This is a genomic window from Ferrimonas sp. SCSIO 43195 (assembly GCF_023716685.1).
In the GTDB taxonomy this organism is placed as follows: domain Bacteria; phylum Pseudomonadota; class Gammaproteobacteria; order Enterobacterales; family Shewanellaceae; genus Ferrimonas; species Ferrimonas kyonanensis.
Window position 1 is genome coordinate 1,768,683 of record NZ_CP072679.1, and the last position, 456,753, is coordinate 2,225,435.

The following is a 456,753-nucleotide window of genomic DNA, read 5'->3' on the forward strand; positions in this document are numbered from 1 at the left end:
AACGATCCCGACGGCACCGGCCTGCAACTGACCGACGAACAGCGGCAGCAGTTGGCCGACTCGCTGGCGGCCACCGATGGTCTGGAACCCTTTAACCTGGGGGATGCCGATCTGATCTCGCCCATGGCCAAGGACAACGAAGGGGAAGAGATTCGCTTCAAACTGACCCATAACATCGATTTCACGCCGAATCTGTTTTTGAACCAGCAGTTGCAATACCGCAACTACGACTCCGGTTTTGCCCGCCAGACCGGTGCCTACAACTACGTCTATTGGGACCGTCGCGGCACCATCAACGCCGACCCTCGGGCGCCGTTGGTGGAAGACGGGGTGTTGTATCCCTACGCTGCCCGTCGCCAGGAATACCGCAAAGTGGAAGCGGATGAGTCATCCTGGCAGTATTTCGCCGACCTTCGCTATGACTTTGAGTTGGGTGGCATCGACAACGAATTGTTGGTCAACGCCAACTACGAAGATCGTGACATCCGCTTTAAGCAGTACTCCATCTACGATGCCGACAAGAAGAATTACGATAAAGAGGGCAACCTCATCTATCAGGGCAGCCTGCCGTACATCTACGACATTCGTAACCCCAACTGGGGCAGCGGCAGTTTCGAAGATTACGATCCGCTGCTGACCGCCAACTACAACAAGACCGTCAGCGCCTGGGGCGTGGGTCTGCAGCATGTGGCGTACCTGGAGTATGGTTTTACCACCCGCATCGGCGTGGCGTTCAACGAGATTAAGCAAAGCTACGAGCATTTTGGGGTGGACCCGAGATACAGCGCCAGCCGCGCCGCCGCTACGGCCGAGAAGGACACCACCGACAACGGCGTCACCTATAACCTCGGCATTACCTACATGCCGACGGACAACCTGTCGTTGTTCCTGAACCACTCCAAGGGCCGCACCGCCTACAGCATTTTGGGCAGTATTGCCGGTGATGAATCTGACCGACAAGATTCCGAGTCCATCAGCAATGACTTTGGTATTCGCCTGAAGGCGTTTGATGACCAGATGCTGGCCTCTTTGGTGGTGTTTGAGAGTGCCAGGACCAATCTGGAGTACACCAACCCGCTGTACGATGAGGACAACCCTCAGCCCGGCGTGCCGGATACTCTGTATGACGGTGAAGAGGAAACCAAGGGGGTGGAGCTGGACCTGAATGCCCACCTCAACGAGCAGTGGATGATCAACCTCAACGGTGTCTATCAGGACGCCCGCGACAAAAAAGATCCTAACCGCGACAGCTTCGATACGCCTCAGAAAGGGATTCCAAAGATCACCGGCAGCGCTTGGGTTACCTATGCGGCGCAGTGGTTGGATCTTGCCAGCCCGCTGAAGCTGAGCCTGGGTGCCACTTACGTGGATGAGCGCAGCACCCACTCCAGCTCATTTGGTATTCCCGATGGCCACGTACCGGCCTACACCGTGGTAGACACTGCTCTGAGCTACGATGCCCAGGACTGGAAACTGCAGGTGAACGTCAACAATCTGTTCAACGAAGCCTACTACAGCAAGGCGATGTTCCTCGGCGGCATGCCCGGCGAAGAGCGTAACGTTACCGTTAGCCTCAGCTACCGGCTGTAATTGAACGCAATTAGGTTTAAGGGGAGCGCGAGCTCCCCTTTTTGGTGTGAGAGAGCCATAAAAGAAAGCCCCGTCTAAGGACGGGGCTGGCGGATGGAATTAAGGTTTAGGCGTTCACCTTTTCGATGCGCACCGGAATGCCGTGACGGCAGTTGGTGCCAGCATAATAGTCGTTGAGCATGCTGACTTCTCCGGGGCGGGTTGGATCGTGCGGCACCATCTGGTTAACCGCGGTACCGCCGCCACGATGGGGTAGCCCCTCGAGAACCTGGCCGTCGATGCTGCGGCTGTCGGCGCCATAGGCCTGCTTGTGACCAAAGGTATGGGATACGCACACGGCACCTTTGGCGACGCCACTGTCCGCCTGTACCACCCCTTCAGCCGGGGTGCCATTACCACTGATCACTCGAACCGTATCACCGTTTTTCAGCCCCTGAGCCGCAGCGGTTTCACTGTGCAGGTAGACGAAGTTGGTTGGCGTTAGCTCGGCACAGCGATCAAAAGCGGCGGAGTAGTTGGAACGCAGGGTTGGCTTGTAACTTGAGAACAGCAACGGGTAGTCGCTGACTGGCCAGTGCTGCTCCCAGCTGTCACCGTTCCAGAACCGGTTTGGTTGGTATACCGGGGTGCCAGGATAGTACTCGCCAGAGTGACAATGACGCAGCTGAGCCATATCGGCGTTGTAGATCTGCAGCAGTTTGCCGCCACCGCCATTAATGAAGTCACCGTCGTAGCGTTCGCCACTTTCGTAGTACCCGCCCCGGGATAGCAAGGCTTCTACCTGGGAGGCTTCTACATCGTTCAGGCGTGAACGCAGCGGCGTCATGGAGTAGTCCAGCGCAGCCCACTGACGATCTTCATCGCTGACCGCCGGCAGGGTGCTGCACTGGGCGGCAACGTTGGCCAGATAGCGGGCATGCCAGTCTTCAAATGCAAGCAGGTCGACCTTACGGCCGTCGGCGGCCGCAATGGCGCCTTTACCGAAGCCGGGCAGTGACATGGCCATGGCCAGGTCGATCACAAATTGCTCCATGCACACATGGTGGCCAGCGGCATTTTTCACGGTTCTTGGGGTGACCAGCGGCGCTCCGGCGACCACGCCCAGATTGAAGGCGCCCCACATGCGATCGGCGGCGTACTCTTCAAACATCACTCGATCAGGAATGAAATAGTCGGCGTAGCGGTTGGTTTCATTCATGTAGCAGTCGATGGCAACGAACAGCGGCAGTCGAGCCGGATCCGCCAGCGTCTGTTCCACCTTGTGATTGATGGAGGAGGCGCTGTACAGCGCATTGCTGCGCCAGTTCACCAAAGCCTTGGCACTGTAAGGATTGCCGTTGGTATGGGCGGTCAGGGCTTCGGCGGCATTGCCGGCGGCGTAGCCGGGGACCAGGTTGTGCCACATGTCGCTGGCGGGGTAGGGATTGTCGCCGCGAGCCAGCTTCTGTTGGTACTCGGTTGAGCCCTCGTAGGCGCCGGCACGACAGACGTTGATCACCTCGCTGGTGTCCACTTCACCATCAAAGCCACCGAGGTTGTAGTTGCCTTCAAAGCCCCAGTAGGCGCCGTTGCCGTAGATGGCGCCGCCCTTGGCGTCGTGGGCACCAATCAGGGTATTGAGGGTGGCAATCAGCCAGCCCATGATGATGGCATCGCCACTGTTGGCGCCGGTGTTGGTGGCCACACAGGCGCGGCGGCCATGATGGCTCAGATCTTTGGCCACCTGGCGGATTTCGGTTTCACTGATGCCACAGGCGTTAGCGTATTCGCTCAGAGAGGTGCGATCCGCTTCCTGTTTCAGCAGCGCCAGGGACGCGGCCAGTCGTACCGGTTGGCCATTGGCGTCGGTAAAGCTGGCGTCGGTGAACAGCTCCCCTTTCTGGGCTTTGTCTGCGGACACCAGCTGACCGTCGCTAACGACCACGGGCTCTTCGCCGCCGAGACCAAAGTCACTGGCCTTGGCCAGTTTTCGGTAGCCAGGGTGGGACTCGTCCATCACCACCAGGTGACAGGCGTTGGCGCGGTTAACTTCGCCCTTGGCTTTGGCCACCTCGGCGTTGGGGATCGACAGGAACTCGGCATCAAACCAGCCTTCGCTGAGCATGATCTGAATCAGGGCGAAGGCAAAGGCGCTGTCACGACCTGGTTTGATCGGCAGCCACTGGCCGCGCGTATCGTTGGCAACGGTGGTGCGCAGCAGCGGGTCGACACAGGTGTATTTGAGTTTGCGGTCGGTGCGGGCATCCGCCAGGCCGCGGCCAAGACGGTTGAGGCTGGCGCCGGAGGCCCCTGGGGCGGTTCCCAGGAACAGGGCGTACTCGACACTGTCCCAGTCAATGTCACTGAGTCCGGGTTCCAGCCCAGGGTTAAGGCCAATGCCGAAGCCGATGCCGGTGGGGGCGCCGCAATAGGCGTGCTTGGTGACCAGGTTGGCGGTGCCGTAGGCCTGGCGCATGAAGCGGGCGTACAGACTGCCGCGCAGGGTATCTTCTTCATTGAAGGTGGCAAACAGGCGGTTGGCTGCCGAGCCAAACTCCGGCTGACCGGGTACCGCTGGCTTGTCCAACTGGCGAATGGCCCTGAGACCGTCCACCTGACCTTCGCCAAACAGGTCGCCGCCGTCGAGGATCTCCTTCAGTGCCTGTTCGTAGCTGATGCTGATCCATTTGCCTTCACCGCGTTTACCGGCGCGCTTCAGCACCTGGGTCACCCGGCGCGGGTCGTCGACGCAGTTGACGCCACTGGCGCCTTTACCGCAGGTGGTGGCGCGGTTTTCCAGCCCCTGGTTGCCCGCCAGGGCTGCGTAGCTGTCGCGTACCGGCATGCTCAGGGGGAATGGCGAGCCCGAGTTGACCTCACAATAGGGGTTGCCACCGACCTTGAGAACGGTATCGCTGGCTTCATCAATGCGTACCCGCAGGCCACACATGTTGTTGCAGGTAAAGCAGCGGGTGTACATGGTGCGGATGCCGGCGGTTTTGCTGAGGCTGCCGTCGGCGGCCAACTGGGCTTCGGTTGGCAGAGGGTTGCCAAAACGTTTGTTGGTCTTACTGACCTTGAGGGCCGCAGGAGCGGTGTGGCTGCTGCAGGCGGTGCCGGTTGCGGCGGCGGCGGACACCAGTCCGGCGCGGGTGATAAAGGTTCTTCTGTCCATCTTCAGGTCCTATCGTTGCCAGTCCAGGTGATTGAGAGTGAGGATGCCCTTGTCATCGCTGGGCTGAGGCAGACCGATGTAGAGGATATTGGGCAGATTGCCGGAGTCGGGCAGCATGCCATACACCGAATTGTCACGAACCAGCTTGGCAATGTCGCTGTTTGGATCATTCAGATCACCAAACACACGAGCCTCACCGATGCAGGTTTCCACACAGGCTGGCAGCAGCCCCTGTTGCAGGCGGTGGATACAGAAATTGCATTTTTCCGGCGGCGTTTTGAATTTGGTGTCTTTGCGGCGAGCGCCGTAGGGACAGGCTTTAACACAGCGCTGACAGTGAATGCACTTGTCGTAGTCAATCACCACAATGCCGTCTTCCTCGCGCTTGTAGGTGGCTTGTTTGGGGCAGACTTCGACACAGGAGGGGTGCTCGCAATGGTTGCACTGATTGGGCACCGACAGGGTGGTGGTGCCATTGGCCCCGGTGATGGCGGCCTGGGTAACCCGGGTGCGGGCACGGCCGGGAGCGACCTGGTTTTCGATGGAGCAGGAGACACTGCAGGAGAGGCAGCCGGTGCAGCGGCGTACATCGAACACCATTGCCAGGCGCTTGCCTGCGGTTTTAGCCAGCAAGGTGGCGCTGGGAATGAGGGTCAGGGCAGCACTTCCCGCCGCCATTTTTAATAATGAACGTCTGTCTAACATGAGAGGTCCTTGAATATGCATTGCAGAATACGCAATGCGGAATTAAGGGTTTTGCTGGCAGAGAAAAATAGATGAAAAATGTTCGATTTGGGAGACAAAAAAGAGTTGGCGTTGTTGATTTGTCGTTAGCCTCCCAACTTTTCGGAATCGAAAAAAGGCAGTTGCGAGATCTGCAAATTGCATCGCTGTGTTAGACCGGCACAGCTTGCCTATCGGCTTTGTCGGTGTCAACGAGGTGGCGCTGGCGGCGTGATGTGGCGCAGAGTGTCGATGATGGAGGTCGCGGAGAAGCGGCTTGGCTAAGGGAGTTTTGACCGATCTATCGGTGAGCATTTAAATACCAACTCTGGCTTTTTGGTATCGGGTCGGAAGTGTAAATGTCATAGGATAAATAGGGATTGGAATTTCAATAAATGGAAAATGCTATCGCCATTTAAAATAGAGCGAACGGCATGGGTGAATAAGGTGTGGAAGTGTATTTGTATTGCGATGGTTGTTATTTGATTGGCGATATTTTTGAGTTGCTGGGGCCGCATTTTTTCCTATTTGACTCTCAGTTGACACTGAACTCTGATTATCGATGACGCAGTCAGGCCCGCCATGGGCGGGCGAGCGGGGGGATTGCTGTCCTTTAAGGCTGCAGTGCTTGCAGCATTTCGCAGATGGTTAAAGGATCATCGGATTGGCAATGTTGATGATAGAGTTCCGGTGATATTTGCACGTCGGTGAAGCACTGCTCAACCAGATTGTTCATCCACCGTTCGAGAGAGGCCTCATTGTCTTTAATGGCCTGTTTTTGCTGTGCCGTGCGGGCCTCTATGCGGGTGAGGAATCGTGGTAGCAACTCGGAAGTGACCCCCAGCTCTTGGTATTCCCGCGCCTGGTAGGCGGCATCCACCAGAGAGCGCAGCTCTTCAATACGCTGGCTGTGATCACCGGAGGAGTCGACGAGCTCTTCGAGTTCCATTTCATAGTACACCGTGTGCTCGGAGCGGTAATCCATCATCTCGTCTTTAACCGCATTGATGACGGTATGGATCGCGGCTTCGGTCTCCTGCAGCCGGTACAGGGGTTTGACGAAGTCTGGCTGATGGTATTTATGCGCATCGCGCAGGGAAGTGGCACCGGTCTCGCAGTTGAGGATGGCTTCGCTGGTTAATTGGCGCGGCTCGGCGTTGACACTGGGGCACGACGCCAGCAATGGGCCAAGCAGTAACAGGGCGAATGGTCTGGTCATCAGGGTGTCCTTTTCCTGGGGTTCGGGGCGAGGCGGTGCTCAGGCGATGAAAGCCGAGATGCCGCCATTATCGATCTGCCATTGGCGAATGGCGGTCAGTATCTCCTGGTGAATCTTCGGCGCCTGGTCGAGGCCAAACAGGGTTCCGCTGACGACGACACTGCGACCCTGGCGATTGTGAATGCGGTAGCTGAAGCAGAGTTTATCGAGCCAGCTGCGGCGGTAGGAGCGATCGATGTCGATCTCCTTTAAACTCAGTGACAACCGACCGCGCTCGTTGCTGTCGCCCAGTTCGCCCATCATGCCGCTGATCTCGTTGTCGCCAAAGCGAATGCTGTGATCGCCCTTATCCCGAACCTGAAAGAACACACTGATGCTGCCAGCCACCACTAGGCCGGCCATCATAACTCCGGACACCGCAAGAGACAGCAGGGTGGCCACCACGAACAGCAGAGTCACGACCAGGCCGTGTCCTTTAAGGAAACCGTTGCTGTCAGGGGCGTATTCCGTGGAGTAGGAGGTGTTCAACTGGGCCTCATTAATCAGTACTTTCAATCAATACTCTCATCCTAAATCCGCTGAAATCGCGATTCCACAGGCTTTATCACGAATTTCTAATTAACATTGCTGTGGATGTATTTTAAGCACAGGTGCAGGCGCTGGTTTGCGGAACCCGCCTGAGCCTATACTGGCACTCATCTCCCTTTTGGCAGACAACAAGGATCGCCATGGACGTGTATCAGGAAACCGTCGGTACTTTCGATAAGCTGGCCAGCCAGTATCAGGACAAGTACATGGCGATGGAGCAGTACCGGGACACCTACCTGGCCTTCTGTCAGGCGTTGGCGGTGGCGTCACCGAGGGTGCTTGAGTTGGGGTGTGGGCCCGGTAATGTTTCTCGTCATCTGATGGCGCAGTGTCCCGACATGCAGTTGCTGGGCACAGATCTGGCGCCCAACATGGTGTCTCTGGCGCGCCAGAATGTGCCTGGTGCCCGATTCGAAATCATGGATGCCCGAGACCTTGGCAGGGTGGAGCCGGGCCTTGATGGCATCATGGCGGCGTTTTGCCTGCCTTACCTGTCTCCGTTGGATGCTCAGGCGTTGATTGTCGCTGCCGCCGCCACGCTGCGTGAGCGTGGGGTGCTTTACCTCAGCACCATGGAGGGGCTGGCATCCCAGTCCGGGTTTCAAACCTCGTCCGCCGGTGACCGAGTCTTCACCCATTACCATCAGGGACAACAACTGCAGCAATGGCTGGCCCCACGCTTTGAGCTGTTGGATCTGCAGCGGCGGCAGTACGATGATGGCAGCCATCGGGCCACCGATCTGTTTATTCTGGCTCGCAAACGCTTAGCCTGACGGCGTCGAATCTGCGGCTGTGGCCCCAGACCAGCCAAACAGACGAAACGTCAGGTTCAATCTGGGCTGGTGGCAACCGGGACGCGGCAGCAGCGCATGCTCATACCGTTGTTGACAACCTGGCCCCATCCACAACAGGTCGCCGGATTGCAGAGTCAGTGTCAGGGCATCGTTTGCATCGGTTAGGCTGCGAAACTCAAATAAACGGGAAGCACCGAGACTCAGAGAGGCGATGCTGTCGGTATCTCCCAGGGCGGGCGGATCGGTGTGGTAGGCCATGGCTTCATCTCCATTGGCGTAGTAGACGCAGCGGGCCAGGGAAAAGCGACAGTGAAACAGCGATGATAATTGGTCGCGAATCAGGGCTAGCGTTTCCGGCCAGGGGGCCCGAGGTCCCCATACCGGCGGCAGCGCACCGCTGTTGATAAGCTCGGCATCGGCAAATAAAAATTGACCGGTACTGGCCCGATGGTAGCCCCCAGCTGCCATCGGTATTTGGCGTTGATTCAGATCGTAGCTGCGGGTCAATGTCTGAAACAGCGCGTCGGCCTGGATTGGACTCAAAAATGCGGGCCAGTATTGGGCCTGGGCATCAATGGCCACAGAGTGCATCCGTGCAGAGTGGGTCATGGCAACATCCAATTAAATTCTGAAACACTTTAATAACACGACTCGAAGGCTGGATCAGTATACTTGGCCGAAAACTTCAGGGTCGAAGTATGAATCTCTCCCGCTCTTCATTGAAAAATCCCGCCGCCGTCCTGGTTATTGTGGCGTTGATCTTTCTGTTTGGCGTCCTCAGTATGCTGAAGCTGCCAATACAGCTCACTCCGGACATCGAACAGCCGCAAATCACCATCTCTACCGGCTGGCGCAGTGCCGCTCCGGAAGAGTTGGAATCGGTGATCATCGAACCTCAGGAAAATGTGGTGAAAAACACCCGCGGGGTGACCGAAGTGACCACCTCCATCAACAGTGGGTTTGGTAACATCACCCTGACTTTTGATGTTGGCACCGACATGCAACAGGCGATGCTGGATGTGATCAACAACCTCAACCAAGCGCCGCCGCTGCCGCTGGATGCCTTTGAACCTGTGGTGGCCGTCGGTGGCGGTCGCGACGGTCCCAATGCGGCCTCCCTGCTGGTGCGGGTTTTGCCTGACAACCCTCAGCAGGACATCGCTCAGTATCAGAAGCTCATCGACGACGTGATTGAACCCAGGTTGGCGCGGATACAGGGAATTGGCCAGGTTAATCTCAACTCCCGTCGACCCAGGGAGTTACGCATCAGCTTCGATCCCTTTACCGCTGCCGCCATGGGCATTCAGGTCAGCCAGATCGGTAGCACCATCGCTCGGGCGGCGGACGTCTCCGGTGGCTTTGCCGATGTCGGTCGTCGCCAGTACACGGTGCGCTTTGTCGGTCAGTACGACATCGAGAACATCACCGAGATGATTGTCGGTTATCAGAATGACCGCCCCATCTATTTGCAGGACATCGCCACGGTGGAAGACACCCTGGTGGACAGGTTTGGCTTTACCCTAAGAAACGGAGCGCCCGCCTACTACATCACCCTGACTCGAGGTGCCGATGCCAATACCGTCACCGTATTGGATGAGGTCAACCTGGCCATCGATGAGCTCAATGCCGGCCCCCTCGCCGATGCCGGACTGGTGATTGATCTCAGCTTCGATTCGTCGGTACACATTCGTAATGCCCTGACACTGGTAAAGAGCAACCTCGGCCTGGGCGTCGCGCTGGCATTGGGCATCCTATGGCTATTCCTGCGGGGCTGGCGTACCACCATGATCATCGCCACCACCATTCCCATCTCTATCATGGTGGCATTTCTGGGCCTGAGCCTGTTTGAGCGCAGCCTCAACGTGATTTCGTTGGCGGGGTTGGCGTTCTCGGTGGGCCTGGTACTGGATGCGGCCATCATTGTGCAGGAGAACATCGTCAGGCTCAGAGGCCTTGGCATCGATAGCAGTAAGGCGGTACTTAAGGGGGCGGTGGAGGTGACCGGGGCACTGTTCGCCTCCACCGCAACCAGTGTGGCCATCTTCCTGCCGATTCTGTTTATGCAAGGGATTGAGGGGCAACTGTTTTCTGATCTGGCTTTGACCCTGTCCATTGCGGTGATCGCCTCGCTGGTAACCGCCATTACCGTGTTGCCCATCGCCAGTAAGTACTGGCTGGCCGGGGTGTCTGACCGGGATCCGTTTGAGCGCTACTGGCAACGACTGACCCTCGGCGTGATGTGGCTGACCGCCAGCCCGCTGAGGCGGGCCGGTTGGATTGGCGGGCTTCTCGGGGGAGCAATCGCCATCACCCTGTTGTTGCTGCCCAAGACCGACTTTATGCCTCGGGCACCCATCGATGGTTTCTTTTTTAACATCAGCCTGCCGCCGGGGGGCAACCTGGAGTTTGTGGACAAGGAGATGGCTCAGTTGGTGCGGGAGCGGATTCAGCCTCACCTGACAGGTGACACACTGCCCAAAATCAAAAGCTATAACTTCTATTCCTTTGGTGCCGGCTTCAGTGGCGGCTTTATCTATGCCGATGACCCCACCGAGGTGGAAGCCTTGATGGACGTGGTACAGGCCGACATTCTGGCTGGATTGCCGGACACTCAGGTGTTTCTGTTCCGGGGCTCGATGATCAATGTTACCGGGGGCGGCAATGGTCGCTCCATCAGCATTAACCTGCAGGGACCTGAACTGGAGGGGTTGATCGATGCGGCTCAGGCTGGGCTCAACGCCATCCAGACCCATTTGCCTGGTGTCAGCGCTCGGCCAATCCCCGGGCTGGCCATTGCCGAGCCAGAACTGCAGCTGGTGCCTGATGATCGCCGCATTACCCAGGCTGGACTTAGCCGTAGTGACGTCGCCAACACCGTGCGGGCCTATACCGACGGGCTGTTCATCAGCGAGTATTTTGATGGTAACGATCGCATGAACGTCATCCTTAGGGGCAGTGACTGGCGTACCCCGGAGGAGCTGGCGTCGCTGCCGGTATACACCCCGCTGGCGGGAATTCAGACCTTGGGTGAGCTGGCCACCATTCGCCGAACCGTGGGTCCCACACAGCTGAGGCGAGTGGATGGTAAGCGCACCATCAGCCTGGAGTTGTCACCGCCCGAGGAGATGTCGATGGAGGAGGCGCTGACGGCGCTGAACGAGACCATTCTGCCGGCGATGCAGGCACAACTGCCGCCGTCGGCCAGCATTAAACTCAGTGGCAACGCCAACAAGATGGCGTCGGCCATTGAGGAGATGATGCTGAACTTCGCCCTGGCGCTGCTGATTTTGTTCTTGTTGATGACGGCGTTGTTTAAATCGGCCCGCGACAGTTTTTTAGTGTTGCTGGTCATGCCGTTGGCGGTCGGCGGCGGAGTGCTGTCGCTGTGGTTGTTGAATCTGGTGAGTTTTCAATCACTGGATTTGCTGACCATGATCGGGTTCATCATCCTGCTGGGGCTGGTGGTCAACAACGCCATTTTGTTGGTGGATCAGACTCGCCGGGCCGAGCGTCAGGGCTGTCATCGTGCCGAAGCCGTGGCGCAGGCGGTGCGCATCCGCGCCCGACCGGTGTACATGAGCACCCTGACCAGCCTGTTCGGCATGTTGCCACTGATGCTGATGCCCGGCGTCGGCTCTGAGATCTATCGGGGGCTGGCGACGGTGATTGTCGGTGGCATGGGGATCAGTGCCTTGTTTACCCTGATTCTGCTGCCAAGCCTGTTGCGCCTGGGGGAAACTCTGGCGACGCAGCGCAGCTCCTGTTCACATACCGTAGCGGCGTCTAACGCGCCCCTGCAAGCCAGCCAAACACAGGCGGAATGACCATGATGCGACTCTCTTTTCTTTTGATCCTTAGCGGCTTCTGGGCATTAACCCCCCAGGCTTTGGCGGAGCCACAGACACCGGCCAGTCCGGTGAAAGTGGCCCAGGTCAAGCAAACGGATCTGGCGCCGACGGCCAGACTGCTGGGCACGGTATACAGTCGCAATAATGTGATGGTCACCGCCGGTGTTGACGGTCAGCTGACCTGGATAGTGGAACCGGGAACCCTGGTGAGCAAAGGGGATACTCTGGTGACCATGGACACCTTTCCCCTGGAGCTGGCGCAACTGGAGCAGCAGGCGCAGATTAAGCGGGCTGAAATTAATCTTCGTTACCTGAAACGGGAGCTGGAGCGTCTGGTGACCCTGCAGGCGCACAACAACGCCGCCGAGTACCAGCTGGATGAGAACCGCTCTAAATACGAATTGGCCAATGCCGATCTGGAGATCGCCCGGCTGAAGCTCAAACAGATAAATGACCAATTGGATCGGGCTCAGATTGAAGCGCCATTCGACGGAGTGATCACCGAGCGCCTGGTGCGTGAAGGCACCGACGTCAATCGTTCTGACACCTTGCTGCGCATGATGGACACCGAGCATCTGGAGGTGCACCTGCACGTGCCGGTAAAATACCTGAGTAAAATCAGTCGGGGTAAGCCCCTGACCATCAGCAGTGAGCATTACCTGACCCAGGCCACCATCCGCTCGGTGATTCCGGCGGCGGATCCCCGCAGTCAAACCTTTGAGCTCAGAATGACGCTGCCGGAGGAGAGCGTGCAGTACCTGACTGCCGGCGAGCTGGTGAAGGTGGCGATTCCGGTGCAGCAGCCCAGGCAGACCCTGGCCGTTCATCGCGATGCCTTGATTCTGCGCCGTCAGGGCTCCTACGTGATGAAGATTGATGAAGACAACGTGGCCCACAAAACCCAGGTGGTGGTGGGCGACGGTCAGGGCGACTGGGTGGCCATCGAGGGTGAGTTGGCGGCGGGAGACCGGGTGGCGATTCGTGGGGCAGAGCGGCTGCGAGAGGGCCAGAAAGTCAGCATTCAGGGCGCCTCGGCCGGCTAGGCTGAAGGTCTAATGGCAATTGCTCAGGGTTTCGGTAGACTGGGTGGTTGTTTGTAGTCGGTGGAATAGAATCAAGGGGTTGATTTTGTGGTTTCCGCCATCAGGGCTGAACCGGCGCAGTAAGCGTCGGCAGCGCCGTTTTGATGACAGAGGTCGTTGACAAGGAAGCCACCATGCAGCTGATAGATAAAATAATAATTGCTGATGATCACCCGTTGTTCCGCCAGGCCCTGACATCGGTGCTGGGCGCCCGCTTTGAGGGGGTGTCGCTGTTTGAAGCCGACAGCATCGATGAGCTCGACAAGCTGTTAGACAGCCATTCGGATGCCGAGCTGTTGCTGCTCGATCTCAACATTCCCAATGCCCATGGTTTTAACACCTTGATTCGAATCCGCAGCCAGCGACCTGAGCTGGCGGTGATCGTCATCTCCGGCCAGGAAGACCATCAGACCATAGCCCAGAGCCTGCGCTGCGGCGCCGCCGGTTTTGTGCCGAAATCGCAGCCGGTGGCCCTGATGCTGGAAGCGGTAGAAGCGGTGGTCATGGGGCAGCAGTGGTGGCCTCAGGGGGTCGACCTCAGCGGCGATGGCGACGATGACATGGCCCGGCGCATTGCCAGCCTGTCGCCCCGGCAACACCGAATTCTGTTGATGTTTGCCGATGGATTGCTTAACAAGCAGATTGCTAACGAGCTGGGGTTGTCCGAAGCCACCATTAAGGCCCACGCCAGCGCCATTTTCCTGAAACTGGGCGTGCGTACCCGCACCCAGGCGGTGATTGCCATGAAGCAGTTGCAGCCCAGTGTCGCGAGTTAGATCGCCACAGCCGGATCACTGGTTAAGCTTCAGTACCCTGGCCAGGGGCTCCAGGGCGATGCTCTGCACCACCAGCGAGATCACCACAATAAAGAACACCATGTGCACCATCTGCTGTGCCCCCTCCATTCCGGCGGCGGCTGGAATCAGCGCAAATACGATGGGGGTGGCACCCTTAAGACCGATGGCGGAGATAAACAGTTTCTTCCTGTTGCTGGCGCGACGAAACGGCAGATAGCTTAAAAAGACCGCCAGTGGCCGTGCCACCAGCATCAGTGCCAGGGCCGGCACAATGGCACTGAGGGCATCGTCAAGCAGCGAACGGGGAAAGAACTGCAAACCGAGAATAATAAACATCAGCGCCTGGGCCAGCCAGGACAGGCTGTTGAAGAAGTGTTTGCTGACCTGCCGCCCTCGCTGCAGTTGATTGCCAAACATCACTCCGGCCACATAAGAAGCCACCAGGATATTCCCACCCAGTAACTCGGCGCCGTAGCTGGCCATCAGGAAGCAGGCCAGGATAAACACCGGGATCAGGCCATACTCCTCCAGCTTGATGGCATTGAGAGCCTGGACCCCGATCCAGCTGACGCCCAGGCCGACACCGATGCCAACGCCGATTTGTTGCAGCAGTGAGGTGGTGACGGTCAGGGCATCGGGTAGGGCACCCTGGGCAACAATAATGGCCGTCAACAGAGTGACCATCAGCAGCGCCACTGGATCGTTGGTGGCCGACTCAAACTCAAGCACAGTATCGGTGTTGTGCTTCAGCGTGAGCTTTTTCGATTCCAGTATCGAGAACACCGCGGCCGCGTCGGTGGAGGAGACCACGGCCGCAAACAGCAGGCAGTGCAGGGGAGGAAAGTCGGTGATGATCAGCAGTAGCGCCGCCAGAATCAGGGTGGTGAACAGTACCCCGAAGCTCGACAGCATCCCCCCTTCGCGCCAGGCGATGCGAATGTTGCTGAACGGGGTATTGAGGCCGCCCACAAAGACGATGACGTTTAGCGCCATGGCACCGATGAACGAGGTCAGGGCCAGGTTGTCGTAGACAAAGTTGAACTCACCGTTGCCAAAGGCCAGGCCGACGCCGATGAAGATCAGCAGCGACGGGATCCCCAGGGTGGAGGAGGGCTTATGCAGTAATATGCCCATTGCGACCAGGGCGGCGATCACCACCAGTGCCAGTTCAAACGTCATCGGCTCTCCTTTTTATTCACTCGAGTTGAAAAAGCCTAACACAGGAGGGCTGAACCCGGACTTTTCAATGGCCTGTCATTGCGGCACCGATTACTGAACCTCCGTTTCCTGGGCGTAGTTTTGCTGCAGACTCTTCACCAACATGGCACTCATCAGGGCTCGCAGCGCCATGGGCTTAATCAGCTTTCTCAGATACCCAAATCCGGCGGCTCGGGCCTGATCCTGCAGCGGCGCGTCGGTGGTGGCGGTGATCAGTATTCCTGGCAATGGGCGCCGGGCCCGGCGTTGCAGCTCGGTCATCAGAGTCAGGCCGTCTTCGCCATTGTCCAGTTGATAATCCACCAGCATGATGTCGATATCGTATTGGCGGCTGGCCACCAGTTGCAGCGCCTGTTGCGGGCTGCGGGCGGGAAAGGCGCGGCAGTCCCAGCTTTCCAGCAGCTCCACCATGCCTGCCAGGACACTGGGGTCGTTATCGACGCAGAGCACCTTGATGCCGTGCAGGGTCACGGTATCGGTATTTACCGCTGCCACTTGTGGGCGGCACGGGGCCGGATTGACCGCCAGTGAAAAGGCGCAGCCATGGCCCGGGCGGCTGTGCAGGGTCAGGGTATGCCCCATAAGATCCGACAGGCTTTTGGCGATGCTCAGTCCCAGCCCCAGGCCATTGGGGCCCAAACCCTGGCTGTTTTCCAGCCGGGTGAATTGCTCAAACACCCACTGCTGTTTGTCTTCCGGGATGCCGGGGCCGGTGTCCAGCACCTGAATCTCCAATTGCTCGCCATGGCGGCAACCCAGCAGTACTTTGCCGCCATGGGCATAGCGAAAGGCGTTGCTGAGCAGGTTTTGCAGGATGCGTCTTAGCAGTTGACGGTCGCTTCGAATCCAGGCTTTGCAGGGAACCATTCGCAGCGTTACCTGATGCTGGTCGGCAATGGCGTCAAATTCGCCGTGCAGGCAGTCCAGCAACTCCTGCAGGGGGAAGGGTTCCATTTTGGGCACGACCGTGCCGCTGTCGATGCGGGAGACCTCGTTGAGATCCAGCAGCAGATCATTGGCCACCTTGAGAGAGTGATCAATCTGTTGCAGTTGGCCTCGGGCGCGCTCAGGTAACTGATTGTCTTCCATTAACGTGGAGGAGAACAACCGTGCCGCCGACAGCGGTTGTAGCAGATCGTGACTACAAGCCTTCAGGTACTGGCTCTTTTTGTGATGAGCCAGCTCCGCCTGTTCTCTGGCGTTGGCCAGTTTGGCGTTGGATCGGGCCAGCTGCTCGTTGGCCATTGCCAGTTTGTTGGTGCGCTCCGACACCAGAGACTCCAGGTCCAGATTCTTCTCGGTCAGCAGTGCTTCTGCCTGGCGGTAGACGGTGATGTCGGAGAACAGCATGACAAAGCCGCCACCGGGCATGGGGTTGCCTTCAATACGAATGACCGTGCCGTCCGGCAGTTGTCGCTCCGAGCTGTGACGGCTGCCCTGGCGCAGGAATCGCAGTCGCTTGTTGACCTGCTGGCGCACAATTGCCGGGTCGTCGATGCTTTGGCTGAGGTTGTACTCAATCAGGTCTGCCACCGGGCAACCGGGGTAGATCAGCGCCTTGGGGTAATGAAACAGGCTCAGGTAACGTTCGTTCCAGGCCACCAACTTGAGGTTGTGATCGGTCACCGAGATCCCTTCCGAGGCGTTTTCAATTGCGCGTCTTAGCACCTCCTGACTTTCGGCGTTGCGCTGACTGGTGGCTTCCTCCATCAGCTGCGCCACTTCGTTGAGGGCGATGTCCCGTCCCTGCAGGGCGCAGGAGATCACCAGTCGCGCCGACGCCGAACCCATCACCGTGGCCAGCAGGTTTTCGGTATACAGCACCAGATCTGGGTTGCTGCTGATCTTACGGGCGTCGCTGTGGGGGTGACGGCTGAAATAGCGCTCAAATCCCTGCCTGGCCTTATCGTCGCCGATGAACCGGGCGACCAGCAACTGCAACTCTCTGGGATCGATTTTGCCTGGATTCAGTGGGCTGCGGTCATGAATGCCGGGGCGCTCGAAAAAGTGTTCCAGCTGCATCTGCTCTTTCACTGTCTGGCGGCGGAACAGCGACACCAGCACTATCAGGGTGACGTTGATGCCGAGCCCCATCAAGGTCGCCATGGTGGTGAAGGAGTAGTCACTGCCAGCGAAGGGATGGGGGTACAGCCCCAGTTGAGGCAGCAGGTTGCAGCTAAGCCAGATGACAAAGCCGCCACTGATCCCGGCCATGACGCCGTTCAGGCTGACTTTTCGCCAGAAAAACGCCGCGAACAGCGGTGGCCCAATTTGAGCGATGGCGCCAAAGGCCACTTCACCCAGCGACGCCAGGGTGTGCGGCGGAGCTACCAGGAACATGGTGTAGCTGAGAGCGATGACCAGAATCACCAGCAACTTGCGAACCCTCAGTAGCCGGGTGCGAAAACGCAGGAAGTCGGTGTTTTCCACGTCGCTGCGACGGAACAGAGTCGGGAATACCACTTCGTTGCTGAGCATGGTACTCAGGGCGATGGTGGAGATGATCACCATGGCGCTGGCGGCGGAGATGGCGCCCAAAAAACTCAGCAGACTCAGCCAGGATTGACCATGGTAGGCGGGCAGAAACAGTACATAGGAGTCCCGCTGCAGTGAGTCGCCATACAGCAGGCTGCCCGCTTGACCCAGAGGGGCGGCAAAGAACGCAAACACCAGCACGTACAGGGGAAACATCCAGCGGCTCCAGCGGGTGTGGTCGATGTCCTTGAGCTCGGCCATGGTGACCTGAAACTGGCGAGGCAGGCACAAAAATGCGCACAGCACGATCACCGTTAATCCGGTTAGGGACACCAGTTGGCTGCCGTCAACCTCAAACGCATCAGGCATTGCTTGTACCGATTGCTGCCAGATCTGCCCCGGGGAGTCGAAAGCCACGTAGGAGACAAACAGGCCAACAATCAGGAAGGCCACCAGCTTGATAAAGGATTCAAAGGCGATGGCCACCATGACGCCGGGGTGACGCTCGGTCACGTCGATGGCGCGGACCCCGAAGATGATGGTAAAGCCCGCCAGTACTGAGCTGACCACCAGCCCCAGTTGCCACGAGGCCAGGGTTTGGGTCTGGCGCAGAATCTCATAAGAGTTGATGATCGCTTTCAGTTGCAGGGCGATGTAGGGCAGGGTGCCGATGAGGGCCACCAGAGTCACCAGCACCGCCAGGCGCTGCGACTTGCCAAAACGGGCCGCCAGCAGATCGGCGATGGAGGTAATGTTCAGGCGCAGGCTGACTCGAATCAGTCGCTGAATAAAGGGCCAGCCAAATACAAACAGCAGAATGGGAGCCAGGTACACCGGCAGATAGGAGAAATCCCCCACCGAAGCCTGACCGGCGGTGCCTAAAAAGCCCCAGGAGGTGCAGTACACTCCCAGAGACAGGGCGTAGATCAGTCGCTGCTGCCGTGCCACCAGTCGATGTCGGTAGCGATCGCCCATAAAGGCGATGAAAAACAGCAGGCCGATGTAGCCCACGCTGATCACCACCAGCAGCCAATTTGGAAACATGCGTCCTTTCCCCGAGTTCATGCTTTGGTGTCGGCCAACTCCCTGGGCCGACTTTGTTCTGTTACCAGTAATACCACAGATTGGCGATTGCACCGGCATGGATGGGCCTCGACTTAAGTCGTAAGACCTGCGTATTAAGACGGATTCACTAATACCTATTCCCAATTGTGACTGGCTCTGCTTTTCCCGATGTTGAGGGCACTACTTAACAGGGGACTTACCATGCTCGCTTCACACGCTAAATCATTCGCCCTCGCCGGAACTTTACTGGCATTTTCCGGCTCGGCACTGTCCGGCTATGAGATCGACCTCGGTAACGATAAAAAACTGATCTTCGGCGGGTACATCAAGGTTGATGCCCGTTACGTCGACGGCGATATCGCCTATCGCGATTTCTGGATCGGTACCGGTAAGCCTCTGGAAGAGGACGCCTCGCAGTTTCGCATCTTTGCCAACGAAACCCGTTTTAACACCAAGTACATCCATGGTGATTTGACCGGTTTCATCGAGATGGATTTTTACGGTGGTGGCGGCAATGAAGTGATCTCCAACTCGGCCAACCCCCGAATTCGTCACGCTTTCATCAATTATCAAGGGGTGACTGCCGGCCAGACCTGGTCGACTCTGATGAACACCAGTGCCATTCCCGAAACCGCCGATTTTGCCGGCGCTACTGTTGGCCTGGCATTTATTCGTCAGGGGCAGGTGCGCTACAAGACCGGCGGCTTTGAGGTGTCGGTGGAAAACCCTGAGTCTTTCGGCGGTGATACCAGCAATGACAGCCTGCCTGACGTTATCGGTAAATACACCCTAAAAGGGGACTGGGGTAACGTCTCTCTGGCCGCCATTGGCCGTGAGCTGAACACCAACGGCGGTAACAGCGAAACCGCCTTCGGCGCCTCGATTGCCGGTCGCATTAATCTGTTTGATAAAGACGACTTCCGCTTCCAGGTACACCAGGGAGAGTTGGGCCGTTATGTGGGAGTGGCCGCCGCCACGGATCTGGTAGGAGAAAAGGTGGAAACCACCACCGGTTATCTGGCGGCCTATCGCCACTTCTGGACCGAAACCTGGCGTAGCACTTTTCTCTATGGCCGGGTGGAAACCGACGAGTCCGACGTGGACAACAGTCAGTGGAGCGTCAACATATTCAATAACCTGACTAAGGAACTGGCGGTGGGCTTTGAGTTTGGCAACTTTGAGATGCATAACTCTGGTGCCAACTCCTACTACGGTCAGCTATCGGCTCGATACGCCCTGTAATCACACTCAGGCTCCTCGCAAGATGGCGAGGGGCTAACGTCACAGGTCGCGCCGTCGGCCTGCTCGGGCAGCAATGCCCACTCGTCCCAAATATCAGGAGTCCGGGTATGACCGATTCAATACTCAAGGTTGATAACATCTCACTGGCCTTTGGTGGGGTGAAGGCACTGACCGACGTCAGTTTTGAGGTGCCCCGCGGGGCGGTATTTTCCATCATCGGCCCCAATGGCGCCGGTAAAACCTCCATGCTGAACTGCATCTCCGGCCGCTACCGGCCTAATAGCGGCAAGATTCAATTCGGCGACCGCGATGTCACCCACCTCAAGCCCAACGACCGTGCCGACATGGGCATTGGTCGCACCTTCCAGAACCTGGCGCTGTTCGGCCATATGTCGGTGCTGGACAACATCATGGTGGGCCGCCATCACCTGATGAAGAACAACTGGCTCACCGGCCCACTGTACTGGGCGTCACCGGCGCAAAAAGAGGAGTTGGCTCACCGCCGCGAAGTGGAGGAGATCATCGATTTTCTCGACATCACCCATGTGCGTAAGGCGGTGGCGGGGACGCTTTCTTACGGCCTGCGTAAGCGGGTCGAACTGGCCCGGGCGATGGCGCTGAAGCCTAAATTGATCCTGCTGGATGAGCCCATGGCGGGCATGAACCTGGAGGAGAAGGAGGACATGGCTCGCTACATCCTCGATCTCAACGAGGAGTTTGGCATCACCGTGGTGATGATCGAGCACGACATGGGTGTGGTCATGGACATCTCCCACGAGGTGATGGTGCTGGATTTTGGCAAGAAACTGATCAGTGGCTTGCCGCTCGACGTGATGAACGACGAGCACGTGAAGCGGGCCTATCTGGGTCTGGAAGAGGACGAAGTGATGCAGGAGGCAGGTTAATGAGCCAGGCAAGCAATGCGGCCGATAACGGCTTTGAGATGGGCAGTCTCAATACCTTTCCCAAGATTTTGCGCCATAACGCCAATCACTGGCCCGAGGACGTGGCCATGCGGGAAAAGGAGTTTGGCATCTGGAATGAGTTCAGCTGGCTGGATTACCACAACCGGGTGAAATGGATGGCGTTGGCGCTGGATCATCTGGGCATCGGCGCGACCGATACCGTGGCCCTGCTGGGAGACAACCGTCCTGAGTGGGTGTGGGGAGAGGTGGCCGCCCATGCCATGGGCTGTTACTCCCTCGGGGTGTATCAGGACTCGCTGCACGAAGAGGTGGCCTACCTGCTTAACTTGAGCGGGGCCTCGGTGGTGATTGCCGAAGATGAGGAGCAGTGTGACAAGCTGTTGGAGTTGGGCGATGCCATTCCTGGGGTAAAGCACATCGTCTATTGCGATCCCAGAGGCATGCGTAAGTACGACGATCCCCGCCTGTTGGACGTGGAAGTGCTGTATCAGCTGGGCCGTGACCAGGATCATCAGGACCCGGGCCGCTACGACGCCATGGTGGATCGCACCGATCCCGACAGCATCGCCATCTATTGCACCACCTCGGGCACCACCTCCAAACCCAAAATTGTGCTGCTCAAGGGCGGTAACTTTGTTAAGCACTGCAGCTCTTATCTGCGCGCCGACCCTCGCAGCCCGGGTGACAACTACGTCTCGGTGCTGCCACTGCCGTGGATCATGGAGCAGGTGTACGCCGTCGGTCAGGCGTTGATTGCCCGCCAGGTAGTCAACTTTGTCGAGGAGCAGGAGACCATGATGGCCGACCTGCGGGAGATCGGCCCCAGCTTCGTGCTGCTGGCCCCGCGGGTGTGGGAGGGGATTCTGGCCGACGTTCAGGCGCGGATGATGGACTCCTCGCCGCTGAAGCAGAGGCTGTTTGATTTTGCCATGACCCGGGCCCAGCAGGCGCTGGATCAAGGCAAGCGCTCGACCCTGGCGGAGTGGTTGCTGATGAAGGCGCTGCGGGATCGTCTCGGCTTCTCCTTCCTCAAGTCTGCCGCCACCGGCGGCGCCGCCATGGGCCCGGATACTTTCCGCTTTTTCCAGGCCATCGGCGTACCGTTGCGGCAACTGTATGGCCAGACCGAGATGTGCGGCGCCTACACCATTCACGACGCCGATGACGTGGATTACGACAGCGTCGGCGTGGCGTTCGACAACGCCAGCGTCAAGGTGATCAACGCCGACTCCGAAGGCTTGGGCGAAGTGGTGGCCCAGACCGAAGGGATGTTCTGCGGCTATCTGGGCGATGCCGATGCCTTCAATGAAGACGTCAAAGAGGGGTGGATGCACACCGGCGACGCCGGTTACTTCAAGCCGTCCGGTCACCTGGTGGTGATCGACCGCATCAAGGACCTGGCCCATACCAGTGGCGGCATCCAGTATTCACCCCAGTACATTGAGAACAAACTGAAGTTCTCCTCCTTCATCGGCGAGGCGGTGATTCTGGGTAAGAATCGCCCCTATCTATCGGCCATTTTGTGCATCCGCTTCAGCATCGTCTCCAAGTGGGCGGAGCAGCGCGGACTGGCGTTCACCAACTACACCAATCTGGCCACCTTGCCCGAGGTGTATCAGAAGCTGTCTGAGGAGGTGGAGAAGGTCAATGCCACCCTGCCTGAGGCGCAGAAAATCCACAAGTTTGTGTTGCTGTATAAGGAGCTGGACGCCGATGACGGCGAACTGACCCGAACCCGGAAGGTGCGCCGAGGGGTGATCGCCGAGAAGTATGGCGACATCATCGACGCCATCTACGGCGGCAGCGACCACGTCGACATCGATACGGTGATCACCTTCCAGGATGGCACCAAGACCCGAGTGGAAACCCAGCTGCAGGTGGCCACGCTGGTGGAGTCCCTGGAGCACACTGAGCAAAGGAGAGCCTCATGAATTTCGAGCTGCTGCTGCAACTGATCGTCAATGGCCTGATTGTGGGCCTGCTTTACGGGGTGGTCGGCATGTGCTTCGTGCTGGTGTACAAATCCACTCAGATCGTCAACTTTGCCCAGGGCGAGTTCCTGCTGGTGGGGGCCTGGGTATGTTGGGCACTGCTGGTGTACCTGCAACTGCCGTTTTTCATCGGCTTTCTGATGAGTCTGGCGTTCATGGCCCTATTCGGGGTGGCGCTGCAGATGATTGTGCTGCGGCCGATGATCGGCGAGCCCATCATCTCGGTGATCATGGTAACCATCGGCCTGTCGATCTTCTTCCAGTCACTGACCAAGTGGATTTTCGGGGTGGCACCGGAAAGCTACCCGCAGGTGTTTGAGACCCAAAGCATCAGTGTGTTTGGCCTTAACGTCGAGCTGGCCTACCTGATGAGCACCGTGATTGCGCTGATGATCATGGTCGGTTTCTACCTGTTCTTTAAACACTCCAAGCACGGCCTGGCGATGCGGGCCACCGCCTTCGATCAGCAGGTGGCACAAAGCCTGGGCATCTCGGTGAAGCAGGTGTTTGCCATGAGTTGGGGCATTGCCGCCACCGTATCGGCAACGGCGGGGGTGGTGATTGGCATGGTCAACGGCGTTTCCGACTCGTTGTCAGCCATTGGCATCAAGGTGTTCCCGGCGGTGATTCTGGGTGGCCTGGACTCCATTGTCGGCGCCATCGTCGGCGGCATCACCATCGGTGTGTTGGAGAACTTGGCGGAGTTCTTCGACAGCCAGTACCTGCACTTTGGCAACATGTACGACATTGCGCCTTTCTACGTGCTGCTGCTGATCCTCTGGTTTAAGCCCTACGGCTTTTTCGGCACCCGTGACATCGAGCGGATCTAAGGAGCAGACCATGACACTGACAATGATTACCCCAATCCAGACACTACAAGGAGTGCGTTATGTCTAGTCTGGCCATGCGTCCCTGCGGCGATTTTCGCACCAGCTACAAGCAGGACAACACCATTTTTGAAACCCGCACCATCCGCTGGTTTACCGCGCTGGTCATCGCCCTGGCTTGTCTGGCACCCTTCGTGCTGGATGCCTACTATCTGACGCTGTTTATTCAGATCTCCTACCTGGGCATTGCCGCCCTGGGCCTGAACATTCTGGTGGGCTTTACCGGCCAGATCTCACTGGGCCATGGTGCCTTCTTTGGCTTCGGCGCCTTTGCCTCGGCCTGGATGAACACCAGCTTCGGCATTCCGGTGTTCCTGTGCATTCCGCTGGCGGGGTTTCTGACCATGGCGGTGGGGATGATGTTCGGCATGCCAGCGGCGCGGATTAAGGGGTTGTATCTGGCCATCGCCACCCTGGCGGCTCAGTTCATCATCGAAGATTTCTTCGGCCGCGCCGAGTGGTTCTCCGGCGGCAGCGCCGGCTCCATGGCCGAGCCCATCAACCTGTTCGGCGTGGTGTTTGATACCGACGAGAAGTTCTATTACATCGCCCTGTTTGCGCTGGTGTTTATGTTCATCTGGGGCTGCAACCTGATGCGCTCCCGCGATGGCCGAGCCTTTGTTGCGGTGCGGGATCATTACCTGTCGGCGGAGATCATGGGGGTCAAACTCAACAAGTATCGCCTGTTGTCGTTCGGTATCTCCTCGTTCTACGCCGGCATCGGCGGTGCCTTGTACGCTCACTACCTGGGCTACGTGTCGGCGGAAGGGTTCACCATCTTCATGTCGGTGCAGTTCCTGGCGATGGTGATCATCGGCGGCCTCGGTTCCATTAAGGGCACCCTGATGGGGGTGGTGTTTATGGTGCTGCTGCCGGAAGCGCTGGAGGGCGGTGTTGGCCTGATGAAGATGACTGACTGGGGCAACATCCCCATGGTGGTGGACGGTCTGGCCTACATCAAAGAGATGGCCATCGGCCTGGTGATCATCCTGTTCCTGATTTTTGAGCCGGAAGGGCTGGCTCACCGTTGGCAGCAGATCAAAAACTACTGGAAGTTTTATCCCTTCTCTTACTGAGGCGGTGGACAGTAAGCACGCTTGCCCGAACCCCGGTGTGGCCGCGTTCGGGCGTCTAAGGACAGCCAGGCCTTTGGCCTGAACTTAAAGGATACTCACATGCACAAGACTCTGTTTGTTTCATCCGCCGTGGCCATGGCCATGATGGCCGCATCGGCCCAGGCACAGGACTCGGTATTTGTCGGTCATCTGGCCGACATGTCCGGCCCCACGGCCTTTGTGGGCAAGGTGTATGCCGATGGCGTGCGCGACTCTCTGGCCTACATCAACGCCAACGGCGGCATCAACGGCACCCAGTTGGAGTTTGAAACCATCGACTACGCCTACAAGGTGCCTCAGGCCATTGCGTCGTACAAGAAATGGAAGTCCCGTAAGGGCATGGTGGCGATGCAGGGCTGGGGCACCGCCGATACCGAGGCGCTGATCTCCTTCGTGGCCAAGGATAAGATTCCGGTTTATTCGGCGTCTTACTCTGGCCACCTGACCGATCCTATGGGCAAGAATCCCAACACCAAGAAGCCAGCCCCCTACAACTTCTTCTATGGCGCGTCTTACTCCGATTCCTGTCGTGGCTTGGTGCAGTGGGCCGCCGAAGACTGGAAAAGCAAAGGCAAGTCCGGCAAGCCGAAATTTACTCACATCGGGGCCAACCACCCCTACCCGAATGCGCCCAAGGCGGCTTGCGCTGCCTATGCCACCGAACTGGGCTTTGAGGTTCAGCCACCGGTCGTCATCTCCATGAAACCCGGCGACTTCAAAGCCCAGTGCCTGAGCCTGAAAAGCTCCGGCACCAACTACGGTTACATCGGCAACCTCGGCGGCTCGGTACTGTCGTTGGTGAAGTCGTGCAATACCGTTGGCACCGACATTCAGTTTATGTCCAACATCTGGGGCGGTGACCGCAAGGTGTTTGAGGCCGCGGGCGAGGGGATTAAAGATTATATCTTCCCCACCATGAACCCGTTCTGGAGCGACCAAGTACCGGGCATGAAGCTGGTGCGTGAAGTCTCCAAGATGTCCGACCCTTCCGGTGAGCAGCCGCGCTTGCACCATTACATTCGTGGCGTGTGCTCGGCGTTCTTTATGAAAGAAGCGATGGAGTGGGCCAAGGACAATGGCGGCATCACCGGCGAGAACATCAAAAAAGGCATGTACGTGCGTGAAAACTGGGTGCCTCAAGGGTTGGATGGAGTCTGCCTGGCAGCCAACTGGACCAAAGAGGACCACCGCGGCGTCAACCAGGTCAACATCTATAAAGGCAACTACAACAACGGTGACGTTCAGATTGAGCGCGTCAGCCAGATGACTCTGGAGCGCCGTGACGACTGGCTGGGCTTCTGATCCCGGTTGCTGGGGCGATCAGACCGATCGTCCCGGCAGTTTTCCCACATCGTATTTGGAGTATTTATGAGCCAAGCAGCAGTACAAACCCAGGTGGCGGAGCCGGTCCTGTGCATCAACAACATCGAAGTGGTCTACGACGAGGTGATTCAGGTGCTCAGAGGGGTCAGCATCGATGTGCCTAAGGGCCAGATTGTGACCCTGCTAGGCCCTAACGGCGCCGGCAAGTCCACCACCCTGAAAGCGATATCCGGGCTGCTGAAGTCGGAAGATGGTGAAGTGACCCGCGGCGACATTCGTTTCATGGGGCAGCGCATCGACCGTCAGTCGCCGGAAGCCATCGTGCGCGATGGCATTTTCCAGGTGATGGAGGGGCGGCGCATCGTCGAGGACATGACGGTGATTGAAAACCTCAAGCTCGGGGCCTATACCCGCAGCGACAACGAGGTGGCGGCAGACATCGAAATGGTGTTTGAGTATTTCCCTCGCCTGAAAGAGCGCACCGGTCTGGCGGGTTACCTGTCTGGCGGTGAGCAGCAGATGCTGGCCATCGGTCGGGCGCTGATGGCCAGGCCGAAGATGATCTGCCTGGATGAGCCCTCCATGGGGTTGTCGCCGCTGTTGGTTAAAGAGGTGTTTGGCATCATCGAGAAGATCAACAAGGAGCAGGGCATTACCATGCTGCTGGTGGAGCAGAATGCCAACTATGCCCTTAAGGCGGCGGACTACGGCTACATCATGGAGTCCGGTAAGATTGTGCTGGATGGCACCCGCGAGCAGTTGCTTAACAACGAAGACGTGAAAGAGTTCTACCTGGGCGGCGGTAACGAAGAGCGTAAGAGCTTTAAGAACCTGAAATCCTACAAGCGCCGTAAGCGCTGGTTGTAAGGGGAGCGCCATGAACGGATTTTTTGACCCCAAAGAGTGCCAGGACGCCGATAATCGTGAGCAGCACCTGCTGTCGCAACTGCCAGAATTTTTGGGCCACCTCCGTGAACACAGCAGTTACTACCGGCGCTTGCTTTCGGACATCGCCGTGGATGAGGTCAGCAGTCGTCAGGCGCTGGCGACGTTGCCCATTACCCGTAAGTCGGACTTAATCGACTTGCAGCAGGCCCAGCCGCCGTTGGCCGGAATGGAGACCGAAGGCGTCGCCTTGGATCGATTGTTCCTGTCGCCGGGCCCCATCTGCGAGCCGGAATGCAACCAGCCAGACTGGTGGCGCATGGGCCGGGCGTTTTATGCTGCCGGATTTCGACCAGGCGACCGGGTGCAGAACTGCCTCTCTTATCACCTCAGTCCCGGCGGTTTTATCCTCGACTCCGGCGCCCGCGCCTGTGGCTGCGTGGTGATTCCGGCGGGACCGGGTCAGACCGAACAGCAGCTAGCCATCAATGCCCGGCTGCAACCGCAAGGGTATTGTGGCACGCCCTCGTTTCTGAAGATTCTGCTGGATAAGGCGCAACAGGCGGGTCAGCGGTTGTCATTTCGAATGGCGCTGGTGACCGGCGAGGCGCTGCCCGAATCGCTACGGGCCGACTTTGCAGAAGCTGGGATCACGGTGTTGCAGGCCTATGCCACCGCCGACATTGGTTTGATCGCCTATGAGACTCGGCCTGGAGAAGATTTGGTGCTGGCGGAGGATCTGTTGGTGGAGATCGTTCGCCCCGGTACCGAGCAGCCTGTCGCAGCCGGCGAGGTGGGGGAGGTGGTAGTGACCAGTTTTAACGGTGATTATCCGCTGCTGCGCTTTGCCACCGGCGATTTGTCGTCGATGCTGGCCGCACCCAGCCCGTGCGGGCGCACCAATGGCCGAATTCGAGGCTGGCAGGGGCGAGCGGATCAAACCACCAAGGTCAAAGGGATGTTTGTTCATCCTCGTCAACTGGAGCAACTGCGCAGCCAGGTTGGCGGCATGACTCGCATTCGAGCGTTGGTAGAGCGCCAGGGCCACAACGATCAGTTGACCCTGTTGTGCGAACCGGCGGCCGAGGTGCCACTGCCGCAGTCTGAGGTGGCCGAGTTGGCGCGGACGATGCTCAAATTGGGTGCCGATGTTGCCTGGGTGGCACCGGGCAGTTTGCCGGCCGATGGCATTGTCATCGAGGATCGCCGCCCGGTTCCCTCCTAGTTTTCAAAACGCTCTCTGCCTGTTTGCCGGTGCTTCTGCACCGGCTTTTTTGTGGTGTTTGGTGACATCGAACTGAGCGACCGGGAACGGATCTATCTCAGTTATCTCGGCACTCAGAAGTGACGGCAATCGACCCAACGCCTATCGGACTGAGTGACTAAGCCATTAAGCATGGGGAGATTGTTTTGTGCACGACTATGAATGTCGTGATACAGAATGATGCCTCGGCGCCAGAGTAGCATTAAGGTAATGACACGATCGGCAACTTGTTGCTCAGATAGTTTTTTGTTCCAATCCTGGCTGTCTATATTCCAAAGCATCACTGTTTCATTGTGGTGCTGTAAATCGGTTAGCAGTGCTTGGTGGCGTTGACCATAGGGAGGCCTAAACCAATAAGGACCAGGCTGATAGGCAGCCAGTTCAGCTCGAGTATCGGCCAGTGACTGTTGCCAATCCGGCCATTTGGCGTGGCTTTGGTGTTGATAACCATGGGATGCCAAACATTGATCCTGATAGGCATCCGCGGCCGGTTTAATCCTATCGAGGCTCTCTCCAAGCACAAAGAAAAAAGCATGGATATCGTATTTTTTTAGTGCACGGATCAACGGTGCAGTGCGATGAGGTGACGGACCATCATCATAGGTTAATAAGAAATCACCGTCTTTTAGCTCGAAGCCATTTACCTCTTGACTCGATAGCCGCTCGATTTCACTGGTGATGCGGGGGAATAAGGCCGCTAGGCGAACCTGTTCGTACAGGTAACGTTGATGGAACTTCTGGCTTTGTTGTGCCCAGTTTTTCCAGCGTGCTTCCAGATCGTGCTCGAGATTACCCTTGCTTAATTGCTGCAATTCTCGCCAGTTTCGAGCGCATTTAGGGCCATTGCCACAGGCGTGTTGATGGTTCTCAAGTAATCTGGTTTGGGTTCGAGCAAGCCACTCTTTTACCCCGGTAACATTGACCGTCTTCAGCCCTGTGAATGCTTTGATGTCCGCTTCTGTGAGTAACGACGTAGTGCTTATTACCCGTGTTTGCATCTGTATCTCGGCATTCGAGGCTTTATCAAACTGTGCGCGGGTATCAATAGCATAAGGCCAAAGATCACGATCAAGCGTTGCCACTTTTTCCGGGCCTGCGGCAAGCAAGGTGACAGGAAAAATCAATAAACAGACCATTAAGCTACGTAACTTCATTACAACGTCCTGCCAATTAAACAATGCGTTGAGAGAGGTTCCCGACATCATGGATTTGATGTCGGGAACGCTTGCGGGTTACTGCAATTTTTCCTGCATACGGGCAATGCCGTTGTCATAAGCACTGTGCTGACGCAGCGATTTAGCCTTGCGGAAGTTTTCCAGTGCGGCACGCCACTGCTCTTTGGCCTCATAGATGCGCGCAATGTTGTAGTAGCTGCTCGCTTGAACGCGGTTTTTGTGTTTGCCGCTGGCCAATTCGATGGCTTTACGGTTGGCCCACAGAGCTTCTGCGGTACGGTTCAGCTTTTGGTAGGTCAGCCCGAGATTACTGTATGCCTGGCCATAAGAGGGATACAGGTTGATGGCATCTTGGAAGGTGTACATGGCATCTTCTAAGCGCTTGTCATGGTAAAGAGACTCGCCACGCGTATTGATTCGTTTGGCTTCCTTCTTAATGGCAGGCGTGATCAGCGAGTGATCCTCAAAAGAGTCGGCGGCAATCAAGCTGTGCAAGTGCTGTTGCATCCCTTTCCGGCTCAGGCTTAGGTATTGGTTGATGTCATGAAAGGCCCCTCCTTCATCAATACCAAATACCACCCAACTGGTCGCTGTCGTATCAGGCTTTACGCGATAAGTGCGAATCAGTGTTTGGCCCACATACACTTCAACACGTGCGTTACTGAAACTCATTGCTGTGGAGTTTTTCTTGGAGCCATTGGAGTAATCATGAACCGCATAAACGTAACGCTGGCCATCGTATTTTTGCTCGATGGTAATGGTTTCTGGTCCATAACTTGTGGTGTCATCTACGTCCAAATTGACCGCGTCACCTGTCTTATTAGAAAAGTAGACATGGTTACCCGGAAAGGCCAGATGCGAGTCCAGATCGCGAGGGCTCGCCCCCCATGTTAAGACTGCACGCAGACCGTCTAAGCTCTGCATTACCGGCGATAAAGCATAGGTAAAGTTATCACAAGGACACTTAACGACGAGAGTGGAATACCCAGGCTTGTTGATGATCATGGTCGTGTCGGCATCATCCACAACCGCGTCGGGTACATGGGCTGTGCCTCTGGATGACGTTATCGCTTGTTGGGAGCTTGAACCATTACGTTGCCAGGTGATGTGTGCATCGCCAATATTCTTATCTTTTACAACGGCGCTGAGCACCTTAATGTCACCAGCCTGTGCTTGCATGGCGAAGGTGGCCGAAGCACAAAGCAGAGCGATGTTGAGCAGGTTGCGCATTAATTATCCTTTAATCAAACAGTCTTATGTAGCCGAAAAAAGGCGACATTATCATTGGAATTATTAATATTAATCAATAACTTTTGCTAAAACTGATGGGTTATGGAAACCACCGCACAAAAACAATTACTGGTGAATAAGACTCACGCTTTCTGCATGCGTTGGTGTTGATGAAGATGTCACCATTCCAGTATGCGTGCCCGCCTAATTAGAGTTTCTCAGTAAGGTTGAGTTGGCCTGATCTTGCCGCAGACTCAGATTTTATATTGAGTCTTTCGGTCGGTTTTGGTTGTATCCCGGGATCCTGTGATTCGCTAAGGTGGCAAGCGGGCAGGTACGGGTAGACTTCAACGCCGCGGTGGGTCAAGTGGGCTCTGTGCAGAGCGTGTCGTGGACTCATTCTAAACTCATCTGGACACCTTGCTTATGGCCGTTGATGACGTTGTGATTCAAATGAAAAAGCCAGCGACGGATCGGTCGCTGGCTTTGGGCTATGCGTCGCTATTGTGACAGATTACTTGTGAACCTTGCCGAGTCGGCTGGCTCGATCATCGTAATCCTCTGGGTGACAGCCTTGACAGGATTGTACCGGCCGCAGCCAGGGCTGACGGGTCTTGCCATCTTCACCGTAGTGGTACGGGTCCTCTGATGGCGCCGACAGGTCAATCCGGAACAGGTGGGAGTTCTTAGGCATGTGGCAATCGGTACAGTCTGCCATTGCGCCATGCATGGCACCGAGGCCATCGTTGAACTTCACGCTCGGGTGACAATCCTGGCATTCCGTTGTCAGCGCTTCCTCGTGTCCGGGCTTGTCGCGGAAGTTGGTCGACAGGTGAGGGTTGTGGCAGTGAATGCACTGGAACATCCGTTTCTTGCCGGTTGCCACACCGGTGTCTGGATCGTAGCCCAGCAGCGCATCTCCGGCATTGCGACCCTCTTCGAAGTAGTCCTTAACGAAGCCACCGATGGTGTCGCCGCCAAACTTTTCGTCATAGGGGGTCATGTAACCGTCTTTGTACCAGCGTTCACCGGATTTGGTGTGGCATTCGCCGCAGGCGATCGGCTCGCCGTAGGCTTGGTTCATGGCAGTCAGGTCAGCGCGAAGACGACCTTGGGCCACCCGGACGATGTTGTCTTTGCTCGGGCTCTTGGCGTGATCGCCACCGGCGCCGTGACAGGCTTCGCATTGCACGCCAGCCTGGGCAAAGGTTCCCTCCATGCCAATCAGGCCATCCTGGCGGTTGTGGTTACGATCGTCACCAGGCTCCGAGGTGTAGTCGCGCCAGCCAGTGTTGTGGCAGTGGCCGCAGGTGTAGGGCATGCCGTCTCCACCTGCACCCGGCGCGAACGGAACCACTCGAGACTCGTCCAGGGTTTCCCCTTTTGGCAACACATCAAACATCGCCTTGGTGCCGTTGATCATATAGCCATTGTTATCGACTAGAATAGCCTGACGTTGGAAGCCTCCCAGCAGGTAACTGACGTCGCTCCAGCTCTCGGGCACACCGGCGCTGTTTTCGACCCCTTCATACAGATCGAAGGCCCCGTCCAGAGAGGTAAAGGGCAGGTCCGGTGCCTGTCCGTTTTCAATCTTGGTGAACTTCCAGTTATGTCCGGTTTCCTTGAAGCTGACCTTGTCCTGGTGGCAGCGCAGGCAGGTTTCGGTACCGGCGTAATCCTGGATACTGGCTTTTACCTCCACATCCACCACGGCAACGGTTTTACCGCCGTTACCGTCGCTGATGGTGTACTCCACTTGCGCCAGACCATAGTCACTGGATACAAACCAGAGTAGGTCGTCTTTCACCCGTACTTCGCCGGCGCCCTGAACCACTTTGGCATCAGTCAGGGAGAGGGAGTCGCCCTCCGGATCACTGGCTTCGGCCAGGACGTCAATGGAAGTGTCTTCGCCGATAACGGCAATCGCCGATATGGCTCCGGGGCCCGGTGGCAGGTTGGGATCCGAACTGTTGGTATTGTCGCTGTCACTGCCACATCCGGTCAGGATCAGAATCAGCGCACTGGCACACAGTGTTAGCGAATTTCGTTGTGTTAGTTGTTGTTTCATCATCATTTCCTCTGCGATTTGAACATTTCGCAAAAGAAAATTTAATCAATACTTGATCGCTCAGGGAGGTCGATTCAAGGCCCGAAATAGTCGATTCCGTACCACCAGGCCAGTTTGTGAACTGGATCGTTGGCGTAATGGGCGATGGTCAGATGATGGCTATTTAGTGGGCTTAGGCAGGCCGGAAAGAAAGTGGCCCCATTATTGGTAGTAACACAGGAGTCACGGCCTGGCTGGGAGGCCGTTATGTTCTCTGAGATGGGTATAGAGGTGAGGGCAGTTTCACCAATTTCAGGTGGGAGGAATCGCCTACAACTGTGCTCCGGAGCAGCTGCTGCCCGATCCCGGGCTACGTAATGAGCTGTTGACGCCTGCTCAAAGGGACTTGTTGGAGCGTCAACTGGGGCGCGCCCCGACACAAACCACAGAGGCTGCGGCTGGCAGCCCAGAGCCAGGGAGGTAACTATGAATGGAATCGACTTTACCGCTGCAGTAGAGGGCCTGTTGGCACGATACCAGCAGCTAAAGGCCGAAGTAGGGAGTTATATAGCCGCTGGCAAGCCGGTACCGGCTGCGGTTCAGGCTCAGGCTGACCAGACTCTGAAATTCGCCACGGGTTTGTTGGAATTGAAGGGCGTTGCTCAAGCGTTTGATGGCAGTCCGGTAGTGCGGAGGGCTGAAATCGTCCTTCTGGTGTATGAATTGGACGCATGGCTAAAAACACTGGATTAGCTTCCTAATGGAATTAGAGACTGTATATGGTGGGTTGTCGTAATCGTATAGGGCGGGCAATAATGGAGTGTGCTGTATTTTCATATGAGGGACAAAGCTACAAATTTATCTGAGCCGATAATCTTTGAATGTGGAACAGAGAAAGCAGTTCAATTTGAACAAACATTATAGTATTTAGGCTGTTTTATGTCTGATATGGGGGATGGTGTGGTGCGCATATGAACAGATTTGCATATTCCCAGTGGCGAATTTAATTGACTCGATAATAGGCTGTAAAAGAGACCTGCAAGCTATTGTGAATTTGCTCTATTGACTTTGCGTGTCATTGAGGATTGTAATTTTGACTTACTGTGGTTGTTGAGCAATGTCCTGCAGATAAGAAGGGGGGGGAATATGGAGAAGGTGAAGAAGTTGCTAGGCCTATAATTGCCTTTGTGGGTCGGGGTGCGAGGTTTTCTAAGGGATTAAAACTTTGTGATCTAAATCATAAAGGAATTTTAAAGGTGATTAAAATCATATTGATAACGCAGGCGTTTCTATGTCGCTTGTGTGTTCGCTGGTGCTTTGATAATGTCTCAAGGTGCTGCGAAAAATCGCAAGAGAATCTATAGAAATAATAACAGAATGAAATTTAATAATCGCAATATCTTACTTGGCACTATCTTAGCAACGTTATTCCTATCTAGTCATCTGCATGCGGAAGACAAAAGACTCATTCTGTTTGCATCAAAAACTCACAAAGTAACAGAGGCCGTGCTCTGGAAGAATATAGACTCATTCAAATATGGTGATAAATATAGTGCAGGGATCATTGATGAAAGAGAGCTATTCATAAAGGTTGATGACGTTTCACAAATTTCGTATTTAGCTACCATAACAGAATGTGTCGGCGGAGAGTGTGGAGAGTTTCATAAAATATGTTCTAAAGCTCTAAAGTGCACAATAGACTTACCTGAAGCAACCTTAACAAGTAGTGTCATCCTTATTGATATAAATCAAGATAATGGAGATGATGTTAAAGCCTTAACGGATAAATATGGATACGCATGCCATAATGATATACGTGCTGGCTTATATGGCTATCAACCAGAAATATACGAATTGTTATATGACTACGGCGCAGGATCTAGCGAATTTATTAATTACAGTCTATCTCAATCTGAGTGCGCATCAATAACGAAGTCTATCTACGATGATTCATTTTATACGTGGCCACTACATTACGCTCCATTAGTTTCCTCTACTGTAGGTCGGTTTAATTTTGCAATCGCCAAAAGAAAATACAATTACTTTTTGGGCAGTGGCAAATATTCTGAGTCTTTAGTTTCCGTTGATGGCTATCTAGATTATATGAATCATCTAAGAGAATCAGTCGGGTACCCATTGCCCATGATAATTGAAGAAATTGAGGGCTCGCTGTTAAGGCTGAATCTTCTATCAAAAGCAGTTAACGCACAAAATGAGATTGAAAAGAGTATTAAGATCATTGATTCTCTGATGAGAACTCTATTACAAGAACAGGAATTGTTACAGGATAAAAGCTATATTAAAAGACTGGATTATCTTTCTCAAAACCTAAATGGTATAGGCCGGCAATTTGATCGTCCTGAACAAGAAGCGATTAGGAAAAAGTTAATTTTTTATTCTGATGAGCTAGTTAAGTTTTTTCCATGATGGAAAGAAATTGGCTGAGAATAGGTATGATAGATAATCATTTTGTGTAAAAGAATAATTTATTAAAGAGACGGCATGAAGTTTTGTAAAAGGTCAAATGAGCTTATTAATGTTTACAGGTTGTTTGTGAAGGAGGTTGCAATCGTCCTTTGTATGATAACAGGCTTGGTTCATAGCCCTGCTTTTGGTAAAGAGGTGACAAATGAACATATTAACCTGGTACCAGTGATTAACATTTTCTATTCTTACAGCCCGAGCAAGAGTAATTCTTGGAAATCACATTCAGCAATTGTCGATATAAATAAAAAGATGGATGTTGAGCTAAGCTCAGAAAGACAGATGAAGCTCAGTTTCTTTCAGTCCGATGCAAACGAGGAAATTGTTGTTGGTGGAATCTACAAAAATAATAGTTTGGTAGACAAATTTAAAAAAATAATCGGATTAAAGACAGTAAATGAAATACTCCTGTCAGAGTATCATATTTTCATTGACTTCGACTATATGATGCCCAAGGCCTCACAAGAAGAAGATGCTAATAAAGTAGGCGTAAAAAGAGGTGAGATGCTGGATGCAACCAATAAATCCTGCATGAGCATTGCCTTGCTGAATGGGATGCATTCTGTGGAGTATCTTGAGTGCAGTCTTATGGAAAGTGATAGGCTAGTATCTATAGGGCGTCATAAATCTGCGCTCGCGATGTTGGAGCAGACCTTGGGGTACTACAGTGGGAATGGTAGAGATTATTTGTATAACAGGGCAGTACTGCTATCAAAAATATACGATATCTCAGGTGTTATGCAGATCAGTGACAACTACAAGTTTTTTCGTATGGAGTCAGAGCGAATCTTTAAAAAGATTTGCAATGAAGACGGATTGTCATCTCCAAAAAACTGCAAAAAATGACGGAAAGGTCGTAATAAGAAATGCATTCTTGAATGTGATTCAAAATTTAGAGATGATCGAGAAGAAATCGGCATAATGAGTCACATCCATCAACTAAGAAATGAAATATTGACCTCTTGTATTACTTTTGGGTGGGTCATCAATTGAATCTCTGTAATTCCACTTAATGATATAGTCTATATTTTTGTGTGTGGCGCCGTGGGTAAGAAAAACTAACTTAATTAACGCCCCAGCAATGTGAATAGCCGCAGAAAATTTCGAAATTGATTATGAACTGAAAACGCTCAAATAAAATGAATAGCGATGCCGAGAAGCAGGTGGAAGCGATGAATGCCGCGTTGGCAGTGATCGTCAATCACATCGGTCACATCACGGTGTTGTCGATGGATTGAGCGGTTTTTCGTAGGCATGGGTGGTGGATAAAACTGTAGCTCTTGACCGAGGTTTTTTTCGATCTGTGAGCCAGTTGGTGTTCATGTAACGCGTTGTATTAGATTGCTTTAATGTACAGTGGCCTTGGCGTATGCTGCGTCGTTCATTGCAGGTGAGAGAGCAATAACAGGTAGGACAACAAGGGAGCGACCGGACCTTGTTGAATGAAGAATATCTCTATTCGTCATAAATTTTCCATCGTGGCTGGGGTGTGCCTGATCATCGCCCTGTCGGCCATGGTGGGTTTCTTTCTGTACGACAGTGGTCAGACTCAGACCCTGATTCGACAGCAGACCTCTGAAAATCTGCGGCAGTCCGCCCGGGCTCATGTGGAGGCGCTGGCATCCCAGCAGGCGCAGATGGTCAAAAGCGTCATCGAACGGCATCTGTTTCGCGGTGACATGCTGGTTCAGTCGCTGCAATTTATGCGTCAGCAGGCGCAGCAGCGCGGGCTGGCCGATGGCAGCCTGAGGCAGGACTTGAAGGCGTTCATCGCCGATCAGGTGGCTCTGCATCCGGATGTACGTGGCATCTATGTGGTGATGAACCCCGATGCGTTGAATGGCAGCGATGCCCCATTTATCGGCCAGTCCGAGACCGCGTCTAATGAAGCCGGCCGTTTTGCGCCTTATTGGTATCGCGCCGACGGCGGCGAGTTGCAGTTGCAGATCGTCGATGAGGCCGCCATTCACAACCGTCAGCTCAATAAACAAGGGATGCCGGAGAACGAGTGGTTCGATTGTCCCGCCCGTACCGGCGACCTGTGTGTGCTCAACCCCTATGTGGATGAGGTGGGGGCCGGTGGCAACCTGATTACCTCGGTGACGCTGCCTCTTAAGGCCGATGGCAAGGTGATCGGGGTGATGGGCATCGATCTGTCGCTGGCCACCCTGCAGCCGCTGATTGAGTCGGTGGACGCCGAGTTTGTCGATGGCAATGGCGAGGTGGCGCTGATCAGCCAGGACGGCTTTATTGTTGCCTGTGACGGCGATGCCAGTCGTTTGGGGGAGTCGTCGCAGCAGCTTAGCGACGATCTGAAGTTTAGTTTGGCCGCCACCGGTTCGGCCATTGGCTGGAATCGCGACGACAGTCAGTTGTTCGCTCGAATCCCGGTGACCTTTGAGGGCAGCAGTACCTCGTGGACTCTGGTATTCAGTGCTCCGACCCAGCAGGTGTTGGCCAGTGCCCTGGCGCTGGACACTCAAGTGGATGAACATAACCGCAAGGCCATGTGGCAGATGTTGTTGGCGGCGGCGGTGATCACCGTGCTGGCTTTAGGTCTGATCTGGTTGGCGTCGTACTACCTGGTGAATCCCATCTGGAACGTCACTAAGCGGCTGCAGGTGATCGCTTCGGGTGAGTGGGATCTGACTCAGCGGCTGGTGGTGGAAAGCAAAGATGAAGTCGGTGTGCTGGTGCATTGGTTTAATCAGTTTCTGGAGAAGTTGCACTCCACGGTGTCTCTGATCGACGAGTCGGTCAGTAACGGTCAGGCGACTTCCAATAGAGCCTCGGTCATCGCAGCCCGAACCAGTGGCAGCAGTCAGCAGCAGTTTCTGGAGGTGGAGCAGGTGGCCACCGCCTTGGAGCAGATGACCGCGACCGCCAACAGCGTGTCGGAAAACGCCGCCCAGGCCGCCACTGCCGCCGATGAAGCCAATGATGCGGCGCAGCAGGGCCGGGAGGTGGCCGAGCACACCAGCCTGGCGGTGCAGTCGCTGGTGGGCGATGTGTCGGCGGCCATGCCGATGGTGGATAAACTGGCTCAGGACAGTGAGAACATCGAGTCGATTCTTGGCGTCATTCAGGGCATTGCCGAGCAGACCAACTTGTTGGCGCTCAATGCCGCCATTGAAGCGGCTCGGGCCGGCGATCAGGGCCGGGGTTTCGCGGTGGTCGCCAGTGAGGTACGCGGGCTGGCAGAGCGTACTCAGGAGTCCATCGGCCAGATTCGAGAGCTGATCGAACTGCTGCAGTCAGAAACCCGGGACGTGGTGGCGGCCATCAGCAGCGGTAACGACAAGGCGCTGGATGCAGAGAAGCAGGTGGAAGCGATGAATGCCGCGTTGGCAGTGATCGTCAATCACATCGGCCACATTACGAATAATGGCGCCATGATCGCCAATCTGGCGGCGGAGCAGAGCAGCGTTGCCAATGAGATCAGCCTCAATGTCGCCAACATCCGTGAAGCCAGCCGCAGCATTACTGGAGAGGCGGAATCGTCGGCTGCGCTGAGCGAGGAGTTGCAGCAGCTGTCTGAGCAGCAGCGCCAGATTGTGACTCAGTTTAAGGTGTAGTTCTGTGGCTCGGGCCGGCGTCTGTCGCCGGCCCGGTTCGACGCTTTCGTTTACATTACCGGAATGGTGCCGTATCCCTGGGCCTGGTAACCGATCAGCGAGATAAAGGTATTCCCGACCACCTTGATCTCGGGAAGCAGGCTGTCGTTGTCGACCTGGAACAGGTTGGTGGCGATGGCACAGGCTTCAAATTTTACGCCTTTTGAGGCCAGTTCAGTTACGCGCTTGGCGATCTGTTGTTTTATGGCCGTAGTGGCGTCGTCCCCGCCTTGGCTACTGATGAACTGGACCGAGGCGCCGCGGAAAGCGATCACAAACTCTGGCTCTACCCCTTGCTCTACCAGCCCATCATGGGTCAGTCCGATCACCTGCAGGTATAAGGGCACCTGATTGATGTTACTCAGGTTGATGTCGAACAGTGCCTTACCGCTGGTGACTCCTTTAAGCGCGTCGGCGTCTGTGGCGGCAGCCTGTGCCGTTAGCGGCAACCCAAGCGCCGCCAGTAACGTCAAACCGTACAAGGAGAGGGATTTAAAGAGTTTCATGGTGTTTCCTTTTTGTGGGTTGGAAAAACAAAACGAATGCTCGTTCGGTTTTCGGGGTAAAAGTGTTTGGTTTTAATCCGCGTGGCATCTCAGTTCTCCATGGCAACCGAGCGCCAGGCACATGCCCAGATAAGATCAAGGTGATCGCTGGCGGGGCCATCAAGCACGCCGTCCAGTTGAAGTTGGATAAGCCGAATTCCACCACCGAGCAGGGCCGCAGACGCGACATTGATCTCCATCGGACGGATTTCGCCGTTATCTATGCCGGAGGCGATCATCCTTTTTAGGCGGATAAAGGGGACCGATGAACAGATGGGCGGTTCATCGGGAAGGAATTCACGATGGCGGGCGTACAGCACAAACTGCATGGTCGCCGGATTGGTGTTGCTCAGTGACATCAGCCAACCCAGAGCGGCGCGGCAACGATCATGGGCGCTGTGATGGCACTGTTGGATCTGCTCCAGCTGAGTGTCGATAGCCTCAAGTAAACGGTGGAACAGCTCTGCGGCGATGGCCTCTTTGCTCTTGAAATGGTGGTAGATGGCACCAATGCTGATATCTGCTTCACGCTGCAGGTCATGAATTGACGTGTTGAAATAGCCTTTGTCGGTAAACAGCCGCAGCGCGGTAGCTAGAATTAACTCCTGCTTGCTCAGCACTTTCGGGTGTTTGACGGTGGCAAAAGTCATCATGGTTACGGGGTACCAACTGCTGGTGAAATCATGCCCCTAGGGTAGGCAACCGTAGCTGCAATTTATATAAGTATTTTCTAAATAATTAAAATCTTATATGCGGGTCTCAGATTTGGCGGGATCGGAGTGGCTTTGTCAGTGACGGAGGGTAACGGTGAACGGGCAGGGCCCAAGAGTTCAGGCCAGCACGATGCTGGCCTGACTGGAGAGCGTTGGCGTTAGTCGATCAGGCCATACTCACTGCGCAGAATGTCGATGATCTCCGCTTTGGGATTGGCAGACAGCGTCAGAGAATCACCGGTGACCTTCTCGGCGATGTCGATGTAGGTTCTGGACACATCCATCAGTACCGATTCTGGCAGGGCATTGTCCCTGGCTAGGGCGCTGCGCTCCTCCATCCGATCTTTGTTAAGCAGAATGTCCGGATCCGGGAAGTGGTTCAGCAACATCTGACGGAAGCCCTCTTTGGATTTTTCCACCACCACGCCATCGCGGTACTGGGCCCCATCCCAGATGCGGGAAGAGTCTGGTGTGCCTACCTCATCCATGTAGATCAGCTTCTCCTGACCCTGGCTGTCGGTGACGTAGCCAAACTCGAATTTGGTGTCGACAAACACCTGGTCCAGCTCTGCCAGGGCGTTGCTGATCACATCGAAGCCCTCTTTGAGCAGACGCTCGTAGCGGTCGATGTCGTCCAGCTTGGTAAAGTTGAAGGCGGAGTAGTTGTTAACGATGTCAGAGCGGGTAATGTTGACGTCGTCCACCGCTGGTACGCCGGGAATGCCGGTCAGAATCCCTTTGGTTGACGGGGTGATCAGCAGTTCCGGCAGCTTCTGATCTTTCTCCAGGCCATCGGCAATCTCAATGCCGCAAAACTCGCGCTCGCCTTTGGCGTAGCTGCGCCACATGGAGCCGGTAATGTACTGGCGGCAGATCGCTTCGATCATCACTGGGCGAGCCTTCTGCACGATCCACACGAAGGGGTGAGGAATGTCCAGAATGTGGCTGTCGGCCAGCCCTTGTTCGCGGAACAGCTTGAACCAGTGATTGGAGATGGCATTGAGGGCGGCACCTTTGCCGGGTACGCCGTTCAGGCCTTGCTCGCCATGCCAGATGCAGTCGAAGGCGCTGATGCGATCGCTGATGACCATGATCGCCAGCGGCGCATCGGCGGCGACGTCGTAGCCTTTTTCCTTGATCAGGCGGGCACTGTCGGCTTCGGTCAGCCAGTACACACTGCGGACTTTGCCGCTGTGGACCGGCTTATCGGTACGGATAGGAAGATCGTCGTTAACGGCCAATACGGTGTCAGCAAGACTCATTGCAACTGTCCTGTTGTTAGAGGTTGTAGGGTAGTACTGAAGCTCACCAAGTTTATTTTATGGTTGTTGGTGTGGCTCTACGGCCGGCTTTCAGTGGCCTGAATGATACCAGATAATGGTCTCTGCTCCATCGGAGTTGTTGATATATTAGCCGTATTTTGGCAAACACAGTGTTCTCAAACTGGCGCTAATGTGCCGAATTCAGTCGACATTCCAAGGCGTTTTTGTGGTGCCGATCGCGTCGTTGATTGGCAGGAGTGCGGTTCTGCTTCTAGTCTTAGTGGTTATCGCTAGGGCGGAAACGCTAAGCAGTTCAGAGTTCTGCCTCGGCTTCCATTGCAAGCGGTTTTTGGATGTCGCCTATGACCATTGCCATCGCGCTGATTGCTCTGTTGTTGGTGTCCCTTTGGTTCCATTTCGCCGGTGGCTGGAGCCTGCCCCCTCTTGCGTCCAACTGGAGCGACATTGACCTAACCATTGGCATTACCCTCGCCATTACCGGTTTGGTGTTCATCGCGGTAGTGGTGTTCATGGCCTACGCCGTCTACCGGTTTCGATATCGCCGCCACAGCCGCTCTCAGTATCAACCCGAAAACAAACGCCTGGAGTTGTGGCTCACCGGATTCACTGCCGTGGGCATTACCGCCATGCTGGTGCCGGGTCTGTATGTGTACTCCGACATCGTCACGGTTCCCGACGAGGCTCACCAGGTCGAAGTGTTGGCTCAGCAATGGAGCTGGCAGTTCCGCTTACCCGGAGACGATGGCGTGCTGGGCAAAACCGACATCAAGCGCATCGGTCCGGACAACCCTTTTGGCATCGATCCGGTGGACCCCGCGGGTCAGGACGACCGCCTGGTGGTCGGTAACCGGCTGCACCTGCCGGTCGGCATACCGGTTCAGGTACTGCTGCGCTCCAAGGACGTGTTGCATGACTTTTATGTGCCTCAGTTTCGCAACAAGATGGACGCCGTTCCCGGCATCGTATCGTCGCTGTGGTTCACACCGGTGAAGCTGGGGGAGTTTGAGATTCTCTGCGCCGAGTTGTGCGGCGTGGGGCATTTCAATATGCGAGGGGCCGTTGTCGTTCAGGAGCCTGAGCAGTTTCAGCAGTGGCTGACCGCCTTGCCGACCTTTGCCGAAGGTGCTGCGACCGCGGCCAATGCCGGGCTGTCGCCACAGGCCCGCGAAGGGGAGTCGTTGGCTCAATCCCAGGGCTGCCTGGCTTGCCATGGCTTTGAAACCAGTCCGTTGGCACCAAGCTGGCTGGGGCTGTATGGCAAGGTGGAATCTTTCACTGATGGTTCGCAGCGCGTGGTGGACGATGACTACCTGATCGAGGCCATCGTCGATCCCGGTGCCTCGCTGGTGCAGGGGTACACCAATGTGATGCCGCCCTATGCTGCCCTCACCGAACTGCAACTGGCGGCGCTCATCGCCTACATCAAGGAGCGGGGTGGCGTCGCAACGGATTCCGCTGAGCCGGCAGCGGCCTCGCCAGCCAGTCCATCGCCTTCGGAGCCCGCCGAGGTTGAGGCGACCGAGTTGGATGGTGCTCAGCTGGCACAGGTTAAAGGTTGCATTGCCTGCCACAGCCTTGATGGTCGTGCCGGCATTGGCCCCAGCTGGCTGGGACTGGCAGGCAGTGAACGCACCCTGGCTGACGGGCGGGTGGTGGTGGCCGACGAGGCTTACCTGCGCCGGGCGATGCTGGAGCCGGCGGCGGAGTTGGTACAGGGCTATCAGCCGCTGATGCCACCGATGCCGCTAACCGAAAATGAGGTGCAGGCCCTTATTGATTACCTGAAGCAGTTGTCGCCCTAAGGGGCGGTGGCTCGGTGAACAACGGGAGAGACCATGAGTCAGGAACAGGCGCACCCGGAGCCCACGGGGTTCTGGCAAAAGTACGTATTCAGCCAGGATCACAAGACCATTGCGATTCAGTACACCCTGACGGCCATCGCGGTGGGTATGGTGGCGCTGGTGTTGTCAGGCTTGATGCGCTTGCAGCTGGGGTTTCCCGAGACGTTCGATTTCATTGACCCGGCCTCCTACTACCAGATGATCACCATGCACGGCATGATCATGGTGGTGTACCTGCTGACGGCGTTGTTCCTGGGGGGATTTGGAAACTATCTGATTCCGTTGATGGTGGGCGCGCGGGATATGGTGTTTCCATTTCTGAATATGCTCAGTTACTGGACCTACCTGGTGGCCGTATTGATTTTGATGGCCAGTTTCTTTGTTACCGGCGGCCCGACCGGGGCCGGCTGGACCCTGTATCCTCCCCAGGCGATTCTGCCGGGCACGCCCGGAGTGGACGGCGGCATTGTGCTGATGCTGGTGTCTCTGGCGGTGTTCATCGTTGCCGCCACCATGGGCGGGCTGAATTACGTCACCACGGTGCTGCAGGCTCGCACTCGGGGGATGACCCTGATGCGCATGCCGCTGACGGTGTGGGGGATCTTTATCGCCACCATTATGGCATTGCTGGCGTTTCCGGCGTTGTTTGTCAGCGCGGTGATGATGCTGTTCGATAAATTGCTGGGCACCAGCTTCTTTATGCCGGAGCTGATCTCTCTCGGCCAGGCGACGGAGTTTGGCGGCGGCAGCCCGATTTTGTTTCAGCACCTGTTTTGGTTTTTCGGTCACCCGGAAGTGTACATTGTGGCCCTGCCTGCCTTTGGCATTGTGTCGGATCTCATTAGCGTCAATGCCCGCAAAACCATCTTTGGCTATCGGATGATGGTGTGGGCCATTGTCATTATCGGCGTGCTCAGTTTTGTGGTGTGGGCGCACCATATGTACGTCTCGGGCATGAACCCCTATTTTGGTTTTTTCTTTGCCGTTTCGACCCTGATCATCGCCGTGCCTACCGCCATTAAGGTCTACAACTGGGTACTGACTCTGTGGCGCGGCAACGTGCGGATGACGGTGCCGATGCTGTTCTCCATCGCCTTTGTACTGACCTTTGTGTTTGGCGGCATGACCGGGCTGTTTCTCGGCAACGTGGTGGTGGATCTGCCGCTGTCAGACACCTATTTTGTGGTGGCCCACTTTCATATGGTAATGGGGGTGGCGCCAATTCTGGTGATATTTGGCGGCCTTTATCACTGGTACCCCAGCATCACCGGCCGCATGCTGCATGATGGACTGGGAAAACTGCACTTCTGGATTACTTTCCTGGGTACCTGGGCCATCTACTTCCCCATGCATTACCTCGGAGTGCTGGGGTTACCGCGGCGATACTACGCCTACGACAATTATGACTTTATTCCGCCGGAAGCCCATGCCATCAACGCTTTTATCACCGTGGCGGCGCTGATTGTCGGGGTGGCTCAGTTGCTGTTCCTGTTCAATCTGGCCTGGAGCTATTTCCGTGGCCCGCTGGCGAAAGCCAACCCCTGGCAGGCGGCCTCTTTGGAGTGGCAAACGCCGACCTTGCCGCCGGGGCACGGCAATTGGGGACCCAGTTTACCTGTGGTGTACCGCTGGCCTTATGACTACGGCGTGCCGGGTCATCCGCAGGACATGGTGACTCAAACCGATCCCTGGCAGGCCGGGAAAACCACGCCAACGGATACCGAGGTCCCCTTGGCACCGAACTCGGGAGGTGGGGCATGAATCCGCTGCAAATGCTGGCGACCAAGCCCTGGGAGCAGGGCGGTCAAGAGCTGCCGACCATGAGCCGCGGTAGCGCCGGGTCGGTGGGCTTGTGGGTGACGCTGGCGGTGATTACGTCGCTGTTCTTCCTGTTTGTGCTGTCGTCCATCATGCGGTCTCAATCGCCAGACTGGCAGCCATTGACCGAGCAGCCCTGGCAGCCATTGTTTGATCTGAAGCCGCTGTGGATCAACACCCTGATATTGCTCGCCTCCAGCATGACCATGCAACTGGCGTACTTGAAGAAACAGCAAGGGGAGGGACGCTGGGCGCTGTTGGTGGCATTGGTATTGGCACTGGGGTTTATTGGTGGTCAGTGGTCGGTCTGGCAGAGTTTTGCCGCGGCCGGCTTCGGCCTGACCAGTGGCCCCAGTGCCGGTTTCTATTACCTGCTTACGGGCTTGCATGCGCTGCATCTGCTGGCGGCGCTGCTGGTGGTGGCGTGGCTGCTGCCCCAGTTGTGGCAACCACAGCGGGGGAGGGCGTCGTTGCGGCTGTTGACCCGCTACTGGCATTACCTGTTTGGGCTCTGGTGTGCGTTGTTTGCCTTGGTGAGTCAGCCTCCTGGTCGTTATGAAACTCTGGCGGCCCTGTGTGGCATTGCGGTGAATTAGGAGTTGAGCATGGCTGATTTTCGGCAGTTTGTGACCGATTGGTCGGCGGATAAACAGACCTTTCGCGTGCCCTGGGGCAAGGCGATGATGTGGATTTTTTTGCTTAGCGACACCTTTGTGTTCGGGTCTTTCCTGGTCGGGTATATGGTCGCCCGCACCTCTACCACTGAGCCCTGGCCGTTGGCAACCGAGGTGTTTGCGCTGCAGGTCGGCGCGACCTCGGTGCCGCTGCTGCTGATTGCCATCATGACGTTTATTTTGATTACTTCCAGCGGCACCATGGCGATGGCCGTGAATTATGGCTATCGCCATAAGCCGGTAATTGCGGCACGGTTGATGTTGATTACCGCCATTCTGGGGGCCAGCTTTGTGGGCATGCAAGCCATTGAATGGACCAAGCTGATTAGCGAGGGGGTTCGGCCCTGGGCCAACCCCATGGGGGCATCTCAGTTTGGGGCGGCCTTCTTTATGATCACCGGTTTTCATGGCTTGCATGTGTCCATTGGGGTGATTTTGTTGTTGGTGGTGGCCAATCGGGTTCGTCGCGGCGATTACCTGGCCAGCGGTGACTATGGCATTGTCGAAACCACCGGATTGTACTGGCACTTTGTGGATCTGGTGTGGGTGTTCATCTTTGCGTTTTTCTATCTGTGGTAAGGGAGGCGATGATGGCGATGCAACAACCGGCTCAGCATCCGATAGGCCTGTATTTTAAGGTCTGGGGGCTGCTGTTTGTGCTCAGTGCGCTTTCCTACAGCGTCGACTATATGGCGCTGCAAGGCATGCTGCGCTGGAGTTTGATTCTGATATTCATGGTGCTAAAGGCCGGCCTGATCGTCGCGGTGTTTATGCACATGATGTGGGAGCGGCTGGCGTTGATCTATGCCATTTTGTTGCCGCCTTTGGCCTTGTTGGTGCTGGTGCTGTTGATGCTGCTGGAGTCCGATTACACTCACCTCAGCCGCCTGACCCATTTCAGTAGCGGCTGAGGACAGAGTTATTCCTTCCAGCTGAGCCACAACTGAAACAGCCCGTCGATGTCGGCGCTGCACAGCAGCGGCATCGCTTGCTGCACCTGGCTGTCGGGCCAGTGCCACCACTGCATCTGTTGCAGCAATGCGATCTGTTCGGGGCTGAAGCGAGCCTTAATCTCCCTGGCAGGGTTGCCGCCAACCACGGTGTAGGGAGCCACGTCTTTGGTCACCAGGGCGCGGCTGGCAACAATAGCGCCGTCGCCGATGCGGACTCCGGCCATGATCATCGCCTCTGAGCCTATCCAGACGTCATTGCCCACTTGCGTATCACCGGCGCGGGTAAAGCCATCGTTGGCACCGGCAAAGGCGGGATGGTTTTGATAGAAAAACGGGTAGGTGCTGGCCCAGTCGCTTCGGTGCCCCTGGTTGCCGGCCATCATAAATACGGCGCCGGAGCCAATGGAGCAGTAACGGCCGATGATCAGGCGGTCAACGTCGGTCCGGTCTGGCATCAGGTAACGGGCGCAGTCGTCGAAACTGTGTTGGTGGTAGTAGCCGGAGTAGTAGCTGTGCTCACCGGCGATGATGTTGGGATTGGTGATCTGATCCCGAATCAGAGTGCCCACAAACGGGCTGTCGAAATGGTTTTGCATAGGGTCGGTACTTGTTATTGAGTTTGAGGGGCGGCAATACCACCGAAGCGGCCACTGTAGCGCCGCTGGAGGCCGTTGTCTGTGCGATGATAAACGCTTTTACCACAAAGGGTGCCGCAGCCACCAGTGCTGAAGACGTACCGCACCTGACTCGACGCCGGCACCGGTGCCGGCCTGAGCCAGCATGGGGTGTTGGCTGATCACCTGTTTCAGGGGCGGTTCCTGAGCCTGCTCGATGTCGACCACCAGCAAGTGTTGGCCGCCGGTGATGGGGCGGTGAAAATCTCGCAACAGCTGATCCGGGGTACTGATTCCGATCAGGCCGCCCTCCCAGATGCAGAATCCCAGCAGGATGGCTGCCAGCATCAGAAAGGGGGACCAGCCATAGGCGGAGTTGCCGACATCAAACAGGCTGGCGGCCGCCAGACACAACAAGGCCAGCTGCAGTCCAATTTTGGCTCCCTTTAGGGTGCAGTGGGCTAATTCAAGAAACAGCAATGACGAGGCGGTTTGCAGATGAAAGCGGGCGGCCAGTTTGGGTTTATTACTGACCACATGGATCTGTGCCGGGCTTAATCCCTGGCGCTCCAGTTGCCGCTCAATCTGTTCCAGCTCCCACAGGCTGCTGGCGAGATAAAAGTGTCTGGTCATGGTCCTCTCCCACTGGGATCGTCCGTGATGTTGACAAAGAATGCCCAAAGCCAAACTAACAGTATAAACAGCACGGCGAAGTTCGTCTTTTTTGGCGCCAATGCAAAGATTCATCCACCTGCATCGGTGCATCTTGGTATACTTGCCCGATTGCCAAACTCAAGAGCCCTATCTTATGCTGAGCTATCGTCATAGCTTCCACGCCGGTAACCATGCCGACGTGTTGAAACACACCGTTCAGGCGCTGATCCTGGAATCCCTGAAGCGCAAAGACAAGCCCTTCGTGGTTCACGATACCCACTCCGGAGCCGGTCGTTACGATCTGCACTCCGAGCATTCTGAAAAAACCGGTGAGTACGTCGATGGCATTGCCCGCATCTGGGGGTTGGATTGCCCGCAATCGATGCACCCCTACCTTAAGGCAGTAAAGGCGCTCAACCCCAATGGCGAGCTTCGCCATTACCCGGGCAGCCCGTTGCTGACCAAGACCCTGACCCGTGAACAGGAGCGCCTGGTGTTGACCGAACTGCACCCGACCGATTTTCCTCGTTTGCGCCAGGAGTTTCGTGGTGACCGCAGGGCAAAGCTCTATCAAGAGGATGGCTATGCGCGTCTGAAGGCATCGCTGCCTCCGAAAGAGCGGCGCGGTGTGGTGCTGATCGACCCGCCTTATGAGCTCAAGAACGAGTACAAAGATCTGGTCAAAGGGATCAAAGAGGCGGTTCAGCGCTGGGCTTCCGGCACCTACGCCATTTGGTACCCGGTAGTGCGCCGTCAGGAGATCACCACCCTGGAGCGGGCATTGGCCCGTACCGGCATTCGCAATATCCTGCAGATTGAGATGAACGTCGACGCCGACAACATGGATTACGGCATGACCGGCTCGGGCATGATCGTAATCAATCCGCCCTGGACGCTGGAGCAGCAGATGAGAGAGTTGCTGCCTTGGTTGACGCCGAAACTGGCTCAGACCGAGCTGGCCAGTCATCGGGTGCATTGGATTGTGCCTGAGTAAGGAAAACGCATTGATTGCAGAAACGCGGCCCGGTCCGCGTTTTTTTTTGTGCCCGACATCAGGCTAGGGTGGGGCTGACCTCAAACTGAGCGTTGACATCGCTGGCACAGACCCGGTTGCGGCCCTCTTTTTTCGCCTGGTACAGCGCCTTATCTGCCAGTTGATAGATCTGCCTGGAGGAGAGGAATTGACCCGGGTCGATAGATTTGATGCCGATGGAAGCGGTGACATTGAGGGTCATGTTATCCAGTTGCATCGGGGTGGAGGCCAGCTTACGTCGAATCAACTCGCATTGGGCCATCAGCCCCTGGGTATCCGGCGCCATCAAAATGGCAGCAAACTCTTCGCCACCGACCCGAAAGCTCTGACCGTGCACCAGTTGCACCGCCTGGCTGATGACCCTGGCTGCGTGCTTCAGTGCCATATCGCCAATGTGGTGGCCATTTTGGTCGTTGATCAGTTTGAAATGGTCCAGATCGATCAACACCAGAGCTCGGGTTTGGCTGCTGACCTCAATCTCCAGTTTGTCCAGCTCATAGCGAAAGCTGCGGCGATTGGCCAGGCCGGTCATGGAGTCTTTGTAGGCTTGCTCTTTGAGCTTTAGGTTGAGGGTCTCCAGTTCGCGATTGCGCTTGAGCATGTCGCGGTTCACTTTGGCCGAATCGTTGGTTTTGGCAATCACCAAGTCGGTTTGCAACTGGTGGAACTGGCGGGAGATAAGGAAGCCCAGCAGTTGCATCTCAAAGGCAAACACAAAGGCCAGCAGGTATTTGGTGTCGAATGGCAGCAGCATCCAGCCCAGGGCGTTGGTAAAGCTCAATCCGATGCACAGCAGTAAGCAGGGCCAGGCCAGGAAAAACAGCGAGTTGGTCCAGCCGGGGCGCTGCCAGGTGGCGAAGGCAGCGCAGCCGCTGAGCAGCGCCAAAATGGTCAGCGACAGGGGCACCATCAGGGTCAGCGAACCCAGAGGTACCCCAGACAGAGTGGCAATCAGGGCGGCGATCAACAGGCCACTGAGTACCTGCAGTGTTCGATAGAGGGTGCGGGCTTGCTGTTTCAGTTCCAGAAAGCTAACCCCAAATCGGGTAGCGCTAAGGATCAGGGCGGTGAAGGAGATCTGCAAAGCCCAGTAGTTGACTTCGGGTAGGGTTGGCCACAGCCACCGGTAGCCAAATCCATAATAAACAAAGGTGCAGGCCAGTGCCGCCATCAGGTATTGGGCGTAACAACGGAAGTTGCGATTCTTCAGAATCAGCGACAAGGTCATGCCGTACAGCAGCATGATCCCCAGGGAGCCAAAGAACATTCCGTACAGGAAGTTACGTTGCAGTTGGTGCCGTTGCCACTCCTCCGGCGAGTATAGGTTGATGGGCAACAGCTCGAAAAACCCGTGCTTGTTGGTGAGCCGCACCCAGACCACGGAGCTGGTGTTGGCGGGGATCTCCATCTCTACCACCGGGGTTACGCTTTGGATGGGACGGTTGTCAAAAGGCTGCTGATCCCCCATGCGGAAATGGCCGGCCAACTCGGAAAACACTTCAATTTGATCTTGAGTGGCGGAGCGAAATTCTAGCAGTCGGTTTCTGGGGGTATTGGCTTGATTGGTGACGGTGATTTTTAACCAGAATGAGGAACGAGAGACTCCGAAGCGAGTGATGTGGCCATCAAGGGGTACCCATTGCTGCGGGTCGAGGCGAACCACGTCAGACACCAGCAGGTTGGACTGGCTGTCTTCGTAATAGGAAATGCGCATATTAACCGGCGCTGCCCGTAATAAAAAAGGCAGTAGCAACAGTGCTAATAGGACGAGCGGTGTCCGGTTCATCTCACATTTCACTCTGCCAAATCCATTGGCGAATACAATTTTTGTGAAATCTATCACCGTCAAAATTTTGATGCACCGTCAAAATTTCGCTTTGTGATCCAGGTCTAGGAAATGGGGGGATGGCTGTGACAGTGCTTATCGATTGTTGGCTGGCCTAATACTAATTAGGCCAGCAATATCCGCCACTTACCACATGAGGTCATCGGGGATCTGGTAGTCCGCGTAAGGGTCGTCTTCGGCCACTTCGCTGCTGTCAGACTTAGGCAGTTCAATCACGATGCTGGGGTCGCGCTGGTGAATCTTGTCTGCCACCTTGGTAGGCACCAATTCGTAGCTGTCGCCTTTAACGACAATGGCTAACTGGTTGGCAATCAACTGCTGTTGCTGAGCCTTGTTGACGTAGATCTTGGTGATCTTCCCATTGTGGCTGAAGTTATAGGCGATGTCGCCGCGGCTGCGATCTTGAGCGCTGGTTTCAATCAACTGCTTGATCTGGGCAACGATCGCTTTGGCGTCGGCTTCCTGCTTGCGCTGTTGGTTCAGTTGACGGTCGCGCTCTTGCTGCTCTTTCAGGCGCTGTTCGGCAGCCAACTTGGACTCGTCGGTGACAACCTGTTTGGATTTGCGCTGCTTGTGCTTCTCTTTTTTGGCCTTCTGCACCGATTTCTTATCGGCCAGACCGGCTTTCATTAGTTGGTCTGCTAATGACATGGGAACTCCTGCCATGGGAACAATGATCGTTTCTTGGCTGAAGTGTATCAGTTCCGCGGCTTTTGCCAACCGCAGCAGGCGCTAAATGGCGGTCTCTTGGTCGCTGCTGCACGGGGGGACTGGCTGGAAAAATCGTGGATTTTCGACTTCGACTGCCCTAGGGTGAACCATCTGCCGACTCATTGTGACAGGACCTTTTTTATCGTGACCACCGTTTCATCTGACACCCTTGTTGTAGGACAGCAAGCCACCGGAGCCGATATTACGGTACCGGTGATCCGTTTCACCGGTACCGGCGCGGCCCCCAGCGTGTACATACAGGCCAACATTCATGGTGCGGAAGTGCAGGGCAATGCGGTCATTCATCATCTGGTGGAACTGTTCAAAGCTCATCCTCCTAAAGGGGATGTGTGCCTGGTTCCGATGGCCAACCCCTTGGGCATTAACCAAAAAAGCGGAGAGTTCACTCTAGGTCGGTTCGACCCCATCACCGGAGAGAACTGGAACCGGCAGTATCATTTTGAGGCCAGCCTGATTGAGCAGCTGGTGCAAACTCATTTGAACGCCCCTGAAGTCGAGGTTGCGGCAGCGTTGCGTCGGGCGATGGCGGCGCAGATTGACGCCAAACTGGCATCGCCCTTTGGAGTGAAAAGTGGCCAGCATCTGGCGCTGAGATTGCAAAAGATGGCCCTGCAGGCCGACATTGTACTGGATCTGCATACCGGCCCTATCTCTGCCCGGCACTTGTATGTGCCCAGTTATGCTCAAGAGCGGGCACACCTGTTTAATATTCCGCTGAATATCGTGATTCCCAGTGACTTTGCCGGCGCCTTGGATGAAGCCAGCTTTAGTCCGTGGTGGCAACTGAGCGAGGCCATGGCCGCCCAAGGGCGAGCGCTGCCGGTGATGGTGGATGCGTTTACCCTGGAATTGGGGTCTCAGGAATATCTGAATGTGGCCGCGGCTCGCAATGACGCCATGGGAATTGCTCGCTACCTGCAGCATCGTGGAGTGCTGGGGGCGTTTGATTTGACCCTGCCGGAAATCCCACAATACGCCTGCACGCTAGAGAACTACCGCGCCATCTACAGTCCTTGTGGTGGTCAGATCGAGTATCTGGCGCCGCTGGGGGTGCCCGCCAGCGCCGAACAGGTTTTGGCCAGAATCTGGCATTTCGATGCGCTGGCCACCTCACGGCAGCAGAGCCGCGAGTTGCGCTTGCCAGAGGATGTGATTCCGGTACTGCATTTCGCCTCTGCCAGTGTGCGTCAGGGAACGGAGTTGTACAAAGTGCTGACACACTATTACCCCTTAACGGGTGCCGATGGTTAATTGGCGGGAGCCTGGTTATCATCTGAGCGACTGAGCCGTGATCTGGTGAAAGAAAGCGCAGTCGGCCTGTCAGCGCTTGTTTTTCTGCCGAGACAGAGTATTGTTTGCGTCGTTGTCGGCCAGTAGCGCAGCCTGGTAGCGCACCGTCATGGGGTGTCGGGGGTCGGAGGTTCAAATCCTCTCTGGCCGACCACTTATTCAGAAAAAGGCTTCAGTCGTGAGATTGAAGCCTTTTTTGCATCTCCGTCCCTGAAAAGTGCTGCGCACTTTGGGGTCGGACCGGGGCGCCGGCCGGGTCAAATCCTCTCTGGCCGACCACTATTCAAGGATTAAGGCTCTAACCGAGAGGTTGGAGCCTTTTTCGTCTCTCCGCCCCTTAAAAAGTGCTGCGCACTTTGGCGCCGGACCGGAGCGCCGGCCGGGTTAAATCCTCTCTGGCCGACCACTATTTTCAAGAAAAGCTCTGTTTGCAAAAACAGAGCTTTTTTTATGCCTCCTCCCCCTGAAAAGTGCTGCGCACTTTGGGGTCGGACCGGGGCGCCGGCCGGGTCAAGTCCTCTCTGGCCGACCACTTATTTTAGAGAAAGGCTCTGATCGTCTAGGTCAGGGCCTTTTTCGTCTCTCCGCCCCTGAAAAGTGCTGCGCACTTTGGGGTCGGACCGGGGCGCCGGCCGGGTCAAATCCTCTCTGGCCGACCACTTATTCAGAAAAAGGCTTCAGTCGTGAGATTGAAGCCTTTTTTGCATCTCCGCCCCTTAAAAAGTGCTGCGCACTTTGGGGTCGGACCGGGGCGCCGGCCGAACGGATTGGCTTTGTGGACAAGTTGTGGTGCGTGGTGGGGTTAATTGACCAAAGAAGAGGCACTTAACTTTACAGCCCTTGCTTTTCCTTCGGGACAAGGTATTATCGCTTGCGTTGTCGGCCAGTAGCGCAGCCTGGTAGCGCACCGTCATGGGGTGTCGGGGGTCGGAGGTTCAAATCCTCTCTGGCCGACCACTTATTCAGAAAAAGGCTTCAGTCGTGAGATTGAAGCCTTTTTTGCATCTCCGCCCCTTAAAAAGTGCTGCGCACTTTGGGGCCGGACCGGGGCGCCGGCCGGGTCAAATCCTCTCTGGCCGACCACTTATTCAGAAAAAGGCTTCAGTCGTGAGATTGACGCCTTTTTTGCATCTCCGCCCCTTAAAAAGTGCTGCGCACTTTGGGGCCGGACCGGAGCGCCGGCCGACGGATCGCCGCCCGGAATAAATCCTCTCTGGCCGACCACTTATTCAGAAAAAGGCTTCAGTCGTGAGATTGACGCCTTTTTTGCATCTCCGCCCCTAAAAAGTGCTGCGCACTTTAGGGTCAGACCGGGACGCCGGCCGACGGGAGAAAATCCATTCTGGCCGACCACTTATTTTAGAGAAAGGCTCTGATCGTCTAGGTCAGAGCCTTTTTCCATGACGGCGTTACACCAATATCGCGGCAAACAGCGGTGCACTCAGTACCATGGCAACGCCGGTAAATATCATGGCGAGGCTGGCGATAACGCCTTCTTGCTGGCCCATCTCTGTGGCCTTGGCCGCGCCGGCGCCATGGGCACTGGCACCCAATGCCACTCCGCGCGCCAGGGCTGAGCGAATTCCTGCCAACTTCAATATTGGTTCACCAATCAGCATGCCGATGATCCCCGTCAGCAGCACCAAGATGGCGGTCAGGTCAGGTATGCCGCCGAAGGCGGTGGTCGCCTCGACCGCAAAAGGCGTGGATACCGACCGAACCAGCACACTGTGGACTACATCGTCAGGCATCGGAAACAGCTTGGTGGTGCACCAGGATGACAGCAGTCCAAACAGTAGCCCCGTTGCCACGCCCAGAGACAGGGTCAGGGGATACTGACGAATCAGCTGTCTTTCCCGATAGATGGGGACGGCGAAGGCGATGGTCGCCGGTGCCAGCAGCGCCATCAGCCAGTGGGTGTACACGTAGTAAGTCGGCAGTGGAATGGCCAGCAGGCTGACCAGACCGATCAGCGTCAGCGGGGCCAGGATAATGGGGGCTAACCACCATCGACGCCGTCGACGATACAGCGCTTTGGCGCCGTAATAGCTGGTCAGGGTTAGGAGCAGGCTCATCAGAGCCAGTAGGCTGATATGGGGCATGGCATTAATGGCTCTGTGGTTGCTGTGAAAGCCGTTGATTTCGTCGCTGCTCAAACCGGAACAGACGCTCCACCACCAGGGCGGTGGCGGCGATAACCACCATGGAGCCGGTGATCAGGCTGACGATCAAACTGGCACCATACTGTTGAAATAACGCATCGTACTTCAGTACGCCAATGACCGAGGGGATGAAGAACAACATCAGATCGCCGATCAACCAGGCTGCGCCCAAAGCCAGGGCGCGCTCAGAGCAGAGTTTCAGTTTCAGGGCCAGTAGCAACAACAGCATTCCCAGGACACTGCCGGGAAAGGGTAAGCGCACCCAGACCGCCAGTTGTTGGGTGAGCCAGGCCAGAAGACAGAGTGCTGCGGTTTGCAGCAGGGTCAGGCAGAGGCGTTTGCCCAGTGCCTGGGGCGATGATGAATTGTGGTAGGAAGGCTGGGTAGGGCGAGCATGACGGGTCATATGGGTGTGTCTTAATTTCAATGGATCGACAGTGTAGCCTTGCTAACAATATAAAAATAATGAATATTAATTATGGATTGCATAACTAAAGGTTTATGAGTTGGATCTGAAAGTCATTCGTTATCTGGTGGAGATCATCGACCATGGCGGCTTTGCGAAAGCTGCCGAAGCGATTCATATCACTCAGCCAGCCCTGTCCAAAGCCATACGTCAGCTCGAGCAGGAGTTGGATTTGGTGTTGCTGGAACGGGGACGGCGCGGCAGCCAACTGCGGCCGACCGTCTACGGCCAGGTGGTGTATCAACATGGAAAAGAGCTGTTGAACGTGCGGCGGGCGATGCTCAGGGAGTTATCGGCCCAGCGAAGCCTGACCTCCGGTGAGCTGCACATCGGCTTGGCCCCGCTGGGCAGTGCTGAGTTGTTTGCACCGGTGATCGCCAAATTTCGACACCTGTATCCCAAGGTGCACATGGATTTGATGGTCAGGGGCGGGGTGGAGCAAACCAGCGCCTTGCTCAAAGGTGAGATCGAGTTGGCGACCGGTATCATCGACTTTGGCGATGAATTTGACGGAGTGTTGATTCGTCAGGATCCCATGGTGGTGATTCTACCCCGGCAACATGAACTGGCCGTTCGCCCACAACTGACTTTGAGCGAGTTGGCGGACTCGCCGCAAATTTTGTTTGAACCTGAGTATGTGCTGCACGAATTGGTGGCCAATGCCTGTGTTCGGGCTGGGTTTACTCCCAAGGACGTTACTCGGGTTAGCCACCCCGATTTTGGTATCGCCCTGGTGGCGGCGGGCACGGGAGCGATGATATTGCCCAGTTTTATTGCCGAACGTCATGCGGTCGCCGGGGTAGTTCGCATTCCCCTGGCTGCCAGCGATCTCAGTTGGGAGTTGTCCCTGTTCTGGCGCCGTAACCAGCCGTTGTCCTTTGCGGCGCAGGCGATGGTCAGTTTGGTTAAAGAGCAGTTGGCGACGGATTAAAGAGAGTGTTCTGTTGCGTGGTTTGTCTTGCTCATCGGAATTGGTGTGTATCGAAGTTTTGGCATTTTTGAATCGAAACCAGCAAGTCGCCTGAATGACGACTTGCTGAACCGAAGGCGGATTTAGAAGGTGATGGTGGCACCGATGGTGTACATCCAGGTGTCGTCGAGCACATCCAGGTACTCAACTTCACCGCGAATGGCCAAGCTGCCCAGTTCAAATTCAAGCCCGACGCCAGCGGCGACATCGAAGCCGTCGTCACTGACCTTATCGCCATCGTCGGTCAGATCCGAATCCCAGTAGATGCCGCCTAGTTTACCGAAGGCGCGAACCGGCCCCAAAGGAATGCCAGCAACGGCAAACAGGTCCAATCCATAGGGATCGACTTTGGTACCAGAGCTGGAGGGGGAACCTAAATCAACGTAACCGCCTTCCAGCGCAAACAGGCCGTTAAACTGATAGCCACCAAAAATTTTCCAGGCAAAATCATTCTCATCGAAGTCGAAATCGCCAATGTCCGGATCCGATCCGCTCTGCTGAATGCTGGCCGAGCCGATGGAGGCCCCGACATAAAAGCCTTCGTCTTTGGCGTGCGCGGTAGCACAAGCCGTTGCCAGCACGACAGCCAAACTCAGCGAATTTGTCCATTTCATCATCATTTACTCCTCGGTTTCTTGCGTCCTTGTCGCACATTGCCCCGTTGGCGTGTGCGAATCCTATGCAACCCTTCACACTGTGGTGAATTTGTTGCGATTTGAGCGTAGTAGACAACCAGATAAACGCAAGTTTGCCGACGTTGATGACAGTTTGGTGCTGTTGATCAGCTGGTTGCTACCACCACATGTTGATACTCGGCAGGTAGGGAGTCGTTGTAGGGATCCGATACTGCCCATCGGCGCAGGTAATAGGGAAGCAGTGCTTTGGAAACCTGATGGGTCAGTGACAGGCTGTCCATGTCCATACCATAGTCTCGACCGATGATGACCTGCTGGCGTTGACTGAGTCTGGGGTTGGGGATCAGGGTGATGGCCTGCAGCGTGTTCCATTCCTCATCCTGGGCTTTCTGCTTGGCTGCGGGTTTGTCTTCGATGCTCAGTTGGCCACGAAAACGACTGATGACAAAGTCACGAAACTCCTGATTCTTCTCGCACCATGCCCGAACGTGCCAGCGGAAACCGTTAAAAACCAATGTGTGAGGAGCGAAAAGACGGCCGGGATCGTCGTCTGGGCTGGGGTGAGCCAGGGAGTCATAATGGCCTTCCAGCGTCAGGTTGTTGCGGGCGGCCTTAATCAGAGTGCGGATGATGTGGGGTTCAACATAACGGGAGGGGGCATCCATGACATGGGTGCCGCCACTTTGAATGTGGGTCAGTGACAACATGCCACCCAACTCATCGTGTTTGTCCAACAGTTGCAGGTATTCGTGGGCGTGACCTTCACAGAACTGGGGTTTAAAGCCGTCGCCCGGGGTATAGCCTTTGAGTTGACGGTCGTACACCAGCGTCGTACCAGAGAACTCCCGAATGTAGGTGTTGATGTCTTTGGACGCTTGTTGGCGGCCAATGTCAAAAGCCTGGCACAGGTGGTTGGTGGTCAATCGGCCTTCCCATAGGGCGATGATCTCTATCAATCGATATCTCAGTTTCTGGTCTACGCGCATGCTTAAGGTTCCTACCTGCCTGAAAAGTTTACATGTTCATGTAGCCAGTGATGACATGTCGCCCCTGAATACATATCATGCAGCTTAACAGATTGAGCGGCAAAGTCCGACTGGGGCGTCGGTGGTAGCGACGCAACCGCTAGGAGAGTATGAATGGGAGAACAAATGGCTGGTCTAATTGTGTTTTTGGTACGGTATGCCGGAGTTAGAACGGATATTGAAAAAGGAATGAAATAAACACATTTCAAATCACTGTTTTTCGACGGTCATTACGTCATTATATGGGCTTGTCCCGCCTTATTTCATTGAACAATAAGTAGTCATTATGGAAATTTCTTCAATTCAGATCGGCATTGCGACCGTCAGTTTTTGTGTCATTAATTTTATTGTTTGTATCTATCTGGTGGTGCAGTTGAATGCAGTAAAAGAACGACAGATGCAGCACCAAATTGATGCCGACTCACAATTAAAAGAGGTATCGGGGAATCTTTCCTCGTTGATCGCCAACTTTGGTTCCTCTCTGCAAAAGGTCATCAGTGAAGATAATCGCGGCGTCCTGAAGACTCTGGCTGAGCAAAATCAGGCGCTCAAGCACAGTGACACGGCTCTGGTGGCTACCCTGAAGCAGTTGCACCAGGAGGGGGCCGAGCGTCACCGCCAGAGTGAACAACGACTGCTCGAGTCTGTTGCCGATAGTCAGGAGCGTGTTCAGCAAGCGCAGACTTTACACACCCAGGAATTGGCGCTGAAGGTGCAGCAAGGGGCGCAGCAGGTTGGCGGTGAACTGTCTGATGCCAAAGAGGAATTGCTTAAGCAAATGGGTATCGATCGCGAAGCGAATGCATTGGCGGTGCACGGCGTGACAGAGAGCATTGCTCAGCATCATCAACAGTCGCAGCGGGCATTGAATGAACTGGTGCAAGCGGGCGAGCGGAATCAGAAACAGAATGAATTTGGTCGTAAGCAGAGCGAACACAGCGTGATAGAGCAGTTGTCCGGGGTGATTCAGGCACTGAAGATCGAGAACGCCATCGAGTTGACCAATGGACTGGCGAACGGCAAGGAATTGAAGGTTGAGACGGCTGACTTCATTAAACATCTGGGTGACTGCAAGGTTACTCGAATGGAGGACAAAGCCTCAAATCAGGTGACCGAGATTATCTACAACCAAGGCAAAAAAGTCGCCTCGCAGACCTTTGCTGACGGCCTGCTTAAATATCAAATGACTTTTGGCTCTGATGGAAAATTGACCAAGGGCGAAGAGTTTGATGACCAGGGAAATATTGTATTCGAGTATCAATACAATGCTGCTGGTGAAATTACGAACCGTATTGATTTTTAACTTCGGCGAGTGTTCTTTTGCCATCACGGCACTCAGATTGAATAAGGTAATGAAGCATGTTTCTTAATGTACTGGCGAAAAACGATCGCAAACACTTTCTGAATCTGGCGCGTTTTGCCATGGGGTTGAACGGTGAAGACAAGGCCGAAGAGGTTCAGATTTTTCAGTCGTTCGTCCATGAGTGTGAACTGCACGGCTACCAGGCTAAAACCGCTGAACCGGAGATAGAGGGGTCGATTCAGGCGTTGACGCACCTGGCTGTGGGGCATAAGCGTGCGGTGATGATTGAGCTGTGCGGCATCATGTTGGCCGACAGCACCATCTGTGACAATGAGCGTGCCTTTATGGGGCGCCTGGCGTCTGCCTTTGAGCTAGAAGAGTACGAAGTTAAAAAGATCGAGCGTTGGGTCTCCGCCATGAACGATATGGTGGCCGAAGGTTACCAGATGGTAGGAGCCTGAGATGCTGGGACGAGTCTGGAACGCAGTCAGCAGCGGAGTATCGGCGGTTGTTGATAAGGTTACGCAGGGCTGTTCAAAAGCCTGGAATGCGGTGACCGGTAAAGACAAGTTCTTGGAAGCGGAGCGTTTGCACAAACAAACCATTCGTCGGTTTGAGAAGGAGCAGCGAAGCTATCAGGAGGCGGTGCAGTCCAAGAGCCTGGAGATAGAAAACCAGCTTAAGGCCATCAATGGCTTTAAGCTGAGCATTTTCGAACAGCAGTTTCCCCGTTTCGTGGCGCTGGCGAATCGTCTGCATAACGTTCGGGTGGCCGGCAGTCATTTCGAAGAGTTCTTTGATGACAATATCCTCGAAGTGACGTCGGGCACTGGCGTGCGCAGCAAACAGCAGCTGTTTGAGATTGATTTTAACAACCTGTCGTTTAAGGAGCTGGCACTGTCGATTCTCACCTTGGGCATCTTCTCTCGAAAGAAGGCGGCTGAATCGCTACAACAAGTGAAAGATGAAGTCTGCCGTATCGATGAAGAAATCGCCAAGATGGCCGCGCAATTGGCGAAGATCGACCAGGTTGTCACATCCATCGATACTGTCGCGCTCTATTTTGAGCGCCTGATCAGCAACTATGCGGCGCTGTTGGAGCGATTCGAGTACGGCATCAATACCCAGCGTATTGTTCAGATGGGAGTGACCCCGGAGTTGTTTCGCGAAAAGCTGGATTTTCGCCTGCTGCCGGTGGTTCACATCGAGGAGTTTCAGGCATTGTTCAACCTGTCAGTGGTGTTGAAGCAGATGTCTCAGATGGCGTACTTGAGCGAACAGGGAGAGGTGGTGCACGGGGATACCGAGGCTGCCCAAGCGCTGTTTGACAAAGCCCAACAGATTCAGGCCGCTTAGGATCAAGCATGACTCAGCAGCATCAGCAAATAAAATTTGAAGTCAATCAGGTCACTAAGGCCTTGTCAGGGGCCTCTCCGTTGCAGGCCAGTCGGATTCTGATTGATATGGAGTTGTATGAACAGCAGGATTCGCTGGCGGTATTGAATGACATCTATCAGGAGTTTGAGTCCAAAAGTAACCTGATGGAGGAGCTGGTAACGCCGCTGGCGCTGAGCGTTCTTGATGGAGTCATCAGCCACAAGGATCTCAAGCTGAATCGCACCGGAGTCAGTGCCAGCCGGGTCTGGCAGGAGATTCAGGGCTTTGACTATGGCGATAACATCCATGTTGTTGATACCACTGTCAGTAAGAAGCAGCAACTGGAGGCGATGCGTCAGCCTCGCGAATACAGCAAGGAGGTGCGCAAGACCATGTCGAAGCGTAAGCACCTTGAACAGAACAAGGACCGCCATTTCAAGGGTAACACTCAGGCTTACAGCTCCATTGAGTACAACGAGGATGGCAGCCGCATTACGGTCTACCGGAAGCAGGCGGTGGCTGAGAACAAGGGCCATAAGTGGAAAGCCTCCGATACGGACCATGTGATTCCGGTAAAGCAGATCAATGACTACTATGCCAACAATGCGCTGCTGACCGAGAGTGATCTGATGGCCATCACCGATGGCGATCATAACTTTATTGAGATTTCCAACAGCTTTAATCGGGCCAAAGGGGCCAAGAATTTCTCTGATATGCAGCAACAGAAGCAATCCCTTGAGTCTAAACAGGCTCGCGGAGAGAAGCTCAGCAGGGAGGAGAAGACGCAGTTGAAGAAACTCTCTCGGCACAGCGATAAGAGCATTGAAGAGGGGGTTCAGAAACAGAAGGAGTCTGAGCAGGCGATCTTGAATAAGGCGCGGGAAAAGGCGCTGCACAATGTCAAAGAGCAGAAGTGGCAAGTGGCGAAGAAGGCGGGCGGTCAGGCTGCGGAGCAGACCGGATACCAGGCGCTTGGTCATGCCATCATCCTGTTCATCAAGCCGCTGCTGTTTGAAGTGACCGATGCCATTCAGAATGGATTTAGCGAAGGTGTGGGAAAGGCGTCTACTCTGGACGGGCTGAAGTTTCGTTTTACTCGGGTTATGGCCTATCTGAAGCGACAAGTGCTGCCAATGCTGCTTCAGGGCGCCAAAGATTTCCTGCAGAATTTTGCCAAAGTGATGATCGAGGCGGTGGCCGATCTGGTTACTGGCATGTTCAAGAGCGTCATGAAGGTGATCTCCGAAGGGTTCTCGGCCCTGATCGGGGCCGCCAAAATTCTGAGTAGCAGCCGCGAGCAGATGAGCCGGGCGCAGAAGGCCGATGCCATTGTGAAGCTGTTTGCTGCAACGGCGGTGACCTTTGCGGTGTTTACCTTTGAAAACACCCTGCTCAAAGGGCCGCTGGCGGCAATGCCAGATTTCGTCAAAGAGATCGCCCTGACGACCTTGAGTGGCGTCGCGTCGACCATCGTGGTTTACCTGCTCGATAAGGCCGACATCTTCTCAACCAAAATGGAATTGCGTTCCAAACGGGTCGCCGAAGTGTTCGAATACCGGGTCGAGCAGATTAAGATCAACACCGATGCCTTCAGCGCCGAGAGCGTTCGTAAATTGGCCGAGGATAAACTGCGCTTTAAGGCCATTGATGAGCAGATGCAACAGGCCATCGACGCCGATAAGGACGTGAATCCGGCGGTGTATGCCCTGGCGGATCAGTTCAAGATTGACTTGCAGATTAAATCCACCGACGATTTTCTCCATCTGCTTGAGAGCAGCGACGCCCTGGTGGTGTGATCGGCGGACGATGGTGATTGCGGCCGGCCCCTGTGGCCGGCTTTTTTGTCAGTCGACGTTGTATACCAGGATCAGGCTGGCCCCTTTGAGGGCGCTGCCGTAATTCAGCAGCAGGCCGATGCCGATGTTGTCCAGCAGTGGCAGGCGGTTCTCGGTATTCAACAACCACTCGGCGCTGAATTCGTAGTAATGATGGGTATCGAAGGGACGCACGCTGTCGCCACCAATGTCGATGCGATTGAGGCTGAGTCGATAATCCTGATGGGTCATCAAGGCGGGAAAAGGGCGGCGCATGGAGACGCCGTTGAGCCAGCGCCAGGACTCAGGGTCGGCCTGCAATGCCGGGCGGTCCACATCAAAACTCTTTCCCCATAGGTAGTTGAAGCTGGTTTTGTAATGCCAGTAGGAGCGGCCTCGTTCAAATCGGTAGTCCAGGCTGACTTCAGGTTGAAGCATCCAGGCATTGACCGACATATTGGTCAAGGAGCCATCCAGCTCGGGCTGCAATTGCTTACTCTTTGAGTTGCGGAAGGTGAAATCGTTGTCATAGCGCATCAGGTGGCTGCCAACTCCCAGCTGAAAGCGCCAGCGTGAACTCAAGGGGTAGCTGAGCCCGGGTTGAATGAACAGCGAGTAGATGCGGTCGTCATTCAGATCCAGAGTGGGGTCGTCCAGGATAAACAGCGACAGCTCCTGTTTGCTGCGGACATAGCTCAGGCGGGCTTTCACTCCCCACTGCCAGTTCTGCCACCGTCCCAGGTTCCAGGTCCAGGGTAGGGTATAGACCTCCAGTTCGTTGCGCAGTGCCACCGAGTTGCCATCGCCGAAATCTGGATTGTCGATGGGCAGGTATTCATTGGGATCAAAATTCAGAAAGCCCAATCTAAGCGCATCGGAATCGGTCAGCAGGGCGGTGGTGGCAAATACTTCGTTTAACTGCTGACGAGCGGCAGCCTCGAGGCCTGGCAGCGGTGCCGCCTGAGCCATGCTTGTGCAGAGTAAGCCTATGTAAAAAAGTCGAAATCCCAAAGATTACATCCTGTAAGTAGGGCTGCAATCTTTACTATAGCGGCAATGATGGAGTTTGAGTATCGGGCAGGAAACAGGGCCGTCCCTGGCCCAGGGGAATTAGCTGATGCCGGCCAGCAACGCCAGGATGAAGGCCGGGCAAAAAGCGGCGAAGGCCACGGCGATCCAGTCGACCATCTGCTGGGTGTTTTTGTTGGACATACATGCTCCCTGAGCAAAGAAACGGATCCCGGCGCCGTCTTCGATGAGCGGAACGCTGGGTGCAGCGATTCGAACAGCTAAGCCATTAATTTTCTGAGTGCAATTACCAAATAAGAACTGCTTAATAGCCTGCGTAAATCTGGTTTGCATCATAACTGGTTGTGGCCAGATAGTGGATTCGGTTATCCGTTGGTTATGACTCGGGGCTGCGACCTTTGCGAATACTGGATTGGATTTAGGTTATTGATGTTGGTGTTGAATTAGCGGCGCAGTTTCTATGAGTTGCCTGAGGGGGCCGGTAACCTGGCAGTCCATTACCAGGCTGGTGCGTGGCCGCTGGCCGCAATGGCAGACCTCATGCGGCAGATCGGCATTGATGTACCAAAGCTCACCAGCCGCCATCGGCACGGTCTGACTATCGACAATGAATCTAAGATCTTCCGGCATCTCCAGGCACAGATGCAGCCTGGCTTGTTGATGCTCCAGCCCAAGCCCGTGATCCCGGTGAGGCAGAATGTGTGCGCCAGGGTCCAGGCGCAGCAAACGCGCCGCCCCTACCGGAGCCACAAACTCTGACAACCACCTCGATAATGAGGGTAATCGTTCTAGAACTGGCAGATCCACCCAGTCGCTGACGCCCTCCAATTGGTGCAGTTGCAAAATCGGATGGCTATGCAAAGTGTGGCGGCCACACCGAAGTGCCAGCCCCTGCCAGCTGCCGCGATAGTCCTGATGATTGACGTGATCCTGCCATAGTTCGGAGCCGGCCACAGTGGCGATTTCCGCCTGAAACAGCTCGGGATCAAGCGTGTGAAGACGGGCTGAGACGATGGTCATGGAGTGGTTCTCCCTGGCACTGAAACTCAAACCGCGGATCGCTGCCCCAGCGGTACTCAAACTGAATCTGGTCGAGACGTCGCCATTGATTCAGGGCATGATAGCGGGTCAGATTCAGGCTGCACTGGTTATTGGTCAGCCAGGTGTCCCGGTATACCTGAATGTCGGTGGCCAGAGCCAGTTGCAGCGGCGGCTGACGGGTGGGGATCGCCAGCTGACCATGAATGCGGGGGGCCGTCGATGCGGCCAGTTGTTGTGCCGAGTGGCGATTGAGTTGAAAGAACACGCCCAGTGGCAACCACTGCTCGGTGGGGGCATCGGTTCGGCTATGCACCAGGTGGGCACTGAGATCCACCGATTGTGGGATCAAGGTGCCATCGGGGTGCAACCATCGGATCAGGTTACGAATGATGCTGATCTGCGGCTCTTGCTCGAACAGCGCCTTCATGGTTTCAGACACAATCAGGTCATAACGGCTATCGGCGGCTGGCGTCCACTCCAGAGCATCGGCGTGTACGATCTCGTCGATAAAGTCGGTCAACTCGAGAGCGGTCAGCAGCTGGGTCAGGCGGTCGAGGGAGTCGGCATGAATGTCGAGAAACGTCACTTGCACCTGTCGTGGTTGCAACAGCAGTAGCAGCGGCACCACCAGGCTGCCCAGCGGACCGGTACCGGCATACAGTAACTTCAGAGGTCGCTCGGGCTGGCCGAGATCCCTGATAGCCCGGTGAATGCCCCGCTGAAACTGTTGTACTCGCATAAACTCCGCCGAACACTGGGCCGCCACCTGGGGAGAACAGGCGCGTCCCTGAGCGGTGGTGGTGTGGGCGTTGTCGAGAAAAGTCTCGGGGAACAGTGGCAACTCAAGCAAGTCGCACATGAGCGTCAGGTAGGCGTCCTGCCAGGCCTTGATTTCACCTGGACGCTGTTCAGAGGCGGTTTCCAACTGTTGCATCAGAGCTCGGGCCTGATGATGCACCTGTTTGATGGTGTGTTTCATTGGCGTTTAAAATACCCAGTTTAGACGAACAAAGCCGTTATCGATGTCGCTGTTGTCCAGCTCAAAGTGTTGCCAGCCGGCCGCCAGAGACCAGTTTGGATTCAGTTGCCAGGACAGGTTCAGGTCGCTGAACCAATCGGTGCCGCTGTCGCTGCTGCTCAGGGTTTGCAAAGCTGAGACGCTGTCCATGTCACTGTCCCAGAACCAGGCACCACCCCCGAGGTTAATGGCCCAGTCCGGGGTGAACGACCAGCGGTAGTGCAGGCCGAGATTAACCCCGGAGGCCGAGGTCGGGCCAAGTGTGGCCAGTTGCTGTTGCGTCGACTCCGGATCCAGCGTGGTTCCACGGTAGCTCAGGCGGTATTCACCGAGATCCTGAAAGCCGACTCGCAGCTGCCATTGCGGCAGGAACCGGTAGCCTAACTCCGCTCCCCAGCTCCAGGTGTCGGTGTCCTGGCTCAATGAGGCGACCTGAACCCCGGCAGCCTCCAGAGCGGCCGTTATGCTCTGTGTGTCGCTGTCGGTGTGACTGTAGCCACTTTGCAGGTGCAGCGACCACTGGGCCTGGGCGGTGCTGGCGATGGCGGTGGTGCTCAGCAATGCCAGCAGGGCCCGTCGGCGTCGCAGCAGCATCAGCAGGCTCAGCAGGACTCCGCCCGACAAGCTCAGGGCTCCGCCGCTGCTGGTCTGAGTAACAACGATGGGCTCATGGGCATCGACGGTGACGATGAGCGTCGCTTCCGCCTCTGAGCCAAGGGCATCCTGGATGCGATAGGTCACGCGGTCTTCTCCTTGATAGCCGGGCTGTGGCTGATACCACAGGGTGTGATCGGGGGTGATGGAGACTTGCCCGTGCTCGGCCTCGGCCCAGATCAGGGCCAGGCTGTCGTTGTTCGGATCCTGGTCGTTGGCGAGCACGTCGACGGTGATGGCAGTGCGATCGTCGGTGCTGGCGTAGTCGGTGATGGCCAGTGGTGCATCGTTGGCCACCACGGTCACCACGATCTGGGCGGTGGCGGTTTCGCCCATGCCATCGCTGACGCTGTATCCGATGCGATCTTCACCGAGGAAATCGGCGGGCGGCTGATAGGTCAGCGTGCCATCCGGGTGTAGGGTTAGTTGACCGTGGGTGGCCTGGGCTGCCATTACGACCAGGGTGTCACCATCGGGATCGCTGTCGTTGGCCAGAGGGGTCAGCAACAGGCGGGTGTTGGCGATCATGGTCTGAGCGTCATCGGTCAACTGAGGGGCGAGGTTGCTACTCTGGGGCACCGCCACGCCGCCGGGATCGCTGATGCGATGATTGGCCACTCCGTCGGCATCGTTGGGGCCGCCGTCGGTCAGGGTCAGTTGTACACACCAGCTGCCTTCATTGAGGCCCGGTTGCCACAGGGCGCTGCCCGGTGGTGGGCAGTAACCCGGTTCTCCCTGAGCCGAGTGAACCTGGTTGTTCTGATCTTCGACAAAGTCATACCATCCCTGAGATTCACGGTACTTGCGATACACGGCGTTGGCCGGAATGGCTTCGCGCTGAGGCAGCACCAATCGGTAGGCCTGGCCCAGTTGCGGCAGGCCAACGGCAATAAAGTCAAAGGTGCCGCCGTGGAGACGGTGCTGGTCATCAGCGGGAAGAGGATCCTGCTCATCCAACCAGGCACTGTTGCGAATGCCGCCCAACGCCATATCGCCGCTACGCAGGCAGATCCCGGCTTCTCCTTCAAACAGGTATTGGGCTTGCTGTTGTACCTGTTCCGGTTGCAGGTTGCAGTCGTCCAGCGCATCCAGGTAGTTGGCAATGCCGTCGTTGTCATCGTCGCCATAGCCTTCCAGGTTATCCGGCAGCAGATCGCCGTCGCTGTCTTCTTCGCCCAGATTGGCCAGGGTCTCAACCACGGTCAGAGTCAGGCTCTGCTCTACGGTCCATTCGCCGTCGCTGGCGCTGGCTTCGATGCGGTAACTGCCTGGAGCCAACATCGCAGGATCGAAGCTCAGGGTGTGGTCCTGATAGTCGGTATCCACCAACTCGGGGTAGTCGTGGTGCCAGTCCAGAGTCAGGCTGTCGCCCGGGTTGGGGTCGCTGGCTTGAGCCATCAGTTGCACCTCGCCCTGGTCTTGGGCCAGTACAATGCGCATCTCCGAAGACTGTTGAGCAGACAGAGTCAGGGCTGGCGGCAGGTTGGCGTCGGTAATGACAACCTGATGCTGATGGCGGCTGCCGGCATTGATGTTATCGCCAAAGCCGATGAGGATGGTTTCATCCCCCTCCGCCAGACCATCGTCCAGTAGGGTTAGCTCTATGCTGGTATGGCGGCCACTGTCAATCTGCACCTCGTTGGCACTGATCAGGTAGTCCTCACCCTCCACTGCCGTGCCGGAGAGGGTTAACGCCAGGGTGACCGGGTAACTGACGGCGTCGCCATTGAGTGAGATGCCGACGGGGATGGTGTTGCCTTCGGCTGCCAGCTGATCCTTATGGAAGTTGACCATTGGGTGCACCTTCACCACCTGGCTGGCACTGGCCTGTTGACCGGCGTTGTCGGTGGTTTCCCAGTACACCTGGTGCAGGCCGGGTTGGAACAGGGTGTGGCCCCGAATGAGGCTGACGGCCAGGGGCGTCCCGGCACTGTCCAGCGCGGTGGCAACGCCAAGATCCACCCGGGTAAACAGGGCATCCGCCTGGACCTCCACCGGCTCAGGCAGGGTCAGTATCGGCAACCCGGCATTATCGGTGTCGCCAATAGAAACCTGAACCGAGGCTTCTACCGGCTCACCCTGGCCGTCGCTGAGCAGGTACTGGAGAGCCACTTTGCCGCTGAATCCATTGTCCAGGTTCAGCACTAGTGCGTCGCCGTCGATGTGAGCATTGCCCAATGTGGTGCTGGTTTGCAGCAGCGTCAGAGTATCGTTGTCCACATCCGAGTCGTTCTCCATCACCGCCAGGCGATACTGACCATCGTCGCGGTAATCCAGTTCGAAGTCGTCGTCCACTGCGACCGGCAGATCGTTCACCGGCAGCACTTGGATGCGTACCGTAAAGGGACTGGAGTCCTGCTTACCGTCGCTGGCGACCATGGTAAAGCTGATGTCACCATGGAAGTCGGTTTCCGGTTCATAGTGCCATTGCTGGCCCAGCAGGCTTGCCAGGCCCTGTGTCGGTGCCGAGACCAATCGGAAGCTGAGGGCATCGCCGTCATCATCCTGGCCAACCAGAGGCAGTAACAGCGACTGGTCCTCCTGAGTGGTCAGGGTCAGGTCGGCGGATATTGGCTGGTCGTTGGTATTGACCACCTCAATGGAGAAGGCGGGCAGGCTGTCACTGGCACCACTGGCATCGGTCACGCCGATGACGATGTCGCTGTAGAGGCCCACATGACTGTTGTCCGGCGTGCCACTGAGTGTGCCGTTGGCGCTGTTAAAACTGGCCCAAATCGGCAGGCCGCTGATGTTGAACAGGTGACTGTCCCCGGCATCGGTATCGATCAGTTGGGGTTGGAACTGGTACAGGCTGTCTTCATCAACACTGGTGGCCGGGGTGCCACTCAGCACAGGTGCGGCATTGTACTGCTTGAGTACGGTGTCTTGAGCGTCGGCGCCCTGGTTACCGACATCGTCGGTCAGAGTCAGAGACAGGGTCAGGGTGCCTTCGGCCAGTGCGGAGACGTCCAGATTAGTGATAGCCTGCTCGGCCGCGCTCAGGGTACCGCTGTCACCGATGGTCTGGGCGTTGTCGTCGCTGATCTGGAATTGATAGCTGAAGCCGACCTGGCCGCCGCTGATGATGAAGCTCATGGCGGTTTCGTTATCCGCGTCGATTCGATTCTGCACAATGTCGACGCTGTAGTCGGCTGGGGCCTGAGTGTCGACAGTAAGAATCTGTGCCAGTGCGATGACCTGGCTGTTGCCCGCTTTATCCACCGGTGTCAGCTCGGCGTCGTACACGCCGTCGCCCAGGCTTTGGCCGATGGCATCGTCCTGCCAGCGGCCTGAGTCGAGGCTGTCGGCATTAAAGGGACCGAATTGCTGGCCGTCTTGATCAGTCAGGGTATAGCTGAGGCTGGCAATGCCACCTAAATCCGTGTAGTCACCGCCGATCATCGGCGTGGCCGTGGCGGTGTTGCCCGTATCCAGTGTGGCGGTCGGGGCGATGTCATCGTGAGTCAGGGACACCAGTCCCACCTGGGCAGAGCGGTTGTCGGCGTCGTCTTTGGCCTGTACGACGTAATCAGATACCTGGTTATCGGCCAGGGTCAGGTCGAACTGCCAAAGATTGCCGCTTACCGTAGTGGTGGCAATGGCGGTGTCGTTGTCGGCCACACCATTGTTGTCACTGTCTGCCAGAAGTATCAGAGTAATGCCGTTTTCGCTGTGACTGCCCTGAAGGGCGACCTGAGGCGTCGCAGTGTACAGATCTTCCAGCGGTGACAGCACCAGCGGCGACTCGGGCAGGGTGGAATCTTCCTGGTAGTTGCCAATGGCTCGGTCGGTGCTATTACCGGCAGCATCACTGCTGCGCAGCACGAAGTAGTGATCTGCGTTTTGATTCAGCGCCACATCCAGACTCCAGTGGCCGCCATTGACGGTATCCGAGGCCAGTGGGGTGCTGTTGTCGGCGATGCCGTCGCCATTGGCGTCCGCCAACAGTGCGATGGTGATGGCCTCTTCGCTGTAGCCGGTTTGCGACAGGGTGAGGCTGTCGCTGTTGAGTACCTGGGCCGCCTGTTCCGGGGTCGCCGCTGCCGGCGCCTGTGTGTCCACCAGCAGGTTGGGTTCGGTCTGGGCAGTAAAGCTCAGCACCGCGTCGTTGTCGTTGCCATCTCGGGCGAAATCGCCGTTGGTCTGAATGGCCGTGACCGTGACGCCATCGTTGTCGTTGTCGCCCGCCTGGACGGTGTAGCTGAATTGCAGTGTGCTGCTGTTATGACCACTGACATAGGCAGCCTGACGGTTGTCGCTGCCGATGGTCAGGCTGGCAGTGATGTTGCTGCCGGTCAGGACTACCACATCATCAAAGCTGGCGCTCAGGGTAATGACCCCGCCGGCCTTAAACTGGCCCTGGTTCAGCACCAGAGACTGGATCACCGGTCCAACGGCGTCTTTGGCCACGGTATCTACTGCGGCGGTTCCGGCATTGCCTAAGGCGTCGGTGAGCGTTACCGACAGGGTCAGAGTACCGTCACTGAGGCCGGAGACATCGATGCCGGTGATCTGGTCACCGGTTCCTGTCAGGGTACCGGAACCGGTGACCACCGCGGAGCCACCGCTGCTGCTGAGGCTGTACTGATAGTGGGTTGTTGCTTCGCCGCCACTGAAGGTAAAGCTCAGGGCGCCAACGTTGGCGGCGTTGATCTGGGCCTGATCGATGTTGACGCTGTAGCCGGAAGGGGCCTGAGTGTCTTTATCGGCGGTGTGGTTGACCGTCGTGGCGGCGTTGCCGGCGGCGTCGCTCAGGGTCGCCGATGCAGTGAGGGTGCCATCGGTCAATGTGGTCAGATCAAAGGGGCCCAGTGCCTCGGTAGCACTGGCCAGGGTCGCGTTGCCGCTAATGGGGGTACCGCCGCCGCTGGAGGCGATGCTGTAGGCCGCCAGGCTGCCGATTTCGGCGCCGCTAAAGCGGACCTGGACCGACTGGGCATTGCTGCCGTTAACGGTTGTGGGGTCAAAGACGATGCTGTGGCCACTGGGGGCCTCGGTGTCCACCTCAATGGTCAGCGGAGTACTGACGGCGGACTGATTGCCGACGGCGTCAGTCTGATAGGCTTTGAGGTTGTGGCTGCCCTGAGTCAGGGGACCCAAGGCCGTGCTCCATCCGCCGCCGCTGACACTGGTGGTCGCTGTGGCTTCTCCGCCGTCGAGGCTGTCGTTACCGTTGCTGTCAACAAACAGGGTGAGGGTGGCTCCGGTCTCGCCGCTGCCTGCGATGGTGACCGTGGTTTGCTTGGTCAGGTTGTCGCTGTCGCTGCTGCCACTGTCGGAGGCGGTCGCCAGATCCAGCCCGGTGGGGGCCAGGGGAATCTCGGTATCTTTGGTGGCGGTGTCTGTGGCGGTGGTCGCAGCATTGCCGGCCGCATCGGTGACCACGGTGGATAGGGTCAGCGTGCCGTCGCCCAGCGAGGAGAGATCCAGGGGTCCAATGCTGTCGGTGGCTGACGCCAGGGTGCCCGAACCGGTCAGTGGCGTGCCGCCGCCGTCAGAGCCGATGGTGTAGCTGAATTCGGCACCGGTTTCGGCGGCGGCGAAGGTCAGGGTGATGGCGCCTTTATTGGCGGCAATTACCGGGTTTTGGCTGAAACTCAGGCTGTGGCCGCTGGGGGCGGTGGCATCCACCTCCACCGATAGCGGGGCGCTGATGGCTGAGTCGTTGCCTGCGGCGTCGGTTTGGTAGGCCTTAATGGCGTGGGTGGTTTCGGTCAGCGTGCCCAGGGAGGCGGTCCAGGTGCTGGCGCTGACGGTGGTTGAGGTGGTGATTTCGCCGCCATCGAGCAGGTCATTGTCGTTGCTGTCGGCAAACAGGGTCAAGGTGGCGCCGGTTTCGCCATTGCCGCTGATGGACAGGGTGGTCAGTTTGGTCAGGTTGTCGCTGTCACTACTGCCACTGTCAAAGGCGGCAACCAGATCCAGGCCGGTGGGCGCTGCCGGCGCGATGCCATCGTAGCTGACGCGGTTGTCGGTGCTGGTGGCCGCCTTATTGCTGGCTCCGCCGGCATCGGTGACGACTCCGGCGGGCAGGGAGACCAGCAGATCGCCGTTGCCACTGCTGATGGTAACGGTGGCCTGATAGCTGCTGCCAGAGCCGCTCAGGCCGGTGACGCTAGCACTGACGTCGCCACTGACACTGATGTCCGAGGTCGTCAGACCGGATACGCTTTCGCTGAAGATCAGATCAAACACCACCGCCGAGACGTTGGTGGGGTCTGCTTGTGATGCTCCCTGGTTAATGGTGACGGTCGGCTGGGCGTTGGTGCTCAGGGTCAGGGTGTAACTGCCCGATGAGTCGTCACTGCCGTCATTGACGGTGAAGGTCAGGCTGGCACTGCTGGTGCCTGAGGGCATAAACGTGAGCAGATTACTGTCCAGGGTGGCCTTGGAGACGGTGCTGCCGTTGGAGACAAGGGTTTCGGCGCCATTGTGGCTGCCGTTGCCGTCGCTGTCGAGCCACAGGGTGCCGCTGGCCGGGATCTGGCTGATGGTAACGTGGTCCAAATCGCTCCCTTCAGGGTCGCTGTACCCAAACTCCGAGGTGGCAATGGCTGTGGCGGCGCCTTCATTAACATTTAGGCTATTGTTGGCGGCGGTGGGCAGATCGTTGACCTGGCTGACGGTCACCGTGAGATCCTGGTTGGCACTGGTGCCAGCATCGCCATCGCTGACGGTGATGCGCACGTTGCGCGCCCCCGGGGTGGGCATCAGCGTATCGCTGTTGGCGTAGGTGAGGGCCCGCAACAGGGATTGAATACGCGCCACAGTGGCATTGGCATTGAAGTTCACCACAAAGTCGTTGCCGGCGGTGATGTTGTTGCCCAAGGTTCCAATAATGGTGGCGGATACCGTGACGCTGCTGCCGGCGGTCGTCCCTCCCAAGGTCACGCTACCTGTGTCTACCGACAGGGTGTCTTCCCCGGCGTCTTCGCCGGAGGTGATGGTGACCGTCAGGTTACCGCCATTAAAGTCCGCCGAGTCCACGTCTGACAGGGTTACGGCGGTGCCTTGATCCAGCACCACTTTGCCGTCGTCCTCCTGGTAGCTGAGGCTGTCGCCATTCAGGTTCGACAACGCGGGGACATCGTTGCTGGCGGCAACGGTAACGGTAATGTCGTTGTTGCTGCTGCTACCGTCGCCGTCGTTGACGGTCAGCCTCAGGTTGCGGGCGCCGGTGGTGGGGTTGTCGGTGTCGCTGTTCTCATAGCTCAATGCCCTCACTAAAGTCTGGGTTCGGGCGGCTGTGGCATTGGCGCTAAAATTGATCACCAGGTCGTTGCCGGCGGCGATGTTATTGCCCAGGGTACCGACCACGGTGCCGCCGACGGAAACATTGCTGCCGGCGGTGGTGCCGGCCAGGCTGATGCTGCCGGAAGTGTCGATGGACAACCGATCTTCGGCGGCGTCTTCGCCGCTGGTGATGGTCAGGGTCAGGTTACCACCGCTGAAGTCGGCGCTGTCGGCATCGGTAACCGTGGCGGCGGTGCCCTGGTCGATGATCTGGGCGCCGTCCCCTTCGGTGTAGGTGAAGCTGTCGCCATCGAGGTTGCCAATGACTGGCGCGGCGGCGGGCAAAATTGCTGGCTCTACGTCAATGGTGTCGAGGTAGATCTCAATGAAGCCCTCGTTATTTTGATTGTTTTCGATGCGAATTTCGTCGACGTTATCAAAGTCGGAGCCCGCCACGGTAAAGGTCATAAAGGTGTAGTCTGGAGCGGTGGTTAGGTCGAAGATTTCGCTGCCAATCAGGACGCCATCTCGGTAGCCCTCGATACGATAGATGTAATCGCCACGATAAAATGCCAATTGAAACGAAATGAGCTGAAACTCGCTGCCGTCGGTGGTTTTGAAGCTGATGTTGTTATTGCCCGGGCCTGTGCCGTTGGCGATGGCATCGGTGCCAGCGAGTGCATCAAAACCACCTGAGGGGCCTTGTTCAAAGGTGAAATCACCGCGGACAAAGGGGATTGGCAGAGTGCCTGAACCGGCAATACCGTCAAAATTTTCATCGGTGGCCGCCGTCAGAGAGGCGGAAAATGCAATGCCGAACATCAGGCTGCTAAGCCGGGAAAACCTGTCCATGGTGTGATCCTGTATTGGGTCAAACTGCGGGGCAACTCCCTGGCCCCGCATTCGATGCTGTGCTGCTGTTTTAGTAGTGAGTTAGTTTCGTGACGGGAAGATGCCCATCAAGGCGATGACGTAGTTCATCGCGATGGACGGCTGCATAATGGAAAATGCCTGACTGCCGCCGGTCAGCAGGGTTTGCCCGGTGAGTGCGGCGGTGCCCGAGACCGTCGCCGGGAAGGCCTTCATGGCAGCGTCGGGAGCGTCGGAGTAAGCCTTTGTTGGCCGGTCGGTGGTGCCGATAATGGCAGGCACATTGCCCTTGGGCGTGCCTTGGTTAGCACTCTCATTGGACGCCGGTGGTTCGATATTGGCAGTGCCGGTAAACGCGACGTTATTTCCCTGAATCTGGTGGTTGTGGCTTGGCAGCTCCAAAACGTTCAGTCTGTGGGTCGTCGAGCCTGCGCGTTCGCCTAGCCGCCAGGTGGGCAGGCCGGGACCTGTGCCTGAGGTGCCGCCGCAGTGAACCGGAACCCGGCCCCGCATTTCCGGCAGGCCGAAGCTGGTGCGACCATCGCCGCCATAGGTGGTGCCCAGCAGGGAGAACAGCGCAGTATTCTGGGCAATGGCCATGATTTGACCGTTGCAAAACGCCCAGCCTCTGGGGGCAAAAGTAAAGCCCACCATCTTGATTTCACCGATAAAGGGTTCTGACATGTTCACACTCCTTGTGTTGTTTGCATTGCATCGATTGGGTAAGGTGAGCGTTCATTTCAGACAGGATGTCCCTAATGACCGACCGCGCAACCTTACCCCTAACTCTTCGTCGCCATAGTGAGGCGGACTTGCCATTCTTGCGTCGCCTCTATGCCGATGTGCGCCGGCAGGAGCTGGCGGCGGCCCAGTGGCCCGAGGCCCAACTGCAGGCGTTTTGCGAGTCTCAATTCGAGGCCCAGTATCGCCACTACCAACAGCATTATTGCAGCGATCGCTTCGACATCATCGAACTGGATGGCCAGGCCATCGGGCGGCTGTTTGTGGATGCCTGGTCCACAGAGCTTCGTATTGTCGACATCTCTCTACTTCCCGAATATCGCGGCCGGGGCATTGGCAGTCATTGCTTCCGGCGCCTGTTTCAAGAGGCGCAGAGCAGCGACCGCACCGTAACCATTCATGTCGAGCGTAATAACCCGGCTCGAAAGCTCTATGAGCGTCTGGGCTTTCGTCTTAAAACCGAGACCAATGAGATCTATCTGCTCATGGAGTGGCAACCGGCTCACGCTCGCGGGAAAAAATGACCTCGTAGCTGCCGTTGCCCAGCGGCACGCACAGCAGTGGTTGTTTGCCGGTGCTGGCATGTTCGAGATAGTACACCCCTTGCTCAAACGCCAGTGATTCGTCGCCCTGAAGCACCACGCTCAGGCTTTCAAAGCGGCTGTTGGGAAGTTGGCTGTGATTGACCTGGCTGATCAACAGCGATTGTTGAGTGCCATTATCGTCACTGACGGTGAGGGTTTCCCCCTCAAGCTGCATAAAAGCGGCAAAGGCGGTGCGTGGGTCTGAAGAGACAGAGTCTGTAGTCACGTGAGAGTCCTTTCGCACGAGTTTGCAAATGATGGTGGTTCAAGACCATCTTAGGTTTGGGGCCATTGTAGTCAAGTTTTGGCGGCCGAATCGGCCAAAATTCATCAATATTGATGAGCACTCGCAAGGGAACCGACAAAAAAATGCCCCGGACGCTGAGCGGACGGGGCGTTGTCTTAAACCCGGGTGGCGATCACTTAGCGAACAGGCGGCGATTTTCCTTCATCACTTTCAGCAATGTCGGCGCGTCCAGTTTGGCGTCGCGGACGCGGCGATTTTGCCGATTATAGACTCGGTAGTCGCCGCGGTTGTCGATGACCGTGGTGGTGGAGTCGGTTTTAATGGCGAAATAGCGCTTGTTGCCCACGACTAAGAAGTCGGTGTCCGACGGGCTATAGAGGGTGTCGCCTGAGCTGTACTCTCGGGTGTTATTGGTACAGCCTCCGAGCAGCGTCAGCAGCGTCGGTGCAACACCATAGTGGCTGCTGCGGTAGTTGATGGTTCTGCCGCTCTCCCCAGGCCAGCGGATGATCATCGGTACCCGCAGGGTGGCGTCGGAGAAGTTACGGCTCAATCGGTTGTCCAGGCTGGTAAATTCCTGACCGTCGGTGCCGGTAATGATCACCACGGTATCGCTGTCTAATTGGCTTAGCAGCTGCTTTAACTGGCCATCGAGGAAATGAATGGAGCTGCGATACTGGTTGAACAGCACCGCCTGGGCTTCGTTGATGGCCATCTGCGGTTTGACCGTGGGCAGGCCGACGAAGCCGACCGGGGTGCTGTACACCGAGGGTGAGTGATATTGAATCAGGGTAAAGCTGGGTGAGTGGCCGTTTTGCATCAGCTGCAGCGCCTGCTGAGTGCTGTTGATGTCCCGATCGGCAGCGGAGTCAAAGGCGGCCTCCGGGTGTAGGGTCATGCCTTTGAACATTACCGCCATCTTCGGCTCGCTGGCACTGACAGTGGTGCCGACCACATTCAGTCGATAGCCCTGCTGGGCCAGCACCGAGGTCAGGATCGGCTGATGCTGGTCTGCCTGCAATGAGTCTTCGTAGGCGGGCAGCAAGCCATAAAACAGGCTGCGCAGGCCCTGGTCGGCGTCGTTGCTGCCACTGTAGTGGTGGCTGAAGACATGGCTGCCCTGGCTCCACTGGCTCAGGTAGGGCATGGTTTGTTCATTGACCAGATCCTGCCTCAGGGCGTCGATTGCGATAATCACCACATCGGGCGAGTCACTGGCCTGGCACTGCATCGGTTTAACCGGGTAGTTGAGCTGTGACGTGGGGCGCGCCGTCGAGGTGCGCTCTGCCAGGGTCTCCTCATCGACAATGCCACGACTGGCCATAAAGCTGCGGGCGGTGGCCGGGTAGTGCAGGGGCAGCATCTCATCCATTTTGGTGATGGGTTGGTACACATTGGCGTCGGCCCAGATGTGAATCAGGTGGCCGCCCAAAAAGGCACTCAGCATCACGGTGGCAATCTTTCCGCCCCAGTTACGCCGGTTCAGGCGTTCGATGCGTTTCCATAGGCCGTTGGCGACCAGCAGTTGTATCGCCAGCATGGCCGCAGGAAGAATCAGCAGCCAGGGGGTACTAATCAGCTGTGGCAGATCGGAAAACGAGATGTCGAACACAAAGGGATTCAGGTGCAGGCGGTAATGGTCGAACACCAGAATATCGTACACCAGCACCGTATGAGCCAGCGTGGCCAACAGTGCCGCGTAACCCCGAAGAATTTTTGAGTAGGGTAAAATCAGCGTCAGTGGAAACAGACACAGCAGAAAAACCACAAAGCTGACAAAGGAGAAGTGGCCAAGCAGGGTGATGACTGAGTAAAACTGAGCCAGCAGGGTGTCGGGCCAACCAATGAGCTTGACGTAGCGCACGGCGATGGCGCTGGCCAGCAGTCCATTAAAGAAGGCGAACCAATGGCCCCAGGTGACCAGGCGGGATACTTTGTCTCTTTGCAGATCGGATGCGTGCATGAACGTCGTAATTTACCTAAGTTTGAGCCCATATCCTAAGCGGAAAAAAGGCGCTATACCAGCAAGCTAGTGTAAATCTACCGGTTTGGAAACGGTTTTTGCTCTACAGGCAGGAATGAGTGCGGCTAGCCGCTGCGATTATGGCTTTGTGTGAGTGGCCGAATCCGTGTCGGTTCAGGGCGTACCCTGAACCGAAAGCCGTGAATCAGGCGTCGGCGCGGCTGTCGACCGAGGCGGCCAGGGCCTGACCGAACTGCTCGGCAATTCGCTTGCGGGAACCGGGAGCGATGTTGCGGTTGATGATGTCTGTGGCGGCATTTCCCAGTACCATCAGAGCGAGATCCGTAGGGGTCTCATTCTTTTCCAGTACCAGAATCAGCTCGTTCAGCAAGCTTTCTACGTCGTCGTTGCTGTATTTAGACAGAATAGCCATGGCTTTTCCTGTGATGTTGAATTAAAGGCGCAGTATAATAGCGGATCTGAACGCTAACCACTAACACCAGGAAAAAGATGATTAAGATCGAACAAGCAATATTGCATGCGGTGCAGCGGGAACCCGATGGCCAACTGCGCTGCCGCTTGCGTCCCCAACCCCTGAATCACTCAGATGCACTGGATGAGCTGCTTGCGGAGCTGCATCGTCTCTACACCGCTAAAGCCGGTAAGGGCTTCGGCTATTTTGGTGTCCCTGAAGGGGATGGCGAGGCCAATGAGGCGTTTAAAGAGGCGTTGACTCAATGGCGCACTGGCAACCTCGGATTTGTGGAATACAGCGGCCAGGCCAGTCAATTACTTGAGAAAGAGTTGGCCAAATACGATTTTGCTCAGGGGGGCTACCTGCTGATGGCGGCCTACAACCATGTGGCGTGTGACTACCTGTTTGTGGCCCTAATGTCGCCTAAGCCGAGCGTTTCCGTGTCTCAGGAGATGGAGGTTCACGGCAGCGAACACCTGGATCTGTCGAACCTTCAGCTGGCGGCGCGTATCGATCTGACTGAATGGCAGGCCGATCCAAGCTCGAAAAAATACATCTCCTTTGTCAAAGGCCGGGCGGGTCGCAAGGTAGCCGACTTCTTCCTCGACTTTATGGGCTGTGTCGAAGGGGTCAACACCAAAACTCAGAATAAGCAGTTGGTGCAGGCACTGGAAGACTATGTGGCGACCACGGATCTGGATAAGGATGAACAGCAGCAGTGTCGAGATGCGGTGTTTGATTACTGCAAAACTCAGATTACCGCCGGTGGTGAAGTGCAGTTGAAAGACATTGCCGATGAGTTTGCCGATCATGGTGCGGAAGAGTTCTACCAGTTTACTTCTGCCGGTGAATATGACCTGGAAGAGGCGTTTCCCGGCGATCAAAGCACCCTACGGCAACTGAAGAAGTTCTCTGGCACCGGCGGCGGGGTATCGGTGAGTTTTGATGCCCATCATCTGGGGGAGCGGGTGGTCTGGGATCAGCGCAATGACACTCTGACCATCAAAGGGGTGCCACCAAATTTGTTGGATCAGTTGCAAAGACGCTTGAAAGCGTGAGCGAGATCGCATAAAAGAGGGGGCCCTGAGGATAACTCAGGGCCCTTTTTGTTTATAAGGTGTAAAAATTAACCGCTACAAAACCTTGCTGGTAAAGCGAATTTTTATTCATTATTTATATTAATTGGTGTTTTGGCGCCATATTTATGCAAATTGGAAGAATTTATATTTTACAACCCCTCATCTTTGGGCTAACCTGCGCAGCAACTCGTGTTATACGAATCGCATTTCGGCGCTGCGCAGGGCTCACAGGGGCCGGCAGACGCATAAGATAAGAATGAAAGGCACAACCATGCACAAGCAAGCAACAAACGACGCTCAGTTGAAAACCAGCAGAAACCTGCTGCTGTTTTTGCTGCCCTCCCTGATGGGGGTTCTGTTGTTCATGACTCCGGTCATGTCAGGAGAGGGATTGACCATCCCCATCGCCATTTTGGCTAATGGCCTGAAGTCCGTTATCGGTGAGTCTTTGCCGTCGGTAGTGGCCGTGGTAGTGGTTCTGATGGGGGTGCTGACCATCCTGACTAAACTGCTGCGTCCGGCGTTTGTCACCAACAACAGCTTTCTCAATGGTCTGTTGAACGTATCGCCGCTGTGGTTTGTGACTCGCCTGCTGGGTGCGGCTTTTGTGATCATGGTGGTGACCGGCAGTGGCCCAGAAATGGTCACCAGTGGGGATACCGGCGCCTTTGTGTTCGGTGACCTGCTGCCCACTTTGTTCTCGGTATTTATCTTCGCCGGCTTGCTGCTGCCGTTGCTGACCCATTTTGGTTTGTTGGAGTTGATCGGTACGCTATTGACGAAGATCATGCGCCCGGTGTTCAACCTGCCTGGCCGTTCCGCCATTGATTGTCTGGCCTCCTGGTTGGGGGATGGCAGTGTCGGCATTCTGATGTCCAGCAAGCAGTATGAAGACAAGTGCTATACCCAGCGTGAAGCCGCGGTGATCGGCACGACCTTCTCTGCGGTTTCCATCAGTTTCAGCCTGGTGGTGATTGCCCAGGTCAGCCTGGAACATCTGTTTGTGCCTTTCTACGCCACTATCTGTATCGCCGGTTTTGTGGTCGCCGTGGTGGTTCCTCGCCTGCCGCCACTGCGCAACAAGAAAGACCTGCTGATTGATGGCAGCAAGCGTCCTGCGGATGCGGAGATGATCCCTGCCGGTCACAGCGTCCTGTCTTATGGCTATCTCAATGCCCTGGAGACGGTGGATAAAATTGACAGCCCGCTGAGCGTGGCTAAAGAGGGCGTGAAAAATGCCGTCGACATGGTGTTTGGTATTTTGCCCGTGGTTATGGCGATCGGTACCGTCGGCCTGATCATTGCCGAATACACCCCATTGTTTGCCTGGTTGGGGGCCCCTTTTGTACCGCTGCTTGAGTTGCTGCAGATCCCCTTTGCTCAGGAAGCGTCTGAGACCATGGTGGTTGGCTTTGCCGACATGTTCATCCCTTCGGTGATTGCCGCTGGCATCGACAATGAGATGACCCGGTTCGTGATTGCGGCGATGTCGGTGACGCAGCTTATCTACATGTCTGAGGTCGGTGCACTGCTGTTGGGTAGCCGGATTCCAATCAATGTGTTTGAGCTGTTCGTTATCTTCCTGTTGCGTACCCTGGTGTCGCTGCCGGTGATCGCATTGATGGCACACCTGATTTTCTGATGATGCTCACACTCCTAAAGGCCAGCGCAATCGCTGGCCTTTTGTTTTTTAATGCGGTGGTCGCTGTTGAGTATTAGGGGGCGGTGATCCCCCTTAACGGGGACTGCCCCGTGGATAGGGGAGGCATGAACTGCTCGCCCATGATATAACTGTCGTGGCCTCTACGGCTTTAGACCCTGATAAAACATATAACTAACTCTTTTGGGAGGAAAAGGATGTCTAACCGCTCGTCTTTAATTCTTGGCCTCAGTTTGGCCGTGGCCATGGCTCTGGCAGCACTGATTTTGAGTCAAGGAATGCAGCAATTTAAGCTGCTGGATCGAACCGTGGTGGTCAAAGGGTTGGCGGAGCAAGAGGTGGACGCCAACATTGCCATCTGGCCGATTCGTTTCTCCGTCGCCGATAACGACCTGACTCAGGTATACGACTCTTTGGAGCGACAGGCGGAGCAGGTGAGGGCGTTTTTAGCGCGCCAGGGCTTTGGCGATGGCGAGATCACCCTTAATACCCCGGAAGTCACCGACAAGCTGGCACAGTCTTATGGTGCCGAGCAATCGCCGCTTCGTTACAGCGGTACCGCCACCGTCACCTTATACACCAACAAAGTTGCGACCGTGATCACGGCCCGTCAGCAGCTGTTTACCCTGGCTAAGCAAGGGGTCAACCTGGCATCGGAAGATTACAATGCGCGAACCGAGTTTCTGTTTACCGAGCTTAACCAACTGAAACCCCAAATGATTGAGCAGTCCACCCGCAATGCACGGGAAGTGGCAGAGCGGTTTGCTCAGGACTCCAGCAGTGCATTGGGGAAGATAAAACGGGCTCAGCAGGGCATTTTCTCGATTCGTGACCGAGATTCAACTACCCCCCATGTGAAAAAAGTTAGAGTAGTTTCCACCGTGGAATACTACTTGGTCGATTAGGGGGCAGGCTGATGCGATATTGGATTTTGGTGTTGGTCACCGTGCTGGCCGGCTGTGTGTGTGCCCCACCGGAACAGCAGTTCCTGCAGCCGACGCAGGTGCTGTCAGCGGTGGAGGCCGACGAGTTTGAACTTTGCTTTAAGGTGCCTGTTGGTAAGCACTTGGCCGGACCGGTGATGACCAAGGTGAGTTATGTCGATGCTAAGGGGCACCATAGGGAAGCGTTTTTGCCGATGGAGTATGCCTCGAAAGATTATCTACCGGCACTGAAGGGCATTCTGATGTTCCGCAAGCCTGAGTACGAGTACCACTACCGACTCACAGAGCAGGGGCAGCAGACCTGGAAGGCGATTCAGGAGCTGGTGAGCCAGGCGGGTACTGAGGCGCAACTGGTGCCTTATCCTGAAAATGGCATGTGGCACCATCAGAGTTTGGCCCCGGTTTCTGCCAGTGCCGATGGTAACGATAAGCTGCGGTTGTAGACTGGCCCGGAGAAAACAAAAAAGCCTGAGCATTGCTCAGGCTTTTTTGATCGCGGCAGGGAGTTAACGGTCGAACTGCAGCCGCTGGCCTACCGGCTCGCTGGTGGCGGTACTGCCATCGAAGACTCGAACGCCGCCTACCCAGGTAGAAGCGATGGTGGAGCGGAAGGTGCGGCCCTCAAACGGACTCCAGTTGCACTTGTACAACAGGTTGTCTTTGTTGACCGTGTAGGGCTTATCCAGATCCACCAACACCAGATCGGCATGGTAGCCTTCGCGCAGGTAGCCACGCTCCTTCAAGTTGAAGCGTTCTGCCACGGCGTGACTGGTTTTCTGGACGATGGTTTCCAGGCTCAGGTTACCGTCATGATAGTGTTCGAACAGCGACTGCAGTGCGTGCTGTACCAGAGGCAGACCAGATGGCGCCTTGAAATAGGTGTTCTGCTTCTCCTCCCAGGTATGGGGGGCGTGGTCGGTGGCGATAATGTCGATAACATCGCGCTTTACTGCGTCCAGAATCGCTTGGCGATCCCGTTCGGTTTTCACCGAGGGGTTGCATTTGATCTGACTGCCGAGCGTGTCGTAATCGCCGTCGGAGAAGAACAGGTGATGGACGCAGGCTTCGGCGGTGATGTTGGCCCCTTTCAGGCTGTCCAGAGACTTATGGGCCTCAAACAGGGCCAACTCTTCGGCAGTGGTGATGTGCAGTACATGCAGCCGGGCGCCGTGCTTTTTCGCCAATTCAATCGCCATGCGCGAGGACTTGATGCAGGCTTCGCGGGAGCGAATCTCGCCATGGAGTTTCATCGGTACCGCGTCACCAAACTTGGCCCGGGCCGCTTCCTCGTTGGCGTCGATCATCGGCGTGTCTTCGCAATGGGTGGCGATCGGCACCGGCGCGTTGGCAAAAATGGCTTCCAGCGTGTCTTTGTTGTCCACCAGCATGTTTCCGGTCGACGCCCCCATGAAGATTTTAATGCCACAGGCGGCCTGGGGATCCAGGTTTTTGATCTGTTCTAGGTTGTCGTTGGTGGCGCCGAGATAAAACGCGTAGTTGGCCACAGACACCTCTGCGGCGCGTTGGTATTTGGCTTCCAGCGCATCGATATTGGTGGTCTGAGGATTCACATTGGGCATCTCCATAAAACTGGTGATGCCGCCGGCGACCGCAGCACGGGATTCGGTGGCCATACTGCCTTTTTGGGTCAGTCCCGGCTCACGGAAATGAACCTGGTCGTCGATCATGCCGGGAATGAGTAGCTTTCCGCTGGCGTCGATGACGTCGGCCCCGGCCGGGGCGTCAATGGCGGGAGCGATTCGGGCGATGCGTCCTGCATCGATCAGCAGGTCACTTTGCTGGCGAATGCCCTCGTTAAGCAGGGTCGCATTTTTTATCAATGTGGTTTTCATGGCGGCGTTTATGCTCTTGTAAGGGTGTAGGCGCCGCTTATAATAGCGGACTGGGCTCGGTTTCGCCTATAAGGAAGTGCGATGATATTCAGGTTGATTGTTGTTATTTTGTCAGTTTTTGCTTCACAAACTGCTGCTCTCGAGCTGCAGGGGGCGTTGACACAGGGCTCGTTAATTCGGGCTAAAGTTGCCCCGGGCAGCCAGGTGTGGTTGAACGACAAAGCGGTGCGGGTGGATGCCGATGGCAATCTGGTGATTGGCTTCGGACGTGACGCGCCCCTGAGTCACAAGTTGAAAGTGACTGGCCCAAACGGCGGCACTGACACCCATGATATAGAGATCAGTCAGCGCAGTTACCGGACTCAGAGCATCGAAGGCATTGCTAAGAACATCATGGAGCCGGACCCCGAGGCCATCGCCCGGGCCCGTAAAGACAGTGCCCAGGTGAGGCAGGCGCGGGCCACCGACTCCGACGCCCTGTACTGGCAGCAGCAGTTTATCTGGCCGCTGACCGGCCCCATTACCGGCGTGTACGGCAGCCAGCGCATCTACAACGGCGTCCCTAAACGTCCTCATTTTGGCGTCGACGTGGCGGCGCCCACCGGTACTCGGGTGGTGTCGCCCGCCGACGGGGTGATCACCCTGGCGGTGCCGGACATGTTCTATTCCGGCGGTACTCTGATCATCGACCATGGCTATGGAGTCTCCTCCACATTCTTGCACCTGTCTAAGCTGCTGGTGACGCCGGGAACCCGGGTCAGCCAGGGCCAGGAAGTGGCCGAAGTGGGCGCCACCGGGCGAGTAACCGGTGCGCACTTGGACTGGCGCATCAACTGGTATGGTGAGCGGTTGGATCCCCAGTTGCTGGTTCCAAAGATGGCAGAGAAACAGAAAAAATGATTTCAGAATCAACTTAGTGGTTGAGCATCACTGAGCTTGTTGATAGCATCCAGATGTCGACCTCTGACGGCCATTTGCTCTGAGGAGTGCCTGAAATAGGGATATTTCTCAGGCTGTAGCGGGCCAGATGTGGAGACATCTTTTCTTTTTTCAATTGCACAAGGAGTGTGTGATGTCTACCAAAGCACAACAGTTGTTAATCAAGTTGGGTTTGGACGCGGAGTTGAGCCAGCGTTTCTCTGTGGATCCGAAGCAGGTATACCAAGAATTTGAATTGGAAGCCGAAGGTCAGCAGCAGATTGAACAGCTGATTGCCAGCGGCGATGATGATTCTTCACTGAACGGATTGTTGCTTTTCGTTCATTTTTAAAGAGTCTAGATGGTGATCTTCGCTTATTTAACATCGTGACATTGTGAACCTGGGATATCAGCAAATGCGTTATGTGTGGTTTGTCGTATTAGTTTGTTGCCTGTCCCTGCCGGCATGGTCTGCCGAGAATGATGTTAACGATAAAAGCCAGCAGTTGGAGTTTCTTTTCGATCTGGCAAAAGAAGATCCTAAGAGTGCGCTGCAGCAAACGGAGTTGTTGTTGCAGCGCTTTAATTATCTGAAGCCCAACGAGTTTTGTAAGGCCTTGCAGGTGGCGGCAGTGAGCCATTTAGGGGTAGGGCAGTATCGGCGCTCCTATGAGCGGGCGCAACTGGCGGCCCAGTGTGCGCTGGAAAATAAGTTGTATAAAGAGTTTATCTACAGCAGCAAGATACAGGCCATTAATGCTGCCGCCTTAGGTGAGTTTGTCGAGTCGATCCGGCTTTTTCTCGATGCCTCAAAATATATTGATCGTGTCGATGATGATGCGATTAAATTCGATCTGTTGTCCACCATTGCCAATCATTACACGCTTATCGATGACTATGAGAGTGCCTCTTATTATATGGAAAGGGCGAAATTGTATCGCCAGAAAGGGGCTGAATCCACTTGTATGGAAAGCATGGTTGATCAGCATATTTTAAAACTCAAAGGCAGTTATAAAGAAGTATTGGCGAAACTAGAACAATCTCGTGAGCGGTGTCATACGGATGGTAATAATTACGAGATTATCATGTGGAAACTGTATTACGCCGATGTGAAGATCCACTTTGAAAAATACGACGAAGCGTTGACTGTCCTGGCGGACTCTGAACAACTCTATACTGAAAATAATATCGATTACGCCAGAGACTCGTTGCACCTGCTGTACGCCAAGGCCTATCTCGGCAAGGGCGATCTGGCTCTAGCCAGAGAGCACATTGATGATTCCGCGAATGAACTTAGGTACTTGGCTCAGGATAAATCGTCGTACGAAATTGAAGTGCTGAGGGCCAAAGTCAGTTTTGCCGCCGGTGAGTTTAAACAGGCGGCGGAGTATTATGCCGCGGCTCTTGAACTGAAAGAGCTGTATCTGAAAAAGCTCAACTCAATCACCTTTGCGGTGCAAAAAATTGAGATGAACGCATTGCAGCAGGAGAATCAGGTCAAGGAAGCGCAGGCCCTGCAGCGGGCTCAGGAAGCGCAGCTAATGAGTGAGCGCAATCGCAGTCGCGGGGTCATTGCCGTCAGCGCCGCCGTGGTAATTGGCTTGCTGGGCATGTTCATTACTAACCGCCGAATGGGACGCAGTCGTGACCATTTTCGCAACCTGGCTCATTACGATGCCATTACCAGGGGCATGAGCCGCACCTTCTGGCTGCAAAGCGCCGCCGGACAGTGCGCCAAACTGGATCCGTCCACGCCCATCTCAGTATTGATCCTCAAGGTGGACGGTCTCAGGGACATCAATCTTGAGTACGGCTATGGCGTCGGTGACGATGTGCTGGCCAGGATCAGCCAGGTGGTGGACCGGCATGGCAGCAGCGACAGTCTGCTGGGCAGATTGGGCGGTAACCAGTTGGCGCTGCTGTTACCCGGAGTATCGCGGCCCAATGCGGAATCCATCGCCGAGCAGATTCGGTTGGAGACAGAAGCGATACCGCCGGAAGAGCTGGAATTGAGGCAGGCTGTTACCGTCAGCGTTGGCGTGTGCGGTTACAACCGTCAGAGGGATCTGGCAGAGATGATCCTGAGGGCCGATCGGGTGCTGGATGAGATTCGCGACGGCGGCGGTAATCAGGTACAAACTTTTAAAGGAAGCTACGCATGACACAGGGACGTTTGGATGTGGTGGGCCTGGGGATCAGCATTCCCCGTCATACCAGTAAGTTCACCGAGAGTCAGATTCGCCATGCGGATCAGGTCTATTACTTGGTGGCGCACCCGGTGGCAGAGGAATACCTCGAGGGGCTGAACCCCAAAGCGCGTTCGCTGCAGCGCCATTACCATGAGCAATCTTCTCGGCCTAAATCCTATCGAGCGATGACCGACGAGGTGGTCAGTGCGGTGGCCGCCGGGCAGCGGGTGGTACTGGCCTTGTACGGTCACCCGAATGTGTTTGCGTCGATCTCCAAGTGGTCGGTGAACGAGGTGCGGGCACTGGGCCTGCCGGCACAAAACCATCCAGGGATCGGTGCCGACGATTGCCTTATCGCCGATTTGAACATCGATCCCGGTAATCGGGGTATGAGTCATTTTGAGGCCGGGTTTCTGTCGATGTTTCAGGTGCCGCCCACGCCACACTGTTACATGGTGCTGTGGCAGATCGCGGTTGCCGGCGACACCAGTTGCACCAGCTTTGAAGGGGACGCGTCGCAGCGGCAGGTGCTGGTGGATAAGCTATTGAAGTACTACCCGGAAGATCACCCGGTGTGTTTGTATGAGGCGGCCACTTTGCCGGTGACTGAGCCGAGAATGGACTGGGTTGCCCTGAAAAATCTGGCCCGGGCGCCGATGAAGCAGTACACCACGGCAGTGATGCCGCCGTGTGAAGAGCTAGTTCCCGATGAAGAGGCTCTGGCTCGTCTTGGGGCCACCGTGGATGACATTCGAGAAAAGATCAGCAATCGCAGCTGATCTCGACGCAATAAAAAAGCCTGAGCAGTGCTCAGGCTTTTTTTATGTTGATTGGTTTTGGGGGGCTAATGGTGTCGCTGCCCCACTTTCTCCAGTACCAGCACCACCATAAAGCCTACGACGGCGCAGGCCAGCGCCAGATAGAGTTGATGGGGCTCGCCGGTAATGGACTCAAACTGGCCCGGCAACAGGTTTTCCTGCAGCAGTGGCACCTGGTCTCCTTTGGAATTTACCCGCCAGCTCAGTGTTTGCTTCCAGGGCCAGATTTTGCCCAGAGTACCGATCAATAATCCGGTTAGAAACGCCAGCGTGGCACCGTGAAAGCGGCGTAGCAGGAACGACAACAGGTGAGAGAAGCTCAGCAGTCCCAGCACACAGCCGCACAGGAAGATGGCTATGGTAGTCAGCTCGGCGCTTTTCACCGCACCGAGCACCGGCGCATACAGCCCCAGCAGCAGCAGAATAAAGCTGCCGGAGATGCCTGGCAGAATCATGGCGCAGATGGCGATCATGCCGCCGATCAGAATATTGACTGGCGTCGGGTCCAACGCCAGTGGGTTGGCCACCGAGATCAGGTAGGCGAAGCCGGCGCCTACCAGCAGTGACAGCAGCAACTGCGGCGACCAACCTTCAATTTGTTTGCCGATGTGGACAATGGAGATCAGAATCAGGCCGAAGAAAAAACTCCACAGGCCGATGGGTTGATTCACCAACAGATAGGAGATCACCTTGGCCAGTGACGCGATGCTGATACCGATGCCGGACAACAGAGTCACCAGAAAAGAGCCGTTGATGTGATTCCATACTGCCTTAAAGCCTTGCTGACGCCAGAGACCAAACAGGCTGGGGTTGATGCGGCGAATGCTTTCCAGCAGCGTGTCGTAGATGCCGGTAATGAACGCGATGGTACCCCCGGATACGCCGGGCACTACATCGGCGGCGCCCATGGCCAGTCCTTTCAGGAAGGTTTTTATATCCAATGTCATAGAGAAAGCTGTAACTGAGTAAGATAGTCGGCATTATAGGGGCTGAATGTAGAAAAGTCGTGGATGGACAAGGGGAAGCCGCAGATGGAGTTTGAAAAATACATCGACCGTCGCCAGAGTGACAGCCTGAAGTGGCAAAAGTACGCCGGCAGGGATGTGCTGCCGCTGTGGGTGGCCGACATGGATTTTGCCATTCCCGAGCCGGTGACGCAGGCGCTGCAGGCAAGGCTGAAACACGATATTTTTGGCTATGGGGTGTTGTCTCAGGGGACCAAGCAGGCGGTGTGTCAGTGGTTACTCCGCCGCTGGCAGGTGGAGGCAACGCCGTCGCAGTTGGTGACATTGCCGGCAGTGGTGCCGGGGCTGAATTTTGCGGTGGAATCTCAACAGTTGTCAGACATCGGTTTTTTCTCGCCCGTCTATCCCCCCATTCGTAAGGTGGCAGAAAACCTCAAAATTCGTGGCCGGGCCTTTGAATTAAAGATGGAAGCAGGTCAGTACCGTTTGCCATTAGAGCAGATTGAGCAGGCCGCAGCCGATGGCATGCAAGGGTTGATACTGTGCAACCCCCACAACCCCGGCGGCACCATCTGGACCGAGGCCGAGCAGCAACAACTGTTGCGGTTAGCTCGTCGCTACCAACTGCTGCTGATCAGCGATGAGATTCATGGCGATCTGATTCTGCCCGGGCATCGGCATCGTTCGCTGTCGGCACTGGCGCAGGAGCAGGATCGGGTCATTACCCTGGTATCGGCTGGTAAGAGCTTTAATCTGGCTGGCCTGCCCATGGCCTTTGCCATCGTCAAATCCCCGGATTTGCGCCAGAGTCTGAAGGGGTGGTTGCAGGGGCGCTGTGCCACTCATAATGTGCTGGCAGCGGTGGCGATGGAGGCGGCCTTCAGTCAGTGCCAACCCTGGCTCGATGCGCTGATTGAGTATTTGGGCCAGAACTGGCAGTTACTGGAACAGAGATTGTCGCCGGTGGCGGGACTGACCCTGATGGCGCCGCAGGCGACTTACCTGGCCTGGATTGATTGTCGCGCCCTGGGATGGGAAACCCCGTCTAAGGTGTTCACCGACCATGGGGTGGGTTTGTCTTGTGGCACCGAATTTGGGGCGCCGGGGTTTGTACGGTTGAATTTTGCCTGCCCGAGAGAGACCTTGGAGCTGGCCCTGAGCCGAATGCTCAAGGCCATCGAGACGCATCGGCCTTAGTTGGCAGCGGGCGCGGGCTGAGCGCCAATCACCTGACGAATGTCATAGGGGTGCAGTTTGATGGTGAGGTAGTTGCTTTTAAACGACACCGAAGGGTTAGGCAACGGCTCGTCATCGGCTTTAGAGTCGCTGGATTTGACCTCGATCTCTAGGGTGCCGTCTTCAATGACCGGCCATTTGGCGGTAATCACCGGCAGTTGTTTGACCGCCTTCATCAGCTGCTGTTCGTTCTCGGCCCCACAGGGCAGGACAAATTCGATGTGTTCCCAGCCATCACGGCGTTTGCGGCCATCGGGGAAGGGCAGTTCGATGACATTCACCTGCCAGGGGCCGACGCTGAGCGGTTGCTCCAGCTCAATCAGGTAGATCGGGCGACCGTTGATCACCTTATCCGACAGAATGGTGCCTCGTTTTTCGAACTGAGTTTTCAGGTGCTCGGCATCGCTCTTTTCGGTGACCCGTAGGGCAATGTGATCCACCTCCAGCTGCGCCTGAACCAGCCCCAGGCGGTTGGCGAAGATGGTGATGTTATGGCCAAACTCGGGCAGTTTGGCGATCAGCTGTTCAAAATTCATCGATGCTTGCCTGCTCTATGACGTTGCCGTCCAAATCCATGACTGTCAGAAGCTTACCATCAAAATGACCCAGGCTGGGGGCGAATCCGCCTTTTGGCAGGGTGATGGAGCCGGGATTGAACATCAAACGCTTTTCCTGCCAGCGGGCCATAGGAATGTGGCTGTGGCCAAAACAGAACAGGTCACCGTCGGCCAGGGGAGGCAGTTGGCTGTCGTTCCACAGGTGACCATGAGTCACAAAGGCGCGTTTGCTACCCAGCATCAGGTTGTTGTAGTCCGCCATCAAAGGAAACTGACACAGCATCTGGTCTACTTCGGAGTCGCAGTTACCGCGCACCGCCAAAATCCGGTCGGCCCATTGGTTGAGGCGCTCCGCGACGGCAGGGGGATTGTATCCCTCGGGTACCGGGTTGCGGGGACCGTGGTTGAGAACGTCTCCAAGAAGGATAAGGTGACGGCATGATTTGCGCTGCGCCCACTCCAGCGCGCGTTCCAGCGCAGGCAGGCAGCCATGAATGTCAGAGATAAACAGCATCAGTGAAACTCGGCAGGAAGGAATGACGTCAGTGTAACTGCCACCTGTTAACAACGCCAGCTAAGCGGGGTTTAAGGGCGTCAGTGTGTGAACTGTCTTTATAAAAAGGCGGTTGCTGGCGGGGATTTGGCTTTTCAATGCTCGGTAGCTGGGGTAACGTGATTCGGTCATCTTAGGGAAATTAGAGAGCCGTGATAAGCGGACGGGAGGGAGTATGCACAATCAGCACAGACTGACGCAGGGGGCTCAGGACGGCCAGACTCCGGTGATGGAAGTGCCAAGCAAACAGGTGGCCACCATGTGGTTGTGCCTGTTGGCGACTTTGACTAAGGAGCAGGTTCAGGCGTTGGGGGACTGCAATATGGCCCTGGCGTTTGATCTGGGGGTGGCGGTCAGAATGGCTGAGGAGGAGCAACAGTCACTGACACTGGTGATTTCCGAGGTGTTGGCCTTTTATAACGATAAGTTGGGCCTGGCTCTGGACTCGTTGACTCTGGCGCCGGCCATCGCCACCGGGGTTTATCGCAGCCAACAGGTTCAACATAAGCGGCACTAGTGAGGGGGATTGGGATCCGCTTCGCCGAATTGGTCTGAGGTTCTGGTGTTGCTGGCTTCGCCCTTGTAGGCTCAACCTTTCCCCAGTTTCAGAGTGGATTAGTTTGCGCGAGACTCTGCTTATCGGTGTCATCTTGAGTGTGCTCATTGCGCCAGCCTCGGCCGGTATCGAGCAGTTGGATGCGGCATTTTCTGATCAGTTCGGACATCCCTGTCACCTGAACCATGAGGTGACCTGGCTGCTGTTTGCCCATGATAAGGCCGGCTCGCATCTGGCCATGAAGGCGCTGGAATCCACCGCTGCCCTCAACGATCCTGGTGGACGTTACTTGGTGGACATCAGCGCCATTCCCGGTTGGGTGGCAAGCTGGTTTGTGTTGCCTAAGTTACGGGAGCTGCCCTACGCCGTTTGCTTGGATCCTAAGGGCGAAACCGCCGAAACGTTGGCGGGTGAGCCTGGTACCGTTCAGGTGTATCGCCTGTACCGGCGAGGTCCCCAGCAACGTCAGGAGTTTTCACAACTGTCGGCCCTGGAGCGACACCTGAGGTTACTCATTAGCACAAGCCCCGAAGCCAAACCCTTGCTACAATAGCGGTTTTAGAGACTCAAGGCGCAGCAGCAATATGGCCAGATTCATCCAAGCGATAGTATTGGCATCGGTGGTGTGGATGGTGGCCAGCCAGGGGCACGGCATGACAAAATCCGTAGTAGGACCGGTTGAGTACCTTACCTTGGGTAAGGCGTCGGTTCGCTATCTGGCCCGCATCGATACCGGTGCAGCCACCACCTCTTTGCACGCCATCAACGTGCGAATCGATTCCTCCTCTTCCCGAGCATCCGACAACATCGGCAAGGTAGTGCGCTTTTCCAGCGGTAATGAACTGGGACAGACTCAATCTCTGGCTGCGGTGGTGGTTGATGTGATTCGGGTACGCAATGCTCAGGGCACCGAATCTCGCTATGTGGTGGAATTGCCGCTGACATTTAACGGCCATACTCGGGAAGTGCGGGTCAATCTTCGCGACCGGAGTCGAATGAAATACAAGCTGTTGCTGGGGCGAAACTGGCTTAGCGGTCACCATCTGGTGGACGTGGATCGTCGCCCGGCCGGAGAGGAGTGATGCGCTACCTGATGCTGGTGACGTTGCTGTGGGCGTTCTCCTTCAGTCTGATTGGCGAATTCTTAGCGGGGCGGGTCGACCCCTGGTTTTCGGTGCTGGTTCGTATTGCTCTGGCATTGATGGTGATGCTGCCCTGGTTGCGGCCGCGGCGATTGTCTCTCTCCTCGAGTTTGGTGTTGATGGCCATCGGTGCTTGCCAACTGGGGGTGATGTACGGCTTCTATTACCACTCGTTTGAGTATCTGAGCGTGGCCGAAGTGCTGCTGTTTACCGTTATGACGCCGGTGTACGTTACCCTGTGGTACGACTTACTTCATGGCCGTTTCTCTCCCTGGTACCTGCTGACGGCGGCCATTGCCGTGGCGGGCGCGGCGGTGATCAAATACGCTTCGGTCAATGCCGATTTCCTGCTCGGGTTTGCCGTGGTACAGGGCGCCAACCTCTGTTTTGCCATCGGCCAGGCCAGTTATAAATGGTGGATGGAGAAGCAGTCGCAGACGCTGCCTCAGCATCAGGTATTCGCGTTGTTTTATGTCGGTGCCTTGCTGGTGGCCCTGCCGGCTTATCTGATGCTGGGAAACTCGGACCGGTTGCCACAGAGTCTGACTCAATGGGGTATCTTGCTGTGGTTGGGAGTGGTGGCGTCCGGCCTCGGGTATTTTTTGTGGAACCGGGGGGCATGCCAGGTGGATGCCGGAGCACTGGCCATTATGAATAACCTGCTGGTACCGGCGGGACTGCTGGTGAACCTGGTGCTGTGGCAGCACAATCTGCAGTGGGGCCGGTTGATGGTCGGAGGCGGGTTGATTCTTGGTTCGCTGTGGTTGAATGAAGCCTGGGTCAAGCCTCGGGTTGAAGCCGCTCGGGCGATGGCATTGGCCCGCTCTGCCGGGCAGGGATGACAGGTTACTGCCAGTCCAGAGACAACGAAAACAGGGGCCAACTGGCCCCTGTTGCTGGTGTGCAGTTTCCGATTACCAGACCCGAACCGCCAGTCCTTTCAGGTAGAAGCCTTCTGGAAAGGCGCTGCCGATGGGGTGGTCCCCGGCCTGGCTCAGGCGCTCGATGATTTGCGCATCTCGACCGGCATCGATGGCGGCATCGGCGACAATCTTCTGGAACAGGTTGGATTCCATCAGGCCTGAGCAGGAGTAAGTCAGCAAGGTGCCACCGGGCTTGAGGATCTGCATGGCCACCATGTTGATGTCTTTATAGCCCCGGCAGGCCCCCATCAGCTGGGCTTTGCTGTCGGCAAACTTAGGCGGATCCAGAATGATCACGTCAAATTGAACCCCCTGATCCCGATACTCTCGCAACAGCTTGAATACGTCGGCTTCGACAAACTCGGCCTTGGACAGGTCCAGACCATTGAGCTCGGCATTCTGTTTGGCCAGAGCCAGAGCCGGAGCGGAAACGTCGGCATTGACCACGTGCGAGGCACCGGCTTTCAGGGCATAGGTGCCGAAGCCGCCACTGTAACTGAAGCAGTTGAGTACGCTACGACCTTTGACGTAACGACTGGAGGCGAGACGGTTGTCACGTTGATCCAGGTAGTAGCCGGTTTTGTGGCCGGTAACGACGTCCACCAACAGCTGCAGACCATTTTCCTTGATCGCCATCGGCTGCGGTGGCAGTTCGCCCTTGAGCAGGCCGGTGGTGGGGGCCAGCCCCTCTTTCTTGCGCACGTCCACATCGGAGCGCTCATAGATGGCACATTCTGGGTACAGGTCACTCAATACCTTGACCAGAGTGTCCCGCCAGGCATCGGCCCCGGCGCTCAGAAGCTGGCAAACCAGCACGTCATTAAAGCGATCGATGGTGACGCCGGGCAGGCCGTCAGACTCGGCCGCCACCAGTCGGTAGCCGCTGATTTCGTGCTCTCGGGGCAAAGCATCGCGCCCGGCCTGGGCACGCTCAATGCGGCGACGAAAGAATGACTCATCGATGTTGTCATTGGCATCGAAGCTCCACAGTCGCACTCGAATCTGGGATTGCGGCGAATAGGCGCCGCGACCCAGCCAGCGTCCATCGTGGGACAGTACTTCAACGGTGTCTCCCAGGCCGGGGTTGCCATTGACCTTCTTAATCCCTTTGGAGAATACCCAGGGGTGGCGACGTTGCAGAGATTTCTCCCGCCCTTTCACCAGCACGACGCTATTTTGCATAGTCATTTCCAAGATTTCATGATTGGCGCGGATTGTAGGTGCCATGGCAGGCTGAGGCAAGGCCGAAGGTGAAAACCTGGGCCCGCGCAGGGCGTTTAACGTTGCAGAGTAGGGCGGCAGCCAGTCAATGGCTGACAGGCTGCCGCGAAATTGCGTTCACAGGCCGGGCTTAATCCAGGCAGGGGGTGTCGTGGCAGTGATGCACTTCGACGGTGATGTGGCTCAGCTCAGGCACATCCTTCAGTAACTGTTTATAGTGCTCAGGATCTTGCGGGTGGTGGGTCACCAGACTGATGATGGCGGCGCTGTGGTGCCCGCTGACTTTCCACAAGTGCAGATCGGCAATGCGGTTATCCCGATCCGCCTCAATGCGGTGACTGATTTTTTCCGCCAGAGCGTCATTCGGGCAGCGATCCAGCAGGGTCGGATAGGTGTCTTTTATCAAGCCCCAGCCCCAGCGGGTAATGATGATCGCGCCGACCACCCCCATGATGGGATCCAGGCCGGGCATGTCGAAATAGCGTGCGGCCAACAGGGCAAAGATGGCCGTCAGCGAGGTCAATGCATCGGCGATGACGTGCAGATAGGCGGCGTACAGGTTGTGGTCGTGGCTGTGTCCATGGCTATGGGAGTGACCGTGCTGGTGATCGTGATCGTGATCGTGGTCATGGTGACCGTGTCCATGGGAATGACCGTGGCTGTGTCCGTGGGAGTGGCCATGATGGTGATCCTCTCCTTGGTGCAGCAGATAGGCACAGACAACGTTAATCACTAAGCCGACAACCGCCACAATCAGGGCGTTGTTGTAATCGATGGCCACGGGTTCAATCAGGCGCCAGATGGATTCAATGGCCATCATGGCCGCCACCAGTACCAGGGCGACCGCGCTGGTGAAACCGGCCAGGATATTCACTTTGCCGGAGCCAAAGCTATAGCGTGCGTCTTTAGCGGCTTTACGGGCGAAGCTGTAGGCGAACAGCGTCAATCCAAACGCCGCCACGTGGGTGGCCATGTGCCAGCCGTCGGCCAGTAGCGCCATGGAGCCGGTCAGGTAACCGGTGACGATCTCGATCACCATCATGGCGGCGGTAATCAGTACCGCATACAGGGTGCGTTTTTCGTTCTTTTCCTGCTGCTGGGCAAACTGGTGGCTGTGTTGCCAGCGATGAAGACTGTGACTGTGCATGGTAGTGAGAATCAGTTTTATTATGGTTTGCTAATTTTAGCCAAGCCATTGCCGGAAAAACATGCGACAGCTCATATTTTTAACCCCATATTTACCATGGATATACAAACAGAATCCCTACGGGTGTTGCGGCGGGAGTGTTGATCGGTTTTTATCCCGATGGCGGCGCTTGGGCCTTTGGGCGCTTTACAGTTGCCGCAGGATAATGACAATGTGCGTTGGCACCCTTTGGGTCAACGATTCGGTGAGAGGCAGCAGTGGCAGACGTTAACTTTGACACCCGGGCATCAAAATTTGCTCGAAACATATACGACAGCAGCAAAGGAAAAATCCGAGAAGCGGTGGTGATGCGGGAGTTGACCCAACATATCCTGCCACACCTGGCCGACACCTGCCCGGTTCTCGATGCTGGGGGCGGTCAAGGCCAGTTGTCGCTGCAACTGGCTCAACGGGGTCACCCGCTGTTACTGTGCGATCTTTCCGGCGAGATGCTGCAGCAGGCACAAAGCCGGGCAAAGGCATTGGCTGTCAGCGATCGCCTAACCACCTATCACGGACCGATTCAGAGCCTGGGAAGCGAATCGAATGGCCCCTATTCATTGGTGCTGTGTCATGCCGTGATGGAGTGGTTGGAACAGCCTCAGCAGACCATCATCGGCCTGCTTGAGCAGGTGGCGCCGGGTGGCTATTTGTCGCTGATGTTCTTTAACTATCGAGGCATGGAGATGCATAACCTGGTTGCCGGGAATTTCGATAACCTGGGTCATACCATGGTGCACGGTAAAAAGAAGGTTAAGTTGGCGCCTCGGCATGGCTTTGATAATCAGCAGGTGATTCGGTGGTTGACCGACGCAGGCATGGTGCTGGAACGGCAGGTGGGGGTCAGGGTGATTCACGATTATCTGCGGGATAAAGGCCGTCAGGAGCAGTCGTTGTCCCGTTTGCTGGAACTGGAGCTGGAGTACTCGGAAAAGCCAGTGTTTCGTGATTTGGGCCGCTACACCCATTTGATCCTGCGAAAGCCGGTTTAATCCTTTTTTTCTCCTGAAATGGGAACCGTTTACTGTGTTCCCGGTCAGATCTTTGGTCATCCTTTTTGACATTCCCCGGGCGACGGGGCAATTTGTCCTGCAGATTTTACGAATTATCGTTATGGAGTGAGCCGTGCGACAGAAGTTACAGGCTTTGGATTTTCGCGCCATTCAGCCTTGGTGGCTAATGGCTGGCGCACTCAGTATTGCCCTGTACGCATTGCTGCCAACGTCTCAGCATGGCCAGATCGTGCTGCCGGATCTCACCACCGAACCGGTTCCGGAGCTGGTTAGCCTCGACAGCGTTACCCTGCCGGAAACCCTCAGTTATGAGATCGCCAAGGGCGACAATCTTAGCCGTATTTTCTCTCTGATTGGCATCAGTCAGAAACAGATGTATCAACTGCTGGAGGCGGATTACTCGGTGCTGGCGCTCGATACCCTGAAAGTCGGTGATCGCCTCAACTTCTGGCTCGACGAAGCCGATAACGATCTACAGAAACTGGAACTGGTGTTTAATCCGGCTCATAAGGTGCGTTTCACCCAGGTGGCTCCCGGAGAGTACGAGGTGGAAGAGATTCGCCTCGAGGGCCAGTGGCGTTCCACCGGCGTTCATGGTGAAGTTAAAGGCAGTTTTGCTCGAGTAGCTCAGCAGGCGGGCCTGAATGCCAACGATGTGGCCGAGATTGAAAACCTGTTTAAGGACAAGTTGAATTTTCGCCGCGATCTGCGAGCTGGCGATCAGTTCGGAGTGGTTCGTCGTTCCCAGTTTGTGGATGACGTGGCCACCGGGAATCATGAGATTCTGGCGGTCAGCTTTGTGCTCAGAGGTAAAGAGGTGGATGCGTTCCGCCATACCGATGGTCAGTTTTACGATGCCGATGGCAACAGCCTGCAACGTGCCTTTCTGGCGCGGCCCTTTAATGGCAAATACCGCATCAGTGATCATTTCAATCGCCATCGCAAGCACCCGGTTACCGGGCGAGTAAAACCGCATAATGGCACCGACTGGGCGTTGCCCAGTGGTACTCCGCTGCTGGCGGCGGGAGATGGGGTGGTCACTCGCGTGGAAAATCATCCTTATGCAGGCCGTTACGTGGTGATTGACCACGGTGGTCGATACCGCACCCGCTATCTGCACATGTCCAAGATTCAGGTTCGCAAGGGCCAGCGGGTCAGTCGCGGGCAGCGTATCGGCCTGTCTGGTGCCACCGGTCGAGTAACCGGTGCTCACCTGCACTATGAGTTCCACATCAATGGTCGCCCCGTGGATGCTCTGAAAGCCGATATTCCCATGGCCTCTTCCATGGCGAAAAAGGAACGCCAGGCTTATTACGCCCAGGCACACCAGTATCGAGAGATGATGGGAATGGTCCAGTAACGGCCAGGTTGAGACATTAACAAGAGCGGCAATTGCCGCTCTTTTTTTGTGGTTGCGGTTAACCTAAAACCAAAGCCACTGGGCCCTCGCGTTCGCAAGGGCGACACGGCGAGGATGGGGTGGTAGCGGTATGGTATTTGGCTCGCAGGGAGGCGCAGTTGGCACACAGCATCAAACAACCTTCCGTCGTGCCCGCGAACGCGGGTACCCAGTGTCTGTTCTTAGGGGAAATACCTAAGCCGCGTGCCCTCGCATTCGCAAGGGCGGCAATCCCTCTTCTGTCTTACCCGCGAAGGCAGGTATCCAGTGGCTTTTGCGGTCAACCTAAAATCAAAGTCACTGGACCCTCGCGTTCGCAAGGGCGACACGTTGAAGTGAGGTGGTTGTGGGGGATAGGGCGGACGCCATCTCGCTTACGGTTTCCTTAATATTCGAACCCACCTTCCGTCGTGCCCGCGAACGCGGGTACCCAGTGTCTTTTCTTCGGGGAAATGCCCAAGCCGCGTGCCCTCGCATTTGCCAGGGTGACACGGTGTGAGTGTGGTGGCAGTCGCGGTAAGCGTTGGCAGGCGCGTGGTTATACCGCCTGATGCATGGCGCCAATGGAGGTCTGGTAGCTGACACTGTTGACCTGGGAGGGCTCTTGACTGATGTCCAGAGTGACGGTGAATTCCCCTTCGTCGTATAACATCTCGCAGGGGTAACCCTGATTTTTCAGTAGCCTGAGCATCGGGTGGTTTTCACTGTGCACCAGAGCGATCACTTGGTCTACGCCCCACAAATGACCGGTTTTAAATAACTCAGACACCAATACGCTGCCAATGCCACGATTCTGGCAATCATCAACCACCAGACAGGAAAGCTCTGCCACTTTGGATTGAGGGGTAGCGCGAATCAGGCGCCCGGCGGCCACCATGCGTTGTTCGGGCCCGAGGGTAATGACGAACGCCAGTTGCAGATCGAAGTCCACGGTGGTGTAGCGGGCGATGTCTTCCAGTGATGGGGCATCGATCACTCGAAAGAACCGCATGTACAGAGTGCGGGGGGATAAAGTGGGGTAGATGTCCAGCATCTGGTATTTATCGTCGGGCCGAATGGCACGCAGCGCCACTTCGGTGCCGGAGTGGGTTTGCAGGAGCGTGTGATAGCGGCTTGCTTCATCTGCGCTAAGGGCAGCCGGGTTCAGCATCGTATCTGATCTTCCTACGTCGAGTGGGGGCCAACAGGAGACTCGGAGATGGGAACCACCGATCTCTCATTGTACAAAGGTCATACCTTTGTCTGATTTAGCGCCAGTTTACCAGCATCAATATGGGAAAGGATAGGGGGACAGTGGTCTGTTCTCTAGCCACAATGGTGAAAAAGATCGCAAAAATGAATCAGCCTCGTCGATGACGAGGCTGATATCGGTTTGGAATTACTGATGATGTTTAGGTACGCAGACCAGAGAGGCGCTCTTTAAGGTCATCGGCAGTTCGAGTGAGCTCATTGCAACCGGCGGTTGACTCCTGAGCGGCCATCTCCACTTCATGAGATTGGTTGCGAACCTGAGTCAGGTTGGCGGCGATCTCGTTGGCAACGGCGGTCTGCTGCTCAGCCGCGGTGGCGATCTGGGCACTCATGCTATTAACCCGGTCCGAATGTTCGGTGATCTTCTGTAGATCCTCGCCGGTCTTACTGATGAGACTGCGGCCGGACTCGGCCATGGTGACGGTGCTGGCCATCACCTGCTCCAGGCTCTGGGTCCCAGTTTGCAGCTCTTCGATCATCTTCTGAATCTCGACTGTGGCGTCCTGAGTGCGTGCAGCTAAAGTACGAACCTCATCGGCAACCACCGCAAAGCCGCGACCCTGCTCTCCGGCTCGAGCCGCTTCAATGGCGGCATTCAGGGCCAGCAGATTGGTCTGCTCGGAGATGCCATTGATGGTGGTGACGACCTCATCAATTTTGGCGGCGTTGCTGTGTACCTGATTGACGGCGGCGGAAGCGTTGTGGACGTCACTGACCAGTGCCTCAATGGCGGTCACGGTATCCTGAATGTTCTTATGGCCATGCTGAGACTGCTCATTGGCCTGACGGGTCTCATCGGCGGTGTGCTCGGCGTGGGTCGCCACCTCTTTCACCGTGGCGGTCATCTCTTCCATGGCCGAAGCCAGGCTGTCCAGGTGTTCACGTTGGCCAATGGCCATGTCGTTGGAGGTCTGGCTCTGGTTCAGCACCTGATGAGCCGAGGCGTTAATGTTATCGGAGATCACCCTCAGGGTATTGACCACATTGCGGCGGGTGGCGATGAGGGCATCGATGGAGTTTGCCAGGGGACGAAAGTCATCCCGGCCGGGGGCAAAGTCGAGGCTCACGGTCAGATCGTTGGCACAGGCCTTGGCCATCACTTCGCGCATGAAGTCCATGGAACCGATAACAAAACGACGAACCACCACGGCCCAGGTGGTACAAAAGGCCGCCACGAAGACTATCAGAATCAGTGGCAGTTTGAAGATGCGGATCAGTTCCTCATTGACACTGAAGCTGTCATTGACCACCACCATCTGATCGGAGCCAATTAAGGCGGCAGTTCGCACCTGGTTGCCGTTGACCAGGGGTTTGCCTGACCGGGCCGCTTGTGCCAGTGTGTAGTCACTGTTTTGCGCCATTAGCCTGACATCGCCCAGATTTGACAGCGCCTGTTGCCGGGCATCGACCGGCAAGGCGGTCAGAACCTTGGCAATATGGTCGGCTTGCTGAAGTTGCTCCTGCTGATGAGCGTGCACCAACTCGGTTTCAACCGAGCTGAGTACGGCACCGGCCACTAGCAGAAATCCCAGCAGTGGGAACACCGCCAGCAGAGCGAACTTTGCACGAAGAGAGAGGCTGATCAGTAGACGATCCAGCCAACCAAGGGTATTAGAGTCAGACATGTATGCTCTCAAAAGCAGTAAATACAACAACTTCCAAATGATATCGAACCCTGGTGAATTCCCTTTAGGGATTCTGATGGGTTTGGTGATGTGGATCACAAACATTCCTCATTCATGATCGGGAGTCGCTAATGAAAGCGATAACAATTGGGCCGAAAGGTCAGTTAGTCACCAAAGAGGTGCCGCTACTGGCTGCCCCCGACCACTGGCCCCTGATTCGGGTTAAAGCCAGTGGCATCAATCGGGCCGATCTGCTGCAGCGCGCCGGTCAGTATCCGCCCCCTCCGGGGGCCAGTGATATCCTGGGTCTGGAGGTGGCGGGGGAGATCGCCTTTGATTGCGGTCCTTGGCGCCGTGGCCAACGGGTGATGGCATTGCTGGATGGTGGAGGCTATGCGTCTGAGGTCCGGGTGCCACCGGGCCAGGTGATGGCGCTGGCGGACACCCTGAGCTTTGAACAAGGGGCGGCCATTCCTGAGGCGTTTTTAACCGCGTATCAGGCGCTGTTTGCTCTGGCTGGACTTCGGGCCGGAGAGACGGTGCTGATTCATGCCGGCGCCTCCGGGGTGGGCAGTGCCGCCATTCAATTGGCTCATCATGCCGATGCCACGGTGGTGGTGACCTGCTCCAGCGAGGCAAAGGCCGAATACTGTCGCCAACTGGGGGCACATCAGGCCATAAACTACTGCAGCGGCCCCTGGCCACAAGCCTGTCCCGGCGTCGATGTGGTCGTGGATGTTGTCGGCGGTGACTATTTGAAGGGCAATCTCAAGGTGATGAATCGAGATGCCAGGCTGGTGAGCCTGTCGATGCTCGGCGGCCGCTATGGCGAACTGGACTTTGCGCCGTTGCTGAGTAAACGAATTACCCTGATGGGGTCGACACTGAGAAACCGAAGTGAGGCTTATAAAGCCAACTTAATCAGTGATTTTGAAGCCGAGTTTGGTGCTGCACTGGCGGAGGGAGAGCTGAGGGCAACCGTGGACAGCGTCTACCCCTGGAGCCAGGTGGAAACCGCCCACCAGCGGATGACAGACAATCAAAATTGCGGAAAACTGCTGTTAAGCCGGGAATAGTGCCGTTTTGCCGATAAATAGCGGTTTAGCTTGGGTCGACAATGCAGTACAATTTACCGTTTTCACGGAAACTCTCCCCCCTTATTCGCGGTTGGTACAGAGAAAAAACAATCATGCAGCAATTAGCAGAAATTGTCGCTAAAGGTTTGGCTGCGGTAGACGCCGCCAGCGACCTGAAGGCGCTTGACGAAATCCGGGTACAATTCCTGGGCAAGAAGGGCGAAATTACCGCTCTGATGAAATCACTGGGTTCTCTGTCCGCAGAGGAGCGCCCTAAGGCGGGCCAGGCGATCAACGAAGGCAAACAGCAGGTACAACGCGCCCTGCATGCCCGCATTGAATCCCTGCAAACCGAAGCCCTGAACGCCAAGTTGGCGGAAGAGGCCATCGACGTAACGGCGCCGGGCCGAAAACTGGCCGCTGGCGGTCTGCACCCGGTGACCCGTACCATCGAGCGTATTGAACAGTTTTTTGCTGAGATCGGTTTCTCTGTGAGCACCGGTCCGGAGGTGGAAGACAACTTCCACAACTTCGATGCCCTGAACATTCCGGCCCATCACCCGGCCCGAGCAGAGCACGATACTTTCTTCTTTAATCCTGAGCTGATGTTGCGTACTCACACCAGTGGTGTGCAGATCCGTACCATGGAGAAGCAGCAGCCGCCGATCCGCATCATTTGCCCGGGCCGAGTATACCGAAACGATTACGATCAGACTCACACGCCGATGTTCCATCAGGTAGAAGGCCTGGTCGTGGCGGAAAAAGTCAGCTTCGCTGAACTCAAAGGGGTGCTGCATCAATTCCTGCGTAACTTCTTTGAAGAAGATCTGCAGGTGCGTTTCCGTCCCTCTTACTTCCCCTTCACCGAACCTTCCGCGGAAGTGGACGTGATGGGCAAGAACGGTAAATGGCTGGAGGTACTGGGTTGCGGCATGGTGCACCCGAATGTACTGACCGCAGTCGGCATCGATCCGGAGAAGTACTCTGGCTTTGCTTTTGGTATGGGTGTAGAACGCCTGACCATGTTGCGCTATGGCGTTAACGACCTGCGTTCGTTCTTCGAGAACGACCTGCGTTTCCTGAAACAGTTCCAGTAAGAGGCCGACAATGAAATTCAGTGAATCCTGGTTGCGTGAGTGGGTAAGCCCTGCCATCTCGACCAACGAGCTTTCCGAACAGATCTCCATGGCCGGCCTGGAAGTGGACGGTGTAGAAGCGGTTGCCGGCGAGTTTTCCGGTGTGGTAGTCGGGGAAGTGGTTGAATGCGGCCAGCATCCCGATGCCGATAAGCTGCGTGTAACTAAGGTTAATGTCGGCGGCGATGAGCTGCTGGACATCGTCTGTGGCGCGCCAAATTGCCGCCAGGGCCTGAAAGTGGCCGTGGCCGTGGTGGGCGCCGTCCTGCCGGGTAACTTCAAGATTAAAAAGGCTAAGCTCCGTGGCCAGCCGTCCCACGGCATGCTGTGCTCTTTCTCTGAGCTGGGCATCGACGTGGAAAGCGATGGCATTCTGGAACTGCCGGCAGATGCCGTTATCGGTACCGATTTCCGTGAGTTCTTGAACCTGGATGACAGCATCATCGAGGTGGATCTGACCGCCAACCGCGCCGACTGTTTCGGCCTGTCTGGCCTGGCTCGTGAAGTGGGCGTACTCAATCGTCTGCCGGTCACCGAGCCACAGGTGAGCCCGGTGGCTCCAAGCATTGATGATCGCGTGACCATCAAGGTCGAGGCGCCGGAGCAGTGTCCGCGTTATCTGGGCCGGGTCATTAAAAACGTTAATGTGAAAGCGCCGACGCCGCTGTGGATGCAGGAAAAACTGCGCCGTGGTGGTATCCGCTCTATCGACGCCATTGTCGACATCACCGGTTACGTGATGTTGGAGCTGGGTCAGCCGATGCACGCTTTTGATCTGGACACCCTTAACGGCGACGTCCAGGTGCGTCTGGCCAAAGAGGGTGATGAACTGACCCTGCTGGACGGCAGTGAATGCAAACCCAACAGCGATACCCTGTTGATTGCCGATGACAAGGGTCCTCTGGCTCTGGCGGGGATCTTCGGTGGTGAGCACAGCGGCGTGAATGGCGAGACTCAAAACGTGTTGCTGGAGTGTGCCTTCTTTGCACCACTGGCGATTCTGGGCCGTTCCCGTGCCTACGGACTGCACACCGATGCTTCGCACCGTTACGAGCGCGGGGTGGATCCTCAGCTTCAGGCCAAGGCGATGGAACGTGCTACGGCACTGTTGGTTGAGATTTGTGGTGGTGAAGTGGGCCCGGTTGTGGAAGCGGTGTCTGAACAGCATCTGCCTCAGGCGGCCACCATTACCCTGCGTCGCGAGAAGCTGGATAACCTGCTGGGTCACCACATCGGTGATGACGACGTGGCAGAAATTCTGACTCGTCTGGGCTGTGATGTCAGCGTGGTCGACGGCGGATGGCAGGCTAAAGCGCCAAGTTGGCGTTTTGATATGGCCATCGAGCAAGACCTCATTGAAGAGGTGGCGCGTATCTACGGCTACAACAGCATCCCTAACCTGGCCCCGGTGGCTACCCTGGAAATGCCAGAGCACCGTGAAGCCGATCTGTCTCTGAAACGAGTTCGTTCTCTGTTTGTGGATCGCGGTTACCAGGAAGCGATCACCTACAGCTTCGTGGATCCTAAGCTGCAAGAGCGCCTGCATCCAGGGGTTGAGCCTCTGGTGCTGCCGAACCCAATTTCCTCTGAGATGTCGGCCATGCGTCTGTCTCTGTGGACGGGTTTGTTGGGCTCTGTGGCCTATAACCAAGCCCGTCAGCAGTCGCGGGTGCGCCTGTTTGAAACCGGGTTGCGGTTTATTCCCGACGAGCAGGCTGAAAACGGCATTCGTCAGGAAGTGATGGTGGCCGGTGTGATTGCCGGGCAGGCAAGCGACGAGCATTGGGAGATGCCCGCTCGCGCTGTCGACTTCTATGACCTAAAAGGTGACGTAGAAGCGATGCTGGCTCTGACCAATGACGCCGATGCCTTCAGCTTCCGCAGCACCAGCAATCCGGCTCTGCACCCGGGGCAAAGCGCTGAAATTGTCAAAGCTGGCAAGGTGGTGGGCCTGATTGGTGCCATTCACCCTCAGCATGAAAAGAAACTGGGTCTTAACGGCCGTACCCTGGTGTTCGAGATCGAACAAGCGGCTATCGCCGATAGCCAGGTACCCGAAGCCAGCGCCATTTCCAAGTTCACCGCCAGCCGTCGTGACATCGCCATCGTGGTTGATGAGGCTATCGGCGCGGGAGATGTAACAAGCTTGATCAAGAAAATTGGCGTAAAACAACTGGTTGGCGTAAACTTATTCGATGTATACCGAGGAAAGGGAATTGAGGAAGGCCAAAAGAGCCTTGCCATCGCCCTGACCTTGCAAGACGTCGAGCGTACGCTGGAAGAACAAGACATCGCCGACGCTGTTGATACCATCGTTGCTTCTCTTGCCAAAGAGTTCAACGCTCAGTTGAGGGACTGATATCATGGCCTTAACCAAAGCCGAAATGGCAGAACACCTGACCGAAACTCTCGGCATTCACAAAAAAGATGCCAAGGATCTGGTAGAGGCGTATTTCGAGGAAATCCGCTTGGCACTGGAAAGTGGCGAACAAGTGAAACTGTCGGGTTTTGGTAACTTCGAACTCAGGGACAAAAACCAACGCCCGGGGCGCAACCCAAAGACCGGACAAGACATTCCGATCAGTGCGCGCCGAGTGGTGACCTTTCGTCCAGGGCAAAAATTAAAAGCCAGAGTCGAAGACTTGGAGTTGGATTCGGCTGACGCCTGATCCGTTCATACCAAAGTTAAAACCCAGCCGTGATGGCTGGGTTTTTTTGTATATGATAGAGAGATAGTAGCCCATAGGTTTGAAAGGAATCGATCATGAGGTATCTACTGGCCACCACGGTGCTGTGGCCATTGTTGCTGTATCAGGGCATACAGGTGCGGCGTAATATCGTGCGATTGCCGGAAGCCAGGGGCCGTCGTCGTGGCGAACTGGGGCAGGGGCGGCCGTTGAGGATTTTGGTGCTGGGAGACTCCGCCGCCGCCGGTGTTGGCGTCGACCAGCAGCAGCGAGCGTTGAGCGGTCAGTTGATGGCTCGGTTGCAAGACCAGTATCAGCTGCAGTGGCGATTGATTGCACGCAGTGGTCTCACCACCGCTAAGATGCTGCGCTACATGAGTAAGCGCCGGGCGGAACCCTTCGATGTGGTGGTAACCTCTCTGGGCGTCAATGACGTTACTCGAGGAGTATCTCGACGTCGTTGGCTTCGGCAGCAACAGACTCTGGTGCAGTTGCTTCGGGACAAATACCAGTGCAAACAGGTGATCGTATCGGCGATGCCGCCGCTGGGTCAGTTTCCGGCGCTGCCTCAGCCGCTGCGCTGGACCTTGGGGCAGCACGCGCTGAGCCTGGACGGCAGTCTGAAGCAGTGGCTGGCGCAGCAACCTGATTGCGATCGCATCGAATTTTCACAGGCGCTTCGGGGCGAGGTGATGGCTGCCGATGGCTTTCACCCCGGAGCGCCGGTCTATCAACACTGGGCGGAGACCGTGGCCGCCTGCATTCGCAGCCGATGGCTGATACAGGAGTAACCGGTGGCAGAAACCATCAACTACATCGAGTTTGCCAGTGCCGATCTGGACGCCAGCAAGGGCTTCTTCGAGGCGGCGTTTGGCTGGCCATTTCAGGACTACGGCCCGGATTACAGCGCTTTTACCACTCCGGAGCTCAGTGGCGGGCTATTTTATAATCCCAAGGTGGCCACCACGGCGGACGGTGCGCCACTGCTGGTACTGCACAGCAGCGACCTCGGCGCCAGCCTGGACCGGGTTCGGGCCGCCGGTGGCCGGATTGTAAAACCCATTTTTGAGTTCCCTGGGGGGCGTCGGTTCCACTTTGTGGAGCCAGGAGGTAATGAGTTGGCGATTTGGAGCGAGTCATGAGGTCTCTGTGTTGGCTGTTGTTGTTGGGGCTGGGAGGCTGTCAGAGTGCGTCGGTTCCGGATTGTGAGCCCACCCCCTCACCACTGCACCAGATTGAAGGAGAGCTGGTGCAGGTGCCCTCTAAAGGCTATGTGCAGATGCTGGCCGCCCGCGGTGACCTCAATGGCGATGGCAATGCCGATCTGGTGGATATCGTGCGCTTCGATGGTGGTGGCAGCGGCAGCTTCTATTACCTGTCCGCCAACCTGGCTCAGGGCTGTGACTGGTTGCCGCGGGAATCGGTGTTTCTCGGTGATCGCATTGGCCTGGATGGGCTGAGCGTGATCGCCGATGAAGTGCGAGTGTCAATGCGGGTACGTGGTGACGATGAGCCGATGGCAACCCCCGCTCACATCGTGATCGAGCGCCGTTTCCGGCTGACGGAGCAGGGACTGGTGGCGGTGGATTAGGCCTGGGTTTGAATCTGGTTGCCGCCGGCGGACTTGGCTTGCTGCAGAGCCAGATTGATTCGGTTCAGAGTCTGGTGCAGGGTAAAGCCGGGCTGATGGCAGCTGACTCCCAGGCTGGCCGAGCAATGGTCACCGTGGGTAAAGTGGGTCTGACCGATCATGGCGTACAGCTTAATGGCGGCCACCTTGGCTTCCTGCAACTCGGTGTCGGGCAGAATCACCATAAAGGTCCCTCCCTGCCAGCGGCCGACGATGTCGGTTCGGCGGGTGTGGGTGGCCAGAAGTTGGGCGATCTCCGCTACCACTTCATCGCCCACCAGTCGGCCATGTCGTTCGTTAATCTTCCTCAGTTGATCGATGTCCACCAAGATTAGCGAAAACGGGTGTTGAGCGCGTTGGGCATGGGCCAGTTCCCGGGCCAGCAGGGTATCCATCTGGTAGCGATTGGGCAGCTGAGTCAGCTTGTCGACGATGGTCACTTCCTGTAATTCGTCACTGGTCTGTTGCAGCTCTGCGGTGACGGCATCGACAAAGTGTACCAGCCGCTCGATGATGCGAATGTGCTGATTGGCGTAGGGGTCGTCCATCGCCGCATCGATGCTGGATGGTTCGGATTGCAGAGGAGGGCGGCGGTGATCGGATTTTGCTCCCTCTCGCATTCCGATGGCCACCATGGTGGAGTTGAGAAACTCCACCTGACCGCGTTCGGCAAAAAACTCGCCATAGGTATAGAAACCAAAGGTGGGTGCAATGCTCTGAAACGGCAGCGTTTCCAATTCCACATCGTCTTGCATCAGGAAGCGGCGACAACCGCAGCTGTAGAGAAACACTGCCTGTGGGCCAAATTGAGCCATGCTACGATGCACCTGCTGCGCATCGCGAATGATCAATTTGGGATCGCCGTAGCCGAGTCGTAGCTTTTCACCCTGTCGAATGTCGGCGATGAACTCGATGGAGCGATCCCGGGCGACGCCGACCGGTACTCGAGCGATGAGCTGCTGATTGCGCTGAATCATCAGCGGGAATTCCAGCGAGTTCAGGTAAAAGTTGTCGTCGTCGGCGATGTTCAGGTAGCGGGAAAGCACCTCAAAGGCCGGGCGGTTGTCGATCAGTTTCAGGGAACGATTTTTGACCTCGGTGGCGGTCATGGTTTTGCTCAGCGGTCGCCAGCCTAAATAGGTGTGGCGACTCAGGTGCAGATTACGGCCACAAAACACCACCGCGACCACACCGCTGTCCAGGCAACGTCCCTGATGCATCAACAACGATTGACTCATGGTGCCGTAGTCGGCGGCGCCGCCGCCAAACACCGGAAACGGCAATGGGGTTCGATTCAACTCGGCCAGGATATCATTGGCGTCCACTGAGATGGTGGTTGCCAGCAGCAGCACGCCAGCCACGTGTTCAAACTGATCCAGTTGACTGCGCAGCTGGCGGCCGATGCCGTGTTCTTCGCCCCGTTGACAGGGCAGGCTGAGGCTGTGTACGTCGCTGTCTTCAAACAGGGTGAATCCGACCACGGTGTGGCCGGTCAGGGTTCGGCCCTGCTGAATCTCACCGGTGGTGGATGCGCCAACCAGTTGCGCTGCGGGAAAACGTTCGATCAGGGCGGCGGTGATGTCTCGGCACCAGGAGCTGTCCTGGCTGGCACTGTATAGCTGAATCAGCATGGCATGGGCCGCGTCTGCGGCCTGATGCAGCTCCGGCGCGTCGAGCAGCCTTGTCAGCGCCTGATTGTCCTCAAGGGCGTAGGAAAGCTGTTTCATCCTAGAGTCTGTGCACCTGTATCGTTTTTGTGTGATCCGCCCAGGGGTGAATCCGGCTCATTTGCTGTACGTCTCATTGCCATTCTTACAAATTTGCCAACTGAATAGAATGGATGGTAAGAAAAGAGCGGGAACTTTATTCTGTTTTGTGAGCTTCACTCAGATTAGGGCAGGGTCATGAAAATTCGCAAGATTTCACCGCAAGATGACCAGCAGATTGCTGAAATAATACGAGAGGTGCTGACGGAGTTTGGCGCCAATCGCCCAGGGTTCGCCTGGCAGGATCCGGAACTGGATCGCCTCAGCGAGGTGTACACCGATCGCCGCAGTGGTTATTGGGTGGCGGAGCTTGAGGGGACGGTTGTGGGGGGCGTTGGCATCGCGCCGTTTGAGTGCCATTGGCCGTCAACCTGCGAACTGCAGAAGATGTATCTGAAACCGAGTTGCCGCGGCAAAGGGGTGGGGCAGGCGTTGTTGGCTCAGGCGCTGGCGTTTGCCGAGGAAGCGGGCTTCCACCACTGTTATCTGGAGACCTTTGGTCCCATGAGTCAGGCCCAAAACCTGTATCGTCGCCATGGTTTTGAGGCACTGGATGGCCCCTGGGGCAACAGCGGCCACAACAGTTGTGACTGCTGGATGATGAAAGCCCTTTAAGATTCAGAGTTCGCTCTGTGGCAGGTAGTGGTTGCCACTGAGGTAGCAAGCGATGCTCTGTTCACTGGCATCAAAATGGGGTTGTGGCAACTGGGTCGGGTCGACCCATTGCCAGCCTTCGCACTTGTCCGGCTCGCAATTCACCGGCGTGTCTCCGCCATGTCGGGCCACCAACACCACCGACACAAAATGCTGTCCCTCTTCACGGTAGGTGCGCAGGTTGTTGGTGATGGCAATGACCCGGGGATCCGCAATGCTCAGGCCGGTTTCCTCCTTCACCTCGCGTATCGCCGTTTGCTCAAAGGTTTCTCCCAGTTCCAGATGGCCACCAGGAATGGAGTAATAGGGGGCGTGACTGCCTTTACGTTTACCAATTAGAATCTTACCATCGTCTCGATGGATAATGACGCCGATGCCGACCTTAGGATGTGTCATGGGGTTACTTCAGGTGATCCGGGCCACAAAGGATCACTCACACTAGCGATAAAGTCAAAGGCAGACTTGCACCCGCTCCGGGCTTGGCATAGCATGGTTAAGATTTTTCTAATGTAAGGGTTTGTAGCCATGGCTGACAAGATTTACCACGTGCGTTCCTCTATGACTGAGGGTTGGAAAGTAACGGCTCAGGTTCGAGACCATACTCTGGTCATCGATCAGCCCAGCGGTGGCAACGAGGGGGCCAACCCATTGGAGACGTTTCTGTTCTCATTGGCCGGATGCATCTCCACCATCGGCAAGATGGTGGCTCGGGAAGAGAAGTTTGAGTTACGCGGCATCGAGGTGGACGTTAAAGCCGTTCTCAACCCTGCTGGCTTGGTGGGTAAAGAGAGCGATGATCCTGTTGGGTTTAAGTCGTTTGAAGTGGTGGCGGACATCGATGCCGACCTCAGTGACGAGCAGAAGCAGCAGTTTCTGGATAAAACCTGCCACCGTTGTCCGATTCACGACAACTTGCTGCGGGCGACCGTGGTGGAGCATCGTCCTGCGTAACCGATTTTCACCAATGAATTAAGTTTTTCTACACTGGCGTAACGCCAAACGCTTAAGGACTCTGCTATAATTCGTCGTCCGATTTAAAGTCGATAAAGGGCCGGTTCAGTGAACCCGTGGTTCACTGATCACTTTGGCCGGTGACCGCCCTCAAACTCAGGGTTTGGGGCGGTCAAGCAATAAGACAGGCGAGAAACTGAGTGACCAGCGCAAAACATCCCACCGATTTTCAACACCGGCCGCAATTTGGCTGGCGATTCCTTCACCCCCGCTATTTGGGCGTCTGGCTGTTTGTGGTCATTGCCGCCGTGTTGGCGTTGTTTCCTTACCGGGTTCGAGATGCCGTCGGGGGCAGCATTGGCTATCTGTTTGGCCGTGGGTTGCCCAAGACCCGTCATCGCGCCGAGGTGAATCTGAGGTTGTGTTTCCCGCAGTGGGATCAGGCTCAGCGGGATCGGGTGCTGGATCAGATGTATCGGCACATCGGCATGTCATTGATGGCCAGTGCGACGTTGTTGGTGCGCAGTGAACGTTACCTGCAGCGCCATGTAGAGTTGATCGGTGAAGAGCACCTGATGCCGTATCTGCAGAGTGGCCAACCGGTGATTTTTATGGTGCCTCACACCTGGTTTATCGATTTTCCCGGCGTGTTGCTGGCATCACGGGGTTACCCAATGACCACCATGGTTAATCCGCAAAAAAACGAGTTGGTGGATTACCTGATGCAAAAGTGTCGCAGCCGTTATGGTGGCAAGGTGTTTGGGCGCGGCGCGGGGATCAAGCGGTTGCTGGATGCCATTCGCGAAGGCCACAGCGCTTACTATCTGCCGGATCAGGATCATGGCATGAAACGCAGCCAGTATGTGCCGTTCTTTGCCACCCATAAAGCCACCTTACCCGGCTTGGGGAAGATGGTGGATGCCACAGGCGCTGTGGTGATTCCCATGGTGGCCAGCTACGATGCCCGTCGAGGTAAATTTCAGGGGATCATCCGCCCGCCGATGACCGATCTTCCCTCCGGCGATGCCGCTTACGATGCCCGTCGAATGAATGAAGAGATTGAAGCGCTGATCACCCCGAGGCCAGAGCAATACATGTGGATTCTTAAGGTGTTGAAAAGTCGCCCCGACGGCGAGCCGGACCCTTACCGTCGCTGACCTGGGCTGACACACTGCTGACATTGGCCTGTGACAAGGGCCCGAAGTGGACAAACAACCACCATCCTGTCCGCCAACCGCTGTTACAGCGGGGGTAATCGTTGTGAGTCTGGCGGGGTTCAGGTAAGGTGAACGCGGTTACACGGACAGCGATCGCGGTAAAATGTCAACGACTCTTTCTTCCAATCAGCCTTATGAGGTTGAGTTTTCAGCTCGAATGTTAGCGCCCAGGTACTGGCCCTCCTGGCTGGCGGTGGCATTGATGTGCCTGTTTGCCTTTGTGCCGCACTCGGTGCGCCATTGGTTGGCAAAAGGGCTGACTCCGCTCGTAAAGCCGTTTTGTAAAAAACCGATTCGCATTGCCCGAGTGAACCTGAAAGCCTGTTTCCCGCACATGAGCGAAGCGGATACGGTGCGCATCATCGACAACATGATCTACAGCTTTGTGTCGGTGGGCATGGGCATGGGAATTCTGGCGTTTCGCTCCCGCAAGGTGCTCGAGAAACGAATTCAGATTCAGGGGCTGGAGCACATCGAAGCGGCTCGCGCCGCAGGTAAGCCCATTGTTTTTCTGGTGCCACACCTGTGGGGCATCGAGTACGCCGGTGCCCGCTTGTCCAGTTGGGGTCTGCCGATGATGGGAATGGTGAAGCACCACCGTAATCCGGTGTTTAACTGGTTCAGTTGTCGTCAGCGCTGCCGCTTTGGCGGTACCGTATATCATCGAGACGCTGGCCTGCGCACTCTGGTTCAGGGGTTGCGTCGTGGTGAGAGTTTCTTCTACCTGCCGGATCAGGACCACGGTGCGGCGAAGAGCATTTTTGCCGACTTTTTTGCCACCTCAAAAGCCACGCTGCCGGTTATTGGTCGACTGGCTAACTGTGGCGGCGCCGAGGTGTTGCCTCTGACCGTTGGCATCGACCAGCGCCGCGGACAGATGACCGTAGAGGTGTTTGAGGCGCTGGATCTGACCGAGACCTGCTGCAAAGAGGAGGAGGCGGTGCTGTTAAACCAGCAACTGGAGCGTCTCATCGCCTGTCATCCAGAGCAGTACATGTGGTTCCTGAAGGTACTGAAAACCCGCCCCGAAGGGGAAGCGCGCTGGTACTAGCCGGGTTCCGTTCGTTGTCGTCTTACTCTTAATCTCCCTTCGTCGTGCCCGCGCAGGCGGGTACCCAGCGTCTGTGCCTTTGTCATTGTTGCGCAGGCGAGCATCCAGCGTCTTCTTTCCAAGTGAGAACCAAAGCCCCTGGGCCTTCGCGTCCGCAAGGGCGACAATTCCTCTTCTGTCTTACCCGCGAAGGCGGGTATCCAGTGGCTTTCTCGAGGTTAAAATCAAAGTCACTGGGCCCTCGCGTTCGCAAGGGCGACACGGGAAGGGTGGGCAGTTGCGATTGCTTGAGGGGGACGCCATCGAGGCTGCGGTTTCCCTCGCACCCTAATCAACCCTCAGTCGTGCCCGCGAACGCGGGTACCCGGTGTCTGCACCTTTGGTCATTCTTGCGCAGGCGAGAATCCAGCGTCTTTTTACCAAGTGAGAACCAAAGCCACTGGGCCCTCGCGTTCGCAAGGGCGACACGGGAAGGGTGGGCAGTTGTGATTGCTTGAGGGGGACGCCATTGAGGTTGCGGTTTCCCTCGCACCCTAATCAACCCTCAGTCGTGTCCGCGAACGCGGGTATCCAGTGGCTTTTGCGGCCAACCTAAAACCAAAGCAACTGGGCCCTCGCGTTCGCAAGGGCGACACGAGCAGGGTGGGCAGTTGTGATTGCTTGAGGGGGACGCCATCGAGGCTGCGGTTTCCCTCGCACCCTAATCAACCCTCAGTCGTGCCCGCGAACGCGGGTATCCAGCGTCTTTTCTGGTACAGCGGCCGCTAGGCCTGGAAGCTCGACAGCGAACTGTGGCGGGTGTGTGAAGCGCTTTGAAACAACAGCAGTTCCCAGGCCAGGCTTTGCAAGGTGCCGGAATCGTTGCTGGTGAGCTCCTGCATGCAGATATCGCCAGCCTCCAGCATCTCCCTTAACTCTGACTCATTCAGGTGCAGCACCGGGCGTCCGGTCAGGGTATGGAACACGGTCAGTTGGTTTGGGCTGTGATCCAGACGAGCATCAATGGTAAACAGCATAGTCAGGTCTCCAGAGGTCAGTTGCGAGTGAAGTTGATCTAAATGATAATCATTATCATTGAGGTGTCAAGGGGAAAATGCCAATTTGTGTCGAGGCCGGTGGTTTCCCCAGCTGACCTTGCCCTGGTAAGAAATAAAACTATTATTATTCAGTGAAATAAAAGGAATGGTAATGCCCAGTGCGGCATCGAGTGTATCCGCAACAAGGATAACTTCATTTTCAAAATGAATCACATTATAACAATAAAAGAATAACCAGAATTGGTCAGCTGTGGTTTTGTTTATGTCATTAATATATAAAGGCATATCGATGGCGATAATAGTGAAAAACATTCGCTTTACATCCTTGTCCATTCACAAGGTGCTGATTTATAAGGAAATTAATCTTCTTTGCTTGAGTTGCTGTTTTGAGTCTCCAAATATAAAATCAATAACTTAAGCTGACATTGCTCAAGTAAATTCTGAAATGGTTTGACCTGATAAAGTGTGATCGACTTAACGCTTCGTTTTGCACTTTGTTTTTATAACTGACTGTATTTTAAGATCAATGAAAATTAATTAAATAAGTTCTTTTCATTTTAATTTGAACGGTATAACTTATACTCCGAATATGACTTGAAGGATTATAAGATGGATTACGTAGTGTTTGGCCGGGCTAACGAAACCGATGCCGAAGAGAACTTTATCGGCTTCCATTTCGAACAGTTCGACGTTGTGGCCGATAGCGCAGAAGACGCATTGGAGCAGGCCGAAGCACAGATGTGTAGTCGACTTGATACTGTAAACCTTCTGGAGCACAAAGAGTTTCTGGGTTTTGAACTCACCGGTTTGAGTCAGAGCGATTACCTGGCACTGAAGCCCGAGATCGAGTCTGGCGAGTTCGACCTGTTCAACTAACCACTCCAAGTGGACGTTTGGGGGGCACCTTGCATTGAGGGTGGCAGGACGTCCGATAACAATAAAGGCAACATAATCAACAATATATTGCCGGACTGAGATGATACCTCTCGCGAGGGATGAAACAGTCAGTACTACCATGCCCCGGCTCTGCCGGGGTTTTTTCTAGCTGCTTTCCTACCGTTCAGTTGCTTTCCTACCCGTTCAGGCCTGTACGAGCCATCCCTCGATGTTGATGAAATGTTATGCATTGGCTTTACCTTTGTCATAGACCATTGTTATGATTTGAAAAGGTCACAGAAACCGGGTCTGAACCTGGTCAGGGTCCGCTACTGCATCGCACTACACTTTAGGGAATGGAAACCATGTCGACACTGCTCAACTACATCAACGAATTGGATTGCAATGCCGACTTGCTGGCTGCTCATAACAAGAATCCTGTAAAAACCATGAAGGATTTTGGTCTGAACGAAAAGCAAATTGAGGCATTTATGTCTGGAGATAAAATAAGGATTGCTAAAGAAGCAGGAATTACCGATCCAGAGTTCATAATTGTTGCTGCGCATGTACAGCAAAAGTAGGAAATTGAAAGATGCTGTCCTTTTCATTTAAGGACATGTTGATTCACGTTGTTATTTTGGCCTGCATTATAATTGCAGGCCAAGCCGTTGCCATTGAAAACGAGTTAGAAGGCCAAGTGATGTCAATTCCTAACTTGGCTTATGAATCCCCAGAGGAAGTAAAGAAAATAATTGAGGAGCTGAAGTTAAAGGTTGATTTAATGGATGCAGAGTTGCTTGAGTACTTTATTCTGTACCAAGCTTATTATCACGCGGTTCATGAAGAACAAGAATTAAGGTTGAGAGTTTTACAATCGTATGATTGGGAGACTTCCAAGCCGGAAGTTCAAGCAAGATATTATCAGCAAATGATAGAGATTTTTGTCAACCTTAATGATATGGATGAAGCTCTAAAATATCTATCTTCCTCATTGGAGTTGCTCGAATTTATTGATGAACCTATGCCGAGAATGCTCATACTTCACTCTGGATACACTGTTTATTCTTCTCTTTACATGTATGAGCAAGCATTTAAGTATGCAGAAAGAATCTCTGATCTTGGCACCCAAACTAAATCGAAAAGAATTGCTTGCTATGGAGGGGTTGATCGTGTGGAATCTCTTTTTTATTCAGGTGATTACTCAAGTGTATTGGAGCAGGTCAATGACGTAATCAACCTTTGTAATAAAGGTATTGATCCTCTATCGTCAGATCTAATGGAAACGCTAAAAATGGTGGGTCAACTTGAGAAAGGCGAAGGAGACGCTCATTTAGCCATAGCTTTTTATAATGAGAAAAGAAATAATAATTACGAGTACCTAGTGTATTTAGAAATGGCGATTGCAAATCATTACTTGGAGTTGTCCGATTTTGATGTCGCTGAAAGTTACTATTTGTGGGCGTATGAGAGAGTTGAGGCGTTTGGAATATTACGCCTTAAACCAAGAGTGTCTGAAGTGCTCGCCAACCTTTATCTTAAAGTGAAAGACTGGGATAAATATGTTAAATACATAAATGAGTCGATTGAATCTCATAAACAGTATGAGAAGGATCTATACGATAAGTCGCTTGTTTTTCATTTAGCAAAAATTAGTGCTTCAGATATTGAGGGGCAACTAAAGACAATTGAGGCTCAAAATAAAAGACTTCAATTGGAGAATGAATTGGCCGAAACAAAACTCGAGCAAACTCGTGTTTTACTTATTTGGTTCTCAGCAGCCTCCGTAATACTGGTGTTGGCTGTGTTGTTTGTACAAAAACAGAAGGCCAAAATTAAGGTCTCCATGGAGACTGACACCTTGACCAAAGTGTTGTCCCGGGTGAGTTTGATGGAGTCTTGTACCAAGGCGGTGGCGGAGGCGAAGCGACGGGAGCAACCGTTGTCTTTGGTCGTGTTTGATTTGGACCACTTTAAGCGGGTCAACGATACCTTCGGTCATGCAGTGGGGGACTGGGTACTGAAAACGGTGACCAGGGTGGTGCGCAATAGCATTCGAGATAAGGATATTCTTGGCCGTTTGGGGGGCGAGGAGTTTGTTATTTGCCTGCCCAATACGGATATCGAGCAGGCCAGACTGTTGTCAGAGCGCTGCCGCGAGGGCTTAGAGCGGATCATCGCGCCTGTGGCCATCGAAAACCTGGACATCAGTGCCAGTTTCGGGGTGGCCAGGCTTGATGACAAGGTGAACAGTCTGGATAAGCTGCTGATGACCGCCGACAAGTGCCTGTATCAGGCCAAGCACCTAGGGCGTAACCGGGTGGCGACGGTGCTGGAGGATAAGGATATAGGGGCTTATAAGCCGTCGATGGGACTGTGTAGCCTGCAGGCGGAGCTGGGTCAGACACCACTGAAATAGGGACGCCATGGCCAGCGGTGACTTGTTTCCCGAGCCGGTTATATTTTTTAAATTTGAAGAGATTAAGTGATGAGCAAACAAGGCAGTTTGGTTTGTGTGGGCTCGGGGATGCGGTTGGCGGGTCAGCTTACCCCCAGAGCCAAGAGTTGTATTGAGCAGGCAGATGTGGTGCTGGCGGCGATGGCCAATCACCTTAGCCGACAATGGATCAAGGAGATGAGCAAGGAGTATCGCTGTCTGCTGGATCTCTATGGTGAAGGGGGCGGTGAGGGTAAGCCGCGGGGCCAGACCTATGATGAGATGGCCGAGCGAATCATGGAGGAGGTGCGTAAGGGACGGAAGGTGTGTGCGGTGTTCTACGGCCATCCCTCGGTGTTCTCCTGCATCTCCAAGAAGGCGATCGACCTGGCTAGGGCTGAGGCGTTTCCTGCTCACATGGAACCGGGGATTTCGGCGGCGGATTGCCTGTATGCCGATCTGGAAATCGATCCTGCCAGCGCTGGCGAGCAGGCGATGGAGTGCACTCAGTTTATGATTCATCAGCGTCGCATCGATCCCAGCGCGCTGCTGATATTGTGGCAGCCCGGTGTGGCCGGGGATCTGTCCATGAAGCGTTTCGAGACTCATCAGGCGTATATCAAGTTGCTGGTGGAGAAGTTGTCCCGGAATTATCCGCTGGATCATGAGGTGATCCTCTATGAGGCGGCCACCTCACCGTTGGAGTCCACCCGCATAGAGCACCTGCCCCTAGGAAAGCTGCCCCAGGCCACCCTGAATCAGATCACTACCTTGGTGGTGCCTCCCTGCCAAGAGATGGCAACGGATAGCGTCATGCTGGACAAGCTGCAGATCCTGTCTGAATCGGTTTGGGAAACGGCTTAAACCTAAGGACGACTCTCCGAATACAGACCCAATTATTCAAGGGGCAACGCCCATTCTTTAAAGGCGTAAATGATGGTCGAGATGCTGATGTGCATTAATACGCTGGACAGCGATCCCATACTGGCAGAGCAGCATTAGCAGGTTCCTCAGCAGACCATGAGCGAGTATGGGTTGACCTTGGAGCAGCGGGAGCTGATGTTGCAGGAGAACTTGAAAAAGCTGTTGGACGAAGTTTTTGATGAGGGAACCGATAAGAAGTTGTTTGCCGTTCATGTCCAACAGAGTATCCAGACTACTGTCTAAAGCTATTATATTGATAACAAAGGGCAGCCCGATGGCTGCCCTTTTTCCTTTCCAATTTCCCTGAATCTCTATTTATGCCGTTGTGCCAATTTGGCGATCACCTCGGGCAGAGGAACCTGTTGCTGCTGCAGCAGCACGGTGAGGTGGTACAGCAAATCGGCGCATTCATCCACCAGGTTGTCACGGTCGTTGGTGGCCGCCGCCAGGGCCACTTCCACTCCCTCTTCCCCGACTTTTTGCGCCACCCGGCGCGGGTTACCATTGAGCAACTGGGCGGTGTAACTGCTTTGTGGGTCGGCGTCGGCCCGCTCGGCCACGACCTGGGCCAATTTGCCCAGAAACGGCTGATTATCGAGGCCACTAAAGCAGCTGGTGGTGCCGAGGTGACAGGTGGGACCCGCCGGAATCGCCTGCACCAGCAGGGCGTCGTTGTCGCAGTCAGTCGCCAGGTTGACCAGGGTCAGCACGTTGCCGGAGCTCTCTCCCTTGGTCCATAACCGCTGTTTGGAGCGGCTGTAAAACGTTACCTTGCCGGTCTCCAGGGTAACCGCGACCGCTTCCGGGTTCATGTAGCCCAGCATCAGAACCTGGCCACTGTAGTGGTGTTGCACCACAACCGGAACCAGGTTGTCCATTTTGTTCCAGTCGATAGAGAGTGTGGTCATACGCGTACCTCGATCCCTTGTTGTTTCAGGTAGTGTTTCAAATCCATGATGTCGATCAGTTGTTTGTGGAAGACCGAGGCCGCCAGCGCACCGTCGACCCGGGCCTGGCTGAACACCTCGGCAAAGTGGGCCATGGTGCCGGCGCCGCCGGAGGCGACCAGCGGCAGGTTGCAGGCCTGACGAATGGCGCTGAGCTGGTCGACGTCGTAGCCGCGGCGTACGCCATCCTGATTCATGACGTTGAGAACAATCTCTCCGGCGCCCCGACGTTCCACCTCTTCGGCCCAGTCCTGGGTAAACCACTGGGTCTGGCGGGTGGCGGTTTCATCGCCGGTAAACTGGTACACCTTGTAGCTGTCGCCGTCGCGGTCGTACCAGGAGTCGATGCCCACCACCACGCACTGACGCCCAAAGGTGTCATTGAGGCGGTTGATTAGATCGGGGTCGGCCAGTGCCGGTGAGTTGACCGAGATCTTATCGGCGCCATCGGCCAGGATCTGGCGGGCATCGTCGATGGTCTTGATACCGCCGGCGACGCAGAAGGGGATATCCAATCTTTCGGCCACCGCACTGACCCAGCTTTTGTCGACGGTGCGACCGTCACTGGAGGCGGTAATGTCATAAAACACCAACTCGTCGGCGCCTTCGTTGGCGTAGCGACTGGCGAGGTTGAGAATGTCGCCCACTACTTCGTGGTTTCGAAACTGCACTCCTTTCACCACCTGCCCGGCTTTCACGTCCAGGCAGGGGATTATGCGTTTTGCCAGCATGCCAATGCCTCCTCAATGGTGAAACGGCCGGTGAGCAGCGCCTTGCCGATGATGATGCCGCTAATGCCGATGGCCTTGAGTTGGCGCAGATCCTCCAGTTCGGCAATGCCGCCGGATGCCTGCCAGCACACTTGCGGGTACTGTTGAATCAGCCGGGCGTACAGGGCCACGTTGGGGCCGCTGAGCATGCCATCACGGTCGATGTCGGTGCACAGGACGTGTTTGAGTCCGGCCTGCAGCAACGGCGCAATCACCTCGTCGATGAGTTTGCCAGAGCCCTGTTGCCAGCCGTGGGTGGCCACCTGGGCGTTGCCGTCGGTGTCCAGCAGCAGATCCAGTGCCACGGTGATGCGCTCTGGCCCAAAGGCTTCGATCCAGCCGGCAACGGTCTGGGGCTCTCGGGCAGCCAGGGAGCCGATCACCACCTTGTCCACGCCAAGTGCCAGCAGCGACTCCACCTCCTGGCGATCGCGAATGCCACCGCCGACCTGCAGGGGGGCGTCCAGGCCCTGAGCCAGGGCGGTGATGGTGGCCAGCTGGCGCTGGGCGGGATTCTTGGCGCCATCCAGATCCACCAGATGCAACTGGCGACTGCCGGCGTTCTGATAGGCCTGCAATTGAGCGAGAGGGTCGGTGTCGAACTGGGTGACCTGGTTAAAGTCGCCTTTTTTCAGGCGCACTACCTGGCCGTTAATGAGATCGATTGCAGGGATGATCACGATGGCATCTCCAGAAAGTTTTGCAGTATTTTGGCGCCCACCGGGCCGCTGCGTTCGGGGTGGAACTGCACCCCCATCAGGTTGCCGCGACCGACGGCGGCGGAAAACGTCTGTCCATAGTGACAGCGGGCCAGGGTCAGCTCCGACTCTGCCACGGCGTAGCTGTGAACAAAGTAGAGGTGGCTGCCGTCGGCAATGTCGGCAAACAGCGGGTGGTCGCCAGGGCTGATGGTGTTCCAGCCCATATGGGGCAGGGGGTGACCATCGGCCTTGAGCTTGCGGCAGCGAAACGGCAACAGGCCGGTAAGCCGGGCCTGGCCTTCGTCGCTGCTCTGGCCCAGCAGCTGCATGCCCAGACAGATCCCCAGTACAGGTTGGGTTAGCTGGCCCAGGGTCTCGAGGACACCGGAGTCACGCAGTGCCTGGATGCCCGCCGGCGCGCTGCCGACACCGGGCAGGATCACCCGGTCGCTGGCGAGGATCTGCGCCGGGTCGCGGCTGACCGTGACCTCGGCGCCCAGTCGCAGCAGCGCAAAGCGAACCGAGCTGAGGTTGGCACAGCCGGTGTCGATGATGGTAACCCGTTTCGGTTGAGACTGGCTCATTACAGCACTCCTTTGGAGGAGGGCAACTGGTCACCTTCGATGGTGATGGCCTGACGCAGGGTGCGGCCAAACACCTTGAACAGCGCTTCCACCTTGTGGTGTTCGTTGTCACCGTTTACCGACAGGTGCAGGGTGGCGCCCAGGCTGTCAGCCAGCGAGCGGAAAAAGTGCGGCACCATCTCGGTGCTGAGATCGCCCACCTTGTCACGGTTGAAGCTGGCCTCGAAACGCAGGTAAGGGCGGCCGGACAGATCCAGCAGGCATTGGGCCTGGGTTTCGTCCATCGGCAGGGCAAATCCGAACCGGCCAATGCCGCGCTTGTTGCCCAAGGCTTGTTTTAGCGCCGTCCCCAGGGTCAGGGCCACGTCTTCGACACTGTGGTGCTCGTCGATGTGCAGGTCGCCGCTCATGGTCAGCTCCATGGCGATGCCGCCGTGGGTGGCGATCTGCTCCAGCATGTGGTCAAAAAAGCCGACACCGGTGTTGATCGACACCGGCCCATTGCTGTCCAGATCGACGCTGATGTTGATGTCGGTTTCCTTGGTGGTGCGGCGGGCACTGGCGCGGCGATCGCCCTGGGTTAACTGGCGAACGATGGCGTCCCAGCCATGGGTGTCACGGTCGTATTGAATGCCGGCAATGCCCATGGCCTCGGCCAGTTGCAGATCGGTGTTGCGGTCGCCGATGACCGCCGAGCGGGTAAAGTCGATACGCCCCTGGGTCAGGAAGTCTCGAACCAGTCCCAGCTTGGGTTTGCGACAGCTGCAGTTGTCCTGATCAAAGTGGGGGCAGATCAGCACCTCATCGAAACGGACGCCCTGGCTGGTGAACAGGGCCATCATGGCGTTGTGGGGCGCATCGAAGTCCTGCTGGGGAAAGCTGTCTGTGCCCAGCCCGTCCTGGTTGGACACCATTACCAGCACATAGCCGGCCTGTTGCAGCGCCAGCAGGGCCGGTACTACACCGGGCTCAAATACCAGCTTTTCCAGTGAATCCAGCTGTTTGTCGATGGCAGGCTCCTCTACCAGAGTGCCATCGCGGTCGATAAAGAGGATGGGTTGTTGGCTCATTGTTATGCATCCTGTCGGGGTTGTTGTAGGGCGGGTTCCAGTGCGGCCATCAAGGTGGCCATCTCCGATTCACTGCCGATGCTGACCCTCAGCCAGCCTGGCAACGCCGAGTAGGCGCGGATCAAAATGCCTTTGCCGGCCAGCTCAGTCAGTAACGCGTCGGCGTTCTTGGCTTCAAACAGCACAAAGTTGCTGGCGGAGTCGAGGATGGTGCCGACGCCGGGCAGAGCGTCCAGTGCCGTTATCAGTGCCTGGCGTCGGGCATTGAGTTGACTGACCTGACTCTGCATGCGGCGAATGCCGAAATTACTCAGGGTCTCCAGGGCCAGGTCGCTAACGGGGACCGGCACCGGATAGGGGGCGATCACCTTTTCCAACATGGCGATGATGTCGTCATTGGCAAGTACGAAGCCACAGCGGGCCCCGGCCAGGGCAAACGCCTTCGACAGGGTTCGCAGGATCACCAGGTTGGGAGTGGTGGCAATGGACTTGGCCAGGCTCTGCTGCGGACAGAACTCGATGTAGGCTTCGTCAATGACCACCAGAGTGTCGGGCAGCGCCTGTGCCAGTTGCAGCAGTTCGGCGGTCGGCACCAGAGTACCGGTGGGATTGTTGGGATTGCAGACGAACAGCAATTTGGCGTCACGCCCAGCGTCCACCAGTGCCTGGGGCAGAGTGTACCCCTGCTGCCAGGGAATTGCCTGGTAGTCGACACCACAGGTTTCGGCACTGATGCGGTACATGCCGTAACTGGGCGTCAGGCTGACGACCTTATCCTGGCCGGGCACACAAAAGGCTCGAATCAACAGCTCAATGCCTTCGTCGGCACCGCGGCTGATCAGCACTTGCGATGGGGCAATGGCGGCATAATCGGCGTAGGCCTGGCGCAGTTGCGGCGGTTGGCAGTCCGGATAGCGATTGATGCCGGCTACATTGGCATTGCGCCAGGGACTTTCGTTGGCATTAAGCCAGACGTTGCCACCGCTGGCACTGCGCCGGGCAGAGGCGTAGGGCGTCAATTCCCTTAGCTGTGGGCAACAGAGTCGTTGGGCCAGGCTCATGAGTCGCTCCTTGCGGTTGATGGAGTTTGCAGGCGCAGGGCCACGGCATTGGCGTGGGCATCCAGGCCTTCGGCATTGGCCAGAGTCATCACGGTATTCGCTAGTCCCAGTAAGCCGTCTCGGCTGAGTTGCTGCACCGTATAACGGCGGCAGAAGTCGGCCAACGACAGGCTGGAAGCACTGCGGGAGGCACCGTAGGTGGGCAGGACGTGATTGGTACCACTGGCGTAGTCGCCCACAGATTCTGGTGACCAGCGGCCCAGGAAGATGGAGCCGGCGGCGCGCAGGGAGGGCAGCAGTGCCCGCGGGTCGTCGGTTTGCACTATCAAGTGCTCCGGACCGTAGCGATTGGAAACGTCACAGGCCTGCGCCAGGGTGTCACAGATCAGAGTGCGGCTCTGGGCCAGGGCCTGGGTGGCGATCGCTCGTCGACTCAGCTTGGACAATTGGATTTGCAACTGAGCATCGACCTGGTTGGCAAACTGCTGGCTCAGGCACACCAGCATCGCCTGGCTGTCTTCCCCGTGCTCTGCCTGAGACAGCAGATCGGCCGCTACAAACGCCGGGCTGGCGTTGTCATCGGCGATCACTAACACTTCGGAGGGCCCGGCGGGCATGTCGATGGCGGTGCCGCTGACGCTTACCTGAGTCTTGGCTTCGGTGACAAAGCGGTTGCCCGGGCCGAAAATCTTATCGACCCGAGGCACGGTTTCGGTACCGTAGGCCAGGGCTGCGATGGCCTGGGCACCGCCGACCGGAAACAGCTGCTGAATGCCACAGCGCCAGGCGGCGTAGCAGATGGCGTCGGAAACCGGTGGTGGTGTCGCCATCACCCGAACGCGGCAACCGGCGATGCGGGCGGGCAGCGCCTGCATCAATACCGAGGAGACCAGTGGTGCACTGCCGCCGGGCACGTACAATCCGACTCGCTCGATGGCTTCACTGCGCAGCTCACAGCGCACTCCGGGTTGGGTTTCCACCTCGACCGTGGTGAACGCCTGAGCTCGATGAAAGGCATCCAGGTTGTCGATGGCGGTGTCGATGGCCTGCTTGAGGCTGTCTTCGATACCGGCGCCGCGGCGAGCCAGTTCGTCACTGTCGTACACCAGTTGCTCCGGGCGCTGGCCGTCGAAGCGTTCACTGAGTTGCACCAGCGCTTGGTCCCCTTGCAGCCGAACCTGGCGCAAAATTGCGGTTACCGACTCGCTGAGGCTGGCATTTTGTACCTGCTCGGCGCGAGCCAGCACGGCGGCGCGGGTCTGAGGATCCAGTTGAGTCCAGTTGTAACTTTGCATGCCTTACCCCAGCATCTTCTCTATGGGCAATACCAGAATCGAGCTGGCACCCAGGGCTTTGAGCTGTTCCATGGTTTCCCAGAACAGGGTTTCGGAGCTGACGGCGTGCAGGGCGACCCGCTCGCTGTCTTGAGCCAGGGGCAGGATGGTGGGGTTTTCGGCCCCGGGCAGCAGTGCCACCACCTGATCTAAGGCCGCCTTGGGGGCGTGCAGCATGATGTACTTGCTTTCACGGGCCTGAATCACGCCGTTGATGCGGGTCAGCAGCTTGTCCACCAACTCTTGGTTGGCCTCCGTCAATGGACGTTGGCTCTGTATCAGGGTTGCCTTGGAGCGAAACATTACCTCACACTCCTTCAGGCCATTGGCTTCCAGGGTGGCGCCAGTGCTGACCAGATCGCAGATGGCGTCTGCCAGTCCGGCTCGGGGTGCCACTTCGACCGAGCCTTTGAGCATGCAGTCGCTGAAGGGAACGCCGGCTTGATCCATAAAGCGGGCCAGCAGATAGGGGTAGGAGGTGGCAATGCGGGTATTGGCCAGCGAGGTGGGACCGGTGTAATCCATGTCCTTGTCCACGGCTAATGACAGGCGACAGCCACCAAAGTCCAGTCGCCGCAGGGTCGAGAATTCGGCCGGTCGGGTCATGGCCTGACGCTCCAGTCGCTCCTCTTCGAGGACGTTCTCACCGACGATGCCCAGATCAACCACGCCGTCCATCACCAGACCCGGAATGTCGTCATCGCGAACCCGCAAAATATCGATGGGCAGGTTTTGACAGTGGCTCAGCAGGCGTTGATCCCGCAGGTTGAGCTTGAGTCCGGCGCCCTTGAGCAGGGTTTGGCATTCATCGGCCAGGCGGCCGGATTTTTGGATGGCGATGCGCAGTCGTTGTTGTGTCATGTGTTCAGTCCTGTAGATACGAAAAAACCCTGGGCGCTGGCTCCAGGGTTTTCGGGTATTCAGTTCTGAATCCGCTGGAGGGCGCCGTTTAAACAGCAGCCTTCCAGCGTTAATGCCAAAGGCTACCGCTTGGAATGGTGATGGTGGTGTAGCGCAGTAAACTTCAGCATTGGAACGTTTCCTTAAATTCTTGTGCACGATAATCGTGGCGTGTTTTTAAGCTAACAGGAGCGCCGGGGAGATTGCAACACCCTGACGGCAGTTTTTTTTCTCAACCGGGCCAGAGGAAGGCGGGCATTGGTTTCGGCCTGTGCCATAATGGCTGCCGAATCCATTATTCAGGCGGCGTATGGCCCGTTTCCCCAACAAAATCAAGCAGGCTTTTGCCGCGAACGGCCTGCTGGCTGAACAACTGCCGAACTTCAGTTACCGCCAGGCTCAGCAGCAATTGGCTCATGCAATTGCTCGCAACCACAAGCCCGGTCAACGCCTGGTGGCCGAGGCGGGCACCGGCACAGGCAAAACCTTTGCCTATCTGTTGCCGGCCCTGCTTAGTGGCAAACGGGTGGCCATCAGCACCGGAACCAAAAATCTGCAGGATCAGTTGTTCTTCAAGGATCTCCCCAGCTTGTTGCCGCTGCTGGACAGCGGCATTCGGGTGGCCCTGCTCAAGGGACGCAGTAACTACCTGTGCCACTACCATCTGCACCGTCACCTTGCCGATACCGACAATCAGAGCCCCATCGAGATGGATCAGCTGATTCGAATTCGCAGCTGGGCCAACGGCACCGGCAGCGGCGATATGGCCGAGATGGACTCGCTGGCGGAGGACGCACCGATTCTGCGCAAGGTCACCTCCACCCATGACAACTGCCTGGGACGCAAATGCCCGGAGTTTGACCGTTGTTTTCTGAAGCGGGCGCGGGCTAAGGCGATGGCGGCGGACCTGGTGGTGATTAATCATCACCTGTTTTTTGCCGATTCCGGCCTCAAAGAGGGCGGCTTTGGCGAACTGCTTCCAGAGTTGGATTGGTTGATCTTTGATGAAGCCCATCAATTGCCTGATATTGCGTTAAATCGGTTTGGTGAGCGGCTAACGTCGTCGAACTTTCATTATCTTGCGCGGGATATTCGGCGGCTGTACCAGCAACTCAAAGACTGCAAAAGCCTGGATACCCGCGCCGATGATCTGCAGCGCCAGGCGGATGAACTCAGCGAGGCGCTACACGCCAACGGGGCACCCGGCTGGTTGGTGCAACTGAAGTATGCCCGGGTCACCGATGCCATGGCCGAGCTTGAACAGCAGTTGCAGGAGTTGCACAAGGAGTTGGGCTATCATCTGGGGCGGGATGAGTTGGCGGATCTGTGTTTTGAGCGTTGTGCCCGTTTGATGGGGTTACTGGCGCATTTTGCCGAGCCCGATGCCAGTCAGGCCTATACTCTGGAGCGGCGTAAGCAGGGCTTTGCTCTGGTCTCCAGTCCACTGTCGGTGCGTGACAAACTCACCGAGTTGTATCAGCAGTACCACTGCGCCTGGGCTTTTACCTCTGCCACCCTGCAGGTGGCTGGAGATTTTGGCTATTTTACTCGCCAGATGGCCCTGGATGACGCCGAAACTCTGATTCTTGACAGCCCCTTTGATTATCCTCGACAGGCCCTGTTGTGCGTGCCCAGGGGCCTCCCCGAACCTCACGAAGCCGGGGTGGCGGATCACCTGGCGGCCGTTGCCAATGAGCTTATCGAGGCCGCCGATGGCCGCACCTTCCTGCTGTTTACCAGTTACCACATGATGCATCAGGTGGGCGAACGGCTCAGTCGCCGGCAGTCGCGGCCTTTGCTGGTGCAGGGCATGGACTCCAAGCGACAGTTGTTGAGTCGGTTCCACGCCTATGGCAATGCGGTGCTGTTGGGAACCAGTGCGTTTTGGGAGGGGGTGGACGTTAGAGGCCGCGGCTTGTGTTGTGTTATGATCGATAAATTGCCCTTTGTGTCGCCGGATGATCCGCTTACCCAGGCCAGAGTCAGCGCCTGCCAGCGCAGTGGCCAGGACCCCTTTAGTCAGGTGCAACTGCCCCAGGCCATTTTGGCCCTTAAGCAGGGGGTCGGACGGTTGATTCGCAGCGAGCAAGACCAAGGGGTGCTGGTGATCGGCGATCCCCGGTTAGTTCATCGCCCTTATGGCGAACAGTTTATTGCCAGCTTGCCCGCCATGGCGCGTACCCGTGAGCTGGATAACGCATTAGCACGATTAAGAGAAGTTTGATGTCTGCAAAGATTTTGATCATCGACACCGCCACCGAGAACTGCTCGGCGGCGCTGATCCTTGGCGACACCGTTACCGCCTTGTGTGAAGAGGCCCCCCGCGAGCACAGCCAGAAGATTCTGCCGTTTGTCAAGCAACTGATGGAGGACGCCGGACTGGCGCTGAACCAGTTGGATGCCATCGGTTTTGGTCGTGGTCCGGGCAGTTTTACCGGTATCCGTATTGGCACATCGATGATGCAAGGTTTGGCGCTGGGGGCGGAGTTGCCAGTGTTGCCGATCTCCAATCTGGCGGCCATGGCACAGGGGGCCATTGATGCCGGTGCCACCTCAGTGATCGCCGCCATTGATGCTCGAATGGGCGAAGTCTACGCGGCCCGCTACGACGCCGAGCAGGGGTTGGCGGTACTGCAGGGGCAGGAGATGGTGATCGCACCTGAGCAGTTACTGCAGCTGGAACTGATGCAGGGAGAGGGGCTGGTGGCCGTAGGCACCGGTTTTGAAACCTATCCGCAACTGCTGGATGACGGTCGCCTGCAGCTTGCTGGCGATTGCCGATTGCCCAGTGCTAAGATGATGGTGCCTCTGGCACTGGCTCAGTTTAAGCAGGGGTTGGCACAACCGCTGGAGCAGGTTGAGCCGGTGTACCTGAGGGATAACGTGGCCTGGAAAAAGATGCCGGGCAAGTAGTTCCACGTATGGATAAAGGATGGATGCCGTGATGCAGCCCGTTGGCTTACTTAGCCAAGTTCCGGCCCGGCCGGATGCAAAAATCAAGCGCGACCATGCGCCTGAGGAAGCGGCTGCGCCGACATCGGTGGCCTCTAAACTGGTGCTGCCTGCCGATGCCCAATCCTGGCAGCAGTGGCAGGCAGGCCGTGCCCGCTTAGTGGATGACCACGCCAACTCCAATGCCATTGCCACCTACAACGAGATGGTCAATCAGCCATTGCGGCAGCAATTGCAATCGATGATCGGTGTCGACCTGTACGTCTGATCGCGTCTTCCTGGGCGTTTGCAAAGATTTTGCAACAACTTAGCGTTGCAATCTCCTACCACGGCGATAGGGTATTAGCCTGTCTTCTACGCCGATTTCCCGCGTCCGTTCCAAGGAGGAACCCCCGATGAAACCGATGTTGCTCGCCGCTGCAATGGCATTGATGCCACTGGCCACTCTGGCCCATTCCGATACCTTCACTGCCGACCTGAGCCACTGGGCCGAGGCTGACCATCGTTCTGAGGCTAATGTGGCTCGCAACCCGTACCGGCACCCGGTGCAAACGCTGGAATTTTTTGGATTGCATCCGGACATGACGGTGATCGAGCTGTGGCCCGGTGGCGGTTGGTATACCGAAATCCTGGCGCCGTTTCTTCGTGACAATGGCACCTTCATCGCCGCCAGTTTTGAGACCGAGCCCAAACAGGATACCCCGCGCAATCGCTACCGGGCTGGTGCCGGAAAACGTTATCAGCAAAAGTTGGCGGCAACCCCGTCTCTGTATGACAAGGTGCAGGTGGTGACATTTGACCCACCAACCACGACCCGTCTGGGGGTGGAGGCCAGTGCTCACATGGTGCTGACCTTCCGTAACCTGCATAACTGGGCCATGGCCGGGGATCTGCAAGCGGTGTTTGAAGCGGCGTTTGAGGTATTGACACCCGGAGGCGTCTTTGGGGTGGTGGAACACCGTGCTAACCCCGGAATGCCGGCAGAGTCAGGTTATATGGATCAGCAGCAGATGATTGACCTGGCAAAGAAAGTTGGATTTCGGTTGGCGGCCAGCAGCGAGATCAACGCCAATGCCAAAGACAGCAAGGATTATCCAAAAGGGGTGTGGACTTTGCCGCCGTCTCTTCGTCTCAAGGAGCAGGATAAACAGAAATACCTGGCCATCGGCGAGTCCGACCGTATGACGCTGAAATTCTACAAGCCCGAGATCTAACATTAGAGTAACTGCTCCAACCAGCGTGGTGAGCCGTGAAACCACAAGACAACAGAGGGATTGCTATGGCACTCTTGCCGGCACCAGAAGAGACTTATTTTGCCCTGGACAGCATCGAGTTGGCCGGCCTGCGCTGGGGGGACCCGAATGCGCCGCTGGTGGTGGCGTTGCACGGTTGGCTCGATAACGGCAACAGTTTTGCTCCACTGGCACCGCACCTGGTGGCGGCGGGTTACCAGCTGCTGGCGCTGGAGTTTCCCGGCCATGGCCATTCGCAGAATCGCCACCAGGGTAATTACTACCACTTTCTGGACTACCTGTATGAACTGCATCAGCTGTGGCCGCAGTTGCCTCGACGTCCGGTTTTGGTGCTGGGCCACTCCATGGGCGGCATCATCGCCAGTCTGTTTGCTGCCCTGTACCCGCAGCAGGTAGCACGGCTGATGGTGGTGGAGGCCATGGGGCCGTTGACTGCGGCACCGGAACAGACTCTGGAGAAGATGCGCCAGGGGTTTGCCAGCCGCGACAAGCCGACTTCCCAGGCCAGCTATCGCGATATTGATGCCCTGGTGACTGCACGTGCCAAGGCTGGCCAGTTTGACCTTGAGACTGCGCGGCTGCTGTTGCAGCGTAATCTGCACCAGCAGCCGGATGGCCGTTGGTGCTGGCGTTCTGATCCGAGATTGCGAATGCGCTCTCCCTGGATGATGACCGATGCGCAAGCGCAGAATTTGATGCAGGGATTGATGACGCCCACCTGCTTCGTACTGGGGCAGGGTGGCTTTGACGAGCTTCGGTCGGCCTGGCAGGCCCGGCGACACTGGTTTGCCGACGCCCGCCTCGAGTTGATCGAAGGGGGCCATCATTGCCATATGCAGCAGCCGCAGCAGCTGCTGAGGCTTATATTGCAATTTATTGATGTAAAAAGCAGCGAACACACCGGCTTAGACTAGGCATTGGTGTGAATCACGCTATCATTGAAACCGTTTGTAACAGTCAACGAAGTCGGTAACGAATGCGCCGCGATCCGTCGCGACTAAGAGGCGAACCAGCCCGCGCCATGGACCGGCTTCGTTTACGTTTAGACCCAGGCAGTCCTGTTCGAGAAAGGAGAACAGTGTGGATAAGGCATGGCTTAACAGCTACCCCGCCGATGTACCGGCAGAGATTCAACCCGATCAGTTTCGCAACCTGCTCGACCTGTTCGAGCGCAGCTGCAACCAGTACGCCGATCAGGTGGCGTTCATCAATATGGGGGCGGTACTGACCTATCGCCGGGTTGAGGAGCAGAGCCGGGCGTTTGCCGCTTACCTGCAAAACGAGCTGAAACTGCAAAAAGGCGATCGGGTGGCGCTGATGATGCCCAACCTGTTGCAGTATCCTGTGGCTCTGCTCGGGGTGCTGCGCGCTGGCATGGTGGCGGTGAACGTGAATCCCTTGTACACCCCGAGAGAACTCAAACACCAGCTGTGCGACGCCGGGGCCAAGGCGATCGTGCTGGTCACCAACTTCGGTCAGAGTCTGCAGCAGATTGTCGACGACACGCCGGTGGAGCATGTGATCCTGACCAAGATTGGCGATCACCTGTCGGCGCCAAAACGAACTGTGGTGAACTTTGTGGTGCAGTACATCAAGAAGATGGTGCCGAAATACCACCTGCCGTACGCCGTTTCCATGCGCAAGGTCTTGTCGGTCGGTCGGCGATTGCAGTACATCAAGCCCAACGTTGACGGTGGGGACATCGCGGTATTGCAGTACACCGGCGGCACCACCGGGGTGGCGAAAGGGGCGATGCTGACTCATCGCTCGCTGTTGGCGAATATGCTGCAGGCCGATGCCTATTTCGGCCCCATCCTCAAAGATGGCGAAGAGATGGTGGTTACACCGTTGCCGCTGTATCACGTGTTTGCCAACACGGTCAATTTGCTGCTGTTCTTTAAGAAGGGCGGCCAGAACCTGCTGATCACCAACCCCAGAGACATGCCGGCGTTTATTGGTGAGCTTAAAAAATACCCCTTTACCGCGTTGACCGGGGTTAACACCCTGTTTAATGCGCTGCTGAACAACGACGAATTCAAAGAAGCCAACTTCAGTCAGTTTAAGCTGACCATCGGCGGCGGCATGGCGGTGCAGCGTGCGGTGGCAGAGCGTTGGGAATCCCTGACCGGTTTGCCGCTCATCGAAGGCTACGGCTTGACCGAGTGTTCACCGGTAGCGGCGGCAGGCACTTACAATCAAACCGAGTATACCGGTGCCATTGGCTTGCCACTGCCCTCCACCGAGATGCGCGCCGTCGATGATGACGGTCAGCCAGTGGCGGCTGGAGAAACCGGTGAGCTTCAGGTTCGTGGTCCCCAGGTGATGCGTGGTTACTGGCAGCGCCCGGAAGAGACCGCCAAGGTCCTTACCGAAGATGGCTGGTTGTTTACCGGTGACATCGGCTACATGGACGACAAGGGACAGTTCTTCATTGTCGACCGTAAAAAGGACATGATTTTGGTGTCTGGATTCAATGTCTTCCCCAATGAAGTGGAAGACGTGGTAGCCAGCCATCCGAAAGTGGTGGAAGTGGCCGCGGTCGGTGTGCCCCACGCGGCCTCCGGTGAACTGGTGAAGATCTTCGTGGTGGCAAAAGACAACGCCCTGAGCGACAAAGAGCTGATCGCCCACTGTCGTAAACAGCTTACCGGCTACAAGGTCCCGAAACTGGTTGAGTTCAGGGACGAACTGCCAAAGAGCAACGTCGGTAAAATTCTGCGCCGTGAACTGCGCGATGAAGTGAAAGAGAACCAATCCTGATGAGCGAATTGTGCTGGCAGTGGATAGACACCGATGAACAACTGGCGCAACTGTGTGCCCAGTGCCGCCAGGCCGACGCCGTGGCGCTGGACACCGAGTTTGTGCGAACCCGAACCCTTTACGCCCAGTTGGGTCTGATTCAGATTTACGACGGCACCACTCTGGCGTTGGTGGATCCACTGGCGATCAGCGATCTGAGCCCATTTTGGGATTTGCTGGCGGACGAATCTGTGGTTAAGGTTCTGCACTCCTGCAGCGAGGACCTGGAGATCTTTGCCCAGCAAGGGCGGGTTCAGCCTAAGCCGCTGTTTGATACCCAGATTGCCGGTGTGCTGCTGAATCAAGGGGTGGCCATGGGCTATGGCAAGATGGTCGCCGCCTATCTGGAGATTGAACTGGACAAGGGCGAGGCGCGTACCGATTGGCTGGCTCGGCCTCTGCGGGATAAGCAGTTGCACTACGCCGCCGCCGATGTCTACTACCTGCTGACCATCTATCGCACCATGGCGAAAGAGATCACCGATGCCCGGCGTCTGCCTTGGTTGCTGGAGGAGGGGGAGCGGATTACCGAGGGGCGCTTGTCGCCGGTTAATCCAGATACCGCCTACCTGAAGGTGAAAAACGCCTATCAATTGCGGCCCGAACAATTGGCGATTCTGAAGTCACTGGCGGCTTGGCGCCTGCAGGTGGCGCAGCAGCGAGATTTGGCACTGAGCTTTGTGATCAAAGATGCTGCCCTGTTGCAACTGGCGAAACGGGCGCCCCGTAGCATGGGCTACCTGACTCAGCTGGATTGTTTGACCGAGCGGGACGTGCAGCGCCACGGCCGCGCCATCCTCAAAGCCATCGCGTCTGCCGATGTGGCCAACCCGCCGGAACCGGTGGATCCCTTGAGCGCCGACCCGGCATTCAGAGATGCGGCGAAACGGGTCCGCAAGGCGCTGGTGGAAGTGTGCGAACAGCACCAGGTAGCGCAGGAGTTAATGGCATCAAAGAAGCTGGTGCATCAATATCTTAAGTGGCGTTTAGGCGCCAGTAGCGAGCAGCCTGTGGTGACTCGTGGTTGGCGCGGAGAGTTGACGTCGGCGAAACTGGCGGCATTAAGCGTCTAAAAGCGGCAAAAAAAAGAAAAATCTTAAAATTGAAGTGAAAAGCGACATTCCTCTGGCTGGCATGTCGCTTTTTTTATGATTCGGTAGCTTTCGCCGTAAACACCTGCATTTCCTCTGTCATTAACCGGATTTGCCATCACAACCTCTGCCAGCCCCCTGCCTGTTCTGGCCAAAAAAAACACAACAATGGTTAATTTGTTAGCTGGGCATGGCTGACATCTTCAATCAGTTATGTGATGATGTTCACGTTTATACGGTTGTTTAATACAGCTGATTAAATACCAGAAGCGGAAAGGACTAAGCCGTCAGGAGAAGGAGCGACACATGGAAAAGGTCTGGTTAACGAGTTATCCGGAAGGGGTGCCGGCGGAGATTGATGCCGATAAGTTTGCCTCTCTGGTGGACCTGTTCGAACAATCGGTCTCTCGTTATGGGGATAAACCTGCCTTTATCAATATGGGGAAATCGATTACCTATAACGAATTGGACAGGCTCAGCCGCGATTTTGCTGCCTACTTGCAGCAGGAGTTGAAGCTGAAAAAAGGCGACCGGGTAGCCATAATGATGCCCAACCTGATTCAATATCCGGTGGCCCTGTTTGGCGTATTGCGTGCCGGCCTGGTGGTGGTCAACGTCAACCCGCTGTATACCGCTCGAGAATTAAAACATCAGCTTAATGACAGTGGTGCCAAAGCCATTGTGGTGGTGTCTAACTTTGCCTCAACTTTGGAAGAGGTGGTAGACGAGACCCCCATTGAGCATGTGATTTTGACCAAACTCGGTGACCAATTGTCGCCGTTTAAACGGACGCTGGTGAACTTTGTCGTCAAATACGTCAAAAAGATGGTACCTAAATATCATCTGCCGGATGCCCATTCCATGCGCAGTGCCCTGTATAAAGGCGCCAAACTGGAGCTGGAAAAGCCGAAGATCGATAACGGCGATCTGGCCTTTTTGCAATACACCGGAGGCACCACCGGGGTGGCCAAAGGCGCGATGCTGACGCACCGGAACATGGTGGCTAACCTTGAGCAGGTGAGTTCGTGGATTGGCCCGACGTTGAGCGAAGGTGAGGAGTTGGTGATTACCGCTCTGCCTCTGTATCACATTTTTGCCTTGACCTGTAACTGCCTGACTTTCATGAAGCTTGGTGGCACCAACCTGATGATCACCAACCCCAGGGACATGCCGCTGTTCATCAAGACCATTAAGAGTTACCCCTTTACCGCCATTACCGGCGTGAATACCCTGTTTAATGGACTGCTGAACACCCCAGGATTTGACGAGATCGATTTCAGTAAGCTCAAGATTGCTCTGGGCGGCGGCATGGCGGTGCAGGCCGCGGTTGCCGACAAATGGCAGAAAGTGACCGGTTCGCGGTTGCTGGAGGGCTTTGGACTGACAGAGAGTGCGCCAGTGGCGTCGGTAGCCCCGTATGACAGCAAGGGGTATGACGGCACCATTGGGTTGCCGCTGCCTTCGTGTTCCATTCGTCTGATTGATGATGACGGTAAGGTGATCACCAATGGCGATCGCGGTGAGTTGCAGATTCTTGGCCCTCAGGTAATGAAGGGCTATTGGCAGCGACCGGAAGCCACCGAAGAGGTGATCTGCTCCGAAGGTTGGCTGTCCACCGGTGACATCGCCACCATGGATGAGCGTGGATACTTCAAGATTGTCGATCGTAAGAAGGACATGATTCTGGTCTCCGGCTTTAACGTGTTCCCCAACGAGATTGAAGACGTGGTGGTGATGCACGATGACGTGGTGGAAGCCGCGGCCATCGGAGTGCCGAACCCGGTATCTGGTGAAGTGGTGAAAGTGTTCGTGGTTGCCAAGCCAGGAGTCAGTGAAAAGGCGATCATAGACCACTGCAAGCAGCATCTTACCGGCTATAAAATCCCGAAGATTATCGAGTTTCGTGACGATCTGCCTAAGACCAATGTCGGCAAAATTTTGCGACGGGCGTTGCGGGAAGAGGAACAGGCTGCCTGATTCTGAGCAACCCAAACTGCGCCGCCCAATGGGCGGCGTTTTTTATTGCGACTGCCATGGTTCTGTCACACCCGGTTGGTAGAGTTATCGGCGTTGGAGAGTCTGTATTCACTGCCAACGTCCTCGAGATTGATTTTCGGCACCTTCCCTCAGGTGCCGTTTTTTTTGTTCAGAGACTTGGATCTGCATCAATAGTTTGCTGCTGTATTTTTAACAATCAGCCGACGGGTTCACGGCTTGGAATTGGTTCCTAATTTATAACCACCGGGCTAATTCCATCTTCGTTATTCGGTGCCCCACGGCGAAGAACTGTTTGTTATTTAAGGAAACTATCTGTGAACTCCTTGGGTCTGAAAAAGAGCATCACCCTCTATATCGTGGCATTGGTCACCTTTACTTTGTTGGTCGCCAATGGCCTCTCCTACGTAACCCTGAGGGATGACACTACCGCGGCCATCGATATGAGGATGAGCGCGCGGGTGCGATCGGACGCGACTCAGGTGCAGCGATGGTTTCAGACCCGGGCTGAAGCGGTGTCTGCAACTGCGGATCATTATCGTCAGGGCACCTATGATCAGGCCTATGTGGCGGTGTCTCGATTGATGACCGACAGCTTGGGGTTGTACTCGATGTTTTTCGCTTTTGATGATGGCAGTGCCTTTGCCAGTGTGGCTGAGGATGACATCTGGAAGCAGGGAGTGGCGGATCCCGCGAAGTACGATCCTCGGCCCCGAGGCTGGTATAAACAGGGACGGGCGTCGACGGAGCCGGAACTGACCGGCATCTACAACGACATGGTGACCGGCAACCCGGTGATCTCCATCGTTACCAACCTGGGTGATGGCGTGCTCTCCGGTGACATCGGTTTGTCGATTCTGTCCGATACGGTTAACAGCATTCACAGTGACGGCGTAGTGGCGTTTATTGTTGACGCCCAGGGCAAGGCGCTGGCGTCGACTTCGCCGGTGATTGCTGTCGGCGATACTTTGTCCGATACCGGTCTGCAAGCGATTCAACAGGGAATGCAGAACGAGCGTGACGCCAAGATCCAGTATCGCATCGATGGAGTGGACAAGCTGGCGTATACCAGCGCCATTGAGCTGATTAATAATCAGCGCTGGTACCTGATTGTGGGGGTGGACACCTCGGTTGCGTACGCCTCGGTCGCGGCGGCGGCCACCGAGGCGTTTTGGACCTCGGCTGTGATGATGGTGCTGGCGGTGGTGATGGCGGTGGTGGTACTCAACGTACTGTATCGGCCGGTGCTGGCATTGAAATCCATGGTGCTGGATCTGTCTCAGGGCAATGCCGATCTGACCCGGCGTTTGTCGGTGCAGGGCAATGATGATCTGGCCCAGATTGCCGATGGCATCAATGGCTTTATTGCTCATCTGCAGTCGTTAATGACTCAGTTGTATCAGTCTTCGCAAACCATCTCCGGCAGCATTGGCCGGCTGGAACAGCAGACTCAAACCAATGCCGGCCACCTGAGTGACCATTGCCGGGAAACAGAGCAGGTAGTCACCGCCATTCAGGAGATGAATGCCACAGCTCAGGATGTGGCCCGCAATACCACCAGTGCCTCACAATTTACCCATGAGACCAATCAGCAGGTTGCCGATTCCGGCACGTTAGTGGCGGGCGCCAGTGACAGCGTATCGGCGCTCTCCGGTGACATTTCGCTGAGCTCGCAGCGAATCACCGACATCGAGAATGACACCTCGAAAATCACCGACATCATTCGGGTGATCAGTGAGATTGCCGATCAAACCAATCTGCTGGCCTTGAATGCCGCCATCGAAGCGGCCCGGGCCGGCGACCAGGGCCGGGGGTTCGCAGTGGTGGCCGATGAGGTTCGCGCCTTGGCGGCACGCACTCGCTCCAGCACCGCGGAGATCGAGGAGAACCTGTTGCGATTGCGCCAGGGAGCGGAGCAGGCCATCGAGTCGATGGTGGCGACCCGCAGCAGCTGTGAAGCGACCACCAGCAACACCGATAAGGTGGCCACAGCGCTGCAGGAAATCGCCAAATCCGTGGCACATATTAATGATCTTAACAGTCAGATAGCCACGGCCTCTGAACAACAAAGCAGTGTGTCTGATGAACTGTCGCGCAATATGACCGCGATTCAGACTCTGGTGGCCGAATTGACAGCCAGCGGTGAAGCTACGGTGGATGAGACGCGGGCCCTGAACGATGCCAATGCCCGCTTTATGGCGGTCGTCAGCCAGTTTAAATTGGCGTAACGCCGGTTAGAGGGCGGCGCAACCTGTGCCGCCCATCTCGACTAGTACGGCCACAGCACGGCGGTGGCTGGCTTCATTCCTCCCCTGAAGATAGCCCGTATCTCAGTGGCCACATCGTGGCAAATTTCATCGGTTAGCATTCGGGTCAGTTGCGCCAGCCGATCCCCTTGAGCCTGTTCCAATTGCGCCTCAACCTGTTGAATCACAGAGGCTGGATTGAGATTCGCCAACCCTCGTTCATGGCTTTGCCAATGATACGTAAGCCGGTGATGAAGGCTGTGGGCGGCGTACAGGCGCAGGAAGTGATTCACAAACGCCAGATCATCCAGCGGGTCATGCAGGCTTCTTGGGGGAGACACAAGCACGGGCGGGCAGGCATCGGCGGGTAGGCTCAGCAGGCAGGCGCTGAGCTGCGCAAACAGCCTGGGGTCATCGCTGTTAGCCAGTAAGCAGTGCAAAGCCTGGCTAAACTCCTGCTCCTGGCCTCGGATTCCAGAAGCGATGGCGTCGCACAGCAGGGCCGGCGTAACTACCCCCATTGGCGCGAGCAGAGTCATCAGCCAGGCGGCCCACTGTTGGTTGTCAGTGAAGTTCAGGGACTGATTGGGACCGCAGAAATAGTTGTAACGGTTGACCGCTTCCAAATAGCGCTGCAGCAGAGGCTGGCTGTATTTGTCGGCGGCCAGGGCGGTAAACAGCGACTTGGATCCGTCGCTGGCCGACTGTTGGGTTCCGGCCACCACGAACTGGTAATGGTGGCTAATTGAATGAGGTTGCTGCAGCACAAGCGTCTGGCGAAGCTGCTCCAGGGCCAGCTCCAACGTCGGTTGGTGATCTGGGTGAAACTCGATGGTAATGGGTGTCATGGTGTCAGTGAGTCCTTCAACCGGCGTGAGAGGTAGACGGAGGGGGGCCGGTTCGATCCGTTGAATTTCTTCTGACAAATTGATCAGCATGGTAAACCTGTTTCACAAAGTGGCCATTGTGGTCTCTTAGTACTGGCTTGAACGCCAGCGAACCAGGACATTGTGTGAGCATCAACATATATACGTTTGAATTATATATGCTTATTTTGGTTTTTCGTTGCTGATGGTCAGTGGCCAGTGAGAAAATACAGTATAGGGATATGATATCTGCTTGAACGGATTAATAAAGGCAAGCGTTTGATCTAACGTCATAAAATATGCACATCATGGTGATTATTATTCATGATCTTCGAGGCAGTCTTCATTCGCTGACATCGCTTTACTCGGTTGTTCATTGTGTGACTCGTGACCATCATTCGTAATAAAATTTCATTTAAGATCTCAAAGACTACTTTTTTGCGGGCTGGTAATGGTGGCCCACGTCGATTATGGTTGCTTTCTGTCGGTAACTTTGATCGAATGAACCGGTACTGAATGTAAGTCGGAGCGCGATGATGGCGGACAAACGGTTTCCTCTGGATACCAAACTAAGGCGTGTTTTCAGTAGGTTGGGAATTGATCCTCAGCCGGTGTTCGCGCGCGCAGGGGTGGATGTCGCCCTGCTCAGCAATCCGGATGCTCGCCTTAACAGCCACCAATATCTGGCACTGTGGTCGGCACTGGAGGAACAGTTTGAGCCCGCTGATCTGGCTCGCACTTTGGTGCAGTTATGCAACAGCGATGACTTCTCGGCGCCGATGATGGCGGGTCTGTGTTGCAGTGACCTGCTGTCTGCCATACGCAGACTGCAACGCTTTAAAGGGCTGCTGGGGCCGCAGCAGTTGAGAGTAACCGAAGCCGATGACTGGGTCAGAGTCGAGGTGGTATCCGACATGCCGGTATCGTCCTTGCCGGTATCGATGATTGTTACCGAGTGGTACTTGATTTTGAATCTGGCTTACATGGCAACCAAGGTGGAGTTACCGGTACAGTCCTTGCGCCTCCATGAGGTTAGCGATGATGCACTGGCATTGGCGCGCCAGCATGGTATTGAATTGGAGCTGGGTGATGGCAACGCCATTGAGTTCCGCCGCGAGGATTGCTTGCGCCCGTTTTTACCCCTGAATGACGGTATGTGGCAGTTCTTTGAACCGACCCTGTTGCGACTGATCCGCAAGCTGCATGCGCAGCCAGAGACCGCCAGCCAGGTCAAAGCCACGCTGGTTGAGAGTTTGCCGTCTGGGCTGGCGGATAAGGAACATGTGGCACAGCGGATGGGGATCAGTCCCAGGACCCTGCAAAAGCGGCTGTGTTCGGAGAAGAAACCGTTCCAGACGGTATTGGCCGAAGCCCGTAAGGAGTTGGCCTGCCACTACCTGCGGCAGTGTCATTTGACCCATATGGAGATCAGCTTGTTACTGGGGTTTGATGAGGTCACCAGTTTCTATCGCGGCTGTCAGCGTTGGTTTGGCTTGACGCCGGAAGCGATCCGTAAAAATGAACAGGCCGGCATAGAGCCGGCCTGGGAAAAGGAGTGCAACCAGGGTTAGCCCAGGTCTTCGATCTCGTCATTGTCGTCACGGACGATGGTGGCGTACAGATCGTAGTCGTTGGCAAACTCGATGGAGGCCCACACCATCTGGCCAACCTCGACATCAAATTCGCCTCCCAGAATCACCTTGCCGTCAATCTCCGGTGCGTCCGAATAGGCGCGGGCTACCGCCCCTTCGTCATTGAGCTCATCGACAATCACCCGCATCTCGGTGCCCACACGGGCCTGCAGGCGCTCGGCGCTGATTCGGGCTGCCACTGCCATAAAGCGCTGGTAACGGTCTTCCATTACCTCGTCATCGATCAATTCAGCCAGATCATTGGCAACGGCACCGTCCACCGGGCTGTATTTGAAACAGCCGACCCGATCCAACTGAGCTTGTTCCAGCCAGTCCAGCAATAGCTGAAAATCTTCCTCGGTTTCGCCGGGGAAGCCGACGATGAAGGTGGAACGGATCACCAGATCGGGACAGATCTCACGCCACTTTTTGATCTGTTCCAACGTGCGCTCGGCCTTGCCGGGGCGTTTCATCGCCTTCAGGACTTTGGGGGAGGCGTGCTGGAAGGGGATGTCCAGGTAAGGCAGGATTTTGCCTTCGGCCATCATCGGAATCACTTCGTCTACGTGCGGGTATGGGTAGACGTAATGCAGTCGTACCCAGATCCCCATCTCGGCCAGTTTTTCACACAGTTCGGTCATACGGGTTTTCACCGGCATGCCGTTCCAGAAACCGGTCTTGTGCTTCACATCCAGACCGTAGGCGCTGGTGTCCTGGCTGATCACCAGCAGTTCCTTAACGCCAGCCTCTTTCAGGCGTTTGGCTTCATCCAGTACCTCACCGATGGGACGGCTGACCAGATCGCCACGCAGGGCCGGAATAATGCAGAAGGTACAACGGTTGTTGCAGCCTTCGGAGATCTTCAAGTAGGCGTAGTGACGTGGGGTCAGTTTAACGCCATGATCCGGGATCAGCGCCGTCAGGGGATCGTGCTCCGGCTTAGGCAGGTGATTGTGAACCTGCTCCAGCACCATTTCATAGGCGTGGGGGCCGGTGATGCCCAGCACCTTGGGGTGGACCTCTCGAATTTCGTCCTCTTTGGCACCCAGACACCCGGTGACCAACACCTTGCCGTTTTCATTCAGCGCTTCGCCGATGGTATCCAGGGATTCCTGTACCGCGCTGTCGATAAAGCCGCAGGTGTTAACGATCACCAGGTCGGCGCCGTCGTAGGAGTTGACCACGTCGTAACCTTCGGTCCGCAGTTGGGTCAGGATGCGTTCGCTGTCCACCAGGTTCTTGGGGCAACCCAGAGAGATGAAACCGATGCGGGTTCCGGTGCCGCGTCCCTGGCCCATGGCTGGGGCCACCTTAGTGGCGTGGGTGGTATTCGGTTGCACCGCTTTTGGCGTGTCATTGCCGGGATCAAAGGTTTCGACGGTCATGGCATCCTGTATTCAGTTGGTAAATTTCGAAGTGCGCGGATTATACCTGAGTCAGGGAAAATGTGCAGGGCGAAAAATTGTCCAAGCCTCGTTCTTCGGGGTGATCACCGCTGGTTACATTGTCTCTGATTATTAAGTCACTATTTTGCCGGAGTTTACAGTGGAACGGGGTTGAGAGACGAGGGAGCGCTTCAGCTTACAGATCCTGGCATCACAGATGATTTGACTGTGGGGGAATCACCCTGAGTGGTGTAAGCCTTTGTCTTTGGCAGCTGCTGGTCCGCCTCTAAATATAGGTTGAGTTACTCAATCAATGAATGGGGGGGATTTTTAATAAAGTGATTAAATATCAATTTGATAGGATTTTAATCCAATGTCGGTGGTCGGCAGGCGAGGATGAGTAAACGTTACCTTTCGTATTTTGTTGAGTACGGTTGAATGGACTCGCTGAAAAAGTAATGCAATCAATAATTGCCTTGTATTTATTAGGCCCTCCTGTGCAACTTATAAGAAAGACTTATAAAAAGTAAATTGGCATTGGGGAAACCGTGAATGGGTGGCTATAGGCATATTCTGGTTGGTGCTTTTATATCACTAGTGATTTCAACGTGGGCGAAAGCAAAGCCGTTAACCGTGGCAACGTATAACATTAAATATTTAACCGCCTGTGTTAATTCCGTTCGAGAAAGTCATCTTCGTCAGGTTATTGAATTGGCGGATTTTGACCTGTGGGCTTTACAGGAGGTGAAAGACCGCAGGGCGCTGATCTATTTTTTTCCTGAAGAAGACTGGAACATTGTTATAGATGACCAAAGTACGGACGACCAAAATCTGGCTTTTGTCATCAAAAAAGACGTTAAATATCGACTGGAGTCAGGCAATACACACGATGCCGGCAAATTGGATTTTCTATTTCCCGACTCTTCCAATTTTCCGGATAAGCGTGATGTGCTCAAAGTGTACCTAGAGGTTGCCGAGTTGAGTGATGAGATCGTGGTGCTGAATCATCACGCCAAATCGCGTTACAACGGTCGCCTGACTTCTGAGCCGGTACGAATAGGGGCCAGCCTGGAGATTGTTGATTATCTGTCATCCAGCGCAGAGCAGTATGTGGTGCTGCTGGGCGATTTCAATGACACCGGCGATGACGCTTCACTGAACACTTTGGAAAATGGTGTGAAATCGACAATAGAGCTGGAGAATAACACCGGTTCGTTTATGGAGAATCTAACGGAATCACTGCTGTCGGTGGATGCGGTAACCTACGGACTGAACTCCAGGGCCATCGACAGTATGGACCGTAGCCGTCTGAACCCGACAATCTCAGGGAGCAGGCAGGACAATGTTTTAAATTACGACGATGGCTATGTGGTGAAGCGGGCGCTTTATGATCAGATCCTGGTCTCTCCGGCATTAAAAGACCACGCTATGGTGAATTCTGCCGATGTCTTTGCCGGAGCGGTATCGGTAGCGGGAAACAGTGACACACGAGCGTCTGATCATGTTCCATTGTTTACGACTCTATTTGATGCGGCTTCTAAAATAGAGTCACTGTCGATTAAGAGGGTACTGGCTAACCCGGATGGGGCGGATAATGACAATGAATTGTTGGTTATTAACTCATCTTTACATTACACATTTAAGGGAGTGATAACGCTTAGGGATGAGTATGGCAGTGATTATCTGGCTTCGGTAGACATTCAACCATTGGATGAGATTACTGTCAGGCCACTAGCGACGGCATTTTCTCTCAACAACGACCAGGAAACAATTTCACTCTATATCTCGGGAAAGGAGGTGGATCGCATAAGCTATTCCAATGCCGCTTCAGGAGAGTGGCAAATATTTTGAGTGCGTTATAGGAGACTAAACATGACACGGATGTTGTATTTGGCTCTGATGATATTTTCCATTTCATCTTATGCCTTGGATTTTTCGGAATATGACCCCTACAGCTTCAACGAGAACTATCGTCGCGGTGAGATTGTCAGCGAATCTAACCATCTTTGGGTTGCGAGACTGCCCGGTCGCGGTCACCCACCGGCGAAAAGCCGGTTCCATTGGGTGAGAGTCGACATCGGCCACCCTGAGCCATGGCGGTCGGGACGGTTTTACGTGTTGGGCAAGGTGGTGAGTTTCGGCAACCAATTTTATCTGGCTAAAGGGGTAGGGTTCGCTCAGCCGGATTCTGGGCGGGATTGCTGCCAGTGGCAAGTGTTCACCCATCCAGGTATTGGCACCGATCTGCCGTTAGTGGATTCGGACGATGCCAAACAAGGCCTTGAAGGTATCGACAGCAACTTCAACGGCATCCGTGATGACTACGAAGTTGCCGTGGTGATGGAAAGCCCTTCTGAAGCCGTGCGTCAGGCGGGGCTGGGGGCGGCGTCGGCGTATAAACAGATGGTGTCGATGGCCACTTCGGCTGAAAGCAAGGTGACGCCAGTTGCGGCGGCCGAACTTGTGGATGAGTTATTGACTGTCTCTGCCTGTTTTCGCAGCCTGGCTGGCGAGCATCAGGGCGTGAGTGGTTTCCAGCACCGCTATTTTAATACCTTTGAGCGAATGGAAGCCTATCTGGAAGCGGAGTCCCGTTTGTATCAGGCATTGGGTGACGATTATCAGCCAGTACTGGTTGACCTTCCTTGTCAACAGATGAATCCGGTGGAGGAGTGATGATGAAATTTCCGTTAGCTATCCTGTTGCTGTGTTTTGGCTGCCACACCATGGCGGCACCTGCTGAGTGTGCCCGTCAGGTCGATACCCTGCGTCTGTTTTACATCAATGGGATGTTCACCAAATACAGTGCCTATCTGGATAACCGGTTGGCATTGCAGGCATTCCAGACGCGTTACCTGAGTGATAAGTACCCGAGCGCCGGGGCGGTTGTGGGTTCTTACAACGAGAGTGAATCGGTGACGCGTCAGTTTTTACAGGTGGCGAAGCAAAAGATGCAAGATCGCGCCGAGTCGTCCACCATCTTTGATAAGTGGGTGGAGGGGCTAAGCCAGGTCATTACCGGTGGGGTGTTGACGCTGGTGCCAAATCAGGAGGTGTTGATCCAGATTATCGCCGAGTCCTATGCTGCCGTGTCGCCAGGCATCCAGGGGGAGGGAGATTACCTCGGTGCGGCTTCGGCATTGAGGCGGACAATGGATGGCTGCAGCAGAACCATTTTGGTGACTCACTCTCAGGGTAACTTCTATGGCAATGCCGTCTTTAATGAGTTGTACAGCGGCTATGCCTTCCCGGGCAATTGGCCCATGAGGGATTACCCTATGCTGGCCCAGATGAGCATTGCCAATCCTGCGGATTCGGTCGGCGGTAACGCCGGCACCGAGTTTGAGCAGATGGTGGCGCACATCACCAATGATACGGACGCGATTATGGGGTTAGTCCGTGAGCTTCTGGGGTCGATTGATGCCAATTACCAAGCGGATTTCACCGACAGTGATGTGAGTGGTCATGGCTTGGTTACCTCTTATCTGGAGTCGCCCGGGCAGGCAGCAACAATTGCTGCTGAAATGCTGGCGATGGCCGATCAAATGGTACCGATGCCCATGTTCAATCAATGGCCCTCGGCGTCTTCGGCGTTTTCTTCCCATGGCGCATCGACAAAGAGTGGCATTCTTGATTTGAACTTTACCTACGGTGGCCCCTACCGCTATCAACAGCTTTCGGAGTCGGTGATCGAGTCGTTTCTCGGCGCCGAGTCTCAGGGAAGCTTCTTCAACGCCAATATTCGTGGTGTCTATCCCTATCGTAAGATTGAGTAGCACCTGAATTTAGCTGCAGGCGCCGAACGGCGCCTTTTTTGTGGCCTGCCGTTCAGCGAATGATGTGGGGTACCGGTGTTGCCGCCGCGGCAGGTGGAATTTGCCTAATTGGGGTTCGGGGCGCACTATTAGAGGTAGGCTGCCTTTACACGGAGTGTTTTTAGGTTGTCATCTCAGCGAGATAGAAGACGCCGGGAGGGCGCACAATGACAATGACCCTGGCTTTTCTTGGTGCCGCCGGCGAAGTGACCGGCTCCTGTCATTTGCTGACCGTTGATGGATGGCGGTTGCTGCTGGATTGCGGACTGATTCAGGGAGGAAAAAAGGAAGCCGCCCGCAATCGCGAGCCGTTTGATTTCATTCCCTCCAACATCGATGCGGTAATACTCAGCCATGCCCATATTGACCACTCAGGGCGCTTGCCGATGCTGGTCAAAGAGGGGTTTGATGGTCCCATTTTTACCCACAAAGCTACCCGTGAACTGTGTGACATCATGCTTCGGGATGCGGCAATGCTGCAGTTGCGACAAACCGAGCGGGCGAACGAAAAACGCCAACTACGAGGCGAGTCATTGCTGGAGCCGTTGTTCACTGAGGCGGATGTGGACGCGGCGATGGCGTTGTTTGTGGATCTGGAGTACGAGCAACTGACGGAAGTGAGTCCGGCGGTGACGGTTCAGTTGCGCGATGCTGGCCACATTCTCGGTTCTGCCATCATCGAGCTGTGGCTGAATTCCGGCTCCTTTCGCAAAAAGTTGGTGTTCAGCGGTGATCTGGGACGTTGTGACATGCCGGTGATTCGGGACCCCAGCTTTATTGACCAGGCGGATCTGGTGGTGATGGAGAGCACCTACGGCGATCGGGTGCACCGTGGCTGGCAGGAGACGCTGGACGAATTGAAAGCGATCTTCGCTCGGGCACTGAAGTCCAGCCAGGGTAACATTCTGATCCCGGCGTTTTCCGTGGGTCGGGCTCAGGAACTGCTGTATCTGTTTCACCTGTATGGCAAAGAGTGGGATCTGAGCCGCTGGTCTGTTTATCTGGATAGCCCGATGGCCACCCAGGCGACCGGCGTGTACGTACGCAACAGCAACCTGTGTGACGCCGAATTTCACCAGTATCGGCGACATCATCCCAGCCAGCATCCACTGCTGACCAAGGTCAATTTTGTGCAAACTACCGAAGAGTCTATGGCCCTCAATGAGATAGATCGAGGTTTGATCATTATTGCCGGCAGTGGCATGTGTAATGGGGGGCGCATTCGCTGTCACCTGGAGCACAACTTATGGCGCCAGGAAGCGGACATCATCATCTGTGGCTATCAGGCTGTCGGTACGCCCGGCCGCTTGCTGGTGGATGGGGCTCAGGAGCTGAAAATTCGCGGGCAGTCGGTGGAAGCCCGGGCCAGAATTCACACCATCGGCGGCCTGTCTGCCCACGCCGATCAGCAGGAGTTGATTCACTGGTATCGACGGTTTTCCTCGGCGCCGCCCTTGGTGCTGGTTCACGGTGAACCCGAGGCCCAGAAAACCTTGCTCAGCCATCTCCAACCTCACTGCTCTCATGCCGTAATTGCTCACAGAACCGACACTCTGGATTTGAGTCAACTGCCTGAATTGGTGTGGTTGGCACCGCAATGCTGCCCGGAAACTACTCTGTGAGTAGTTGGAATATAAAGACAAATTCAGATTGTTGAGCCTTATTCAGCGCTGGCGCTAAAGCTGCTGATGTTACAGGCCGATAACAGCCATAGTGCCGTGACAGCGGTTGTGTTTGCTCTGGGTCTGAATCCTGTTTGCCCAAATATCCTTTCAGATGTGTACAACAATTACATAAATGCTGTGGAATAACCGTACTTTGGGTGAGTGCGGCCACAAATTGCCCCGCTTTATGTGTGATCGGGATTACAGACTTGTAAATAAATTAAAAGGTAGTATTGTCCGGCACATACTTAGGGTCACAGTTTTAGTCTGACAAATGTTAACGCCAGTATAAGGCGGAATGAGGCAGCGGATGAGAGAAGTAGAATTCAGAACCATTGACCGCTTGTTTATCAAGCTGACATTGAATGAGAAGTTTTGGCTGCTGTTTCTGATGGCAGCACTGGCTGTAATGGGGATGGCCACCAATCATTATCTCGATGCCCGGTTGCAGGCCCAGTTGCAGTCTGAACAAGTGGTTCAGGCACGATTGGCGGGCGTGGTATCCGTGTTAAACGAACTGCCGGCAGACAGTGATGCTCGAAGCCGGTTGATGGCCCGTGAGGGGATTCAGCTGGTTCCCGCTCCCACAGCCACCGAGCGTCGCGGCGATCGCATTACGGTCAGCCAGCCCTTTGATGGTGGTGCGGCCTCCCTCACAGTGACGGCACCCGAGGCCGAAGCTCAGGCTCGTAGTGAGGCATTGTCGAGTCTGGGATTGACCACCTTATGGCTGCTTCCTCTGGCGCTGTTGTGTTACTGGCTGGCGACCTTCCTCGGAGGCGCGTTGTGGGTGATGAATCAGGCCATTAACCGTCTGGCGGACGGTGATTTGACCTCTCGATTGGGTTTTCATGTGGGCCGAGAGGAGTTCGGCATCATCGGTCATGGCTTGGATCGGACCATGGACACCATCAGTGAGTTGGTGGGTACGGTGAAAAGCAGTTCGGCGACTCTGAATCAGACTGCCTCCGGTTTCCGCCAGGACAGCCAGAACAACGAAAGCCAGATCAATCAGCAGTACAGCTCCTTGGATTCGGTCGCCACGGCCATGGAGGAGATGAGTGCTACCGCCAAGGATATTTCCAACCTGGCCCAGAAAACTTCGGCACAGCTGGAGCAGGATGGTGCCATGGTGGAGCAGAGCAATCAGAAAGTGCAGAACGCCATCATCGAAACCACTGAGCTGGCGGACAAGACCGATGCGGCATCGGTAACGGTCAATAATCTCAATGCCAAGGCCACCGAGATTAACGAAGTGATTACCACCATTAATGCCATCTCCGAGCAGACCAATTTGTTGGCGCTGAATGCGGCTATCGAGGCGGCTCGAGCCGGTGAACAGGGACGGGGCTTCGCGGTGGTGGCCGACGAGGTACGTACTCTGGCTTCCCGAACACAGCAGGCCACGGTCGAGATTCAGATGATGATCGATAAGTTGCAGACCGAAACTCAGGGCATCTCTGAGATCACTTCTCATACCCTGAAGCAGGCCCATCAGAGCCGAGAACTGATCAATGAGATTGGTCAGGACGTGACCGCCATTGCCGACTCGGCCAAGGCGGTGATGGACATGAGTGCTCAGATTGTCAGTGCGGTTGAGCAGCAGACGGCGGCGGCCAACGACATCGCTTCGGAGTTGTATGATATTCGCGGTCAGTCCAATGCCATACGCAACAGCTCAGAGCAATCGGCGGTCAGCGTTCAGGAGTTGTTTGATAGCTCTCAGTCTCTTGGGCAGATTTTGCATAAGTATCGCACCGCCGAATAGAGTTAACACTGGACCAAAGCAACATCATTGAAGGGGAGGTGACTCCCCTTTTGTTTGCCTGGGACCTGGCGGCGCTGTACCCTGCGCAGAGTTCCTAGAAACAGGTCAAAAACGATGAAGATATGGGTTGATGCCGATGCCTGCCCGGTGGTGATTAAAGAGATTCTGTTTCGCGCCGCCGAACGCACGCAAGTGCACACCAAGCTGGTGGCTAACCACGCCATGCGGACACCGCCGTCGCAGTACATCAGTGCCATGGTGGTCCCCGCAGGCTTTGATGTGGCGGATAATGAGATTGTGAAACTCACTGAGGCGGGGGATCTGGTGATCACCAGTGATATTCCGCTGGCGGCCGAAGTGATTGAGAAAGGAGCCTTGGCGCTAAGTCCTCGGGGGGAGTTGTACACCACCAGCAATATTCGCTCACGGCTGAACATGCGTGATTTTATGGATACCATGCGTGCCAGTGGTGTGGATACCGGCGGGCCGCCGCCTCTGAGCCAACAGGACCGCCAAGCATTTGCCAATCATTTGGATCGCATCCTGGCCCAACGTTGATGGTTTAAGCGCCCTGTCTTACCCGCGAAGGCGGGTATCCAGTGGCTTTTCTGCTCCTACCAAAAATCAAAGCCACTAGGCCCTCGCGTTCGCAAGGGCGACCCCCCCTCTTCTGTCTTACCCGCGAAGGCGGGTATCCAGTGGCTTTTCTGCTCCTACCAAAAATCAAAGCCACTGGGCCCTCGCGTTCGCAAGGGCGACGGTGCGAGTTGATAGGGTGTGCGGTAGCCCGTTTGTTACCGTGGTTTCCGCTAAGCAAGCTGCAGTTGGTTCCCTGCGCACTCGAAGCAGTCCTCCGTCGTGCCCGCGCATGCGGGTATCCAGTGGCTTTTCTGCTCCTACCAAAAATCAAAGCCACTGGACCCTCGCGTTCGCAAGGGCGACACGATGAGGGTTAGGTGTTGGCGGCGGTAGTGGTGGCCGCCTTAATACTCCGGTGCGAATGAGCTTAAAACGGCCTTCCGTCGTGCCCGCGAACGCGGGTACCCAGCGTCTTTCCCTCAATCAAAATCAAAGCCACTGGGCCCTCGCGTTCGCAAGGGCGACGGGGTAGGTCGGTCGTGCCAGCGAACGCGGGTACCCAGTGTCTGTGCCTTTGGTCATTCTTGCGCAGGCGAGAATCCGGTGTTTTTCGGGGTATCAACATCAAAGCCTAAAAAAAGAACCCGGCTGACGCCGGGTTCTTTGGTTTGCGGTGGGGTTACCAGCCACACTGGCGGCCGGCGGCCTGGTTTTGTTGCCCCAGCCAACCCTGCAGTGGCGCAAAGTAGTTCAGCAGGGCCTCACCACTCATCTGCTCTGAGCCGGTGACCATGGCCAACGCCTGCGGCCATGGCTGAGACAGGCCAGATTCCAGCATGGTGTTCAGCTTGGCACCGGCCTCCTTATTGCCGTAGATGGAGCAGCTGTGAATGTCACCCTCAAAGCCGGCAGTCTCACACAGCGCCTGATGGAACTGGAACTGCAGGATGTGGGCCAGGAAGTAGCGGGTATAGGGAACGTTGCCGGGTACATGGTATTTGGCGCCAGGATCGAAGTCCGCTTCACTGCGAGCCACCGGCGCAGCGATGCCCTGGTATTTGGCGCGCAGATCCCACCAGGCCTGGTTGTAGTTTTCTGGCGTGATTTCACCGGAGAACACCTTCCAGCGCCATTGATCGATCATCAGGCCAAAGGGCAGAAACGCCACCTTGTCCAGTGCCTGGCGTAGCAGCAGGCCGATGTCACTCTCCTTGGAGGGCACCGTGTCCAGCAGTCCAATCTGCTGCAGGTAGCTGGGGGTAATCGACAGGGCTATGGTGTCGCCGATGGCTTCGTGGAAGCCGTCGTTGGCACTGTCTTTAAACAGGAACGGCTGGTGCTTGTAGGCGCGCTGGTAGATGTTGTGCCCGAGTTCGTGGTGGATCACCACAAAGTCTTCGGCGTTTTTCTGGATGCACATCTTGATGCGAATGTCGTCCTCGTTGTCCAGATCCCAGGCGCTGGCGTGGCAGACGACATCCCGATCCTGAGGCTCAACAAACAGCGAGCGGTCCCAGAAAGTTTGTGGCAACGGCTCGAACCCCAGCGAGGTAAAGAACTGCTCCGCCTGCTCGACCATCTTGATCTCATCGTACTGGTGTTCTGCCAGCAGTTCGGTGAGATCGAAGCCCGGATCGGCGTTGGCAGGCGCCACCAGATCGTAGATATTGCCCCACTGCTGTGACCACAGGTTGCCCAGCAGGTGCGCTGGAATCATGCCGTCCTGGGGCACCACCTCTTCACCGTAGTGCTCACCCAGTTCGCCGCGCACGTAGCAGTGCAGGGCGTCGTACAGAGGCTTTACCTCTCCCCACAATGAATCCAGCTCTTTCGGGAACTGCGCCGCCGGCATGTCGTACTTTGAGCGCCACAGTTCACCGACGTCCTGGTAACCCAGTTGCCGTGCTCCCTCGTTGGCCAGTTCCACCTGGCGGCTGAACAGAGGACGCATCGGTTTGGCGATCTCGCGCCAGCCCTGCCAGATGTCCAGCAGTTGTTCCGGATCTCTGGAAGTGGCCATCAAAGAGGAAAGTTGCGGCTGACTCAGGCATTCGCCGCTCTTGAGGCAGTGGCGGCCTTTGCCATACAGGCCACCCAGTTCTGCATTGAGGCCGGCCAGCTCGGCGCTTTTCTCCGGGCTGTCCGGAGAGGGCAGAATGATGGTGCGTTTCAGCACTTCCAGTTTGCGCAACTCGACGTCGCTCAGTCCCTGAGGATCGGTCTTGGCCGCTTGACTGGCGTACATGACCGCCTTGTCATTGAACCGGCGCTCGGCGTCGGAGGCCAGGGCCGCGGTATCTTCGGTGATGAAGTTGCTGTAGATCCAGGACGCCCGGCCCGCTTCTTCCACCAGATTAGACAGGTCGGCCTCGGCGGCAGCGATGAACTCACGGCTATCGCTGTCCGGGTTGGTTTCCTTGCCTTGATCGGGGGTGGGGGTCGGGGAGCAGCCGCTGAGCAGCGCCAGAGTGACGGCAGACAGAGCCATCGAGTGGCGGAAAAGTGCCATATCGCGTTCCTTTGCGTGGTTGTTGTCGAAAAGTCGCTATTTTATTACGGGACCGGAGCGGAGGAAAGGGGGCCGAGTTTGGTTTGAACCTGGCTTAGATCAGAGTCTTAACCTTGGCAGCTCCTGGGACATCAGGCGGTGCCTGATGGGGCTAAGCACTTGGTTTATCGAGTGTTCAAACAGAATACGCTTCATGACTTTGACAATACCCAAGTGGCAGAGTAAGTTAAAACAAGTGTTTAAATCAGGAAGGCGCGACTATGTCGAATAAACAAGGTACAAAATCCCGTATCTTGGACGCAGCGGAGCGATTATTTGCAGAACGGGGATTTGCCGACACGTCATTGCGTCTTATCACCAGCAAGGCGGAAGTGAATCTGGCTTCTGTAAATTATCATTTTGGTTCCAAGAAAGAGTTAATCCAGGCGGTACTGGCCCGCTATCTGGATCAGTTTATGCCTGCCAGTGAAGCGGCTCTGTCGGCTCTGGAAAACCAGCCTGGGCTGACGGTGCATGAGATTTTCGACACCCTGGTGCAGCCGCTGCTGTCGTTGGATGAATTGCGTCACCGGGGGTCCAGCATCTTTTTGCAGTTACTGGGGCGGGGTTACATCGAGAGTCAGGGCCACCTGCGTTGGTTTGTGACCACTCATTACGGCAAACCGCTGGAGCTGATCGTCAAGTTGATCCATCAGGTGGACAACGACATCGACGATGCTGAGTTGTTTTGGCGTCTGCACTTTACCCTGGGTACCGTGGTTTTCACCATGGCCTCGTTTGAAGCGCTGAATGACATCGCCCATGCGGATTTTGAACAAGACAATAACGTGGAGTCGGTGATTAAGCGACTGATTCCCTATGTGGCCGCGGGCGTTGTTGCTCCGGCTCCCCAACTGTCAGGGACCAAGATTAAGGAAGTATCATGACCTTGCTGATTTTGATCATTATTGCGGTGTTAGTGGTGTTTGGTGTCACTGACATTCGTCGCCAATTTATTTCCAAACCGGTATTCGGCTTTTTCCGCAAGGTGTTGCCGCCCCTGTCACAGACCGAACGGGAAGCGATGGAAGCGGGCACCGTCTGGTGGGACGGCGAACTGTTCTCCGGCCGTCCGGACTGGCAGCAGCTGCACTCCATGCCCATGGGCGAGCTCAGCGGTGAAGAGCGGGCCTTTCTGGACAACCAGGTCGATACGCTGCTGTTGATGCTGGATGACCATCATGTGGTACAGGAACAGAAAGACCTGCCACAACCGGTTTGGGATTACCTGAAGCAGGAACGCTTCTTCTCGATGATCATTCCCAAAACCTATGGCGGCCTGGATTTCTCTGCTCTGGGTGCCTCCACCATTGTCGCTCGTATCGCCAGTCGCAGCCTCACCGCCGCCATTACCGTAATGGTGCCGAACTCTCTCGGTCCCGGTGAACTGCTGGCTCACTATGGTACCGAAGAGCAGAAGCAGCGCTGGCTGCCAGGATTGGCCGATGGCACCGAGGTGCCGTGCTTCGCCTTAACCGGCCCGGAAGCCGGATCAGACGCTGGCGCCATTCCCGACAGCGGCGTGGTGTGCATGGGTGAGCACGACGGCAAAGAGGTGCTGGGTCTACGCCTGAACTGGGATAAGCGTTACATCACCTTGGCTCCGGTGGCCACGGTATTGGGGCTGGCATTTAAGATGCGTGACCCGGACGGTTTGTTGGGTGACACCAAGGAGATTGGCATCACCTGTGCGCTGATTCCGGCATCACACCCCGGCGTGGAGCTGGGCAACCGTCATAACCCTCTGAACATGGCCTTTATGAACGGTACCACCCGCGGTGAGGATGTGTTTATTCCCATGGAGTGGATCATCGGCGGTCCTGATTACGCCGGGCGCGGGTGGCGCATGCTGGTGGAGTGCCTGTCTGCAGGGCGGGGCATCTCTCTGCCGGCTCTGGCGACGGCGGCCGGACACGTGGCGACCCGCACTACCTCGGCGTACTGCGGTGTACGCCAGCAGTTTGGGGTGAATATCGGTCAGTTTGAGGGGGTGCAGGAAGCGATGGCACGCATCGCTGGCAATACCTATCTGTTGGAAGCGGCCCGTAAGATGACCGTGGGCGCCATCGACATGAATCAGAAACCGTCGGTGGTGACGGCCATTGCCAAGTACCACATGACCGAATTGGGCCGCTCCATTGTCAATGACGCCATGGACATCCATGGTGGCAAGGGGATTCAGCTGGGCCCTAAGAACTACCTGGGTAACATGTATCTGGCTCAGCCGGTGTCGATCACCGTGGAAGGGGCCAATATCCTGACCCGTAACCTGATGATCTTCGGCCAGGGCGCGACGCGTTGTCATCCCTACGTCTTGTCTGAGATGGAAGCGGTGGCCATGGAGGATAAGGACCAGGCCCTGAAAGTGTTTGACGGTCTGCTGCTGTCTCACATGCTCTACGGGGCGCGCAATGGCTTGAACTCATTGGTCGGGGCTTTGACCGGGGCTCGATTGAACTCGGCGCCGGTGGCGGGGGAAACCGCTCGTCATTATCGTAACCTGAGTCGCCTCAGTGCCAACCTGGCGTTGATGTCGGATCTGGCCATGGCGGCCCTGGGCGGCGGTCTGAAGCAGAAAGAGATGATCTCGGCCCGCCTGGGCGATGTGCTCAGCCAGTTGTACCTGGCGTCGGCGGCATTGCGTCATTTTGAATCCGAGGGGCGTCAGCATGGCGACCTGCCGCTGCTGCACTATTCGGTAGAGAAGTGTTGCTATGAAGCGGCAAAAGCGATGGAGGAAGTGATTCGCAACTTCCCTAATCGTCCTCTGGGTTGGCTGGCTAAGGCGCTGATCTTCCCTATTGGCAACCATTTCCACATGCCTTCGGACGATACCGCCAAAGCGGTGTGTGAGGCGGTGTCCAAACCGGGAGTGGTTCGCGAACGCATCACTCACCTGTGCCACATGCCTGAAGGTCTGGAAGATGGCATCAGTGAAGTGGAGAAGGCTTTCCTGGCGCTGCATGAGCAGGCGCCATTGATGAAGACCCTGAAGCAGGCGATGCGTTCCGGTGCCTTGCCCAAGCAGGCGATATCGCCGGCCTTGATTGCCAAAGCGGTAGAGGCGGAGGTGCTGACCGAATCTCAGTCTGAGTCCCTGCTTAGCGCCTGGGCGCTGCGAACGGCAGCCATCCATGTGGACGAGTTTGCTACGCTGTAATCCCCGCAGTGTAGAATCAGGGCCGGCATTTGCTGGCCCTTTTTTATATCGGCCTGTTAAACAATGAGAGTTGTGCAGAGTGAAATAGCCAATTGCGCAAGACTGGAGCTGGGTTGATCTTGATCACGGAACTGGTCTGACAAGTGTCGCATTCTTTACTGTAAATGGGATGTCAGCGCAGGAGCGACACATGATGAACCGATGGGCATGGTTGGATCTCGACAGAGTCTTGGCAAATAAAAATCTCAAGGAGCGGGTGTTGTATCGGCACTTTATTCCTATGTATCTGCACTACTTCGGCCAGTTCCTGCAGTGTGCCCGTGGTGATGATCCTCACGCAAAATATCAGGCTGAGCGCGTGTTTCAATCAGTATCCCTGGGCTTTGTGGATGAACTGGCCTGTCATCAGTTGCAGCCCGATACTCGAATTCTGACCCATTACGACATCGAGTTGGCGCCGTGTCTTCGCGAGCCCGAGATGCAGCACAGCCTGAGGGGCGAGGACAGTTATGCCACCGCTCGGGCGATCTTTGAAGACTGTTTCAATGGTCTTGATCCGCAGCAGCAGCTGCTACAGTCTGAACGGACCTGGTTTGAGCTGCTTCAGCATCGCGCCAATCAGGTAGGGCGGCAGTGGTTTAAGTGAACGCTGTGTTGCCCGCAAAGTAAGCAGGTTGACCCTAATGTCAACCTGCTATTCATTAACACCTGGAGCGCGGGCGTAATCGGCGACCGTCGATAACATTCAGGCCCATAAGAATCAGGTTGGCGGCGCCTGCTGTTAACTCCAGTCCCTGTACCCACCAAAATACTCCGGTCATCAGTCCCTGGCTGGCCAAATGATCCAGGTAGATTGCGGCGGGGATCAGAATCAACAGCCCATTGAGGGCGATAATCGGCATCCTTTTTTTCTTTCGACCAATGGGACCACTGCTGGCCTTGGGCGCCAGTTTCATGCCGGTGATACCGGTCAAAGCCATGACGGGTACCAGCAGCCAGATGCCATAGACGATGGCGTGTTTGGTGGCTGAGATGACACGGTCATTGCCCAGTAATTCGGCAATAAGGGTGCTGCTGAAGAACGTCAGTATGATCAGAAAAGCCAGTGTCGCAGCCAGTCGATGGGCATTTTGAATGGTCATAAAGCGCCTCCTTACCACAACGAACGGTAGCTCATATGGCAGGAGCGGCAGCTGGAGGTGGCGTTTTCCAGCGCCGTATCCAACCCGGCGGAACGGCCAGACTCAGCGGTGTTGCTGATGGCAGTAAAGTCATCAGCCAGTCGCGTTAGCCGACCTTCAAACTCAGGCCATTCGTTCCAAATCGATTTGCGGCTGCGCCCTACACCTCGACTGGTTTCGGGAAACAGAGTTTTCAACAAGGTGACGGTGTCTGCAAGTTCGGCGGCCAATTCGGCTCCTCGCTGCCATTGCTCCCGGTCCAGAGCGTCTTCCATCAGTTCGGTTTTAGTATCGAGTTGATCAAAAAGCTGTTGTCTTTGATTCACTGCAGACTGATCGGCCCAGGCTAACGCCGAAATGATGAGCGCTATTGCTCCTACCAGCATAGGGAAGGGGGTCTGCATTGTGATCTCCATCTTGGTTTGAATGATTTGTGTGCAAGCTATCATGCAAATGCTATAGTTGCAAATGCAATTGTTGCTGTGGAGAGAATTGAAATGATACAAGTATGGGATCTGGCAACTCGCCTCTATCATTGGGGCCAGGCGCTGTTGGTGACTTGGATGCTGCTGAGCGGCTTCAGTGGTAACGGCGATTCTATCGGTCATATGGCGGCCGGAGTGGCACTGTTGGTGCTGGTGTGTTGGCGGTTAATCTGGGGCATTTGGGGCAGTGAAACAGCACGGTTTCGTGCTTTTATTCCCTCACCGTCCCAACTGATCAGTTACTTGATTTCATCGCGTCAGGAGCGCCCAGGTCATAATCCGTTGGGGGCGTTGATGGTGGTGCTACTTTTGTGCCTGTTGTGCAGCCAGTTACTCAGTGGTTGGCTGATCAGCCCGCTGAGTCCTGTTGAGCTTAAACGCAGCGTGGTGCGATTGCTTGAGCACAACCATGGACGGATGGCTCTGGGGTTGGTGATTGCGGTATCGGTGCATGTCCTCGCGGTGACCGTTTATCAATGGCGAGGTCATCGATTGATCCAGGCAATGATCACCGGCAAGCAGCACGGTAGCGGTGCTGTGCCCAAATTGGTGGCCGGACGTAAGGCCGCAATGGTGTTGGCTCTCAGTGCAAGCGGAGTCAGTCTGATGATGGTGATCTCTTTATTCTAGGAGTGTGTTAGTGGAGCAGGGTGATAAATTGGCGGCGTTTTCCCGGGACCGCAGTCTTGGCTGGTTGTTGGCGGTGGTTCACAGCCGGGCTGCCGACCAACTGGATGAGAGGTTGCAGAAAGTCGGGTTAAACCTGGGGATGTGGCCGACCCTGATGATGCTCTGGGAGGAGGAGGGGTTGACCCAGGTGGAGTTGGCGTCGCGCTGCATGACGGCGCATTACACCACCACTCGAGTGTTGGACAGCTTAGAGAAGAAACAGCTGGTGGAGCGGCGCAAACACCCGACTAGCCGACGCTCGCACCTTATCTATCTCACCGATGAGGGGCGGGCGCTGAAATCCGCCTTGATCGCCGAAGCCATGGACGTCAATGACAGCTTGCTGTCGGTGCTTCAGCCGCAAGAGCAGCAGCAGTTTTTATCGCTACTGGCGAAGATGGTCGCAGCCGGCAGCGCTGACTAGATATCGGGTATAAAAAAGGGTTAGCCGAAGCTAACCCTTTTAGTGGATGAGAATGAGAGCGGTGTTTACTCGACAACCACAACCTTGGTGGTGTTGGTGCCACCGATGGTTTCCATCATGTCGCCCTTGGTTACCAGAACCATGTCACCGCTTTGCAGCAGACCGGCGGCTTTGATTTCAGCGATGGCGGCAGACACCAGGTGACCGGCTGGATGCTGAGTGGAATCAAAGTTCACTGGGTAGACACCACGGTACATGGCCATACGGTTCAGAGTCGGCTCGTGACGAGACAGCGCAATGATCGGCAGGCTGGAGGTGATGCGGCTCATGATCATCGGGGTGTTACCGGACTCGGTCAGGGCAACGATGGCCTTAACGCCTTCCAGGTGGTTGGCGGCGTACATGGTTGCCAGAGCCACAGTTTCTTCAACGGTCTTGAAACGCTCTTCCAGGCGGTGACGAGAAACCTTAACCCGAGGGTTCTTCTCGGCGCCGATGCAGACGTTGACCATGGCAGTAACGGTTTCTTCAGGGAAGTCACCGGCCGCAGTTTCGGCTGATAGCATCACGGCGTCAGTGCCGTCCAGTACCGCGTTTGCCACGTCCATGACTTCGGCACGGGTTGGCATTGGGCTGGAGATCATGGACTCCATCATTTGAGTGGCGGTAATCACCACGCGGTTCAGTTGACGACAGCGAGCGATCAGTTTCTTCTGCACACCCATCAGCTCGGCATCGCCAATCTCAACACCCAGGTCACCACGGGCAACCATCACCGCATCGGAGGCCAGGATAACGTCATCCATGGCTTCGTCGGTGGCAACGGCTTCGGCACGTTCTACTTTGGACACGATGTGGGCGTTACAGCCTGCTTCGCGAGCCAGTTCGCGAGCGTAGTGCAGATCTTCACCGGTACGTGGGAAAGACACCGCCAGGTAATCGACGTTGATGGCGGCAGCGGTTTTGATGTCTTGCTTGTCTTTGTCGGTCAGTGCCGCTGCAGACAGACCACCGCCTTGCTTGTTGATGCCCTTGTTGTTGGACAGCGGGCCGGCAACGGTAACGGTCGTGGTTACCCGGTTGCCGTCCACTTTCTCTACCCGCAGTTGTACGCGGCCGTCGTCCAGCAGCAGTACGTCACCAGGAACGACGTCCTGAGGCAGGTTTTTGTAGTCCAGACCAACCTGGTTCTCATCGCCTTCGCCTTTAGCCAGATCGCTGTCCAGCACGAAGGTATGGCCCATAGGCAGTTGGACCTTGCCTTCCTTAAAGGTGGAGACACGGATTTTAGGGCCTTGCAGGTCACCGAGGATGGCAACATGACGGTTATGCTTGGCGGCAATCGCACGCACGTCGTTGGCACGCTTGACGTGATCTTCGGCACTACCGTGAGAGAAGTTCATCCGGACGACGTTGGCGCCGGCCAGGATGATCTTTTCCAGGTTGCCATCACGGTCGGTAGCCGGACCTAGCGTGGTTACGATTTTGGTTCTTCTGAGCATAAGAGACTCCATAAAGAATACTGGCTCTAAAGTTTATAGATGTCGAGTTTCGCTAAATGTTGTAGCTGAAAGATCAACATGAAAGAAAATTACATAAATTATAGTTGTAGCTTGATAACAAAAATGTGATCCAGCGCAAGGTAGGCAAGCCTAAAGGTGCCAATTGTTGAGGTCAAGTGTAGTCGGTGTGATAAAAAAAATGCCGCTGACGGGGATGTCAGCGGCATTTCTTTACAGATTGGCGGGTTTTTCGAAGCGGGATTCTCTGATGGCTTCTTTGACGCGTTTCAAATTATCCCTGAAACGTGGGCCCCGGCGCAGAGTAAAGCCGGTAGCCAAGACATCGATCACAGTCAGGTGAGCCAGTCTTGAGGCCATGGGGATGAACATGTCTGTGTCCTCCGGCACCTCAACGGTGACCGCCAGAGTACTCTCCCGAGCCAGCGGGCTGTCCTTGGCGGTAATGGAGATCACCTGGGCGTTGCTCTCCCGGGCCAGGCGGGCCACTTCAACCAGCGCCTTGGTGCGTCCGGTGTGGGAAAACAGCACCAGAACGGAGCCGGCAGTAGCGTTAATGCAGCTCATGCGCATCATTAACACGTCATCGAAGCAGACCACAGGTACGTTGAAGCGGAAGAACTTGTTCTGCGCATCGTGGGCCACCGATGAGGAGGCGCCCAGACCAAAAAAGGAGATCTGCTGGGCCTGAGTCAGGATGTCGACGGCACGGTTGATGGCCATCGGGTCGATGGACTGCCGTGCGGCATCCAGCGCCGCCATGGAGGACTCAAAAATTTTGTTGGTGTAGGAATCCGGGCCATCGTCTTCATCGACATGGCGGGATACGTACGGCGTTCCGTTAGCCAGACTCTGGGCCAAATGCAGCTTAAAGTCTGGAAAACCTTTGGTGTCCAAGCGACGACAAAAACGGTTAACCGTCGGCTCACTGACGTCGGCCATTTTTGCCAGGGTGGCAATGCTAGCGTGAATAGCGGTTTGGGGAGAGGTTAAGATGACTTCCGCTACTTTTCGCTCGGACTTACTGAAGTTACTTAGGTTAGTTTGTATTTTTTCTAGAGTATTCATGCGATATATCGCCCAGTTTACCGAGAAGATGGCTGCAATCATTTGTCAGAAGCCGCCTATAATAGCCTGTAAAGCCCTGTATACTGGGCGACTACCCTCTGGCACCTGCTTGCAGTTAGGTTAAGTTTACAAACAGTGTTGTAAATTATCTAGCTTTTCAGTGGACGCTGAGGTTGCACCATCGAAAAAAATTCTCTTTAATGTAGTTAATTTACGAAAAAGTGACGCCGCATACAGCGGTCCCCTATTTATAGGAGTTGGATAGTGACCCACTTTACCGGCTCGGTCGCCAAACCGTGTGATTTCGTGTTGTTTGGTACTTGTGGCGATTTGGCTCGCCGCAAACTGATCCCTTCGTTGTACCAGTTGGACAAGGCCGGACTGCTGCATTCCGGTACCCGTGTCATCGGCGTGGCTCGCCGGGAGATGGCGCAGTCCGAATACCAGCAGATGATCCGCACTGCCCTGGATGAGTTCTTAAAAGAGGACGTGGATCAGGACGTTCTGACCCGCCTGTTGGCTCGTTGTCAGTATCTGGCCATGGATTTCACCCAGCCGGAAGGCTACCAACAGTTCCATGCCTTGCGCGAGCAGCAGCCCGACAATGTGATGGTGAACTACTTCGCCACGCCCCCCTCTATCTATGGTGACATCTGCCGTTGCCTGAAATCCTGCGCCCTGATTCAACCCGAGACCCGAGTGGTGCTGGAGAAGCCGATCGGGCATGATCTGGAATCGTCTCAGGTGATCAACAATCAGGTGGCGGAGTTCTTCGAAGAGAACCAGATCTACCGCATCGATCATTATCTGGGTAAAGAGACGGTGCAGAACCTGGTGGCGCTGCGATTCGCCAATTCCCTGTTTGCCTCAAAATGGGACAATCGAACCATCGACCATGTGCAGATCACCGTGGCCGAAGAGGTGGGCATTGAAGGGCGCTGGGACTACTTCGATAAAGCCGGTCAGATGCGCGATATGATTCAGAACCACCTGCTGCAGGTGCTGGCGCTGGTGGCGATGGACCCACCGGTGAATCTGGATGCGGACTCGATTCGTGACGAGAAAGTGAAAGTGCTGAAGTCACTGCGGCCCATCGACAGCAATAACGTGTTCGAGAAAACCGTACGAGGCCAGTACTCGGCGGGCTTCCTTAAAGGCCAACCGGTTCCCGGTTACCTGGAGGAGGAGGGGGCCAACCTCAATTCCGATACCGAAACCTTTGCCGCCATTCGGGTCGACATCGACAACTGGCGTTGGTCCGGGGTGCCATTCTATCTGCGTACCGGCAAGCGGATGCCCTATAAGTGCTCCGAGATCGTGGTTCACTTTAAGAACCCGCCCCATAACCTGTACCGCGACAGTTACCGCCAGTTGCCACCCAACAAGCTGACTATTCGTCTGCAGCCCCACGAAGGGGTTGAGATTCAGATGATGAATAAGGTGCCCGGGTTGGACGAAACTCAGCGTCTGCAAACCACCAAGCTGGATTTGTCATTCTCTGACACCTTCAAGAATCAACGGGTTGCCGATGCCTATGAGCGGTTGTTGCTTGAATGCATGCTCGGTAACCAATCTTTGTTCGTCCGTCGTGACGAAGTGGAGCAGGCGTGGAAATGGTGCGATTCCATTCTGGCGGCCTGGTCCGACTCCCATGAAGAACCTAAGGCGTACCCTGCGGGAACCTGGGGCCCGGTGGCCTCGGTGGCGTTGATCACCCGCGACGGCCGCTCCTGGGATGAGTAAGAGAAGTTAATTATGATCAAACTGTCTGTGTTTAAGCCGTTTGATACGGCGCAGCACCTGGCGCAAACGCTGGCGGCGAAGATCGCTGCCCAGCTACAGAGTGCCATCGATAGCCGTGGCAGTGCCTCGCTGGTAGTTTCCGGCGGCAGCACGCCGCTGTTGCTGTTTTCAGAGCTGTCCCGTCAGGCCATCGACTGGCAAGAGGTGTTCGTGACCCTGGCGGACGAACGCTGGGTGGATCCTGAGCACGCCGACTCCAACGAGCGCCTGGTGCGTGAGCACCTGCTGACGAATCGTGCCTCTGCGGCCAAGTTCCGTGGTTTGAAGAACTCCTACGCCCAGGTGGATGAGGGGGTTCTGATGACCGAAGAGGTGCTGTCAAACCTGCCTCGGCCGTTGGATGTGGTGATTCTGGGCATGGGTAACGATGGCCATACCGCGTCGCTGTTTCCCTGTTCAGAGCAACTGGCCCTGGGGCTGGCAACGCCTAAAACCTGTCTGGCGGTACACCCGACCACCGCGCCCCATGGGCGCCTGTCGCTGTCGCTGAAGACCCTGCTGGACAGCAAACAGATTTACCTGCATCTGCACGGAGAAGGCAAAAAAGCCGTTCTGGAGCAGGTGCTGCAATCCGATGATGCGACTGAGATGCCGATCCGGGCGGTGCTCAATCAACGCAAGACCCCGGTGGACGTTTACTGGAGTCAAGCCTCATGACCCATGCTACTGTGTTAGCCGTTACCGAACGCATTGTTCAGCGCAGCAAGGGCCGCCGTCAGGCTTACCTGCAGCGCATGGCCAAACAACAGGCTCAGGGGGTTCAGCGTGGGGAGTTGTCTTGCTCCAACCTGGCCCACGGTTTTGCCAGTTGCGGTAAGCAGGATAAAGACGACCTGCAGCACTTCAATAAGTACAACATCGGTATCGTTACCGCTTACAACGACATGTTGTCGGCTCATCAACCCTATGGCGTCTACCCGGACATCATCAAACAAGCCTGTCGTGATGTCGGCTCGGTGGCTCAGGTGGCGGCGGGTGTGCCGGCAATGTGTGATGGCGTGACCCAGGGGCAGCCCGGAATGGAACTGAGCCTGATGTCCCGCGATGTCATCGCCATGGCCACTTCCGTGGGTCTGACTCACGCCATGTTTGATGGCGCGCTGATGCTGGGGATTTGCGACAAGATCGTTCCTGGACTGTTGATGGGTGCCATGAGCTTTGGCTACCTGCCAACGCTCTTTGTGCCAGCCGGTCCGATGCCATCGGGTCTGCCCAACAAGGAAAAAGCCAAGGTACGGCAGGAGTACGCTCAGGGTAAAGTCAGCGATGAGGACCTGCTTAAAGCGGAGTCGGCGTCTTACCACAGCCCGGGCACCTGTACCTTCTATGGCACCGCCAACTCTAACCAGTTAGTGCTGGAAGCCATGGGGCTGCAACTGCCGGGATCTTCGTTTGTTAATCCCACCAGCCCCCTGCGCCATGAGTTGACCAAGTTGGCCAGCCAGCAGGTCTGCCGCATGAGTCAGGAGGGGGACAGTTTTACCCCGCTGTACAAGATTGTGGATGAGAAGAGTGTCGTCAATGGCATCGTCGCCTTGCTGGCGACCGGCGGCTCCACCAACCTGACCATGCACATCGTGGCCGCTGCCCGTGCGGCGGGCATCATTGTCGATTGGCAGGATTTCGCCGAACTGTCGGCGGTAACGCCATTGTTGGCCCGGGTTTACCCGAATGGCCAGGCCGACATCAATCACTTCCATCAGGCCGGAGGCATGGCCTTCCTGATTCGTGAATTGCGTCGCGGCGGACTGGTGCACGACGACGTCACGACTGCTGCGGGACAGGGGCTGGACCGCTACACTCAGAAGCCTGAATTGGTGGACGGTAAAGTGGTTTGGAAGGATATTCCTGAAGCGAGCGGCGATGATGACGTTCTGCGCCCCATCGATAACCCGTTTCTGGCTAATGGCGGCATGAATCTGGTGAAGGGCAACCTGGGTCGGGCGGTGATTAAAACCTCTGCCGTGGCCGAAGAGCATCAGGTGGTGGAAGCCCCCGCCAAGGTGTTTGAGTCTCAGAAGGCGCTGACTGAAGCGTTCCAGAACGGAGAGCTGAATCAGGATTTCATCGCCGTGGTGCGGTATCAGGGCCCTCAGGCCAATGGTATGCCGGAACTGCATAAACTGCTGCCACCACTGGGTGTGCTGCAGGACAAAGGCTTTAAGGTGGCATTGGTCACCGACGGTCGTATGTCCGGCGCCTCCGGCAAGGTCCCGGCCGCCATTCACGTGAGCCCGGAAGCCCTCGATGGCGGTCTGTTGGCTAAAGTGAAAGAGGGAGATCTGGTTCGACTCGATGCCAAAAACGGCATCATCGAACTGTTGGTGGATGAAGTTGAATTGGATGCTCGCACCATCGCTGCGGTGGACCTGCGGGAAAATGACGAAGGCTTTGGCCGAGAATTGTTCAGCAATATGCGTAAGCTGCTTTCCAGTCCGGAAACTGGTGCTTCGGCGCTGTTAGATTAAGCGAGGATAGAGATGAAAAATTGGAGCATCCAGCCTGCTGAGGTTTTTGCTACCAGCCCGGTGATTCCGGTGATGGTGATTGAGCAACTGGATCAGGCGGTGCCGTTGGCACGCGCACTGGTTGCCGGTGGCATTCGTATCCTTGAGGTAACTCTGAGAACCGAGTGCGCCCTGGAAGCGATTAAATTGATTCGTGAAGAGGTGCCAGAGGCCCTGGTGGGAGCCGGTACGGTTCTTAATCCTCTGCAGCTGCAAGCGGTGGTGGATGCCGGTGCGCAGTTTGCCATCAGCCCCGGGGTGACCAGTGCTTTGCTGGAAGCGGGTGCCGAAGGCAGCATTCCGCTGATCCCGGGCGTGGCTTCGGTCTCCGATGCCATGAAGGCGATGGACTACGGTTACCACTTCCTGAAGTTCTTCCCAGCAGAAGCCAGCGGCGGTGTTAAGGCGATCAAGTCCATGGGCAGCCCGCTGTCCAAACTGACTTTCTGCCCCACCGGTGGTATCGGCCTGTCTAATTGCAAAGACTACCTGGCTCTGTCTAACGTTGCCTGTGTCGGTGGCAGTTGGATTGCGCCGTCTGACGCCGTACGCGATGGCGACTGGCAGCGCATCAGCGACCTGTCCAGCCAGGCGCTGGCTCACGTCAACGGTTAAGCGTAAGTGGTTCATAAAGGCCGGCATTATGCCGGCCTTTTTTGATCTTCCCTTTTTTTAAGGTTCTTCGCAGATTAGCGGGAACTAGATACGAGAACGGCTGGAAAGGTTATTGTGTAGTCGCCAAACAAACCCAATAACCAACCAGCCGTTCTCGATGCCGAAGCTTACCTTGCCTGTCTCACTGTGGGAAGGGTTTTCCCCCACTCATACTGAGCTCCACCACGACACTCTTACCATCCATTTGACCCCTACGAGCCCCGGTCGATGTCACTGTGGCCAGCCAGTCACTCAGGTCCATGATGTTTCCTCGCGTACTGTCCAGGAGCGAGACATTCTTGGCTATCGCACCCTGCTATCGCTGCCGCTACGCCGACTTCGCTGCTCTGGTTGTGGAGTAACTACCGAGAGCCTCTCCTGGCTTGAACCCCATGCGCGGCAGACCAATCTGCTGATTCATTACATCGAACACTTGCTTAAGCTGATGCCCATCAAGCACGTTAACGAGCTGACAGGTTTGCACTGGCACACCCTCAAGCGCCTGGATATGCAGCGCCTGACCCGAGAGGTGATGGAACCTGACTGGAGCCAGGTGCGGCGTTTGGTCATGGACGAGTTTGCCCTGTTCAAGGGCCACCGCTACGCCACGGTCATCGCTGATGCCGATACCCATCAGGTGCTGTGGGTCGGCGAGGGTCGTAGTCGAGAAGCGATACGGCCGTTCTTCCTACAGTTGGGGGAGCACTGCCAGTACATCGAAGCGGTGGCCATGGATATGAATACCGCCTTCGACCTGGAGGTAGCGATGCACTGCCCAAACGCCGAAGTGGTCTATGACCTGTTCCATGTGGTGGCCAAGTATGGCCGGGAAGTGGTGGACCGGGTTCGGGTAGACCGAGCCAACGAGCTGAAGCAGGACAAACCGGCCAGAAGAAGGGTGAAGCGAGGTCGTTGGGTGTTGCTGAAGAATCGGGAGAACATGACCGGCAAGCAACATGCCTATCTGGAGGAGTTGCTAGCCGAGAACCGGTCGCTGATGGTGGTATATCTGATGCGAGAGCAACTGAAGGAGTTGTGGTATGCCGACAGTCCCGATGTTGCTCTGAACCAGTGGCAGCTGTGGTGGCAGCAGGTCACCGAGAGCGGCATAGAGCCGCTAATCCGCTTCGCCAGGAAGCTCAAACCTTACCTCAAGGGCATCGTCGCCTCGGCCACTTATCGTCTGCATACCTGCAAGCTGGAGGGGATGAACAACAAGATAAAGGTCATCAAACGCATGGCCTACGGATACCGGGACAGCGACTACTTCTTCTTGAAGATACGAGCCGCTTTTCCCGGTAATGCGCGATGAACCTTTTTTAATACAACTTAAGCCACTGGGCCCTCGCGTTCGCAAGGGCGACAACCCCTCTTTTGTCTTACCCGCGAAGGCGGGTAGCCAGTGTCTGTGCCTTTGGTCATTCTTGCGCACGCGGGAATTCAGCGTCTTTCCCTCAATCAAAACCAAAGCCACTGGACCCTCGCGCTGGCAAGGGCGACACGATGAGGGTTAGGTATTGGCGGCGGTAGTGGTGGCCGCCTTAATGCTCCGGTGCGAATGAGCTTAAAACGGCCCTCCGTCGTGCCCGCGCACGCGGGTACCCAGCGTCTTTCCCTCAATCAAAATCAAGGCCACTGGGCCCTCGCATTCGCAAGGGCGACGGTGTGAGTTGATAGGGTGTGCGGTAGCCCGGTTGTTATCGTGGTTTTCGTAAAGCACGGTGCAGTTGGTTCCCTACGTACTCTAATCACCCCTCTGTCGTACCCGCGCACGTGGGTAGCAAGTGTCTTTCCCTTAATCAAAATCAAGGCCAATGGGCCTTCGCGCTGGCAAGGGCGACACGATGAGGGTTAGGTGTTGGCGGCGGTTGTGGTGGCCGCCTTAATGCTCCGGTGCGAATGAGCTTAAAACGGCCCTCCGTCGTGCCCGCGCACGCGGGTACCCAGTGATGTGATGGACGCCCCCCTACGATACGGCGTCAAATGCGCCAGAATTAAGTTGCGAAACATAATTCCCAGAGGAGCGTCCATCATGTCTATTAAAGCCATTGGAATCGATTTAGCCAAGAGTGTTTTTCAGGTATGTGTTCTGCAGGAGGATGGTTCAATCCTATGGAACCGCAAGGTCAAAAGGGAGAAGTTGCTTCATACCCTGCGCAACTTTCCTGCTAAAACGTTGGTGGCCATGGAGTCTTGTGCCCGCTCCCACTATTGGGGAAGGCGGCTTGAGCAGGCTGGCTATCAGGTGAAGCTCATCCCCGCGCAACACGTTAAGCCGATGGTGTCAGCGCAGAAGAATGATGCCAATGATGCGTTAGCTATCTGCGAAGCGGCGTTCCGGCCGAAGCTGCACTCGGTTCCCATAAAGACCGTCGAGCAGCAAGACATAAAGGCTTTGCGCTGCGTTCGGCAGAGGATGGTTGAATACCGAACCGCCCTTGCTTGTCAGATGCGCGGCTTAGCAGGGGAGTATGGTGTGAACTTCGGCACAGGGATAAAGGTGCTGAGGAAAGAGCTCCCAGACACGATAGAGGACGGTGATAACGACCTGAGTGTTGTCATGCGGGGGTTATTGCTACGGATGCAGAGTGAGCTCAGGGCTCTGGATGAGGAAATCAAAGCCCTAGAGCAGGATATTCATCAGTTGTGTAAACAGCAGCCTCGATATCAATTGCTGCAGGGCATCCCCGGATTCGGTCCTATAGTTGCGGTGGCTTTCGTCAGTGAAGTGGGTGATGGTCTTCAGTTCTCTAATGGCCGGCAGTTGTCGGCTTGGTGCGGCCTGGTTCCCAAGCAGCGGAGTACCGGAGGCAAGACCCGGTTAGGCAGCATCACCAAGGCCGGGAATAAGCAGTTGAGGGTGTTGCTGATACACGGAGCGAGAGCGGTATTTGCTCATGTGTCGAACCGAAATGACAGACTGGGGCGATGGCTGAACAAGCTAATAGTGCGCCGAGGTAAGCGTAAAGCGATAGTGGCGTTAGCGAACAAGCTGGCGCGAATAGCCTGGAGCATGACGGTCAGCGGCAACAAGTTTGAACTGACCCATGCGTTTGCAGTAACCAAGTAGTTAAGCTCCCTGAAGCCAGGGAGGTGCAGTGAGTACCGCGTAACCTGAGTTTGCAAACCTTGATGAACAAACGGTAATCCGGCCTGGCAAGAGCCTGAAATAAGACCGACAGTAAATGTCGTCCCAGCGTGTAGGCTGCCAGGTTCGGACCACATTATGGCGCTACCTCGAGAAGGTAAAACAGACGCCGGATATACGTCCGCAAACCGACCTCATCAAAGTCTTGCAGTTGCAGGGGCGTCCATATATGTCTTTCCCTCAATCAAAATCAAAGCCACTGGGCCCTCGCGCTGGCAAGGGCGACAACCCCTCTTTTGTCTTACCCGCGAAGGCGGGTAGCCAGTGTCTGTGCCTTTGGTCATTGTTGCGCAGGCGGGTAGCCAGCGTCTTTCCCTCTATCAAAATCAAAGCCACTGAGCCCTCGCGCTGGCAAGGGCGACACGATGAGGATTAGGTATTGGCGGTGGTAGTGGTGGCCGCCTTAATGCTCCGGTGCGATTGAGCTTAAAATGGCCCTGTGTCGTGTCCGCGCACGCGGGTAGCCAGTGTCTTTCCCTTAATCAAAACCAAAGCCAGTGGCCCCTGTCGCTGGCAACGGCGACAGGCGGTTTTTCAGGCACAAAAAAAGGCTCGCCGAAGCGAGCCCCTGTCAGGAGTTTTTACCGCAGAACGCTTACTTGGCGTTCATCAGGACAACGGCGTTGTCCAGCATACGGTTGGAGAAGCCCCACTCGTTGTCGTACCAGGCCATGACTTTAACCAGGCGACCGTTAACACGGGTCTGGGTGGCGTCGAAGGTAGAGGAGTATGGGCTGTGGTTGAAGTCGCAGGAAACCAGCGGCTCATCGTTGACAGCCAGAACTTCGGCCATGGCGCCGTGGCTGCAAGCCTTGGCGATGATGGCGTTGACTTCTTCGATGGTGGTGTCGCGCTTGGCAACGAAGGACAGATCAACCAGAGAGACGTTGATGGTTGGTACGCGAACCGCACCGCCGTCAAACTTACCAGCCAGTTCAGGTACAACCAGACCAACTGCCGCAGCAGCACCGGTTTTGGTTGGGATCATGTTCACGGCCGCAGCACGGGCGCGACGCAGATCTGAGTGGTATACGTCAGACAGACGCTGATCGTTGGTGTAAGCGTGGATGGTGGTCATCAGACCAGACTCGATACCCAGCTCGTCGTTCAGCGGCTTGGCAAACGGTGCCAGGCAGTTGGTGGTACAAGACGCGTTAGAGATAACGGTCATGTCAGAAGTCACGATGTCGTGGTTTACGCCGTAAACAACGGTCGCGTCGACTTCTTTACCAGGTGCAGAGATGATCACTTTCTTGGCACCGGCTTCGATGTGCTTGGAGGCGGTAGCTTTGGTTGTGAAGATACCAGTACACTCGAACACCACGTCTACGTCCAGCTCGCCCCAAGGCAGTTTGGATGGATCACGCTCGGAGAAGGTACGGATCTCATCGCCATTGATGGTGATGGCACCTTCGCTCTGCTCAACCTTGGCGTTGAAGCGACCGTGTACGGAGTCGTACTTGGTCAGGTGAGCGTTAATGGCGGCGTCACCCAGATCGTTGATAGCAACGATTTTAATTGGGTAGTCTTTCTCGCTCTCATACAGCGCGCGCACAACGTTGCGGCCGATTCGGCCATATCCATTGATGGCAACTTTGATCATAGTGATACCTATCTCGATAACTTATGTAATTGTGGTTAATTTACAACACTAATGGCGGTGGTCAAGGGCGTAACCGCAATATTTTGTGATAAATGAGTAAATGTTACGACACATCAAGTTTTAGTTGGCTTAAGCCTAGTACAAAACGGCTGTTTCTGTGACCAGTGCCTCGCGATGGCGAGGCGCGCTCCGTGCAATAAATCACCATTTAGTCCGTAACTCAAAAAGAAATAAAATTACAGTTTGAGGTCGTTTGCCGTAAATGAGCCCTGCTCAAGCTTGTCCAGCAGCGTCGCGGCTTTGGCGTCCAGAGTGGCCTTGTCCACTTTGCTGGAAGCCTGAAGTAGCCGCAGTCGCTGCGCATTTACCAGCTCGGGTTTGAACTGTGCGGTCATCTTAGCAAACAGATAAGCACTAGCTGGTTGGTCGAGTGTCAGGTATTCGTTGGACAGCTCCAGATAGGTATCAACAGCGGGGTGGGGCAGGGTGGGGAGAATGTCCAATAGATAGGCGACTGCTTTCTCAGGGTTTATTCGAGAATAGTAGGATGCTGCAAACTGCTTTAACTGGATGGAGTTCAGTTCACCTTTTCGCTCAGAATCCAGGAACCGCGCCAGTGCCTGGTGGTCGTTGAGCCGGGTCCAGTGGTAGAAGCTGAGATAGGGGGAAGGGTCGCTGACGGTGGATTGTTGCAGCTTTTTCAGCGCTTTTTGTGAAGCGATGTAGCTCTCGATTCGGGCCGTCTCCCGCTCCTTGGCAACGATGCGGTTTTCTATCATGGTCGCTTTTTCCATGCAGCCAACATAGTTTTCCAAGGAAATGAGTTCGTTATAAATGGTTCTGCGATCACTGGGGTCGTCTTCGTAACGGGTCCAGATCACCTGCGAACGCTCTTTAATACACCAGCCGGTCAGGGGCACGTCCTGACACATTTGCGGCTGAGCTTCACACACTTGTTGCAGCGTTAATCGGGTGTCGCAGGCGCTTAGGGGCAGCAGCAGAGCTACCAGGGCAATTGCTCGCATCGTGTAATTTTACCAAAAATTCTGCGGTCATCGGCTAAATTTAGTCGATTTCTCTAATTAAATTACGGATTTAGGTTGCTGGAATCAAGAAGCCGTTGTTCTGTAGAATACCAGCCAGTTGGCCAACGTAGCCACGTTATCTGTACCCATTTCATGGTCTTTGAACTTAATCACGATTATAAAGCATTGAGCCGAAGACTGTGCGCATCATAAAGGATCTGTTGACAATGAGCGCTGACAAGCACTTGAAAAGCTGGCAAGAACGTTTCGAAATGGCCGAAGCGATGCAACCCATTATTGGCAAGCTGTATCGCAACAAAGGCGTCGAAGTGTTGGTGTATGGTAAGAGCCTGCTGAATGCGTCTACCATCGACATCATTAAGTCTCACCGTCTGGTTCGTAAGCACGAAGGTGAAAAGCTGCGCCTGCGTGAAAGCTTCCCGTTCCTGGAAGCCCTGAGCAAGCTGGATGTTCGCTACGCTCGCATCGATCTCGGTAAGCTGGCCATGAACTACTGGCGTAACCACAGCGACGGCAGTGAGATTGAGTCTTACGTTGAAGCGGAAATGGGCCCGGCCATCGAGCAGGAGCTGGAGCAGCGTGACGTCGTTCTGTACGGCTTCGGTCGCATCGGCCGTCTGCTGGCTCGTTTGATGATTGAGCGCACCGGTGTGGCCAACTCCATGCGCCTGAAAGCCATTGTGGTACGAGGCGGTCGCGATGGCGATCTGGAGAAGCGTGCCAGCCTGTTGCGTCGTGATTCCATCCATGGGCCGTTTAACGGTTCCATCGAGGTGGATGAAGAGAACAACGCCATCATCGCCAACGGGACCTACATTCAGGTGATCTACTCCAATGGTCCGGATCAGGTGGATTACACCCAATACGGCATCAACAACGCTCTGGTCGTTGATAACACCGGCATCTGGAAAGATGAAGAGGGCCTGGGTCTGCACCTGAAGTCTAAGGGCGTGGAGAAGGTGTTGCTGACCGCTCCGGCCAAAGGCGACATTAAGAACGTGGTGTACGGTGTCAACCACATGGACATTTTGCCGGAAGATATGATTGTGTCTGCGGCGTCCTGTACCACCAACGCCATCACTCCGGTGCTGAAAGCCATCAACGATAAGTTTGGTATTCGTAACGGCCACGTTGAGACGGTGCACTCCTACACCAACGATCAGAACCTGATCGATAACTACCACAAGGGTGATCGTCGTGGTCGCAGTGCGGCCCTGAACATGGTACTGACCTCTACCGGTGCCGCCAAAGCCGTTGCCAAGGCGCTGCCGGAGCTGAAAGGTAAGTTGACCGGCAACGCCATTCGCGTTCCGACGCCAAACGTGTCCATGGCCATCATGAACTTGAACCTAGCCGAAGGCACCGATCGCGAGACCATGAACGAGTTCTTGCGTGAAGTGGCCCTGCACTCCGAGCTGCAAAGCCAGGTGGACTTCACCGAGTCTACCGAGATCGTATCCACCGATTTGGTCGGTTCCCGTTACGCCGGTGTGGTTGATTCTCAAGCTACCATCGTCGATGGCGACCGCGCGGTATTGTACGTGTGGTACGACAACGAGTTTGGTTATAGCCGCCAGGTGACTCGAGTTATGAAGAAGATGCTGGGCCTGACGACCCACGTGATTCCGTCTTAACGGGTTGCCTGAATAGCAAAAAAGCCAGCAGAGATGCTGGCTTTTTTTGTTTAAACCCCATCAAAAAACAACCAAGGGGTCAGATGCAGCGGGCCGGTTTCGGCAGACCGGCAATTTTGGTGGCCTGTTTGGCCGGGCCTTTGGGGAACAGTTTGTAGAGGTACTTGGAGTTGCCTTTCTCTTCGCCCAGTTTCTGGCCGATGGCTTTAACCAATACCCGAATGGCGGGACTGGTGTTGAACTCTTCGTAGAACGCCCGCACAAAATTCACCACTTCCCAGTGGTTGGCGCTAAGGCTGATGCCTTCCTGCTCGGCCAGCAGAGGTGCCATCTCCGGTTGCCACTGGCTGGCGTCCAGCAGGTAGCCCTGTTTGTCAGTCTCTATCTCCTGACCATTGAAATTCAACATGTTTACCAAGCCTGTACTTTGTCGTAGTGCAGTGTCAGATCGACGAATTGCGGATAATCAATCACCGTTATGGGGGCCAAGACTCGTTTTAACAACCCCCGCGCCTGCAAGTCTTCCTTTAGAGCGTAGCAGGGGCGATCGTGGAGCAGCTTGGCAAAATCGGACAGGGTGGCGGCGACCACGGCGTCCTGCATCAACAACAGGCCATCACCGGCGCTGGCGTAATCGATAGCCAGTTGATGACGATGACTGTCATTGGGGGATTGGCTGAGGGTATGGAGAACGTTCAAAATGTCAGTACCTGTTGTATGCCGTTTAGCTGCTCGGTCAATTGTTGCTGGGTCAATACCTTGACCGGCATCAGCAGGTCATCGGCACTCAGTCCCCGTTGTTGTAGTGACTGCTGGCAGACCCAGATCTGTTCGACGTCGTACATGGGCAGGGCTTTGAAGGTGGCGATGTAGTCTCTGGCCTCAATCTGACTGGGGGCCTGTTCGGACAGCAGTTGGTAGACGCCATCGCCCACGAAGAAGCATTGGGTGGGGATGTCATAGCTGGCGCTGAGCAGGGCCAGATCCAGCGCTTCCCGACCACTGGCGCGACCGTGCGGCATGTGAGTAAAGACTATGGCAAGCTGTTTCATCAAAATTGCACCGTCCTGTCTGCCGCTTGCATGGTGGTGACCAGTTCGCCCAGGCCTCCAAGGATAAAGCCGGTGGCCAGATTGGCGCTGTCCAGGCCAGCATCCTCTGCAGCCTCGGTATCGATGATTCCTCGGCGCAGTCCGGCGGAGACGCAGCTGATCAGCGGGACCTGGTGTTGAAGGTGAAGTTGTTGCCAGCGACCGAGCAAGTTCAGCTCATCGCTGGCGGGCATCAGCATTCTGGAGGCGTTCAATACACCGGCCTGGTAGAAGAACACCTGTTCCAGCCGGTGGCCCGCCTCAATGACGGATTCACAAAATTTTAGGGCAGACCAGGCGGACTGGCTGCCGTAGGGTTCGCCATTGACGACCACTAAAAAAGAACTCATATCGTGTGCAGTATTCAATAAAAAAGGCCCCGGTAATGGGGCCTTAGTGTAACGCACTTTGCGAATTTAGTCGTCGCTCATGCCCAGCAGGCTTAGCAGGCTGAGGAAGATGTTGTACAGAGACACAAACAGGGTCACGGTCGCATTGATGTAGTTGGTTTCACCGCCATGGATAATGGCGCTGGTTTGCATCAGGATGGCACCGGACGAGAACAGGATGAACAGACAGCTCAGAGCCATGCTCAGCGCCGGAATGGCCAGGAAGATGTTGGCGATGAAGGCGGCAATGATCACCCAGAAGCCTGCCATCATCATGCCACCGAGGAAGGACATGTCTTTACCGGTAACCAGCACGTAGGCAGACAGACCGAAGAAGGTCAGGGCGGTGCCACCCAGGGCCATCAAAACGACGTCGCCCATACCCGCACCCAGATACATATTCAGAATCGGTCCCAGGGTGTACCCCATGAAGCCGGTCAGGGCGAATACGGACACCAGGCCCATGGCACTGTTGGCAGTGCGGCTAACCAAAAACAGCAGACCGTAGAAACCGACCAGGGTGATGATCATGCCGGGGTAGGGCAGATTCAACGCCATGGTGACGCCGGCTACGGCGGCGGAAAAGGCCAGGGTCATGGCCAGCAACATATAGGTGTTGCGGAGAACTTTATTAATCTCGACCGAGCTGCGGGTGCTGCTGACGGTCTCAAAACGCTGGGTCTGCATGTTGACTCCTTTGTCTGTGGCTACAACAGTTTAGAGCCACCAAATCCTAAAAGGTTTACTGTACAAGTTGATATAGGTGCCCGGCAACGGTTTTTCAACCCCTCGAGGTCATTATTGGGTGATGAGTTCAGCCACAATCAAGGCTGTGGTGACTGGATACGGAAATGTCGCAGTATTGGCGCACAAAATCCGAGCCATGGCGCAATGCTGACATTTTGTCGACGTCGTCTGGGCTATGCTAACAAGATAAGGCAGACTGTCTGTGGGGCAGTGTCCTCATCAGGAAAGCGTAACCGTTAAGGAAGACTAGCCTATTTATGAATACTCTAAGTGCAGCACTGGAACTGGAACCTCATATCGTAGCTCTGGAAAAGCGCCTGTTCTGTCATTCGACCCGTCGGCAGCCTGAGCAGCTGGCTTTCTTGATTCACGCCGATTTTATCGAAGTGTCCGCCGCGGGGCAGCGCTTCGGGCTGGCTCAGGTGCTGGCCAGAGTGCCCAATGAAGTGCCGCCGCTTATCGATGCCAGAGAGTTCCAGGTGCGGCAACTCAGTGCCAGCCTGTGTCAGGTGTTGTATCGGGCTAAGATGGTGAAAGGGGCGGTATTCAGTTATTCCCAGCGCAGCTCATTGTGGGTGCTGGAAGAGAACCGTTGGCAGATGATCCATCATCAAGGGACGCCCTGTCCGCCATTTTGAATCTTGTTTATGACTAACATTGACCTGTACATTCGGCCTTATCGGCCGGGCGATGCTCGGGCGCTTACCGACCTGTTTTATGACACCATCCACTCCATAGGTCTGCTTCACTACACGGCGGAGCAGGTAGCGGCCTGGGCGCCACTCCCGAAGGAGTATGAACGCTGGGCGGTGAGACTGTCCCAGTGTCCTCCCTACGTGGCCCTGTTGGATGACATCGTGGTTGGCTTTATCACCTTGAGCGACAGTGGCCATATTGATTTGGCTTATACCCATCAATCCTATCAGCGCCGGGGGATTGCCAGTGCCCTGTATGAGCATTTGTTGGTAAAGGCGGCGAAGCAATCCTTGCAAACTCTCACCGTCGATGCGTCTTGTTTTGCTCGACCGTTTTTTGAAAAACGGGGCTTTGAGGTGGTTCGGGAGAACCAGACGATTCGCCGGGGTCAGCGACTGCAGAGTTGGCGTATGGCATTGACCTTATTGGAAGGATGCGCTGGGTCATAGTTTTTGACTATTGGCCTCTGAGGGGAATCTAGGGCTTTACAGCGAGGCGAGCTTTCCCTATCATTGCCGCCACTGGAGAGATGGCTGAGTGGTTGAAAGCACCGGTCTTGAAAACCGGCAAGGGTTTATAGCCCTTCTAGGGTTCAAATCCCTATCTCTCCGCCATATTAGCAATTGCTTTGAAACCGGATACCTTTTGCGGGTTGGTTTCGAAGCTGGAGAGAGTTAGGGTGCAGAACCCTAGTCAGGGTTTGCAACGAGCGCAGCGAGTAACGCCGAAGGCGGCCGAGCTGGCGAGGGAATCAATCCCTATCTCTCCGCCATATTAGCAATGCCTTTGAAACTGTAATTTTTCATGATTTGGTTTCGAAGTTAGGAGAGAGATGGGGTGAAGAGCCCTAGCTGGGTTCGCAACGAGCGTAGCGAGTAACGCCGAAGGCGGCCAAGCGCAGCGCGGGTATCAATCCCTATCTCTCCGCCATGTTTTAGAAAAACCCGCCTTTTGGCGGGTTTTTTCGTACAACTTGTAGGGTTGACCTTGTGACTCCCCCCCCTGTCTGCGCGGACATCGAGGCTGGCGCTGACAGAGAATGTCTATACGTTACAAGGCCCTACAAGGCTATGCCAACGACAGTAAGAACACACGAACGAGACTGATGCCGGATGTTCCTTAACCCAGGGATACAACGGTTAAATCGAGCGGTGGTTTTTTTTGAGATTTCGGCCCCAAATCATCGTTGGCAAATAGAAGTGGGCTATAATTCGTGCGGCAAGTCAGACATCCCAACCGACGTCGGACAAGATAGTGACCAGTTGCAGTACAAAATCGATGCTAACTACCGAAATCATTTCGAGTAGTGCGTATCTTTTGGTGCCAATAGTGGTATACTTCCCCGCCGAAAAGTGACAACGATTGTTTTTTGCAGAGTAAAGCAATGACTGATTTATCAAAATACAGAAATATTGGTATCTTCGCTCACGTTGATGCCGGTAAGACCACTACTACTGAGCGTATCCTGAAACTGACCGGTAAGATCCACAAGACCGGTGAAGTGCATGACGGTGCCGCTACCACTGACTTCATGGAACAGGAAGCTGAGCGTGGTATTACCATTCAGTCAGCTGCTACCACTTGTTTCTGGAAAGACCACCGGATGAACATCATCGATACTCCGGGACACGTAGACTTCACCGTTGAAGTATACCGTTCCCTGAAAGTATTGGATGGTGGTGTCGGTGTATTCTGTGGTTCCGGCGGTGTTGAGCCTCAGTCCGAAACCAACTGGCGTTACGCTAACGAATCCGAAGTAGCCCGTCTGATCTTCGTGAACAAGCTGGACCGTATGGGTGCAGACTTCTTCCGCGTTGTAGACCAGGTTAAGAACGTATTGGGTGCAAACCCAATGGTTATGACCCTGCCTATCGGTCGTGAAGATGACTTCGTTGGTGTTGTAGACGTACTGAGCCAAAAGGCTTACGTATGGGACGACACTGGCCTGCCAGAAAACTACGAAATCGTAGACATCCCAGCTGACCTGGTCGATGACGCTGCCGCCTACCGCGAAGAGCTGATCGAAATGGCAGTTGAGCAGGACGAAGACCTGATGATGGCTTACATGGACGGCGAAGAGCCTTCTCTGGAAGACATCAAGCGTTGTATCCGTCTGGGTACCCGTGACATGTCCTTCTTCCCGACTTACTGTGGTTCTGCATTTAAGAACAAAGGTGTTCAGCTGGTTCTGGACGCGGTTGTTGATTACCTGCCTAGCCCAACCGAAGTTGATGCACAGCCTCTGACTGATCCAGAGACTGGTGAGCCTACCGGTGAAGTTGCTACCGTATCTGCTGACGAGCCACTGCGTGCTCTGGCGTTCAAGATCATGGATGACCGTTTCGGTGCCCTGACCTTTATCCGCATCTACTCTGGTGTTCTGGAAAAAGGCATGACCATCCTGAACTCCGCTACCGGCAAAACCGAGCGTATCGGTCGTATGGTAGAGATGCACGCCGATGAGCGTAACGAGATCTCTCGTGCTCAAGCCGGTGACATCATCGCCGTTGTTGGTATGAAGAACGTGCAGACCGGTCACACCCTGTGTGATCCTAAGCATGAGTGCACCCTGGAGCCTATGATCTTCCCTGAGCCAGTGATCTCCATCGCTGTATCTCCGAAGGACAAAGGTGGTTCCGAGAAGATGGGTATCGCTATCGGTAAGATGGTTGCAGAAGATCCATCCTTCCAGGTTGAAACCGATGAAGATTCCGGTGAAACCATCCTGAAGGGTATGGGTGAACTGCACCTGGATATTAAAGTAGATATCCTGAAGCGTACCTACGGTGTTGACCTGATTGTTGGTCAGCCACAGGTTGCTTACCGTGAAACCATCACTCAAGCAGTTGAAGATTCCTACACCCACAAGAAGCAGTCTGGTGGTTCCGGTCAGTTCGGTAAGATCGATTACCGCATCAAGCCTGGCGAACCAGGTACCGGCTTCACCTTTACCTCCACTGTTGTGGGCGGTAACGTGCCGAAGGAATTCTGGCCTGCTATTGAGAAAGGCTTCGCCTCCATGATGGAGCAGGGCGTTCTGGCTGGCTTCCCAGTACTGGACGTTGAAGTAGAGCTGTTCGACGGTGGCTTCCACGCAGTTGACTCCTCTGCCGTAGCCTTCGAAATCGCCGCTAAGGGCGCTTTCCGTCAATCCATTCCTAAGGCCGGTCCTCAGCTGATCGAACCTATCATGAAGGTTGACGTGTTCACTCCAGAAGACCACGTTGGTGATGTAATCGGTGACCTGAACCGTCGTCGCGGTATGATCAAAGACCAAGAAGCTGGCGCCACTGGCGTTCGCATCAAGGCTGACGTACCTCTGTCCGAAATGTTCGGTTACATCGGTCACCTGCGTACTATGACTTCCGGCCGTGGTCAGTTCTCTATGGAGTTCTCCCACTACATGCCTTGCCCAATGAACGTGGCAGAAGAAGTTATCGCTGAAGTGAAAGCTCGCGACGCAGCTAAGTAATTTCGATTACTGAATGTGTTAAAGCCCCGGCCTTGTGCCGGGGCTTTTTGTTTGTGGTGTCTTTGGTCGTGGCTTGTGCTGAGCGAGTGCTCTGGTTAGCATGATGGCTTCATCAACGGGTGAAGCGGGCATAGGCGTGCCTGAGGTTGACCGCTCATCCCACCGGCCGGAGCGACGCCATGCAGCCTCACGACAGTGAACCCCTCAGTGATTTTATCGAGTACGACAGCGAACAGATGCGACAGCGGGCGCAGTTGTTTTTGCAACAGATGCGTCGTCGTCACTCCATCCGCAGCTTTTCCGATCGGCCAGTGCCCCGTCAGGTGATCGAAGACTGCATTCTTACTGCCGGCAGCGCCCCCAGTGGTGCCAATCACCAACCCTGGCATTTTGTTGCCATTCACTCTGACGAGGTTAAAAGCCAGATTCGCGAGCAGGCTGAGGCACTGGAGCGAGGGTTTTACGAGGATAAGCGTGCCGGAGAGGAGTGGCTCGAGGCTCTGAAACCTCTGGGCACCGACGCCCATAAGCCTTATTTGCAGACCGCCCCATGGCTGATCGCAGTATTCAGCAAGAAACGCGGCGGCTTGCAGGATGACGGTGAAACCACCAACTACTATGTGCATGAAAGCGTGGGAATTGCCACCGGCTTTCTGATCACCGCCCTGCATCAGGCTGGACTGGCAACGCTCACCCACACCCCGAAGCCGATGAGTTTCCTGTCCAGGGTGTGCGGGCGCAGCGACAACGAGCGGCCTTACATGTTGATTGTGGCCGGTTACCCGGGCGAAGACGCCAGCATTCCCGCCCATGCCCGCCATAAGAAGTCGTTGGCAGAGATCGCCAGCTTTTTGTAGGGCTGGCACAAAGGGCTTTACGGGTCGCCAAGTAAACGCTAGTTTAAATTCATCGATGATTGAATTTTGACCAGAAGGAATGGCCCTTGTCGACCTCTCAGCCCGCTGTCAGCATACTCGCTGAAACCCATGACGTGTTTAATCAGGTGCCGCCGCTGGAGCACTACAACCTGTATGATAACGATCAACCACTGAAAGAGTTACTGGCTCGCGAAGGCGGCAACTGGGGCCTGGAGCGGGTTCGTCGTCTGGGACAAACCCTGGGGGAGCCCCAGTGGATAGAGAAAGGCTTTTTGGCCAATCGGCATAAGCCGGAGTTTCACAGCCACGACCGATTCGGTAATCGCATTGACTGGGTGGAGTTTCATCCGGCTTACCACGAGTTGATGACCCTGGCCATCGATGCCGGCATTCCAACCCTGCCTTGGACCACACCTAAAGCCGGCGCCCATGTGGTGCGGATGGCTCTCAACTACCTCTACAACCAGAATGACGCCGGCAGCGGTTGTCCGTTGACCATGACCTTTGCGGCGGTGCCGCCGCTGGCGAAAGCCAAGGGTGAGGCCTCGGCTTGGCTGGCAAAGTTGCTGCAAGGTCGCTACGACCCGGCCAACAAGCCCAGCAGCGATAAACTGGGCGTCACCATCGGCATGGCCATGACCGAAAAGCAGGGCGGTACCGACGTGAGAGCCAATACGACGGTGGCGACGCAGTTGGAGGGCGATCGTTATGAACTCGTCGGTCACAAGTGGTTCTGCTCGGCGCCCATGTGCGACGGTTTCCTGACCCTGGCGCAGACAGCCGCCGGACTGACCTGCTTTTTGCTGCCCCGGTGGCGCCCGGACGGGCGCCGTAATGAGTTTTATGTGCAGCGGCTTAAAAACAAGATGGGCAACGTGTCCAACGCCTCGTCTGAGGTGGAGTTTCGCGGTGCTCTGGGTTGGCGCCTCGGCGAAGAGGGCCGCGGAGTCGCCACCATCATCGAGATGGTGGCGCTGACCCGTTACGACTGCATGATCGGCTCTACCTCGATGATGCGCCAGGCGGTGGCTCAGGTGACTCATCATATTGCTCATCGTAGCGTGATGGGAAAACCCTTGATGGAACAGCCGTTAATGCAGAATGTGGTGGCGGATCTGTGTCTGGAGGTCGAGGGGGCACTGGCGATGACCGGTCGCATGGCTCGGGCGCTGGACGCCCCGGACGATCCTCAGGAACAGCTGTTGTTGCGGGTGGGTACGGCGATTGGCAAGTACTGGATTTGCAAACGTGCGACTCACCATATTGGCGAGGCCCAGGAGTGTCTGGGGGGCATAGGTTATGTGGAGGAAAGCATACTGCCGCGGTTGTATCGTGAAGCGCCGGTGAACTCCATCTGGGAGGGCAGTGGTAATGTGCAATGTCTGGATGTGTTGCGGGCCATCGGCAAAACGCCGCAGGCGATGGAGGTTTACTTTTCAGAGCTGGAGTTGGCCCGCGGCGGTCACCGGTTGTACGACGCCTATCTGGATGATACTCGGGAGCAGTTTCAGGCATTGACGGACTTTGAGTATCAGGGGCGCCACATGGTAGAGCGTCTGGCCAAGCTGATGCAGGCGGCGCAGTTAATTTTCGCCGGTAACGCCGGAGTCATTGATGCTTTTTGTGCCAGTCGCCTGGGGCCCGGACGAGGGCTGTGCTTTGGCAACTTGCCACTAGGCATCGATTGTCTGGCCATCATTGAGCGGGCCAGACCCAAGGTAATGGCCGGTGAATAATCGCGGCGCTTATCAGCGCCGGCGCGGGGCCGGCTCTCCCAGCAATTCGCTGGCCCTGGCCATTTCGATAAACAGCCGCATGCGATGATTCTCAAACGGGGTTCTGGGGTAGATGGCCCACAGGGGGCCGGGAGTGGCGAAGCGGCCGTCAAACAGGCGCACCAACTGGCCGCTTTCCAGGTACTGGTTACAGCAAAAATCCGGTAGCCAGCAGATGCCATGACCCAGCAAGGTCATCTGCAGCGCCGCTTCGGCCTCGTCCAGGCGAAGGTGACTGTGAACTGGCAGTGTCTGCAGTTGGTCGCCATCCTGCCAATACCAGTCGCCGTCGCCGAGATCGGTGTAATTGAGCACCACAAGGTGGTGATCATTCAGCTCCTGAATGTTACTTGGGGTGCCGGCAGTTTTCAGGTACTCCGGGCTGGCATAAAAGTCACGTTTGGTGAGCGACAGCGGTTCACTGACGAAACTTTTGTCGTTCAAAGGCTTGGTGTTGAACATCAAATCGACATCGAATTTGGTGGCATCGGGGGCCGACCAGGTGGACCTTAGCTCCAGGTCAATGTTGGGGTACTTGCGTACGAACTCGGACAGCACCGGTCCGGCGATCACCCGGTTAAACAGGCCCAGGGCACTGACTCTGAGTTTGCCGCTGGGTTCGCAGGTGGTGGTCTTCATGCGCTCGGTGGCCTCCAGCCACTGCATCTCAATGGCCTGGCTGTGTTGCAGGAATGCCTCTCCTTCCGGTGTTAAGGCCAGTTGCCGGGTTGAACGCTGAAACAGCACTACGCCGAGATGGGACTCCAGTTGTTTGATGCGCCGGGTCACGCTGGGGCGAGGTTGAGCCAGGGAGTCTGCAGCGCGGGCGAAACTGCCGACTTTGGCGATGTGGTTAACCAAACGAAGGTCGTCGAGGGAGATTTGGTGCATAGTTATCCTGTCTCGTCTTGGCGGTCGAAGGCTCTGTCTCCTGATAGTAGCAACGAAACCGGGCACCACACAGTGAGCCCGGTAGCAGGTGGGGATTTGTCTGTCACTAGTCATAAGACTTAGGGCGTCGGGGGTTCCTGGGCCTAAGTCAGTGGTTAAAACTGGTGACTTAATCCCAGGCTAAGGAGGTGAATATGGGCCTCACTTTGACCTCGAATCTGTTGTTGGAAAGGCGCCTCAGCAATGGGGTCATAGCCGTTGATGGCCTGATTGACTTCGATGTCGCCCAGATCCAGGTATTGATAGTTCATGTCAAGGCGAGTGCGTTCACTCACCTGCCAGCTGGCGCCGACGGCGTAGGCGAGCTGGCGATCCATGGGCGGATCCAGTTTGTGGTCAGCTTTTGACACCACCGACTGATCGTAGGCGATGCCGACCTTGAGCAACCATTGTTGGCTGAGCTGGTAGTTGAAGCCGATGGCGGCACTCCAGGCGTCGTTCCAGTTGCGGGGAATAACGATGGTGGGGCCGTGGTCATGGACGATGCGACTCTCCTCCAGATCGGACCATTGTGCCCATTCCAGATCCGCCAACAGGGTCCAGCCTGCGCCGAGCTGGCGATCCAGGCTGAAAGTAACCAAGTCTGCCAGATTAAATACGTGGGTGGCCTGATCCTTTTGGGTGCCCATGGGGCTGATTAGGGTGGTGTCGCCGGTCAACTCATGTTCAACGCCCGCCACATAGCGCAACCCCATGCGAGTGAGTTCGTCCGGACGGTACATCAGCCCCAACGACCAGGTGAACTCGGTGCTGCTCAGGTCCAGGTTTTCGCTGGCACCGGGAAACGGTGCCATGTCCAGCTCCCAGCTCATGTAATTGGCCCCAAGACTGGCCCCTAACGACCATTGTTGGTTGATTCGGTAGCCCACTGAAGCGGTGGCCGTCAGTACCAGCACGTCTACAGACTCGATAAAGTTGTCTCCGACCCAGTTGCTGCCGAAGTCGGCAGCGCCACCTGCCGGCGACGCCAGGGCCAGGCCCATGCCCCAGTTCTCATCGAGTGGCTGGCCGTAAAACAGCGAATTACCCGCAGCGACACCGACATCGTAGTCGACATTTCGGCGACGCTGGTCGAAGCCGTCGTTGCTGCCGCTGGAGCCTTGATCCTTAAAGTTGAAGTGGTGGTCGATGGCCATCAGGTTTGCCTGGACTTGCCGTTGTTCTATGAAGGCCAGTCCGGCCGGATTGTTGAAGGCGGCACCGGCACTGATGTCGGCGGCGCGGCCGGCACCGGCGCTGCCGAGGTAGGCGGAGGCGGTGTCGTCCCGAAGCAGGCCACTGGCGTTGACCGTAGTGGCAAGGGTGGCAGAGAGGGCAACTAAGCCCAGAGAGAGATATTTAGAAGAACGATTCATGTTTCAACCCTTAGTAAATAACCAGATTGCAGTCATTTATTATTTTCAGTGTTTATTGTTTTTTATGTCGCGGAACGGAATATACAATTTTATTCGTCGGTCCTTGTTGTTGTTATTTTTTCAATTGTGATGGAATTCTGATAATTAGTTTAAATTTGATGTGGTTGTTTTTATATTTAAAATTGACAGTTTCATATTTGAAATGATGAGACTGAGAGCTGGCTGTGCATCGCTATAGTACTAGACAGCTAAAGCCGCTGCCGTTGTTCGGGTGTACCGGGGCTTAGAAGCCCTTAGACTACGGGGGGGAGGCATCAGAGGGAGTGGAAAATGATACCTGAGTCGCAAATTGGGCGCTGCAATCGATTTATTTGAAAAAGTAAAACAGTAGGGAATCCCTAGTGGCAGTGGGTGTTTGAAGTCCATAATTTACTGCGATTATCAAATGTGAAATTGTGAGTTACCTGAGCGGGGCTATTTGGGGTGAGTGATATTGGATAATATTTTAGGCCAAGATGTTGGTGTTCAATAAATTAATAATCTCTAGGTTTGAATTGCCGACAATATTTCCATTACTACTATTGCGAGATGGGAAATGACTCAAAAACAAGCTACACCGGGCCAGCCTGATTGCCCGCAGGATTCCGAGGGGTTGCTGGACAATCCACAACGTCGCCAACTGTTTAAACGGGCGGCGCTGGGTGGTGGCGCTGTACTGGCGGCGGGCCTGGGTGCCTATGGCGTTGGCCGGGTATCCATCGAGGGAAAACTCAATCCCGGTTGGCCGCAGTTGGCAGACGATTTCAAGCCCTTTCCCGGTCGTGACCACATGTGGTCCTATGCCGGCAGCCCGATGCTGATGATGCGCCATCCTGAGCGTAACGAGCAGTTTGGTCGGCTTAACAAGGACAACCCCAACTACAACTTTCAGCTTCAGGTGCCTCGTTTTGAGCAAAAGGGGTGGGATAACTCTCGCCTCGGCTTTACCCAGCTGGATCGATCGTTGTCCCATGCCGCCTGGTGTCCGCCGCACAAATGGGATTTGCGCCTGGGTGCCATGGGCGTGCCGGATACCACCTGGTTCTCCTGGGATCAGTCGGATGTCGAGCATGAACAGTATCAGTTTGGCTCCAAGTTGGAGGCGGCCAATGCCATTCGCAGTGCTGCACGCTTGTTTGGCGCCATCCGCTGTGGCATCGCTAAACGCGATAAGCGCTGGGATTACGATCCGATTTACCATGCCGGTGCCACCGTGGAGATGATGGAAACCATGGAAGCTCAGGGCGTCAGCAAGATCACCGATCAGGCGGAGATGGCCAAAGCGATGCAGGGGGCGATGGAGCACTTTAAGCCTGTGGACCGCGAGCTTAGCTGGGAGGAGGATTTTCCTTTCGAGCCAAAGACGGTGATTGTGATGGCGGTGCCCATGGACTACGACAACCTGGCCACCGCACCGACCTTTACCTCCGGCGGCACCGTGGGAGACGGTTACACCAAGATGGCGACGTTGGCGTCGCAGATGGCCAAATTCATTCGCGGCCTCGGTTACCATGCTGTGGCCAGTGGCAACGATCTGGGTAACTCGGTGGCTTACGGCATTGCCGCCGGCCTGGGTGAGGGGGCCCGAAATGGCCAGCTGATTGTGCCCGGCTATGGTCCGCGTCTGCGCCTGTGCAAAGTGTATACCGACCTGGAATTTGTTGACCACGATCAGCCGCGCAGCTGGGGCATTGAGGAGTTCTGCAAATCCTGTAAAAAGTGCGCCGAAGCCTGCCCGTCCAAGGCGTTGCCCATGGGCGAAGACACCACCTTTACCTTTGTCGGTGAGCACTCGGAACAGCCAGGCTATAACTGGAACAACCACGAAGGGATCAAGAAGTTCCACGTCGACTCCAAACGCTGTTTCGACTACTGGATGGAGAGCGACGGCGACTGCGCCGCCTGTAACGCCGCCTGTACTTTTAACGAACCGGATTTCTGGCATCACTGGATGATCGTGGCGGCCAACCCGTTCATTCCGGACGTGCTGCACAGTGCCATGTCGGAGATGCACCCGGCCTTTGGCTATGGCTCTACCCAGAACCCCGCCAAGGTGACCAAGTTCTGGAATACCGGGGAGGGGATGCGGGTGAACGCAACCAACCGTAATGTTTTCGGCGCTGTCGGCCGTTCCTGAGGAGAGTGACATGGAACTACTGGAATTTTTTATCATGGGCATGCTGTTCACCCTGGGTGTTTTGGGACTGGCTTACCTGTCGGTACGGGTACAGATGCCGGCCCTGGCCTGGGCTGGCATGATCACCGGAGCCTTGACCTTCCTGTTTGGCATTGGTTGGGCCGGCAGTTCCTTTATTGAGGACGTGCCGCAATCGGGCTCGCTGGGACTGGCGGTGTTCTGTATGCCGGGCCTGTTATTGATGGCTTTCATCTGGCGTAAGTACGTACCTAAAGGCCTGCGCCTGTAGGGCGAACGTCCTCCTAATCGGCGTGCGATGCTGGCTGAAGCTGCGCACGCCGACATTGTTCACAAGACGAGAATGTCATGAAAGTAAAACGATTCGCTTGGTCGTCGCTGATCCGCAGCCTGGCCTGGTTGAGTCTGATCGCGGCCTTTGTTATCGGTCAGATAGGTACACGCCCGGACTACGAGGCATTGCTGGCCAGTCATTTTCCCGAGGCGACCCTGACGCCGTACTCGGGCGAGGGTGATGGCCCCAGAGTCTTTGAGTTCAGCAATCGCCAGCAGGGTGAGCCCGAAGTGGTGATTCTGGGGCAGGGGGACGGCTATGGCGGGCCGATGACGGTGGCCATTACCGCCAGTCGCACCGCCACCGGGGCCCGAACCCACGACGTGTTGCTGCTGGCGGACACAGAGACCCCGCCATACATCGAGCGACTGAAGAAGAAACACTTTTTCCGCCAACTGGCTAACCGTTCGGTGACCGACGATTTCCTATTGGATACCGATATCGACTCTTACTCCGGGGCGACCATTACTGCCCGGGGCGTCAGTCAAGCGATGCGGGCCTCCCTGCACCTGGGGGCAATGACTCACCTGGGCTTGCCTGCCACCTGGACGCCGGATCCTTGGGCGTTGGGGTGGGATGAGTTGGGAATGTTGTTGCTGGTGGCGGCGTCAATCGTGGTCAGCATGGGGTCGAAACACCGTTTCAGTCGGCTGTTGAAAACGTTGCTGCCGCTGGTGTCACTGCTGTTTGTCGGCTTTTATACCAATGCCTCTATCGGCATCGGCAGCATCAGCAGCATTGTTCTGGGGTACATCCCCAGTGTGAAGCAGCATCCACTATGGTGGATACTGATGGGCGCCATTCTGGTGGGCATCGTATTGCTGGGCCGCAATGTCTATTGTCACAAATTGTGCCCCTTTAGCACGGTGCAATCCCTGCTGACCAAGGTCACCGGCCTATCGATGAAGGCCCCAACGGTACTGATCAAGCATGCCCGAAGCCTGATTTTAGGGCTTATTTGGGGATCATTAATGCTGATTCTGCTCTCCCGTCACCCATCGCTGGGCTCCTATGAGCCGTTTTCGATGATGTTCGCCCTCGAAGGGGTTGGCATGCAGTGGTACATCCTGCCGCTGTCGCTGTTTGGTGCTGCGTTCATTCCCGATTTCTGGTGTCGTTATTTCTGTCCGGTTGGGCTGACCATCAACGAGTCGGTGAAACTGCGCCGCAAAGCAGTGAACCGGGCTAAGGCTTGGCATCACAGTCGCCGTATCGAAGTGCAGTGCGATTCCGGCATCCCGTCACCGACTCACAAAGGAGGCTCCCATGGCAAAACTTCGGCGTAAGCCCAACGCGCACCCCATCGCCCGGGTATTAAGTGGCGTAACTCTATTTCTGATTCTGCTGTTCTTTTTTAACTCGGCGCGGCAGATCCACACCGATGGGGTGTGGCAGCAGTTCTGCCACGTTATCGGTGACGCGGTGATCTGCGAGGAGGTGACGCCATGAGGTATGGGCCCGACACGTTCTTGATTTGCAGCGGCTGTGGTGGCGATCTAATTCATCGGCCTCTGATGGCGGTGGATGCTCGTTTTGCCACTCTGTGGAGTGATGGCTACGTTGACAGCCCTACTGTGCCTGAGCAGCCGCTGGTGGCCCGCTGTGGCCACTGTCAGGCGCCGGTATGGCTGCCGGAGCTGGCGGTCAACCCCAACGGCGGGGAGAATGGCTGTGACTACCGGCCACTGACTCCGGCCGAGATTCAGAGTCTGCTCGATCAGTATGCGAGTCAGCCCTCGGATCATCAGTTGCATCTGCGGGTTAAGTTATGGCAGCAGTCAAACCATCGCTACCGCAACGATGATGGCTCTGGCGTAGCCTGGACCGAAGCGGAGCAGGCCAATATGGAGGCGCTGCTGGCGATCCTGGATATGCACCGGGTTCAGGAGCGGCTAATGGCCGCCGAACTGCTACGCCAACTGGGTCAGTTCGAATCGGCCAGTGCGCTGTTGGATGGGCAGTTTGACGGCATGGCGCTGGACATTGTCAATTTGCTGAGGCACCAGATAGAGCAGCGTCATCAGCGGCTGTTTCGTTGCCGATTGACTCAGACCGTCGACACCCGCAGTGCGGCGGATTACCGCTGAGGGGGCCAGGGTATGACACAGGCGCATAGCGGTACTGGTATTGCCGGATTATTGCAACAGGGCTGCGACGAATTGGGGGTGAAGGCCATCTGCTATTGCTACGATTTGGATGAGCCGATGCGCTGGGGGCGGCGCCTGAAAAGCACCGAACACGTGATTCGCAACCTGGCCAAGCGGCGTCAACTGTTTGCCAGTTCCGGTCAGGCGCTGAGCTTGTGGCGCAGAAAGATGCCGTTTTATCGGAACATGGAAACTGTTATCGAACAGCTTTTGAGCCAGCAGGTGTGTGTCTGGCCACAGCAGAGCATGCCGGCGCCGATGGTTCGTCACCTGCAGGCTCAAGGGATCGAGGGGGTTATGACTGTGTCGGTATGCTGCCCGGTGTCGCCACGTTTGCGGGGCCGGTTTATGCTGTTGGTGCAATGCTCGGAGCAACTGACAGAGTTGGCCGATCAGCAGGGGAGAGTCGCGGCGTGCTTGGCGCAGTTGCAGACTCAGATTGCACTTGAGTTTGGTCGTGACATTCATCCCTTGGTGGACTGCAATGTGATTAGCCCGTTGGCGGTGTACATTCTTTCGGGTATTGCTCAGGGACAGGATCGCGAGCAGGTGTCTTCCCAACTCAACCTGACTCTGCGTGGCGTCGATTATCACATCAGTGTGTTGAAGCAGGTGCTGGGGGCGAGAAACATTGCCCAGTTGGTGCATGAAGCCGGCAAACTCCAACTGCTGTAACCCAAAGTCTGGCGGCATTTGTCTCAACTCGAATGAAATATCGTCATTCGCACCGAGGATTGCCACTATATTGTTCAGTCGACCGTTTTTTGCTTTACAGCCGGGCCGGTGATTATTACTATTTGCCGCGTTGGAGAGATGGCTGAGTGGTTGAAAGCACCGGTCTTGAAAACCGGCAAGGGTTTATAGCCCTTCTAGGGTTCAAATCCCTATCTCTCCGCCATACACAGAAAAGCCCGCCTAGTGCGGGCTTTTTGCTGTTCTGGATTCGAAGAAAGTGAGATAGGGTGCAGAACCCTAGCCAGGGTTCCAACGAGCGCAGCGAGTAACGCCGAAGGCGGCCGAACGCAGTGAGGGAATCAATCCCTATCTCTCCGCCATACAAAGAAAAGCCCGCCTAGTGCGGGCTTTTTGCTATTCTGCGTTCGAAGAACAGTGAGATAGGGTGCAGAACTCTAGCCAGGGTTCCAACGAGCGCAGCGAGTAACGCCGAAGGGTGTCAACTAAAGCATTTTCGACTCGTGAGCCTAGAGTCGCTTAGTTGAGAAATGCCGCACTTTATACCCTTTTTTGAACGAGATAAGACTAACTTTTTTCGTCATAGGATCTTCGAGCTCGATGAATCTCTTGTTGATGTTCATCTGCCCAACACACGAGTTTGTACAAAGGCTTAACCAGATCCCTTCCCAACTCTGTTAGTGCATATTCTACTCGTACAGGCACTTCAGGATACACAGTCCTATTTACATAACCTTCCCGCTCTAGATCACGCAGGGTTTGAGTCAACATACGTTGAGAAATCCCTTCTATTCTAGATTTCAAAGCATTAAAACGGTCTGAGCCATCTACGAGAGCAAACAGGATGAGTAGCGACCATTTGTCACCTATTTGCGCTACAACGTTGCGCACGGGGCAATCCTCATTATTGTGAAAGATACGCCTGTCCGATTTAGGTTTTTTCGCCATTTTTCAATACCTTATTTGTCTGTTGTTACCGCAAGAGTTACCAAAATGTGCCTAGCTAAGTATTTGGTGCCTTCTTGTGCTTGAGGTTACTATTGATTACCGTGGTTATTAATATATACCTACTAAGCACGGCAAACAATGGAGTTACCTATGTTCAAAGCACTTACCTCATTTATTCTTCTATTCACTAGCACGGTGGCATACGCACAATCTAAGGACGCATTGATCATTGATCTGCCATCGCTCAAGAAATCCAGTTGGACACAACAAGAGTTTGAAAATGCGGAGTTGATTACTGATTTTGTTCAAAACCTTATGAACAATCACAATTTCGACTACATCCTAGAGCACTACAACGACAGTGCTTATGTACAACACAATCGAAACTTACCTGACAAAGTTACTGGCTTAGTGGACTTCCTCACTGAATTTGTCGAGGAATATCCTGATTACACTTATGATGTAAAACACATCTACGTAGACGGTGATTATGTGATCTTCCATTCTCATGCCACGTTAGAAAGAGAAGACAGAGGCGATGATCAAAAAGGGATGAATATTATCGACACCTGGCGTATCGAAGAGGGCAGAATTGTAGAGCATTGGGATTCGATTCAAGCGCTTGATTTTTCAATGAGGGTTTACTCCTTAATCAGCGGTGGTGACATTGCTAATTCAAATGGTGTTTTCTAAGCCATTGACGTTGATAGATAAAACAGGTTAGTGCTTTGGCGATAACTTGTATGTGTCCAAAAGTGTGTCATGAGTTCTACCATTGCTGTTTCTAGACGTTAAAGTAAGCACTAGGCTTTAACCTGTACTAGGCAGACGACTAATTTAATTGCCTTACAACACGGTTAGTCATTCTAAAATAGTAGAATTTTATTTTGAGTGGCCTCAAGACCCCATCTCTCCGTCATCCACAGAAAAGCCCGCCGAGTGCGGGCTTTTTGTTGTTCTTACTTCGAAGACATGGAGGTTGGGTGCAGTGGAACATTGCCTACTGACCCCGGACAGCACTCAGCAACCATCACTCCGGTCCAGCGTCTTTCTCATGGTTAAAACCAAAGTCGCTGGGCCCTCGCGTTCGCAAGGGCGACGGTGCGAGTTGGTGGGGGTTGCGGTAGCCCGGTTGTTATCGTGGTTTCCGCAAAGCTCGGTGCAGTAGATTCCCCTCGCACTTCAATCACTCCTCCGTCGTGCCCGCGAAGGCGGGTACCCAGTGATGTGATGGACGCCCCCCTACGATACGGCGTCAAATGCGCCAGAATTAAGTTGCGAAACATAATTCCCAGAGGAGCGTCCATCATGTCTATTAAAGCCATTGGAATCGATTTAGCCAAGAGTGTTTTTCAGGTATGTGTTCTGCAGGAGGATGGTTCAATCCTATGGAACCGCAAGGTCAAAAGGGAGAAGTTGCTTCATACCCTGCGCAACTTTCCTGCTAAAACGTTGGTGGCGATGGAGTCTTGTGCTCGCTCCCACTATTGGGGAAGGCGGCTTGAGCAGGCTGGCTATCAGGTGAAGCTCATCCCCGCGCAACACGTTAAGCCGATGGTGTCAGCGCAGAAGAATGATGCCAATGATGCGTTAGCTATCTGCGAAGCGGCGTTCCGGCCGAAGCTGCACTCGGTTCCCATAAAGACCGTCGAGCAGCAAGACATAAAGGCTTTGCGCTGCGTTCGGCAGAGGATGGTTGAATACCGAACCGCCCTTGCTTGTCAGATGCGCGGCTTAGCAGGGGAGTATGGTGTGAACTTCGGCACTGGGATAAAGGTGCTGAGGAAAGAGCTCCCTGACACGATAGAGGACGGTGATAACGACCTGAGTGTTGTCATGCGGGGGTTATTGCTACGGATGCAGAGTGAGCTCAGGGCTCTGGATGAGGAAATCAAAGCCCTAGAGCAGGATATTCATCAGTTGTGTAAACAGCAGCCTCGATATCAATTGCTGCAGGGCATCCCCGGATTCGGTCCTATAGTTGCGGCGGCTTTCGTCAGTGAAGTGGGGGATGGTCTTCAGTTCTCTAATGGCCGGCAATTGTCGGCTTGGTGCGGTCTGGTTCCCAAGCAGCGGAGTACCGGAGGCAAGACCCGGTTAGGCAGTATCACTAAGGCCGGGAATAAGCAGTTGAGGGTGTTGCTGATACACGGAGCGAGAGCGGTATTTGCTCATGTGTCGAACCGAAATGACAGACTGGGGCGATGGCTGAACAAGCTAATAGTGCGCCGAGGTAAGCGCAAAGCGATAGTGGCGTTAGCGAACAAGCTGGCGCGAATAGCCTGGAGCATGACGGTCAGCGGCAACAAGTTTGAACTGACCCATGCGTTTGCAGTAACCAAGTAGTTAAGCTCCCTGAAGTCAGGGAGGTGCATTGAGTACCGCGTAACCTGAGTTTGCAAACCTTGATGAACAAACGGTAATCCGGCCTGGCAAGAGCCTGAAATAAGACCGACAGTAAATGTCGTCCCAGCGTGTAGGCTGCCAGGTTCGGACCACATTATGGCGCTACCTCGAGAAGGTAAAACAGACGCCGGATATACGTCCGCAAACCGACCTCATCAAAGTCTTGCAGTTGCAGGGGCGTCCATATATGTCTTTCGCATTTGTCATTCTTGCGCTGGCAAGGGCGACGGTGCTGGAGGTTTCCTCCCTGGCTCAAACAGGGCTCCGGAATATTTTGTTGTTAGCGACACCGGGTATTTCTAGTGCGGGCTTTTTGCTGTTGAGAATTCGTTGACTACCTCAGTTCATCGCTTATGGTCTCATGCCATTGACTCAGCAGAGCCATTATTTGAGTTGAGTCATTCAAATCGGCGGCTGGGTGGTTCAGTTGAAGCTGACCGTGTTCAATGGCATCGATGACGTTGCGAACCTGATACAGGAACCCATCACCGTCCGCGGAAACATCGATAACTCGTTCAGGTTGTTCGTATTCTGCAATCACCAGCCTGCTGTTGTTGCCCGGTAACCAAGGGTTGCTATCACAACGCAGATACCCTTTACTTCCGAGTAACTCAAACTGGTGCCTCAGTCCGTAGTCTTCTGCGGTGTGTAATTGAACCTGTACCTTGTGGTCAAAAGTTAAGGCGACGTTGGATTCGACTATGTTGCCATCGACGCCAATGCGACCAAAGCCCTGCATCTGTGGTGGCTTCTCAGTGAGCAAACCCTGATGTTGTAATACCCGGTATAGCAGGGATAGCGGGTAGCAGCCCAGGTTAAACAGAGCGCCTTTGCTGCCAGGGTTAGTAAATTGCGAAATGGCCGCAGTGTAACTGGCATGTACGCTTTGTACCTGACCAATAATACCGCTATCCAGTTGCCGCAATAGCGCTGCCACTAATGGGTGATTCAGGTACATTAGGCCTTCGGCAAAAAACACCTCGGCCTTCCGCACCGCACTCAGGGCTGCCATCGTTGATGGCAGGTCCACCGACAGTGACTTCTCGCAGAGGATGGCCTTGCCTGCCTGGGCGGCCTTGATCACGTAATCGGTGTGGCAGTGGTTCGGCAGTGCGATGTAGATGATGTCGATATCGGGGTCGGTAATCAGGGCATCGTAATCGGTAAAGGTGGCGGTGATTTGATGTTGGCTGGCAAAGTCATTAAGGCGCTCTGCATTTCGCCCTGCCACGGCCTTAATTTTGCTGCGTCCTTCCTGACGGATAGCCTCGACCATGACTCCGGAGATAAAGCTGGTTCCCAGTAGTCCCCAGCACAGTGGTTTATTCATAGCTTGTCTCCCAGATAATCGGTACTGATCAATTGGCCTTCGGAAACCGATACCAGCTCTGTTAGGCCGGAAGCGATAAAAGCTTGGGTGTGAGGGGCCAGGAAGTGTGCTTGTTGAGCTTCACTATCGTGGTATTGCTCCCACAGAATGAAGCGGTAAGGGTCATCGTTTTGCTGCATGGCATGGGCAAAGCAGCAGCCAGGCTCACTGCGCATGTCGGAGCAAAATGCGGCAATGGCAGTCATTCCTTGTTGAAGAGCGATATCGGGTTTAAGCCGCAGTACGGCGGTCAGGCTAATGGGGCGAGACATGATTGACCTCGAATGTTGCAACGTAGCAAACCATGCTAGTTGACTTCTTTTTGTCTAAAAACCACCATAAGTTTTTATCTTTATAAACCTAAGGTTTTTAATTGTGGATCAAATCAAGAGCATGAAGGTTTTCGTGGCAGTAGCGGAGCAGCGCAATTTTGCTAAGGTCGCTGAGCAGTTCAACTTGAGTGCCACAATGGTGGGTAAACACATTAGAAGCCTGGAACATCATCTCGGTACTTCGTTGATCTCTCGCACCACGCGCCGACAAACCTTGACCGAAGCGGGCCGCTTCTACTTAGGGGAGTGCCGTCAGTTACTGGACAAACTGCAGCAGGTTGAAGCCGAACTGCAGCAGATCACCAAACACCCAAGGGGGCTGGTGCGAGTCAATGTTCCGGTTAATTACGGTAACTTGGTGATTGCGCCTTTAATGGCCGAATTGATGGCCAGCCATCCGGAAATCGATATAGAGCTGCAACTGGATAATGCGCGGATTACTATCAATGAACAGGTGGACGTATTAATACGTATTGGGGAATTGGCCGAAACTGCGTTGGTTGTGCGTCGTATCGGCGATTACCCATTGTGTTACTGCGCTTCCCCAGTGTACCTCGAAAAGCACGGCATACCTCTGACCCCCAAAGAGCTTAGCAAGCATCATTGTCTCGGTTTTGATGGCGGTAGTGGCCAACGTCTGTTGCCAAGGCCTCGTTTAACCACCAATAGTGGTAACGTTCTGATGCAGGCCGCACTGGATCATGCGGGGGTCATTCTGCAGCCAAAACTGCTGCTTCAGGAACCGTTGCAGCAAGGTCGACTTGTTGAGATTCTGACCGATTTTGTTCCGGCACCGATGCCAATTAACTTACTTTACCAATCGAGGCAGCAACCACTGAAAAATCGAGCTGTCATCGATTTCCTGATCAGAAGATTGCGGCAATAGCTCGACTTAGCGAGGAGTTGTTGTGTGTCAGTCTTGATGGTTGTCAGTACTGAGGTTGGCGGTGATGGTGGCGGCAATGGCATCGAAGGTGGCCAGTTGCGCCTCTGTGAGGTTGTGGCCCATGCGCTTTTGTACCTTGGCGCGAGTGTGCTGAATCAGGGCTGCCAACTGTTGGCCTTGCTCGGTCAGCGTCAGCAACTGGCTGCGTTTGTCCTGGGGGTGGGCGGTTTTTGTCAGCCACTGCTTTTCCACCATCTCTTTGATTAGCCTAGCGATCTGCGCTTTGTCCCGGCCCAGGTGCCCAACCATGTCAACGGCGGTGCAGGTGTCTTGATTTGCAATGTAGGTTAAGCACTTAACGTGCATGGCGTTTAACCCCAATTGCTTGGCCTTTAACTCTGAACGCATCGCCTTTTTGTAGGCGTGGATAAGGTCAAACAGGGTATCTGAGATGGCATTCTGGTTCATGGCAAACGGCCTCATTGGTTGACTTTGTCAACTAGGTTGCGATATGGTTGATTTTATCAACCATGTTGTTCAGGTTCAAGTTGCAGGAGAGACCGATGAAATCGACTAAGCCCACCCCTCGAGCCACTTACGTGTCCAAGGTCATTCCCCTGTCTCCTCACCTGCGCAGAATCGTGGTCACCGGCGACAGTCTCAGTACGTTTCCGGAAGGGATGGAAGGCGGTTACGTCAAGGTGGTGTTGCCGGAAGTGGATGGGCTGCAAAAGATGCGCTCTTACACCATTCGCGCCTTTGATCCGGATACTCGAGAGCTGTCGCTGGATTTTGTGATTAATCGGCACCGGGGACCTGCGACCGACTGGGCAGCGACCGCGGCCGTGGGCGACAGGGTGGGCATTGCCGGCCCAGGTCCGATGAAACTGACCAACTATCAGCATCACAGTTATCTGTTGGTGGGCGATCTGACCTCCATCAATGCCATCAATGGTTACTTGCCCAGGTTCAGAGCGGAGGCGGACGTTCGAGCCTTGATTACTGTTCCGACTCGGGAAGACGTCATCGAGCTGGATTACGACAGCGGGCTGAATACCCGCTGGATCATCGAAGATGAATGCTCTGAGCCGTTGCAACAGGTGGTGCTGAATACCGCCCGTAGTATGGCCACCGACACCCATGTATTTTTAGCGCTGGAGGCCGGCCAGATTCGAGCCCTGCGCGCGCCCCTGCAAGAACAGATTGGCATCGACCGGCTCAATCTGTTTGCGGTTGGTTATTGGAAGCAGGGCGTCGATGCCGATCGGTTCGGACTGCAGAAGCGGGCGGCGCCGCTGTAGGCGTTGGGCGTCAGACGCAAGTGTCGCGGTCTTGAGGCATTCGGGATTAGATCTGAGGGCACAGATCTTGCCGATGGCGTCTGGACAGGGACAGTGCCCCTAGCAGCAGTACACAGGGCGGTAACCAGCTTAGATGCTGCGTATACAGTGGCAGCCACAGAGACAGACCTTGATGCACAGAGGGGGGGACCAGTTCCAGTACCGCCAGTGCATCAATGCCGCCAAACAGGCTCATGGTCAGCACCAACGCAGACAGGTAGCGATGCCGGTTTAAAGACAAGCCGGCGGCCAGCACCAGGGCAATGGCGATGGGGCACAGGGTCAGGATTAGGGGCAGACTGAACCGAATCAATTGCTCCAGACCCACATTGGAGACTAGAGCGGTCAGTGACAGCACAGCCACTGCGCAACGAGAAAAGGCAATGCCGTGGTTGTTTTGAAAGTACTCCGCATTCGCATTCGTCAGGCCAACTATGGTGGTCAAACAGGCGGTGAGGGTAATGGCGCCTAATAGGAGCTGGCCCGCCGGGCCCAGGACCGTGGCGGCATACTGAGTCAGAATGTAACCGCCATTTGTCGCCTGTGGCGCAATGTGGGAGGCGGTGGCCCCCAAATACCCCATGGCCAGATAGCAGGTGCCCATCAGTACCACATAGATGCCGGCGACCGCATCGCTGTAGCGGCGAATCTCCTGGCGGTTTTGAACGCCTTTTTGCTTAATGGCGTGGACGATAACCCAGCCAAACGCCACCGCCGCAATGGCATCCAGGGTCATGTAGCCTTCCAGTAACCCATTGACCAGTGCGCCGTTTTGATAGCGCTCAATGGCGACCTGCGGGGTGCCTTGAGGGCTGAGAATGGCGGCGATGACCAGGGTGGTGAGCATTAGAATCAGCGCCGGGGTCATGAATTTGCCAATGATGTCTACCAATTTGCCCGGTTTCAGCGCCAGTAACAGGCTGAGGCCACAAAAAACAAGGGAGAAGGGCAGCAGGGCGTCGGTGTTGATAAAGGGGGCCAGCCCCATCTCGTAAGCGACGGTGACCGCTCGAGGCAGCACAAACGCCGGCCCCAGAGTGGCAAACACCAGCAGCCAGAAACCGTTTCTTAGCCAGACAGGCAGAGTATCGGTCAGTGTCGCCACCGAAGGCAGGCGCCCCAGCACGCACAGGGTCAACGCCGGCAGGCCGACGGCAGACAGCAAAAAGCCGCCCATGGCGGTTAGCCAGTGGTGGCCAGCTTGCTGCGCAAGCAAGGGCGGAAAGATCAGGTTGCCAGCGCCAAGGAAAAGCGCAAATGCGGTAAAGCCGATGGCCGTGATGTCTCGAGTTCTCAAAGCAACTACCTTCAGTGGTAAAGGCCAGCGTGTTGGCGAGAAAAGAGGAGGAAGGACTCTGCTTTCGCCAGCGAAGCTGACGAAAAACAAAACCGTCAGCGTCAGATAATGACGACGACGACGGAGACCTGAGTGAAGCTCGGGCTATGCGCTGTGGTTGGAATAGGATCCAAGGTTATTGGAAATGAAAGGCGCTGCATGAGTCTCAGATCGTGATGAATGACCGTCACACTGTAATGGCTTGGCGTGATGCTGTAAAGTCCGAATTTTGACCTAGTGTTATTCGGTATTGCTCAGAATGAACTAAAAGAAAGAGTTTTAACTGTTAACCTTTTGTATTTTAGTAAATATCAGCCTTTATTTTCAGCTTCTAGTTTTCGATTTTTGCGCTTATGGCCGTTCAGTTATGCGTATTATTTAGCCCTTTCCTGTGTTAACTGATTTGATTCTTATTGTTTTGTTATGGTTAACCGGGGCGCCGTGGTGCCGGTTATGCCAGCGCCTGACGTGTCTGACCCGGTGATTAATCCGCTTTTATCGAAAAATATTTTCATAATCCATTGATGTAAATCAACTATTTTACATTCGCTCGCGTTGTCATTGCGCTGCGCTAGGCGTACTCTTGCCGTCTCTTAGTGCCCACTCGGGTTTGGCTCTTAATTAACCAGTATAGAGAGACGTGTTTATGCGGTTACACACCGGACTTTTTGCTTTGCTTGTTTGTGGTCTGTCGGCGTTTGCTCAGGCCGCCAATCTGGACGCGTTTCAGGACCAGACCGGAACCCTTAATATTGCCGGCGGTACGGCTCACATTCCGGTGATGAAGCAGGCAGCACGGGCAATCATGACCGCCAACCCGGACATTCGCATCACCATTGCCGGTGGCGGCTCCGGCGTCGGTGCTCAGCAAGTGGCCAAAGGCCTGGTGGCCATTGGTAATACCGGTCGGGCACTGAAACCTTCTGAAGCGGCTCATGGTTTGGTGTCATTTCCCTTCGCCATCGACGGCGTGGCGGTCATTCTGAATCCGAATAACCCGGTAACCCAATTGACTCAGCAACAGGTGATCGACATCTACGCCGGTCGCATCGAAAATTGGCAGGAGCTGGGAGGGGAAGATCGCCGCATTAACCTGTTTACCCGGGACGAAGCCAGTGGCACCCGTGCTGTATTCGTGAAGAAACTGCTGAGCAAGCAGTCGGTGGCTTCCTTTGCCAACGTCGTTGCCTCTAATGGCGCCATGAAAACCTCAGTGGCCCGCGATCCCGGTGCCATTGGTTACTCCAGTGTAGGCTACATCGATGACTCGGTGCGTGCGCCGGCTCTCGATGGCGTGGTGCCTACCAATGAAGCCTGCGCTTCTGGCAAGTACCCCATTGTTCGCAAGTTGTACATGAACACCAAAGGCGAGCCTCAGGGGTTAACCCGTTTGTTCATCGACTTTATCTATAGCCCGCAAGGGGCCGAGTACGTGAGCCAGTCTGGCTACATCCCTCTGCCTCAGTAATGATGAGTCACAGGCCATACCCGCGATTGACGACGTCGATGGCTGTCTTGGTGTTGCTGCTGATAGCGACACTGTTTGTGGCCATCGGCTGGTTTGCATTGCCGGTCTTTGTGAACGCTTCACAGACGCTGCTGACATTCCAGTGGCAACCTGAGTTGGGCCGTTATGGCATTTTGCCCATGGTCGTGGGGTCGGCGCTGGTGGCGCTGATGGCACTGGTGTTGGCCTGCCCCTTGGCTTTGGGGGTAACGGCGTTTGCTCTGTTGGCGCGTTCTTCTTGGTTGGCGACGTCGGTGCGTACCGTGGTGCGTTTGATGGCCGGCGTGCCGACGGTGGTGTATGGCATCGCGGCGCTGTTTCTGCTGGTACCGCTGCTGCGGGAGAGTTTTCGTGTCGGCAGTGGCTTTTCGCTGTTAGCGGCTGCGCTGGTGTTGTCGCTCCTGATCCTGCCGGTGATGGTGTCGATGCTGGACAGTCAGATGCGGCCGTTAATGCAGCAGCTTAAAATCGCGGCCCGGTCGATGGGCTTTACCGATCCCCAAACCCTGACCTACTTGGTGTTGCCTCGCTGTCGTCGGACCATGATCAGTGCGGCCCTGCTGGGATTTGGCCGAGCTGTGGGCGATACCTTGTTGCCGATGATGCTGGCAGGCAACGCGCCTCAACTGACTGGCAGCGTGCTGGATTCCATTCGAACTCTGACGGCGCACATTGGCCTGGTGGTGGCGACCGAGCAAGGCAGTGCCATGTATAACTCTCTGTTTGCCTCCGGCTTGATATTGCTGGGGCTAAGTGCCGCCCTAACCCTGACGACCCGGACGCTGCTGAAAGGCTGGCAGCCATGAGAGAATGTAAGAGCAGATTGATGGTCGGCTGGTCGGTGTTGGCCACCACGGTGGTGATGACGTCGGTGCTAACCTTGTTGGGGTATGTGATGGTCACCGGTGCGGCGGCCCTGGGGCCGACGCTGTTGGTCGGCGATGCACCGTTGTGGCCGGCGCTGACCGGGCAGGTACCGGTCTGGGATGGCATCTGGCCAGCCTGCGTGGGCACACTGACGGTGGTGCTGTTGTCGTTGCTGTTGGCATTGCTGCCGGGGATCGCGACCGGCGTGTGGATGGCCACCGCCGCCGACGGCCGTCTGTCCCGTTGTCTGGGGGTGGCGGTGGATGTGTTGGCGGGGGTGCCCTCCATTTTAATGGGGTTGTTCGGCTTTACTCTGATCCTGTTTCTGCGCCAGTGGTATTTCCCCGCCGCCAATACCAGTCTGCTGCTGGCGGCAGCCTGTCTGGCGATGTTGATCGTTCCCTACCTGGCAGTGTCGACGCGCACGGCGTTGCAGTCTCTGCCGCCGCAACTTCGGCAAACGGCGTTGTCGCTGGGAATGACGGAGTCTCAGGCCTGCCGGCACGTGCTGTTGCCTCAGGCTTGTGGTGGCATTATGGCGGGCATTCTGCTTGCCATCGGCCGAGCCGCTGAAGATACGGCGGTGATCATGCTGACCGGTGCGGTGGTCAATGCCGGGTTGCCTGGTGGACTGCTGCAACGCTTTGAGGCGCTGCCATTCAGTATTTTTTACCTGAGTGCTCAATACCAGAGCCAACAGGAGTTGACCATGGCGTTCGGCGCGGCATTGACGCTGATGTTGTTGACCGCCACTCTGTTTGCGATGGCCGGGGCCCTGCAGCGGGCCGCCTCGCGGCGCCGGTGGGGCAGATTGAATCAAGAGGTATCCCATGATCGGCCAGATTAATGACTTGTCGGTTCGCTTTGGCCAGACTGAGGTCTTGAAGCGGGTCAATCTGACCCTGGAACAACATAAGGTGCATGTACTCAGTGGCCCGTCCGGTTCTGGAAAAACCACGTTTTTACGGGCATTGAACCGGCTCAATGACAGCTACCCAGATTGTCATACGCGAGGCCAGATTCAACTGCGGCTGGATGGTCAGTCGCTACAGCTTGAGTCTTTGCCCCAGAATCGTCTGCCGTATCTGCGCCAGCGGGTAGGGATGGTATTTCAGCACCCACAGCTGTTGCCGGGCAGCATTGCCGATAACCTGATGCTGCCCTTGACCGTGGTGGCGGGCCTAAGCCGTGCTCAGGCCCGTGAACGGATGAAACTGGGATTGGATCAAGCGGCGCTGTGGCCTGAGGTGGCCGATCGTCTGGATGTAGCCGCAGGCTCATTGTCCGGAGGCCAGCAGCAGCGGTTGTGTCTGGCACGAACTCTGGCGCTGGGGCCACAGATTCTGCTGTTGGATGAACCGACCGCATCGCTGGATCCCGAGACGGCCCTGCAGATAGAAACCCTGATCACCACCTTGTCTCGACGGCTGACCATTGTGATGGTGTCCCATTCACCGGAGCAAGCGCAGCGACTGGGTGATCACCGGTTGCAATTTGACCAGGGTAGGGTGGTCAGCGTTCGCTGATTCAGCGATGGGAAAATTTGACCGTTTTGGTGCTAATTGAATTAAAGTCGGCGGCTGAAGCGGTCGCTATGGCTGGAGGAAATACGGGTATCCGAATGTGGTTTTGCATTAAAAACAGTCGCTCTTAGTGGCTGATAACCGGCTTAACCCCATTTGTAACATCTCTTTATTCATAATACTGACCAATCTTTGGTGTCGACGTTGCTGTCCGCCTGGGGTTGGTCCAGATGCCCGTCCTTTTTCTCAATAGGTCTAAGTGACCTCTGAGAGTTTTTCCTTTCATTCCTTTAGAACAGTCGAGACAGTACGTGAAATCTCTTGGGTTTAAACGTTCAATTATTACCGCCGTGGTGATGTTGGTCACCGTGTGTTTGCTGACCGCGAACTGGTTGTCCTACTCCAACCTGAAAACCACCACCATTACCAGCATTGATGCCCAATCCAAAGCCATTGTCCGCTACGAAGCAGACAAGATTCAGGCCTGGTTCAAAGGCAAAAGTGACGCCATTGACACCTTGGCACAGCACTATGTCGTTAACGAGAGCAGCGATTACTACGTAGAGACCGCCGCCATGGCCAGGCAACTCAGCGGCATCAGCCAGGTGTTATATGGCCTGGACACCGGCCGGGCCTATTCCACCATCGAGGGGGGCTACTGGAGCAATGGCGTGGCCGATCCGCGCCAGTACGATCCTCGTCAGCGCCCCTGGTATCAGCAGGGAAAGGCCAGCGCCGGATTGGGGGTGACGGATATTTATGAAGATGCCAGTAACGGCAAGCACATTGTCTCGGTGATGAAGCGGGTGTCCGATGGTGTCATTCTGGGGGACATTGAACTGGACATCCTCGAGGAGACAGTAAAAGCGGTGGATTTTCCTGGTGCGGTGACCGCCATCATGGATGCCTCGGGTAAAGCGATCGCCTCCAACTCCAATCGTCTGACCGAGGGCGTTCACTTTGCCGATATCGGCATGGACAATGTGCGAATCTCCATGTTGGCACAACCGGAGAATCGCACCACTTATACTCTGGATGGCGTCGATAAATTGGCGTTTACCCGGGTCATTGAATTAGTGAACGGCAAACGCTGGTACCTGTTTATCGGAGTCAACAAATCGGTGGCGTACGCCGTGGTGGAGCAGGCGCTGCAAACCGCCATCTGGTCATCGGTGATCATGCTGTTGGCCGCTGTAGGCCTGACCGTCGTTACTCTCAACGGCTTGTACCGTCCTATCCTGGCGTTGAAAGAAGTGGTGATGGATCTGTCTCAGGGCAATGGCGACCTGACCCGCCGTCTTCCGGTGACCAGTGACGATGATTTAGGTCAGATTTCTAAAGGGATCAATCAGTTCATAATCAATCTGCAATCACTGATGCTGGAGGTGTCGCAGTCATCGGCGCACATCTCCCACAGTGTTGAGCAGGTTAAGAACCAGACCGATTCCAATAATGCGGTATTGGAAGCCCACACCACCGAAACCGAGCAGGTGGTGGCTGCCATCGAGGAGATGAGTGCCACTGCCAACGATGTGGCCAGCAACGCGGCGAATGCCTCTCAGTTTACTCAAAGCACCAATGTGCAGGTGTCTGAGTCTAAGCGGGTGGTGTTGGACGCCACCAGCACGGTGTCGCAGTTGGTGGGGGATGTGGACACGACGGCCAATAACATCACTGAGATCAGCAAAGACACCAGTGACATCACCAATGTACTTAAGGTGATTGGAGAGATTGCCGATCAAACTAACCTGCTGGCGCTGAATGCCGCCATCGAAGCCGCACGTGCCGGTGAACAGGGGCGCGGTTTTGCGGTGGTGGCTGATGAGGTTCGGGCCCTGGCTGCGCGGACCCAGAGCAGCACCGCTGAGATTGAGGCGACGCTGAGTAAATTGCACAGCGGCTCAGAGTCGGCGATGACCGCCATGAACCACACCAAAACCAGCTGTCAGCGCACCGCTCAGAGCACCACTCAGGTGGCGGATGATCTGGACACCATCGTGCAATCAGTGGCCAAGATTAACGATCTGAACACCCACATCGCCACCGCCGCCGAGGAGCAAAGCTCGGTGACTGGCGAGATCAGCCGCAACATCAGCGCCATTCGCGACATCGTGGTGCAACTGGCGACCAATGGCGAAGCCACGGCACAGGAGTCGATGAACCTGGCGGCGGCCAACAGTCAGCTGAAGTCTGTAGTGGGCAAATTTAAACTGCAGTAATGCATGATGCCATGCACCTTGAGGCCACCTTTAAGGTGGCCTTTTTTATGCGGTCAGCCTTATCGTTGCTGGTATTGTCGAGGCGTCATGCCCCGATGTTGGCGGAAGAAGGCAATAAACGCACTGTCGCTGGCGAACGCCAGGGCGTCGGCGGTTCGGGATACTGACTGGCCTTCGGACAGTAACTCAAGAGCCCGCAGTACCCGCCACTGTTGCCGCCACGATTGATACGGCATGCCGGTGTGGCGGCTGAACAATCGGCTCAGGGTCTTTTCACTCATGCCCAGTTGTGCGGCAAGTTGATTCAGTGGGTTGGGCAGGGCTCCCAGGTGCAAGCTTTCGAGCCATGCTGCCAGCCTGGGATCGGTAGGCATCGGCAGGCTGAGTTGTTCCTGCTCGGCAGCGGCCAGTTCCTGCCAGAACAGGGCCAGCACAAGCTGTTGCTTGGCACTGTCCATCTCCCAGGGCCACAGGGCCATACGCTCAATCAAAGCGCTTAACAGCGGGTTAACCCGGCACACCTGCAACTGGGTTGGCGCCTGCTCAAACTGTGCGGTGTCGAAGTAGATCGAGCGGTAAGCCACCACATTGCGCATACGAGCACAGTGGTCGATGCCGGCCGGAATCCAGGCCGCGCAGGTGGGGGGCAGCACGGTATGGCGGTCTTGCAATGAGATGCTCATGCAGCCATGGGCAGCAAACAACAGCTGAGATTTTCGGTGTCGATGGACGCCGGAGTCGTGTTGGCCGACGTCGGTGGCGATGCCGATGACAGCTTGGGGCAGGGCATCGGCATCGAAGCGGGCATTGGGGGAAAGTATGGCCATAGGTTGCCTGTTAAGGGGCTGAGTCATTCATGGTAGCTTAGCTTGTCCTTTTTTTGATGTTTTTTGTTTTTATCTTTGTAATCGGACATGTTCAAACTCTCTATGCTATCGCTCCATTGAATAGAGGAGAGATTGACTATGAAATCCAACGTGCCACCAATGTGGTTGATAATTCTACTAATGATGTTTCCACAGACGGTGGAAACCATCTACAGCCCGGCGCTGACTGATATCGCCGCCGGTTTTCAGGTGGCCGAACACAGTGCCTCACAGACGTTGTCGGTGTATTTCGTCGCCTTTGCGTTTGGGGTGGTGTTGTGGGGCCGAGCCGCGGATATCTTCGGCCGAAGACCGGTGATGTTAACGGGGTTGGGGCTGTATGCGCTGGGGTGCATGCTGGCGCTGTGGGCTCCGGATTTTGAATGGTTATTGGCGTCTCGATGTTTGTCGGCATTTGGCGTAGCGGTCGGTTCGGTGATAGGCCAGACCATAATGCGCGATTGCTATCAAGGCTCACAATTGGCGCGTGCTTTTTCGGTAATGGCGGTTGCCATTGCCCTCAGTCCATTGTTGGGGCTGTGGAGTGGCGGTGCATTGGTCAGCCTGGGCGGCTATCGAGCGGTATTTGCGGCGCTGCTGATTACGGCGTTGATGTTAGTGGTTCTGACCCTGGCTCGCTTGCCAGAGACTCGGCCATCACTGCATTCGAATGCGCCGCTGCACCGAGTGGCGGCCGCCATGGCGGCCGACCCGAAAATCTGGTGCTTCGGCGCCCTGGTGTCTCTGTTCAACCTGATGTTGTTCAGTTACTTCTCTCTGGGTCCTTTTCTGTTTGAGACTCTGGGCTTAAGTTCTGCCCAGTTTGGTGCCAGTGGCGTGGTGTTGGCACTGGGAACGGCCATAGGTGGCTGGATAAACCGAACTCTGCTCGGTCGTGAATGGTCATCGCTGCAATTGCTTCAGGTCGCGTCTTTGGCGACGCTGCCCGCAGCCGCCGGAGTCTGGCTGCTTCAGGGGACCCCCTGGTTGTTGCTGCCGATGATGATGGTCGTGACTGGTTTTGGGATCGCCATTCCCAATGTGTTGGGCCTGGCGTTGGCTGACTACCGACAGGTGGCCGGCAGCGCCGGAGCGGTGTTTGGCGGCGGCTATTATCTGGGACTGGGCATGGGAATGGTGTGGGTGGCGCAGTTGCAGAACTTGGGGGCGGTGCTGTCCATCAGTGCCTGTGCGGCCTTGGTGTTCACCTTGGTGGTGGGGCGTCTCGGCCGAGTTAGTCGCTGTTCAGCCTGATTTCGCTACACTGATTCGGTCCGTTACCGCCGTGAGCTTAAAGGCCCGAGTGTGGCCATTTGCCATCGGCAGCGATTTTCTTGGACTGGTGATTGGGCCTTTGCTACTGTCCTATATAGGATAAATTTCAATGACTTCCTATTGTATTTTGACACTATAGGGGCATTACTTACCATCGTCGTTGACCCGGGAACAAGTGGTGTCCCCGGAGTGTATCGGCGGCATCGACAGGGGAAATAGGGTGAAGAAACTGGCATTGGCAACGGTTGTCGCAGCAGCGGCCGTCGGCGCTTATATCTACACGCAGCAACCGCAGAGTGCCGCCTCAGGGATGGCGAGTTTTGTTCCGGCGGATACCGTTTGGTTTTCGGCCCAGGAGACCCCGTTTCCCATTCGGGCCTACCTGAGGGCGTCGGCAGCCAGTTACCAATTGTCTGACAGCGAGATGCAGCAGCTGCAACAATCGCTGCAGCAAGCCAAGGACGTGGATGAAAAGTTCTTTTTGGCGTTCTTGCTGAACTATCTGCAGGGTCTACAAGACCCTGACCAGCTGGTGAAGGACTATGGTCTCGGCGACACTGTGCGCTTCTATACCTATGCTATCGGTGCCGCGCCGGTGTTTAAGTGGCAAGTGGAGAATCCGCAAGCGTTCTGGCAGACCCTGGGCCGAATTGAGGCCGACAGCGGGGCGATGCACAACACCCGTACCATCGGCGGTATTGAAGCCCGGGTTTATGACCTGGCGCTGGATGATGTGGATGAGCAGCTGGAGCTGTGGTTTGCCGAGGTTGACGGCATGATGACCATGGTCATTGGCGCGCCCTTGCTGGACGCCAGTCAACTGGCCATCGCTTTTGCTCAGGCTCGGCCGGCTCAGGCGTTGGCGGACACCGGCATCCTGGATGAGATACGTCAGCGTAACCGCTTCAGTTCTGGTGACATTGGCTACATCAGCCACCAGCAGTTGTTAACTGGGTTGATGACCCCATCGGGCAACACCATGGCCAAGCAGATCAATCGCCTAGCCGATGACCCGCAGGAGTTGGCGAAATTGCAGGATCCAATTTGTTATCAAGAGCTGTCGGGTATTGTGGTCAACTGGCCAAGAACCGTGTTCCAGACCAGGATAGAGGCGTTGGGCGACGGTTTTAGCATCAGCAGTGACACCATCATTGAGTCGCGCAACCAACCGATGTTGAGTGCACTGAATAAACTGCGTGGCTTTGTGCCACAGAGCCTGTTTGATGCCACTAAGCCGATGTTTGCAGCGGCGCTGGGGATTAATGCCGACACCCTGCAAGAGGGGCTGGTTGAGGTTCGGGATCAGATGTTGGACGTGTCCTATCAGTGCCCGCAATTGGCCCAATTACAACAAGAGCTTAAGCAGGTGCCTCCGGAATCTTTGGCTTTGTTTTCCGGCTTTACCGACGGGATTCAAGGGTTGGGCCTTGGGGTCTATGACTACGCGTTTGATGAAAGCCGTAGTGATGGCACCTTGAGTACCTACAGCCTATTGATGAGTGTATCGGCCAAGGATCCCACCAAGGCCTTTAATGCCATCAAGATGGTGAGCCCTGAGTTTGCCAGTCTGGATCTGAAACCGGGGCAGCAGGCGGTGGACATCAAAGACCGGGTTCCTCAGCTGCAATACGCCCTGCAGCCTATCATGCTGGAGATGAGCGAAAGTCAATTGATGCTGCATACCGGTGACAAAGGGGCCAGGGTGGCTGAGGCCATGAGTGCGGAGCCGCTGACAGCCAATGGACTGATGGCGGTAACGATGGACTATCAGCAGGCGATGCTGCCGGCAATGGACTGGGCTAAGGCGCTGGACCCTGAGTTGGTGAATCAGCTGAAGTCGATGCAAAGCTACCATCTGATCATGAAACTGATGCTGGATGTGGACGATCGTGGATTGGTGTTCCATTACCAGGGGGATTCGGATCCAAATCGGCTCAAGGCCAAGTAACCTTGCCTGCCCCACTCTCCCTGGGTGGGGCAATCACTTAAAGCTGTGTCGGACAATGTCCCGACCCGAGCCTCTCTGTTTCTGCTAAATGCAAGGCTGCCCCGGCGTTGATGGGCGGGCCGTAGCGGATCTTTAGTGGTGACTTGGTCGTAGCGTCAGGGACGGCAGTTGCAGCCACGGGGATTTCTCCTACGCTTTGGAGTCTGCACCGGAAGTGCTTCCGCGTGCAACGGTGGACAGGAGCGTCTGCCACGACTCAAGGTTAAGGAGAACCCATGTATTTTGAAAATGCAGTGCGTCAGCACCTGCAGGCCAATCCGGCCCTGCAACAGCGCGCCATTCATAATCGCCCCGCGGATGTTGCCGCCGTACGGGCACTGGCTCAAGCCGCCGTAAATGTGGAGTTATTCACCATTCCCCTGTACATGACCGCCATGTACTCGTTGCAGGGGATGCATGCCATTACCGGTGACAATGCCCTGTATAAAGGGCGGCTGTGGCCCGGCATGTCCACCTCGGCTAAGGTACAAACCGCCAACCAGCAGTGCTTTAACACCATCTTCAGCGTGTTCATTCAGGAGATGCTGCACCTGCAATTGGCGTCGAATATATTCAACGCGTTGACTAAAAATGCCCCTGAAAATCAGTGCAGCCCCTGCTTTACCAGTCCGCTGCTTCAAGACCCGGGCACCCTGGGCTGGCATTGCTATGGCGAGACCAAGACCACCATTCCCCACATCATCAACCTGAAAGACACCACGGTTTACCAGAGCGTAACGGTGTCGCTGGGCGAGGTGAACGACAACACCGTGGCGTTGTTTCTGGCCATCGAAGAGCCGGCGGATGTACTGCAAACGCTGATCCTGGACAGCAAACGCGGCGACTATCTGGTGACTAAAGGGCCGCTGTCCGAGCAGGTGCCGTTTGACGGCTGGACCGCCGACAATACCGAGAAAGATCTGCCGATGTTTGGCACCATCGCCGCCATGTACGAATGTCTGGCGCTGTATCTGAATCTGGAGTACAGCGATGGTACCACCCTGATAGAGGCGTTGTATAAGCCGGACTCGATTCAGAACGACTTGTTTAATACCGAGAGTGAGGGGCATTGCAGTCCGGAATTTCCTCACCTCAATACCGTCATCGATGCTGGCTCGGCCGTCGAAGCCAAGGCGCAGATCCTGACCATGATGGACGCCATCACCGATCAGGGGGAAGGGTCCACTCTCAAGGTGCAGGGGCCACAGGTGGCGGTACGCCCTCAGGGCATGGTGGGTGATGCGGTCAAGCCCAACTATCAGCCGGATTTTAATGCCCTGAAGAACGACTACGTCAGCTATAACGACGACGGCCAGAAGGTGGAGTCGGCGGATGCCCATGCCCGCTTCTTTGGTGGGGTGGTGGATCATTACGATCGCTTCCAGCAGGTGCGAGGCTTGCTGGAGTCCGGTCAACTGACCACCTGGTCGCAGTGGCATAACGCTTCCGATCAGCCCAGAAGCTGGCAGGCCAGCATGCTGGAGCTGGAGGGGGCGGCGCCCATCGCCGGCATACCCACTGCCGAAGAGGTCGCCGGGGCGCTCAATCGCCTCAATGCCCCGGACAGTCGTGATGGCAACCTAGAGCTGTTCAGCCGGGTTGCCGCCGGCGCCATCGCCGGCATCACCACGGTGCTGAATGACTATTGGAGCACGCCAAACACGGATTTCCCGTTTCCCTCCATGGCGGGCTCCGGGGATCGCATCTCCATCTGTTGGGCGGTGTTTGGCCAGGCACCGGACCTGAGCCTGGGCCAGTTTGAGCGCCACAGCGGTGACTCTGCACCCTTGTACCATGCCTGTCAGGGGCTGGACTACGGTGACAGCGCCGAGGGCAACCAGTGTGCGTCTAAGGAGGTGTTTCATACCTGCCGTGGCTCTAACGCCTGCAAAGGGGAGGGCGGCTGTGGCTTTGTACAGAGCACCAAGGGGGGCAGTGGCTGTAACGCCATGGTGGCCAAGACCGGCGACGATGAGCTGTACACGGCGCCGGGCGACAACTTCTGTGGCAGTTACGGTGGCTGTGCCGTGCCCATTTCCGCCTCTCAGCGGTTCCCGAAATCCGGCACCATGGCGCTGTATCAGTTGTTTGCGGATAAGGACTCGGTGAAGCTGGAGCAGACCCTGAGTTTTGACGAGGGCGATTCGGTGTACGCCACTGCCTGGAAAGCCTATGAGAAAGTGATGGCCAGCGAAGGTAAGCCGGCCGGTAACGCGCCGGAGGCCAGCGATCTGCGCCTGGCATTTCCACCCTCAACCTAGTGCCATTGAACGGGGGCCCGGCCCCCGTTGCAGGGAGACGCTATGCAACAGATAACTACCGAGCTGGGGTTGGGAGTGGGGCTTCGTAGCTGTCACTTTTCCTGGTTAATGGCACAGCGGGATTCGGCGGCGCTGGGCGTTGACTGGCTGGAGATCATCACCGAGAACTTCCTCGATAACTATGGCTATGCCCGTCACGTGCTGCTGACGCTTAGAGAGCGGCTGCCGATGGCGATGCATGGAGTGTCGCTCTCCATCGGCTCCACCGACCCGCTCAATGTGGAGTACCTGTATAAAGTTAAACGGCTGGCGGATGAACTGCAGCCGGCCTTGGTGTCGGATCACTTATGCTGGACCGGACTGCAAGGGATCAACAGTCATGATCTGTTGCCGATGCCACTGACCCGGGAAAGTCTGAATCACGTCTGTGTTCGGGTAGCCCAGGTGCAGGAGATTCTGGACCGGCCTCTGGTATTGGAGAACCCCAGCAGCTACCTGGCTTTTTCGGAAAACGAGTTCCACGAGTGGGAGTTTCTCAATGAGCTGTGCGCCCGCTGTGGCTGTGCCTTGCTGTTGGATGTCAACAACGTCTATGTGACCTGCTCCAATCTCGGTTGGGACGCTCAGGCCTACCTGGACGGCATTGACGCCGCCAATGTGGTGCAGTGCCACCTTGCGGGACCGACCGACTGCGGCACTCACCTGGTGGATACCCACGATCAGCCGGTGCCAACGCCGGTTTGGCAGCTGTATCGACAACTGGTTCAGCGTACCGGTCCGCTGAGTACGCTGCTGGAGTGGGACGATCGTATTCCACCGTTTCCCGAGCTGGTGAGCGAGGTCCAACTGGCCCGTGAGGTGCTGGCCGGACGGATACCGGACGTGGTTCCGACCAGTGCGACCCAGCCGCTTTCCACTCCTTTGCACACAACGGTAACGGCCCATGAACCCATCGAACCTGAAACATCAGCAGAGCTGGTTGCTACAGCGAATTCTGACTAACCGCTGGAGCGGTGACAGCCCGCTGGCCTATCCCAGAGCCGAGTTTGGCGATCAGCAGGGAACCTTGGTGTACCAGAGGGGCTATCGGCTTAGGTTGATCGAGTGCCTGAAAGCGGAATTTCCCCTGCTCAGGCGTTACCTGGGAGAGGAGACCTTTGGCCTGTTTGCCATGGGCTTTTTGGAGTTTAAGCCCTCAAGCAGCTACACCCTGTTTGATTTGGGCCAGAGTTTTACCCATTACCTGAAGTTGACTCAGCCGAAACAAGCGAATTTTGAGCCTTGGCGCTGGCGCCTGCCCGGTCAACTGGCCCAGGTGGAAACCGCACAATCTCAGGTCGCTCGGGCTCAAGGGCTCGAGTCAAATGAGCCGTCGCTGTTGCCATTGCCGCTGTGGCAATTGCCGCCGGTATGGGTGCCGCCGACCACTCGGGTCTTTGAGTGCGATCTCGACATGATGGCACTGATGGCGCAGCTATCGCGGCAGCAAGTGGCGACGCCGCGGCCGGGTCGGCAACAATTAATGCTGTACCGGCATCGCTATCGAGTGCATCGGCGCCCAATCAGCGCGCTGCAGGCAACGGTGTTGGCGGCGTTAAAGTCTGGCCAGCCCTGGTCGCGGGCGTTGGAATTGGCTCAGTGCAACTCGGCGATGACGGAAAGCGAACGGGTCGCCGAAGCCCTGTCGTGGTTGCCTCAATGGCTCACAGAGGGGGTGGTGGGGCTGGATAAACCGGCCGACCGCGCCTGATGCTTGCTCGTCAGCGGCGCGGGAGTTTGCAGGGCTTGGGAACTTGAGTACCATGACCACAGATCTTGTCTGTTGGAGGGCTCATGCGCCATAACCTGAATCAATTGAGAGTGTTGTCGGCGTTGTTACAGCAACCCAATCTGACCCGAGTTGCGGAGCGCCTGCACATGACCCAGTCGGCGGTCAGCAAAACTCTGCATCAGTTGCGACAGGATTTCGATGACCCCCTGCTGGTGCGCGAAGGTCAACGCTATCTGTTGACGCCTAAGGCGCAATCGCTGCAACTGACCCTGCCGCAGCAATTGCAGCAACTGGATGCCCTGTATCTGCCCCAGAGTTTTGACCCTAGCCTGTGTCAGCGCACCCTGGTGTTTTCTTCATCCGATTACGTGGCTCAGCACATCTTCCCGGCCATCGCCGCCGAAGTGGCGCGCCAGGCTCCTCTGGTAACACTGGAATATCGTTTGTGGGACAAGGGCCAGTTGTCACAACTGGCAAGTCTGCCAGTGGACCTGGTGTCCACCATCGTGGAATCGGTGCCGGATAATGTGGCTCGGCGGGACCAGGGGGAAGATGGCTTGGCTGTGCTGATGTCGGCGGATCACCCGCTGGCTGAGCAAACTCTGACGCTGGAACGGTATTTGCAATTTGAGCATTTGCGAGTTAGCGGTGGTGGTGACAAGGATTCGCCGGTGGACACGGCGTTGCAGGCACTAGGGCATCGCCGCCGCTGCTTTGCTCAGGTGCCGTTTTTCCAGTCGGCACTGGGGCTGCTGATGTCCACGCCAACGCTGCTGACCACGCCGCTGCACATTGCTGCTCAGATGTCGGAGCAAGCGCCGATGGTAGTGAAGCGATTGCCGTTCGACTGCGCGCGCCAGCACTACCGATTGCTGTGGCACCGCCGCTTCAATGAGGATCCGGCTCATCGCTGGTTTCGCGAACTGGCGTTTCCATTTTTGTGCGACCATCTGAACCACTATGTGCAGAAAGGCATAACTAAAACGACTTGTAGGCATGAGTAACTATCGCTTTTGGTAATGTTGTTATGTGAGTAAGCTTGAAGGCAACATTGATAGTGAATAGAGCAGTAAAGCAGTAATGACGTTTTTAACTTGGTTGCCTCTGGCAACAGTATGCGTACTGGGCGCCCTCAGTCCTGGCCCCAGCCTGGCGCTGGTGATTAATAACACGGTGCAGCGGGGCACGGCCACCGGCCTGCGAACCGCTCTGGGACACGGTATTGGTGTGGCCCTGTATGCATTGATCACGGCCATGGGGCTGGGGTTGCTTATCAGCCAGACGCCCTGGTTGTTTGATGGCATTAAGTACGCCGGTGCGGCATTTCTGGTGTACATGGCGATTAAGATTTTGCTGGCCAAGCCCAATGTCGAAGGGCAGAGCAGGTCGCGCAAAACCCGTTTTGTCGGTTTTGGTGGTGGTTTCATGGTGGCTTTTCTCAACCCCAAGCTGGCGATCTTCTTCCTGGCACTGTTCAGCCAATTTGTGCGTGCCGATCTCACCCTTGGGGATCAACTGCTGATGATGGCCACCGCTGGTGGTATCGATGCCCTGTGGTACGCCGCGGTGGCGCTTGGGATCGGCCGTACCGGTTTACTGGGTTGGCTGCAGCGCCACGGTATTTGGGTGGACCGGGTGAGTGCGGTGATTTTCTTGCTGCTGGCAACGGCGGTGGTGTTACAGTAACTTTTGTTAAGCACCTGTTTGCACGATATTAGTGGACCGATTTTTTCAATCTGACTGAACGGTATTATCACTGTGATCCAGAGCACAGTTGCGAAAGAGGTGTCTTGAGCCACCCAGCACAGCGGTTAAGCTGGTGTCAACCGTTGTCGGACTAAGGAGTGATGTCCATGGATACTAATGTTAAATACGCTTTGGGCGCCGTTGTTGGCTCTCTGGGTACCATCTGCTTCCTGGCTTCCTTGATTTTCTAAGTCGGACCAAGCAGAAAAAATGCCGCCCGATGAGGCGGCATTTTTGTGCCTGCGATTTGTTCGAATCAGGGCAGAATGATGTGGGGGACGAATCGGGACAGGTCCTGGGTGATCAGGCTGTGATCTTCCCGTACCGAGATCCCGGCGGCTTCATCGCCCACCAACCAAGAGCCGATAAGGGCATAGTCGTCGCCAAACTTAGGTAAATCCTGAAACGCCTGGTAGATAACGCCCTCTTCGCCGTAGGGACCATCACTGTCGGCGATAGATTGGTTGCCGTCGAGAATGCGGACATTGGCGCCTTCACGGGAGTAGATTGGCTTTTCAACCAAGCGGGATTCGTTAGCCAGATGGCGTTCGTCGGCAAAATAGGCCGGCAACAGGTTAGGGTGGTTGGGGAACAGTTTCCACAACATCGGTAGCAGTGCCTTGTTGGACAGCACCGATTTCCAGCTTGGCTCCAGCCACCGGGTCTGGGCTTTGTCGATGTAGTCGCCAAACTCCTCCCGTAACATAAATTCCCATGGATACAGCTTAAAGGCTGCGTGCATGGGGCGGCTGTCTCCATCCACAAAGCCACCCTGAGGGGTGATACCGATGGACTCGATATAGGTAAACAGCGTTTGCAGGCCGGCTTCTTCAGCGCAGTCCTGTAGGTACTGCACCGTGCCCCGATCCTCGTCGGTGTCCTGACAGCAGGCGAAGTGCAGGGGTACCGGTGGCCAACTCTGTTTCAGTTGAGCAAAGCGGGCGATCAGTTGTTCTTGAATGCTGTTGAACTGGTCACTGCCGTCGGCCACTGTGCCATCCTTCAGTCGTTCGTCCAGCCACAGCCACTGAAAGAAAGCAGACTCGTACAGAGAGGTGGGGGTATCGGCGTTATTTTCCAGCAACTTAGCCGGACCGCTGCCATCGTAGGCCAGATCCAGTCGGGCGTACAGAGCCGGGTCCTTCAGGCGCCAGGAGCGGGCGATCATCTCCCAGTGAGCTTCGGGAATGGCGAATTTACGCAGTAGGGCGTCGTCCTGAACCACTTTGTCCACCACCTCCAGACACATCTGGTTGATCTCAGTGGTGGGGTCTTCCAGATCCCGCTCAATTTGATCCAGCGTGAAGGCGTAGTAGCGACTTTCATCCCAATAGGGCTCGCCATACATGGTATGAAAGTTAAAACCGTAGGTCTCGGCCTGCTGCTGCCAGTTGGTTCTCGGGGTGATAAGGTGACGTTGCATTAGCCGCCCCAGCCACGACTGGAGCTCTTACGAGCGCTGCTGCGGGCTTTGGCCGCTTGAGCCGATTTTACCTGCGCCATTTTACCGAAGCCTCCCCGTTGGGTGACATTAGTGGCTTTCTTCGGGGTGAAGTTATTGGGGCTGGTACGGACAACACGGTCGCCACTGCGTCCGACCACATCACCGGCACCGGTGACCAGCTTGCCATTCAGTGGTGAGCGGGCGTTTTTGGAGCTGTATACCGGGGCGGTGCGGTATTTGTTGCGGGAACCGCTGAGCATATTACCGAGCATGTAACCGTACATCATCGGCATAAACCAGCCTCCACCACCGCCGTTATCGGCGTATTGTTCGCCGTCCGCCAGAGTGTTCACATCGCCAGCCAGGTCGGTGGCAAAATCGCCGCCACCGGTGCACTGCTCGGCACCAAATTCGAGTTCACAATCGGCCAGCGAGTTAAAGCGGGGAGCGGTCTCTTCCGCCAGCGCCTGGGCCTCTCCAAAGACGCTTTGGCACAGTTGATCCTGGCCGGGATTTACCTGAATGCACTCGGTGACGTTGCGATAGACCTGGGCGGTTTCCTGCATCGGTTCCGGGCTGCAGCCTGTCAGCGTTAGCGAGACGCTGATGGCGGCGGCGGTGGGAACGGTCAGCTGTTTCTTGAATCGGGGTGACAAAATAGAGCGACTGCGCTTCACAGGAGTCTCCTAGTAACTCATGCAGGCCGCATTCAGCAGGCCGACACTGATGTTGATGGCGGCCAGCACGATGGCGGCGGCAACGTTATTCTGTTCAATTTTCTCTACCAGACCCGGCAGAATGACAAAGCGGACGGCGGTGAAGGCCAGTAACTGGGCCAACAGCGCCACGCCGGCCCATAGCAAATAGTCGGTGACCGATACCGAGTTGCTGGCGGCTGCAGCCAGAGCCAGGGTGAAGCCTACCAGTGCTCCACCAATGCCGATGGCAGCGGCCTGATTCTGGCTTTCTTTAACCAGCCCCCACTCATCGTAAGGGGTGATGGCGGAATAGATCACCTTGAATACTGCGATCAGGGCCAGACCGATGACCAGGTAAGTGAAAAAGGGGCCGATACCAGCCAGGGAGTGGGTCAACATTTCCATATTTTTGCCTTATTTTTCAGGAGATCCATTCTATACCGAAAGCCGATGGCGTCGCTAACTTCTTACTTTGGTGTGAGACAGAACGTGTGCCCCATCGAAGTAGTGGCCAATGCGCCGACTTTTAATAAGGTACCAGCCAAACCAGAAACTGGCTAACAGCGGCAGCGCCTGATACAGGGCAACGTCGCCCCGTTGATGGTGAAGCGCGCTGGCTTGCAGAACCAGATCCAACAGCCAGTTGGCCATCAGAATCCATTTGCCTTGCTGCCAGACTCGTTTTATCCACTGGCGGTCGCCGCCTTTAAAGCGACCGAGAATCGTCAATAACACGACCGGTAACCCGGAGAGCAGACCCAGATAGAAGTAATGGGTGCTGGGGTAAAACAGCGCCAGAATGTCGGAGCCGGTGCTGCGGCTGGCGGCGGCGATGGCCATCAACAGCCAGGTTCGGCCTAAAAACGCCATCAGAACAAACAGCCACAATGGCGGTTTCAGGTCTCCATGTTGATTAAAGGCGTATATCGGGTAGGTCACGGCTCGGCTCCTTGAGGACATGACAAGGTTATGGGGGCGGTTGAACCGAATTTCAATAAGCAGTCGCCATTGCATTGATTGTGACAGTGGCATGACCCTGTTCTATGATGGTACTCATGCCCAAGGACTGGGCCCCAGCTAGAGGATGGCAGTATGAGACCACGATTTCAGGCCGGACGACACATCATCATTCGTATCCCCCCTCATGAGTACCCGGGTAATTTGAGCTTTTATCGCGACGTTTTGGCGTTGGAAGAGGACGCCAATTACGTGGACCAGGGCTTGGGTGCTCACTGTTTCTGTTTTGGCGACAAACGCCTGGTGTTGTCTGAGGTTAAGACCATCAGTCAACTGGAGATCTGGTTGCACGTGGAAACCGATAACGTCGATGATGCCGCATTCTTTCTGGCAACCCACGGGGTAGTGCGTCGCGACGAGATTGCGCCTTTGCCGGACAATGGCGGCTTTTGGGTCTGCAGTGGGTCCGGTGTCATTCACCTGATAGACGCCATGGCCTCCTGAACGGCAGAAGTCACTGGGCCCTCGCGCTGGCAAGGGCGACAGTGCGAGTTGGCGGGGTTTGCGGTAGCCCAGTTGTTATTGTGGTTTCCGCAAAGCTCGGTGCAGCAGGTTCCCCTCGCACTTTAAACACCCCTCCGTCGTGCCCGCGCACGCGGGTACCCAGTGTCTGTGCCTTTCGTCATTTTTGCGCAGGCGAGAATTCAGCGTCTTTCTCAAGGTTAAAACTAAAGCCACTGGGCCCTTGCGTTCGCAAGGGCGACAGTGCGAGTTGGCGGGGTGTGCGGTAGCCCAGTTGTTACTGTGGTTTCCGTAAAGCTTGGTGCAGCAGGTTCCCCTCGTACTTTAATCCCCCCTCCGTCATGCCCGCGCACGCGGGTACCCAGTGTCTGTGCCTTTCGTCATTTTTGCGCAGGCGAGAACTCAACGTCTTTCTCAAGGTTAAAACCAAAGCCACTGGGCCCTCGCGCTGGCAAGGGCGACAGTGCGAGTTGGCGGGGTTTGCGGTAGCCCAGTTGTTATTGTGGTTTCCGCAAAGCTCGGTGCAGCAGGTTCCCCTCGCACTTTAAACACCCCTCCGTCGTGCCCGCGCACGCGGGTACCCAGTGTCTGTGCCTTTCGTCATTTTTGCGCAGGCGAGAATTCAACGTCTTTCTCAAGGTTAAAACCAAAGCCACTGGGCCCTCGCGCTGGCAAGGGCGACAGTGCGAGTTGGCGGGGTGTGCGGTAGCCCAGTTGTTACTGTGGTTTCCGTAAAGCTCGGTGCAGCAGGTTCCCCTCGCACTTTAATCACCCCTCCGTCGTGCCCGCGCACGCGGGTAGCCAGTGTCTTTCGCCCGCAGAAGCAGAGAGGACAGCTCATCGCCCTTGTGCGGCAACATCGCTGAGTGGTGTCAGGTGAAGCTGGCGGCAATCATGCCATACAATAACGCCGTGGCAGACCACGGCGTTATTGTTTTGAGGAGGGGTTATTCTTCGGGGTAGACCTTCTCTTTAAACTCACACAGGTCTTCGATGATGCAGCTGCCACAACGAGGCTTTCTGGCCAGGCAGGTATAGCGCCCGTGCAGAATCAGCCAGTGGTGCACGTCCACCTTAAACTCACTGGGAACCACTTTCAGCAGTTTTTGTTCTACCTGGTCAACGTTTTTACCCATGGCGAACTTGGTGCGGTTCGATACCCGGTAGATGTGGGTATCCACTGCGATGGTGGGCCAACCGAAGGCGGTGTTTAACACCACGTTGGCGGTTTTTCTGCCGACGCCGGGTAGTGCTTCCAGAGCGGCGCGATCCTCGGGGACTTCGCCGCCATGCAGGTCGACCAGCATCTGAGCCGCCTTGATGACGTTTTCCGCCTTGGTGTTAAACAGGCCGATAGTCTTGATGTAGTCCTTGATCCCTTCAGCACCGAGATCCAACATCGCTTGCGGAGTATTGGCTATCGGAAACAGCTTACGGGTGGCCTTGTTGACACTGACGTCGGTGGCCTGAGCCGACAGGGCGACGGCGACCAGCAGTTCGTAAGGGGTGGAGAACTCCAGTTCGGTGGTCGGGTGCGGATCGTTGTCACGCAGCCGAGTCAGGATCTGTAGCCGTTTTTCGTTATTCATGGTGTTGTGCGTTCCGTGTCATTAACCGGCCGGGCTTATTGTTAGTTGGTTACCCGGGCTCGTTCAATCTTAACTGTTTCTTTTTTATTGGCAAAGGCAGCTTCGACCTTGTCGTTCATGGCATTTTTGGCGGCGATTAGCAGGCCCATGGCGATAAAGGCACCCGGTGGTAACAAGGCCAACAGGAACGGGCTGTCCACCTGCCACAGTTCGATACGCAGTGCCGTGGCCCAGTCTCCCAGTAACAGGTCGGCGCCATCAAACAGGGTACCCTGGCCCAGAACTTCACGGATACCGCCTAACAGGCTGAGCACAATCAGGAAGCCGGTCGACATCATAAAGCCATCGAAGGCAGCATGGGCAACAGAGTGTTTAGAGGCAAAGGCCTCGGCCCGGCCAATGATGACGCAGTTGGTAACGATCAGCGGCAGGAAGATCCCCAGAGACAGGTACAGGCCATACGCGTAGGCATTGACCAGCAGTTGTACGCAGGTCACCAAAGCGGCAATGATCATCACATAGATGGGGATGCGCACTTCACCCGGAATGCTGCTGCGAAGCAGAGACACCAGTACGTTGGAGCACACCAGTACTACCATAGTCGCCAAACCCAGGCCAATGGCATTCGTCAGAGTGTTACTGACGGCCAGAAGCGGGCACAGTCCCAGCAGTTGCACCAGGCCAGGGTTACTCTTCCACAGCCCCTGCCAGGCAATCTCTTTCATTTGACTCATGACTTGTCTCCACATTGTGGTGCCGTGGTGATCTCGTGCTTAAACCGTTTAATGTAGTTCAGGCCGTTGCGTACCGCTTTGGTGTAGGCCCGCGGTGTGATGGTGGCGCCGGTAAACTGATCAAAGTCGCCGCCGTCCTTCTTAACGCCGATGCGTTTGTCGTCTTCATCGATCAGGTGATAACCGTTGAAACTCAAGACCCAGTCAGATTTTCGGGTTTCAATGCTGTCGCCCAGCCCAGGGGTTTCTTTGTGGCTGAGGGTGCGAACGCCCAGAATCTTTTCGTCCCAACTAACGCCGATGATCAGATTGATGTCGCCGTTGTAACCGTCGGGGGCGGTGGTTTCCAGTGCCATAGCGACCGGCAACCCCTCTTTAATCGCCACGAACGCCCGTTGAGGTTTAGTGGTGCCCAGGTACTGTTCGTTGGTCACCAGATGACAGCTTTCATGAAGAGGCAGATCGTAGCTGTCATTGGGCAGGATCTGGTGCAGAGTTTTCAATAACTCCTGCTGCTGCTGTTCGTAGATGCGTTCTTTGGTGAGCTGATGAGTCACCGCCACCACAGCGGTGGCCGCCATGCCGAACAGCGCCAGAATTAAGCCATTTCGTTTCATTGAGGCCAGCATTATTCGCTCCCGTGACCGTATGTGCGTGGGCGGGTGTAATAGTCGATCATTGGCGCGCACATGTTGGCCAGTAGAACGGCAAAGGCGAAGGCGTCCGGGTAGCCGCCAAAGCTGCGGATCAGGTACACCAATAGGCCAATCAGGGCGCCAAAAATTAACCGTCCTCGAGTACTGGTTGCGGCGGTAACCGGATCGGTGGCGATGAAGAAGGCGCCAAACATTGCCGCGCCGGAGAACCAGTGGAACACCAGTCCGCCGGTACCGTCCGGGTGCAGCATGGTGCCCATAAAGGCCGACAGGCCCAGCGCCGCGAGAACGGCCACGGGAATGTGCCAGCGAATCACTTTCAATTTCAGCATTATCAGTCCGCCGAGCAGAAAACCGGCGTTGACCCAGGCCCAACCGACGCCAAAGCTGCCATCAAAAATGGGCTTGGCGAAGCTCTCACCGGCAGTCAGACCGAGAGTGAGATCGGTCTTTAGGGTATCCAGTGGCGTGGCCATGGTGACCCCATCGATGCCCAAAGACAGTTGCGACATCGATAGCCCCAGATGGTTGCTGCCCAGAAAGATCATCTCCAGCACGGAAGGGAGATCCAGAGCGTTGGCCGCCAGCGCCTGTGGAGGCAGCCAGGCGGTCATCTGAACCGGGAAGGAGATCAGCAGGGCGACGTAGGCCACCATGGCCGGGTTAAACAGGTTTTGTCCAAGGCCGCCGTACAGTTGTTTGGCGACGACGATGGCAAAAAAGGCACCCAATGCAACAATCCACCAAGGGGCCAGTGGTGGCATACAGATGCCGATCAGCACGGCGGTCACCAGCGCGGAGTAGTCTCCCAGGGCGGCCATGACCGGCCGGCGCCGCAGTTTGACAAACAGGGCTTCGGCGCTCAGTGCCACCACTACGGCGATGGCGATTTGAATCAGGTTGCCCCAACCAAAGAAATACCACTGGGCGGCTATGCCGGGCAGGGCACATAGGGCGACGCGTTGCATCACCTGACTGGTTTTTGTGTGCGTGGTCGCGTGGGGTGAGGAGGCAATCTTAAAGGCCATGTATCACTACTCGTCTGATGATTTGCTGGCAGCATCACGCTGCGCTTGTTGTTTGGCTTTTGCCTTGGCGATGGCGCGGGCAATGGCGGCTTTTTTCGGGTCGACCTGTGCTGCGGGTTCGGCGGCCGGAACCGGCTCGGCGTCAGCTGAGGAGGCACTCGAGACCGGCTGGTTGCCAGTGTCGGCTGCCTGCTTGGCTTTTGCCTTGGCGATGGCGCGGGCAATGGCGGCTTTTTTCGAGTCGACCTGTGCTGCCGGTTCGGCGGCTTGAACCGGCTCGGCGTCCGCCGCGGAGGCACTCGAGACCGGCTGGTTGCCAGTGTCGGCCGCCTGCTTGGCTTTTGCCTTGGCGATGGCGCGGGCAATGGCGGCTTTTTTCGGGTCGGCCGGTACCGCGGGTTCGGCGGCAGGAACTGGCTCGGCGTCCGCCGCGGAGGCGGTCGTGACCGGCTGGTTGCCAGTGTCGGCTGCCTGCTTGGCTTTTGCCTTGGCGATGGCGCGGGCAATGGCGGCTTTCTTCGGGTCGGCCGGTGCCGCGGGTTTGGCGGCTTGAACTTGGTCGGCGTCAGCCGCGGAGGCGGTCGTGACCGACTGGTTGCCAGTGTCGGTGGCCTGCTTGGCTTTTGCCTTGGCGATGGCTCGGGCAATGGCGGCTTTTTTCGGGTCGGCCGGTGCCGCGGCTTCGGCGGCTTGAACCGGCTCGGCGTCAGTCGCTGGCTGCGTGGGCGTTTCTATGGCTGCGGTCTCGCCTTTCGCGGCGGCTTGTTTTGCTTTTGCCTTAGCGATGGCGGCGGCCACGGCGGCGTTACGCTTGCTGTCGCCAGCTTTTGCCGTTGTCTCTGTCGGTTGCGCTGGTGCCTCGGAAGCGGCGGGCTCGCCTTTCGCGGCGGCCTGCTTGGCTTTTGCCTTGGCAATGGCGGCGGCCACGGCGGCGTTACGCTTGCTGTCGCCAGCTTTTGCCGTTGTCTCTGTCGGTTGCGCTGGTGTCTCGGAAGCGGCGGGCTCGCCTTTCGTCGCGGCTTGTTTGGCTTTGGCTCGGGCAATGGCAGCGGCCACGGCGGCTTTTTTCGGATCGGGCGCCGTATTGTCACTGTTTTGAGCAGCCTTTTTGGCTTTGGCCCGTGCGATGGCAGCAGCTACGGCATCTGACTTAGGGTCTGCGCCGGCAGAGGCGGTGTCCGTGGCGGCTTTTTCGGCCTTACGGGCTCGAGCTTCGGCTTTGCGCTGAGCACGCAGGGCAGCCATGTCCTGCTCACCATCCGTGTCTGGCTTGGCTTTCTTAATCCGTGCCAGTGCCGCTTGAACGGCATCGCTGTCGGCGGCAGGGGCACTGGCTTTTCGCTTGGCTGCTGCAGCCTTGTGTCGGTTTTCCCGTTCCTGCTTTTCTTTTTCCAGTCGGGCCTGGCGGGCATCGAATCGAATTTTGGCGCGATCGGATGCCTGCTGCTTCAGGGCTTCCTGGCGCAGTGCCGACTTGGCGATGCGGTAATACTGCACAAGAGGGATGTCCGACGGGCAAACATAGGCACAGGCACCGCATTCAATGCAGTCCCTGAGGTTTAACGCCTCGGCTTTGTCGAGCTCTTTGGCCTTGGCGTGCCAGTACAGCTGTTGAGGCAGCAGTTGCTGTGGGCACGCTCGGGCACACTCTCCGCAGCGGATGCAGTTGAGCTCACGAGCGTTGCCAGGCATCTCTTTACGAGATGGCACCAGAATGCAGTTGGTGGATTTGATCACTGGCGCCTTCAGGCTCGGCAGGGTAAAGCCCATCATCGGGCCTCCCATGATCACCTTTTGCCCTAGCAGTTGCGGGTTAAAACGGGTCTGTTTCAGCAGCCAGTCGATAGGGCTGCCTAGGCGAACCCAGTAGTTACCTGGTTGCTTGGTGCGCTGGCCGGTGACGGTGACAACCCGTTCAATCAGGGGTTCGCCGTCAAATAGGGCGCGCTTGATAGCAAACACGGAACCGACGTTTTGCATCACCATTCCCAGCTGGGCAGGAATTTTACCCGAAGGTACTTCCTGACCCGTGAGGATCTGTACCAGTTGTTTTTCGCTTCCCGATGGGTATTTGGTGGGGATGACTTTGATCTGCAGTTGTTTAGGGTCAAAGTCGCTGGTTTTCACCGCTTGTTCGATGGCGGCAATGGCCTGAGGTTTGTTGTCCTCGATCGCAAACAGAATGCGCTCGGGTGACAGTAGTTTGTCCAACACCGTCAGCCCTTGAACAATTTCACTGGCAAACTCCCGCATTAGGGTGTCGTCGGCGGTGATGTAGGGTTCGCACTCGGCGGCGTTGATCAGCAAGTATTTTACTGGCTGAATCGGATTGAGTTTTATGTGGCTTGGGAAGGTGGCGCCCCCCAGGCCAGCGATGCCGGCATTGAGAATGGTTGCCAGAATCTCGGTGTTGTTCATCCCAGCCAGGCTGTCACGACGGGTGAGCGAACACCAATGGTCTTCGCCATCCGGCTTCAGGGTGATGGTGGTTTCTGGCAGGCCCGATGGGTGAGCCGAGACCCAGTCGCCGATGGCTTCGATGGTGCCTGACGTGGGGGCATGCACGGGCAGTGCCATGGGCGCGCTGGGCTGGGTCAGCGGCTGGCCTTTTAACACCCGGTCGCCGACCTTAACCAGCAGGCTGCCGGGTTGGCCGATGTGCTGAGTGATCGGAATGTAGAACTGTTCCGGCAGTGGCAGCGTGTCAATGGGCGTTTGGTTGGACAGGGTTTTGTTTTCTGGCGGATGGATGCCACCTGCAAAGGTCCACAGAGTACCACTGTCGATTTGTTCGGTTAGAGTTTGCATAAATTCGGTTACTCCACCTCTTTGACGGCGATCCGGTTCAGATCCCAGTTCCAGTTTTGTTTTGTGGTTTTCACAGGGATCATATCGATGCAGTCAACCGGGCAGGGGGCTACGCACAGGTCGCAGCCGGTACAATCTTTGGCAATCACCGTATGCATCTGTTTGCCGGTACCGACGATGGCGTCCACCGGGCAGGCTTGAATGCACTTAGTGCAACCGATGCACTCGTCTTCACGAATGTAGGCCACACGGGCGATCTGTTCTCCCCCCTCCAGAGGCTCGGGCTCGACGCCCATCATGTCAGCGAGTTTTTGAATCACCGCATCGCCACCAGGGGGACAGAGGTTAATGGGGGCTGCACCCGAGGCGATGGCCTCGGCATAGGGGCGGCAGCCCGGGTAGCCACACTGACCACATTGGGTCTGTGGCAGGGTGTTGTCTATCTGTTCAACAATGGGGTCGGACTCCACCTTAAAGCGGATGGAGGCATACCCCAGAATGACACCGAAAAACAGGGCCAGTCCGGCCAGTACTACAACGGCTATTAGGATACTGCTCATGGTCTATTTCACCAGCCCGGTAAAGCCCATAAAGGCCAGTGACATCAATCCGGCGGTCACCATGGCGATAGAAGCGCCCTTGAACGGGGCGGGCACATCGGCGGCGGCCAGTCGTTCGCGCATGGCGGAAAACAGCACCAGCACTAAAGAGAAACCTACGGCGGCACCGAAGCCATAGATCAGTGAGCCAAACAGATCATGTTGTTCCTGTACGTTCAGCAGGGCTACCCCCAGTACCGCACAGTTGGTGGTGATCAGTGGCAGGTAGATCCCCAGTACTCGGTACAGGGAGGCGCTGGTTTTGCGTACCACCATCTCGGTGAACTGCACCACCACGGCGATGACCAAAATAAAGGCCAGGGTGCGCAGGTACACCAAATCGAAAGGGATAAGCAGGTACTTGTTGATCAGATAGCTGCACAATGAGGCGAGCGTGAGAACAAAAGTGGTGGCCATCGACATACCGATGGCGGACTCAACCTTACCGGACACCCCCATGAAGGGGCACAGTCCCAGGAATTTCACCAGGACAAAGTTGTTGACCAGAATGGTGCCAACAAGAAGGAGCAGATACTCTGACATTCGTTTGAGGCTCGGGATACACTTAGCCCTCTATTATCGGTAATTGATTGCACTTAAACAACTGAAGACAAATAGGGTTATTCACAGAATAAATAGAAAGCGTGATCTTTGGCGGTTAACTGACTACCATATCGACGTTTTTGGCGAGAGCCATGTTGTCACCGGGCTGGGAAACAGAGAATTGAAGGGACGTACCGCCGAAATGGCGTTGATTGTGGCGATGATTTTGTGGGCCAGCAGTTTTATTGCACTGAAAGTGGCATTTCAGAGTTATGACCCCTGGACGGTGATTGCCGGGCGGATGTGGATCGCCTGTCTGTGCTTTGCGTTTTTCTGGCCTAAGTTGTTCAATTTCCAGTATCAAAAAGGCGATTGGAAGATTTTGCTGATAATGGCCGCAGTGGAGCCGAGTCTGTACTTTATCCTGGAAGGGTTAGCATTGCAGTATACCAGTGCCGGTCAGGCTGGCATGGTAACGTCGTTGGCACCGCTGCTTACCGCCATCGTGGCCTTTATCGTCCTCAAAGAGCGTATCACCAAAATTGCCGCCGTAGGTCTGTGCATCGCCATTGCCGGAGTGATGGTTTTGGGCTCGGCCGGCGATGTAACCGAATCTGCGCCTAATCCGCTGCTGGGAAACACCCTTGAGTTAGGTGCCATGTTGTGTGCCGCCATTTTTAGTGTGTGTCTTAAATTGCTGAGCGAACGCTACTCCGCGTTGACGCTCACGGCCTACATGTCCGCTGTTGGGGCACTGTTTTTCACGCCATTGGCGTTGGTCAAAGGCGGGCCATGGTATTTCAGCGTCGAGCCCATCTTGTCCATTGTATTCCTTGGGGCCTTTGTGACTCTGGGAGCGTACTTGCTGTACAACTATGCGATTGCTCATATGTCGGTGTCGCGGGCGTCAATGTTTGTAAACCTGATTCCTGTGTTTACCGTTGTTCTGGCCTATCTGATTTTGGATGAACGGCTGAATCAGACCCAGTTAATCGCCAGCGTGGTGGTCCTGCTGGGAGTGGGCTTGAGTCAGGTCAAGCCGCGCAAAGCGGCGCATGCCCAGACTCAGTCATCCTGATGGCCTTTGATGGCTAAAGCGAGACGGATTCAACAGTGAACAACGAGCGGTGCAATTTGACCCTGGTTGGAGTATAAAAAAGAGTTGTCCCTACTGGGTAAGCCTTCAGCGAAAGGGAGCTGCAACCCTATGCAAAAGTTTGGTCTGGACAGTTTACGCTCTGACAAGTACAGCTCACTGGAGTCGGAGATCGCCAAGGAAAAGGCGACCACTCTTGGCCGGGCGGGTAAGCGACTTCAACAGGCGATCGATCACTATTATGCCGACATCGACGGGGCCGGAGAAAGCCAGCGCCAAAGCCTGGTTGAGGCTGTGACCGATGCGGTTTGGGCTTTGATCTTGCAGCGGGAGTTTTCCGGGTTCTGCCACCAGAACCTGGAGTGGATTACCGAGCACTATGACGTGCCGCAGGAAGCCATCAGCCGTTTGGGTAAGCAGCCGCATAAATAGCCGTTGCACTGTTGCTCGAGCAGGTAAGAGCGGCGAGGTGCCGAGCTTGAAATCACCCTCCGCCGTGCCGCACACGATTCGGTTGCTACCGCGTTGTAATTAACCCTTTGCCGTACCCGAGAACGTGGGTACCCGGTGTCTTTTCTCACTGTATCCGACAGGGGTTAGGCGTTATGCCTGAGTTCTGGCTGGATGTGGGCTCTGTGCTACGCTGACGGAAACGGTGACAGAGAATGACAGGAGTCGAGGATGGCAGAGAGGACTGAAGCGAAGGCGGCTGAGGACCGGCGCGGACTCGGGACAATCGAGCGCCGTCAATTGCTGATGCTGGCTCGGGACAGCATTGAATACGGCCTCAGTCACGGTTGCAGGCAACCACTGTCCGGTTTTACCGACGCTGTCTTTCGTCATCATGCCGCCTGTTTCGTAACCCTGACTAAAGCCGGTGCATTACGTGGCTGTGTTGGAACTCTGGTTGCGAATCAGTCGCTGGCCGAGACCATAGCCTATTTTTCCTATTCGGCGGCGTTTGAAGACCGTCGTTTTGAGCCGCTGGCGGCCAAGGAGTTGGCTCTGGTCCGTATTGGCATATCGGTGCTGTCGAAACAACAGCCGATGAGCGTTGCCAGTGATGCCCAATTACTGAAAATGGTGTCACCGGGCAAGGATGGCTTGACGGTCAGTTGTGGCCGTCACCATGCGACGTTTTTGCCACAGGTATGGGAGTCGCTACCGGAGCCGAGGGCGTTTGTGTCTGCACTAAAAGCTAAAGCCGGCTTATCAAGTGATTTCTGGAGTCCCGAAATGCGCTGGTTCCGCTATGAGGTGGAGTCCTTTTCTGAGCCGGGTTAGGGGCTGATGCGGAACGGAATTCGTTGTCGGCCAAAATGGCCAGGCTCAGCGTCAAACACACCGTCCACAAGGGTGTCGCACTTCGGGCAGCGACCGCCATCCAGATGCCAGTGAGTAAGTTGGTACCAATCTCTTCCAATCAGTAGAGAACCGCAATGGGGGCACCAGGTGCTGTCACTGGCGGGATCATGCACATTTCCAACGTACACGTAGTTGAGCCCGGCTTCTTGAGCGATGCGCCTTGCTCGCAGCAGAGTGGCTTTGGGGGTGCGGGGTTTATCCATCATGTGAAAATCGGGATGAAATGCGCTGAAGTGCAGCGGTACGTTGGGTCCCAGGTTGTCAATCAGCCAACGGCACATAGCCTGAGTCTCTTGCGGATCGTCGTTTTCACCCGGAATGAGCAGGGTGGTGATCTCCAGCCAAACCTGGGTTTCGTGTTTCAGATAGAGCAGGGTATCGAGTACGTCTGCCAGGTGACCATGACAGATCTTGCGGTAGAAGCGTTCACTGAAGGCTTTCAGATCGATATTGGCAGCGTCCATGTGGTGGAAAAACGCTTTTCTGGGTGCCGGGTCGATGTAGCCGGCACTGACGGCCACAGAGCGCACTCCCAACTCATGGCAGGCAATGGCGGTGTCGACGGCGTACTCGAGAAAGATCACCGGGTCGTTGTAGGTGAATGCCACACTGGCACAGCCCAACCGTTTGGCGGTGCTGGCCAAAGCCTCAGGCATAGCGGCATCTGCCAGGGTGTCCCATTGTCTGGATTTGCTGATATTCCAGTTTTGGCAGAACTCACAACTCAGGTTGCAACCTGCGGTACCAAAGGACAACACCGAAGTACCAGGGAGAAAGTGGTTTAGTGGTTTTTTTTCTATGGGGTCGATGCAAAAACCGCTGGAGCGTCCATAACTGGTCAGTACGATTTTGTTCTGGTGGTTGGCGCGAACGAAACAGGCACCACGTTTCCCTTCCCTAAGCTGGCAGTGCCGCGGACACAAATCGCACTGCACCCGACCGTCGGCTAGACGATGCCAGTAACGGGTGGGGTGAAACTGTGGTGGTGAGGCGATCGCCCTGTTGTTCCTTAACATGGCCGGACTCCGATTACCTTTGGCTGAAAATCGAGTACGCTTTAAGTATACCTCTGTGCAGATAAGGAGGGGGTATGAGTGTACGTGCAACGGCGGTCGCCGGCAGTTTCTATCCTGATGATCCCGCAATACTGGCGGAGCAGTTAGATCAATTGGTCACTCCAGGGCATGCCTTGGGAATGCCAAAAGCGATCATAGTCCCTCATGCCGGCTATGCCTATTCCGGCGCAGTGGCCGGCCGACTTTTCGGCTCGTTGGATGCCATCGCCGGTCATGTCAGTCGAGTGATAATGTTGGGTCCCAGTCACCGACTGGCCTTCGAAGGAATCGCGTTACCCGGTGTGGACGGTTTTGATACGCCCTTTGGTGTGGTGGAGATAGACACCGCCGCGTGTCAACGCTTGCTGGATATCGATGGCATAGAGATTCGCGATGAAGCGCACCAGCAAGAGCATTCCCTCGAAGTGCAGTTGCCTTTTATCAAGCGTTGCTTCTCTAACGCCCGCATTGTCCCTCTGCTGGTGGGCAGTGCCTCGGCCACCCTGGTGGCAAAAGCAATGAAGCGCCTGTGGGGGGGCGATGAGACCCTGGTGGTGGTTAGTTCGGATCTCAGTCATTTTATGGAGTATGCCAAGGCGAAAGACAAAGACAGGGGAACCTGTCATCGCATCGAGACCCTTGATGGGCCGCTGCATGGTGAGGATGCCTGCGGATGTCGCGCCATTAATGGGTTGATGCTGTTGGCCAAAGAACGAGGCATGCAGGTACGCTGTATGGAATACCTGAATTCTGGTGATACCGCCGGTGATAAAGAGCGGGTGGTGGGCTACGCCAGCTTTGCGGTTTATGAGGGCTAGCGGGCAGTGGGAGTGTTAACCCAGGCTGATGGCGTCCACTTTAACCAGCCATAACGTCGCACCTCTTCGTGTCGCCCTTGCGAACGCGAGGGGCCAGTGGCTTTGGGTTTGATTGTGAAAAAAGACACTGGGTACCCGCCTACGCGGGCACGACGGAGGGATGATTGGACGTTGAGTGGTAATCACCAATGCTGAGCTCTGCCGTCGCCACGGTAGAGCAGATTTCCCGCAAACCCATCCAATCAGTACCGTCGCCCTTGCGAACGCGAGGGCCAGTGGCTTTGGGTTTGATTGTGAAAAAAGACACTGGGTACCCGCATCCGCGGGCACGACAGAGGGGTGATTGGACGTTGAGTGGTAACCACCAATGCTGAGCTCTGCCGTCGCCACGGTAGAGCAGATTTCCCGCAAACCCATCCAATTAGTACCGTCGCCCTTGCGAACGCGAGGGGCCAGTGGCTTTGGGTTTGATTGTGAAAAAAGACACTGGGTACCCGCCTACGCGGGCACGACGGAGGGATGATTGGACGTTGAGTGGTAATCACCAATGCTGAGCTCTGCCGTTGCCACGGTAGAGCAGATTTCCCGCAAACCCATCCAATCAGTACTGTCGCCCTTGCGAACGCGAGGGGCCAGTGGCTTTGGGTTTGATTGTGAAAAAAGACGTATATGGACGCCCCTGCAACTGCAAGACTTTGATGAGGTCGGTTTGCGGACGTATATCCGGCGTCTGTTTTACCTTCTCGAGGTAGCGCCATAATGTGGTCCGAACCTGGCAGCCTACACGCTGGGACGACATTTACTGTCGGTCTTATTTCAGGCTCTTGCCAGGCCGGATTACCGTTTGTTCATCAAGGTTTGCAAACTCAGGTTACGCGGTACTCACTGCACCTCCCTGGCTTCAGGGAGCTTAACTACTTGGTTACTGCAAACGCATGGGTCAGTTCAAACTTGTTGCCGCTGACCGTCATGCTCCAGGCTATTCGCGCCAGCTTGTTCGCTAACGCCACTATCGCTTTACGCTTACCTCGGCGCACTATTAGCTTGTTCAGCCATCGCCCCAGTCTGTCATTTCGGTTCGACACATGAGCAAATACCGCTCTCGCTCCGTGTATCAGCAACACCCTCAACTGCTTATTCCCGGCCTTGGTGATGCTGCCTAACCGGGTCTTGCCTCCGGTACTCCGCTGCTTGGGAACCAGGCCGCACCAAGCCGACAACTGCCGGCCATTAGAGAACTGAAGACCATCACCCACTTCACTGACGAAAGCCGCCGCAACTATAGGACCGAATCCGGGGATGCCCTGCAGCAATTGATATCGAGGCTGCTGTTTACACAACTGATGAATATCCTGCTCTAGGGCTTTGATTTCCTCATCCAGAGCCTTTAGTTCGCTCTGCATTCTCAACAATAACCCCCGCATGACAACACTCAGGTCGTTATCACCGTCCTCTATCGTGTCTGGGAGCTCTTTCCTCAGCACCTTTATCCCTGTGCCGAAGTTCACACCATACTCCCCTGCTAAGCCGCGCATCTGACAAGCAAGGGCGGTTCGGTATTCAACCATCCTCTGCCGAACGCAGCGCAAAGCCTTTATGTCTTGCTGCTCGACGGTCTTTATGGGAACCGAGTGCAGCTTCGGCCGGAACGCCGCTTCGCAGATAGCTAACGCATCATTGGCATCATTCTTCTGCGCTGACACCATCGGCTTAACGTGTTGCGCGGGGATGAGCTTCACCTGATAGCCAGCCTGCTCAAGCCGCCTTCCCCAATAGTGGGAGCGGGCACAAGACTCCATGGCCACCAACGTTTTAGCAGGAAAGTTGCGCAGGGTATGAAGCAACTTCTCCCTTTTGACCTTGCGGTTCCATAGGATTGAACCATCCTCCTGCAGAACACATACCTGAAAAACACTCTTGGCTAAATCGATTCCAATGGCTTTAATAGACATGATGGACGCTCCTCTGGGAATTATGTTTCGCAACTTAATTCTGGCGCATTTGACGCCGTATCGTAGGGGGGCGTCCATCACATCACTGGGTACCCGCCTACGCGGGCACGACACAGGGATGATTGGACGTTGAGTGGTAATCACCAATGCTGAGCTCTGCCGTCGCCACGGTAGAGCAGATTTACCGCAAACCGATCCAACTAGCACCGTCGCCCTAGCGAACGCGAGGGGCCAGTGGCTTTTAGCCTCAGGGTTATGACAAACAGGCCTCAGTGCCAATGCGATGTGCAGGACTTTCTTTATCGCAATAAAAAAGCTCCAGCCTTGCGGCCAGAGCTTCATTATAAGTTGGTTGCGGGGCCTGATTGAACCGGCAGGCGTTCCTGTGATGGCCTGAGGGTTATGACAAACAGGCCTCAGCGCCAATGCGGTGTACAGGACTTTCTTTATCGTAATAAAAAAGCTCCAGCCTTGCGGCTAGAGCTTCATTATAAGTTGGTTGCGGGGGCCAGATTTGAACTGACGACCTTCGGGTTATGAGCCCGACGAGCTACCAGGCTGCTCCACCCCGCGACCGAAACTCTTTAGACTGTCGTTGATGGTCATCAACAACAAACCTAGAAATTGGCTCCCCCTGCTGGACTTGAACCAGCGACATATGGATTAACAGTCCACCGTTCTACCGACTGAACTAAGGGGGAATCGCACTGTTGAGTGTTTATACTCCCTCCGGAGCCAACTCCCTGTTTTAACAGTCCACGTGGTGTTAAACCGACTGAACTAAGGGGGAATCGCATTGTTGAGTGCTTATACTCCCTCCGGAGCCAACTCCCTGTTTTTAACAGTCCACGTGGTGTTAAACCGACTGAACTAAGGGGAATCGCATTGTTGAGTGATTTGACTCTCTCCAGAGTAAGAAGTTGGTTGCGGGGGCCAGATTTGAACTGACGACCTTCGGGTTATGAGCCCGACGAGCTACCAGGCTGCTCCACCCCGCGACCGAAATTGGCTCCCCCTGCTGGACTTGAACCAGCGACATATGGATTAACAGTCCACCGTTCTACCGACTGAACTAAGGGGGAATCGCATTGTTGAGTGATTTGACTCTCTCCAGAGTTAAGTGGTTGCGGGGGCCAGATTTGAACTGACGACCTTCGGGTTATGAGCCCGACGAGCTACCAGGCTGCTCCACCCCGCGTCCGTATTGCTTTCACCACACCAGACAACTGGTTGCCTGTTTGCCGAAAACGGGGCGCATATTAAGCCGCTAACGGTAAGCTGTCAACTCCCGTCGAACAAAAAACTGCATCTGACCAATCAGTTGCCTATGTAGTGCCCAACATACCGATTTTCATCATTAAAAAGAATACCTCAAGGCTGGAATCTGCGCACAAAAAAATGCCCTCACAACTGTGACGGCGATGCTCGCTTGCTAAACGTTCGCCACCAGCAGTGACAAGATAATCGATGGATTTAAGATGGTTCGTTCATTTTCCAGACTGATTGATACTTTAGCCTTTGCTCAAGCGCCGAATAGGCGTTAGCCCGTCGCAATTTCAGAGACTTCCATCGCGTCTGATTGCGTCCCGCCAATCGGGGCCACTCTAAATTGCCGGTGACAAGCAGGGCATTCCACTTGGGGTGGGGTGTTAGTGGCCGTGTCAGGGGCGGCTCGCCCCAGTAGCAGTTGCTCATTGCCACAATTGCACACCCAGGCGGCGTTAGTACCGGTGGCGATGGCTTTTCCTCGAGAACCGTCCAGATAGACCACCTCGATCTGTGTGCGTTTTGGGGACATCGCTGAAATACCTTTTGGCTGAAGTGTTTATTAGGAGTCACTCTACTGCCTCGCAGCGGTGCTTTCAAAGAGGCTGTTTGTTGTAGACGAGGTCAAGACAGAAAGCGGGCAGGGTGTTTCTAACGACTGTCACTTGAGGGAAATGATTGTCAGTGATGTAAGAGATCGCTGCGAACTCGATTGGGCGGTCGTGAGGGTGGTGCTGGTTTGAACGAGGGCAGCATCGCTTAGGTTGTCGATATCTTAAGCATGCGATGGGCGAAGGTCACACTTTTAGGGCGCTATGGTGATACAATCCCGACTAAATTGGTTGGTCGTTTAAACTTGATTTTCAGTCATGTTGTGTCGTTGTCGATTTTCTCATCAGCCTGGAAAAACTTGTTGATTTGCTTGACACAAGCTCAGTGTGTTTAACGTATAAGTTTTTTCGAATGTTGCCGTTTCGACTATTGACATCTCTCTAGTGCACGCCGCTCAAGGGGTTTCAAGCTTTATCCACTGTTTTTGTGGATAACTGTGTTAGTTAAAGTTATGCAAATTGCTGTAATGCCTGCCACAATGGGCTTCATGTCGATTTCCACAGGCGCTGTGAGTAACTGGCTGCCTATATAAAACAACAACTTAAGAATGACCTCTCAAGTGGTCATTAAAATGCACAACATTTAAATGTTTGTTTGATTGCAGCTTCAGAAGCTGTGTATTAAATGACAGATTTTGTGCCAAAAGCGTCATTTATGCGCATATTTGAACTATTGGAGGCCAAGTGAGCCGAACGACTGTCCATGACCTGACTCAAGGCAGTGTGAACACACAATTATGGCGAATGACCTGGCCAATGCTGATTGCCATGTCGATGATGATGACCTTCAACTTCGTCGATGCCTATTTTGTCAGCTTGCTGGGAACGGCCGAGTTGGCGGCATTCAGTTTTACCTTTCCGGTAACCTTCACGGTGATCAGTCTGGTCATTGGTTTGGGCGTGGGCACCTCGGCAACGGTGGCCAGCAGTCAGGGTAAAGGCGACAGCGAATTGGCACGGCATCAGGGTGGTGTAGCGGTGGTGCTGTCTGCGGTGTTGGTGATGCTGCTCTGTGCCTTGGTTTGGCTGTTGCACGACGGCATTTTTGTGTTGATTGGTGCCGATCAAGCGACGTTGCCGGTCATTGCTCAGTTTATGGATGTGTGGTTGATAGGTGGCGTATTTGTGGCCTTCCCAATGGTGGGTAATGCGGTGTTGCGCGCCAATGGCAATACGCGATTGCCCAGCATGGTCATGGCGTCTAGCGCGGCCATGAACGTAATTCTGGATCCGATTTTGATCTTTGGTTTAGGGCCAATTCCGGCGATGGGGCTGACCGGAGCGGCTTTGGCGACGGTGCTGGCGTATGCCTTCAGTTCGGCCATCATTCTGTACATGCTGTTTATCCAGATGAAAGCCATTGCCTGGAAGGCCAGTTGGAATTGCCGGCTGCAGTCGGCAAAAACCATCTTGGCCATCGGCTTACCGGCGTCCAGTTCCAACATGCTGACTCCAGTCGCTATGGCGGGTATGACTGCCATTATTGCTCAATATGGCCATGAGGCGGTGGCGGCGTTTGGAGTCGGAGGTCGGCTGGAGTCGCTGGTTACCCTGGTGATTTTAACGCTGTCCATGACACTGCCACCGTTTATCAGTCAGAATTACGCTGCGGGGCGGCACGATCGCGTTCGTCAAGCTTATCTGGGCACCATTAAGTTTGTCTTGGTTTTTCAGGGGGCGGTGTACTTACTGTTGCTGTTGCTGTCCTCCTTTATCGGCGATGCGTTCGGACAAGATAAAGCGGTGGCAGAGATCATTGTTCTGTTGGTCACCATTCTGCCGTTGGCCTACGGGGCTCAGGGGGTGGTTATCCTATCCAATTCCAGCCTAAATGCCTTGCATAAACCGATGTTGGCTTTGGGGCTGAACCTGGTCCGCCTATTTGTCATGTATCTGCCTCTGGCATTCATTGGTGGTAAAATTGCCGGCCTGACCGGGGTGTTTGTGGGTGCGGCCATTGCCAACTTGATCACCGGCGTAATCGCCTGGCGTACCGTCTGCGGTCAGTTGTGTCCAGTTAAAGAATCGACCTCCGAGGAACCCAATGAGTCGACCGTTTAAGCTTTGTTCGCCTTTTAAACCGGCAGGAGATCAGCCGGAAGCCATTGCCAAGATGATCGACGGCATTGACAGTGGCTTGGCTCACCAGACGCTGCTGGGAGTAACCGGCTCTGGCAAGACTTACTCCATGGCCAATGTGATTGCCGAACTTGGTCGGCCAACCATTATCATGGCCCCAAATAAAACCTTGGCAGCTCAACTGTATGGTGAAATGAAAGAGTTTTTCCCGGAAAACTCGGTCGAGTACTTCGTTTCTTATTACGACTATTATCAGCCAGAAGCTTATGTGCCGGCGTCCGATACCTTTATCGAGAAAGATGCCTCCATCAACGATCACATTGAGCAGATGCGGCTGTCGGCCACCAAAGCGCTGATGGAGCGTAAAGATGTGGTGTTGGTGGCTTCGGTGTCGGCCATCTACGGTCTTGGGGATCCTAAGGCCTACATGGCCATGTTGTTGCATTTGCGCCAGGGTGACATCATTAATCAGCGTGACATGCTGAAGCGGCTGGCGGAGCTGCAGTACACCCGCAATGATATGGCGTTCGAGCGCGGCACGTTTCGAGTACGTGGAGAGGTTATCGACATCTTCCCGGCGGATTCCGAGCGTCATGCGGTGCGGGTCGAGTTGTTTGATGAAGAGGTCGAGCGAATCACTCTGTTTGATCCCCTCACCGGCGCTCTTGAAAAAGAGGTCGCACGGGCCACGGTATACCCGAAAACCCACTACGTCACACCGCGTGAGACGGTGCTTGAGGCGATTGAGCACATCAAGGCGGAGCTCAAAGTGCGCCATCAGTATTTGCTGGATAACAATAAGTTGATCGAGGCGCAGCGGATCAAAGAACGCACTCAATTTGATATTGAGATGATGTTGGAGCTGGGGTATTGCTCCGGCATTGAAAACTACTCTCGTTACCTGTCAGGGCGGGCCCCAGGAGAGCCGCCGCCGACGCTGCTCGATTACTTGCCCGATGACGGATTGTTGGTGATTGATGAGTCCCACGTAACGGTGCCTCAGATTGGGGCCATGTACAAAGGCGATCGCTCCCGAAAAGAGACTCTGGTGGAGTATGGGTTTCGATTGCCGTCGGCCATGGACAACCGGCCATTGAAGTTTGAGGAGTTTGAGTCCATCACTCCGCAGACGGTGTTTATCTCGGCCACGCCGGGCAAATACGAGCTGGAAAAATCCCATGATGAGGTGATCGATCAGGTGGTTCGTCCAACCGGTCTGCTCGACCCAGAACTGGAAGTCCGCCCGGTCGCCACCCAAGTGGACGATCTGCTGTCCGAAGCCAGAAAACGCATCGAAGTGGGCGAGCGGGTGTTGGTGACCACACTGACCAAGCGCATGGCGGAAGATCTGAGTGAGTACCTCGATGAGCATGGTATTAAGGTGCGCTACCTGCACTCGGACATTGATACCGTCGAGCGGATGGAGATCATTCGTGATCTGCGCCTGGGTGAGTTTGATGTGCTGGTCGGCATTAACTTGTTGCGAGAAGGCTTGGACATGCCCGAAGTATCGCTGGTAGCGATTCTGGATGCGGATAAGGAGGGCTTCTTGCGCTCCGATCGGTCGCTGATCCAGACTATTGGCCGGGCGGCGAGAAACCTCAATGGTAAGGCAATCCTATATGCCGATCGCATCACCGGTTCGATGAGGCGGGCAATGGACGAGACCAATCGCCGCCGGGACAAGCAACAGGCCCATAACCAGGCCCACGGTATTGTGCCTACCGGTTTGAATAAGAAGATCACCGATGTAATGGACATTGGCGGACGTCCTGGTCAGCAGAGTGGTAAACGCCGGGTGGCAGAACCTAAGCCTGTCTACCAGCCAGTGGATCCCAAAGCGTTGGCCAAAGAGATTAAGTCTCTGGAAACCAAAATGTATGAGCATGCACGCAACCTCGAGTTTGAGGAGGCCGCGTCGGTTCGGGATCAGATTGAGGCGCTCAGACAGCAACTGGCCGCCGGATAGCCCATACTTAAGGCTGAGAAAGGGCGCCATTGGCGCTCACTCAGACTTGGGTTGGTGCGGCGCCTTCAGGTCGAAAATCGGGCCGAAGATGCCGGGCACCACAGCGATGTGGAGGGCGAGTTATGCAAAAAGCATTGGGCATTACCCTTTTTGCTGTCGCCGCTGTTGCGGCACTGATCTTGGGCAGCATGGAGGTAGAGAACGCAAAACGTCAGCAGGTCGATAGCGCACAGGCTGAATTGTTACAGCCACAGCCTCAAGCGCGGATGTTTGATACCAGTGGCATGATCTACGATTACAGCCAGCCAGAGACTCCCGATATTAACCAATTGCTGCAAGATTACCCTACCGCCGCCGGAGCCATTCGCGAAGCGGTGCGGGATAATTTGGCGTACGAAGCGGCAGTGGAAGGTGACTACGAGCAGGCGTATCGGCAGATGGCTCTGGCCTTCAAGGAAGGCCACGGCCAAGGCAGCTATGCCACTAGCTGGTAATGGAGCGTTCAGGTTGGCGCTTCAGTTGCATCAGCCCGACAAACAGCAACGCTGACAGCACGCCGTAGAGGTGGGCTTCGACGGCAACTCTGGCCTGAATCAAGCTTGCCAGGTCGCCGCTGGCGCCCACCACATTTTCCCAGGTGACCTTGGCGATAACCCCAATCAGAAGCAGTGGCCCCAGTTTGCTGCCGTTTTTCCAGTCCTGAATGGCGCCATAGGTAAACCAACTGTGCAGGACGGCACTCAGTCCGACATAACGTTGGGTGCCGTCGACCCACCAATACACACCCAGGCTGATGCACAGACCACAAAACAAACTCAACATGAGAATGGTTGAGAAACGAAAGTGAGGCTGGAACAGCCCTAACATCACCGCCATCCCCCCTAAATTCATCAGCAGATGGTAGCCGTTGCTGTGCAACAGGTGCCCGGTGAACAGGCGCCACCACTGATCGTGGTCCAGGTGTGGCCGTGACCAGATCAGGGCGTCATGAAACTGCGGCAGCAGGTACAGGCCAACGGCCAGGATGGCCAGTAGCGCCGGCATACTCCACTGGCTGGCGCTGGGCCAGCCCCATTTGTCTTTAATCAAGGTGAGCCTTTTGTCGTGCATCGCTGAGGACGGTGTCCCGGTGGTTCAAGTAGTCTTCCAGCCCGCGACTGCGTAAGTGGCAGGCGGGGCAGTCGCCACAGCCTTTGCCTTTAATGCCGTTGTAACAGGTGAGGGTATGATCCCGAACGAGAGCCAGAGACTGGTAGTGGTCGGCCATGGCCCAGGTTTCTGCCTTGTTGAGCCACATTAACGGTGTGACCAGCTTCAGCGGCCGGTCCATACCCTGAACCAGAGCAGACTCCATCGCCTTGACGAAGTCATTGCGGCAGTCCGGATAACCGGAGAAGTCGGTTTCACACACACCGGTGATGACCGCTTCGGCACCAATCTGATAGGCGTAGATCCCGGCCAGGGTCAGAAATAGAATGTTCCGGCCAGGCACAAAGGTATTTGGCAGGCCATTGTCCATCAGGGCGTGATCCACCTGAATGTCATCCCGGGTCAGGGCAGAGATGGCCAGTTCGTTCAGCAGGCCGACGTTAAGCACCTTGTGGGCTGTGACGCCGAGCTGGGAGGCCAGTGCCTGAGCGACTTCGATCTCTTGACGGTGGCGCTGGCCATAGTCGAAGGTAATGGCGTGTACTTCATCGTACTGTGTCAGAGCCTGTACCAGACAAGTGGTGGAATCCTGGCCGCCGCTAAAGACGACTACGGCTTTGGTAGTGCTCATGACAGCTCTCCGGTTTTTGCAAATGCATTCAGTTTGGTCATATAAGGTTCGATATCGCCAATATGGGTCGCGACCCATTCATTATCATAATAGCTGTCCAGATAGCGTTCGCCGCTGTCGCACAGCAGCGTCACAATAGAGCCGGACTCACCGCGCGCGGCCATCTCGGAGGCCAGTTGCAGGGCACCATAGAGGTTAGTGCCGGTACTGGCACCGGTTTTTCTGCCCAGAATCGATTCCAGCCAGTGAACCGTGGCTACCGAGGCCGCATCGGGAATTTTACGCATTTGGTCGACGACCCCCGGGATAAACGAAGGTTCTACCCGCGGCCGGCCAATCCCTTCGATGCGGGAACTGTGGTGGCTGCTGATGTTGACATCGCCCTGTGTGAAGTAGTCGTAAAACACCGAGTTGTCCGGATCGACCACACACAGTTCGGTGTTCAGTTTCTGGTAGCGAATGTAACGGCCAATGGTGGCTGAGGTACCGCCGGTGCCCGGACTCATTACCACATAACGTGGCTCGGGAAAGCGCTCTCGCTGCATCTGGTTGAAGATGGCGTTGGCGATGTTGTTGTTACCCCGCCAGTCAGTGGCCCGTTCGGCGTAGGTGAATTGATCCATGTAGTGGCCGTTGCGCTCGCGGGCCAGTCGTTCGGATTCAACGTAGATGTCCTTAGGGTCGACCAGGTGGCAGATGCCGCCATAGAACTCAATCTGTCGAATCTTCTTGCTGGCGGTGGAGTGCGGCATCACCGCGATAAACGGCAGCCCCAGTAAGCGGGCAAAATAGGCTTCAGACACCGCAGTAGAGCCGGAGGAGGACTCGATCACCGGTGTTCCCTCGGTGATCCAGCCGTTGCTCAGGCCGTACAGGAACAGTGACCGGGCCAAGCGGTGTTTCAAGCTGCCGGTTGGATGGGTGCTTTCGTCCTTGAGGTAAAGATCGACCTCGGGCAGGCAGGGAAGATCCAGTTTAATCAGGTGCGTATCGGCACTTCGCTGGAAATCGGCTTCAATCTGGGCAATAGCCCAGTTTACCCAACGACGAGACATCTTTATGATTCCTTCTGAGTTCGGAGCGGTGAACCTGAAGATGCGCAAGTCGCGTCAGCCTGATTATGGAGTCAGGTCAGGTTGTTAGTCCATCCGGTAACGTGATAACTGAGCAGGCATGGTACCCAATGCAAACCGAAGTGTTAAGAGAGTTAGCCACCCAACGCATGCCTTTTGGTAAATACCAAGGGGTGATTATGGCGGACATTCCTATCGCCTACCTGGTGTGGATGCAAAACAAGGGCTGGCCCAATGGCCCCATTGGTGAAAAACTGGCGCTGTTATTGGAGATCAAACACAACGGCTTGGGTTATCTGCTAACCCCATTAAAGGAACGGGACGACAGTGGCTACTGACGCCGCCAGGCGGTGTGGCCGTCAAAAAGTGGTTTGTGCTGCATAGGCAATTTAGTTAATTGTCTTGCCATGCCCGCGTACGCGGATATCCAGTGTCTGTGCTTTTCCTTGTTCTTACGAAGGTGAGAATCCAGCCTCTGTTTTTTCAATTAAAAACAAAGTCGCTGGGCCCTCGCGTTCGCAAGGGCGACGGTGCGAATAGGTTGGGTTTGCGATAACCAAGTCGCTATTGGAGCTTCTGCAAAGCGCGTATTCCTTATATGCTAATCAACCCTTTGCCGAGGTGGTTGTCACCGCAGGCAATGACTCCTTTGCCGAGGTGGTTATCATCCTAGGTTAATCACTCCTCGGTCGTGCCCGCGAACGCGGGTACCCAGTGTCTTTTCTCTTAGCTGAATCCAAGCCACAGGGCCGTAACGCTCGAAAGGGTGAAACTAAGAGGGGCATTAATGGACTAAGCCAGTTCTGCGTTGCAATGACCAAGGTCGGCATCTTTGGCAAGCTGAATGGCGTCATTCACCCAGCGTTGGTGGTCCTTTAGTCCGGTAATCAGGCGCTTGGGGATAGCACTCAGGCCCAGATGAGCACCGCATAGGGCCCCGGTCATCGCCGCTCTGGCCATGTTATTACCGCCGCTATTGATGGCGGTCAATATCGGCTTCTCAAAGCTGTCAGGAGTGTGCGCTGCCAGGAAGAAAGCAGCAGGCATCAGCATAGAGAGAGAACAGGCCATGCCGTAAACTTGGGCAATGGCTTCCGGCGGCTGCACCTGAATGTGGGGGCTTTGTGCCGCTTGAATCCACCAGCCCATACCCAGTAGCACGTCGGGAAATGGTAATTCACGACTCGGGCGAGGCGGTGTCAGCCCCAGGTGTTGCTCTTCGGCCAATACAGCGTGAGTAAAGGGCAGTTCTCCCCGCAGTATCATCTGACGCATGGTTTGGCCCAGATTGCCGTCCAGTGGCATACCGGCCACCAGAGCACCGATGACGATGCCAAAGGCGGTGGATGCGGTGACAATGGCAGGATCGCGGTGAGTCAGACGAGCGCAGGCGGCGCAGTGGAGTCCCGCTTGCATCAAATCACCATGATAGCGAGCACCAATCAGTACGGCTCGTTGGGCTGCTTCTGAGGTATCGGCTAATGAGGCAAAATCATCGTCATGCCAGTGTTTACCTTCCACTTTAAGGGCATACCAGATGTCGCGGATAGGTTGCTCGGTAAACCGGCCACTTTCTGGCTCGCCATCAAGGGTATCTAGCAGCGGTTCGAGCCGTCGAAGGTAATCTTCTTCTTGGTAGGTTCCTTTGGCGACCAGACTTTCCAATAGAAGTTGCTGAAATTGACCGGTTTGAGAGACATCTCCTAATTCAACACCGTCGTGGTAGCGTCCTGGATGCACAGGCACGTAACCGCAGATCGGAGTAGGGTAGGCGGCGTGCAGTTCGTCAAGGTCGTAATACCAATGTGGGCCGACGCCCAGCGCATCGCCGATGATCGAGCCCATAACGGCTCCGGCTGCGCGGTCTTGTTGGGGTGTCAGGGAATCGGCAAAGTGGTGATCGGACATGGCGGCGCTCCCGAAGTCGTGTCTGACTTACAGTGTAGCCTGAGTCGGTCGACTGACACCCCAAGGGCGATAGAGTAAGGGGTGATTTGCTGTCGTCTTTTGACCGTTGTTGCTTTCGATGAGACAAACAAAAACGCCGCCCAGAGGGCGGCGTTGAAATGATGGTGGAGGGGGAAGGATTCGAACCTTCGAAGGCGGAGCCGTCAGATTTACAGTCTGATCCCTTTGGCCACTCGGGAACCCCTCCACGGAATTCTCTAGACAGATTGTTTAACGTGCGTCTACCTAACACGGTACTCGTGTGGCCAGGGAATCAGACAAGTCTTCTCACTGTTACCTTTTGGGGCCACTCAGGAATGCCTTTACGGAATTCTCTCGATAGATTGTTTAACGTGCGTCTATCTAACTCGGGGTTTGGGTAGCTGTTCGGTTAAGCATAGGTGGTTAACCGAGTATGGCAATGATGGTGGAGGGGGAAGGATTCGAACCTTCGAAGGCGGAGCCGTCAGATTTACAGTCTGATCCCTTTGGCCACTCGGGAACCCCTCCACGGAATTCTCTAGACAGATTGTTTAACGTGCGTCTACCTAACACGGTGCTCGAGTGGCCAGAGAATCAGATGAGTCTGCTCACTGTTACCTTTTGGGGCCACTCAGGAACCCCACCACGGAGTTCGTTTGTCACTGCCCGCCAGGGGCGTGCAGTGTAAATAATGGTGGAGGGGGAAGGATTCGAACCTTCGAAGGCGGAGCCGTCAGATTTACAGTCTGATCCCTTTGGCCACTCGGGAACCCCTCCACGGAGTTCGTTTGTCACTGCTCGCCAGGGGCGTGCAGTGTAAATAATGGTGGAGGGGGAAGGATTCGAACCTTCGAAGGCGGAGCCGTCAGATTTACAGTCTGATCCCTTTGGCCACTCGGGAACCCCTCCACGGAATTCTCTTGATAGATTGTTTAACGTGCGTCTATCTAACACGGTGCTCGTGTGGCCTAGGAATCAGACGAGTCTGCTCACTGTTACCTTTTGGGGCCACTCAGGAATGCCTTTACGGAATTCTCTCGATAGATTGTTTAGCGTGCGTCTATCTAACACGGGGTTGCTTGTCACCGACCGCCAGGGGCGTGCAGTGCAGATAATGGTGGAGGGGGAAGGATTCGAACCTTCGAAGGCGGAGCCGTCAGATTTACAGTCTGATCCCTTTGGCCACTCGGGAACCCCTCCACGGAATTCTCTCGATAGATTGTTTAACGTGCGTCTATCTAACACGGTGCTCGTGTGGCCAGGAATCAGACAAGTCTGCTTGCTGTTACCCTTTAGGGCCACTCGGGAACCCCTCCACGGAATTCTTTCGATAGATTGTTTAACGTGCGTCTATCTAACACGGTGCTCGTGTGGCCAGGAATCAGACAAGTCTGCTTGCTGTTACCCTTTAGGGCCACTCGGGAACCCCTCCACGGAATTCTTTCGATAGATTGTTTAGTGTGCGTCTATCTAACACGGCGCTCGTGTGGCCAGGCAATCAGACGAGTCTGCTCACTGCTACCTTCTGGGGCCAATCAGGAACCCCTCCACAAGTGCGGCGCTATAGTATCAGAGCATTGGCAGGTGTAAAGCCCTTGGTTCAACTTTTTCCTAAAGTTTTATGTTGTTAGGCCGATAAAGAGACTGAACTCAGGATTTTTGGATGTTTTCTATGCAGGTTGAGACCATGTTGGTCAATGAATGGCAATTGGGGGATTCCCTTAGCCAGGCCATTCAAACTGAAAGGCGCAGTGACTTTGGCTTAATGTTAGCCATGTTGTCGCAAGACGTCTGCCTGCATGGTGAGTTTCAGCTGCCCAAGCCGGCCTTGCCGGAGCAACAGGATCTGCGTCAGCGTTTCCAGTTGCCAGAAGAAGCCGCCTTGAAACGGGAGTATCAGGAATCCGATGCAGGGGTGCGGATTGCATCGGCATTTCAACGCTCCGGCCTCAGTCAATCCAGATTGCAACATTGCTTGTCCCCCGACGCCCTGACTTACCAGGGAAAACGTGATCACGGTATGCAGGTGGCCATCGACAACTGTGCGCCATCTGTCACTAAGGCGGCGAAGGCCTACGCGGCTAACAAACCGGCTAGATGGCCATTGGATCAACTATTGGCAGCTCAGCGACTTCAAGCCTCGGCAATTGCCTGAGGGCCGAAATGATTGTGATCTGGCTCACCCCTATTTAGGTTCAGCTGCGGCTATAATTTCAGTCGAATCCCTATCATTCTTGAGGTAATAGATGAGCGCAGAGAAACAAGACGTGGCGTGCGATGCATGTGGCGTGTATCTGGACATCGGTTCCATGATCGCTGAAGACGACAATGTATTGGCTTTGCCTATTCAGGCAAAAGATGAAGCTGCGGCCCTGGCGTTTTTTGGTGATTATCTGACCCGGGCTCAGGCACGTTTCGGTGACAGTGTCACCAGCGAAACAGAATGGGATGCAGAGAAGGGCGAGATGAAGGCTCGTCTTATCTTTAGTTGCGCCGCAGAACGAATCATTTTTGAGATGGAACAGGCATAACAGCCAGACTAAACTCAATAAAAAGGAGTGCCTCGGCACTCCTTTTTTTATGGCAAGTGAGTACTTCTGTTACTCAGAGACAACATTTTTTGGCCTTCTTGCCACTGCCACAGGGGCAAGGATCGTTGCGACCCAGCTTTAGTAGGGGTTGAATGTCGCCATCGCAGTAATGCCAGCGATCCTCAAGCCTTTGAAAGCGAGAGCGTTCCCATAACGCCAGGATTTCGCTGCCTTGGCGATACCAGGCTTTGAACTCTACCTCGCCCTGATCGCCGGAATCAGCAGGGACGTCGACGATCTGCAGGCCGACAAAGTCACTGTCGCGGCAACTGTCGGCTAATTGTTCCACGGTGAGTGAGGCGCGATATTGCGGGTGGTGAGTCGCCAGAAGGTAGTCGGCTTTGCCCTCTACAAAGGCGCAGTAGCGAGATCGCATCAGTTGCTCGGGGGAGGAGGCATGGCTATCGCCGCAATGAAGCGGTTGGCAGCAGAGGCGGTACGCCAGGTTGCTGCCACATTGACAGTGACTCATTTGCTATTAGCCTGCTGAGGAAGGGCCGAAGGGGAGTACTCCTTGTAGTACAGCCCTTTTTGGCGTTGAGCATCGGTAAATCGATCGACTCGGGTACGATTAGCCGAATCACTGATGATGCGCCACTGTTTATCCTGATCTTGTTGGAAGCTCATGATGAACTTGCCGACAAATTCGCTGGAAGGCTGTTCGGTGCTGTGATCCGGAGTGTATACCACCAGATAGTAGCCCGCGTCGGTAATGGTGTCGCCACTGATTTGGCGATTGACCACGCGATAGTGCACCTTCAGTTCGGCGCCCCGTTTTTCGATTTTCTTAAACCAGTGGGCCAGGCCATCGGCAATTTCCATACGGCCATTAAGCAGCCCCTCTTCTTTGGAGGCGCTGATCAGACAGGCATTGTCACTGTAGTAGCCAGTCAAGGTATCTGAATCCAGGCTGTTGTACGCAGCGCTGATTTCGTCATAGATACGGTTGATGGCCCCATTGACGTCCTCTTGTGCGCTGACCGGGCCGGCCAGCAATAATGCCAATAACAGGCTAAAAACTCGCACTCAGGTGCTCCACATTTGCTACACAATTTTACTATCGCTGTCAGACTGAATTTCGTAAAGGTTGAAACCATTACAAAGTTTGACATAGGCCAGGGGAAACGCCCTTCTGAGCAAATGCTAGGCGGTTAACCACCGGCGGCCTGAAGCGTTAAAACGGATTCGGTATACTACCAAAGTCACGATAAAAGCGGAGGCTATTATGCAATCAAACGAGATGGATGAGTTTCTGAATGCGATGGCCGATGTGAAACCCATTGGACAGCAGGATAAGTGCTGTGCGGTGGGCAGCAAAAGCAAGCCATCTGAGGCACAGATTGCCCGCCGCATGGCGGCTGAGGCCAGCATCGATGGTGAACAGGACGGGGTCAGTGATGCAGCGATGCCGTTAGTCGATCCTGACGATCCCATCGGCTTTGCTCGCGACGGTGTTCAACATGGGGTGTATAAGAATTTGCGCCTGGGAAAGTACCAGATCGATGCCCGCCTGGATCTGCATGGCCACAATGTCGCCGATGCGAAACAGACTTTGTTACAGTTTATTAAAGATTGTCAGCGATGTGAGGTGCGTACGGCGCTGGTGTTGCATGGCAAAGGCCGTCAGTCGAGTCCGGTGAAAGGAATGCTGAAAAGTTGCGTTGCCCACTGGTTGCCTCAGATCAAAGAGGTGTTGGCATTCCATTCGGCACTCAAGCCCCATGGAGGAACCGGTGCCGTGTATTTGCTATTGAAGAAAAGCGAACGCCAGAAAGCGGATAATCGCGAGCGTCATCAGAAGCGTTAGAGAGCATAAAGCCGGCGATTGCCGGCTTTATGGTTACTGGTGGTCGGGTAGGGTGATGTTCAGTTCCAGTACCGCCCACTGGTTGTCGGTTTTGTCCAGCTGTACCTTAACGTTGTCCGCATCGACGCTGACGTATTTGGCCAGAACCTGCAGAATATCCCGCTCCAGATCCGGCAAGTAGTCCGGCCCCTGTCTCTGGGCCCGTTCATGGGCGACCACGATCTTGAGGCGGTCTTTAGCCAGGTTGGCGCTGGCCGGTTCCTGTTTGCGGAAGTAATCCAGAATCGACATCATTTCCCTCCAAACAACCTTTTCAGCAAGCCTTTCTTTTCCACCTCGGTAAAGCGCATTGGCCGGGTTTCACCCAGCAGACGGGCGACGGTATCTTGGTAGGCCTGTCCGGCATCGGACTGATCGTCCATGATGACCGGGTTACCAGCATTGGATGCTTTCAACACCGCTTGAGATTCGGGAATGATTCCCAGCAGCGGAATGGCCAGAATCTCCTCGATATCGGTCACCGCCAGCATCTCTCCATTTTGCACTCGAGTAGGGTTGTAGCGAGTCAACAGCAAGTGTTCCACCACCGGTTCGAGGTTCTGCTCGGCACGCAGAGATTTACTTTGCAGCATGCCAATGATGCGGTCTGAATCCCGCACCGACGACACTTCCGGGTTGGTGGTGATGATCGCTTCATCGGCAAAATACAGCGCCATCATGGCGCCGTTTTCAATCCCGGCCGGGCTGTCGCAGATGATAAACTCAAACTCCTGTTTAAGTTGCTCCAGCACTTTGCCAACGCCGTCTTGGGTCAGCACGTCCTTATTGCGGGTCTGTGAGGCCGGCAGAATGTGCAGCCGGTCGCATCGCTTGTCCTTGATCAGGGCTTGATTGAGGTTGGCGTCACCTTGAATCACGTTGACGAAGTCATACACCACCCTGCGTTCGCAGCCCATAACCAGATCCAGGTTTCTTAGCCCGATATCAAAATCAATGATGACGGTTTTATGGCCCGCCTGAGCCAGTCCCATGCCAATGGCGGCACAGCTGGTGGTTTTACCAACGCCGCCTTTGCCGGAGGTGACAACAATGACCTTCGCCATTTCACTACATCCTCGTAATTGGGTTAGAAATTGATGGGGTCCAGCGTCAGCTGACCTTGCTGTTGGGTGGCCATTACCCCTTGTTGCCAATGGGCTTGGTCTATCTGCTCGGTGAGCCAGAAGTAGCCGCCGATGGACAACAGTTCTGCCTGTTGGTTGGCACAAACAATGGAGGCATTGTGCTGACCGTTGGCACCGGCAATGGCGCGCCCTCTTAGCGTTCCAAGGATTTGAATGCTGCCGTCGGCAATCACCTCGGCGCCGTTGCTGACCGAACCGATGATCACCAGATCGCCACCCTGGGCGTAGATCTGTTGACCCGAGCGTACTGAGCGGCGAACGACCTTGGTGGCAGTGGTGGTGCCACTGCTGCCGCGAGAGGGGTTCAAAAGTGCGATGCCGTGGCATTTTGCCTGTATTTTGTGGGCATCGTGTGCGTTGCGAATACCCAAGGGATTGAGGTGATGGTCTCGAATCAGCTGCATCAACTCGAGCAGATCAACGCCAGGATCGACCCGGCTCAGGTCCGCTACTAACGCCATATTTTCAAACAGAGACGGGGCGTGCTGAACGTGCTGTTTGAGTTGTTGTGCAATGTCGGCCAGGGTGGTGCCGGACAGTTTTAATACAGGCAGGGTAAAACTTGAACTGGTGAAGTCGATGCCAGACTGCTGCATCTGTGGATTCCCCGTAAACCCCGGCACAGTGGCCGGTTGAACGCTATTTTTTAGTGGCGGTCATGGTATAGTGGCAAACACCACGACGCAAGCAAGCCGCAGGCTTATTTTCTAAGTATTCAAATGATTTGTGCTATCTATAAAAGTAACCGAAAGGCAGAGACCTACCTCTACATCAACAAGCGTGATGACTTTTCCGACGTGCCACAGGCATTGCTGGATACCTTTGGTCAGCCGCAGTTTGTAATGGTGGTGCCGCTGTCGAAGATCAAACAACTGGCTCAGGCGGATCTGGACAAGGTTAAGCAGGCGCTCAAGGATCAGGGTTTCTATCTGCAACTGCCTCCTCCACAAGAGGATCTGCTCAAGACCCACAAAGCATGGCTTGAAGAGAAACAGAATAACTCTTAACGGACTCTGGGGGACAGGATGACACTAAAGTGTTTAACCACAGCGGCGCTGTTGGTCGCGCTGCAGGTTCAGGCAACCGACAAGCCTGACTTCGAACAGTACGTACAGCAGCTGAAGCAGGAAGCGGCACAAAAAGAGTTCAGCGCAGCCACCATCGAGGCGGCATTTGATGGCATCAAGCTGCACAAGCGTGCCATCAAAGCGGATAAAAACCAGCCGGAGTTCAAAAAGACTCTGGACACCTATTTGCCCCAGGCCGTGCCGGACTGGAAAGTGGCCAAGGCCAAGAAGTTGCTAAATGAAAATCGTGAGCTGTTGCAACAGGTAGGCGATGCTTATGGTGTGCAGCCCAGATTCATCGTGGCGTTGTGGGGGGTGGAAACCAACTTCGGTAACTACACCGGGAATTTTTCGGTGATTGGTGCCACTGCATCGCTGGCGTACGACGGGCGCCGGGAAACTTTCTTTAAGGAACAGCTTTTTGCGGCTTTAACTATACTGGAACAAGGCCACATCAGTGCCAGTGAGATGAAAGGCTCCTGGGCCGGTGCCATGGGTCAGTGTCAGTTTATGCCAACCTCGTTTCTGGCCTATGCTCAGGATTTTGATGGCGATGGTAAAAAAGACATCTGGCACAACAAGGCCGACGTGTTTGCCTCCGCCGCCAATTACCTCAAGCAGGTCGGATGGAACGATGATCTGACCTGGGCCCGGCAAGTATCGTTGACCGAGCCGGTGGCTGAGACTGATAAAGGGCTGAAAGTGAAGAAAAGTCTGGCTCAGTGGCAGCAGATGGGGGTGCGCCGGTTTGATGGCAGCGATCTTCCCACTCGCGATATTCAAGCCTCTCTGGTTCAGCCTGACGACGCCCATGGCCGAAGCTATCTGGCGTACGCCAACTACGATGCCCTGATGCGCTGGAATCGAAGCCACTACTTTGTCGCCGCTGTGGGACACCTGGCCGACAGAATTAAGTTCTCTGACTGATCTATCTGATTCCGCCGCCGGTTCCGGCGGTGGATCACCTCCCGTGCTGCCTGCCACCGCTGTCATTGCCTGCCTGTGGATGAAATTCTACCCGGTTGCCGGTATAATCCCGCGCCTGACGTTCCAGAAGCAGTAGAAACAGAGGTAGTTTGGTGAGTGAACAACAGCCGTTTTGGCATAAGCCTTTACAGGATATGACCGAAAAAGAGTGGGAATCGCTCTGCGATGGCTGCGGCAAGTGCTGCCTGAACAAGCTGATTGATGATGATACCGAAGAGGTGTATTTCACCAATGTGGCCTGCAAGCTGCTTAATGACAAGACTTGCGATTGCCAGAAGTATGAACGTCGATTTGAGTGGGTTCCCGACTGTTACAAGGTAACACCGGAAAACGTCGCCACCATCGAGTGGCTGCCTCCAAGCTGCAGCTATCGGCGCCTGCAGGAGGGCCGGGGGCTGCCGAGTTGGCATCCATTGTTGACCGGCAGTAAGTCCGAGATGCATAAACAGGGCATGTCGGTACGTCGAAAGGTACTCAGTGAGTTACATGTGGGTCCGGATCCGGACTTGATCGGTTACATCGTAGTGTGGCCGCTGGATGAAATTGATTAAGCAGACAAAACCTAAAGAAACGGCGTGCTCAGGCACGCCGTTTTTTTTGGTTCTAAAATTAAGACCACAGGAATAAAACTGTTTTTTAAACAGGCCATAGAACAATAAATGGATCAATTAAATAGATCCAAAATCAATTCCTGATCTATTTAATTGATCAATGTGTGTCGTTATTATTTATCCTTGAATGTTGAGTGGGTTTTGCGGTAGGGAAAAATCTGTCGAATTAGATTGTTGTATGGCTCTGAATATTTACCTTTTGCCGGGTGACTTTAATTATTGCTCTGTGTTATTAATGCACTCGCTGGTCTAACTCATAGAATTCTGTAGGTTGGTCGGCACCGACACTTATCGCTGCCGCTGTCGACTCTGCACTAACTAGAACTGGCTAAGGTGCTGAAAATCAAGAGTTAAATGGTGGGGCTGGGAGTGAGTAGGACTAGGTCTAGCCGATGCCAGAGGGGCTGGAGTCGAACCAAATCAAGAATCAGGCGGGGAGCCTGTAGTGTGTGAATGATTTAATAATCCTTGGTGCTTCCAAGGTGTCAAAAAAATATCAAAGACAAATTGTCGGCGCCGTATAAATAGATGTTAGATTCCATGGTTTATTTTTGAATCATGTTTTTGATGTTTGATTGATAAATGCGCTTTTACAATAAGAGAGCATAAAGTGCTCCTTTTACCAATGGTCAGGTTCGGGTTCTTCTTTTAAGTTGGATGGGTTTTATATGAAAGGAATGAGTTTTAAGGCCAGCTTGATGCTGCTGTCGTTGTCACTGCTGGTGATGGCGTTGCTGGCCACCAGTGTGATGTCGGCTCGCAATCTGCAGCAGGCGGTTAGCCACCAGGTGCGGACTGCAATGCAGGAATCGGTAAACAGTGAGTCGGAGTCCATCAGTCGCTTTATCGAGCAAGGGGACCGTGCGGTACAGGGATTGGCGCAGATTTTTGATCAGGCGGGTCCGCAAAGCGATGATTATTACCTTCGCACCCTGAAAGATGCCGAAAAAATCAGCGGCATTGACGGGTTGATGGTGGGCATGGAGTCCGGTGCCGGCTATGCCAGTCAGGCGTTTCCGGGCTGGCCCGGCGGCATATTGGATCAGGCCGCCATCGACGTAACCGCCCGCAGTTGGTATCAGCTTGGCCGTCAGCGTACCGACAGTCAGGTGACCGATGTCTACTACACTGATGGAGCCTCCACCCCCTACCTGTCTATGGTGAAGCGCACTCGAAATGGCGTGGTGGCCGCCAGCCTGTCGATGTCGACCCTGGATGCCATCGTTGAAGCGGTGGACATCGTGGAGGGCACCATCGCCATTGTCACCGAGGCCAATGGCAACATCATCGGGACCACCTCGCAGTTTGCACCTCTGCAGAGTAATTTGTCGGCGGTTCCGGGCCTGGGAGAGCGGGCGCCTGCGGTGTTGGCCAGTGAACAACTGTTTTCGAATTACGTCTTAAATGGCATTGATAAGCTGGTCATTTCCAAGCGCATCCAGTTGCCGGGTGGTAAGCAGTGGTTTTTCCTCATCGCGGTCGAGGAGGAGGTGGCGTTTGCCGCAGTCGCCGAAGCCAACCGCACCGCCATTATCACCGCCATCATCAGCATTCTGATTTCGGCTCTGGTGTTGGTGGTGATGTTGCAGCGCCAGTATCGTCCCATCATCGCCTTGAAGGAGCGGGTGCTGGATCTGGCCGAAGGCGAGGGCGATCTGACTCAGCGAATGCAGGTCAACTCCCACGACGATCTTGGCCAAATCGCGCAGGGCATCAATACCATGGTCGGCTCGCTGCAAACCATGATGCTGGAGGTCCGTCAGGCCAGTGGCCAGCTGGCACACGGTGTGGAGGTACTTAAAGCCCAGGCGGAAGAGAACGAATCGACCCTGGCCAGCCATATGTCGGAAACCGATCAGGTCGTGACGGCTATGGAGGAACTCAACACCACCGCGGAAACCGTGGCGTCCAGTGCCGCCGAGGCTGCCCAGTTTACCCAGGAAGCCAATCGAACCGGTGAAGAGTCCAAGCTGATCGTGACCCAGGCGCAAAACAATGTTTCGGCGTTGGTGGGCGAAGTAGGTTCCACCGCCGACAACATTCAGAACATGAGTGAGGAAACTCAGAACATCAACGCCATTCTGGCAGTAATTGGTGAGATTGCCGATCAGACTAACCTGCTGGCGCTCAATGCCGCCATTGAGGCTGCTCGGGCTGGTGAGCAGGGACGGGGTTTTGCGGTGGTGGCCGACGAGGTGCGGGCGCTGGCGGGGCGAACTCAGCAGAGTACCGCAGAGATTGAAAATGCCCTGGCTGTACTGCTGCAAGGCTCCCAGACCGTGGTGTCGGCCATGGCCGGTACCCGTAAAACCTGTGAGGAGACCGCCAATGGCGCGAAAGAGGTGTCTCTTAGCCTGGAAACCATGAGTAATTTCGTTCGTGACATTAATGATCTCAGCTCTCAAATTGCCACCGCGGCGGAGGAGCAGAGCAGCGTCTCCCAGGAGATCAGTCGTAACATGGCTGCCATCAGGGAGATGGTGCTGAGGTTGTCAGAGAGTGGCAATAAGACGCTGGATGAAACCAATAGCTTGGCGGCAATAAATACTCAACTGCTGGGAATTGTTGGTCGATTTAAATTGGATTAATCGTTCCAGAGATGAATAAAAAAAGACCACGCTAAGCGTGGTCTTTTTTTATTCTGAGTGTTGAATTAATGGCAACCACCGCCGCAGCATTCGCTTCCGGAGTTGCTCTTTTTCAGGGTGGTCAGCCAGAACAGCAGGCACAACAGCAGGTGCACACTGAAGACGGCAATCAGCCACTGGGCCATGGAGAAGCCGAGGAAAGACCAGGGGGAATCGCTGCAGTCTCCGGTGGGCATAAACAGCGACGGTAACCATTCATGCAGTGGTGCCCATGCCGGGAAATTGGGAATGGCATCGCAGGTCGAGCCAAACAGAGTAGGGGGCGCGGTTTGCTTGGCGTGTAGGGTTAGGTTCAGAGACAAGGCCCAGGCGCTGGTGCCGGCCCAGCCGAGAAAACCGAAACGGCGTAACCAAAGGGAGTTTGGTGCGATGGCCGTGACCAGAGAGACCAGCATCAGTGCCAATACCGCAATGCGCACGTAGATGCAGTAGACACAGGGTTTAAGTTCGAGAATATGTTGGAAGAACAGGGCGATCAGCTCTAACAGTAATGCGGATCCTGCCAGCAGCAACCAGCTGCGTCGTTGGGTGGTAAATTGTTGAGCCTGAGTCAGCATCTATGGTCCTTACTACACTTCAAAAAAACGCCTCCGATTGTGGAGGCGTTTATTTGATATCGCAACAACTATCTGAAAATAGTTATCGTTTAATGTCCGGAAACACTCATGGCGTTGGCAGCGGCTTCGGCGACGGTATGGTGGCCGATCCAGCCAATGTCGTAGAAGTAAGCGGTGAAGTGCTCAAGCAGACCAAACTCAATGGCGCCCAGTCCCACCAGTGACATCACAATGGTGTAGGGCAGTGCCAGAATGACCATTCGACCATAAGACAGACGAATAAGTGGGGCCAGTGCCGAGGTCAGCAGGAACAGGAACGCCGCCTGACCGTTTGGTGTCGCCACCGATGGCAGGTTGGTACCGGTGTTGATGGCGACCGCCAGCATATCGAACTGGTCACGGGTGATCTTACCTTCCAGCAACGCCGACTTCACTTCGTTGATGTACACGGTTCCGACAAATACGTTGTCAGACACCATGGACAGCAATCCGTTGGCAATGAAGAACATCACCGCTTGAGTCTTGCCGCTGTAGGTCAGTACCCACTCGATAACCGGACCAAACAATCCCTGCTCGATGATCACGCCGACAATGGAGAAGAATACCGCCAGCAGTGCGGTGAATGGCAACGCCTCTTCAAATGCCTTACCGATGGAATGTTCGTCGATGATGCCATTGAATGAGGTGGTCAGGATGATAACCGACAGACCGATGAGGCCAACGGCTGCCAGGTGCAGCGCCAGGCCGACAATCAACCAGACACCGACCAGAGCTTGAATGATCATCTGGGCGCGTTCTTTGTTGGTACGACGGCTGTCTTCGTACTCGGCGTAGTCTTCCAAAATTTTACGAACGGAATCTGGCAGTTGTTCGCCATATCCGACGATTTTGAATCGCTCAACAAAGTAACAGGTCAACAGACCAGCAATCAGCACCGGCAGGGTAACCGGCATCATGCGAACCACAAACTCGGCAAACTGCCAGTTGGCCTGGGCGGCGATGATCAGGTTTTGAGGTTCACCCACCATGGTGCACACACCGCCAAGGGCAGTACCGACACCGGCGTGCATCATCAGATTACGCAGGAAGCCGCGGAACTGCTCCAGGTCGTCTTTGCACAGGTTTTCCTCTTCATCGTTGTTGTGGTCGTGGCTCTGATTGAAGTCTTTGCCAGAGGCAACCTTGTGGTAAATGGTGTAGAACCCCACCGCCACACTGATGATGACCGCAATCACCGTTAGCGCATCGAGGAAGGCTGACAGGAACGCAGAGAAGAAACAGAAAGCAAGTGACAACAAGGCCTTGGAACGAACCTTAGTCACCAACTTGGTAAAGATAAACAGCAGCAACTGCTTCATGAAGAAGATGCCGGCGACCATGAAGATCAACAGCAGAATCACTTCAAGGTTGGCTTCCAGTTCATGCAGAACCGTTGCCGGCGATGCCATGCCAATGGCAACGGCTTCGATGGCCAGCAGGCCACCGGGTTGGAGCGGGTAGCACTTCAGTGCCATCGCCAGGGTGAAGATGAATTCAACGACCAGCACCCAGCCGGCTACAAACGGATCGATTGCAAACAGTATGGGGTTGATGATCAAAAACGCGATGATTGCTAGCTTATACCACTTAGGCGCCTGGCCTAGGAAGTTATGAAAAAAGGCTTGGCGTAAACTTAGTGCCATAGCTTTCCTCTCTTATTTGTATATTTTTCGATTTTGTCGCACTCAGACGGACGATCATACTCGTTATTGGAGATAAGGTTAACTGACATTTAATATCAAAATTGTTTATCGATTTCTGAGATTGCTAAGGTTCGACCAGTTTTTTACAGTTTATTTGGCTGCAAATCCAGCAAACAGGTCGTTAGAGCTGTGGACGAGGTCAATTTGGGCAAATATTTGGGAAATGGATCTCATTTTTGAATTCAGGCTTTATTTGCTAAGATGGTTGAATTAAAAATCGTTCAAAAGTCGTAAGGCACCAGTGACTATGATAATAAAAGCGCAGAGTCCAGCAGGTTTTGCCGAAGAATATATCGTAAAATCCATCTGGAACAACAAGTTCGCGCCGGGGACCATCCTCCCTGCTGAGCGTGAATTGTCCGAGTTGATTGGGGTAACCCGGACCACGCTGCGAGAGGTGTTACAACGTCTGGCGCGTGACGGCTGGTTAACCATTCAGCATGGTAAGCCCACTCGGGTGAATAACTTCTGGGAAACTTCCGGACTGAACATTCTGGAAACCATCGCCCGCCTGGATCAGGACGGGGTCCCGGATCTGATGGACCAACTGTTGTCGGCTCGCACCAACATCAGTGCCATCTACATTCGGGGTGCCATTCGTTACAACCCAGTTCGAGCCCAGGAAGTGTTGTCTCAACTGGTGGACGTTGAAGACGAAGCCGGCGCCTTTGCCGACTACGATTACAACCTCAACCATTCGTTGGCAATGTCATCGGACAATCCGATTTACGCCCTGATTCTAAATGGCTTCCGAAGCCTCTACAGCCGTGTCGGCCGCTACTACTTCAGCCATGAGCCAGCCAGGGTATTGGCTCGAGAGTTCTATCAGGAGTTGTTGACCTGTGCCGAGAACGGCGATGCCGATTCGGTGCCGGGACTGGTGCGCAAGTATGGCATCGAGTCCGGTAAGTTGTGGCTGCACATTCGTGCCGATATGCCCAAAGACATCGCCGAATAAGCGCGAGTCAAAAAAAGCCCGCGGAAGCGGGCTTTTTTATGGTCGAAGCAACCTCAGTCTGTCTTGGTCTGACAGCGGCCGATGACCTCGGTACTGCCGTTATCCCGCTCCTCTTCCAGGTATACGTCAAAGCCCCAGAGTCGATGCAGGTGCTTCATCACTTCATCTTTGCTGTCCGCCAATGGCGCCCGGCTTTGGGGCAGATAACGCAGGGTCAACGAGCGGTCACCGCGAATCTTGACGTCCCACACCTGAATGTTGGGTTCCAGGTTCGACAGGTTGTACTGGGCCGACAGGTTCTGTCGTAACTCCCGGTAGCCTTCATCATTGTGAATCGCCCCTACCTCCAGGTAGCTTTTTCGATCGTCATCCTGAACCGTAAACAACTTGAATTGGCGCATTACCTTAGGTGACAGGTATTGGGAGATGAAACTTTCATCTTTGAAGTTGTTCATGGCGAAGTGCAGGGTATCGAGCCAGTCGCTGCCGGCGATTTCCGGGAACCAACGTTGATCCTCTTCATCCGGGGATTCACAGATCCGGCGAATGTCCTGAAACATGGCAAACCCCAGGGCATAGGGATTGATGCCACTGTAGTAGGGGCTGTTGTACTCTGGCTGCATCACCACATTGGTATGGCTGTGCAGGAATTCCATAATGAAGCGCTCGGTAACCAGGCCTTCGTCGTACAGGTGATTCATAATGGTGTAGTGCCAGAAGGTGGCCCAGCCCTCATTCATTACCTGGGTCTGTTTCTGCGGATAGAAGTATTGCGCAATTTTGCGGACGATTCGCACGATCTCCCGCTGCCATGGCTCCAGCAGCGGCGCATTTTTCTCAATGAAATAGAGTAGGTTTTCCTGTGGCTCTGAGGGAAAACGGCACTCCTCGCGATCGGCTTGCTCTGCCGGCGAGGCGGGCAGGGTACGCCACAGGTCGTTGACCTGAGACTGCAGGTAAGCTTCGCGCTCTTTCTGGCGTTGCCGTTCTTCTCGCAGTGAGATTTCTGCCGGCCGTTTATAGCGGTCGACACCGAAGTTCATCAGGGCGTGGCAGGAATCAAGAATCTCCTCCACCGCGTCGATGCCATGGTGCTCTTCGCAGTCGCTGATGTAGTTTTTGGCAAACACCAGGTAGTCGATGATGGAGTCGGCGTCGGTCCACGTTTGAAACAGGTAGTTGCCTTTAAAGAAGCTGTTGTGGCCGTAACTGGCATGGGCCATCACTAACGCCTGCATGGTGATGGTGTTCTCCTCCATCAGATAGGCGATACAGGGATTGGAGTTGATGACGATTTCATAGGCCAGCCCCATCTGGCCCCGCTTATAATTGCGCTCGGTATCGATGAACTTCTTACCGAAGGTCCAATGGGAGTAGCCGATGGGCATGCCGACGCTGGCGTAAGCATCCATCATTTGCTCGGCGGAGATCACCTCAATCTGATTGGGGTAGGTGTCGAGCCGGTACAGAGCGGCGATGCGCTCAATCTCATGGTGGTACTGGTCCAGAAGCTCAAAGGTCCAGTCTGGTCCGTCCGATAACGCGGTCTTTTTGCTCATAGGCTATCCCCTTAATCCAGAACTCAGGCCGTCTGCTTTTTGAATAGCTCTTTGAAGACTGGGAAGATGTCTTCTACCGAGCGAATATGTTGCAGGGCAAAGTGGGGGTGCGCACCGGCCAGGGATTCATATTCCCGCCACAGGGTCTGGTGCGCCCTGTTGGTGATCTCGATGTAAGTAAAATAGCGACTCAGAGGCAGCAGAGTGTCGTCGAGAATCTGCCGGCACAGCGGCGAGTCATCGGCCCAGTTGTCGCCATCGGAAGCCTGGGCGGCATAAATGTTCCACTGGTCTGCCGGATAGCGCTCTTTTTGAATTTCAGCCATCAGTTTCAGTGCGCTGGAGACGATGGTGCCTCCGGTCTCCTGACTGTAGAAAAATTCATGTTCATCCACCTCTTTGGCCTGGGTGTGGTGGCGAATAAATACCACGTCCAACTCCTTGTAGGTGCGGGTCAGGAACAGGTACAGCAGGATGTAGAAGCGTTTGGCGATGTCCTTGGTAGCCTGATCCATCGATCCCGAGACATCCATCAGGCAGAACATCACCGCCTTGGAGGTAGGCACGGCTCGTTTGGTGTAATTGTTGTACTTGAGATCGAAAGTATCGATAAAGGGCACCCTGGCGATCTTCTGCTCCAGCAGTTCGATCTCCTCCTCCAGAGCATGGATCTCTTCGGTGCTGGATCCCGGTGTATCGGTTAACTGCTGCAAACGGAGTTGCGCCTGCTTCAACGCCCGGCGTTTACCCGCGGTCATGGCAGTACGTCGGGCCAGGGATTCCCGAAGTGAGCGTACGATGTGAATGTTGGCCGGAATGCCTTCGGAGGTGATGCCGGCCCGAACGGTTTTAAACTCCACCATCTTGTCGAAGTTGTTCTTCTTCAGGTTGGGCAATGCCAGATCATCAAACAGGATGTCCAGATACTCATCCCGTGAGATCTCAAACACGAAATCATCGGCCCCCTCGCCACTGTTGGATGCCTGGCCTTGGCCACTGCCGCCTCCGCCGCCCTGGGGTGGACGTTCAATGCGATCGCCCCGCTGAAACTGATCGTTACCGGGATGAACCATGCGCCGATCACCACCCTTGCCGATATGGAACACCGGCTCGGAGATGTTTTTGGTGGGGATGCTGATGCGTTCCCCACTGTCGACATCGGTGACACTGCGGTTGGTGACGGCGTCGGATACGGCCTGCTTAATCTGTCGCTTATAGCGACGCAGGAAACGCTGCCGATTTACGGTGCTCTTTCCTTTATTGTTAAGGCGCTTATCGATGAAGTGCGTCATAGACTTCCTCCCGCCGCTCTAGGATGACTTCCGTACCCTCAGGTACCATTCGGACAGCAGCCGCACCTGTTTCCGGGTGTAACCTTTCTCCATCATCCGGTCGACAAAATCGTCGTGTTTTTGCTGCTCATCGGCTGAGGTTTTGGTGTTAAACGAGATCACCGGCAGCAGATCTTCGGTATTGGAGAACATCTTCTTCTCGATCACGGTACGCAGCTTTTCGTAGCTCACCCAGGCTGGATTCTTGCCAGAGTTATTGGCTCGGGCACGCAACACGAAATTGACGATTTCGTTTCGGAAATCCTTCGGATTGCTGATGCCAGCAGGCTTTTCAATCTTCTCCAGCTCGGCATTGAGGGCGCCACGGTCAAACAGTTGACCGGTTTCAGGGTCGCGATACTCTTGGTCCTGAATCCAAAAGTCGGCGTAGGTGACATAACGGTCAAAGATGTTCTGGCCATACTCGGAGTAGGACTCCAGGTAGGCGGTTTGAATCTCTTTGCCGATGAATTCGACGTATTTGGGAATCAGGTAGCCTTTCAGGTGCTCAAGGTACTTCTCAGCCTGATCCTGCGGGAACTGCTCTCGCTCGATCTGTTTCTCCAGCACGTAGAACAGGTGTACCGGGTTGGCTGCCACCTCACTGTGGTCGAAGTTGAACACCCGTGACAGAATCTTAAAGGCGAATCGGGTCGACAGGCCGTTCATGCCTTCGTCGACGCCGGCGTAGTCCTTGTACTCCTGATGAGATTTGGCCTTAGGGTCGGTGTCTTTCAGGGTTTCGCCGTCGTACACCCGCATCTTGGAGTAAATGGAGGAGTTTTCCGGATCTTTAAGGCGGGACAGCACGCTGAATTGAGACAGGATATCCAGCACGCTCGGTGCGCATTGTGCATCGCTCAGATCGGAGTTATCCAGCAGTTTTTCATAGATCTTCTTCTCTTCAGAAACGCGCAGGCAATAAGGCACCTTGACGATGTAGACCCGATCCAGGAAGGCTTCGTTGTTCTTGTTGTTACGGAACGTCTGCCACTCCGATTCGTTGGAGTGGGCCAGGATGATGCCATTAAATGGCAGCGCCGATAGGCCTTCGGTACCGTTATAGTTGCCTTCCTGAGTGGCGGTCAGCAGAGGGTGCAGCACCTTGATGGGCGCTTTAAACATCTCTACAAACTCCATCATCCCCTGGTTTGCTTTACACAGGGCGCCTGAGTAGGCGTAGGCATCGGCGTCGTCCTGAGCAAAATGCTCCAGTTGGCGAATGTCGACCTTACCAACCAGGGACGAGATGTCCTGGTTGTTTTCATCCCCGGGCTCAGTCTTGGCGATGGCCAGTTGATCCAGAATCGACGGGTAGACCTTGACCACCTTGAACTTGCTGATGTCGCCACCGAACTCGTGCAATCGTTTCGCGGCCCACGGCGACATGATGGTGCGCAAGTAACGCTTGTTAATGTTGTATTCGTTCTGCAGGATGCTGCCATCCTCTTCGAGATCGAACAGGCACAAGGGGGAATCGTTGACCGGGCTACGTTGTCCGTTGGCGCTGAGGACGTAGATCGGAATCTTGGACATCAACTTCTTCAGCTTTTCGGCCAGAGAGGACTTACCGCCCCCCACCGGCCCCAGCAGGTATAAAATCTGCTTGGATTCTTCCAGCCCTTGAGCGGCATGTTTAAGGTAGGCGACGATCTGCTCGATGGCCTCCTCCATGCCGTAGAATTCGGAAAATGCCGGGTAGCGTGGAACGACCCGGTTGGAAAAGATCCTCGATAGCGTCGGATCCTGGGCAGTATCGATCATCTGTGGCTCGCCAATGGCCAGCAACAGTCGCTCCGAAGCGCTGCTGTAGACGCTGGGATCCTTCTTGCACAACTGCAGATAGTCCTGAATGCCCATCTCTTCGTCGCGCGTCTGTTCGTAACGCTGTTGATAGTGCTGAAAAATAGTCATGGTTCTCCCCCTGAATCCAGTTTGGCAGTCCCTGCGGAGTTGGATTTCATCCCGTTTCCCAGATTTAAGCGTAGACCCTATATTTCGAGAGTGGACAGCAAACCTTAGATTTTTAAGATGAAATATTTAATCGGTTTTCCCGTTGAATGCCCGGAATCAACCAGCCTATATCTATAAGACCCTGGCTTTCGCACAGCGGTTTCAACTTAATACGTACGGCAGCGTCGAGGGATTCGCTTTTTTTTCACAGGATTGCAGCGTGATAGCGGGGTAGGGATGATGAAAAAATACTTGAGTATTAGTAGGTTGTAGCAGGCATAAATCCGTCATATAAGTGTAACGATAAACACCTACATTTCAGAGGGTTGCTTTGGTAGAGTTGAAGTGGTTGGTGACATAGGAAGTACCACGATGACCCAAGCAACTGTCGAACACATCTCGCTGGAGATGATCGCCACTTACGCCAAATGGTGTGGCATCCACTCCCGTGAGCAGTGGCAAAGCTACCATCAACATCATGTCCGTCCCAGTTGGGTACCGGATGACCCTGAAGCCTTTTTCAATCAGTATGGAGAGTGGCCGGGGTGGGCGTCGTTGACGGCGGGAGGCGACGTGAATCATTGAACGTTCGCCAACAAAAAAAGGGAGCCATCTGGCTCCCTTTTTTGATCAGAGGTCGACGGTTCAGGCACCGAAGTTCTGGTTCACAAAGTCCCAGTTTACCAGGGCCCAGAAACCTTTCATGTAGTCTGGACGTACGTTGCGGTAGTCGATGTAGTAGGCGTGCTCCCACAGATCGACGGTCAGCAGCGGGGTAACGCCGTCGTCGGTCAGCGGAGTGGCCGCATTGCTGGTGTTGACGATGGCCAGGCTGCCGTCGGCATTTTTCACCAACCAGGTCCAGCTGGAACCGAAGTTGTTGATGGCGGAATCGGTAAACTTGGCCTGGAACTCTTCGAAAGAGCCAAAGTTGGCGTTAATGGCATCGGCGATGGCACCGGTAGCCGCACCGCCGGCGTTGGGGGCCAGACAGTGCCAGTAGAAGGTGTGGTTCCAGATCTGGGCGGCGTTGTTGAATACGCCACCAGAGGAAGATTTTACAATTTCTTCCAGAGACTTACCGGCAAACTCGGTACCTTCAATCAGGCCGTTCAGCTTGACCACGTAGGTGTTGTGGTGCTTACCGTGGTGAAAATCCAGGGTTTCGGCAGAAATGTGAGGTTCTAGCGCGTCCTTAGCGTAAGGAAGGGCAGGTAGTTCGAATGCCATTTGCGTTCTCCATTTAGCTGTTTAGCTGTTGGTTTTTGTTCCGTATGCCGGTCATTGTACTCGCTTAACCTGTGATGTGCATCATGTTATCAATTGATTGAACTGACCGGGGCCATCGAAAAAATACATTGGGGTTTCGTTGCACTTTTAATAGAATGAGGATCAAGATCACTACCAAACGTGGTAACCATGGAAACCCTAGATAAGATTAAATCCCAAATCGCCGAAAACCCAATCATCCTGTATATGAAAGGGTCTCCCAAGCTGCCCAGCTGCGGTTTTTCCGCTCAGGCTTCTCAGGTTCTGGTTAACTGCGGAGAGGCCTTCGCCTACGTTGATATCCTGCAAAACCCTGATATTCGTACCGAACTTCCAAAATACGCCAACTGGCCGACCTTCCCGCAGCTGTGGGTCGAGGGCGAGCTGATCGGCGGTTGCGACATCATCATGGAGATGGCTCAGAAAGGTGAGCTGCAACCCTTAATCGCCGAAACTGCGGCGAAGTATAAGCAGGACGAGGCAGAGTAACGCCACGTTTCAGGGTATAAAAAAGGGCGCCTAAGGGCGCCCTTTTTGCTGTTTGAATGCTTACAGCACCATGGCTGCAACCCAACCGGATGCCAGCAGTGGCAGGTTGTAGTGCAGAAATGTCGGGACGACCGAGTCCCAGATGTGATCGTGCTGACCGTCGGCATTGAGACCGGCGGTGGGACCCAGGGTGGAGTCGGACGCCGGAGACCCGGCGTCACCCAGGGCGGCGGCGGTCCCCACCAGAGCGATGGTGGCGGCCACTGAGAAGCCAAAGCCCATAGCCAATGGCACGTAGATGGCGGCGATGATCGGAATGGTGGAGAACGAGGAGCCGATGCCCATGGTGATGAACAGCCCCACCAGCAGCATCAGGAAGGCCGCCATGGCTTTGTTATCGCCAATAAGATTGCGAACCGAGTCCACCAGTGCTGGCACTTCACCGGTGGCTTTGATCACTTCGGCAAACCCCGCAGCAGCGATCATAATAAAGCCCACGGTGGCCATCATGCGAACCCCTTGGGTGAACACGTCGTGGCTGCTGATCCCCTTGTCCATGCCGCCCAGATTCAATACCACGAAGCCCGCCAAGGCACCGAAGATCATCGAATCGGTGTACAGCTGAATGCCCAGCGTCGAGGCGATGGCCAGGACGACGATGGCGATGCGCTGACCGCTAACGGGCTGGTGCTCAACATGGGCACTGCCGTCCAGCTCCTGATCGGCGTATTCTCTTGGTTTGCGGTAGCTGAAAAAAATTGCGGTCAACAGGCCAAAGACCATACCCAGTGCTGGAATGCTCATGGCACCCATCAGGTCGCTGGCCTGCATCTTGAGGCCATTACTCACCAGGTTGGCCATCAGGATGTCTTTGAGGAAGATGCCGCCAAAGCCCACCGGCAGCACCATGTAGGTGGTGACCAGGCCAAAGGTGATGACACAGGCAATCAGGCGTCGGTCCAGCTTCAGTTTGTTAAAGACTCCCAGCAGCGGTGGGATCAGAATTGGAATAAAGGCGATGTGGATGGGAACCGCATTTTGCGATGCCACTGCCATCAGCAGAATGGCCACCAGCAGCGAGTATTTGACACCGGTGACGGCGCTGGAATCCGGGTTGCCGCCGAGGCGACCGACAATGGCGCGGGACAGGCTGTCAGGAATGCCGGTATGAGACAGGGCGACGGCAAAGGCGCCCAGCAGGGCATAGCCGAGGGCGATGGTGGCACCGCCGCCGAGGCCGGCGTTAAAGGCATCGATGGTCGAGGCCAGATCCATGTTGCCCATGAGTCCGGCAACGAGAGCACTGACGGTCAGTGCGATGATCACGTTGACCCTGGCAAGGCTTAATACCAGCACCAGGAGCACCGCGATGACAACGGCATTCATTTTTATAATTACCTATTTTGTTGATTGCTAAATTTTGGGCGAGTGAACCATTTTCAGTGACTGCGAACAAGAGTCCAGACAAATGTGCTGGCCAACTGTGAATATGTGATACATATCCGGATTAACTTAGGCTTTATCTGATTGATGTCACTACCAGGGTGACTTGGCAAGCTGAGAGATGACCGGGCATAATAATCGCAGCATTCCTCTAAATCGCCCCCAGGGTGGTTTAGCATACCTCACCCACATGGAGAGTCACGCATGAGTGTATTAGTAGGTCGTCCGGCCCCGGACTTTACCGCGGCTGCCGTGCTAGGCAATGGCGAGATTGTCGAGGACTTTACGTTAAGTCAGGCCATCGCGGGTCAAGCGGCGGTGGTGTTCTTCTACCCCCTGGATTTCACCTTTGTGTGCCCGTCGGAGTTGATCGCTTTTGATCACCGTTTTGAGGAGTTTAAAAAGCGGGGCGTGGCAGTGATAGGCGTTTCCATCGATTCCCAGTTCAGCCATAACGCCTGGCGTAACACCGCCATCGAAGACGGCGGCATCGGTCCGGTGAAATACCCGTTAGTGGCGGATGTAAAGCACGACATATGCCGTGCCTATGACGTTGAGCACCCAGAGGCTGGGGTGGCATTTAGAGGTTCATTCCTGATTGACAGCCAAGGGCTGGTGCGCCATCAGGTGGTCAATGATCTGCCCCTGGGGCGGAACATCGATGAGATGCTCAGAATGGTGGATGCACTGCAGTTCCATGAAACCCATGGTGAGGTGTGCCCGGCTCAGTGGGAACAAGGCAAGCAGGGGATGGACGCCTCTCCGGATGGCGTCGCCCGCTTCCTGGCGGACAATGCCGACCAGCTGTAGGGCATTGAGTGAATCCATGACGGGCGCGTTGGCGCCCGTTGTTATTTGAAGTTGAGCTTATTGCGATACATGGCCTGATCGGCATCGGCGATCAATTGCTCCGCCGGCAGTGGGTTGTCACTGAACCACAGCGCCCGGCCAATGCTGGCCACCACATCGACCTGCTCAATCTGCAGGTTTTGCTGCAAGGCAAACAGCAGGCGGGTGTGAATGGTGTCGGCGTCGGTTTTGTGTTTCAGAGGGCACATTAGTACAAACTCGTCGCCGCCTAAGCGGCCTACCACGTCCATGTCACGGCAGAGCGATTTCAGTGCCGTGGCCACTTTAATCAGCACCTTATCCCCAAAGCTGTGGCCGAAGTTATCGTTCAGTTTTTTGAAGTTATTGATGTCGATGTAATACAGCGCCAACGGGGTCTGGTGCCGCTTAGCCGCAGCCAGCAAGTTATCCAGTTGACAGCAGAACTGGTGCCGATTGGCGACGCCGGTAAGGGCATCGTGAGTGGCGGCGTAATAGAGTTCGCGTTCGATTTCATCTTTTTCGATGGCCACCGATGCTACCGAGGACATCAGGGTCATAAACTCAATGTCACATTCGGAAGCGGATTTGGGTTGATCGTGATAAAACGCAAAGGTTCCAAGCAGGTTGCCCCGGCTGGAGAGGATGGGTACTGACCAACAGGCCTGTACTCTGGCCATCCTGGCCAGGGGTAAAAAGGGCTGCCAGTTCGGGTCTTGATTGACGTCGTCGCTGTACACCGGCTCTTTATAGAAGGCGGCTTTGCCACAACTGCCAACCTGTGGGCCAATGCGGATGCCGTCGATGGCCTGGTTGTACTCTTCCGGAAGGTTGGGGGCGGCGAGCGTGATCAGTGTCTGTTCGCCAGGATCGTAGCTGAGGATAGAGACCCGAATCTGAGGCATGATGGCTTCTGCCAAGTCAATCAGATTATATAAGGTCTTTTTCACTCCACAGCCTAAGGCGAGCTGACGGAGTGCTTCATTCAGGCCTCTGTGGGCTTCTAATAATAGTGTGGCACTCATGGGGTAACTGCTGCTTTGACTTCCCTTACACGGCTATATTGTAACCGTTTTTTGCTCAAAAGGTTACAAGTCTCACTAATTTGAAGTCATAAGTGGCGCCACAAAGTGTGATCGTGATCACGAATGGGGTATCGGGCGCCATTGCTGACGCCCTTATATTAGTTATTCTTGATTTGAATCAGTGCGTTCGGTTTGTTTTACGTTTTCCTCGGGCACCTGCCAGCCGCCCAGGGACTTCCATTTGTTAACGATGTGGCAAAACAGTTCAGCGGTACGTTCGGTGTCGTACAGGGCGGAATGGGCCTGTTTGTTGTCGAATTCGACTCCGGCAGTGCGGCAGGCTTTTGCCAGTACGGTTTGCCCCAAAGCCAGGCCCGACAGGGAGGCGGTGTCGAAGGTGGCAAAGGGGTGGAAGGGCACACGCTTGATGCCGCAGCGATTAATGGCGGCGTTCAGAAAGCCGTTGTCGAAGGCGGCGTTATGCGCCACAACGATAGAGCGGTGGCAACCGGCATTTTTCTGGGCCTTGCGGACCGCTTTGAAGATCTCGTGCAGGGCCTCTCTCTCGGAAACGGCACCGCGCAGTGGATTGTGGGGGTCGATGCCATTAAACTCCAGCGCCGCGGGTTCGAGATTTGCGCCCTCAAAGGGTTCGATGTTGAACTGCAGGCTCTGAGCCGGCTTTAACCAGCCATCGGCATCCATTTCCAGCATCACAGCCGCAATTTCGAGTACCGCATCGGTCTGAGCATTGAAACCGGCGGTTTCAATATCGATGACCACCGGGAAATAGCCTCGGAAACGGTTTACAAGTAAGTTTTCTGGATTGGTTGTGGTCATGCCGCTAGCTTTGAGTCATTTTGGGGGCGCAATTATCGCAAAGCTCAGCGATAATGCAAAAGCTTTAAGTGGTTGCAGAATAGCCTAAAGCTTATTTAGGGTCGGCCGATACAGGGTGTAGACGAGACAGTTCAGGACATGTGGATGCAGTTAAAAAGAGGCGTTGCCATCATTTCAGCTTTGCTTTCTTGCTCCGCTTACGCGGGAGTGAGGAACTACGTGGCGTCCATTGAGCAATCTCACTGGAGTCTGGCGACCTCTAACCCATTGCAGTGCACCCTGAAGCACACCATCCCCAATTTTGGTACCGCCGTCTTTAACAGCAAGGCCGGTCGTTCTACCGACCTGGGATTTGTGTTGCAGATGAAGCGTAAGCCGGAGCGGGCAACCCGAGCCAGCTTGCGTTCGGTGGCACCCTCCTGGCGCCCCGGTGTGCCGGCTAGGGACATCGTCTCGGTAACCTACCAGGCCCAGTATGACGCCGAGGTGCCTAAGCAGGCCGCCTGGGTGATGCTGACTGAGCTGGAGCAGGGGATGCAACCGACGTTTTTCTACCAGGATTGGTATAACCCCTTTGATCAGGTGGCGGTGTCGCTGAACTCGGCCAATTTCCAGAACAGTTATTTTGAGTTTGTCTCCTGCATCGACAGTCTGCTGCCGTATAGCTTTGAGGACATCGCCTACACGGTACTGAACTTCCGTGATAAAAATGGCAACCTGACTTCAGATTCCCGCCGCAAGCTGAGTCGAATCCGCGAATTTTTGGCCTACGATCCAACCCTGGAGTTGGTGCTGATCGACGCCTATACCGACAGCTTCGGCTCCGAAGACACCAATATGGCCATCAGTAACGAGCAGGCGGATAAGTTGCGCCAGTTTTTTGTTGATGCCGGCATCGACGACGATCGCATCGTCAGCCAGGGCCATGGTGAAAAGCGCCATATTGCCACCAACGTCAGCAGCCGCGGCCGAGCTCAAAACCGGCGGGTGGTGATTCGCATGGAACGTTGATCTGGGCCTGAAAGAGAAATCTGGCGACCATGGGGTCGCCTTTTTTTTGCCTGGTGCTTTCCGTTGACGGCATTGAGAGCCTGAGCCCGCCACTGCCGAAGTTTATGGCGAAGGCGAGTCATACAGGAAAGCGCCAAGCCACACCGACCCAAGTTCGGCCCGAACAGAGATAAAAAACCCCGGCACCAGGCCGGGGTTTGGGGTCAGGCAACCGAGGGGATTTAGGCTGCCTGGACTGGACTGGCCGGTTGATGATCGACCTTCTGAGCTTTCAGCTCTTCAGGGTCGAAATCAGACACGTTGATGGTTTCCAGTCGACCGGTTTCGGCATCACGCAGCAGTTGCGCTTCCTCTTCGGTCAATACATTCAGCTCAAGGCCTTTGTCAGCCACTTCATGCAGCTTCCAGAACGGCAGACGGGTACCGGCGGCCTTGCACACCTTGTCGAACAGCGGTTCGGCGGCCAGGATGTTGCGCAGAGTCTGCTCCTGACGACCAATCGGGTTGTTCGGGTGCGCTTCCAACCATTGACCGGCAATCAGGCGGTCGCGAGCGGCACACGGCGTTTGCAGGATCTTGGCGATCTTATGATCCAGCTTGTCAGACGGACGCTTCAGCGGCTTACCAAACGGGAACATGATGAACTTCAGCAGGCCGCCAAAGGCGGGGAAGTTGTCCAGCAGTTCATCCAGAGACAGTTGCAACTTGTGCAGGCTGTCTTCGACCGCCCACTGCATCAGCGGGATGTCGTCGGTCTGGCGACCGTCGTCTTCGAAGCGCTTAAGGGTGGCCGAGGCCAGGTACAGCTGGCTAAGCAGATCACCCAGGCGGGCAGAGACACGCTCTTTCCGCTTCAGGTTGCCGCCCAGCAGGGCCATGGCCAGATCCGACAACAGAGCCAGGTTAGCACTGAAGCGGTTCATGTGCTGGTAGTAGCGCTTGGTGGTATCGGAGTAAGGCGCACTGGAGAAGCGACTGCCGGTCAGGCCCAGCCAGAAGCTACGGACGAAGTTGGTGAAAACAAAGCCGACGTGACCCCAAACGGCACCGTCAAACTCGTTGAGGCTGCGCTCCTGATCTTTATCGAAGGCGGCTTCCATCTCTTTCAGTACATACGGGTGGCAGCGAATGGCACCCTGACCGTAAATCACCAGAGAACGGGTCAGAATGTTGGCCCCCTCCACGGTAATGGCGATGGGCGCACCTTGATAGCCTCGTCCCAGGTAGTTATCTGGACCCAGACACACCCCTTTACCGCCGTGGATGTCCATGGCGTCGATGATGCACTTCTGCATGCGATCGGTGAGGTGCATCTTAACGATGGCGGAGATCACCGATGGTTTCTCGCCCAGGCCCAACGCGGTGGTGGTCATGGCGTTGACCGCCTCCATCAGGTAGGCGTTACCGCCGATGCGGGCCATTGGCTCTTCAATGCCTTCCATCTTACCGATGGGAGTCTTGAACTGGCGACGAATGCGGGAGTAGGAACCGGTTGCCGCGGCAACGGTCTTGATGCCACCGGCGGAGTTGGAGGGCAGGGTGATGCCGCGTCCGACCGACAGACATTCCACCAGCATACGCCAGCCTTTACCGGCCATCTCGGTGCCACCGATGATGAAGTCCAGCGGCATAAACACGTCGGTGCCCTGAGTTGGACCATTCTGGAACATGGTGTTCAGTGGGAAGTGGCGACGACCAATGATGACGCCTTCCATGTCGGTAGGCACCAGGGCACAGGTAATGCCGATCTCTTCCTCGTCACCAAGCAGGTGGTCAGGATCGCGCAGTTTAAATGCCAGACCCAATACGGTGGCCACAGGCGCCAGGGTGATGTAGCGCTTGTTCCAGGTCACCTTCATGCCCAGAACCTCTTTGCCTTCCCACTGGCCTTTACAGACCACACCGTAGTCTGGAATCGAGCCGGCATCGGAACCCGCTTCCGGGCTGGTCAGGGCAAAACAGGGCACTTCCTGGCCAACGGCCAGGCGGGGCAGGTAGTGGTCTTTCTGTGCTTCGGTACCATAGTGCTGCAACAGCTCACCAGGACCCAGAGAGTTAGGCACCCCCACGGTGGAGGCCAGCACGGAATCGACACCGGCCAGTTTCTGCAGAACCTGAGACTGGGCGTAGGGGCTGAATTCCAGACCACCGTACTTCTTCTTAATGATCATGGCGAAGAACTTGTTGTCCTTCAGGTACTGCCATACCTCTTCCGGCAGATCCGCATCCTGGTGGGACACCTGGAAGGCGTTCACCATGCGTGAGACCTCTTCCACCGGACCGTCGAGGAACGCCTGCTCTTCAGCGGTCAGACGGGCCACCGGGATTCTGTGCATCTTTTTCCAGTCTGGAGCGCCTGAGAACAGGTCTGCATCCCACCAAATGGTACCGGCTTCAATGGCATCCTTCTCCGTTTGCGACATCTCCGGCATCACTGAGCGGAACGCTTTCAGGGCCGGCTGGGTCAGCAGGGAGCGACGCAGCGAGGTGACGTTGAATGGGATAAACAGGATGGCAAAGATAAGCCAGGTCAGGGTACCAACGATACCGAGCCCGGTACCGATACCGAGGGCAGCGGCGGCTGCCAGGGTGAATAGGGTCAGCGAGGCACGTTTATAGATGAGCCCCCCTAAAACCACAATAGAGGCAATGCTCCAAACTAGGGTAGTCACGTTAATTCTCCTTGTGTCACCCGCCTGAGAAACCCTCAGACAGGTTTGCTCTCTGTCACAGTATACGGTCTGGTCTGACCTCTGTCACATAAAAGTAAACGCTCGTTTAAATATCTTCAAGGTTTATTTATCCATAAATATTCACTTTGCTGTAAAACCGTGTTGGGGAATCTGTGCTAAGGGCCGTGGATTATGGGGTGGCGACAGTTTGAGCGTTTGTAGCCGCTTTGGGTGCAGTGGCGTGAATTTGTGGTTATTCTTCTTCTATTAGAGAGTGATACGGACGAATCCATGTGTGAGTTGCTGGCCATGAGTGCCAACGTACCGACAGACATTGTGTTCAGCTTTACCGGGTTGGTGGAGCGGGGCGGGGTCACCGGTCCCCATACCGATGGCTGGGGCATTACGTTTTATGATGGCCCGGGCAACCGTACGTTTCGGGATTGCCAGCCCAGCTGCCGGTCTGAGGTGGCCAGCCTGATCAAGGAATACCCCATCAAGAGTAAGGCGGTGATCAGTCACATTCGCCAGGCCAACCGCGGCCGGGTGTCGTTGGAGAATACCCACCCTTTCTGTCGTGAGCTGTGGGGGCGCTACTGGACCTTTGCCCATAATGGCCAGCTCAGTAATTACACCGACAAGCTGAAGCCCAAACGGTTTCATCCGGTGGGTAAGACCGACAGTGAACTGGCGTTTTGCTATTTGATGGACCGGCTGGCCCAACGCTTTCCGGAGAAACCTAAGGACATGCGGCAGGCGTTTCGCTTTATGGCCAACGAGGCCACAGCGCTGGGCACACTGGGTGTCTTCAACATGTTGCTCACCGATGGTCGCTACCTGCTGGCGGTGTGCAGCAATAATTTATGCTGGATTACCCGTAAGGCTCCGTTTGGCGAGGCCAAGCTGATCGATACCGACATGGTGATCGATTTCACCAGTGAAACCAACGAAACTGACATCGTGTCGGTGATTGCCACTCGTCCCCTGACCCACAATGAGCAGTGGCACACCATGGTGCCCGGTGAATGGCAGCTGTTTAAGGACGGACTGCCGGTGGCGGCGTCCCGGCCTCGCTGAAGGTCAGCCGTTCCAGCCTCAGTTCCGCCTGAACATCGCCATCTTTGTACTGGATTAGCCTGGCCAGTACATGGTGGTATTCCAGCGCCAGCCACAGATAGGTCTGACGGCTGCTGCCTTCGCCACGATCCCTGGCCACTTTGATGGTGTCCAGGGTGCCGAACGGCAGCGTCAGTGTCTCCTTACCCACCACTTTATAGCGGTAGTCCCGTTCTTTGTTCTTGTAGACGATGGGGTACAGCATGTCGGTGTCCCCTCGGGCAACGTCCAGCCGCAGCTGCAACTGATAGCTAAGGGGATCGAACCTGGGTTGGCTCCAGGGCAGCTGTTTGCGTTCATCCCGGTATTGGGCCTCGATGCGTTGTTGCTGCCAATCAAAACTGATGCTGGCACTGAAATCCGGACCGGTTCCTGAGCGTGTCATGTGGTATTGCCAGGGCATCAGGGTGGTGTCATTGACCCTGAACTCGCTGGTCTCGGTACGGGTATCCGATAAAAATAGCCAACCCACTTTGCTTTGGTAGCCCAGAGAGTAGATCCCGTCCTGCTGCTGTTGCAATTGGTAATAGCCGCTGCCTAACTGGGAGTCGCCCCGCCAGACTTGGTAATCCGCCCGGTAGGGCAACAGCGGGTTGGCGGCGGCGCCGGCGGAAAGGACCAGCGCCATTAATGGCCAGATTCGCATCGGCTCTCCTTGGTGAAACGGAACAGACAGTGTTGAGTGTAGAGCAGTTCTCTGTTCTCAATGAGTCGACCCTGCCACTTGGTGATTAAAACGGCAGTTGCCACAACAGCTCGGCCAGATCCGGTTGCCACTGGTATTCCGACATTTTTACCCGGCCGTTGCGGACCATCACGCCCTCTTCACGGAGTCGATATTGCTGCTCCTGAAAGCCGGGGCTGCCTGGCGGCAGGGAGATTTTACCGGCGGCATTAACGACCCGGTACCAGGGCAGTGTCAGGGTATCCGGTGTCAGTCGCAGGGCTTTGCCCGCCAACCTTGCCCGCCCGGGCAGTCCGGCCAGATCCGCCAACTGCCCATAGCTGACCACCTTACCCGCCGGCACCAACTGGCAGACCTGCCAGATACGCTGCTCCTTACTCAGGGCTGGGGTGTCGCTCATGGTCCGTGTCTCGTACTGATTGCTGGAGGTGAAGCTGCAGTGTACTGAATTTCTGATGGCTTTTCAGTGTGCCTGTTCAGGAAAGGAAAGAGGTGGGGCGCCATCGAGTCACGGTGGTTGGATCTTAGTGCAAAATCGTTAATACTGTATATATGTACAGTTGTGGCGAAAATCATGCTAAAACCCGTTGATTCATTATTGCAGCGAGACGATCTGTGGCTGGCCAGTCAGTGGCAGCAACAGCAGGGGGGGATCGCCACCGGTTTTGAGGCGCTGGATCGGTGCCTGTGTCATGGGGGCTGGCCTGACAAGGGCGTGCTTGAGGTATTGATGGCAACGCCGGGGGCCGGCGAATCACTGTTGTTGCAGCGTTTGTTGTGTCCGGGAGAGGGCCAATGGTTGTTGTTGGTGTGTCCGCCTTATCTGCCCTATGCCCCGGCTTGGATGCAGCAGGGGATCGACCTGGCCAATGTGGTGTGTCTGACGGATCTGGATCGCAAAGAGCAGTTGTGGGCTGCGGAACAGGGGTTGGCCAGTGGCAGTTGTCGGCGGGTGTTGTTGTGGCTCGATGCATTGTCAGTCAGTGAATCCCGGCGTTTGCAACTGGCGGCCGAACGAAGTGGCAGCGTGGCGGTGGTATTTCTCCCTCAGGAGGCCGAGCGCGACAGTCATCCGGTCAGCCTGCGGGTTCGCTGGGCGTTGGAAACCGGCGGAGCGACGCTGCAGATCCTCAAGCAGCGTGGCGGTTGGCGTCAGCCCCAGCAGCGGCTCAGTGTGCAGCCGCAAGGGTGGCACCTGCCGAAGCGGCCGCCAGCGGCAACACTGTTTCAGGGGCCCTGGTGATGCTGTGGCTGGGACTGCATTTTGTCGATCTGGCGTTGCACTACCAATTGCAGTCGCACCCGGAACCGGCGGCCGCCGCCCTGATCAGCGGCCAGCCGCGGCGGGTACGTCAGTGCAACGATGTGGCGCAGACACAGGGCGTTAGCGTTGATCAGAGTGTGGCTACGGCCACCGCCCTGTGCCCTTCACTGTGGCTGCTGGAGCCGCTGGCGGACTCGCAAGAGGTGTTGCTGGAGCTGGCTCAGTGGGCCTATGGCTTCAGTGGCCGGGTGGTGCTGGTGGCGCCGGATTTACTGCTGCTCGAAGGCAGCAGCATGCTGCGCCTGTTTCAGGGCCTGGATGGCTGGCGTCAAGCGATCAACCGGGGGCTGGAAGTGCTGGGGCTACCCTATCAGCAGGGGCTGGGGCTGACGCCGCTGGCGGCGACGGTGCTGGCTCGCCAGGGACTGGATGGCAACAGCGACGACCCTTGTCGGCTCGCTGCCTTGTTGCGGTCACTGCCGGTGACGGCGTTGCAGTTGCCAAATGATTGCGGTGAGCGATTGATGCAGATGGGCATTCAGCAGGCCGGGCAACTGCTGGCTTTGCCCCGGGCGGAGCTGGGTTCCCGTTTTGGTGCCGAGTTGTTGCTGCACCTGGCACGATTGCAGGGAGAATTACCGGATCCCCGCCCTGAGTACCAACCGTCGCCTCAGTTTCAACAGAAGCGGTTGCTGCTGGAAGAGGCGGAGCAGGCGTCGATGCTGTTGTTTCCCCTGCAAAGCATGGTGGCGGCACTGGCGGAATTTCTACGTCAGCGGCAGTTGGCATGCGGTCAATTCAGCCTGAGCCTGAGTCACCGTCAGGGGCCACCCACCCGGGTGGTGCTGCGTCCGGCATTTGCCGAAAGTCAGCGCCAGGCCTTGTTTAAGCTGCTGCAGCTGAGGTTTGAGCGCCTGACTCTGTACCAGCCGGTTACGGAGTTGCTGTTGCAGAGTGAACAGTTGAGTCCGGTGAACCTGACGAGTGAAGGGTTAAGCGAAAACGGTCAGCCATTGGTGGCCAGTCAGCAGCCGCAGCGGCAGTTGATCTCGCAACTGAGCGCCCGCTTGGGGGCAGAGCGGGTTCGGGGCATTGCCACCGTGGATGAGATTCGACCTGAGCGGGCCTGGCGCTGGGCCGGCTTGGGGGAGGGCAGTGAGTCGGTGGCGTCGCGGCCTCGGCCGCCGTGGTTATTGCTCGAGCCCCAGGCGGTGACCCGACAGCAACTTCAGTTGCACCAGGGGCCGGAGCGGCTGGAGTCAGGCTGGTGGGATGGGGAGCCGGTGTGCCGGGATTACTACCTGGCTCAGACCGGGGATCATCGTTGGTGCTGGGCGTTTCGTCAGCACGACGGCTGGTTTATCCATGGGTGGTTCTAGTGGTGGACTACGCTGAGCTGCACTGCCTGAGTAACTTCAGCTTTCTACGCGGCGCCTCTCATCCTCAGGAGCTGGTGGCGGAGGCGGCCCGTCAGGGGTACCGAGCCATCGCCCTGACTGATGAGTGCTCTTTGGCGGGGATCGTCAAGGCCTGGGAGGCAGCAAAAACCCATGAGATTCGGCTGCTGGTGGGCAGTGAGTTTCGGTTGCCGGAGGCCACGGTGGTGGTGCTGGCCCAGAGCCGCCGAGGCTATGGCCAGCTGTCGGCATTGATCACCCGCAGCCGCCGCCGCAGTCCGAAAGGACACTACCAGATTCATTGGGCCGATTTCGACGAGCGTCTGAGTGAATGCCTGCTGTTGTTGCTGGTGAATGCTGAGGCGCCGGAGTCGGCTCTGGCGCCCATCTGCCAGCAGCTGCAATCGGAGTTTGTCGATCGCTGCTGGCTGTTGCTGGAGCGCCATTTTTGTCCGCAGGATCAGCGCCGGTTGCAACTGGTGGAGTCGTTGTCACGGCGTTGGTCATTGCCGCTGGTCTGTGCCGGAGGGGTACGTATGCACCGTGCGGAGCGGCAGCAATTGCTGGATGTTCTCAGTTGTGTGCACCACGGCTGCACCTTGTCGCAGGCCGGGTGGCGATTAAGTGGTAATGCCGAAGCACACATCAAATCGTTGCCAGCCCTGGCCCGGCGTTTTCGCCCCCAATGGCTGGCAGCCACGATGGCGATCGCCGAACGGTGTCAATTTGAGCTGGAGGAGCTGCGCTACCAGTACCCGGCGGAGGTGGTACCACAAGGGATGACGGCGTCGGCGTACCTGCGTCAGCAGGTGGCCGTCGGGGCTCAGCGGCGCTACCCGCAGGGGGTTCCGCCTCAAGTACAGCGGCAGATTGAGACTGAGCTGGCGCTGATTGATGAGCTGCGTTACCACTATTTTTTTCTGACTATCTACGACATCGTCCGCTTTGCCAAGGCGCAGCGGATTCTGCATCAGGGGCGGGGATCGGCCGCCAACTCGGTGGTGTGTTACTGCCTGGGGATCACCGAGGTGGATCCGGTGCAGGTGAACCTGTTGTTTGAACGCTTTATCTCCCGAGAGCGCAATGAGCCGCCGGACATCGATGTGGATTTCGAGCATCAGCGCCGCGAGGAGGTGATTCAGTACATCTATAGAAAATACGGCCGGGAGCGGGCGGCGTTGGCGGCCACGGTGATCAGTTATCGCTTCAAGAGCGCTCTGCGGGATGTGGCCAAGGCGCTGGGACTGGATGAAGGGTATCAGGACTACCTGATTAAGCACGTGGATCGCCGCGATGGCAGCAGCAGTTGGCAACAGCAAACCCAGGCGCTGATGCAGGGCCGGGACACTCCCGCCGGTGTCGCGGCTTTTCTGGTTCCCTTGGTGGAGACGCTGTTGGGGTTTCCCCGCCACCTGTCTCAGCATGTGGGTGGTTTTATCATCTCCTCGGGCCCGCTGTCTGAACTGGTGCCGGTGGAGAACGCCGCCATGGCCGAACGCACCGTTATCCAGTGGGATAAGGATGATCTGGAAGCGTTGGGGCTGCTGAAGGTGGATGTGCTGGCCCTGGGGATGCTCAGTGCCATTCGCCGCTGCTTTGACCTCATCAGCCAGTGGCAGGGGCAGCCCTATGGCATGGACGATGTGGTGCGCGAACAGCCCCAGGTGTATGACATGCTGTGTCGTGCCGACAGCATCGGCGTGTTTCAGATTGAATCGCGGGCACAGACCAACATGCTGCCTAGGCTGCGCCCCCGTTGTTACTACGATTTGGTGGTGCAGATCGCCATTGTCCGTCCGGGGCCGATTCAGGGGGACATGGTTCACCCCTACCTGAGGCGGCGTCATGGCCAGGAGCCGGTGTCTTACCCCAGCGAGGCGGTTCAGCAGGTGCTGGAACGTACTTTGGGGGTGCCGATTTTTCAGGAGCAGGTGATCAAACTGGCGATGGTGGCCGCCGGGTTTTCTGGCGGGGAAGCGGATCAGTTGCGGCGGGCCATGGCCAGTTGGAAGCGTCATGGTGAGTTGGACCAGTTTGAGAAAAAACTGGTGGAGGGGATGGCCAGCCGAGGCTATAGCAGTGAGTTTGCTCAGCAGGTGTTCAACCAGATCCGCGGCTTTGGTGAATACGGCTTCCCTGAGTCCCATTCCGCCAGTTTTGCGCTGCTGGCGTACGTGTCGGCGTACCTGAAGTATCACTATCCGGTGGCGTTTTGCTGCGCCTTGCTCAACAGTCAGCCCATGGGCTTCTATACCCCGTCGCAACTGGTTCAGGATCTGCAGCGTCATGGCGCAGAGGTGCTGCCGGTATCGGTGAATCACAGTGATTGGGACCATCGGTTAGAATCCGTTGCCGGTAAACCGGCGTTACGCCTGGGGTTGCGGTTGGTGAAAGGCCTGGGGGAGGACGCCGGACAGGCGGTCGTGGCCCAGCGGCCAGGGCTGGGGTATCAGGACAGTCAGCAACTGGTGGCTCTCAGCCAGCTGGATCGAGGCAGCCTGGAGCGCCTGGCCAGTGCCGATGCCCTGAAATGCATGAGCGGTCACCGCTATCAGGCCCGTTGGCAACTGGCGGCAGTGACCGAGCAACTGCCGCTGTTCGGAGAGCAGCCGTTGTCTACCGAGGTGGCGTTATCGTCGCCAGGAGCGGCCGAGGAGATGCTGGCAGATTTCCAGCAGCTGGGGCTGACCCTGGGACAGCACCCGATGGCGATGTTGCGCCAGCGTGGGCAGTTGAGTGGACAGCGCACGGCAGAGCAGTTGCTGGAGTGCCGGCATGGGCAACTGGTGACCCTGACCGGTGTGGTGGTGGGGCGGCAACGACCGGGTACCGCCAGTGGCGTGACCTTTATCACCCTTGAAGATGAGACCGGCAACGCCAACGTGGTGGTCTGGGCCGGTACTGCCCGGGCTCAGAGGCAACCCTATCTGACAGCTCGATTGTTGCAGGTCCGAGGAGTGGTGGAAAAAGCGGGTAGGGTGGTGCACCTGATGGCAGGCAAATTGACTGACAAAAGTGAGCTGATTGACAATTTCAAGGTGAAATCACGAAATTTTCGTTAAGAAATGGTGTTCACTATTCGATCATTGACTGCAATTGATAAAAAAATCGCCAGATGGTTTGTAAACCCAAACATCCTGAGTATAATTGATATCGATAGCAGGTAATACGGATTGCCTGTGCGTTTGATTTAGAAAGAGTTAGATATGTCTGAACAAGTTACTGGTACAGTTAAGTGGTTTAACGACGAAAAAGGATTTGGCTTCATCTCTCGTGAAGATGGCAAGGATGTGTTCGTGCACTTCTCTGCTATCCAGGGTAATGGACGCCGTACTTTGGTTGAAGGTCAACAGGTTACTATGACCGTGACTCAGGGTCAGAAAGGCCCTCAAGCAGAGAACGTAAGCGTTATCTAACACTTACAAAAGATTCGAGGCCCTTGCCGTATGGCGAGGGCTTTTTTTTGTCCGTTTTTTGGTCTCGTAAACACACTCGGATCCCCCGACCAGATGGAGACTGGTGCCGATCTGGCAGATACTTACTGCCATGGCGTGTTGGTCATCGGCTTCGAGGCTGAGAGCCGTCATGTCGAAGTTGGTGGCAGCATGAGGAGGCGGACATGGCGAAGTGGTTGCTCTGGATTGCGGCACTGCTGCTGTCAGGTTTACTGGTCACCATGGGGTATTACCAGTATCGGGACTGGCACCATCCTTACCGTGCCATTCAGGTCAGGCAATTGCCGCCGCCGGACCTCAAGCCAATGCTAAGCATCGACACCCACCTGGCACTGACTCCACGACCCCAGGAAACCTACGCGTTTCCTATTCCTCTGGGGAAAGTCGGCCCCGCTGAGCCCCTGTATGCGGGGGCCCGTCAATACCCGTTTTTCTGCATGACGCTGGCTTCCGGGCTGGGTCAGCCCCAGATTGACAACCATCGGGGACAGGGAGTCGCGGTGTTTAATGATCGCGGCGGGCAACTGGGTGACACCATTCTGGGTTACAGCCGTGATTGTGGGCTGCCTTCGGTTCTGAATTACTTTTACCTCGACCTAAATGGGGTCCTGCGGCCCTACTTGCCAGGAAGCCCGGTGCCGCCGGAGCAGGTGGCACAAACGGAGATTAACGGTCGCTCGGTGGCGCAGATCTACCGGGTCGAGAGCGGTACCATCAACCGCTATATCTACCACATCGCCATGTTGGCGACGCCGGACATCGCCAGAGAACAGGCCCCCTGGTGGAACCGGAAACTGATTTATCAATTTCATGGTGGCAGTGGCATCGGCTTTCGCCAGGGGCGGTTAAAACCGTCGAAAATTGTCCGTAAGCGCCTGGAGCAGTTGCAACAAGGCTATGCGGTGATCAGTTCCACCGGTAATAAGACCAGTTACACCTACAACATGGTTCGGGCCGAGGACACCGCCCGCAGGGTTAAGCGCCAATTTGTCTCCCTGTACGGCCAGCCCAGCTACACCATTGGCATTGGCGGTTCCGGCGGCGGACTGAGTCAATATCTGATGGCGCAAAATCGCAGCCAGGTGTTCGACGGGGCACTGGCCTTGTACGCCTACCCCGACATGGTGACCCAGGCGTTGTATGGTTTGGACTGCGACCTGTTCAACACCTATTACGCCTTTCGCAGCCCCACTCGGCATCGTTGGCAGGACTTTGATAACCGCACCGAACTCGAGGGGCTCAATGCGGCCGCCGGTTTCAGTCAGCGAGCCCCGTTTCTGGAGCCGTTGAACCAGCTGCTCCATGGGCGCTGGCCCAGTTGGCCTCAGGGATCCAGCGAGTGCATCAATGGCTGGTTTGGCCTGTCGGCACTGATTCATAACCCCAGGCAGGGCTATATTCGGCCGATGTTCAGTGACGCGATTGATCGGCAGCAGCATTGGAGTTACTGGGAAGATCTGGTGCAGATTTTTGGTCGTGATCAACACGGTTTTGCCCGCACGGCCTGGGGCAATCAGGGGGTGCAATATGGCCTACGTTCATTGCGGCAGGGGCGGATTTCGGTGGCGGAGTTTTTGCATCTGAATCGACACATCGGCAGTTGGCAGGAAACCGGGGTCATGAGCCGTGAGACCATCTGGACGCCGCTGGGGATGAGGCTGCCGTTGTGGTTGTCGCTGTGGGGTAATCACAACGTCACCGAAGGAGCGCCGGCCCCACGTCGGCAGCCGGATCCCTATGCGGTGGAGCGCGCCTACCGCACCGGTCAGGTGTTTATGGGCGCCAACCCCATTCCAGTGATCGATCTGCGCCATTACCTGGAGGAGCGGCTGGATATGCATCACCTGTCTGCTTCCTTTGAAGCTCGGGCCCGGATCCTGGATTGGCACGGCCATACCGACAACCAGGTTATCTGGGTGTCAGACTATCGCTACACGCCATTGAAAGAAGCGTTTGACGCCATGGAGTTGTGGTTGCAGGCCAGGCTGATGGGGCAGCCACGACCCGATCATATCGAGGACCAGTGCTTCGACGCCGACGGGCAGGTGCTGCAGCGGGGGGACGGAGTCTGGGATGGGCAATGGAATGGCCGCCGGCCGGGGGCGTGCAGTCAACGCTATCCCCACTTCAGCAATGCCCGGGTTCAGGCTGGTGGTCCCTGGCAAGGCAGCGTGTTTCAGTGTCGGCTGTTGTCCGTCGACGAGGCCGTGGCTCAGGGCCAGTATGGGGAGGTCGCCATGACCCCCTACCTGGCCCAGCTCAGGCAGGTGTTTCCCGACGGGGTCTGCGATCTGGCCGCTGGCGATGCCTTGCGGCCACCGGACTTGACCCCGGCGGCAGGGTTCTAACTGGAGGGGATGACGTAGGCGGCGATGGCCACGCAGTGGCACACGGCGCCAGCCAACACACACAGGTGCCAGATGGCGTGAGTATAGGGGGTCTTCTTGGCCACATAGAATACCACCCCGCCGCTGTAGCACAGGCCACCAATCCACAGCAGGTGGAAACCGGCACTGGGCAGAACCTGATACAGCGGGTAGATCACCAGCAGGCATAGCCAGCCCATCACCAGATAAGTGGTCAGGGCCAGTTTCTTGAAGCGATTGATAAAAAAGGCCTTAAACACCACTCCTGCGATGGCCATGGACCAGATGGTGGCCAGAATCATATCGGCTTTCCAGCCCTCGAGGCTGATGGACATCATCGGCGTGTAGGTGCCGGCAATCAGCAAATAGATGGCACAGTGATCCAGCCGTTTGAATACCTTCTTGGCGCGGGGGTTGGAGATGGAGTGGTACAACGTCGAAAACAGGAACAGCAAAATCATGCTGGCGCCGTAGATACTGACGGCGGCAATGTCCCAGGCAGACAATACCGGAATTCCCTTGGTGAGCATCAGGGTGAGGCCGACGATGGCGGCGGCAACCCCCAAACCATGGGTAATGGCGTTGGCGATCTCTTCTCCTTGGGAGTAGGGCATAGCGGCTGAAGCCATAGGGTTCCTTTGCGGTTGCTGCATAAAAAGTCCGACCAGTGTAGCAGGAGATTATTTAAGCGTACACATGTACGCCTAAAAATTTTATGGCGATGGTCAGCCTGTGTATCAACAACCGAATAGGTCCTCACAGACTGCGGCCTTAGAGGGGCCATGATGAAGTGAAAGAGCGGGATTTTCCAGTCTGCGGCAGGGAAGTTGGTGCGGTGGCAGCTAAAGCTGCCACCCAGAGACATTACTGAACCACTTTGGCCATCTGCAGCAGTGACAGCAACTGGTCTTCTTCCAGTTCAATTCGAGGCTGGCCTTTGCTGGCCATTTTTAGCGCCTGTTCAAAGTCGTGCTCTTTGCGGATCAAATAGGCGGCGATGGCACTGACGGTGCGTTTTCGACCGTCGTTGCAGTGGATGGCCACCGCACCGTCAAAGCGGTCGATGAACTGCTCCAGCTGTTGCAGTTGCTGAGGGCTGACGGTCTGACCGTCTTCGGTCGGCAGCCACAAATAAGGAAGTTGCCAGTTGTGGTACAGCTGGTGATTGTCTTCGCTGTCCAGCAACGAGACCACGGCCTGGAATCGTGATTTTGCCAGGGTGCCCAGCTCGTGAGTCTGTGGCTTGCGCATGCCGGCAAGGCGACCCGGGATAACCCACCAGGGAGTCAGGGTGTCAGTATGTGTCATGGTGCTCTCCTGTAGTCGTCAGTGAGAGTAGTGTAGGAAGTTTACCGGGCACAGGTGAAAGGAAACCGATGGATTTCGGCGTTTCGTTCAGACTCAATTAAGCTGGATGAATATCGCTTTATTTGGGGTTAAGTGCGCCTAAGTTTAGCGATAATGCTTCGATCTCCGATAACGCAATGGACACGACTGGCAACCTGAACGTAACCATCGCCGCTTAAACTGTACACAATTGCACCGTTTTGGCCCACTGCCTTCGAGCGAAGGTAATGGGCCAGAAATGAGCAGGAATTCAGGATTGATCGGAGCCCAGATAACGGTACAGGAACGCGCCTAATATTGCCCCAACAATGGGGGCCAGCCAGAACAGCCACAGTTGAGACAGGGCCCAGTCACCCACATACAGGGCCACACCGGTGCTGCGAGCGGGGTTTACTGAGGTGTTGGTGATCGGGATGCTGATTAAATGGATCAGGGTCAGGCACAGGCCAATGGCTACGGGCGCAAGTCCTGCCGGTGCCCGGGGATCGGTGGCGCCCAGTATGACCACCAGAAAGACCATGGTCATTACCACTTCGGTGAGCAGCGCCGCGCCCAGGCTGTACCCCCCTGGGGAGTGGCTGCCATAACCATTGGCGGCAAAGCCGGCGCTGACATCAAACCCTGGCGCGCCGCTGGCGATCAAAAGCAGCACTCCCCCTGCCACCAGGCCGCCGGCGACCTGGGCCAGAATGTAGGGCAACAGGGCGCTGGCTTCAAAGCGGCCGCCGGCCCACAGTCCAATGGATACCGCCGGATTCAGGTGGCATCCCGAGATGTGGCCCAGGGCAAAGGCCATGGTCAGTACGGTTAAGCCAAATGCCAGCGACACACCCAGCAGGCCAATGCCCACGTCGGGAAAGCCCGCAGCTAATACGGCACTGCCGCATCCGCCAAGAACCAGCCAGAAGGTACCGATGAATTCTGCACAATAGCGTTGCATGCTTTACTCCATGTCTGTCTTAGGGGGCGCCATGCCAATTCGTTAGTAACTGTCGGGTACACAGGCAGTTACCTATGAATAGCGGGCGTTCACAGTGTAGACCAGAGCGGACAGGGCTGCTTTTTAGGGGGGCTGGATTGGGGCAGGGGGTTGGGCCGAAGTCAGGCTTCGGCCCCAGTGTTTAATGACGGAGTTTGCCGACCAGGTGAGCAATGGCCACCAATATAAAACCGGCAATCATGCCGATGAGGCCGTTCAGCAGGGCGGGTACCAGCGCGGAGGCGATATGGCCAACAGCGGGGATCAACGCGGTTTCGGCGGCAGCCTCGGAGATCCATTCGCTGAACAGGTGTACGCCGTGACTCAAGATGCCGCCGCCGACCAGGAACATGGCAATGGTGCCGATCAGCGACAGGGATTTCATCAGTTTCGGGGCGGCGGCCAGCAGCAGACGGCCAAAAGACTGGGCCACAGAGGTGGAACGTTGGCTCAGGTACAGGCCGGCATCGTCGATTTTCACAATGACCGCCACCAGCCCGTAAACGCCGATGGTCATCAGAACGGCGATGGTGGACATGGTGGCCACCTGGGTCATAAACGGCGCGGCGGCCACGACCCCCAGCGTCAACACGATGATTTCTGCAGACAGAATAAAGTCGGTACGGATGGCCCCTTTGATCTTGGTTTGTTCATATTGTTGCTGATCGTCACCACTGAGATCCGGTGCCTGGCGATGGCTCTGCTTGGAGACCATCTCCAGCACTTTTTCCGCGCCTTCGAAGCAGAGGAACAGGCCGCCAAGCATCAACAGTGGGGTTATCAGCCAGGGAATAAAGGCACTAATGGCCAGGGCGGCGGGCACCAGAAAGCACTTGTTCACTAGCGAGCCCTTGGCCACGGCCCAGATCACCGGCAGTTCGCGGTCGGCTTTGACTCCGGAAACCTGTTCGGCATTCACGGCCAGGTCGTCGCCGAGTACGCCAGCGGTCTTACGGGCGGCCACTTTGCTCATAACGGCAACATCGTCCAGCAGGGACGCGATGTCATCCAGAAGGGTTAATAAACTGGCTCCGGCCATTTCGGTATCATCCAATACAAAATCAGTAAGTTAGCCAAACAGGATAGGCCCGACTCCGGCGGACTGCAACCGCCTAATCGCTGGGTTGGGTGTCAATGGTCACATAACATACTGCTGCCTGAATCCCTTGGTTGCCAAAGAAGGTCAGCCAACGGGTTTGGTTGTCTCTCAGGGTGTCGCCGGGACCTTTGACCTCCAGCCACAGGTGCTGATCATCCCGGGTCAGAAACAGGTCTGGATGGCCGCTGCGATTGGCGTTGAGATCAAACAGCAGTCGCCGAAAACAAGCGGTCAGCTGTGGTCGGCTCAGGTGAGTTAGGGCCGACTGGATCAGCGGTCGGTTGATTTTGTCCCAGTTGACCCAGTAGTTGGCAATTCCCCGTTTTTGATCGTAAGTCTCCAGTAGCTGTGCGGGTTGCCAGTGGCATAGGAGGTGATCGATGAGGTTGCCACGGGCCTGACGGAAGCCGGGACTGAACATGTCTTTGGGGCCCAGCTGATAAGGATTGAGAAAGGCGCCTCGGACTGGCGCGAAGATTGCTGGCCAGAAAGCCAGGCCAAACAGCGCGTTGAGCAGGGCGTTCTCACTGTAATCTGCCTGCCAGCCCAGACTCCGGTAGTGCTCCGCAACCAGTTGTTCAACTGGCAGGCCTTTGTCCCTCAGGCTCAGGGTGTGCTGCTGAATTTGCGGAGCAACCGGCTGCGGAAACGCGAACGGCGCAAGTCGGTTCAGTTTTTTCCCCAACCGCCGGGCGACGGTCAGTTCCTGTTCGTTTTGTGGGCTGTCGAGCATGGCCTGCACCAGTGGGCGGGCCAGGTGTGGTGCATCGGCGCTCAGGTGCAGCCTGGCCTGACGCTCGCGGCTGGGAGCGAGCGGACTGTGCTGATACAACGCCAATGCACGCTGCGGTTGCTTGGCGCGTTCAAATTCGCGGGCAATCTCCAGCAGCAGCCGCTGTCGTCGTCGCTCCCACTTGTCCCAGGGCAGGGGCAAAGGCAGATCGTCGATCAGGGCCAGAATCGCCGCTCGGTCTTTTTGCTCGACGGCCTGGTGGTAACGCTTGTTCAGTCGACTCAGGTGTCGGGCTGCCTCCAATTGCGGCCGCTGTTCAAAGGCGTTCAGGCTGGGATCCAGCGAGTAGTCTTCAAATACCTGAATGCCCAGATCGCTGACGACGAACTGGGCCAGATCCTGATGCGCATTGCCAAAATAGAGCAACAACAGGGTCTCCAGTAGCTCCGGTTGGCTCAGGGCGATCAACGGCATAGGGGGTACGGGAAGGGCTTGTTGGTCAAGCAGCACCACTAACTGGGGTTTTCGCAGTTTCTCCTGCCCGCAAGGGGCATGATGGAGTAACTCAGCTTTGGTTACCCAGGGCGCCAGCTGTGACCAGTCGTGGGGCTGAAAGCTGTGGATCATACCGGCATCTCGCAGGAGGCTGATGGCACCGGCGAGGTCGTCGATCTCTGGGTAGCGGAGCTTATCGGTACGAAATACCGGGCCTTTTCTTGATAGCAATCGAACACACAGGCAGCGCGCCGGGTGGGGCAGGGCATCGAAGTCTCGAATCCAGCCCAGTTCGTCGTCGCTCAGCAGCGCTTGGTAGCGACCCCGGACGTGGTTCACCATGCGAGTGAAATTACCGAGATAGTAGTCTTGAGGTAGATCCGGTTGTGGGGCTGAACTCACGCGCAATGCTCATGCTGATCGGCAGAGCCTTAACCATACCGAAGCGGTGGCCCGGCGCAACTGTTCAATGTTGGTGACGGGCCACGGGGTCGTTGCTCCTTTATAGGTCGGATTGCTGGTAGACCGGCTGACCGTCGATGTAGGTGGCCAATACCTGGGTCTGCCAGATCTGCTCCACCGGCACGGTGAAGTAGTCGCGATCGATGAGGATAAAATCGGCGCGCTTGCCCGGCTCCAGTGATCCCAGCTCATTTTCCTGAAAGCTGGCATAGGCGGCGCCGAGGGTAAAGCCATGCAAGGCTTGTTCACGGCTCAGGCTCTGTCTCGGGTACCAACCTCCCTCAGGGTGGCCTTGATGATCCTGGCGAGACACCGCCGAGTACAGTCCCCAGAAGGGGTTTGGCGACTCGATGGGGAAGTCGGAACCGGCGGCAAAGGGGATGCCTTTGTTGATCACGGTCTTCCAGGCATAGGCGCCGTGAATCCGCAGTGATCCCAGTCGGTCTTCGGCCATGTTCATGTCGGAGGTGGCGTGGGTGGGCTGCATCGAGGCAACGATGCCGGCGGCTTTGATGCGGTCAAAGTCGCTGGGTTCGACCACCTGCAGGTGTTCGATGCGGTTGCGCTGCTCTGGTTTCCCGTAGGCGATCATCGCCTCCAGCACCTCGCGGTTGCCACGGTCGCCGATGGCATGGACATTGGCCTGGAAGCCGCGGTTGATCACCCCTTTAATTCGCCGTTTGAGCTCTTTAATCGGGTGAATCAACAGCCCCCTGTGGCCTTTCATGTCACTGTAGTCGTCCAGCAGGGCGGCGCCGCGACTGCCCAGGGCGCCATCGGCATAGAGCTTCACCGAGCGGGCGATGAGTCGATCGCCGAAGTAGGGGCCTGGCATGCGGCTGAGGGTGTCCAGATCCGACACCATGGCGTAGATTCGAATGGGCAATTGCTGTTGCTGATCCCACATCTGGTACATCTGCAGGGTCTGATGGTTGACGCCGGCATCGTGGACACCGGTGAGTCCAAGTGACGCCAGTTTACGGGTGGCAGAACGAAATGCCGCCTCGGTTTCGTGGGGTTCTCGCGGCGGCAGGCGTCCCTCCACCAGCCCCATGGCGTTGTCGATCAGGATGCCGGTTGGCGAGCCGTCGGCATTTCGCAACAGTTGCCCCCCTTCAGGGTCGGGGGTGGTGGGCGTGATGCGGGCCAGCGTTAATGCCTGGCTGTTTCCCCAGCCGGCATGGCCGTCCACCCGCCTAAGCCAAACCGGCCTTTCCGGTACTACCGTGTCCAGATCGCTGGCGGTGGGAAAGGCGGTATCGGGCCACAACTCTTGGTTCCAGCCTCGGCCTCGAATCCAGGTCAGGTGAGGGTGAGCATCGGCGAACTGGCGCACACGCTCCAGAGCGGCTTGTTTGCTGGTGATGCCACTGAGGTCTAAGTCGGACTGCAGGTAGCCCAGCCCCATAATATGACCATGGGCGTCGGTCAACCCTGGCAGTAGGGTGTGGCCTTTGCCATCGATAATCCGATCCGGCGAAAGTCCGTTGAAGCCGTCTCGTGCAGCGGTGGCGACCACCTTGCCGTCGTCGATGTGCAGGGCACCAAAGCGGTGAACTCCCTGCTCGGTAAGGGTGTAGCCATTGACGTTGTTGATTACCAACGAGTCAGCAAGCGATGCGGAAGACAGAGCCAGACACAGGGCTCCCAGCAGAACGCGCATTTCAATTCCTTTTGAATAGAGTGAGTTAGATTTATCTCCTTGGCCGAAGACTACCGTATCAGTATGGGGCTTGGCCAGGCAATGACCGATATCATGGCTTTGGATTGTGGCTGCGTCGGCGGTCTTGTCAGTTGCGCCGGGCACTGTGGCCTTCGGTTGGGGCTGGTGGAATTTTAATCGCAGGATGGTTGGCTAAAGTCACTGACAAATCAAGGTATTTCCCTTCATTTTGTTGCTTTAATGTTGCATTAACCCATGTTACTGTGTGGGTATCTACCTTTTGGGGAGAGGGTAATTTTGGCCATGATCAGCGATCGGTCGGCCCCTGAATCCGCGGATACGTCGCCATTGACGGAACAGGGATTGCTGGCTTATCTGGACGTGATTCGGCAGTTGTTTGCAGCCACCTCTGACATGATGTGGGTGGTGCATCAGGGACGATTTATCTGGTGTAATTCGGTGGCCGTCCGTCAACTGGGGTTCGATGACGCCTCGGAATTGCTGGGGTTGAGCCCGGCGGAGATCTCCCCTGCCTTTCAGCCCAATCACACCTCGTCTGAAGACCTGGCTCAGTCGATGATCGACTCGGCAATCAAGTACGGTTACCACCGTTTCGAGTGGGTTCACCAGACCCGCAGCGGTGAGCCGTTGATGTGCGAGATCACCCTCAACGCGGTACCGGTAGGCAGCGGCATTGCCTTGTTGGCCATCGGCCGTGACATCAGCCTGATCAAAGAGGTGGAAAACAAACTCCGAGCTTCAGAGTTTACCGACACGCTGACCGGCTTGCCCAACCGCGCCGCCCTGGTGCAGCATATCGGTCAGCAATTGGCGATTCATACGCCGCAACTCAGCCTGGTGTGCATCGGGGTCAACAACTTCAAGCGGGTAAACGAAGAGTTTGGATTTCGCATTGGCGATAAGGTGCTTAAGGCCTTGGCGTCAACCCTGACCACGGCCGTTGGCGACAACGGCTATCTGGGGCGATTCGATGGGGACACCTTTCTGGTGGTCCTGACCGAGGATGAGCCGCGGCAGTGTCGAGCCTGGGCCGAGCAGGTGCTCGGTCAGCTTGACACCGTCGTCGAGGTCGATGGGGTCGAAGTGCGCACCCAGTCCAGTATTGGCATCAGCCACCTGTGTTCTGAGGTGTGCACCACCAAGGGCATACTGCATCGGGCCGAGATGGCGATGTTCCAGTCCAAACGGTTGGGAACGCAACAGGTGCACAGTTACAGTGAATCTCTGGCCGATGAGATGGCACAGGAGAAACAATTACTCAAAGAGATGCGCCGGGCCATCGATAAGCAGGAGTTTTTTTTACTGTTTCAACCGGTGTTTCATCTTGGCAGTGGCATGGTGACCGGTGCCGAGGCGCTGATCCGTTGGCGCCACCCCCACCGTGGTGTACTCACTCCCGATGCCTTTATTTTACAGGCTGAAACCAGTGGCCTGATCGTTGAGATTGGCCAGCAGGTGATCGAGATGGCTTGCCAGCAGATGGCGCTCTGGCTCGAGCACGGCTTGCCATTGCAGCAGGTGAGCATCAACATTTCGGTGAAACAGATTGAAACCGGCGAACTGGTGGAAAGTTTGCTGGCGGCGTTGAGCCGAAATGGGATTCCGCCTGAGTGTCTGGAGATCGAGGTCACCGAAACCATGTTGCTGCAGCAGGGCAAGACCATCGCTTCTCAGCTATGGCGGCTGCGTCAGGCGGGGGTAGCCATCGCCATCGATGATTTTGGTACCGGCTACTCCTCCTTTGGCCGCTTAAAGACCCTGCCGGTGGACAGGGTTAAGATTGATCGCAGCTTTATTTGCGAACTGGAAACCGATCAACGTAATGGCGCCATTGTTCAGTCGATCATCGCCCTGGCTCATAACCTGGAGATGGTGGTAACCGCAGAAGGGATAGAAACCGATTTTCAGTACGAGTTTTTGCGTAGCCATCAATGTGAGTCCGGGCAGGGGTATCTGGTGAGCCCGCCGGTGGCGGCGGTGCGGTTTGAGCACTTGGTGCGACAGCGCTGGCAGGCATTGCAGAGCCGCAATTAAAAAAAGAGACCCGAGGGTCTCTTTTTTGGATTTAGTGGGAGGGCTGAGCCGCACCCGGCGGTCGCGACTGCTGCCAGGAACGGTACATCGATGCCGAGGTATAGAGCACCACAAAGGCCACCAGCCATTTGAGCATCTCTACATCCATCGATTTCACCAGCGTGGCTGCCAACACCACGGCCATCGGGCCGGTGACGGCGACGGCCATCACCGCCTTGGCATCGAAGGCGCCGTTACGGATGAAGGTGCCAGCGGAGAAAAAGCTCAGCACGGCACAGGATCCCATCATGATGGGAAAGGCAGCGATGGGGTTCATTCCCAGCAGATACACCAGCGTCATGCATGGAGCATAGAGGCCGACGCCAACGCTCATCAGGGCGCCAAAGACAAAGTTGCCCACTAAGGCAACGGCCAGCTTGGCACCGCTTAGACCCATGGCCTCGCCTCCTACCGGAAACCACCCCAGCAGGCCGGCAAAGATCAGGGCGGCCACGATCAGCAGGGCGATGCACATGATCAGCCGCACCAGTTGTCTATCCAGTCCCGAGACCCACTTGGCACCGATGCCGGCCCCCAGGGCTGCGGCGGTCATCATGCCGATCAGCGTGGTGGGGTCAACGTCCACGGCACCGATGAACAGCAGTGCCTGGGCTACTGTGGGCAATACGCACTGGCCGTTGAGTGTGCCGGGCAGTAGCCGGTCATCCACCATTTGAAACTGTTTATAGAAGGCGGTCTTAATGGCAAAGCTGCCTACCCCCAGGGTGTCCAGAAAGTTTGCCAGGGCGCCGACGGCACCGACTTTCGCCACCGACGTCGACGGTTTGAGTTGTCCGCCGCGACGCTGTTTATTAAAGGCGTGAAACAGCATCCAGCAGTAGATGAGGCCGCCTGCCACGAAGACGACCTGAAGCGATAGGGCCAGCATAAGGGTATCCACAGAACAATCAGGGCGGGGATGCTAACAGGTGAGCAAGGCCCCGGCCAGACTGGGATAGCGGCTTTTACTCTATTTTATGAGTTTGGTTCATGCGCGTAACATCGGCGTAATGGCTTCGATCAAAAATCGAATACGAGTTGGTAACGGTTGGTGCCGTCGTTGCACCAGATAGATGGACTCCGACACCGGACTGGGCAGGGCGTGGACCGCGATCTCTTCGGGGCGGGCAAAGGCGGCGACGGCGTAGCGGGGCAGAACGGTAAAGCCCAGGCCGCGGCTGACGGGTTCGAGAATCATGCTGATGTGGTTGCAAAAGCCGCGTTTGGGCAGTTGTGACAACTGCTGGTATTGCTCAAAGTTACTGCCCAGCAGCATGCCAGCGTGGTGGCTGCCGTCGGGATGATCGATGTAGCCCAGGGTTAACAGGGTGCCCCAGTCTGGTGCCTCTATGTCGGCCGGGGTTACCAGGAACAGGGGTTCTTCGGCAAAGGGGCGATAGGCCAGATCCGGCTTGTCGCCGGGACGGGTGATCAGGCCGATATCGAGCTTTCGCGCCACCAGGTCCCGTTCTACTCCCTCGTTAGGGGCAAAAGTGTAATCAATGCTCAGCGTCGGGTGCTGCTGTTGCAATGACAGCAGTTCCGGGTAGAGCTTCAACCCCAGGCTGCCCGGTGAGGCGAAGCGCACCGGGCCATTGAAGGGATCGTCCGTCGACAGTTGTTGCTCGAGGCCAGACAGCTCTGCCAGGGTGCGTTGAGCTTGCTGGTACACCTCGCGGCCAGCCTGGGTCAGGCCAAAACGTTTGCCTTCGCGAATCAGCAGCGACTGGCCAAAATGCTGTTCCAGTTTTCTGATGTGTTGGCTGACACCGGGTTGGGTCATGGCCAACTTGTCGGCGGTGTGGGTGAAATGACCGGTTTCCACCAGGGTAACGTAAGTTTGTAGCCAGTTGAGGTTGAGCATAAGGGACCGGACTCAGAATTGCTTGATTACAATATATTATGACAAACGAAGTAATTAATAACTCCCAAATTTGATTTCGTCGCTCACCGATGTTTGAACCGGCAAGATTTCTATCGGTAACGCTTATGGTAATGGTTATCATTTGGTATTATCGTGCCCCAATGGGCTCCCGCCACTGAACGGTGTCTTCACATGGCAGTGATACGCCGGCGATCCGACGTTTGCTTGGAAGTGCTGTCAGGGGGCCAGGCCGCCGTAACCGCGATTGCACGGCCTCGCTGTATGACTAACCGCTATTGCTTGTGGTGAACGCCACTGCGATCTAACCCGAGGATCTCTTATTGTGAATCACCAGCTTAATTCCATTGCAGACAATGGCCGAGGATTTGTGCCCGGCGCTCAACCTGCCGGTCTACTGCTGATTGAAGATGACATCGAGGTGGGCCAGAGCCTGGCCAGTCTGTTGCGTCGAAAAGGGCATCAGGTTGAAGTGGCCATTGATGGCGAGCAAGGGCTGGATTATGCGTTAAACAACAATTATCACCTGATTTTGTTGGACAAGCTTTTACCTAAGCTCGATGGGCTCGAAGTGCTGAGGCAGTTGCGTCAGAAAAAAGACACTCCGGTTATGATGCTGACGGCCTGTGGCGCCGAGCAGCAGCGAATTGATGGTTTTATCGAAGGTGCGGATGACTATCAGTCAAAGCCGCTTAACACCACCGAGCTTCTGTTGCGCATCGATGCGTTACTTCGCCGCAGTCGCGCTGCCGCGGTCCCGCTGCCTGCTTCGACAGCCCCATCGGATGAGCTCGTGCTTGATCGAGAGGCGCGCAGCGCTCGATGGCGAGACAGTGAGATCAGCCTGACGCCAGTGGAATATCAACTGCTGGAAGTGTTTTTAGGCCACCGCGACGAAGTGCTCTCTAAACCCTATCTATACCAGTTAGTGCTGAATAAGCCACACGGTCGATATGACCGCAGTTTGGATATGCATGTGAGTAATTTACGGTCGAAACTCGGGGGGCTGATGCCCGGCAAGGCGATAATTAAAACGGTGCACGGCAAGGGGTATCGCTACCAATGAGTCGTCGTTTTTTCTGGCAGATGGTGGTGAGTCTTCTGTGTGTAAATCTGTTGGCTTTTACCGCGGGCCATGCGTTATCGACCAGGATGAACTATGCGCTCACGAGTATTGACGAGGACGATCAGCATCGCCTTATGGAACTTGCCCGGCAGGCGGAAACGCTGTTTGTCGACCAAGATCTGATGGCATTGCAGCAGTTGACGGCACAAATACAGGCTGAGTATGGGGTTTGGTCAGCGGTTCGCGATCTTTCTGGGACCCTGCATTCCCATAAAGCCATGCCCGCTGATCTGCATGAGACCTTTGATTTTCGCCGTAAAGTTACTGCGCCGGTGCATGGTTTTTTCACTAAGGTGGTTATCGGCGTTCCCTTTGCTCAGGGAGGCGCCTTCGTCATAGCCTTGCCGCCGCAGATGTACCCTCAATCTAATATTCAACTGGCGCACACCTTATTGACACTGGTATTGCCGTCGTTGGCCTTGTTAGGGTTCTGCTGGTTACTGTATCGCTACCTAATGCGGCCGTTAGAGGTGTTGAATCAGAGCACACAGGCATTGGCATCCGGACAGCTAGATACCAGAGCCCGTCAACAACTTCCCTCCGGGCGTCATGATGAGTTCACTCAGATGGCGGATTCGTTCGATGAGATGGCCACTCAGATTCAGCGGCTGGTAACCACCCAACGGCAGTTGTTGGGAGACATGTCCCATGAGTTGCGTACGCCGTTGACACGCATAGGCCTGGCCCTTGAACAGGGGGCCAGCGGCGATGCGCAAATGGCGTTACAGTTGCCTCGAATTGAGGGCGAATTGAGGTTAATGGATGAACTGATTGAAGATGCCCTGACGCTGGCGTGGTTAGACGATCAACCGACATTGCGGCGTCAGGACCGATTGGATTTGGCGCAGCTGTTGAATGTGATTACGGATGATGCCGCGTTCGAGTTTCCGCAGCATCGTATCCGTCTCGATTACGGCGGCGAGTTGTGGGTGCAGACCCACCAGAGATTGCTGTCTCACAGCATCGAAAATGTGCTTCGCAATGCACTCAAATACTCGCCGCCGGGTTCCCAGGTTTCCATAGGCTGTCAGCACACCGACCAACGGTATCTGGTGTCCATTCGGGATCAAGGCCCGGGAGTGCCGGAGCAGCACCTGGAGAACATCTTTAAACCCTTCTATCGACTCGACAAAGCGCGCTCCCACAAGGTTGCGGGTTTTGGTCTGGGTCTGGCACTGGTTCGACGCCAAATTACCGCGATTGGTGGCCTGGTTCAGGCGCAGAATCATCAAGATGGAGGCCTGGTTGTGTTGATCCAGATCCCAATTGATACTGACATTTCACTGAAAATGTAAAGGTTGTAAACGATAACTGTTCTCATCCTCATTTGAGGGTAGACTTGCCTCCCATCTGAGCTGGGTTGTGTACCGATACAGACCATTGGTTGACACGATTTGTCTTATTCGGTTGTTACCGCATCGGGATCGAGACAAGCCGATGCGCAACAAAGCACCGAATATCTCAACTGACTTATCGAGTCTGAGACCCAGCCTAATTTGGTCGAATGTAGAACAGTAAGGTGAATTAGGATGTCCACAGCACGATTTCGTTTAAAGCCTGTTGCCGTTTTGGTAGCGACATTATGCACTTCAATGGCAGTCGCTGCTGATGAAACCAACGAGGTAGAAACCAACGAGGTAGAAACCATTCAGGTGTGGGGCACGGTTGTTAATAACGGGTCATTGTTGCTCAATGAGGATATTGCGAAAAAACAAGCTGATCACTTGAGCGATTTATTACGAGATCAAGCGGGTGTCGATATTGGTGGTACTCACTCGATGAACCAGGGTATTAATATTCGAGGTGTCAGTGAACTGGACCTTGAGATCACCATTGACGGTGTAAATCAAGCCAACAATGTCTTTCATCACGCTGGTAATCTTCTGATCAATCCCGACATTCTTAAGGCCGTGGATCTACAAGTAGGGAACAACTCCGTACTTAATGGTGGCTTGGCGGGAGGAGTTGCGTTTGAGACCAAGGATGCGCGCGATTTGCTCAAAGAGGGAGAGAAGTTCGGTGCTCGTCTTCATGGTGGTTATGCCACCAATGATTATTATAACTATTCAGGTACCGGGTACTCTCAGCTTACTGACCAATTGGATATCATGGCCTACTACAGCGTCTTTGAGCGGGACAACCCCAAAGACGGTGAAGGGGTAGAGCGCGTCGGTCAGAAGGGCACCACCACTAACTACCTGGTGAAAATGGGCTGGGACTGGAACCCGGATAACCGCATCGAAGTCAGCTACGACTCCTATGAGGATTCGGGTGATTATACGTTGAAATCCAACATGGGGCCGGATTACGACCGCCATGAAGGGATGATCGATCCCATCGAGTACACACGGGAAACCATTTCATTAAACCACGAATTGTCCTTGGATAGTGTTGATATTCGGACGTCATTGTATCGGAATGAAATGAACTATGCCCGTACCGATGAAAATACCGGTGACCCGGAGACCGAAGGCGACGTTTCAGAGGGTAATACCGTGGTTTATGGTATTAAGTCCCTGGCGGAAAGCGCTTTTGAATTGGGCAGCACATACCACATTGTACGCTATGGCTTTGAGTATGATAACCAGGAGAGTGAAAACCTGCTAAATGGCCAGGCCAATAAGGACAGCAATGAAACTGCAGATACGTTTGCAGTGTATGCCGAGGACGAAGTTGAGTTAATTTCCGGGCTGTTTATTACACCCGGCGTTCGTTATAACCACTATAAAGTGGATATGGCCGCGTCCAACGATACGTTTACTGACACGACCTTCGGACTGGCTGCTAAATATGAACTGACTGAACAATGGACTCTGCGCGCGTCTGCCACTGAGCTGTTTAAAGGCCCGGCGTTGACCGGATCGTTCCTGACTTCCGGATCGGCGCTTAATCCGGATCTGAAACCAGAAACGGGCATTAACTACGAAGCGGGTATCGCATTCCAGGAGCAAGCCTGGGCGGGATTCGATAGCATCGGTTTCTCGTTTAATGCATTCCAAACTGAGATTGATGACTACATCGATGACACCATGACCGGCAAGGCTTCGCTGTACAGCAACCTTGGGGATGTGGAAATTGTCGGTTTCGAATCGGTACTCAATGTGCGACGTGGCGACCTCAGTGGCCGTCTGACTTACTCCCGTTCCGATTCAGAGTTTACCAGCGTTCATCCGGACAGTGGTGTTGTGCCGGGGCAATCCCTGGAGGACGAGGTGGGTGACAGCATCTCCTTCAACCTCGATTACGAACTCTCAAGCCTGGGACTGAGCCTGAGCTGGACCAGCCTGGTTACCATGGACTTGGATAAAGAGGTTGAACAGGATACCGCCAAAGAAGGCTTCGATGTTCACAGCATCAACGCGCGCTGGATACCGACGGCTTACCAAGCGCTGACGGTGACCGCCGGAGTCGAAAACCTGTTTGATGAGCAATACGCTTCTCACGCCTCTCACGACTTTGGTTACACCGATTACGAGCCGGGTCGCAACTTCAAACTGTCTGTTGCCTACGTCTTCTAAAGCAACCGTCGCAGTCTGCGTTCGAGGTTAACTCGAGCGCAGACTGCGCTTCGGCAGTTGTGGCCGTCCTGGCTGTGTAAAAGTTGTAAAGAGTCGAGAATATTACCACCAGGATTGGTATCAACTCCTTTTCAGTTTTCCCAACACCGCCACAGTCATTTGTTGCCAACCATGAAACTAGAGCCAATGCGTAAATCGTTTTATTCACTCGTTCGTATTCTGCATCAGTATGTCTCTATGACCATGTTGCTACTGGCGCTGTTTTTTGCCGCCACCGGCCTGACACTCAACCATCCGGATTGGCTGACTGGTGAGCCAGAGGTCAGCGATAGCCAATTGACGCTGCCTGCCTCGCTGCTGGCTCAGGCCGTTGACCATCGACCGGTGAACAGCAGCCTGATTCTGACTTTCCTCAATCAACATCATCCCCTTCAGGGCCGTCCTTCGGAGTTGGAGATCTACACCGATTGGAATGACGGAGTGTTGGTGGAAGGGGAGCTGAGCCAGGCCTATCAGGGACCGGGATACCACGCGACGGTGTTTGCCGACCTGACAACCGGCGCGGTGGAGATCAATGAGCGTGACGCCGGTATCGTCGCCACCCTCAATGATCTGCATAAGGGACGATACAGCGGTGGGGTGTGGTCACTGGTCATCGACATCAGTGCAGTGCTGATGATTCTGTTTGTCGTCAGTGGAGCCTTGTTGGTACTGCCCAATCGCCGTTTAGGTAAAAAGCTGCTGTGGTTTGCAGCCGTAGGCAGCGTGCTTACTGCACTGCTGGCGTTGACGACACGTTAAGGATATTCAATGAAACTTACAGTAACTTTGCTGGCGGTTGCTTCTGGATTGTTTTCCGCCACTACTTTGGCAACCCCCCTTCCTCAGGGCGCCGCGTTGACCATCAACCTGGCCATCGCCGATACCGGTGCTGCTAATCCTGCCAGGCCCTACGTAGCCGCCTGGCTCGAAGGGAGCAGTAAAACCACCGCCTCTCAATGGGCACTGTGGACCGGTAATCAAACTGAGTGGCTGAAAGACTTGCGCACATGGTGGCGAAAATTTGGCCGCTATCACGTGCAAGAGATTGACGGGTACTCGTCAGCCACCCGGGCTATCGGAGCCTACCAGTTGTCCCCGCAACTTAAGGATCTGCAGGGACAACCATTACCGCAGGGGAACTACACCCTTTACATCGAAGCTGTGCGTGAGCATGGCGGTCGCGACATTGTTCGCCAGAAGATCAATCTAGGTACCGAGTCCCTCCAGTACAGCGTGCCTGCCAATGCTGAGCTGGGTCCAATAACAATCAAATATAAGGTGAAATAAATGACCAGTAAGCTGACCTGTATCAGAGGCCTTTCCATGGCCATCGGCCTGGGCTTCAGTGCGTTAGCAACGGCCCATCCGACCTGGCTGTTACCGTCCCACTTTAGCGTGTCGAAAGCACAAGGCAGTTGGATCACCTTTGATTACACTGCCTCTCATACGGTGTTTTCGGTGGACAAGCCCGCCAGTGCTCATGAAGCCAAGGTTGAGTTGCCAAGTGGCGCCACCGTCAGGCCGGATCATATTCTGCGAGGCAAGCGCCGCAGTGTGTTCGATTTCTTCTTTGTAGAACCTGGCACGCATAAGGTGGTGGTCGCCAATCGTGACCCTATCTATTTGACGTTTTTCACCGATCGCCGGGGTAAAGAGGGCAAGGTGGCGGCCACGAAGGCACAGCGTCAAGCGCAATTGCCTCGCGGCGCGAAAGACGCCAAAACCATGGCCATCACCAAGCACACTGAAAGTTACATTACGGTAATGGCCCCTACGGAGATTAAGGCAAAAAATCAGGGCTTTGAGATGGTGCCGGTGACCCATCCTGCGGACCTGGTTGAAAACGAAGCTTTTACCATGAGTTACCGAGTCAATGGCAAGCCTGTAGAGGGCCTGGAAGTGACCTTGACCCGGGAAGGCGCACAATACCGTGATGCCCAGAATGCCCTGACGGCCACCAGCGACAGTAACGGAGAAGTTCAGTTTACGGTTGAACAGGCGGGTCGTTATCTGCTGGCGGCCAATCAGCGCTACAAGCTGCGCGATGACACCATGGCCGACATGGCCGCGACCATGTTGCATACCACCATTGAGGTTCAATTAGACTGATGGCACAACACCGATTTTCAGTCTTGCTTCTGGCTGGTTTAAGCACCCAGGCCCTGGCCCATTTCCCGGTGATGGAGTGTTGGCAGAGCAAAGGTACCATCACCTGCCAGGCAGGATGGACCGATGGTGGTTCGGCGCAAAGCCTCCCGGTGAGCCTGTATGACTATGACGATAACCTGATGGCCGAGGCGATGACCGATGCCCAGTCTATGGTGCGGTTCGATAAGCCAGAGGGCGATTATTACCTGCTGTACGACCCGTCCCATGAAACCACCATAGAAGTGGACGGCCTCGACATTCGGGAGCGTGAATGATCACCCGAGTTTCACCTGACAATGGCGCCCGTGAAGGGCGCTATCTGGCCGTGGCCATTGTGGCCATTCTGGCAGTGGCAGCATTGGCCTTGCCCTACCATCAGGCGCACACGGACGGCAGTCACCGGCCGGCACATCATATTGGAATTGAGCAATTGCCCAAGCAGCGGCTCGGGCCGTTACGAGAGCTCAATATTGCCAAGGAAGAGCTCCAGTTTTACCAACAGGATGAACAACGTTGGCCGCCGGTCGCGGAATTGGCCAGCGAGTTTATTGCGCCTTTCAGCGATGACCAGTGGCAATGGCGACAGGTCGAGTCCGGCGTGTACCTGGGAAGCAATGGTCACTGGTCATTGCTGCTTAATGCCATCAACAGCGAGATCTGGTACCTGAACGCGGCCCACAGTGACTTTGCGGGTTCGCTGGTTCATTTTCTGGAACAGAACTGGCAACAGGTACAGTTCAACGACGTTCCCTCTATTGGAGATAACGATTAATGCGCGCAAGCTTACTCTTGGCAGCGTTGATGCTTCTCAGCCCTGCGGCCTTTGCCAAATTGGTGGTCGGCACCGCATTGCACCCCTACTATTCCTACGTTAGCAAGGTGGTCGGTGACCGCGCCGACGTACTGCCCTTGCTCGATGCCGGTTTCAACCCACACAGCTATCAGGCTCAGGTTCAGGATTTGCAGCGTTTGCATCAAATGGATGTGATTGTGCTCAATGGTATTGGTCACGACCAGTTTGCCGAGCAGTTGATAGCGTCGGCGGGCCAGGCTGATCTAAAGGTGATCTACGCCAACAAAGACGTAGCCTTGTTGCCCGCTGTTGGCAGTTCAGTGGGGGATGGGGCCGTTAATCCTCACACCTTTGTGGGGATCAGCACCACCATTCAAAAGGTGTATACCATTGCCAATGAGCTGGGCAAGCTCGATTCGAATAACGCCAGTTTCTATCGTCAGAATGCGCGCGCTTACGCCCGCAAATTGCGCGCGTTGAAACGCCAAGCCAGTGAAGCCCTGGCCACAGTGGATACCCGCGCCATCAAGGTGGCGACCACTCACAACGCTTATGGTTACCTGTTGCAGGAGTTTGGTATTGAGGTCAGCGCGGTGATTGAACCGGCCCACGGGGTGGAACCGTCCGCCAGTCAGTTGCAAGACACCATAAAAAAAATCAAGGCTGCAGATATTAATGTGCTGTTTTACGAGTTGAATATGCCGAACCGGTTTGTCGAGATTATTGAACAGGCGACCGGAATAAAGCTGTATCAGTTCTCTCACCTGACCCATGGCAAGTACGACGCCGATAAAGTCGAAAATGAGATGGCGACTAACCTTCGCACCCTGGTTCAGGCCTTAAAGTATGCCAGTGGAGCGCAGCGCTAATGGCCCCTTCTGTTGCACTAAAGCGATTGTCGCTGCGTTATGGTGCCGAGCATGTGCTCGATGACATCAGCCTCAACCTTGAAGGGGGTCAGACACACCTGTTTGTGGGCCCCAACGGTGGCGGTAAAACCTCGCTGTTGAAGAGCGTTTTGGGGCTGACGCCGTTCCGTGGCGTTATTGAAATGGATGGTGAGGTCAAGGTTGGGTATGTGCCGCAAAAGGCTCAATTCGAAGCCAGCCTGCCGTTATCTGTTATGGACTTTATGCTGCTTAATCAAAGCCGAAGACCGCTGTTCTGGTTTCACAGTGCCCGGCACAAAGCGCGGGCAATGGAGCAGTTGGATCAGCTTGGCATGGCGCAGCGGGCCAATCGCCGCATGGGGCAACTCTCCGGCGGCGAACAGCAGCGCGTCTTGTTTGCACAGGCGTTGCTACAACAACCCAACCTGTTGATTCTGGATGAGCCGACCACGGGTATGGACCAACAAGGCATCGCCGTCATTGATGCCCTTATCTCTGAGCAGTTGCGTAAGGGAATTACCTTGTTGGCGGTGCATCATGACCTGGAAGCCATCAGGAAATTACCGCACCCTAATCTTCATCTGATCAACCGCCGCTATCAGGGCACGGTCTCGCCGGAGCAACTGCAACAGATGCCGTTTTTGCATCATTCACTGGAGGCCAGCTAATGGAGTTCATTCGCGAGAGTGTCAGCGGTCTGGTGAATCAAGGCCTGCTAAGCGACAGCTTTCACTACGGGTTTCTCGTTAATGCACTGATCTGCGCAGTGTTAATTGGTCCGCTGTTGGGGGCGCTCGGTACCCTGGTCATCGCCAAACGACTGGCCTTTTTTTCCGAGGCGGTGGGGCATGGTGCGTTAACCGGCATTGCCATAGGTATTTTATTGGGCGAGCCAGCCACCAATCCGATTATCGGCTTATTTAGCTTTTGCATGATATTTGCTCTGTTGCTGCACTATGTACGCAACCGCACTCAGGTTCCTTACGACACCCTGGTGGGAGTGTTTCTGGCGGTGGCGTTGGCGATGGGCGCGGCGCTGCTGATGTACGTGGCTCGAAAAATCAACATTCACTTGCTGGAGAATGTGCTGTTTGGCTCGATTCTGGCCGTGAATGATCAGGACATCTTTTTGCTGGCTGCGATTGTGCTGACGATACTGCTGCTGATGCTGCCGACCTTCAACCGCATGTTGATTACCTGCCTGAGTCCGGAGTTGGCTAAGGTGCGTGGTATCAACACCACCGGCTATGACTACCTGTTCGTGGTTATGATCACGTTGATCACCATTGCCGCGGTCAAGATCATCGGTGCAGTACTGGTGGGGGCGCTGTTGTTGATACCGGCCGCCACGGCACGCCTAATCAGCAACAACATCGGTCAATTCGTTCGCCGCAGCGCCTTGATCTCAACCTTTGCCTGTGTAATGGGCACGCTGTTGCCTATGGAGCTCGATCTGCCTATCCCTTCTGGTGCGGCCATCATCTTGCTGGCCGCCAGCCTTTTTATCGCGGCCACGGGCTATCGAATTGTACGACATGGATAAGGACAACGAATGAAACGATTGTGGCTGTTACTGACTTTTAGTCTGTGGTCAGTGGGGGGCTATGCGCAGGTTGTGTTGACTCACTTACCGGTAAACCACTTTTTGGGGCAGCAATTAACCCAGAATACTCAAATTGATGTGCGCTATCTGGTGCCAAAACGTTATGGCATAAATCGCCTAACTCACTGGTTTTCTGCCAAAGTGAGCGAACAGCAAGCCAGGCAGTGGGCGCTTGAGGCCGATGCCATTTTGAACTTTGCCAGCCTGTGGCCCAGCGACCCGCTGTATCCGCTGTTGCGTCAGTACAACATTCGTTTGGTGGCGATCGACAGTGGCAATCCACAACACCCGAAGGCGGCGACGGTGGCATTGCGTTATGGTGCGGATGGTCAGGTCAGCCCCTATGTCTGGCTCAACCTGAGCAACCTGAAAACCATGGTTAACAATGTCGGCCGGGATTTGGCGTCCCTGTATCCCGAGCAGGCGGGTCAGATTTCAATCAACCAACAGCGGCTGTTAAAGGCCATCGCCAAACAAGAGCGGCTCAATCAAGATTGGTTGTTTGACCATGAGGTAGAGGAGGTGGTGGTAACGGGTGATAAGTTGTCCGACTTTGTGTTTGGCAATAACCTGTTTCAGGTCGGTCACATCAGTTTGCCGCTGGATCAATGGCAGGACCCGCAATGGCAGCAGTTATCAAATCTGTATCAGCCGGGCATGGTGCTCCTGCTGGCTAAGCCACCGACATCGGCGGCGACAGCCAGACTGGCGTCGATGAATGTGGACTGGCTGTTGATCGATACCATTGAGAAAATGGGCAAGGGCGTTTCGCTGCAGCGCTGGAGTCTTGGGTGAATCATGCCGTCGGTCATCGCCACAAAAGATGACAGTGCCGTTATCTGCCATCAGGCTTTTGGCCTTAGCAGCCATGAGTGGATTGACGATACCAGGCCACTAACCGTAGACGAAGTAATTGATGACTAGGGCATTGATGATGTCGATAAAAAAGCCGCAGACCAAAGGGACAATAATAAAGGCCCGGTGAGCGGCGCCGTATTGTTGAGTGACCGCAGTCATATTGACGATGGCGGTGGCGGTCGAGCCAAGGGTGACGCCACCGAAACCAGAGCAGATGACTGCGGCCTCGTAATTTCGGCCCATCAGTCGGAACACGATAAATACCGTGAAGGCCACTGACAGGCACACTTGCAGGCCGATCACCGCACTCAGATAAGCCAGGTTGCCCTGAAGCTCCCAGATTTTCAGGCTCATCAGCGCCATGGTCAGAAACATACCCAGGCAGATATCCTGGATCAGAGACAATCCCTTGGTGGCGTCTTCGACGTAGCCTTTTCGGACCAGGTTGTTGCTCCTGGAGAGCAGCGCGCGTCCCAGGTTACCCAGTACAATCCCCGCCATCAGGCAGGAGACAAACAGAGGCAGGCGTACCCCGACACTCTCGAGGGTGGCGTTCAGCAGGTAGCCGACGATCAGCGAAATATTCAGCCACAGCCAGGCGCGCAGCACGCCGAAATAGTCGACGGTTACTCGGTTGTCGCTGCCATGGGCGGTACCGATGTCCAACTCCTCCTGGCTGCCGGTAGTCAGTTTATGACGGCCGATGAGGTAGCTGGCGATAGGGCCGCCAATGACGCAGGCTGAGATCAGCCCCAGGGTATTGGAGGCGACCCCCAGCTCCAGGGCGTTGGCGATGCCAAATTCTTCCACAAAGGTGGGGGCCCAGGCCATGGTGGTGCCAACACCGCCGGTCAGGGATACCGAGCCAGAGAGCAAGCCCGCCAGCGGGTCTAAGCCAAAGGCGCTGGCGACGCTGACGCCGACCAGGTTTTGCAGCACAATAAACCCTGCCGCCAGACCAATGAGAATCGCCAACGGCCGGCCTCCCTGTAGCAGCGTCTTAAAGTCTGCCTTAAGGCCGATGCCGGCAAAGAAATACAGCAGCAGGGCGTCGCGCACCTCCATTTCAAAGCTCACTTCGACTTGAAAAATCGCGAATAATAGCCCGGTAATGGCGGCACAGATAAAGCCGCCAACCACGGGTTCAGGGATGCTGTAACGCTGTAGGGTGGGGGAAGAGGCGATCACCGATTTGCCGATAAACAGCGCCACAATGGCCAGAGTAAAGGTGATAAATTGCGGGATTAGAACGGGTTGCATTGGCCGGGCTCCGAAATGGCAGACCATATCACTATAGTCTGCGGTGACCGGCTTGGTGGTTGAAGTGAAGTTTGGCGGGCCCAGAGCCTGAATTACAGCAGTGGCGCGAAGGTATAGAAGAACTGCTCCACCAACTTTTTCCACATCGGACGCAACTGCCATTGATGGGCATCGATGCGGTTGGACTGCTGCAGATAGCGATCCAGTAACTGGCCCAGCTCCTGGCAGAAGTCCGGATCGTCGATGGCCAGAGACACCTCGGAGTTGAGCAGCAGGCTGCGAATGTCCAGGTTAACGGTCCCGATGATGCAATGGTCATCATCGATGAGCATCGATTTGGTATGCAGCAGGCCGCCATTGAAACGGTAGATCGCCACTCCGGCATTCAGCAGTTCGGTGAAAAACGCCCGGCTGGCCCACTCCACCATGAAAGAGTCATTCTTATCGGGAATGATCAGGTTAACCTCGACGCCACTCTGGGCGGCGGTGCGCAGGGCATCGAGCAGTTGCTCGCTGGGCACGAAGTAGGGCGAGGTCAGGGTGATGCTGTGTTTGGCGTGATAGATGCTCAGCAACAGCACTTGTTGGATGATGGACTCTGGCAAGCCCTGGCCGGAGGGGATGACCTGGACCGAGTCTTCGGCATGGCGATGTGACAGCGGGCTTTCGACCTGGGGGAGGGCGATTTCATCCAGCAGTCGTTCGTCGGTTTCAAACTCCCAATCCCAACTTTGCAGGGCGGCCAGGGAGCAGACTGATGGCCCGGTGAGCCGAACCATAATGTCGATCCATTCGCCGACGCCGGCACTCTGCTTAAAGTAGCGGCTGTCCACCAGGTTCATGGAACCGGTGTAGGCGATGCGCTGATCGATGACCACAATCTTGCGGTGCTGCCGCAGATCCATGCGCCTTAAGAACATCCGCAGTGGGTTGACGCCCAGGGCTTTGACGATGCTGACACCGTTTTGCATCAGGGTGTCCGGCCAGCGACTGTTGAAAAATTCGCGGCTGCCGGCTCCGTCCAGCAGCAGGCGTACCGTGACCCCACGCTGACGGGCTTGAATCAGGGCATCGGCCACCTCATCGGCCAGACCGCCGGGATGCCAGATGTAGAACTCCATGTGAATGGTGTCGCTGGCCTGGTGAATGTCGTCGATGATGCGGCGCAGAATCGTTTGGCTGTTTTCAATCAATTCCAGATCGTTGCCCAGCAGGGCCGGAATCCCCAAGCGGCGCAGACTCAATTCATGCAGAGGGCGGGCGTGCTGACCCAGGCGCCGATCCGATTGCGCCTGGCGGTGCAACCGCTCGTTCCAGTATTTGAACGGCGCGGTCATCTCCTTGACCCGCTGTGTGCGTTTGCGACCAATGTTAAGTTCCCCGAACAGCAGGTACACCACCACGCCGAACAAGGGAATGATGTAGATCAGCAGCAGCCAGGCCAGCGAGACGCCAAATGGGCGCCGCTTGAGCACAATGCGCAGCGACACCCCGGCAATCACGATCCAGTAGGCGGCCACCAGAGTCAGGGTTAACAGTTGGTAAAATTGGCTCACATTGGTTCTAAAGTGGGGGTAAGTGCTTCAAATATACACCCAAATTGCTCGGCTGACAGCGGTTTCAGGTCAACTGAACAGCGATCAGCCGCAACTGGGCTGATAATCAAACTGCACGTACAGCGGGGTGTGATCTGAGCTGGTGAACTGGCTGAGTACGTCGGCACTGTCAGCCACTGGCGTCAATTGACAGCTGTAGAGGATGTGGTCGAGTTCATGGCCAAAAAACTGCTTAATGCCGCTGCTGTCGGCGAACTGCACCGAAGCCAGCCCTTGTCGTTGGGCCAGGGCGTCCAGCAGAGCCTTGCGGCCATCGGACCAGGTATTGAAATCACCGGCGAAGATCACTGGGCCTCGATGAGCATCGATGGCGCCCTCCAGGGTGTCCAGCTGTCGCCGGTAATCGGAGTTGGTGACGAAGTTGATGCCGTGAATGTTGATCATCAACAGTGACTGGCCGTCGGCCATGGTCACTTCCGATATTAACGAGGCCTTGGGGGTGTTGGTGACCGGCTCGGTCGGGGCCGACAGTTGCAGATAAGTAGACTGAATCGGACTGGCGGCCAGGCTCATGACGCCAGACTGATGGCCATCAAACTGAACCAGGTTAGCCCCAAAGGCATAGTGATAGGGCAACATGGACGGGGCCTGCGCCGGATCGACATTGACCTCCTGCAGGGCCATCAGGTGAGGCGAATACTGCTGCTGAAGATCGCTGAACTCTTGCTGCCAGCCGGGCGTACCCAACTGCTTGTGCACGTTCCAGCTCACCAGGTTAAAGCGACTCGGCAGTGGTGGTTCGGTGGCGGTGGCTGCGGTGGGGGCTGGGACGACCCAGGCCTGCAGCCTTTCGGGAGGCGCACTGGGGCAGCCGGTAAGACTGACGACCAGCAGCGGAATCCACAACCAATGAACACGAACCTGATCCAACACACGCCCCCTTTTTTGCACAATAACGCACATCTTGGCCGCTGATGACGACGGGGTCAATAGGGCAGCAGTGGGTGTTTCTTGGTGCAGTTGGCCACTCTTTGGTGCCACAACGGGTCGGACTTAGGGTCTTTGGGGTAGATGGTGTAGATCATCAGTTTTGGCTCAGAGACGAAACTGGTTGCGCCAACTGTATGAAATACGTGCATTTGTTGTTCTCTTGGCTGCCCTGGCAGTTCGGTGGTCGTGACAAATCCGGTCACATTCATCTGCTTGGATCCCCGCTGTCGCCAGTCTTTGGGCACCGAACCTTCCGCCAGCACTCTTTGTAACAGTTTGCTGGCACAGCTGTCCTGATACATCAATACATCCTGTTGCAGCGTCAGAATGAGGGCGCAGATGGTGTCTTCCCAGCCGATGAGGTAGGGCTTAAATCCCTTGTCGGTAAAGATCAGGTCGACCAGGTTAAAGCTATCGCTTTGGGCGGTCTGCGGTGCAAAGCAGCAGATCAGCTCCAGCCAGGCGCGGTTGATCATCTTGGCGTTGCCGTATTGATCGATGATCATGGTGGGGTAGGGCTCGAGTCCCTTGAGCGTGGCTACCAGAGACTGGTGCAGCCAGCGGTGTTCTTCCGAGTCGGGCCTTAGGGAGAAACTGGTGGCGGCAAAGCCGGCCGAGGCCAGAAAGTTGTTGGTTTCGCGAACGTTCAACTCTAACAGTTGCGCCAGCTTTTCGACCAGTTCCTGGCTGGGGAGGGATTTCCCTGTCTCCAGAAAGCTGACGTGACGCAGGGAGGAACCCACCTCCAGCGCTAACGCTTCCTGGCTCAGTCCCCGGGTTTTTCGCCAGAATTTCAGTAGACGCCCGAAGGCGCCCTTGGGCATTCGTAACCCTGCAGCCTGCATCATCAATTCCTTTTATGCAGAGATGTGAATTCCATCATGTCGCCAGTGGTCAATATTACCTCGCAGGTAATAGATTGACCACTAACTTCCTACCATCATTAAGAAAGTCATTTGTCTATGGATGGAGAAAGGGGCGTTATGAGTTACTTTGTTACTGGCGGTACCGGGTTTATCGGCAAGTACATTCTGGCCAATCTGTCGAAGCGAGAAGGCGAGATTTTTGTACTGGTTCGGGAAGGCTCCGAAGATAAGCTCAAGGCACACTGTGAAAAGCTGCATCTGGATTTCGAACGCTTTACTCTGATCAGCGGCGACCTGACTCAGCCGATGTTGGGGGTGTCCGACGCCGATAAAGATCGGTTGTTGAATCAGGTGAAGGAATTCATTCACTCGGCGGCGGTGTACGACATTACCGCCAATGCTCAGGCCAACGGCGACATCAACGTCGAAGGCACCCGTCAGGCGCTGGCGCTGGCGGAGTTTATCAAGGCCGATTGCTTCAACCACCTTAGCTCCATTGCGGTGGCGGGTTTCTACCCCGGCGTGTTCAATGAGCAAATGTTTGAGCAGGGTGAGGGGCTGGACATTAACCCCTACCTGCGCACCAAACACGACTCCGAAGCGCTGGTGCGTAAGCAGGAAGCGCTGCCCTACCGAATCTTCCGCCCCTCCATGGTGGTGGGCCACTCCAAGACCGGTGAAATCGATAAGATCGACGGCCCTTATTATCTGTTTAAGACTCTGCAGAAGCTGCGCAATGTGCTGCCCAGCTGGATTCCTGCTCTGGGGATCAAAGGCGGAGAGTTCAACATGGTGCCGGTGGATTACGTGGCCGACTCCATCGATCATATCCTGACGGTGCCGGATACCCAGGGCCAGTGCTACCACCTGGTGGACAACCCCGGCGTGAAGATGATCGAGGCGTTGGACGTGTTCTCCCGTGCCGCCCATGGCTCACGGCTGTCGGCAGGGATCAGTCCTGGTGTACTGGACTTCATTCCGGCGCCGGTACGGATGGCGATTTTGAATCTGCCTACCGTCCGCCACTTGATAGACCAGACCCTGTCCAGCCTGAATATTCCCCGCGAAGCCCTGAAACTGCTGGAACTGAAAACCAAGTATGACGACTCCAATACGCAGCGGGCGCTGGCGGGCACCGGCATCTCGGTGCCGCCACTGAAAGACTACGCCGGAGTGTTGTGGGATTACTGGGAGCGCAACATGGATCCCAATCGCATGGGCAGCCGCACCCTGGAGGAGAACATTGAGGGCAAGATTGCCATGGTTACCGGCGCCAGCTCTGGCATCGGCCGTTCACTGGCGATTCGCCTGGCCCAGGCCGGTGCCAAGGTGATTCTGGTGGCTCGAGGCATGGAGCTGCTGAAAGAGGTGGAAGCCGAGATTCTGGCGGAAGGAGGCGAAGCCTACAGCTACAACTGCGATCTCAACGACCTGGATGCCTGTGACGCCTTGGTGGACCAGGTGCTGGCCGAGCATCAGGGCATCGACATTTTGGTGAACAACGCCGGTCGTTCCATCCGCCGGTCGTTGAAGCTGACCTACGATCGTTTCCACGATTTCGAGCGCACCATGCAGCTGAACTATTTTGCTCCGGTACGGCTGACCATGCGGGCATTGCCGTCCATGGTTGAGCGCGGTGGTGCCCACGTGGTGAATATCTCTACCATTGCCGTGCTCGGTGGCTATGCGCCGCGCTTCTCGGCCTACGTGGCCTCCAAGTCGGCGCTGGATGCCTGGTCGCAGTCGGCGGGGGCTGAATACCGCGAGCACAACGTCAACTTCACCAACGTGCATATGCCGCTGGTGCGTACGCCGATGATCGAGGCCTCGCCGATGTACAACTTTGCCCCGACCCTGAGTCCGGACGAAGCGGTGGCGATGATCGAAGAAGCGCTGCTGGAGCAGCCGGCCGAAGTGAACACCGGCATCGGCAGTGCCATGCGCGCCATCAGTGTGCTGGCACCTAAGGTGTACGAGCTGTTGATGAGCACCACCTTCAAGATGTTCCCGGACACCGCGGCCGCCCAGGGGCTGCCGGAAGAGGAGGTCAAGCCGACGCCGGAGCAGGTGGCGCTGGCGGCGCTGATGTCGGGTAACTATCTGTAAGCCTGAAACACCCTGATGACAACGGCCCGATTGTTCGGGCCGTTTTTTATGGTTGATGCGCTCATGTTGCGGTGGTTGTTGTGGTAGTCTTGCGGGCAACCGCTCAAACACGGACAGTCCAATGAAAATATTCAGTAATTTTGAAAGCGGCAGCATCAATGTCGTCAAAGCCGAATCCGCCGATGACATTCAGCTGACCATCCCCAATGACAATCAGTCGGAGTTTTATCAGTGGTTCCATTTCCGTTTGGAGACTACCGCCGGTGAGCCTCACTCCCTGAAACTGCTGAATCTGGCCAAGTCGGCCTACCCGGAAGGCTGGGACGGTTACAGCGTGGTGGCGTCCTACGATCGGGAGGAGTGGTTCCGCATTCCCGCCGACTTCGACGGTGACACCCTCAGCTTTGAGGTGACTCCGGAGCATGGCTCCATCTATTTCGCCTACTTTGCTCCCTACAGCTACGGCCGCCATCAGGATCTGCTGCACCACGCCCAGACCCACCCCCTGTGCCGGCTCGATACTCTGGGCCAGACTCTGGACGGCAACGACATCAGTCTGCTGACCATCGGCGAACCTGAGCCGGGCAAGAACATTGTCTGGGTCATCGGTCGACAGCACCCGGGCGAGACCATGGCCGAGTGGTTCATCGAAGGCCTGTTGGCGCGGTTGCTGGATGACACCGACACCGTTGGCCGCGCCTTGTTGGGCAACAGCGTGTTTTATGTGGTGCCGAACATGAACCCGGATGGCTCTATTCGTGGTCATTTGCGCACCAACGCCATTGGGGTGAACTTGAACCGGGAATGGCAGACGCCATCGATGGAGAAAAGCCCGGAAGTGTTCCTGGTGCGTGAAAAGATGCTGGAAACCGGCATCGATCTGTTCCTGGATGTGCACGGGGATGAAGCGATCCCCTACAACTTTGTTGCCGGCAGTGAAGGCACCCCCTCCTACGATGAGTGTCGCCAGGAGCTGGAGCAGGCGTTTAAGCAGGCGCTGACCACCATCACGCCCGAGTTTCAGGATGAATACGGTTACGACAAAGATAAGCCCGGTGAGGCCAACCTGACGGTGTGTTCCAACTGGGTTGCGGAGCAGTTCCGCTGCCTGTCCTACACCGTAGAGATGCCGTTCAAAGACCATAACTTCCAGCCCGATGAGCTGTATGGCTGGTCGCCGGAGCGCAGTGGCGTGTTTGGACGCGACACTCTCGCCGCCATCCATGCGGTGATCGATCAGGTCTGAGTGCCGGCACTACAACGATAAAAAGCGCGCCGACCGGCGCGCTTTTTTGTCCCTGTGAGGAGGTGATTAATTCACTGGCGCGCAGCCTCCTTGCTTGTTAGTGCGAGTGGGTCTGCCATTGATAAAGGTGCACGCCACTTTGATGCTATGGATTTTGTGACGGGCTTCGGTCAGCGGATTGCTGTTCAGTACCACTAGGTCGGCGATTTTATCCACCTCTAGCGTGCCGATTTTGTCATCAAGGCGATGTTGTTTCGCAGGATTGATGGTCACCGCCATCAGTGCTTGATAGCGGTTGAGGGCTTGGGCTTTATTCAGCGTTAAACGGTCGGACTCCGACAGGTGTGGGTATTGCCAGGTTTCGCGGGTGATTGCCTGTTCGACGAACCACAAAGGGTACAGCGGGGTGATCGGCAGATCGCTGTGTAGTGACACCGGTATATTGTGGTTCCATTCGGTTTTTGCCGGATCGATGAACTGGCCTCGTTGTGGACCCAGTTCATTCTCCATTGCCTTACCCCAGTAGGCGACGTGACCGATAAGGTGGCTGGTGGAGAGGTTTTTTAGTGTATTTTCCCTAGCCTTGACGATGGCGTCGATGGTTGAGCGTTCGCCACTTTGTTGCTGGGAGTCATCGATATTGACGGTCGCATGGATCAGGGTGTGGGGTAGATCGGCGGTCAGAGGTTGCCCCATTGCGGTGGATTGCTGCTGTTCATCAGCCAGCAAGGTCAGGGCATCAATGGAGTTGATAATGGCTTGGTCGCCGTTGGCGTGAATGTTGACGTACCATCCCTGACTCCAAAATGGCCTCAGGTTGGCGGCAATTTGGTTGGCTTCGTAGTTGGTATGGCCTTTGTTGAATTTGGCGCAAAGCGCTTGGTCTCCTTTGGCGTAGTCTTGCTGTAGGGCGGCACTGCAACCCTGAGTGGAGCCATCGGACCACAGTTTGATTCCGGCGGCAGTCAACATGCCATCATTGTCGTCATTCCACGGTGTGGGTCCCTGTTCGAGAACCCATTGGGCCGGTTGGTCCGGGGTGTATAGGGCTGCGTTGTCTGCGGGTTTGGCGTTCCAGGTGTAGAGCACTCGCATTCGTACTGGTGGCTGGTTGTTGTGATACAAGGCTTTGTAGCTGTCGATCATGGCGGCGCTGGAGCCTCCGCCCTCCACGAAGGTGGTTAAACCGGCTCGAGAGGCAATATTGAGCATCTCGCGCATACGGGTAATCTCCGCCTGTTCCAGAGCATCAGGGCCGGTATGGCGCAGCAGGGCTCGGGCCACATTGACGGAGCTTTGCTGCTCAATCTGTTCCAGAAAGGGGGCAAATGCGGATTCCTCTTTTAATAGTCCGGACAGGGTGCAGTTCGATTCGTCGACGTTACAATGAATGCCCCACTCGCCGTCGCTGAAGTGGTATTTCTCGGTAGCCTCGGCCACCAGTTGCTCGACAGATTCGCGGCTACCCTGGCAGGGCTGGGTGTCGGTGCACAGTCCAAGCGTTTGAAATGCAAGGCGGTTGACGTATGCCAGGTGCCCGGACTGATCGAGAATAAACACTGGCGTGCGAGTAAAGGGCGCCGAATGGTCGCCGTCGGAAAAGTCATTCAAAAATTCGGACGGGTAGTCCATAAAGGCCTTACTGGAGCGCTCATCCTGACCGTTGGAATACCGCATCCGTGAAGGATCCAGGCCGTTACCGAGAAACCAGCCTGTGTTTCGAAGGCGCTCGGTGCCAGCCAATTGGCTCAGCGCTTCATCAATGAAATTGGTGCACTGTGCTCGTAATGGAAAGTCCTGTTGCAACTGCCGCTGAAACGGCTCCGGTAAGCAGGGAGACAGATCCTGTACCGCTTCCAGCATGACGCTAAGGGACAGATGGGCATGAGGTTCTATGAACCCGGGCATTACAACTTGTCCGCTCATGTCGTAATAGCGAGTGCCCTTGGAGTTTTTCACTTCGGCAGGAATCACTCCAGACTCGATGATCCCATCGATCTTATCTTGTTTGAGAATTAGCACGCTGCCTGCCGGGTATACATGGCCTTCTGATTTCATGGACAACAGTGTTGCTCCTTGAATCACGGCATAATTAGCTCCACGGGTTGTTTGGGGGGCCTCTTCTGACGTGCTGCATCCAGCAGTTGCTAGAATGGCAATGACTGCAACCAGCCATTGTAACGGGGGGAATATCATGTCTGCCTTCCTTGGTGTTGGGGTGATTCGAGGTATGCTCAACGGGAGCAGCTAACACTGTAGGTGACCACTGAAGCTGTGATGATCCCGCTGGCTGGATTGGCGTTGGTTTAAAACGAAGGCGGTTGCAGGTTCAGTATGGGGGCGCTGACGCCTGCAGGCAGGAGGTTAAGCTGGTTTGCTCAAGCTGGGAGCGTTGTGCCCGCAGTGTGTGTCAGCCAATCTTTCTGGAGGGGCTGGTCATTGTCTGCGCCAGTTTTCCGTTATCGCTTACTTGAGCCGCAGAGAGCGGCGTGTGCTTATTCTATGGCGCCGATGAGGGCGAGCGGGTTCGCTGTTGTGCTGAGGGAGAGTGGGGGCTGCAGAGCGATGCGGCTCGCAGCACCACCTCGGTTACTGATGGGTTAGGACTTACCCAGGTAGGGTGTCAGAAACTCGCTGACCGCCTGCTGATGGACGCCCACCTCTACGCTGACCCCGGCCTGTTCCAGAATGGCGATGCCTTTGCCGCTGTTTCTCGGATCCGGATCCAGCATCGCCACCACCACGTTCTTAATGCCGGTTTGCACCAAAGTGCGGGCACAGGCCGGCGTTCGCCCCACAAAGGAGCAGGGTTCCAGTGTGACGTAGGCGGTCACCCCTTCTATCGAGCCGGCATAGCGATTCAGCGCTTCCACTTCGGCATGATTACCACCGATGGCCTGAGTAAATCCTTCGGAGACGATCTGGTCGTCCTTTACCAGTACGCAGCCGACCGGTGGGTTGGGCTGGCACTGGGGCAGGGCTTGTTTTGACAGCGCCAGGGCGCGCAGCATCGGGTGGATCTCGGTGGGTGTTTTCATTGATTCAGACATGGAGACTCATGAATTGATGGGCGGCCTCTGAGCCGCAGACGATTGTTGAGGTGAACACAGTGCCTGAATGCTGGCACTGACCACCGCGGTGGGAATGTCGGCCTGGGCTTGTTGCTTCGACAGCTTTCTGTGCTCAAACCGCAGGCCCGGGCCGGTAACGGTCAGGGTGCGGGCGGCGCAGTCGACGGCCACCGGCGCCTGCCACTGACCGGACTTGCCTTGCCGTTGCAAAATCAGGCCGGCGTCCGTTGCCCGATGGCCGGATATAAACCAGTCATCCACGTAGGGGCCGCCAATGACGTCCTGATAGAGGTACAGTGGTTCGGTGGCGTAGGCGCTGGTCGGCAACATCTGGCTGACGGAGAGTGACAGCAGCGACAGTGTCGCCAATGGAGCAAAGAGACGCATCGGCAAGATATGATCGATTGATTTGACGGGCATTATAGCGCGCCTGCCCGGGTGGGCTGCAAGGAGAGGCAGGCACTGCGGTTGTAAAACAGTGCCAGAACCGGGGAACCCTGAGGGCGTGGATGACCACGCCGTCAAATAAGGGTGCCGCTGACGGCTAAAACGTCCCTCGGGTCGACAGGAAGTCGGCGATGCGCTGAATCTCGTCGTCGGTGTAGGTGTCCATGACGTTCTCCATCGGGATGTAGAGGCCATTTACCCGGCGCTTGTGATGGTAATCCCGCAGCTGTGAAGCGAGGTAGGGCGATGACTGACCGCCAATTTTCGGGATCAGTGGCATCTTGGGCTGGTTGCCATCGGCACCGTGGCAGCTAACGCAGCCGCCGCGACCGTAGTCGTTGTACAGTTGTTCGCCGGTCATGGGGGGGCCTGATTCGGCTTGAGCTGCGGCCTGAGACAGCAGCATGAGGCCTACTAAGACGAGGTTGAACAGAGTGCGAATCATAAGGCCTCCTGATTCAGGTACTGGGCTATGCTGGCGGCCATGTGGGAGGCGCTGGAGCCGTAACCAAACACGTCCAGCAGTGCGCCGTTGCCGTCATAGAGGTAGAAATAGGCGGAGTGGTAGACCTCATAGCGAGCAGGGAAGGGCGGGGAGAGCGGCAGTCCGTCCAACTGATAGCCGTAGGTGGCTCCCAGGTTGTCGGCGATGGCCTGGGTCTGATCGGCGGTGCCGATGAGGGCTTCAATATCAGGGTGGAAGTAGCCCACGTACTTTTTCAGTTTTTCCGGGGTGTCTCGATTGGGATCAATGGAGACGAATACCGGGGTGAGCTTGTCGGCATCGGCGCCCAGTTTATGCATTACGCCAGTCATCACCATCAGTGTGGTGGGGCAGACATCGGGGCAGGTGGTATAACCTACGGCCATCAGCAGGTACTGGCCGCGGTAGTTGTCTTGAGTGACCGCCTTGCCGTCGGCGTTGTGCATGGCAAATTGCAGGGTGTCGCTGGCCCAGCCGGGCAGGCTGAGTACCAGCAGCAGTGAAATCAGAATACGCACGAGCGCCTCCTTAGTGGCAGATGGTGTTGGTGAGCCCCATGGCGATGTGATTGGGCTGTTTCAGTTGAGTGACGATGGGGGAGCGGGCTTTGACCTTACGCAGATCCAGCACCGAGATGGCCTGAGATCCTTCGGTGGTGGAGAACATCGACTTACTGTCCGAGACCACCACCAGATCGATGGCGGCGCCCTTGGCATCGAAATGGCGTGGGTTAGGATCGCCCGTCAGGTTGAACACATAGAAACCCGAAGGGGCATCGACCACACCGATGCGCTCCAGCCAGCCGGTTCGAATCTGCCTGATGCCCGCCTCGGTTTGAAACCGATTGACCCATTGGCCGGAGTAAGCGTTGAGAATGGCAATCTCTCCGCGGTCGGAAACAAACAACAGATGCTCAGAATTGGAGGTCACGTAGGGCCGTTGGACCGGGCTGTTAAAGGTCAGCCAGCGCCAGTCTTTATTCTGAGTGAAATCCCATATATGGACGCGATTGTGGGCTGGCTCTGATACCAGCCCCAGGCGGGAGTCCGGTGACAGGGTAATTTCCGATACCGCCGAGCCACTGCCCATCTGCAGGGTGGAAAGGGTATCACGGTGGACACGCCACACCGTGGTATGGCCATTGGGCTCAGAGGTGATCAGCAGGCGGTAGCCATCGGAGGAAAAGTTCAATGACAGTGGCCCACTGAGTTGGTCGATCTGCTTGATCACTTTCCGGGTCAGAGGCTCCATGATCTCAACCTGACTCTGTCCAGCCACCGCCAGCATGGCGCCGTCGCCATGAAATTTCAGCGATTGTGGCGAAAATGACAGTGGCAGAGTCCAGGTGCGGTTATCGCTGAGATCCCAGACATACAACTTGGGATCGTCTTTGGCGATGTACACCAACAAGCTTTGGACATCGCTGACGGCCATATCAATGGGAATGGCTTTGAGTTGGCGATGCTCGACCAGAGTGTCATTGAAAGTATCGACAATGGCGACGGTGGGGCTGTCCCGATCGGACACAAAGGCCCAGCGGGCGGCATCGTCATAGGTTTGGGGTTGAGCCAGGGTCAGCGGGCTCAGCAGTGCCAGTACGGCGAAAATAAATCGAGCGTTCATTGGCAAACCTTACATAAAACCTCCGGCCCGAAGGCCGGAGGTGGTGAGGGAAATTACAGGTCACGTACGCAGCGGGTCCAGAAGTCGGATTGCTTATCCTGGCCCTGGCCATCGCCGATCTGAAAGCCGATGCCCCAGGCCATGACGCCATGCTCATTGCGAATCACCTGCTCCTCTGGGTGTTGCTGAGGCTTGCGGGCGGTCAGCGGCCGGAAGAATTTCATCGGTCCGCCAATGTCGCTGGTGCTGGACCAGAAGTAGTATTTGTATGGCGTGTTGGGGAAAAACGTCTGCTCGATGGAGGGGTTGACCTCGTTGTAGTTAACGATGGACACCAACTCCTTGATGTTGGGCAGGCGCCAATCCTGCTTGCCCGCCAGGTTGAGATTCTGGCAGTAATCGATGGAGGCCTCCCAGTTGCGGCGTTGATCGCTGATCACTTGCTGCCACTGCAGTTGGGTGACTTTGTCGGTCACGGTGTTGTCGCCGTTGTCGACAAAGTCGTTGGCATGGAAGCCGCCATTGTTATCGGCCCGTACGCAGCGAACCAGCTTGGTTGAAGCGGTGTGCTGGCCCATGATGTGGGCATCGGGAAAGCCGACGTGCCAGACGTGATCCTTGTGATCGGAGATCGGCAGTGCCCAGATTCCGGAATTCATCCGCGGCATGTTTAAGAACACGTCGGTATTAATGGCCGGGCGGAACTCCCCATAGTCGGCAATGGACACCAGCTCTTTCATGAATGGCAGGCGCCAATCGCTGTAGCCGTCGATTTCCAGCGAGTCGCAGTGGGCCACCGCTTCGGCGGCGTTCATCCACAGTCGCGAGGTTTTGCGCTCCCAGGTCAGTTTGGTGTTGGTATCGAACGCCGTCAGACCGGAGTCACTAATCTGGAACTGCTGCGGGTGTTTAGGGTGATCGCTGTCTTCGCCGCGAGTGTCGGTAAAGTCCTGTACCTGACCGGTGTCGGGCAGCCGGAACCCGGGAGGTGTTGGCATGCCTTTGCCGGTTGGGAAGTCGATTCGCTCAATGTGTTTAACGAACTCGCCGGCAGTGTAAGCGATCATGTCGCGCCACTGATCTTCGGTATAGAGTTTGGCGATCCGCTGCATCATTCTGGCTTTGCGGTTGTTGCGAATGCCGTCCCGGTAGGCGCCCATGGTTTCAAACATGTAGGTTGGCATCTGGCCGCGGATGGTCGGGTTGGCTTTCTTGGTGCTCAGGCCCTGCTCGCCGTGGCACATTTTGCACGCCTTGTCGTACAGTTTTTTGCCGCGCTTGTAGGCGTCGCTGGCCACCACTTCGGGATTAGGATCAAAGCTCATCTCTTTGTTGGCGTACACCAGGGCGACCTCTTCCATGATGTCGACCGGCCATTTGTACACCGTCAGTTTCATCTGTGAGGCGATGCCACCAAAGCGCTCGGCATCAAAGTCAATCCACTGGCTGATGAAGTATTGTGCCGGTAACCCTTCCAGCTTCGGACTCAGGGTTTCTACCACGTTCTCCCGCGCCGGCCGGTGGCAGCCCATGTAACAAGTGGCTCCCAGTTTTTCTGCTCGGGCGATCTGCTGAGGCGTCAGATCCTGGTAACTGCGGGTCACCTTGAATTCCGGGTAGGCCATTTCGGCCTGGGCGCCCTGGGTTAGCCCCAGAGTCAAGGTGATCATGGCCAGGGAGTGAAGGAGTTTATTGGTCATCGTTTAATGCCCCTTATGAGGGTGATTGCTGGCACCGAACTGGCTCTGGATCTGCTCCAGGGTTTTCACGGTGGCCTGGCAGGTGAGGCTAGGGTTGTAGGCAAACATGATGGTCATCGGGTAGTGCTCACCGGCTTTAATAGTCTGTTTCAGGTCCATTACCATGATGTGCTGGGCGCCGGGTTTCAGTTGCGTGAGCGGCTTGGTCACCATCACTCGAGGGATCTGGAACATCTTCATGGCACCGTCTTGCATCTTGACGTTATGAATCTCCACCCGGTTCGATAGGGCCGGAATTTCCACTCGCTGCATCATCTCGGCGCCGGGCAAGCGGAACTTCTTGGCATCGTCACGGTTGTAGCGGATGTCGAAATAGGCGGCAGTGGCCGAGGCGCCCGGGATGCTCTCGCGAATCACGCAGTTGTCTACTTGAATGCTGTCGGCCAATGCTGGTGCAGACAGCAGCAGGCCTAAGGTCAGTAACAGTTTGTTCATGGTGTCCCTCAGTATTTGAAGATGAAGCCCAGGTTGACGTTGTTGTCGTTGTTGCTGTTGCCGCTGATGGTGTCCGGATCGTGCTTGTACACGGCACCTTCGGCGAACAGGGTGATGTGCTGGTCGAAGTGGTATTTGACGCTGGCAATGGTCAGGGTTTGATCGTCTTTGTTGGCTTCGGATTCGTAGCGTCGCTGTTGGTAGCTGATGCCAAAATCGATGTTGTCCAGGCTGTAGGTCAGGGCAGTGGCGTAGGTGTCTTTAATTTTTTTTGGTGAGTCTTGGTTGAGCTCGGCCAGCGCCGCCAGGGTGAAGTTGTGCCAACGGACATCGGACGCGACGGCCCAGCGCACGTAGTTGTCGTCGGTGGGAAGCATTTTGTCGTCAACCTCGGCGCGGTTGATCACCAGGTTGAAATGCTCGCTGTGGTACAAGGCCCGCAGACCTAGGACGTCGGCATCGGCATCGTTGCTGTCGTTCGGGGTAATGATGGCGGCCTTGAACCACAAGGTGCCCCAGTCTCCTTTGAATTTTGGGGTGAAGTAAGCCAATTGGTTGTGACCGTATTTGGCCTGTTCAAACAGGTGACCGTTGCTCGACGGCTCCATGGAGTTGGATTCATGAATGTCGACTTTGGAGTAGAGGTCGACCCAGGTGCCGGTGGTGCCTTCACCGATGAAGAAACCGCCAAGGTTTTTGTAGGCCACAATCAGGTTGGCATCGATAAGCTCGATGTCATTAAACGCCGAGGCGTCGCCGAAGTTGTCTGAGTATTGCAGCCGGGTGTTGTAGCGCACCATTAAGCCATTGTTTTTGTAGATCCCTTTCAAGCCGAGGTTGGCCTGATAGATTTCAGTTTCATAGTCGTTGTCGCTTTGAAACTGGGCCTGGGCACGCAGATCGCCGTACAGTTTTGGGGCCCAGTCATCGGCGGCCAGTGCCGAGGCCAGGGGGAGGGCAGCCAGAATGGCCGCGCTGATCAGGGAGGTGTTTTTCATCATCAAAATTCCTGTAACTTCTTGTAGTTAGTGGTTTATTCGTTGGCGATTCTAGGAGTTTGAATGGAGGCTGACCTGCCAGAATTGCTATTTCCGATATGCAGAATTTGCATCGGGAATTGTGTTCTGGCGCATGGCGAGGATTTGAAATGACGTTAAGATCACCGACGAAAGTCACAGAGAGGAAAAAGAGTGGATCTGGATACGTTGCGGATGTTTGTCGCAGTTGCAAAGTTTAAGAGCATTACTCAGGCCGCCATCGATCTGGATATCAGTCAGCCGGCATTGAGCCGTCGCTTAAAGGGTCTGGAGGCTAAGGTGGGGGCGACCTTGATGCAGCGCTCCGGCGGTGGGGTTGAGCTGACGCCTCAGGGACGGCTGTTGCTGGAAACCGCGGAAACCATGTTGGAGGAGTTTGAGAAAATTACCGAGGCCATCTCCAGCCATAAGGATGATGTTAAGGGCAGCATCGCGGTGTGCCTACCCCATCCCATGAGTCGTTGGTTGACCGAAGAGGTGTTCATTCCGTTTACCACTGATTACCCCGAAGTGCGTCTGGACCTGATCACCACCAACCCGAAAACCATGACCAAGATGGGCCAGTGTGATGTGATGGTATCGCCGATCACCCCGGACGATCCCGATTTGATCGCTCGCTATCAGCACACTTTCCGTCGCTATTTCTGTGCCAGCTCCGAGTACCTGCAGCAGTTTGGCCGGCCGCTGCTGCCACAAGACTTGGCTCGACACCGCTGCATCACCAATGTGTCGGTGCAAAAAGAGGAAAAACACTGGGAGTGGCAACATTCGAATGGCAGCTGCGGAAGTCAGCAGATTCAGTCCTTTATCTCAACCGATTCGGTAGACATTGCCATGCAGTGGATGCTGGCGGGCAAGGGCATTGCGTCGTTGCCGGAGTCGCAGATTCGCCTCTATCGGTCTCAGGACCGCCGGTTTGAGTTGCTGTTTGATTCGCAGATTTATCAGGAGCAGTCGATGTTTGTTTTGTACCGTTCGCGTAACTTCATTCCTCGACGACAGCGGTTGTTGGTAGAGGCTCTGGTTCGGTTTTTTCACAAGCAATCGAAGTTGGAAGGAGCGCTTTAGGCAGCCAAGGCGGAGTGCCGCTCTCGAACGTTGCACGAAGCCTCGCCAATTGGCTGCCAAAAGGCCGCATCGACGCCTGGATTTTCTTGCAAGGCTTTCATTTGTAGTGTCTTATTGTCAGCCATTATCACGCTGATGAAGTTTCGATTGATTGTGTACTGCTTGTTAATTGCCACCCTAGACGGACGGCGCTGAGATGAAGGTCTGGTTACTGCGTACCTTGTTGTCTCTGTTTGTGCTGTGCGCTGCTGTGGCCATCTGGGTGGGGCCAAATTCGGCGCATCCGGAAGACCAGAGGCTGGCGATGTTGTCTCAGCGGCTGCAGGACTCGGAGTATGATCTGGCCTACGATGAGGTTAAGCGGTTGCTGCCCCGGGTCGAGGAGCCGGACGTGCGCCGCTACCTGTACGCGGTGAAGGCCGATATCGAGGTCGGCCGTCGTCATTACCATTACGCCATTCACTCGCTGACCCAGGCACAGCAACTGGGAGAGCCAAACCGAAAAGTGGATGAGGCGATCCTTAGGCTGCGCAACCACATCGAAAGCATGCAGCAGGAGCGGCAACTGGATAAGCAGTATCGGGATGCTCGTGATAACGGCATTGCTGCCAGCCTTACCGGTAAGATCACCATTCTTTACCTTTATCTGGACGACAACCGCTGGAGTCGCTGGTCGGGCAAACAGCGGCTGTTGAATCGCCACTATCTGCAGCAGGTGGTGGAGTGGTATCAAGCCCGGGCGGCCCAATATGGGGTGGCGAAGCCGCAGATCAGCAGCCGCTTTTTCTTTTTGAAGGCCCCTAGGGGCATCTCCAAAGAGTGGTTGCGCTCCAAACAGTTCTTCCTCGACGCTCAGGGATTGATCGCTAATCAACTGGGTTATCCGTCGATGTCGGCATTTGTTGAGGCCAAGGCGCCCAGCGGCCAGGTGGCGATGGTGTTTCACTCCAACGGTGATGCCCGCTCTTTTGCCCTGTCCTGTGGCAGCAAGCAGGTGTCACCGAATTGCCATTACGAGTATGTGATGCTGACCGAGTCGGTGTCGTCGGCCTCAGCGGCGACCTACACCCCACAAGTACAGGCCCACGAGATTTTGCATCTGTTTGGTGCCGCCGATCTGTACCGCATCGAGTCGGCTCGGGATTATGCGGTTACCGATCTGATGAACTACTACAGCGATGCGCTGCGCCATGCCAGCCTGGATCCTATTACCGCCTGGTCTATCGGCTGGTCAGAAGCACCTGATGCGCCTTTTATAATTGAGAACAAAGGAAAATAAGAATGGAAATTACCTCACTGGAGCAAAACGCGGCCTTCATGTTTCTGAACCTCACCTACGCCGTGGTCAGTCTGTTTGTCAGCGTGATCTCACTGGTGATCATCGATAAATTTGTGTTTCGCAGCATCGACTTTATCGCCGAGATCAAAAAGGGCAATCTGGCGGTGGCGGTGTTTCAATCCACCATTCTGTTGTTTGTCGGCTTCGTAGTGTCGTCGGCCATGAGTTAAAAAACCCATATCCGCAGTGGCATATATATGCCAATTCGTATATTCTAGCTTCATCGAAATAGCATTTCGTCGTCACGGGCTGCGACCAGTCGGTTGCCGGGGCGACGTTTGATCAGTATGAGGCGAGAGTAATGGGAATTTTTGAACGCTATTTGTCACTGTGGGTGGCGCTGAGTATTGCCGCCGGCGTATTGCTGGGCAATTGGGCCCCGCAGGCGTTTGCGGCGGTAGCGGCGCTGGAGTGGGCCCACGTCAATCTGGTGGTGGCGGTGCTGATTTGGGTCATGATCTACCCGATGATGGTGCAGATCGATTTCAGCGCGGTTAAAGACGTGGGTAAAAAGCCCAAGGGATTACTGTTGACGCTGGTGATCAACTGGCTGATCAAACCCTTCACCATGGCAGCCCTGGGGTGGTTGTTCTTCAAAGGCTTTTTTGCCGACTGGGTCGACCCGCAGAGTGCCGGGGAATACATCGCCGGCATGATTTTGCTGGGCGTGGCGCCCTGTACCGCCATGGTGTTTGTCTGGAGTCAGATGACTAAGGGCGATGCCAATTACACCCTGGTGCAGGTATCGGTCAACGACATCATCATGGTGTTTGCCTTCGCACCGATCACCGCATTGTTGCTGGGCGTCAGTGACATTCAGGTTCCCTGGGAGACGCTGTTGCTGTCGGTGGTCTTGTACGTGATGTTGCCATTGTTGGCCGGGGCCTGGACTCGAGCGCGATTGCAGCGCCGGCGCAATGGCGACGGCATCGACGCGTTTCTGGCCAAGACCAAGCCCTGGTCCATTGTCGGTTTGCTCGGGACCGTGGTACTGCTGTTTGGCTTTCAGGCCGAGGTGATCATCGAGCAGCCGCAAACCATTGTCCTGATCGCCATCCCTTTGATGATCCAAACCTACGGCATCTTTGCCATCGCCTATGCCGCCGCCAAATGGCTGAAGTTACCCCATAACGTTGCCGCGCCGGCGTGCATGATCGGCACTTCGAACTTCTTTGAATTGGCGGTGGCGGTGGCGATCTCGCTGTTTGGCCTTCACTCAGGCGCAGCATTGGCCACCGTGGTCGGAGTGTTGGTGGAGGTGCCAGTGATGTTGTCTCTGGTCTATTTTGCCAACCGCACTCGGCACTGGTTTGCCTGATGCCCCTTCGGTGTTAATGTCGGGGCGGCCATCTCGCCGCCCCGTTTGTATTGTTGATGGCCAGCAGGCCCGCTCCCTCCTCGTACCGCTGAATTACAGTTCCCAGTTTGAGTCGCAACAATTGTGATCTCAGTCACTAACGAATTTCACCAGTCTGTTACCTTCGAACGCAGAAATTGATTTTTAGAGTAATTACTCAGCTGTTGGTTTCTATCAAAGGTATTTCAATGCCTTAATTATAAAAATTTTTGAGTTACTGGTAGTGAAACGGCGCTTCGTCGACCTGCATTACCCTTGCCGATACTATGCAATACCGCGCCTTAAGGCGCCCCTAAAACTAGAAACTGCACCACCCAATTTTTGGATCAGGCCATACACCGTCACGTTGCTATCAGGGAGTCGTTATCGTTACAAAGGAGTAGGGCATGGAACCCTCCAACATGACATTGATCATCTCGATCATCGTGTACGCCGCGGCCACCTATGCGCTGACGGAAGTGTTCAGACGCTACCGCACCATAGGCTTCGCATTTATTGTGCTGTCGCTGTGTACTTTCCCGTTGTGGTCTGAGAACCGCGATACCTGGTTCGAGTGGGCGAAAATTTTCAGTGTGCTGGTGCCGATGGTCGTGGTCAGCCTGATGCGCATCGCCGTGTACGAAAAGAAAACCGGCCCGTTCTGGGAGATCTTCAAGAAGCCATGGACCCTGTGGTTCCTGTTTTTCATTCTGGCGCTCAACATCACCGAAGCGTCGATTCACGACTGGCAACTGGGTAACCCCTGGAATGCACTGTCGGGCTTCTGCCTGGTGGCCACCATTCCGTTTGTTGGCAAGTTCTGGCGGGTGGAAGACAAAACCTGCGGCGACCTGATTGTGGACTTCCCTCTGGGTTGGTGCTTCCTGTACACCACCTGGAACGCCGCCTTCCTGTTTGGCTGTATTCCCGATGAGTTTGCTGGCGGCCTGGCGATTCTGATTGCCTGTGAGCTGTACTCGGTATTTGGCCGCCACGACCTCTACATCATGGGTCGTATCTACACCCTGGCAATCTTCGTGGTTCAGTTGGGTGTGACCGATGTATTCCCGTTCATGGACTCCTCCGCCTGGGCCAATCCCGAGTTAGCCACCTGGTGGGGCATCGCCAACCTGGCTCTGAGTGTGGTCTATGTCGTCTGGTACAACTGGCAGATGTACACCGGCGGCTGCGACACCAAGTTCCGTCACCCGGCGTCGGCGCCAGAAGGGGTGTTTACCGAGAAAGAGCGTCAGCAATCGGTGACCGGTATGTGGTCAAACCTGTACTTCCATAAAGCCTGAGGACACAAGATGAATGCATTCACTCACACTCTGCGCTGGGCGCTGGGGTTGATGCTGGCGTGCCTGATGGCGTGCAGTACGCCATTGGCAGCGGCCGACAATGATCCCGCCGCCGAGGCGCTGGGCACTTATCAGATTCTGCTGGAGGGGGTACCGGGCACCGGTGGCTTGAGCTACCACATCGCCTTTGACCCCGATGGCAGTGTCTACATCGAGAAGAAATTCAATGGCCGTGATGAGGCCGAAACTCACCAGTGGCTGCGTCAGGGCGACGCCATCACCATCTTGCCGCTGCAAGGTGGAGTGATCACCGACTTCGACCACGCCAGTCTGACGGTGATCGACAGCGAAAACATCGACGTCAACCTCAACGTCACCGGGGCCAGCCTGGATTTACTGGAAAAGGACGTCACCTTTACCCTGTTCCGCTGGCATGAGACTCAGGCCAAGTTGCACATTTTGCTGACTCTGGTGATTCTGATCGCGTTGAACGAGTTGTTCCGGTTTGTGAAATGGAGCGGCTTTGCGTTCTTCGTCGGCCTGTCACTGCTGCTGACCATCTTCGTCTGGCCCTATCAGGGGGTGGCGTACTGGTTTAAGTGGGCCAAGATCTATTCGGTGGTGTCGGCCTCGGTGTTCTTCCTGCTGATGCGCTTTACCAAGGTGCATCAATACAGCCTGGCCAAGTTGTTCTGCGTCGGCTTTTTGGCCATCAACATCGCCGAGGCGGTGGCGCAGGACTTTACCATGGGCTTTACCCCGAACCTGCTTAATGGCGTGGCCGGGGTACTGTCGATTCTGACCTGCTATTACGGTTGGAAGGGGATTCGAGCCGACGACAGCCCGCAGAAAGACATGGTGTGGCCGAAGATGACCGCGCTGTGGATCATCGCCTACGACGTGTGGAATTTCGCCTATGTGTACCTGAACTTCCCGGCGTCGGCATCGGCGCAGCTGATGGTGATTGTGGCGGCCACCATTCCGGCGCTGTTCATTAAAAAGGGCACTTGGTTGCAGGCCCGCGCTTACACCTTGGCGGCCTGGTTCATGTTCTACTTTACCTTCACCAACTTCTACGAGCGCAACCTGTGGATCTTCCCCAGGAACGACATGCTGACCTACTCAGTGGCGGCGTTGAGCCTGGTGCTTAACATTGCCTGTGTATGGCAGCTGGTGAGCTTCTACCGCGCCCGCCAGGCTAAGCAGAAACTGGCCACAGCCTGATCCCTCTGCAGACACACAGAAAGGCCGCCATATTGGCGGCCTTTTTTTGTCACGGGATTTAGCAAGGCGTCGAGTCGCGGCGGCGAACTCAATCAACGGTCAGCGGATTGTTCCTGATAGAAGCTGTCCCTGAACGCCTGAAGCCCTTCATGCACCAGGCCCTGGGTCAGGTCGACGTTGCTCGCGATGTCACCATCGAGCACCTGTAAGCCATCGAGGATGCCGCGGGCCTCATTGATGCCCTTGTCCACCGCTTCGCCGATGACGCTCATAAAGCCGTCCAACTGCTCATCGAAGGAGAGGGATGAGTTCTGCCCCTGATAGGTGCCGAAAAATTGGGTGGCGAAGCCGACGATGCGGTCGGCAGTGGCCTGCGGCGAGTAGTCGATGCCTTGTTCCAGCCCCTTCTGGGTCGAGTTTTCGCCCAATGTGGGCGCCAGGTGTTCATCAATGGCTTCAACGGCGGCGCGGTACAGCAGCGCCAACGAGTCCTGGCCGGCGCTCAAGCTGACCGCCTCCATCGCCGTCAACAAGTGGGTGTTGGTCATCGCCTTTGCGGCCTGGGAGGCACTCTTACTCGTTGCCACCTCAGACACCGTCTGGCCGCGGTTGCCGCCATCGGTGGGTTTGTTTCTGGCGACCTGGGACACCTCGGCGCCATGATTACGAACGTCCATTACTGCTCTGCCTTAATCGAATCTGCCACGATCTCAATATCGGCCAAATGATCAACGTCTTTAATCACAACCACGATTAAGCTGGGCTTAGAACTGCCACTGCAGATACAGGGTGTTGTAGTTGCTGCCGCCTTTGATGCGGCCAAAGGCGGAGGAGCTCTCAAACATCGAGCTGCGGTGGTGAATGCTCCAGCCCAGCCACAGGTGCGACCATTTGCTGCTCTGGAACAGATCGCCAAGATTGGTATCGATAGAGAAATCCAGGTAGTTCATTAATTTGGACGGCCGGTAGCCCTTCTGTTCCAGTTCGCTGCGCTCGATGTAGGTGACCCGGTTGATGTAGGACAACCCTTCGGCGACGCCAAATCGCCAGCGAATCGGCCAGCTAAAGGTGTAGTAGGCCTTGATGGCCATGACCCCTTCGTAACTGGTTTTTTGTACCTCTGAGCTGTGGTGCAGCACCATCCCCGGAGTGGCGTACAGGTCGATGGGAAAACCAAACAGGCTGTCGGTGAGCGGGTAGCCATAAAAGACCGAGGTCATCTGGTTGTCGTAGGGGTCTTTCTCCCAGTCAAAGCTGAGGATCTCCCCCAGGTTGGAGGGTGTGGCCCAACCATGGGCCACACGAAGGTAATGGCCCTCAAAGTCTTCCCGTCGCAGCGGGTTGGCACTCTGTTCGGCGGTGGGGAAGAACGCAAACCCGGCGTAGCTCTCCAGAGTGAAGCGCTTGTCCAGCGTGTCGAGATCCTCGATGCCACTGCCCAGTACTGACCCCTGAACCTTGCCGATCAGGTACAGGTTGCTGCCCACATGGTATTTCAGACCGATGCCGGCCGAGGCACCCACATCGGCGTCGGCACGGGTGTCGCCCAGGCCGTAGTAATACTCGACAAAGTCCTGGCTGCGCCAGTCCAGTTGCAGGGTGGGTTGAAAGCTAAGATTGCCCCACTGGCCGTCGAAGCCGTATCTCAGGTGGCCGTAACTGCGACCGTTGTTATCACTGAGCAGTTCGGTGTCGACAAAGTGACGCTCTTTGGGGACATAGCGGTAGCGCAGGCCGAGATCAAAGCTGTCTTCCTGGATGCTGTTTTGCAGCTCTTTGGGAATGTCGAAGAAGCGATAACGGGTAAACAGCGTGGCTTGGTGTGGCTGGTCCTGCCATAGGTGGTAGCCAGCTTCCAGTCCGTGCAGATAGAAGTCCTCACCCTGGAGAAACATCAGCGGCACGATGTCGGTGACCTGATCGGTCTCGGTCTTATAGGGGATGTCGGCAAAGCGCATGCCGATGGCGATGCCCCATTCGGGCTTGTCGCCACTGCCAGGCACCGCCGTGGCCGCGGCGCTGGCCAGGAGTAAAAGTAGGGTAAGGGATCTCATGACTATCAGAATGGCAAATCTCAGAAAAATTGCCGCGTAGTTTGCCACAAGTGAGTGAATTTTCTGTGGAAGGAGCGTAACCAACTGTGTCGAATCTACCTTGCTGGCGATTACTCAAACGCGGTAACCAGTGGGTTTCACTGCCGTCGAAGCTGGATAATTGAGCAAATTGCCTTGGAGTTGGGGGACGCGCAAAAAAAATTTTTATAGCCGCGGCATCGGCGTCGCGTTCGATGGGATTGGCCTGAATCCCTTGGTGTATCTGGATTGGACGTCTGGACGGCCAATCTGGTGGCAGCAACTGTGGGAAACGCTGTGACTATTCACAGACATTTATCGCTGTTCAATGCCTTGTGATCTCTGGCACAATCTTGCGCTGTGGCATGGTTATCATGGCCACCAAATTAAGGTGCAAGGGATCGTTCGACCACGATTCATGCATAACAGGGAACGCGGTGAGAGTCCGCGGCTGTACCTGCAACTGTAATCAGAGCGATGTGTTGATAACCACTGGGTAACCGGGAAGGGAACACATTCAGACGCTGAGAGCCAGGAGACCTACCTTGATTTGCTGATTTGACTCAAGCGGGTTTCTTGAGCAGATAGCCTGATAAGACCGTTTGACCCGGGTGGCAAGGTTTACCTTGCTTCCATTGTCGCATCGAACTGGCCTTATCCGGTCTTCGTCTGTTGTACGTGTGAGCACCCCGTCGTGATGACGGATTCACCTACCTCTCTGATGAGAGCATTCCCGCGCTTTTAAAACTCGATTATTCAAGGAAAAACCATGAGTTTAAAAACGCGCCTTTCTGTATTGTCTCTGGCCCTGTGCGCCAGTTACGCAGCGACCGCTGCCCCCGACTACGAAACCATCGTGGTCACCGCCAATCGCTTTGATTCCGCCCCTGAGCAGCAGCTGGCGGTGGTCAACACCATCGAACGGGTGGAGATCGAGGAGCTGGCACCCATCTCCGTGGTCGACATTCTCGAGCGTTTGCCTGGCCTTAGCGTGACCCGCACCGGTGGCGGTGGTCAGAGCGCCAACATCAGCATTCGTGGCTCCGAGTCGGACCACGTACTGGTGCTGATCGACGGTGTGCGCATCAGCTCCGCCACCCTGGGCAGCGTCAGTTTTTCCAGCCTGGCGCCGGAGCAGGTGGAGCGCATCGAAGTGGTTAAGGGCTCCCGCGCAGCGGTATGGGGCAGTGACGCCATCGGTGGTGTGGTGCAGATCTTTACCCGCCGCCTGGAAGGGGGCCAGTGGTACGCCTCCGGTGCCGTGGGCAGCAATAACTACAGCCGCCTCAGCGCCGGTGCCGGCATCAGCCATGGCGACGGCCGCACCAGCCTGACGATCTCTAGTGATCAGAGTGATGGCTTCGATGTAAAGCGTGACAGTGAAACCGACGACGACGGCTATGAGCGGATTACAGCCGGTATCAGCGGTGAGCAGAGCCTCAGCGAGCAGTGGCAGTTGAACTGGAGCGGCCAGTACAATACCGGCAACTACGAATACGACAACAGTGTCCCGTACAGCAATGAAGCCGACTACGACAACTTCTTCTGGAACCTGGAAGCGCAGTACGACAACAACGACTTCAGCTCCAAGCTGTCTGCAGGCCAGGCCCGCGACTACAACGACAACTTCCGTGATGGCGAGCCTGCCCATAGCATCTATGAAACCCGGCGCGACCAGCTGAGCTGGATCAATCAGTACCAAGCCAGCGGTGGCCTGACCCTGAGTGGCGGCGTGGATTACTACAACGAATCGGTGCGCGGTGACTACGCCCAGGATGAACGTGACGTGGTGGGGGTGTTTGCCCTGGCTCGCGCCGATCTTGGCGCCTGGTTGCTGGAAGGGGTGGTTCGCTACGACGATGTGGAAAACATCGACAGTGAAGTCTCCTACAACACCAGTGTTGCTTACCGCTTCAATGACCAGTGGCGACTGAGTGCCAGCTATGGTACCGCCTTTAAAGCGCCGACCTTCAACGACCTGTACTGGCCGGAGCAGGGTAACCCGGAGCTGGTGTCGGAAACCTCTGAAAACGTCGACCTGACCCTGAATTACGCCGGCAACGGCTACAACGCCTACATCAGCGTGTTCCAGAACAAGGTGGACGATCTCATCAACTGGGCCAAGACCGGTGAACAGGACGACAATGGCTGGGACATCTACAAGCCTTTCAATGTCGACAAGGCCACCCTCAAGGGACTGGAACTGGGCAGTGACTTCGAACTGTTTGGGCTGCAACACCAACTGGCGTACACCTACCTGGATGCCGAAGACGACAGCAAGGGAGAGCAGCTGGAGGGGCGCAGTGAGCATGAATTCGACTATTCCGCCGCTTACGTCCTCAGCCAGTGGGATCTGCGCGTCGATTACCACTATCAGGGCAAGCGCAACGATGGTGACACTAACTACGACGGTAACCCCGACTTCATCAGCCCCTACCACAAGGTGGACGTCAGCGTCGGCTACGCCTTTACTCAGGGCTGGAAGGTACGCCTGAAAGCCAATAATCTGCTGGATGAAGAGGTGATCTCCAACGGCAGTTATTACGGACCGGGTGCCGAGTGGTACCTGAGCCTGAGTTACAGCGATTTTTAATCGAAACCCGCGCCGCCCTCTGATGAGGGGGGCGCGTTAACGGTGACCGAGTCAATCACACAGAGACGGGATCATGTTTAAGTCCTTTGATGACAACCAGTATTCCAGCGAGTCCAGCCCCCACCTGCAGGTGGAGGGGCTCAGTTGGGGCTGTCGCGAACGTCAGGTGCTGCATGACGTCGGCTTTACCGTTAATCACGGAGAATTTGTCGGCTTGCTTGGCCCCAACGGGGTGGGCAAGTCGACGTTGCTGCGGTGCTTGTACCGTTACCTGGTTCCTCAGCAGGGGCGCATCGCCCTGGCGGGGGCCGAGATCGGCACCATCAGCCGCCGGGCGTTTGCCCGACAGGTGGCGGTGGTGACTCAGCATGGGCCATCGGGGTTTTCGATGACCGTGCGTCAATTTTTAACCACCGGCTTGCTGGCTCACAGCAGTTGGTGGCAACGCCTTGACCGCCGGGATGAATCGGCCCGGGTCGAGGCGGTGTTGCAGCGGGTCAAGCTGGCCTCGCTGGCGGAGCATCATTTTGACTCGTTGTCCGGCGGAGAGCGTCAGCGGGTACTCATTGCCCGGGCCTTACTGCAACAACCCAAATTGCTGTTACTGGATGAGCCTACCAACCACCTGGATGTACGCTATCAGATTGAAACCTTGAAACTGGTGCGCAGCCTGGGGGTGACGGTGGTGGCGTCCATCCATGACCTGAACCTGGCCAGTGCCTATTGCGACCGGATACTGCTGCTGAGTGAGGGGACGCTGGTGGCCAGTGGCCGGCCGCAACAGGTGCTCACCGCCGACCGCATTCGAGCGGTCTATGGGGTGGAGGCCCGGGTGGATATGCACCCCAATGGCCGCTACCCACGCATTACTTACGATTACCAAAAGCCTGCCTATGCCCTTGCTTAAACCGCAGCTGTTGCTGCTGATGTTGTTTCCCCTGATCGTGGTGTCGCCGATGCTGGCGATCTCCTTCGGCAGTGCCGACATCGCTGCCGCCGACGTCGGACGCGCCGTTGTCAACGCACTGCTCGGCGCCGATGCCACCAACCTGTCTCAACGGATCATTATCGAGTTGCGGTTGCCGCGGGTGTTGCTGGCGATGCTGTGCGGCGCAGGTCTGGCGGTGTCCGGCTCGGTGCTGCAAAGCGTGACCCGCAACCCGTTAGCCGACCCCTATCTGTTTGGCATCTCTGCCGGTTCCACCCTGGGGGCGGTGATCGCCTTGACCACCGGCCTGGCGGGGCTGAGTCTGCCGCTGTGTGCGTTTCTGGGATCGCTGATCGCCGTGGCGGTGGTGATGGTGATGGCTCGGGACGGCCAGGTCGAGGGCTTGATTCTGGCCGGGGTGGCGATCTCGTTCCTGCTGTCGTCGCTGGCCAATCTGGTGCTCTATTTCGGCGACAATCAGGCGATTCAGGCGGTGCTGTTCTGGAACATGGGCAGCTTTAGCCGCGCCACCTGGGGCACCTTGTGGATCCCCGCAGTGGTGGTGTTGACGGCGCTGATGGTGGTGTACCAGTTTCAAAGGCCGTTGCAGGCGCTGATGGCCGGGGATGAGAGTGCCCACACCCAGGGGGTGGCGGTGGTGCCGCTGCGCCTGGGAATGTTGCTGCAGACAGCACTGATCACCGCCTCGCTAGTGGCGTACTGTGGCGGCATCGGCTTTGTTGGCCTGATGGTGCCGCACATCGTGCGACTGCTCATTGGTGCCGCCAGCGGCGCCACCCTGATCGCCACCGCCCTGTTCGGGGCGATCCTGATGGTGTGGGTGGATCTGTTGTCCCGGCAATTGCTGGGCAACCAGGAGCTGCCGGTCGGGGTGGTGACCGCCATTCTCGGCAGTGCCTTCTTCATCGGAATTCTAATGAAACGTCGGGGTCGTTCATGAAGCAGTTAATCAGCGGCGGCGCCCGCTCCGGAAAAAGCCGGCTGGCCCAGCAACGAGCCCGTGAGTGGCAACAGGCTGGTGGCGGCCAGGTGGTGGTGATCGCCACCGCCAGAGCCGATGACAGCATGGCCGAGCGCATCGCTCATCATCAGCGTCACCGGCCCGCCGACTGGTCACTGATTGAAGCCCAGCGGGATCTGGCCCAGGCGCTGGTCAGTGCCTCTGGTGCCGACACCTTGGTATTGGTGGACTGTTTAACCCTGTGGCTGGCCAACGAACTGTTTGCCGACGACGGCGACTGGCCGGCGGCCAAGGCGGCGCTGTTGCAGTGCCTGTCGACCCTGCCCGGGCCGGTGATCTTCATCGGCAACGAGGTGGGCCAGGGGGTGGTGCCCCTTGGGGAGTCTAACCGCCGCTTTGTGGATGAGTGCGGCTGGCTGCACCAGCACCTGGGCCAGCGAGTCGACCGAGTGACGTTGACCATTGCCGGTCTGCCGCTGGAGCTGAAAGGGGAGTCGCGATGAGACGCCTGCTGTGGTGGTGGACCCTGATGCTGTTGGCCCCGTGTGCCCTGGCGGTACCGCAGAAACTGGTGGCGCTGTCGCCCCATTCGGTGGAGATGCTGTTTGCCATCGGCGCCGGCGATCGCATTGCGGCGACGGTGGATTATGCCGACTACCCCGAAGCGGCGCAGGCGATCCCGCGCATCGGTCGTTTCGACTATCTGAACATGGAAGCGCTGATGTTGCTGCAGCCAGACTTGGTGGTGCTCAGCGTTGAAGACACCAGCGCGCCGCTGGTGGAGCGCCTGCAAAGCCTGGGGCTGCCGGTATTTGATACCAGCGTGACCCGCATCGACGAAATTGCCGACCGGCTCGAGCAACTGGGCCAGGCCCTGGGGTTGGAGGCCGAAGGCCACAAGCAGGCCAGCGAGTTTCGCCAGCGGCTGGCTCAGCTGCGCCAGCAGTACCGGCAACAGGCGCCGGTCAAGGTGTTCTATCAGGTGTGGCCCGAGCCGCTGACCACGGTGTCCGGCGGCTGGATGAACGGCATTTTGGCCGATTGCGGCGCCGACAATGTGTTTGCCGATGGTGAGGCGGATTATCCTCAGGTCTCCATGGAGCAGGTGCTGGTGCGCAAGCCGGAGATCATTCTCAAGCCGGAATACCACGGCAACAGCAACCAGGAGATCGTCGACTGGCGGGTATGGCCGGAGATCCCGGCGGTGGCCAATGGCCAGATCGTCCCCATCGAAGGGGATCTGGTGCATCGCACCGGCCCGCGGGTGCTTGAGGGCATGGCGTTGGTATGCCGCAAGGTGGATGCCGCTCGTCGGCAACGGGAGGCGTTGTGATCAGCCTGTATCTGGGCGGGGCCCGCAGTGGCAAGTCCGGCCTCGCAGAGGACTGGTGTCTGGCCAGCGATAAGCGGGTGCTGTACGTGGCAACCGCCCGCAGCCACCCCAGCATGGCCGAACGCATTGAACTGCATCGGCAGCGTCGCCCGGCCCATTGGCGCTGCGTCGAGGAACCGCTGAATCTGGTGCGGTTGTTGCAGCAGGCCAACGCCGACGAGCTACTGCTGATCGATTGTCTGACCCTGTGGTTGACCAATCAGCTGTTGGCCGGGGTGGACCTGGACAACGAGATTGACCGGCTTGGCCGCGCCCTGAGCCAGTGCTCGGCCGAGGTGGTGCTGGTGTCCACCGAGGTGGGGCAGGGGCTGATCCCCGATGACAGCCTCAGCCGAAGTTTTGTCTGTGCCAGTGGCCAGATGCATCAGGCCATAGCCGCCATTGCCCAGCGGGTGCAGTGGTGCCAGGCGGGCATTGAGCAACCTCTAAAGGACGGCATTCGATGACCACCACCGAGTTTCACCTGGTACGCCACGGCCAGCCACAGGACGCCGAGCGATTGCTGGGACGCAGCGACCCCGAGTTAACCGAGCTGGGGTGGCGCCAGTGGCAGAGCAGCTGCGCGCCCCTGACATGGCAACAGTTGTACAGCTCGCCACTGCGGCGCTGTGCCGACTTTGGCCAGCAACTGGCCCGGCAGCAGCATTGTTCGTTGCAGCTCGACGATCGCCTGCAAGAGCTGGATTTTGGCGAGTGGGACGGCCAAGCGTTGGCGCAGCTTTGGCAGCGCCCCGAGGGCGACTTTGAAGCCTACTGGCAGCGACCCTGGCAGCAGGTGCCGCCGGGAGGGGAGTCCACCGACGCGCTGCTGCAGCGGGTCACTGGCTTGCTGGCTGAGCTGGCCGAACGGCATCGGGGTGAGACGGTGTTGCTGTTGACCCACTCCGGCGTGATTCGAGTGCTGTTGTCCTGGTTGCTCGGCGGCCAGCAACAGGGCAACGCCCACCTGAGCCGGGTGGCGCTGGGGCATGCGGCCCGGCTGCATATTCAGATCTACATCGATGAGCAGGGGCTGCACTGGCCCCAGTTGATGGGGCTGTTTCCCGCCCCGACTGACTGTGAGTGAGACCGTCATGACACACCCAAAGCCCACCATTGCGTTCAATATCCTTAACGGCGCGGCCACCCAGTTGCCGCAGCTGCATCAGTTGTCCGACGCCGGTGCCGGCCAGAACTTGATGCACCTGACGCCAACCCGGGACAGTGAACTGATCGCCAATGGCTCGGCCCTGACGCCGTTCCCAAGCCCGCCTCAGCCGACGCCGTTGACGGCCAAAGGGCTGCTGGATAACGGTGGCATCAGCCCGGCGGTATTGACCCGGGGAATGCTCAATCGCCTGCATCAGGCCGGGCACAACATTGAGTTTCGCAGTTACAACTTCCAGGTGCAGTGCCCGCAGCCGGGCAGCAGCGACTGGTTTGCTGATTGTCAGCACCATGGTGGCCTGGAGGCGGACTGTGGCGACTTGATTCAGCAGCGGCTGCTGCCGGATCTGACCGCCCAGGCAGAACGGGGCTGCATCAGCATCCTGGCCGAGTGTGGCGTCGGCGGTACCACGTTTTCTACCTTGTGGCTGCGGCTGCTGACCGGTCTGACACTCAGTCCCGCCGGTAGCACCAAGGACGCGGACAAACTGGCGCAAAAAGCGCGACTGCTGGCCCAGTTGGAGCAGGAGTATCGCCGCGCGCACGCCCAGTTTGACGTGGAGGCGCTGCTGGCCAGTCCTCAGTTTCACGATCAGATTCAGCGAGCCTTGTACGGCTTGCTGTGCCATTGGCCGGCCTCGTTGCCTGTGCCGCACCTGGCTGGCGGCATGATGTTCGTGGCGCCGCTGATTGCCGCCGCCCGGGTACGGCCGGATCTTCGCGGCAGGGTGGATACCACCCGTTGGGTGGTGGCCGCAGACGGCCAGTCGGTGCTGAGCCATCTGCCAGCAGACTGGCGCCTCGGCTTGCACCAAACCGACTTTGGCCTCAGTGACTTCGATTGTCTGAATCGTTATGAGCAGGGACTGGTGGTGGAGGGCTGTGGCCTGGGAGGCGTGCTGGTGCTGGCGGAAGAGCTGGGCCTGGACGCCAACGACATTATCACCACGTTGGAACAGGCGTGTACACGCCACCAATCGCAATTTCAGTAAGAGAGAGACGATGAGCAGTTATTCGTTAATGGTTCAGGGCACCACCAGTGATGCCGGAAAAAGCGTGATGGTGGCGGGGTTGTGTCGGGTGTTGGCCCGTCGCGGCGTGCGGGTGGCCCCATTTAAACCTCAGAACATGGCACTGAACAGCGCCGTGACCAAAGAGGGCGGCGAAATTGGCCGGGCGCAGGCGGTGCAGGCCCAGGCCTGCCGGCTCGAGCCCAGCGTGTTGATGAACCCGGTGTTGCTCAAGCCCAACACCGATACCGGCGCCCAGGTGATTGTTCGTGGCAAGGCGTTGTCCGACATGGACGCCCGCGGCTATCACGATTTTAAGCCCAAGCTGCTGCAACTGGTGGTAGACACCTTTGAGGAGCTGGGCCAGCAGGCGGACGCCCGCCTGGTGGAAGGCGCCGGTAGCCCGGCAGAGATCAATCTGCGTGAGCACGACATCGCCAACATGGGCTTTGCCCTGGCAGCAAATGTGCCGGTGGTGATCGTCGCCGACATCGATCGCGGCGGCGTATTTGCCCACCTGTACGGCACCTATGAACTGCTGTCGGAACAGGAAAAAAGCCTGGTGAAGGGCTTTATCATCAACCGCTTTCGTGGTGACCCGAGCTTGCTGGACTCTGGCCTGGAATGGCTGGAACAGAAGACTGGCGTGCCGGTGCTGGGGGTGGTGCCTTACTTAAAGGGGTTATACCTGGAGGCGGAAGACGCCATTAACGTCCAGCAGACCGATGAGGACGCCCGGTTTCGGGTGGTGGTGCCCGGCCTGCCGCGCATCAGCAATCACACCGATTTCGACGCCCTGCGACTGCATCCCAAGGTGGACCTGCAGTTTGTGCGCCCCGGCCAGCCATTGCCACCGGCAGACCTGATCATTCTGCCGGGTTCCAAAAGCACCCGCGCCGATCTTCAGGCCCTTCGGGAGCAAGGGTGGGATGCGCAAATCGCCCGTCACCTGCGCTTTGGCGGCAAGGTGATCGGTATCTGTGGCGGCTATCAGATGTTGGGCCAGAGCATCGACGATCCCCTGGGGGTCGAAGGCCAGCCCGGCAGCAGCGAGGGTTTGGGGTACCTGGCGACCCGCACCACACTGGCCAGCGCCAAGCAGTTGACCCGGGTTCGGGGACAACTGACTCTGCTGGGGGAAACCGCCGCAGTGGAAGGCTATGAGATTCATGCTGGCCATACCGAGGTCAGCGGTCAACACCCGTTTGAACTGGATGGCAGCGCCGATGGCGCCTGCTCGGCCGATGGTCAGGTGCTGGGCGGTTACCTTCATGGCGTGTTTGATCAGCCCCAGGCCTGCAATCTGTTGCTGCGCTGGGCGGGCCTGGAGGCGCCCCATGCCAAGGCTCAGGACATGGCGGCACTGCGGGAGCAGGGCATCGATCGCCTGGCCGATGCCCTGGAAGCGCACCTGGATCTGGATACCCTGTTTGCCCCGGTGGCGGGGTGGCGCTCATGACGGTGGCTCATTGCCCGGCGCTGCTGGTGACCGCACCGGCCAGCGACAGCGGTAAAACCACGGTGGTGGCGGCCATGGCCCGTTACTGGCGCAATCGCGGCAAACGGGTGCGGGTGTTTAAGACCGGCCCGGATTTTATCGATCCCAAGTTTCATGAGGTGGCCAGCGGCGAGCCCGCCTATCAACTGGATCTGGGCATGATGGGGGAAACCCAGTGCCGCCGCCATCTTCATCGGGCCGCCCAGGAGGCGGACCTTATCCTGATCGAGGGGGTGATGGGGATGTTCGATGGCACCACCTCCAGCGCCGATCTGGCGGTGGCCTTCGGGGTGCCGGCGCTGGCGGTGATTCCGGCGGCCAAGATGGCCCAGACCTTTGGTGCCATTGCCTGTGGCCTGGCCCACTATCGCGAAGACGTGACCCTGTTTGGGGTGGTGGCCAACCAGGTGGGCAGTGCCGGCCATGCCACCCTGCTACGCCACAGCGTGCCGGACAGCATTGAGTTTTGTGGCTGGTTGCCCCGGGATGAGACGCTGGCGCTGCCAGACCGCCATCTGGGGCTGGTGCAGGCCGAGGAGTTGCCTGAGCTGGACGCCTGGCTGGATGCCGCCGCCGATAAATTGGGTCAAAGCTGCGACATGCCGCTGCCAAAGCCGGTGGCGTTTCACCCGGCTCCCGCAGACGCGGCGCTACAGACACTGGGTCAGCCCCTGGCCGGGCAACGCATCGCCGTGGCCCAGGATGCCGCCTTTGCCTTTGTCTATCACGACAACCTGTCTTTGCTGACGCAACTTGGGGCCGAGGTGGTGACATTCTCGCCCCTGGCCGGGGACCCGCTGCCGAGTTGTGACAGCCTGTATTTGCCCGGTGGCTATCCGGAGCTGCACACCGGCGCTCTGGGCGCCAATGCCACCTTGTCGCGGCAGATTCGCGACCATGTCGAGGCCAATAAACCGCTGGTGGCCGAGTGCGGCGGCATGCTGTACCTGCTGGAACAGCTGATCGATATTGAGGGACAGAGCCACACCATGGTGGGGGCGCTGCCGGGGACCGCGGCCATGCAGTCACGGCTGCAGGGGATCGGCATCTTGACCGCCGAGCTGGATCAATCTCGAATCAAGGGCCACTGTTTCCATTACTCCAGCAGCGACATTCGCCTGACTCCGGTCACCGAGGCGGTGCAGAGCGGCCGGGTTCGAGTCGGAGAGCCGGTATACAGTCACCGCCGAGTGGTGGCCTCCTACGTTCACTGGTACTTTGCCAGTGCCCCGGCGCTGGTGGCGCGCTGGTTTGATGCCATCAAGGAGTCCTAATGCAGCCAAAATTGATTCTGACCGCCCTGGGGTTTCTGACCCGCCTGCCGATGCCGGCCTGGGTGCCGTTCGATGGCGACAGCGTCGCCCGAGCGGCCCGTTGGTTTGCCCTGGTCGGCCTGTTGATTGGCGCGCTGGCAGCCGGGTGTCTGTGGCTGCTTGAACCTTATCTTGGCCAGCCGTTGGCGGTGGTTCTGACCTTGGTGCTGGTGCTGCGACTGACCGGTGCCTTCCATGAGGATGGACTGGCGGATTGGTGCGACGGCTTTGGCGGTCACTGGCTGCGACAGCGCAAGCTTGAGATCATGAAAGACAGCCAGATCGGCACCTACGGCGTACTGGCCCTGGTGGCGGCCTTTGCCATCAAGGCGGTGGCGTTATCGATGCTGCCACTGGGGCTGGCGATGCTGGCACTGGTGATCTGCCACGCTGGCGGCCGCGCCGTAGCCGGTCTGGTGCCGGTCTTGCTGCCCTATGCCCGGGATGAAGGCAACAGCAAAACGCCGCAGCGGGATCGCGCCCCGGGCTACCTGGCCCAGCTGACGCTGATGATCTGCGCCGCGGTGCCTCTGTTGGCGCTGCCTTACGAGGCCGCGGCGGTGTTGGTGCTGGCCTGGAGCGCCGCCTTCGCCTTCATGGTGTGGAACATGAACCGTCACATTCAGGGCTACACCGGCGATACCCTCGGCGCCACCGAGCAGGTGGTGGAGCTGATGACCCTGCTGGTACTGGTGGCGATGTTCAACCAAGGCTACCTATGAAGCAACTGCTGAATGTGACCGTCAATCCGGCCCCCGGACACCTGCTGCGAGACTGGTCTCATGCTCGGCAGTGGCTGCAGGCGGCAGGGCTGGATGGCTACGAGATCGCGCCCCATGGGCAGTTTGAGGCCAGCCAGGTGCCCATGGATCTGGTGGGGGGGCTGCACCTGACGTTTTTCCCGATTCTGACCCCGTTCTGGCAGCAGGATACGACCGCGCTGATGGCCATGTTTGACGATTGGCAAACCGTGGAACATTTCTACGGCAGTCGCGATCCCGAGCATCTGGTGGCCATCTATGTGCACCAGCTGAACCTGGCCGCCGATCTGGGGGCCCCTTACGTGGTGTTTCATCCAGTCACCTGTGACATGGACAACCTGTTCAGTCAGCAGTTTCCCTGGCACTGGCGCGACACCCTCAAGGTGTGTGCCGAGTTGATCAACGCCGCCCTGGCCCAGAGTCATTTTTCCGGACGGCTGCTGTTTGAAAACCTGTGGTGGCCCGGCAGCTTTCGTCTCGACAGCCGCGAGGAGTACGACACCCTGCGTCAGTGGGTCAATTACGACAATTGCGGCCTGTGCTTTGATGCCGGCCACATGATGGCTACCCATACCGGCCTGCGCAGCGAGCAGGAGGGCGTGGCGTTCTTGCAGCAGCGGTTAAAATCGCTGGATCTGACTGACGAGATTCATACCCTGCACCTGAATTGCAGCCTCAATGGCGCCTACATTGAGGCGGCCAAGACTCAGGCCGACCCGTATCAGGGCTGCCCCGATTTCTGGTATCGACTGGAGCGAGCATTGAAACACGTAACACAGATAGACGGTCACCATCCGTTTACCGAAACCGATCTGCGGCCGCTGCTGGCGGCCATCGAGCCCGAGCACCTGGTGCACGAACTGGCGCAGGACTCGCTGGAACAGTGGCAACGAGCCTGTGAGCAACAGCAGGCCTTGGTGATCTCATGTTGATGGCGGCCGACTGCTGGCAAGTGGCACTGGTGGTGTGCCTGGCACTGCTGCTGGACCGCCTTCTGGGCGAACCGACGCGGTTTCATCCATTAATCGGTTTGGGACGCCTTATTACTCTGGCAGAGCAGAAACTGTATGGCGATCGACGCTGGCGCGGCGCAGTGGCGCTGGCGGTGCTGACACTGCCGGCATTGTTGTTGATGGCCTTGCCCTGGCCCTGGTGGGTCGAGGCGGTGGTGCTGTACCTGTGTCTCGGCGGTCGCAGCCTCGGCGAGCATGGCCAGGCGGTGGCGGTGGCATTAAAACAGCGGGATCTTTCGCTGGCCAGAGAGCGGGTTGGCTACATCGTTAGCCGCAAGACTCAGTCGTTAACGGAGGCCCAGGTGGTCAGTGCCACGGTGGAGTCGATGTTAGAAAATGGCAATGACGCCGTGTTTGGTACCCTGTTCTGGTATATGGTGGCAGGGGCGCCGGGCGCCATTATCTACCGCATAGCCAATACCCTGGATGCCCGCTGGGGTTATAAAAACGCCAAGTACCGTCAATTTGGCTGGGCGGCGGCTCGCTGGGATGATCTGCTTAACTACCTGCCAGCGCGGCTGTGCGTGATGACCTACGCCATTCAGGGCGCCGGTCAGGGCCGGCTGGCCACGGCGCTACGCTGCGCCTGGCAGCAGGGGCGCCAATGTGCCAGCCCCAACGGCGGGCCGGTGATGGCCAGTGGCGCTGGCGCCCTGGGCGTGACCATCGGTGGCAGCGCCGAGTACGAGGGTTACCAGTGCGACAAGCCGTTACTGGGGCAGGGGCCGCAGGCGGATTGGCGTGCCATCGACCCAGCGGTGGCCTTGGTGAACCGGGGCGCCGTGCTGTGGGCGGGTGCCCTGATTTTGTTAGCAGTTGCAGTGGAGGGCGCCTTATGAGCGCATTGCACCATGGTGGTCGCCTGAGACAGGCGGTGGCCGAATTTGGCATTGAGCGATCTCAGTGGCTGGACTTGTCCACCGGCGTCAGCCCCTGGACCTACCCTCTGGAGCCCATTCCCCTGGAGCAGTGGAACCGGCTGCCAGAGGAGGAAGATGGTTTGGAGAGGGTGGCCCGCAGTTATTACGACTGTCAGTCGCTGCTGCCGGTGGCCGGTTCGCAGGCGGCAATTCAGGCGCTGCCCAGAGTGCTGAAAACCCTTAATGCGTTGCCGTCAGAGCCGGTGGTGGCCTTGCCCCGAGTTGGCTACAAGGAGCATCAGAAAGCCTGGCTTCGCGCCGGTTGGCGGCCGGAGCTGTACGACAAAGAGCCCGACTCGGCAATGCTGGCTCAGGTGCAGGCGCTGGTGGTGATCAACCCCAATAATCCCACCGGTCATCGAGTGTCGTCGATGCGGCTGATGCAGTGGCACCGACAGCTGGCCGAGCAGGGCGGCACCCTGGTGGTGGATGAAGCGTTCGCCGATGTCGACCCTAAGGAGTCCATCAGCCATTGGTGCCCGCAGCCGAACCTGGTGGTGCTGCGATCCATTGGTAAGTTCTTTGGTCTGGCGGGCATTCGCGCCGGTTTTGTGCTGGCAGAACAGCAAGTGCTGACCGCGCTGACGGATCTGCTGGGCCCGTGGACCGTGGCCGGACCGTCGCGAGAAGCCTGCCGTCAGGCGCTGGCGGATCGGGCCTGGCAACAGTCTCAACGGGCACGGCTGGAGCGGGCGGCGCTGCGACTGGCGGCGATGCTGTCGTCGTTGCCGGGTACCCTATCTGGCACGCCGCTGTTTCAGACCCTGCTCTGCGATCGCGCCGAGCAGTGGCACCGGCAACTGTGTCAGCAGGGCATTCTGGTGCGCCTGACCGATGAAAAGGACGGCTTGCGGGTCGGTTTGCCCGCCAGTGCCGAACAGTGGCAGCGCCTGCAAGAGGTGCTGCTGACCCTGAGTTAGTGACCCAATTCCGCCAGTTCTGCCTGATCCAGGCGCTCGTCGGCCGCGGCGATCGCCCCAAACTGGCGATGACTGAAGCCCTGTTGCCACAGGGTTTCAGGCAAGTGGGCAAAGCTGGCCTGATAGGCCGGGTCGACCTCCAGCCGCAGTTCGCCAATCTCATCCAAAGACAACCCAAACAGAGTGCTGGCCAGAGACAGCGGCTGGCTCTGTGGCTGGCCGACGTACATCGCCGCCAGCGCCGGCCATTGTGAGTGACTGCGGGCCAGAGCCACTGGCACCCGGTGCGGCTGCTGGGCGTCGCCCATCAGGTAGTGGCGTTTCAGCACCAGGTATTTTTCTGGAATGGCGCGGCTGGAATCCCACCAGTGGCCGTCGACCACATCAAACAGGGCATTGGTCTCTTTGGCACTGACCCCGCCGAGCCATTTCAGTGCCTCTTCCAGCCACACCGTCATGCTCTGATCGTACAGCTGGCTGTTGAGCACCAGCTTGGATTGGATCAGTGCCAGCGACAGCTTGGCGCCCAGCATGTTGGAGTACAGATCTTCCGGGCTGTAGGCGGATACGGTTTCCGGCCAACTGGCCAGGCTGGCGTAGCCCCGCCACTGGGCAATTTCGTGGGACTCGGCCTTGAAGTAGGCCAGTCGGGCGGCGAGGGCGGCGGCCAGTTGCCAACGCTGATGGTTGCTCAGATTGGAGGCATCGAACGCGTGCAGATGAACGTAACGGCGGCCAATCTCACCATCCAGCTCAATCACCTGCTGCTGGCCCAGGTGTTTAAAGATCGGGAAAAACAGGCCCATGGTGTCGTCGGCGGTGTCGCGTACGTGGGCGAGATCGATGAAGCCACCGCGCTTGGTGTAGACAATGCCGTTGTTCTCGGTACCCGCATGACGGGTGGCACTGACGCTGGAGCGGGTAAAGCCAAGCATGCCGCCGTCGTAGGTGTGCGGGCCGACGTCGTTAACATCGACGGTGTTGCCGAGCCGGTACAACGGGATCGGCAGGGCACCGACCTTGACCTTCTGCATGTTGCCAAAGGCGCAGCAGGGGCGCAGGCTTTTGGGCAGGGGAAAATCCGGCATGCTGTCGCTGGGCAGATCCCACAGCTGAATCTCATCGCCAGGGTGGCCGAGGGCGCGGGCGATGGTATTGGCATCGGGTCTCGGGTGTCCCTGCCACTGGGTGGTGCAGGCGCTCAGCAGCAGCGTTAGACCGACCAACAGTAAGGTCAGCTTGGGGACGACAATAAGGCGGCACAGAGTCATGGTTCTGAAACGAATTCCAACAAATTAATTGATGATATCTCTGGGTTGAACCGGGATCGATGGCTACAATCAGCGGTTTTCACATGCTTTACACGATTGAAAATACACACTAAGCGTGAGAGCTTAGGATGTTAGAGAGTAGCCCACATCACTGCAAGGGCAAAACGTATCTCACCTTGAATCAATCGGTGCACCATCTGTTACAGAGAATGTATATGACGCGTTTTATCACCACCGTTTTGCTGGCGTCCCTGAGCGGGGCGGCCATCGCCGAAGAGCAGGGCTCGCTGTTTCCCATCTGGGGTGACGAGGCCCGGGCTCGGGGCTACACCATCCCTAAACCCTACGGCTTGTCGTTGTCCTACATGGATCTTAGCAACCCAGTAGAGGTGAACAGCATCAGTCTGACCGGCACCGATCTGCTGGAAGCGGTAAGCGTCGATGCCCCCAATGCCAACTTCGATGGCTACAACGTGACCGTACGCGGCGACCTGTGGGTGTTCCCGTTCTGGAACCTGTACGGCATCATCGGCTACACCGATGGCGATTCGGTGGCAACCATCGAATCCCTGGGGTGCGACGCCAGTAAAGTCAGCGGCGTGGGTGACAAGTTGCTGTGCGCCGCCATCGATGCCGTCGGTCCGGCGGTTCAGGGCGCCCCGTTTGCCCTGGAACTGAACGGCGGCTCCTACGGCATCGGCACCACCCTGGCCGGGGGAATTGGCAACTGGTTTGCCCTGGTCGACATGAATTACACCTACACCAGCCTCAGTGCCCTTGACGGTGAGATCGGTACCTTTACCGGTGCTCCACGGGTGGGTTATCGCTGGGAACTGGCCCGTGGCAGCGAGATGCGCGCCTTCATTGGTGGCATGTACATGGCCATGGATCAGGAGTTATCCGGCAACATCTCGGATCTGCTGCCTGAGGTGGCGGCCATTGCCGGCGACGGCAAGTTCAAAGTCTCTCAGAAAGGCACCTCACGCTGGAATGGCGTGGTCGGTGCCATGTACTCCTGGCGCGGTGAGTGGGAGTTATTAGGTGAGATTGGCTTTGGCGACCGCGAAACCTACTTTGCCTCTGTATCACGGCGATTCTAATTGATGAAATCAGCATGGATTGGGGTGGCCTGCTTGCTGGCCGCCCCTGCAGTAACGGCTGCAGAAAATAGTGAGGCCGAAACCGGCCTGGTGCAGCGGGCGTCGCTGTGGATGGATCGGGTCTTGGAGGAGTTGGGAGCCGATGGCGCCTACGATCCCCACGATGGCATCGACTGGAGCCTGTTGCCGGGGCCGTTCTACACCCCGGAGAAGTCGTTTGGTATTGGCATCTCGGCGGTGGGCCTGTACCAGGCCGACGACGTTAGCAGCAACATTCAGCCCAGCTCCATTACCATCAACGGTTTTGGCTCGGTTAATGGCGCCTATGGCGTGCAGGTGCGCAACAAGTCGTTTTTCGACGATGATCGTTACCGCCTCTACATCGAGGGTGAATTCACCTCGTCGCCAGACATCTTCTACGGCACCGGCATCGATGCCGGCCGCGATGAATCACAGTTAACCGATTTTGAACGTAATGCCCTGGGGATCACCCCGCAGTTTCTGATGCGGGTGGCACCGGCGACCTACGTCGGCGTGGGCTATGAGTTGTCCAGGGCCAAAGCCCGGGATCTGGATGGGGCGTACGAGTCTGGTGGTGGGCCAGCGTTTTTCGCCGACACCATCGTTAGCTCCGGCGTGACCCTGCATCTGGTTCATGACAGCCGCGATTTTGTCCTCAACGCCAGTGAAGGGCATTTGCTGCAGGCGGATGTGGCGGTATTCAGCAAAGCACTGGGATCGGATCAGGACTTTGAGAAATACAGCCTGACCTACAACGACTACCTGTCGCTGACGCAACTGGATGCGGTACTGGCCTGGCAATGGTTGGCGGAGTTCAGCAGCGGCGATGTGCCCTGGGATCAGCTCAGCCACCTGGGCGGCAGCCACCGCTTACGGGGCTACGAAGAGGGCCAGTACCGGGGCAAACAGATGACCCTGGGCCAGGCGGAGTGGCGTCAGCACCTGCGAGGCCGCCACGGCATGGTGGTGTGGGCCGGGCTGGGAACGGTATCTGACTCCATCTCTCAGTTGGGGGACGATAAGTGGCTGCACAGTGTCGGTGTCGGCTATCGGTTTGAGGTGAAGCCCCGGGTCAACGTGCGCCTGGACATGGGCTTTGGCAACGGAGACAGCGGCTTCTACTTCTCGGTTAACGAAGCGTTCTAGCTAAGGTCGTTACTGGTGGTTAAGACTGATCCCCACTTGTGCGGTAAGAGTCAATGACTCTTACCGCCACGAAGCGGTCTTTGAGAAGCCTTAGTGTCGGTTCTGCTCTTTAATCATTCTGTTTCAGTTTGTCTAATATCATAACCATTTCGATAGGATCTAAGCGATCTACAACGCAAGCCCGCATTCGTTCAATTGCAGAGTCTGGAGAATCAACCGAGGCAAAAGCTTTATCTCTGTCTGCCTTTGAGGCCCACTGCGCATAGGCAGCAAAGGAATGGTCATCGATCTGATGAAGCCTAGAGCCTAAGGCTTCATGGTTTTTAAGGTAGTAGTCAGTGACTTCTTCCCATGCGCTCATAAACTCTTGCTGCTTGCCTGAGCGAATCTTCCACTGATATAGCACTGTGTACATGGAGTCTGGTCCTAAAAGTTGCACCGAGCTAAGCTATCAAGCCTCAGCCAGAAATTCATCCATTATCTAGTCATGTTTTTACCGTCATTTGCATGAGCTACTTTCTCTGGTATCGCAGGTCTTCGGGCTTACTGAGTACTGCTTTCCCTTGCCAAAGGACTGACCCACGAAGCGGTCATCGGCCAGCGATGTAACACCTGGGGAGTATGGGGAAAATCGCTATGAAAAAGGCCTGTGGCACCCCCAGCCACATCCCCGCCCTGTTAGTAGGTCGCTACTCATAATCTTGCACTGAGGTGAAATCTGAATAATCCAAGATTATCACGCCACATAGAAACACATAAGAAAAAAACCAATAAATAAAGGTGACATACCAGATAGAACAGCAATTACCCCACAATTCCTGCAAACTGATTCCTGCTCTATATGATCAAGACCGGCTAAAACTATCTTTGCCTGCTTAAACTTGCCACCTCTTATGAAAAGATAATAAGTTATCACACAAGAGCACAGCAACAGCGGTATAATCCTAGTTACAAAGACACCCATCTTTTGATCCAGTAAATCAGTAGCTTACCGATAAGCATAGCGCGGATGTATTGTTAATCGCTATTGCAAGGCCGAAGTTTGATTTTCTATACACAGGAGTTCTCCGATACAGAAAAGGGTGGTAGATAAGATCATTGTTCCTAGGTTTCCAGAAAAATAAAGTGTAAGCGCGCCAACGGCAATCCCATAAGGAACTCTTGAAGCATTTCTATTTTCTGACTGCACAGGATTAATAAACCCGATAAATTGTGTTTTAAAACTCAACTTGAATAAGCTTGATGAAATGGCAATTAGTATTGTCATAAACGAAGCCAGGTAAATTGCAGCAGCAATCTCAAGATTTGATGCAACGGCAGGTACACTGTCAATAAGGTCGAACCCAAAACCAGCAACAATTGCATAAATTATTAGCGTTGCATATTTTTGTTTTTTTGTCATTCATATCCCTTCACAACATTAGTGGTTCTAACTTCTGGCTATAGAAACACTCACTTTCTAATCGCGTTAAATTAGTGCATTACTGATACAGTTGTCATAGTTATCCCGTTAATCATCAGAAACTCTTGATGCAACATTAAGGTCATTGTCTTTTCCAGAAAGCGGGTTACCTTCATAACCTATTTGATTGATTTGTTAGACTTTACGAATGTCTCAAATCGATTTTTAATCTCTTTAGTGATTTTAATGCTATCAGATGAGTATTTAAAATCTGTTTGACATATAAACTCAACCACCCATACGTCTTTGTGATCATCTAAAACAACATTAGTGGCTAGACAATCTCTAATTTGTTGAGCATTAAGCTGTGATCTACTTGATGCTCTATCAAGCCATCTCTGGCTAATTATCTGGCTTTGGAACTGTCTCAGCAGTTCATTGACTCCATCAAGTGAAAAATTATGTATATCAGATTTTGATATTTCAACCTTTTGAGGAAATGCTACAGAAAAATGAAAATACTCTTTAAGATCATATCCTAACTTTCCAGAGATAAAGAAAATAAAATATACTACACAAATGGAAGTGATGGCTCCGTCAAAAACCTTCCTGGCTAACGACTTATTCTTACTATTTTGGGGCTTGTTATCAACTCTATTTTTTGTTGACTTTTTCTTATTATTTTCAGAGATAGAGTTTATCTTTGTGCAAGTTGTGCACTTTACTTCATTACTATGTATTGCAAATGGTAATGGTGCCCCACAATTAAAGCAGTTATTTTCATGCATTGTTTATTTTCATCCGTTTGGCTTCGCTGATAATTAATTAAAGGCTACGGAGATACCCATCTTATGAAGGATTTACAAAGACACCCATCTTATGGTCATTGTAAATCAGTAGGTTACCGGTTAGCGTGTGTGTCTTGTTAATCGGTACCTAGTAACCATCTAATCGATCTTTTCTTTGCAGTTCCAACAACGCTCGGAGGGCAAAGAGTAGCTATACAATCCTTTCATGACCTGATTTTTTTTACACCTAGGGCAGAAATAGTTGAATATCATTATGAATATATAAATTCCGTTGCAGAAACCGACTATCCAAAGCAGAGTATTTAAACTTTCTGATAGATGTGGTGCAATATTGAATAAAACTGTCAGAGCTACCTGAAAAATTAATGCGAACCTGAATTTCTGGTAACGTCTCATAACTATAATACCTTTAGATCTGTATTGTGTGGATAATGGATATAGAGACACCAATATTGTGGTTTTTGTGAATTAGTGGCTTACTGATAAGGTTGGTGTGAGTTTTTATAACTGTCTGTCTTGGTTAGAGAAACCCGGTATTTACCATATGATTCGTTGAGGCTCGAGCTAATGACTAAAATCGCAATGGGTATTACTGTTATTGCAGATGAGATTGAACCTATTAGATTTGCTAAATTATCGTTTCCACCACTTACAATCGTACCAATCATTGCGCCAGCTATGCCACCAACAAATGAAAATGGGAGGCTAAATAAAATCGTTTTCCAAGTGATGTTCCACCAAATACGGGTTGCGATCTTGAAAGAGGGTTTTATTTCATGATCCATTATTTCTATCCTTGTTAAATTAATTTACGGTACCAACTCAAACAGTTTGCTCTCTTCATAACCAAAAGCAAAATGATAGAAGGACAGTCCAAATCTATATGTTTCTTCTAAGTTTCCGCCAAGAATAACTCTGTAAACAGGTGCTGTTGAAGTTGAGGTGTATTGTGGTTGGTTCCCATAGGTTGTTTGTGAAACATGCAAACCATTTATAGACGCCCATTCCTTAAACTTCTCAGCAACGTGTTTCTGTGGTTCGACCATCACTTCGAATTCTAGAGAATAAATTCCATTTTCGAAAACAAAATATACACAATCCACACCGTTACTTGTAAGGCCAAAAAATTCGTATGGCATTTGGCCTAAACTGAGTTTTTTAAGTACCGGTTTAGTATCTTGATAGGATACGAAATTAGATGTGTCAGCATGAGAAGGAGCGAAAATTAGAAAACTCATGATTAATGCTAGAAATTTCTTCATAAATTCATCTACTACTTAACAACCTATAGTGCGGCCAATGTGAGGTCTTTCCTGCCAAGGATCCTTGTCGCTTATCTTGGATGCGCAGAGGGGCCGGCCTGTCGCTAGTGTTTTTCTTATGAAAAACAAAGCTGCCTCTTTGCCATCAGGTCAACAATCTCGAACAACCGGTTAGGCCCGGATAAATGCGAAATCATGTAGCTTCGTGCATCTCTACACTCTGCTGCTGCATTGCCTGTGTTAGTAGGTGCAAACCTATATGTTACTGATTTTTAATGATTTAAGATTATCATGTGCCAAATTTCAGCCAAGCTCCGCCATTGATGAGCTATTGCGCCCACTAGTTACAGCATCATGGGCTGCATCTTACTGATTTAACGGGGTTATTACGGTACACCTCTCTTGTTGGTGTTTTCTAGGGGACAGGTCACAGTGTGGAGGATTTTGTTGTCACTGATGACTGTAATTGGCGTCTTGGAGGTTATTGGTCAACATGCAACAGCATGACTCTTGGTTATTCAGGGGCCTCGAAGGGAGTGGCAACGGGAGAGTGTGAAGCTTCGTCTTCGGGAGAACTCAGAGCTGATGACTCTGATCAGCCTCAGTATGGCATCTAGGTACTGGTGGGGATTTCATGCTTTATTTTTGGGCTTCGGCGTTCCTTTACCCTTAGCTCAAGCAGCCGTTGGCTTTGTTAAACCTAGGTAGCAGCACAAAAAATCCGGGCCCTGAAACAGGGCCCGGATGGTAAGGGTTGGTTGAAACTCAGTGGTGGGTTAGTGCTCGTACTTCAGGGCTCGCATGGCGGCTTCCGGCCAGTGCTTAGACACCTGTTCGTTGATGAACTTGGCCTTCTCTGATTTCAGCGCTTCCATGTCCAACTTCACCGCCGCCTGGGCGGCTGCTTTGCTGGACAGATCCGGGTAGGCCACCTCGGTCACTGCCAGCTGAGTCAGTATCTCGGCCAGTTGAGTGCGCGCCAGTTCGGCCTGAGCCTTGGCCTCGGTCAGCAGCGCCATCGCTTCCTCGGGGTTGTGGGCATGAATGCCGTGGGAAGCCATGGCGAAATCCCAGCGCCACTGGGCGTGACGAATGGCCATCAGCGGCTCATCCATAAAGTACCACTCGGCACCGGCATCCCAGGCGGCCTTGGCTTCGTAGTGGGCCTTGACCAGCATCAGTTCGATCTCGGTGCGCAGGGCATCGATGGCGGCCTTGTTGTCAGCCAGGGCCTGGGTTAGCTCGGCTTTGCTGTCGTGGCAGGCCACGCAGCTCAGATCGAAGTTGTCCAGTGCACCGCCGACGTTGTGCTCGCTGTAAGTCTGGCCGTCTTCGGTTTGCTTTTGCGGCATGTGGCAGGTCACGCAGGTGACCCCTTGCTTGGCGTGCTGGCTGCGGCTCCAGTGTTCAAACTCCGGGTGACGGGCTTTAAGCATTGGCGTGCGCGAAATCGGGTGCAGCCACTCGTAGTAGCGGCGGGTGTCGTAGTAGCGCTCAATCTCGTCGGCACTGCTGCCGAAGATCCACGGAATGTTGACCCGGTTGCTCGATTCCGGCTGGAAGTAATAGGTCACGTGACATTGGCCACAGGTCTGGGCGCCCTGCATGTTGCTGTTCTGTTCATCGAACGGCAGGCTCACCTTGGCCATGGCCTTTTGGGCGTGAGGCCGGGTCAGGGTCAGGGCATTGGTGCCCTCCTGATGGCAGTCGGCGCAGCCGATGGTATTGGCCATCTCCGGGCCTAGATCGGTAAAGTTGCTGCCAGCAAAAGCCAGTTCACCCATCTCGTTCATCATCCTCGGCACGTCCGGGCCTTTACAGGTCCAGCAACTGGCCGACATGCCCTTTTCATCGGCCGAGGCCGGTGCCACGCCGGTGCGCAGGGTGTTACTGACGTCGCTGATGGCAAAGCGGTGGCCGCGGGGACTGTGGAACTCCTTGGCGTAGGCACTGCCGGCCCACAATACGACCATCTGCGGACGCTGCTCCAGCATGTCTTCCCGCTCGACGGTTTCTTCTGTGGTCAGCCAGGACTGGTATTGCAGTGGGGCGCTGTCTTGCCACTTTTTATTACCCTGTACCTCGGGGGCAGGGGAGCAGGCGCTCAGTAGCAGCGAAGACAGGGCCAGCGCGGCTAGGGGTTTGGGTGTGAGCATGGTGCCGATTCTCATTATGGGTCTTGGGTTCAGTATAAAAACAAAGTCGGCGGCCCGCATTCAAAGCGGGCCGCTGGCAGGCTATCCCGGGCGTCCGTCGAGTCGAGGGCGACACAGGAAGGCGGTGTAATGCCACAGGAACAGGCCAAAGGCGAAGCTCCATAGGCTGCCGGCCAGCCAGTGCCATAACTGGGTGGACTGGGGCCAGAGAATGGGGAACAGGGCGCGCACCACGGCGGCGACAACGATGGCGGCAAACGCCGGTGACATCCACGGGCCCTGATAGATGTTGCGGCCGGTATGGCCCAGGGTGACCCGGGAGATCATCGCCAGGCACATGCCGCCGATGGCGCCGACACCCACTAGGTGCAGCAGTTGCCGTTCGGCGTGGGGATCATTGGGAAATAGCGCCATGCCGATAAGCGCCAGGGCGATGCACAGGTAGCTTAGGTGCAAAGACCACAGCAGCGGCTCTTTGGCGGTTTTGTGGGCCGACCAGCGTGCCTGGCGCACCAGTTGCAGCAGACCGGTGGCGCCCAGCAGCAGCGACAGGGCCGCGCCGCTGATCACATGGGCCACCGAGTTGACGGCGATCAGCGCCAGGCCAATAAACACCGGCCAGTCGAGCCAGGCCAGAGGCTGGGCCTTGTCCACTTTGAGTCGGAGGGCGGTGAAAAACGGCACCACCCGGCCACCGACGAAACTGATCATCAGTGCCATCCACCAGATCATCGCCTGCCACAGGGTGGAGGCGGTCACCATGTCGCGCTGGGCTAGGGCGTAGTAGCTGAACAGGTTGGCTGCGGCGGCGATGGTCAGCAGCACCGGGAACGCCACGTTGCGCCACTGTTTTACCTTAATGATGCTGTGTGCCAGTTTGGCGGCGGTCAGCAGCAGGAACGCGGTGTCGGCCAGCGCTGGCAGCCACAGTGGAATTGCCATTGGCAACAGCAGCAGAATGCGGGCGCTGAGCCAGCAGGCCACCACCACGGCCAGGGGCGTGCCCTTAAGGCCAGGTTGATTGGTCCAGTTCTGTACCGCGGTTAACAGGAAACCGGCGACGATGGCCATGGCAAAGCCGAACAGCATCTCATGGGGGTGCCACCAGATGGGGATTACCGGGCTGAAGAAGGCGTTGGTCAGCACCGGCGAGTTCTGGGGGCTGTACCAGGCCAGCAGCCAGATTGGGATCAGAATACAGGCGACGGCGGCACCGCCGAGAAACAGCGGCCGGAATCCCAGTCGTAACAGGGCAGGGGTGGTCTCGATGTGGTTGGGGTCGTCAATGTTCAGCATGCGCTCGATCTCACAGGGTTGCCGTTGCAGGTCCATAGTGAATGCAACCTGATGAGACGGTGTTCAGCGCTAACTCGAACGGCTCATAAGTTGCATTCAATATGACGGTTTAAACCTTAGTGAATTACTCTGGTATACACAAGCAATAGTAGCGCCTATCCATCGCGCTGTGATCCGAGTCACGACCGGGCTACTCCTAAGTAGGTAAAGCCCTCTGTCGTGAGGGTTTTTTACTGACTGATGCTGTGGGCCTATGGCCACATTCTGGTCGCTGCTAATCGAGTTGTGACATTTTGGTTGAATGTTGTACTCTTATTTAAGTAGTTGATTTGTAGTTAGCGAACCGCGCCGGGCGGCGCCGTTCTTTTTGGGACTCTCGCGCTGACAGGGATACGGATCATGACCCACATCTTTTGCCATCCGAATGAGGTAAAAAACCGCACTCAACTGGAGTTGCCGCTGCTCGCCGGTGCCGGATTACTGACCTTTGCCTTTCCATTTTGGGTAGACAGTTCCCACTGGGGGCTGTTTCTGTTCTGCCTGGCCATCAGTGCCGGCTGCATGAAGATGAGCTACCACATCCTACGCTTGATGCCGTTTCTCGACAGTGAGATTCAGATCGATCGGGTCGGTTTCACCATTACCGGCAGCGACGGCAACTATACCCGCCACCTGTGGCAGGAGGTCGAAGACGCCCGCTACGACGCGGTGTCGCAGACCGTGGTGGTGGAGGATGCCATGCATCGGCCGCTGTTGGTGGTCTCGGAGCAGATCAACGACTTTGCCGATCTGGAGAAGGCGATTCGCAGTTACGCCCTGATACGGCTTTAAGAAAAAAGTAACGATTCAAGCAAATTAGCGCTGGATCACAGAGTGAGTAACGCGTTCAATTCACTTCAACTTTCCACAGTGTTTCCCGAATACTGTGCGTATACACTGGCTCCAGCTTACGGTGCTGAGAGGCCACCACGATTGGTGAGGGAACCGGGTGAAATGCCCGGACTGTACCCGCAACTGTAACTGACGCTACCCAGGGTAGTGCTCCAATGTCTATGCCACTGGCGAAAGCTGGGAAGGCCGGCGGAGCGACAGTCAGGAGTCAGGAGACCTGCCTAAGCTGACGTGCTGGAATTCGGGCGGGCCTACCCGAACTCATTGATGTCGTATTAACCCGTTTCATCCTGGATGAGACCGGGCGCTTTTGGGCAACCCAAAAACGACAGAACCAGCAAACCAGTTACGGACTTTGGCCGTCCAGAGTGCCTGTTTGGCACCCATGGAATGTTGACCTATGAAACGCCTTTCTGCCGCCTTGGCGGCAACGGTATTAAGTACCCATCTGGCAGCGGCGCCTGCGCCTATGCAACCTGAACCTTCCGCCATTGTATTGGCCGCGTTTGGCACCACCTACGATTCGGCCGTGGACTCGCTGCTTCAGATTCAGCACGACGTTCAACAGGCGTACCCCGACACCCCGGTTCGCTTTGCCTTTACCTCCAACATCATTCGCAAGCGTTGGCACCAGCGCCAGGGCGACCAGGCCTACCAGGCGGCCCACCCCGACATTCCGGCGGAGCTGTACCAGGTGAAAAACGTGCTGGGTACCCTGGCGGATCTGCAAAACGACGGCTATCGCGACATCGTGGTGCAGACCACACTGCTGACTCACGGCGAAGAGTTCACCGATCTGTTGGCCTACACCGACGCCCTGGCTGGCATCGACACCCTCAAGGCCAAGTGGAAACCGTTCCAGCGTATCGCCGTTGGCCGCCCCTTGATGGGCACCTGGGGGTCGCAGCAGGAATATCGCCACGACCTCGAGGCCCTGACACTGGCCCTGGCCGCCGACGTGGAGCAGGCTCGCAAGAGTGGTGCCGCGCTGGTGTACATGGGCCACGGTAACGATCACCTCTCAACCGGTTTGTACTACGAGCTGGATGAGCTGATGAATCAGCACTACCCCGATGTGCCGGTATACGTCGGTTTGGTAGAGGGTCATCCGGATTTCGATCGCTTAAGCGCCAGGCTACAGCAGGATGGGGTGACCAAGGTACAACTGCGTCCGCTGATGGTGGTGGCCGGCGATCACGCCAGCAACGACATGGCAGGCGATGAGCCGGACTCCTGGAAGATTCAGCTGCAACAGCTGGGCATGGAGGTGGAGCCGGTTCTGTCGGGACTGGGCAACAACCCTCAGGTTCGTCAGCGTTACCTCACTCACCTCAATGACGCTGCCGCTGCGGCAGGCATTGTTCTGAAGTAACAATCGGGGCGCCGATGCGCCCCGTGTTTTTGAGGTACGCGATAACAATGACTCAATCGACGCAGGTCGTCCTGCAGGGGCGGGGCCTGAAGCGGGCTTTTGGGGCCCGTCAGGCGGTCGCCGACATCAGCTTTGAACTTAAGGCCGGTGAAATTTGCGCTTTTCTCGGCCCTAATGGCGCCGGAAAAACCACCCTGATCAAGATGCTGACCGGTCTGTTAACTCCGGATGGTGGCGAGATCCATTATCAGGGCGAAGCCTACCACCCCAATCGGCTGGCGCTGAAAAAGCTGATTGGCCTGGTGCCCCAGCACAACAACATCGACCGGGAACTGACTCCAGAAGAGAATTTGCGGGTACACGGCCTGCTGTATCAGATGCGCGGCGCAGAGCTAAACCAGGCCATCGAAGACAGCCTGACGTTTGCCGGCCTGGAAGCGCACCGGACCACACCGGCAGAGAAGTTGTCCGGCGGCATGAAGCGGCGGTTGGTGATCGCCCGGGCGCTGATGCACAAACCCAAGATTCTGTTTCTGGATGAGCCGACCGTGGGCCTTGACCCCCACAGTCGCCGCACCATGTGGTCGTTTCTCGGCAAAATCAATCAGCAGCAGGGCTGCACCATCTTTCTGACCACTCACTACCTCGAAGAGGCGGAGCGACTGGCGTCGCGGGTGGTGTTCATCGAACAGGGGCGAGTCATTGCCGATGGCAGTTGTCAGTCGCTGAAACAAGCATTAGGAGCCTATGTGGTGGAGACGGGAACCACAGAGCCGAAACAGGAATTCTTCGACAGCCGGTCTCTGGCGTTGGCCAGATTGGCGCAGATCGAGGAGGCGGCAGTGATTCGGGAAACCAGCCTGGAAGACGCCTTCTTACAGATGACCGGAACCAGGTTGGTGAACCATGGCTAAGGCGTCCCTGAGTACCATCACCGGCATCTATTATCGCGAGACCCTGGTGCTACGGAAAAAACTGCTGCGGGTGGTGTTGGCGGCCGCGGTACCGCCGTTTCTGTATTTGATGGCCTTCGGCTTTGGGGTCGGCAACGACACTCAGGTCAACGGCGTCGATTACCTCACCTTCCTGCTGCCGGGGCTGCTGGCGATGGCCAGCATGAATCAGAGCTACAACATCGCCACCGAGATCAACATCAGCCGTTTCTACCTGAAGATCTTTGAAGAGTTTCTGCTGGCGCCCAATCAGCGCTGGCAGATCGTCGCCGGTGAAGTGATGTACGGCATGACTCGCGGCTTGATCCCGGTGGCGATCATCGCCTTGTACGCACTCCTGTGTGGTGTCGGCCTCAACTTTGGCCCGGCGCTGTGGCTGGTGTTGCCTTTGCACCTGATGGCGTTTTCTCTGATTGGTTTTATCGTGGCGCTGAAGATGAAAAACCACCGCGATCAGGCGTCGATGACCGCCTTTGTGATCACGCCGATGATGTTTCTGTCCGGCACCTTTTTCCCGGTGGAACAGATGCCCTGGATGATTCAGGGGCTGGCGATGGCCTCGCCGCTGACCTACAGCGCCGAACTGCTGCGATCGGCCTTGCTGGGTCAGCCATTGAGCCAACTGTCGCTGCTGATGATGGTGGTGTTGAACCTGATTTTGCTGGGGCTGGCCCTGCGCACCCTTAACAGGCTGGAACCATGAGGAGTCTGGCCCTTGTTGCCCTGGTGCTGGCGGGCGCGGTGGCGATGCTGGCGGGCCCGCAGTGGCTGGACCCCTGGTCGTTGTCGCCGCTGCAGCGGGATATTCTTACCGAACTGAGGCTGCCCAGGGTGCTGTTCGCGGCATTGATTGGCGCCATGCTTGGGATCAGCGGCAGCGTCTATCAGCTGACCCTGAAAAATCCGCTGGCGGACAGCTTTACCACCGGCGCGGCGTCGTCGTCGGCGCTGGGGGCGGTGCTGGCCATCGCCCTGGGCGTGCCCGGTTATTGGGTGTCGGTGTGCGCCTTTGCCACCGGCATGGCGGGGCTGGTGCTGGTGTACCGCATGTCCCAGAATCGGGGCCGCATCAACCCGGTGACCATGATTCTGGCCGGGGTGGTGATGAACATCATCGCCTCGGCGGTGATCAGTTTCGCCAAGTATTACTTCGAAGACTCTTTAAACGCCATTGTCTACTGGCTGATGGGCGGCATCTTCCTGGTCAGCTGGGACAGGTTGGCCCTGTGTGCCGGCCTGCTGGCGTTGACCTATCTGTTCTTAAGCCGACGGGCGGTGGCCCTGAACCTGCTGGCCCTGGATGAGGCTTCGGCCCAGAGCCTGGGGGTCAATGTGCAGCGGCTTCGGGCCAGTGCCTTTGTGCTGTCGACCCTGTTGGTGGCGGTGGCGGTGAGCTTTTCCGGCATCATCGGCTTCGTGGGGCTGATTGTGCCGCACGTGGCACGCAGCCTGTTTGGCAGTGATATGCGCAGTAACCTGTTCTATTCCGCCGTGATGGGCAGTGGCCTGTTGGTGGTGTCCGATGCGGTCTCCCGAGTGGTGATCCCGGGAGGCGCGGAGTTGCCGGTGGGGATCATTACCGCGGTGCTCGGTGGCGGCTTCTTCTTTTATTTGCTTCACACTCGCAGAGGAAGTTTGTGGAATGGCTGAGATACGAGTGGATCAGTTGGTCTACCAGCGCGATGCGTTTTCTCTCAAGGTCGATCAGCTGCTGATTGCACCGGGGGAAAAAGTGGCATTGATGGGGGAGAACGGCTGCGGCAAGAGTACCTTGCTCGGCTTGCTGACCGGGCTGCTGACGCCCGCGAGTGGCGACATACAGTACGGCAACCAGTCTTTGGCGCAACTGGGGTTTCCACAGCGATCGCGGCTGTTTTCCCTGTTGTCGCAGTTTTCAGACATTGCGTTTCCTTTCACCGTGGCCGAAGTGGCCCTGATGGGACGTTTTGCTCACCTCAAGGGCGGTCAGTACAGCGATGAGGACCGGCGCCAGACCCGGGAACTGCTGGCCTTGCTGGATGTGCTGCGATACCAGGATCGCAGCTATGGCGAACTGTCTGGCGGCGAACAGCGGCGGGTGATGATGGCCCGGGTGCTGAACCAGGCCACCCCCATCGTCTATTTGGATGAGCCGAACTCCAGCCTGGATGTGCGCCATACGCTGCAGATTTTCGGCCACCTGGCGCAACTGGAGGCCACCGTGGTGACCTCGGTGCACGACATCAACCTGGCTCATGCGCATTTTGATCGTTTTCTGTTTTTTAAGGCGGGGCGACTGCTGCACGACGTGCAGCGCCATCAGGTCACGCCACAACTGTTATCCGAGGTTTATGATGTATCGGTCTCTGTGGGTACTGATAGCTTTCGTTTTTGCTGCTAAGGCCGCCGCTTACGACAGAGTGGTGTTGTTGGCTCCGGCGGCCGGGGATCTGTTCCAGCGACTGGGGCAGGCCCATAAAGTGGTGGGCGTGACCCGCTCCAACGGGGACTTTCCCGAGGCGCTGCAGGTTGGCAGTCACATCAAGCCCAATCTCGAGCTGATTAAATCCCTCGATCCGGATCTGATCGTGGTGGCCAGCGAGCGTTTTTTCAGCGCCGAAATGGCCCGCCTGGTGGGGGCCGAGGTGTTTTGGTACCAGCCGGTGACTCTGGATGGGGTCTTGGTTGAGCTGGCGCGGCTGGGAACGGCGCTGGACTGTCAGCCACAGGCCGAGGCGGTGGCCGAACAGCTGCACCAACTGCGTTTGCGGCTGCAGCCGCTGCCCGACCGGCCCAAGGTGGTCTACGAGGTGACCGAAATGCCGCTGACTCTGGCCGGGCAGGGCAACATCGCCGCCGACATTGTCGCTGCCGCCGGAGGCGAGTTGGTGACCCCGTCGACTCGCAAGCTGGTGAAGTTCAATGTCGAAGGGGTATTGATGAGCCAGCCGGATTACTACCTGTACCAACAGGGGCCGATGAACCCGTCGCCGACGCCGCCGCTGCGTCGTCCCCACTACCGTCATCTCAATGCCGAGGCGATCAAGGTGGATCAGCTGCGCTTCTCCCGCGCCAATGGCGATTCATTTTCCGTGGCCCTGGACCTGAATCAGGTCTTTTTGCATCAAGGAGATAACCGTTGATTTAAAAGGTATTTAAGTGAAGTGGCGGACCAAGGTCACATTGATGACTTATGCTCACAAACACTTCAACTTTCCACAGTGTTTCAGGCTCAGGCTGCCTCTACACTGATTCCAGATTAAGGCTCCTCGATTCGAGGGGTTCCGTAGACGGCAGGGCCGTCACGGGGCCGGGGAACCGGATGTGAATTCCGGGCTGTACCCGCAACTGTAACCGTTTGTGCCGACAGGCAGGGTTGCTTCCGATACCACTGGCAAACGCCGGGAAGGGGGAGTGGACCGAAAACGGAAGCCAGGATACCCACCTTAATCTCCAGACGCTGAACACCGGGCGGGCTTACCCGGTAGTAGTGCATAGTCATTGCTCCTGCCCGTCTTGTCTCAGCTTCCTGCTACTGTTTGGATGCCGATGTGACAGACCCGAAATACCCGAACACCCAAGCTCCGGCCGACACCGGCGTTACCCGGATTAAGCGCAGTCGCCACCGAGGCGAGCTGCGAACCGGCTATACCACCGGCGCCTGCGCCACGGCGGCCGCCCTGGCGGCGCTAGAGGCTGTTGTTAGCGGTCGCCACCCGGACACCGTGGTGATCACCCTGCCCATTGGCGAGCAAGCCGAGTTTGCGGTGCTGGCCCGCCCCGCCGCCGAAGGGGAACGCTGTTGCGCGGTGATCAAGGATGCCGGTGACGACCCCGATTGCACCCATGGCGCCGCCATCACCGTGACCCTGGCCCTGACTGACGAGCCGGGCATCGTGTTTGCCGCCGGAGAAGGCGTAGCCACGGTGACCTTGCCGGGGCTGGAGCTGGCGGTAGGGGAGCCAGCCATCAACCCGGTACCCAGAAAGATGATTCGCGAGCACCTGTTGCCCCTGCTGCAACGTCATGGCCATGTTGGCGCTCGAGTGACGGTGTCGATCCCCGGTGGTGAACAACTGGCGGAGCAGACCATCGGCCGTCGCCTGGGCTTGATCGGCGGCCTGTCCATTCTTGGCACTCGCGGCACCGTGCATCCGTACTCCACCTCCGCTTACGCCGCCTCGGTACGCCAAAGCATCGAGGTGGCTCGGGCCCAGGAGCAGCGACAAGTGGTGCTGACTACCGGCAGCCGCACCGAAAAAGCCGCCATGGCGCTGCACGCCAGCTTACCCCAATGCGCCTTCATTCAAGTGGGGGATTTCAGTGGCGTCGGCCTCAGGGCGTCGGCCCGGCAAGACATGGCCCAGGTGGAACTGGTCACCATGATTGGCAAGCTGTGCAAGATGGTCGGGGGTACCCTGATGACCCACGTGACCGGACGGCCAATCAATTTTTCGCTGCTGGCTGACCATGCCAGCGGCTTTACTGACGACGCCGAGCTGCTGCAACAGATTCGGTCGGCCAATACCGGCCGCCATCTGCTCGAACTTGGCCGCCAGCACCTGCCAGACGACTACTGGCAACTTCTTTGTACCGAAGCGGCGCGCCATTGCGCTGACTACGCCCACCATTCCTTTTCTGTGGTTGTGCGGCTGGTGGACTTTGACGGGTCCACTCTGGCCCAGGGTCACTATGGAGACCATGTATGAACCCCATGTCCCAACTGACGGCCCAGGGGCGTCAGATTGAAACCGATTCTTTCGCCATCATCGATCGGGAGATCGAACTGCATCACGGCGGGCACCTGTTCAGCGATCTGCAGTGGCCGGTGGTGCGGCGGGCGATCCACACCAGCGGTGATTTCGAATTTGCCCGCCTGTTTCGCTTCAGCCCGTCGGCAATGGAAGCGGGCATGGAGGCGTTGCGACGTGGGGCGCCCATCGTGTCGGACGTCACCATGATCACCGCCGGCCTCAGCCCCAGTCGTTGTCGCCCGTTTGGTGTTGAAGGCCACTGTTTTATCAGCGATCCCGAGGTGATTGAACGGGCCAAGGCATCGGGCATCACCCGCGCCATCGAATCGATGCGGCTGGCCCGGGACAAAGGGTTGTTGGATGGCGGCATTGTTGCCATCGGCAATGCACCGACGGCGCTGTTTGAGGTGCTGAGAATGGTCGAGGCCGGCGAGGCGATGCCGGCGCTGATCATCGGTATTCCGGTGGGTTTTGTTCGCGCCGATGAGTCGAAAACCCAGTTGGTCGGTCAGGCTAAGGTGCCGTTTATCAGCTCGCTGGGCCGCAAAGGCGGCAGTCCGCTGGTGGTTTCCAGTCTGCATGCCTTGATGGTGGAGGCGGCCAAATGACAGGCCGGATTCGCCTCATTGGAATCGGTGACGATGGTTGCCTGAGCCTCACCAGCCGGGCCATCAACGCCATCGCCGAAGCCGAAGTGTTGGCCGGCAGTCAGCGGCACCTGGCCTTTTTTCCACAGTTCCAGGGGCAAAAATTATCCCTGACCACGCCGCTGGAGGGGTACCTGGAGGCGATATTTGCCGCCGCCGAGGAACAGGAGGTGTGCGTGCTGGCTTCCGGCGATCCGCTGCTGTACGGCATCGGTACCCGCCTGCATGCCTATGCCGACGCCCTGCCAACAGCGCCGGAGTTGGAGTGCATTCCGTCGCTGAGTTCGGTGCAGCTGGCCTGTGCTCACCTGGGCTGGACTTCGCAGCAGACCCAGCTGTTGTCGGTTCATGGCCGGCCGCTGGACGGTCTGGTGGCGCAGCTGCAGCAGGGAGACCAGTTTGCGCTATTAACCGACAGGGACAACAGTCCCACCGTCATCGCCCGCCACCTGCTCGAGTTTGATGAGGGCCACTGGCAACTGCACCTGTGCGAAGCCATGGGGGGGCCGGCGCAGCGGGTGCGTGAATTCTCTGTGGCCGCCTTGGCCCGTGGCGATGCCGGCGACACCGCGCCGCTGAACCTGCTGCTGCTAAAGCGCAGTGACCCGGCCCGCTGGGGTGGCCTCGGTTTGCACAGCCAGGATGACGATTTTCTTAAACGCACCCCGCAGCGGGGGCTGATCACCAAGGCGCCGGTGCGGGCGGTGGCGGTGGCCAACCTGAACCTGCATGCCGACGCGGTGGTGTGGGACATCGGCGCCGGCTCCGGCTCGGTGGGCATCGAAGCCGCCAAGCAGGCCTGGAAAGGGCGCAGCTTTGCCATCGAGTGCAACCCGGAGTGCTTTTTCCAGCTGCAGGGCAATCGATTGGCTCACCGAGTGGATCACCTGACCGTAATCCAGGGGCGAGCGCCACAGGCGCTGACGGAATTGCCGGCACCGGATGCGGTGTTCTGCGGCGGCAGCCGCGGCGAAATGGAACCCATTATCGACGTGGTGATGGCCCGCCTGAAACCCGGCGGCCGTTTCGTGTTATCGGCGGTCACCCTGGAGAGTGTGGCCGAGATCCACCGCCTGTGTCAGAGCCGTCAGCTAGAACCACGCATATTGATGATCAACTGCGCCCAGAGCCAACCTCTGGCGCACTACACCCGTTATCAGAGTGATAACCCTATCCATCTGTTTATTATTGAAAAGAAGGCAAAAAGCCAATGAATAAAATCGGAAAAATCTATGCCATTGGCGTTGGCCCCGGCGCAGGCGACTTGATGACACTGCGAAGCCTGAGATTGATGCAGTCGCTGGATGTGATTGCGGTGCCGGAAAAAACTCAGGGACAGGCCGACTCCTTCGCCTGGGCCATTGCCCGTCAGGAACTGGACTTAGCCGACATGAAAGGCGAGCCGCTGTACCTGTGGTTCCCCATGAGCCGGGATCCGGCCATCACCGTGCCAGCCTGGGAGCAAGCGGCCGAATCACTGGTGGCGCAGTTGCAGGCGGGTAAAGACGTCGGTTTCATCACCGAAGGCGACCCGTCGGTCTTCAGTACCTGGGCCTACCTGCAGGAGGAGCTGGCAGAGCGCCTGCCTGAGCTGGAGGTTGAAGTGGTGCCAGCGGTCAGCTCCATCACCGCAGTACCGGCAGCAACCACCATTCCATTGGCCGACGGCGAGGAGCGTTTCTGCGTGGTGCCGGCCACCTACGGCATTGCCATGCTGCCGACCCTGGTTGAAGAGTTTGACACCATCATCCTGATCAAGGCCGGCCGCATGGTACAGCCGCTGATCGAGATGCTCGAGCCCATGGGGCTGCTGCATTGTGCCACTTACGTGTCCCATGCCAGTGGGGCCAACCAGCAGGTGTACACCGATCTGCGCCAGGTGCCGGATGAACACCGCTACTTCGCCATGGTTCAGCTGTCGATTCGTCGTCGTAAAGGGGTGCTGCGCCGGGGGCAGTCATGACCCGCATCGCCATTCACGCCATTACCCGCAAGGGGGCGGAATTGGCGCAGCGATTGGCTGCGGAGCTGCCGGATGCGCAGCTGTTTGTGGTCGACCGTCAGGGAGACTGGGGCGGCGCGTCGGCGTTGTCAGTGCCCTTGGCCGACCATCTGGCGGCCCAGTTTGGCCGCTTTGATCAGCACCTGTGCCTGTTCAGCGTCGGCATTGCCACTCGACTGTTAGCGCCGCTGCTGCAAGACAAGCGCCGCGATCCGGGGGTGGTGTGCATCGATGAGCAGGGCGCCTTTGCGGTGCCGGTGCTCAGCGGCCATCGGGGCGGCGCCAATGCCATGGCCGCCGAAGTGGCCAGATTGTTGTCGGCGACGGCGGTGCTGACCACCGCCTCCGATGCCTCTCAGACACTGTCGGTGGACACCCTCGGGGTGCCGTTTGGCTGGCAGTTGGACCCGGAGTGTGAACCCAGTTTGACGCAAGCGGCCAGTGCCGTAGTCAATGGTCGGCAGACGTTGATCTGGCAGCAGTCCGGGCAAAAACAGTGGTGGCACCCAGAGTGTGCCATGCCCGGGCACCTGTGTGTCAGCGAGGCGGCTACCCTGCCTGACAGCACCGATTATCAGGCGGCGGTGATCATCAGTCACCAGGCTCGCCTGCCAAGGCTGTCGATTCCCACGGTGGTGTGGCGTCCCCGCAGCCTGGTGATTGGCATCGGCTGCGATCGCAATACACCCTTGTCGGTATTGCGCCAGGGGTTAACGGCGTTTTTGCAGCAGCACAACCTGCATCTGGCCTCGGTCGCCCGGTTGGTGTCCATCGATCTTAAGGCCGATGAGGCCGGAATCGTCCAGTTAGCCGCCGAGTTGCAGCGGCCGTTTGACTGCTTCGATGCCCCCACCTTGGATCGGGTCGAGGGCATCGAAAATCCTTCGGAGACGGTGCGTCGCTGCATCGGCGTGTCGTCGGTCGCCGAGGCGGCGTGTTTGCATGCCAGCGGTGCCAAAGCCTTGTTGGTGCCAAAACACAAGTCGGCGGGCGAGGGGTTCAACATGACTCTGGCCGCTTGCGAGCTGCCGTTTGAGGAGCCGCTGATGAGCCGCAGCCGCAAACGCTTTGTCGGTCAGGCGCCAATACCGGTCACCGCAGGTGGTCACCGCGGCCTGAAAACCAGCGGGGAAGCCCGGCCGATTCGCCATTACCGTCACCACCTGGTGGTGTGTGAAGGCGGCCGTTGCCAGCGCTCCGGTGCTGAGGGGCTGGCCCACCAGCTGCGGCAACAGCTGAAACAGCTGTCACTGCACCGGGGGCCAGACCGCATCAAGGTGACCCGCAGCCATTGTGCCGGAGCCTGTCGGCAGCGGGCGACGGCGGTGATCTATGCCCGTAAGCCGGACGCCAATCACGGCCTGTGGTTGCAGAGCCTCGAGACATTGACTCAAGCACAGTGGCAGGCGCTGTTTGCGGCGATGTCCCTAGGGGTGCCGTTGTCCCAAGTGTTGCCGCCAGAGTGCATTGCCGAGCAGGAGGCGGCGCCATGATGCCGTTGATGTTCACCGATGCCATGCCGGTACTGATTATTGGCGGTGGCCGCGCTGCGGCGATCAAGGCCACCAGTGTGCTGCGTTATCAGCAGCGGGTGACGCTGATCTCGACCCAGTTTAACGATCAGTGTCTTGGCTTGCCCTGCGAGCGCATCGACGGTGACGTCTACCAGATGCGGCCGGAGGAATTTGCCGGCTATCAGCTGATCTACCTGGCGATGCCGTGGCCGGCGACCTCGGGGCGACGACGTTACATCGAACGGTTGGCTGACACACTAAAAGCCAATGGCAAATTGGTGTGCGTCAGCTGCAAGCCGCAACTGGGCAACGTTATTAACCCCTGTTCCCGACGGGTCGGCGAGCACGTACTGTCGCTCAGCTGCGATTACAGCGATCCGCGGCGAACTCGCAACCTGACCCAGAAACTAACCGATTCCCTGCAGCGGCTGACTCAGCCACTGCTTTAGATCACGACGACCTGAGGAGAGACCACCATGAGTGGCCACCTGAGTATTGTGGGCATAGGCCCAGGCTCTTTGGAGCTGATGACCCCGATGGCGCGAATCGCCATTGAAAATGCAGAACTGGTAGTGGGCTATAAACCTTACCTGGAGATGATTGCCCCCTTGCTGGGCGGCAAGGAGCAAAGCGCCAGCGGCATGACCCGGGAAGTGGACCGGGCCGATCTGGCGGTGACCCAGGCCTTGGCCGGTCGCCGGGTTGCCATCATCTCCAGTGGCGATGCCGGTATGTACGCCATGGGCCCCTTGGTGTACGAGTTGCTGGCCAAGAAAGGCTGGCAGCAGCACACCGGCGTGCCGGTTCAGATGGTGCCGGGGATTACTGCCGCCAACGCCTGTGCCTCTTTGGTGGGCGTGCCCCTGGGCCATGACAGCTGCACCATATCCCTGTCGGATCTGTTGACGCCATGGAGCCTGATTAAGACTCGGATTGCCGCGGCCGCCGAAGCCGACTTTGCCATTACCTTCTATAACCCGCGTTCCCGTCGTCGAACCAATCAGATTCTGGAGGCGCAGCAGATTCTGCTGGCGCACCGCCATTCGAATACGCCGGTGGCGGTGGTGGACAACGCCTATCGACCGGAACAATCGATTCAGTTGTCGACACTGGAGCACTTTACCTCGCTGGAGTTCGGCATGACGGCGGCGGTAGTGGTAGGCAACAGCCAAAGCTTCCTTTTTGAGCAACACATCATTACCCCCCGGGGCTACAGCAAAAAATACGACCTCGAAAATGGCGAGGTTAAAGCGGGCCAGAAACGAGGCCGCTCCCTTATTGAATCTCAACAGGAGACTGCAGAATGACCGTCTATTTTATTGGTGCCGGCCCTGGTGACCCGGATCTGATTACCGTCAAGGGCGCTCGCCTGGTAGAAACCTGCCCCGTGGTGCTGTACACCGGCTCCCTGGTGCCCAAAGAGGTGGTGGCCCGGGCCCGGGAAGACGCGCTGGTGCTGAGCTCGGAAGACATGGATCTGGATGAGATCATTGAAGTGTGCGAACAGGCTCATAAAGAGGGCAAGGACGTCGCTCGAGTGCAGACCGGTGATCTGTCCATTTACAGCTCGCTGGCGGAGACCACCCGTCGCCTGGACCCCCTCGGCATTGACTGGAAAGTGGTACCCGGAGTCAGCTCGTTTCAGGCGTCGGCGGCGGCGCTGGGTCAGGAGTTGACCCTGCCGGAGACCTGCCAGACCATCATTCTCAGTCGTGCTTCCGGTCGAACGCCGGTGCCGGAGAAAGAAAACCTCAAATCCCTGGCCGAGCACGAAGCCACCCTGTGCCTGTTCCTGTCAGCCAGCCTGATCCGCAAGGTGGCCCGGGAGCTGAAAGAGGTGTACCCGGGTCACTGGCCAGTGGCGGTGGTGGAGAAGGCCTCGCACCCGCAGCAGCGGATTCTTCGTGGCACCCTGGATACCATAGTCGACCAGGTCGAGGGGGCGGGCATTCGAGCAACGGCGATGATCATCGTTTCCAAGGTGCTGGATCACAATGAGTTTCGAGATTCCCGCCTGTATGCCGCCGAGTTCTCTCACGGCTTTCGAAAAGCCCGACAAAGCGAGGAGAGCACCTCATGACCCGGCCTGGCAAGGTGTACCTGGTCGGTGCCGGGCCCGGAGATCCCGGTTTGTTGACCCAGCGGGCGGTGCAACTGATGCACGAGTGCGATGTGGTGTGTTACGACCTGCTGATCGATGAGGCGGTGCTGGCCATGGTGCCGGCATCGACCCGCATGATGGCGGTGGGCTACCGCGGCTATTGTGGCACCAGCATCGAATACGGCATGCATCCGGACGTGGTCGAACAGGCGCTGGCGGGCCACACTGTGTTGCGCCTCAAGGCCGGTGATCCGCTGATTTTTGGCCGGGCCACCGAGGAGTGCCGCTGCCTGACTCATCATGGCATCGACTATGAGGTGGTGCCCGGGATCAGCTCCGCCCTGGGGGCGGCGGCGTACGCTGGCTTCCCTTTGACCAGCAATGGACTGGCCTCGGACGTAACCTTTGCCAGTGGTCACCGGGCGTCCTCCACGCTGAGCAGCTGGGCTGCCATGGGGCAAAGCTCTGGCACCCTGGTGTTGTACATGGGGGCGAAAAAGCTGGCCCTGCACGCCCAGCGGCTGATTCAGGAGGGCAAAGCGCCTACGACACCGGTGGCGGTGGTGGCGGCGGCCACCACCGCGTCTCAACGGGTGTTGACCACCACCTTGGAGCGGGTAGGAGAGCAGATAGGGCATTTTGACAACGGTGACCCGATGCTGGTGATCATGGGTGAAGTGGTTTCCCTCGCCGATGAACTGGACTGGCGCACCAGGCTGCCACTCAGCGGCGTTCGCATTTTGGCCAGCAGCCGCAACCCTGAATTGTTGGCACAGTGTCGCGACCTGGGCGCCGCCGTAGTGGAAGCTGTCAAGGTGGAGACCAAGGTGGCCTTCAGCGAGGAGGATTGGCAGCAGCTGATGCGGGCGCCGGAGTTGTGGCTGGACTCCGCCGAGGCGGCCGCCAGTGTGATCGAACAGGCGAAGCAGCAATGCCTGGACTGTCGCGACTGGCCCTGGTCCCTCAGTGGCAGCGACCAAGCCTGCGCTTACCTGGGCCGCTATAACTTAACCGCAATCGCCACCGCGCAGCCGTCACAATCGGCTCTGGTGGTGGCGGCGCAGCCTCGGCCTGGGGCCCTGTGTGGTCGGCACCTGCAGGTGGTCGCACCGCAGTTTCCTTTATCGGCGGTGTCACTGTGTCTGGTGGATGAGATGGCGGTAGTGCGCTATTTGATTGCCCAGCAGTTGCTGAGCAGTGATGCGGTGGTGTTGACTCAGAATCGCGAGGTTGAGCGCTACCTGCAGGCTCAGGGGCATCACTGTCAGTGGGTCGATGATGCCACGGCGCTGGTAAGTGCACTGAAGCTCAGGCGCCAGGCCGCCTGAGTCAGGGTTAAGCAAAAGGGGCCAGCGGCCCCTTTTTTATGTTCTGAGTTTCAGGTGGTTGGTGCGGTTTCACTGCAACGAGGTTAGGCGGGTTCCACCAGTAAATCGTCCAGGCACCAGATGTCGCCGTTGTCGGGGATAGGGTGGTAGGCCGAGTGCAGCGGATAGCTGAGCAAGCCATTTTGGACGATGCGCTGCCATTCGCCGTGGCCGATGAGCAGGACATTGCGGTCGGCATGTTGGTTCAGCAATTGGCACAGGGCGCCATGGGCTCGTTGCCAGACGCTGCTGGCGCTTTCGGCACCGGGAATGGCCAACTCATCCTGTTGGTGACGGCTGTCGTAGTGCTGCCACCACTGCGGTGATTGGCCGCGTTCGAGCCCCTGCAATGCGCCGAAATCCCGCTCGCGCAACTGACTGCTGATCTGTATCGGCAACTTGAGTGTCTGATTGGCGATGATGGCGGTTTGCTGGGCGCGATCGAGGTCGCTGCAGAGGATAAAATCCAATGACAGTGCTTGGGCTTGCTGCCCCAGAATTCGGGCCTGTTGCTGGCCCAATTCAGTCAGTTCACTGTCCAGGTGTCCCTGCAGAATTCCAAGCTGATTCCAGCGAGTTTGGCCATGGCGGCATAGGTAGATGGGCATAGAGAAAACCACTCCGTATTCGTCGACATAGTAAAGCGATCTTGCACCTGGAAAACAATGTGAGAAGCAACAGGGTATTGTGATTTTGCAAATACGGCTGTAACCCGCGCCGGGCCTGATTGAATCGCCTTTGAATTGCAATTACTGCAATGACTAATTGCGCGTGACGACATTCACAGAGGCCGGGTTTTCGTGAGTTTGGCCCTGTTGTTGTGCTCCAGTTAACGATTTCGACTGCAAAATGAACATTCGAGTGACTGTTTCACGAATTCTGTGACAAATGCCAGTTTCATTCGAGTTCGTAATCGGTATTATCAGTTTCGAACTTAATTACAATTCTACGGTGTTAGGTTCGTTATCATTTCCCTGCAAAAGGCGGCGTCTCATCAGCGCTGCCTTTTTTTATCTGCGCTTTACACCTCGCAACCCCTTTAAAAATGCAGATTTCGCGCATCTTTTCAGATTTTGCATTATTAAACTTGCTTAGATTGAAACACTGAAGCTCTAAGTTTGCTCGTGGGCAAAAATTAGAATTTCGTAATTTAATTTCATGCGCAACGCCTTGTTGTTGATGAGAAAACGCACAGCCCGTGGAGGTTGCGGAAATGTTAACTTTGATAATGATTTGTAATTCTGCCGTCGAGTGAGTCCCGTTCGACACCGATACCCCACAAATTCTCAGTTGCGGAAAAAGCGGGACCTATGGCTGGCGTGTTGAAGTCGGTGTTGGCGACGAATCTTCAGCCGGGGTGAACATTTGTTTGCCAACTTTGTGATTTTAATCTTATTAAACAGCAACTAAGCGATTGTACATTAGGTTTTTTTAATATTTTCAATGCGTTAGTTTCTATCGCTCGGATTCGAGCTGAGGGTGGCAGGGTTGGCGGTGCAGGAAGGGCAAATGAGAACCGTAAACATTCGTTAACGTATTGGTCTGTTGGTTTCGTCGCATCATCGTTGCCCAGGCCGTGAACGGTTTATGGCCTTAATGGCTGTTTCGTACGAATTTTCAGGCTTACTGCAATAAACCAACGTTTTATTCGAGAAATGTTAGCACTGGTCAGGCCAGGTGAACGGCCATCGAACTGCCAATTTTCGACGTTTTTGATGGCGTCTGCGTAGTCATTAGTAGGTGCTTTTAGGGGGCTGAAGGGCGGAGGAGCGATGAAGCAGACACCCAGTGAAGACCGGCAGGGCATTTCGATGCCTTTATGGAGTGATGACGTGAGTCCGTGGCAAGCACTTAATGACGAGGTGATGGGGGGACAGTCCAAAAGCAGCATCAGTCGGGCAGGCAATCAACTCTGTTTTCGGGGCAGCATCTCCCTGGCTGGCGGAGGTGGCTTTGCTTCGGTGAGACGTCCCTTCAGGTTGCCAGCAGAGTCGGCTCAACTGCACTTGCGGGTGTTGGGGGACGGTCGCAGATACCAGTTGCGGCTGAAGATGGACAGCGAGTTCGATGGCGTGATCTACGTGGCTGAGTGGATTCCCCCTGCCGGGCGCTGGAGTGAGGCCCGGTTTACTCAAGCGGCATTCGAGCCCAGGTTTCGGGGACGAGCCCTGAACGGTCAGCTGCCGCTGCAATTTAAACGGGTACGGCAACTTGGATTGCTGACCGGTGAGCGTCAGCCCGGGCCCTTTTGTTTGTGGCTGGATTCGGAATTGTCGGTGCACTCGAGCGCCTTCTCCGGTAGTGATGTTCTTGATCGCGATCCCGAGGATTAAGCCAATAGAAGTCACATCAAGGTGTTGAATTAAGATTCTGGTTTAAATCAATAAAAACAGGTAGCTTGGTAGCTATTGAAGATGATTTAGGAGTGCGTGATGGCACTTTTAAAACAAAGCGGCGCAGAGGCTGTGGTTCGAGGCTTGGCCGTCATGACAACCCTGACGCGGCCTGATATCGGCATTGTTACCCTTGGTGAGATTGAGGATGCCTGGTTAGATTCCAATGAGGCGCTTGAGCGGCAAAGGCAGCGATGGCTGAACCAGGCTGGGGGAGACCGCTGATGGCGGCGCGATTGTGGGGGGCGTATGCTTTGCTATTGTTAGCGTATGCGCTGGCCCATACCCTGTACCGGTTTGACGCCGGCAGTGGTGGTTTTGGCGCCAAGCTGGGCCCCTTGGCATTTGCCTTGTTGATCCTGGTGGCTCAGATGGCAACTTATTACCGTCGTCCGCTGGGATGGCGCTGGTTGTGGCAGGCGGTGCTGGTATTGTTGGTGCTGTATGAGCTGTTTCTGTGCTTACTGGCGGCGTTTCTGTTTCTCTATTCTGGCCCTCAGGCCTATCTGGCCAGCGCCACGACCTTGGCATCGGCGTTGATGCTGTTGCCCGGTGGTTGGGTAATTACCCGTTATGCCCTGCTGAATAGGCAGGTGTGGCAGCCCTCCGACGGCGAGTCTCTGTTGTTCGGTCGCTAACCGGGTACGAGCGCTCTGCCTCTCTACGAGCGAAAGCCCCGTTTGGCTGTGTGCTGAGAAGCTTCGGTTTTAACTCTGGCTCAGAGCAAGCGGGTATTCCGAATCTCGGGTAGATCACCCTGATGGGCCGGCAGCATCGGTGATGGCAGAGTGGGAGGCCGAAAGGTCGGCCTCCCAGTTGGGGGTATTAATGGCTCTGCAGCCAGTGGTGTACCTTTTGGTTAGCCAGATCGGGCTCGGAGTGCATAAACCAATGGCCACCTGGTACCGATTCTACCTGGCCCTTATTCAGGCTTTTGACTTTGTCTACCCAGCTGTCGGCATGGAACCACACCTTCTTATCTTCGCCGTAGATGAACAGGAACGGCGTACCGTACTCTTCCACTTCCAGTGATTTTGGCAGATTCTTTGACAGCACTGATTTCCACAGATGCCAGTAGGGGTAGGTCATGCGCGGGTCGGCGCGCAGGTCATCGATGGTTTTTTTGGGGTCGACGTCCTCGATATGCAAAATGTCGGCGGCGGTGTAGCGGGTCAGCTTTTCCCCCAGAGACTCGGGCAAGGTCCAGGCAACGGCCAATGCAAAGGTGTATTTGACGTTGATTTTGGGCCGCTCTTCCTTACCGAAGCTGCCGATGTCGAACAGCACCACGCGATCGACCAGGTCATTTTTTTCCAGGTACTTAAACGCAAACACCGCGCCCCAGTCGTGGGCTAGGACCGTGACTTTGTCTTTTCCCAGTCCCTGAATGAAGTGATCGATGATCGTGCGGATCTGTTGCATGTCATAGTGAGGCCGACTGCCGTCGTCGTGGAGCTCGAACCCCGGCAGGGTGAAACGGACGATGGTGTAATAGTCTTTCAGGTACTCCACCTGTTTGTCCCACATCTCCAGGCTGTCCGGGTAGCCATGGATCAGTACCAGAGTTTCGTCGCCCTGGCCTTCGACCTGGTATTCCAGGTTGCTGACGATGTCAGGCAGCTTTTGATTAAACTCCTCGTCGGGCATCGGACCGTTCATGCTGAATGAGTAAACCAGATAGAGAACGGGAGAAAGCAGTGTCAGTATGACTAATAGAGTGATGACTACGGGCTTTTTCATCGGATATCCTTTGCTGTCATTGGTCTTGTTCCTTGATGTGCAATCGCTGTTCTGGTTAAAAACGGCAACGAACTTGCCGAGATCGCCAGTTTCGGCTGATCATTCGGCAGCCAATCGATTCTCGGCAACCTAGTTAGAGTATTTGCTCTACCTCAGTATGACCAATACTGTTGTGCATAATCAAGACTTTTTGCCAGCCGGTGACAAACTTGTCACCATCTTGTTCCTCCTTAGGCAGACACCCATCTTAATCCCTTGAGCAGAAGCCCTTTAGTAGACATCCATAATTGGAAGTTACTCGGTGCCTTATTCTCTTTGCCGCCGGCGAATTAGCTTTTTCCGCCGTAACTAAGCGTGGCAGGGCAACTTTTCAAGGAAAGATGGAGCGATAGTGTTGATTGAACTGGGTATGACGCGCATCGCGGAAACCAGCGTTTGCGATTCGCGTTGGGTGTCGACGCCTTAAGGCCATAGGATAGAGAGGGGAGCTGAAGTTTGGCTAGGCGCCGAGCAACCGTTTGGCGTTGCCAGACCCTCGAATTCGATGCATGCCGTTGGTTTGGTGGCAGTGTTGCAGGCTGTGCAGTCGACCAGCCAGATGACAAAACTGGTACTCAAAGCCTTGGGTAAGCTCCATCCAATTGTCCAAATCGATGCCGAGGCGTTGCAGTAATGTGTCGCTGGAAGCCGGAATGGCAGCGGCTTTGTCTGCTCGGATAACCCGGCCGGTAAATTCCACCAGTTCGAGGTAATCGTTAAGGTGACAGGGCAGGGTGTGAAGCCCCAACTGTTTGGCATCAAAAGGCTTTAGTCGCTCAGGTTGTGTGCCTTGTAGAGCGGCGCGAATGCGCATCTGAATGCTGGTGAAATCGGATTGTTCAGGGGTTTTGGCCATGCCTGAGCGAATGGGATTAAGGTCGACGTAGGCCATGCAGGCCAGCAGAGCCTGTTCATCGAGCAAGGCTTGAGACTTAAATCGCCCCTCCCAAAACCGGCCAGTGCACTGGTCCTCTTTGTTGGCTTCCCGAGCAATGAATTCGTTGAGAGAGCGCATGTACCAGCTCAAATCGGCCAGTCGATTGCGATAGAGCTCCGCTTTACTTTCAATCAGGTGAAGTTCGACGCGAGTGAGGTCGTCGCGCTGTTGGTCGTCGCAATAGCGGCGGGTGAGTTCGGTTCCTCCGAATAGGCAATGCCAACGCGTGAGCACCTCCAGTGTGCTCCAGGCATTGGCTTTTTCTGCATCGACATGGAGCACCACATGGGTGTGGTTGGTCATCACGGCGAAGGCACAGATATCAATGGCAAACGCCTGACTTAATTCGAGTAACCGTTTTTCGACCCAGTGGCGTCGGTGCTCATAGCTGATGCCGGTGTAGACATCGGTGCCGCAAAGGAAGCTGCGGCGAACGCAACGACTGACACAGTGGTAGTAAGGGGTATCTTGCAGCGATACCAGCTGCTTTCTGGCGGTAGGCATAGTCTCATCCTTGAAACTGGTAAGAGTTGAGTGTAGTTGATGAGGAGAGCGTTTTTTAAAGGATGCCTGGATTAGCTGGCAAGAGAATTCGAATGGCTGTCTACGTAAGGGATTGATGAAATGAGCTGGGTGTCTAGATAAGAGATGAAATATATTGGGTGTCTGGATAACCGTGTTTACTTAAAGTGGGTGTCTGGATAAGGGGAGGGGATTGTTTTTGGGGTTCTGATAGAATGTTGCGACTGTCATCAATGAGTTAACACCAGAATGAGGAGGCGGTCATGCTGGATGCGGTCTGTACCCATGGCGGCGAGGTGCGTACTTACAACATCTTTGATTTTCAGAAGCTGGATCCGGCTGTCATTGAGTTGAAGCGGCAACATCTTCAGTGTCCGAATCCCGACTGTAACGGCAAGGCCTATTATCGCCGCGCCAGCGTTGATGGCAAGGTGGCCTGTTTTGGTTCCCGCTATCACATCGCGGAGTGCGACGAGGGCCGTTCGTCGGAGCAGGGCAGCCGGGAAGAGCAGCAAGCCCAGGAAGTAAGTCAGATTCTGGCTAAAGCCGGTGAGGTTGTATTTGATTTCAGCCCGGTGGTCGTCAAAGCCAAGCCCAGCGCAAAGACTGCCGACTCGGCAACTCGGGCAAAAACCGGTCGACGTTCATCCTCGACTACCGCGAACCGCACAGCCAAAACGGCCACTATCGGCATGGACAAGGCGCTGGCCAGTTTGATGCGTGGCAGTGGCTTGGACAGCTCGGATACGGTGATTCAGCTGGACGGCCGTTTCAATTTCAAAGCCAAGAACCTGTTCGTGAATTTTGCCGACGCCGAGCCGCAAGCGTCTGCTGCCGATGCAAAACCGAAGATGTTTTGGGGAACCATCTCTCACAGTGATGCGGATCTCAATTGGTTGAATCCGTCAGACTGCGACGATGTCGGCATCCCCATCATTCGTTATCAGAAGGCGATCCTCAGCCGTTTCGGCATCACCGACCGGCGTGATGTGGAAGGCGCGGGGTTGATTTTGTATGGCAAGTGCTTTTGGAATCGAAGCAAAACCAGAAAGATCATCGAGTTATGGGATTCAGAGCGAATCTTTATCTCCCTGCTGGCAGACTGACGGTTGCAGAACATGGGCGCAGTTTCACGGAGTGATGGCGGCGCGCACCAGAGCCTGAATCAGTCGCTGCAGGGTGGCGGCTTTATCGTTAACCGAAGACCGCTTCGGGCCTTCCACTACCTGAGCTAGCACCTCGATTATCAGAGCGGCAAGGGTGCCGGAGAGCTCAGTAATCTCAATATCAAACCGCTGTGTTTTGAACGCTTCGGTCAGTTTTCTGGCAATCTGTTTCGCCAGGTCGCCTTTCAACAACTTTGACGCTTGATTCCAATCGTTGCCGAGCTGGTAGGGGAGGGAGCGCCTGAAGCCACCGTCGTGGTTGATGATTTCAAGCATAGACACCAGCGACGGTGGCGGGTGGCTATTCAGCCATTGCTCTGGCGTTGCATACGCCTCCAACAGCCTTGAAAACACTTGTTGATGCAACTCCACAAACACATCGAGTTTTCGCGAGTAATGGCGGTAGAAGGTGGTCTTACCGATGTTGGCCTGCTCGATGAGGTCGGCAACCGTAATATCACAGTAATCCCGGTGGCGTAGCAGGGATTGAAATGCCATTAGGATTCGCTTTTTACTTCGGTTGGGAGGGGTAAGCATGAACTGGCCAGGCAATTGGGTGTAGGCACAGAGTAATGCTCTGGTGCGGCCTGGCAAGTCCCCAGAGCCAATTGCCAATAAAATCGGAACGTTTTAGGGAAATGGTTCCGTTTGGAACCTAGGTGAAGGGGGTGTGCCTGTGATGAAACCGAGGTGTTTGTCATAGTGGGGCCGTTTTTACTGTCAGGATCTTACTATGGCCCCCACTTCTGAACGTCTCAACACCGCAGCCAACCCGGTGAATGTTGGTATCTTTTTATTCCCCGGAATGACCATGATCGATGCCTACGCGCCATTGCAAGTGTTGGCGTTAAGCGACCTGGTTAACGTGTTTACCTTTGCCGCGACCAGTGCGCCGCTGCCTTGCGATGCCGGCGTAATGCTGATTCCTCAATATGACTTTGCCAACCTGCCTGAAGTGGATGTGTTGATGGTGCCTGGAGGCGCCAATCCGGAGACTCAAATGCAGGATCCCGGGGTGCAGTCGGTATTGCGTCAATTGGGTCAGCGAGCCCAATACGTGACCTCGGTCTGCACCGGTTCGCTCATTTTGGCGCAGACCGGTCTGCTAGACGGGTACCGGACTACGGTGCACTGGGCGTATTCCGAGGCTCTGAAGCGGTTTCCCAAGGTGATTCATGACGACAGGCGCCTGGTGCATGATCGCAATCGAATCAGTGGCGGCGGCATTACTGCCGGCCTGGATTTCGCGCTGTACTTGATCGGTGAGCTAGGCGGGCCCGCCGAGGGGGCGGCGATGGAGTTATTGCTCGAGTACGATCCGCAGCCGCCGTTTGCCAGCGGCGATCCCCACCAGGCGCCGCTGGCCTTAAGGCAAGCCATCCAAGCTCAGGTAAATGATATGGCTAAAGTGTTGTTTGATTAGTGATTTGTCGGAGTTTGCGGTCATCGAACTGTTAAAACGGCTCAGTTTGTAATCAACCGGCGCCGACGGCCTTTCTTTTCGGATTTGCTCCTGCCTACAATCATACGTAATTAACTGATTAGTATGGAAAGAGTATGGCTGATACCTGGTTTCAGTGTTTCAAAAAGGTCAAAAACGATGTTCAGTTTGTTGAGCTGGCTGAGACCTTGTCGGCTTGGCTGCAGCAAGGGGCGACCATCGATGACTGCGACCCCCAGGGCAGAACGGCGTTGCAACTGATCATGGCCAAGCCGGCACCCAGCACCCTGGCCATTCAGTGGCTACTGCAGCGTGGCGCCGATCCTTTTCGATGCCGTGACGTGCGTGGCCAGCTCGGCGAGCTGTATCCTGAGCCGACCGACAGTGGCGCCGAACTTCTCGATAAACAATACCGCGCTGCGCCTTACCTGATGATTCTGGCCGCCATGGAGGCCCGTCAGGGGGTCGACGATGAGGTGGCCAGCAGCGATTATTACGCCCAAAAATACCTTAAGGCACTGGCATCCCGTCGACGTATCGATGCGCTCAAGTCACAGTTTTCTGAGCTAAAAACCGGATTCTGGCAGGCCTCACAGCCGCGGATACATCCCTGGCAGAGTCATTGGGGTGGGGCCGCCTGGTTGCCGCAGAAGACGCTGCCGGCGGAGTTGGTGGCCAATCCGAAACTGGTTTTGGCATTGCAGCTGAACTTCGAGGAATTGCAGAACCGAGGCTGGGCGCGTCGTCTTCCCACTCAGGGGCTGCTGCAAGTGTATCTGGAGCAACCGGATGAACAATTGGATGAGATGCCCAGTGGCAAGTCGGTGGCACTGTACTGGCCCCAGGTACCTGCCGATGCCACCGGTTGGCGTGTTATCCCTGAGTATCGGCTGCAGGCATTGAGCCTGAGCATCGGGATGGAAATCCAGGCCCAGGCTCTGCAATGGCGACCCTATCAGCAACTGCCGACCGGTGAGTGCCTCGACCATGTGTTGTCAACACTCCCTGTGAACACTCGGCCTTCGTCCGAGGAGCTTGACCGGGAGAGAGGCAGTTATGACAGCGGCTTGATGCCTCAGCTAAGCCAGTATGACGCCCAGTGGTTGCCCAAGGGACATGTGCCGCTGTTTCAGGTGCTTCATACGGAACATGGAAGCAGCTTGTTGAGCCTGCCCGAGTTGGCACTGGCCGGCAACGACACCGACTGGCGGGCGCTGACCCATACCTTCTACTGCGACTGACTGCAGCGGCACTGTCACTGACCGTTAGCTCAGCCACTGGGTCCAGCTGAAAAATGTTCCCATGCCGATCACCACCGAGAGCAGGGTGTTAGCGGTCAGCCGGGCCGTTACCACCACCAGCAGTGCGCAGCCGAAGTAGGGGTTAGCCACAGTCAGATTCAGGCTTGAGTCCGCAACAAACACAATGGGGGCTGCCAGAGCCGTCATGACTGCTGGAGCACTGTATCCAAGCCAGCGTTGGCTGGCAGTCCCCAGCCTCAGCGGCAGCCGCGGATCCAATAGCAGGTAGCGACTGGCAAACACCAGCAGCGCCATGGTCAGTAGAGTCAGAGTTATCATGATGATACTGCCTCTTTGTTGGTTTGACGGGCTGACAGCCAGGACTCGGACAGCGCCCCCATCGCCATCCCCCCTAACGCCGCGATCAGTAAGCCAGTTTGCCAATGCATCAGCGCAGAGAATACCGCCAGTGCGGCCGAAGTGACGGTGCACAACAGCACTGGCCAATTGCGAACCGTGGGCACCACCAGGGCGATGAAGGTGGCGGCAATGGCAAAATCCAGCCCCAGTTGCTCCAGCTGTTCGACGGAACGGCCAAGCACAATGCCGCCAAAGGTCGACAAGTTCCAACCGAGATAGAAACTGAGTCCGCCTCCCAACGCATACTAGGGTTCGAAGCGAGCCTGTTTGCCTGGGTGGGCAATGGCAAACAGTTCATCGGTCAGCAGAAACCCCAATGAGGCTCGCCAGCCAATGGGTAACGGTGCCACGGCCGGTCGCATCGCCATGGCGTACAGTAAATGTCGGCTGGTGATCAGGACGGTGGTCAGCAATAGACTGCCCAGGCCGACACCGGCTTTGATCATGCCGATGGCGGCGATTTGGGCAGCCCCGGCAAACACCACCGCTGACATGGCCTGACTCTGAAGCGGGGACAGACCGGCCTCAATGGCGGCCGAGCCGGCCAGAAAGCCCCAGGGAATCACCGCCAGGGTCAGCGGAAGCATAGCGAGAGTTCCCCGCATCAGCGCGGTCCTTCTGGGCAGTTGTGATGGGCCAGCGGGGCAATCGGTGTGAGGCATTAAGGTCTCCGTGGAACTGAGCAAGAACGAAGGCTCAGAGTAGGTCAATGCCGGCGGCGAAGATTGGACGATATTGCGCAGGCCTGAATGTTCGGCGTCTGCACTCTGAAGTGCGGCAATCGCAGTGGTAGGAGGTAACGGGGCAGGCCCTGTTCACAGGTTGGAGCTGGTTAACGCCGGCGACTGGGGCCCACCGCCGAAGCGGTGGGCCAGAGGGTCAAAGCTTGAACTGGCCAATCTGATGTTGCAGCTGCACCGACAGCTGGGCCAGATGCTCTCCGGAGGCGGCGGCCTGGGCAGCCCCTTCGGTGGTTTCGGCAACAATATCGTTGATGTTGTTGACGTTTTGATTGATCTCCGCAGACACCGCCGATTGTTCATTGGCGGCGCTGGCGATCTGCATGTTCATCTCGGTGATGTGGTTGACCGCCTGATTAATGCCATCGAGGGCCACATCGGCGTTGGCGGCCTGGTCTACGCAGGCTGCGGTGGTGGATTTGCTGCGCTGCATGACGTTGACCGCCTTGGCGGAGCCCGCCTGCAGCTGCTCAATCATCTGCTGAATCTCCTGGGTTGACGCTTGGGTGCGGCTGGCCAGGGTACGAACCTCGTCGGCCACGACCGCAAAGCCGCGTCCCTGCTCTCCGGCCCGGGCCGCTTCGATGGCGGCGTTGAGGGCCAGCAGGTTGGTCTGATCGGCGATGTTGCGAATCACCTCCAGCACGCTGTCGATGTGGCTGGTTTCGGTTTCCAGTTGACTGATCACCTGCGAGGCTTGCTCAATCTCCTGTGCCAGTTGATTGATGGATCCCGACACCGCGTCCACCACCTGCTTGCCCTCGGCAGTCGAATCGTTGGCCTTTTGGGCGGCATCGGCGGCCAGGGTGGCGTTCTGGGCCACTTCCTGAACCGTGGCACTCATCTGGTTCATGGCGGTGGCCGCCTGCTCGGTTTCCTGCTGTTGCCGCTCCATGCCCACCCGGGCGCCATCGGTGATCGACGCCATCTGTTCTGCCGAACTGGCTAATTGATCACTGGCGCCAGCCACTTGTGAGATGGTGTGGTGTACCTTTATCGCAAAGCGGTTAAAGGCGCGAGCCAGATCCGCCAACTCGTCGCTGCCGGAGTCGTCCAGACGCAGGGTCAGATCGCCGTCGCCTTCGGCGATGTTGTTCATGGTGTGGGTGGTTTCGACGATGGGGCGGGAGATCCCGCGGCCAATGCCCCAGGCGATGCCGGCACCCAGAATCAGTGCCATCAGTCCGGTTAACAGTACCCGGTTGCGAACGTCGGCCAGCGCCGCGGCGTTGTGGCTTCGGTCCATGGCAATTTCCAATACCCCGATGGGACGCCCGGAAAAATCGTTCACTGCGTGGCGGTACACGGCGTAAGGCCGGTCGTTGAGCAGCACTTGCTCGGTGCTGGGCTGACCGTTAATGGCCTGTTGCAGCACCTCGGCCGACGACAGCATCTGGCCATTGAGGGTCGAACCAAAGGCGCTGAACTGCGAATCTTGTTGGGTATACAGGGCGATCTCTACCTGGTAAGCCTGTTTAAACTCATCGAAGAAGGCCTGGCCGAAAGAGATACCAAATTCCACCGAGCCGGTGGGTTGCTGCTGGTACGCCACGGGGACCACGCCGCGAATGCCGATGCCGGCAACCCCTTTTTCCAGGCCACGAATCGGTTGCTGATCGCGGTTGGTCTGGACCACGGTTTGCCGGAAAGAGGACAGATCATCGCCGAACTTGGCCGGTTTGTGCACTCGCAGGAATGAAGTGGCAGGGGCGGTATGAAACTGGAACTGACGCACCGCAAAGTCGGATTTCATCTTGTTGAACACCGGCAGGGTACGGTTGAGCAGGCCGTCACGATCGCGGCTGGCAAACGCCGACTGAATCTCTGGCGTGCGCGCCACCACGGTCGCCAGGGCTTCGGCTAACTTGCCCGAGGCATCGATCTGGGCGCTGGCGGTTTCATACAGCTTGGTTAACTCCCGCTCTTCGGCGTTGTCGATCACCTTGGACAGTTGAGACAGTACCAGCGGAATCACCACCGCCATTACCACCACCAGCATGGCACAGATGCCGATCACGATGCGGTTACCAATGTTGGGTTTCTTCACCACGAGTTTCTCCGTTTTTGGGGCAGGGCGATGGCCGCTGTCGCGGTCGCTCTACCGGCTTTTGCGATGGGCCGCAAAAGCGCGCAAGTCATGGGATTAGGTTACTCAAGTGATTGAAAATGATGTGAGAACAAAGGCGCGTTTTGATGGTGCTGTTGGAGCAAGTGCCAATTCTATAAGGGGGGTCACAGAGCCGGGTAAAGGGCCGGGTTCAGCGCAAAATCGCGCCGGTAGCGGAGCAAAATTTCACTTTATCCGCCGAGCTTTGCCCATCTCCCTGGCGTAGCGACCGGGCGGCAGACCGATGGCTTTTTTGAAGTGACGGCTCAGGTGGCTTTGGTCGTAAAAGCCGCATTCCTGGGCCACCTGAAGCAGAGGCAATCCCTGGCGGATGAGCCGTTTGGCCAGCCGAACCCGCGCCTGAATCTGATAAGCGTGGGGGGCCAGTCCGAACTCGCGCTGAAACTGGCGCAGCAGATGAAACGGGCTTAACCCGACGTAGTCGGCCAATTGCTGCAGGGAGACATCGACGTCGCATTGCTGATCAAGGAATTGCTTAACCTTCAACAGTTGCGGTCGGGCCCGGGTCAGGGAAACCGGCCTCTGGCCACCATGACGGGTCATCAGTTGAATCAGTGACGAGAACATCAGCGATTCCCGCAGCAGCGGATTGTCGGAGTGGCTGAAGGTGTCGAACGTCAGGGTGAGTTGCCGGGCCAGGGCCAGGTCGTGCACCACCGGCTCGCTGAAGTAGGGGGCATCGGCGCTTCGCCCCAACTCCAGGTTGAGCTGTTCAAACTGCTCGGGCCGCGGGTACATGGCCCGGTAGGACCAACCCCCTTCGGTGGCGGCGCAGCCGTTGTGCACATCATCGGCATTCACCAAAATGATGCTGTGCTGGGGGGCGATGTGATCGCCGCCGCTGCGATAGAAACGCTGAGCTCCGGTATCGATAACGCCGACGGTGTAGCCCTCATGGCTATGACGAGAAAAGTTCTGTCGGTGGTAACGGGCGCGCAGCAGTTCTACCCCGCCAAGCTCGTTGGCGTACTGGTAATCGGCCTGTTCTGTCGTTGCCATGAGGCTCCTGATAAATGGGGAGGGAGCATCATACTAAAACACCGCCGCCAGGGTTTGGACAAAATTGCCCTTTTTTGAACGCGCCGGGGCCGCTAAGCTGATGACATCGGCGCAATGGCCGCACTATAAGGGAGTATCAATTCATCATGGAACAGTTTCTCTGCCAACTAACCCCGATTCGAACTGACATGTTGGCCCTGGGGCCCACACCTCAAGAAGCGGCTGCCATCGACGCGCACTTTCACTATCTGAGCGAGTTGTCCGAGCAGGGCAGTGTGCTGATGGCGGGTCGAACCCTGGTGGCCGATGAACGGGCGCAGGGACTGGTGATCCTAAAGGCCGCCAACGAGGCCCAGGCCCGGGCGTTGATGCTGGCGGATCCTGTGGTTAGCGAAGCGGTGATGCGCATGGAGTTGCTGCCGTTTCGAGTGGCGTTGTGGTCAGAGCAGTTGCCCTAGCTTGCTGTGGCGCCTTTACCGAGCCAAGGCTGTGTAAGTGATTCATTCAGATGCTGAAGTGGATTCTGTAAATGGGGTAAAGTAGTCGGCTTTGGTGTCACATTTAGTTTTCGACAGGATAGAAACGATGCACAGCATAGAGATTCAGGGCAGCAGATTGGCCTATTTGGACGTCGGTCAGGGGCCGGTGCTGCTGTTTGGCCACAGCTATTTGTGGGACAGCGCCATGTGGGCACCACAGATTGAAGCGCTCAGTCAGCACTACCGCTGCATCGTTCCAGACCTTTGGGATCATGGCCAGTCCGGCCCTCGTCCGCAAGGGTGTCGCAACCTGGCTGGCGTGGCGGACACCATGCTGGCACTGATGGATGCACTGCAGATTGAATCCTTTGCTGTGGTAGGGTTGTCGGTGGGAGGCATGTGGGGTACCGAGTTAGCCCTGAAGGCCCCGGCTCGGGTCCAGGCGCTGGTGCTGATGAACACTTTCGTCGGCCTGGAGCCGGAAGTGACCCACCAGAAGTACTTCGGTATGTTGCGGATGATAGAGCAAACCGGCGGCGTGCCGGCACCGATGGCAGAGCAGATCGTGCCGTTGTTTTTTGCCAATGACGTGCAGCAGAACAACCCGCAGTTGGCCGAGGGGTTTAACGCCGCGTTGCTTGGCCTGGCGCCGGAGCGGGTTGCGGGAATTGTCGCCCTGGGACGGATGATCTTCGGTCGCCGGGATCTGGTTGAGCAGTTGCCAAAGCTGACCCTGCCAGTACTGATCCTCACCGGCCAGCAGGATAAGGCCCGTTCGGTGCTGGAGAGCTATCTGATGCAAGATGAGATCAGCGCCAGCGTGCTGAAAGAGATCCCCGATGCCGGACATATCTCAACGCTGGAGAATCCCGGTTTTGTTAATGAGGCCCTGAGCGCGTTTCTGCAACAGGCGATTCGGCGCGGTTAACGAACCCCTGGCTCAGGTCAGGGGCGGTTGCCGATTAGCGCAGCACCTTACTTAAAAAGGCTTGAGTCCTGGGGTGTTGCGGGCTGTCAAACAGCGCTTTGGGTTCGCTGCTCTCCACGATTTCACCGCCGTCGATGAAGATCACCCGATCGGAGACCTCGCGGGCGAAGCCCATCTCATGGGTGACAATCACCATGGTCATTCCCTGTTCGGCCAGGGATTTCATTACGTCCAGTACGTCGCCCACCATCTCCGGATCCAGGGCTGACGTCGGCTCATCGAACAGCATCATGTCCGGTTTCATCGCCAGTGCCCGGGCGATGGCCACTCGCTGTTTCTGACCGCCGGAGAGGCTGGAAGGGTAGACGTCGGCTTTATCGGCCAGTCCCACCAGCGCCAGCAGTTTACCCGCTTCGTCATCGGCCTGTTGCGGATTCATCACTCCCAGTTTTACCGGCGCCAGGGTGATGTTCTGGCGCACGGTTTTGTGGGGAAACAGGTTGAAGTTCTGAAACACCATACCCACGTTTTGCCGCAGTTTGTCGACGCAGGCCCCCGGGGCGGTGATAGATTCGCCTTCGATGACAATGTCACCGCTGCTGGGTTGTTCCAGCAGGTTAATGCAGCGCAAAAAGGTGCTTTTACCGCTGCCACTGGGGCCAATCACGCTGACCACTTCGCCGGCCTTGATGTGCTCACTGATCCCGGTTAAGACCTCGTTCTCGCCATAGCTCTTACGTAGGTTTCTAATTTTAATCACTTTGTTTCAGCCTCTTTTCGAACCGGGACAACATAAAGGTGAAGGTGTAGGTCAGCATCAGGTAGATCAGGGCACAGGTAAACAGCGGCACCACATCTTCAAAGGTTCGGCTGCGAATGATCTCGCCGGCCCGCATCAGATCCACGCCGCCGATGAAGCCAATGACCGCGGTTTCCTTCAGCAAAACGATGAATTCATTGCCCAGCGCCGGCAGAATGTTTTTCAGTGCCTGCGGCAGAATCACGGCTTTCATGGTCTGGCTATGGGACAACCCCAGCGAGCGAGCCGCCTCCATCTGGCCTTTGTCCACCGCCTGAATGCCGGCGCGAATGATCTCGGAGATGTAGGCGCCGCTGTTGAGGCCAAAGGCGATGATGGCGGCGCTGATCTTATCCACGTCCAGTGACGACAACACGATGAAGTACAGGATCACCAGCTGAATCACCACCGGGGTACCCCGAATGATGCCCACGTACAGGTTGGCGGGCCAGGTCAGGTACCATTTTCCTGACATCTTCATCAGGGTGGTCCCCACCCCGAGCACGGCGCCGAGGATGATGGCGAACAAGGTCACCATCAGCGTGACCTTCAGGCCGTTGAGGATCAACAGGCCGCCGATCAGCCCATCGCTGCCGATGGGGGTAAACAGAGAATCTATGACTGCTTGCATCGACTTACTTCATGTATTTGGTGATCAGAGCGTCGTAATTGCCGTTGCTTTTCATGGCGTCGAGGCTGGCGTTGACCTGCTTAAGCAGCTCCGGGTTGTCCTTGGACACGGCCAGGCCATAGTACTCAGGATCAAAGTCCAGCTTTTGCAGTTTCAGGTTGGGGTTTTTCAGCAGGTGGTTGGCTGCCGGTTCGCTGTCAAACAGCACCAGGTCCACCTTGCCGTTTTTCAGTTCCATCAAGGCTTCAAAGCCAGTGTTAAAGGCGGTGACCTGCTCGGTAAAGGTCTTGGCCATGATGTCGCCGGTGGATCCCAGTTGCACCGCAAAATGCTTGCCCTTGAGGTCTTCGATGGTGTGGATCTGATCGTCCTGCTTCTGGGTGATCACCACCTGAGTGGCTTCGTAGTAGGGGTCGGAGAAGGCGACACTGGCCTGACGCTCCGGGGTGATGGTCATGCCGGCGGCGATCATATCGATCTTACCGGCATTCAGTGCCACGATCAGCGAGTCGAACTTCATGTTTTCCACTTTGAGGGTTTTGCCGCTGTCTTCGGCAATCTGCTTGACGATGTCGATATCAAAACCCTTGATTTCATCACCACTGGCACCGCCAATGTATTCAAACGGTGGAAAGGCGGCGTTGGTACCAACCACCAGTACGTCGTCTTTTTTATTGCAGCCGGTGAGGGCGATCAGGGTCAGGCTCAGGGCGGCCAGGGTCTTTTTCATGGGGCACTCTCTGTATCGAAAAACGTCATTGGCAGCGACTATAAACAGAGAGAAATTCTCAGTCAATAGTTATGCGAATAAAATGAATAAATAATTATTTAGTGGCATCAGGATAACGTTCGATCTTAACTCGTTGTTTACATTCTCTGAAGTTTTAGTGACCTTGGTCACGCGATTTTGCTGGTTGTATGGCCAGTGTTGGCCAGGATGAGTAACGCGATTATGCGCGGGGATACCATGGCGAGTAGAGTTTGTGCTGATGAATTTTTATTCATTGTGAGTCGTGGTGTTGAGATGCCGAAACAAATGCGCGCTGCGGCCGGTTTTCGATAGCCAGATCACACTGCCCCAGCGTCCGGAACCGGTCATCTTTAGGTCGGGGCGGAAAGGGGGCGCCAGCGGTGCAGCAGGGCGAAGGCGAGGGCGGTCACAATCACCAATGCCAGGGTTGAATTGAACCGATACAGGGTGGCAAAAAACAGATCTTGCTGGCCAGGCGTGACGCCAGACATCAGTACCACCAGCGATGAGATACCGGCAAACCCTATGGCACTGGACTCACCACCCTGACAGACCCAGTAGGCGAACGGTCCCAGAAACAGGCTGAAGCCCAACAGGTAAAGGGCAAGGTTGTCGATGTAGGAAAACAGCAGCAGCTGCAGAGACAACGCGGCGCTGCAGCCGATGACGGTGCCGACGATGCGCGCTCGAGTGGCGATGGCACTGCCGGTGAGGTTCATCGGGGTCAGCAGTATCACGGCAGCGGCTTGAGCGGACAGGCTGTCGCTCAGATCCAGCAGTTGAAAGGCTACAAACAGCAGCATTACCATCCACCAGCTGAGTGTGAGGTTGTGCAGCAGGGTGGCGCTTGCCGGCGGCTCGCTGGCGGTTGCCTGGGGGGCGGCCTGGCCGGGGAACAGCAGAAACATCAGCGCGGTGACGGCGATTGCCGCCAATGCCGAGGCCACCAGGTCCAGGCTAAAGTCCAGCAGGTCGAAGCCGTCGAAACTGCCGACATTAAGCAGAATTGAGCCGATCACCAGGTTGACGAAGCCCAACATGAAGCTGCCCGGATGGGTCATGCTGAAGCAGTTGATTGCCATCCACAGGGCGACAGCGGTCAGCATGAGCAGTGGAAACGGTTGCAGAAACCCCAGAATCAGATTGGCGATCAGGCAGGCGGTGACGATGGACTGAATGAGTTGCCGGGCTACCAGGCCGTGCCACTGGTTCAGTCGTGACAGCAACACTATCGAAAACAGCGGCGTGAACATGGCGCCATAGCGCCAGCTGGTCAGCGTGCACAGGGCAAACGCCAGGCAGGCCCCCAGCCACAACCGTTTGAGCATCAATGCGGCCATCAGTAGATGAAGTGCAGCAGGCTGATCAGGGTGATCTGCAATTGGGCCACCGCACTCCAGAGGCTGTCCTCTTGCGGGTAGAGGGCAATGGATGCTCGGGAGCCGATAAACAGCTGCGCCGGCAGCGCGCGATTCGGGGTTAGGTTAAGACGAACCCGCTGTGAGTCTCTGACCCAGCGGTTGCTGACTTGAATGCTGGCCAGGGTGCCGTTGGCGACCTGCTGTGCCTGGGCCACCCCCACGTCGCGACTGCCGACGGAGACGGAAAACACCTCGCCGGGGAGGGCATCGTAGGCCACTAATGCCCGAGCATCGTCGGGCATTGCGGCCAAGGCCTTTTCTCGGAAATCGGCACTGATCCACAGCGAGTTGGCGGGCACAAACGACAGCAAGGGTTGATGGGCGTTGGCGTAGCTGCCGGAGACCAGTTGCAGGTTGGAGACGGTGCCGGCCTCCGGGGCCCGAATCTGAGTGTAGCTGAGGTTCAGGCGTGCTTGCTTAAGCGCATTTTCAGCCAGAGCCACCGCCGCAGTGCTGCCATTGACCAGCTGGACTTTCAAGGTGTTGAGTTGTTGCCGGGCCATGTCCCGGTCGGCTTCGGTAGCCAGCACCTCGGTGCGGCTTTTATCCAGCACCGACTGTGATACCAGTTGCTGTTCCCCCATCTTGCGGGTGCGGTTGTACTCCTTTGAAGCATGGGCGAAATTGGCCTGACTGCGGGCCAGTTGTGCCTGAGCCGCCTGAATCTGAGCCTTGAGGACCTGTTGCTGTTCTCGAGCCTGCTGCAGCGTCAGTTCAGCCTGGTTCAGTGCCAGCTTGAAACGACGGTCGTCCAGAGAGAACAGCAATTGTCCCGCTTCGACGCGATCGTTGTTGGCAACGTGTACGGCCGCGACCGTGGCCGACACCTCGGTCGCCAACTGCACCACCTGACCTTGAATTCGACCTTCGGTGGTAACCGGCGCAAAGCGATCGGCGACGATCACATACAGGGCAACAACAATAAAAATGGCAATCAGGCTGATGGTCCAGCGCTTAAAAACGGCATCCAGGGCGGGCATAACGGATCCAGTCGAACAAAGGGAGGGCAAGTATAGAGATTGTTATTGGTCGCAAATAGAGAGCATAATGGTGCTCATGCGACCTATTAGTGGGACAATAATGAGTGCGTTGGATGATTTAAATCTGTTTGTGATGACCGTTCGCCACCAGGGGATCAGCGCCGCCGCCAAAGCGGCGGGAATGCCCCGTTCACGGGTCAGTCGGCGACTGCAGGAGCTGGAGAAGGCAATGGGGTGTCAGTTGTTGATCCGCACCACCCGCCATATCGAGCTGACCGAAAACGGCCGCATGTTGTTTGAACAGACCCAGGCGTCGCTGAATACCCTCAATACGGCCATGGGCCGATTGCAGCAACGTCGCATGCAGATGGAGGGACCACTGAGACTGGCGGTGCCGGCGGCAGTAGCGTCGTCGCCAACTTTTATTTCGATGATGCAACAGTACATCGAGGGGTTTCCCCAGGTGAACCTGGAGGTGTTCTATCACCAACAAAGCGTCGATTTGCAGCGACAAAACATCGACATTCAGCTGTTGCCGTCAGATTCTGAGGTGATCAATCTCGATTACGTTCGCCAGACCTTATTGCCGTTCCCCTGTTGTTGGGCGGCCTCGCCGGCGTATCTGCGACAACATGGCCGCCCTCAGGACGAGGGCGAGCTCAAGCAGCACTCGTTGATCGCCAGTCGCCACATTGCCGCCGGATTGCAGCAGGATCTGAGCTTTCGTCTGCGTTCGGACGATCTGCATATCGTGCAACAACTGACAGTCCAGGGCATGGGCATCGGTCTGCTGCCGGAGGTGTTTGTGCGGCGCACCCAGTCTGAGTTTCAACTGGAGCGCCTGTTTGGGGAGCGTTCGGCCATGGAGATGGGATTGAGCCTGATTTACTCGTCCCGCGCCTTTCTGCCGGAGAAAACCCGTAAGATGATTGATCTGATCCGGGATACCTTTATCCAGCTGAATCAGCAGTCGTGATTGGGCCGGTAAATCGAATCTGAGTCCGGTGCAACTGGTTGGCTTCGGTACGGTCACACTGCCAGCCATACTGCTCGACCAGCCGATCAACCAGCTTGAGTCCCAGCCCAAACCCCAGCTCTTTGTCATACACCTCCGAGTCGGGGTTGGTGATGGTCACATCAAGACCGTGCTGCACAATCCATATTTGACCCGAAGCGGTGTGTTGAAAGGCGTTGCGAATCAGGTTGGTGATAATGATGCGACAGACGGTTTCCGGCAGCTTCCAGGTGCCGGATTGGGTGGTCAGTTGTACGTCGACCTGTTTTCCTTTCAGCAGGTACGCCAATTCGTCGGCTAATTGTTGAATCAGTCGGTCCAGAGCAAGATCGGCGCAGGGAAGGGCCTCGGTGGACTCTCTTTCCAGCCACAGCAGCGTGTGGGTGAGATCGCTCATGGTGATGCTGGCGCGTTCGATACGCTCCAGTACGGCACTCTGTTTTGGTGTGGCGTCGGGACTGATTTTTCGTAGCAGTGACGACGACGTTCTCAATACCGATATCGGTGTCCGCAGTTCATGGCTGGCGTTCTGCAGAAACTCCCGCTTTCGCTCTACGTTTTGATGAATGGTGGTCAGGCTGGTACGGATGAGCCCAGCCAGACGATTTAGCTCCATGAACTGAAAGTCCGGCGGTTCGTGTTGAATGGACTGCTGATCGAGACTGGCGGCCCATTGCCCTAAGCGTTCTACCGGTTGCGCCACTCGCTTGAGGCTGAGTTTCATCAATGTCATGAACAGCACCAGAATGATGATGGCTGACACGATGGTGATGAGCAGCGGGTCGATGCGTTTCATCTCATAGTTGGGTTTGTCGTACTCGTGAAACTCTCTGGAAACGTATCGGGTTGAACCATCGGCCAAGATCACCATGGTCGCGAAATAGCCATCACCGGGATCTTCCAATAGGGGTAAACCGTCCACATTGATCAGCAATTCCAGAGGCTCGATGGGTTGGTCTAAGTGGCGCTGAATGGGCTCAGGCATGTCTTGCCAGCGACTGGCAACATGAAAGTTCATCAGACTGCTTGGACGGCCATCGGCCACCTCGGTGGAGTGCGCGGCTTCGATCATCGATCCGACCATGATGGTATCCATACCGTCGAAGAAGGCTTTGCCACTGAGCCAGGTCAGGCTTAATCCCATCAGCGTCGCCAACACAATAACGGTGGCCACCACTCGGCGGTGAATACTCTCTCTAATCTTCATGAGTTACCTTCAGGCAGAAGCCAAAACCGGCGATGGTCTCCAGCAGATGCTCGTTTTGTCCCAGTGCCTTTCGTAGCTTATGCATGTGCACTTTCAGGCTGTTGCTGTCGGGTGGGTTGTCTCCCCAGACTTTGTCAGAGAGTTCGATGCGGCTGACCGGATTGGGGGCGGCGCGCATCAACACTTCCAACAGCTTGAGGCCGGTGGGGGACAGCCGGATGGGGGCGTGGTTGAGGGTGGTTTCCCGGGTATCGAGGTTAAGGCACAGTGGACCGCGGGTCAGGCGACGAGCCTGACCACTTCGGCGCTTGGCCAGGGCATACACCCTGACCAGCAACTCTTCGATGGCGAAGGGTTTGACCAGATAATCATCGGTGCCGGCTTCAAACCCGGCCAGCTTGTCCTGCAGGCTGTCTCGGGCCGTCAGCATCAATACCGGCGTGTCATTGCCCTCTTGCCGCAGGCGTTGACACACGCTCAAGCCATCCAGTTTCGGTAGGTTCAGATCCAGTATCAAAGCATCGAACCGGTGTTGGCTGCACAGCGCCAGTGCCTGAATGCCGTTGGTAGCATGATCGCAGCCAATGCCCTCCAACTCCAAATACTCGACGATGGAGGTGGCCAAATCCAGGTTGTCCTCAATCAACAGCAATTGCATGGGTTTGCTCTCTGCCTAGCAGGCGTTGTTGGCCCAACATCAGGACCCGTTTGCACTCTTCCTGTATTGCCAGCAGCGCGGGAATTAAAATCAGAGTGATCATGGTAGCGAACAGAATACCATAGCCCAATGAGGCGGCGGCCGGGATCAAAAACTGGGCTTGCATGGAGGTTTCTCCCAACAGCGGGGCCAACCCGGCAAAGGTGGTCACCGAGGTCAGCATCACTGCCCGCAGGCGTCCGGTGCAGGCTTGCTCAATGGCAGCATGAATCTCGACGCCATCGCGGCGTAATTCGTTATAGCGAGACACCAACAGCAAGCTGTCATTTACCACTACGCCGGACAACGCCAGGATGCCGTTCAGGGACAGAATGCTGATGGTCAGATCGTTCACCAGGTGCCCGAGAATGGCCCCGGTGATGCCAAAGGGGATGGCGGTCATGATCAGCAGCGGCTGCACGTAGGATTTCAGCGGAATGGCCAACAGGGCGTAGATGGCCAATAACGCCAGCAAGAACATCTGACTCATGGAGTCGGTGCTCTCCGCTTGTTGCTCCGCTTCACCGGCAAAGTGCACTTTCAATTGCGGAAACTGGGTTTGCAACTTGGGCACCAGGGTTTGGTTGACCTGAGCCACCAACGCTTCTGGGCTGATGATGCTCTTATCGACCACCGCGGTCAGGTACGCGGCACTGAGGCCGTCGATGCGGGTTTTTTCTGTTAGCTGTTGCTCGCTGGTAATGGTGGCCACGGTGCTTAACGGCACTCGAGAACCGGATGGGGTTCGCACAAACGCATTGTGCAGATCACTGAGGCTTTGGCGCTGTTCCCTAGGGTAGCGGATGCGCACTTTAACCTCATCCCTGGACAGCTGGAATCGCTGCACGATTTCGCCGCCGAAGGTTTGAAGCAGTTGCCGGGACAGTTCTGACGAGGTCAGTCCCATCGCCAACCCCTGAGCATTGACGCGAAAGCGCAGCTGAGACTGACTTTCGTTGAGGTTGTCGTCGATGCCACTGACCCCCTTGATGGTGGAGAGGAGTTGTCGAACTTCGGCGCCCGCCTGTCTCAGGCTGGCATGATCCGGGGAACGAAGCTCCATCTTGAAACTGTCTACCATCTCAAAGCTTGAAAGGAACTTCAGCTTTCTGGTGCCTTCCGGCAGGCCGCTTAATGCCTGCCAGGTTTGGCGGAATTGAGGCGACGAGTAGGGGGCATCGTTACGCAGTTCAACCGTGATGCTGCCACTGTCATCGGCTTCTGCCACCAGTTGCAGGTGTGCGATGCCGGTAGTGGCCGACGCTTGCTGGCTCAACTGCCGGTCGGCCTCCTGGGCGGCGTGTTGCAGATTCAACAGGTTGTTCGCCAGCACGCCATAACCGGCATCGGGCTCCATGCTGATGTTGGCAGAGACCGTTTCTCCGGGAATTTCCGGGAAAAACGCCACCTTGACGCGGCCATTGAGTGGCAAACCGATGACCAGAATGAACAGGGCGATGAACCCCAGCACGATGGCGTATTTGAGTTTCATGGTCTGGCGAATCAGCGGCGTATAGAGGTGGCGGATGAACCACTGCAGGCCGGAATCTGCGCCATTTTGAATATGAGACCAGATGCCGAGAATGCCACGAGGGCGGTGTTTTTGAGTGTTTAGGTGGGCGAGGTGACAGGGCAGAATCAGCTTGGATTCGACCATCGACAACAACAGGCAGATGGTGACCACGGTGGCAAACTGGGCGTAGATTTGGCCCAGATCGCCAGACACGTTGGCGATGGCGACAAAGGCCGCCACCGTGGTCAGCACACCGAACAGGGTGGGCACAGCGACGTTAAGGGTGCCGCTGATGGTGTTGCTGACGGTGTCGCCGTGTTGTCGGCGCTCGGTGTAGATGCTTTCGCCGACCACCACCGCATCATCAACGACGATACCCAATGCCATGATAAAGCCAAAGGTGGTCATCTCATTGATGGTCATGCCCATCCAGGCATCGGACATGAAATACACGGTGCCGAAAAACACGAATGGCAATCCGGCCGCGACCCAGACGGCCACCCGAAGATTGAGGAACAGCGCCAGAATGACGAACACCAGGAAGATGCCGGTCAGGGCATTGTCGACCAGCAAATTTAACCGGTCTTTGATGATGGAGCTTTGATCGTACCAGGTTGCTACGGAGACATTGGCCGGTAGCCGGCCGGAGTTGCGCCAGGTTTCGATAACCTGTTTGGCCTGGGCGACCACGTTATAGATGTCGCTTCGATCATCCATGACCAATTGAATGCCCAACGCGTTGACGCCATTGAAGCGGGACAGCACCAACGGATCCTCTTCATAGGTCTCTTCGATGGTGGCCACCTGGCCCAAGGTCACTAAGGTGCCCTGGCGGGATGTCAGCAGAGGCAGGGCGGCGAACTCTGCCTTGTGATAGGCCTGATCGACCCCTTTCAGACGGATCAATTTGTTTGGATTTCTGAGACTGCTGCCAAAGGCGGTTCCCGACTCGGCATTGACGACGTCGGCGACGTCGCTGAATGACAGGCCGTAGGCCTTGAGCTTGGTTTCATCGATGTTGATCGCCAGCATCGGCTCTGCTTTGCCACTGAGTTTCAGGTTGGTAATGGCGGGCTGAGCCAACAGCTCTTTTCTGAGCTGCTCTGTCAGGGGCTGCAACACCGAGCGATTGGTTTCACCATACAAATTTATCCACAGCGCGTGTTCCTCCATGCGCTGCTTGTCGATCACCGGTTTCTCCGCGTCGACCGGAAAATTGTAGATGGCGTCGACTTTGATTTTGATGTCGGCGAGCAGAGCATCGAGGTCATAGTCAGAACGCTTTTCTACCACGACGGTGCTACCTGTGGCCGTCGAGGTCGAGGTGATGCGCTTGATCCCCTCTAGCGTTTCCAATGCGTCCTCGACCTTGATGGCGATGCCTTCTTCGGCTTGTTCGGCTTCGCCACTGTCGTAGTTGACACTGATGGTGACGCGATCCGGGTTGCGCGGCGGGAACGCCTCTTTACGAATCTGGGTCAGTGACAGCAGCCCCAGAGCAATGATGCCAATGAGCAACAGGTTGGCGGCGACCGGGTTGCAGGCGAACCAGGCGATGATTCCTTTGGACGGTTGATTCACAGTGACGTCTCCTCAACCGGATTGACTCTCATACCACTCAGGTAGCGATTGACGGGGCGGGACACGACCTTGACCGAATCTGGACCTGAGGTGGCTTTCAGATAGCTAAGATCCTCTTGATGAAACAAAACCTGTGCATCAAGGGGCCGCAGTGTATTGTCTTTCTGAACCAGCCATATCTGGCCCTGAGTGGTCAGTGCGGTGCTGGGGACCTGCCATACATTGCGCAGTTGGCGACCGGGGATGGCGGCTTGGACAAAGGTACCGGTTAACAGGGGAACCGTTTGGTCCAGAGGATGGTCCACGGCGACGATGAGGGAGCGTTGGCGATCGTCGCTGTTGTAGTGTTGCTCGCGACGTATGACTCGGCCTTGCCACTGGCTTTGGCCGTCGACGCTGGTGAGGGTGACAGACCAGTTCTTCGGTGCCTGAACAGGTAGGTTGTGCCATTGAGACTCTGACAGTGGCAAGCGGATTTCCACCCGATCGGTACTGTACAGGGTGGCGACCACATCACCGGCCTGAATGCGGCTGCCCGGTTCGACGTTTCGGTCGACGACGATGGCGTCGAACGGCGCCCTGATGCGCGTTCGTTCGAGATCGCGGCGAGCGACGACCACGGAAGACTGAGCCTGGCTGACGCTGGCCTGGGCCGCTTTCAATTGCGGTTGCCGCAGTACCAATGGCGAATCCGGCTGGCCTTTTAATCCAGAGTTCTGCCACTCCTGCTTGGCCTGCTCGACCTGGCGCTGTTCCTCCAGCAGCGCCAGTTCGGCGTCTGCCAGCTGTTTTTCTGCCGCGGCCAGGGCTTGTCGATAGTCGCTGTCGTCCAGTTGTGCCAACAGCTGGCCGGCCCGGACCCGGTTGCCACTGGCAAGCGCGTCTTCCAAGAGCATTAACTGGCCACTGACCTGGGCCGACAGGCTAAGTTGATGATGTGCCCGGACTTCGCCAAAACCGATGACCTTGCTTTGGGCTGCTTGTGGCTGAATCAGTGTGATGCCCACATCAGGCACCAGCACCGGAGATTCGGAGGGTTCCACCAACAGGGCATCGGAAGGCGTGCTGTTGAACGCCAGGGCGCCAGCGATGGAGGCGGCGCCAATCAAGGTGGCGATCAGGGTAACGGGTTTTGTTTTCATGATTGGACTCCGAGTCCCAGGGCCAGCCCGAGGTCTACTCGGTTGACCAAACGGTTATAGGTTTCAGTGATCCACTGACTTTCGCGATCAAACTGTTGTTGTTGAATGCTGAGCAAATCCTGCATGGTTACCAACCCCTGGCGGTAGCGCTGTTGGTAGCTGGCACTGCTGCGTTTGGCACTGGTAACGGCATCGGCAAGATGCTGCTGGCTGAGGGTAAGCTGCCGCTCTTTGCTGAGGGCGGCATCCACTTCCAGTACGGCATCGAGCAGGGTGGAGCGGTAAGACCAGTACTGTTGTTCAGCGGTCAGCTCGGCAATGTCGGCGGCGGCTTTTAATTGGCCACCGCGATAGAGGGGGGCGGTCAACTGCCCGAGCAGAGACCATACCGGGCTGGCGAACAGAGAATCGGACAGGTTGGCGCCCTGATCAGCCAGGGTGGCACTGATGCTCAACGACGGCAGCATGGACTTGTACGCCACCGAAGCCCGCTTGCTGGCGGCTTGGGTGCCGAGGTAGGCACTGATCAGATCGGGACGGCGCCCCAGGTCCTGTTCTGGAAACTTGGCCAGAGGGAGCATCACATCGGGAAACGCCTCCGGGGTGGGCAGGTCTGCATCCCGGTCACCGAGCAGTTGACGCAGGTTACGTTGGGCCTGGGCCAGCTGTTCACCGACGGTGGTCAGCGTGGCCCGGTTGGCTGCGGTGTTGCTGCGGGCGTTGTCCAGCTCATAGAGACTGCCCAGCCCTCGAGCGTAACGACTTAAGATCAGCGCCTCGTTTTGCTCAAGCACCGTCAGGCGTCGTCGTTCGACATTCATTAACTGCTGCTGCAGTGCCAGTTGCAGGTAGCCTCGTATTACGTTTGCGGCCAGCAGATCCCGAGCGCCCTGGAGGTCGGCAGCACCGGCGGCGCTGTCGAGACGGGCGGCGGCATCGGCGTCTGTCAACTTGCCCCAGATATCCAGTTCCCAGCCCACGGTGATGCCGGCTTGATAACTGGTATCGGCAGACTCCTGGTCCTGGCCTTGCAGATTCAAGTCCACCGTCGGCAACCTGGCGCCGAGGCTCTGGCGGCGGCTGGCGTAGAGAATCGACAGCGTCAACCGGGTCTGAGCCAGGTCCGGGTTGTTACTGAGGCTGGTTTGAATCAGTGGGGTCAGTTGCGGCAGCGGAACCAGTTCATAGAGGCTGGTGCTGGCCTGGCCTTGTGGGAGCGAATTCCAGTGTGACTGGCTGGCGATGGCCGCATCCATCGACGGGCGATGATCCTTTGGCGACAGGGCCTGACAGCCACTTAAGCCGGCGACAATCAGCGTCAGCCACAGGGTGGAGAACTTCATGGTTTGAAACCCAATTGATGATTAGGGTTTCGACTGTACGGCCGCCGGGGTTAAATCAGGGTTAACAGGGCCGTTGATGCGGCCACCGATGCGGTGCGTGTTACTGCCTGAGCAGGTGGTGTTTCTGAAGTTGCCGTTGCAACAGGGGGCGGTTGAAGCCGTTGATGATCATGTCGCCGACCACAATCTTGGGTACGCCGCTGGAGTCCAGTGAGGCGTACAGTGCATCGGTGGTGGCGTTGCCGGCCTCGACATCCCGTTCCAAAAATCCAATGCCGTTGGCGGTCAAATACTCTTTGGTTTGCTTACAGTAGGGGCACCATTGGGTGGTGTAAACCACAATAGGGGCGTTAACGTCCTTAAAATGGGCACTGGTATCGGTAATGATAAATTCGGGGCCGCGCTGGTAGCGATCCCAGCCGGCTTTGGCGCCGAGGCCGATCCCCAGACCGATGACCACCATCAGGACCAGGCTGGCACTCTCTTTTGCGTAATGAAGCAGGGATGATTTCATGGCGACTCTCATGCCGTGGCTGATTGCGTGACGCAGTTGGCGCAGCAGGTGGTGGGCGGTGTGGTGTTCAGGACGGGGAGCACCGAACCATAATGGCGGGCGTAAGGGCGGTAAATGGGACCGGTTCCTGAATGCTTCATTTGAAAATCCTTTTCAATATTAATTCTTTGCCATGGCTGGCTGTGTTCAAGCTATCACCGGCAGCGGGAACGTCAATGGGGCAGGAGGGCGAGACCAAGGACAGCGATTGTAAGTGATGTTCCAGTCTGTGGGTGGGAGATGGCAGATGCGGCGCGGGAGAGACGAGCTCTCCCGCTGTGGATTAGGGGGTCAGTTCCAGCGGAAGCGCCAACTGGCCAGCGCCATTGCCAGCAGGGTAAACAGCGCCAGTGGCCACAGGTGGTGGGCGATGGCACCGAGGCCAGCGCCGTCGATGATCACCGCCCGGTTGGCGTCATTCATGTGCGTCAGTGGCAGTAGATCGGCCAGGGCCCGAACCCAGGGCTGGCTGCCCTCGAGGCTGAACCAGATTCCGGACAGCAGCATCATCGGCCAGGAGAACAGGTTCAGCATGCCATTACTGAACTCCTCGGAGCGGGTTTTGCTGGCCACCAGCAGACCGAGGCTGATCATTGCCGCCGATCCCAGGGTGGTGGTGAGCAGCAGCAGCAACGGATTACCCACGATGGGGATCGAGAACAGCAGGCACACCAGGGTAAACACCACCGCCGAGGTGGCGACGATGGTGCCGAGCCGGCTAAGCAGTTGCGACGTCAGAAACTGCCAGGGTTTGAGTGGGGTGACCTGCATCCGCCTGAGCACGCCGGTGCGCCGATAGCGGACCACGACGTAGCCGACGCCATAGAGGGCGGAAAACATCATGTTCATGCCGATGATGCCCGGCAGCAACCACTCGACATGACGCACGGCCTGGCCCTGAATCGTTTGTTTGGTCAAATGGGGCGCCCGGGCCAGCAACAGCTGCTCGACGATGTAGCCCCGGGCAGAATCGGGGTTGACCCAGTAATGGTCCCCTTCGATGGCGAGATCCACCAGGTGGCGGGCCACCTTGTGTTTAGCCAATGCACTGTCGGCGTAGGGGATCAGCTCGATGTGGCGCAGATCCCGCAGCGCCGAGACGGTGCTGGCCGGACCGACGACGCCGATCTGATACAGAGGCTTGTCGTTGTCATCAAACACCAGGGTAAGGGCGATGACCAACACCAGAGGAAACAGCAGCGACCAGCCGAGGGCGGATTTGTCCCGCCCAAACTCCAGGTTTCGTGCGTGAATCAATGCTAGCAGGGCGTTCATGACTGCAACGTGCTCCCGGTGAGTTTCAAGAAAAGGTCTTCCAGGTTGGGCTGACGAATATTGAGTCCTTGCAGCGATACCCCGGCGCCACTGAGCCATTTCAGCACCCCGTCGGTGTCTCTGCACTCCAGCAACAGTTGCGGCCCCTGGCGATGGACTCGAATTTCTGCGGCGGGCGGTTCCGGCAAACGGCGATCCGAAGGCAGCGACACCAGATGGGGAAAGAAGTGATCCTCAATCAACGCCAGTGGGCTTTGTTCGGCGATGATCTGACCCCGATCCATGATGGCGATGCGATCGCAAAGTTGCTCCGCTTCCTCCATGTAGTGGGTGGTCATCAAGATGGTTTTGCCCTGGGCTTTGACTTTCTGCAGCAGGGCCCAAAACGCCTGGCGGGCATTGGGATCCAGGCCGGTTGTGGGTTCATCGAGAAACAGCAATTGCGGGTCGTTGACCAGACTCATGGCCAGCAGCAGTCGCTGACGTTGGCCTCCGGACAGGTGGAAATGCAGCTGATCCGCTATCTCGGTGAGCTGACACTGCTCCAGTAATGGCTCCAACGCTACCGGCTTGGGGTAGAAGCTGGCAAACAGTTTCAGGCAGTCACGCACGCTCAGGTAGTCGGGCAGGGCGGTGGATTGAAACTGAATGCCGATGGCGTGCTGGTACGCCCGGCTCAGAGGCTGGCCATTAAACAGGATGGTGCCCGAGTCCGGCGGGGTGATGCCTTCCAGCATCTCCAGGGTGGTGGACTTACCGGCGCCATTGGGGCCCAGTAGTCCGAAGCAGCTGCCTTGTTCGATGGCCAGATCGATGTGGTCTACTGCCAATTTGTCGCCGTAGCGTTTGCTCAAAGCCTGGGCATGTATCAGGGTGCTCAACGGAATGCCCTTTTACCTAAATGCAATTCAATGGCTCATTGTCCGAGCCTTTCGTTATGCAATCACTGTGGGTTTTAACAGAGTTTTGTGCCGGTTGCCGGAACTGTGCAATGGCTCTGACTTTGCCGTTTCGACGCTGCGGTCTGCGGTGTCGGCGGAGTATGCTGACGCTTGGAAAATCGGGAGCCTGATATGTTTGTGAATCGATGGCGTGGTCGCCTGTTGTTATTGCTGGTGCTGGTTGCGCCGGCCAGTGTGTGGGCTCAGTTAAGGGTGGTGTCGCTGGCGCCGAACTGGAGCCATACGGTGGCCGAGTTGGGTCAGGAGCAAAGCCTGGTGGGCGTGACCCGTTATGCCCGTTTTCCCGACAGCATTCCCGAGCGGGTGGCCCGTGGTGAACTGGCGGTGGTGGGCGGTTTTACCGACATCGATGTGGCGGCGGTGCTGGCGCTGAAACCGGATTTGGTGCTCACGGCAACGGGATTGCAACGAAAGTTGCAGCAGACGTTGCAGCAACAAGGGGTGCGGGTCATTCACATGCAGGAGCGCAGCCTGGATGAGGTCTATGCAAAGATTCGGGCCCTGGGTCAGGCCCTGGACGTGCCCCAGGCGGCCGGCGCCATGGTCGAACAGATTCAATCACAGTTGGCCGAGGTTGCGCGCCAGTATGCCAATCAGCCGCCGGTGCGTGTCTATTATGAAATCAACTACCTGTACAAATGTGTGCCGGGTGCCGATTCCTACATGACCGAACTGATTCGATTGGTGGGGGGCGAGCCGGTGTTTGCTGAGCGGCCGGGCATCGCTCCGGCGGTGAGCTGGAGTGAGGTGGTGGCGGCCAATCCTCAGGTGATGTTGATGCCACTGTGGCCCGATGCCGGCGGCCCGATTTTTGACGGGCCTCAGGCGGGCAGTGGCACCACCACGGTGGCAGAGGTTCGGGCCAGAGAGCAGGCCGAAAAGGTGGATGCGGTGCGCTTGGATCAGGTGCGTTACATCGATTCGGCGGTGACCAAACAGGCCGGTCCCAGCATTCCGCGGGCCGCACGGTTATTGGCCGAGGCGATTCACGGCGGTTAGTCGCCGGTTACCACCAGGTTATCCCGGTCTTCTTCCGACAGAAACTGCTCCACCTTGCCGCAGCGACGACAGGCGTACAACTGCAGTGGCTGCTTCAGGCTCAGGGCTTGCAGCAGAGTCTGCAGCGCCGGCGATGGGGTAACTGGCATCGCCTGCAGCGGGATGTCACAGCGCAGGCATAAAGGCATGGTGGCGACGTCTGGCCGTTCGGTGTCATGGCTGCGGGCGGTGCAGCAGTGCCAGCATTGGGAAAACGCGTCGTCGTCGATCAGAACATTACAGTTGTTGCATACCCAGGCCACAGGCTTCTCCTCTTGAGTGTGCGAATGACTATATCGTCATTGTCATATGCGAGTCTACGATAATAATTTCTTCAAGATCAGTTAACTAGCTCAAACTCCTGTCGCTTGCTAGTGCATATCTAACCAGGGCAACCGCCGAGTGACATCAGGCCGAAAAAATTGTGTTAGCCCGTTGGCAAAACCGCGATCACTGTGAAAAGCCCCAGAGTATTTACGTCTCTAACCCATTACCGTCTTGGGCAATGGGCGGCAGGATCGATGATGTTCAATCGCCTTAATTTCGATAAAAACAGCTTGGCAGAGATGATGATGAAAACAGTGACCGCTTTTGGAGCGATGATACTGGTGGCATTGGGTACCGCTGGCGCGGCCCAGGCTCAGCAACAGGATGTGCTGTTGCAACTGCAACAGAAATTTGAACAGGGCAAATACTCCAAAAAAGGGGCCGATGGTTGCATGATGTGCCATCGCAAAACCGAGGGTGTGGATGCCATTTTTGATGGTGTCCATGGCGATCCCAACACCGTCGCTGGCCCCATGGCCGGACTGCAGTGTGAAGCCTGCCACGGGCCTCAGGGTAAACACCGGGGTAAGAATGAGCCGATGCTGACGTTCGGTAAAGACTCGCCATTAACCGCCGACATGCAGAACAGTGTGTGCCTGGGGTGTCACGATGACAGCCAGCGGATGGACTGGCATGGCTCCGCCCACGTCTCGGAGGAAGTGGCCTGTACCGATTGTCATCAGCTGCACATCGCCAAAGACCCGGTGCTCAGCCGTAGCGGTCAGAACGACACCTGTCAGCAATGCCACACCAAGGTAAAAGCGGACAGCCACAAACGTTCTGCCCACCCGATCAAGTGGGATGAGATGAGCTGCAGCGATTGCCACAACCCTCATGGCTCCATGGCGGAATCGGCGTTGAATGAACCCATGCTCAACGACACCTGCTATCAGTGCCACGCCGACAAGCGCGGTCCTTTCCTGTGGGAGCACGCGCCGGTAATGGAAAATTGCGCTAACTGCCACGATGCTCACGGCAGCGTCAACGAAGGCATGCTGAAGACCCGGGTACCGATGCTGTGCAAACAGTGTCACGCCGAGTCCAACCACCCAAGCACCGTTCCCGGTGGCAATGGCAGCATACAGACTGCTGGCCAGGGTTGCCTCAACTGTCATAGCCAGATCCACGGCTCGAATCATCCGTCCGGTCAGGCGTTTCAGTTTTAAGGGAGAACTAAAATGAAAACTCAAATCAGTGTAGTGGCTGCCACCCTGCTGGCCTTGTGTGGCCAGGCGAACGCCTTCGATTTTGGTGTGCCAGCGGCCAACACCAGCAAGGCCAAAACCGACTCCTGGGCATGTAAGAAGTGCGTCAGCAGCGACAGCATTCAAGGCAGCGTCGGCCTTGGCCTGGGCAGTGCCATCAGCAACGACGATCATGCCGCCAACGCTCTGGGGTATGAAGATGGCTTTGCCGCCTCGGTAGACGCGGATCTGCTGCATCGCAGCGAGTCCGGTATTCGTACTAGCGTCGAGGCCAAGGAACTGGGCAGTAAGCGCGGCGATCTGGCGGTCACCGCCGGCCGAGCCGGTCAATGGCAATTGGGTGCCAGCCTGGATCAGAAATACAGTGTCGATTCGACCAGCGCCCACAGTGATCTGTTGGCCAGTGGTGACACCTTGGTACGTCAGTCGGCGCCGGTACAGCAGCAACTGGACAAAGAGCGCCAGCAGCTGGGTTTCAATGCCAAGTACATGGGCAGTCATTGGGGCAGCTACCTGTCGATGACCAGCGAATCCCGCAAAGGCAGCCAGCGCAGCAGCATCAGTAATGGCGGTGTTGAAGCGCAGAACATTGTGGCTCCCATCGACAGCACCACCCAGAACCTGACGGCGGCGGTGCATGTGAGTGGGGGCGCCTGGTTGGCGGAAGTCGGCGTCAAAGGCAGCTGGTTTGACAACGACATCGACAGCCTGGCTCTCGAAGGCGCTGCCATTCCGTCTCAGGCCGGGGCGCCGGACAATGAGGCTTACTCTGTGTACCTGAAGGGCCGCTATCGTCTTGGGGCCACTCAGGTGAGTGGCCGAGTGGCCAGCGGCAGACAGACTCAGGATCAGGACCTGGTGACTCTGACCGGAGTACCGGCCGGAGTGACCGCGGCGGATCTTCAGGTCGATACTCTGGACGGGCAGTTGGCGCTGGTAAGCCGGTTGTCGTCGAAATCGACGCTGCGGGCATCGATGATCTACAACGACCGCGATAACGCCTCCACCTTGTATGAGTTTGATCAGCTGCGCTTCGATGCCCTCAGCGGCACCGTAGAGCAGACTCAGGCGGTGGATCGCACTTACGCTACCTACAAGGTCGCGAGCGATTACCGTTTGGCCTCCGGTCACAAACTCAGCGGTGGTGTGGACTACAAGCAAACCGAGCGCAGTGCCGGCGACCGCGAGGACACCGATGAGCTGACGGCCTGGGCACGCTATCACTGGTCTGCTGCGGCCCGTTGGGACATGCGGGTAAAAGCCAGCTTCGGTCAACGTGACGGCTCTCGCTATCAGGCCGGGGCAGCCACCTCGACCGAAAGCAATGAGCTGATGCGCAAGTATTACCTGGCGGATCGAGACCGAACCAAATTGGAGCTGGAGATCAGCCATACGCCACTGGACACTGTGTCTCTGGACTTCAGCACTTACTACGCCATGGACGACTACACCGATACCGACATCGGCCTGACCGAGTCCGAGGATTATGGCTGGGATCTCAGCGGCCACTGGCAAGCGTTGTCCAGCGTATCGATCACCGCCTTTGGCGGCATGCAGTGGATTGATAACGAGCAACTGGGCAGCGACAGTGGCAGCTACGCCACCTGGGCCACCGAGAATCACGATGAATTTGGCTATGCGGGCGTGTCGTTGGCCTACACCGGTTTGCAGGCTCAGGGCATTCAATTGTCCGTGGATTACCAGTACAGCTACTCCGGCAGTGATGTCGATACCAGTGGTCAGCCGTTTGAGGATGACTATGAGTCCGACAGTCACAGCGTGTCGGTGAACGCCGGCTATGCCATCAGCACCGCCGCCACCGTGGGCTTGCGCTACCAGTATGAGCGTTACCAGGACAGTGACTATGCCGAGATTCCGGTGGAAAACTATCCGGGCCAAGGGGTAACCGGCCTGACGACTCTGGGCCAGCTGAGCCAGAACTACAACGCTCACCTGATCATGCTGACTTTGAGTTATCGCATGTAAAGGGTGTGGCAAGCATCACACTAAGCGGGCTTCGGCCCGCTTTTTTTGTGGCTTTGATTCAGTAACGCAATGAAAAGTAATCAAAGTGTGATCAACAAAGAAGTTTTATCATCGGATGAATTTGAATAGAGTTTTTACTCTATTTCTTTTGGTTTGATTTGATTACTCTGAGGAGGTGGGGTAACAGACTGATAAGGAAAAACATCATGAACCCTGTAACGCTGTGGCGTCACTGTTTTCAACCTCAAGACGCTCAATGGACCAACGAACAAGCACGCTACGTTGATACCGCCCTTTTTTTCCTGTTTCTCTCTTTTCTAACCGGCGTGTACAGCCTCATCAAATGGTCCGCCAATGGCCATGAAGTGCTGACTCAAACCTCGATATTGCTGATTATTGTCGAGTTGGCGGCGGGGCTGACCATCCGCTTTTTCCGTGCGCCGGTGCTGGCCCTGAATTTGGGTTTCTTCGGCATGAGCCTGCATTGCCTGAATATGATCTATCAGACCGGTGGCTTTATCGGTTCCAGTCAGAGCCTGTGGGTGCCGGTGATGATCATTGCGTTTTATCTGTGCGCATCGTCGCTGATGGCGTCGCTGTGGTCGTTACTGATCGGCGGTGTCACCCTGGCGATGGTGGTGGGTTTTCTGGAGGGGACGGCCTTTCCCGACATGGCGCTGACGGGGCGGGCACAAACCATAGAGATGCTCTCTGGTGTGGTGGTGCCACTGCTGGTGATCGCCACCGCTCAGGGCTTTACCGCCAGGTTGCGTCGCAAGGCGTTGATCGACTCCGAGCAGGCACAGTTGGAGATGTCGGCAGCGGCGGAGCAAGCCCGTCAGGGCCAGCAGCAGCTTAATGAGGTGATGCAGCAGGTGAAGGTCAACGTCAATCAGTTGATGGAGTTAGCCGCGGATCTGGATGGCCAGTCCCACTCTTTGCATGAGCATGTGGACACCTTGAATGAAAACTGCAGCGGTCAATCCTGTGCCTCTGAGCAGATGACTGCCCAGTTACAGCAGCTCACCGAAGATATGAACCGCTCTGATCAGTTCGTCTCCGATTTGCAGCACCACAGTGACACCATCAACCAGCAGGCCCAGCGCAGCTCTTCCAGCTTGCAGGCGTCCACCGATGCCATCGATCGCATCCTCACCGCCAACGAGAAGATCACCAGCGTGGCGGATTTGATTACTTCGGTCGCGGAGCAGACCAACCTGTTGGCGCTGAACGCTGCCATCGAAGCCGCCCGCGCCGGAGAACAAGGTCGGGGGTTTGCGGTGGTGGCGGAACAGGTGCGGGAGTTGTCGGCCAAGAGCAACGGCGCGGCCCTGGAGATTCGCACTATCCTCGAAGAGAGTCGCAAGGAGGTCAATCATGGTCAGCAGGTGATGCAGTCCACCACCTCGGAGATCTCCGGCATCATCGCTCAGGTGAGCAATACCCAGCAGGAAGTGACCCAGTTGACCGACATTATTAAGCACCAGGCCCAGGCCGTAGAAGAGCTGTATACCGCCAGTGCCGAGGTGTCCTCCGGCGTGGTGGACACCAACAGAGTGGCGGAAGAGGTGGCACAGCAAGGGGCGCAACTGGCCAATCAAGTTACCACCATCAAGGGATTGACTGCCTCGCTGACCGGCGTGATGGACAGCGGCGTAACCGGCATCCGGGCAGGTTGAGGTTTAGCGGGATAGGGCGACTGGGTCTATCCTCAGTGCTTGGGCGGCATTGAAGAGGTACCCATGCAAGCTGCGCTATACCCAGTCTCAGAACAGCAGATCACCGATTCGGTTTCTAAGGCCTTCCTGAAGGGAGGCCTGCCGGTGTTGATCATTCGCAACCCGTTTGCCGATGCCATCATCAGCCTGTTCGGGGCCCAGCTACTCAGTTACCGCCCCCGTGGCGGCAGTGAGTGGTTGTGGCTGAGCGATGCCGCGCGCCTGGACCAGACACGGCCGATACGGGGGGGCATACCCATCTGCTGGCCGTGGTTCGGCCAACACCCGCAGATACCGGGGGCACCATCCCATGGGTTTGCTCGAACTCAGATGTGGCAGCTGGACGCGGTGTCCGACACCAGTCGCGGCACCACCTTGTCGCTGTTTCTGTCTGACGATGACGTCAGTCCGGATTACTGGCCGTTTGCGTTTGAACTGCAACTGGACGTGACCATCGGCCACCAGTTGGAGCTGTCCCTCACCGGCCACAATTGTGATCATCATCATTGGCGCTTCTCCACCGCATTGCACAGCTACTTTAATGTGGGGGAGGTGAGTAAAACCACGGTATACGGTGTCGGCGATCGCTACCGGGACAAGCTCAGCGGCCAGAGTGTCATCGATACCGGTCCGCTGCAGGTCTGTCCCCCTCTGGATCGCATCTATCCGGGCGCCCAGCCTCAGGTGGTGATGGCGGCGGCCCAGCACAGTATCTTGTTGGATCAGACCGGCATGGACTCGGTGGTGGTGTGGCATCCGGGCCAGCAACTGCCGCAGGACATGGGGGTGGCCACCGCCGCGTCGATGCTGTGTGTCGAGACCGCGGCACTGGGCAGCGATGGCATCACCCTGGCACCGGGCAAGGCCCATCAGCTGAAACTGGTGATCAGCCGTCAGGCATAAAAAAAGCCGCCTGACAGAAGGCGGCTGAATTTCATCGGGAAGGATTGACTTAAACGGTCAACACCCCCAGTAGACGCGAACGTCTTAGAAAATGCATTCTAATCGGCGTTCAATACCTGACACACCTCAATCACTTGCTCTGCCAGACCTTCCGGGCAGCCGAAATGGGTCCAGTCAACAGTCAGCAGCTGGGTGTTGTACTTGTCGCAGATGTGCGGCAGGAAGGTGTTGTGACAGTCAGAGATCAACTGAATGTAGCTTTGTGGGGTACCCACTTCGGCGTCGCGACCTCGGCTCAGCATGCGCTCGTAGGAGACGATAGGATCGGATTTCAGGTACACCACGGCGCTGACCTGAGGGTAGTCTTCCAGCTTGTCCTGAATGTCGTAGTAGTAATCCAGGTCTTTGCCGTCGGGGCGGCAGGCCTCGGCCAGGTTGGCCTGACAGAAAACCAGGTCGGAAAACAGAGAGCGTTCGATGATGTAATTAAAGCCCGGATCCAGATCCTGGCAGGTCTCGGCGCGCTTGTTGGTGATGTAGCGCTGGAAGTTAATTCGCTGCGACGGATCGTTGGTGAACGCCTTCAGCAGACGTTGAAATTCCGGATCGGTGTCCACCTCTTCGATGATCAATCGCCAAGGCCTGTCATCAAGATTGCTTAACCGGTCAGCCAGTTTGGGGAGTAGGGTGGATTTGCCTACGCCAATGTTGCCTTCAATGGCGATCAGTTTGAAATCTTGAGTTTGGTTCACGTTCGACGGCTCCTGTAAATTGGAACGCGATGATAGCAAAAATGTAAGAATTTAAAACGTAAAAAAGGCCACTTTTGTTGATGTTTTTCTTGTCAGAATGGTTGACAGTGCATTAATTGCTGATGACTTTGCATTTTTCGTCACTTTAATGATTAAATTAAGTTCAACTAACATTTAAGCGTATGTTATTTAAGCTTATATTCGCCATTGGTTAAAGCGAGGGCTGTCTGATTTGTTCGATTATTGTACGGATTTGCGCCGAGTCAGCGCCAGGCTGGCTTGGTCATTCTGTCGTTTCGGTGACGATTATGATCGAAAGCGGGCAAATGCCTGGGTCTTAACCAGGCATTGTGGTTTTGTTAGCGCAACATCTCGAGGAAGTGGCTGAAAGAAGCGATGGCATGGATGATCAGATACCAGAACAACGCCGAGGCCAGATCGATATGGCAGGCGCGCAGCGTCATGGCCATTGAACTGCCCTGAGTCAGCAACCAGGCACAGCCGGTCAGCCCCACCAGTACCATCAGGATCAGGCCAAACCCTTCGATGAAGGTCAGCAGCCCAGGGGCGCCCGCTGCGGGAAGTTGCTTGTTTTTGAGCTGGCGTAAATCATTAATGATCGGAGAAAACTGACCAACACACCAGCCAAAATACAGCCGCCACTGGCCCAATCGACAGCACTTGTACAGGAAGCACAGGCTGAGCAGGGCAGTGACCACCCCCAAAGCGATGTGGTTATAGTCCCAGAACCCAGCATTGGCGTGAATTCGATTGGCCAGATGCACCTGACCGGCAGTACTGAACAGCCAGATTGCCAGTAATGCCAATAGAACATGAAGGCGTTCAAACAGTTGCGACATTATCTATCCTTGTTAGCCGTTGCGGTGCTAATAATTGGCCACTTGGCGGGAGAAGCGATCCACCTTTTCCCAGTCGGTGTACTCGATGCAGCTGTTGAGGTCAGTCGGCCCCTTGGTGATCCGCATGATGAAGCGGATGATGTGCTTATCCAGGAAGTTGTATCTCTGGTAGTCGATCATACCACCAAACACCTCCATGAAGTCCGGCATCCAGGCGATGCGTTTCAGGAACGCCTGCATATAAGGGTTGGTTTGCGGACTGTCTTTACCGGGCTTTCTGGCGACCAGGCTGACCGAGAAGAAGCCGGCTGGCTTTTGCTCTAACACGGCCTGGTGTTTTTTAATGAACTGAAACACTTGGTGAGAGTGCTTACCGTGCTTGATGCTGGCCCCGATCAGAATTTTATCAAAGGGCAACAGGTCCAGATCAGGTTCAGCCAGATTGTGTAAGGTAACGATTTCGCCCTTCTTCTCCAGTTGTGCCTGAATTTGTTTGCAGATTTTTAGGGTTTGGCCTTTATCGGTGGAATAGGCGATTAACGTATTACTCATGTATTCTCCAGCTGATCAACCTTGGGTCGACCGGGTTATGATAGCGAATAGCCCCAAGGGTTTAATTTGAACAGGATCACCCCTTGGCAGGTTGGGGTCCTGAGCGTGGACTTAAGTGCCCGTTTTGTGACCTGAAAAGCGACTGTGAGTGGTGGGACAACAGCGAGTTACACAGGTTCAATGGGGTTGTTACATTATGGCGATTTTCAGTCGCAGGTGGATGCTGAATGGAGGGGCTCTGAGTTTACCTTGAGCGACATTCATATTAAACTTAGGTGACTTGATAATTTTGGTGATATACTTAAAAGGTACTTTGTCACTGTCTATGGGATAACTCCTATCCCGCGTTGTTGAAGTAGGAAAAATGAGAATTAAATTAGAACAGCTAAATAGCGATGAGCTTGATTATCTCTATAAGTTGCGCAAAGCAAGAACTTTAGCAACTCTGGAATTAATGACGGAAAAGCTGGAGCGTGATGCTGCCAGTAGCGCAGAAGAAGCCTCTATTTGCCGAGCTTTCGACGTTCGGGAAACGGAGATAGAGCAGGGGCGTTACGTATAAACCCGTTTTCGGTTTATGGATTCATAACCTCCTAGTTGAATATATAAGCCAACGATCTGATAACGCTCTGTTGGGTTTTCCTGTTACCGCTCAGTTGTCGATGCCCCTTCATGTTTTTAAAAACCTGTTTTTTATCTGACACTTGAACACCGACGCTGGTCGGTGTTCAAGTGAGATAATTCAAGGAACCAAGCGTTTTACCAGCGGAATTCGTGCCAGTACCATGGTCAGCAGCAGCGCACTGACTAAGGTCAGAAGCGACAACGCCGGAATGGCCAACCAGTTGCTGCCAAACCATTGATAAAAGCCGTTGCCGATCTGGCGCACCGGGATTAACAGCAGTGGATGAACCAGATAGATACCAAGGCTGTATTTGGAGACCAGTGATATCAGCTTACGTGTTGTCTCATTGATGTTGTCGGCCCACTTTTGAGCGAGTACAAAAATCATACCGGCAATGGCTACGGTATTCAGGGATTTATATCCCATGAAGAAACTGCTGTATCCCTGTTTTAATTCGCTGAACCACCAACTGCCAAACACATTGACAACCATGGCTGTGAGTCCGGCGAGCACCCACCATTTACGACTGTTATTATTGTCGTTATGGAATAAATACCATCCGAGTATGAGATAGCCGCTATAGAGAATTATATTCTGACGAAGTGGTGTTTCTACTTTTAGCCAGTGCATCAAGGTCAATAACAACCAGCCGGCAATCACCAGCCTGACCCGCTCTTTTCCCATGGCCGCCAACAGAGGTGCTAAAAGCGGAATCACAAAGTAGAGCGGAATAAAATCATAGAAAAACCACAGATGATACCAAACCGGCTCATTGGGAGAGGCGACAACGTTTTCAATAAACGGTTGAATATTAAATGTTTCTGACGCAAATGAGGGCGCAAGAGAATAGATAAGTGTCCAGCCAATAAAAGGGATGGCCACTTTGGACAGGCGTCGGCTCAGGTAGTAGCGGCAATCGAAAGGGCGACTGTCCGACAGTAGCAGTGCGCCGGTGATCATCATGAATATTGGCACCGCCCAGCGAGTCACGGCGTTGTAGCTGCTGGCCGCTAACCACTCGGTTTCCGGGGCAAGCCCATACAGATGGCGCCAGGGACCGAGCACGTGGATGATGACCACGGCGATGGCGGCCAGGCAGCGCAGCAAATCCAGATAGAAGATGGTGTTCTTCTGTGTCGACATGATGTCTCCTTTTTGCCTCGGGTCACTGGGCAGGATCCGAGTTGGCGTTGTGCCGCCCTATGTTGTTCGAATAAACCATCAGCATACCTCAGTAAATCAAGAGGAAACAGTAGGCTAACTTAATCGGTGTTGAACCAAGGCCAACTAAAACGCCGCCCTCAGGCGGCGCTCATTGGTCCCAACCGCAACTATTTCTGGTGGGCGACCACGTACAGCAGTTCGGTGGCGATGGTGGCTGCCGCCAGTGCGGTGGTTTCGGCGTGGTCGTAGGCGGGGGCCACCTCTACCACATCCATGCCCACAATCGGCAATTCGGTCAATTTTCGCAGCACCTTGAGTACCTTATCCGTGGTCATGCCGCCGCAGACCGGGGTACCGGTACCCGGGGCATAAGCAGGATCCAGGCAGTCGATATCGAACGTCAGGTACACTGGCCGGTCTCCGACCCGGGCGATGATCTGCGCCGCGATCTCATCGGCGCTGAGATCGTTGGCGCGGTCGGCGGTCAGTACCTCAAACGGGTGGCCCTGATAGTCGTATTCGGTGCGGATGCCGATTTGTATCGAGTGCTCGGTGGCAAGCAAGCCCTCTTTGGGGGCATGGTAGAACATGGTGCCGTGATCGTAGCGGCTGCCCATACTGTAGGTGTCGGTATGGGCGTCGAAGTGCACCAGGGCCAATTGGCCAAATTTCTTGGCGTGAGCCCGCAGCAGAGGCAGGGTCACGAAATGGTCACCGCCAAAAGTGAGCATCCGTTTATCGGCATCGAGCAACGCGCTGGCATGGGTTTCGAGGCCCTGCAGTAACTGCTCGGCATCGCCACAGTCGAACACCAGGTCGCCGCAATCCACCACAGACAGCCGATCCGCCAATGCAAAGCGCCAGGGGTAGCGTTGATCTTCCCAGGCCAAGTTGACGGAAGCGCGCCGAATGGCATCGGGGCCATTACGGCTGCCGGGCCGGCCGGTGGTGGCCAGATCGAAGGGCACACCGGTGACCACCCAGTCGGCTTTCGACTGGGCAGGACGAAACTCCAAGGGGTGGCGCAAAAAGCCAAAGGCATTGGAGTAAAGCGAGTAATCTTTTTTATCGGCAAGCGTTGCCATACTAACCTCAACACCCATCACGTTGGATGGCGCTGGTAAAGGGGTGAACGAAGGAACATTTTCACCCGAGCTTCGGCGTTTGTCACCCTGTTCCCCTCGGCATCGGTGCTTTTTACTGCGGATCTGCTGTAACTATGAGCAGTTACCCGTTTCCGGGGCGAAATGTGGCGCCGCCTTCATTACACTGAGGCTACCCTGATTTTGGAGAAAACCGATGTCTCATCAATGGCGTGTCGAATGGCAAGGGCATAAGATTCGAGTCCAGTCGACCTGGGCCGCCGGTACCCGGTTATACCTGGACGAACAACTGGTGGATCGCAACGGTGCCGTCTTTGGCTTGCCAGCACTGCAGCGGGTCGTGGGCCAGCTGGATGGTCTGCCGGTGACTGCCGAGGTGCAGTATCAGATGTTCTGGCCCACGGTGAAGATTCAGGTGGGCGAGGCGCTGGTTTTCGAAAAGCGCGCCCGGGCGTTTTAACGGTCGGCTGGCCTGAGCTGAGTCAGAACCTGCCAGTCGCCGTCATAGGGGCTGGGTTGGGAACGGTCGGCCTTCAGGTACTGATACTGTTCATCACCCTTGCCGCACACCATCAACAGATCGCCGGGGTGCATGGCCGCCAGAGCCGTGCCGATGGCGGAGCGGCGACAGGGAATATGCCGGGCCGCGTGGTCCGGATCCATGCGCTCTAGGATCTGTTCAAGCGGCCGGCCTAACGGATTGTCGCTGGTAAAATAGCAATGGTCGGAGAGGGCCAGCGCAGTGTGGCCAATCTGGGCGGCGTCTTCTAGTCGATCGCCGGTGACGCCCACCACGGTGTGGATCGCTCCCCGGCACTGCTGACGAGCCTGTTTGAGTAACAGATTCAGGCTCGGCTGGTTGTGGGCATAATCGATGATGGCCTGGCTGCCGTCCGCCCAGTCCAGTCGTTGACCCCGCCCCGGTACTTGCCGCAATTGCGCCAGTCGTTGCAGGACCACGGTCAGAGGCTGGCCGGCGGCCAGCGCCGCGCCGATCATCGCCAGGGCGTTTTCCACGTTGTACTGGAAGGGCAACCACAGGCGGCAGGGGTATTGGCGCTGCTGATAATGCAGCACAAACTCACTGCCTTGTGCGCCACTGCGGCGAATGTCGGCGTACAGGGTTGCATCGGGATCGGTGCAGCTGTAGCCGATGACATCGGCCCGTTGGCGGCAGCGATCGGCAATCACCGCAGCGCTGTCGTCATCCAGGTTGATCACCGCGCAGCCACCAGGCTTAAGCCGATCGATAAGGCGCAGCTTGGCCTGTTGATAGGCATCACGATGGCCATGAAAATCGAGGTGGTCTTCGCTGACGTTGGTGTACACCGCCACATCGAACAGCATGGCGTCGACCCGGTCTTGGGCCAGTGCGTGGCTGCTGACCTCCATGACGTGGTGTCGATACCCCTGTTGCCGCAGCTCATGAAACTGATTGAGCAGGGTCACGGCATCGGCGGTGGTGTTCAGTTGCGGCACCAGGTGATCGCCGGCAAGCCGGCCTAGGGTGCCGCTGTAGCTGCTGTGGTCTTCCTGGTTTAGCAACTGATGCAAGCCATAGGCTACCGTGGTTTTGCCATTGGTGCCGGTGACCCCAATTTGGGTCAGTTGCTCCGCAGGGAATTGCAGGTAGCGATTGATCAGGCTGATGCTGGCGGCGAAACTGCCGGTCACCAGGCAGGGGATCGGCAGTGACAGCGGCCGGGTGGCGATCACCAAGCCAGCTCCGGCTTTGACGGCGGCCTCGGCGAACTGATGGCTGTCCTGATGCAGGCCCTGTTTACAGACGAAGGCGTCACCGGATTGAACGGCGCGACTGTCGAGGACAAAGCGGGATGGAGCCAGGCGGTGCAGGGTGTCGACAAGCGTTGATTTGGTCATAGAGAGTAGGCCGGGCCTGCTGGCCCGGCGGAACCGCGGTTAATTGTCCAATCCAGCACTGGCCTGACTCTGTTGAATCAGCTCGATCATGTAGCCATCGGGATCACGGACAAAGGCGATGTGGGTGTTACCACCCAGTACCGGGCCGGGTTCGCGGGTCACCTCACCACCGGCGGCTTTGATCTTGTCACAGGCTTGGTAGATGTCGTCAAACCCGAGGGCCAGATGGCCAAAGGCGTTGCCGTTATCGTAGTCGCTGACGCCCCAGTTGTAGGTCAACTCCACCACGGCGTGGCCATCCTTCTCTTCACCGTAGCCCACAAACGCCAGGGTGTATTTATACTCAGGATTTTCAGATTTGCGCAGCAGGGTCATGCCCAGAACATCGGTATAGAATTGAATGGAGCGATCGAGATCGCCCACGCGCAGCATGGTGTGCAGCATTTGAGGCATGGGGTGCGTTCCTTGATTGTCTGTTATGGCGCAAAGTGTAATGCCAAATTGATTCGGGGTCGACCCGCCACCGGTCGCAATGCCATCAGGGGAGCAAAAAAGACAGCCCCCAGTCGGTAGTTAAAAAAAGTGAGGGTATCAGGCAGTTAATCTGTCTTTCCGTCACAGTCGGGTCTGGGAGGGGAATCATAATGTCGGCCTTGCGGGGGCTGTGCGAATTGGGCCAAGGCTGCGATTGTGGATACGGCTTGGCGTGGATCATCGATACCAAGGCGTCGGCCGCGACCGTTAGCGACATTGTTGCGCCAGTTGCAGTTGTTTGGTCTATATTTGGGCATCTAATCCAGAGTAAACCGCTGGTGATATTTTCCTGGGTGGGGTTTGGTGGTGGTGATTTGGCCTTATAAGCGCATGATTATTCGTGGCTTGCGACTTTGGCCATGGCCGGTGTGCGCGATTGCCGCCGGGGCGATAGAGGGGGTGACAAAGCCGGTTTTTTTGGAGTAAATCCTTGATAAGCTGGTTCAAATTTAAGGCTCGCTGGCTGTTACGTAGAGTTGCCAAACCGGCAGGCTAGTCGGCATGGCTGTTTGTGAGTCAATTGATTAAGTGCATTAATAATCAATAGTTTATGCGAGTGACCATCGGCAGGGACCGCCGGAGTGTAAACCGGGGTAAGCTCTTGATCACATCAGTAATTTCAGTATTATCGAAGGACTGCTGACTGAGCAGTGATAACGGTTTGTATAAAGGGGTTGGCGTTTGATCCATATCTACCTAGTTGACGACCACGCATTGGTACGCACCGGCATCCGCCGAATCTTGGATGATGAACGGGGCATCAAAGTGGTTGGTGAAGCCGAAGACGGTGAAGTCGCGGTAAACTGGTGCCGCAAAAACGATGTCGATGTCATCTTGATGGACATGAACATGCCGGGTATTGGCGGGCTGGAAGCCACTCGCAAGATTCTTCGATTCAATCCCGACGCCAAGATCATTGTACTGACCATTCACACCGAAGAGCCGTTTCCCACCAAGGTGATGCAAGCCGGTGCCGCAGGTTACCTGACCAAAAATGCGCCTCCGGGAGAAATGGTGCAGGCGATTCGCCAAGTGGCGTGCGGTCAACGCTACCTGTCGCCGCAGATCGCTCAGCAGATGGCGCTGAATAAATTCAAGACCGAAGAGAATCCGTTTGACGATCTGTCGGAGCGGGAACTGCAGATCATGATGATGATCACCGCCGGGCAGAAGGTCAGCGACATCTCTGAAAGCCTGAATCTGAGCCCCAAGACCGTCAACAGCTATCGTTATCGGTTGTTCCAGAAACTGAACATCGGTGGCGATGTGGAGTTGACCCGTCTGGCGATTCGCTATGGTATGCTGGACGCAGAGAAACTCTGATTCCCAGCTTGAATGACCGACACCCAATTTGATGCCAAGGCGTTTTTAAAGACCGTGACTTCCCAACCTGGGGTGTATCGTATGTACGATGCCCCAGGCGGCACGGTGATCTACGTCGGCAAGGCCAAAAACCTAAAGAAACGACTCAGCTCCTATTTTCGCACCCAGCTGCCCGATGCCAAAACCCAGGCATTGGTGGCCAACATCGGCTTTATCGAAGTCACCGTTACCCACACCGAAACCGAAGCGCTGATCCTGGAGCACGACTACATCAAGTTGTACATGCCCAGGTACAACGTGCTGCTCAGGGACGACAAATCCTACCCCTACATCTTTCTGTCCCAGCATCGACACCCCAAACTGGGGTTTCATCGCGGTGCGCGGCGGGCCAAGGGCCGGTATTTCGGTCCGTTTCCCAATGGCGGCGCGGTTCGGGACAGTCTGCATCTGATGCAAAAGTTGTTTCCCATTCGTCAGTGCGAAGACGGCTACTACAAAGCCCGCTCTCGCCCCTGCCTGCAATACCAGCTGAAGCGCTGCAGTGCCCCCTGCGTCGGCAAAATCAGCGATGAGGATTATGCCGAACAGGTCAGAATGGCGACGCTGTTTCTGCAGGGCAAAAATCGCCAGGTGATTGAGCAGTTGGTGGGCTGGATGGAGCAGGCCAGCAACGAGTTGAATTTCGAGAAGGCGGCCCTGTACCGGGATCAGATTCAGGCGATGCGCACGGTCCAGGAGCAGCAGGGCGTCCACGGCTCACTGGGGCAGATGGATGTGGTGGGGGTCGCCACCGACAACGGCATGGCCTGTTGCCACCTGCTGTTCATTCGTGACGGCAAGATTCTAGGCAGCCGCAGTTATTTTCCCAACCTGCCGGCGGACACCAGTGACGATGAGTTGCTGACCTCGTTTCTGCTGCAGTTCTACCTGGGTGGTGGCGACGAACGTCAGATCCCGCCGGAGATCATCTTACCGCTGATGCCGGACGACCAACTGCCGTTGCAGGAGGCGTTGGCCCAGCGTGGCAACCATAAGGTGACCTTAAAGCACACCGTGCGGGCCGATCGGGCCCAGTTTCAGCGCCTGGCTCAGACCAATGCGGTCACCGCACTTTCCAGTAAAGTGGCGCACAAAACCACGGTGGCCGACCGTTATCGATTGCTGAATGAGACGCTGGAGCTGAGTCAGCCCATCAGCCGCATGGAGTGCTTTGACATCAGCCATACCATGGGCGAGCGCACCGTGGCCAGTTGCGTGGTGTTTGATGCCGAGGGCCCATCGAAGCGGGATTACCGGCGCTACAACATCGATGGCATTACTCCCGGGGACGATTATGCCGCCATGGCCCAGGCCCTGAGGCGACGGTTTGATAAAGTGGTGGAGGAGGTCAACATTCCCACCATTTTGTTTATTGACGGCGGCCGTGGCCAGTTGAGCCAGGCGGAAGCCATTGTTGAGCAGACCCTGGGCGCCAAAGGCCTGAGATTGCCGCTGTTGATAGGGGTGGCCAAAGGTGAGGGCCGTAAACCGGGCCTGGAGACTCTGTTTGTCGGTTTTAGCCGCGAGGTGATCGACCTGGCCGCCGACTCACCGGCTCTGCATCTGATTCAGCACATTCGCGACGAGGCGCACCGGTTTGCCATCTCCGGACATCGGGCCGCGCGGGGTAAGGCTCGCTCCCAATCCACCCTCGAGCAGATCCCTGGAGTGGGGGCCAAGCGACGCCAGTCACTGCTTAAATACATGGGCGGAATGCAGGAGATCAAAGGGGCCAGTGTTGAGGAATTGAGCAAAGTACCGGGAATTAGCTCAGAACTGGCACAAAAGATACATGACGCATTGCGCGGCTAACCGCTTTTGGGCATGATTGACGGCTACGTGAGCCAGCTAGGGCGTTTGTTTTGACCTTTAATATTCCAAATATTCTCACACTGTTACGGCTCGTACTGATCCCGTTCTTTTTGGTGTTCTATTATCTTCCGTGGGAATACGCATACGTGACCGCAGCGGGTATCTTCATGCTGGCGGCGTTTACCGATGCACTGGATGGCTACCTGGCTCGCAAACTTAATCAAACCACTCCCTTTGGTGCCTTCCTCGACCCTGTGGTCGACAAGGTGATGGTGGCCAGCGCCCTGGTGGTGTTGGTGCAAAGCTACGAAAGCTCCATCTGGATGACCATTGCCGCGATTATCATGATTGGCCGCGAGATTGTCATCTCGGCGCTGCGGGAGTGGATGGCGGAGATGGGTAAGCGTAGCAGCGTGGCGGTGTCCTGGATTGGCAAATTTAAAACCGCCGCCCAGATGCTGGCCATTACCGGACTGATTGCCCAGATGAGTGAGGAGATGGTCAATGTCTCCATGGTGATGCTGTACGTGGCCACCGCACTGACCCTGTGGTCAATGCTGGTGTACCTGAAAGCGGCCTGGAAGGACCTCAGTGCTCACGGTTAAACCCCATTGGCCGTTTTGACAGCAGTTAACTCGTTTGTGGACAAATGGTTATTGACGGCGGTAAGGGTTTAAGTAGAATACACAGCGTCTTCGGGGACGAAGGCACAACAATGGCGCGTTGGCAGAGTGGCTATGCAGCGGATTGCAAATCCGTGGACCTCGGTTCGACTCCGGGACGCGCCTCCACTTTTAGGTATAAAGAGCAATTTACTCTCTTTAAAACCTTTGCCCTGGTGGTGAAATTGGTAGACACAAGGGATTTAAAATCCCTCGCTGGTAACAGCGTGCCGGTTCAAGTCCGGCCCGGGGCACCATCTTCTGACCCTTGTGGTTAGTACATTAAAGCTCAATCTCTTCAAGGGGTTGGGCTTTTTTGTTGCTCCAAATTCTCCCTCAATCATTCGAGCGCGCCGCGTCGACTTCCTTCGGCAACCGTGGCGGTCACTTATACTGGTAGCTAACCTTCAACACCGTCGTCGCTGTCACTCAATATTTATAATGCGAATCATTCGCATCGGTGGTATTTTTGAGTCAGTATCGATAACAGGAAACCGCCATTATGAATGCAGAGATTAGCCGCTGGATTGTCCGCGACCCGGACGCCAACACGCGACAGGAGTTGCAAGCCCTGGTGAAGGCTCAGGATACTGCGGCCCTCGAAAGCCGCTTCAAGGCCCGGCTGGCCTTTGGTACCGCCGGTCTACGTGGCGTGGTGGGCGCCGGCCCAAACCGGATGAATCGCTTGGTGATTCAGGAAACGGCGACCGGCTTGGGCCACTACCTGAAATCCCAGAACGCCCAGGCGGCCGAGCAGGGGGTGGTGATCGGCTACGACGGCCGTCCGGACTCGCGCCAGTTTGCCATGGACTCGGCTGCAGTACTCACGGCTCAGGGCATCAAGGTGTATCTGACGGTACGGGTGGCAGCCACCCCCTTGGTGGCTTACGGGGTCAACCATCTGGGAACTGCCGCCGCTATCGTGGTGACAGCCAGCCACAACCCCCCTCAATACAATGGCTTTAAGGTTTACTGGGGTAACGGTGCGCAAATCATCTCGCCTCATGACAGTGGCATCGCCGCCGAGATTGAGCGTGCCGCCCAGTCGGAACTGCAGCTGATGGATCTCGACGATGCCCAGCAACAAGGGCTGCTGGTGTGGCTGGATGACGGCTTCTATCAGTCCTACCGGGATACCATGAAAGCGAATCCTCTGCTGGGCAATCACACTCAGCCGGAGAGCATCAGTCTGGCTTATACCGCCATGCATGGCGTTGGCGCCGAGATGGCGGAAGCGCTGCTGGCCGATGCCGGATTTTCCTACGTCTACAGTGTGGCTGCGCAAAGGGAGCCGGACGGGCGCTTCCCGACGGTGAACTTTCCCAACCCGGAAGAGGCCGGTGCCATGGACCGGGTCATCGAGGAGGCTCGGGCTCACGGTGCCACACTGGCCTGTGCCAATGATCCCGATGCCGACCGCTTTGCGGTGGCGGTGCGTCGGCCTGATGGCGAGTACCAGATGCTAACCGGCGATCAGGTCGGGGTGCTGTTTGGTCATTACCTGTTGTCGCGGGCGCGGCCACAGCAGGACCTGGTGGGGACCACCATCGTGTCCTCCAGTCTGCTGCAGCGCATTGCCAAGGCGGCGGGAGCCCGCTACTACCAGACTCTGACTGGCTTTAAGTGGCTGACCAACATCGCCATGGAGCAGCAAAGTGACGATCATCAATTCTTGTTCGCCTATGAAGAGGCGCTGGGATACACCGTCGGCAGTGAGGTGTGGGACAAAGATGGCCTGTCGGCACTGGTGGCTTTCGCCCAGATGACCGCTGAACTGGCCACCAAGGGCAAGACCATCTGGGATCAACTGGAAGCCATCTATCGTCAACATGGTCTTTATCTGAATGCCCAGCGCAGCATCGCCCTGGACCCGGCAGCGCCGCCGGTTGGGGATAAGTTGCGCAGTGCACCGCCCACCGAGATTGCCGGCCTGTCGATTGCCTCTGTGGACGATTTAAAACACTCTCGGACCACTTATGCCGATGGTCGCACTGAAACCATCGATCTGCCGACCAGTGACGTCTTGATTTATCACCTGGATGGGGGCAACCGGGTGGTGGTTCGTCCCTCAGGCACCGAGCCCAAGCTGAAGTGTTATTACGAGGTGGTTGAGCCCTTTGCGAGTAACGAGTCATTGGCGTCGGTACAGCAGCGGGCGGAGGCGGCCATGGCATTGCTCATTGAGCAGCATCAAGCCCAGCTAGCAAGGTGATTTACATAGAACCACTCCAGTTTTGAAGCCCGGAAGAAAACACGGCTCAGGGATGAGCCGTTGCTCGGATTTTGAGTACCGGTTAATTGAATCGTGCCCCTCTTACCCGAGATTACATTTATCTAGGTTTGTACTGACACCGCTTACATCGGCTTACCCTGTTTTGCTGTCGAACTGTCACACTCGGGTTACCTTCGACAGAGAGAGTAATGCGATGAGATACGGACAGTTTTCACCTGCTATGTTGCTGGTTTCCCTGATGGCGTTATCGGGGTGCAACTCACACTCCTCCAGTGCGTCAGTAACACCGAAACCAAAGCCAAAACCAGACTCGGGACTGGAGGAAGCCACCACCAAGCTGGGCATCGAGGCGATTCCGCAAACGTTATCCGCTATCTACACCAGCCAACTGAAATTCAATCGCTATACCAAGGTGGTGGCGCCTAACGGTAAAGCGATCCACATCCTGGCCCAGGATCAGCTGTCGGACAATCAGATTGTTCGGGCGCGCGGCATTTTGGAGCACTACTTGCGTGATTATCCGGGCTCCGTCTTTGGCAGTGACAAAACGGCGGTGGCCAATAAGATGGCCGACAATCACGCCACGCTGTTGTTACTCAATGGCAGCGATGATGGCAGTAACCCGGCTGGGGAGTTGGAGGGACAACCACTTTATCAGAATGAAATCCAGGTAGAAGGCCATCCTTGGTACATCGAGCAAAACTACGACCATCGTGACGCCAGTTTTGAAGAGATATTGCACATGGTCCATGACACGGGAATCGGAGTGGACCAGGGCCAGGAGTTTGTGGGTGTGCTGCCTGAGTTTCAATCTGAAATCCGGCACGCTCAGGTCGCGGCTCTAAACGGGTCCTTGTGGGGCATAGGTGAAGAAAACAAGAGCTGGATTCAGGAGTTAACCGCCGAAAACAGCTTGTCGCAGGAGTACCTGGCGGCGGTGATCGATTCCTATTATGGCCTGTGGGGTGCCTGGACGCAGAGTCAGACTCATGGCATGTGGGGGCTTTACATTGCCAAGGCGCGGGATGAGATTCGCCAAGAGGATCCCGCGGGTTGGCAGTTGATGAGTCACAAGTTCTTTCACCCCTACCTGACTTATAACGCCAGAATTGATGACAGTTTCAACGGGGATTTTAGCCTGAAACTGAATCAGGGTTTGCCATATACGCATCACTCTCAGTACTTAAAGGACGTGACTCTGACTGGCGATAAAGCGGCCAATGTCATTGTAAATGGCTTTGATAACCACATTACCGGTAATAGGGCGAAGAACCGAGTGATTTTCAGCGGTCAATCTGCTCAATACACGGTGGAGACCCGATCCGACGGCTCGGTTGTTGTGTCTGATATGGTCGATGATCGAGACGGTGTCAATACACTGGTCGGTATCGAAACCCTGAGGTTCTCTGATACCGACATGTCGTTGTAAATTCGCAGTGAGGGTGGAATCGCCCTGGTGTTATTCAGACAGGGTTTTATGGTTCTCCGGTGGCGGTTTCCACCTCATTGTGGCTGGGTGTAGTAGGTTAGAGTATCCATAAGTTGCTCGGCGGTAGTCTGATAGCCGCCCAGTTGAGCCAGTTCGCGGTAGACCTGCATCGCTTCCGGCCATTGCTGAGACAGCCAGTGGCTTTGGGCGATGGCCAGCAGCGCCTGGGCCCGGTGTCTAAGTCGCTGTTGACGTTGCTGCTTAAGATTCTCTGGGTCATCGCCCTTCAGGGGAGCTTTGCCCACTTTGTGCCACTGCGCTCTGGCCTGTTCAGGCCGGTTGAGGGCGCTAAGCAGTTGGCCTTGGAGCAGCAGTAGCCGGTCTGCTTGCTGCGGTGGCAGCGATTGGCTGGCAGTCAGTCGTTCACTGGCTGCCAATGTGGTGGCGTAGTTTCCGGCCCAAAAGCCGTAATAGAGGCAATTGAGGCTAAGCGTCTGATCCGCCGAGGCGCTGCAGTCTGCGGCCAGGTCATAGGCGTCGAGTTGACCATAGAGTTGCAGTAAGGCTGTCGAGGGTGCGCTGTTCGGAGACAGCAGATCCGCCATCTGCAGAGCCGTCGCCGCCTGCAGAGGCCGTTGTTGCTGCAGCAAGCTCTGGGCCAGCAGTTGCCACGCTTGCACTTGCTCATTCGGACTCAGTGCCTCATTGACCAGCCAAAGGCGACAGTCTTGTTCCAGCCCAGGCCAGTCTTCAAGGGCCAGTAGGCTGTAGCTTCTAAGGGGCCGCCAGTGCGCCGGGATCGGGGTTCCTGAAACCGGAGTAAGCGCGTGCAGCGCGTCGGAATAGCGCCGCAGTTGATACAAGGCATAGCCATGCAGGTACTGCAGCGCAGGGGTAGGCTCAACGCGGCTTGAGGCCAGTAACTCGGCCACCTTGGCGTAGTCTTGCTGCTCCAGCCACAGTTGTGCCAGTGACTCCAGCATCAGCCCATCATCAGGATGCCGTTTCAGTCCCTGCTGCCAGCACTGGGCCGAGCGCTGGGCCTCGCCGGCTTCGTTGAAGGCGCGGCAACCGTAATGAAACAGCATCGCCGGCACCGATTCGGCTTCCAGCAGGGGCGCAATCAGCGCCGCGGCTTGTTGGCTGTGGTGTTGATCCAGCAACTTTGTGGCCCGCTTCAACACCAGGTATTGATGGCCGGACAACCCCTGAGGCGCCGCAGCGGCGCTCAGCGGCATAACCAGGGCGGCGACCAGAGACAGCCCTGAAATTACCGCAGCTGGCGATGTGGGTCGGCTACTTAATTTGAAAATTGATCGGAACATCCACGTACACCGAGACAGATTGGTTTTGAATTTGCGCCGGTTTGAATCGCCAGCGCCTGGCCGCGGCCAATGCGGCGTCGTCAAACAGCTGCTGTGGTTGAGCGTCTTGTACTCTGGCGTCGATCACCTCTCCGGTTTCACTGACCACCAACCTCAGCATCACCTTACCGGTCAGGCCTTGACTGCGGGCGGCGACAGGCATTTTAGGTGGAATGTAGTGCAGCAGTTTTGGCGGTGTATCCACCTCGCTGAGGCCGACCAGTCCTTGACTCAGGGCTGGCGCTGCTGGTGGCGATAAGGGCGGTGTCGTTATCGTCAATGGCGTCATGGCGATGCGCACGGTTGAGGGCGTGGAGGCCACCGGGGTCAGGCTCAGCGGCTGCGGCTTGTGGGCCTTGGCCAGGATTTTCTTCTGCACCGGCGTCTGCACCTTTTGCTGTTGAGGGGGCGGCAGGCGTAGGGGCTGGGCGGGCGGTGTCGCTGCCGGAATCACATTGTCCGGCAGGCGGTTAAGGTAACTGGGCAGCCAGATCACCAGCAGATAACTCAGCGGCAAAGCCAGCATCAGGCGAGCCAGGGCACCGGCGAGACGACGAATCACGGCCGGCCATCCATCGGCTCGGTCGCCACCGACGCACCAGACAACCCGGCCTGTTTGGCGATGTCCAGGGCTTTGATGGTGATGCCTGTTGGCGTGCGAGTGTCGGCCACGATCAGCAGCTGAGCATTTTCGGTTTGGGCAGCCACCTGCTGCAGGGTGGCAGGCAGATAGTAGATGTCCAGTGGCTGTTGTTGCCAAAACAGACGGCCGGCCGCATCGATGGTCAGGATCAGCGGTGTGCCGTGGCTGACCTCGGCGCTGTTGGCCTGGGGCCGCTGAATCTCCATCTTTTGCAGGCGCACAAAGCTGGTGGAGACGATAAAAAAGATCAGCAGAATGAACACCACATCCAGCATTGGGGTCATGTTCACTTCGGTGTCATTGTTCTGATTAAAGCGATCGCTCAGCATGTCGATGCTCCTGTTTGCTGCCGTTGCAGGCGTGCCAGTCGGCGGCGCCATAGGTAGGCCAGCAGCAGCCCTGGAACGCCCACCAGCAAGCCGGTTTGGGTGGTGATCATCGCCATGGCGATGCCATCGGACAGGGCCTTACCATCGTGAAGACCGGTATGGGACAGGGCATCGAACATGACGATCATGCCATTGACGGTGCCCAGAAGCCCAAGCAACGGCGCAGTGGTGGCCAGTAGGGTGATGGCCTGCAGTTGCCCCTGAGGCTGCCAGAATTGACGTTGTGACTCGAGCCGGTACAGACGTTGATCCAGCCAGGCTACGCCCGTGGTCGGCACACGGTGTTGGCAGTGAGCGCCGCTGCCCATCAGCAGGCCGGCGGCCAACCACAACATGGTCACACAACACAACAGCAGCGGCCACATGATGGGCCCCCCCTGACGCAGGTAATCCAGGATCTCTGTCACTGCCTCGGTCATGACGGCGTTCCTGTCGCCGCTGTCAGCGAGGAGCTGACGCCAGAGGCCGCGGTTTCTGCGCGCTGTGCCAGTAACCAGGCGCCGTGTTGCTCCATGTCCAGCGTCAGCCGCTGCGCCCGGCGCTTCAATGGGTGCAGCAGCAGCAGTAGTGGAATGGCGATCACCAGACCCACCTGAGTGGTGATCAGCGCCTTACTGATCCCCCCGGACAGCAGTTTCGGTTCGCTGTTGCCAAACTGGGTCAGGGTTTGGAAGGTTTCAATCATACCGCTGACGGTACCCAGCAGCCCCAGCATCGGGGCCAAGGCAGCCAGCAGAGCCACCAGTGCCAGTCCACGTTCAAATCGCCCCACCTGCTTCAGCATCCCCTGCTTCAGGGCGTAGTCCATGCCCTGCAGATCCTGATGGCTTGCCGCCTGGCGCAGCACCGCGGCCGCGGGTTGGCGACCGCTGATTGTTTGTTGAGGGGTGGGACTGTCAACGTTGGCTCCCAAGGGCTGCCAATAAAACAACCGCACCGCGCACACGACCAGGGTGATTAGGCCGGCTGCCGCAACCGCCAGCAGCGGCCACAGCAACTCACCCCCCTGGCGCAGGGTTTGTAACAGGCTTTGAGGCTCGGCCAGCAGTGGCAATAATGCCCCTTGACTGACGTCCAGCATCAGGGTCGGGCTGGTGCCGCTGAGCCACTGTTGCTGGGCGCTGGCAAGGTCGTCGCTGACACCGATAAATCGGTTATCCTGGCCGTCGACCAGACCCAGTTGCTGAGCCTGATCACCGATGGCCATGGCGCTGCCCAATATGGTCAGGGCGGTGGCAGCGGGCTTGCCGTTATCCTGGAGTACCGGCGCCTGAGCGTGGTTTATCTGGCCGGTGTAGCGCATGTCGGCCAGGGCAAATTGAATCAACTGCTCCAGCTCGGCGATGGCCGGGAAATGAGGCTGTGCCAACTGCTGCTGCAGCCACTGGGCGCGCTGGGGTGCCAGGTAGCGGGTAAGACTGCGCTGCCAGCGCTGGGTCATGGCCGACAGCATCTGCTGATAGCTGGTCTGAACCAGGCTGAGATCGGCTTGCGCGGCTTGTTTTTGTTGTTCTAACTCGCTTTTTTGCGCCTGAAGCGCAACAAGATCTGCCTTAAGTGCTGTCAGCTGAGCCTGGCGGGCGGCGAGGGTTGTTTTTAACTCGGCGGTGGTGGCTTTGGTGTGCCGCTGCTGCGACAGCTGCTGTTGTTGCCACTGGTCGTTGCGCTGTTGCATCTGTTGCGCTTTATCGGTGACCCGTGTCTGCAGTGACGGGGTGGATTTGGCGCCCTGAGCGTCGGCGGCCTCAGATGGCTGCGAGGCGGCGGGGGCGGTTGCCATGGCGGTACTCAGCAATAATACCAGCAAGGGAAAAGGTCGAATCATCACGAGCGGCCTCCTGGCAGTGGCAACGGCAACAGTTCGGCTCGCTGTTGGTTCTGGCTGATGGCAATGGCGCTGCGAATCGCTTGGCGATAACGGTCATCCAAAGGCTGCCATTGTGCGCGGGCGGGGTCGAAGTAGGCGTTGAGGGTGCCATCCGCAGTTTGTGCCAGCCACAGCAATCGACCTAAGCGGAAGCTCTGAACCTGGCGGCTTTGGCCGTCAATGACGATGCGCTGTTGTGCCACCACGGTGCCATAGCCTTGCTCCACTTCAATCTGAATGACCTCCATCAGATGACGGAAACGCTCCGCCTGGCTGACATCGGCGTTATCCAGGCTCTGGCGAAACAGCGCCAGTCGTCGTTGCCGCTCTTCGGTAAGAAACGGCAGGTCGTCGTGAATCTGCTGTTCCAGCCGGGCGTACCATACCTCCAGGCTGGGTTCCAGTTGTCTGGCGATGGCGGCGATGTTGGCCAGGTCGTCATTGAGGGCGTCGATCTGCCGTTGTTGCTGGGCGATCTGCCGCTGCAGCTTTTCAATTTGGAATTCAGTCCAGTAGATCTGTGCCAATGCTTCCTGCTGCTCGCTGTATTGGGCGGCCTGCTCCTGTTGCCATAGGCGGGCTTTTTTCCCCAGTGTGCTGGCGCGCTCAATGGGGGCGGTGAGCGGTTGAGTGAGATCATTCACACTCAGGCTGGTGGAGGCGCAAAACAGTAGGGTCATTAACATCTGACTTGCTCCGATGATGAGGAAAACAGGATTCGGTGAACGATTTGGCCAATGAGGGCCGCCAGTAGCGCCAGATAGCAGCCGATAAACCAGCCGCTGAGGGGGTTATTGGTCAACGTCAGTTTGACGCTGAGGGCGCTGTCCGCTGCGGCATAGGGCACAAAAAAGTCGGTGACGGTGAGTCGGCGGTGACCGAAGACCAAGGGGCTGAGGAAGCCGGCCCGGCCTTGAAGGCGCTGGCCACTTTGGTCGTGGCTGACCGTGAAGGTGGCCCAGTTTCGGGCGGGATCAAATTGGTCGAGGCTGCGGCGAGTGATGCGACCGGCGCGGCTGTGGCCGTCCTGATCTTGACGAATCAGGCTGACATTATCGCGGTAGTCGATGCGATCCAGGGTAACGGTGTACCCTTCGAACTGCGCCGATTCGCCGGTGGCCAGATTCAGGTGCTGTGGCTGGTGGGCCCACAGGATGTCCAGACCATGGCAGGCAAAGATCAACAGGGTCAGCAGATGAATCGGCAGCAGTAAAAAATGGCGGTGACGCAGCTTACGCCGTTTCCATAGCGGCCACAGGCTGTGGTAGCTGCAGACGAGGGTACTCAGCCCTAACAGGGCGAAGATCACCACCAGGCTGACGAGCCAGGCCAATAGCGCGAGGTTGTGCTGCAGTATGCTCTGCCACTGGGACAGCGGCAGTTGATTCAGTTGTTTTAGTGGCCAGCGGTAGCCCCAGAGCTCGGCCAGAGCCATCCCTAAGGCAAACCATAATGCAGCCAAGGTCAGTAGCACGCACCCCAGGCGCATGGATCGAAACAATCGGATCATAACAGCCGATACCCCAGTTGCAGCAGGGCAATGAAGCTCAGTAGCAGCGCCTTGGCCATCTGCTGTCGGCGGCTGCCCTTGAACCAGCGATTTGGAAAATGAAACACCAGCACCAGCAGCAAGTACAGCAGCGCCGAGAAGAAGAAGTGGCTGCTCCAGCTCCAGCTGTGTCCCCAGCCCTGCATCGCCCAGTAGCTGCCGGCGATCTCGCCGGCCAGAAACAGGGTGCCGGCGCTCAGTGCCAACAGGTGGCTGCAGTGTGCCAGTTTGGCGTCGCTTCGGCTTGGCAATAGCCCATAGCCAATCGCAGCGGCTATGACGCAACCCAGAGACAATGGTCGCGACAGGAAAAACAGTTGCGCCCACAGGTAGTCACTCATGGCACTGGTATGAGTCGGGGCCGAGAAACCGCAGGCCAACAGCAGCACTAACACACCAAGGGTGGCGCTAATCAGGCGATAAGTACGCAGCAGGTCTGGACGTGCCAACGGCCTCATCGCGATGCCGCTGAGCAGAGCGGCGCTGATCAGCAGCAGTGCCAGGGTGCTGGAATAGGGAAACTGGGGGCTGCTGAGGAACAGATGCACGAGTCCGCCGACAGCGAACACTCCAGTCATCGCGTTGGCACACCAGGGCCAATTCAGTTGCAGGGGCTGAGGGCGCGACCGGTTCAGTGGCGGCTTAAGGTTGCTGGTCATTGGTGGCAAAACGCCTCGATAGTGGCGTAGGCGTCGGCAGCGTCGCTCTCGACCACCTGCGGGCTGCCCAGCTGCCAGTAGTCGATGGCCTGCTGAATCAGGGATGGCCGCACCACCCAGATGTGTTTGCGTTTTGGGTCGGACAACAGCGCCGCGATCGCCTTGGCAAAGCCGCCATTTTTTAGCTCCATCGGGCCAATTTCATCCACCAGCCAGATCCCTTGCTGGGTTGAAGTGCGGGGCGTCAGGGCGTCCAAGCCCAACTTGAGGCCGGCCTCGGAAAAGGTAAATCGAGTATTGGTGGCCGGATCGAACTGCTGCTGCCGCTGACCGAAACGGGTGCGGGCCCGGGTTCGAACGTCGACGATGTCGCTGCTGACGCGCAGGCCATCGCGCATCTCACCTGGACAGAGGATGCCGTTGAGATCCAGAGTGCCATTGGCGTTGTCTGCCACCAGGCGTTGTAGCAGGGTGGTTTTGCCGCTTCCGGATTCGCCGGTGACGATCAGCAGTTGTGGGGACTCGGTGGAGATCAGATGTTGGGGCATAAACACCTCTTGGTGGGCAATGGCCGCAGAGGCCGTGGTCAGGCCGTACAGCCGGCTTAAGTTGTAGGGCGTCATCACTTCGGTGGTGGTGCCAAAGGCGAGGGGATGACCGTGGTCCAGCATCAGCACCCGGTCGGCAAACAGTTGCGCCAGGTTAGGATCGTGCAAAATGGCCACCACGCAGGTGCGTTTCTGTTTGCAGGCCTGCTTCACCAGATGCAGCATGCGATAGCGATTGCGGTAATCCAGGTGGTTGGTGGGTTCGTCCAGCAGCAGCAGTTGCTGGCTCTGCACCAATGCCCGTGCCAGCAACAACAGCTGACGCTCTCCGCCGCTGAGCTGATTGTATTGGCGGTCGGCCAGGTGCTCGATCCCAAGCTCGACCATGACTGCTAGCGCCTGTTGACGGTGACTGCGGTTTGGGCTGGCAAAGGCGCCCAGATAGGGGGTAACCCCCATCAGCACCATGTCCAGGCCGCTGAACGCGAAGGCGGTGTCTTGCTGTTGTGGCACCAAGGCCACGGTGCGGGCCAGTTGTCTTGGACTGAGGGATGCCAGCGGCTGCTTGTCGATGCTGATGCCGCCCCGCTCGATGGCACGTTGGCCCAGCAGGCAGTCAAACAGTGTCGATTTACCGACACCGTTGGCGCCGAGAATGGCGACGAATTCGCCGGGGACGGCGGAAAAGTTAATGTTATTAAGCAGTAATTTACCACCCAGGTGGCAATGAAGGCCCTGAACGTTAAGCATGGTGCCCCCGATGCCAGGAGGAACGGTACAGCAGGTAGGCAAACAGGGGAGCGCCGATGACCGAGGTGACAATGCCCACCGGCAACTCCATGCTGAAGCTGCTGCGGGCGATGGCGTCGGCGATCACCATGAAGCAGGCTCCGGTGACGGTGCTCAGGGGCAGCAATTTCAGGTGGTCGGCGCCGGTCAGGGTGCGCACCATGTGGGGGACCACCAGGCCTATCCAGGCCACCTGGCCCACGACGCTGACGCAGGCGGCGACCACAAACGAGCTGATGACGGTCAGAACCAGCCGCAGTCGCTCAGGGGATAACCCCAGGCTTCGACTGTGTTTGTCTCCCAAACACAGCACGTTCAGTTGATACCTCAGCAGGTGGGCAATGCCGTAGCCGACCAACAGCGCTGGCAGCAGCTTGGCGACGCTGGCCCAACTGCTGGTGGACAGCGAGCCCATCAGCCAGAAAATGATGGCCGGTAGCTGACCATAAGGGTCGGCCAGTATCTTGACGATCATCAGTGCGGCACTAAACAGGGAACCGACAATGATGCCGGTCATAATCATGATCAGCAGGCTGTTGTTGCCCACTTTCCTGGCCATGGTAATGGCGACGCCCGCGGCCGCCAGGCCGAAGCCAAAGGCCAGAATCTGTACCGCAATCCAGCTGCTGTAAGGCAGCAGCAGTCCCAGCGCGGCGCCAAACATGCAGCCGGAGGTGACGCCCAGAATGTCGGGTGATACCAGCGGGTTGCGGAATACACCCTGGTAGAGGGTGCCGGCCATGGCCAGTCCTGCGCCCACCAGCAGTGCCATCAGCAACCGCGGCAGTCGTACCAGCAAAATCACCTGCTGCTCGGGGCTGAGATCGTCAGGCAGAGGCTGGGTGCTGATCAGGCACCAAAGTACCTCAGGCAGGCGCACCAGGGTGGACAACGAGTCGGTCGCACTCATGCCAAAACGGCCGCACAACAGTGCCGTCAGGGTGATCAGCAGGGTGACCAGCATCAAGCGGGAGACTGGGGTGGCTTTCAGTTGCATGGGGCTGCCTGAGCGGCGGCGGGCAGAGGTGACAGGCAGGCCTTTCCCAGCAGTTGTTGGTAAAAACGACCAATCCTGGCGTTAACGTCGACATCCCGAAACTTCTTCGGGTGAACCTGGCTGGCCAGGTAATAGGCACCGGCCGCCGCCACCGGCGATGGCATGTGCCACAAGGCCGCAGAGGGCAGGGTGACCCTGGGCAGTGCCGCCAACGAGGCCAGCTCGGTGCTGTCGAGTTGATCGGCCAGGCGGCCGCTTTTCCCTTGTTCGAGCACCAGAAACTGCGGTTGCCAGCGAACCAGCTGTTCCAGGTTAATCTTGGGATAAAATCCGGGCACATCGGCGGCGACGTTGCGTATGCCGGCCAGTTGCAGCAGCTCATGCTGATACATGTGGGCGTTGACGCTGCGGTAGAGATCGCCACCATTGCCGTAATAGCCGGCGACCGGAGCGGTGCCTTCTAGGCGGCGGGTTAGATCGTCGATCAGTTGCCGAGTCAACGCTTTATAGCGCCGGGCCTGGGATTGATGGCCGGTGGCTTTGGCAATCAGATCCATCGCTTGTTGTACCTGATCCAACGATTCGGCGCGGATCAGCAGCGCCGGGATGCCCAGTTGCTGAAGCTGTCCCGCCAGGCGGGCACCATCTTTCTTGTCGTTGATCAGCACCAGGTCTGGCTTGAGACTGATGATGGTTTCCAGGTTGATGCCGGCGGAGCGGCTGCCGACCTGGACCGGGCTGCGGCCGTCCAGCAGGCCTTTCACCAGTGATTGGCGAGTGTCGTGATTGGAGATTCCCACCAACTGATCCTCAAGGCCGAGGCTCAGGGTGAATAGAGTGGCGGGCATGTAGGTGGTGACCAGGCGCTGGGCAGGCGCAGACAGGGCGACGTGGCGCCCGGTCATGTCGGTGAGCTGGAGTGGCTTTGCCACCCCAGCCCAGACCCAACTCCACAGGCTTAGCCCGAGTAGGAGGTGTTTAACCATGAGTCAGATCAGAACCGATAGGTGAGGCCCACTTCAAAGTTGCGGCCTTCGGTGGGTTGGCCATCACCTTCGTAGTAGTTCTCATCCAGCAGGTTGTTAACGTTAAAGTAGGCGGTCAGCTGTTGGTTGTAGAAGTCTTTCCGTGCGCCGATATCCACCGTCAGCACGTCTTTTCCCCACTGAGTGTCGTCGCCGTCCCACTGAATCATGAACTTGTCTTTGTAGTTCAGGCGCAGGTTGGCGCTGACGCCGGTGATGGCCTCGTCCCAGATCAGGATGGCGGTCACTTCGTTGCGGGGCAGATCGCGCAGATACTCGGTTTCGGCATCGGCGGACTTGTCGCGGGCGTGGGTGTAGGTGTGATCCAGGCTGTAACGCAGGGAATCGGTCAGATCACCGGCCAGAGTCAGTTCGCTGCCGTAGTACTCGGCGGTGCCGATGTTTACCGGGGTGGCGATGTTGCAGTAGCCGTCATCCGGGTCGCGGTCGATGCACTGTTCGCCGATGCGATCGTCGACATCGTGATAGAAGCCGCTGATGCTCAGTTGATCAAGCCAGCCGGTGCCCAGATCCATCTCCCAGCCGGCGGCGTAGCTCAGGCTGCGCTCGGGATCCAGCTTGTACAGTTTGCCGTCGTCGGCCTTCATGTCCTGGAAGGTCGCAAAACGGGTCTTTTTGGCCACCGAGGCAAACACCCGGCTGCCGTTGCTCATGGCGTAGCTCAGACCCAGCATCGGATCGATGGTATCGGACTCATCGGCGCCGCTGCCGGCCAGGCTGTTGCCAGCCGACTCGCCCTGGAAGTCGATGACGGTTTGCTGGTGCCAGGCGACGCCGGCGACCACGGTGAGTTGGCCAAAGCGCAGGGTGTCTTCCATGGCCAGGCTGTACGTCTCCAACTCCGAGCGTTCGGTGGGATCGGACAGATCCGGGTCGATGGCGTGATCCACCCATTGCTTGTGAATGTCAGACTTGTAGTTCACCGACAGGCTGAGGCTGTGCCAGTCGGCCAGGGCGATGTCACCGTAGAGGGCGCCGCCAATGGTGTAATCGTCGTAGGAGCTGTCACCCATCTTCTGCTTTTGCTCAGGGGTGGCGTAGAAGCTCAGGGTGTCGGTGTGGGTGTGGTAGTAGGCCATGGCCCGCAAGGTCACCTGGTCATTGAGGATGTGACTGGCGTTGAGGTCGATGCCTTGATCCTGGTACTCGGAGATGTCCGAGAAGGTGGAGTAGGTGGCAAACACCTTGTTGTAGCTGTCGTGGTACGGCAGGCCGCGTTCGGTATCGAAGTGATAGACGCTGGCGTACACCTCGGTGGTGTCGTTGCTGTAGCCGGCGCGCAGACGGGCGTTGATGCTCTCAAGATCGGAGTTGACCCGTTTGCCGCCATCCTCCACCTGCATGAATTTCGGTAGATCGCCCCAGCGATCTTTGATGTAAGACTCAATTGGCTCATAGTCGTCTGACAGGCGGTAGGCGTCGCGGCCGGTATGTTCAATGGTGCCGAACAGGGTAAAGCCGTTGTGGCCGTAGCTGAGCTGAGCGGATTGATGGTTCTGGCCGTACTCGCCGACGTTGGCGTCGAGCTTGCCGGAGAAGCCCTCGCTGCCCTGGTGGGTAATGATGTTGACCACACCGCCCATGCCGTTAGGGCCATACAGAACCGAGGAGGCGCCCTTGGAGACTTCCACCTTGGCGATGATGCTGGCGGGGATCTGGCTCAGATCCAGCTGGCCATACTTGGTTTCGTAGTAGGGGACACCATCGAGCAGAATCAGGATTTTGTCCTGTTCAAAGCCCTGCATGGTCAGGAATTTCTCGCCCTTGTTGGATTGAGCGACGTGGACACCGGGGACATACTCCAGGGCGTCGGCGGCGGTTTTGGCGCCCACCAGTTCGATGGTTTCGGCCGTCAGCACGTTGTGAATGGCGATATCGCGCACCCCGGTGGTTTCTGCAACCACGATTTCACCTAGGGAAAACACCTCTTTGTCGTCGGCCATGGCCGCTGGGGTGGACAGGGTGGCAGCGATCATCATTGCCACAGGGGTAAGACGCAAACCGTTCACTTTGCTCTCCTAAAAAACGCGTTATTTGGGGGCTGAATAGGCAGCCTTCTGATTAGGCTGGAAAGGGTATCAGAGGAAGTTCACTGAAATTTATCAAGAATTGTCAATTCAGGGAGGAGATCACGGTCAAAATACCCCATTCGCACTTAACGGAGAAAAAATGACTCTAACTTTGGACACTTTGTCATTTTTGGACAATGTGTCCATTTGCGGCTTGAGGCGACGGAAAGCCGACGTGGTTGTTCAGCCAATAACCGGGGTGGCAGAGTCGGGTGCCAGGTGAGCAGGATGTGGTTGATTTGCCATCGAACTGAATCCCGTTTGCCGCCAGTGACTGATTTTGTGGCCCTGACCGCCGTTTCAGGCTGTATTTTTGTGTAGATTAGAATAATGACATTTGAATCAATTGTTTGACTGTGGTGTTATGATCCACTTAACAATGGCCAGTGACGGGCATGAGGTCAGCCTCACGCTCGGGCCCAGTCAGACTCAGGACAGTGAAAGGAACACGTGCACGTGGTTGAAGACGCACAGGGAACAGCAAGTCAGTTACCGTTTATTATTGGTGTCAGCGGCCACAGGAAATTAGACCCCAACTCGACCCAGGTGTTACGTCAGCGAGTGAGAGAGGCGTTGGTATTCTGGCGTCAGCAACTGACCGATACGCCCATCTGGTTGTTGTCCGGCATGGCCGTCGGTGCCGACACCCTGGTGGTGGAAGTGGCCCGGGAACTGCGTGCCGAATGGGGCCCGGACAGCCTTAAAATCATCGCCTGCCTGCCCATGGATGAGGCTTCCTACCTGCAAGATTTTGAAGGCCTGCAGTTTGCCCCCAATGCGGTGACCGAGTTCCATGCCCACCTGGCCCAGCTTCGCCATGACGACGATGAGATCATCGAGGTGCAAAGTGTGCTCGAGCCGCAGCAACTGGCCACGGCGCTGGCGGACACCGAGTATGGCGAGGCCCGCAATCACCTGTACCTGAATCAAAGCGTGTTTGTGGCCAAGTACGCCCAGGTGCTGCTGTCCTTATGGGATGGCGCTCCGTCCCGGGGCAGTGGCGGGACCGCAGATGCGGTGGCCTATAAGTTAGGACTGCCGCTTCAATGGCCGCTTGGCATCGCCAACCCGGCACTGGCGCCGGTGTCCGACTTCGATGGCCAGCAGGGCGGCGTGGTTCACCACGTTCCGGCGGTTCGTCCCGGCCAAACCCTGGCTCCATCCACCCTGGAGTATGCGTCGCTGCCGATGACCGGGCTCAGCGGAGACTTGCCCGAGGGCAGTGGCCTGTACGTGTGCCATAACCACGGCGATGACAGCGATATCGCTCCCAGTGGCTTTCTGGCGCAGGAGTTTCGCCTGATGCTCAAGGAGCTGCGCTTCTACAACCAGCACGCTTCCGGCATTGAGGACGATGCGGCCACCGCTTGGCCGGCGCCGGGGCTGCAGGAATCACAGCGGATCTTCCTTAAAGCCGATGCCATGGCGCTGAATCAGCAGACCCGCTACCGACGCCTGACTCAGCTGTTCTTCCTGTTTGCGCTGATCGCCCTGGGCCTGTACGAAGTGGTGTCCAACTTCCTGGAGCTGTCCACCGGATCCTGGCTGATTGCCGCCATGTTTGCTGCCATGCTTGGGTGTTACGGCATCATTCGATATGCCGGCAAACGAGAATTAAAGTGGCAATACCAACTGGCCAGGGGCGTCGCCGAAGGCATGCGCATCCGTGGCTTTTTGAACTTGTCGGCCATCGCGCCATCACCGACGCCATTGATTCCGCGCCGGTTTCGTCAGCATCTGCCACTGATCGAACACGCCATCTCGGTGGCGGAACTGGACTGGTGGCGGGCGCCGCTGCCGGAAAACCCGCAGCTGATCCGCACCAGCTGGCTCGATGATCAACGCAACTTTCTTAATACCCGCCTGCGCCTGAAAGAGCCACGGCGCCTGCGCCTGTCCGAGCGTTTCTATAAACGTCCCGCCTGGGCCGCCAGCGTGTGTGAACGCTGGGCCAGTGAGCTGTTCAATGCGGCGGTGATTTTCGGTATCGCCTTGCTGGGGGTGTTGCTGTTGCAGTACGGGTTTAACATCGACCTGTTTGTCGGCAGCAAAGACACCCTGATGTACTTTGCCCAGTATGCTCTGATGGCCGCCGGTGCCATCGCCTTGTGGGGCGAGTTGGCGGGCTACGATACCACCGCTCGCGGTTACCGCTCCTTAGAACAGCTGTACCGCCGTGCCCAGCACTTGCTGGACGGTGAACTGAATCAATCCAAACAGGCAATGCTGATTGAACTGGCCAAAGAGGCGATGTTCGAACACGTGACCTGGACCAATTCCGAATCAGACAACGATCTGAAACAGAAGCAATAATTAATCTTTAACGGATGATAATGATGAGTAAGCAGATTCGCTTCGAAACCCTGACTGAAAAGCAGTTGGCCTCGCCGACGCTGCAGAACACCCGTCTTGACGGCCGCATCCGCATCGAATGGGGACGGGATGACAGTTACACCATTATCTGTGATGACGAAGACAGCCGTAAGAGCTTTAACCGTCACAGTGACACCGTCATCGGAGTGCTGCCCCTGAAGTGGTCGAAGCAGGTATTTCTGACCATTGGCCTGGATCACGTGATTCAGTTGTCGGCATTCAGTGGACGAAACCTGCATTCATTGAACGAGCACAGCGATCGCATCTTCGGTGTCATCGAGATTGCCAAAGACCGCTTGCTCAGTGCCAGCCTTGATGGCACGGTGCGAATCTGGAATCTGCGCAGTGGCTCTCTGGTGTGCACCATTGACGCCAAGATTACCTCGTTGTCTGCGATACAGATGTTTGCCAACTCCGATCACCTGGCCATCAGTGACGGCAATGGCGTATCGATCTGGAGCTTTACCGGCAAAAAGATTGCAGTAATGCAGGGGCTGAAGTCCCGCATCATCGGCGTCAGCACCCTGCAAAACGGCAGCTGGATGGTGCAGAGTGAAAAGCAGCACCCAAGCATCTGGTCCGCCACCGGTAAGTTCCTGCATCGGTTTAAGTTCGATTTCGATTTTGCCGACGACATGCACGAAGTGGACAGCGAGCGCCTGTTGATTCGTCGCCCCGGTAAGTCACTGGGGTTGTGGCATGTGGAAGGGGAGCTCATCAGCGAGCACCTGCCCAATGACGACATCAACGCGGCATTCGATAACCTGAAGCAGGGCCACCTGACTCGGGATCGATACATCGAACAGAAGCCCGAGGTCATCGATTTCCCCCACGTGCGCAACCCGCTGGGCAACAGCGACAGTGTGTTTACCGCGCGTGCCGAGCTGGAGAAGCAGAAGCTGGATCTGGATGCCAGTCCCGAACGGCGCATGTTCTGGGACTTCTTTAACCGGCCGCTGTTCACGCCGATTCGTACCGCACTGAAGCAGCCGATCAAACAGGCTCGCGAACAGCTCGAAGTGCTGGCCGGGGTGCGTGAGGCGTCTGAGCAAGAGCAGCAGCTTCGACAGAAAAAACGCAAAGGCGCCGCCATCTGGTCCTGGTTGTTCCTGGTGCTGACCATGGTGGCGGCGGGGATTGGTTACCTGTTCTTCCTCGATAACGCTCTGGTGATGGATCTGGTTCGTCAGCAGCAACCTGAGCTGCTGGACAGGTTGGGCCGTAACGCCCATCTGACGCTGGCTGTGGCTGCGGCCGGTATTGGCGGAGCCTGTTTACTGCTGAGCCTGATGATGCTGATTCGTAACCGCGGTCACCGCGGCCATCAGTTGCAGCAGGAAGCCAACCTGCAAGTGGTGGACTGCCTTGCGCCCCAGTTTGATGGTTTGATCGGCTCCATCAAGGAGTACCGTCAGGGACTGTTGAATAACATTCCCGTGGTTAAAGACCTGGCGGCGTTGTCGCCCAAAGGCGTACTGGAAACCATGGATCGTCACATCAACGACACCATCGAAACCATGGCGCTGGAAGAGTGTGGATTGGAACGTGAAGACATCGTCTACACCAATAACGAAGCCATCGTGCTGTCAGACTGGGCCCTGATTCAGGATCTGGATAAGCGGGCTCAGGTGAAATCCAAGTTGAATTATGGCAATGAGCGGTCGTTCTGGTCTTCTGGCAGTGATGGGATTCTGTTTGCGGTTCAGTACATTCAGTACATCTTCCTGACCGAAGACAAGGTGGATGTATTTACCACCTACTACGACTTCATTTCCGGTAAGTGCATCGGTAAAGAAGCCAACGCCTTCTACTACAAAGACGTGACCAACATCGCCAAGCGCAACGTCGAGCGCGGTGGCCAGTCGACGGTGAATGAAAAAGAGATCTCAGTCACCGAGATTGCCCTGTATGTCGCCAGTGGCGAGCGTATTCGCCTGACCATCCTGAACGAAGACAGTGTCTCTGCCATTGCCGCTTCGGCCAAAGATAACGAGAACATCACCATGGTGGATCGCATCGAGAAGCTGGAGCAGGAGCGTCAGAACATCCTCGACGATCAGACCATGTCTGAAACTGAGCGTCAGGAAGAGCTGGACATGAATGCCGCCGAGATGGCCGACCTCAAGACTCAGAACGTGGCGCAGAACGTGCAGAAGACCGCCTCGAAAGCGGATGAAACCGTAAAGAACATTCGTGCCCAACTGCGAGACCATAAGCAATCCGGTAAGCATGACGAGGCCAACATCAATGCACCTATTTCTTAGTTACTCCAGCGCCGACTACGACATCGCGGCGCCGATTCAGCAAGCTTTGGTGCACCTGGGTCATACGGTCTGGTTTGCACCACAGCGAATTGGCGCCGGCCAATGCTTCGCGGCGGAGATCAGCGATGCGATGAAGTCGGCGGAAGCGTTGCTGTTACTGGCCAGCGAGCATTCGGTGGGCAATGCCACTCGCCCGGGATCCAACGAGGTGAAAACCGAGATCAAAATGGCTCGGGAGAAGGGGATCGCCGTGATCCCCCTCAAGGTGGATGCCAGCCTGGACAGTGGCGGCGCCACCGGGTTCGATTATCTGCTGAAAAACTTCCAGTGGGTCGATATCGAAGCCATGTTGCTCAGCCGTCGCTTCGATGTGATTGCCCAGCGGATTGACGGTGAGATTCAAGGCGGGCTTAAGCCGGACTTCAGCGGGTTTTCCGCCCAGCTGGAGGAGGTGGAAACCCTGCTGAAAGCCAAGCGTTGCAACGATGCCCGCCAGGTGCTCAATGCCCTCAGGTTGCCAGCCGAATTCAACGATGAACTGGCGCTGCTGAAGATCATTGCCTTTTTGCAGGGGCAAACGTCGATTCGTCGCCTCAGCAAGCGGGATGCCGATGCCTGTGTGCAGCGGCTTGCTGACATCAGCCAGGGCGCGGTGGCCGCACCGGCGCTGTACCTGCAGGCGATCCTCAGTGAGAATTTCTACCTGGCCAACAGCATCGCCGATGGCACCGCCGGGTTCATGGCGTTAAAGCTGCAAGCTCAGCCTCACGGCAGGTTGAAGGCCAAGTACATCAAGATGACCGATGGCTTCCCTGCCGATGGCATGGGGTTTGTCAGTCGCTGGCGTTAGTGTCAGTATTGCCAACAAGGCCACCGCGAACCCGGTGGCCTTTTTTTAGCTTTCACTCAAATTGGAGGAGGGGAGATGACCACAAGGTTAGTCTGGCTGGCGGCAATGAGCGCCGTGTGGAGTGGTGCACCGGCGGCGCAGGGCAACGACTCGCAGCAATTTTTCGATGCCTTGTCAGCCCACTGTGGCAAGGCCTATGGCGGTCGGCTTATCTCCAGTGATGCGGCCGATCGTTCTATGGTCGGTGTCGAGATGGTGATGCATGTGCGTGATTGCTCGGACAGCGAGATTCGGATTCCTTTCTTTGTCGGCGACGACCGTTCCCGCACCTGGGTGATCACCAAAACCGACGATGGACTGCAGCTAAAGCACCAGCATCGCCATGCCGATGGCAGTGATGATGCGGTGACCTGGTATGGCGGCCATAGCGACCCGAATAGGCATACCGACTCGGCGTCTGTGCAGTCGTTCCCGGTGGATGGTTACTCCATCGAGATGTTTAAGCGTACAGGCCTTGATGTTTCGGTGACCAACGTCTGGCAACTGAAGTTGAGTGACGACCGGTTTAACTACATCATGAGTCGTGCGGGACGCCATTTTGAGGTCAGTTTTTCCCTGACCCAGCCGATTCCGGCACCGGGGCAGGCCTGGTAGAGGAGCGCTGTGCTTATATGGCTGCAAAACACCCCAAAATCAATTAATTAATCGACACTCAGTTGCTTAAGGGGTTGCGGTGGAGTGCCAGCCGGGTACAATGGCAAGCGTTCAGTAACACACCGAATCTGGCGCGTTGGCAGAGTGGCTATGCAGCGGATTGCAAATCCGTGGACCTCGGTTCGACTCCGGGACGCGCCTCCATATTTTACGAAAAACGGCAACCTTAATCGGGTTGCCGTTTTTCGTTGTGGATTGGCATTAAGCTGCAAGTCTGAATGTTGAAGCAGGGTAGCAATCCGTGGACCCTAATTCATGGCTCTGCCCGACTCCGGGATGCGCCTCCATATTTAACAAGGAACGGCAACTCTAAAAGGGTTGCCGTTTTTCGTTGTGGATTGGCATTAAGCCCTAAGCCTGAATTTTGAAGCAGGGCGGCAATCCGTGGATCCCAATCCATGGCTCTGCCCGACTCCGGGACGCGCCTCCATATTTAACAAGGAACGGCAACTCTAAAAGGGTTGCCGTTTTTCGTTGTGGATTGGCATTAAGCCCGAAGCCCGAAGTCTGAATTTTGAAGCAGGGTAGCAATCCGTGGACCCCAATTCATGGCTCTGCTCGACTCCGGGACGCGCCTCCATATTTAACAAGGAACGGCAACTCTAAAAGGGTTGCCGTTTTTCGTATGAGCAGCCAAAACTCTGTATATTCAGCTTCCCACAACACTCAAAAAAAACTCCGTCGCCCTTGCGAACGCGAGGGCCCAGCGTCTTTTATCGGAACCTTCCGAAGACAGCCATCAGAAGAACCTTCCGAAGACAGCCATCAGAAGAACCTTCCGAAGACAGCCATCAGAAGATTGTGGACTTCGTTTCGATTCCGCAACCTTTCGAAGACACCCATCATTGCGAACATGATAGAGGACGATACGCCGCTCACTACGAACGCGAGGGTCCGTGTTTTCGGTTTTAGTGTTGCATTCTAAGTGGCTGCGGGTCACTCTGCTTCAGGTGATATCGGTTTCCCAGAATCCGCTGAAAAAGAGAGCAATGAAGCAATCCATCGTCCATTGACTATGACGACACTCTGGATTTATGTGTCGGCAAGCTTAAGTTTGATCTGATTGAGGACAGCTACCAGCTCGAGCAGTTGGCATTGGTTGGCAATCAGATCGGCGGTAGGGTGTTTCTGTTTCTCAGTACCGACGATTTCTGGCGGGATTATCATCGCATGCTGGAACTTGGCAGTCATTTCGTGCGTCCGCCGCAGGAGCAGGACTATGGCACTGTGGCGGTTTTTGAAGATTTGTACGGCAACTTGTGGGACCTGTTGCAATTTAATGACGGCCACCCTATGGCTATGCGCGCCGCCTTAACCCGTGAGGGCTAAGCAAGGTCGAATTCTGACTCAAGCCGGAAACAAACGAGAGGCCGTATCGATGACACCATTTACTATCAGCCGGCTCCACACTGCGTCAGGGATCTTTCGCCTGTCCGGGCAGTATGAGCCGCACCGCGACCGCTGGCGGTTTGAGTACCACCATGTGGCGATAATGGGCACCGATGGCTGGGTGAGGTTAGTGCTGGATCATCCCGGCACTCGCAGCAGCCTAGCGGCAATAGAGACGGCACTGCAGACCCATCTAGCGTCATCACGATAAAGACTAAGGACAATGTAAATGAAAGGACTCGTTGGTTCCATGCTGTTGCTGCTAGTAACTTTTCTCTCCCCTCTGGCAGCAGCGGAGCCGGTGTTGACGGCAGCACCCATCGACACTTCTCCTCCGTTGATGGTGGTGTTGGTTCGTCACGCCGAAAAACAGAAATCCGGATCAGATCCGGCGTTGACTCAGCAGGGCGAAGCCAGAGCACAGGCTCTGGCTAAGTTGCTGCAGAGCGCGCAGCTTGATGTCGTTCACAGCACTGACTTTGCTCGAACTCGAGCCACCGCGGCTCCCACCGCTGCAGCGTTAAACGTCCCGGTTAGCCTGTACGATCCCCGTCAGCTCGAGGCGTTTGCCAATCAATTGAAGCGCCGAGGTGGCCGTCACCTGGTGGTAGGGCACAGCAACACCACGCCAGCCCTGGTCGGCTTGTTGGGCGGCGAAGCCGGCGATGGCATCGACGACGCCAGCGAATTTGATCGACTCTATATTCTAACCCGCAACGCCGACGGCCAAACCTCCACCGTCCGCCTCCACTACGGCCTTTAATTTAGACACCCATCCCAAGGCCTTTTAATCAGACAGCCAGGTTACATTCAATGGCAGTCATTACCCTGAAATTCTGATCGCTTGGGTTCGGGATAGAGGGTGTGGACAAGGGAGGCCAGTGAGGGAGGAGATTGGAGCATTTTCTGCTCTTAGGCCAGTTATTCGGGCAGCATCACTTACCCAACAAAAACGGCTGGTTAGCAGTTAGCAAACGAGGGCGATGGTTAGGCGCCGAGCAGTCGTTTAGCGTTGCCAGAGCCTCGAATTCGATGCATGCCATTGGTTTGTCGGCAGTGTTGCAGGCTGTGCAGTCGGCCAGCCAGATGGCAAAACTGGTACTCAAAGCCTTGGGTAAGCTCCATCCAGTTGTCCAAATCGATGCCGAGGCGTTGCAGTAGTGTGTCGCTGGAAGCCGGAATGGCAGCGGCTTTGTCTGCTCTGATAGCCCGGCCGGTAAATTCCACCAATTCGAGGTAATCGTTAAGGTGACAGGGCAGGGTGTGAAGCCCCACCTCTTTGGCATCAAAGGGTTTTAGTCGCTGTGGTTGTGTGCCTTGTAGAGCTGCGCGAATGCGCATCTGAATGCTGGTGAAATCGGATTGCTCAGGGGTTTTGGCCATGCCTGAGCGAATGGGATTAAGGTCGACGTAGGCCATGCAGGCCATCAGCGCCTGTTCATCGAGCAAGGCTTGAGACTTAAATCGCCCCTCCCAGAACCGGCCGGTGCACTGGTCCTCTTTGTTGGCTTCCCGAGCAATGTACTCGTTGAGAGAGCGCATGTACCAGCTCAAATCGGCCAGTCGATTGCGGTAGAGTTTTGTTTTATTTTCAATCTGCTGTAGCTCAATTTTGGTTAGGTTTTCCCGTTGGTCATCGTCGCAATAGCGCCGGGTGAGTTCGGTTCCTCCGAATAGGCAGTGCCAACGAGTGAGCACCTCCAGAGTGCTCCAATCACTGGCTTTTTGCGCATCGACATGGAGCACCACATGGGTGTGGTTGGTCATTACGGCGAAGGCACAGATATCAATGGCAAACGCCTGACTTAATTCGAGTAACCGTTTTTCGACCCAGTGGCGTCGGTGCTCATAGCTGATGCCGGTGTAGACATCGGTGCCGCAAAGGAAGCTGCGGCGAACGCAACGACTGACGCAGTGGTAGTAAGGGGTATCTTGCAGCGATACTAGCTGCTTTCTGGCGGTAGGCATAGTCTCATCCTTGAAACTGGTAAGAGTTGAGTGTAGTCGAATCAATCAACGTTGAACTGAGATGGCTGTCGAAGTGCAGGTTGGTAAAGAGACCGTGTTTGCTAAAATGGGTGTCTGGATAAAAGAGCGGGGAATGGAGATCGGGGAAATCGGTACAAACTTCCGGAATCTGTATACAAACCCAGATTATGAAGTTGATACATTGACCTCGCTAACCAATTTTTCAGAGGTAACAGATGGCTAAATCAAACTGGGACGCGACCCGCATTCCCGATCAAGCCGGCAAGGTGATCATCATCACGGGTGCCACCAGCGGGCTGGGCAAGGAGGCCGCTCGAGTACTGGCGGGCAAGAACGCCACCGTAGTAATGGCGGTCAGAAATACCGAAAAGGGTGAAAGGGTTGCCAATGAGATTCGCTCCGCTCTCCCAGGCGCTAACTTGCAGGTGCGTCAGTTGGACTTAGCTGATCTGAATTCGGTCGTTGATTTCGTTGACGCCTTTCAAAAGGACCATCAACAACTGGATTTGCTGATTAATAACGCTGGAGTGATGGCGTGCCCCCATGCACTGACTAAAGATGGATTTGAGCTTCAGATGGGCACCAACCACCTTGGGCATTTTGCCCTGACCGGGCGATTGATGCCGTTACTTAAAGCGACAGCTGGGGCGAGAATAGTGGTGACATCAAGCACGGCACATAAGTTTGGCAATATCGATTTCAGCGACTTGAACTGGCAGCAGCGAAGCTACCATTCCTGGAAAGCCTATGGCGCCAGCAAATTGGCCAACCTGTATTTTGCTTACCACTTGGTTGATAAGCTCCAGGGTGATGTCCATGCCCCAAGGGTAACTCAGGCTCACCCTGGGTGGACCAGCACAGAGCTGCAGCGCCATACCGGAGGCGTTTCTTTTTTAAACCGCTTCTTTGCCCAGGGTGCAGATATGGGCGTGTTACCGACTCTGCGCGCTGCCTTCGACCCCGAAGCTAAGCCGGGCGAGTTCTTTGGGCCGGCGAACTGCTTTGAGATGAGAGGATACCCGGTGCGGGTAAAGTCCACTCAGTTGTCCCATGATCGGGATAAAGCCCGCCAACTGTGGGAACAGTCTGAGGCACTCACCGGCGTTCGCTATTGATGTGGCGCTACGGTTGCTAACTCCGGCATTGCAGAAAATGGGTGTCTGATTTCAGTGTTTAGTACCCTAAAGATGGGTGTCATAATGGCGATTTTGAATGAGCCGAGTATGAGATGAGTGACCTGAATACACTGACCAGCATCAGTGAAATACATCGTATGCTCGGTTATGCCAAGCCGTTGCACCCATTAGTCACTGTGTTTCGGCATACCGAAGCGATGATGGCGCAATTTGGTGAATACCGCTTCTCAAGCGAGCTCTATCTGGTGACTCTCAAAGAGCATATTCAAGGTTCATTTGCTTATGGTCGAAGCAATTACGACTTTGAGGAGGGCACCATGATATTTATGGCGCCTGGTCAGGTGTTTTCCTCGGTAAATGAGTCCCGGGACCCAGGCGGCTGGACGTTGATGTTCCACCCGGATTTGATTCGCGGAAGCGCATTGGGGCAAGCGATCGACAGTTATCATTTCTTTGATTACGAGGTCAACGAAGCGCTGCATCTGTCGGATCTGGAGAAGCGTAATATCACCGAGTTGGTACTGAAAATCGAGTCGGAGATTGGTCAGAATCTGGACGCTCACAGTCAGGATCTCATCGTGACTAACATTGAGTTGTTGCTGAAGTACTGCAGTCGCTACTATGATCGCCAGTTCTATACCAGAACCAACCTGAATTCAGATATTTCTCAAAAATTCAGTGCTTTACTTAAATCTTACTACTATGAACAGCAGCAGTTGGAGGCCGGAGTGCCTTCGGTGCGTTATTGTGCAGAGCAACTGAACATCTCCACCAGTTACCTCAGCGATCTTCTTAAAAAGGAGACCGGTCGTAATGCTCAAGATCACATCCATCACTTTGTGATTAACAAGGCGAAAACTCTGTTGCTGAGCAGCGATGCTACCGTGAGCCAAATAGCATTCCAGCTTGGGTTCGAGTACTCCCAACATTTCAGTCGCTTGTTTAAGGCCAAGGTTGGTCAAACGCCCAGAGATTATCGCAGCGTTCATTAGCCGGATGCTATTTTAATCGACCAGTTTGGGTGGCTGATTAAGAACCCTTCGAGTGGGTGTCTGGTTAAGAGTTAGGTGTCTGGTTAAGAGATTGAAGTGGGTGTCTGACTAAGGCTTGGTGTCTGGCTAAGGCTTCAGATGGGTGTCTAGTTAAGAGACGGGCTGAGAGTACTTCGGATGGGTGTCTTGCTAAGGTTGCAGCAGTTGGAGGCCGGAGTGCCTTCGGTGCGTTATTGTGCAGAGCAACTGAACATCTCCACCAGTTACCTCAGCGATCTTCTTAAAAAGGAGACCGGTCGAAATGCTCAAGATCACATCCATCACTTTGTGATTAACAAGGCGAAAACTCTGTTGTTGAGCAGCGATGCTACCGTGAGCCAGATAGCATTCCAGCTTGGGTTCGAGTACTCCCAGCACTTCAGTCGCTTGTTTAAGGCCAAGGTCGGTCAAACGCCCAGAGATTATCGCAGCGTTCATTAGCCGGGTGCTATTTTAATCGACCAGTTTGGGTGGCTGATTAAGAGCCTTGGAGTGGGTGTCGGGCTAAGGCTTCAGATGGGTGTCTAGTTAAGAGACAGGCTGAGGGTTCTTCGGATGGGTGTCTTGCTAAGGGTCATCGACCAGTTTGGGTGGCTGATTAAGAACCCTTCGAATGGGTGTCTGGCTAAGGCTTCAGATGGGTGTCTTGCTAAGGGGCTTTGGGTGGTTGTGGACGTTGGTCGGTGTGAGAGGATTCGAACCTCCGACCCCTTCCTCCCGAAGGAAGTGCGCTACCAGGCTGCGCCACACACCGAACTAAGTTGCTGTCCTGTATCCAGTTTATTCTTACTCGCGGCGATGTCAATCCTTGCTGTGAGGGGGTAAACGACGTCGGTGCCGTTGCGATGCCATAAAAAAGAGCCAGCCATCAAGAGAGAGGTGGCTGGCTCGGTCTGGTACCTCAACGGTCGCTACGGGGTAACAATGTTGAACCAGAATTCGAAGCTGTCCAGCATGGCGAAGAACTCATCGAACGCCTTTTTGTTGCCGCTCAGCTTGACGCTGCCGTCGGCGACGGCGTCATCGAAGCTCAGTTGCCCCAGCTGTATCTTGGTCAGGGTGGCCTTGGTCATCGAGGCACTGGCGTCGGCCTGTTTCAGCTGATTGGCGCTGTAGTTCAGTACCGAATTTTCCACCGTCAGGGTGTAGTCTTCCTTCAGATCGGTAAAGCTCAGGTTCAATGCCAATTTCTTGCCTTCTGCCTTTTCTGGCAGCAAACGCACGCCCAAATAGTCAAACAGCATGGATGGCGGCATGTTGGCGATGATGTCCGGTGACGCGGTTTCCAGTGCCATGGCGGTAGGCAGGCCGTTGCGAAGTTCATACGCGCCTTGCAGGTACACCGAGCGCCACGGGCCGGACTCGGCCTGATACCCCAGTTGCTCATAGCTGTCGGCCAGCAGTTGCTTAGCCTTGTTGTTGTCGGGCTCGGCAAACACCAGGTGCTTCAGTACCTCGGCAGTCCAGCGATACTCGCCCTTGTCGAAATCTTTGCTGGCTTTTCTCATCACCGAACGGGCACCGCCCATGTAGTCGATGTACTTTTTGGCCGCTTGCTGCGGAGGCAGGTTGTTGAGATCCGACGGGTTACCGGTGTACCACCCCATGTAACGCTGGTAGACCGCGCGGCTGTTGTGTCGCAGCGTGCCGTAGTAGCCACGGGTGGCCCAGTTGTTTTCCAGTGACTTGGGCAGGGTGATCATCTCGGAGATCTCTTCACCGGTGTAACCCTGGTTCATCAGGCGCACCGACTGGTCGTGAATGTACTTGTAGATGTCGCGCTGCTTTTTCAGGTAGTCGATAATGTTGTCACTGCCCCACACCGGCCAGTGGTGCGACTGGAATTTCACCTTGGCGTCGGCTCCCCACATCTCGATGGTTTCATTGAGGTAACTGGCCCAGATCAGCGGGTCACGCACCTTGGCGCCGCGCAGAGTCAGTACGTTGTGCATGGTGTTGGTGGAGTTTTCCGCCATCCACAGTGCGTTCATATCGGGGAAATAGGTATTCATCTCCGTCGGCGCTTCGGTGCCCGGAGTAAATTGGAACACCATCTCTACGCCGTCCACGGTCATCTCCTGGCCGGTTTCAGTGATGATGTCGGTGGGCGGGATCAAACTGCCCATGCCGGTTGAGGTGGTCTGGCCCAGGCCACCATTCACGCCGCCTTCGGCGTTACGGGGCAACAGGGCGCCATACATGTACACGGCCCGGCGGCCCATGACGTTACCGGCAATCACGTTCTCCGAGACCGCGTGTTCGGTAAAGCCTTCCGAGGCGATGATTTTTACCTTGCCGTCATCGACGTCTTTCTGGTCGACTATGCCGCGTACCCCGCCGAAGTGATCCAGGTGGCTGTGGCTGTAGATCACCGCAGTGACCGGCTTTAGACCGAACTGTTCATCGACCAGCGCCTTGGCGGCGGCAGCGGTTTCCGGGCTGATGAGCGGGTCAAACACGATCCAGCCACGGTCGCCCTGAACAAAGGTGATGTTGGACAGGTCGTAGCCCCGTACCTGGTAGATCCCCTTGCTAACCTCAAACAGGCCGTATTCCATGTTCAGCTGAGCATTGCGCCATAGGCTGGGATTGACGGTGTCCGGTGCGGCTTTGTCGCTGCTGATGTAGGTTTTGTACTGCTCCAGATCCCACACCACCTGGCCGTCGGCGTTTTTGATGGTCAGTGACTCCGGGCGGGACAGCAGTCCTTTGGTGGCGTTATCGAAATCGGTCTTATCGGCAAAAGGCAGTGCCTTCAGTACCTTGGCGTTGGCCTGCTGGGTAAACTGGCTGGCAGGTTTGGGCGCAACCAACTGGGCTGATTCCTCGGCCAGCGGTGCCATGGAGGTCAGCACCAGAGAGCTGGTGCAGAGTATCGCTAACGTCTTGTTCATACATAGATCCTTTATATTGGCTGACGCCGAATAACTTCATGTCATTAAAAACCGCACTGTCCGGATTTAGGATAGGGCAGGGCCAATATCGCTCCCTGTGGCAGAGGCACACAATGAATTACGGCACTCCAAACCGGTATTTCTTGACAGCGACCGTCGATTTGCCCAATAAATAGAGGTTTGGATGTCATTGTCACGCTGATTGGCCGATATCTGCCGAACTGCAGTTACTCAAACTTAACAACAGGATTGTTGTGAAGATATGCAATTTCCGCAAATGGAATTACAGCGGCAGCAAATAAGGGCTATTTCAACGTCAGATATAGCCGCCTTAGCCCAGTTTCAACCCAATAAAAATCGTTATTACACCCAGCTGCAATCCGGTGTTTTAGCCGCTTCCTATCAGGAAGTAAATTTGGGACAGGTTCAGATCTTCAGAGAGTCGTTAACTACCGGTGCTCGAATTCAGGCGGCGCCGGCCCGAGTCTGGTTGCCTTTTGCCGCCATTTTGCCCCACTCCGGTGAGTATCGATTTTGCGGTCGCGAGGGCCAGGCGGGAACCCTGATCCAGGCCAGTGGCGGCGAGTGGGACATCTGCTTCAAAGAGCGGTTGGATTACGTGTCCACGGCCCTCGACCGGCAGGCGTTCTCCACCAGTTTGCAGCGCCTTACCGGCGAAGAGTTGCCCCAGGATTGGTGCCTGAGCCTGCAGCGGCGCACCGATGCCACGGCACTGAGCCGTTATACCGACGGCATCGCCAGCCTGCTGCATCGCATCCACAGTCAGCCGCAGTTGTTGAGTCAGCCTCAGGCGCAGAAGCTGCTTGGTGCCAATGTGCTGGAGTTGGTGTTGGCGGTGATGATGCCAGCGATGCCATTGACGCCACCGAACTGCAGTAAGCCCAGGCGCCGGTTGGGTGTTAAAAGGGTGATTGACTACCTGCAGGCCCATGCCGCCAGGCTGCCTACCATTCCTGAATTGTGTCAGGTGGCCGAGCTCAGTGAACGCAGCCTGGAGTACGGATTTCGAGACGAGTTGGGAATGACCCCGGTGCGGTACTTGAGGATGGTGCGTCTCAACGGTGCTCGCTGCGATCTGCTGCGGCGTCGGGGCCAGCCAACCAGCGTGGCCGAGGTGGCGTTAACCTGGGGTTTTATGGAGTTTGGTCGTTTCGCCGGTGAGTACCGAAAACTGTTTCATGAGTTGCCGTCGCAAACCCTGAAGCAGGACAAGCCGTCCATTAACCACACTCCGCTATCGCCGCCCCCTGCTGACGGTGACGATACCAGAGTGTCAGGATCAGCATCAGCGGTGTTTGCAGGGTAAAAAACACCGCAGCAAACAGCAGGTACTGGCTGTCATTAAACAAAGTCAGTGCCAACAGGCTGGTAAAGGCCAGGTTTCTGACTGGAAATTCAATAATGATGGCGGCGTGATCTCGTTCTGAACAAGACGTTATATTTCCCACAATCCAGCCAATAAACAGGGCGATAATGGTAAAGGGAATGGCCAATATGACGAGCGAATGAAATTGCGCCGATAATTGCAGCTGAAACTGAAAAAATATACTGATGATTAATATAAGTAGGGCTAATGAGCTGAGTCGCTCAAATTTGGCTAAGTGTTTTTGGGTCTGAACCGGAAACCAGCGCCGAATCAGGTGGCCTGCCATTATTGGCATAATCAATAGTTGAAACAGTTGACCGATCTGGTGTTGAGTCAGTGCGCTTATCGTATCCTGCTGCTGCTGATATTGCGGCAACAGCAGCGCCAGTAACAGCGGCAGTGCCACGATGGCGCCAATGCTGGTGACGGTGGTCAGGGCCACCGACAGGGCGGCGTTGGCCCGGGCCAGCAGGCTGTACAGGTTTGACAGGGCTCCGCCGGGGCTGAAGGAGACCAGCAGCAGGCCGATGGCCACGGCCGGCTCGGGTGCCAACAGCCCAATCAGTATCCAGGCAACCAGGGGCAGCAGCAGCCACTGAGCCACGGCGGCGGCCAGCAGCGGCCGGGGACGGTGTTTAAGCTCGGCGAGATCCACCGAGGTCAGGTTGGCGCCCAGGCCCACCATCAGGGCGACGATCAGTATTTCAATGGCAAAGTCCATCGTCCATCACTGCATTCCGTTGAGTGAAGTCACTACTGTATCGAGATTGACGATGAAAAAACACGCCGCAATGTTGATGCTGCCATTGCCTTTGTTTACCAGTGGCGGATACCGGCATAGGCCACGCCGGTCAACTCGCACACCTGCTTTTTCCAACTGCTCAGGTCGGTGCTGGTGAATTGGCTGAGGGCAGAATGACCGCAGGCCCTGGCCATGATCTGCATCAGCTCGGTGGAGGCGCCCAGGTAGCGGGCCAGTTGCGCCGGACCGTTGTCCACATCCAGCCGCTGCCGAAGTGCCGGGTCCTGAGTGGCAATGCCTGCCGGACACTGGTTGGTGTTACAGATGCGGGCGCCGACGCAACCAATGGCCTGAATGGCGGCATTGGCGACGGCAACGGCATCGGCCCCCAGTGCCATGGCCTTGATGAAGTCCGGCGCCGTGCGCAGGCCGCCGGTGATGATCAGCGACACATCGCGGCCGCAGCGTTTGTCCAGGTGACGCCTGGCCCGGGCCAAAGCGGCCAGGGTGGGCACCGAGATGTGATCCCGAAACAGTCGCGGCGCCGCGCCGGTACCGCCGCCGCGGCCATCGAGAATAATGTAGTCGGCACCGGCCTGCAGGGCAAAATCGATGTCGGCCTCGATGTGGTTGGCCGACAACTTAAACCCCACCGGAATGCCGCCACTCAGATCCCGCACCCGATCGGCAAAGCCGCGAAAGTCATTCACTGATACCAGGTTGGTAAAGGTCGGTGGTGAAATGGCCTCCTGGCCGGGTTTGAGCCCTCGCACTTCGGCGATCTTGTCCGAGACCTTGTTGGCGGGCAGATGGCCACCGATACCGGTCTTGGCGGCCTGGCCGCCTTTAAAATGAAACGCCTGCACCCGTTTCAGCTTGTCTTCACTGTAGCCAAATTGAGCCGAGGCCATCTCATACAGGTAGCGGCTGCAGGCCTGCTGTTCTTCGTCCAGCATGCCGCCCTCGCCGGAGCAGATGCCGGTGCCGGCTAGCTCAGCCCCTTTCGCCAGGGTTTCCTTGGCTTCCTGAGACAGAGAGCCAAAGCTCATGTCGCTGACAAACAGCGGCATCGACAGCACCAGGGGTTTGGCGGCTCGGGGGCCAATCACGGTGCGGCAACTGACCGGGGTGTCATCGCCCAGGGGCCGGGTCGCCAGTTGTGCGGTCAGTATTTGAATGTCATCCCAGTTCGGCAGTTGGTAGCGGGGCACGCCCATGGCCACCATCTCGCCATGGCTGCCTTGCAGCCCCTCCTTGGCCAGCTGATGAATGGCGGCCACCGTTGGTTCCTCTTTGGTGGCCTGGGCCTGGGGACGATCTGAGGCCGGCGCCGCCGCCTCGTTACCCACGTCTTCGGCGCTGAGTTTCATGTGCGAGCCATCGCAATAGGGCTGGTTGGCCGACTGTTTGCACCGGCATAGGTAGGCCTCGCCGTCCTGCTTGGCGCTAAAGGCCTTGGGCGTCAGGCCGGTGCCCTGATGGGAACCATCGCAAAACGGTTGATTGGCAGAGCGGCCACAGGCGCAAAAATAGTAGCGCTTGTCTGCTTCAAGGGTGACTTTTTTCGGACTGACGTCGGCAATGATCGGCTTGCTCATCTTGGACCCTCGTGATTGATCAAGGTGGAGGCATTGGATAAACAACTAGGACAGGAGCCGGGCAAAAGCAAACGGCGCCGAAGCGCCGTTAGGGGGGATTGTGGGCAGCGACGTCAAAACGCCGCATCATTTTGCCTGAATGGGGTTACATCATGGCGCCGTTGACGGGGATCAGCGCGCCGGTGAGGTTGGGGCGCCCGGGACGGGTCAGGTCGATCATCAGGCTGGCCAGTTGTGCCGGGTCGATCCACTGGGCCGGGTCCACCTGGGGCAGGGCGGCGCGGTTGACCGGGGTGTCGATGATGGTGGGCAGCACCGCGTTGACCTGAATGCCATCCGGGCCCACCTCCGCCGCCAGGCTTTCTACCAGGCCATTGAGGGCCAGTTTTGACGCCATGTAGGGGCCGAAACCGGCACCGATGCTGCGGCGGGTGTCTCTGGCGGAGATGAACATCATGCTGCCGCCCCCGCTGCGTTTCATCGCGGTCAGCAGCGGCCGGGCCAGAGTCCAGGCGGTGGTGAAGTTGGCCTGATGCAGCCGGGTGACCTCGTTGGCGCTCACCTGATCCCAGGTGTTCCAGGAGTAAACGCCGCAGCAGTGATAATGGGCGTCAATGGCGCTGCCAAGCAACGGCTCGGCCTTCGACACCAGTTGCTGGCACTGGGCGGCATCGGTGAGATCCCCCAGCAGTACCTGCACCAGATCCGGGTAGCGGCGCTCCAGCTCCCGGGCACGGGTCTCGTCGCCGGGGCGACCGAAGCCGACAATGCGGGTGCCTTGTGCAACCAGTTGGTGTATCAGTGACTGGGCGGTGACCGAGAAACAGGCCGCCACAGTGGCGGTGGTAATGGTTTTGCGTGACATAAACACTCCGTAACTGGGTTGGAAGATTGGGACTAGGCGGTCAGGACCACCTTGCCGACGGCCTGCCCCGATTGCAGGTGACGGTGGGCATCGCCCGCCTGCCACAGGCTAAAGCGGTTGGGGTCGATCAGCGGGGTGAGCTTATCGGCGTCCACCAGCTCGGCCACCTGGCGCAGAATCTGGCCGTGGTTGGCACGGCCTTCGCCGTGAATCATCGGCAGCAGCATCAGCACGCCGTGAAAGCTCAGGCTCTTTAGGGTGATGGGCAGCGGGTCGGCAATCGGCAGGGTGGTGGCCACCGCCCCGTTGCGGCGCACCGCCTCGAAGCTGTTGTTGATGTTGTCACCGGCGATGGTGTCGAACACGGCATCGAAGCCGTCGCCGTTGGTGCAGCGCGTCACGTAATCGGCCACCGACTCCTGGCTGACGTCGATAACATGGTCGGCGCCAAGGTGAGTGGCGTGCGCCAGGGTGGCCGGGCGACAAGTGGTTGAGACGATGGCTCCGGCTTGCTTGGCCAATTGAACCGCGATGTGGCCGACGCCACCGGTGGCACCGTGAACCAGCACCCGATCACCGGCGCCAATGCGCAATTTCTGGTGCAGCGCTTCCCAGGCGGTGATGGCCACCAGCGGCAGGGCGGCGGCCTCGGCCATGGACAGGCGCTGGGGCTTGTGGGCCATCAGATCGGCATCCACCAGCATGTACTCGGCCAGGGCGCCGTTGATGCCGGCAATGCCACCGGCGCAGCCGTAGACGGCGTCACCGACATCGAAACCGCTAACGCCTGCGCCTACCTCGACGATGGTGCCGGCGACGTCGCCGTGCAGAATCTCCGGCAGGTTGGCGGACCAGGGGGTATCGGCCGAGCGCAGCATGGTGTCCAATGGGTTGACGCTGCTGGCGGCCACTTTGATCAGCAGGTGGCCGGGCACAATGGTCGGAATCGGCCGCTCGGCCAGCTGCAGAACGTCGGCGTCACCGAGGGTGGTAAGAATCATGGCTTTCATGGGGTTACTCCAATGGGATGGGGTTGATGGGTTTTAGAATATGACTTGCCATTTGGGAAAAGAATGCACCTGCGGTAAACTCAGTTTTGCTTTTTGAGCAATTATTGAGGCATTCCGTGATCAGCAAACTGCGCTACTTCAACTCGGTGGTGGAAACCGGCAGCATCTCCCAGGCCAGCCAGCACTTCGATGTGCAGCCGTCGTCGGTGTCGCGGCAGTTGGCGGCGCTGGAAAAAGAGCTTGGGGTTCGATTGCTTAACCGCACCACCCGCAACCTGGGGTTGACCGAAGCCGGCAGCCGCTTCTACCAGTACTCACAGCGCATCGTCGCCGAACTGGACGAGGCGCAGCGGGCGGTCAACGATCTGCAACAGGCGCCCAGAGGCTGCCTGCGACTGTCGATGACCGTGGGCTTTGGCGAGACGGTGGTGTTGCCACTGCTGCCATCATTCGGTTGCCGTTACCCAGAGATCGAGCTGCAACTGGAGCTGACCGAGCGGGTGGTGGATCTGGTGGAGGAGAACATCGACATTGCCATTCGCAGCGGCCAGTTGCCGGACTCCAGCCTGGTGGCCAAGCGGCTGCAGTACAATAACTTCATCCTGTGTGCCTCGCCCCAGTACCTGCAGCGCCGCGGTCATCCCACCACATTGAGCGATTTGTCCGATCATCTGTGCATCCGCTATGGCTACAGCGGCTGGCGCGACTGGTACTGCCTGGATGAGCGGCCGCAGCGGATGCAACTGAACAGCGAATTGACCGTGGATACCGTCAATGGTCAGCGGCAACTGCTGCTCAGTCACGGCGGGGTGGCGCTGATCCCCTATTGGGCGGTCAGCGACGATCTGCGCCAGGGCAGATTGGTGGAGGTGTTGCCCAATCACCGTATCAGCCCGACCGAGGTGCCGTCGTCCACCTATGCGCTGTACCTGAAGCGGGAGTTTGTGGCGCCGAAAATTCGCGTGTTTCTGGACTACCTGAGCGAGCAACTGGGCACGCCACTGGCGCGGTGAGGCTCATGGCGTGAATTCCATTCCAGATTTAAGGCGGTACTGATTCCCTGTCCTATACTCAGACAACTCGCTGGTGGTAGTACCAGCTCTGCTGTTGGCATCTTGAGACTAAAAGGGACAGTTACATGATAAGGACACGCCTCTCCTCGGTTCGAGGAGTCTCGCTCATCGGCGCCTTGGCCGCCTCGTTACTCTCGTTTTCCGGCCTGACGGCGGAGAAACCCAACATTCTGGTGATTTGGGGCGACGACATCGGTCAGTCCAACATCAGTGCCTACACCTTCGGCCTGATGGGCTACAAAACCCCCAACATCGACAGCATTGCCAAAGACGGCATGATGTTTACCGACTACTACGCCGAGCAGTCCTGCACCGCCGGTCGTGCCACCTTCATTACTGGCC

The 456,753-nt window shown here is 56.3% G+C and carries 413 protein-coding genes, 18 tRNA genes, 1 pseudogene and 3 riboswitches (2 of these 435 running past the window's edge); of the genes and pseudogenes, 237 read left to right on the forward strand and 195 right to left on the reverse strand.

Going from position 1 to position 456,753, the window contains the following annotated elements:
• Positions 1-1,590, forward strand: the 3' portion of a protein-coding gene (locus tag J8Z22_RS08405; protein WP_252010053.1) for a TonB-dependent siderophore receptor. The gene continues 840 nt to the left of window position 1, outside the view; the window shows 1,590 of its 2,430 coding nt (coding positions 841-2,430); its start codon lies off the left edge, out of view; the stop codon is at positions 1,588-1,590.
• Positions 1,591-1,696: 106 nt separating this feature from the next.
• Here the strand turns inward: J8Z22_RS08405 and J8Z22_RS08410 are convergent, their stop codons facing one another.
• From J8Z22_RS08410 to J8Z22_RS08425, 4 genes are all read right to left on the reverse strand, one after another.
• Complete coding sequence (locus J8Z22_RS08410; RefSeq protein ID WP_252010055.1) at positions 1,697-4,744, reverse strand: molybdopterin dinucleotide binding domain-containing protein; 3,048 nt, start codon at positions 4,742-4,744, stop codon at positions 1,697-1,699.
• Between the two features lie 9 nt (positions 4,745-4,753).
• The gene (locus J8Z22_RS08415) at positions 4,754-5,449 is read right to left on the reverse strand and encodes a 4Fe-4S dicluster domain-containing protein (RefSeq protein ID WP_028114782.1); all 696 of its coding nucleotides are present in this window, start codon (positions 5,447-5,449) and stop codon (positions 4,754-4,756) included.
• 631 nt (positions 5,450-6,080) lie between these two features.
• Positions 6,081-6,686 carry a hypothetical protein gene (locus tag J8Z22_RS08420; protein ID WP_252010058.1) on the reverse strand — a complete coding sequence of 202 codons (606 nt, stop codon included), beginning with the start codon at positions 6,684-6,686 and terminating at the stop codon, positions 6,081-6,083.
• A 39-nt stretch (positions 6,687-6,725) separates the two neighbouring features.
• Positions 6,726-7,241 carry a hypothetical protein gene (locus tag J8Z22_RS08425; protein ID WP_252010059.1) on the reverse strand — a complete coding sequence of 172 codons (516 nt, stop codon included), beginning with the start codon at positions 7,239-7,241 and terminating at the stop codon, positions 6,726-6,728.
• A 173-nt stretch (positions 7,242-7,414) separates the two neighbouring features.
• Between J8Z22_RS08425 and J8Z22_RS08430 the strand changes: the two genes are divergently transcribed.
• Positions 7,415-8,047, forward strand: coding sequence for a trans-aconitate 2-methyltransferase (locus J8Z22_RS08430; protein WP_252010062.1), 633 nt, complete (start codon positions 7,415-7,417; stop codon positions 8,045-8,047).
• Here J8Z22_RS08430 and J8Z22_RS08435 read toward each other — a convergent pair.
• Positions 8,039-8,677 carry an alpha-ketoglutarate-dependent dioxygenase AlkB gene (locus J8Z22_RS08435; RefSeq protein WP_252010064.1) on the reverse strand — a complete coding sequence of 213 codons (639 nt, stop codon included), beginning with the start codon at positions 8,675-8,677 and terminating at the stop codon, positions 8,039-8,041. The genes J8Z22_RS08430 and J8Z22_RS08435 overlap by 9 nt on opposite strands.
• Before the next feature lie 89 nt (positions 8,678-8,766).
• Between J8Z22_RS08435 and J8Z22_RS08440 the strand changes: the two genes are divergently transcribed.
• The 3 genes from J8Z22_RS08440 to J8Z22_RS08450 all read left to right on the forward strand — a co-directional run bounded on the left by J8Z22_RS08440 (position 8,767) and on the right by J8Z22_RS08450 (position 13,774).
• A complete protein-coding gene (locus J8Z22_RS08440; protein ID WP_252010066.1) occupies positions 8,767-11,892 on the forward strand; it encodes an efflux RND transporter permease subunit in 3,126 nt (1,041 codons plus the stop codon).
• A gap of 2 nt (positions 11,893-11,894) precedes the next feature.
• Positions 11,895-12,959, forward strand: coding sequence for an efflux RND transporter periplasmic adaptor subunit (locus tag J8Z22_RS08445; protein ID WP_252010068.1), 1,065 nt, complete (start codon positions 11,895-11,897; stop codon positions 12,957-12,959).
• 173 nt (positions 12,960-13,132) lie between these two features.
• The gene (locus J8Z22_RS08450; protein ID WP_252010070.1) at positions 13,133-13,774 is read left to right on the forward strand and encodes a response regulator transcription factor; all 642 of its coding nucleotides are present in this window, start codon (positions 13,133-13,135) and stop codon (positions 13,772-13,774) included.
• Positions 13,775-13,789: 15 nt separating this feature from the next.
• On the opposite strand, the gene J8Z22_RS08455 is transcribed toward J8Z22_RS08450, so the two are convergent.
• Together J8Z22_RS08455 and J8Z22_RS08460 are read right to left on the reverse strand one after the other, a co-directional pair.
• On the reverse strand, positions 13,790-14,974 hold the full coding sequence (locus J8Z22_RS08455; RefSeq protein ID WP_028114775.1) for a potassium/proton antiporter: 1,185 nt from the start codon (positions 14,972-14,974) through the stop codon (positions 13,790-13,792).
• Between the two features lie 90 nt (positions 14,975-15,064).
• Positions 15,065-18,532: a PAS-domain containing protein gene (locus tag J8Z22_RS08460; protein ID WP_252010072.1), complete on the reverse strand. Its 3,468-nt coding sequence runs from the start codon at positions 18,530-18,532 to the stop codon at positions 15,065-15,067.
• A 222-nt stretch (positions 18,533-18,754) separates the two neighbouring features.
• Here J8Z22_RS08460 and J8Z22_RS08465 point away from each other — a divergent pair, with 222 nt between their 5' ends.
• The 8 genes from J8Z22_RS08465 (at position 18,755) to J8Z22_RS08500 (ending at position 28,147) form a co-directional block, all read left to right on the forward strand.
• Positions 18,755-19,795: a DcaP family trimeric outer membrane transporter gene (locus J8Z22_RS08465; protein ID WP_252010074.1), complete on the forward strand. Its 1,041-nt coding sequence runs from the start codon at positions 18,755-18,757 to the stop codon at positions 19,793-19,795.
• 107 nt (positions 19,796-19,902) lie between these two features.
• Positions 19,903-20,700, forward strand: coding sequence for an ABC transporter ATP-binding protein (locus J8Z22_RS08470; RefSeq protein ID WP_028114772.1), 798 nt, complete (start codon positions 19,903-19,905; stop codon positions 20,698-20,700).
• A complete protein-coding gene (locus J8Z22_RS08475) occupies positions 20,700-22,652 on the forward strand; it encodes a long-chain fatty acid--CoA ligase (protein WP_252010076.1) in 1,953 nt (650 codons plus the stop codon). Before J8Z22_RS08470 ends, J8Z22_RS08475 begins: the two co-directional genes overlap by 1 nt.
• Positions 22,649-23,542 (forward strand): branched-chain amino acid ABC transporter permease, encoded by an 894-nt coding sequence (locus J8Z22_RS08480; RefSeq protein WP_028114770.1) that lies wholly within the window; start codon positions 22,649-22,651, stop codon positions 23,540-23,542. Before J8Z22_RS08475 ends, J8Z22_RS08480 begins: the two co-directional genes overlap by 4 nt.
• A 59-nt stretch (positions 23,543-23,601) precedes the next feature.
• A complete protein-coding gene (locus J8Z22_RS08485; protein ID WP_028114769.1) occupies positions 23,602-24,675 on the forward strand; it encodes a branched-chain amino acid ABC transporter permease in 1,074 nt (357 codons plus the stop codon).
• 99 nt (positions 24,676-24,774) lie between these two features.
• Positions 24,775-26,016: an ABC transporter substrate-binding protein gene (locus tag J8Z22_RS08490; RefSeq protein WP_252010077.1), complete on the forward strand. Its 1,242-nt coding sequence runs from the start codon at positions 24,775-24,777 to the stop codon at positions 26,014-26,016.
• Between the two features lie 66 nt (positions 26,017-26,082).
• On the forward strand, positions 26,083-26,904 hold the full coding sequence (locus J8Z22_RS08495) for an ABC transporter ATP-binding protein (protein ID WP_028114767.1): 822 nt from the start codon (positions 26,083-26,085) through the stop codon (positions 26,902-26,904).
• A gap of 10 nt (positions 26,905-26,914) precedes the next feature.
• Entirely contained in the window at positions 26,915-28,147 is a 1,233-nt protein-coding gene (locus tag J8Z22_RS08500) for a phenylacetate--CoA ligase family protein (protein WP_252010079.1), read from the forward strand.
• Between the two features lie 113 nt (positions 28,148-28,260).
• Here the strand turns inward: J8Z22_RS08500 and J8Z22_RS08505 are convergent, their stop codons facing one another.
• The 3 genes from J8Z22_RS08505 to J8Z22_RS08515 form a co-directional block, all read right to left on the reverse strand.
• A complete protein-coding gene (locus tag J8Z22_RS08505; RefSeq protein WP_252010081.1) occupies positions 28,261-29,340 on the reverse strand; it encodes a polysaccharide deacetylase family protein in 1,080 nt (359 codons plus the stop codon).
• Between the two features lie 78 nt (positions 29,341-29,418).
• Positions 29,419-30,591: a tetratricopeptide repeat protein gene (locus tag J8Z22_RS08510; RefSeq protein ID WP_028114764.1), complete on the reverse strand. Its 1,173-nt coding sequence runs from the start codon at positions 30,589-30,591 to the stop codon at positions 29,419-29,421.
• Between the two features lie 514 nt (positions 30,592-31,105).
• Complete coding sequence (locus tag J8Z22_RS08515) at positions 31,106-32,659, reverse strand: Ig-like domain-containing protein (RefSeq protein WP_252010082.1); 1,554 nt, start codon at positions 32,657-32,659, stop codon at positions 31,106-31,108.
• 465 nt (positions 32,660-33,124) lie between these two features.
• Between J8Z22_RS08515 and J8Z22_RS08520 the strand changes: the two genes are divergently transcribed.
• From J8Z22_RS08520 to J8Z22_RS08535, 4 genes are all read left to right on the forward strand, one after another.
• Positions 33,125-33,391, forward strand: a complete 267-nt coding sequence (locus J8Z22_RS08520) for a hypothetical protein (protein ID WP_252010085.1) — start codon at positions 33,125-33,127, stop codon at positions 33,389-33,391.
• A 570-nt stretch (positions 33,392-33,961) separates the two neighbouring features.
• Positions 33,962-35,065, forward strand: coding sequence for a hypothetical protein (locus J8Z22_RS08525; protein WP_252010087.1), 1,104 nt, complete (start codon positions 33,962-33,964; stop codon positions 35,063-35,065).
• A gap of 75 nt (positions 35,066-35,140) precedes the next feature.
• Complete coding sequence (locus J8Z22_RS08530; protein ID WP_252010089.1) at positions 35,141-35,968, forward strand: hypothetical protein; 828 nt, start codon at positions 35,141-35,143, stop codon at positions 35,966-35,968.
• Positions 35,969-36,564: 596 nt separating this feature from the next.
• Entirely contained in the window at positions 36,565-38,697 is a 2,133-nt protein-coding gene (locus tag J8Z22_RS08535) for a methyl-accepting chemotaxis protein (RefSeq protein ID WP_252010090.1), read from the forward strand.
• 50 nt (positions 38,698-38,747) lie between these two features.
• Here J8Z22_RS08535 and J8Z22_RS08540 read toward each other — a convergent pair whose 3' ends face one another.
• From J8Z22_RS08540 to J8Z22_RS08550, 3 genes are all read right to left on the reverse strand, one after another.
• Positions 38,748-39,242, reverse strand: a complete 495-nt coding sequence (locus J8Z22_RS08540) for a DsrE family protein (protein WP_252010091.1) — start codon at positions 39,240-39,242, stop codon at positions 38,748-38,750.
• An 89-nt stretch (positions 39,243-39,331) separates the two neighbouring features.
• Positions 39,332-39,934, reverse strand: a complete 603-nt coding sequence (locus J8Z22_RS08545) for a TetR/AcrR family transcriptional regulator (protein ID WP_252010092.1) — start codon at positions 39,932-39,934, stop codon at positions 39,332-39,334.
• A gap of 218 nt (positions 39,935-40,152) precedes the next feature.
• A complete protein-coding gene (locus tag J8Z22_RS08550) occupies positions 40,153-41,256 on the reverse strand; it encodes a phosphoribosylaminoimidazolesuccinocarboxamide synthase (protein ID WP_252010093.1) in 1,104 nt (367 codons plus the stop codon).
• 362 nt (positions 41,257-41,618) lie between these two features.
• Here J8Z22_RS08550 and J8Z22_RS08555 point away from each other — a divergent pair, with 362 nt between their 5' ends.
• Genes J8Z22_RS08555 through J8Z22_RS08575 form a run of 5 tightly spaced genes read left to right on the forward strand, consistent with a single transcriptional unit; the run spans position 41,619 to position 46,521 of the window.
• On the forward strand, positions 41,619-43,079 hold the full coding sequence (locus tag J8Z22_RS08555; protein ID WP_028114752.1) for a cytochrome c oxidase subunit II: 1,461 nt from the start codon (positions 41,619-41,621) through the stop codon (positions 43,077-43,079).
• A 33-nt stretch (positions 43,080-43,112) separates the two neighbouring features.
• Positions 43,113-44,879 (forward strand): cbb3-type cytochrome c oxidase subunit I, encoded by a 1,767-nt coding sequence (locus tag J8Z22_RS08560; protein WP_252010094.1) that lies wholly within the window; start codon positions 43,113-43,115, stop codon positions 44,877-44,879.
• Complete coding sequence (locus tag J8Z22_RS08565; protein ID WP_028114751.1) at positions 44,876-45,532, forward strand: cytochrome c oxidase subunit 3; 657 nt, start codon at positions 44,876-44,878, stop codon at positions 45,530-45,532. The genes J8Z22_RS08560 and J8Z22_RS08565 overlap by 4 nt, the downstream gene beginning before the upstream one ends.
• Before the next feature lie 9 nt (positions 45,533-45,541).
• Positions 45,542-46,189: a heme-copper oxidase subunit III family protein gene (locus J8Z22_RS08570; RefSeq protein WP_252010095.1), complete on the forward strand. Its 648-nt coding sequence runs from the start codon at positions 45,542-45,544 to the stop codon at positions 46,187-46,189.
• A gap of 8 nt (positions 46,190-46,197) precedes the next feature.
• Positions 46,198-46,521, forward strand: coding sequence for a cytochrome C oxidase subunit IV family protein (locus tag J8Z22_RS08575; protein WP_028114749.1), 324 nt, complete (start codon positions 46,198-46,200; stop codon positions 46,519-46,521).
• An 8-nt stretch (positions 46,522-46,529) separates the two neighbouring features.
• On the opposite strand, the gene catB is transcribed toward J8Z22_RS08575, so the two are convergent.
• Together catB and J8Z22_RS08585 are read right to left on the reverse strand one after the other, a co-directional pair.
• Positions 46,530-47,159: a type B chloramphenicol O-acetyltransferase gene (catB, locus tag J8Z22_RS08580; RefSeq protein ID WP_028114748.1), complete on the reverse strand. Its 630-nt coding sequence runs from the start codon at positions 47,157-47,159 to the stop codon at positions 46,530-46,532.
• Between the two features lie 99 nt (positions 47,160-47,258).
• Complete coding sequence (locus tag J8Z22_RS08585; RefSeq protein ID WP_051252923.1) at positions 47,259-47,810, reverse strand: hypothetical protein; 552 nt, start codon at positions 47,808-47,810, stop codon at positions 47,259-47,261.
• Positions 47,811-47,985: 175 nt separating this feature from the next.
• Between J8Z22_RS08585 and J8Z22_RS08590 the strand changes: the two genes are divergently transcribed.
• Positions 47,986-48,825 (forward strand): 23S rRNA (adenine(2030)-N(6))-methyltransferase RlmJ, encoded by an 840-nt coding sequence (locus tag J8Z22_RS08590; RefSeq protein WP_252010096.1) that lies wholly within the window; start codon positions 47,986-47,988, stop codon positions 48,823-48,825.
• Positions 48,826-48,883: 58 nt separating this feature from the next.
• Here J8Z22_RS08590 and J8Z22_RS08595 read toward each other — a convergent pair whose 3' ends face one another.
• Together J8Z22_RS08595 and J8Z22_RS08600 are read right to left on the reverse strand one after the other, a co-directional pair.
• A complete protein-coding gene (locus J8Z22_RS08595) occupies positions 48,884-50,578 on the reverse strand; it encodes a diguanylate cyclase (protein WP_252010097.1) in 1,695 nt (564 codons plus the stop codon).
• A 258-nt stretch (positions 50,579-50,836) separates the two neighbouring features.
• On the reverse strand, positions 50,837-51,361 hold the full coding sequence (locus J8Z22_RS08600; RefSeq protein ID WP_252010098.1) for a DUF2058 domain-containing protein: 525 nt from the start codon (positions 51,359-51,361) through the stop codon (positions 50,837-50,839).
• Between the two features lie 204 nt (positions 51,362-51,565).
• On the opposite strand from J8Z22_RS08600, the gene J8Z22_RS08605 reads away from it, so the two are divergent.
• The 3 genes from J8Z22_RS08605 to J8Z22_RS08615 all read left to right on the forward strand — a co-directional run bounded on the left by J8Z22_RS08605 (position 51,566) and on the right by J8Z22_RS08615 (position 53,689).
• Positions 51,566-52,693 (forward strand): succinylglutamate desuccinylase/aspartoacylase family protein, encoded by a 1,128-nt coding sequence (locus J8Z22_RS08605; protein ID WP_252010099.1) that lies wholly within the window; start codon positions 51,566-51,568, stop codon positions 52,691-52,693.
• 116 nt (positions 52,694-52,809) lie between these two features.
• Positions 52,810-52,886 (forward strand) — tRNA-Pro (locus J8Z22_RS08610).
• Between the two features lie 726 nt (positions 52,887-53,612).
• A tRNA-Pro gene (locus J8Z22_RS08615) sits at positions 53,613-53,689 on the forward strand.
• A 452-nt stretch (positions 53,690-54,141) separates the two neighbouring features.
• On the opposite strand, the gene J8Z22_RS08620 is transcribed toward J8Z22_RS08615, so the two are convergent.
• Both J8Z22_RS08620 and J8Z22_RS08625 read right to left on the reverse strand, forming a co-directional pair.
• Complete coding sequence (locus J8Z22_RS08620) at positions 54,142-54,834, reverse strand: LrgB family protein (RefSeq protein ID WP_035416378.1); 693 nt, start codon at positions 54,832-54,834, stop codon at positions 54,142-54,144.
• A 4-nt stretch (positions 54,835-54,838) separates the two neighbouring features.
• Entirely contained in the window at positions 54,839-55,300 is a 462-nt protein-coding gene (locus J8Z22_RS08625) for a CidA/LrgA family protein (protein WP_252010100.1), read from the reverse strand.
• 100 nt (positions 55,301-55,400) lie between these two features.
• Between J8Z22_RS08625 and J8Z22_RS08630 the strand changes: the two genes are divergently transcribed.
• On the forward strand, positions 55,401-56,291 hold the full coding sequence (locus J8Z22_RS08630) for a LysR family transcriptional regulator (RefSeq protein ID WP_028114741.1): 891 nt from the start codon (positions 55,401-55,403) through the stop codon (positions 56,289-56,291).
• Between the two features lie 122 nt (positions 56,292-56,413).
• Here J8Z22_RS08630 and J8Z22_RS08635 read toward each other — a convergent pair whose 3' ends face one another.
• Both J8Z22_RS08635 and J8Z22_RS08640 read right to left on the reverse strand, forming a co-directional pair.
• Positions 56,414-56,947, reverse strand: a complete 534-nt coding sequence (locus J8Z22_RS08635; protein ID WP_028114740.1) for an outer membrane beta-barrel protein — start codon at positions 56,945-56,947, stop codon at positions 56,414-56,416.
• 164 nt (positions 56,948-57,111) lie between these two features.
• Complete coding sequence (locus J8Z22_RS08640) at positions 57,112-57,951, reverse strand: WYL domain-containing protein (RefSeq protein ID WP_028114739.1); 840 nt, start codon at positions 57,949-57,951, stop codon at positions 57,112-57,114.
• Between the two features lie 325 nt (positions 57,952-58,276).
• Here J8Z22_RS08640 and J8Z22_RS08645 point away from each other — a divergent pair, with 325 nt between their 5' ends.
• Genes J8Z22_RS08645 through J8Z22_RS08660 form a run of 4 tightly spaced genes read left to right on the forward strand, consistent with a single transcriptional unit; the run spans position 58,277 to position 62,466 of the window.
• A complete protein-coding gene (locus J8Z22_RS08645) occupies positions 58,277-59,293 on the forward strand; it encodes a hypothetical protein (protein ID WP_028114738.1) in 1,017 nt (338 codons plus the stop codon).
• Positions 59,294-59,349: 56 nt separating this feature from the next.
• The gene (locus tag J8Z22_RS08650) at positions 59,350-59,754 is read left to right on the forward strand and encodes a hypothetical protein (protein ID WP_028114737.1); all 405 of its coding nucleotides are present in this window, start codon (positions 59,350-59,352) and stop codon (positions 59,752-59,754) included.
• Between the two features lies 1 nt (position 59,755).
• Positions 59,756-60,649 (forward strand): DNA repair protein, encoded by an 894-nt coding sequence (locus tag J8Z22_RS08655; protein WP_252010101.1) that lies wholly within the window; start codon positions 59,756-59,758, stop codon positions 60,647-60,649.
• A gap of 8 nt (positions 60,650-60,657) precedes the next feature.
• Positions 60,658-62,466 (forward strand): hypothetical protein, encoded by a 1,809-nt coding sequence (locus J8Z22_RS08660; RefSeq protein ID WP_252010102.1) that lies wholly within the window; start codon positions 60,658-60,660, stop codon positions 62,464-62,466.
• Positions 62,467-62,514: 48 nt separating this feature from the next.
• On the opposite strand, the gene J8Z22_RS08665 is transcribed toward J8Z22_RS08660, so the two are convergent.
• From J8Z22_RS08665 to J8Z22_RS08685, 5 genes are all read right to left on the reverse strand, one after another.
• A complete protein-coding gene (locus J8Z22_RS08665; protein ID WP_028114734.1) occupies positions 62,515-63,453 on the reverse strand; it encodes a Solitary outer membrane autotransporter beta-barrel domain in 939 nt (312 codons plus the stop codon).
• A 483-nt stretch (positions 63,454-63,936) separates the two neighbouring features.
• Positions 63,937-64,533, reverse strand: coding sequence for an aspartyl/asparaginyl beta-hydroxylase domain-containing protein (locus J8Z22_RS08670; RefSeq protein ID WP_252010103.1), 597 nt, complete (start codon positions 64,531-64,533; stop codon positions 63,937-63,939).
• Positions 64,499-65,533, reverse strand: a complete 1,035-nt coding sequence (locus tag J8Z22_RS08675; protein ID WP_252010104.1) for a class I SAM-dependent methyltransferase — start codon at positions 65,531-65,533, stop codon at positions 64,499-64,501. Before J8Z22_RS08675 ends, J8Z22_RS08670 begins: the two co-directional genes overlap by 35 nt.
• Before the next feature lie 6 nt (positions 65,534-65,539).
• Positions 65,540-74,311 (reverse strand): Ig-like domain-containing protein, encoded by an 8,772-nt coding sequence (locus J8Z22_RS08680; RefSeq protein WP_252010105.1) that lies wholly within the window; start codon positions 74,309-74,311, stop codon positions 65,540-65,542.
• Positions 74,312-74,392: 81 nt separating this feature from the next.
• A complete protein-coding gene (locus tag J8Z22_RS08685; RefSeq protein WP_252010106.1) occupies positions 74,393-75,013 on the reverse strand; it encodes a phage tail protein in 621 nt (206 codons plus the stop codon).
• A 74-nt stretch (positions 75,014-75,087) separates the two neighbouring features.
• Between J8Z22_RS08685 and J8Z22_RS08690 the strand changes: the two genes are divergently transcribed.
• Positions 75,088-75,594: a GNAT family N-acetyltransferase gene (locus tag J8Z22_RS08690; RefSeq protein WP_252010107.1), complete on the forward strand. Its 507-nt coding sequence runs from the start codon at positions 75,088-75,090 to the stop codon at positions 75,592-75,594.
• Here J8Z22_RS08690 and J8Z22_RS08695 read toward each other — a convergent pair.
• The 3 genes from J8Z22_RS08695 to J8Z22_RS08705 all read right to left on the reverse strand — a co-directional run bounded on the left by J8Z22_RS08695 (position 75,554) and on the right by J8Z22_RS08705 (position 78,297).
• Positions 75,554-75,880, reverse strand: a complete 327-nt coding sequence (locus tag J8Z22_RS08695; protein ID WP_156897132.1) for a hypothetical protein — start codon at positions 75,878-75,880, stop codon at positions 75,554-75,556. The two genes, J8Z22_RS08690 and J8Z22_RS08695, sit on opposite strands and share 41 nt — an antisense overlap.
• Before the next feature lie 193 nt (positions 75,881-76,073).
• A complete protein-coding gene (locus J8Z22_RS08700) occupies positions 76,074-77,864 on the reverse strand; it encodes a DUF3413 domain-containing protein (protein ID WP_035416376.1) in 1,791 nt (596 codons plus the stop codon).
• Positions 77,865-78,069: 205 nt separating this feature from the next.
• Positions 78,070-78,297: a YejL family protein gene (locus J8Z22_RS08705; RefSeq protein WP_028114728.1), complete on the reverse strand. Its 228-nt coding sequence runs from the start codon at positions 78,295-78,297 to the stop codon at positions 78,070-78,072.
• A gap of 77 nt (positions 78,298-78,374) precedes the next feature.
• Between J8Z22_RS08705 and yejK the strand changes: the two genes are divergently transcribed.
• The 4 genes from yejK to J8Z22_RS08725 all read left to right on the forward strand — a co-directional run bounded on the left by yejK (position 78,375) and on the right by J8Z22_RS08725 (position 82,465).
• Entirely contained in the window at positions 78,375-79,397 is a 1,023-nt protein-coding gene (yejK, locus tag J8Z22_RS08710) for a nucleoid-associated protein YejK (RefSeq protein WP_028114727.1), read from the forward strand.
• 292 nt (positions 79,398-79,689) lie between these two features.
• Positions 79,690-81,060, forward strand: a complete 1,371-nt coding sequence (locus J8Z22_RS08715; RefSeq protein WP_252010108.1) for a YjiH family protein — start codon at positions 79,690-79,692, stop codon at positions 81,058-81,060.
• A 215-nt stretch (positions 81,061-81,275) separates the two neighbouring features.
• On the forward strand, positions 81,276-81,983 hold the full coding sequence (locus J8Z22_RS08720; RefSeq protein WP_028114725.1) for an SIMPL domain-containing protein: 708 nt from the start codon (positions 81,276-81,278) through the stop codon (positions 81,981-81,983).
• A gap of 11 nt (positions 81,984-81,994) precedes the next feature.
• Positions 81,995-82,465: a hypothetical protein gene (locus J8Z22_RS08725; RefSeq protein WP_252010109.1), complete on the forward strand. Its 471-nt coding sequence runs from the start codon at positions 81,995-81,997 to the stop codon at positions 82,463-82,465.
• Positions 82,466-82,528: 63 nt separating this feature from the next.
• On the opposite strand, the gene J8Z22_RS08730 is transcribed toward J8Z22_RS08725, so the two are convergent.
• Positions 82,529-83,875, reverse strand: coding sequence for a dihydroorotase (locus J8Z22_RS08730; protein WP_028114723.1), 1,347 nt, complete (start codon positions 83,873-83,875; stop codon positions 82,529-82,531).
• An 81-nt stretch (positions 83,876-83,956) separates the two neighbouring features.
• Here J8Z22_RS08730 and J8Z22_RS08735 point away from each other — a divergent pair, with 81 nt between their 5' ends.
• The 4 genes from J8Z22_RS08735 (at position 83,957) to J8Z22_RS08750 (ending at position 87,761) form a co-directional block, all read left to right on the forward strand.
• The gene (locus J8Z22_RS08735; RefSeq protein WP_252010110.1) at positions 83,957-84,775 is read left to right on the forward strand and encodes a M23 family metallopeptidase; all 819 of its coding nucleotides are present in this window, start codon (positions 83,957-83,959) and stop codon (positions 84,773-84,775) included.
• A gap of 172 nt (positions 84,776-84,947) precedes the next feature.
• Positions 84,948-85,145: a hypothetical protein gene (locus tag J8Z22_RS08740; RefSeq protein ID WP_028114721.1), complete on the forward strand. Its 198-nt coding sequence runs from the start codon at positions 84,948-84,950 to the stop codon at positions 85,143-85,145.
• A 361-nt stretch (positions 85,146-85,506) separates the two neighbouring features.
• Positions 85,507-86,955, forward strand: a complete 1,449-nt coding sequence (locus tag J8Z22_RS08745) for a GGDEF domain-containing protein (RefSeq protein WP_252010111.1) — start codon at positions 85,507-85,509, stop codon at positions 86,953-86,955.
• Positions 86,952-87,761, forward strand: coding sequence for an SAM-dependent methyltransferase (locus tag J8Z22_RS08750; RefSeq protein WP_028114719.1), 810 nt, complete (start codon positions 86,952-86,954; stop codon positions 87,759-87,761). The genes J8Z22_RS08745 and J8Z22_RS08750 overlap by 4 nt, the downstream gene beginning before the upstream one ends.
• Before the next feature lie 65 nt (positions 87,762-87,826).
• Here the strand turns inward: J8Z22_RS08750 and J8Z22_RS08755 are convergent, their stop codons facing one another.
• A complete protein-coding gene (locus J8Z22_RS08755) occupies positions 87,827-88,747 on the reverse strand; it encodes a DUF368 domain-containing protein (protein ID WP_084144565.1) in 921 nt (306 codons plus the stop codon).
• A gap of 84 nt (positions 88,748-88,831) precedes the next feature.
• On the opposite strand from J8Z22_RS08755, the gene J8Z22_RS08760 reads away from it, so the two are divergent.
• The gene (locus tag J8Z22_RS08760) at positions 88,832-89,962 is read left to right on the forward strand and encodes a MalY/PatB family protein (protein ID WP_252010112.1); all 1,131 of its coding nucleotides are present in this window, start codon (positions 88,832-88,834) and stop codon (positions 89,960-89,962) included.
• Here J8Z22_RS08760 and J8Z22_RS08765 read toward each other — a convergent pair.
• Positions 89,959-90,537 carry a VOC family protein gene (locus J8Z22_RS08765; RefSeq protein ID WP_252010113.1) on the reverse strand — a complete coding sequence of 193 codons (579 nt, stop codon included), beginning with the start codon at positions 90,535-90,537 and terminating at the stop codon, positions 89,959-89,961. The two genes, J8Z22_RS08760 and J8Z22_RS08765, sit on opposite strands and share 4 nt — an antisense overlap.
• Entirely contained in the window at positions 90,527-91,072 is a 546-nt protein-coding gene (gene yfcE, locus J8Z22_RS08770) for a phosphodiesterase (protein ID WP_252010114.1), read from the reverse strand. The genes J8Z22_RS08765 and yfcE overlap by 11 nt, the downstream gene beginning before the upstream one ends.
• A gap of 214 nt (positions 91,073-91,286) precedes the next feature.
• Between yfcE and J8Z22_RS08775 the strand changes: the two genes are divergently transcribed.
• The 4 genes from J8Z22_RS08775 to J8Z22_RS08790 all read left to right on the forward strand — a co-directional run bounded on the left by J8Z22_RS08775 (position 91,287) and on the right by J8Z22_RS08790 (position 93,651).
• Positions 91,287-91,628: a hypothetical protein gene (locus J8Z22_RS08775; protein WP_028114714.1), complete on the forward strand. Its 342-nt coding sequence runs from the start codon at positions 91,287-91,289 to the stop codon at positions 91,626-91,628.
• A gap of 103 nt (positions 91,629-91,731) precedes the next feature.
• The gene (locus J8Z22_RS08780) at positions 91,732-92,220 is read left to right on the forward strand and encodes a hypothetical protein (protein WP_252010115.1); all 489 of its coding nucleotides are present in this window, start codon (positions 91,732-91,734) and stop codon (positions 92,218-92,220) included.
• A 31-nt stretch (positions 92,221-92,251) separates the two neighbouring features.
• A complete protein-coding gene (locus J8Z22_RS08785) occupies positions 92,252-92,749 on the forward strand; it encodes a RimK/LysX family protein (RefSeq protein WP_028114713.1) in 498 nt (165 codons plus the stop codon).
• On the forward strand, positions 92,749-93,651 hold the full coding sequence (locus tag J8Z22_RS08790) for an EamA family transporter (RefSeq protein ID WP_252010116.1): 903 nt from the start codon (positions 92,749-92,751) through the stop codon (positions 93,649-93,651). The genes J8Z22_RS08785 and J8Z22_RS08790 overlap by 1 nt, the downstream gene beginning before the upstream one ends.
• Positions 93,652-93,723: 72 nt before the next feature.
• Here J8Z22_RS08790 and J8Z22_RS08795 read toward each other — a convergent pair whose 3' ends face one another.
• Both J8Z22_RS08795 and dmeF read right to left on the reverse strand, forming a co-directional pair.
• Positions 93,724-94,914 carry a class I SAM-dependent methyltransferase gene (locus tag J8Z22_RS08795; protein WP_252010117.1) on the reverse strand — a complete coding sequence of 397 codons (1,191 nt, stop codon included), beginning with the start codon at positions 94,912-94,914 and terminating at the stop codon, positions 93,724-93,726.
• 169 nt (positions 94,915-95,083) lie between these two features.
• A complete protein-coding gene (dmeF, locus tag J8Z22_RS08800; RefSeq protein ID WP_252010118.1) occupies positions 95,084-96,100 on the reverse strand; it encodes a CDF family Co(II)/Ni(II) efflux transporter DmeF in 1,017 nt (338 codons plus the stop codon).
• 257 nt (positions 96,101-96,357) lie between these two features.
• Here dmeF and J8Z22_RS08805 point away from each other — a divergent pair, with 257 nt between their 5' ends.
• A complete protein-coding gene (locus J8Z22_RS08805) occupies positions 96,358-97,131 on the forward strand; it encodes a methyltransferase domain-containing protein (RefSeq protein ID WP_028114709.1) in 774 nt (257 codons plus the stop codon).
• 133 nt (positions 97,132-97,264) lie between these two features.
• Positions 97,265-98,512 (forward strand): peptidoglycan DD-metalloendopeptidase family protein, encoded by a 1,248-nt coding sequence (locus J8Z22_RS08810; protein ID WP_245595633.1) that lies wholly within the window; start codon positions 97,265-97,267, stop codon positions 98,510-98,512.
• Positions 98,513-99,089: 577 nt separating this feature from the next.
• On the opposite strand, the gene J8Z22_RS08815 is transcribed toward J8Z22_RS08810, so the two are convergent.
• Positions 99,090-99,701, reverse strand: coding sequence for a GNAT family N-acetyltransferase (locus J8Z22_RS08815; RefSeq protein ID WP_028114707.1), 612 nt, complete (start codon positions 99,699-99,701; stop codon positions 99,090-99,092).
• Positions 99,702-99,942: 241 nt separating this feature from the next.
• Positions 99,943-101,427 carry a methyl-accepting chemotaxis protein gene (locus J8Z22_RS08820; RefSeq protein ID WP_028114706.1) on the reverse strand — a complete coding sequence of 495 codons (1,485 nt, stop codon included), beginning with the start codon at positions 101,425-101,427 and terminating at the stop codon, positions 99,943-99,945.
• A gap of 131 nt (positions 101,428-101,558) precedes the next feature.
• Here J8Z22_RS08820 and J8Z22_RS08825 point away from each other — a divergent pair, with 131 nt between their 5' ends.
• From J8Z22_RS08825 to J8Z22_RS08855, 7 genes are all read left to right on the forward strand, one after another.
• Positions 101,559-102,503: an NAD(P)H-quinone oxidoreductase gene (locus J8Z22_RS08825; RefSeq protein WP_252010119.1), complete on the forward strand. Its 945-nt coding sequence runs from the start codon at positions 101,559-101,561 to the stop codon at positions 102,501-102,503.
• A 113-nt stretch (positions 102,504-102,616) separates the two neighbouring features.
• A complete protein-coding gene (gene pheS / locus J8Z22_RS08830) occupies positions 102,617-103,600 on the forward strand; it encodes a phenylalanine--tRNA ligase subunit alpha (protein ID WP_028114704.1) in 984 nt (327 codons plus the stop codon).
• A 10-nt stretch (positions 103,601-103,610) separates the two neighbouring features.
• Positions 103,611-105,998, forward strand: a complete 2,388-nt coding sequence (gene pheT / locus J8Z22_RS08835) for a phenylalanine--tRNA ligase subunit beta (protein ID WP_028114703.1) — start codon at positions 103,611-103,613, stop codon at positions 105,996-105,998.
• Positions 105,999-106,002: 4 nt separating this feature from the next.
• On the forward strand, positions 106,003-106,308 hold the full coding sequence (locus J8Z22_RS08840) for an integration host factor subunit alpha (protein ID WP_028114702.1): 306 nt from the start codon (positions 106,003-106,005) through the stop codon (positions 106,306-106,308).
• 95 nt (positions 106,309-106,403) lie between these two features.
• Positions 106,404-107,117: an SGNH/GDSL hydrolase family protein gene (locus J8Z22_RS08845; RefSeq protein ID WP_252010120.1), complete on the forward strand. Its 714-nt coding sequence runs from the start codon at positions 106,404-106,406 to the stop codon at positions 107,115-107,117.
• A gap of 3 nt (positions 107,118-107,120) precedes the next feature.
• Positions 107,121-107,468, forward strand: coding sequence for a VOC family protein (locus tag J8Z22_RS08850; protein WP_028114700.1), 348 nt, complete (start codon positions 107,121-107,123; stop codon positions 107,466-107,468).
• Positions 107,465-107,917 (forward strand): hypothetical protein, encoded by a 453-nt coding sequence (locus tag J8Z22_RS08855; RefSeq protein ID WP_252010121.1) that lies wholly within the window; start codon positions 107,465-107,467, stop codon positions 107,915-107,917. Before J8Z22_RS08850 ends, J8Z22_RS08855 begins: the two co-directional genes overlap by 4 nt.
• Here the strand turns inward: J8Z22_RS08855 and J8Z22_RS08860 are convergent.
• Positions 107,914-109,683: a diguanylate cyclase domain-containing protein gene (locus J8Z22_RS08860; protein WP_252010122.1), complete on the reverse strand. Its 1,770-nt coding sequence runs from the start codon at positions 109,681-109,683 to the stop codon at positions 107,914-107,916. The two genes, J8Z22_RS08855 and J8Z22_RS08860, sit on opposite strands and share 4 nt — an antisense overlap.
• A gap of 177 nt (positions 109,684-109,860) precedes the next feature.
• On the opposite strand from J8Z22_RS08860, the gene J8Z22_RS08865 reads away from it, so the two are divergent.
• Positions 109,861-110,337 (forward strand): GNAT family N-acetyltransferase, encoded by a 477-nt coding sequence (locus J8Z22_RS08865; protein WP_252010123.1) that lies wholly within the window; start codon positions 109,861-109,863, stop codon positions 110,335-110,337.
• 3 nt (positions 110,338-110,340) lie between these two features.
• Here the strand turns inward: J8Z22_RS08865 and J8Z22_RS08870 are convergent, their stop codons facing one another.
• Positions 110,341-110,772 (reverse strand): NUDIX hydrolase, encoded by a 432-nt coding sequence (locus J8Z22_RS08870; protein WP_252010124.1) that lies wholly within the window; start codon positions 110,770-110,772, stop codon positions 110,341-110,343.
• Between the two features lie 129 nt (positions 110,773-110,901).
• Here J8Z22_RS08870 and J8Z22_RS08875 point away from each other — a divergent pair, with 129 nt between their 5' ends.
• The 3 genes from J8Z22_RS08875 (at position 110,902) to lpxM (J8Z22_RS08885) (ending at position 113,595) form a co-directional block, all read left to right on the forward strand.
• Complete coding sequence (locus tag J8Z22_RS08875; RefSeq protein WP_028114695.1) at positions 110,902-111,327, forward strand: OsmC family protein; 426 nt, start codon at positions 110,902-110,904, stop codon at positions 111,325-111,327.
• Positions 111,328-111,527: 200 nt separating this feature from the next.
• A complete protein-coding gene (gene lpxM, locus J8Z22_RS08880) occupies positions 111,528-112,484 on the forward strand; it encodes a lauroyl-Kdo(2)-lipid IV(A) myristoyltransferase (protein WP_028114694.1) in 957 nt (318 codons plus the stop codon).
• Between the two features lie 217 nt (positions 112,485-112,701).
• Positions 112,702-113,595 (forward strand): lauroyl-Kdo(2)-lipid IV(A) myristoyltransferase, encoded by an 894-nt coding sequence (gene lpxM, locus J8Z22_RS08885; protein WP_252010125.1) that lies wholly within the window; start codon positions 112,702-112,704, stop codon positions 113,593-113,595.
• 764 nt (positions 113,596-114,359) lie between these two features.
• Here the strand turns inward: lpxM (J8Z22_RS08885) and J8Z22_RS08890 are convergent.
• Together J8Z22_RS08890 and J8Z22_RS08895 are read right to left on the reverse strand one after the other, a co-directional pair.
• Complete coding sequence (locus J8Z22_RS08890) at positions 114,360-114,611, reverse strand: hypothetical protein (protein ID WP_028113357.1); 252 nt, start codon at positions 114,609-114,611, stop codon at positions 114,360-114,362.
• A gap of 66 nt (positions 114,612-114,677) precedes the next feature.
• Entirely contained in the window at positions 114,678-114,944 is a 267-nt protein-coding gene (locus tag J8Z22_RS08895; protein WP_252010126.1) for a hypothetical protein, read from the reverse strand.
• A gap of 297 nt (positions 114,945-115,241) precedes the next feature.
• Here J8Z22_RS08895 and J8Z22_RS08900 point away from each other — a divergent pair, with 297 nt between their 5' ends.
• The 5 genes from J8Z22_RS08900 to J8Z22_RS08920 all read left to right on the forward strand — a co-directional run bounded on the left by J8Z22_RS08900 (position 115,242) and on the right by J8Z22_RS08920 (position 119,109).
• Positions 115,242-115,508, forward strand: coding sequence for a hypothetical protein (locus tag J8Z22_RS08900; RefSeq protein ID WP_028113359.1), 267 nt, complete (start codon positions 115,242-115,244; stop codon positions 115,506-115,508).
• Positions 115,509-115,873: 365 nt separating this feature from the next.
• The gene (locus tag J8Z22_RS08905; protein ID WP_028113360.1) at positions 115,874-116,089 is read left to right on the forward strand and encodes a hypothetical protein; all 216 of its coding nucleotides are present in this window, start codon (positions 115,874-115,876) and stop codon (positions 116,087-116,089) included.
• Between the two features lie 11 nt (positions 116,090-116,100).
• On the forward strand, positions 116,101-117,924 hold the full coding sequence (locus J8Z22_RS08910; RefSeq protein ID WP_028113361.1) for a GGDEF domain-containing protein: 1,824 nt from the start codon (positions 116,101-116,103) through the stop codon (positions 117,922-117,924).
• Between the two features lie 69 nt (positions 117,925-117,993).
• On the forward strand, positions 117,994-118,806 hold the full coding sequence (locus J8Z22_RS08915) for an SAM-dependent methyltransferase (RefSeq protein WP_028113362.1): 813 nt from the start codon (positions 117,994-117,996) through the stop codon (positions 118,804-118,806).
• 156 nt (positions 118,807-118,962) lie between these two features.
• Complete coding sequence (locus J8Z22_RS08920) at positions 118,963-119,109, forward strand: hypothetical protein (protein ID WP_252010127.1); 147 nt, start codon at positions 118,963-118,965, stop codon at positions 119,107-119,109.
• A 68-nt stretch (positions 119,110-119,177) separates the two neighbouring features.
• Here J8Z22_RS08920 and hisIE read toward each other — a convergent pair whose 3' ends face one another.
• Genes hisIE through hisG form a run of 8 tightly spaced genes read right to left on the reverse strand, consistent with a single transcriptional unit; the run spans position 119,178 to position 126,194 of the window.
• Positions 119,178-119,774, reverse strand: coding sequence for a bifunctional phosphoribosyl-AMP cyclohydrolase/phosphoribosyl-ATP diphosphatase HisIE (hisIE, locus tag J8Z22_RS08925; RefSeq protein WP_252010128.1), 597 nt, complete (start codon positions 119,772-119,774; stop codon positions 119,178-119,180).
• Entirely contained in the window at positions 119,771-120,544 is a 774-nt protein-coding gene (hisF, locus tag J8Z22_RS08930) for an imidazole glycerol phosphate synthase subunit HisF (protein ID WP_252010129.1), read from the reverse strand. The genes hisIE and hisF overlap by 4 nt, the downstream gene beginning before the upstream one ends.
• Entirely contained in the window at positions 120,526-121,263 is a 738-nt protein-coding gene (gene hisA, locus J8Z22_RS08935; RefSeq protein ID WP_252010130.1) for a 1-(5-phosphoribosyl)-5-[(5-phosphoribosylamino)methylideneamino]imidazole-4-carboxamide isomerase, read from the reverse strand. Before hisA ends, hisF begins: the two co-directional genes overlap by 19 nt.
• The gene (gene hisH / locus J8Z22_RS08940; protein ID WP_252010131.1) at positions 121,260-121,868 is read right to left on the reverse strand and encodes an imidazole glycerol phosphate synthase subunit HisH; all 609 of its coding nucleotides are present in this window, start codon (positions 121,866-121,868) and stop codon (positions 121,260-121,262) included. The genes hisA and hisH overlap by 4 nt, the downstream gene beginning before the upstream one ends.
• A complete protein-coding gene (gene hisB, locus J8Z22_RS08945; protein ID WP_252010132.1) occupies positions 121,868-122,938 on the reverse strand; it encodes a bifunctional histidinol-phosphatase/imidazoleglycerol-phosphate dehydratase HisB in 1,071 nt (356 codons plus the stop codon). Before hisB ends, hisH begins: the two co-directional genes overlap by 1 nt.
• 2 nt (positions 122,939-122,940) lie before the next feature.
• Positions 122,941-123,999 (reverse strand): histidinol-phosphate transaminase, encoded by a 1,059-nt coding sequence (gene hisC, locus J8Z22_RS08950; protein ID WP_252010133.1) that lies wholly within the window; start codon positions 123,997-123,999, stop codon positions 122,941-122,943.
• Complete coding sequence (gene hisD / locus J8Z22_RS08955; RefSeq protein WP_252010134.1) at positions 123,996-125,294, reverse strand: histidinol dehydrogenase; 1,299 nt, start codon at positions 125,292-125,294, stop codon at positions 123,996-123,998. The genes hisC and hisD overlap by 4 nt, the downstream gene beginning before the upstream one ends.
• 3 nt (positions 125,295-125,297) lie before the next feature.
• Positions 125,298-126,194, reverse strand: coding sequence for an ATP phosphoribosyltransferase (gene hisG / locus J8Z22_RS08960; RefSeq protein WP_252010135.1), 897 nt, complete (start codon positions 126,192-126,194; stop codon positions 125,298-125,300).
• A 349-nt stretch (positions 126,195-126,543) separates the two neighbouring features.
• Here hisG and J8Z22_RS08965 point away from each other — a divergent pair, with 349 nt between their 5' ends.
• From J8Z22_RS08965 to J8Z22_RS09005, 9 genes are all read left to right on the forward strand, one after another.
• A complete protein-coding gene (locus J8Z22_RS08965; RefSeq protein WP_252010136.1) occupies positions 126,544-128,457 on the forward strand; it encodes an ATP-dependent DNA helicase in 1,914 nt (637 codons plus the stop codon).
• The gene (gene tsaB / locus J8Z22_RS08970; protein ID WP_028113372.1) at positions 128,457-129,146 is read left to right on the forward strand and encodes a tRNA (adenosine(37)-N6)-threonylcarbamoyltransferase complex dimerization subunit type 1 TsaB; all 690 of its coding nucleotides are present in this window, start codon (positions 128,457-128,459) and stop codon (positions 129,144-129,146) included. The genes J8Z22_RS08965 and tsaB overlap by 1 nt, the downstream gene beginning before the upstream one ends.
• Before the next feature lie 28 nt (positions 129,147-129,174).
• Positions 129,175-129,453 carry a hypothetical protein gene (locus J8Z22_RS08975; protein ID WP_169629270.1) on the forward strand — a complete coding sequence of 93 codons (279 nt, stop codon included), beginning with the start codon at positions 129,175-129,177 and terminating at the stop codon, positions 129,451-129,453.
• Between the two features lie 127 nt (positions 129,454-129,580).
• A complete protein-coding gene (locus J8Z22_RS08980) occupies positions 129,581-130,399 on the forward strand; it encodes a class I SAM-dependent methyltransferase (RefSeq protein WP_252010137.1) in 819 nt (272 codons plus the stop codon).
• A gap of 65 nt (positions 130,400-130,464) precedes the next feature.
• On the forward strand, positions 130,465-131,352 hold the full coding sequence (locus J8Z22_RS08985) for an alpha/beta fold hydrolase (protein ID WP_252010138.1): 888 nt from the start codon (positions 130,465-130,467) through the stop codon (positions 131,350-131,352).
• 166 nt (positions 131,353-131,518) lie between these two features.
• The gene (fadD, locus tag J8Z22_RS08990; RefSeq protein WP_028113376.1) at positions 131,519-133,198 is read left to right on the forward strand and encodes a long-chain-fatty-acid--CoA ligase FadD; all 1,680 of its coding nucleotides are present in this window, start codon (positions 131,519-131,521) and stop codon (positions 133,196-133,198) included.
• The gene (rnd, locus tag J8Z22_RS08995) at positions 133,198-134,310 is read left to right on the forward strand and encodes a ribonuclease D (protein WP_252010139.1); all 1,113 of its coding nucleotides are present in this window, start codon (positions 133,198-133,200) and stop codon (positions 134,308-134,310) included. Before fadD (J8Z22_RS08990) ends, rnd begins: the two co-directional genes overlap by 1 nt.
• A gap of 324 nt (positions 134,311-134,634) precedes the next feature.
• A complete protein-coding gene (gene fadD, locus J8Z22_RS09000) occupies positions 134,635-136,305 on the forward strand; it encodes a long-chain-fatty-acid--CoA ligase FadD (protein WP_028113378.1) in 1,671 nt (556 codons plus the stop codon).
• A 335-nt stretch (positions 136,306-136,640) separates the two neighbouring features.
• The gene (locus J8Z22_RS09005) at positions 136,641-138,551 is read left to right on the forward strand and encodes a methyl-accepting chemotaxis protein (protein ID WP_252010140.1); all 1,911 of its coding nucleotides are present in this window, start codon (positions 136,641-136,643) and stop codon (positions 138,549-138,551) included.
• Positions 138,552-138,592: 41 nt separating this feature from the next.
• On the opposite strand, the gene J8Z22_RS09010 is transcribed toward J8Z22_RS09005, so the two are convergent.
• Positions 138,593-139,417 carry a hypothetical protein gene (locus J8Z22_RS09010; RefSeq protein ID WP_252010141.1) on the reverse strand — a complete coding sequence of 275 codons (825 nt, stop codon included), beginning with the start codon at positions 139,415-139,417 and terminating at the stop codon, positions 138,593-138,595.
• Between the two features lie 629 nt (positions 139,418-140,046).
• Here J8Z22_RS09010 and J8Z22_RS09015 point away from each other — a divergent pair.
• Positions 140,047-141,006 carry an AraC family transcriptional regulator ligand-binding domain-containing protein gene (locus tag J8Z22_RS09015; protein WP_169629272.1) on the forward strand — a complete coding sequence of 320 codons (960 nt, stop codon included), beginning with the start codon at positions 140,047-140,049 and terminating at the stop codon, positions 141,004-141,006.
• On the opposite strand, the gene rimO is transcribed toward J8Z22_RS09015, so the two are convergent.
• Positions 141,003-142,451: a 30S ribosomal protein S12 methylthiotransferase RimO gene (rimO, locus tag J8Z22_RS09020; RefSeq protein WP_028113382.1), complete on the reverse strand. Its 1,449-nt coding sequence runs from the start codon at positions 142,449-142,451 to the stop codon at positions 141,003-141,005. The two genes, J8Z22_RS09015 and rimO, sit on opposite strands and share 4 nt — an antisense overlap.
• Before the next feature lie 552 nt (positions 142,452-143,003).
• Between rimO and J8Z22_RS09025 the strand changes: the two genes are divergently transcribed.
• The 6 genes from J8Z22_RS09025 (at position 143,004) to J8Z22_RS09050 (ending at position 150,256) form a co-directional block, all read left to right on the forward strand.
• Complete coding sequence (locus J8Z22_RS09025; RefSeq protein WP_252010142.1) at positions 143,004-144,302, forward strand: endonuclease/exonuclease/phosphatase family protein; 1,299 nt, start codon at positions 143,004-143,006, stop codon at positions 144,300-144,302.
• Between the two features lie 21 nt (positions 144,303-144,323).
• Positions 144,324-145,127 (forward strand): hypothetical protein, encoded by an 804-nt coding sequence (locus tag J8Z22_RS09030; protein ID WP_252010143.1) that lies wholly within the window; start codon positions 144,324-144,326, stop codon positions 145,125-145,127.
• Complete coding sequence (locus J8Z22_RS09035; protein ID WP_252010144.1) at positions 145,127-146,227, forward strand: KTSC domain-containing protein; 1,101 nt, start codon at positions 145,127-145,129, stop codon at positions 146,225-146,227. The genes J8Z22_RS09030 and J8Z22_RS09035 overlap by 1 nt, the downstream gene beginning before the upstream one ends.
• Before the next feature lie 206 nt (positions 146,228-146,433).
• Entirely contained in the window at positions 146,434-147,888 is a 1,455-nt protein-coding gene (locus tag J8Z22_RS09040; RefSeq protein WP_252010145.1) for an MBL fold metallo-hydrolase RNA specificity domain-containing protein, read from the forward strand.
• 352 nt (positions 147,889-148,240) lie between these two features.
• Positions 148,241-149,698, forward strand: coding sequence for a methyl-accepting chemotaxis protein (locus J8Z22_RS09045; RefSeq protein ID WP_028113386.1), 1,458 nt, complete (start codon positions 148,241-148,243; stop codon positions 149,696-149,698).
• 114 nt (positions 149,699-149,812) lie between these two features.
• Positions 149,813-150,256, forward strand: coding sequence for a YaiI/YqxD family protein (locus J8Z22_RS09050; RefSeq protein ID WP_028113387.1), 444 nt, complete (start codon positions 149,813-149,815; stop codon positions 150,254-150,256).
• A gap of 700 nt (positions 150,257-150,956) precedes the next feature.
• Here J8Z22_RS09050 and J8Z22_RS09055 read toward each other — a convergent pair.
• Complete coding sequence (locus tag J8Z22_RS09055) at positions 150,957-152,786, reverse strand: M2 family metallopeptidase (protein ID WP_252010146.1); 1,830 nt, start codon at positions 152,784-152,786, stop codon at positions 150,957-150,959.
• Positions 152,787-153,046: 260 nt separating this feature from the next.
• Here J8Z22_RS09055 and J8Z22_RS09060 point away from each other — a divergent pair, with 260 nt between their 5' ends.
• The 3 genes from J8Z22_RS09060 (at position 153,047) to J8Z22_RS09070 (ending at position 156,631) form a co-directional block, all read left to right on the forward strand.
• Positions 153,047-153,712, forward strand: a complete 666-nt coding sequence (locus J8Z22_RS09060; protein ID WP_028113330.1) for a TetR/AcrR family transcriptional regulator — start codon at positions 153,047-153,049, stop codon at positions 153,710-153,712.
• Positions 153,709-155,985, forward strand: coding sequence for an acyl-CoA dehydrogenase (locus tag J8Z22_RS09065; protein WP_252010147.1), 2,277 nt, complete (start codon positions 153,709-153,711; stop codon positions 155,983-155,985). The genes J8Z22_RS09060 and J8Z22_RS09065 overlap by 4 nt, the downstream gene beginning before the upstream one ends.
• 190 nt (positions 155,986-156,175) lie before the next feature.
• On the forward strand, positions 156,176-156,631 hold the full coding sequence (locus J8Z22_RS09070; RefSeq protein WP_156897026.1) for a hypothetical protein: 456 nt from the start codon (positions 156,176-156,178) through the stop codon (positions 156,629-156,631).
• Positions 156,632-156,686: 55 nt separating this feature from the next.
• Here J8Z22_RS09070 and J8Z22_RS09075 read toward each other — a convergent pair whose 3' ends face one another.
• Together J8Z22_RS09075 and J8Z22_RS09080 are read right to left on the reverse strand one after the other, a co-directional pair.
• A complete protein-coding gene (locus tag J8Z22_RS09075) occupies positions 156,687-157,127 on the reverse strand; it encodes a hypothetical protein (RefSeq protein ID WP_252010148.1) in 441 nt (146 codons plus the stop codon).
• A gap of 11 nt (positions 157,128-157,138) precedes the next feature.
• Positions 157,139-157,570, reverse strand: coding sequence for a cytochrome c (locus tag J8Z22_RS09080; RefSeq protein WP_252010149.1), 432 nt, complete (start codon positions 157,568-157,570; stop codon positions 157,139-157,141).
• Between the two features lie 93 nt (positions 157,571-157,663).
• On the opposite strand from J8Z22_RS09080, the gene J8Z22_RS09085 reads away from it, so the two are divergent.
• Both J8Z22_RS09085 and J8Z22_RS09090 read left to right on the forward strand, forming a co-directional pair.
• A complete protein-coding gene (locus J8Z22_RS09085) occupies positions 157,664-158,281 on the forward strand; it encodes a cytochrome b/b6 domain-containing protein (protein WP_252010150.1) in 618 nt (205 codons plus the stop codon).
• A 10-nt stretch (positions 158,282-158,291) separates the two neighbouring features.
• Positions 158,292-158,744, forward strand: a complete 453-nt coding sequence (locus J8Z22_RS09090) for a MarR family winged helix-turn-helix transcriptional regulator (protein WP_245595596.1) — start codon at positions 158,292-158,294, stop codon at positions 158,742-158,744.
• A gap of 65 nt (positions 158,745-158,809) precedes the next feature.
• Here J8Z22_RS09090 and pyk read toward each other — a convergent pair whose 3' ends face one another.
• On the reverse strand, positions 158,810-160,246 hold the full coding sequence (gene pyk / locus J8Z22_RS09095; protein WP_028113323.1) for a pyruvate kinase: 1,437 nt from the start codon (positions 160,244-160,246) through the stop codon (positions 158,810-158,812).
• A gap of 231 nt (positions 160,247-160,477) precedes the next feature.
• Complete coding sequence (locus J8Z22_RS09100; RefSeq protein ID WP_028113322.1) at positions 160,478-161,332, reverse strand: MurR/RpiR family transcriptional regulator; 855 nt, start codon at positions 161,330-161,332, stop codon at positions 160,478-160,480.
• 264 nt (positions 161,333-161,596) lie between these two features.
• On the opposite strand from J8Z22_RS09100, the gene zwf reads away from it, so the two are divergent.
• From zwf to J8Z22_RS09130, 6 genes are all read left to right on the forward strand, one after another.
• Complete coding sequence (gene zwf, locus J8Z22_RS09105; protein WP_035415873.1) at positions 161,597-163,075, forward strand: glucose-6-phosphate dehydrogenase; 1,479 nt, start codon at positions 161,597-161,599, stop codon at positions 163,073-163,075.
• Between the two features lie 12 nt (positions 163,076-163,087).
• Positions 163,088-163,792: a 6-phosphogluconolactonase gene (gene pgl / locus J8Z22_RS09110; protein WP_028113320.1), complete on the forward strand. Its 705-nt coding sequence runs from the start codon at positions 163,088-163,090 to the stop codon at positions 163,790-163,792.
• Complete coding sequence (gene edd / locus J8Z22_RS09115; protein ID WP_252010151.1) at positions 163,789-165,603, forward strand: phosphogluconate dehydratase; 1,815 nt, start codon at positions 163,789-163,791, stop codon at positions 165,601-165,603. The genes pgl and edd overlap by 4 nt, the downstream gene beginning before the upstream one ends.
• 12 nt (positions 165,604-165,615) lie before the next feature.
• Complete coding sequence (locus J8Z22_RS09120; RefSeq protein WP_035415872.1) at positions 165,616-166,257, forward strand: bifunctional 4-hydroxy-2-oxoglutarate aldolase/2-dehydro-3-deoxy-phosphogluconate aldolase; 642 nt, start codon at positions 165,616-165,618, stop codon at positions 166,255-166,257.
• A gap of 157 nt (positions 166,258-166,414) precedes the next feature.
• The gene (locus tag J8Z22_RS09125; protein ID WP_371878119.1) at positions 166,415-167,608 is read left to right on the forward strand and encodes an ISL3 family transposase; all 1,194 of its coding nucleotides are present in this window, start codon (positions 166,415-166,417) and stop codon (positions 167,606-167,608) included.
• A 720-nt stretch (positions 167,609-168,328) separates the two neighbouring features.
• Positions 168,329-169,366 carry an IS110 family transposase gene (locus tag J8Z22_RS09130; protein WP_252010153.1) on the forward strand — a complete coding sequence of 346 codons (1,038 nt, stop codon included), beginning with the start codon at positions 168,329-168,331 and terminating at the stop codon, positions 169,364-169,366.
• Between the two features lie 673 nt (positions 169,367-170,039).
• Here J8Z22_RS09130 and gap read toward each other — a convergent pair.
• Positions 170,040-171,047, reverse strand: a complete 1,008-nt coding sequence (gene gap / locus J8Z22_RS09135) for a type I glyceraldehyde-3-phosphate dehydrogenase (protein ID WP_035415871.1) — start codon at positions 171,045-171,047, stop codon at positions 170,040-170,042.
• 236 nt (positions 171,048-171,283) lie between these two features.
• The gene (locus J8Z22_RS09140) at positions 171,284-172,072 is read right to left on the reverse strand and encodes a DUF2989 domain-containing protein (protein ID WP_084144453.1); all 789 of its coding nucleotides are present in this window, start codon (positions 172,070-172,072) and stop codon (positions 171,284-171,286) included.
• A gap of 227 nt (positions 172,073-172,299) precedes the next feature.
• On the opposite strand from J8Z22_RS09140, the gene J8Z22_RS09145 reads away from it, so the two are divergent.
• On the forward strand, positions 172,300-173,727 hold the full coding sequence (locus J8Z22_RS09145; RefSeq protein WP_028113315.1) for a glyceraldehyde-3-phosphate dehydrogenase: 1,428 nt from the start codon (positions 172,300-172,302) through the stop codon (positions 173,725-173,727).
• Between the two features lie 79 nt (positions 173,728-173,806).
• On the opposite strand, the gene J8Z22_RS09150 is transcribed toward J8Z22_RS09145, so the two are convergent.
• The 5 genes from J8Z22_RS09150 to J8Z22_RS09170 form a co-directional block, all read right to left on the reverse strand.
• Positions 173,807-174,136, reverse strand: coding sequence for a TusE/DsrC/DsvC family sulfur relay protein (locus J8Z22_RS09150; RefSeq protein WP_252010154.1), 330 nt, complete (start codon positions 174,134-174,136; stop codon positions 173,807-173,809).
• 2 nt (positions 174,137-174,138) lie between these two features.
• Positions 174,139-174,426 carry a sulfurtransferase complex subunit TusB gene (gene tusB / locus J8Z22_RS09155; RefSeq protein WP_252010155.1) on the reverse strand — a complete coding sequence of 96 codons (288 nt, stop codon included), beginning with the start codon at positions 174,424-174,426 and terminating at the stop codon, positions 174,139-174,141.
• Positions 174,423-174,779 carry a sulfurtransferase complex subunit TusC gene (gene tusC / locus J8Z22_RS09160; RefSeq protein WP_252010156.1) on the reverse strand — a complete coding sequence of 119 codons (357 nt, stop codon included), beginning with the start codon at positions 174,777-174,779 and terminating at the stop codon, positions 174,423-174,425. The genes tusB and tusC overlap by 4 nt, the downstream gene beginning before the upstream one ends.
• Entirely contained in the window at positions 174,779-175,168 is a 390-nt protein-coding gene (tusD, locus tag J8Z22_RS09165; protein ID WP_028113311.1) for a sulfurtransferase complex subunit TusD, read from the reverse strand. Before tusD ends, tusC begins: the two co-directional genes overlap by 1 nt.
• A 66-nt stretch (positions 175,169-175,234) precedes the next feature.
• Positions 175,235-175,894 (reverse strand): Bax inhibitor-1/YccA family protein, encoded by a 660-nt coding sequence (locus tag J8Z22_RS09170; protein ID WP_028113310.1) that lies wholly within the window; start codon positions 175,892-175,894, stop codon positions 175,235-175,237.
• Between the two features lie 317 nt (positions 175,895-176,211).
• On the opposite strand from J8Z22_RS09170, the gene J8Z22_RS09175 reads away from it, so the two are divergent.
• The 6 genes from J8Z22_RS09175 (at position 176,212) to J8Z22_RS09200 (ending at position 182,736) form a co-directional block, all read left to right on the forward strand.
• Positions 176,212-176,592 (forward strand): DUF4440 domain-containing protein, encoded by a 381-nt coding sequence (locus J8Z22_RS09175; protein WP_035415869.1) that lies wholly within the window; start codon positions 176,212-176,214, stop codon positions 176,590-176,592.
• A 9-nt stretch (positions 176,593-176,601) separates the two neighbouring features.
• Positions 176,602-177,099, forward strand: coding sequence for a GNAT family N-acetyltransferase (locus J8Z22_RS09180; RefSeq protein ID WP_252010157.1), 498 nt, complete (start codon positions 176,602-176,604; stop codon positions 177,097-177,099).
• Between the two features lie 74 nt (positions 177,100-177,173).
• A tRNA-Ser gene (locus J8Z22_RS09185) sits at positions 177,174-177,264 on the forward strand.
• A gap of 770 nt (positions 177,265-178,034) precedes the next feature.
• Entirely contained in the window at positions 178,035-180,122 is a 2,088-nt protein-coding gene (gene fusA, locus J8Z22_RS09190) for an elongation factor G (RefSeq protein WP_252010158.1), read from the forward strand.
• Between the two features lie 179 nt (positions 180,123-180,301).
• Entirely contained in the window at positions 180,302-180,979 is a 678-nt protein-coding gene (locus J8Z22_RS09195; RefSeq protein ID WP_252010159.1) for a nitroreductase family protein, read from the forward strand.
• A gap of 86 nt (positions 180,980-181,065) precedes the next feature.
• On the forward strand, positions 181,066-182,736 hold the full coding sequence (locus J8Z22_RS09200; RefSeq protein ID WP_252010160.1) for an acyl-CoA dehydrogenase family protein: 1,671 nt from the start codon (positions 181,066-181,068) through the stop codon (positions 182,734-182,736).
• 12 nt (positions 182,737-182,748) lie between these two features.
• On the opposite strand, the gene J8Z22_RS09205 is transcribed toward J8Z22_RS09200, so the two are convergent.
• Positions 182,749-183,666, reverse strand: coding sequence for a LysR family transcriptional regulator (locus J8Z22_RS09205; protein ID WP_028113303.1), 918 nt, complete (start codon positions 183,664-183,666; stop codon positions 182,749-182,751).
• A gap of 155 nt (positions 183,667-183,821) precedes the next feature.
• Positions 183,822-185,081 (reverse strand): OmpP1/FadL family transporter, encoded by a 1,260-nt coding sequence (locus J8Z22_RS09210; protein ID WP_252010161.1) that lies wholly within the window; start codon positions 185,079-185,081, stop codon positions 183,822-183,824.
• Positions 185,082-185,676: 595 nt separating this feature from the next.
• On the opposite strand from J8Z22_RS09210, the gene J8Z22_RS09215 reads away from it, so the two are divergent.
• The 7 genes from J8Z22_RS09215 to J8Z22_RS09245 all read left to right on the forward strand — a co-directional run bounded on the left by J8Z22_RS09215 (position 185,677) and on the right by J8Z22_RS09245 (position 190,654).
• Positions 185,677-187,257 carry a reductive dehalogenase gene (locus J8Z22_RS09215; protein ID WP_051252699.1) on the forward strand — a complete coding sequence of 527 codons (1,581 nt, stop codon included), beginning with the start codon at positions 185,677-185,679 and terminating at the stop codon, positions 187,255-187,257.
• 10 nt (positions 187,258-187,267) lie between these two features.
• Positions 187,268-187,546 (forward strand): hypothetical protein, encoded by a 279-nt coding sequence (locus J8Z22_RS09220; protein ID WP_252010162.1) that lies wholly within the window; start codon positions 187,268-187,270, stop codon positions 187,544-187,546.
• A gap of 77 nt (positions 187,547-187,623) precedes the next feature.
• Positions 187,624-188,895 (forward strand): 4Fe-4S binding protein, encoded by a 1,272-nt coding sequence (locus J8Z22_RS09225; RefSeq protein ID WP_252010163.1) that lies wholly within the window; start codon positions 187,624-187,626, stop codon positions 188,893-188,895.
• Positions 188,876-189,058, forward strand: a complete 183-nt coding sequence (locus tag J8Z22_RS09230) for a hypothetical protein (protein ID WP_252010164.1) — start codon at positions 188,876-188,878, stop codon at positions 189,056-189,058. Before J8Z22_RS09225 ends, J8Z22_RS09230 begins: the two co-directional genes overlap by 20 nt.
• Positions 189,055-189,696, forward strand: coding sequence for a hypothetical protein (locus J8Z22_RS09235; protein ID WP_252010165.1), 642 nt, complete (start codon positions 189,055-189,057; stop codon positions 189,694-189,696). The genes J8Z22_RS09230 and J8Z22_RS09235 overlap by 4 nt, the downstream gene beginning before the upstream one ends.
• A 12-nt stretch (positions 189,697-189,708) precedes the next feature.
• On the forward strand, positions 189,709-190,431 hold the full coding sequence (locus J8Z22_RS09240; protein WP_252010166.1) for a LuxR C-terminal-related transcriptional regulator: 723 nt from the start codon (positions 189,709-189,711) through the stop codon (positions 190,429-190,431).
• 132 nt (positions 190,432-190,563) lie between these two features.
• A tRNA-Ser gene (locus tag J8Z22_RS09245) sits at positions 190,564-190,654 on the forward strand.
• 362 nt (positions 190,655-191,016) lie between these two features.
• Here J8Z22_RS09245 and J8Z22_RS09250 read toward each other — a convergent pair.
• Positions 191,017-191,397 (reverse strand): helix-turn-helix domain-containing protein, encoded by a 381-nt coding sequence (locus tag J8Z22_RS09250; protein WP_084144450.1) that lies wholly within the window; start codon positions 191,395-191,397, stop codon positions 191,017-191,019.
• A 150-nt stretch (positions 191,398-191,547) separates the two neighbouring features.
• Here J8Z22_RS09250 and J8Z22_RS09255 point away from each other — a divergent pair, with 150 nt between their 5' ends.
• Together J8Z22_RS09255 and J8Z22_RS09260 are read left to right on the forward strand one after the other, a co-directional pair.
• Positions 191,548-192,090: a nuclear transport factor 2 family protein gene (locus tag J8Z22_RS09255; protein WP_028113297.1), complete on the forward strand. Its 543-nt coding sequence runs from the start codon at positions 191,548-191,550 to the stop codon at positions 192,088-192,090.
• A 615-nt stretch (positions 192,091-192,705) separates the two neighbouring features.
• The gene (locus J8Z22_RS09260) at positions 192,706-193,743 is read left to right on the forward strand and encodes an IS110 family transposase (RefSeq protein ID WP_252007102.1); all 1,038 of its coding nucleotides are present in this window, start codon (positions 192,706-192,708) and stop codon (positions 193,741-193,743) included.
• 394 nt (positions 193,744-194,137) lie between these two features.
• Here the strand turns inward: J8Z22_RS09260 and J8Z22_RS09265 are convergent, their stop codons facing one another.
• Positions 194,138-195,133, reverse strand: coding sequence for a Gfo/Idh/MocA family protein (locus J8Z22_RS09265; RefSeq protein WP_252010167.1), 996 nt, complete (start codon positions 195,131-195,133; stop codon positions 194,138-194,140).
• Positions 195,130-195,444, reverse strand: coding sequence for a putative quinol monooxygenase (locus J8Z22_RS09270; RefSeq protein WP_252010168.1), 315 nt, complete (start codon positions 195,442-195,444; stop codon positions 195,130-195,132). Before J8Z22_RS09270 ends, J8Z22_RS09265 begins: the two co-directional genes overlap by 4 nt.
• Positions 195,445-195,547: 103 nt before the next feature.
• Here J8Z22_RS09270 and J8Z22_RS09275 point away from each other — a divergent pair, with 103 nt between their 5' ends.
• Positions 195,548-196,390: a LysR family transcriptional regulator gene (locus J8Z22_RS09275; protein WP_252010169.1), complete on the forward strand. Its 843-nt coding sequence runs from the start codon at positions 195,548-195,550 to the stop codon at positions 196,388-196,390.
• A gap of 27 nt (positions 196,391-196,417) precedes the next feature.
• Here J8Z22_RS09275 and J8Z22_RS09280 read toward each other — a convergent pair whose 3' ends face one another.
• A complete protein-coding gene (locus J8Z22_RS09280) occupies positions 196,418-196,858 on the reverse strand; it encodes a MarR family winged helix-turn-helix transcriptional regulator (protein ID WP_028113423.1) in 441 nt (146 codons plus the stop codon).
• 95 nt (positions 196,859-196,953) lie between these two features.
• Here J8Z22_RS09280 and J8Z22_RS09285 point away from each other — a divergent pair, with 95 nt between their 5' ends.
• The gene (locus tag J8Z22_RS09285) at positions 196,954-197,691 is read left to right on the forward strand and encodes a siderophore-interacting protein (RefSeq protein ID WP_252010170.1); all 738 of its coding nucleotides are present in this window, start codon (positions 196,954-196,956) and stop codon (positions 197,689-197,691) included.
• A 46-nt stretch (positions 197,692-197,737) separates the two neighbouring features.
• Here the strand turns inward: J8Z22_RS09285 and brnQ are convergent, their stop codons facing one another.
• The gene (gene brnQ / locus J8Z22_RS09290; protein ID WP_252010171.1) at positions 197,738-199,027 is read right to left on the reverse strand and encodes a branched-chain amino acid transport system II carrier protein; all 1,290 of its coding nucleotides are present in this window, start codon (positions 199,025-199,027) and stop codon (positions 197,738-197,740) included.
• Positions 199,028-199,739: 712 nt separating this feature from the next.
• Between brnQ and J8Z22_RS09295 the strand changes: the two genes are divergently transcribed.
• From J8Z22_RS09295 to J8Z22_RS09315, 5 genes are all read left to right on the forward strand, one after another.
• On the forward strand, positions 199,740-200,534 hold the full coding sequence (locus J8Z22_RS09295; RefSeq protein WP_245595599.1) for a phosphate ABC transporter substrate-binding protein: 795 nt from the start codon (positions 199,740-199,742) through the stop codon (positions 200,532-200,534).
• Positions 200,535-200,572: 38 nt separating this feature from the next.
• A complete protein-coding gene (locus J8Z22_RS09300) occupies positions 200,573-201,379 on the forward strand; it encodes a PstC family ABC transporter permease (RefSeq protein ID WP_252010172.1) in 807 nt (268 codons plus the stop codon).
• A complete protein-coding gene (locus J8Z22_RS09305) occupies positions 201,376-202,287 on the forward strand; it encodes a PstA family ABC transporter permease (protein ID WP_252010173.1) in 912 nt (303 codons plus the stop codon). The genes J8Z22_RS09300 and J8Z22_RS09305 overlap by 4 nt, the downstream gene beginning before the upstream one ends.
• Positions 202,271-202,966 carry a phosphate ABC transporter ATP-binding protein gene (locus J8Z22_RS09310; RefSeq protein ID WP_252010174.1) on the forward strand — a complete coding sequence of 232 codons (696 nt, stop codon included), beginning with the start codon at positions 202,271-202,273 and terminating at the stop codon, positions 202,964-202,966. The genes J8Z22_RS09305 and J8Z22_RS09310 overlap by 17 nt, the downstream gene beginning before the upstream one ends.
• A 353-nt stretch (positions 202,967-203,319) precedes the next feature.
• Complete coding sequence (locus tag J8Z22_RS09315) at positions 203,320-205,182, forward strand: methyl-accepting chemotaxis protein (protein WP_252010466.1); 1,863 nt, start codon at positions 203,320-203,322, stop codon at positions 205,180-205,182.
• A 59-nt stretch (positions 205,183-205,241) separates the two neighbouring features.
• Here J8Z22_RS09315 and J8Z22_RS09320 read toward each other — a convergent pair whose 3' ends face one another.
• Entirely contained in the window at positions 205,242-206,009 is a 768-nt protein-coding gene (locus J8Z22_RS09320; RefSeq protein WP_252010175.1) for a helix-turn-helix transcriptional regulator, read from the reverse strand.
• A gap of 180 nt (positions 206,010-206,189) precedes the next feature.
• On the opposite strand from J8Z22_RS09320, the gene J8Z22_RS09325 reads away from it, so the two are divergent.
• The 7 genes from J8Z22_RS09325 (at position 206,190) to J8Z22_RS09355 (ending at position 215,028) form a co-directional block, all read left to right on the forward strand.
• Complete coding sequence (locus J8Z22_RS09325) at positions 206,190-207,302, forward strand: multidrug effflux MFS transporter (RefSeq protein WP_252010176.1); 1,113 nt, start codon at positions 206,190-206,192, stop codon at positions 207,300-207,302.
• A 241-nt stretch (positions 207,303-207,543) separates the two neighbouring features.
• On the forward strand, positions 207,544-209,271 hold the full coding sequence (locus J8Z22_RS09330) for a hypothetical protein (RefSeq protein WP_028113414.1): 1,728 nt from the start codon (positions 207,544-207,546) through the stop codon (positions 209,269-209,271).
• Positions 209,272-209,546: 275 nt separating this feature from the next.
• Positions 209,547-211,571, forward strand: a complete 2,025-nt coding sequence (locus J8Z22_RS09335; protein ID WP_252010177.1) for a ferritin-like protein — start codon at positions 209,547-209,549, stop codon at positions 211,569-211,571.
• Between the two features lie 42 nt (positions 211,572-211,613).
• A complete protein-coding gene (locus J8Z22_RS09340) occupies positions 211,614-212,573 on the forward strand; it encodes a DUF692 domain-containing protein (protein WP_252010178.1) in 960 nt (319 codons plus the stop codon).
• On the forward strand, positions 212,515-213,321 hold the full coding sequence (locus J8Z22_RS09345) for a DNA-binding domain-containing protein (RefSeq protein ID WP_252010179.1): 807 nt from the start codon (positions 212,515-212,517) through the stop codon (positions 213,319-213,321). Before J8Z22_RS09340 ends, J8Z22_RS09345 begins: the two co-directional genes overlap by 59 nt.
• A gap of 83 nt (positions 213,322-213,404) precedes the next feature.
• On the forward strand, positions 213,405-214,346 hold the full coding sequence (locus J8Z22_RS09350) for a LysR family transcriptional regulator (RefSeq protein WP_252010180.1): 942 nt from the start codon (positions 213,405-213,407) through the stop codon (positions 214,344-214,346).
• Positions 214,347-214,422: 76 nt separating this feature from the next.
• Entirely contained in the window at positions 214,423-215,028 is a 606-nt protein-coding gene (locus J8Z22_RS09355) for a LysE family translocator (protein ID WP_252010181.1), read from the forward strand.
• A 316-nt stretch (positions 215,029-215,344) separates the two neighbouring features.
• Here J8Z22_RS09355 and J8Z22_RS09360 read toward each other — a convergent pair whose 3' ends face one another.
• From J8Z22_RS09360 to J8Z22_RS09375, 4 genes are read right to left on the reverse strand one after another with little or no spacing between them, the layout of a single operon-like run.
• Entirely contained in the window at positions 215,345-216,511 is a 1,167-nt protein-coding gene (locus tag J8Z22_RS09360) for a glutathionylspermidine synthase family protein (protein WP_252010182.1), read from the reverse strand.
• Positions 216,511-217,209: a DUF1190 domain-containing protein gene (locus tag J8Z22_RS09365; protein WP_051252709.1), complete on the reverse strand. Its 699-nt coding sequence runs from the start codon at positions 217,207-217,209 to the stop codon at positions 216,511-216,513. The genes J8Z22_RS09360 and J8Z22_RS09365 overlap by 1 nt, the downstream gene beginning before the upstream one ends.
• Positions 217,210-217,218: 9 nt before the next feature.
• Positions 217,219-217,635, reverse strand: coding sequence for a DUF350 domain-containing protein (locus J8Z22_RS09370; RefSeq protein WP_252010183.1), 417 nt, complete (start codon positions 217,633-217,635; stop codon positions 217,219-217,221).
• Positions 217,636-217,689: 54 nt separating this feature from the next.
• Positions 217,690-218,169, reverse strand: a complete 480-nt coding sequence (locus tag J8Z22_RS09375; RefSeq protein WP_028113408.1) for a DUF2919 domain-containing protein — start codon at positions 218,167-218,169, stop codon at positions 217,690-217,692.
• Between the two features lie 153 nt (positions 218,170-218,322).
• On the opposite strand from J8Z22_RS09375, the gene J8Z22_RS09380 reads away from it, so the two are divergent.
• Entirely contained in the window at positions 218,323-218,691 is a 369-nt protein-coding gene (locus J8Z22_RS09380) for a hypothetical protein (RefSeq protein WP_028113407.1), read from the forward strand.
• A gap of 965 nt (positions 218,692-219,656) precedes the next feature.
• On the opposite strand, the gene nth is transcribed toward J8Z22_RS09380, so the two are convergent.
• The 7 genes from nth to rsxA are packed head-to-tail and all read right to left on the reverse strand — an operon-like array spanning position 219,657 to position 226,666.
• A complete protein-coding gene (gene nth, locus J8Z22_RS09385; protein WP_252010184.1) occupies positions 219,657-220,298 on the reverse strand; it encodes an endonuclease III in 642 nt (213 codons plus the stop codon).
• Between the two features lie 41 nt (positions 220,299-220,339).
• Positions 220,340-221,032: an electron transport complex subunit E gene (locus J8Z22_RS09390; RefSeq protein ID WP_028115077.1), complete on the reverse strand. Its 693-nt coding sequence runs from the start codon at positions 221,030-221,032 to the stop codon at positions 220,340-220,342.
• The gene (rsxG, locus tag J8Z22_RS09395; protein WP_028115076.1) at positions 221,029-221,661 is read right to left on the reverse strand and encodes an electron transport complex subunit RsxG; all 633 of its coding nucleotides are present in this window, start codon (positions 221,659-221,661) and stop codon (positions 221,029-221,031) included. Before rsxG ends, J8Z22_RS09390 begins: the two co-directional genes overlap by 4 nt.
• Entirely contained in the window at positions 221,661-222,716 is a 1,056-nt protein-coding gene (gene rsxD, locus J8Z22_RS09400) for an electron transport complex subunit RsxD (RefSeq protein WP_252010185.1), read from the reverse strand. Before rsxD ends, rsxG begins: the two co-directional genes overlap by 1 nt.
• A gap of 6 nt (positions 222,717-222,722) precedes the next feature.
• Positions 222,723-225,524: an electron transport complex subunit RsxC gene (rsxC, locus tag J8Z22_RS09405; protein WP_252010186.1), complete on the reverse strand. Its 2,802-nt coding sequence runs from the start codon at positions 225,522-225,524 to the stop codon at positions 222,723-222,725.
• A gap of 8 nt (positions 225,525-225,532) precedes the next feature.
• Entirely contained in the window at positions 225,533-226,084 is a 552-nt protein-coding gene (rsxB, locus tag J8Z22_RS09410) for an electron transport complex subunit RsxB (protein ID WP_028115074.1), read from the reverse strand.
• Between the two features lie 3 nt (positions 226,085-226,087).
• Entirely contained in the window at positions 226,088-226,666 is a 579-nt protein-coding gene (rsxA, locus tag J8Z22_RS09415; RefSeq protein ID WP_028115073.1) for an electron transport complex subunit RsxA, read from the reverse strand.
• A gap of 181 nt (positions 226,667-226,847) precedes the next feature.
• Between rsxA and J8Z22_RS09420 the strand changes: the two genes are divergently transcribed.
• From J8Z22_RS09420 to amrA, 3 genes are all read left to right on the forward strand, one after another.
• Positions 226,848-227,744, forward strand: coding sequence for a DMT family transporter (locus tag J8Z22_RS09420; protein ID WP_252010187.1), 897 nt, complete (start codon positions 226,848-226,850; stop codon positions 227,742-227,744).
• A 129-nt stretch (positions 227,745-227,873) separates the two neighbouring features.
• Positions 227,874-228,194 carry a DUF6665 family protein gene (locus J8Z22_RS09425; protein ID WP_028115071.1) on the forward strand — a complete coding sequence of 107 codons (321 nt, stop codon included), beginning with the start codon at positions 227,874-227,876 and terminating at the stop codon, positions 228,192-228,194.
• A gap of 249 nt (positions 228,195-228,443) precedes the next feature.
• Entirely contained in the window at positions 228,444-229,046 is a 603-nt protein-coding gene (gene amrA / locus J8Z22_RS09430; protein ID WP_252010188.1) for an AmmeMemoRadiSam system protein A, read from the forward strand.
• Here the strand turns inward: amrA and amrS are convergent.
• Positions 229,043-230,143, reverse strand: coding sequence for an AmmeMemoRadiSam system radical SAM enzyme (gene amrS / locus J8Z22_RS09435; protein ID WP_252010189.1), 1,101 nt, complete (start codon positions 230,141-230,143; stop codon positions 229,043-229,045). The genes amrA and amrS overlap by 4 nt on opposite strands.
• A gap of 74 nt (positions 230,144-230,217) precedes the next feature.
• Here amrS and amrB point away from each other — a divergent pair, with 74 nt between their 5' ends.
• Positions 230,218-231,000 (forward strand): AmmeMemoRadiSam system protein B, encoded by a 783-nt coding sequence (gene amrB / locus J8Z22_RS09440; RefSeq protein ID WP_028115068.1) that lies wholly within the window; start codon positions 230,218-230,220, stop codon positions 230,998-231,000.
• 914 nt (positions 231,001-231,914) lie between these two features.
• Here the strand turns inward: amrB and J8Z22_RS09445 are convergent.
• The 6 genes from J8Z22_RS09445 to J8Z22_RS09470 form a co-directional block, all read right to left on the reverse strand.
• Positions 231,915-232,952, reverse strand: a complete 1,038-nt coding sequence (locus J8Z22_RS09445) for an IS110 family transposase (protein ID WP_252009391.1) — start codon at positions 232,950-232,952, stop codon at positions 231,915-231,917.
• Positions 232,953-233,448: 496 nt separating this feature from the next.
• Positions 233,449-233,525, reverse strand: a tRNA-Met gene (locus tag J8Z22_RS09450).
• Between the two features lie 52 nt (positions 233,526-233,577).
• Positions 233,578-233,653, reverse strand: a tRNA-Asn gene (locus J8Z22_RS09455).
• A gap of 220 nt (positions 233,654-233,873) precedes the next feature.
• Positions 233,874-233,950 (reverse strand) — tRNA-Met (locus J8Z22_RS09460).
• An 8-nt stretch (positions 233,951-233,958) separates the two neighbouring features.
• A tRNA-Asn gene (locus J8Z22_RS09465) sits at positions 233,959-234,034 on the reverse strand.
• 39 nt (positions 234,035-234,073) lie between these two features.
• A tRNA-Met gene (locus tag J8Z22_RS09470) sits at positions 234,074-234,150 on the reverse strand.
• 1,423 nt (positions 234,151-235,573) lie between these two features.
• Here J8Z22_RS09470 and J8Z22_RS09475 point away from each other — a divergent pair.
• The 3 genes from J8Z22_RS09475 (at position 235,574) to J8Z22_RS09485 (ending at position 239,371) form a co-directional block, all read left to right on the forward strand.
• Positions 235,574-236,890: an MATE family efflux transporter gene (locus J8Z22_RS09475; RefSeq protein WP_371878130.1), complete on the forward strand. Its 1,317-nt coding sequence runs from the start codon at positions 235,574-235,576 to the stop codon at positions 236,888-236,890.
• The gene (uvrB, locus tag J8Z22_RS09480) at positions 236,874-238,877 is read left to right on the forward strand and encodes an excinuclease ABC subunit UvrB (protein WP_252010191.1); all 2,004 of its coding nucleotides are present in this window, start codon (positions 236,874-236,876) and stop codon (positions 238,875-238,877) included. Before J8Z22_RS09475 ends, uvrB begins: the two co-directional genes overlap by 17 nt.
• Positions 238,878-238,999: 122 nt before the next feature.
• A complete protein-coding gene (locus J8Z22_RS09485) occupies positions 239,000-239,371 on the forward strand; it encodes a hypothetical protein (RefSeq protein ID WP_028115065.1) in 372 nt (123 codons plus the stop codon).
• Here J8Z22_RS09485 and rrtA read toward each other — a convergent pair.
• Genes rrtA through J8Z22_RS09500 form a run of 3 tightly spaced genes read right to left on the reverse strand, consistent with a single transcriptional unit; the run spans position 239,361 to position 241,712 of the window.
• A complete protein-coding gene (gene rrtA / locus J8Z22_RS09490) occupies positions 239,361-239,966 on the reverse strand; it encodes a rhombosortase (protein WP_252010192.1) in 606 nt (201 codons plus the stop codon). The genes J8Z22_RS09485 and rrtA overlap by 11 nt on opposite strands.
• Positions 239,959-240,657 (reverse strand): 7-cyano-7-deazaguanine synthase QueC, encoded by a 699-nt coding sequence (gene queC, locus J8Z22_RS09495; RefSeq protein WP_252010193.1) that lies wholly within the window; start codon positions 240,655-240,657, stop codon positions 239,959-239,961. Before queC ends, rrtA begins: the two co-directional genes overlap by 8 nt.
• Complete coding sequence (locus tag J8Z22_RS09500; RefSeq protein ID WP_252010194.1) at positions 240,654-241,712, reverse strand: PLP-dependent cysteine synthase family protein; 1,059 nt, start codon at positions 241,710-241,712, stop codon at positions 240,654-240,656. Before J8Z22_RS09500 ends, queC begins: the two co-directional genes overlap by 4 nt.
• A gap of 167 nt (positions 241,713-241,879) precedes the next feature.
• Between J8Z22_RS09500 and J8Z22_RS09505 the strand changes: the two genes are divergently transcribed.
• Complete coding sequence (locus J8Z22_RS09505; RefSeq protein WP_371878131.1) at positions 241,880-242,068, forward strand: DUF3820 family protein; 189 nt, start codon at positions 241,880-241,882, stop codon at positions 242,066-242,068.
• 454 nt (positions 242,069-242,522) lie between these two features.
• Here the strand turns inward: J8Z22_RS09505 and J8Z22_RS09510 are convergent, their stop codons facing one another.
• The 6 genes from J8Z22_RS09510 to J8Z22_RS09535 form a co-directional block, all read right to left on the reverse strand.
• Positions 242,523-243,638: an ADP-ribosylglycohydrolase family protein gene (locus J8Z22_RS09510; RefSeq protein WP_252010195.1), complete on the reverse strand. Its 1,116-nt coding sequence runs from the start codon at positions 243,636-243,638 to the stop codon at positions 242,523-242,525.
• A 162-nt stretch (positions 243,639-243,800) separates the two neighbouring features.
• Positions 243,801-243,885 (reverse strand) — tRNA-Tyr (locus J8Z22_RS09515).
• A 217-nt stretch (positions 243,886-244,102) separates the two neighbouring features.
• Positions 244,103-244,187, reverse strand: a tRNA-Tyr gene (locus J8Z22_RS09520).
• A gap of 164 nt (positions 244,188-244,351) precedes the next feature.
• Positions 244,352-244,436, reverse strand: a tRNA-Tyr gene (locus J8Z22_RS09525).
• A gap of 47 nt (positions 244,437-244,483) precedes the next feature.
• A tRNA-Tyr gene (locus J8Z22_RS09530) sits at positions 244,484-244,568 on the reverse strand.
• Positions 244,569-244,774: 206 nt separating this feature from the next.
• Positions 244,775-244,859: transfer RNA gene (locus tag J8Z22_RS09535), tRNA-Tyr, on the reverse strand.
• 463 nt (positions 244,860-245,322) lie between these two features.
• Here J8Z22_RS09535 and J8Z22_RS09540 point away from each other — a divergent pair.
• The gene (locus J8Z22_RS09540) at positions 245,323-245,814 is read left to right on the forward strand and encodes a VC2046/SO_2500 family protein (RefSeq protein WP_084144362.1); all 492 of its coding nucleotides are present in this window, start codon (positions 245,323-245,325) and stop codon (positions 245,812-245,814) included.
• A 91-nt stretch (positions 245,815-245,905) separates the two neighbouring features.
• The gene (locus J8Z22_RS09545) at positions 245,906-246,190 is read left to right on the forward strand and encodes a DUF406 family protein (protein WP_028112361.1); all 285 of its coding nucleotides are present in this window, start codon (positions 245,906-245,908) and stop codon (positions 246,188-246,190) included.
• A 73-nt stretch (positions 246,191-246,263) separates the two neighbouring features.
• Here the strand turns inward: J8Z22_RS09545 and J8Z22_RS09550 are convergent, their stop codons facing one another.
• Positions 246,264-246,722, reverse strand: coding sequence for a YchJ family protein (locus J8Z22_RS09550; protein ID WP_252010196.1), 459 nt, complete (start codon positions 246,720-246,722; stop codon positions 246,264-246,266).
• Entirely contained in the window at positions 246,719-247,276 is a 558-nt protein-coding gene (locus J8Z22_RS09555; protein WP_028112363.1) for a nuclear transport factor 2 family protein, read from the reverse strand. Before J8Z22_RS09555 ends, J8Z22_RS09550 begins: the two co-directional genes overlap by 4 nt.
• Before the next feature lie 199 nt (positions 247,277-247,475).
• On the opposite strand from J8Z22_RS09555, the gene smrA reads away from it, so the two are divergent.
• Complete coding sequence (gene smrA / locus J8Z22_RS09560; RefSeq protein ID WP_035415618.1) at positions 247,476-248,057, forward strand: DNA endonuclease SmrA; 582 nt, start codon at positions 247,476-247,478, stop codon at positions 248,055-248,057.
• A gap of 33 nt (positions 248,058-248,090) precedes the next feature.
• Here the strand turns inward: smrA and minE are convergent, their stop codons facing one another.
• The 3 genes from minE to minC are packed head-to-tail and all read right to left on the reverse strand — an operon-like array spanning position 248,091 to position 249,837.
• Positions 248,091-248,348, reverse strand: coding sequence for a cell division topological specificity factor MinE (gene minE, locus J8Z22_RS09565; RefSeq protein ID WP_028112365.1), 258 nt, complete (start codon positions 248,346-248,348; stop codon positions 248,091-248,093).
• Positions 248,348-249,160: a septum site-determining protein MinD gene (minD, locus tag J8Z22_RS09570; RefSeq protein WP_028112366.1), complete on the reverse strand. Its 813-nt coding sequence runs from the start codon at positions 249,158-249,160 to the stop codon at positions 248,348-248,350. The genes minE and minD overlap by 1 nt, the downstream gene beginning before the upstream one ends.
• Positions 249,161-249,183: 23 nt before the next feature.
• Positions 249,184-249,837 (reverse strand): septum site-determining protein MinC, encoded by a 654-nt coding sequence (gene minC, locus J8Z22_RS09575; RefSeq protein ID WP_028112367.1) that lies wholly within the window; start codon positions 249,835-249,837, stop codon positions 249,184-249,186.
• Between the two features lie 123 nt (positions 249,838-249,960).
• On the opposite strand from minC, the gene J8Z22_RS09580 reads away from it, so the two are divergent.
• From J8Z22_RS09580 to J8Z22_RS09595, 4 genes are all read left to right on the forward strand, one after another.
• Positions 249,961-250,248, forward strand: coding sequence for a YcgL domain-containing protein (locus J8Z22_RS09580; RefSeq protein ID WP_028112368.1), 288 nt, complete (start codon positions 249,961-249,963; stop codon positions 250,246-250,248).
• An 18-nt stretch (positions 250,249-250,266) separates the two neighbouring features.
• Positions 250,267-251,235, forward strand: coding sequence for a lytic transglycosylase domain-containing protein (locus tag J8Z22_RS09585; protein ID WP_051252527.1), 969 nt, complete (start codon positions 250,267-250,269; stop codon positions 251,233-251,235).
• Positions 251,236-251,429: 194 nt separating this feature from the next.
• The gene (locus J8Z22_RS09590; RefSeq protein ID WP_051252529.1) at positions 251,430-251,846 is read left to right on the forward strand and encodes a YcgN family cysteine cluster protein; all 417 of its coding nucleotides are present in this window, start codon (positions 251,430-251,432) and stop codon (positions 251,844-251,846) included.
• A 728-nt stretch (positions 251,847-252,574) separates the two neighbouring features.
• On the forward strand, positions 252,575-254,494 hold the full coding sequence (locus tag J8Z22_RS09595) for a methyl-accepting chemotaxis protein (RefSeq protein ID WP_252010197.1): 1,920 nt from the start codon (positions 252,575-252,577) through the stop codon (positions 254,492-254,494).
• 65 nt (positions 254,495-254,559) lie between these two features.
• Here the strand turns inward: J8Z22_RS09595 and dsbB are convergent, their stop codons facing one another.
• Positions 254,560-255,111 carry a disulfide bond formation protein DsbB gene (gene dsbB / locus J8Z22_RS09600; RefSeq protein WP_051252533.1) on the reverse strand — a complete coding sequence of 184 codons (552 nt, stop codon included), beginning with the start codon at positions 255,109-255,111 and terminating at the stop codon, positions 254,560-254,562.
• A gap of 89 nt (positions 255,112-255,200) precedes the next feature.
• Positions 255,201-256,793: a sodium/proton antiporter NhaB gene (gene nhaB / locus J8Z22_RS09605; protein ID WP_028112372.1), complete on the reverse strand. Its 1,593-nt coding sequence runs from the start codon at positions 256,791-256,793 to the stop codon at positions 255,201-255,203.
• 307 nt (positions 256,794-257,100) lie between these two features.
• Between nhaB and fadR the strand changes: the two genes are divergently transcribed.
• Positions 257,101-257,811: a fatty acid metabolism transcriptional regulator FadR gene (fadR, locus tag J8Z22_RS09610; RefSeq protein WP_028112373.1), complete on the forward strand. Its 711-nt coding sequence runs from the start codon at positions 257,101-257,103 to the stop codon at positions 257,809-257,811.
• 53 nt (positions 257,812-257,864) lie between these two features.
• Here the strand turns inward: fadR and J8Z22_RS09615 are convergent, their stop codons facing one another.
• From J8Z22_RS09615 to J8Z22_RS09625, 3 genes are read right to left on the reverse strand one after another with little or no spacing between them, the layout of a single operon-like run.
• Complete coding sequence (locus J8Z22_RS09615) at positions 257,865-259,370, reverse strand: SpoVR family protein (RefSeq protein ID WP_252010198.1); 1,506 nt, start codon at positions 259,368-259,370, stop codon at positions 257,865-257,867.
• Positions 259,371-259,393: 23 nt separating this feature from the next.
• Positions 259,394-260,662: a YeaH/YhbH family protein gene (locus J8Z22_RS09620; protein ID WP_028112375.1), complete on the reverse strand. Its 1,269-nt coding sequence runs from the start codon at positions 260,660-260,662 to the stop codon at positions 259,394-259,396.
• Positions 260,663-260,680: 18 nt separating this feature from the next.
• Entirely contained in the window at positions 260,681-262,615 is a 1,935-nt protein-coding gene (locus tag J8Z22_RS09625) for a PrkA family serine protein kinase (RefSeq protein ID WP_252010199.1), read from the reverse strand.
• Positions 262,616-263,026: 411 nt separating this feature from the next.
• On the opposite strand from J8Z22_RS09625, the gene J8Z22_RS09630 reads away from it, so the two are divergent.
• Entirely contained in the window at positions 263,027-263,239 is a 213-nt protein-coding gene (locus J8Z22_RS09630) for a hypothetical protein (RefSeq protein ID WP_028112377.1), read from the forward strand.
• A 60-nt stretch (positions 263,240-263,299) separates the two neighbouring features.
• Here the strand turns inward: J8Z22_RS09630 and sodB are convergent, their stop codons facing one another.
• Positions 263,300-263,884, reverse strand: coding sequence for a superoxide dismutase [Fe] (sodB, locus tag J8Z22_RS09635; protein ID WP_028112378.1), 585 nt, complete (start codon positions 263,882-263,884; stop codon positions 263,300-263,302).
• Positions 263,885-264,073: 189 nt separating this feature from the next.
• Here sodB and J8Z22_RS09640 point away from each other — a divergent pair, with 189 nt between their 5' ends.
• Positions 264,074-264,412, forward strand: coding sequence for a Grx4 family monothiol glutaredoxin (locus J8Z22_RS09640; RefSeq protein WP_028112379.1), 339 nt, complete (start codon positions 264,074-264,076; stop codon positions 264,410-264,412).
• A 60-nt stretch (positions 264,413-264,472) separates the two neighbouring features.
• Here J8Z22_RS09640 and J8Z22_RS09645 read toward each other — a convergent pair whose 3' ends face one another.
• Positions 264,473-265,798 (reverse strand): Na+/H+ antiporter family protein, encoded by a 1,326-nt coding sequence (locus J8Z22_RS09645; RefSeq protein ID WP_028112380.1) that lies wholly within the window; start codon positions 265,796-265,798, stop codon positions 264,473-264,475.
• 261 nt (positions 265,799-266,059) lie between these two features.
• Between J8Z22_RS09645 and J8Z22_RS09650 the strand changes: the two genes are divergently transcribed.
• Positions 266,060-266,665 (forward strand): peroxiredoxin C, encoded by a 606-nt coding sequence (locus tag J8Z22_RS09650; protein WP_028112381.1) that lies wholly within the window; start codon positions 266,060-266,062, stop codon positions 266,663-266,665.
• Between the two features lie 41 nt (positions 266,666-266,706).
• On the opposite strand, the gene J8Z22_RS09655 is transcribed toward J8Z22_RS09650, so the two are convergent.
• Together J8Z22_RS09655 and rnt are read right to left on the reverse strand one after the other, a co-directional pair.
• Positions 266,707-267,633 carry a diguanylate cyclase domain-containing protein gene (locus J8Z22_RS09655; RefSeq protein WP_252010200.1) on the reverse strand — a complete coding sequence of 309 codons (927 nt, stop codon included), beginning with the start codon at positions 267,631-267,633 and terminating at the stop codon, positions 266,707-266,709.
• A gap of 237 nt (positions 267,634-267,870) precedes the next feature.
• On the reverse strand, positions 267,871-268,548 hold the full coding sequence (gene rnt / locus J8Z22_RS09660; RefSeq protein ID WP_028112383.1) for a ribonuclease T: 678 nt from the start codon (positions 268,546-268,548) through the stop codon (positions 267,871-267,873).
• A gap of 219 nt (positions 268,549-268,767) precedes the next feature.
• On the opposite strand from rnt, the gene J8Z22_RS09665 reads away from it, so the two are divergent.
• Positions 268,768-269,559 (forward strand): OmpA family protein, encoded by a 792-nt coding sequence (locus J8Z22_RS09665; RefSeq protein ID WP_245595569.1) that lies wholly within the window; start codon positions 268,768-268,770, stop codon positions 269,557-269,559.
• A 221-nt stretch (positions 269,560-269,780) separates the two neighbouring features.
• Here the strand turns inward: J8Z22_RS09665 and fadE are convergent, their stop codons facing one another.
• Positions 269,781-272,231: an acyl-CoA dehydrogenase FadE gene (fadE, locus tag J8Z22_RS09670; RefSeq protein ID WP_028112385.1), complete on the reverse strand. Its 2,451-nt coding sequence runs from the start codon at positions 272,229-272,231 to the stop codon at positions 269,781-269,783.
• A 291-nt stretch (positions 272,232-272,522) separates the two neighbouring features.
• Here fadE and J8Z22_RS09675 point away from each other — a divergent pair, with 291 nt between their 5' ends.
• A complete protein-coding gene (locus J8Z22_RS09675; RefSeq protein ID WP_252010201.1) occupies positions 272,523-273,308 on the forward strand; it encodes a class II glutamine amidotransferase in 786 nt (261 codons plus the stop codon).
• Here the strand turns inward: J8Z22_RS09675 and J8Z22_RS09680 are convergent.
• Positions 273,268-273,993, reverse strand: coding sequence for a DUF3108 domain-containing protein (locus J8Z22_RS09680; protein WP_084144363.1), 726 nt, complete (start codon positions 273,991-273,993; stop codon positions 273,268-273,270). The genes J8Z22_RS09675 and J8Z22_RS09680 overlap by 41 nt on opposite strands.
• A gap of 85 nt (positions 273,994-274,078) precedes the next feature.
• Positions 274,079-274,432, reverse strand: a complete 354-nt coding sequence (locus J8Z22_RS09685) for an MGMT family protein (RefSeq protein ID WP_252010202.1) — start codon at positions 274,430-274,432, stop codon at positions 274,079-274,081.
• A 174-nt stretch (positions 274,433-274,606) separates the two neighbouring features.
• Here J8Z22_RS09685 and imuA point away from each other — a divergent pair, with 174 nt between their 5' ends.
• The 5 genes from imuA to J8Z22_RS09710 all read left to right on the forward strand — a co-directional run bounded on the left by imuA (position 274,607) and on the right by J8Z22_RS09710 (position 282,496).
• A complete protein-coding gene (gene imuA, locus J8Z22_RS09690) occupies positions 274,607-275,275 on the forward strand; it encodes a translesion DNA synthesis-associated protein ImuA (RefSeq protein WP_252010203.1) in 669 nt (222 codons plus the stop codon).
• Positions 275,272-276,675 carry a DNA polymerase Y family protein gene (locus tag J8Z22_RS09695; protein ID WP_252010204.1) on the forward strand — a complete coding sequence of 468 codons (1,404 nt, stop codon included), beginning with the start codon at positions 275,272-275,274 and terminating at the stop codon, positions 276,673-276,675. Before imuA ends, J8Z22_RS09695 begins: the two co-directional genes overlap by 4 nt.
• A 2-nt stretch (positions 276,676-276,677) precedes the next feature.
• Positions 276,678-279,755: an error-prone DNA polymerase gene (locus tag J8Z22_RS09700; RefSeq protein WP_252010467.1), complete on the forward strand. Its 3,078-nt coding sequence runs from the start codon at positions 276,678-276,680 to the stop codon at positions 279,753-279,755.
• 144 nt (positions 279,756-279,899) lie between these two features.
• Complete coding sequence (locus tag J8Z22_RS09705) at positions 279,900-280,109, forward strand: cold-shock protein (protein ID WP_028112390.1); 210 nt, start codon at positions 279,900-279,902, stop codon at positions 280,107-280,109.
• Positions 280,110-280,312: 203 nt separating this feature from the next.
• Positions 280,313-282,496 carry a DUF6351 family protein gene (locus J8Z22_RS09710; RefSeq protein ID WP_252010205.1) on the forward strand — a complete coding sequence of 728 codons (2,184 nt, stop codon included), beginning with the start codon at positions 280,313-280,315 and terminating at the stop codon, positions 282,494-282,496.
• Here the strand turns inward: J8Z22_RS09710 and J8Z22_RS09715 are convergent.
• The 6 genes from J8Z22_RS09715 to J8Z22_RS09740 form a co-directional block, all read right to left on the reverse strand.
• Entirely contained in the window at positions 282,493-283,143 is a 651-nt protein-coding gene (locus tag J8Z22_RS09715) for a hemolysin III family protein (protein ID WP_252010206.1), read from the reverse strand. The two genes, J8Z22_RS09710 and J8Z22_RS09715, sit on opposite strands and share 4 nt — an antisense overlap.
• A gap of 235 nt (positions 283,144-283,378) precedes the next feature.
• Positions 283,379-283,822, reverse strand: a complete 444-nt coding sequence (locus tag J8Z22_RS09720) for a dual specificity protein phosphatase family protein (RefSeq protein WP_028112393.1) — start codon at positions 283,820-283,822, stop codon at positions 283,379-283,381.
• Positions 283,823-284,111: 289 nt separating this feature from the next.
• Positions 284,112-284,801 carry an aquaporin Z gene (gene aqpZ / locus J8Z22_RS09725; RefSeq protein ID WP_252010207.1) on the reverse strand — a complete coding sequence of 230 codons (690 nt, stop codon included), beginning with the start codon at positions 284,799-284,801 and terminating at the stop codon, positions 284,112-284,114.
• 181 nt (positions 284,802-284,982) lie between these two features.
• Complete coding sequence (locus tag J8Z22_RS09730; RefSeq protein WP_028112395.1) at positions 284,983-285,879, reverse strand: DUF808 domain-containing protein; 897 nt, start codon at positions 285,877-285,879, stop codon at positions 284,983-284,985.
• 73 nt (positions 285,880-285,952) lie between these two features.
• Positions 285,953-287,569, reverse strand: coding sequence for a VRR-NUC domain-containing protein (locus J8Z22_RS09735; protein WP_252010208.1), 1,617 nt, complete (start codon positions 287,567-287,569; stop codon positions 285,953-285,955).
• Positions 287,570-287,669: 100 nt separating this feature from the next.
• Positions 287,670-289,292, reverse strand: a complete 1,623-nt coding sequence (locus J8Z22_RS09740) for an amidohydrolase (RefSeq protein WP_252010209.1) — start codon at positions 289,290-289,292, stop codon at positions 287,670-287,672.
• 303 nt (positions 289,293-289,595) lie between these two features.
• Here J8Z22_RS09740 and J8Z22_RS09745 point away from each other — a divergent pair, with 303 nt between their 5' ends.
• Positions 289,596-291,347 (forward strand): bifunctional diguanylate cyclase/phosphodiesterase, encoded by a 1,752-nt coding sequence (locus J8Z22_RS09745; protein ID WP_252010210.1) that lies wholly within the window; start codon positions 289,596-289,598, stop codon positions 291,345-291,347.
• 31 nt (positions 291,348-291,378) lie between these two features.
• Here J8Z22_RS09745 and J8Z22_RS09750 read toward each other — a convergent pair whose 3' ends face one another.
• Both J8Z22_RS09750 and J8Z22_RS09755 read right to left on the reverse strand, forming a co-directional pair.
• Complete coding sequence (locus J8Z22_RS09750) at positions 291,379-292,275, reverse strand: sulfite exporter TauE/SafE family protein (protein ID WP_252010211.1); 897 nt, start codon at positions 292,273-292,275, stop codon at positions 291,379-291,381.
• Between the two features lie 99 nt (positions 292,276-292,374).
• The gene (locus J8Z22_RS09755; RefSeq protein WP_252010212.1) at positions 292,375-293,250 is read right to left on the reverse strand and encodes a LysR family transcriptional regulator; all 876 of its coding nucleotides are present in this window, start codon (positions 293,248-293,250) and stop codon (positions 292,375-292,377) included.
• Positions 293,251-293,593: 343 nt separating this feature from the next.
• Between J8Z22_RS09755 and J8Z22_RS09760 the strand changes: the two genes are divergently transcribed.
• From J8Z22_RS09760 to J8Z22_RS09815, 12 genes are all read left to right on the forward strand, one after another.
• The gene (locus tag J8Z22_RS09760; RefSeq protein ID WP_252010213.1) at positions 293,594-294,334 is read left to right on the forward strand and encodes a response regulator transcription factor; all 741 of its coding nucleotides are present in this window, start codon (positions 293,594-293,596) and stop codon (positions 294,332-294,334) included.
• Positions 294,335-294,468: 134 nt separating this feature from the next.
• Positions 294,469-295,689: an ATP-binding protein gene (locus J8Z22_RS09765; protein WP_252010214.1), complete on the forward strand. Its 1,221-nt coding sequence runs from the start codon at positions 294,469-294,471 to the stop codon at positions 295,687-295,689.
• Positions 295,690-295,923: 234 nt separating this feature from the next.
• A complete protein-coding gene (locus tag J8Z22_RS09770; protein WP_252010215.1) occupies positions 295,924-297,912 on the forward strand; it encodes a TonB-dependent siderophore receptor in 1,989 nt (662 codons plus the stop codon).
• Between the two features lie 237 nt (positions 297,913-298,149).
• Entirely contained in the window at positions 298,150-298,713 is a 564-nt protein-coding gene (locus J8Z22_RS09775) for a PepSY-associated TM helix domain-containing protein (protein WP_252010216.1), read from the forward strand.
• A 9-nt stretch (positions 298,714-298,722) separates the two neighbouring features.
• Positions 298,723-299,241 (forward strand): DUF2271 domain-containing protein, encoded by a 519-nt coding sequence (locus J8Z22_RS09780; protein WP_252010217.1) that lies wholly within the window; start codon positions 298,723-298,725, stop codon positions 299,239-299,241.
• A complete protein-coding gene (locus J8Z22_RS09785; protein WP_252010218.1) occupies positions 299,242-300,063 on the forward strand; it encodes a DUF4198 domain-containing protein in 822 nt (273 codons plus the stop codon).
• Positions 300,063-300,377 (forward strand): hypothetical protein, encoded by a 315-nt coding sequence (locus tag J8Z22_RS09790; RefSeq protein ID WP_252010219.1) that lies wholly within the window; start codon positions 300,063-300,065, stop codon positions 300,375-300,377. The genes J8Z22_RS09785 and J8Z22_RS09790 overlap by 1 nt, the downstream gene beginning before the upstream one ends.
• Positions 300,374-300,874 (forward strand): DUF6162 family protein, encoded by a 501-nt coding sequence (locus J8Z22_RS09795; protein ID WP_252010220.1) that lies wholly within the window; start codon positions 300,374-300,376, stop codon positions 300,872-300,874. The genes J8Z22_RS09790 and J8Z22_RS09795 overlap by 4 nt, the downstream gene beginning before the upstream one ends.
• A gap of 29 nt (positions 300,875-300,903) precedes the next feature.
• A complete protein-coding gene (locus J8Z22_RS09800; protein WP_252010221.1) occupies positions 300,904-301,764 on the forward strand; it encodes a metal ABC transporter solute-binding protein, Zn/Mn family in 861 nt (286 codons plus the stop codon).
• A complete protein-coding gene (locus tag J8Z22_RS09805) occupies positions 301,764-302,453 on the forward strand; it encodes a metal ABC transporter ATP-binding protein (protein WP_252010222.1) in 690 nt (229 codons plus the stop codon). Before J8Z22_RS09800 ends, J8Z22_RS09805 begins: the two co-directional genes overlap by 1 nt.
• A complete protein-coding gene (locus J8Z22_RS09810; protein WP_252010223.1) occupies positions 302,453-303,328 on the forward strand; it encodes a metal ABC transporter permease in 876 nt (291 codons plus the stop codon). Before J8Z22_RS09805 ends, J8Z22_RS09810 begins: the two co-directional genes overlap by 1 nt.
• Positions 303,329-303,337: 9 nt before the next feature.
• Entirely contained in the window at positions 303,338-304,183 is an 846-nt protein-coding gene (locus tag J8Z22_RS09815; protein WP_252010224.1) for a hypothetical protein, read from the forward strand.
• Between the two features lie 99 nt (positions 304,184-304,282).
• Here J8Z22_RS09815 and gltS read toward each other — a convergent pair whose 3' ends face one another.
• The 4 genes from gltS to J8Z22_RS09835 all read right to left on the reverse strand — a co-directional run bounded on the left by gltS (position 304,283) and on the right by J8Z22_RS09835 (position 308,900).
• Positions 304,283-305,506 (reverse strand): sodium/glutamate symporter, encoded by a 1,224-nt coding sequence (gene gltS, locus J8Z22_RS09820; protein ID WP_028112401.1) that lies wholly within the window; start codon positions 305,504-305,506, stop codon positions 304,283-304,285.
• A 92-nt stretch (positions 305,507-305,598) separates the two neighbouring features.
• Positions 305,599-307,062 (reverse strand): cardiolipin synthase, encoded by a 1,464-nt coding sequence (gene cls, locus J8Z22_RS09825; protein ID WP_252010225.1) that lies wholly within the window; start codon positions 307,060-307,062, stop codon positions 305,599-305,601.
• 84 nt (positions 307,063-307,146) lie between these two features.
• Positions 307,147-307,992 (reverse strand): endonuclease/exonuclease/phosphatase family protein, encoded by an 846-nt coding sequence (locus J8Z22_RS09830; protein WP_252010226.1) that lies wholly within the window; start codon positions 307,990-307,992, stop codon positions 307,147-307,149.
• A gap of 56 nt (positions 307,993-308,048) precedes the next feature.
• Complete coding sequence (locus J8Z22_RS09835; protein ID WP_084144366.1) at positions 308,049-308,900, reverse strand: helix-turn-helix domain-containing protein; 852 nt, start codon at positions 308,898-308,900, stop codon at positions 308,049-308,051.
• Positions 308,901-309,035: 135 nt separating this feature from the next.
• On the opposite strand from J8Z22_RS09835, the gene J8Z22_RS09840 reads away from it, so the two are divergent.
• Entirely contained in the window at positions 309,036-311,024 is a 1,989-nt protein-coding gene (locus J8Z22_RS09840) for an SDR family oxidoreductase (RefSeq protein WP_028112415.1), read from the forward strand.
• Positions 311,025-311,145: 121 nt separating this feature from the next.
• Positions 311,146-312,270 (forward strand): M14-type cytosolic carboxypeptidase, encoded by a 1,125-nt coding sequence (locus tag J8Z22_RS09845; RefSeq protein WP_252010227.1) that lies wholly within the window; start codon positions 311,146-311,148, stop codon positions 312,268-312,270.
• A gap of 66 nt (positions 312,271-312,336) precedes the next feature.
• Here the strand turns inward: J8Z22_RS09845 and J8Z22_RS09850 are convergent, their stop codons facing one another.
• The 9 genes from J8Z22_RS09850 to J8Z22_RS09890 all read right to left on the reverse strand — a co-directional run bounded on the left by J8Z22_RS09850 (position 312,337) and on the right by J8Z22_RS09890 (position 321,091).
• Complete coding sequence (locus J8Z22_RS09850; protein ID WP_252010468.1) at positions 312,337-314,328, reverse strand: amidohydrolase; 1,992 nt, start codon at positions 314,326-314,328, stop codon at positions 312,337-312,339.
• Positions 314,329-314,870: 542 nt separating this feature from the next.
• Positions 314,871-315,320, reverse strand: a complete 450-nt coding sequence (locus tag J8Z22_RS09855) for a bifunctional diaminohydroxyphosphoribosylaminopyrimidine deaminase/5-amino-6-(5-phosphoribosylamino)uracil reductase RibD (protein ID WP_252010228.1) — start codon at positions 315,318-315,320, stop codon at positions 314,871-314,873.
• Positions 315,321-315,326: 6 nt separating this feature from the next.
• On the reverse strand, positions 315,327-315,761 hold the full coding sequence (locus J8Z22_RS09860; RefSeq protein WP_252010229.1) for a hypothetical protein: 435 nt from the start codon (positions 315,759-315,761) through the stop codon (positions 315,327-315,329).
• Between the two features lie 124 nt (positions 315,762-315,885).
• On the reverse strand, positions 315,886-316,149 hold the full coding sequence (locus tag J8Z22_RS09865) for a c-type cytochrome (RefSeq protein ID WP_051252573.1): 264 nt from the start codon (positions 316,147-316,149) through the stop codon (positions 315,886-315,888).
• An 80-nt stretch (positions 316,150-316,229) separates the two neighbouring features.
• Entirely contained in the window at positions 316,230-316,790 is a 561-nt protein-coding gene (locus tag J8Z22_RS09870) for an SCO family protein (RefSeq protein WP_252010230.1), read from the reverse strand.
• 10 nt (positions 316,791-316,800) lie between these two features.
• Positions 316,801-317,895, reverse strand: coding sequence for a WD40 repeat domain-containing protein (locus J8Z22_RS09875; protein WP_028112419.1), 1,095 nt, complete (start codon positions 317,893-317,895; stop codon positions 316,801-316,803).
• 53 nt (positions 317,896-317,948) lie between these two features.
• Positions 317,949-319,595, reverse strand: coding sequence for a DUF1566 domain-containing protein (locus J8Z22_RS09880; protein WP_252010231.1), 1,647 nt, complete (start codon positions 319,593-319,595; stop codon positions 317,949-317,951).
• 3 nt (positions 319,596-319,598) lie between these two features.
• Complete coding sequence (locus J8Z22_RS09885) at positions 319,599-320,090, reverse strand: copper chaperone PCu(A)C (RefSeq protein ID WP_051252542.1); 492 nt, start codon at positions 320,088-320,090, stop codon at positions 319,599-319,601.
• Positions 320,091-320,098: 8 nt separating this feature from the next.
• Positions 320,099-321,091 carry a porin gene (locus J8Z22_RS09890; protein WP_252010232.1) on the reverse strand — a complete coding sequence of 331 codons (993 nt, stop codon included), beginning with the start codon at positions 321,089-321,091 and terminating at the stop codon, positions 320,099-320,101.
• Positions 321,092-321,280: 189 nt separating this feature from the next.
• Here J8Z22_RS09890 and J8Z22_RS09895 point away from each other — a divergent pair, with 189 nt between their 5' ends.
• The 6 genes from J8Z22_RS09895 (at position 321,281) to J8Z22_RS09920 (ending at position 327,395) form a co-directional block, all read left to right on the forward strand.
• Complete coding sequence (locus tag J8Z22_RS09895) at positions 321,281-322,195, forward strand: LysR family transcriptional regulator (protein WP_156896960.1); 915 nt, start codon at positions 321,281-321,283, stop codon at positions 322,193-322,195.
• A 196-nt stretch (positions 322,196-322,391) separates the two neighbouring features.
• A complete protein-coding gene (locus J8Z22_RS09900) occupies positions 322,392-323,474 on the forward strand; it encodes a hypothetical protein (protein ID WP_252010233.1) in 1,083 nt (360 codons plus the stop codon).
• 2 nt (positions 323,475-323,476) lie between these two features.
• The gene (locus J8Z22_RS09905; RefSeq protein ID WP_051252544.1) at positions 323,477-323,704 is read left to right on the forward strand and encodes a DUF350 domain-containing protein; all 228 of its coding nucleotides are present in this window, start codon (positions 323,477-323,479) and stop codon (positions 323,702-323,704) included.
• Between the two features lie 131 nt (positions 323,705-323,835).
• Positions 323,836-324,852: an ACR3 family arsenite efflux transporter gene (gene arsB, locus J8Z22_RS09910; protein ID WP_252010234.1), complete on the forward strand. Its 1,017-nt coding sequence runs from the start codon at positions 323,836-323,838 to the stop codon at positions 324,850-324,852.
• A gap of 425 nt (positions 324,853-325,277) precedes the next feature.
• Positions 325,278-326,171: a DUF5692 family protein gene (locus J8Z22_RS09915; protein ID WP_051252545.1), complete on the forward strand. Its 894-nt coding sequence runs from the start codon at positions 325,278-325,280 to the stop codon at positions 326,169-326,171.
• A gap of 9 nt (positions 326,172-326,180) precedes the next feature.
• Positions 326,181-327,395 (forward strand): DUF5692 family protein, encoded by a 1,215-nt coding sequence (locus tag J8Z22_RS09920; protein ID WP_035415630.1) that lies wholly within the window; start codon positions 326,181-326,183, stop codon positions 327,393-327,395.
• Between the two features lie 92 nt (positions 327,396-327,487).
• Here J8Z22_RS09920 and J8Z22_RS09925 read toward each other — a convergent pair whose 3' ends face one another.
• Together J8Z22_RS09925 and J8Z22_RS09930 are read right to left on the reverse strand one after the other, a co-directional pair.
• Positions 327,488-328,072 carry a DUF5610 domain-containing protein gene (locus J8Z22_RS09925; RefSeq protein WP_252010235.1) on the reverse strand — a complete coding sequence of 195 codons (585 nt, stop codon included), beginning with the start codon at positions 328,070-328,072 and terminating at the stop codon, positions 327,488-327,490.
• An 87-nt stretch (positions 328,073-328,159) separates the two neighbouring features.
• The gene (locus J8Z22_RS09930; protein ID WP_252010236.1) at positions 328,160-329,449 is read right to left on the reverse strand and encodes a MipA/OmpV family protein; all 1,290 of its coding nucleotides are present in this window, start codon (positions 329,447-329,449) and stop codon (positions 328,160-328,162) included.
• A gap of 390 nt (positions 329,450-329,839) precedes the next feature.
• Positions 329,840-330,030, forward strand: a riboswitch (cobalamin riboswitch).
• Positions 330,031-330,236: 206 nt separating this feature from the next.
• Here J8Z22_RS09930 and J8Z22_RS09935 point away from each other — a divergent pair.
• From J8Z22_RS09935 to cobD, 14 genes are all read left to right on the forward strand, one after another.
• Positions 330,237-332,060 carry a TonB-dependent receptor domain-containing protein gene (locus J8Z22_RS09935; protein ID WP_252010237.1) on the forward strand — a complete coding sequence of 608 codons (1,824 nt, stop codon included), beginning with the start codon at positions 330,237-330,239 and terminating at the stop codon, positions 332,058-332,060.
• A gap of 73 nt (positions 332,061-332,133) precedes the next feature.
• Entirely contained in the window at positions 332,134-332,967 is an 834-nt protein-coding gene (locus tag J8Z22_RS09940) for an ABC transporter ATP-binding protein (RefSeq protein WP_051252547.1), read from the forward strand.
• Entirely contained in the window at positions 332,954-333,949 is a 996-nt protein-coding gene (locus tag J8Z22_RS09945; RefSeq protein ID WP_252010238.1) for an iron ABC transporter permease, read from the forward strand. Before J8Z22_RS09940 ends, J8Z22_RS09945 begins: the two co-directional genes overlap by 14 nt.
• Positions 333,946-334,473, forward strand: a complete 528-nt coding sequence (gene cobU / locus J8Z22_RS09950; protein WP_028112435.1) for a bifunctional adenosylcobinamide kinase/adenosylcobinamide-phosphate guanylyltransferase — start codon at positions 333,946-333,948, stop codon at positions 334,471-334,473. The genes J8Z22_RS09945 and cobU (J8Z22_RS09950) overlap by 4 nt, the downstream gene beginning before the upstream one ends.
• On the forward strand, positions 334,470-335,303 hold the full coding sequence (locus tag J8Z22_RS09955) for a cobalamin-binding protein (RefSeq protein WP_028112436.1): 834 nt from the start codon (positions 334,470-334,472) through the stop codon (positions 335,301-335,303). The genes cobU (J8Z22_RS09950) and J8Z22_RS09955 overlap by 4 nt, the downstream gene beginning before the upstream one ends.
• On the forward strand, positions 335,300-335,809 hold the full coding sequence (cobU, locus tag J8Z22_RS09960; RefSeq protein WP_252010239.1) for a bifunctional adenosylcobinamide kinase/adenosylcobinamide-phosphate guanylyltransferase: 510 nt from the start codon (positions 335,300-335,302) through the stop codon (positions 335,807-335,809). Before J8Z22_RS09955 ends, cobU (J8Z22_RS09960) begins: the two co-directional genes overlap by 4 nt.
• A complete protein-coding gene (locus tag J8Z22_RS09965) occupies positions 335,806-336,429 on the forward strand; it encodes a histidine phosphatase family protein (RefSeq protein WP_252010240.1) in 624 nt (207 codons plus the stop codon). Before cobU (J8Z22_RS09960) ends, J8Z22_RS09965 begins: the two co-directional genes overlap by 4 nt.
• Positions 336,430-336,436: 7 nt before the next feature.
• Complete coding sequence (locus J8Z22_RS09970) at positions 336,437-337,501, forward strand: hypothetical protein (protein ID WP_252010241.1); 1,065 nt, start codon at positions 336,437-336,439, stop codon at positions 337,499-337,501.
• Positions 337,502-337,511: 10 nt separating this feature from the next.
• On the forward strand, positions 337,512-338,978 hold the full coding sequence (locus J8Z22_RS09975) for a cobyric acid synthase (protein WP_252010242.1): 1,467 nt from the start codon (positions 337,512-337,514) through the stop codon (positions 338,976-338,978).
• Entirely contained in the window at positions 338,975-340,291 is a 1,317-nt protein-coding gene (locus tag J8Z22_RS09980; protein WP_252010243.1) for a cobyrinate a,c-diamide synthase, read from the forward strand. Before J8Z22_RS09975 ends, J8Z22_RS09980 begins: the two co-directional genes overlap by 4 nt.
• Complete coding sequence (cobS, locus tag J8Z22_RS09985) at positions 340,291-341,052, forward strand: adenosylcobinamide-GDP ribazoletransferase (RefSeq protein WP_252010244.1); 762 nt, start codon at positions 340,291-340,293, stop codon at positions 341,050-341,052. The genes J8Z22_RS09980 and cobS overlap by 1 nt, the downstream gene beginning before the upstream one ends.
• On the forward strand, positions 341,049-342,023 hold the full coding sequence (locus tag J8Z22_RS09990; protein ID WP_252010245.1) for a TIM barrel protein: 975 nt from the start codon (positions 341,049-341,051) through the stop codon (positions 342,021-342,023). Before cobS ends, J8Z22_RS09990 begins: the two co-directional genes overlap by 4 nt.
• Positions 342,017-342,943, forward strand: a complete 927-nt coding sequence (cbiB, locus tag J8Z22_RS09995; protein ID WP_252010246.1) for an adenosylcobinamide-phosphate synthase CbiB — start codon at positions 342,017-342,019, stop codon at positions 342,941-342,943. The genes J8Z22_RS09990 and cbiB overlap by 7 nt, the downstream gene beginning before the upstream one ends.
• The gene (gene cobD, locus J8Z22_RS10000) at positions 342,940-343,944 is read left to right on the forward strand and encodes a threonine-phosphate decarboxylase CobD (RefSeq protein WP_252010247.1); all 1,005 of its coding nucleotides are present in this window, start codon (positions 342,940-342,942) and stop codon (positions 343,942-343,944) included. Before cbiB ends, cobD begins: the two co-directional genes overlap by 4 nt.
• Here cobD and J8Z22_RS10005 read toward each other — a convergent pair.
• Positions 343,941-345,215, reverse strand: a complete 1,275-nt coding sequence (locus tag J8Z22_RS10005) for a DUF4056 domain-containing protein (RefSeq protein WP_252010248.1) — start codon at positions 345,213-345,215, stop codon at positions 343,941-343,943. The genes cobD and J8Z22_RS10005 overlap by 4 nt on opposite strands.
• A gap of 215 nt (positions 345,216-345,430) precedes the next feature.
• Between J8Z22_RS10005 and J8Z22_RS10010 the strand changes: the two genes are divergently transcribed.
• Both J8Z22_RS10010 and J8Z22_RS10015 read left to right on the forward strand, forming a co-directional pair.
• On the forward strand, positions 345,431-346,315 hold the full coding sequence (locus J8Z22_RS10010) for a hypothetical protein (protein WP_051252548.1): 885 nt from the start codon (positions 345,431-345,433) through the stop codon (positions 346,313-346,315).
• Positions 346,316-346,318: 3 nt separating this feature from the next.
• The gene (locus tag J8Z22_RS10015) at positions 346,319-347,482 is read left to right on the forward strand and encodes a BamA/TamA family outer membrane protein (protein ID WP_252010249.1); all 1,164 of its coding nucleotides are present in this window, start codon (positions 346,319-346,321) and stop codon (positions 347,480-347,482) included.
• Positions 347,483-347,591: 109 nt separating this feature from the next.
• Here J8Z22_RS10015 and J8Z22_RS10020 read toward each other — a convergent pair whose 3' ends face one another.
• From J8Z22_RS10020 to J8Z22_RS10050, 7 genes are all read right to left on the reverse strand, one after another.
• Complete coding sequence (locus J8Z22_RS10020; protein ID WP_252010250.1) at positions 347,592-347,897, reverse strand: antibiotic biosynthesis monooxygenase; 306 nt, start codon at positions 347,895-347,897, stop codon at positions 347,592-347,594.
• A gap of 609 nt (positions 347,898-348,506) precedes the next feature.
• A complete protein-coding gene (locus J8Z22_RS10025) occupies positions 348,507-348,884 on the reverse strand; it encodes a hypothetical protein (RefSeq protein WP_252010251.1) in 378 nt (125 codons plus the stop codon).
• Positions 348,885-349,063: 179 nt separating this feature from the next.
• Entirely contained in the window at positions 349,064-349,672 is a 609-nt protein-coding gene (locus J8Z22_RS10030) for a hypothetical protein (protein WP_252010252.1), read from the reverse strand.
• A 497-nt stretch (positions 349,673-350,169) separates the two neighbouring features.
• Positions 350,170-350,478, reverse strand: coding sequence for a hypothetical protein (locus tag J8Z22_RS10035; RefSeq protein WP_252010253.1), 309 nt, complete (start codon positions 350,476-350,478; stop codon positions 350,170-350,172).
• A gap of 24 nt (positions 350,479-350,502) precedes the next feature.
• A complete protein-coding gene (locus tag J8Z22_RS10040) occupies positions 350,503-350,955 on the reverse strand; it encodes a hypothetical protein (protein ID WP_252010254.1) in 453 nt (150 codons plus the stop codon).
• A 776-nt stretch (positions 350,956-351,731) separates the two neighbouring features.
• Positions 351,732-353,111: an ammonia-forming cytochrome c nitrite reductase subunit c552 gene (locus J8Z22_RS10045; protein WP_252010255.1), complete on the reverse strand. Its 1,380-nt coding sequence runs from the start codon at positions 353,109-353,111 to the stop codon at positions 351,732-351,734.
• 81 nt (positions 353,112-353,192) lie between these two features.
• Positions 353,193-354,407: an NnrS family protein gene (locus J8Z22_RS10050; protein ID WP_252010469.1), complete on the reverse strand. Its 1,215-nt coding sequence runs from the start codon at positions 354,405-354,407 to the stop codon at positions 353,193-353,195.
• A gap of 399 nt (positions 354,408-354,806) precedes the next feature.
• Between J8Z22_RS10050 and J8Z22_RS10055 the strand changes: the two genes are divergently transcribed.
• The 16 genes from J8Z22_RS10055 (at position 354,807) to cobA (ending at position 369,948) form a co-directional block, all read left to right on the forward strand.
• Positions 354,807-355,238 (forward strand): hypothetical protein, encoded by a 432-nt coding sequence (locus tag J8Z22_RS10055; protein WP_028112453.1) that lies wholly within the window; start codon positions 354,807-354,809, stop codon positions 355,236-355,238.
• A 102-nt stretch (positions 355,239-355,340) separates the two neighbouring features.
• A riboswitch (cobalamin riboswitch) is annotated at positions 355,341-355,538 on the forward strand.
• A gap of 160 nt (positions 355,539-355,698) precedes the next feature.
• The gene (locus J8Z22_RS10060; RefSeq protein ID WP_252010256.1) at positions 355,699-356,670 is read left to right on the forward strand and encodes a sirohydrochlorin cobaltochelatase; all 972 of its coding nucleotides are present in this window, start codon (positions 355,699-355,701) and stop codon (positions 356,668-356,670) included.
• A gap of 47 nt (positions 356,671-356,717) precedes the next feature.
• A complete protein-coding gene (locus tag J8Z22_RS10065; protein WP_252010257.1) occupies positions 356,718-357,584 on the forward strand; it encodes an ABC transporter ATP-binding protein in 867 nt (288 codons plus the stop codon).
• The gene (locus tag J8Z22_RS10070; RefSeq protein WP_252010258.1) at positions 357,577-358,326 is read left to right on the forward strand and encodes an ABC transporter permease; all 750 of its coding nucleotides are present in this window, start codon (positions 357,577-357,579) and stop codon (positions 358,324-358,326) included. Before J8Z22_RS10065 ends, J8Z22_RS10070 begins: the two co-directional genes overlap by 8 nt.
• On the forward strand, positions 358,323-359,273 hold the full coding sequence (locus J8Z22_RS10075; protein ID WP_252010259.1) for an iron ABC transporter permease: 951 nt from the start codon (positions 358,323-358,325) through the stop codon (positions 359,271-359,273). Before J8Z22_RS10070 ends, J8Z22_RS10075 begins: the two co-directional genes overlap by 4 nt.
• Complete coding sequence (locus J8Z22_RS10080) at positions 359,266-360,003, forward strand: ABC transporter ATP-binding protein (protein WP_252010260.1); 738 nt, start codon at positions 359,266-359,268, stop codon at positions 360,001-360,003. The genes J8Z22_RS10075 and J8Z22_RS10080 overlap by 8 nt, the downstream gene beginning before the upstream one ends.
• Complete coding sequence (locus J8Z22_RS10085; RefSeq protein ID WP_252010261.1) at positions 359,954-360,745, forward strand: ABC transporter substrate-binding protein; 792 nt, start codon at positions 359,954-359,956, stop codon at positions 360,743-360,745. Before J8Z22_RS10080 ends, J8Z22_RS10085 begins: the two co-directional genes overlap by 50 nt.
• A gap of 102 nt (positions 360,746-360,847) precedes the next feature.
• Positions 360,848-361,066: riboswitch (cobalamin riboswitch) on the forward strand.
• 87 nt (positions 361,067-361,153) lie between these two features.
• The gene (locus J8Z22_RS10090) at positions 361,154-362,311 is read left to right on the forward strand and encodes a cobalt-precorrin-5B (C(1))-methyltransferase (RefSeq protein ID WP_252010262.1); all 1,158 of its coding nucleotides are present in this window, start codon (positions 361,154-361,156) and stop codon (positions 362,309-362,311) included.
• A complete protein-coding gene (locus tag J8Z22_RS10095) occupies positions 362,308-362,964 on the forward strand; it encodes a precorrin-8X methylmutase (protein ID WP_028112460.1) in 657 nt (218 codons plus the stop codon). The genes J8Z22_RS10090 and J8Z22_RS10095 overlap by 4 nt, the downstream gene beginning before the upstream one ends.
• A complete protein-coding gene (gene cbiE / locus J8Z22_RS10100) occupies positions 362,961-364,217 on the forward strand; it encodes a precorrin-6y C5,15-methyltransferase (decarboxylating) subunit CbiE (RefSeq protein WP_252010263.1) in 1,257 nt (418 codons plus the stop codon). Before J8Z22_RS10095 ends, cbiE begins: the two co-directional genes overlap by 4 nt.
• Positions 364,214-364,966 carry a precorrin-2 C(20)-methyltransferase gene (gene cobI, locus J8Z22_RS10105; RefSeq protein WP_028112462.1) on the forward strand — a complete coding sequence of 251 codons (753 nt, stop codon included), beginning with the start codon at positions 364,214-364,216 and terminating at the stop codon, positions 364,964-364,966. The genes cbiE and cobI overlap by 4 nt, the downstream gene beginning before the upstream one ends.
• Positions 364,963-366,498, forward strand: coding sequence for a cobalamin biosynthesis protein (locus J8Z22_RS10110; protein ID WP_252010264.1), 1,536 nt, complete (start codon positions 364,963-364,965; stop codon positions 366,496-366,498). Before cobI ends, J8Z22_RS10110 begins: the two co-directional genes overlap by 4 nt.
• A complete protein-coding gene (locus J8Z22_RS10115) occupies positions 366,495-366,968 on the forward strand; it encodes an NAD(P)-dependent oxidoreductase (RefSeq protein WP_252010265.1) in 474 nt (157 codons plus the stop codon). The genes J8Z22_RS10110 and J8Z22_RS10115 overlap by 4 nt, the downstream gene beginning before the upstream one ends.
• A gap of 27 nt (positions 366,969-366,995) precedes the next feature.
• Positions 366,996-367,826, forward strand: a complete 831-nt coding sequence (gene cobJ, locus J8Z22_RS10120; RefSeq protein ID WP_252010266.1) for a precorrin-3B C(17)-methyltransferase — start codon at positions 366,996-366,998, stop codon at positions 367,824-367,826.
• Complete coding sequence (cobM, locus tag J8Z22_RS10125; RefSeq protein WP_028112465.1) at positions 367,823-368,599, forward strand: precorrin-4 C(11)-methyltransferase; 777 nt, start codon at positions 367,823-367,825, stop codon at positions 368,597-368,599. Before cobJ ends, cobM begins: the two co-directional genes overlap by 4 nt.
• Positions 368,596-369,948 (forward strand): uroporphyrinogen-III C-methyltransferase, encoded by a 1,353-nt coding sequence (cobA, locus tag J8Z22_RS10130; protein ID WP_051252553.1) that lies wholly within the window; start codon positions 368,596-368,598, stop codon positions 369,946-369,948. Before cobM ends, cobA begins: the two co-directional genes overlap by 4 nt.
• Positions 369,949-370,031: 83 nt before the next feature.
• Here the strand turns inward: cobA and J8Z22_RS10135 are convergent, their stop codons facing one another.
• Entirely contained in the window at positions 370,032-370,595 is a 564-nt protein-coding gene (locus tag J8Z22_RS10135) for a histidine phosphatase family protein (RefSeq protein WP_252010267.1), read from the reverse strand.
• Between the two features lie 358 nt (positions 370,596-370,953).
• The gene (locus J8Z22_RS10140) at positions 370,954-371,256 is read right to left on the reverse strand and encodes a hypothetical protein (RefSeq protein ID WP_252010268.1); all 303 of its coding nucleotides are present in this window, start codon (positions 371,254-371,256) and stop codon (positions 370,954-370,956) included.
• Between the two features lie 503 nt (positions 371,257-371,759).
• Between J8Z22_RS10140 and J8Z22_RS10145 the strand changes: the two genes are divergently transcribed.
• The 3 genes from J8Z22_RS10145 (at position 371,760) to J8Z22_RS10155 (ending at position 373,018) form a co-directional block, all read left to right on the forward strand.
• Entirely contained in the window at positions 371,760-372,320 is a 561-nt protein-coding gene (locus tag J8Z22_RS10145) for a CIA30 family protein (protein WP_252010269.1), read from the forward strand.
• Between the two features lie 99 nt (positions 372,321-372,419).
• The gene (locus tag J8Z22_RS10150) at positions 372,420-372,605 is read left to right on the forward strand and encodes a hypothetical protein (protein ID WP_252010270.1); all 186 of its coding nucleotides are present in this window, start codon (positions 372,420-372,422) and stop codon (positions 372,603-372,605) included.
• Positions 372,605-373,018 (forward strand): hypothetical protein, encoded by a 414-nt coding sequence (locus J8Z22_RS10155; RefSeq protein ID WP_252010271.1) that lies wholly within the window; start codon positions 372,605-372,607, stop codon positions 373,016-373,018. The genes J8Z22_RS10150 and J8Z22_RS10155 overlap by 1 nt, the downstream gene beginning before the upstream one ends.
• A 187-nt stretch (positions 373,019-373,205) precedes the next feature.
• On the opposite strand, the gene J8Z22_RS10160 is transcribed toward J8Z22_RS10155, so the two are convergent.
• Together J8Z22_RS10160 and J8Z22_RS10165 are read right to left on the reverse strand one after the other, a co-directional pair.
• Positions 373,206-374,120 carry an alpha/beta fold hydrolase gene (locus J8Z22_RS10160; protein WP_252010272.1) on the reverse strand — a complete coding sequence of 305 codons (915 nt, stop codon included), beginning with the start codon at positions 374,118-374,120 and terminating at the stop codon, positions 373,206-373,208.
• 499 nt (positions 374,121-374,619) lie between these two features.
• Complete coding sequence (locus tag J8Z22_RS10165; RefSeq protein ID WP_252010273.1) at positions 374,620-375,600, reverse strand: transposase; 981 nt, start codon at positions 375,598-375,600, stop codon at positions 374,620-374,622.
• Between the two features lie 281 nt (positions 375,601-375,881).
• On the opposite strand from J8Z22_RS10165, the gene J8Z22_RS10170 reads away from it, so the two are divergent.
• Entirely contained in the window at positions 375,882-376,724 is an 843-nt protein-coding gene (locus tag J8Z22_RS10170) for a hypothetical protein (protein ID WP_252010274.1), read from the forward strand.
• Positions 376,725-376,748: 24 nt separating this feature from the next.
• Here the strand turns inward: J8Z22_RS10170 and J8Z22_RS10175 are convergent, their stop codons facing one another.
• A complete protein-coding gene (locus J8Z22_RS10175) occupies positions 376,749-377,282 on the reverse strand; it encodes a TetR/AcrR family transcriptional regulator (RefSeq protein WP_252010275.1) in 534 nt (177 codons plus the stop codon).
• A 235-nt stretch (positions 377,283-377,517) separates the two neighbouring features.
• Here J8Z22_RS10175 and J8Z22_RS10180 point away from each other — a divergent pair, with 235 nt between their 5' ends.
• Together J8Z22_RS10180 and J8Z22_RS10185 are read left to right on the forward strand one after the other, a co-directional pair.
• Positions 377,518-378,207, forward strand: coding sequence for a DJ-1/PfpI family protein (locus tag J8Z22_RS10180; RefSeq protein WP_252010276.1), 690 nt, complete (start codon positions 377,518-377,520; stop codon positions 378,205-378,207).
• A 134-nt stretch (positions 378,208-378,341) separates the two neighbouring features.
• The gene (locus tag J8Z22_RS10185; protein WP_252010277.1) at positions 378,342-379,466 is read left to right on the forward strand and encodes a DUF1963 domain-containing protein; all 1,125 of its coding nucleotides are present in this window, start codon (positions 378,342-378,344) and stop codon (positions 379,464-379,466) included.
• A gap of 24 nt (positions 379,467-379,490) precedes the next feature.
• Here J8Z22_RS10185 and J8Z22_RS10190 read toward each other — a convergent pair whose 3' ends face one another.
• From J8Z22_RS10190 to J8Z22_RS10205, 4 genes and pseudogenes are all read right to left on the reverse strand, one after another.
• Positions 379,491-379,805, reverse strand: coding sequence for an AzlD domain-containing protein (locus tag J8Z22_RS10190; RefSeq protein WP_252010278.1), 315 nt, complete (start codon positions 379,803-379,805; stop codon positions 379,491-379,493).
• Positions 379,802-380,548: pseudogene (locus J8Z22_RS10195) on the reverse strand (AzlC family ABC transporter permease). Before J8Z22_RS10195 ends, J8Z22_RS10190 begins: the two are co-directional and overlap by 4 nt.
• A 217-nt stretch (positions 380,549-380,765) precedes the next feature.
• Positions 380,766-382,625 (reverse strand): methyl-accepting chemotaxis protein, encoded by a 1,860-nt coding sequence (locus J8Z22_RS10200; protein ID WP_252010470.1) that lies wholly within the window; start codon positions 382,623-382,625, stop codon positions 380,766-380,768.
• Between the two features lie 294 nt (positions 382,626-382,919).
• Entirely contained in the window at positions 382,920-383,753 is an 834-nt protein-coding gene (locus J8Z22_RS10205; RefSeq protein WP_252010279.1) for an AraC family transcriptional regulator, read from the reverse strand.
• 146 nt (positions 383,754-383,899) lie between these two features.
• Here J8Z22_RS10205 and J8Z22_RS10210 point away from each other — a divergent pair, with 146 nt between their 5' ends.
• Both J8Z22_RS10210 and J8Z22_RS10215 read left to right on the forward strand, forming a co-directional pair.
• On the forward strand, positions 383,900-384,211 hold the full coding sequence (locus tag J8Z22_RS10210; RefSeq protein WP_252010280.1) for a YciI family protein: 312 nt from the start codon (positions 383,900-383,902) through the stop codon (positions 384,209-384,211).
• 127 nt (positions 384,212-384,338) lie between these two features.
• Positions 384,339-385,160, forward strand: coding sequence for an alpha/beta fold hydrolase (locus tag J8Z22_RS10215; protein WP_028112480.1), 822 nt, complete (start codon positions 384,339-384,341; stop codon positions 385,158-385,160).
• A gap of 34 nt (positions 385,161-385,194) precedes the next feature.
• Here the strand turns inward: J8Z22_RS10215 and J8Z22_RS10220 are convergent, their stop codons facing one another.
• The 5 genes from J8Z22_RS10220 to J8Z22_RS10240 all read right to left on the reverse strand — a co-directional run bounded on the left by J8Z22_RS10220 (position 385,195) and on the right by J8Z22_RS10240 (position 389,742).
• Positions 385,195-385,920 carry an amino acid ABC transporter ATP-binding protein gene (locus J8Z22_RS10220; RefSeq protein WP_028112481.1) on the reverse strand — a complete coding sequence of 242 codons (726 nt, stop codon included), beginning with the start codon at positions 385,918-385,920 and terminating at the stop codon, positions 385,195-385,197.
• On the reverse strand, positions 385,913-386,590 hold the full coding sequence (locus tag J8Z22_RS10225) for an amino acid ABC transporter permease (protein WP_252010281.1): 678 nt from the start codon (positions 386,588-386,590) through the stop codon (positions 385,913-385,915). Before J8Z22_RS10225 ends, J8Z22_RS10220 begins: the two co-directional genes overlap by 8 nt.
• Positions 386,591-386,594: 4 nt before the next feature.
• Positions 386,595-387,320 (reverse strand): basic amino acid ABC transporter substrate-binding protein, encoded by a 726-nt coding sequence (locus tag J8Z22_RS10230; protein WP_252010282.1) that lies wholly within the window; start codon positions 387,318-387,320, stop codon positions 386,595-386,597.
• A gap of 371 nt (positions 387,321-387,691) precedes the next feature.
• On the reverse strand, positions 387,692-388,669 hold the full coding sequence (locus tag J8Z22_RS10235; RefSeq protein WP_252010283.1) for a DUF2955 domain-containing protein: 978 nt from the start codon (positions 388,667-388,669) through the stop codon (positions 387,692-387,694).
• An 11-nt stretch (positions 388,670-388,680) separates the two neighbouring features.
• Positions 388,681-389,742 (reverse strand): HlyD family secretion protein, encoded by a 1,062-nt coding sequence (locus tag J8Z22_RS10240; protein ID WP_028112485.1) that lies wholly within the window; start codon positions 389,740-389,742, stop codon positions 388,681-388,683.
• 100 nt (positions 389,743-389,842) lie between these two features.
• Between J8Z22_RS10240 and J8Z22_RS10245 the strand changes: the two genes are divergently transcribed.
• Positions 389,843-390,718 carry a LysR family transcriptional regulator gene (locus J8Z22_RS10245; RefSeq protein ID WP_252010284.1) on the forward strand — a complete coding sequence of 292 codons (876 nt, stop codon included), beginning with the start codon at positions 389,843-389,845 and terminating at the stop codon, positions 390,716-390,718.
• Here J8Z22_RS10245 and J8Z22_RS10250 read toward each other — a convergent pair.
• The 8 genes from J8Z22_RS10250 to J8Z22_RS10285 form a co-directional block, all read right to left on the reverse strand.
• Positions 390,693-391,964, reverse strand: coding sequence for a HAMP domain-containing sensor histidine kinase (locus J8Z22_RS10250; RefSeq protein ID WP_252010285.1), 1,272 nt, complete (start codon positions 391,962-391,964; stop codon positions 390,693-390,695). The genes J8Z22_RS10245 and J8Z22_RS10250 overlap by 26 nt on opposite strands.
• Entirely contained in the window at positions 391,954-392,622 is a 669-nt protein-coding gene (locus tag J8Z22_RS10255) for a response regulator transcription factor (protein WP_028112487.1), read from the reverse strand. Before J8Z22_RS10255 ends, J8Z22_RS10250 begins: the two co-directional genes overlap by 11 nt.
• On the reverse strand, positions 392,603-395,755 hold the full coding sequence (locus tag J8Z22_RS10260; RefSeq protein WP_252010286.1) for an efflux RND transporter permease subunit: 3,153 nt from the start codon (positions 395,753-395,755) through the stop codon (positions 392,603-392,605). The genes J8Z22_RS10255 and J8Z22_RS10260 overlap by 20 nt, the downstream gene beginning before the upstream one ends.
• Positions 395,752-396,897: an efflux RND transporter periplasmic adaptor subunit gene (locus J8Z22_RS10265; protein ID WP_252010287.1), complete on the reverse strand. Its 1,146-nt coding sequence runs from the start codon at positions 396,895-396,897 to the stop codon at positions 395,752-395,754. The genes J8Z22_RS10260 and J8Z22_RS10265 overlap by 4 nt, the downstream gene beginning before the upstream one ends.
• The gene (locus tag J8Z22_RS10270; RefSeq protein ID WP_252010288.1) at positions 396,894-398,240 is read right to left on the reverse strand and encodes a TolC family protein; all 1,347 of its coding nucleotides are present in this window, start codon (positions 398,238-398,240) and stop codon (positions 396,894-396,896) included. The genes J8Z22_RS10265 and J8Z22_RS10270 overlap by 4 nt, the downstream gene beginning before the upstream one ends.
• A gap of 100 nt (positions 398,241-398,340) precedes the next feature.
• Positions 398,341-398,754 (reverse strand): glutaredoxin domain-containing protein, encoded by a 414-nt coding sequence (locus J8Z22_RS10275; RefSeq protein ID WP_252010289.1) that lies wholly within the window; start codon positions 398,752-398,754, stop codon positions 398,341-398,343.
• Positions 398,755-399,084: 330 nt separating this feature from the next.
• Positions 399,085-400,068 carry an ABC transporter permease gene (locus J8Z22_RS10280; RefSeq protein ID WP_028112491.1) on the reverse strand — a complete coding sequence of 328 codons (984 nt, stop codon included), beginning with the start codon at positions 400,066-400,068 and terminating at the stop codon, positions 399,085-399,087.
• On the reverse strand, positions 400,065-400,949 hold the full coding sequence (locus J8Z22_RS10285; RefSeq protein ID WP_252010290.1) for an ABC transporter ATP-binding protein: 885 nt from the start codon (positions 400,947-400,949) through the stop codon (positions 400,065-400,067). The genes J8Z22_RS10280 and J8Z22_RS10285 overlap by 4 nt, the downstream gene beginning before the upstream one ends.
• Positions 400,950-401,141: 192 nt before the next feature.
• Between J8Z22_RS10285 and J8Z22_RS10290 the strand changes: the two genes are divergently transcribed.
• Positions 401,142-402,029 carry an ABC transporter substrate-binding protein gene (locus J8Z22_RS10290; protein WP_252010291.1) on the forward strand — a complete coding sequence of 296 codons (888 nt, stop codon included), beginning with the start codon at positions 401,142-401,144 and terminating at the stop codon, positions 402,027-402,029.
• On the opposite strand, the gene J8Z22_RS10295 is transcribed toward J8Z22_RS10290, so the two are convergent.
• Complete coding sequence (locus J8Z22_RS10295) at positions 402,026-402,331, reverse strand: hypothetical protein (RefSeq protein ID WP_028112494.1); 306 nt, start codon at positions 402,329-402,331, stop codon at positions 402,026-402,028. The genes J8Z22_RS10290 and J8Z22_RS10295 overlap by 4 nt on opposite strands.
• Positions 402,332-402,634: 303 nt before the next feature.
• Between J8Z22_RS10295 and J8Z22_RS10300 the strand changes: the two genes are divergently transcribed.
• The 4 genes from J8Z22_RS10300 to J8Z22_RS10315 all read left to right on the forward strand — a co-directional run bounded on the left by J8Z22_RS10300 (position 402,635) and on the right by J8Z22_RS10315 (position 408,207).
• Positions 402,635-403,561, forward strand: coding sequence for a DmsE family decaheme c-type cytochrome (locus J8Z22_RS10300; RefSeq protein ID WP_252010292.1), 927 nt, complete (start codon positions 402,635-402,637; stop codon positions 403,559-403,561).
• 12 nt (positions 403,562-403,573) lie between these two features.
• Positions 403,574-405,586: an MtrB/PioB family decaheme-associated outer membrane protein gene (locus J8Z22_RS10305; RefSeq protein WP_252010293.1), complete on the forward strand. Its 2,013-nt coding sequence runs from the start codon at positions 403,574-403,576 to the stop codon at positions 405,584-405,586.
• A 206-nt stretch (positions 405,587-405,792) separates the two neighbouring features.
• Positions 405,793-407,265 (forward strand): methyl-accepting chemotaxis protein, encoded by a 1,473-nt coding sequence (locus J8Z22_RS10310; RefSeq protein WP_028112497.1) that lies wholly within the window; start codon positions 405,793-405,795, stop codon positions 407,263-407,265.
• A 63-nt stretch (positions 407,266-407,328) separates the two neighbouring features.
• A complete protein-coding gene (locus J8Z22_RS10315; RefSeq protein ID WP_252010294.1) occupies positions 407,329-408,207 on the forward strand; it encodes a D-hexose-6-phosphate mutarotase in 879 nt (292 codons plus the stop codon).
• 98 nt (positions 408,208-408,305) lie between these two features.
• On the opposite strand, the gene J8Z22_RS10320 is transcribed toward J8Z22_RS10315, so the two are convergent.
• The 3 genes from J8Z22_RS10320 to hemG all read right to left on the reverse strand — a co-directional run bounded on the left by J8Z22_RS10320 (position 408,306) and on the right by hemG (position 410,371).
• Positions 408,306-408,959: a deoxynucleoside kinase gene (locus J8Z22_RS10320; protein ID WP_028112499.1), complete on the reverse strand. Its 654-nt coding sequence runs from the start codon at positions 408,957-408,959 to the stop codon at positions 408,306-408,308.
• 359 nt (positions 408,960-409,318) lie between these two features.
• Positions 409,319-409,819: a cytochrome b/b6 domain-containing protein gene (locus tag J8Z22_RS10325; RefSeq protein ID WP_028112500.1), complete on the reverse strand. Its 501-nt coding sequence runs from the start codon at positions 409,817-409,819 to the stop codon at positions 409,319-409,321.
• 27 nt (positions 409,820-409,846) lie between these two features.
• Positions 409,847-410,371 (reverse strand): menaquinone-dependent protoporphyrinogen IX dehydrogenase, encoded by a 525-nt coding sequence (gene hemG, locus J8Z22_RS10330; protein ID WP_028112501.1) that lies wholly within the window; start codon positions 410,369-410,371, stop codon positions 409,847-409,849.
• Between the two features lie 364 nt (positions 410,372-410,735).
• On the opposite strand from hemG, the gene J8Z22_RS10335 reads away from it, so the two are divergent.
• Complete coding sequence (locus J8Z22_RS10335) at positions 410,736-410,933, forward strand: hypothetical protein (RefSeq protein ID WP_028112502.1); 198 nt, start codon at positions 410,736-410,738, stop codon at positions 410,931-410,933.
• A 180-nt stretch (positions 410,934-411,113) separates the two neighbouring features.
• Here the strand turns inward: J8Z22_RS10335 and J8Z22_RS10340 are convergent, their stop codons facing one another.
• Positions 411,114-412,139, reverse strand: a complete 1,026-nt coding sequence (locus J8Z22_RS10340; protein ID WP_028112503.1) for an acyltransferase — start codon at positions 412,137-412,139, stop codon at positions 411,114-411,116.
• A gap of 188 nt (positions 412,140-412,327) precedes the next feature.
• Entirely contained in the window at positions 412,328-413,245 is a 918-nt protein-coding gene (speB, locus tag J8Z22_RS10345) for an agmatinase (protein WP_252010295.1), read from the reverse strand.
• Between the two features lie 214 nt (positions 413,246-413,459).
• Here speB and J8Z22_RS10350 point away from each other — a divergent pair, with 214 nt between their 5' ends.
• Positions 413,460-413,723 (forward strand): hypothetical protein, encoded by a 264-nt coding sequence (locus J8Z22_RS10350; protein ID WP_252010296.1) that lies wholly within the window; start codon positions 413,460-413,462, stop codon positions 413,721-413,723.
• On the opposite strand, the gene J8Z22_RS10355 is transcribed toward J8Z22_RS10350, so the two are convergent.
• Positions 413,720-415,144 carry a Mur ligase family protein gene (locus tag J8Z22_RS10355; protein ID WP_252010297.1) on the reverse strand — a complete coding sequence of 475 codons (1,425 nt, stop codon included), beginning with the start codon at positions 415,142-415,144 and terminating at the stop codon, positions 413,720-413,722. The genes J8Z22_RS10350 and J8Z22_RS10355 overlap by 4 nt on opposite strands.
• Before the next feature lie 39 nt (positions 415,145-415,183).
• The gene (gloA, locus tag J8Z22_RS10360) at positions 415,184-415,597 is read right to left on the reverse strand and encodes a lactoylglutathione lyase (RefSeq protein ID WP_028112507.1); all 414 of its coding nucleotides are present in this window, start codon (positions 415,595-415,597) and stop codon (positions 415,184-415,186) included.
• A gap of 762 nt (positions 415,598-416,359) precedes the next feature.
• On the opposite strand from gloA, the gene uvrY reads away from it, so the two are divergent.
• The 7 genes from uvrY to J8Z22_RS10395 all read left to right on the forward strand — a co-directional run bounded on the left by uvrY (position 416,360) and on the right by J8Z22_RS10395 (position 423,176).
• Positions 416,360-417,001 carry a UvrY/SirA/GacA family response regulator transcription factor gene (gene uvrY / locus J8Z22_RS10365; RefSeq protein ID WP_090364930.1) on the forward strand — a complete coding sequence of 214 codons (642 nt, stop codon included), beginning with the start codon at positions 416,360-416,362 and terminating at the stop codon, positions 416,999-417,001.
• A gap of 12 nt (positions 417,002-417,013) precedes the next feature.
• Positions 417,014-418,852, forward strand: coding sequence for an excinuclease ABC subunit UvrC (gene uvrC, locus J8Z22_RS10370; protein ID WP_252010298.1), 1,839 nt, complete (start codon positions 417,014-417,016; stop codon positions 418,850-418,852).
• A gap of 50 nt (positions 418,853-418,902) precedes the next feature.
• Positions 418,903-419,457 carry a CDP-diacylglycerol--glycerol-3-phosphate 3-phosphatidyltransferase gene (gene pgsA / locus J8Z22_RS10375; RefSeq protein WP_252010299.1) on the forward strand — a complete coding sequence of 185 codons (555 nt, stop codon included), beginning with the start codon at positions 418,903-418,905 and terminating at the stop codon, positions 419,455-419,457.
• Between the two features lie 112 nt (positions 419,458-419,569).
• Positions 419,570-419,643, forward strand: a tRNA-Cys gene (locus J8Z22_RS10380).
• 41 nt (positions 419,644-419,684) lie between these two features.
• Positions 419,685-419,771, forward strand: a tRNA-Leu gene (locus tag J8Z22_RS10385).
• 245 nt (positions 419,772-420,016) lie between these two features.
• Positions 420,017-421,726: a phospho-sugar mutase gene (locus J8Z22_RS10390; protein WP_252010300.1), complete on the forward strand. Its 1,710-nt coding sequence runs from the start codon at positions 420,017-420,019 to the stop codon at positions 421,724-421,726.
• A 214-nt stretch (positions 421,727-421,940) separates the two neighbouring features.
• The gene (locus J8Z22_RS10395; protein WP_252010301.1) at positions 421,941-423,176 is read left to right on the forward strand and encodes a hypothetical protein; all 1,236 of its coding nucleotides are present in this window, start codon (positions 421,941-421,943) and stop codon (positions 423,174-423,176) included.
• A 74-nt stretch (positions 423,177-423,250) separates the two neighbouring features.
• Here the strand turns inward: J8Z22_RS10395 and J8Z22_RS10400 are convergent, their stop codons facing one another.
• The 12 genes from J8Z22_RS10400 to J8Z22_RS10455 form a co-directional block, all read right to left on the reverse strand.
• A complete protein-coding gene (locus J8Z22_RS10400; protein ID WP_252010302.1) occupies positions 423,251-424,501 on the reverse strand; it encodes a tetratricopeptide repeat protein in 1,251 nt (416 codons plus the stop codon).
• Entirely contained in the window at positions 424,473-425,102 is a 630-nt protein-coding gene (locus J8Z22_RS10405; RefSeq protein ID WP_252010303.1) for an energy transducer TonB, read from the reverse strand. The genes J8Z22_RS10400 and J8Z22_RS10405 overlap by 29 nt, the downstream gene beginning before the upstream one ends.
• Positions 425,099-425,512: a biopolymer transporter ExbD gene (locus J8Z22_RS10410; protein WP_252010304.1), complete on the reverse strand. Its 414-nt coding sequence runs from the start codon at positions 425,510-425,512 to the stop codon at positions 425,099-425,101. The genes J8Z22_RS10405 and J8Z22_RS10410 overlap by 4 nt, the downstream gene beginning before the upstream one ends.
• The gene (locus J8Z22_RS10415; RefSeq protein ID WP_252010305.1) at positions 425,506-425,991 is read right to left on the reverse strand and encodes a MotA/TolQ/ExbB proton channel family protein; all 486 of its coding nucleotides are present in this window, start codon (positions 425,989-425,991) and stop codon (positions 425,506-425,508) included. The genes J8Z22_RS10410 and J8Z22_RS10415 overlap by 7 nt, the downstream gene beginning before the upstream one ends.
• Positions 425,988-427,397 (reverse strand): MotA/TolQ/ExbB proton channel family protein, encoded by a 1,410-nt coding sequence (locus J8Z22_RS10420; RefSeq protein ID WP_252010471.1) that lies wholly within the window; start codon positions 427,395-427,397, stop codon positions 425,988-425,990. Before J8Z22_RS10420 ends, J8Z22_RS10415 begins: the two co-directional genes overlap by 4 nt.
• Entirely contained in the window at positions 427,397-428,125 is a 729-nt protein-coding gene (locus tag J8Z22_RS10425; protein ID WP_252010306.1) for a DUF3450 domain-containing protein, read from the reverse strand. Before J8Z22_RS10425 ends, J8Z22_RS10420 begins: the two co-directional genes overlap by 1 nt.
• Complete coding sequence (locus J8Z22_RS10430) at positions 428,119-428,949, reverse strand: hypothetical protein (RefSeq protein ID WP_252010307.1); 831 nt, start codon at positions 428,947-428,949, stop codon at positions 428,119-428,121. Before J8Z22_RS10430 ends, J8Z22_RS10425 begins: the two co-directional genes overlap by 7 nt.
• Positions 428,946-429,647: a hypothetical protein gene (locus tag J8Z22_RS10435; RefSeq protein ID WP_252010308.1), complete on the reverse strand. Its 702-nt coding sequence runs from the start codon at positions 429,645-429,647 to the stop codon at positions 428,946-428,948. The genes J8Z22_RS10430 and J8Z22_RS10435 overlap by 4 nt, the downstream gene beginning before the upstream one ends.
• On the reverse strand, positions 429,644-430,945 hold the full coding sequence (locus J8Z22_RS10440; protein ID WP_252010309.1) for an ATP-binding cassette domain-containing protein: 1,302 nt from the start codon (positions 430,943-430,945) through the stop codon (positions 429,644-429,646). The genes J8Z22_RS10435 and J8Z22_RS10440 overlap by 4 nt, the downstream gene beginning before the upstream one ends.
• The gene (locus tag J8Z22_RS10445) at positions 430,938-431,981 is read right to left on the reverse strand and encodes an iron ABC transporter permease (RefSeq protein WP_252010310.1); all 1,044 of its coding nucleotides are present in this window, start codon (positions 431,979-431,981) and stop codon (positions 430,938-430,940) included. The genes J8Z22_RS10440 and J8Z22_RS10445 overlap by 8 nt, the downstream gene beginning before the upstream one ends.
• Positions 431,972-432,913: an ABC transporter substrate-binding protein gene (locus J8Z22_RS10450; protein WP_252010311.1), complete on the reverse strand. Its 942-nt coding sequence runs from the start codon at positions 432,911-432,913 to the stop codon at positions 431,972-431,974. Before J8Z22_RS10450 ends, J8Z22_RS10445 begins: the two co-directional genes overlap by 10 nt.
• A gap of 62 nt (positions 432,914-432,975) precedes the next feature.
• The gene (locus J8Z22_RS10455; RefSeq protein WP_252010312.1) at positions 432,976-435,036 is read right to left on the reverse strand and encodes a TonB-dependent siderophore receptor; all 2,061 of its coding nucleotides are present in this window, start codon (positions 435,034-435,036) and stop codon (positions 432,976-432,978) included.
• A 516-nt stretch (positions 435,037-435,552) separates the two neighbouring features.
• Here J8Z22_RS10455 and J8Z22_RS10460 point away from each other — a divergent pair.
• The 7 genes from J8Z22_RS10460 to J8Z22_RS10490 all read left to right on the forward strand — a co-directional run bounded on the left by J8Z22_RS10460 (position 435,553) and on the right by J8Z22_RS10490 (position 443,449).
• Positions 435,553-437,409, forward strand: a complete 1,857-nt coding sequence (locus J8Z22_RS10460; protein ID WP_252010313.1) for a hypothetical protein — start codon at positions 435,553-435,555, stop codon at positions 437,407-437,409.
• Between the two features lie 20 nt (positions 437,410-437,429).
• Positions 437,430-439,733 carry a WD40 repeat domain-containing protein gene (locus J8Z22_RS10465; protein ID WP_252010314.1) on the forward strand — a complete coding sequence of 768 codons (2,304 nt, stop codon included), beginning with the start codon at positions 437,430-437,432 and terminating at the stop codon, positions 439,731-439,733.
• Positions 439,717-440,583: a toll/interleukin-1 receptor domain-containing protein gene (locus J8Z22_RS10470; RefSeq protein WP_028112528.1), complete on the forward strand. Its 867-nt coding sequence runs from the start codon at positions 439,717-439,719 to the stop codon at positions 440,581-440,583. The genes J8Z22_RS10465 and J8Z22_RS10470 overlap by 17 nt, the downstream gene beginning before the upstream one ends.
• Positions 440,584-440,658: 75 nt before the next feature.
• Positions 440,659-441,237, forward strand: a complete 579-nt coding sequence (locus J8Z22_RS10475; RefSeq protein ID WP_252010315.1) for a hypothetical protein — start codon at positions 440,659-440,661, stop codon at positions 441,235-441,237.
• Between the two features lie 130 nt (positions 441,238-441,367).
• Positions 441,368-441,441, forward strand: a tRNA-Cys gene (locus J8Z22_RS10480).
• An 864-nt stretch (positions 441,442-442,305) separates the two neighbouring features.
• Entirely contained in the window at positions 442,306-442,626 is a 321-nt protein-coding gene (locus J8Z22_RS10485) for a VOC family protein (protein ID WP_371878132.1), read from the forward strand.
• Positions 442,627-442,915: 289 nt separating this feature from the next.
• Entirely contained in the window at positions 442,916-443,449 is a 534-nt protein-coding gene (locus J8Z22_RS10490) for a histidine phosphatase family protein (protein ID WP_252010316.1), read from the forward strand.
• 224 nt (positions 443,450-443,673) lie between these two features.
• Here J8Z22_RS10490 and J8Z22_RS10495 read toward each other — a convergent pair whose 3' ends face one another.
• The gene (locus tag J8Z22_RS10495; protein WP_252010317.1) at positions 443,674-444,654 is read right to left on the reverse strand and encodes a transposase; all 981 of its coding nucleotides are present in this window, start codon (positions 444,652-444,654) and stop codon (positions 443,674-443,676) included.
• A 61-nt stretch (positions 444,655-444,715) separates the two neighbouring features.
• Here J8Z22_RS10495 and J8Z22_RS10500 point away from each other — a divergent pair, with 61 nt between their 5' ends.
• The 4 genes from J8Z22_RS10500 (at position 444,716) to J8Z22_RS10515 (ending at position 447,283) form a co-directional block, all read left to right on the forward strand.
• The gene (locus tag J8Z22_RS10500; RefSeq protein ID WP_252010318.1) at positions 444,716-444,898 is read left to right on the forward strand and encodes a hypothetical protein; all 183 of its coding nucleotides are present in this window, start codon (positions 444,716-444,718) and stop codon (positions 444,896-444,898) included.
• Positions 444,891-445,790, forward strand: coding sequence for an oxidoreductase (locus tag J8Z22_RS10505; protein WP_252010319.1), 900 nt, complete (start codon positions 444,891-444,893; stop codon positions 445,788-445,790). Before J8Z22_RS10500 ends, J8Z22_RS10505 begins: the two co-directional genes overlap by 8 nt.
• 113 nt (positions 445,791-445,903) lie before the next feature.
• Positions 445,904-446,803: an AraC family transcriptional regulator gene (locus tag J8Z22_RS10510; RefSeq protein WP_252010320.1), complete on the forward strand. Its 900-nt coding sequence runs from the start codon at positions 445,904-445,906 to the stop codon at positions 446,801-446,803.
• Between the two features lie 177 nt (positions 446,804-446,980).
• On the forward strand, positions 446,981-447,283 hold the full coding sequence (locus J8Z22_RS10515; RefSeq protein WP_252010321.1) for an AraC family transcriptional regulator: 303 nt from the start codon (positions 446,981-446,983) through the stop codon (positions 447,281-447,283).
• Between the two features lie 236 nt (positions 447,284-447,519).
• On the opposite strand, the gene J8Z22_RS10520 is transcribed toward J8Z22_RS10515, so the two are convergent.
• Positions 447,520-447,596 (reverse strand) — tRNA-Pro (locus J8Z22_RS10520).
• A gap of 157 nt (positions 447,597-447,753) precedes the next feature.
• Positions 447,754-449,736: an alkyl/aryl-sulfatase gene (locus tag J8Z22_RS10525; protein WP_252010322.1), complete on the reverse strand. Its 1,983-nt coding sequence runs from the start codon at positions 449,734-449,736 to the stop codon at positions 447,754-447,756.
• Between the two features lie 415 nt (positions 449,737-450,151).
• Between J8Z22_RS10525 and J8Z22_RS10530 the strand changes: the two genes are divergently transcribed.
• The gene (locus J8Z22_RS10530; protein ID WP_252010323.1) at positions 450,152-451,063 is read left to right on the forward strand and encodes a helix-turn-helix domain-containing protein; all 912 of its coding nucleotides are present in this window, start codon (positions 450,152-450,154) and stop codon (positions 451,061-451,063) included.
• On the opposite strand, the gene J8Z22_RS10535 is transcribed toward J8Z22_RS10530, so the two are convergent.
• The 4 genes from J8Z22_RS10535 to J8Z22_RS10550 all read right to left on the reverse strand — a co-directional run bounded on the left by J8Z22_RS10535 (position 450,978) and on the right by J8Z22_RS10550 (position 455,338).
• Entirely contained in the window at positions 450,978-451,844 is an 867-nt protein-coding gene (locus tag J8Z22_RS10535; protein ID WP_252010324.1) for a bile acid:sodium symporter family protein, read from the reverse strand. The genes J8Z22_RS10530 and J8Z22_RS10535 overlap by 86 nt on opposite strands.
• Positions 451,845-451,939: 95 nt before the next feature.
• Positions 451,940-453,463: a glutamate synthase-related protein gene (locus J8Z22_RS10540; protein ID WP_252010325.1), complete on the reverse strand. Its 1,524-nt coding sequence runs from the start codon at positions 453,461-453,463 to the stop codon at positions 451,940-451,942.
• Between the two features lie 145 nt (positions 453,464-453,608).
• Positions 453,609-454,328, reverse strand: coding sequence for an SDR family oxidoreductase (locus J8Z22_RS10545; protein ID WP_252010326.1), 720 nt, complete (start codon positions 454,326-454,328; stop codon positions 453,609-453,611).
• 32 nt (positions 454,329-454,360) lie between these two features.
• Positions 454,361-455,338, reverse strand: a complete 978-nt coding sequence (locus J8Z22_RS10550) for a zinc-dependent alcohol dehydrogenase family protein (RefSeq protein WP_252010327.1) — start codon at positions 455,336-455,338, stop codon at positions 454,361-454,363.
• Between the two features lie 116 nt (positions 455,339-455,454).
• Here J8Z22_RS10550 and J8Z22_RS10555 point away from each other — a divergent pair, with 116 nt between their 5' ends.
• Together J8Z22_RS10555 and J8Z22_RS10560 are read left to right on the forward strand one after the other, a co-directional pair.
• Positions 455,455-456,351: a LysR family transcriptional regulator gene (locus J8Z22_RS10555; protein ID WP_252010328.1), complete on the forward strand. Its 897-nt coding sequence runs from the start codon at positions 455,455-455,457 to the stop codon at positions 456,349-456,351.
• Positions 456,352-456,476: 125 nt separating this feature from the next.
• On the forward strand, positions 456,477-456,753 hold the 5' end (the start) of the coding sequence (locus tag J8Z22_RS10560; protein WP_252010329.1) for an arylsulfatase. It continues 1,277 nt past the right edge of the window; only the first 277 of its 1,554 coding nucleotides appear in the window; it begins with the start codon at positions 456,477-456,479; the stop codon falls past the right edge of the window.

Excerpts from the sequence above, each read along its gene's own strand:
- J8Z22_RS08410 (WP_252010055.1), bottom strand. The coding sequence starts at position 4,744 with ATGGACAGAAGAACCTTTATCACCCGCGCCGGACTGGTGTCCGCCGCC.
- J8Z22_RS08415 (WP_028114782.1), bottom strand. The coding sequence starts at position 5,449 with ATGTTAGACAGACGTTCATTATTAAAAATGGCGGCGGGAAGTGCTGCC.
- J8Z22_RS08420 (WP_252010058.1), bottom strand. The coding sequence starts at position 6,686 with ATGACCAGACCATTCGCCCTGTTACTGCTTGGCCCATTGCTGGCGTCG.
- J8Z22_RS08430 (WP_252010062.1), top strand. The coding sequence starts at position 7,415 with ATGGACGTGTATCAGGAAACCGTCGGTACTTTCGATAAGCTGGCCAGC.
- J8Z22_RS08435 (WP_252010064.1), bottom strand. The coding sequence starts at position 8,677 with ATGACCCACTCTGCACGGATGCACTCTGTGGCCATTGATGCCCAGGCC.
- J8Z22_RS08440 (WP_252010066.1), top strand. The coding sequence starts at position 8,767 with ATGAATCTCTCCCGCTCTTCATTGAAAAATCCCGCCGCCGTCCTGGTT.
- J8Z22_RS08445 (WP_252010068.1), top strand. The coding sequence starts at position 11,895 with ATGATGCGACTCTCTTTTCTTTTGATCCTTAGCGGCTTCTGGGCATTA.
- J8Z22_RS08450 (WP_252010070.1), top strand. The coding sequence starts at position 13,133 with ATGCAGCTGATAGATAAAATAATAATTGCTGATGATCACCCGTTGTTC.
- J8Z22_RS08455 (WP_028114775.1), bottom strand. The coding sequence starts at position 14,974 with ATGACGTTTGAACTGGCACTGGTGGTGATCGCCGCCCTGGTCGCAATG.
- J8Z22_RS08460 (WP_252010072.1), bottom strand. The coding sequence starts at position 18,532 with ATGTTTCCAAATTGGCTGCTGGTGGTGATCAGCGTGGGCTACATCGGC.
- J8Z22_RS08465 (WP_252010074.1), top strand. The coding sequence starts at position 18,755 with ATGCTCGCTTCACACGCTAAATCATTCGCCCTCGCCGGAACTTTACTG.
- J8Z22_RS08470 (WP_028114772.1), top strand. The coding sequence starts at position 19,903 with ATGACCGATTCAATACTCAAGGTTGATAACATCTCACTGGCCTTTGGT.
- J8Z22_RS08475 (WP_252010076.1), top strand. The coding sequence starts at position 20,700 with ATGAGCCAGGCAAGCAATGCGGCCGATAACGGCTTTGAGATGGGCAGT.
- J8Z22_RS08480 (WP_028114770.1), top strand. The coding sequence starts at position 22,649 with ATGAATTTCGAGCTGCTGCTGCAACTGATCGTCAATGGCCTGATTGTG.
- J8Z22_RS08485 (WP_028114769.1), top strand. The coding sequence starts at position 23,602 with ATGTCTAGTCTGGCCATGCGTCCCTGCGGCGATTTTCGCACCAGCTAC.
- J8Z22_RS08490 (WP_252010077.1), top strand. The coding sequence starts at position 24,775 with ATGCACAAGACTCTGTTTGTTTCATCCGCCGTGGCCATGGCCATGATG.
- J8Z22_RS08495 (WP_028114767.1), top strand. The coding sequence starts at position 26,083 with ATGAGCCAAGCAGCAGTACAAACCCAGGTGGCGGAGCCGGTCCTGTGC.
- J8Z22_RS08500 (WP_252010079.1), top strand. The coding sequence starts at position 26,915 with ATGAACGGATTTTTTGACCCCAAAGAGTGCCAGGACGCCGATAATCGT.
- J8Z22_RS08505 (WP_252010081.1), bottom strand. The coding sequence starts at position 29,340 with ATGAAGTTACGTAGCTTAATGGTCTGTTTATTGATTTTTCCTGTCACC.
- J8Z22_RS08510 (WP_028114764.1), bottom strand. The coding sequence starts at position 30,591 with ATGCGCAACCTGCTCAACATCGCTCTGCTTTGTGCTTCGGCCACCTTC.
- J8Z22_RS08515 (WP_252010082.1), bottom strand. The coding sequence starts at position 32,659 with ATGAAACAACAACTAACACAACGAAATTCGCTAACACTGTGTGCCAGT.
- J8Z22_RS08520 (WP_252010085.1), top strand. The coding sequence starts at position 33,125 with ATGAATGGAATCGACTTTACCGCTGCAGTAGAGGGCCTGTTGGCACGA.
- J8Z22_RS08525 (WP_252010087.1), top strand. The coding sequence starts at position 33,962 with ATGTCTCAAGGTGCTGCGAAAAATCGCAAGAGAATCTATAGAAATAAT.
- J8Z22_RS08530 (WP_252010089.1), top strand. The coding sequence starts at position 35,141 with ATGAAGTTTTGTAAAAGGTCAAATGAGCTTATTAATGTTTACAGGTTG.
- J8Z22_RS08535 (WP_252010090.1), top strand. The coding sequence starts at position 36,565 with ATGAAGAATATCTCTATTCGTCATAAATTTTCCATCGTGGCTGGGGTG.
- J8Z22_RS08540 (WP_252010091.1), bottom strand. The coding sequence starts at position 39,242 with ATGAAACTCTTTAAATCCCTCTCCTTGTACGGTTTGACGTTACTGGCG.
- J8Z22_RS08545 (WP_252010092.1), bottom strand. The coding sequence starts at position 39,934 with ATGATGACTTTTGCCACCGTCAAACACCCGAAAGTGCTGAGCAAGCAG.
- J8Z22_RS08550 (WP_252010093.1), bottom strand. The coding sequence starts at position 41,256 with ATGAGTCTTGCTGACACCGTATTGGCCGTTAACGACGATCTTCCTATC.
- J8Z22_RS08555 (WP_028114752.1), top strand. The coding sequence starts at position 41,619 with ATGACCATTGCCATCGCGCTGATTGCTCTGTTGTTGGTGTCCCTTTGG.
- J8Z22_RS08560 (WP_252010094.1), top strand. The coding sequence starts at position 43,113 with ATGAGTCAGGAACAGGCGCACCCGGAGCCCACGGGGTTCTGGCAAAAG.
- J8Z22_RS08565 (WP_028114751.1), top strand. The coding sequence starts at position 44,876 with ATGAATCCGCTGCAAATGCTGGCGACCAAGCCCTGGGAGCAGGGCGGT.
- J8Z22_RS08570 (WP_252010095.1), top strand. The coding sequence starts at position 45,542 with ATGGCTGATTTTCGGCAGTTTGTGACCGATTGGTCGGCGGATAAACAG.
- J8Z22_RS08575 (WP_028114749.1), top strand. The coding sequence starts at position 46,198 with ATGATGGCGATGCAACAACCGGCTCAGCATCCGATAGGCCTGTATTTT.
- catB (WP_028114748.1), bottom strand. The coding sequence starts at position 47,159 with ATGCAAAACCATTTCGACAGCCCGTTTGTGGGCACTCTGATTCGGGAT.
- J8Z22_RS08585 (WP_051252923.1), bottom strand. The coding sequence starts at position 47,810 with ATGACCAGACACTTTTATCTCGCCAGCAGCCTGTGGGAGCTGGAACAG.
- J8Z22_RS08590 (WP_252010096.1), top strand. The coding sequence starts at position 47,986 with ATGCTGAGCTATCGTCATAGCTTCCACGCCGGTAACCATGCCGACGTG.
- J8Z22_RS08595 (WP_252010097.1), bottom strand. The coding sequence starts at position 50,578 with ATGCGCATTTCCTATTACGAAGACAGCCAGTCCAACCTGCTGGTGTCT.
- J8Z22_RS08600 (WP_252010098.1), bottom strand. The coding sequence starts at position 51,361 with ATGTCATTAGCAGACCAACTAATGAAAGCCGGTCTGGCCGATAAGAAA.
- J8Z22_RS08620 (WP_035416378.1), bottom strand. The coding sequence starts at position 54,834 with ATGCCCCATATCAGCCTACTGGCTCTGATGAGCCTGCTCCTAACCCTG.
- J8Z22_RS08625 (WP_252010100.1), bottom strand. The coding sequence starts at position 55,300 with ATGACCCGTCATGCTCGCCCTACCCAGCCTTCCTACCACAATTCATCA.
- J8Z22_RS08635 (WP_028114740.1), bottom strand. The coding sequence starts at position 56,947 with ATGATGAAATGGACAAATTCGCTGAGTTTGGCTGTCGTGCTGGCAACG.
- J8Z22_RS08640 (WP_028114739.1), bottom strand. The coding sequence starts at position 57,951 with ATGCGCGTAGACCAGAAACTGAGATATCGATTGATAGAGATCATCGCC.
- J8Z22_RS08645 (WP_028114738.1), top strand. The coding sequence starts at position 58,277 with ATGGAAATTTCTTCAATTCAGATCGGCATTGCGACCGTCAGTTTTTGT.
- J8Z22_RS08650 (WP_028114737.1), top strand. The coding sequence starts at position 59,350 with ATGTTTCTTAATGTACTGGCGAAAAACGATCGCAAACACTTTCTGAAT.
- J8Z22_RS08655 (WP_252010101.1), top strand. The coding sequence starts at position 59,756 with ATGCTGGGACGAGTCTGGAACGCAGTCAGCAGCGGAGTATCGGCGGTT.
- J8Z22_RS08660 (WP_252010102.1), top strand. The coding sequence starts at position 60,658 with ATGACTCAGCAGCATCAGCAAATAAAATTTGAAGTCAATCAGGTCACT.
- J8Z22_RS08665 (WP_028114734.1), bottom strand. The coding sequence starts at position 63,453 with ATGGCTCAGGCGGCACCGCTGCCAGGCCTCGAGGCTGCCGCTCGTCAG.
- J8Z22_RS08670 (WP_252010103.1), bottom strand. The coding sequence starts at position 64,533 with ATGACCATCGTCTCAGCCCGTCTTCACACGCTTGATCCCGAGCTGTTT.
- J8Z22_RS08675 (WP_252010104.1), bottom strand. The coding sequence starts at position 65,533 with ATGAAACACACCATCAAACAGGTGCATCATCAGGCCCGAGCTCTGATG.
- J8Z22_RS08680 (WP_252010105.1), bottom strand. The coding sequence starts at position 74,311 with ATGGACAGGTTTTCCCGGCTTAGCAGCCTGATGTTCGGCATTGCATTT.
- J8Z22_RS08685 (WP_252010106.1), bottom strand. The coding sequence starts at position 75,013 with ATGTCAGAACCCTTTATCGGTGAAATCAAGATGGTGGGCTTTACTTTT.
- J8Z22_RS08690 (WP_252010107.1), top strand. The coding sequence starts at position 75,088 with ATGACCGACCGCGCAACCTTACCCCTAACTCTTCGTCGCCATAGTGAG.
- J8Z22_RS08700 (WP_035416376.1), bottom strand. The coding sequence starts at position 77,864 with ATGCACGCATCCGATCTGCAAAGAGACAAAGTATCCCGCCTGGTCACC.
- J8Z22_RS08705 (WP_028114728.1), bottom strand. The coding sequence starts at position 78,297 with ATGGCTATTCTGTCTAAATACAGCAACGACGACGTAGAAAGCTTGCTG.
- yejK (WP_028114727.1), top strand. The coding sequence starts at position 78,375 with ATGATTAAGATCGAACAAGCAATATTGCATGCGGTGCAGCGGGAACCC.
- J8Z22_RS08715 (WP_252010108.1), top strand. The coding sequence starts at position 79,690 with ATGCACAAGCAAGCAACAAACGACGCTCAGTTGAAAACCAGCAGAAAC.
- J8Z22_RS08720 (WP_028114725.1), top strand. The coding sequence starts at position 81,276 with ATGTCTAACCGCTCGTCTTTAATTCTTGGCCTCAGTTTGGCCGTGGCC.
- J8Z22_RS08725 (WP_252010109.1), top strand. The coding sequence starts at position 81,995 with ATGCGATATTGGATTTTGGTGTTGGTCACCGTGCTGGCCGGCTGTGTG.
- J8Z22_RS08730 (WP_028114723.1), bottom strand. The coding sequence starts at position 83,875 with ATGAAAACCACATTGATAAAAAATGCGACCCTGCTTAACGAGGGCATT.
- J8Z22_RS08735 (WP_252010110.1), top strand. The coding sequence starts at position 83,957 with ATGATATTCAGGTTGATTGTTGTTATTTTGTCAGTTTTTGCTTCACAA.
- J8Z22_RS08740 (WP_028114721.1), top strand. The coding sequence starts at position 84,948 with ATGTCTACCAAAGCACAACAGTTGTTAATCAAGTTGGGTTTGGACGCG.
- J8Z22_RS08750 (WP_028114719.1), top strand. The coding sequence starts at position 86,952 with ATGACACAGGGACGTTTGGATGTGGTGGGCCTGGGGATCAGCATTCCC.
- J8Z22_RS08755 (WP_084144565.1), bottom strand. The coding sequence starts at position 88,747 with ATGACATTGGATATAAAAACCTTCCTGAAAGGACTGGCCATGGGCGCC.
- J8Z22_RS08760 (WP_252010112.1), top strand. The coding sequence starts at position 88,832 with ATGGAGTTTGAAAAATACATCGACCGTCGCCAGAGTGACAGCCTGAAG.
- J8Z22_RS08765 (WP_252010113.1), bottom strand. The coding sequence starts at position 90,537 with ATGAATTTTGAACAGCTGATCGCCAAACTGCCCGAGTTTGGCCATAAC.
- yfcE (WP_252010114.1), bottom strand. The coding sequence starts at position 91,072 with ATGCTGTTTATCTCTGACATTCATGGCTGCCTGCCTGCGCTGGAACGC.
- J8Z22_RS08775 (WP_028114714.1), top strand. The coding sequence starts at position 91,287 with ATGCACAATCAGCACAGACTGACGCAGGGGGCTCAGGACGGCCAGACT.
- J8Z22_RS08785 (WP_028114713.1), top strand. The coding sequence starts at position 92,252 with ATGGCCAGATTCATCCAAGCGATAGTATTGGCATCGGTGGTGTGGATG.
- J8Z22_RS08790 (WP_252010116.1), top strand. The coding sequence starts at position 92,749 with ATGCGCTACCTGATGCTGGTGACGTTGCTGTGGGCGTTCTCCTTCAGT.
- J8Z22_RS08795 (WP_252010117.1), bottom strand. The coding sequence starts at position 94,914 with ATGCAAAATAGCGTCGTGCTGGTGAAAGGGCGGGAGAAATCTCTGCAA.
- dmeF (WP_252010118.1), bottom strand. The coding sequence starts at position 96,100 with ATGCACAGTCACAGTCTTCATCGCTGGCAACACAGCCACCAGTTTGCC.
- J8Z22_RS08815 (WP_028114707.1), bottom strand. The coding sequence starts at position 99,701 with ATGCTGAACCCGGCTGCCCTTAGCGCAGATGAAGCAAGCCGCTATCAC.
- J8Z22_RS08820 (WP_028114706.1), bottom strand. The coding sequence starts at position 101,427 with ATGTCTGACTCTAATACCCTTGGTTGGCTGGATCGTCTACTGATCAGC.
- J8Z22_RS08825 (WP_252010119.1), top strand. The coding sequence starts at position 101,559 with ATGAAAGCGATAACAATTGGGCCGAAAGGTCAGTTAGTCACCAAAGAG.
- pheS (WP_028114704.1), top strand. The coding sequence starts at position 102,617 with ATGCAGCAATTAGCAGAAATTGTCGCTAAAGGTTTGGCTGCGGTAGAC.
- pheT (WP_028114703.1), top strand. The coding sequence starts at position 103,611 with ATGAAATTCAGTGAATCCTGGTTGCGTGAGTGGGTAAGCCCTGCCATC.
- J8Z22_RS08840 (WP_028114702.1), top strand. The coding sequence starts at position 106,003 with ATGGCCTTAACCAAAGCCGAAATGGCAGAACACCTGACCGAAACTCTC.
- J8Z22_RS08845 (WP_252010120.1), top strand. The coding sequence starts at position 106,404 with ATGAGGTATCTACTGGCCACCACGGTGCTGTGGCCATTGTTGCTGTAT.
- J8Z22_RS08855 (WP_252010121.1), top strand. The coding sequence starts at position 107,465 with ATGAGGTCTCTGTGTTGGCTGTTGTTGTTGGGGCTGGGAGGCTGTCAG.
- J8Z22_RS08860 (WP_252010122.1), bottom strand. The coding sequence starts at position 109,683 with ATGAAACAGCTTTCCTACGCCCTTGAGGACAATCAGGCGCTGACAAGG.
- J8Z22_RS08865 (WP_252010123.1), top strand. The coding sequence starts at position 109,861 with ATGAAAATTCGCAAGATTTCACCGCAAGATGACCAGCAGATTGCTGAA.
- J8Z22_RS08870 (WP_252010124.1), bottom strand. The coding sequence starts at position 110,772 with ATGACACATCCTAAGGTCGGCATCGGCGTCATTATCCATCGAGACGAT.
- J8Z22_RS08875 (WP_028114695.1), top strand. The coding sequence starts at position 110,902 with ATGGCTGACAAGATTTACCACGTGCGTTCCTCTATGACTGAGGGTTGG.
- lpxM (WP_252010125.1), top strand. The coding sequence starts at position 112,702 with ATGTTAGCGCCCAGGTACTGGCCCTCCTGGCTGGCGGTGGCATTGATG.
- J8Z22_RS08890 (WP_028113357.1), bottom strand. The coding sequence starts at position 114,611 with ATGCTGTTTACCATTGATGCTCGTCTGGATCACAGCCCAAACCAACTG.
- J8Z22_RS08895 (WP_252010126.1), bottom strand. The coding sequence starts at position 114,944 with ATGTTTTTCACTATTATCGCCATCGATATGCCTTTATATATTAATGAC.
- J8Z22_RS08900 (WP_028113359.1), top strand. The coding sequence starts at position 115,242 with ATGGATTACGTAGTGTTTGGCCGGGCTAACGAAACCGATGCCGAAGAG.
- J8Z22_RS08905 (WP_028113360.1), top strand. The coding sequence starts at position 115,874 with ATGTCGACACTGCTCAACTACATCAACGAATTGGATTGCAATGCCGAC.
- J8Z22_RS08910 (WP_028113361.1), top strand. The coding sequence starts at position 116,101 with ATGCTGTCCTTTTCATTTAAGGACATGTTGATTCACGTTGTTATTTTG.
- J8Z22_RS08915 (WP_028113362.1), top strand. The coding sequence starts at position 117,994 with ATGAGCAAACAAGGCAGTTTGGTTTGTGTGGGCTCGGGGATGCGGTTG.
- J8Z22_RS08920 (WP_252010127.1), top strand. The coding sequence starts at position 118,963 with ATGAGCGAGTATGGGTTGACCTTGGAGCAGCGGGAGCTGATGTTGCAG.
- hisIE (WP_252010128.1), bottom strand. The coding sequence starts at position 119,774 with ATGACCACACTCTCTATCGACTGGAACAAAATGGACAACCTGGTTCCG.
- hisF (WP_252010129.1), bottom strand. The coding sequence starts at position 120,544 with ATGCTGGCAAAACGCATAATCCCCTGCCTGGACGTGAAAGCCGGGCAG.
- hisH (WP_252010131.1), bottom strand. The coding sequence starts at position 121,868 with ATGAGCCAGTCTCAACCGAAACGGGTTACCATCATCGACACCGGCTGT.
- hisB (WP_252010132.1), bottom strand. The coding sequence starts at position 122,938 with ATGAGCCAACAACCCATCCTCTTTATCGACCGCGATGGCACTCTGGTA.
- hisC (WP_252010133.1), bottom strand. The coding sequence starts at position 123,999 with ATGAGCCTGGCCCAACGACTCTGTTGCCCACAGCTAAGGGAATTGACG.
- hisD (WP_252010134.1), bottom strand. The coding sequence starts at position 125,294 with ATGCAAAGTTACAACTGGACTCAACTGGATCCTCAGACCCGCGCCGCC.
- hisG (WP_252010135.1), bottom strand. The coding sequence starts at position 126,194 with ATGACACAACAACGACTGCGCATCGCCATCCAAAAATCCGGCCGCCTG.
- J8Z22_RS08965 (WP_252010136.1), top strand. The coding sequence starts at position 126,544 with ATGGCCCGTTTCCCCAACAAAATCAAGCAGGCTTTTGCCGCGAACGGC.
- tsaB (WP_028113372.1), top strand. The coding sequence starts at position 128,457 with ATGTCTGCAAAGATTTTGATCATCGACACCGCCACCGAGAACTGCTCG.
- J8Z22_RS08980 (WP_252010137.1), top strand. The coding sequence starts at position 129,581 with ATGAAACCGATGTTGCTCGCCGCTGCAATGGCATTGATGCCACTGGCC.
- J8Z22_RS08985 (WP_252010138.1), top strand. The coding sequence starts at position 130,465 with ATGGCACTCTTGCCGGCACCAGAAGAGACTTATTTTGCCCTGGACAGC.
- rnd (WP_252010139.1), top strand. The coding sequence starts at position 133,198 with ATGAGCGAATTGTGCTGGCAGTGGATAGACACCGATGAACAACTGGCG.
- fadD (WP_028113378.1), top strand. The coding sequence starts at position 134,635 with ATGGAAAAGGTCTGGTTAACGAGTTATCCGGAAGGGGTGCCGGCGGAG.
- J8Z22_RS09010 (WP_252010141.1), bottom strand. The coding sequence starts at position 139,417 with ATGACACCCATTACCATCGAGTTTCACCCAGATCACCAACCGACGTTG.
- rimO (WP_028113382.1), bottom strand. The coding sequence starts at position 142,451 with ATGACCGTCGAAACCTTTGATCCCGGCAATGACACGCCAAAAGCGGTG.
- J8Z22_RS09025 (WP_252010142.1), top strand. The coding sequence starts at position 143,004 with ATGGGTGGCTATAGGCATATTCTGGTTGGTGCTTTTATATCACTAGTG.
- J8Z22_RS09030 (WP_252010143.1), top strand. The coding sequence starts at position 144,324 with ATGACACGGATGTTGTATTTGGCTCTGATGATATTTTCCATTTCATCT.
- J8Z22_RS09035 (WP_252010144.1), top strand. The coding sequence starts at position 145,127 with ATGATGAAATTTCCGTTAGCTATCCTGTTGCTGTGTTTTGGCTGCCAC.
- J8Z22_RS09040 (WP_252010145.1), top strand. The coding sequence starts at position 146,434 with ATGACAATGACCCTGGCTTTTCTTGGTGCCGCCGGCGAAGTGACCGGC.
- J8Z22_RS09045 (WP_028113386.1), top strand. The coding sequence starts at position 148,241 with ATGAGAGAAGTAGAATTCAGAACCATTGACCGCTTGTTTATCAAGCTG.
- J8Z22_RS09050 (WP_028113387.1), top strand. The coding sequence starts at position 149,813 with ATGAAGATATGGGTTGATGCCGATGCCTGCCCGGTGGTGATTAAAGAG.
- J8Z22_RS09055 (WP_252010146.1), bottom strand. The coding sequence starts at position 152,786 with ATGGCACTTTTCCGCCACTCGATGGCTCTGTCTGCCGTCACTCTGGCG.
- J8Z22_RS09060 (WP_028113330.1), top strand. The coding sequence starts at position 153,047 with ATGTCGAATAAACAAGGTACAAAATCCCGTATCTTGGACGCAGCGGAG.
- J8Z22_RS09065 (WP_252010147.1), top strand. The coding sequence starts at position 153,709 with ATGACCTTGCTGATTTTGATCATTATTGCGGTGTTAGTGGTGTTTGGT.
- J8Z22_RS09070 (WP_156897026.1), top strand. The coding sequence starts at position 156,176 with ATGATGAACCGATGGGCATGGTTGGATCTCGACAGAGTCTTGGCAAAT.
- J8Z22_RS09075 (WP_252010148.1), bottom strand. The coding sequence starts at position 157,127 with ATGACCATTCAAAATGCCCATCGACTGGCTGCGACACTGGCTTTTCTG.
- J8Z22_RS09080 (WP_252010149.1), bottom strand. The coding sequence starts at position 157,570 with ATGCAGACCCCCTTCCCTATGCTGGTAGGAGCAATAGCGCTCATCATT.
- J8Z22_RS09085 (WP_252010150.1), top strand. The coding sequence starts at position 157,664 with ATGATACAAGTATGGGATCTGGCAACTCGCCTCTATCATTGGGGCCAG.
- pyk (WP_028113323.1), bottom strand. The coding sequence starts at position 160,246 with ATGCTCAGAAGAACCAAAATCGTAACCACGCTAGGTCCGGCTACCGAC.
- J8Z22_RS09100 (WP_028113322.1), bottom strand. The coding sequence starts at position 161,332 with ATGAATACTCTAGAAAAAATACAAACTAACCTAAGTAACTTCAGTAAG.
- pgl (WP_028113320.1), top strand. The coding sequence starts at position 163,088 with ATGATCAAACTGTCTGTGTTTAAGCCGTTTGATACGGCGCAGCACCTG.
- edd (WP_252010151.1), top strand. The coding sequence starts at position 163,789 with ATGACCCATGCTACTGTGTTAGCCGTTACCGAACGCATTGTTCAGCGC.
- J8Z22_RS09120 (WP_035415872.1), top strand. The coding sequence starts at position 165,616 with ATGAAAAATTGGAGCATCCAGCCTGCTGAGGTTTTTGCTACCAGCCCG.
- J8Z22_RS09125 (WP_371878119.1), top strand. The coding sequence starts at position 166,415 with ATGCCGAAGCTTACCTTGCCTGTCTCACTGTGGGAAGGGTTTTCCCCC.
- J8Z22_RS09130 (WP_252010153.1), top strand. The coding sequence starts at position 168,329 with ATGTCTATTAAAGCCATTGGAATCGATTTAGCCAAGAGTGTTTTTCAG.
- gap (WP_035415871.1), bottom strand. The coding sequence starts at position 171,047 with ATGATCAAAGTTGCCATCAATGGATATGGCCGAATCGGCCGCAACGTT.
- J8Z22_RS09140 (WP_084144453.1), bottom strand. The coding sequence starts at position 172,072 with ATGCGAGCAATTGCCCTGGTAGCTCTGCTGCTGCCCCTAAGCGCCTGC.
- J8Z22_RS09145 (WP_028113315.1), top strand. The coding sequence starts at position 172,300 with ATGAGCGCTGACAAGCACTTGAAAAGCTGGCAAGAACGTTTCGAAATG.
- J8Z22_RS09150 (WP_252010154.1), bottom strand. The coding sequence starts at position 174,136 with ATGTTGAATTTCAATGGTCAGGAGATAGAGACTGACAAACAGGGCTAC.
- tusC (WP_252010156.1), bottom strand. The coding sequence starts at position 174,779 with ATGAAACAGCTTGCCATAGTCTTTACTCACATGCCGCACGGTCGCGCC.
- tusD (WP_028113311.1), bottom strand. The coding sequence starts at position 175,168 with ATGAGTTCTTTTTTAGTGGTCGTCAATGGCGAACCCTACGGCAGCCAG.
- J8Z22_RS09170 (WP_028113310.1), bottom strand. The coding sequence starts at position 175,894 with ATGCAGACCCAGCGTTTTGAGACCGTCAGCAGCACCCGCAGCTCGGTC.
- J8Z22_RS09175 (WP_035415869.1), top strand. The coding sequence starts at position 176,212 with ATGAATACTCTAAGTGCAGCACTGGAACTGGAACCTCATATCGTAGCT.
- J8Z22_RS09180 (WP_252010157.1), top strand. The coding sequence starts at position 176,602 with ATGACTAACATTGACCTGTACATTCGGCCTTATCGGCCGGGCGATGCT.
- fusA (WP_252010158.1), top strand. The coding sequence starts at position 178,035 with ATGACTGATTTATCAAAATACAGAAATATTGGTATCTTCGCTCACGTT.
- J8Z22_RS09195 (WP_252010159.1), top strand. The coding sequence starts at position 180,302 with ATGCAGCCTCACGACAGTGAACCCCTCAGTGATTTTATCGAGTACGAC.
- J8Z22_RS09205 (WP_028113303.1), bottom strand. The coding sequence starts at position 183,666 with ATGCACCAAATCTCCCTCGACGACCTTCGTTTGGTTAACCACATCGCC.
- J8Z22_RS09210 (WP_252010161.1), bottom strand. The coding sequence starts at position 185,081 with ATGAATCGTTCTTCTAAATATCTCTCTCTGGGCTTAGTTGCCCTCTCT.
- J8Z22_RS09215 (WP_051252699.1), top strand. The coding sequence starts at position 185,677 with ATGACTCAAAAACAAGCTACACCGGGCCAGCCTGATTGCCCGCAGGAT.
- J8Z22_RS09220 (WP_252010162.1), top strand. The coding sequence starts at position 187,268 with ATGGAACTACTGGAATTTTTTATCATGGGCATGCTGTTCACCCTGGGT.
- J8Z22_RS09225 (WP_252010163.1), top strand. The coding sequence starts at position 187,624 with ATGAAAGTAAAACGATTCGCTTGGTCGTCGCTGATCCGCAGCCTGGCC.
- J8Z22_RS09230 (WP_252010164.1), top strand. The coding sequence starts at position 188,876 with ATGGCAAAACTTCGGCGTAAGCCCAACGCGCACCCCATCGCCCGGGTA.
- J8Z22_RS09235 (WP_252010165.1), top strand. The coding sequence starts at position 189,055 with ATGAGGTATGGGCCCGACACGTTCTTGATTTGCAGCGGCTGTGGTGGC.
- J8Z22_RS09240 (WP_252010166.1), top strand. The coding sequence starts at position 189,709 with ATGACACAGGCGCATAGCGGTACTGGTATTGCCGGATTATTGCAACAG.
- J8Z22_RS09250 (WP_084144450.1), bottom strand. The coding sequence starts at position 191,397 with ATGGCGAAAAAACCTAAATCGGACAGGCGTATCTTTCACAATAATGAG.
- J8Z22_RS09255 (WP_028113297.1), top strand. The coding sequence starts at position 191,548 with ATGTTCAAAGCACTTACCTCATTTATTCTTCTATTCACTAGCACGGTG.
- J8Z22_RS09260 (WP_252007102.1), top strand. The coding sequence starts at position 192,706 with ATGTCTATTAAAGCCATTGGAATCGATTTAGCCAAGAGTGTTTTTCAG.
- J8Z22_RS09265 (WP_252010167.1), bottom strand. The coding sequence starts at position 195,133 with ATGAATAAACCACTGTGCTGGGGACTACTGGGAACCAGCTTTATCTCC.
- J8Z22_RS09270 (WP_252010168.1), bottom strand. The coding sequence starts at position 195,444 with ATGTCTCGCCCCATTAGCCTGACCGCCGTACTGCGGCTTAAACCCGAT.
- J8Z22_RS09280 (WP_028113423.1), bottom strand. The coding sequence starts at position 196,858 with ATGAACCAGAATGCCATCTCAGATACCCTGTTTGACCTTATCCACGCC.
- J8Z22_RS09285 (WP_252010170.1), top strand. The coding sequence starts at position 196,954 with ATGAAATCGACTAAGCCCACCCCTCGAGCCACTTACGTGTCCAAGGTC.
- J8Z22_RS09300 (WP_252010172.1), top strand. The coding sequence starts at position 200,573 with ATGGCTGTCTTGGTGTTGCTGCTGATAGCGACACTGTTTGTGGCCATC.
- J8Z22_RS09305 (WP_252010173.1), top strand. The coding sequence starts at position 201,376 with ATGAGAGAATGTAAGAGCAGATTGATGGTCGGCTGGTCGGTGTTGGCC.
- J8Z22_RS09310 (WP_252010174.1), top strand. The coding sequence starts at position 202,271 with ATGATCGGCCAGATTAATGACTTGTCGGTTCGCTTTGGCCAGACTGAG.
- J8Z22_RS09315 (WP_252010466.1), top strand. The coding sequence starts at position 203,320 with ATGTTGGTCACCGTGTGTTTGCTGACCGCGAACTGGTTGTCCTACTCC.
- J8Z22_RS09320 (WP_252010175.1), bottom strand. The coding sequence starts at position 206,009 with ATGGCCATACTTTCCCCCAATGCCCGCTTCGATGCCGATGCCCTGCCC.
- J8Z22_RS09325 (WP_252010176.1), top strand. The coding sequence starts at position 206,190 with ATGATGTTTCCACAGACGGTGGAAACCATCTACAGCCCGGCGCTGACT.
- J8Z22_RS09335 (WP_252010177.1), top strand. The coding sequence starts at position 209,547 with ATGTATTTTGAAAATGCAGTGCGTCAGCACCTGCAGGCCAATCCGGCC.
- J8Z22_RS09340 (WP_252010178.1), top strand. The coding sequence starts at position 211,614 with ATGCAACAGATAACTACCGAGCTGGGGTTGGGAGTGGGGCTTCGTAGC.
- J8Z22_RS09345 (WP_252010179.1), top strand. The coding sequence starts at position 212,515 with ATGAACCCATCGAACCTGAAACATCAGCAGAGCTGGTTGCTACAGCGA.
- J8Z22_RS09350 (WP_252010180.1), top strand. The coding sequence starts at position 213,405 with ATGCGCCATAACCTGAATCAATTGAGAGTGTTGTCGGCGTTGTTACAG.
- J8Z22_RS09355 (WP_252010181.1), top strand. The coding sequence starts at position 214,423 with ATGACGTTTTTAACTTGGTTGCCTCTGGCAACAGTATGCGTACTGGGC.
- J8Z22_RS09360 (WP_252010182.1), bottom strand. The coding sequence starts at position 216,511 with ATGCAACGTCACCTTATCACCCCGAGAACCAACTGGCAGCAGCAGGCC.
- J8Z22_RS09370 (WP_252010183.1), bottom strand. The coding sequence starts at position 217,635 with ATGGAAATGTTGACCCACTCCCTGGCTGGTATCGGCCCCTTTTTCACT.
- J8Z22_RS09380 (WP_028113407.1), top strand. The coding sequence starts at position 218,323 with ATGAGACCACGATTTCAGGCCGGACGACACATCATCATTCGTATCCCC.
- nth (WP_252010184.1), bottom strand. The coding sequence starts at position 220,298 with ATGAATAACGAAAAACGGCTACAGATCCTGACTCGGCTGCGTGACAAC.
- J8Z22_RS09390 (WP_028115077.1), bottom strand. The coding sequence starts at position 221,032 with ATGAGTCAAATGAAAGAGATTGCCTGGCAGGGGCTGTGGAAGAGTAAC.
- rsxG (WP_028115076.1), bottom strand. The coding sequence starts at position 221,661 with ATGCTGGCCTCAATGAAACGAAATGGCTTAATTCTGGCGCTGTTCGGC.
- rsxD (WP_252010185.1), bottom strand. The coding sequence starts at position 222,716 with ATGGCCTTTAAGATTGCCTCCTCACCCCACGCGACCACGCACACAAAA.
- rsxC (WP_252010186.1), bottom strand. The coding sequence starts at position 225,524 with ATGCAAACTCTAACCGAACAAATCGACAGTGGTACTCTGTGGACCTTT.
- rsxB (WP_028115074.1), bottom strand. The coding sequence starts at position 226,084 with ATGAGCAGTATCCTAATAGCCGTTGTAGTACTGGCCGGACTGGCCCTG.
- rsxA (WP_028115073.1), bottom strand. The coding sequence starts at position 226,666 with ATGTCAGAGTATCTGCTCCTTCTTGTTGGCACCATTCTGGTCAACAAC.
- J8Z22_RS09425 (WP_028115071.1), top strand. The coding sequence starts at position 227,874 with ATGCAAAAGTTTGGTCTGGACAGTTTACGCTCTGACAAGTACAGCTCA.
- amrA (WP_252010188.1), top strand. The coding sequence starts at position 228,444 with ATGGCAGAGAGGACTGAAGCGAAGGCGGCTGAGGACCGGCGCGGACTC.
- amrS (WP_252010189.1), bottom strand. The coding sequence starts at position 230,143 with ATGTTAAGGAACAACAGGGCGATCGCCTCACCACCACAGTTTCACCCC.
- amrB (WP_028115068.1), top strand. The coding sequence starts at position 230,218 with ATGAGTGTACGTGCAACGGCGGTCGCCGGCAGTTTCTATCCTGATGAT.
- J8Z22_RS09445 (WP_252009391.1), bottom strand. The coding sequence starts at position 232,952 with ATGTCTATTAAAGCCATTGGAATCGATTTAGCCAAGAGTGTTTTTCAG.
- J8Z22_RS09475 (WP_371878130.1), top strand. The coding sequence starts at position 235,574 with ATGACCTGGCCAATGCTGATTGCCATGTCGATGATGATGACCTTCAAC.
- uvrB (WP_252010191.1), top strand. The coding sequence starts at position 236,874 with ATGAGTCGACCGTTTAAGCTTTGTTCGCCTTTTAAACCGGCAGGAGAT.
- J8Z22_RS09485 (WP_028115065.1), top strand. The coding sequence starts at position 239,000 with ATGCAAAAAGCATTGGGCATTACCCTTTTTGCTGTCGCCGCTGTTGCG.
- queC (WP_252010193.1), bottom strand. The coding sequence starts at position 240,657 with ATGAGCACTACCAAAGCCGTAGTCGTCTTTAGCGGCGGCCAGGATTCC.
- J8Z22_RS09500 (WP_252010194.1), bottom strand. The coding sequence starts at position 241,712 with ATGTCTCGTCGTTGGGTAAACTGGGCTATTGCCCAGATTGAAGCCGAT.
- J8Z22_RS09505 (WP_371878131.1), top strand. The coding sequence starts at position 241,880 with ATGCCTTTTGGTAAATACCAAGGGGTGATTATGGCGGACATTCCTATC.
- J8Z22_RS09510 (WP_252010195.1), bottom strand. The coding sequence starts at position 243,638 with ATGTCCGATCACCACTTTGCCGATTCCCTGACACCCCAACAAGACCGC.
- J8Z22_RS09540 (WP_084144362.1), top strand. The coding sequence starts at position 245,323 with ATGTTTTCTATGCAGGTTGAGACCATGTTGGTCAATGAATGGCAATTG.
- J8Z22_RS09545 (WP_028112361.1), top strand. The coding sequence starts at position 245,906 with ATGAGCGCAGAGAAACAAGACGTGGCGTGCGATGCATGTGGCGTGTAT.
- J8Z22_RS09550 (WP_252010196.1), bottom strand. The coding sequence starts at position 246,722 with ATGAGTCACTGTCAATGTGGCAGCAACCTGGCGTACCGCCTCTGCTGC.
- smrA (WP_035415618.1), top strand. The coding sequence starts at position 247,476 with ATGCAATCAAACGAGATGGATGAGTTTCTGAATGCGATGGCCGATGTG.
- minE (WP_028112365.1), bottom strand. The coding sequence starts at position 248,348 with ATGTCGATTCTGGATTACTTCCGCAAACAGGAACCGGCCAGCGCCAAC.
- minD (WP_028112366.1), bottom strand. The coding sequence starts at position 249,160 with ATGGCGAAGGTCATTGTTGTCACCTCCGGCAAAGGCGGCGTTGGTAAA.
- minC (WP_028112367.1), bottom strand. The coding sequence starts at position 249,837 with ATGCAGCAGTCTGGCATCGACTTCACCAGTTCAAGTTTTACCCTGCCT.
- J8Z22_RS09580 (WP_028112368.1), top strand. The coding sequence starts at position 249,961 with ATGATTTGTGCTATCTATAAAAGTAACCGAAAGGCAGAGACCTACCTC.
- J8Z22_RS09585 (WP_051252527.1), top strand. The coding sequence starts at position 250,267 with ATGACACTAAAGTGTTTAACCACAGCGGCGCTGTTGGTCGCGCTGCAG.
- J8Z22_RS09590 (WP_051252529.1), top strand. The coding sequence starts at position 251,430 with ATGACCGAAAAAGAGTGGGAATCGCTCTGCGATGGCTGCGGCAAGTGC.
- J8Z22_RS09595 (WP_252010197.1), top strand. The coding sequence starts at position 252,575 with ATGAAAGGAATGAGTTTTAAGGCCAGCTTGATGCTGCTGTCGTTGTCA.
- dsbB (WP_051252533.1), bottom strand. The coding sequence starts at position 255,111 with ATGCTGACTCAGGCTCAACAATTTACCACCCAACGACGCAGCTGGTTG.
- nhaB (WP_028112372.1), bottom strand. The coding sequence starts at position 256,793 with ATGGCACTAAGTTTACGCCAAGCCTTTTTTCATAACTTCCTAGGCCAG.
- fadR (WP_028112373.1), top strand. The coding sequence starts at position 257,101 with ATGATAATAAAAGCGCAGAGTCCAGCAGGTTTTGCCGAAGAATATATC.
- J8Z22_RS09615 (WP_252010198.1), bottom strand. The coding sequence starts at position 259,370 with ATGAGCAAAAAGACCGCGTTATCGGACGGACCAGACTGGACCTTTGAG.
- J8Z22_RS09620 (WP_028112375.1), bottom strand. The coding sequence starts at position 260,662 with ATGACGCACTTCATCGATAAGCGCCTTAACAATAAAGGAAAGAGCACC.
- J8Z22_RS09625 (WP_252010199.1), bottom strand. The coding sequence starts at position 262,615 with ATGACTATTTTTCAGCACTATCAACAGCGTTACGAACAGACGCGCGAC.
- J8Z22_RS09630 (WP_028112377.1), top strand. The coding sequence starts at position 263,027 with ATGACCCAAGCAACTGTCGAACACATCTCGCTGGAGATGATCGCCACT.
- sodB (WP_028112378.1), bottom strand. The coding sequence starts at position 263,884 with ATGGCATTCGAACTACCTGCCCTTCCTTACGCTAAGGACGCGCTAGAA.
- J8Z22_RS09640 (WP_028112379.1), top strand. The coding sequence starts at position 264,074 with ATGGAAACCCTAGATAAGATTAAATCCCAAATCGCCGAAAACCCAATC.
- J8Z22_RS09645 (WP_028112380.1), bottom strand. The coding sequence starts at position 265,798 with ATGAATGCCGTTGTCATCGCGGTGCTCCTGGTGCTGGTATTAAGCCTT.
- J8Z22_RS09650 (WP_028112381.1), top strand. The coding sequence starts at position 266,060 with ATGAGTGTATTAGTAGGTCGTCCGGCCCCGGACTTTACCGCGGCTGCC.
- rnt (WP_028112383.1), bottom strand. The coding sequence starts at position 268,548 with ATGACCACAACCAATCCAGAAAACTTACTTGTAAACCGTTTCCGAGGC.
- J8Z22_RS09675 (WP_252010201.1), top strand. The coding sequence starts at position 272,523 with ATGTGTGAGTTGCTGGCCATGAGTGCCAACGTACCGACAGACATTGTG.
- J8Z22_RS09680 (WP_084144363.1), bottom strand. The coding sequence starts at position 273,993 with ATGCGAATCTGGCCATTAATGGCGCTGGTCCTTTCCGCCGGCGCCGCC.
- J8Z22_RS09685 (WP_252010202.1), bottom strand. The coding sequence starts at position 274,432 with ATGAGCGACACCCCAGCCCTGAGTAAGGAGCAGCGTATCTGGCAGGTC.
- imuA (WP_252010203.1), top strand. The coding sequence starts at position 274,607 with ATGCTAAAACCCGTTGATTCATTATTGCAGCGAGACGATCTGTGGCTG.
- J8Z22_RS09705 (WP_028112390.1), top strand. The coding sequence starts at position 279,900 with ATGTCTGAACAAGTTACTGGTACAGTTAAGTGGTTTAACGACGAAAAA.
- J8Z22_RS09710 (WP_252010205.1), top strand. The coding sequence starts at position 280,313 with ATGGCGAAGTGGTTGCTCTGGATTGCGGCACTGCTGCTGTCAGGTTTA.
- J8Z22_RS09715 (WP_252010206.1), bottom strand. The coding sequence starts at position 283,143 with ATGGCTTCAGCCGCTATGCCCTACTCCCAAGGAGAAGAGATCGCCAAC.
- J8Z22_RS09720 (WP_028112393.1), bottom strand. The coding sequence starts at position 283,822 with ATGACACATACTGACACCCTGACTCCCTGGTGGGTTATCCCGGGTCGC.
- aqpZ (WP_252010207.1), bottom strand. The coding sequence starts at position 284,801 with ATGCAACGCTATTGTGCAGAATTCATCGGTACCTTCTGGCTGGTTCTT.
- J8Z22_RS09730 (WP_028112395.1), bottom strand. The coding sequence starts at position 285,879 with ATGGCCGGAGCCAGTTTATTAACCCTTCTGGATGACATCGCGTCCCTG.
- J8Z22_RS09740 (WP_252010209.1), bottom strand. The coding sequence starts at position 289,292 with ATGCGCGTTCTGCTGGGAGCCCTGTGTCTGGCTCTGTCTTCCGCATCG.
- J8Z22_RS09745 (WP_252010210.1), top strand. The coding sequence starts at position 289,596 with ATGATCAGCGATCGGTCGGCCCCTGAATCCGCGGATACGTCGCCATTG.
- J8Z22_RS09750 (WP_252010211.1), bottom strand. The coding sequence starts at position 292,275 with ATGCTGGCCCTATCGCTTCAGGTCGTCTTCGTGGCAGGCGGCCTCATC.
- J8Z22_RS09755 (WP_252010212.1), bottom strand. The coding sequence starts at position 293,250 with ATGCTCAACCTCAACTGGCTACAAACTTACGTTACCCTGGTGGAAACC.
- J8Z22_RS09765 (WP_252010214.1), top strand. The coding sequence starts at position 294,469 with ATGGAACTTGCCCGGCAGGCGGAAACGCTGTTTGTCGACCAAGATCTG.
- J8Z22_RS09770 (WP_252010215.1), top strand. The coding sequence starts at position 295,924 with ATGTCCACAGCACGATTTCGTTTAAAGCCTGTTGCCGTTTTGGTAGCG.
- J8Z22_RS09775 (WP_252010216.1), top strand. The coding sequence starts at position 298,150 with ATGACCATGTTGCTACTGGCGCTGTTTTTTGCCGCCACCGGCCTGACA.
- J8Z22_RS09780 (WP_252010217.1), top strand. The coding sequence starts at position 298,723 with ATGAAACTTACAGTAACTTTGCTGGCGGTTGCTTCTGGATTGTTTTCC.
- J8Z22_RS09785 (WP_252010218.1), top strand. The coding sequence starts at position 299,242 with ATGACCAGTAAGCTGACCTGTATCAGAGGCCTTTCCATGGCCATCGGC.
- J8Z22_RS09790 (WP_252010219.1), top strand. The coding sequence starts at position 300,063 with ATGGCACAACACCGATTTTCAGTCTTGCTTCTGGCTGGTTTAAGCACC.
- J8Z22_RS09795 (WP_252010220.1), top strand. The coding sequence starts at position 300,374 with ATGATCACCCGAGTTTCACCTGACAATGGCGCCCGTGAAGGGCGCTAT.
- J8Z22_RS09800 (WP_252010221.1), top strand. The coding sequence starts at position 300,904 with ATGCTTCTCAGCCCTGCGGCCTTTGCCAAATTGGTGGTCGGCACCGCA.
- J8Z22_RS09805 (WP_252010222.1), top strand. The coding sequence starts at position 301,764 with ATGGCCCCTTCTGTTGCACTAAAGCGATTGTCGCTGCGTTATGGTGCC.
- J8Z22_RS09810 (WP_252010223.1), top strand. The coding sequence starts at position 302,453 with ATGGAGTTCATTCGCGAGAGTGTCAGCGGTCTGGTGAATCAAGGCCTG.
- J8Z22_RS09815 (WP_252010224.1), top strand. The coding sequence starts at position 303,338 with ATGAAACGATTGTGGCTGTTACTGACTTTTAGTCTGTGGTCAGTGGGG.
- gltS (WP_028112401.1), bottom strand. The coding sequence starts at position 305,506 with ATGCAACCCGTTCTAATCCCGCAATTTATCACCTTTACTCTGGCCATT.
- J8Z22_RS09835 (WP_084144366.1), bottom strand. The coding sequence starts at position 308,900 with ATGATGCAGGCTGCAGGGTTACGAATGCCCAAGGGCGCCTTCGGGCGT.
- J8Z22_RS09840 (WP_028112415.1), top strand. The coding sequence starts at position 309,036 with ATGAGTTACTTTGTTACTGGCGGTACCGGGTTTATCGGCAAGTACATT.
- J8Z22_RS09845 (WP_252010227.1), top strand. The coding sequence starts at position 311,146 with ATGAAAATATTCAGTAATTTTGAAAGCGGCAGCATCAATGTCGTCAAA.
- J8Z22_RS09850 (WP_252010468.1), bottom strand. The coding sequence starts at position 314,328 with ATGAAATCAGAAGGCCATGTATACCCGGCAGGCAGCGTGCTAATTCTC.
- J8Z22_RS09855 (WP_252010228.1), bottom strand. The coding sequence starts at position 315,320 with ATGTCTGAATCAATGAAAACACCCACCGAGATCCACCCGATGCTGCGC.
- J8Z22_RS09860 (WP_252010229.1), bottom strand. The coding sequence starts at position 315,761 with ATGCCCGTCAAATCAATCGATCATATCTTGCCGATGCGTCTCTTTGCT.
- J8Z22_RS09865 (WP_051252573.1), bottom strand. The coding sequence starts at position 316,149 with ATGACCGGCGAACAACTGTACAACGACTACGGTCGCGGCGGCTGCGTT.
- J8Z22_RS09875 (WP_028112419.1), bottom strand. The coding sequence starts at position 317,895 with ATGAACGCTCGATTTATTTTCGCCGTACTGGCACTGCTGAGCCCGCTG.
- J8Z22_RS09880 (WP_252010231.1), bottom strand. The coding sequence starts at position 319,595 with ATGACCAATAAACTCCTTCACTCCCTGGCCATGATCACCTTGACTCTG.
- J8Z22_RS09885 (WP_051252542.1), bottom strand. The coding sequence starts at position 320,090 with ATGAACAAACTGTTACTGACCTTAGGCCTGCTGCTGTCTGCACCAGCA.
- J8Z22_RS09890 (WP_252010232.1), bottom strand. The coding sequence starts at position 321,091 with ATGATGAAAAACACCTCCCTGATCAGCGCGGCCATTCTGGCTGCCCTC.
- J8Z22_RS09900 (WP_252010233.1), top strand. The coding sequence starts at position 322,392 with ATGAAGGTCTGGTTACTGCGTACCTTGTTGTCTCTGTTTGTGCTGTGC.
- J8Z22_RS09905 (WP_051252544.1), top strand. The coding sequence starts at position 323,477 with ATGGAAATTACCTCACTGGAGCAAAACGCGGCCTTCATGTTTCTGAAC.
- arsB (WP_252010234.1), top strand. The coding sequence starts at position 323,836 with ATGGGAATTTTTGAACGCTATTTGTCACTGTGGGTGGCGCTGAGTATT.
- J8Z22_RS09915 (WP_051252545.1), top strand. The coding sequence starts at position 325,278 with ATGGAACCCTCCAACATGACATTGATCATCTCGATCATCGTGTACGCC.
- J8Z22_RS09920 (WP_035415630.1), top strand. The coding sequence starts at position 326,181 with ATGAATGCATTCACTCACACTCTGCGCTGGGCGCTGGGGTTGATGCTG.
- J8Z22_RS09925 (WP_252010235.1), bottom strand. The coding sequence starts at position 328,072 with ATGGACGTTCGTAATCATGGCGCCGAGGTGTCCCAGGTCGCCAGAAAC.
- J8Z22_RS09930 (WP_252010236.1), bottom strand. The coding sequence starts at position 329,449 with ATGAGATCCCTTACCCTACTTTTACTCCTGGCCAGCGCCGCGGCCACG.
- J8Z22_RS09935 (WP_252010237.1), top strand. The coding sequence starts at position 330,237 with ATGAGTTTAAAAACGCGCCTTTCTGTATTGTCTCTGGCCCTGTGCGCC.
- J8Z22_RS09940 (WP_051252547.1), top strand. The coding sequence starts at position 332,134 with ATGTTTAAGTCCTTTGATGACAACCAGTATTCCAGCGAGTCCAGCCCC.
- J8Z22_RS09945 (WP_252010238.1), top strand. The coding sequence starts at position 332,954 with ATGCCCTTGCTTAAACCGCAGCTGTTGCTGCTGATGTTGTTTCCCCTG.
- cobU (WP_028112435.1), top strand. The coding sequence starts at position 333,946 with ATGAAGCAGTTAATCAGCGGCGGCGCCCGCTCCGGAAAAAGCCGGCTG.
- J8Z22_RS09955 (WP_028112436.1), top strand. The coding sequence starts at position 334,470 with ATGAGACGCCTGCTGTGGTGGTGGACCCTGATGCTGTTGGCCCCGTGT.
- J8Z22_RS09965 (WP_252010240.1), top strand. The coding sequence starts at position 335,806 with ATGACCACCACCGAGTTTCACCTGGTACGCCACGGCCAGCCACAGGAC.
- J8Z22_RS09970 (WP_252010241.1), top strand. The coding sequence starts at position 336,437 with ATGACACACCCAAAGCCCACCATTGCGTTCAATATCCTTAACGGCGCG.
- J8Z22_RS09975 (WP_252010242.1), top strand. The coding sequence starts at position 337,512 with ATGAGCAGTTATTCGTTAATGGTTCAGGGCACCACCAGTGATGCCGGA.
- J8Z22_RS09980 (WP_252010243.1), top strand. The coding sequence starts at position 338,975 with ATGACGGTGGCTCATTGCCCGGCGCTGCTGGTGACCGCACCGGCCAGC.
- cobS (WP_252010244.1), top strand. The coding sequence starts at position 340,291 with ATGCAGCCAAAATTGATTCTGACCGCCCTGGGGTTTCTGACCCGCCTG.
- J8Z22_RS09990 (WP_252010245.1), top strand. The coding sequence starts at position 341,049 with ATGAAGCAACTGCTGAATGTGACCGTCAATCCGGCCCCCGGACACCTG.
- cbiB (WP_252010246.1), top strand. The coding sequence starts at position 342,017 with ATGTTGATGGCGGCCGACTGCTGGCAAGTGGCACTGGTGGTGTGCCTG.
- cobD (WP_252010247.1), top strand. The coding sequence starts at position 342,940 with ATGAGCGCATTGCACCATGGTGGTCGCCTGAGACAGGCGGTGGCCGAA.
- J8Z22_RS10005 (WP_252010248.1), bottom strand. The coding sequence starts at position 345,215 with ATGACTCTGTGCCGCCTTATTGTCGTCCCCAAGCTGACCTTACTGTTG.
- J8Z22_RS10010 (WP_051252548.1), top strand. The coding sequence starts at position 345,431 with ATGACGCGTTTTATCACCACCGTTTTGCTGGCGTCCCTGAGCGGGGCG.
- J8Z22_RS10015 (WP_252010249.1), top strand. The coding sequence starts at position 346,319 with ATGAAATCAGCATGGATTGGGGTGGCCTGCTTGCTGGCCGCCCCTGCA.
- J8Z22_RS10020 (WP_252010250.1), bottom strand. The coding sequence starts at position 347,897 with ATGTACACAGTGCTATATCAGTGGAAGATTCGCTCAGGCAAGCAGCAA.
- J8Z22_RS10025 (WP_252010251.1), bottom strand. The coding sequence starts at position 348,884 with ATGACAAAAAAACAAAAATATGCAACGCTAATAATTTATGCAATTGTT.
- J8Z22_RS10030 (WP_252010252.1), bottom strand. The coding sequence starts at position 349,672 with ATGCATGAAAATAACTGCTTTAATTGTGGGGCACCATTACCATTTGCA.
- J8Z22_RS10035 (WP_252010253.1), bottom strand. The coding sequence starts at position 350,478 with ATGGATCATGAAATAAAACCCTCTTTCAAGATCGCAACCCGTATTTGG.
- J8Z22_RS10040 (WP_252010254.1), bottom strand. The coding sequence starts at position 350,955 with ATGAAGAAATTTCTAGCATTAATCATGAGTTTTCTAATTTTCGCTCCT.
- J8Z22_RS10045 (WP_252010255.1), bottom strand. The coding sequence starts at position 353,111 with ATGCTCACACCCAAACCCCTAGCCGCGCTGGCCCTGTCTTCGCTGCTA.
- J8Z22_RS10050 (WP_252010469.1), bottom strand. The coding sequence starts at position 354,407 with ATGCTGAACATTGACGACCCCAACCACATCGAGACCACCCCTGCCCTG.
- J8Z22_RS10055 (WP_028112453.1), top strand. The coding sequence starts at position 354,807 with ATGACCCACATCTTTTGCCATCCGAATGAGGTAAAAAACCGCACTCAA.
- J8Z22_RS10060 (WP_252010256.1), top strand. The coding sequence starts at position 355,699 with ATGAAACGCCTTTCTGCCGCCTTGGCGGCAACGGTATTAAGTACCCAT.
- J8Z22_RS10065 (WP_252010257.1), top strand. The coding sequence starts at position 356,718 with ATGACTCAATCGACGCAGGTCGTCCTGCAGGGGCGGGGCCTGAAGCGG.
- J8Z22_RS10070 (WP_252010258.1), top strand. The coding sequence starts at position 357,577 with ATGGCTAAGGCGTCCCTGAGTACCATCACCGGCATCTATTATCGCGAG.
- J8Z22_RS10075 (WP_252010259.1), top strand. The coding sequence starts at position 358,323 with ATGAGGAGTCTGGCCCTTGTTGCCCTGGTGCTGGCGGGCGCGGTGGCG.
- J8Z22_RS10080 (WP_252010260.1), top strand. The coding sequence starts at position 359,266 with ATGGCTGAGATACGAGTGGATCAGTTGGTCTACCAGCGCGATGCGTTT.
- J8Z22_RS10085 (WP_252010261.1), top strand. The coding sequence starts at position 359,954 with ATGATGTATCGGTCTCTGTGGGTACTGATAGCTTTCGTTTTTGCTGCT.
- J8Z22_RS10095 (WP_028112460.1), top strand. The coding sequence starts at position 362,308 with ATGAACCCCATGTCCCAACTGACGGCCCAGGGGCGTCAGATTGAAACC.
- cbiE (WP_252010263.1), top strand. The coding sequence starts at position 362,961 with ATGACAGGCCGGATTCGCCTCATTGGAATCGGTGACGATGGTTGCCTG.
- cobI (WP_028112462.1), top strand. The coding sequence starts at position 364,214 with ATGAATAAAATCGGAAAAATCTATGCCATTGGCGTTGGCCCCGGCGCA.
- J8Z22_RS10110 (WP_252010264.1), top strand. The coding sequence starts at position 364,963 with ATGACCCGCATCGCCATTCACGCCATTACCCGCAAGGGGGCGGAATTG.
- J8Z22_RS10115 (WP_252010265.1), top strand. The coding sequence starts at position 366,495 with ATGATGCCGTTGATGTTCACCGATGCCATGCCGGTACTGATTATTGGC.
- cobJ (WP_252010266.1), top strand. The coding sequence starts at position 366,996 with ATGAGTGGCCACCTGAGTATTGTGGGCATAGGCCCAGGCTCTTTGGAG.
- cobM (WP_028112465.1), top strand. The coding sequence starts at position 367,823 with ATGACCGTCTATTTTATTGGTGCCGGCCCTGGTGACCCGGATCTGATT.
- cobA (WP_051252553.1), top strand. The coding sequence starts at position 368,596 with ATGACCCGGCCTGGCAAGGTGTACCTGGTCGGTGCCGGGCCCGGAGAT.
- J8Z22_RS10135 (WP_252010267.1), bottom strand. The coding sequence starts at position 370,595 with ATGCCCATCTACCTATGCCGCCATGGCCAAACTCGCTGGAATCAGCTT.
- J8Z22_RS10145 (WP_252010269.1), top strand. The coding sequence starts at position 371,760 with ATGAAGCAGACACCCAGTGAAGACCGGCAGGGCATTTCGATGCCTTTA.
- J8Z22_RS10150 (WP_252010270.1), top strand. The coding sequence starts at position 372,420 with ATGGCACTTTTAAAACAAAGCGGCGCAGAGGCTGTGGTTCGAGGCTTG.
- J8Z22_RS10155 (WP_252010271.1), top strand. The coding sequence starts at position 372,605 with ATGGCGGCGCGATTGTGGGGGGCGTATGCTTTGCTATTGTTAGCGTAT.
- J8Z22_RS10160 (WP_252010272.1), bottom strand. The coding sequence starts at position 374,120 with ATGAAAAAGCCCGTAGTCATCACTCTATTAGTCATACTGACACTGCTT.
- J8Z22_RS10165 (WP_252010273.1), bottom strand. The coding sequence starts at position 375,600 with ATGCCTACCGCCAGAAAGCAGCTGGTATCGCTGCAAGATACCCCTTAC.
- J8Z22_RS10170 (WP_252010274.1), top strand. The coding sequence starts at position 375,882 with ATGCTGGATGCGGTCTGTACCCATGGCGGCGAGGTGCGTACTTACAAC.
- J8Z22_RS10175 (WP_252010275.1), bottom strand. The coding sequence starts at position 377,282 with ATGGCATTTCAATCCCTGCTACGCCACCGGGATTACTGTGATATTACG.
- J8Z22_RS10180 (WP_252010276.1), top strand. The coding sequence starts at position 377,518 with ATGGCCCCCACTTCTGAACGTCTCAACACCGCAGCCAACCCGGTGAAT.
- J8Z22_RS10185 (WP_252010277.1), top strand. The coding sequence starts at position 378,342 with ATGGCTGATACCTGGTTTCAGTGTTTCAAAAAGGTCAAAAACGATGTT.
- J8Z22_RS10190 (WP_252010278.1), bottom strand. The coding sequence starts at position 379,805 with ATGATAACTCTGACTCTACTGACCATGGCGCTGCTGGTGTTTGCCAGT.
- J8Z22_RS10200 (WP_252010470.1), bottom strand. The coding sequence starts at position 382,625 with ATGCTGGTGGTGGTAATGGCGGTGGTGATTCCGCTGGTACTGTCTCAA.
- J8Z22_RS10205 (WP_252010279.1), bottom strand. The coding sequence starts at position 383,753 with ATGGCAACGACAGAACAGGCCGATTACCAGTACGCCAACGAGCTTGGC.
- J8Z22_RS10210 (WP_252010280.1), top strand. The coding sequence starts at position 383,900 with ATGGAACAGTTTCTCTGCCAACTAACCCCGATTCGAACTGACATGTTG.
- J8Z22_RS10215 (WP_028112480.1), top strand. The coding sequence starts at position 384,339 with ATGCACAGCATAGAGATTCAGGGCAGCAGATTGGCCTATTTGGACGTC.
- J8Z22_RS10225 (WP_252010281.1), bottom strand. The coding sequence starts at position 386,590 with ATGCAAGCAGTCATAGATTCTCTGTTTACCCCCATCGGCAGCGATGGG.
- J8Z22_RS10230 (WP_252010282.1), bottom strand. The coding sequence starts at position 387,320 with ATGAAAAAGACCCTGGCCGCCCTGAGCCTGACCCTGATCGCCCTCACC.
- J8Z22_RS10235 (WP_252010283.1), bottom strand. The coding sequence starts at position 388,669 with ATGCTCAAACGGTTGTGGCTGGGGGCCTGCCTGGCGTTTGCCCTGTGC.
- J8Z22_RS10240 (WP_028112485.1), bottom strand. The coding sequence starts at position 389,742 with ATGCCCGCCCTGGATGCCGTTTTTAAGCGCTGGACCATCAGCCTGATT.
- J8Z22_RS10245 (WP_252010284.1), top strand. The coding sequence starts at position 389,843 with ATGAGTGCGTTGGATGATTTAAATCTGTTTGTGATGACCGTTCGCCAC.
- J8Z22_RS10250 (WP_252010285.1), bottom strand. The coding sequence starts at position 391,964 with ATGAAGATTAGAGAGAGTATTCACCGCCGAGTGGTGGCCACCGTTATT.
- J8Z22_RS10255 (WP_028112487.1), bottom strand. The coding sequence starts at position 392,622 with ATGCAATTGCTGTTGATTGAGGACAACCTGGATTTGGCCACCTCCATC.
- J8Z22_RS10265 (WP_252010287.1), bottom strand. The coding sequence starts at position 396,897 with ATGAAAACAAAACCCGTTACCCTGATCGCCACCTTGATTGGCGCCGCC.
- J8Z22_RS10270 (WP_252010288.1), bottom strand. The coding sequence starts at position 398,240 with ATGAAGTTCTCCACCCTGTGGCTGACGCTGATTGTCGCCGGCTTAAGT.
- J8Z22_RS10275 (WP_252010289.1), bottom strand. The coding sequence starts at position 398,754 with ATGAAATCATCCCTGCTTCATTACGCAAAAGAGAGTGCCAGCCTGGTC.
- J8Z22_RS10280 (WP_028112491.1), bottom strand. The coding sequence starts at position 400,068 with ATGAACGCCCTGCTAGCATTGATTCACGCACGAAACCTGGAGTTTGGG.
- J8Z22_RS10290 (WP_252010291.1), top strand. The coding sequence starts at position 401,142 with ATGTTTGTGAATCGATGGCGTGGTCGCCTGTTGTTATTGCTGGTGCTG.
- J8Z22_RS10300 (WP_252010292.1), top strand. The coding sequence starts at position 402,635 with ATGATGATGAAAACAGTGACCGCTTTTGGAGCGATGATACTGGTGGCA.
- J8Z22_RS10305 (WP_252010293.1), top strand. The coding sequence starts at position 403,574 with ATGAAAACTCAAATCAGTGTAGTGGCTGCCACCCTGCTGGCCTTGTGT.
- J8Z22_RS10310 (WP_028112497.1), top strand. The coding sequence starts at position 405,793 with ATGAACCCTGTAACGCTGTGGCGTCACTGTTTTCAACCTCAAGACGCT.
- J8Z22_RS10315 (WP_252010294.1), top strand. The coding sequence starts at position 407,329 with ATGCAAGCTGCGCTATACCCAGTCTCAGAACAGCAGATCACCGATTCG.
- J8Z22_RS10325 (WP_028112500.1), bottom strand. The coding sequence starts at position 409,819 with ATGTCGCAACTGTTTGAACGCCTTCATGTTCTATTGGCATTACTGGCA.
- hemG (WP_028112501.1), bottom strand. The coding sequence starts at position 410,371 with ATGAGTAATACGTTAATCGCCTATTCCACCGATAAAGGCCAAACCCTA.
- J8Z22_RS10335 (WP_028112502.1), top strand. The coding sequence starts at position 410,736 with ATGAGAATTAAATTAGAACAGCTAAATAGCGATGAGCTTGATTATCTC.
- J8Z22_RS10340 (WP_028112503.1), bottom strand. The coding sequence starts at position 412,139 with ATGTCGACACAGAAGAACACCATCTTCTATCTGGATTTGCTGCGCTGC.
- speB (WP_252010295.1), bottom strand. The coding sequence starts at position 413,245 with ATGGCAACGCTTGCCGATAAAAAAGATTACTCGCTTTACTCCAATGCC.
- J8Z22_RS10350 (WP_252010296.1), top strand. The coding sequence starts at position 413,460 with ATGTCTCATCAATGGCGTGTCGAATGGCAAGGGCATAAGATTCGAGTC.
- J8Z22_RS10355 (WP_252010297.1), bottom strand. The coding sequence starts at position 415,144 with ATGACCAAATCAACGCTTGTCGACACCCTGCACCGCCTGGCTCCATCC.
- gloA (WP_028112507.1), bottom strand. The coding sequence starts at position 415,597 with ATGCCTCAAATGCTGCACACCATGCTGCGCGTGGGCGATCTCGATCGC.
- uvrC (WP_252010298.1), top strand. The coding sequence starts at position 417,014 with ATGACCGACACCCAATTTGATGCCAAGGCGTTTTTAAAGACCGTGACT.
- J8Z22_RS10390 (WP_252010300.1), top strand. The coding sequence starts at position 420,017 with ATGAATGCAGAGATTAGCCGCTGGATTGTCCGCGACCCGGACGCCAAC.
- J8Z22_RS10395 (WP_252010301.1), top strand. The coding sequence starts at position 421,941 with ATGAGATACGGACAGTTTTCACCTGCTATGTTGCTGGTTTCCCTGATG.
- J8Z22_RS10400 (WP_252010302.1), bottom strand. The coding sequence starts at position 424,501 with ATGTTCCGATCAATTTTCAAATTAAGTAGCCGACCCACATCGCCAGCT.
- J8Z22_RS10410 (WP_252010304.1), bottom strand. The coding sequence starts at position 425,512 with ATGCTGAGCGATCGCTTTAATCAGAACAATGACACCGAAGTGAACATG.
- J8Z22_RS10415 (WP_252010305.1), bottom strand. The coding sequence starts at position 425,991 with ATGACCGAGGCAGTGACAGAGATCCTGGATTACCTGCGTCAGGGGGGG.
- J8Z22_RS10420 (WP_252010471.1), bottom strand. The coding sequence starts at position 427,397 with ATGATTCGACCTTTTCCCTTGCTGGTATTATTGCTGAGTACCGCCATG.
- J8Z22_RS10425 (WP_252010306.1), bottom strand. The coding sequence starts at position 428,125 with ATGTTAATGACCCTACTGTTTTGCGCCTCCACCAGCCTGAGTGTGAAT.
- J8Z22_RS10430 (WP_252010307.1), bottom strand. The coding sequence starts at position 428,949 with ATGATCCGATTGTTTCGATCCATGCGCCTGGGGTGCGTGCTACTGACC.
- J8Z22_RS10435 (WP_252010308.1), bottom strand. The coding sequence starts at position 429,647 with ATGACCAGCAACCTTAAGCCGCCACTGAACCGGTCGCGCCCTCAGCCC.
- J8Z22_RS10440 (WP_252010309.1), bottom strand. The coding sequence starts at position 430,945 with ATGCTTAACGTTCAGGGCCTTCATTGCCACCTGGGTGGTAAATTACTG.
- J8Z22_RS10445 (WP_252010310.1), bottom strand. The coding sequence starts at position 431,981 with ATGCAACTGAAAGCCACCCCAGTCTCCCGCTTGATGCTGGTCACCCTG.
- J8Z22_RS10465 (WP_252010314.1), top strand. The coding sequence starts at position 437,430 with ATGATGAGTAAGCAGATTCGCTTCGAAACCCTGACTGAAAAGCAGTTG.
- J8Z22_RS10470 (WP_028112528.1), top strand. The coding sequence starts at position 439,717 with ATGCACCTATTTCTTAGTTACTCCAGCGCCGACTACGACATCGCGGCG.
- J8Z22_RS10475 (WP_252010315.1), top strand. The coding sequence starts at position 440,659 with ATGACCACAAGGTTAGTCTGGCTGGCGGCAATGAGCGCCGTGTGGAGT.
- J8Z22_RS10490 (WP_252010316.1), top strand. The coding sequence starts at position 442,916 with ATGAAAGGACTCGTTGGTTCCATGCTGTTGCTGCTAGTAACTTTTCTC.
- J8Z22_RS10495 (WP_252010317.1), bottom strand. The coding sequence starts at position 444,654 with ATGCCTACCGCCAGAAAGCAGCTAGTATCGCTGCAAGATACCCCTTAC.
- J8Z22_RS10500 (WP_252010318.1), top strand. The coding sequence starts at position 444,716 with ATGGCTGTCGAAGTGCAGGTTGGTAAAGAGACCGTGTTTGCTAAAATG.
- J8Z22_RS10505 (WP_252010319.1), top strand. The coding sequence starts at position 444,891 with ATGGCTAAATCAAACTGGGACGCGACCCGCATTCCCGATCAAGCCGGC.
- J8Z22_RS10510 (WP_252010320.1), top strand. The coding sequence starts at position 445,904 with ATGAGTGACCTGAATACACTGACCAGCATCAGTGAAATACATCGTATG.
- J8Z22_RS10515 (WP_252010321.1), top strand. The coding sequence starts at position 446,981 with ATGGGTGTCTTGCTAAGGTTGCAGCAGTTGGAGGCCGGAGTGCCTTCG.
- J8Z22_RS10525 (WP_252010322.1), bottom strand. The coding sequence starts at position 449,736 with ATGAACAAGACGTTAGCGATACTCTGCACCAGCTCTCTGGTGCTGACC.
- J8Z22_RS10535 (WP_252010324.1), bottom strand. The coding sequence starts at position 451,844 with ATGGACTTTGCCATTGAAATACTGATCGTCGCCCTGATGGTGGGCCTG.
- J8Z22_RS10540 (WP_252010325.1), bottom strand. The coding sequence starts at position 453,463 with ATGAGCAAGCCGATCATTGCCGACGTCAGTCCGAAAAAAGTCACCCTT.
- J8Z22_RS10545 (WP_252010326.1), bottom strand. The coding sequence starts at position 454,328 with ATGTCACGCAAAACCATTACCACCGCCACTGTGGCGGCCTGTTTCTCG.
- J8Z22_RS10550 (WP_252010327.1), bottom strand. The coding sequence starts at position 455,338 with ATGAAAGCCATGATTCTTACCACCCTCGGTGACGCCGACGTTCTGCAG.